Genomic DNA, 461373 nt, shown 5'->3' on the forward strand with positions numbered 1-461373 from the left:
GCCTTCTTCCGACGTGAAGCCCCGGCACCGCCAGTGATTTGCATGATCGAGCCGAGCATCGTGCTGGTGGCCCAAGGCGTGAAGCAGGTATGGATCGGTGGCGAGGCCTATGGCTACGACACCGGGCGATTCCTCATGACGTCCCTGGACATCCCGGCCAATTCCGAAGTGCTGCAGGCAAGCCCCGAACAACCCTGCCTGGGCCTGGTCCTGAAGCTCGACTTGCGCATGGTTGCCGACCTGATCGCCCAAGGCAGCCTGTCGCCCCCGCGTGATCGAGCGGTCGGGATTGGCGCCGGCATCGGCACCGCGACGCCCGACCTCTTGGCGCCGTTTGCACGCCTGCTGGCGTTGTTGGAAGAACCCGAAGCGATCCCCATACTGGCACCGTTGATCCAGCGCGAGATCCACTACCGTCTGCTGCTCAGCGACCAGGCCGCGCGGCTACGGCAGATCGCCTCGGTCGATAGCCAGGGCTACCGGATCGCCAAGGCCATCGACTGGTTGAAACTGAACTACACCGAGCCCGTGCGCGTAGACGACCTCGCGGCGCGGGTCCAAATGAGCGCGCCGACGTTTCACCACCACTTCCGCCAGCTCACGGCGATGAGCCCGCTGCAATACCAGAAGTGGCTGCGGTTGAACGAAGCAAAACGCTTGATGCTCAACGAGCACGTGGACGTGGCGAGCGCGGCCTTCAAAGTGGGTTATGAAAGCCCTTCCCAGTTCAGCCGCGAATATGCCCGCTTGTTTGGTGCACCGCCCAAGCGGGACATCGCGGCGTTGCTCGGGCTAGGCAATCACACCAAAGCGGTTTGATTGATCCGGGCTTGATCCGGGCTTGATCCATTGTGGCTTGATCCATTGTGGCTTGATCCATTGTGGCGAGGGAGCTTGCTCCCGCGGGCTGCGTAGCGGCCCGCTTTTTTGTGAGCGCTTCGCACTCAAGCGGGAGCAAGCTCACTCGCCACAAGGGCCAACTTTCACCCGTCAAATCGCGGCAACATGCTCCAGGCTGTTCAAGACATTAAGCTTGCCAGCCCCCTGCGCCAACGCCACACACTTCAACGCCAGGATCATCGTCGGATCAACAAGCGCCACCCTATGCCCGTTGATCTCGAACGCCTCGCAATGCCCCAGCACTAGCGGCAACTCCGTGCACCCCAGGATCAGCGCGCTCGCGCCCAACTCGCACAAATGCTCGGCCGCCAGCAACAGTTGCTCCTTGCAAAGGCCTTGCGTGAAGCCGGCCTTGATACCCCGCGGTCCGTAGATAGCGTCCATGACCATCGCCTGATAATCGACACCGGGCGTGAGGACCTGGAGCCCGGCATGACGCGCCGCCTGATGATAGACCTGGCTCTGCACCGTACCGGAAGTCGCCAGCAGGCCAATCGCCTGGCCCGAACCATGGGTGCGCGCAATCCACTCCACCGTCTCGCTCAACATGTTCACGATGGGCACCCTCAAGTGCGCCTGGATCCGCTCGACGAAGGCATGGGCGGTGTTGCAGGGAATCGCGATGGCGTTGGCGCCGGCGCTTTCAAGACGTTTGCAGGCGGCGTACATCGCCATCGTCGGATCGGTCTCGTCCCGCAGCAGGCTGGCCGTCCGATCCGGTATTTGCGGGTTTTGCTCGACCACCATCTTGATGTGGTCCTGGTCCCTTCCCGCCGGCGTATTGGCTACCACCTTGGCCATGAAATCCACCGTGGCAGCAGGCCCGACGCCGCCCACGATGCCCAGCTTGAAGGGTGGGCGCATGGGCTGCTGGTCCAGCGTCGCGAAGTCGGCGTAGATCTCATTGATGTCAAGCACGGTAATCCCGCGACGCTGCAAATCGGCACACACCAGGGACAGCTCAGTCATGCCGGGCAGGATCACTGTCGCCCCCTGGGCCTGCAACGACAGGCACGCCTGATAGACCGCTTCAAGTGGGGCGCCCTCGAGGTGACCGTCCTTGATGCCGTTGAGACCGTACATCGCCTCCATCAACTTCGCTTGAGCGTCTGCGTCGGGGTAAACAATCTGGAAGTCTTTCCCGAAATGTCGCTCGAACAATCCGCAATGGCGCACGAAGTCGGAGGCGATCACCCCCAACGTCGTCCGGGGCGACACCGTATGGCGGACGTGCCGGGCCAAGGCCACCATCATGTCCAGCACCGGAATGCCCAGCTCCTCCTCGATTTCAGCGCGAAATGTCTGGCTGGCGAAGCACGGAAGCATCACCGCATCGAAGCCACTGTCCTCGAACGACTTGCACACCTGGAACACATAGAACTTGCGCGACGTCATGCTCGAGCCCTGGTCCAGCGGCAGCAGCACGTCCTTGAAGGGGTGCTGCTCGAACAGGAAATGGTAGCGGCCCTGATCCTCGAGCACCGCCCGGGACTTGACCAACTTGTAGAACAGATCGCCCCCGGCCAGTGACCCAAGCCCGCCCACGATGCCCAACTTGCGCACCACGGAAGCCTGTTGACGCGATCTCGATTTAGCCTTCATGACCGTCTCCTCAAGCCGCCGGCACCGGCTCGGACCGCGACTGAATAGGGGCATGTACATCCTCGTCCTCGTCGGCTTCTTCGTGGGGTTCGGACTTGGCGACCACCGCCGTGGCAATGCTGTTACCCACCACGTTGGTGGCAGTGCGGGCCATGTCGAGGAACTGGTCGATGCCGATGATCAACAGCAACCCCGCCTCGGGCAGATTGAACATCGGCAACGTGGCCGCGACCACGACCACCGAAGCCCGGGCGACACCGGCCATGCCCTTGCTGGTGATCATCAATGTCAGAAGAATCAGCATCTGTTGAGTGAAACTCAAATCGATGTTGTAGGCCTGGGCGATGAACAGGATGGCGAACGCCTGGTACATCATCGAACCGTCGAGGTTGAACGAATAACCCAACGGCAGCACGAAGCTGGACACGCGTTTTGGCGCGCCAAACTTCTCCAGCGCCTCGATGGTTTTCGGGTAGGCGGACTCGCTGCTGGCAGTGGAAAAGGCCAGGAGAATCGGTTCGCGAATGAGCTTGCCAAGGTGGAAAACCGAGCGGCCAAGGAACAGGTAGCCAGCACCGAACAGCAACGCCCAAAGGATCAAGATCCCCAAATAAAACTCGGCAATCAGCTTGCCGTAATCCACCAGCAACCCAAGCCCCTGAGTCGTAATGGCCGAGGCGATGGCGGCAAACACCCCAATCGGCGCGAAGGCCATCACATAGTCGGTGATCTTGAACATCACCTTCGCCAACTCCTCGATGGAATCGGTGATCCGGGTGTAGCCCGCCCGTTTCACGCCCGCCAGTGCAAAGCCGAAGAACAGCGAAAACACCACGATCTGCAGGATCTCGTTGTTGGCCATCGCTTCGGCAATGCTGCGGGGAAACACGTGGCCGATGAACGCCTTGAGACTGAAGTCACCGGTATTGACCGGCACGGCCACAGCCGCATGCTGGGCCACGTCCATGTTCAGCCCGGCACCGGGTTGGAACAGGTTGACCAGCCCCATTCCGATCAACAGCGAGACCACCGAGGCGGTGACAAACCAGGCCATCGCCCGCGCCCCGATCCTGCCGACGGAACGGGAATTGCCCATGCTGGCGATACCGCCCACCAGCGTTGCGAAGACCAGGGGCGCGATGATCATCTTGATCATGCGCAGGAAAATATCCGTGACCATCGAGAAGTAACTGGCGATCTCTTTGGCACTTTGCTCGCTCCCTGCGAAATGGTGACACGCCCAACCGACCAGCACGCCCAGGGCAATGCCCATTGCAATACGACGTGGGAGCTTATTCTTCTTCACGGTGCTGTCCTCAAGTAGTTCTTGGAGTTTTTTACTTGGCAGGATCGATTCTAAGGAGCGGACTCAAGAGGATGATGAGTAATCCAGCTAGCCCCATGCGCTTTTGGAATAGTTAGCGAAAGGCCGCGCTATGCCGGGAGATCGCGCAGTAAAATCGTGCTCTCACAGCGGGAGTTCTCGATATGCAACTCAAATGGCTGGACGATCTTCTGGCGATTGGCGAATGGAAAAACTTCTCCCGCGCGGCCGAGGTACGTTGCGTGACGCAATCGGCTTTGTCCCGGCGTATCCGTTCACTGGAGGAATGGGTGGGCGTCAAGCTGGTGGACCGGGGCACCTACCCTGTCCAACTCACACCCGCGGGAGTCACCTTCTGCGATGAAAGCCGAGAGGCGCTCGCCGGGTTATTGAGGTTGCGCTCGACCCTGCGGGACGTGGAACGCATGCCCGGACGCTCGATCCAGATCACCGCCGGCCACAGCCTGTCGATGACCTTCCTGCCCAAGTGGCTTTCGCAGTTCCAGCCACACAACGAACAGTTCAACGCCCGGGTGGTGGCCGCCAACATTCACGACGCCGTTATTGCCTTGGAAGAAGGCAGTTGCGACTTGATGATGGTCTACCACCACCCACTTGCCCCCATCCTGCTGGACCCCGAGCGGTTCGGCAGCCTGGTGCTCGGCCACGACGCATTCATCCCCCTGTGCGCGCCCAACCGCAAGGGCGAACCGCTGTTCCGCCTGCCCGGCCGCGCCGGCAAACCGGTGCCCTACCTGGCCTACACGGCAACGACGTTCCTCGGTCGCGTCGCCGACATCGTCATCAACAACGGCCCTGAACCGATCGCGCTGGAGCGCTGTTATGAAGCGGACATGGCGATGCTGCTGATGCGCATGGCCATCGAGGGCTACGGCGTGGCCTGGTTGCCGCAGAGTGCGGTGGCCGACGAGTTGGAGCGCGGGCTGTTGGTGCGGGCCGGTGGCGAGCAATGGAGCACGCGATTGGAGATTCGCTCGTACTGTGCGATTGCCAATCGCAATCCGACGATGCGCAAGCTGTGGAAAACGTTGGAGGGGGCTTCGTTGCAGCGGCCGGGCAGCGCGCCCTCTGCGCCCACGGAGGCGAATTGATCAACGTTACTCAAGCACTGCTCACAAGTTTTACTGTGGGAGCGAGCTTGCTCGCGAAGACGGCAGCACATCCAGCCACTCATCAACAGACCCACCGCTATCGCGAGCAAGCTCGCTCCCACAGTGGATTTAGGGTGTACGCACTGTCTGTGAACACCCCGGAAAAAACTGTGGAAGCGAGCCTGCTCGCGAAGACGGCAGCACATCCAACCTCTCAACCAACTGACCTACCGCTATCGCGAGCAAGCCCGCTCCCACAAATCGCTGGCTGCAAAGGTGACCTTATGAGATCACCCATTTCCATTACAACGCCAACACCTGCGCCTGCAATCGTCGCCCAATCACATCCAGCAAATCACACCCATCGCGCAGGGGGATCGCCAGCACTTGGGCAAAATCATGAAGTATCACGGCATCCGTACTGATGTCGGAACGCATGGCGAGGTTTTCCAGTAACTGGGTGACAGTGGCAATGCGGTAAGCGGCGGTGTCGTGCAGCACGTCCAGCGGCGCTTCTGTGTCGATCAGGAGCGCGTGGAAATTGTTTTCGATACCGGTGATGGGCATGTAGCGGGACATGAGGGATTTACTCCTGCGGGGATGGGAGGTCAGTGGCGGATTGGGATGCCGCTGGCAAAGGGAGCGAATCCGGGATCGAGCTTCGGATATTTAGCAGGAGATGTTCGTGGGTGACGCTAGACGAAAGCCACCTTGGATTGGCTGTGGCTTTCGGAGGGTTGGGGGTGAGCTTTTTCATTTGGCTTATATCCTAGATTATGTAAAGGAACTGCCTTCACCACTTCCACATGGTGGGTGGCAGCTGTACGCGGGTGTGGAAGACCGAGAATCTAGGACCCGGCGCACCCGAAGGTGCCCCGCGTACAGCCGCCGTAATTTAACAGCAGACCCAGGAAAAGCGTCTGCTTTTTAATTTAGCGGCGCAACGCGCTAGATTTTCGTGAGGGCTTCCACACCCTGCCGCTGAATTTGCAGCGACGGAGAGAACTTAGCGCACGGCGTGATTGGCTGGATAGTCAGCGGGGAGCGACGCGGCTTGAACGAAATTTCCGATGGGGGTGTCCGGCGTTGGACTCAGTAGTTCAGTTGATGGGACGCAAGAATGATTTCGATACGAATGAGCGCTCAACGCCATAAGCGAGAGCTGAGGTTCATCGTATGGTTGAACGCACCCGTACTGCCCGCAAGCCAAACGAAAGGGCTGACACAGGATCTTTTTTATACATATAGAATATGCATAATGACAACATTCAGAATTCAATATGCGACTAGCCTCCAAAAAAGAACTGCGTCAGTACCTGGGAGGTTGAACCTCATGAAAGAAGAATACGATTTCAGCACAGCCAAGCGTGGGGCGGTTGCCAGCAGCAAAGGCAAAACCCGCATAACCATCATGCTTGATGATGACGTGATCGAGGCCGCTCGCGAACGCGCCGAAAGTGCTGGTACTGGATATCAGACCATCATCAACAATTTACTGCGTCAGGCTCTGGTATCTGAAACTGCCCACAATCTGGCACCGGCAGCCCAAAAGCGAACCCGAACAGTCAAACCCTATGCAAACGGCATTACCCGGTCCGATGTGAAGGATCTGGAAAAGCGACTAGCCGCTATGACTGAAGAGCTGCACAAGATGGTGGACGCATCTAAGCCCGGTAAAGCCAAAGCATCGGTATGAACTGAGAAGATCCGATTTACTCAGGGGCAAGGCACTGTCTTAACTCAGTGCCTTCACCCAGACCGACAATAATCCGCTTGCCCATTTTCTCCCCCACCTCCAACGCCTGCCCATCCCGCTGCTTCCCCCGCCGCGCCAACCCCACCAGTCGAGGAATCAACTCCCCTTCCGGCAAGTGCCGCCAGAATCGCCCCGGCATGTGCTGACGCAGCGCCTGGGGATTGAGCCGCGCCGGGTTGAAAATGTGCTTGTAATAAGTTCGCCACAGCTCCGCGCCGGGATCCTCGGCGTGACGTGCCCAATGCTGCCATTGCGCGGGACAACGTCGCCGGTAATCCAATGACTGCCCATCAAAACGGATGCCGTCGCGCGGCGTTGCGATCAGCCAGCGTTGCTGCCCCAGCCGCTCGGCAAAATGGCCGCTGGCGCTTTCGAGGATGTCGTGGGCCGGCTGATGAAAAGCGACCAGGTCCAACTGCAGTTGCTCGGCCAATTGCTGCGTCAGGGGGATAAAACGCACGAAGGCATGCAGGTGATGAGCCTCGCGTTGCACCTGCTTGATCCGCCGCTGCAATTCACTGCCCAGGCGGTCACCGGCGAGCATGGCCGTGCGGTCGCCGTGGGCAACCCGCCAAAGCACTTCGTACAACAGATTCCAGCGTTGTTCGCCCTGGTAGCGGCCAGCCTGTTCGAGCTGAGTCAGCAAGGCCGCAGGGACCCGCGTATGGAACGGGCCAAGCTCTTGAGGCAGCGCTGCCGGCACGGCCAACAGATCGGCCATCGGACCTTGGGCCCAAGTGACATTGCTCGGGTCGATACCGTGGCCAAGCAACGTTCGAGCCTGGTCGCGCCACGTGGAGAAATCATCCTCACAATCCAGGGCAATCACGACCACAGCCCCATCTGCTCTGGCCGCTGGGGGTCGCGCAACCGCGCCCGTAGCAAACCGCTGCGCACCTGGGCGTCGGCAGGCCGATAATCGCTGGTCACAATGAACGGTCGCGCCTTCTCCAGCACGCACCGCAACTGCACCAGGTCGTCATAACGCACCCGCCGCTCCCGACGCAGTGCAACCAAGCGTTGCACGCTACGCAGGCCAATCCCCGGGATACGCGCCAGCAATGCGGGTTCGGCGCGGTTGATATCCAGCGGAAACACCTCACGATTGGCCAGCGCCCAGGCCAGCTTGGGGTCGATGTCCAAATCCAGGTTACGGGTTTCACTCAAAAGCTCCCCCGCCTTGTAACCGTAACCGCGCATGAGAAAGTCGGCCTGATACAGCCGATGCTCCCGCAACAACGGCGGTGCCGCCAGGGGCACGCTGGCGGGGCTGTCGGGAATCGGGCTGAACGCTGAATAGTAAACCCGCCGCAAACCGTACCCCTGGTAGAGCGACTCGGCGTTGCTCAAGATGGCGTGATCATCAGTGGTATCCGCCCCCACAATCACCTGCGTGCTCTGCCCGGCCGGGGCGAAACGCGGCGCTCGCGGCTCGCCGACTACCGCCTGTTGTCCCAGATGGATAATGCCCATGGCCTGGCGAATGGTCGTCAATTGCTTCTCCGGCGCCAGGCGCTTGAGGCTGATATCGGAGGACAACTCGATATTCACGCTCAAGCGATCAGCCAACCGCCCCGCTTCCTCGATCAACAGCGGGTCGGCATCGGGAATGGTCTTGAGGTGGATATAGCCACGAAACTGGTGCTCCTCTCGCAACAACCGCGCCACCCGTATCAACTGCTCCATGGTGTAATCGGCCGAACGAATGATGCCGGAACTCAAAAACAACCCGCTGATGCAGTTGCGACGATAAAAATCCAAGGTCAGCCGGACCACCTCCTCCGGCGTAAAACGCGCCCTCGGCACATTGCTGGAGCGACGGTTAACGCAATACTGGCAGTCGTACAGGCAAAAATTGGTCAGCAGTATTTTCAGCAACGAAACGCAGCGTCCGTCCGGCGTATAGCTGTGGCAAATGCCCATGCCATCGGTGGCCCCCAGCCCCTCACGACCACGGGAGCTACGCTTGGGAGCACCGCTGCTGGCGCAGGAAGCGTCATATTTGGCAGCGTCGGCAAGAATGCCGAGCTTGGCGATCAGTTGCATGGAACGCTCTCGAATACTGGATATAAACACAGTATTTTGAGGCGCGCCGAGATGCAAGCGCCATTGGTCATTTCCGCGACATAGGTCATGCCAACGGGATGGGCTATAATCCGTCCATCAACGCGATTTGAGGTCCAGCCCATGGGCAATGTCAGCCTTGAAACCAAAAAGGCCTACGCCGCGAGAACACGTAGATCCAACTACGCGGCCAGCCTCCGTCTGGAAGGTTTCAAAACGACCTTCGCCGACGGCGAACACAAAATGCCAACGCGTGAAGAGGTTTTAAAGGCTTTCAGCAAGACAGAACCTGATGCCTGATAAGTACGGAGTCGGTGAAGACGCTTACTGCTATCCCGGCTCCACGGTCCTGCGCAACAAACTCGATATCCGTGACGAACCGACCCTAAGTGAAGCCGAACAACAGCTCTCGGCCATCGCAGCGGACAACGTCGAATTCTGCCCTCCTCCCTACAGCCTGGCCTACCTTCAAAACATTCATCGAATTCTCTTTTCGGACTTGTTCGAATGGGCTGGAGAGTTGCGCACCGTTGGCATGTCCAAACAAGCCACCCGCTTCTGCCAACCTGAGTACATGGAGAAAGAAGCCAATAAAATCTTCGCCAACATGGCCGCGGCAAACTGGTTCGAGGGCATGGAGCGGACTGAGCTGATCGTCGCTGTGGCAGAGGCTTATTCCGACATCAACGTCGTACACCCCTTCCGCGAAGGCAATGGCCGTGCGCAACGCATCCTGTTTGAACACCTCATCATGAATGCAGGGTTTGAAATCAGTTGGTGGGGGATTGAAAAGGACGAGTGGATCTTCGCCAATATCGCGGCTTACAACGGCGTCATGGAGCCTATGGAGCAGGTTTTTGAGAAGTGTATTGGTGAGGCGATTCAAGCTTGACCGTACAACCTTATTCCCTCGCTCAGCGCCTTACGGTAAGTGATACAGTCACCGCCAATCAACATCTGCTGAAGCACCGAAAATGTACAGGACGAGATCTTTCCCAGCCAACAAAAAAGGTCGCGATTTTGTGGTGGGCGACATTCACGGGTATTTCAAACTTCTAACAGCAGCCTTAAACAAACTAGACTTCAACACTGAGCTGGATCGCATCTTTTCCGTAGGCGACCTCATCGACCGAGGCCCCGACTCCATAGACGTATTGAACTGGCTTGAGAAGCCTTGGTTCCACGCCGTACGCGGCAATCATGAGCAGATGCTTATTGACTGTATCTCCGGCCAAGGGGACATACCCCGACACATCCGAAACGGTGGTGCCTGGCTCTACGAGCTACAACCCGACATTCAGCAAGAACTATCAAAAGCCCTGCAAGCACTTCCACTGATCATTGAAATCAAACTTTCAAACGATCATACAATTGGAATAGTTCATGCTGAAGCCCCCGTCATCCAAAGTAGCGATGACTGCCAGGAAGCCAAAGAGGCTATTACTGGAAATTCTGGGGAGCCACGTCAGCGGCACGCCTTGAAAACAGCGCTGTATGCAAGAGAAAAAATCGAGCAACAAGACCTCACGTCCATTAAAGGAATAGATCGGCTCTATGTCGGGCACTCAACAGTACCCGGTGTCATACGCTTGGGCAACGTCGTTTATATCGACACAGGCTGCTCATTTTCCGACGGCGCATTGAGCTTGGTAGACATCCAAACCGAAACCATAATCAGCATAGGCATGGACCAGTGAGAATGGAGCAGTCTCATTTGCCTTGATCCTCGGTGTGAGATCAACGTCATGCCATTCCATATCCCACATTTATCCGCAGGACGGCGTCTGTGAGGCTTTTCAGATCAGCGCACGAGGGGAACAATTCACGTCGAGACACACCTTGCGACGGCCTGCTGATTCAAGCGCTCGGTCAACGGTGTAAGATGCCCGAAAACGTCCACCATCGAGGCTGCCATGTCCGGCATATCCCTGAATCTGCCCGAAGACCTATCGAACTCCCTCGCCGACCTGGCCAAGACCAACGGGCAAAGTGCGAGCTACCTGGCGATGGACATTCTTCGCGACTACATCGAACACGAAAAAGCGCTGACCACACAGATCGAACTTGCCGTAAAGGAAGCTGACCAAGGAAAATTCGCTACCGATGAGCAAGTGGCAGCGATGCGTGTCCGGCGATGGGGTCAGAATGCAGGTTGAGTGGCTGGAAAAAGCACTCAAAAACCTGGAGGACGAAGCCAACTATATTGCACTTGAAAACCCCAAGGCTGCTGACGACTTTTCCGAAGCGATCTTCGCCAGCGTAGATAAATTGGCTCAGTTTCCCGCAATGGGTCGGGAAGGACGAGTTAAACAGACGCGGGAATGGGCAGTCCCAAACTAGTCTTATCTGATTCCATATCGCGTACACGGTAATCGCCTTCAAATCCTCGGCGTATTTCACACTCGACAACGCCCCCGCACCAACTGGTGAAGTCGGCGTAATATTGCCCTCCCACCACGTCCTGCCCTTCCCTGATAGACTGTGCCATCCACCTCGCTTATACCGTTACCGAGGCAAAGCTAATCAGCACGCAGCAAAAAGCCGCCTCATCGGCGGCTAATTTTTTACGAACAGTATTTAGCAACTAAGCCTTCAGTTCTTCTGGTGTATGCGTCTTGAGCCAATCGGCCAAGGCGGCGTTCATCCGTGTTTGCCAGCCCGGGCCAGAAGCTCTGAATCTCTCCAACACATCTGCATCGAAACGAACATTGACGTGCTCCTTAGTGGTTACCGACTTGGGGCGACCACGCTTTGGCTTGAGCATTTCCTTTGCCTGGGCTTTGCCAAACAACTCAACAAGCACCTCGCTGGCTGGTTTGGCCTTGGCAAAGTCTTCGGTCGACCATTCGGGGTTTGCCGTATCGACCCTCTCAGGACTGGGTTTCTTGGTCATAATTCTTGACCTCCCGTTTGTTGGCTTTACGAAAGCTGATGACGTGCAAACGGAAGTCCACGTTCTTCGACGTTGCGAGCGTCTTTGGCTGGGTCATAGGTAATCTGCATGCAATTATCGTAGCCACATTAAATCACCAATACAAGGTGCGCGTTGAAACCTGACCGAGCATGCGCTCTGCCTGGTTGTCATCAAAGATTGAGTGGCTAGGCTTGAGAGCCCGTCAAGTACCCGACAAGCATCCCTGATAAACTGCGGCCATTCGCCCCAATGACTCAGATTCCCAATGTCCCTACAAGCTGCCCCACTGTCCCGCCGCTTCTCCGTCGCCCCGATGATGGACTGGACCGACGCCCACTGTCGCTTCTTCCTACGCATCCTCTCCAAACACGCCCTGCTCTACACCGAAATGGTCACCACCGGCGCTTTACTCAACGGCGACCACGAACGCTTCCTGCGCCACCACTCATCCGAACACCCCCTGGCCCTGCAACTGGGCGGCAGCGTTCCAGCCGACCTCGCCGCCTGCGCCCGCATGGCCCAGGAGCACGGCTACGACGAGGTAAACCTCAACGTCGGCTGCCCCAGCGACCGGGTGCAGAACAACATGATCGGCGCGTGCCTGATGGGGCATCCGGGTTTGGTGGCTGACTGTGTGAAAGCCATGCGCGATGCGGTATCGATTCCGGTGACGGTCAAGCACCGCATCGGGATCAATGGGCGGGACAGTTACGAGCAGTTGTGTGAGTTTGTCGGGACAGTACGCGAGGCAGGTTGCACGAGTTTTACCGTGCATGCGCGGATTGCGATTCTGGAGGGGCTGTCGCCGAAGGAGAACCGTGACATCCCGCCGCTGCGTTATGACGTGGCCGCGCGGTTGAAGGCGGATTTTCCGGAGTTGGAGATTGTGCTCAACGGCGGAATCAAGACGCTGGAAGCCTGCCACGAGCATTTGCAGACCTTCGACGGCGTGATGTTGGGACGCGAGGCTTATCACAACCCGTATCTGCTGGCCGAAGTGGACCAGCAGTTGTTCGGCAGCACTGCGCCGATCATCTCTCGGGCCGAGGCGCTGGCGCAGTTGCGGCCTTATATCGCCGATCACTTGGCCGCGGGTGGGGCGATGCATCACATCACCCGTCACGTGCTGGGGCTGGGGACCGGGTTCCCGGGGGCGCGGCGGTTTCGGCAGTTATTGTCGGTGGATATTCACAAAACCAAGGATCCGCTGGGGTTGCTGGATCAGGCGGGGCAGTTGCTGGAGGGGCGTTAACCGTCACTTGCTTTGAACCTGCGGGCGGTTTTGGCATCGTATCTACCGATACCGCCCCGGCCTTTCAAACAGCCGTTTTCAGGTTGTTGCCGCTGGGGCCCGTCGATACCTCTTCACGCCCTTGAGTGGCTGCCGGCCCTCGGGTAATGTCAACAGACCCATAGGACAGAGCACGCTCATGACTTCCAAGCTGGAACAACTCAAACAGTTCACTACCGTCGTGGCCGATACTGGCGACTTCGAAGCCATCGCCCGCGTCAAACCCGTCGACGCCACCACCAACCCTTCCCTGCTGCTCAAGGCGTCGGCCATTCATGGCTATGCCGAGCAACTGAATGCCTGCGTGGCGGACTGCAAGGGCGATGTGGGTTTGGCCAGCGACCGTTTTGCCGTGGCGGTCGGGCAAGAAATCCTGAAAGTGATTCCAGGGCGTATTTCCACTGAAGTGGATGCGCGCCTGTCGTTCGACACCGAGGCCATGTTGAAGCGTGCGCATCGTCTGATCGATCTGTACGAAAAGGCCGGCATTGGCCGCGAGCGCGTGCTGATCAAGATCGCCTCCACCTGGGAAGGCATTCGCGCGGCCGAGCAGCTGGAGCGTGAAGGCATCCAGTGCAACCTGACCCTGCTGTTCTCCTTCGCCCAGGCCGCCGCCTGTGCCGATGCCGGGGTGTTCCTGATTTCGCCGTTCGTGGGCCGTATCTACGATTGGTACAAGAAAGCCAACGGCAACGATTACACCGGCGCGGATGATCCGGGCGTGCAGTCGGTGACGCGTATCTACAACTACTACAAGGCCAATGACTACAAGACCGTGGTCATGGGCGCGAGCTTCCGCAACCTCAACCAGATCGAGCAACTGGCCGGCTGCGACCGCTTGACCGTCAGCCCGGACCTGCTGGAAAAACTCGCCGCAGACGAAGGCAAGCTGGAGCGCAAGCTGGCACCTGGGCAAGCCGGGGAAGCGCGCTTGATCCTCAACGAAGCGCAGTTCCGCTGGTTGTCCAACGAAGACGCCATGGCGACCGAGAAACTGGCTGAAGGCATTCGTCAGTTTGCCCGGGACCAGGAGAAGCTGGAGGCGTTGCTGCAAGCCAAGCTTTGAGCTGATTCAGCAGGCATGCAAAAAGGGCGAACCTGGGTGGGTTCGCCCTTTTTTATGCGGTTTGGCCTAGGGGATGTGGTGGATTGATAAATGCCATCGCGAGCAGGCTCGCTCCCACAGGAGATTGGGGGCAGATCCAAAAGTGTAGTCTATGCAAGACACTGTGGGAGCGAGCCTGCTCGCGAAAGCGTCAGTTCGATCTACACAAGCCCAAGGCTCAGGGACGCTCCAACGCATTCACCAGATCATGAAACGCTTCACGATTGGAGTCGTTCAGCCCCATGAGAATCTTGTGGGCTTCGAGCACCTTGATCCGCACTTCCTCTTCGGACTGGTCCTGGTCAGGCAGGTCGTCCAGGCATTCCGGGCACGGCACAGGGTCGCCCACGATGTTGAACACCTGGTCGAAGCCCATCGATTGCAGCAGACGGGTAATGTCATTGTGGGTGGTGACGACGGTCGGCAGCAGGCCGACCTTTTGCCGCGACAGAATTGACAGCTTGGCCAACAGGCCCAACGTGGTGCTGTCGATGCTGCGGGTTTCGGTCAGGTCGATCACGATGGCGCTGAAATTCAGCGCGGTGAAGATCCGCTCAATAGTCGCATCCAGCGCCGAACACAGGGTCAGGCGCACTTCACCGACAAACTTCAGGACGAAGGTGCCGTCCTGCTCGGCGAACTGGATTCTACCGGTACTCATCAAAGGTTCCTGCTCAACACTAACAGGGCGATATCATCCGGCATCTCCCCGAGCGTGGCTAATCCAAACACTTGGCGCAAGCCTTCCAGGCTGCCGCCCGCTGCACTCACCCGTTCAGGCAAGGCCGCTTCTTTCTCTTTGAGTGTAGGTTCTGTCAAAAGGTCCAAAATGCCATCAGACATCAGCGTCAGGCTGAAGGTCGGCGGCAATTCAAGCACATGGTCTTCGTAGGTGGCCTCGTTGAACAGGCCCACCGGCAAACCACGCCCTTCCAGGTAACGAACACTGTCTGGCGTATACAACACAGGCAAAGGCAGGTGACCGCCGATGCTATAGGTCAACAAACCAGTCTCCTCGTCGATGACTCCACCGACCATTGTGACGTGTTTGCCCAGCTTACAACTGATCAGGCCTCGGTTGATATGCCCAAGGACTTCCGAAGGCTTGAACTCTGGCAAAGTGCCGTTGCGCTTGGACTCGAACAACAGCCGCGTGGTCATGAACTTCAACAGCACCGTCACGAAGGCCGAAGACGCACCATGGCCAGAAACATCCGCCAGGTAGAACGCCACTCGCCGCTCGTCAACGCGAAAATAGTCCACGAAATCGCCCGACAGGTACAACGACGGGATGATCTGGTGGGCAAAGCGGAAATCGTCGACGGTCCAAGGGCTGACCGGCAGCATGTTCATCTGCACTTGGCGACCGGCGTTCTGGTCTTCCTGCAACAGGTTCAGGCTGGCTTCCAGCTCGCGGTTGGCGGTTTCCAGCTTCTCGCGGTAGCGCTGGTTTTCCACCAACAGGCGCGAACGGTCCAAGGCCCGGCGCACCGAATGCTCGAGCACGGCAAGGTCTTCAAGGGGCTTGATCAGGTAATCCGCCGCGCCCAGGCGCAATGCCTCGACCGCGTCGTTCATCACGCCCGCGCCCGACACCACGATCACCGGCGTCTGCGAGGAGATCTCGGTGACTTGGCGAATGAGTTCGAGTCCGCCCATCTGCGGCATGCGCAAGTCGCAGATGACCAGGTCGGGCTTGTCTTGCTCGAATACCTGAAGACCCTGTTGGCCATTGCTGGCCTGCAGGACGCTGAAACCACTGTCTTCCAAGTAGGCTGCGAGACTGGCTCGCACCACTTCGTCATCGTCGATTATCAGCAGCGTGGCACTGGTTTTTGGCATGTGGGCAAACGGCGCCAGAATTAGGTTGGCGTAGCGGGCTGGGCGGTCTGGCCTGGCACGCACTACTGGATTCGCTTTCTAGCCTCTCTGTCGTACCGGTTTCAGGCCATTGCCCTACACACAATTACATCAGAGGTGCCCTTCTAAGGCGCAGACGGTACTCCCATCCGCGGGGCGTTTCAAGCTCATGCAGATAGCCGCTTGCCGTCTTTATTTGTCAAAGCACAGAGAGTTATAAGAACCGAGCGAAGCGTAACTCAATGGAAGGATCAAACCCGCTCAAACCCGCCCCGAAAGCACAGAAGGCGGCCTTATGGGCCGCCTTCGTGGTTTACAGGACGAAATTAAAAGTCGTCTTCGACCTGCCCATCCTTGACCTTGAACTCGCGGTTTTGCAGGTAGGCGTTGCGGATAAAGACATATTTGTCGCCACTCACCATTTTCTCGGCCGACAACAGGCTGGCGCGGGTGTCGACGATGTTCAGGCCCCAGATGGAGTTACGCACCGAAACGTTATCGATATAGCGATACGGGGCGGTGTAGTTATCCACCAGCTTGGCCGGCGCATCTCGCAGGGTGCTTGGCCCCATCAGCGGCAGCATGACATACGGACCACTGCCCACGCCCCAGTAGCCGAGGGTCTGGCCGAAATCTTCGTCGCTGCGCTGCAGGCCCATCTGGGTACCCACGTCAAAGAAGCCCAGCAGGCCGAAGGTGGTGTTGAAGATCAATCGGGCGGTGTCGACCCCGGCAGCGGCCGGCTTGGCCTGCAGCACGTTATTGGCCAAGTTGCCGACGTCACCGATGTTGCGGAACATATTGTGGATGCCGTCTTCGAGGAACTGCGGCGTCACGTATTGATAGCCCTGGGCCAGTGGCTTGAGCGCATAGGTATCGAGGGTGTCGTTGAAGGTGAAGATGGGCCGGTTGACGCTTTCCCAAGGATCTTCTTCCGTAGCGGCCTGGGCGGCGAACGGAACCAGCAGGACGCAGGCGGAAAGACACAGCTGAGCTAGACGATGGCTCCAGCGCATAGGGGAAAACTCCTTGGATTATTCAGGCAAGGGCGCCGAGCCCAGGCGGTAAGCTGGCTAGTATAAGACGGAACGCGAGGATAGGCAGCACCGAAAAAACATGCCGGCCGTAGGATGTTTTCGCTACTGGCGCCCTTCACTTCACTGTCACCGGACTGTCATCCACGCGCTTTAGGCTGCTGGTTATTTCAAGGACGTTCCCATGCCCCGCACCGAAGCCCTGCCCCTTCCTGCTCCCAGCCTCACCGCTGTACTGTTTGGCCTGAGCGGGTGCCTGGTGGATTTCGGCGCGCGCATTCGTCAGCCAGGGGCAGCGCCGGCGGATCACGCCCAGCCGACACCCGGCGCGTTGGAAAGCCTGCAAAGCTTGCAGCATCTGAACATCCCCTGCGCCTGGCTCGACGAATTGCCCCCCGCCACCAGTCATGGCCTCGCGGCCGCATTGCCTACGTCCATCAAAGCACCGCAACTTCCTGCAACAAATTATCCATGGCCGGCTCCGCACGCCTGCTGGCAAGCCCTGATGGCGTTGAATGTCCAGCAGTTGGACGGCTGCGTGCTGGTCAGCGGCGAACCCCGGTTGTTGCAGTCTGGGCTCAACGCAGGTTTGTGGACCATCGGACTGGCCTCCTGCGGCTCTTTGTGTGGCCTGGCGCCCGCCGAGTGGCAGGCATTGAGCCAACAGGCGCGGGAAGCCAAACGCGCCAAGGCCACCGTGCAGTTGTTCAGCCTGGGGGTGCATTCAGTGATCGATCACTTGGGCGAACTCGAGACTTGCCTGGCCGACATCTGTCTGCGTCGCATTAAAGGCGAGAAGCCCTGACCGGGATCATGCAGGGCGCGTGAGTGTGGATTACTCTTAAGGCAGGCCATGGACTTTTGACACATCGTCGCGGTCCATGGTGTGCCTATCAATAAAGGGAGTACGCCAATGCCTGCCCGCGAATTGCAAGAACAGCTCAATAAACTGCGCGAGCAATTGGACCACAATCCACCGCTGTCCGAAGCCGAGCGCGAAGACCTGCACGCGCTGATGCAACAGATCGAACTTGAGCTTGAGTTGGAAACCAAAACACAGGACACCAACCTCGCCGACAATGTGAACCTGGCCGTCGAACGCTTCGAGCTGGAGCACCCCACCTTGGCCGGGACCTTGCGCAACATCGTACAAACCTTGGGCAACATGGGGATCTGAACCCTTTAAATGCAAAAAGCCCTGCTATCGCTAGCAGGGCTTTTTAATGTCGGCGTTCTGAAACGCAATCCACTGTGGGAGCGGGCTTGCTCCGGGCGGCGATCCGACGAAGGCGGTGTGTCAGCCAAATGGATGTCGACTGATACACCGCCTTCGCGAGCAAGCCCGCTCCCACATTAGCTACTCATTGGCGGACCAGGCGATGGTTCGGCAGTTGAACGGCTTCAGTACTGCGATACGGGTTGATGTCCAGCCCACCACGGCGCACATACCGCGCATACACCGTCAGTTTCTCCGGCTTGAGCAACCGCTGCAGGTCAAGAAAGATTCGCTCCACGCATTGCTCATGGAAATCCGAATGCTGGCGGAAGCTGACGATGTAGGCCAGCAGGCTTGCCGGGTCCAGGGCCGCGCCGCGATATTGCACCGCCACGCTGCCCCAGTCTGGCTGGCTGGTCACCGGGCAGTTGGACTTGAGCAGGTGGCTATGCAGGCTTTCCTCGACGATGCGCGAAGCATCGCAACGCAGCAGTTCCGGGCGCGGATGCGCGTAGGAATCGACGCTGATGTCCAAGTCGTCAATGCACGCACCGGGCAGCGCCACGACGCCTTCGCTTTCCACATCCTTGAGACTGCGAATCCGTACACCCACTGGCTTGCCGGCAGCCGCCGAAAGGTCTTTGCGCAGCGTCGCTTCCAGGCTCGCGGTGTCGGCGAACGGGGTCTGGTTCAACGAATTGAGGTACAGCTTGAAGGATTTGGATTCGATGATATTCGGTGAATCCGCCGGGATCGCGAATTCGCCGATGGCCACCACCGGCTTGCCGGACGGCAGCAGCCACGACAGCTCGAAACAGTTCCAGAAATCCACGCCCTTGTACGGCAGGGTCTCGGCCGTCAGGCCCAGTTCCGCCCATTTCGCGGTGCGCGGGATCGGGAACAGCAGTGACGGCGTGTACGTGGCGATGTATTCGCTGGACTTGCCCAGCGGCGAATGTTCGGCTGCGGGATGCATGATGGAAACCTGACTGAAGAATCAGCGGATTCTATCAGCCTTTGCCGCCGCCTTTGAGTGCTTACTGACTGACTGTCAGGTCGCCCTTCATCCCGGCCTGGTAGTGGCCGGGAATATTGCAGGCGAATTCCAGGCGCGTGGCCTTGCTGAAGGTCCAAGTCAGCTCGCCGGTCTTGCCCGGCTCCACCAGCACGCTGTTGGGATCATCGTGGCGCATGCTCGCCTGGTCGTGGCCCATGGCGGCGTGATCCATCCCTGGCTTCATCGCGGTCGGCAACAACTGGCCGCTCTGCTGCATCTTGAGCATTTCCTGTTGATGGTCGGCGTGCATGGCCGCGTTGCCCAGGTTGAATTCGTGGAGCAACTGGCCTTTGTTGACCAGCACGAACCGAACGGTCTCGCCGGCCTTGATATCCAGTGCACCGGGATCGAACGTCATGTCACCCATCACCACCTCGATGCTGCGACTGGCCTTGGTCGCCGGTGCAGGCTGGCCGAAATCATAATGCCCCGGCGATGCCCACGACGGCGCACTGAGGGCCAGTGCGCAAGCGGCCAGGATCAAGCGTTTTCCCATCAACATGTCCATACTCCAATCAGGTTCGGCGTGTGGGAAACTCTATCGTTGCAGGCCTGCCAATCGGCTTACAGCTCGATTACAACTTTGTCAGGTTGCGCCACGAACCCACCCGCCACGGTATAACGCCCTCGTCCCAACCTGCCTCGAGCCGCCCATGAAATTGCTGATCGTCGAAGACCAAACCAAAACCGGCCAATACTTGCGCCAGGGCCTCGGCGAAGCCGGGTTCACCGCCGACCTGGTGGCCGACGGTATCACTGGCCAGCAACTGGCCTTGAGCGGTGAATACGCCTTGCTGATCCTCGACGTGATGTTGCCCGGCCGTGATGGCTGGCAGATCCTCCAAGCGGTCCGCGGGGCCGGCCTGGATACCCCGGTGCTGTTTCTCACCGCAAGGGATGCGGTGCAGGACCGGGTCCACGGCCTGGAGCTGGGCGCCGATGATTACCTGGTCAAGCCCTTTGCCTTTTCCGAGTTGCTGGCGCGGGTGCGCAGCCTGTTGCGTCGAGGCAATTCGACGCAACAGGAAACCAGCCTGCAACTGGCCGACTTGCGCCTGGACCTGATCCGCCGCCGCGTCGAACGCAGCGGCCGGCGCATCGACCTCACCGCCAAGGAGTTCGCGTTGCTGGAAATGCTTCTGCGCCGCCAGGGTGAAGTGCTGCCCAAATCGCTGATCGCCTCCCAGGTCTGGGACATGAATTTCGACAGCGACACCAACGTCATCGAAGTCGCCATCCGGCGCCTGCGCATCAAGATCGATGATGAGTTCCCCAATAAGCTCATCCACACCGTGCGCGGCATGGGCTATGTGCTTGAAGAGCGCAGCCTGTGAGGGGCCGGTGGTCGCTGAGCAGCCGCCTGGCGCTGCTGTTCGCCGCCTGCGCGGCGGTGGTGTCGTTGTTCGCCGGGGTCTTGTTCAGCCGGGGTAGCGAGGCGCACTTCATCGAGCTGGACCAGCAATTGCTCGAAGGCAAGCTGATCGGCCTGCGCCGGGCCCTGCAAGACCTTAACGCCGAGCAGACCCAGAGCCGCCTGGAAGATGAACTGAGCCGTCAGGCCGATCTGGCGCTGCGCATCAAGGGCAGCGATGGCGTGCGTTGGTACGACAGTTCGATCCGGATTCCAGCGCAATTGCCGGAGCGCCCCGGCCTGTCGACCCTCAGCGATGCCGACAACGATTATCGAGTGTTGAATGCGCCGCTGTACCCCGACCGAACCAATTCGCCGCAACTGACCTTGCTGCTGGATATCACTCATCACCAGCATTTCCTGCAGCGCATGCAACGGCTGATCTGGCTGACCGTCGGCCTCTCGGCCCTGGCCACCGCCCTGCTCGGTGCCTGGGCCGCCCGGCGCGCCTTGCGGCCGTTGCGACGCATGGGCGCCATTGCCGGCAATGTCTCGGCCCGCTCCCTCAACGCCCGGCTGCCAGAGGAACAAATGCCCGCCGAACTGGCGGAATTGGCCCACAGCATCAACGCCATGCTCGGACGCCTCGACGACGCGTTTCAACGGCTCTCCGCGTTCTCCGCCGACATCGCCCACGAATTGCGCACACCGCTGTCGAACCTGCTGACCCACACCCAAGTCACCCTCACCCGCGAGCGCTCCCTTGAGGATTACCGCGAGGCGTTGCACAGCAATCTCGAAGAACTGCAATGGATGGCGCAACTGGTCAACGACATGCTGTACCTGGCCAAGGCCGACCACGGCCTGCTGGCGCTCCATCGCGAACCGCTGCAATTGGCCGAGGAAGTGGACATGTTGCTGGATTTCTTCGCGCCCCTGGCCGAAGACGCCAACGTACGCCTGAGTCGCGACGGCGAGAGCCTGATCGAGGGTGATCGCAACATGCTACGTCGAGCCCTTTCCAACCTGCTGGACAACGCCCTGCGCTTCACCCCGGTTGACGGCGAAGTGCGGGTGAGGATGGTCGATGGGGCTCAAGGGGTGAGCGTAAGCGTGGAAAACAGTGGCGAGGGAGTTCCAGCGGATTTACTGCCGCGCCTGTTCGACCGATTCTACCGCGCCGACCCGGCCCGCCAGGAAGGCAGCAGCGAACACGCGGGGCTTGGACTGGCGATCACCCGCTCGATCATCCGCGCCCATGGCGGGCAGATCCGTTGTGAATCGGCCGATGGCTGGACGCGGTTTTTGATTGAACTGCCAAAGGGTAATTAAGGCCGACGCAAGTCCCTGTGGCGAGGGAGCTTGCTCCCGCTGGGCTGCGCAGCAGCCCCAAATGCTGCGCACGCATGCGCGGAACTTACGTTTTTTGGGAGCGCTTCGCGCTCCAGCGGGAGCAAGCTCCCTCGCCACAAGAGCAATCGTCACTTGCCAGTGGGCTTGCAGTGAGTCAGCAAATCCACTGTTGCAGGGGCCTCAGGAATACCGCAACGCCTGCGCCGGTTCGATCTTCGCCGCGCGCCACGCCGGGTACACGGTGGCGAGGAAGCTCAGGATGAACCCGGCCGAGCAGATCAGAACAACGTCCCCACGCTGCAGCTCCGACGGCAGGTTGCTGACGAAGTACACGTCGGAACTGAAGATGTGCTGGCCACTGACCCGTTCCAGCCAACCCACCAGCGCACTGACGTTCAACGCCGCGATCACGCCCAGCACGCCACCGATCAGCGTGCCGACGACGCCGATCACCGTGCCCTGGACCATGAAGATCGCCATGATCTGCCGCGGCGTGGCGCCAATGGTGCGCAGGATCGCGATGTCCGCGCCCTTGTCGTTCACCACCATGATCAGGGTCGCGATGATGTTGAACGCCGCCACCGCGACGATCATCAGCAACAGCAAGCCAATCATGGTTTTTTCCATTTTCATGGCGCTGAACAGGCTGCCCTGGGTGTGGGTCCAGTCGTCAGACTTGTAACTCGCACCAAGACCGGCGGCGATGTCACCCGAGACCTTCGGCGCCGCGTACAAGTCTTTCACCGCCAGGCGCACGCTTTGCACCTGGTTCGGCTGCCAATGCTGCATCTGCGCGGCATCGGCCAGGTGAATCAGCGCCATGGAGCCGTCCAGCTCCGCACCGACCTTGAACACACCCACGACATTCAAGCGCTGCATCCGCGGGGTAATACCGCCCGGCGCGGTGCTGACTTCCGGCACGATGAGGGTCAGTTTATCGCCCACGTTCAGGCGAAAACGCCGAGCCGTGATCTCACCGATCACGACGCCAAACTCGCCCGGCTTCAAGGCATCGAGACGCCCTTGGACGATATGCTGGGCAACGATGGACACCTTGCCTTCCTGGGCCGGGTCGATGCCGCTGATCTGGATCGGCTGCATCGAACCCTTATGGCTCAGCATCCCTTCCATCTCGGTAAACGGCACGGCCGCCGTGACTGCGGGATTTTTCAGCGCCGCGGCGGCCACCGGCTGCCAATCGTCGATCGGATTGACGCCGACGATAGTGGCGTGGGGCACCATGCCGAGGATGCGCGAGCTCATTTCGCGCTGGAAGCCGTTCATCACCGACAACACCACGATCATCGCCAGCACGCCCAGGGCGAGGCCGATCATCGAGGTCATGGAGATGAACGAAACAAAGCGATTGCGGCGCTTGGCGCGGGTATAGCGCGTGCCGATGAAAATTGATAACGGTCTGAACATTCGCTGGGCACCGTATGCAAATAAAAGACCCGGCACTTGCAGCAAGTGCCGGGTTTCGGTCGGTCAGATGGGGGTCAGGCAACCTTCCTGCAAATGCAGGACGCGGTCCATCTGGCGGGCCAGGTTCATGTCGTGGGTCACCACCAGGAACGCCGTGCGCATCGAGGTGCTGAGTTCCAGCATCAAGTCCTGGATGCCTTGGGCGGTGTGGGAGTCGAGGTTGCCGGTCGGCTCGTCGAGCATCACCAAGCCAGGTTTGTTGACCAGGGCCCGGGCAATCGCCACGCGCTGGCGCTCGCCACCGGACAGTTCGGCTGGCTTGTGCTCCAGGCGATGCCCCAACCCTACCCGCTCCAGCAACGCCGTGGCACGCTGACGAGCCTCGGGAATCGCCGTGCGGCCGATCAACAGCGGCATGCAGACGTTTTCCAGCGCGGTGAACTCGGGCAGCAGGTGGTGGAACTGGTAGACAAAGCCCAGGGAACGGTTGCGCAGCAGGCCACGGGCCTTCTCGTTCAATGCCGACAGTTCCTCGCCGGCCAGCCAGACGCTGCCAGCGGTCGGCGTATCCAGCCCGCCCAGCAGGTTGAGCAAGGTACTTTTGCCCGACCCGGAAGTGCCGACAATCGCCACGCGCTCGCCCGGATGCAACTCCAGTTGCAGGCCCGACAACACCACCACCGACTCTGGGCCTTCCTCGTAGGATTTGCCCAGGTTGCGGCAGCTCAAGATTGCTTTTTCACTCATGCCCGACTCACTCATAACGTAACGCCTCCGCAGGCTGGGTGCGCGCGGCACGCCAGGCAGGATACAGGGTGGCGAGGAAACTCAAGACCAACGCGGCGCCGCAGACCATCAACACGTCATCGGACTGCAACTGCGATGGCAGGTAGTCGATGAAGTACACGTCGGCGTTGAGGAACTTGTGCCCGATCAGCCCTTCGAGGCCGGCGATCGCAGCGCTGACATTCAGCGCGGCGAACATGCCGACCAACGCGCCGACGAACGTGCCGATGACGCCGATGACGGTGCCCTGGACCATGAAGATCCGCATGATCTGCCCCGGCGTGGCACCGAGGGTACGCAGGATGGCGATGTCGCCCTTCTTGTCGTTCACCACCATCACCAGCGTGGAGATGATGTTGAACGCCGCCACGGCGACGATCAGCAACAGCAGCAGGCCGATCATGGCTTTCTCCATGCGGATCGCCTGGTACAGGTTGCCGTGGGTGCGGGTCCAGTCCCGGGCGTAGTAGCGGTCTTCGCCAAGCTGCTGGGCGATGGTCCAGGCCACTCGAGGGGCCTGGAACAGGTCATCGAACTTCAAGCGCAGGCCCTGCACCTGATCCGGCTTCCAGCGATGCAGGCGGGCGAGATCCTGGAGATTGGTCACGCCGAGGTAGCCGTCCAACTCGCCAGCGCCCACATGGAAAATGCCGACCACGGTAAAGCGCTTCATGCGCGGGAACATGCCGCCCGGCGTCACGGTGACTTCCGGCGCCACGAACGTCAGCTTGTCGCCGATGGCCACGCCGAGCTTCGCCGCGGCCTTGTCGCCGATGACGATGCCGAAGCTGCCCGGCGCCAGGTCGTCGAGTTTGCCCTGCTTCATGAAGTTGTCGATGATCGACACCTGCCGTTCCAGCCCGGGATCGATGCCGTTGAGCAAGACCTTGGACACCTTGCCGTCGTTGGTCAGCAGCCCCTGCATCTGGGTGAAGGGCGCCACGGCCAGCACCTGCGGGTTCTGCTTGACCTTGGCGGCCAGGCTTGGCCAATCGCTGATGGCTTCGCCGGTTTCGAGGGTCGCGTGGGGCACCATGCCCAGCACGCGGGTGCGCATCTCATGGTCGAAGCCGTTCATCACCGACAGTACGACAATCATCACGACCACGCCGAGGGCGAGACCGATGATGGAGGTCAGGGAAATGAACGATACGAAATGATTGCGACGCTTTGCACGGGTATAACGCGTGCCGATAAATACGAAGAGAGGTCTGAACATGTCGGGGCTTGTTCGGAGGGAAAAGGAACGTCCTTGTGGCGGGGGTCACAAACCAGCTTTACACTCAGACCACCGCCGCTACCATGGGTTCGCCATGTCGACATTAGATGAAGAAGATCGCCGCGAATACTACCGTATCGAGGACACGATCGCACTGGAAATTCGGCCCCTGTCCATTCCTGAAGCTGCTGGCCAGGAAGTGTTGCAGGATGCTTCTCCATTGTTCAATCTGCTCAGCGAACTGCACCTGAGCGAATTCGAGTCGCAACACCTGCTGCGCCAGATCAGCGAGCGCGAACGCAGCATCGCGGCGTACCTCAAGGCGATGAACAAACGCATCGACCTGCTCAGCCAGGTCATTGCCCTGACGGTGCTCGGCGAAATTGGCGATCCGCAGCCGGTGATCATTTCCGAAGGCGGCATCGACTTCCAATACCCCACCCCCATCGCCGTCGGCGCGCACCTGTCGATCAAGCTGGTGCTGATGCCCCAGGCCCTCGGCTTGCTGCTGCGGGCGCGGGTCACGCACTGCGACCCCAAGGGCGACGGCTACGACGTGGGCACCGAGTTCGAACGCCCGACCGACGCCCAGCGCCAGTTGCTGGCCCGCTACATCCTGCAGAAACAGGCGCAAGAACGGCGCCTGGCCCGGGAACTGAACGAATCAGGCATCAATAAGGAAGAACCGTGACCCTCATTTATGGCCACCGCGGCGCCAAGGGCGAAGCGCCGGAAAACACCCTGACCGGTTTTCAGGAGTGCCTCAAGCACGGCGTACGCCGTTGCGAGCTGGACCTGCATCTTTCAATGGACGGCGAGTTGATGGTGATCCACGACCCGACCCTCAAGCGCACCACCGACCGGCGCGGCAAGGTGGTGGAGCATTCCGCCGCCGAGCTGGTGACCTACGATGCGCGCAAGGGTGGCCCGGGATGGATCAAGCCGTGCCCGATCCCGCGCTTGGAGGAGCTGTTCGAGCAGTGTGATTTCGAGCATTGGCAACTGGAGGTCAAGAGCGCTTCACGCACCCGCGCCGCCGCCACCGTGCTGGGCATCCGCGAAATGGCCCAGCGTTTCGGGCTGCTGGACAAGATCACCATCACTTCCAGTTCCCGGGAAGTGCTCAAGGCGGCCTTGGACCTGACCCCGGACATTTCCCGTGGACTGGTGGCCGAATACGCCTGGCTCGACCCGTTGAAGGTCGCCCAGAGCTACGGCTGCGAGATTCTGGCGCTGAACTGGACCCTGTGCACGCCGGAACGCCTGGCCAAGGCGCAGCGCCAGGGGCTGCATGTGTCGGTGTGGACCGTCAACGAGCCCGCGCTCATGCGCAGGCTCGCCGACTTTGGCGCTGACAGCCTGATTACAGACTTTCCCGGTTTGGCCACTGCCACCCTCGAGAATTGCTGAAATCGGTCTCCCCGGCCGGCTCAGGCCACCGGCCGGAGCCGCTCAAAAAAGCCGGTTGAGCCCGTCGTAGGCGGCTACCCGATAGGCTTCGGCCATGGTCGGGTAGTTGAACGTGGTGTTGACGAAGTACTTCAGCGTGTTCAGTTCGCCCGGCTGGTTCATGATCGCCTGGCCGATGTGCACGATCTCCGATGCCTGGTAGCCGAAGCAGTGCACGCCGAGCACTTCCAGGGTCTCGCGGTGGAACAGGATCTTCAGCATGCCTTGCGGCTCGCCGGCGATCTGCGCACGCGCCATGCTCTTGAAGAACGCCTTGCCCACCTCGTACGGCACCTTGGCCTGGGTCAGCTCCTGCTCGTTCTTGCCGATCGAGCTGATCTCCGGAATGGTGTAGATGCCGGTCGGCACGTCGTTGACGAAGCGCCAGCTGCCATTGTCGACAATACTGCCGGCGGCCGAACGACCCTGGTCGTGAGCGGCACTGGCCAGGCTCGGCCAGCCGATCACGTCACCGGCACCGTAGATGTTCGGCACGCAGGTGCGGTAGTTCTCGTCGACTTCGATCTGGCCACGGCTGTTGACCTTCACGCCGATGTTTTCCAGGCCCAGGGTGTCGGTGTTGCCGGTACGGCCGTTACACCAGAGCAAGGCGTCGGCCTTGATCTTCTTGCCAGACTTGAGATGCAGGATGACGCCATTGTCGACGCCTTCGACGCGGTCGTAGTCTTCGTTGTGGCGCACGGTGATGTTGTTGTTGCTGAAGTGATAGCTCAGGGCCTGGGAAATTTCCGAGTCCAGGAAGCTGAGCAACTGGCCGCGGTTGTCCACCAACTCCACCAGCACACCCAGGCCGCTGAAGATCGAGGCATATTCGCAACCGATCACGCCGGCACCGTAGACGATGAGCTTACGCGGGGTGTGACCCAGGCTCAGGATGGTGTCGCTATCGTAGATCCGCGCATGGTTGAAATCGATGTCGGCGGGGCGATACGGGCGCGAACCGGTGGCGATGATGATGTGCTTGGCCACCAGCTTCTCGACCACGCCGTTGCCACAGACCACCTCGACCGTCTGCTCATCGGCAAAGCTGCCGGTGCCGAAGAACACGTCTACGCGGTTGCGGGCGTAGTAGCCGGTACGCGAGGCCACTTGCTTGGAGATAACCTTCTCGGCGCTCTTGAGCACGTCCGGGAAGGAGAACCAGCGCGGCTCGCCGATGGCCCGGAACATCGGGTTGGTGTTGAACTGCATGATCTGCCGGACCGAGTGACGCAAGGCCTTGGACGGGATGGTACCCAAGTGGGTGCAGTTGCCGCCGACCTGCCGACGGCTGTCGACCATCGCCACCTTGCGCCCTGCCTTGGCCGCGTTCATTGCCGCGCCTTCCCCCGCCGGGCCGGAGCCCAGTACCACCACGTCGTAGTTGTAGACAGCCATGCGTACTCCTCAGAACAGGCCGCAGTGCCTCACTTGGCACCGACGGCTAAATCATGCCGGCCTGCGGCATGAAGGAACAATTTGGGGCCGGTTCACGAGCCCGGCCACAGTCTATAGAAGCGTCAACGCCGCGCACATTACCCCTTGGTCGCGCCGTAGGCTAGTTTTGCCTGCGCTATTTCGCCACAGGTAACCTTTCAGGGCGCTGTCATTGCATGACGCTCATCTCAAGCTCGCTTGAATCATTGTGGCGAGGGAGCTTGCTCCCGCTGGGGTGCGTAGCGCCCCCCCTTTTGTGAGCGCTTCGCACTCAAGCGGGAGCAAGCTCCCTCGCCACGGTAATCCCGCTTCAGTGGTCATTGGGTTTTTCCACGGGTCATCCGTTCAAAGATGTCGTTGGTGCGGCTGACGAAACGCTCCCCATCCCGCACTACGAAAAATACCCCAATGTCATGCTTCTGGGCATAGTCCCAACCCCGTTCAGGACCGAGAATCAGCAACAGCGTCGATAGTCCATCGGCCATCATCGCCGAAGGATGAATCACCGTGACGGACGCCAGGTTGTGTAGGACCGGCGCACCAGTACGCCCATCAAAGGTGTGGGAATAACGCTGGCCGCCCTGCTCGAAATATTTACGGTAGTCACCCGAGGTGGAAACCCCGTAGCCGTTGACCTCGATGATACGCTCAGCCACTTGCCGGTCATCCCGAGGCTCTTCCAGGGCAATGCGCCAGGCCGAACCATCAGGCTTACGCCCGACAGCCTTGAGTTCACCGGTGGCTTCGGCCAGGTAACTGTCGATGCCCAAGGCCTGGAGCCTGGCGGCGATGCGGTCGACGGCATGACCGGCGGCGATACTGTTGAAGTCGACTTCCACCGCCGCATCCTTGCACAACCGGTCGCCCTCAATGCGCAGATGCTCGTGGCCAACGCGCTGGCGCACCTCGGCCAGCGCCTCGGCGCTCGGCACTTGCTCTGTGCGGGACTGGGGACCGAAGCCCCACAGGTTCAACAGTGGCTCCACCGTCAGGTCGAAGGAGCCATCGCTTTGGACCGACAATTGCTCGCCCACGCGGATCAACGCCAGGACCGGGCCAGGCATGACCTGGCAACTGTTGGCCGGCAGCGCATTGAAACGCTCGACGTCCGAGTCGCTGCGATAGGTCGAGAATTGCCGATCCACTTCGGCCAGGATGTTTTCCACCTCGGCCTGCACCGTTTTCGGAGCGGGCCCGGCGGGAGGCCTGACGTACTGGATGGAATAGTGACTGCCCATGGTCGGGCCGTCGAAGCGCTCCAAGGTGTCGCCACCGCCGCAACCGGACAACACGCCAGCCAGCACCACAAGGCCTATCCATCGTCCAGTTAACAAATCTTCATCTCCTCTCAAAACCGCGCCGGCCATTATGAACGCCAGCGCGTGCAAAAAACCCTGTGGGAGCCAATGGAGCCCTGTGGGAACCTGTTGAAGCCTGTGGGAGCAAAGCTTGCTCGCGATGAACGATGACGCGGTCTTGCAGTTGAACCGTATCGTCTGCATCGCGAGCAAGCTTTGCTCCCACAGGGCTCCATTGGCTCCCACAGGTCTTCACAAGACTTCCCACAGGGGGTGCAGCGCTTTCATACAAGATTTACCAGAGTGAGTACCAACCCATGCCTTCCAATACAAGCAACGGCAAGGCGATTTTTCGCGTTGTCAGCGGCAACTTCCTGGAGATGTTCGACTTCATGGTCTATGGCTTCTACGCCACGGCCATCGCCAAGACGTTCTTCCCCGCCGACAGTGCGTTTGCCTCGCTGATGCTGTCCCTGGCCACGTTCGGTGCCGGGTTCCTGATGCGCCCCCTGGGGGCGATTTTTCTCGGTGCCTACATCGACCGCCACGGCCGTCGCAAAGGCTTGATCATCACCCTGGTGCTGATGGCCATGGGCACCATACTGATCGCCTGCGTGCCGGGCTATGCCGTCCTCGGCGTGGCGGCGCCCTTGCTGGTGCTGCTCGGCCGCTTGCTGCAAGGTTTCTCCGCTGGTGTGGAATTGGGTGGCGTGTCGGTTTACCTGGCGGAGATCTCCACGCCGGGGCGCAAGGGCTTCTTTGTCAGTTGGCAATCGGCCAGCCAACAGGCCGCCGTGGTGTTTGCCGGTCTGCTGGGGGTTGGCCTCAATCACTGGCTGAGCCCCCAGGAAATGGGGGATTGGGGCTGGCGCGTACCGTTCCTGGTGGGTTGCATGATTGTCCCGGCGATCTTCATGATCCGTCGTTCGCTGGAAGAAACACCTGAGTTTCAAGCGAGAAAACACCGTCCCAGCCTGTCGGAAATTGTCCGCTCAATCGGTCAGAACTTCGGCATCGTCCTGGCCGGCATGGCGCTGGTGGTGATGACCACCGTATCGTTCTACCTGATCACGGCTTACACACCGACTTTCGGCAAGGCCGAGTTGAACCTGTCGGACCTGGACGCGCTGCTGGTCACGGTGTGCATCGGCTTGTCGAATTTTTTCTGGCTGCCAGTGATGGGGGCGTTTTCCGACAAGATCGGACGCAAACCCCTGCTGCTCGGTGCGACTGTCCTGGCGATCCTGACCGCTTATCCGGCCCTGTCCTGGCTGGTGGCGAACCCCAGTTTCAGCCATTTGTTGATCGTCGAGCTGTGGCTGTCGTTCCTGTATGGATCCTACAACGGTGCAATGGTCGTCGCCTTGACGGAAATCATGCCGGTCGAGGTGCGCACCACCGGGTTCTCCCTGGCCTACAGCCTGGCGACGGCAACGTTCGGTGGGTTTACCCCGGCAGCCTGTACCTACCTGATCCATGTGCTCGACAACAAGGCCGCGCCGGGGATATGGCTCACTGGGGCGGCAGTGCTGGGGCTGATTGCCACCCTGGTGCTGTTCAAGGGTAATCGGCATGAATTGCGGACGGCGCAGGCTTCCGTCATAAGCGGTGCCTGATAGATTGCCTTCGTCGGATCGCCGCCCGGAGCAGGCTCGCTCCCACATTGGACCGAGTAGTTGCGGATGCATGCGGTAAAGCGTGGGAGCGAGCCTGCTCGCGAAGAGGCCAGCCCAGGCACCACAAACTCCAGACAAAAAAACGCCCCGACAAGTCGGGGCGTTTTCACAAGCGGCTAACGCTTAGCGCGGGAACGCTGGCGGGTTTACCCCGGCCATGTCTTCCATCACGCGAACCACCTGGCAGCTGTAACCGAATTCGTTGTCGTACCAGACGTACAACACCACGCGGTTATCTTGGCTGATGGTGGCTTCAGCGTCCACCACACCGGCGTGGCGCGAGCCCACGAAGTCGGTGGACACCACTTCCTGGGAATTGACGAAGTCGATCTGCTTATGCAGGTCGGAGTGCAGCGCCATGTAGCGCAGGTACTCGTTCATCTCTTCACGGGTAGCGGCTTTCTCAAGGTTCAGGTTGAGAATGGCCATCGACACGTTCGGCGTCGGTACGCGGATCGCGTTGCCGGTCAGCTTGCCGGCCAGTTCAGGCAGGGCCTTGGCGGCGGCGGTGGCGGCACCGGTCTCGGTGATGACCATGTTCAGCGCGGCGCTGCGGCCACGGCGATCGCCCTTGTGGAAGTTGTCGATCAGGTTCTGGTCGTTGGTGTACGAGTGAACCGTTTCGACGTGACCGTTGACGATACCGAACTTGTCGTTCACGGCCTTGAGCACCGGCACGATGGCGTTGGTGGTGCAAGAGGCGGCGGAGACGATCTTGTCGTCGGCGGTGATTTCGCCGTGGTTGATGCCGTGAACGATGTTCTTCAGCTTGCCCTTGCCAGGCGCGGTCAGGACAACGCGGTCGACACCCGGGCAGGCCAGGTGCTGGCCCAGGCCGTCGGCGTCACGCCATACACCGGTGTTGTCCACCAGCAGTGCGTCCTTGATGCCGTACTGGGTGTAATCCACCTCGGTCGGGTTCTTCGCGTAGATCACCTGGATCAGGTTACCGTTGGCGGTGATGGTGTTGTTTTCTTCGTCGATGGTGATGGTGCCGTTGAACGAACCATGGACCGAATCGCGACGCAGCAGGCTGGCGCGCTTGGTCAGGTCGTTCTCGGCGCCCTTGCGCACCACGATGGCCCGCAGGCGCAGGCCGTCGCCACCACCGGTTTTTTCGATCAGGATGCGCGCCAGCAGACGGCCGATACGACCGAAGCCGTACAGGACCACGTCAGTGCCTTTGCGAGCCGAAACGTTCTGCTGGCCAACCACATCAGCCATCTCTTCACGTACGAATTGCTCGGCGCTACGGCCATTGCCTTCGTTGCGGAATTTGAATGCCAACTTGCCCAGGTCCACCGAAGCCGCGCCGAGCTTGAGCTCGCTCATGGCCTTGAGCAGAGGGAATGTTTCGTGGACGGAGAGTTCGCTGTCGTCGGAAGAACGGTGGCGCGCAAAGCGGTGGGCTTTGAGGATCGCGATGACAGACTGGTTGATCAGGCTGCGGCCATAGATCGAGCTCACCACGTTGTTATTGCGGTAGAGCTGACCGATGAGAGGGATCATCGCTTCGGCGAGCGCTTCACGATCAATCCATTCACCAAGACACTGGTCGGGCTTCTGAGTCACGGTAACCTTCCACATGTAGGGGCTGAAAAAAGGGGCTACATTATGCCGCCGAGTCCTCTGCGGAGCAATGCGCGCCCGTCGCGCCGTGGTTTTCCTGCCTGCCTGGGTAGTCTGCGACTGACAGCAGCCCCCTTCCCCCGCTACAATTGTCGACTTTGTCGCAATGCTGGAGCTCAATCTTCCGTGCCCGTTCTGCGTCTTCCGCTTCTCCCTGCCGCGGCAGGTAAACAGCACTGGGGCAACCTGCCCGGTGCCGCCCTGAGCCTGGCCATCGCCGAGGCTGCCAGCGCTGCAAAGCGTTTCACCCTGCTACTGACCGCCGACAGCCAAAGCGCCGAACGGCTGGAACAGGAGCTGAGTTTCTTCGCGCCGGATTTGCCGGTCTTGCATTTTCCGGACTGGGAAACTCTGCCCTACGATCTGTTTTCGCCGCACCAGGACATCATTTCCCAGCGAATCGCCAGCCTTTATCGGCTGCCGGAGCTCAGTCATGGCGTTTTGGTAGTGCCGATCACCACAGCCCTACATCGCCTGGCCCCGACCCAATTTTTGCTCGGCAGCAGCCTGGTGCTAGACATCGGCCAGAAGCTCGACGTCGAGCAAATGCGCACCCGCCTCGAGGCCAGTGGCTATCGGTGCGTCGACACGGTGTATGAGCACGGCGAGTTCGCGGTGCGTGGCGCCTTGATCGACCTGTTCCCGATGGGCAGCAAACTGCCGTATCGCATCGACCTGTTCGATGACGAAATCGAGACGCTGCGCACCTTCGACCCGGAAAACCAGCGCTCCATCGACAAAGTGCAGTCGATCCGCCTGTTGCCCGCCAAGGAATTCCCGTTGCAGAAAGACGCCGTGACCCGCTTCAAGGCGCGCTTTCGCGAACGCTTCGATGTGGATTTCCGGCGTTGCCCGATCTTCCAGGACCTGAGCAGCGGGATCACGCCCGCCGGTATCGAGTACTACCTGCCGCTGTTTTTCGAAGAAACCTCCACCCTGTTCGATTACTTGCCCCAGGACACCCAGGTGTTTTCCCTGCCGGGCATCGAGCAAGCGGCGGAAAATTTCTGGAACGATGTGCGCAACCGCTACGAAGAGCGTCGCGTCGATCCGTCCCGGCCTCTATTGCCGCCAGCCGAGCTGTTCCTGCCGGTGGAAGATTGCTTTGCCCGTCTCAAGAGTTGGCCGCGCGTGGTGGCGAGCCAGCAGGACGTGGAAACCGGCGTCGGTCGTGAACGCTTCCCGGCCAAGGCATTGCCGGACCTGGCCATCGAAGCCAAGGCCACGCAGCCGCTGGCGGCGCTGGCGGGTTTCCTCGATGCATTCCCCGGCCGCGTACTGTTCACCGCCGAATCCGCGGGACGTCGCGAAGTGCTGCTGGAACTGCTCGAACGTTTGAAGCTGCGACCGAAGACTGTCGACAGCTGGTCGGACTTCGTTGCCGGCAAGGATCGCCTGGCGATCACCATCGCGCCGCTGAACGACGGCCTGGTCCTGGATGCGCCAGCCTTGGCGCTGGTGGCCGAAAGCCCTTTGTTCGGCCAGCGGGTCATGCAGCGCCGCCGTCGCGAGAAACGCGCCGACGCCGCCAACGACGCCGTCATCAAGAACCTCACCGAGCTGCGCGAAGGCGCGCCCGTGGTGCACATCGACCACGGCGTGGGCCGCTACCTGGGCCTGGCGACGCTGGAAATCGACAACCAGGCCGCCGAGTTCCTGACCCTTGAGTACGCCGAGGGCGCCAAGCTCTACGTGCCGGTGGCGAACCTGCACCTGATCGCTCGTTATACCGGCAGCGACGACGCCCTGGCCCCGCTGCATCGCCTGGGCTCGGAAACCTGGCAGAAAGCCAAGCGCAAGGCGGCCGAACAGGTGCGCGACGTGGCTGCCGAACTGCTGGACATCTACGCCCGTCGCGCGGCTCGCGAGGGTTACGCCTTCGCCGATCCGAAAGCCGACTACGAAACCTTCAGTGCCGGCTTCCCCTTCGAAGAAACCGTCGACCAACAGACCACCATCGAAGCCGTGCGCGCCGACATGCTCGCCCCCAAGCCCATGGACCGACTGGTGTGTGGCGACGTGGGCTTCGGCAAGACCGAAGTGGCGATGCGCGCCGCGTTCATTGCCGTGCATGGCGGCAAGCAGGTGGCGATCCTGGTCCCGACCACCCTGCTTGCCCAGCAGCACTACAACAGTTTCCGCGACCGCTTCGCCGACTGGCCAGTGACCGTGGAAGTGATGAGTCGCTTCAAATCCACCAAGGAAGTGAACGCCGCCGTGGCCGACCTGGCCGAGGGCAAGATCGACATCGTCATCGGCACGCACAAGCTGCTGCAGGACGACGTGAAGATCAAGAACCTGGGGCTGGTGATCATCGACGAAGAGCACCGTTTTGGCGTGCGCCAGAAGGAACAGCTCAAGGCCCTGCGCAGCGAGGTCGACATCCTGACCCTGACCGCCACGCCGATCCCGCGTACGTTGAACATGGCGGTGTCGGGCATGCGCGACCTGTCGATCATCGCCACGCCGCCGGCCCGGCGCCTGTCGGTGCGCACCTTTGTCATGGAGCAGAACAAAAGCACGGTCAAGGAAGCCCTGCTGCGTGAGCTGCTGCGCGGCGGCCAGGTCTATTACCTGCACAATGACGTGAAGACCATCGAGAAATGTGCCGCCGACCTGGCCGAGCTGGTGCCGGAAGCGCGCATCGGCATCGGCCACGGACAGATGCGCGAGCGTGAACTCGAACAGGTGATGAGCGATTTCTACCACAAGCGCTTCAACGTGCTGATCGCCTCGACCATCATCGAGACCGGCATCGACGTGCCGAGCGCCAATACCATCATCATCGAGCGCGCCGACAAATTCGGCCTGGCCCAACTGCACCAGTTGCGCGGCCGGGTCGGTCGTAGCCACCACCAGGCCTATGCCTACCTGTTGACGCCACCGCGCCAGCAAATTACCCCGGATGCGGAAAAACGCCTGGAAGCCATCGCCAACACCCAGGACCTCGGCGCCGGTTTCGTGCTGGCCACCAACGACCTGGAAATCCGCGGCGCCGGCGAATTGCTCGGCGACGGCCAGAGCGGCCAGATCCAGGCCGTCGGCTTCACGCTGTACATGGAGATGCTCGAACGCGCCGTCAAGTCGATCCGCAAGGGCGAGCAGCCGAACCTCGACCAACCCCTGGGCGGCGGGCCGGAAATCAACCTTCGAGTACCGGCACTGATCCCGGAAGACTACCTGCCGGACGTCCACGCACGGCTGATCCTCTACAAACGCATCGCCTCGGCCAGCGACGAGGAAGGCCTCAAGGACCTGCAAGTGGAGATGATCGACCGCTTCGGCCTGCTGCCGGAACCGACCAAGAACCTGGTGCGCACCACGCTGCTCAAGCTCAAGGCCGAGCAACTGGGCATCAAGAAAGTCGATGGCGGCCCCAATGGCGGCCGGATCGAGTTCGAGGCCCAGACGCCGGTCGACCCACTGGTGCTGATCAAGTTGATCCAGGGCCAGCCCAAACGCTACAAGTTCGAAGGCGCCACGATGTTCAAATTCATGGTGCCCATGGAACGCGCGGAAGAGCGTTTCAATACCGTAGAGGCGCTGTTCGAGCGCCTCACTCCGACCACTGCTTGAAGGACGCCCCATGCGCCTGTTTCGCTCATTGACCTTGTTGTTGACCCTGGTCGCTCCCCTGGCGTTCGCCGACGACCTGTATCAGGTTGAAATGATCCTGGTACGCCAGAACGCCGAGCCGGCGATTGTCAGCCGCGCCGCACCGGAAGACTGGGACGCCGGCGCGCAACGCCTGGGCGCGGACAGCCAGCGCACGCCGGCCTTGGGCAACGTCGTCGAGAAACTCACCGCCAGCGGCCAATACACCGTATTGATGCACAAAGCCTGGCAGCAGACCCTCGGCGAACAGGGCCGAAAAGTCGCCATCAGCGACGGTACTGAACAGTTCGGCCAGTTTCCCATCGAGGGCACCCTGGAACTGAAACTGGGGCGTTTCACCGACGTGGATGCCGATTTCTGGGTCAACCAGATCGACGCCAATGGCCTGGTCACCGCCAGCGAGCGCCTCAAACAGCAGAGCCATACCAAGAATGGCCAACTGAACTTCCTCGATAACGGTCACCTCGGCCTGTTGATCAAGATCACTTCGCTGACTGCGCCCGCACCTCGGCAGGCACCTGAAGTCATTCCGGACTGATTGGCGCGCCTATGCCCTCGCCCCTGAGCAAACCCCTGGCACCTTCCTGGGTCAATCGATTCAAGGAACAGAGCCTGGAGCGCGGGCGCCGTTATGCGCTGGAAAACCGCGTCAGGATCGTCGAGGCCGGCGACAGCACCATCATCGCCAGCTGCGAAGGCTCTGGCGGCAGCGTCTACCGTCAGACCATTCGCCTTAAAGAGTCAGCCAAGGGCACGCTGATTCTGCTCGAAGCCGCGTGCTCCTGCCCGGTGCGCATCAACTGCAAGCACTGCGCGGCCGTGTTGCTGCAAGTCCAGGAAACCCTGGCCTACCCGGCCGCCGAAAAGGACGCCCTCCTGCTGGAGAAACTCCAAGCGGTGCTGGACAACCGCAGCCCCAAGGCCCCGCCACAAGTGCTGGTGGACAACGTGCAGCCGGTGCCGCGCCTGTGGCTGGCCAGTATCGAGTTCAGCGCCTTCGAGCCACGCAACGGCAAGATGCAGCGCTACATCCAGCACCGCGCCGCGCTGTCCTTCAGTTATCTGGATGAATACGTCAGCGGCCAGCGCAACACCGACGTGCTGATTCGCCAGGAAACCCAGACGTTGCGGATAAAACGCCACACCGATGTGGAACAGTCCTACCGCGAACAACTACGTATCCTCGGCTTCAAGGTCGCGACCCGACAAAGCAAGGCCCTGCCGGAAAGCGCCGGCGAACTGTACGAAATGGTCAACGACAGCGCCTGGCTGACCTTCACCCTCAACGACCTGCCGAAACTACGCACCCAGGGCTGGGAGTTGCAGATCGACGAGGACTTCGGCTTTGACCTGACGGCGGTGGACGAGTGGTATGCCACGGTCGAGGAAACGCCGGAGCGGGACTGGTTCGACCTGGAACTGGGGATCATCGTCAATGGCGAACGCCTGAGCCTGCTGCCGATCCTGTTGAACCTGATGCGCTCGCACATCGAATTGTTCAATCCGGAACGCCTGGCCCGGCGCCGGGACGATGAACTGATCCTGGTCAACCTGCCCAACCGCCCGAACTCGGAATTCGGCCCGCAGCAAGTGGCCCTGCCCTATGGCCGGCTGAAACCGGTGCTGGCGACCCTGGGCGAGTTTTACCTGCAAGAGCCCGGCACCACCAAACTGCGCCTCAACAGCGCGGACGCCTTGCGCCTGAACCCGCTGCAGGACATGCCATTGACTTGGGAAGGCGGCGAACACATTCGCGGCCTGGCCCAACGCCTGCGGGACATCAAGGATTACACCGCCACCGCGCCAGAAGGCCTGAACGCGACGCTGCGGCCTTATCAACTCGAAGGCCTGAGCTGGATGCAGTCGCTGCGACAGCTGGAAGTCGGCGGCATCCTCGCGGACGACATGGGCCTGGGCAAAACCCTACAGACCCTGGCGCACATTCTCAGCGAAAAACACGCCGGTCGCCTCGACCGGCCGTGCATGGTGGTGATGCCGACCAGCCTGATTCCCAACTGGCTCGACGAAGCGTCCCACTTCACGCCGCAGCTCAAGGTCCTGGCGCTTTACGGTGCGGGACGCAAAAAACATTTCGAACGGCTGGTGGATTACGACCTGATCCTCACCACTTATGCCCTGCTTCCCAAGGACGTCGAGCGCCTGAAAGCGCAGCCACTTCACGTGCTGATCCTCGATGAAGCCCAGTACATCAAGAATCCCACCAGCAAAGCCGCCCAGGCCGCCCGCGAGCTCAACGCCCGCCAGCGGCTGTGCCTGTCCGGTACGCCCCTGGAAAATCACCTGGGCGAATTGTGGTCGCTGTTTCACTTCCTGTTGCCGGGCTGGCTCGGGGACGTCAAGAGTTTCAACCGCGATTACCGTGTACCGATCGAAAAGCGCGGCAGCGACGTACGATTGCAGCACCTCAACGGTCGGATAAAACCTTTCCTGCTGCGCCGGACCAAGGAACAAGTGGCGACGGAGTTGCCACCCAAGACCGAGATCATCCATTGGGTCGAACTCAGCGACGCCCAGCGGGACGTCTACGAAACCATGCGCCTGGCGATGGACAAGAAGGTCCGCGACGAGATCACCCGCAAAGGCGTGGCCCGCAGCCAGATCATCATCCTCGAAGCGCTGCTCAAGCTGCGCCAGGTGTGTTGCGACTTGCGCCTGATCAACGACGCCACCGTGCCCGCCCGAGGCAGCACCTCAGGCAAGCTCGACAGCCTGATGGAAATGCTCGAAGAGCTGTTTGAAGAAGGGCGACGGGTGCTGCTGTTTTCGCAGTTCACGTCCATGTTGGCGCTGATTGAAGATGAGTTGAAGAAACGCGGCGTCGACTACGCCATCCTGACCGGCCAGACCCGGGATCGACGCACGCCCGTCAAGGAATTCCAGAGTGGCAAGCGTCAGATCTTTTTGATCAGCCTGAAGGCCGGTGGTGTAGGCCTGAACCTGACCGAGGCCGACACCGTGATTCACTACGACCCGTGGTGGAACCCGGCCACCGAAAACCAGGCCACCGACCGTGCCTACCGCATCGGCCAGGAAAAACCGGTGTTCGTCTACAAGCTGATAGCCCGAGGCACGGTGGAAGAGAAAATCCAGCTGCTGCAAAAGGAAAAATCCGACCTCGCCGCTGGCGTGCTGGATGGACGCGTGGCCGGTGATTGGAAATTGCAGAGCGACGATATCGAGGCGTTGTTCGCGCCGCTGCCGGACAAGCTCGAGAAGCGCTGACACTCCCTCAACTCAGCCTGGGTGTCCCTGAGCCTGGTGTTCACCGCAGAGCCACTGTGGGAGCAGAGCTTGCTCGCGATAGCGGTGGTTCAGTTGATGCAGATGTTGACTGTGCAGCCATCATCGCGAGCAAGCTCGGCTCTCACAGGAAGTTGTGGCGTTCACATAATCTGAGTCCACCACACTTCCAATGTGGGAGCGAGCCTGCTCGCGATAGCGGTGGTTCAGCCGGCCTAGATGCTGACTGTGTTGCCGTCATCGCGAGCAGGCTCGCTCCCACAGGGGAGTGTTGCAACGTTCACCCAACCAGAATCCCCTACTAATCAATAAGCTGCGCAGCTCTCAGTGCGCCGAGCGCCGTCAGCCAGCGTGGGTCCTGGCGGTATTCCGTGGAGGCACAGGCCTGGCCGCGCATGCGGGCGATCCGCGCCGAAGGCTTGACCTTCAGGCGTTGGGCAGCGCTCAGGGCCAGCTCCGCGGCGGCGCGATCGTTACACACCAGGCCCATGTCGCAACCCGCCGTCAAGGCCGCCTCGATACGACTGGCGGCATCACCGACCACATGAGCCCCGGCCATCGACAAATCATCGCTGAAGATCACACCGTCAAATTGCAACTCGCCGCGCAGGATGTCCTGCAACCAGCGGCGGGAAAAACCAGCTGGATTGGCATCAACCTGCGGGTAGATGACGTGGGCCGGCATGATCGCGGCCAGTTGCTTGCTCAGCTTGGCGAACGGTACCAGGTCGCTGGCGCGAATCTGCTCGAGGCTGCGCTCATCGTTCGGGATCGCCACATGGGAATCAGCCTCGGCCCAACCATGACCCGGGAAATGCTTGCCAGTGGCCGCCATCCCGGCGGCGCTCATGCCACGGATGAAGGCACCGGCCAGCAACGCCGCGCGTTCAGGGTCACCTTCGAAGGCACGACTGCCGACGACGGCGCTGCGCTGGTAATCGAGGTCCAGCACCGGGGCAAAACTCAGGTCGAGACCGACCGCCAGCACTTCGGTGGCCATGATCCAGCCGCACTGCTCGGCCAGGTACTCGGCGTTCGGGTTCTCGGCGATCGCCCGCATCGCCGGCAACCGCACAAATCCTTGGCGCAACCGTTGAACACGGCCGCCTTCCTGGTCCACCGCCAATAGAAGGTCGGGACGGATGGCGCGGATCGACGCACTCAATTCGCGCACCTGACGTGGATGCTCGATATTGCGGGCAAAAATGATCAGGCCGCCTACCTCGGGCTGGCGCAACAGGTGGCGATCTTCGGCCGTCAGCCAGGTACCGGCGACGTCCACCATCAACGAGCCTTGCAGGCCAGCAGTCATAGCATTTCCTTAATAACGATGAACCCGCGCGGTGACACAGACACGACCACACCGCCAGGCCCAAGGCCCGGCAGGTCGCGGTCATGAAATATAGAATGGAACGGGTTCGAAACAAGAGTCGGCATGGGCGGTTAGCTTAGCGGATGTAGGCAGCCACGCCCACCCGTGCGCTCAAGCCTTGGCCAGCGCCGGCGTCGATTTGCTGCGTGGACGCAGTTGCGCGGCCGCCATGGCCTCATCGGTGACGCCACTTTCGGCACGCATGCCGGCTGCCAGGAACGGCACCATCAGGCGCATCACCTGCTCGATGGAGGTGTTCACACCAAAATCGGTTTCAGCGATGGCCCGCAGCGCTTTGATACCGGACATGCTGAACGCAGCGGCGCCGAGCATGAAGTGCACCCGCCAGAACAGCTCGATAGGCGGAATGCGCGGTGCGGCTTCGTTGACCAGCAGCATGTAGCGACGGAAGACCTTGCCGTACATGTCTTCCAAGTAACGCCGTAGGTGGCCCTGGCTCTGGCTGAACGCAAGGCCCAACAGGCGCATGAAAATGGACAGATCGTTACCGCTGCGCGGTTGCACGACCAGGGCTTGCTCGACCAGGATTTCCAGCAGCTCTTCCAGGGTTGGCTTGACGTCGGGCTTGGCCTGGCGCCGCTCCAGTTCGCGATCGAGGCTGAGGCAGAAAGGCCCGAGGAACCGCGAGAAAACCGCCTGGATCAAGGCTTTTTTCGAGCCGAAGTGATAGTTCACCGCCGCCAGGTTCACCCCGGCCTTACTGGTGATCAGACGCAACGAGGTTTCGGCGAAACCTTTTTCCGCGAACAACTGCTCGGCAGCATCGAGAATGCGTTCAACGGTTTCCGACTGGGCCATGGTTACTCCGCCTGACAAACACTTGTTTGAAACATACGTTTCAGCCTAGGGGTTGTCAAGCCTGCCGGGGCGTTTTGCGAACGGTCGGTCACGTATTTAACCACACCTTTTCTCAGGTGGTAGCCCTGCCCCAACCAACAAGCCGACCGACCGTCCAGCGGCCCGCGAAAAAAGGAGGATTGCCAAGCAGCGTCTACTGTATATAATCCCAGTCACTGTATAAAAAGACAGAGCGATCAATATGCTAAAGCTGACGCCACGCCAAGCAGAGATTCTGGCCTTCATCAAACGCTGCCTCGAAGACAACGGCTACCCGCCGACTCGCGCGGAAATCGCCCAGGAACTGGGTTTCAAGTCGCCCAACGCGGCTGAAGAACACCTCAAGGCGCTGGCGCGCAAGGGCGCGATCGAAATGACCCCGGGCGCATCCCGTGGCATTCGCATCCCTGGCTTCGAAGCCAAGGCCGACGAAACCACCCTGCCGATCATTGGCCGGGTCGCGGCAGGCGCACCGATCCTCGCCCAGCAGCATGTCGAGGAATCCTGCAATATCAACCCTTCGTTCTTCCATCCCCGGGCCGATTACCTGCTTCGGGTACACGGCATGAGCATGAAGGACATCGGTATCTTCGACGGTGACCTCCTGGCCGTCCACACCACCCGCGAAGCCCGCAATGGCCAGATCGTGGTGGCGCGCATCGGCGACGAAGTGACCGTCAAGCGCTTCAAGCGCGACGGCAGCAAGGTCTGGCTCATTGCCGAGAACCCTGAGTTCGCCCCCATCGAAGTGAACCTGAAAGACCAGGACCTGGTCATCGAAGGCTTGAGCGTCGGCGTCATTCGCCGCTAAAGGAGGCTTTATGCAGTTCCCTCACACACCACAACACACACAACTTCCGCTGTTCGAGGCATTCATGGCCCAACCGCTGGTTCCAGTCCTGAAAGAGGTCATCGAGTCGCCCTGGGGCGTCGAACCCGAGGCTTTCAGCGAACTGTCGTTACGTGGTGCGGCCGGAAACTGCCTGAACCTGCTGGCGCCGATTCTGCGAGAACTCAGCCAGGACCAGGATGCTCGCTGGTTGACGCTGATCGCGCCACCGGCCAGCGTTACCCAGGCCTGGCTGCGGGATGCCGGCCTGAACCGTGAACGCATCCTGTTGCTGCAGCCACGGGGCACCCAGAGCGCCCAACAGTTGACCTGCGAAGCCTTGCGCCTGGGCCGCAGCCACACTGTGGTCAGTTGGCTCAACCCATTGACCGCGACCGCACGGCAACAGTTGATCAGCGCCGCCCGCACCGGGGACGCACAAAGCCTGAATATTCGATTGGGGTAAGACAAACGCGGGGCTTCTCCAAGACAGAGAAGCCGGTCAGTCACATTTTTCAAAAAAGCCGACAGGCGGGATTAATGAAGGACCCGCGGCCCCTCTTCCTTGTTGAATTCGCCTTCAACCAGGCGACCGGCCATCTGGACGCCCACGCTCAGCATCGCCTTGGCGACTTCGACGTGTTGGCCTTGGAGGAACACCTTGGCATCTTCGGAGAAGTTCAGGGTAACCAGAGAACCCTCGTCCTCTGCCCTGCGCAGCTCGATGCGGCCATCAGGAAGTTCGACAATTTCTAGAAAGGACGTAGGCATAAAAGTCTGTTCTCCACGAAAGGCGAGGATTATATAGTCATCGGCCAGGCTCCGCTCGGGATCTTGACCAAGCGTTATCAATGGACGTAAAGGGCCGAAGGGAAACTCAGCACTCGTTCAACCCTTCACGAAAGCGTATCGCCAAGCTCTTGAGGTTCTGGCGCCAGCTCTCCAGCTCTTCCCGGCTCAGCTCCTGCTCGGGATCCTGCTCGTCCAGATTGACCGCGACGATCAACGGCTGGGTCACGTCCCCCTTGGGCTTGCGCGGGGCTCGTGGCGGCTCGAACAGCGCCGCATGGGCCGCCAACAGCTTTGCCAGCCAGGTTTCCGGGTTGTGTGCCAGCTCGACCATTTCGGCCATTTCCGGGATGGCGATGGTTTCCAGCACTTCGCGGGTCAACAGCAGCTCGGCCCGCGGCGCATTCGCTTGTGGCAGGCGATAGAAACCAGCGATTTCATGGCATAACCCCAACAACGCACCGTATAGGTGAAACAGCGCGGACTCACGCCCTGCCTGGAGCAGCGCCTGGGAATTCATCGCACGCCCGTCTTCGGCCCGGGTGAGCGCTTCGAGCGACAGACCGGCGAAATAGATTTTCTGATTGGTGCGGGTATAGAGTTCGTGGGCCATGGCGGCATCTCCCCAACGAAATGAAAGCTTCACGCAAGTGCGACAGTGTCGTGGATCAACCAAGGCCACTGCAAGCCAAAAACAAAAAGGCCACATGAAAACCTATGGGTTGTCATGTGGCCTTTTTGTTCAGTCGGGCCCTATCGAGGACGGCTGTGCCGCCCAGTGGGAGCAAGCTCCCTCGCCACGGGGTCCTCGCTTAGCCCTCCTTCTTAAACAGGCGTTCAATCAACGCTTGTCTTCAACCGTCCACTTACCGCCGTCGTAATAGGCCTTCCAGCCGGTCGGCTTGCCGTCGACTTCGGTCTGCACGTACTGCTCCTTGGTCTTGCGGCTGTAGCGAATGACCGCCGGACGCCCTTCCGGATCCTTCTGCGGTGCTTCACAGAGGAAATGGTACTTCGGATCGATCTCGTCCTTATGCGGCACGATCTCCATCACCAATGGCGCACGGGTCTCACGGTTTTTCGGGAACTGGCTGGCTGCCAGGAACAGGCCGGAGGCGCCGTCACGCAGGATGTAGGTGTCGTTGACCTTCTCGCATTTGAGCTCAGGCATCTTCACCGGGTCCATCTTCGGCGGCGCCGCGTCCCCGCTCTTGAGCAGTTTTCGGGTGTTCTTGCAGGTCGGGTTGGTGCAACCGAAGAACTTGCCGAAACGGCCGGTCTTGAGCTGCATCTCGCTGCCGCACTTGTCGCATTCCAGGCTCGGGCCTTCGTAGCCCTTGATGCGATAAGTGCCCTCTTCAATCTCGTAGCCGGCGCAGTCCGGGTTGTTACCGCAGATGTGCAGCTTGCGCTTTTCATCCAGCAGGTAGGCATCCATCGCCGTGCTGCAGATCGGGCAGCGATGCTTGCCGCGCAGTACCAGGGATTCCGACTCACCCTCGTCGTCCGCAGCGATTTCGTCGCCCGGCACCAGGTTGACGGTAGCCTTGCAGCGCTCCTTGGGCGGCAGGCTGTAGCCCGAGCAACCGAGAAACACGCCAGTCGAGGCGGTACGGATTTGCATCGGACGCCCGCAGGTCAGGCACGGGATGTCGGTCATGACCGGCTGGTTGGCGCGCATGCCGCTGTCAGGGCTTTCAGCTACTTCGAGTTTTTTCTTGAAGTCGCCATAGAATTCGTCGAGGACATTTTTCCAGTCCCGTTCGCCCTGAGCCACATCGTCGAGGTTTTCTTCCATGCCGGCGGTGAAGCCGTAGTCCATCAGGTTCGAGAAGCTCTCGGACAGACGCTCGGTGACGATGTCCCCCATCTTTTCCGAATAGAAACGACGGTTGTGCAGCGCCACATAACCGCGGTCCTGGATGGTGGAGATGATCGCGGCGTAGGTCGAAGGACGGCCGATGCCGCGTTTTTCCATTTCCTTGACCAGGCTGGCTTCGGAGTAACGGGCCGGCGGCTTGGTGAAGTGCTGGGTCGGATCGAGCTTGATCAGCTTCATCACGTCGCCCTGGGCCATGTCCGGCAGGACATCGTCATCCCCAGGCTTGGTGATTTGCGGCATGACGCGGGTGTAGCCGTCGAACTTCAGGATGCGCCCCTTGGCGCGCAGCTCGAAGTCGCCGGCACCGACGCTGACCGTGGTGGACAGGTATTGCGCCGGCAGCATCTGGCAGGCCAGGAACTGGCGCCAGATCAGCTCGTAGAGACGCTCGGCATCGCGCTCCATGCCCGACAGCTTGCTTGGCTCGGTGTTGGCATCGGACGGACGAATCGCTTCGTGAGCCTCCTGCGCGCCTTCCTTGCTGCTGTAGACGTTCGGCGTGTCCGGCAGGTACTTCTTGCCGAACTCGCTTTCTATATAAGTGCGCGCCATCGCCACGGCATCGGCCGACAGGTTCGTCGAGTCGGTACGCATGTAAGTGATGTAGCCGGCTTCGTACAAACGCTGGGCCATCATCATGGTTTTCTTCACGCCAAAGCCCAGGCGATTGCTCGCGGCCTGTTGCAGCGTGGAGGTGATGAACGGCGCCGACGGCTTGCTGCTGGTCGGTTTGTCTTCACGCTTGACGATGCTATAGCTGGACGCCTTGAGCTTCTCCAGCGCCGCCATGGCCTGGGCTTCGTTGAGCGGTTTGAAGGCTTCACCCTTCTCGCGGGCCACGTCGAAGCGCACAGTCGCGCCCTTGGCAGTGCCGAGGTCGGCGTGGACTTCCCAGTACTCTTCAGGGATGAACGCCCGGATTTCCCGCTCGCGCTCCACCACCAGCTTCACGGCCACCGACTGCACGCGACCAGCCGACAGGCCGCGGGCGATCTTGGCCCACAGCAGCGGCGAAACCATGTAGCCCACCACACGGTCGAGGAAACGCCGCGCCTGTTGGGCGTTGACCCGGTCGATATCCAGTTCGCCCGGCTGGGAGAAGGCTTCCTGGATGGCCTTCTTGGTGATTTCGTTGAACACCACGCGCTTGTAGCGGCTGTCATCCCCACCAATGGCTTCGCGCAGGTGCCAGGCAATGGCTTCCCCTTCGCGGTCCAAGTCCGTCGCGAGATAGATGGTGTCGGCATCCTTGGCGAGCCGACGCAGTTCTTCGATGACCTTTTCCTTGCCTGGGAGGATCTCGTACTTGGCTTTCCAGCCGTGTTCCGGATCGACCCCCATGCGTGAGACCAGCTGCTTGCGCGCCTTGTCTTTCGGCGACAGCGCCGGCGCTTCACCGGCAGCAGCCTTGCCGCGCTTGGCGGCTGGCTCCTTACTGGCGCTAGCCGAACCGCTGGTGGGCAGGTCTCGGATATGGCCGATACTCGACTTCACCACGTATTGGTTGCCCAGATACTTGTTGATGGTCTTGGCCTTAGCCGGGGATTCCACAATGACCAGCGATTTGCCCATGGATCAGAAAATTCCTGAATTCTAAAAAGTGAAAGGCGGTTGGCGCCTGACGCGGCACCGCTATATATAGTGGCTGCAAGGTGAGGTCAAGCGCAGGGTTGCCCGCATGCCGGCCTCAAGGCTTGGAAAAAATGCTCTCCTCGGCCTGCACCAAAGCAAAGCGTGGCACCTGTTCGCCGTCAACCTCGACGGACTCCTCGAACATGCTCAAGGGACGCACCCAAAAGCCGTAATCGCCATACAGGGCTTGATAGAAGACCACTTCCTCCTCGGTCTCGGAATGCCGCGCAATGCTGAATACGCGGTACTGCGGACCTTTGTAATGCTGGTAGAGCCCAGGTTGTATCGGCATGCTTTGGCCCTCACTCAAATCTTTTCAAAATAAAAACAAAATTCTTTTGTTACTAACCCCGAAAAAACAAAAACCGGGGCACTTGGCCCCGGCTTCCATCGACGCAACGCTTAGACGCGTTCGAAGACAGTGGCGATGCCTTGGCCGAGGCCAATGCACATGGTCGAGACACCAAAGGTGCCGCCATTCTGCTTCATGACGTTGAGCAGCGTGCCGGAGATACGCGCACCGGAGCAACCGAACGGATGACCCAGGGCGATCGCACCGCCGTGCAGGTTAACCTTCTCGTTCATCTTGTCGAGCACTTTCAAATCTTTCAGCACCGGCAGGGCCTGTGCGGCGAAAGCTTCGTTGAGCTCGAAGAAGTCGATATCGGCGATACTCAGGCCTGCACGCTTCAAGGCTTTCTGCGTGGCCGGTACTGGACCATAGCCCATGATCGCCGGGTCCACACCCGCCACGGCCATCGAACGAATCACTGCCATCGGCTGGATACCCAGGTCCTGGGCACGCTGGGCCGACATCACGATCATGCACGAGGCACCGTCGGTGATCTGCGATGAAGTACCAGCTGTCACGGTGCCACCCTTCGGATTGAAGGCCGGCTTCAGGGCCGCCAGGCTTTCCAGGGTGGTTTCCGGACGAATGGTTTCGTCGTAGTCGAACAGCTTCAGGAAACCATTCTCGTCATAGCCCTGCATCGGGATGATCTCGTCCTTGAACTTGCCTTCCACGGTCGCCTTGTGGGCGAGCTGGTGGGAACGCACGCCAAAGGCGTCCTGCTGTTCGCGGCTGATGCCGTGCATCTTGCCCAGCATTTCCGCGGTCAGACCCATCATGCCCGAGGCCTTGGCCGCGTACAGCGACATGTGCGGGTTCGGATCGACGCCGTGCATCATGCTCACGTGGCCCATGTGCTCGACACCACCGACGACGAATACGTCACCATTGCCGGTCATGATCGCCTGGGCGGCGGTGTGCAGCGCGCTCATGGACGAACCGCACAGGCGGCTGACGGTCTGGCCGGCCGCGGTGTGAGGAATCTGGGTCATCAGCGAGGCCATGCGGGCGATGTTCCAGCCCTGCTCCAGGGTCTGGTTCACACAGCCCCAGATCACGTCTTCGACTTCGTTGGGGTCGACCTTGACGTTGCGCTCCAGCAGCTTGCTGATCAGGTGCGCCGACATGTCTTCGGCGCGGGTGTTGCGGTGCATGCCGCCCTTGGAGCGGCCCATCGGCGTACGACCGAAGTCGACGATCACGACGTCTCTAGGATTCAAGCTCATAAATGTTCTCTCGCTCTAGTCGTTGGGCGCTTAACCGAAGAAGCGTTGGCCGTTCTTGGCCATTTCACGCAGCTTCGCGGTCGGGTGGTACAGCGCGCCCAGATCAGCGTACTGGTCAGCCAGGGCAACGAACTCGGCCACACCAATCGAATCGATGTAACGCAGCGCACCGCCACGGAATGGAGGGAAACCGATACCGTAGACCAGACCCATGTCGGCTTCGGCGGCGGTTTCGACAATGCCGTCTTCCAGGCAACGCACGGTTTCGAGGCACAGCGGGATCATCATCCAGTTGATGATGTCCTCGTCGGTGACGTCGCGCTGCTCGTAGACGATCGGCTTGAGCACTTCCAGCACCGACGCATCGGCGACTTTCTTCTGCTTGCCGCGCTTGTCGGTCTCGTAGGCGTAGAAGCCCTTGCCATTCTTCTGGCCCAGGCGCTTGGCTTCGTAGAGCACGTCGACAGCCGAACGACGGTCGTCTTTCATGCGGTCCGGGAAGCCTTCAGCCATGACGTCGCGACCGTGGTGGCCGGTGTCGATGCCGACCACGTCCATCAGGTACGCCGGGCCCATCGGCCAGCCGAATTTTTCCATGATCTTGTCGATGCGCACGAAGTCCACACCGGCGCTGACCAGCTTGGCGAAACCGCCGAAGTATGGGAACAGCACGCGGTTGACCAGGAAACCCGGGCAATCGTTGACGACGATCGGGTTCTTGCCCATTTTCTTGGCGTAGGCCACGGTGGTGGCAACAGCCAGCTCACTGGACTTCTCGCCACGGATCACTTCCACCAGCGGCATCATGTGCACCGGGTTGAAGAAGTGCATGCCGACGAAGTTCTCCGGACGCTTGAGGGCCTTGGCCAGCAGCGAGATGGAGATGGTCGAGGTGTTCGAGGCGAGGATGGTGTCCTCCTTGACCTTGTCTTCGACTTCAGCCAGTACCGCTTGCTTGACCTTCGGGTTCTCGACAACCGCTTCGACCACCAGGTCGACATGGCCGAAATCGCCGTAGGACAGCGTCGGACGAATGCCGTTGAGCACTTCGGCCATCTTCGCGGCGGTCATGCGCCCCTTGTCGACGCGACCGACCAGCAGCTTGGCGGCTTCGGCCAGGCCCTGCTCGATCCCGTGTTCATTGATGTCCTTCATCAGGATCGGCGTACCCTTGGACGCCGACTGGTAGGCGATGCCGCCGCCCATGATGCCGGCGCCGAGCACGGCGGCCTGCTTCACGTCACGGGCGATTTCGTCGTAGGCCTTGGCCTTTTTCTTCAGTTCCTGATCGTTGAGAAACAGGCCGATCAGGCTTTGCGCAGCCGAGGTCTTGGCCAACTTGACGAAGCCGGCGGCCTCGACTTCCAAGGCCTTGTCGCGACCGAAGCTTGCGGCTTTCTGGATAGTCTTGATCGCTTCGACCGGCGCCGGGTAGTTCGGGCCAGCTTGTCCGGCCACGAAACCCTTCGCGGTTTCGAAGGCCATCATTTGTTCGATGGCGTTGAGCTTGAGCTTTTCCAGCTTCGGCTGGCGCTTGGCCTTGTAGTCGAACTCGCCGCTGATGGCGCGCTTGATGGTTTCAAGGGCCGCTTCCTGGAGCTTGCCAGGTTCGACCACCGCATCCACGGCGCCGACTTTCAGTGCGTCTTCGGCACGGTTTTCCTTGCCGGCGGCAATCCACTCGATGGCATTGTCGGCACCGATCAGGCGCGGCAGGCGCACGGTACCGCCGAAGCCCGGGTAGATGCCCAGCTTGACTTCCGGCAGGCCGATCTTGGCCGTGGTGGCCATGACGCGGTAATCCGCCGCCAGGCACATCTCCAGGCCGCCACCCAGGGCGATGCCGTTGATGGCCACGACGGTCGGTACGTTGAGGTCTTCGAAGTCGCTGAAAATACGGTTGGCTTCGAGGTTGCCAGCGATCAGTTCGGCATCGGGCAGCTTGAAGTTGTCGACGAATTCGGTGATGTCGGCACCGACGATGAACACGTCCTTGCCGCTGCTGACGATCACACCCTTGATCGAAGCATCTGCCTTGATAGTGTCTACGGCCTGACGCAATTCATTCAGGGTTAGACGGTTGAACTTGTTGACGGACTCACCCTTGAGGTCGAATTTCAGTTCGACGATGCCACTTTCAAGAGCCTTAACCGTGATGGCTTTACCTTCGTAAATCATCAACTGATCTCCACGATATGGAAGCTGAACAGTACACGTTGGACGCTGGCCACTGGTTCGACACTGACGTTACCGTCGATGCTACGCCAATCCGCCAGGCACACCCGTCAACGCGATAGTCGGGGTCTGTAGGAGCGTTCCGAAAATACAAACGCTCAATTCATACGCCCGTTTGATTTGGGTACGTCACCTTCACGGAATTTCCGACAATTGTCAATCGCCCTAAACACGGGCGAGAACGCGACTTTACGGTCATTTCCGTACCGTACGGATCCGCAACACGGCGCCGCATGTGCAGCTATTCATAGGATCAATCATTAGAAAAATCGCCCTAATTCCAGACATATCGGGTCCAGCCGACTACGCTGTCGGGAATGCGATTGAAATTTCAGGAACGAAGGGCGCTGCGAACGCACGCCCTGACATGAGATGGATTACCGGCCTGCCTGGCCAACCGCCCGATGAGACTGTCGGGCTTTTTTATGCCTCAGGCCAGCGCCTTGAGCGTGCTGGCAATGTCTTGCAAAACACTGGCTTCGCCTTTTTCGCCCCAGTACACCGCAATCATTTGCCGGTCGGCTTCGACTTTGTAGACGTTGGCCGGCAATTTTTCGAAATGATTGAGCAAGGATTCATCCTGGCAGACTTCCCGCCACTGATTGGCCCAGACGCCCGGTGCCGTTTGCCAATAGCTCCAACAGGCCGGCTGGTTGCCTCGCCGAGGCCGATAGTACTGGGCACAGGGGTTTGGCGGCTGCTGGCCGAGCCAGTGCGGCCACTCCTGTGGCGCCAGTTGCATGGCCAGGCCCAGGCGTCGCGCTTCCATGCGCAGGGCCATGCGACCGTTCTGTACACGGGACGGACGCAACCATGCCAATGGACTTAACACCACCAACAGGATTGACAGCACTATCCAGACCGTCATATTCGTACTCCCCGATTCTGATGAGCCATTGACCCAGGTCGCCGTCAATGCGCTTGAAACCAGCCATACTTACCGTATCGCAATTCTCTGGAGTGCCTTCCATGTACTACAACCACGTTCTGGTCGCCGTTGACCTCACTGAAGAATGCGATCCGGTCGTCAAGCGCGCCCTCGCCCTTTGCGAAGGCCGAGACACCCAGCTGTCGCTGGTGCATATCGTCGAACCAATGGCCATGGCCTTCGGCGGCGACGTGCCGATGGACCTTTCCCAGTTGCAGCAGCAGCAATTCGACCAGGCCAAGGAACGCCTTGACCGACTGATCGTGAAATACCCGGCCCTGAAGAAGGAGTTCAGCCACTTGACCTACGGCCAGCCACGCCAGGAGATCCATCACCTGGCCAAGGAACAGGGTTGCGACCTGATTGTCGTCGGCAGCCATGGTCGCCATGGCCTGGCGCTTCTGCTGGGCTCGACTGCCAACGATGTGCTGCATGGCGCGCCCTGCGATGTGCTGGCAGTGCACCTGGTCAAGCGCACCTGAGCCATATACCCCTGTGGGAGCGAGCCTGCTCGCGAAAGCGGTGTGTCAGCCAACACCAATGGCGCTGATCGACCGCTATCGCGAGCAGGCTCGCTCCCACAGGGATTGGTTTCTTATCTCAATGGATCAAGCGTCCAGCTCGGCCCAGCGCTCGACCAATGCATCCAGCTCGGCCTGCAGTTGTTCCAACTGCGCGATAACCTTGGCGGTTTCGGCAGCAGGCCGCTGATAGAACCCAGCGTCGGCCATTTCGGCTTCCACCGCGGCGATCTGCTGCTCCTTCGCATCGATATCGCCCGGCAGAGCCTCCAGCTCGCGCTGCAATTTGTAGCTGAGCTTTTTCTTCGCCGGGGCCGGAGCTGCGGCGGCAACCGGCGCGGGCTCGGCCTTGACCACCGCCGAATTCAGGTCGGCCTTGCCGGACTTGCTCTCGGTGACCCCAAGCAGACGCGGCGAGCCGCCCTGGCGCAGCCAGTCCTGATAACCACCGACGTATTCACGCACCAGGCCTTCGCCTTCGAACACCAGGGTGCTGGTGACCACGTTGTCGAGGAATGCCCGGTCGTGACTGACCATCAGCACGGTGCCGTTGAAGGTCAACAGCACTTCTTCCAGCAACTCCAGGGTTTCCACGTCCAGGTCGTTGGTCGGTTCGTCGAGCACCAGCAGGTTCGCTGGCTTGCTGAACAGCTTGGCCAGCAACAGACGGGCGCGCTCACCGCCCGACAGCGCCTTGACCGGCGTACGGGCACGCTGTGGACTGAACAGGAAATCGCCGAGGTAGCTCAACACGTGACGGCTCTGGCCATCGATGTCGATGAAATCGCGGCCTTCGGCCACGTTGTCGATCACGGTCTTTTCCAGGTCCAACTGATGGCGCAACTGGTCGAAGTAGGCAACGTCGATCTTCGTACCCTCCTCCACCTTGCCATTGGTCGGCACCAGGCCGCCAAGCATCAGTTTGAGCAAAGTCGTCTTGCCGGTGCCGTTGGCCCCTAGCAAGCCGATGCGATCGCCACGCTGCAGGACCATGGAGAAGTCCTTGATCAGGAACGGGCCGCCAGGGTGGGCGAAGCTCACATTCTCAAGGACCATCACCTGCTTGCCGGACTTGTCGGCAGTATCCAACTGGATATTGGCCTTGCCGGTACGTTCACGGCGTTCGCTGCGCTCAACGCGCAAGGCCTTGAGGGCCCGCACACGGCCTTCGTTGCGGGTGCGACGAGCCTTGATGCCCTGGCGAATCCAGACTTCTTCCTGGGCCAGTTTCTTATCGAACAGGGCATTGGCGGTTTCTTCCGCCGCCAGCGCCGCTTCCTTGTGCACCAGGAAGCTGGCGTAGTCGCCGTTCCAATCGATCAGGCCGCCGCGGTCCAGTTCAAGGATGCGCGTCGCCAGGTTCTGCAGGAAGGAACGGTCGTGGGTGATGAACAGCACCGCCCCCTGGAAGTCCTTCAGGGCTTCTTCAAGCCAGGCGATGGCACCGATGTCCAGGTGGTTGGTCGGTTCGTCGAGCAGCAGCAGGTCCGGCTCGGACACGAGGGCCTGGGCCAGCAGGACGCGACGACGCCAGCCGCCGGACAACTCGGCGAGGGTCTTGTCGGCCGGCAATTGCAGGCGGCTCAGGGTGCTGTCAACCAGTTGCTGCAGACGCCAGCCATCTCGGGCTTCAAGGTCGTGCTGCACGTGCATCAACTTGTCCAGGTCGGCATCGGTGACGATGTTCTGGCTCAGGTGGTGATACTCGGCCAACAGCGCGCCGACCCCGTCCAGGCCTTCGGCGACCACGTCGAATACGGTCCGCTCGTCGGCCACCGGCAGTTCCTGGGGCAATTCGCCGATTTTCAGGCCTGGCGCGCGCCAGACCGAGCCGTCATCGGGCTTTTGATCGCCCTTGACCAGCTTCATCATGCTGGACTTGCCAGTGCCGTTGCGGCCGATGATGCACACCCGCTCACCACGGGCGATCTGCCAGGACACCTTGTCCAACAACGGCATAGCGCCGAAAGCAAGGGACACATCGCTGAATTTGAGCAGGGTCATGAGCTTCTCCAAAAACCGGGCGCGCATTCTACCTGAGATGAGGCCTCAAGGGTCCGCCAATTTCGCCACTGAAGCACTCTGCACGACAAATGTTGCGAACTTGCACCGACAGCCCTGCAAAGCTTTCGCCGGCTGCTGGCAAAAGGCTAAGCTACAGACAGTTACCCTGGGTTAACCCTTGGGCTTGTCATGTTTTTTCTGCCCGGACGTCTCATGCGCAGTCGCCTTTTCAGTGTTTTATCGTGTCTTTTTGTATGTGCCACTGCCGTTCAATCCGCTCAGGCGGTGGATATTTCCACTCAGCGCCAGTATTACAACGAGGCCAAGCGGGCCTTGGCCAAGGGTGATTCCGGCCCTTACTTTCGCTACAGCCAGGCCTTGCGCGATTACCCGTTGGAGCCCTACCTGGCCTACGATGAACTGACCGCGCGCCTCAAGAGCGCCAGCAACGCCGAAATCGAAAAATTCCTCGCCGAGCACGGTGACCTGCCCCAGGCCAACTGGATGAAACTGCGTTGGTTGCGCTGGCTGGCCGAGCGCGGCGATTGGGCGACCTTCGTCAAGTATTACGACCCCAAGCTCAACTTCACCGAATTGGACTGCCTCAACGCTCAGTACCAGCTCAGCCATGGCCTTAAGGCCGAAGGCTATGCCAATGCCGAAAAGCTCTGGCTCACCGGCAAGTCACAGCCCCAGGCCTGCGATGCGTTGTTCGGCCTATGGGCATCCCAGGGCCAGTTGACCGAGCAGAAACGCTGGGAGCGCACCAAGCTGGCCGCCCAGGCGCGCAATTATCCGCTGGCCAACAGCCTGGTCAGCGGCCTGACCACTCTCGCCCCCCGTGGCAAGTTGCTGGTGGACGTGGCGCAAAAGCCTGAGTTGCTCAACCAGCCCTCGCGCTTCAGCCCGGCCGATGAACCGATGTCCGATATCGTCAGCCTCGGCCTGCGTCGCCTGGCCCGCCAGGATCCGGAAAAAGCCATGGCGCTGCTGGATGGCTACGCCAGCACCATGCATTTTTCCCGGGATGAAAAAGTCGCGATTGCCCGGGAAATCGGCCTGACCCTGGCCAAGCGCTTCGACAGCCGCGCCTTGGACGTGATGACCAAATACGACCCGGAACTGCGCGACGACACCGTTTCGGAGTGGCGCTTGCGCCTGCTGCTGCGCCTGGCCCGCTGGGACGATGCCTACCAACTGACCCGCCGCCTGCCCGAGTCGCTGGCGAGCACCAACCGCTGGCGCTACTGGCAAGCCCGCACGCTGGAGCTGGCGCAGCCGCAAAACCCCGAGGCCCTGGCGCTCTACAAGCACCTGGCCCGTGAGCGGGACTTTTATGGCTTCCTGGCCGCCGACCGCTCCCAGTCGCCGTATTCCCTCGTCAACAAGCCACTGGTGATGAGCCAGGCGCTGATCAATAAGGTGCGCAACACACCGGGCGTGCGTCGTGCACTGGAGTTTCATGCCCGTGGGGACATCGTGGACGGACGCCGCGAGTGGTATCACGTCAGCCGGCATTTCAACCGGGACGAAATGGTCGCCCAGGCGAAACTGGCCTATGACCTGAAGTGGTATTTCCCGGCCATTCGCACCATCAGCCAGGCCAAGTACTGGGACGACCTGGACATCCGTTTCCCGATGGCCCACCGCGACACCCTGGTACGTGAAGCCAAGGTGCGTGGCCTGCATTCGAGCTGGGTCTTCGCAATCACTCGCCAGGAAAGTGCCTTCATGGACGACGCCCGCTCCAGCGTCGGCGCCGCCGGCCTGATGCAACTGATGCCTGGCACTGCCAAGGAAACCGCGCGCAAGTTCAGCATTCCCCTGGCGTCGCCTCAGCAAGTGTTGAACCCGGACAAGAACATCCAGTTGGGCGCGGCCTACCTGAGCCAGGTTCACAGCCAGTTCAACGGCAACCGCGTCCTCGCCTCGGCGGCCTACAATGCCGGCCCCGGTCGCGTGCGCCAATGGTTGCGCGGTGCCGATCACTTGAGCTTCGACGTCTGGGTCGAAAGTATTCCATTCGACGAGACCCGCCAATACGTGCAGAACGTGTTGTCATATTCGGTGATCTACGGCCAGAAGCTCAACTCGCCGCAACCGCTGGTGGACTGGCATGAGCGGTATTTCGATGATCAGTGAGTATTAGCGCAGGCTGTTACTGAGAAGAAAAAATGCCCGCCTCGAAGGAAGCGGGCATTTTTTTGCTCGGTGACTGGGTCGGTTGCTGGACCCTGTGGGAGCGAGCCTGCTCGCGATAGCGGTGTGACAGTCAGCATCTTTGTTGCTGATCAGCCGCTATCGCGAGCAGGCTCGCTCCCACATTGATCTCAACACATCAAACTCACTAAACATCCTCGCCGTGCTGATTGAACTGCAACGCCGCCAACCGCGCATACAGCGCATTGCTGGCTACCAGCTCCTGGTGAGTGCCCACGGCAACCACCTTGCCCTGGTCCATCACCGCGATCCGGTCGGCGTTTTTCACCGTGGCCAGGCGATGGGCAATGACCAGGGTGGTGCGGTTTTTCATCAGGCTAGGCAAGGCTTGCTGGATCAGGTGTTCGCTTTGCGCATCGAGGGCACTGGTGGCTTCGTCCAGCAGCAGGATCGGCGCATCCACCAACAAGGCTCGGGCGATGGCCAGGCGTTGGCGCTGGCCGCCGGACAAGCCCAGGCCGCCGTCGCCCAGGTGAGTCTGGTAGCCGTTGGGCATTTTTTCGATGAAGTCATGGGCATGGGCGATCTGCGCGGCCTCGCGCACCTGTTCGGGCGTCGCCTGCGGATTGCCGTAACGAATGTTTTCTTCGACCGTGCCGAAAAACAGCGCCGGGTTTTGTGAGACCAGGGCGAAGTGCCGGCGCAGGTCCAACGGATCGAGCTGGGTCAACGGCACGTCGTCGATCAGGATCTGCCCTTGCACCGGATCATAGAAACGCAACAGCAAGTCGTAGACCGTCGACTTACCCGCACCGGAAGGCCCGACGAGGGCCAGGGTCTCGCCGGCCTTGACGCTCAGGTCGAGACCGTCGACCGCGTAACTGTCCGGCCGGGACGGATAGGAAAAACGCACGCCTTCAAGACGTAAATCGCCGCGGACCCGCACCGGCAAGGTCACGAGTCCTGAGGCCGGCGGCTGGATGATGTTCTCCGAACGCAGCAGCTCGGCAATGCGCTCTGCCGCACCGGCCGCCCGCTGCAGCTCGCCGATCACTTCGCTCAGGGTCCCGAAGGCGCTGCCGACAATCAGGCTGTAGAACACGAACGCCGCCAGCTCGCCGCCGGAAATCCGCCCGGCGATCACATCCATACCGCCGACCCAGAGCATTACCCCCACCGCCCCCAGCACGAGCACGATCACCAGGGTGATCAGCCAGGCCCGCTGGGCGATGCGCTTGCGAGCGGTGTGGAAGGCCTGCTCCACTGTCACGGAAAAACGCTGTTCGTCCTGGACCTGATGGTTGTAGGCCTGCACGGTCTTGATCTGGCCGAGAGTTTCGGAGACGTAGCTGCCGACGTCGGCAACACGGTCCTGGCTCTCACGCGACAAGCTGCGCACTCGCCGCCCAAAGATCAGGATCGGCGCCAATACCAGCGGCAGGGCAATCACCACGATGCTGGTCAACTTGGGATTGGTGACAAACAGCAGCACGATGCCCCCCACCACCATCAAGACATTGCGCAAAAACAACGACAGCGACGAACCGATCACCGATTGCAGCAAGGTCGTGTCAGTGGTCAGCCGCGACTGGATTTCCGAACTGCGGTTGTTTTCGTAGAAGCCTGGGTGCAAGTACACCAGATGGTTGAAGACCTGCCGCCGGATATCGGCCACTACCCGCTCGCCGATCCAGGACACCAGGTAAAAACGTGCAAACGTACCGATCGCCAGCCCCACCACCAACACCATGAACAGGCCGATGGATTGATTGAGCAAGTGTGGCGAACGGGTCATGAAGCCCTGGTCCACCAACAAGCGGATGCCCTGGCCCATCGACAAGGTAATGCCGGCAGTGACAATCAAGGCCAGCAACGCGCCGGCGACTTGTTTGCGATAAGGGGCGATGAAGCCGGTGGCCAGGCGTATGGCACGGCGATGTCGAGAAGAAAGCATCAAAGGCGTCCGATAATTCAGCAGGAAAAGGCCGGCCCGCGCGGTCGAAACGCAACGGAACCAGGTTGAATCAGAATGAGTCAGGTTAAATATGACCACGACGACTAGGCGCTAGATGTTATCGGTCTAAAGTCTGGCTGGAAACGCGACTGTGTTTCTGATTGAGTGGAGGTGTCGCCATGAACCTGCAAGGAGTGTCATGGCTCGGTCACCTGGCGACATTAAAGTAGGCACACAACCTGATGAGGAGACAGGCCATGTCCTTGCAACACAGCAGCGACGACAAGATTCAAGTAATCCGCACGCAACCGGACCAATCTCTGGGCTGCTCGTTCATCGATGAACAAGGGCGCGAAGTACCGATCACCGAAGACATGATTCGCAAAGCCTGCGGCGAGTTGGAAAAACGACTGGTCAAGCCTGCCGAACAAAAGTGATACAGCCCGTCTCGATTGAACCCGACCTTGATGTCGGGTTTTTTATGCCGGTTGATTTTGCAGACTCTTGTGGTGAGGCTCTTGTGGCGAGGGAGCTTGCTCCCGCTGGGTTGCGAAGCGACCCTAATGCCTTTTGGATTCCAAAAAGCGACGACTGCTTCGCAGCCGAGCGGGAGCAAGCTCCCTCGCCACAACAGCGCTCCACGCTATATGGCAGTGGCACCCAGCGCCGTCACGATCTGTTGCAAGGTCGCCGACTGCCCTTCGATACGAACCTTCAAGCTGTCGATTTCCCGCCGTGGCGGATAATGCTTGCGCAAGGCGTCGAACGCGCTGCGTTGCTCGCTGACCGTGCCCACCAGGCTGCGGCGAAAGTTTGCGTCGTCGCCACGGGGGTCGTACACGCTCCGGCACAACGCCGCCAAGGCCCAGGCCGGGTCGGTTGCGGCATCCAGGGTGATGCCACCGAGCCAAGGCCGAGGCAACAGGTCGCTGAGGCTGACTTCAACCGGCTGTTCCAGGAAAGCGCACAAGGCCTGGTAGATCTGGGCGGTGCCGCGCTGACGACCATCGAGGCTGTAACCGGCAATGTGCGGGGTAGCGATCACGCACAAATCGGCCAGGTTCACATCAACGGTGGGCTCCTGCTCCCAGACATCCAGCACCGCTTGCAGGTCTTCGCGCTCCAGCAACACCTCGCGCAGCGCGGCGTTGTCGATCACCGGGCCGCGGGCCGCATTGATCAGCCAGGTGCCGGGCTTGAGCTGGTTCAGGCGCGCTTCGTCGAACAGGTGCCAGGTCGGTTGCTCGCCGTCGTGGGTCAACGGGGTGTGCAGGCTGATCACATCGCATTGCTCGATGATCTGTTCCAGGCTCACATAGTCACCGCCCTCGGCGGCCTGACGCGGCGGATCGCAGACCTTGACGGTCCAGCCCAGGCCCTTGAGCAGTTCGATCAACCGCCCGCCCACCTGCCCTGCGCCGACCACGCCGAAGGTCCGCTGCGCGAGCGCCACGCCTTCGATTTCCGCCAGGGTCATCAGGCTGCCCAACACGTAGTCCACCACGCCACGGGCGTTGCAACCGGGTGCGCTGGCCCAGTGAATACCGGCCTCGGCCAGATAATCCAGGTCCAGGTGATCGGTGCCGATGGTGCATGTGCCGACGAAGCGTACCTTGCTACCCTCCAGCAGCGCCCGATTGACCTGGCTGACCGAACGCACCAGCAGCACATCGGCTTGCTCGACCATCGTCCGGTCGATTCCCCGGCCCGGTACCCTGCGGATTTCGCCGAACCCGTGGAAAAACGCATCAAGCAGGGGGATGTTTTCGTCGGCGACGATCAGCATGGCAGAGCTCCTTAGGCGGGAGGGGCAGTGTAGGCGTTCCTCGCCTCGATGGGCCAGTCCATTGCCTCAGTGAACGCGTTTGTGGTAGGGAGCTTGCTCCCGCTCGGGTGCGAAGCAGCCGCCCGCTTTTTGGCCTGCTTCGCAGTCCAGCGGGAGCAAGCTCCCTCGCCACAGAAACTACCCGGGCAGACGTTGACGATTACAAATCCACAACACAGCTTTTTTCCTGACCACAGCGTCAAGGCGTAGAATTCGCCGCCTTGCGCTAATTTCTCTCGGACGCTTCGCCTGTGAATCCTGTCATCGACTCTCCTGCCACCCTTTCCCGCCCGGCCCGGGTGCGTCTGGAATTCAAGACCCTGCTGGCCTTGGCCGTGCCAATCATGGTGGCGCAACTGGCGACCACCGCCATGGGCTTTGTCGACGCGGTGATGGCCGGTCGGGTCGGCCCACGGGACTTGGCGGCCGTGGCCCTGGGCAACTCGATTTGGGTACCGGTGTTCCTGTTGATGACCGGCACGTTGCTGGCGACCACGCCAAAAGTGGCCCAGCGCTTCGGTGCCGGCACGTTCGACGAAATCGGGCCGCTGGTGCGCCAGGCACTGTGGCTGGCGCTGGTGGTGGGTTTGCTCGCGACCCTGGCGCTGTTCAGCGCCGAACCGATCCTGCACATCATGAAGGTCGATCCCGAATTGATCGGCCCCTGCATGGAATACCTGCGTGGCATCGGCACGGGCCTGCCGGCCGTGGCGCTGTATCACGTGCTGCGCTGCTTCAGCGATGGCCTGGGCCGCACGCGACCGGCAATGGTGCTGGGGCTGTGCGGGCTGGCATTGAACATTCCGCTCAATTACATCTTCATCTACGGGCACCTGGGCGTGCCCGCCATGGGCGGCGTCGGTTGCGGCTGGGCCACGGCCATCGTGATGTGGTTCATGGCGCTGGGCATGGCCGGTTGGGCCCGTTGGGCACCGGCCTATCAGTCGAGTCGGTTGTTCAGCCGTTTCGACTGGCCGCAATGGACAGTGATCAAGCGCCTGCTGGGCATCGGCCTGCCAATTGGCATCGCGGTGTTCGCCGAGTCGAGTATTTTCGCGGTGATCGCGCTGCTGATCGGCAGCCTCGGGGCCACGGTGGTGGCCGGGCACCAGATCGCGCTGAACTTCAGCTCCCTGGTGTTCATGATCCCCTACTCCCTGGGCATGGCTGTCACGGTGCGGGTCGGCCAGGCCTTGGGCCGTCGCCAGCCCCGTGAAGCGCGCTTTGCCGCCGGGGTGGGCATGGGCACGGCCCTGGCGTACGCCTGCCTGTCGGCGAGCCTGATGTTCGCATTGCGCGGGCCTATCGCGGCGATCTATACCGCCGACCCGGTGGTGATCGAAGTGGCCTCGATGCTGATCGTCTACGCGGCGCTGTTCCAGTTTTCCGATGCGATCCAGGTCACGGCGGCAGGCGCGTTGCGCGGCTACCAGGACACCCGTGTGACGATGATCCTGACCCTGTTCGCCTATTGGGGCATCGGCCTGCCGGTGGGCTACGCGCTGGGCCTGACCGACTGGCTCGGCGCGGCCAGCGGCCCGAGCGGGTTGTGGCAAGGCCTGATCGTAGGCCTGAGCTGCGCGGCGCTGATGTTGTCGATCCGCCTGACACGCAGCGCACGCAAGCAGATCCGCGTCAGCCACTCGACGGATTAAGCGAGTTTCTTGCGGATCCAGTAGAGGTAGGTACCAGCCTCTTCCTGCTGGGCCACCAGTTCGTGATCCAGGAACACGCAAAACTTGGGGATGTCGCGGCGAGTCGAGGGGTCGGTGGCGATGACTTTCAACAGGCCACCGGGGGCCAGGTCACGGATGTGCTGGTGCAGCATCATCACCGGTTCCGGGCAATTGAGGCCCGTGGCATCCAGTGTGCCGTCGACCGGCGTGTCGTTCATTTCACTCATGTTCTACTCCTGAAACTGGCCGGCATTGTCGCGCAATGCCGGCGCTCTTAACAGATGTACATCAGCCCTGTGGCGAGGGAGCTTGCTCCCGCTCGGCTGCGAAGCAGTCGTCACTTTAGGAGTCCAACAGGACATTGGGGTTGCTTCGCAACCCAGCGGGAGCAAGCTCCCTCGCCACAAAAGCTCGCTCCATAGCTTCAGCGGGACTTCGGCTTTTTGGTATCCAGCCGCCGCAGATGGCACGTCACTTCCTCGCGGTCGTGGTACAGCTGCTTGCAACCGATTTCAACCTGGATACCCCGGGCCTTGAAACCCTCGGCGATGCGTTCGAGCAGGCGTTTCACCTCGGCATAACGCTGTTTCATAGGCAGCTTGAGGTTGACCACAGCCTCGCGGCAATGCCCTTCGCCAATCCACTCCTCCAGCATCGCCGCGTTGCGCGCGGGCTTTTCGACGATGTCGCAGACCATCCAATCCACCGGCTGCTTGGGCTTGAACGTGAAGCCGTCCGCCATCAGATGCTGCACCAGGCCGGTATCCATCAGGCTTTCGGCCATCGGGCCGTTGTCGATGGCCGTCACCAGCATGCCGCGGTTGACCAGTTGCCAGGTCCAACCGCCCGGCGCGGCGCCGAGGTCCACGCCGGTCATGTCACTGTGCAGGCGCTCGTCCCACTGGTCCCGGGGGATGAAATGGTGCCAGGCTTCTTCGAGCTTGAGGGTGGAGCGGCTTGGCGCCTCCCGGGGGAACTTGAGGCGCGGGATGCCCATCGGCCACATCGCCGAATTATCCGCGTCCGCCAGGCCCAGGAAGACTTCGCGGCCACTCTTGAAGGTCAGCAGCAGGCGCGGCTTGCGCGGATCGTCCACCAACTTGCCAGCCCCGCTCAACGCCTTGCGCAGCGGGCCTTCGAATTTCTTGCAGAAGTTCGACAGTTCCTTGCCGTCATTGGTGTCGACCACCTCGAGCCATAAGCTGCCACAGACTGGGAAGCCGCTCATGTGGGCCAGGATGACGCTGATACGGTCGGTTTCCGGCAAGTCAATGAACGTGCCCCGCGCCCACTGGCGCGGGAAAATCAGCTCGGCAAAACGCTGCCCACGCATCAGCCGTTCGGCGCCGTCCTCTTGCGTGCAGACAAATTCGGCGCAGGCGCTGGCCGGCTTGGCCTTGGCATAGCCGGCCACGTTGAGCCGAGCCGCATGTTCGGCGATCTCGGAACAGACCTCGCCTTCGAAGCCCGGCCGGCAGTGCATAAAAAGCGTGTTCATTGAAACTCCGTAGCAAAGCCTGTCACGAAAACCGCCGCATGATAGCGGAGTTCGGAACCGCGAACCTTGCAATAGAGTCCAGTGATTAGTCATACGCTCAAAACAGGGCTAGGTTAAAGGCTCTGTCCGTTCCGTCAGTCCGTAGCCGTGCGGACTCAAAGGAGTGATTTCAATGCCGTCCCTCGATAGCCTGAAAACCCTTAAAACACTGCAAGTCGACGCCAGGACCTACCACTATTTCAGCCTGCCGGATGCCGCCCGAAGCCTGGGCGACCTCGACAAACTGCCCATGTCCTTGAAAGTGCTGCTGGAAAACCTGCTGCGCTGGGAAGATGAAAAAACCGTCACCGGCGCCGACCTCAAGGCCCTGGCCGGTTGGCTCAAGGAGCGCCGCTCCGACCGCGAGATCCAATACCGCCCCGCACGGGTGCTGATGCAAGACTTCACCGGCGTGCCCGCCGTAGTCGACCTGGCCGCCATGCGCGCCGCTGTGGAAAAGGCCGGCGGCGACCCCCAGCGGATCAACCCGCTGTCCCCCGTGGACCTGGTGATCGACCACTCGGTGATGGTGGACAAGTTCGCCAGCAGCCAGGCGTTCGAGCAGAACGTCGACATCGAAATGCAGCGCAACGGCGAACGCTACGCCTTCCTGCGCTGGGGCCAGAGCGCCTTCGACAACTTCAGCGTGGTGCCGCCGGGCACCGGCATCTGTCACCAGGTCAACCTCGAATACCTGGGTCGCACCGTGTGGACCAAAGAAGAGGACGGCCGCACCTACGCCTTCCCGGATACCCTCGTGGGCACGGATTCCCACACCACCATGATCAACGGCCTCGGTGTACTGGGCTGGGGCGTCGGGGGGATCGAGGCGGAAGCAGCGATGCTGGGTCAACCGGTGTCGATGCTGATTCCCGAAGTCGTTGGCTTCAAACTCGTCGGCAAACTGCGCGAAGGCATCACCGCCACCGACCTGGTGCTGACCGTCACGCAGATGCTGCGCAAGAAAGGCGTGGTGGGCAAATTCGTCGAGTTCTATGGCGACGGTCTGGCCGACCTGCCGTTGGCCGACCGCGCCACCATTGCCAACATGGCCCCGGAATACGGCGCCACCTGCGGATTCTTCCCGGTGGATGAGGTGACCTTGGACTATCTGCGCCTGTCCGGGCGTCCGGCTGACACCGTGAAGCTGGTGGAGGCCTATTGCAAGGCCCAGGGCCTATGGCGCCTGCCCGGCCAGGAACCGGTGTTCACCGATACGCTGGAGCTGGACATGGGCAGCGTCGAGGCCAGCCTCGCCGGCCCTAAACGCCCTCAGGACCGGGTCTCGCTGCCCAATGTCGGCCAGGCCTTCAGCGACTTCCTGGAATTGCAGGTCAAACCCACCAGTAAGGAAGAAGGCCGCCTGGAAAGTGAAGGCGGCGGTGGCGTCGCGGTGGGCAACGCCGACCAGGTAGGCGAAGCCGAGTACGAATACGAAGGCCACACCCATCGCCTGAAAAACGGCGCGGTGGTGATTGCCGCGATCACCTCGTGCACCAACACCTCCAACCCCAGCGTCATGATGGCCGCCGGGCTGCTGGCGAAAAAAGCCGTGGAAAAAGGCTTGGTTCGCAAGCCTTGGGTCAAGAGCTCCCTGGCACCGGGCTCCAAGGTGGTCACCGATTACTACAACGCGGCCGGCCTGACCGAATACCTGGATAAACTCGGTTTCGACCTGGTGGGCTATGGTTGCACCACCTGCATTGGCAACTCCGGGCCGTTGCCGGACCCCATCGAGAAAGCCATCCAGAAAGCCGATCTCACCGTGGCCTCGGTCTTGTCGGGCAACCGCAACTTCGAAGGCCGAGTGCACCCACTGGTGAAGACCAACTGGCTGGCCTCGCCGCCATTGGTGGTCGCCTATGCCCTGGCCGGCACGGTGCGCATCGACATCAGTAGCGAGCCGCTGGGCAACGACCGGGACGGCAAACCGGTGTACCTGCGGGACATCTGGCCCAGCAGCCAGGAAGTCGCCGCCGCCGTGGCCCAGGTCAATACCAGCATGTTCCACAAGGAATACGCCGCTGTGTTTGCCGGTGACGAGCAATGGCAGGCTATCGAGGTGCCGCAAGCGGCCACCTATGTCTGGCAGGACGATTCGACCTATATCCAGCATCCACCGTTCTTCGACGACATCGGCGGGCCGCCACCGGCGGTCAGGAACGTCGAGGGCGCCCGAGTGCTGGCCCTGCTGGGGGACTCGGTAACCACCGACCACATCTCCCCGGCCGGTAACATCAAGGCCGACAGCCCGGCCGGTCGTTACCTGCGCGAACAGGGCGTGGAGCCACGGGACTTCAACTCCTACGGTTCACGGCGTGGCAACCATCAGGTGATGATGCGCGGCACCTTCGCCAACATCCGCATCCGCAACGAAATGCTCGACGGCGAAGAAGGCGGCAATACGATCTACATTCCCAATGGCGAACGCATGCCGATCTACGACGCCGCCATGCTGTACCAGGTCGCGGGCACGCCGCTGGTGGTGATCGCCGGCCAGGAATATGGCACCGGGTCGAGCCGGGACTGGGCGGCCAAGGGCACCAATCTGTTGGGGGTCAAGGCGGTGATCGCAGAAAGCTTCGAGCGCATCCATCGCTCCAACCTGGTGGGCATGGGCGTGCTGCCGTTGCAGTTCAAGCTCGACCAGAACCGCAAGAGCCTGAACCTCACGGGCAAGGAAACCCTGGACATCCTCGGCCTCAATGACGTCGAACTGACGCCGCGCATGAACCTGCCCCTGGTCATCACCCGGGAGGATGGCAGCCAGGAGCGAATCGAAGTGCTGTGTCGGATCGATACCTTGAATGAAGTGGAGTATTTCAAGGCCGGCGGGATTCTTCACTATGTCTTGCGACAATTGATTGCCGCTTGAAATTGTGGGAGCGGGCTTGCTCGCGAAGGCGGTGAAACAGTCAACATTGATGCTGCCAGGCACACCGCTTTCGCGAGCAAGCCCGCTCCCACAGGTTCTGCGCCTCGCTGACTGTTATTCACCTCTTAACGGGCGATGTTTTGTATCGACCCGCCTATAATCCCGCCGGCACTCACGGAACAGAGTCAGCCAAACCGCCAGCCCTTCCTGCGCATGAATCTGCATGGACACAAATGTGCTCTTTGCGCGACACAGTGGCGTCGAAGACCCGACGGCCGCCCTCGCCCAGAGTTCTCCCGCTAAAAGGATGTTGTATGCCCGCTCTATCCTGGCTTCACCTGGCCCTTCTTTCCACCGGCTATGGCTTGTCGCTGCTCTACGGCCAGTTGGCCTGGACCGCGGCCATCTCGGTTGCGCTGCTGCTGTTCGCCGGGTATGCGGTTCGCCAGCAACAGACACCGGTTGGCCAGTTTCTCGGGCATGCGCTGTTCATTGTCATGGCCCTGGCATTGGCCCTGCACTGGATGCCTGGCTTCTTCAACGGCCGGGCCATTGCCCCCCAGCGTTTGACCGATGATGCCGTGCCGTTTGCCATGTACCTGAACCAGGACAAGCCGCTGATCGGTTTCTGGCTATTGCTGGCCTGCCCCTGGATCGTCGGCCGGCGCTCACTGCGCCTGTCCGTCCAGGCCACGGCACTGGGCTTGGGGCTGAGCGCGGTGCTGGCCCTCGGCGGGGCTGTGCTGCTGGGCATGGTCCACTGGGCGCCGAAGTGGCCGGATCACGCCTGGTTGTGGACCGCTAATAATCTTTTATTGGTCACGATCGTGGAGGAAGCGCTGTTTCGTGGCTACATTCAGGGGGGGTTGAGTCGACGCTTCAAACATTTGGCCCAGGGCGACAACCTGGCGCTGCTCCTGGCCTCGCTGCTGTTCGGCCTGGTGCATGCCGGCGCGGGCTGGCAGTGGGTGCTGTTGTCGGGCCTGGCGGGCGTCGGTTACGGCCTGGCGTATCGTTTTGGCGGCCTGGGCGCGGCGGTCGCTACGCATTTTCTGCTCAACCTGCTTCATTTCGCCCTCTTTACCTACCCGATGCTGGCGTGATAGCGACAGGCAAAAATAACTTCAACTAAAACCTGACGACGCCGACAACCTTTCAAAGCCTTGCGGATCTACACACCATGCGTAACAACCAACCCGTCACACAACGCGAAAGGACCTTCCCGGCCCAGCAACGATTGATTTCCACCACCGACACCAAGGGTGTGATCACTTACTGCAACGATGCTTTCGTTGAAGTCAGCGGGTATTCGAAGGAAGAACTGATCCGTGCGCCGCACAATCTCGTGCGCCATCCCGATGTCCCCTCCGCCGTGTTCGCGCACATGTGGGGCACACTGAAACAAGGCTTGCCATGGATGGGCATCGTCAAGAATCGCTGCAAGAGCGGTGACCATTACTGGGTCAACGCCTATGTCACGCCCGTGTTCGAGGGCAATCAGGTGGTCGGCTACGAGTCGGTGCGGGTCAAGCCCACCGCCGAGCAGATCGGCCGCGCCGAAGCCCTCTATCAACGCATCAATCAGGGCAAGTCCGCAGTGCCGGGCAGCGACAAGTGGTTGCCGATACTGCAGGACTGGCTGCCGTTCATCCTGGTCAGCCAGCTGGGCTTCGTCGTCGGCGCGTTTCTGAATTCTTCCTGGGGCTTTGCCCTGGCCGCCCTGCTGTCGGTGCCCTTGGGGCTGATGGGCCTGCAATGGCAGCAACGCGGGATCAAGCGCCTGCTGCGCCTGGCCGAACAAACCACCTCCGACCCGCTGATCGCGCGGATGTACACCGACAGCCGCGGCGTCCAGGCACGCCTGGAGATGTCGATCCTCAGCCAGCAAGCGCGCCTGAAAACCTGCCTGACCCGCCTGCAGGACACCGCTGAACACCTCAACGACCAGGCTCGCCAGTCCAACACCCTGGCCCACGACAGCTCCAGCGGCCTGGAACGTCAGCGGGTGGAAACCGAACAGGTCGCCACGGCCGTCAACCAGATGGCGGCAACGACCCAGGAGGTCGCCAGCCACGTGCAGCGCACCGCCGATGCCACCCAGGAAGCCAATCGCCTGACCAGCCGCGGCCGCGACATCGCCGGGGAAACCCGCGATGCCATCGAGCGGCTATCGGTGGTAGTGGGTGAGACCGGTCAAACCGTCACCCAACTGGCCAAGGACAGCGACGAGATCGGTGGCGTGGTCGACGTGATCAAAGGCATCGCCGACCAGACCAACCTGCTGGCCCTCAACGCGGCCATCGAAGCGGCCCGTGCCGGCGAGATGGGCCGCGGCTTTGCCGTGGTGGCCGACGAGGTAAGGCAACTGGCGCAACGCACCAGCGAGTCCACCGGGCAGATCCACGCGCTGATCGCCAAGCTCCAGCAGACCGCCACCAACGCCGTGCAAACCATGGACGCCGGCAACCGCCAGGCCGAAGAAGGCGTGGCGCGGGTCATGGAAGCGGACCAGGCGTTGGTGGGCATCAGCGAAGCCGTGGCGCATATCACGGACATGGCCACCCAGATCGCCGCTGCCACCGAGGAACAAAGCTCAGTGGCCGAGGAGATCAGCCGCAACATCAGCAACATCTCGGAACTGGCCGACCAGACTTCGGGACAGGCCCACAGCTCGGCGCTGCTCAGCGAAGAGCTGACCCGGACAGCCAATACGCAGTATTCGTTGGTGGAGCGGTTCAACCGCTGATAGATGCCTGCCCAATAAAAAACCGGGAAGGTGTTGCTTCCCGGTTTTTTATTGCCAATTCAAAAGTGGTGTCGCTTTATGAACCATCTTCGCGAGCAAGCCCGCTCCCACAGGGGATTGCAGTTCTTCATGCGAACGCATTCTAAAATGTGGGAGCGGGCTTGCTCGCGAAGAGGCCAGGACAGGCGCTATCAATCCTGAAGAAACGCCGCCACCTTGCCTGCAGCAGCCTCCAAATGCTGCTCATGACTGAACCCCGAAACCTTCAGCGGCTTGAGGTCATGATCCCCCGCCACCAACCACAACACCTCGATGCTGGGTGACAAGGTGTAGCCCTGCACCGCCTCCCGATTACCCAACGCATCCCGCTCGCCCTGGACAATCAACGTGCGCGTCTTCAATGCCGCCAGATGCTCGACCCGCGGTTTCTCCGGCTTGCCCACCGCGTAGAAGGGATAGCCCAGGCATACCAGCGCATCGGCGCCCAGCTCATCGGCCAGCAGGCTCGCCATGCGCCCCCCCATGGACTTGCCGCCAATGGCCAGCCGCCCAGCGACATAAGGCCGCACCTTGGCGTACACCTCTCGCCAGCATTCGAGCAGCTTGGGCGCCGGGTTCGGTGGACGCTTGCCGCCATCCAGACGCCGCTGGGCCATGTAGGGAAACTCGAAGCGCAACACGTTGACACCTTGTGCAGCAAGGCGTGCGGCCATTTCCTCCATGAAGCCGCTGTCCATCGGCGCACCGGCACCGTGGGCCAGGATCAGGGTCGGTGGTTCGGCGCACACCCCGGGCCGCGCGACCGTCCACAACCAGCCATGTTGCTCCACGCACCGCGCCCATTGATCCCCGTCAATACTGGCCTTGTGCTGTTTGTCCATGCTTGCCTCGCTTTTAGTCTGCCTATAACTCCAGGCGAAGAACGCCGCACTGCCTTGCGCAGGCGCTCACTTCGGCTGAACCGTGGATGGGGAACCATGAACACTTCTATCAGTACCGCCTACAACTACAAGGTGGTCCGCCAATTCGCCATTATGACGGTGGTGTGGGGCATCGTCGGCATGGGGCTCGGGGTTTTTCTCGCAGCCCAATTGGTCTGGCCGCAGCTCAACTTCGATTTGCCCTGGACCAGCTTCGGCCGCCTGCGCCCGCTGCACACCAACGCGGTGATCTTCGCCTTCGGCGGCTGCGCGTTGTTTGCCAGTTCGTTCTACTCGGTGCAACGCACCTGCCAAACCCAGCTGTTTGCGCCGAAAATCGCCGCGTTCTGCTTCTGGGGCTGGCAACTGGTGATCCTGCTGGCGGCCATCAGCCTGCCGCTGGGCTACACCAGTTCCAAGGAGTACGCCGAACTGGAATGGCCGATCGACATCCTGATCACCATCGTCTGGGTCGCCTACGCCATTGTGTTCTTCGGCACCGTGGCCAAGCGCAACACCAAGCACATCTATGTCGGTAACTGGTTCTTCGGCGGGTTCATCCTGACCGTGGCGATCCTGCACATCGTCAACAACCTGGAACTGCCGGTGAGCTGGACCAAGTCCTACTCGGTGTACGCCGGGGCCACGGACGCGATGGTGCAATGGTGGTACGGGCACAACGCCGTAGGCTTTTTCCTCACCGCAGGCTTCCTGGGGATGATGTATTACTTCGTGCCGAAGCAGGCCGAACGCCCGGTGTATTCCTATCGCCTGTCCATCGTCCACTTCTGGGCGCTGATCACCCTGTACATCTGGGCCGGCCCGCACCACCTGCACTACACCGCGCTGCCGGACTGGGCACAGTCCCTGGGCATGGTGATGTCGCTGATCCTGCTGGCACCGAGCTGGGGCGGCATGATCAACGGCATGATGACCCTCTCGGGCGCCTGGCATAAGTTGCGCAGCGACCCGATCCTGCGGTTCCTGGTGGTGTCCCTGGCGTTCTACGGCATGTCGACCTTCGAAGGTCCGATGATGGCGATCAAGACCGTCAACGCCCTTTCCCACTACACCGACTGGACCATCGGCCACGTGCATGCCGGCGCGCTCGGCTGGGTGGCGATGATTTCCATCGGCGCGCTGTACCACATGATCCCGAAAGTCTTCGGCCGGCCACAGATGCACAGCATCGGCCTGATCAACGCGCACTTCTGGCTCGCAACCATCGGCACCGTGCTCTACATCGCCTCGATGTGGGTCAACGGCATCGCCCAGGGCCTGATGTGGCGGGCGGTGAACGAGGACGGCACGCTCACCTATTCCTTCGTCGAAACCCTGGTGGCCAGCCACCCAGGCTTCGTCGTGCGGTTGGCGGGCGGGGCGATCTTCCTCATCGGCATGCTGCTGATGGCCTACAACACCTGGCGCACCGTGCGGGCCTACCAGCCTGCCGAAGCCGCCGCTGCCGCGCAGATGGCCTGAGGAGTCCGCCATGAAACACGAAACAATCGAAAAAAACGTCGGCCTGCTGATGCTGCTGATGGTCCTGGCCGTGAGCATTGGCGGCCTGACCCAGATCGTGCCGCTGTTCTTCCAGGACGTGACCAACAAGCCGGTGGACGGCATGAAGCCCTACACCGCCCTGCAACTGGAAGGCCGCGACATTTACATCCGTGAAGGCTGCGTCGGCTGCCATTCGCAGATGATCCGTCCGTTCCGCGCCGAGACCGAGCGCTACGGCCACTACTCCGTCGCTGGCGAAAGTGTCTGGGACCACCCGTTCCTGTGGGGTTCCAAGCGTACCGGGCCAGACCTGGCACGGGTCGGCGCGCGCTACTCCGATGATTGGCACCGCGCTCACTTGTACAACCCGCGCAACGTCGTGCCGGAGTCGAAAATGCCGGCCTACCCCTGGCTGGTGGCCCAGGCCGTGGACAGCAGCCACACCGAAGGCAAGCTGCGCGCCATGCGCACCCTCGGCGTGCCGTACACCGACGACGACATCGCAGGCAGCGTGGCCTCGCTCAAGGGCAAGACCGAAATGGACGCGCTGGTGGCCTACCTGCAAGTGCTCGGCACTGCCATCAAGAGCAAGAGGTGAGCCTGATGTTCTTTGAAATGAGCACTGGAATGATCCGTGGGCTGGGCACCGTCGTGGTGTTCATCGCCTTCATCGGCCTGATCCTGTGGGTGTTCAGCAGCAAGCGCGGACCGGAGTTCGCCCAGGCGCGCCTGCTGCCGTTCGCCGACGAGCCACCCGCCGATCTCACCCCCCAAGACCCTGCAACAAGGAGTACCCGGCCATGACCACCTTCTGGAGTACGTGGATCTGCGTACTGACCCTCGGCAGCCTCATCGGCCTGACCTGGCTGCTGATCGGCACCCGCAAGGGCGAGACCAAGGGCAGCGTCGACCAGACCATGGGCCACAGCTTCGACGGCATCGAGGAATACGACAACCCACTGCCGCAGTGGTGGTTCCTGTTGTTCGCCGGCACCCTGGTGTTTTCCGTCGGTTACCTGGTCCTCTACCCGGGCCTGGGCAACTGGAAAGGCATCCTGCCCGGGTACGAGAACGGCTGGACCGGCGCCCATGAATGGGAAAAGGAAATGGCCAAGGCCGACGCCAAGTTCGGGCCGATTTTCGCCAAGTTCGCGGCCATGCCCGTGGAAGAAGTCGCCAAAGACCCACAGGCCTTGAAGATGGGTGGCCGCCTGTTCGCCTCCAACTGCTCGGTCTGCCACGGCTCGGACGCCAAGGGTGCCTTCGGCTTCCCGAACCTGGCCGACAGCAACTGGCGCTGGGGCGGCGGCGCCGAGACCATCAAGGCGACCATCATGGGCGGGCGCATGGCGGCGATGCCGGCCTGGGGCGAAGTGCTGGGGGAGTCCGGGGTCAAGAACGTGGCCGCCTATGTTCGCCACGACCTGGCCGGCCTGCCTTTGCCGGCGGACAGCGGTGCCGACCTGCAAGCCGGCCAGCAGGCCTTCAACACCACCTGCGTTGCCTGCCACGGCGCCAACGGCCAGGGCACCGAAGCCATGGGGGCGCCGAACCTGACGCAACCGGCCGGCTTCATCTACGGCACCAGCCTGACCCAGTTGCAGCAGACCATTCGCCATGGACGCCAAGGCCACATGCCGGCACAGAATGAGTTGCTGGGCAATGACAAGGTGCAACTGCTCGCGGCTTATGTCTACAGCCTGTCCCAGGGTGTCGGCACCGAGCGCCTGCAAGCGGAACACAAAAGCGAATAAATCCTGACCACACGAACAGCCGCATTCATCTGGATGCGGCTGTTCCGTGCCCCTGCGCGACTCATTGTCGCACCCTCCCATAGTCTTTCTTTCGGTTCCCCTGAATCAGGTCTAAGCTTGCCTTTGCGTGCGCTGGCGACTGCCGGTTTCAGGTCGATCCGACCCGATGCGTTCGACAATCGTTCGACAAAAAGGCCGCAAAGGCAGGTGAATACCGGCCGTTGCGACAGTTGCCTGGCATCACCCGAACGCCGTGTTCGAACACACCCCGTTACAACCGACCTGACCCCCTCGCCTCTTTCCTTCGTTGCGACATTTTGCCGAGGGCCAATTTTGTCCCTACACCGAACAGGGAAAGGCCGCAGAATCAGCTTTGGAAAGCATTGACCCAGGTCATGGCGCGTTGCAATGACCCCCCGCTTTCTCCATACTTGCGACCGATTTTTATCCTAATAAAACACCCAAACCGTGGAACCTTAGAATGAGCACAGCAATCAGTCCGACTGCTTATAACTATAAGGTAGTCCGCCAGTTCGCCATCATGACGGTGGTCTGGGGGATCCTTGGCATGGGGCTCGGTGTCTTCATCGCCTCGCAACTGGTCTGGCCGGAGTTGAACTTCGATCTGCCATGGACGACATTTGGACGCCTGCGCCCGCTGCACACCAACCTGGTGATCTTCGCCTTCGGTGGTTGTGCGTTGTTTGCCACTTCTTACTACGTCGTGCAGCGAACCTGCCAAACGCGACTGATTTCCGACAGCCTCGCCGCCTTCACCTTCTGGGGTTGGCAAGCGGTGATCGTCGGCGCGATCGTGACCTTGCCAATGGGTTTCACCACCACCAAGGAATACGCGGAACTGGAATGGCCCCTGGCTATCCTGCTGGCGATCGTCTGGGTGACCTACGGTTTGGTGTTCTTCGGCACCATCGTCAAGCGCAAGACCAAGCACATCTACGTCGGTAACTGGTTCTACGGTGCCTTCATCGTCGTGACCGCCATGCTGCACATCGTCAACCACGCCTCCCTGCCGGTCAGCTTCTTCAAGTCGTACTCGGCCTATTCGGGCGCGACCGACGCGATGATCCAGTGGTGGTACGGCCACAACGCCGTGGGTTTCTTCCTGACCACCGGCTTCTTGGGGATGATGTACTACTTCGTGCCGAAACAGGCCGAGCGTCCGATCTATTCCTATCGCCTGTCCATCGTCCACTTCTGGGCGCTGATCACCCTGTACATCTGGGCCGGCCCGCACCACCTGCACTACACCGCACTGCCAGACTGGGCACAATCCCTGGGCATGGCGATGTCGATCATCCTGCTAGCGCCAAGCTGGGGCGGCATGATCAACGGCATGATGACCCTGTCGGGTGCCTGGCATAAATTGCGCACCGACCCGATCCTGCGCTTCCTGGTGGTATCCCTGGCGTTCTACGGCATGTCGACCTTCGAAGGCCCGATGATGGCCATCAAGACCGTCAACTCCCTGAGCCACTACACCGACTGGACCATCGGCCACGTACACGCCGGTGCACTCGGTTGGGTTGCGATGATTTCCATCGGCGCCATCTACCACATGATCCCGAAACTGTTCGGTCGTGCGCAGATGCACAGCACCGGCCTGATCAACGCGCACTTCTGGCTCGCGACCATCGGCACCGTGCTCTACATCGCCTCGATGTGGGTCAACGGCATCACCCAAGGCCTGATGTGGCGTGCGATCAACGACGACGGCACCCTGACCTATTCGTTCGTCGAAGCGCTGCAAGCCAGCCACCCTGGCTTCATCGTGCGTGCCCTGGGCGGCGCGTTCTTCGCCAGCGGCATGCTGTTCATGGCCTACAACGTGTACCGCACCGTTCGTGCCTCTGACCCGGCTGAAGCTGAAGCCGCCGCCAAGATCGCCGTAGTTGGAGCTCACTGATGAAGCACGAAGCAGTAGAGAAGAATATCGGCCTGCTGGCCTTCTTCATGGTCATCGCCGTGAGCATCGGCGGCCTGACCCAGATCGTTCCGCTGTTCTTCCAGGATGTGACCAACAAGCCGGTCGAAGGCATGAAGCCGCGTACCGCCCTTGAACTGGAAGGCCGTGACATCTATATCGCCAACGGCTGTGTCGGCTGCCACTCGCAGATGATCCGTCCGTTCCGCGCCGAGACCGAACGCTACGGCCACTACTCCGTTGCCGGCGAAAGCGTCTGGGACCACCCGTTCCTGTGGGGTTCCAAGCGTACCGGCCCGGACCTGGCCCGCGTTGGCGGCCGCTACTCCGACGACTGGCAGCGTGCGCACTTGTACAACCCGCGCAACGTGGTGCCTGAGTCGAAAATGCCGGCCTACCCGTTCCTCGTAGAAAACAAGCTCGACGGCAAAGACACCGCCAAGAAAATGGAAGTCCTGCGTGCCTTGGGCGTGCCTTACACCGACGAAGACATCGCCGGTGCCAGGGATGCCGTCAAGGGCAAGACTGAAATGGACGCGCTGGTGGCCTATCTGCAAGGCCTGGGCACCATCATCAAAAGCAAACGGTGATTTAGATGGATATCGGGATGATTCGTGGCCTGGGCACCGTCGTCGTGATGGTGGCCTTCATTGGTCTGGCCCTGTGGGTGTTCAGCCCCAAGCGCAAGTCGGAGTTTGACGACGCGACCTTGCTGCCGTTCGCGGATGATCCCGAAGCCATCAAGCACGTCGAGCAAGCTTCTAGGAGTAACAAAGAATGACTACATTCTGGAGTCTGTACGTCACAGTCCTCAGCCTGGGAACGATCTTCGCCCTGACCTGGCTGCTGCTGTCGACCCGCAAGGGCCAGCGTAGCGAAGCCACCGAAGAGACGGTTGGCCACTCCTTCGACGGGATCGAGGAGTACGACAACCCGCTGCCGAAATGGTGGTTCATGCTGTTCGTGGGCACCATCATTTTCGCTCTCGGTTACCTGGTGCTCTACCCTGGCCTGGGCAACTGGAAAGGCCTGCTGCCAGGCTATAACTACCTGGACACCGAAAAGCAGACCGCCTTCGCCAACGGCCAGACCGGCTGGACAGGCGTTCATGAGTGGGAAAAGGAAATGGCGCGCTCGGACGCCAAGTTCGGTCCGATCTTCGCCAAGTTCGCCTCCATGCCGATCGAAGAAGTCGCCAAGGACCCACAAGCCCTGAAGATGGGTGGCCGCCTGTTCGCCTCCAACTGCTCGGTTTGCCATGGTTCCGATGCCAAGGGTGCCTACGGTTTCCCGAACCTGACCGACGCCGACTGGCGCTGGGGCGGTGAGCCGGAAACCATCAAGACCACCATCATGGGCGGCCGTCACGCCGTGATGCCGGGCTGGGCTGCCGTGGTGGGCGAACAAGGCGTGGCCGATGTGGCCGCCTATCTCGTGACCGGCCTGCACGGTCGCAAACTGCCCGAAGGCGCCAAGGCCGATCCGGCCAACGGTCAGAAACTGTTCGCGGCCAACTGCGTGGCCTGCCACGGTCCTGCCGGCAAGGGCACGCCCGCCATGGGCGCACCTGACCTGACGCATCCAGCGGGTTTCATCTACGGTTCGAGCTTCGCTCAACTGCAGCAGACCATCCGCTACGGTCGCCAGGGCCAGATGCCGGCCCAGGCCGACCTGCAAGGCAACGACAAGGTCCACCTGCTGGCGGCCTATGTCTACAGCCTGTCTCACGGCGAAAAGGCTCCGGCCGCTGACGCCCAGTAAGACAAGTCGCTGATACACGAAAGGGCCCCGCCAATCCGATTGGCGGGGCCTTTTTATTACCGGCGGGAAAACCTGGGCAAATTTCTGTTGCGCTTGCGGCCTCTCCACACCAGTAGTAACGTGCCTACATTCGAACTGAACATGAGGGCACGCCCATGTCCATCACCACCCTCTCCAGCCGTGAATTCAACCACGACACAAGTGGTGCCAAAAAAGCCACCCGCGAAGGGCCGGTGATCATCACCGACCGTGGCAAGCCGGCCCATGTGCTGCTAAGCATTGAGGAGTACCAGAAACTGACCGGCCTCGGCACCAGCATTGTCGAGTTGCTGGTCATGCCCGATGCGCCGGACATCGACTTCGAGACCGAGCGCGCCGTCATCACGCCTCGCTCGGTGGACCTGTCCTGAATGTTTCTACTCGATACCAACGTCATTTCCGAACTGCGCAAATCCCAGGCAGACAAGAACGTCCAGGCCTGGGCGCGCAGCGTTCCCGCGCCCAGCCTGTACGTCTCGGCGATTACCGTACTGGAACTGGAAACCGGCGTGCTGCGCTTCGAACGCAAGGACCCGACGCAAGGCAGCCGCTTGCGGGCCTGGCTGGATGATCATGTGCTGCCGGCCTTTGCTGGCAGGATCCTGGCCGTGGACCGTGCCGTCGCGCTGCGCTGCGCTCGCCTGCATGTGCCTGACCGCAGCAATGAATGTGATGCATTGATCGCCGCGACCGCGCTGGTCCATGGGTTGACCGTGGTGACCCGCAACGTGAGTGATTTCCAGGGCTGCGGCGTGGCAGTGCTCAATCCGTGGGTTGGCTGATGTCTATTTGGCAGTCACTACAAGGTGGCCTTTTTGTGGCGAGGGAGCTTGCTCCCGCTGGGTGGCGAAGCCGCCCCAGAAAATCGCCAGGCTTTTCCAGGTCAGACCGCACCAGCCTGATTTACGACGGCTGCGCCGCCGAGCGGGAGCAAGCTCCCTCGCCACAGAAGGCCTCCTCGCCACGAACAGGGGAGCCCTCAGAACGTGGCCTTCGTTTCGCCAACGCCATCGACTGTCTATAGTCAATTGATCTGGATCATGACTTGTTACATCCGCTACACCATTCGACCCAGACGCCCAACGCGACCAAAGGTCGCACCCTTGAGCCAGAGCGACAGGCGTATCATTGCGCCACTGCAACACCCTTTCTGACCGAGGTCGGCACGTACTGGCCCCGGCACTTTTCCACTGCCGTGGGATGCAATTGATGAGCAACCAGATTCCGGTACATGACGTTACCCCGCCTGCCAAGGACGCTAACAAAAGCGTCGACCTGTATGCCTCTCGGGAAAAAATCTACACCCGCGCCTTCACCGGCCTGTTTCGCAACCTGCGGATGGTGGGCGGAGCGTTCCTGTTCCTGCTGTATTTCGGTACGGTCTGGTTGAACTGGGGCGGCCATCAGGCCGTCTGGTGGAACCTGCCGGAACGCAAATTCTTCATTTTCGGGGCGACGTTCTGGCCCCAGGATTTCATCCTGCTCTCCGGGATGCTGATCATTGCCGCGTTTGGCCTGTTCTTCATCACGGTCTATGCCGGACGGGTGTGGTGCGGCTACACCTGTCCACAAAGCGTGTGGACCTGGATCTTCATGTGGTGCGAAAAAGTCACCGAAGGTGACCGCAACCAGCGCATCAAGCTCGACAAGGCGCCCATGGGTGCCAACAAATTCCTGCGCAAGTTCGCCAAGCACAGCCTGTGGCTGCTGATCGGCTTCGTCACCGGTGTGACCTTCGTCGGTTACTTCACGCCGATCCGCGAACTGGTGTTCGAGTTCTTTACCGGCCAGGCCGATGGCTGGTCGTATTTCTGGATCGGCTTCTTCACTCTCGCCACCTACGGCAACGCCGGCTGGCTGCGTGAACAGGTGTGCATCTATATGTGCCCTTACGCGCGTTTCCAAAGCGTGATGTTCGACAAGGACACCTTGATCGTGTCCTACGACCCGCGTCGTGGCGAAAGCCGTGGCCCGCGCAAGAAGGGCGTCGACTACAAGGCCCTGGGTCTTGGCGACTGCATCGACTGCACCATGTGCGTCCAGGTCTGCCCGACCGGCATCGACATCCGCGACGGCCTGCAGGTCGAGTGCATCGGCTGCGCGGCCTGCATCGACGCCTGCGACAACATCATGGACAAAATGGATTATCCCCGCGGCCTGATCAGCTACACCACCGAACACAACCTCTCAGGGCAGAAAACCAATAAACTGCGCCCACGCCTGATCGGTTATGCGCTGGTGTTGCTGACGATGATCAGCCTGCTGGCGGCGGCGTTCTTCATGCGCTCGCTGGTGGGGTTCGATGTCAGCAAGGATCGCGTGCTGTACCGTGAAAACGCCGAAGGCCGGATCGAGAACGTCTACAGCCTGAAGATCATGAACAAAGACCAACGCGACCATACGTACGTCCTGGACGCCGTTGGCCTGCCCGACCTCAAGCTGCAAGGTCGCCGGGAAATCAAGGTCGCGGCCGGCGAGATCTACAGCCAGCCGGTCGAGCTGTCCAGCGCACCGGAACAACTGCCATCGAGCGCCAACGAGGTGACGTTCATCCTCAAGGACGCCGATGACGAAAGCGTACATATCGAAGCCAAGAGCCGGTTCATCGGCCCACAAACTCGTTGAGAGAAATGAACATGCCTGCAGCAACTGCCACCAGCCCTTGGTACAAGCACCTCTGGCCGTGGATCATCATTGCGATCCTGAGCTGTTCGGTGACACTGAGCCTGACGATGGTGACCATTGCGGTGAACAACCCCGACAACTTGGTCAATGACAACTATTACGAAGCCGGCAAGGGCATCAACCGCTCGCTGGAGCGCGAATTGCTGGCCCAGACCCTGCAACTGCATGCCAATGTGCAACTGGATGACGTGACCGGCGAAGTCAACCTGCGCCTGAACGGCGACAGCCGTCCCCAGACCCTGGAACTGAGCCTGATCTCGCCGACCCAACCGGAGAAGGACCGCAAGATCGTCCTGACCCGCAACGACAGTGAGCCGGGGCGCTACGTCGGCCAGTTGACGGACAAGATCGAAGGCCGGCGCTTTGTCGAATTGCTGGGGATGGAGCACGACAAGACCTGGCGCCTGTTCGAAGAAGAGCAGATCAACCACGACCAGGCCATCCAGCTGGGCGATGAACCGCTGCAAGGCGCTGAAGACCTGAAAAAATAAGCTGCTGTTGTGGCGAGGGAGCTTGCTCCCGCTGGGCTGCGAAGCGGCCCTGAAGCCTGAGTCCCGGCGCTATCAGGCTCCATCGTGTCGGCTGCTTTGGGCCTGCTACGCAGGCCAGCGGGAGCAAGCTCCCTCGCCACAAAAAGCGCCCTCACTTGTAGCAAGCTCCTTCCACAAAGGCCTTCATGCGATACCCATGACCACTCCACAGCCCTGCTACCACTGCGCCCTGCCCGTTCCCCCCGGCAGTCGCTTCACCGCCGTTGTCCTCGGTGAAACCCGCGAGCTGTGCTGCCCGGGCTGCCAGGCGGTGGCCGAAGCCATTGTCGCCGGCGGCCTGGAAAGTTATTACCAGCATCGCAGTGAAGCATCGGCCAATCCTGAAACCTTGCCCGTCCAGTTGACCGATGAACTGGCGCTGTACGATCGCCCTGACGTACAGCAATCATTCGTGCGCCATGAAGGCGAACTGGCCGAAACCACCCTGTTGATGGAAGGCATCAGTTGCGCCGCCTGCGGCTGGTTGATCGAAAAACAGCTGCGCAGCCTGCCGGCCGTGGCCGAGGCGCGGTTGAACCTGTCCAACCATCGCCTGCATGTGCGCTGGGCCGATGCCCAATTGCCGCTGAGCACGCTGCTCGCCGAATTGCGCCAGATCGGCTACGTAGCGCACCCGTACCAGGCCGACCAGGCCTGTGAACAACTCGCCGCACAAAACCGCCTGGCCCTGCGCCAATTGGGCGTGGCCGGCCTGTTGTGGTTCCAGGCGATGATGGCGACTATGGCCACCTGGCCGGAATTCAACATCGACCTGAGCCCGGAGATGCACACCATCCTGCGCTGGGTCGCCCTGTTTCTCACCACGCCCATCGTCTTCTACAGCTGTGCGCCGTTCTTCAAAGGCGCCCTGCGCGACCTGCGCACCCGCCACCTGACCATGGACGTTTCGGTGTCCCTGGCCATCGGCAGCGCCTACATAGCAGGTATCTGGACATCGATCACCGGCGTCGGCGAGTTGTACTTCGATGCCGTGGGCATGTTCGCCCTGTTCCTGCTGGCCGGCCGTTATCTGGAGCGCCGGGCCCGGGAGCGCACGGCGGCCGCCACCGCCCAGCTGGTCAATCTGTTGCCGGCCTCGTGCCTGCGCCTGGCGGATGACGGCCAGAGCGAACGTATCCTGCTCAACGAATTGCGCACCGGCGACCGCGTGCTGGTACATCCCGGGGCGGTCCTGCCGGCCGATGGCAAGATCCTTGAGGGTCAATCCAGCATCGACGAATCGCTGCTGACCGGTGAATACCTGCCACAGCCTCGGCAAGTGGGCGATGCGGTCACCGCGGGCACGCTGAATGTCGAAGGCGCCTTGACCGTCGAAGTGCTGGCCCTCGGGCAAGACACCCGGCTGTCGGCCATCGTGCGTCTGCTGGAGCGGGCCCAGGCCGAAAAACCGCGACTGGCGGAAATCGCCGATCGCGCCGCCCAATGGTTCCTGTTGTTCTCCCTGGTCGCGGCGGCGGCCATCGGCTTGCTGTGGTGGCAACTGGATGCCTCGCGGGCCTTTTGGATCGTCCTGGCGATGCTGGTTGCCACCTGCCCCTGCGCGTTGTCCCTCGCCACGCCGACCGCCCTGACTGCGGCCACCGGCACCTTGCACAAACTTGGCCTGCTGCTGACGCGCGGCCATGTGCTGGAGGGCCTGAACCAGATCGACACGGTGATTTTCGACAAGACCGGCACCCTCACCGAAGGCCGCTTGGCCTTGCGCGCCATTCGGCCACTGGCGGGCCTCGACAGCGATCAGTGCCTGGGCTTGGCCGCGGCCTTGGAAAACCGCTCTGAACACCCCATCGCCCGGGCGTTTGGCCGCGCGCCGTTGGCCGCCGAGCAGGTGCACAGCACCCCGGGGCTGGGGCTGGAAGGCCAGGTGGCGGAACAGCGCCTGCGCATCGGCCAGCCCGGTTTTGTCTGCGAGCTGAGTGACGCCCCCGTACCGCAAATGCCGGAGGAAGCCGGGCAATGGCTGTTGCTAGGCGATGAGATCGGGCCGCTGGCCTGGTTCGTCCTCGATGACCGCTTGCGCGTCGATTCCCCGGCCCTGTTGGCGGCCTGCAAGGCACGAGGCTGGCGAACGCTGCTGCTGTCGGGCGACAGCTCACCGATGGTCGCCAGTGTCGCGGCCGAGCTGGGCATCGATGAGGCCCGCGGCGGCCTGCGTCCAGACGACAAGCTGGCGGTGTTGCAGCAGCTACACCAACAAGGCCGCAAGGTGTTGATGCTCGGCGATGGCGTGAATGATGTGCCGGTCCTGGCGGCGGCGGACATCAGTGTCGCCATGGGCTCGGCCACCGACCTGGCCAAGACCAGTGCCGACGCCGTGCTGCTGTCCAACCGCCTCGAGGCCCTGGTCCACGCCTTCAGCCTGGCCCGACGCACGCGCCGGGTGATCGTCGAGAACCTGGTGTGGGCAGGGCTGTACAATGGCCTCATGTTGCCGTTCGCCGCCCTCGGCTGGATTACGCCGGTGTGGGCCGCGGTCGGCATGTCCATCAGTTCGTTGACCGTGGTGTTGAATGCCTTGAGGCTGACCCGCCAACCGAAGGCGCAGGTGTTCGCCGCCACGCCCGATACCCGTCCGCTGCCGGCCTGAGCCGCGCGGACATGGAGTTCCGACATGCCAGCTCTCTACGTGATGATTCCGGCCGCGCTGCTGATCGTGGCCATCGCCGTGTACATTTTTTTCTGGGCCGTGGACAGCGGCCAGTACGACGATCTCGACGGTCCGGCCCACAGCATTCTGTTCGACGACCAGGACCCGAACCACAAGGCAGCGGTGGACGAAGCCAGTGGCGAGGCCCGCAAGCCGGACGACAAGGCCCCGCCCCATGCTTGACCTGGCGCCATTGCTGGTATCGGCGGTCATTCTTGGCCTGCTCGGTGGCGGCCATTGCCTGGGCATGTGCGGTGGCCTGATGGGCGCCCTCACCCTGGCGATCCCCAAGGAACAGCGCAGTCGGCGCTTTCGGTTACTGCTGGCGTACAACCTGGGGCGGATCCTGAGCTACGCCACCGCTGGGCTGCTGATCGGCCTGGCGGGATGGGCCGTGTCCAACAGCCCGGCCGCGATGATCATGCGGGTGCTCGCCGGCTTGCTGTTGATCGCCATGGGCCTGTACCTGGCGGGCTGGTGGAGCGGCCTGACCCGCATCGAAAGCGTGGGGCGTGGCTTGTGGCGGCACATCCAACCCGTCGCCAACCGCTTGCTGCCGGTGTCGAGCCTGCCCCGGGCCTTGCTGCTCGGCGCCCTGTGGGGCTGGCTGCCGTGCGGGTTGGTCTACAGCACCCTGCTCTGGTCCGCCAGCCAGGGCAATGCCTTGGACAGTGCCTTGCTGATGCTTGCCTTCGGCCTGGGCACCTGGCCGGTGCTGCTCGCCACCGGCCTGGCCGCCGAGCGCATCACCGCCCTGTTGCGCAAACGCAGCGTGCGCATGGCCGGTGGCTTGTTGGTGATTATTTTCGGGGTATGGACACTGCCGGGGCCGCATCAGCATTGGCTCATGGGGCATTAATGATTTCAGTCCAGACAACTCAAAACCCTGTGGCGAGGGAGCTTGCTCCCGCTGGCCTGCGAAGCAGGCCCCAACACTCCTCAGGTAGAACGCATTAGCTGATATTGCGACTGCTGCGCAGCCGAGCGGGAGCAAGCTCCCTCGCCACGGGTTTTGAGTTGTCTGGACTAACATCATCGACAGCTCCGATGCGCCGTTGACGCAAATCAAAACAGCCTCGACCACAGCCCCCTAGACTCGCCCCATGCCAGCCTATCCGGGGAACACCCGCATGCTCGACGCCATCCGTTGGGACTCAGACCTGATCCGCCGCTACGACCTGGCGGGACCACGCTACACCTCGTACCCGACTGCGGCGCAGTTCGGCGGCCAGGTGGGCACCTTCGACCTGCTCCATGCCCTGCGTGACAGCCGCAAGGCCCGGCGGCCGCTGTCGCTGTATGTGCACGTACCGTTCTGCGCAAACATTTGCTACTACTGCGCCTGCAACAAGGTCATTACCAAGGACCGGGGCCGCGCCCACGCCTACCTCCAACGCCTGGAACAGGAAGTCCAGCTGATCGGCTGCCACCTGGACCCGACCCAGCGCGTCGAACAATTGCACTTTGGCGGCGGCACCCCGACGTTCCTCAGCCATGACGAACTGCGGCAATTGATGGCCTCGTTGCGCAAGCACCTGAACCTGCTGGACGACGATTCCGGCGACTACAGCATCGAGATCGATCCCCGGGAAGCCGATTGGTCGACCATGGGCTTGTTGCGAGAACTGGGTTTCAATCGGGTCAGCATCGGCCTGCAAGACCTGGACCCGGCCGTGCAACGCGCCGTCAATCGCCTGCAAAGCCTGGAAGAAACCCGCGCGGTGGTCGAGGCTGCCCGGACCTTGCAGTTCCGTTCGATCAACATCGACCTGATCTACGGGCTGCCCAAGCAGACTCCGGACAATTTCGCCCGCACCGTCGAAGAAGTGATCCACTTGCAACCGGACCGCCTCTCGGTGTTCAACTACGCCCACCTGCCGGAACGCTTCATGCCGCAGCGGCGCATCAACAGCCAGGACTTGCCAAACCCGGAGCAGAAGCTGGCGATGCTGCAAGGCACCATCGAACAGTTGACCGCCGCCGGCTACCGCTACGTCGGCATGGACCACTTCGCCCTGCCCGACGACGAGCTGGCCATCGCTCAGGAAGAGGCCACGTTGCAGCGCAATTTCCAGGGCTACACCACCCATGGCCATTGCGACCTGATCGGCCTCGGCGTGTCCGCCATCAGCCAGATCGGCGACCTGTACTGCCAGAACAGCAGTGACCTGAACCATTACCAGAACACCCTCGCCGACGGGCAACTGGCAACCAGTCGAGGACTGACCTGCACGGCCGACGATCGGTTGCGACGTGCGGTGATCCAGCAACTGATCTGCCATTTCCACCTGGCGTTCGCGGACATCGAGCACCGTTTCAATGTCGATTTTCGCGGTTACTTCGCGCCGCTGTGGCCGCAATTGCAGGCCATGGCCGAGGATGGGCTGATCGAGTTGGATGACATCCACATCCGGGTACTGCCCGCTGGGCGCCTGCTGGTGCGATCCGTGTGCATGGTGTTCGATGCCTATTTGGAGCAGCACAATCGCCAACGTTTCTCCCGGGTCATTTGAGCGCGACAATTTGACGACGACACCGCACTGGCTGGAGTGTCTGCTCTGGGGTACCCTTACGCCTTATGTGTGTTTTCCCACAAGGATTTAAGAAATGTCCGAGCCCGTCAAACTGCGCGCCCACAACCAGGCCCATTGCAAGGATTGCAGCCTGGCCCCCCTCTGCCTGCCACTTTCGTTGAATCTGGACGACATGGACGCGCTGGACGACATCGTCAAACGAGGCCGCCCGTTGAAAAAAGGTGAATTCCTGTTTCGCCAGGGCGACGCGTTCGATTCCGTCTATGCCGTGCGCTCGGGCGCCTTGAAAACCTTCAACTTGAGCGACGGCGGCGAAGAACAGCTCACCGGTTTCCACTTGCCCAGCGAACTGGTGGGCCTGTCGGGCATGGACACCGAGACCCATCCGGTCTCGGCCCAGGCGCTGGAAACCACCTCGGTATGCGAAATCCCCTTCGATCGCCTGGACGAGCTGGCCATACAGTTGCCGCAACTGCGTCGCCAGTTGATGCGAGTCATGAGCCGGGAAATCCGTGATGATCAGCAGATGATGTTGCTGCTCTCGAAAAAAACCGCTGACGAGCGGATCGCCACGTTCCTGGTCAACCTCTCGGCACGCTTCCGCGCCCGCGGGTTCTCGGCCAACCAGTTCCGCCTGAGCATGTCGCGCAACGAAATCGGCAACTACCTGGGCCTGGCGGTGGAAACCGTGTCCCGGGTATTCACGCGTTTCCAGCAGAACGAGCTGATTGCCGCCGAAGGCAAGGAAATTCACATTCTCGACCCGATCCAGCTCTGCGCCCTGGCTGGCGGCTCGATCGACGGCTGATGAACCTGCGCGGCTGAGGGATTGGCCTCGCCGCGCTATACTGCCGCGTTTGCAGCCCTGCCAGGACACCTCGACGATGGTCTTTGACTCCTTCGACATCAAATCCCTGATCCGCCCCGTGATCGACTTCCCCAAGCCCGGCGTGATCTTTCGCGACATTACTCCACTGTTCCAATCCCCGACCGCCCTGCGCCTGGTCATGGACAGCTTTGCCCACCGCTATGTCGAGGCAGAGTTCACTCACATTGGCGCAATGGATGCTCGCGGCTTCCTGATCGGCTCGATCCTGGCCTATCAGTTGAACAAGCCGCTGGTGTTGTTCCGCAAGCAAGGCAAGCTGCCGGCCGACGTGCTGGCCGAGGGTTACCAGACCGAATACGGTGAAGCCTTCCTTGAAGTGCACGCCGACAGCCTGTGCGAAGGTGATTCGGTGGTGATGTTCGATGACCTGATCGCCACCGGTGGCACGCTGATCGCCGCCGCCAACCTGATTCGCCGCATGGGCGCCAAAGTCCACGAAGCCGCGGCGATCATCGACCTGCCGGAACTGCTCGGCTCCCAGCGTCTGGAAGACATGGGAATTCCAACGTTCTGCCTGACGCAGTTTTCGCTTAGCGAGAAATAACCTTCGAGCAACAGTTACCTGTGGGAGCGGGCTTGCTCGCGAAAGCGGAGTGTCAGTCAATATAATCGCTTGCTGATCCACCGCTTTCGCGAGCAAGCCCGCTCCCACATTAGCTTTGGGGTGGCTGTTACAAGGCGATCGGCTTACGCCCCGCAAACGAATGCGCCAGCGTCCCGCCGTCCACCAATTCCAGCTCCCCACCCAGCGGCACGCCGTGGGCGATGCGGGAGGCGACCAAGCCTTTGTTGCTCAGCAATTGGGCGATGTAATGGGCGGTGGCTTCGCCTTCGACCGTCGGGTTCGTGGCGAGGATGACTTCCGTGAACGTGCCCGCCTCTTCGATCCGTGCGATCAACTGTGGGATGCCAATGGCTTCAGGCCCCAAGCCATCGAGTGGGGACAAATGGCCCTTGAGCACGAAATAACGGCCACGGAAACCGGTCTGCTCCACCGCATACACATCCATCGGCCCTTCCACGACGCAGAGCAGGCTGTCGTCCCGACGCGGATCGGCACATTGCGGGCAGAGGTCGTCTTCGGTGAGGGTGCGGCATAAACGGCAATGCCCTACGCCCTCCATGGCCTGGCTCAAGGCCTGGGCCAGGCGTGAACCGCCGCTGCGATCACGCTCGAGCAATTGCAACGCCATGCGCTGGGCAGTTTTCTGACCTACACCCGGCAACGTTCGCAGGGCATCGATCAGTTGGCGAATCAAAGGGCTGAAGCTCATGGAGGAAATGTCCGACATAACAACGAGACGCGGTTTATACCCGCGCCTCCGATTAGCGTCAAATACTCAATCCTGCGCGACCCGCACCACCAACTTGCCGAAGTTGCGCCCTTCCAACAGGCCGATAAACGCCTGTGGCGCATTTTCCAGGCCGTCGACCACGTCCTCGCGGAACTTGACCTTGCCATCGCGCACCCAAGGCGCCATGGCACTGACGAACTCCGGCTGACGGTCACCGTAGTCGTCAAACACAATAAACCCCTGGATCCGCACGCGCTTGGTCAGCAAGGTGCGCTGCAGTTGCGGCAAGCGATCCGGACCGTTCGGCGCCTGATTGTCGTTGTAGGACGCGATCAGACCACAGAGCGGGATTCGTGCCTTGGCGTTGAGCAACGGCACGACGGCATCAAAGACCTTGCCGCCGACGTTTTCGTAATAAATGTCGATGCCCTTGTCACAGGCCCGCGCCAATTCCTCGGCAAAATTGGCGCTCTTGTGATCGACACAGGCATCAAAGCCCAGCTCGTCGACCACGTACTTGCATTTCTCGCTGCCGCCCGCGACGCCGACCACCCGCAGGCCCTTGATTTTTGCGACCTGGCCGACCACCGAGCCCACGGCACCCGAGGCTGCCGCGACCACCAGGGTTTCCCCGGCCTTGGGCTGGCCAATGTCCATCAGCCCCATGTAGGCGGTCAGGCCCGGCATGCCCAACACCCCCAGGGCCATCGACGGACTGGGTAGCCCGGAAGGAATGGGCATCACGTTGCGCCCGTCACTGATGCTGTGGGTTTGCCAACCCGTAGCGCCAACCACCAAATCGCCCTCATGGAATTTCGGGTGCGTCGAACATTCCACGCGGCTGACAGCGCCGCCGGTCATCACCTCATCGATTTCCACCGGAGCGGCGTAGGAAGGCGCGTCACTCATGCGCCCGCGCATGTAGGGATCCAAGGACAGGAACAACGTCTTGAGCAGGATCTGTCCCTCTGCCAGATCCGGCAGTGTCACATGTTCAAGACGAAAGTTTTCAGGAGTGGGCGCACCTTGGGGACGGGAGGCCAGGACGATGCGCTGGTTGGAAATCGATGACATGGAGGCGTCTCCTTGTTCGTTGGGCGGACACGTATAGGAAGCAGACCATTACCGAGGGGGCGGCGTTCGATGTTTATTCCGGGATAGCGCGGTGCAGCCTTCGCGAGCAGGCTCGCTCCCACATAGAACCTGCGGCGAATATCACAATCGAAGCCCCTTCAATCCAGTGTGGGAGCGAGCCTGCTCCGGGCGGCGTTCCGACGAAAGCGGTCGAACAACTACCCGAGGCTCCGACAGAAACAAAAATGCCAGGCGCGATGCCTGGCATTGTGTGTAGCCCATCCCGACCGGGATGGCGAATCAGAACGGCAGTTTCATGCCCGGCGGCAATTGCATGCCTGCCGTCATGCCGGACATCTTGTCCTGGCTGTTGGCTTCGATCTTGCGCACCGCGTCATTGACGGCGGCGGCGAACAGGGCTTCGAGCATTTCCTTGTCGTCTTCGCTCAGGCCTTCGACCACGCTTGGGTCGATGCTGACGCGCTTGATGTCATGGCGACCGGTCATGACCACGGTCACCATGTCGCCGCCGGACTTGCCGGTGACTTCGGCGTTGGCCAGTTCTTCCTGCATCTTGGCCATCTTTTCCTGCATCTGCTGCGCCTGCTTCATCAGGCCGGCCATGCCACCTTTCATCATGGGAATCACCTCGAAAGTACTTGGATAAACAACGCGCCCGGCCCGTTCGGCCCGGCGCCTTCAGTTATGAGCCCTGGGTGACCGGGGCCTCGACAGGTTCGATAGTATCGTGACGGACCACGGCGCCGAACTGTTGCATCATCTGTTGGATGAATGGATCGCCGTGGATCGACTCCTCGGCTTCGCGCTGACGGTCGGCACGGCGGCGGGACGCGGCCTGGGCCGGGGTCTCCTGCTCAGGCTTGATCAGCTCGATGGTCAACGTCAGGTTACGCTGGTGGTACTGGTTCAGCGCATCGTTGAGGCGACGCTGCTGGGTCGCGTTGAACAGTGCACTGTGTGCCGGATCCAGGTGCAGCAGCCAGTGGTCGCCTTCCACGGCCATCAGCGTGCAGTTGGCGGCGATGCTGCCGGTCATGCCGCTGATCGGCAATTTAGGGAACAGTTCCAGCCATTGCAGGGCCAGGCCGGTGGCCGGCATCGCCGCCGGCTCGGGCTCGGGCTCCGGGGCCGGTTCAGCGGCGTGCTCGCTGGCCAGATCGTCCAGGTAGCTGTAGGCCGAATCCATGTCCGGCTCGATATAATCCTCGTCCAGCGGCGGCTCGTCGTCCAGGTCGATGCCCGGCGTGGCGACATCGACATCGGCCACCGTTGGCTCGGGCACCGGCGCGGCCACCCACTCTGGCGCATCGGGCACCACGCTGTCGGGCGTTGGCAGCGGCATTGGCGGCAACTCAGGCTGCTCGGCAACGGTTTCCAATACGGGCTCGACGACCGGCTGCTGGACCACTTCCGGCTCGACCGGATCGTTCCACGGCAGGTCGATGACTTCTTCAACGACGGGCTCGGGCAGCGCCTCGACGACCGGTTCGGGTTCCGGCTCAGGCGTCGCGACAACAGGCGTCGGCATCGGCTGGGCGACAGGCACCACCGCGGCCGGAGCCGAAGCCACTGCCGGCGCAACGACGGGCGCGGCAGCCACTGGCTTGGCGGAATCAGCTGTGGCTTGGCTGATCCCCACTGGCTTTAGCGCTTGCCTCGGCGCGTCCGCCGTGTCGGCTGGCCGGAACGCCAGCATTCGCAACAGGACCATTTCGAAGCCGCCGCGCGGATCCGGCGCCAAGGGCAGATCGCGTCGGCCGATCAGGCCCATCTGGTAATAGAACTGCACATCTTCGGCCGGCAGCGCCTGGGCCAGGGCCAGTACGCGGTCACGGTCGCCGTGGCCGTTGTCGACGCCTTCAGGCAGGGCCTGGGCGATGGCGACACGGTGCAGCACGTTGAGGATTTCCGAGAGCACGCCATTCCAGTCCGGGCCCTGCTCGGCCAAGTGACGCACCGCCTCGAGCAGCGCCTTCGCATCGCCTTCGATCAGCGCATGCAAGACGTCATAGACCTGGCCATGATCGAGAGTGCCGAGCATGGCCCGGACATCGGCGGCCATGACCTTGCCTTCACCGAACGCGATGGCCTGGTCGGTCAGGCTCATGGCGTCACGCATCGAACCATCGGCGGCGCGGCCCAACAGCCACAGCGCATCGTCTTCGAACGGGACGTTCTCGACACCCAATACGTGGGTCAGGTGCTCGACCACCCTTTCCGGCGTCATGTTCTTCAGGGAGAACTGCAAGCACCGCGACAGAATCGTTGCAGGAAGTTTCTGCGGATCGGTGGTCGCCAGGATGAACTTGACGTAGGGCGGCGGCTCTTCAAGGGTCTTGAGCAGCGCATTGAAGGAATGGCTGGAGAGCATGTGCACTTCGTCGATCAGGTAGACCTTGAAGCGCCCACGGCTCGGCGCGTACTGCACGTTGTCGAGCAGTTCGCGGGTGTCCTCGACCTTGGTGCGGCTGGCGGCGTCGATCTCGATCAGGTCGACGAAGCGGCCCTCATCGATTTCCCGGCAGACCGAACACTCGCCACAAGGCGTCGAGGTGATGCCGGTTTCACAGTTCAGGCACTTGGCGATGATCCGCGCGATGGTGGTCTTGCCCACGCCCCGGGTCCCGGTAAACAGGTAGGCATGGTGCAGCCGCTGGCTGTCCAAGGCATTGATCAGAGCCTTGAGCACATGGGTCTGGCCGACCATTTCGCGGAACGAGCGCGGACGCCATTTACGTGCAAGAACCTGATAACTCATCGAAAACCGTCGCAACGAAGGAACATAAGCGGCTAATGCTAGCGGAGCAGGGGCGAAATTGCATCCGGTGTGCTCGTCTAATCTGACTAAGCTTGGGTTGTCGACGCGGTTTTACACAGTCAGGGAGAGTTTATGCGATCAGCCATGGGGGCTTTGCTGTTGCTGGGTACCGGTTGCTTAGCCGAAGAAGTCCCCTTGCGTTTCGCCATTACCGACGGCTGGGCAATGCCCATGGTACAGATCGAACGAGGCCGCCCGATCCAGGGCATCCTTCCCGACATCATGACCAGCCTGGCGACCCAAGTGGGAAGGCCGGCGCAATTCCACGTCCTGTCTCGCGCCCGGCTCGACGCTGCCATGAAACACGGCGAAATCGATATACGTTGCTATGTCAGCCCTGACTGGGTGAAGGACAATGGCGATTATCTATGGAGCATCCCGTTGTTTTTCCAGCGCGACCTGCTCGTCGCCCCGACCAGCGCACCGGCGACGGTCACGCCAGCAACGCTCTCGCACCAAGCCATCGGCACCGTGCTCGGCTATAGCTACCCGACCCTGCAACCCTTGTTCGACACCGCTCAACTGCACCGCGACGATGCCCGTAGCCAGGAACAAGTGCTGGCGAAACTGCTGGCCGGGCGTTATCGCTATGGGGTCACCAACCAATGGGCGCTGGACTGGTTCAATCAACGGCATGCCGCTGATCGCCAGCTCCATGAGGTGACTGTCCTGCAGGAGCAGCAGTTGAGCTGTTACGTGCGCAACGATCCGGACATTCCCGCACAACGCATTCTGAGGACATTGCTGAACATGAAAACGTCCGGGGAAATCGACGCGATCATCCAGCTTTACACCGGCCGCAGTGAAACATCGCGGGTCAGGAGCGAGGCGCCTTCGCCCTGATCGCCGGACCGCTGTTGCCATTGGGACGGTGGGATGAAGCCCTGAACCCAGTCGGGTATCTGTTCGGGCGGCATGGGCCGGGCGATGAAATAACCTTGTGCCACCTCGCAGCCCAGGCTCAGCAGCAGTTGGCCGTGCTCCAGGCTGTCCAGCCCCTCGGCGACCACCTCGCGACCAAAGGCCCGGGCCAGGCCGATCACCGCTTCAGTCAGTGCCAGGTCGTCGCGGTCATCGAGGATGTCGCGGACAAAGGTCTTGTCGATCTTGATGGTTTGCGTGCGCAGGTGCTTGAGGTCGTTGAGCGAGCAGTAGCCCGTGCCAAAACCACCCAGGGAAAACCCCACGCCGAGCGCCTGGCATGCCTGGAGGCAGGCGCTGACGTGGGCCAGGTTCTCCACGGCGACGGACTCGACAATCTGCAGGTCCAACAGCCGTGGCGGCACCGCCGGATGCCGCTCCAACACCTGTCGCAGCCGCTCGACAAAATCCGCCCGCTGGAAATGCCGTGCCGAGATATTGATGCTCACTGGCCAGCCTTGCCCCACTTGCTGCCATTGCTGCAACTGGGTCAAGACCTGCTCCATGACCCACTCGCCGATCTCGACGATCAGGTCAGTCTCCTCCACCAAGGGCAGGAACTCCCGAGGCGGCACCAGGCCACGTTGCGGGTGCTTCCAGCGCAGCAACGCCTCCAGGCCGACCACGGTGCCATGGCGCATGTTGACCTTGGGTTGGAAATGCAGCCGCAGCTCGTTATCGGCCAGTGCCTGGCGGACCCGTTCGACGGTCTGGTAAGTGGCCCGTACCTCCTTGTCCCGGGACACATCGAACAAGTGGAAACGATTGCGCCCGCTTTGCTTGACCACATACATCGCCTGGTCGGCGTGACGGAGCAGGGTCTCGGCGTCTTCGTTGTCCCACGGGAACAGCGTGACGCCAATACTGGCGAAGACCTTGATGTCCTTGCCATCAATGCCATACGGCATGGAGACGGCGATCAACACCCGGTTCAACGCGGCATGCAGCTCTTCCATGCCACGCACATGGCGCAGCACCAGCACGAACTCGTCCCCGCCCAGCCGCGCCACCACGTCCTCGCCACGCACGATGCTGCGCAGGCGCCTGGCAACCTCCACCAGCAGCCGATCACCGCTGGCATGACCATAGCCGTCGTTGACGGCCTTGAAACCATCGAGATCGAGCATGCACACCGCCAGGGGCAGGTTCTCCGTGCGGGAAAATTCCAGCGCCTGGTCCAGCAGGTCCGACAGATAAGTACGATTGGGCAGCCCGGTCAGCACATCGTGACCGACCCGCCATTGCAGCGAATGCAGCAAGCGACGCTTTTCACTGACGTCGAAGCGAATCGCCAGGTAGCGCTCGATTTGCCCGGTCTCATCGTCGATCACTGGCACCAGAGTGGTGTCGACCCAATGCAGCGTACCGTCCTTGGCCCGGTTGCAGATTTCCCCTTTCCAGACCTGCCCCAAGGCAATGGTGCGCCACATGGCGCTGAAGAACTCGCCGGGGTGCTGAGCGGAATTGAGCAGGCGATGGTTCGCGCCCAGCAACTCATCGCGCCGGTAACCAAAAAGGCTGCAAAATTGATCGTTGACGTAAGTGATGCGCCCGCTCAGATCGGTCTCGGAAAAAATCGCGGCGGCGTCAACGGCCCTGCGGTACTTCTTATCCATCGAAGCAGTCATCCATGAGTCAGGCTCATTTGTCGCGCGCGGTTGCACCGCCTTCAAGACAGGCGAAAATCAACTAGGCTCAAACACTTTGAGGGAAGCTGGAGCGCGGGCCCTGGCGGTGCCCAGGGAGGGCGCAGCCCTTGCCTTGTATCGTGGCAAGAAACACAAGGCCCGGTCTTTGCACACCCCTCGGCTTCGCAAAGCGGGTCACCAAATACCCGTGCCAAAGGCCGATTCTACGAAACACATCACACTTTGCAAAGCAAGGTGATGGATCACGCGGTTGCCTAATGCGAAAATCTATCGTTAAGTTCTTGATTCTAAATGGGAATTAAGCGATGCAAATTTCAAGTTTGGGTCCAGCCATCAGACGCTACCGCAAAGTAGCGGGGCTTACTCAGGCTGAACTTGGCGAAAAAACCGGTTTTGACCCTAAAACCATCAGCCGCTTCGAAACCGGCACCTACACCCCCAGCGTCGAAGCCTTGTTCCTGCTTGCCAATGTGCTGGATGTGCAACTGAAGGCTTTTTTTGCCGACATGACCGATGAGGACGAACAGCGGGCTTACCTGTTCGGTGTCATACACAAAGCCACCCCGAAGGATCTTGGGAAGCTGATTGCGGCGGTCGACCAGGCCTTGTCCAAGCCTTGACGCAATGGAAGAGAAGCCTGGCCTGTCGATGCAAGACAGGCCAGGCTTCTCTTTGCGCGCTTGCCCAATTCCGAGCGTGACACAAGACATAATGTCACGTTGACATCCCTAGCCACGAAACCGGACTATCAACACGCTGATTCCTGCGTCCCTATGACGCCTACCGACTCGTCGACATAATAAAATCCCCGGGGACACTGTGCATAAACTTTCGATCATTCTTGTCTCGATACTCGCCACCGGCTGTACCGCCAAATACGCTCAACAAGACGTATTCCCCAACCCGGGAAAACTTGATCGGCAAATGCCCGTCACCATCGCCACACCAGTCGATGGCCGCTACGAAACGACACCCTACGCCGCGTCTGGCGATATGACAGCTGCCGCGGTCAAGACGGCATTCTCTTATTACACCAACCGTGTGACGGTAATGGGCTCGTGCCGTGAACTGAGCTGCCTGAGACAGAACAACCCTTCGGGCTACTACGTCATCCCGGAAATCCTGCATTGGGAAGAACGTGCTACGGAATGGTCGGGCCTCCCCGACAAAATTGAAGTGAAGCTCGCTATATATGGCCCGACTGGCGCACAGCCGCTGGGGTCAGCGATCTTGTCCGGTAAAAGCAAATGGGCGACTTTCGGCGGGGATCATCCACAGGATCTTTTGCAAGAGCCGATTGCTGAGTATGTGAAGGCTCAGTACTGACTGGAGGGTCCGGTCCCGTCGATGCGCAGGACCGGCCTCCGCCCATCCGGCAGAGTCTGGACAGCAGAAAGCACCGATCAGTATCGATCAGTGAAGCAAAAAGAAATTTTGAATTTGGCAAACCTTGCGAATGAAGGCTTGGGCGTTATGGAGGCAACCCCACCAGCCACACCCCGGCACACAATGTTCCCGCTGTGGCTGCTTCCTTCCGGATCTGACCAGGTTCACGGGTAATCGTTGCGGGGGGACCGATGGGGTCACCATAACGACGCCCGCCTGACGGCGAGCCGCGCCATTGTACCTATCTGGCAAGAAGTTACAACCGTTCGTGTCGGATTAAAAACTGAAGGCGTTCAAGCACTTGCCGTGGGAGCAAAGCTTGCTCGCGATGACGTGGGCACATCGGGCATGGATGCAAGTTGATCCACCGCTTTCGCGAGCAAGCTCGCTCCCACAAGGGATCTGCGCTTGGACGCAGGAGCTGTGGACACCCGGGAGCCAGTGTGGGAGCGAGCTTGCTCGCGAAGGCGTCGGTACATTCGGCATTGATACAAGCTGACCCACCGCTTTCGCGAGCAAGCTCGCTCCCACAAGGGATCTGCGCTTGGACGCCGCACCTGTGGACACCCGGAAGGCAGTGTGGGAGCGAGCTTGCTCGCGAAGGCGTCGGTACATTCGGCATCGATACAAGCTGACCGGTCGCTATCGCGAGCAAGCTCGCTCCCACAGGGGATCTGTGCCTCTACAACAGCACCTCATCCGCCCGACCGCCCTCCTCCTGGATCACCAGATGAATGAAGTGCAGCTTGGTAATGACGGCAGCCGGTACGACGAACGGGTAGAAGTCCGGCTGGCCCATGCTGCGGGACAATTCGTTGAGCATGCCGGCCAGTTCGATCCAGGCGTTGACGAACGAGAGAAAGGCCGCGCCGCCTGCGTGTTCGGCGTCGTACAAGGTCTCGGGCGGGAACGGCTGGTAGTCGAAATCCATCTCCCGAGCGCTCATGCCAAAGCCCAGGGCAGTGTCGACCGCGTCCATCATGTGCAGGTAATGGGCCCAGGTTTCCGCCCAGTCCTCCCATGGGTGCATGGTGGCGTAGGCACTCACGTAGCGGGTTTGCCAATCCAGCGGCGCGCCTTGCTGGTAATGCCGCTCCAGGGCGTCGGCATAGCTGACGCGCTCGTCGCCGAACAGTTCGCGAAAAGCCCCGAGCCAGTGGCTGTTGGCAATCAGCCGGTCCCAGTAGTAGTGCCCCACCTCATGGCGAAAATGCCCGAGCAAGGTGCGATACGGTTCGTGCATTTGCTGGCGCACATGCTCGCGATGGGCATCGTCCGCCTCCTTGATGTCGAGGGTGATCAATCCGCTGGCGTGACCCGTGGTCGGCGGCGTGCCATCTGGGTCGACGCCGATGAAATCGAACGCCAAGCCGATGTCTTCATTGACGGTTTTCGGGATGACCGGCAAGCCGAACGTGATCAGTTGCGCGACCAGTCGACGCTTGGCGGTCTCGACCTTGCGCCAACGTTCAGGATTTTCCGGAATCGACAGGTCGGGAATGGTGCGATTCAGGCTACAGGCGATGCACAGGGTATCGCGGCCATTGTCCGGCAGCAGCCAATTGCAGGCCGCCGGGGTGTCGAGGTTGGCGCAACGGCGAAACAGCCCGGCGTGCGGATCGGCATCCAGCGTCCAGGTGTCGGGTTGCTCAGCGGGTTGCAGGGAGGACAGGCGGCTCCGCTCAGGTTGATAACCCAGCGCCGCCAGACAGGCCAGGCACTGGCTGTTGCGAAAGAACAATGACTGGCCGCAGCGGCACGGCCAGACCTTGCTGTTACGTGACCGATCACCCAGGAACGGCGCGGCAATGCGTGAACTCAGCTGTTCGAAGAAGCGGTACATGGCGATCTCTCCCTGGAGCCTGCAAGACTAGATCACCTTACGCTCATGATCGTTCCAAAACGCTGGGTCATGACGCCGGTAAATCGTGGCGAGGGAGCTTGCTCCCGCTCGGCGGCGCAGCCGTCGCAAAACCAGCTAATGCGGTCCACCAGGAGCATTGCGTCGCCCCGATTGGGGCGGCTGCGCCACCCGGCGGGAGCAAGCTCCCTCGCCACAAAAGCCGATCACCCTCAGACCGTGATGCCATGGCCCGCCAGGAAATCGACAAAAGCTTGTTCGTCGAGCACCTTCACCCCCAGCTCGTTGGCCTTGGTCAACTTCGAACCAGCACCCGGCCCGGCCACCACGCAGTGGGTTTTCGCCGACACGGACCCGGCGACCTTCGCTCCCAGGCTCTCCAACTTATCCTTGGCGACGTCACGGCTCATCAGTTCCAGCGAACCGGTCAGCACCCAGGTGTGACCCGCCTCGGGCAAGCCTTCGACGACCTTCTTCTCGCTCTGCCAGTGCATGCCAAAGTCGCGTAACTGCTGCTCCGCCGCTTCGGCCTGCTGACGGTTGGCGGCGATGGCAAAGAACTCGCGCACGGCATTGGCCTGTTTTTCCGGCAGGGCCTGGCGCATGTCCAGCCAGTCGGCGTTCATGACCGCTTCGAGCGAACCGAACTTGTCCGCCAGCTTCTGTGCCCCGCCCGGCCCCACCGAGGGAATGTGCAACTTGTCGAGAAAGCCGCCCAGGGTGGTGCTGGCGGAGAACTCGGCGCCCAACTCGCCCTGGTCCTGGATCTCCAGGCCATGGCGCAACAGGTCCTTGATCACCTGGCGGTTGTGCGGGTCCTCGAAGAAGCTGTGGATCTCGTGGGCGACTTCCAGGCCGACGTCTGGCAAGTACGTGAGCACTTGGGGCAACGCCGCCTGCACACGCTCCAGCGAACCGAGGGAGCGGGCCAGGACCTTGGCGGTCTCCTCGCCCACGTCCGGGATGCCCAGGGCATAGATGAAACGCGCCAGGCTCGGCTGCTTGCTGTCGACGATGGCGGCCAGCAGGTTCTTGCTCGACAGTTCGGCGAAGCCTTCCAGGTCGACCACCTGCTCGAAGGTCAGCGCATACAGGTCGGCAGGCGACCCCACCAGGCCCTCATCCACCAGTTGCTCGACGCTCTTCTCGCCCAAGCCTTCAATGTCCATGGCCCGACGCGAGACGAAATGGATGATCGCCTGCTTGAGCTGCGCGGCACAGGCCAGGCGACCGACACAGCGATACACAGCGCCTTCGCTGACGGTTTCGCGGCCCTTGCTGCGCTTGATCAGTTGCGTGCGCTCGACGTGGGAGCCGCAGACCGGGCATTGCTGGGGCACTTCCACCGGGCGGGCGTTTTCCGGACGGCGCTCGGTGACGACCTGCACCACTTGCGGGATCACGTCCCCGGCACGGCGGATGATCACCGTATCGCCGATCATCACGCCCAGGCGCGCCACTTCGTCCATGTTGTGCAACGTCGCGTTGGCCACGGTTACGCCGGCGACTTTCACCGGCTTGAGACGGGCCACCGGAGTCACCGCGCCGGTGCGGCCGACCTGGAACTCGACGTCCAGCAACTCGGTGAGTTCTTCGGTGGCGGGAAACTTGTGGGCAATGGCCCAGCGCGGTTCCCGGGCACGGAAACCAAGCTCGCGCTGGGAAGCGATGCTGTTGACCTTGAACACGACACCGTCGATCTCATAGGGCAACGCGTTGCGGCGCTCGCCGATGTCACGGTAGTAATCCAGGCATTCGTCGACGCCGTGGGCCAGCTTCAACTCACGGCTGATGGGCATGCCCCAGGCCTTGAGTTGCTTGAGGTTGCCAATATGAGTGTCGGCGATGTCCGCCGTCACCTGGCCGATGCCGTAGCAACAGAACTCCAGGGGACGGTTGGCCGTGATCCTCGAATCGAGCTGACGCAAGCTACCGGCCGCCGCGTTGCGCGGATTGGCAAACGTCTTGCCGCCCGCCTCCAGTTGCGTGGCGTTCAGGCGCTCGAAGCCAGCCTTGGACATGTACACCTCGCCGCGCACTTCCAGCAGCGGCGGCCAGCCAGTGCCCTGCAACTTGAGGGGAATGTTGCGCACGGTGCGTACGTTGACGCTGATGTCCTCGCCCGTGGTGCCGTCACCGCGCGTGGCGCCGCGCACCAGCATGCCGTCCTGGTACAACAGGCTGACCGCCAGGCCATCGAGCTTCGGTTCGCAGCTGTACTCCACTGCCGCGCCACCGCCCAGCAAATCGCCCATGGGCAGGTCGAGGCCTTCCGTCACCCGGCGGTCGAATTCGCGCAGGGTAGTTTCGTCGAAGGCATTGCCCAGGCTGAGCATCGGGATCTCGTGACGCACCTGGCTGAACGCCGACAGCGCCACGCTGCCGACCCGCTGGGTCGGGGAGTCGCTGGTGACAAGTGACGGGTGCTGCTCTTCCAAGGCTTTGAGCTCGTGGAACAGGCGGTCGTACTCGGCGTCCGGGATGCTGGGTTCGTCGAGGACGTGGTAGCGGTAGTTGTGCTGGTCCAGCTCGGTGCGCAGCTCTAGGATGCGGGTTTCGACGGCGTTCATGGGTGTTCTCTCATAAAGCAAAAGAGCAGCCTGGGCTGCTCATTCTTTTTAAACCTTTTGGGGGGCTTCGCCCCCAGCGGGAGCAAGCTCCCTCGCCACAAAAGCTCTCCTGCCACAAAAAGCTCTCTGCTCAGGGAGAGCCTGTGTCATTGATCAGCGCTTCTGGGTCAGCGCCCGGCGCTCGAATTCGACGATGCGCTGGCGGTAATGCTCGATGGTCTGGGCGGTCAGCACGCTGCGCTGGTCATCCTTCAGTTCGCCGTTGAGCTCCTGGGACAGCTTGCGAGCGGCGGCCACCATCACGTCGAATGCTTGCTTGGGATGACGCGGGCCCGGCAGGCCAAGGAAGAAGCTCACCGCCGGCGTGCTGAAATGATCGATGTCGTCGAGGTCGAACACGCCAGGCTTGACCGCGTTGGCCATGGAGAACAGCACCTCGCCGTTACCGGCCATGCTTTCGTGACGGTGGAAAATGTCCATTTCGCCAAAACGCAGGCCGCTTTCGAGGATGTTCTGTAGCAACGCCGGGCCCTTGAAGCCGGCCGGGTCGCGGCAGATCACGCTGATCACCAGCACTTCTTCAGCCTGGGCCTGGTCCTTGTCGGCGCTCGGGGCCTTGTTTTCGTCCGGGAAGTCGCCGTCGCGACTGCTGAAGCTCGGCCCGCCATCCAGGTCGAGGTTCAGGTTCAAATCACCCTGGGACGGCTCGCTGTTGCGCTTGCCACGCTTGGAACCCGACTCCCGTGGCTCACGGGCAGGCGCGCTCATCGACGGCAAGTCATGCTCGTCCAGCTGCGGCTCCTTGTGGGCGTCCAGCACCCGCGGCGGCCCCAGCAGCTCGGCGCTATCATCCTCATCGGGCAGGTTCGACAGGCTGCGATCCAGGCGAAACTTCAGTTTCCCCTTGCCGCCGCGCATGCGACGCCAGCCGTCGAAAAGAATACCGGCAATGACAATGATGCCGATGACGATCAGCCACTCGCGCAGACCGATTTCCATGTAATCCCGTGCCTCTATAAAAATGCTGAAAAATAAGGGGCTTAGCTATTTGCAAACCGCTTTAAAACGTGGCGCCAACTCTATGTTCTGAATGGCGTTTTGCCCACGCATACGAAAAATTGACATTAAACTAGCACGACCAAAGATAACTTTACACCGTCTGTCGCATAGGCTTGTGCCCAATCTGTGAATTGAACATCAGCCCCAAGGGTAAAAAATACCTACAGCGTTCGAAGTTGAAGCCCTACAAGCCGTTGTTCAGGCATCCACCATGGCCATGGCCTCCTCCACATCCACCGCCACCAGTCGCGAACAGCCCGGCTCGTGCATCGTCACCCCCATCAACTGATCGGCCATTTCCATGGCGATCTTGTTGTGGGTGATGTAGATGAACTGCACCGTTTCAGACATTTCTTTCACCAGCCGTGCGTAACGGCCTACGTTGGCGTCGTCCAGCGGCGCGTCGACCTCGTCGAGCATGCAGAACGGCGCCGGGTTCAATTTGAAGATGGCAAAGACCAGGGCCAGCGCGGTCAGCGCCTTTTCGCCACCGGAGAGCAAATGGATGGTGCTGTTCTTCTTGCCAGGAGGACGCGCCATGATTGTCACCCCTGTATCGAGTAAATCTTCGCCCGTCAGTTCCAAGTAGGCGCTGCCGCCACCGAAAACTTTTGGAAAAAGGGCCTGCAAACCGCCGTTGATCTGATCAAAGGTATCCTTGAAGCGGTTGCGGGTTTCCTTGTCGATCTTGCGGATGACGTTTTCCAGGGTCTCCAGCGCTTCCACCAGGTCGTCGTTCTGGGCGTCCAGGTAGCGCTTGCGTTCGGACTGCTGCTGGTACTCGTCGATGGCCGCCAAGTTGATGGCCCCCAGGCGCTGGATGCGCTGGGCAATGCGCTCCAATTCTTCCTCGGCGTCCTTCTCGTTCGCCCCGGCCACCAGGGTAGCGAGCACGCCGTCGAGGTCGTAGCCGTCTTCCAGCAACTGGTCCTGCAAGGCCTTGCGCCGCACCGTCAAGGCTTGCCACTCCATGCGCTGCTGTTCCATCTGGCCACGGATCAGTTGCGATTGCTGCTCGGCCTGGCCGCGGCGCTTTTCGGCGTCGCGCAGTTCACGGTCGGCATCCTCCAAGGCGATTTGCGCGGTCTTGAGTTCTTCGTCGACACTCATGCGCTTGTCGAGCAACTCTTCAAGCTTGAGGCGCAGCTCTTCCAGTGGCGCTTCGCCCTCCTCCAGATTGAGGCTCAACTGTTCGCGCTTTTCGGTCAGGCGCTCGGACTGCATTTCCAGCCGTTCCAAGGCCTGGCGCGTGGAATCGTGCTGGGCCCTGAGCGAGCCCAGGCGCACCGCCAGTTGATGGGCGTGGTCCTTGTGCTGGCGTGCTTCCTGGCGCACCCGGTCCAGGCGTTCGCGCAAGCTGTCGCGCTGGGCCAGCAACAGTTCGCGCTGCTCGGTGTCCAGCGCCATGGCATCAAGGGCTTCTTGCAGTTGCAAGCGCGCTTCGCCGATCTGCTCGTGCTCCAGGGCCCGCTGCTCGCCCAGCTCGGCGATTTCTTCTTCCAGGCGGGTACGGCGCAGCGCCAGTTGTTCAACCTTGGCCTTGCCGGCCGACAACTGCGCCTTGAGCTCGCCTTGCTGGCGCGCTTCATCCTGCAACAGCCGCCGCAGGTGCTCGCGACCGTTTTCCTGTTGACGCTGTTGCGCCCGCAGGTTTTGCAATTCGGTTTCCAGGGCTTCGACGCTGGCTTCGCGCTCTTCGCGCTCGGCGCCCAGGCGCTGGATTTCCTGGCCGCGGGCGAGCATGCCGCTCTCGGCTTCGCTGGCCCGGCGCACCCGCAGGAAATGCCGGCCAACCCAATACCCGTCACGACTGATCAAGCTTTCGCCGGCTGCCAATTGCCCGCGCAAAGCCAAGGCCTGCTCAAGGCTGTCCACTGGCTTGACCTGCCCGAGCCAGGGCGACAGGTCGACCTGGGCCTCGACCTTATCGAGCAAGCTGCCGGGAATTCGCACGCCATCGCCGGCCGGGCTGAGTAGGCGCAGATCGCCTTGAGTAAAGCCCGACAGGTCGAAGCCAGCGAAATCATCCACCAGCACCGCTTGCAGGTCGGCGCCGAGCACGGTTTCCACCGCCAGCTCCCAGCCAGCATCGACCTTCAGGCCCTCGGCCAGCCGCGGACGCTCGGCCAGGTGCTGGTCGCGCAGCCATTCGGCGGTGCCAGTGCCCGGGTCCAGCGCCGCTTGCTGCAAGGCCTCCAGCGAAGCCAGGCGCCCATTGAGCCGCTGCAATTCGCCCTGGGCCTGTTGCTGGTTCTGCAAGGCCAGTTGCAAAGCCTGGCGCAGTTGTTCAAGGCGCTCGACTTGGGCATCTTCGCTGGCCTGCAAGTCTTCGAGGGTGGCCTCGCTGGTCGCCAGTTGCTCGCTCAGCTCCAGAATCGCGGCGTCTTCCGGATCCGCGGCGAGCAAGGCGCGCTCTTCGGACAGGCGGCGCTGACGTTCAGCCAGGCGCTCCATGCTGGTTTCCAACTGCTGGATGCGCGACTGCTGGACTTCTGCCTGGCGCCGCGGCTCGGCCGACGTCAGGTTGAAACTGTCCCACTGCTCTTGCCAGCCATGCATGGTCAGCTCGGCTTCTTCCAGGGCTGCGGCAGCCTCTTCGGCGGCGGCGCTGGTGATTTCCTGCTCCGGCGTCAGCCTGTCCAGCTCTTCGCCGAGGGTCAACAGCAACGTGCGGTCATGACCCAGGTGCGATTCGGTTTCCAGGCGCGCCCGCTCGGCTTCCTTCAAGTCGTCCTGCAACTGCCGCAGCCGTTGCTGACCATGCTGGATGCTCTGCTCGACCCGGGCGATGTCGCCCCCCACGGAATAGAAGCGCCCTTGCACCAGATTGAAGCGCTCGGACAGGTCATGGTGGCCGTCGCGCAGGCGCTCGATGGCCGCGTCAGCGTTGCGCTGCTCGGCCACCAGGGCTTCGAAGCTGACTTCCTGGTTGCCGATGATTGCTTCGCGCTGGCCGACCTGCTCGTTCAGCGCCTGCCAGCGCAAGGCCGACAGCTGGGCCTTGAGCTGGCGCTCCTCGCCCTTGTACTCCTGGTACTTCTTCGCGGCCTCGGCCTGACGGTGCAGACGTTCGAGCTGGCGTTCGAGTTCTTCGCGCAGGTCGGTCAGGCGCGCCAGGTTTTCGTGGGTGCGACGAATGCGGTTTTCGGTCTCGCGCCGGCGCTCCTTGTATTTGGAAATGCCGGCGGCCTCTTCGATGAAGTTGCGCAGGTCTTCGGGCTTGGCCTCGATCAGCTTGGAGATCATCCCCTGCTCGATGATCGAGTAGCTGCGCGGGCCCAGGCCGGTGCCGAGGAAAATATCGGTGATGTCCCGGCGACGGCACTTGGCGCCGTTGAGGAAATAGCTGTTCTGGCTGTCGCGGGTCACTTTGCGACGAATGGAAATTTCCGCATAGGCCGCGTACTCGCCCACCAGGGTGCCGTCGGAGTTATCGAACACCAGCTCGATGCTGGCCTGGCTCACCGGCTTGCGACTGGTGGAGCCGTTGAAGATGACGTCGGTCATCGACTCGCCGCGCAGGTTCTTGGCCGAGCTTTCGCCCATCACCCAGCGCACGGCGTCGATGATGTTCGACTTGCCGCAACCATTGGGCCCGACCACCGCCGCCATGTTACTGGGGAAGTTCACCGTGGTCGGGTCGACGAAGGATTTGAACCCCGCCAACTTGATGCACTTGAGCCGCACGTCAGGCCGCCGTCAGGGCAGAAACCACCAGGTCGCAACTGCGCTGGGCGTAGGCCGTGAGCACGATGCGGATCTGCGGCAAATCACGGGCCAGCACAGCGGCGAGCAGGCGCTGGAACAGGTCGAGGAATTCGCTCATTTCCGCCTTGCGCTGGTCCAGGGCCAGGAAATAGGCACGGCTCATGGCCGGTTGCAGGTTCTCGACGGTTTCCTGCAGATACGGATTGTTGGCAAAGGGATAGGCGGCGCGCATCACGCTGAAGCTTTCATCGACGAAGGTGCGGATGTCCTGGCGCGCGTAGGCGTCGTTGAGACGCTGCTGGATCGCGACGAACGGCGCCATGTCGGCCTGTTCTTTCCAGCCATGGGCCACGGCGTTGCCCAACAGGATGTACAGCTCGCTCATCAGCGTGCAGAGGCTGCGCACCTTGTGCTCGGTGAGTTCGGTGACGTGGGCGCCACGGCGCGGCAGGATCGCGATCAAATGGCGTCGCTCCAGGATCAGCAAGGCCTCGCGGACCGAGCCGCGGCTGACGTTGAGCGCCAGCGTGACCTTCTGCTCCTGGATGCGCTCTCCCGGTTTCATTTCGCCGCGAATGATGCGTTCGGCGAGGTGATGGGCGATTTGCTCGGCGAGGCTGTCCGGGGCCTTGAACGTCATGGTTGTCCTTCAAACTCTTCGATCTGCACAAGCGGCGCAGTGTAGCGCACTCGGTACGTCATGGCGCAGGGCCTGCAGCGGGTTTTTGGCACGATATAAGCAAAAAAATCCGGACTCTCATCCTGGAACAGAATCTGTGGAAGAACCTGTGGGAGCCGAGCTTGCTCGCCATAGCGGTCTGTCAGCTTGCATCCATACTGAATGTACCGCCGTCATCGCGAGCAAGCTCGGCTCCCACAGGGTTCCACCGTGTCCATAGAGCGTTGTTTATCGACCAGATGGATTTTCTTGACCCTCAAGTCAGAAAATCGTTGACCGAAAAGTCAGACCTGATAAATTCAGGCCCACGTCGAAACAACAATAATGAGTCTGCGAGGCCTTCCGTGATCCAGTTTTTACTCAACCAGGAACTCCGTAGCGAGCACGCCCTGGACCCGAACCTGACCGTGCTCAACTATTTGCGCGAACACGTTGGTAAACCCGGCACCAAGGAAGGCTGCGCCAGCGGCGACTGTGGCGCGTGTACCGTGGTGGTCGGCGAATTGGAAACGGACGCCAATGGCCGCGAACGCATTCGCTACCGCAGCCTCAACGCGTGCCTGACCTTCGTCTCTTCCCTGCACGGCAAGCAACTGATCAGCGTCGAGGACCTCAAGCACCAGGGCCAACTGCACAGCGTTCAGCAAGCGATGGTCGACTGCCACGGTTCGCAATGCGGTTTCTGCACACCGGGCTTCGTCATGTCGCTGTTCGCCCTGCAGAAGAACAGCGAGCAAGCCGACGCCCACCAGGCCCACGAAGCCTTGGCCGGCAACCTGTGCCGTTGCACCGGCTATCGGCCGATCCTGGCCGCCGCCGAGCAGGCCTGCTGCAGCAAGCAGCCGGACCAGTTCGACGCCCGCGAGGCCGAAACCATCGCCCGCCTCAAAGCCATCGCCCCCACCGAGACCGGTGAACTCAACAGCGGCGACAAACGCTGCCTGGTGCCGCTGACCGTCGCCGACCTGGCCGATCTCTACGACGCCTATCCCCAGGCGCGCCTACTGGCCGGCGGTACGGACCTGGCCCTGGAAGTCACGCAATTTCATCGCACCCTGCCGGTGATGATCTACGTGGGCAACGTCGCCGAACTCAAGCGTATCGAACGCTTCGACGACCGCCTGGAGATCGGCGCCGCCGCCGCCCTCTCCGATTGCTACGAGGCCCTGAAAGCCGAATACCCGGACTTCGGCGAACTGTTGCAACGCTTCGCCTCGCTGCAGATCCGCAACCAGGGCACCTTGGGCGGCAACATCGGCAACGCCTCGCCTATTGGTGACTCGCCGCCCCTGTTGATCGCCCTCGGCGCGCAGATCGTGCTGTGCAAGGGCCAGGTCCGCCGCACCCTGGCCCTGGAAGACTACTTCATCGATTACCGGGTTACCGCCCGCCAGGAAAGCGAATTCATCGAAAAGATCATCGTGCCGCGAGCCAGCGCCGAACAGGCGTTCCGCGCCTACAAGGTGTCCAAGCGCCTGGACGATGACATTTCCGCCGTATGCGCGGCCTTCAACCTGCGCATCGACAACGGCGTGGTCCGCGACGCCCGCGTGGCCTTCGGCGGCATGGCCGCCACACCGAAACGCGCCAAGCATTGTGAAGCCGCATTGATCGGCGCGCCGTGGACCGACAGCACCGTCGAACGCGCCTGCGCCGTCCTGGCCGAGGACTTCACGCCGCTGTCGGACTTCCGCGCCAGCAAGGAATACCGCCTGCTCAGCGCCCGCAACCTGTTGCGCAAATACTTCATCGAGCTGCAAACACCGCACATCGAAACTCGGGTGACCGCTTATGTCTAACCATCACGCCGTAGAGAAGACCCAAGCCGAACTGGCGGAGTTGTTCGCCCGCGACCTCACCACTGGCGTGGGCCGTAGCGTCAAGCACGACAGCGCCGCCAAGCACGTGTCCGGCGAGGCGCAGTACATCGATGACCGCCTCGAATTCCCCAACCAGTTGCACGTCTATGCCCGGCTGTCGGACCGCGCCCACGCCCGGATCATCCGCATCGATACCGCGCCGTGCTACGCCTTTGAGGGCGTGCGCATCGCCATCACCCACGCAGACATTCCAGGCCTGAAGGACATTGGCCCGCTGCTGCCCGGCGATCCGCTGCTGGCCATTGATGACGTGCAGTTCGTCGGCCAACCGGTGCTGGCTGTTGCCGCCAAGAATCTTGAGACCGCACGTAAGGCAGCGATGGCCGCCATCATCGAATACGAAGACCTGGAGCCGGTGCTGGACGTGGTCGAGGCCCTGCGCAAGCGGCACTTCGTGCTGGACAGCCACACCCACCAGCGCGGCGATTCGGCCACCGCGCTGGCGAGCGCCGAGCATCGTATCCAGGGCTCGCTGCACATCGGCGGCCAGGAACATTTTTACCTGGAAACCCAGATTTCCTCGGTGATGCCCACCGAAGACGGCGGCATGATCGTCTACTGCTCGACCCAGAACCCCACCGAAGTGCAGAAACTGGTGGCCGAAGTACTCGGCGTGTCGATGAACAAAGTCGTGGTGGACATGCGTCGCATGGGCGGCGGCTTTGGCGGCAAGGAAACCCAGGCCGCCAGCCCGGCGTGCCTGTGCGCCGTCATCGCGCACCTCACCGGGCAACCGACCAAGATGCGCCTGCCCCGGGTCGAAGACATGCTGATGACCGGCAAGCGCCACCCCTTCTACATCGAATACGACGTCGGCTTCGACAGCCGCGGGCGCTTGCACGGCATCGCCCTGGAACTGGCCGGCAACTGCGGCTGCTCGCCGGACCTGTCGGCCTCCATCGTCGACCGGGCGATGTTCCACGCCGACAACGCCTACTACTTGGGCGATGCGACCATCAACGGCCACCGCTGCAAGACCAACACCGCGTCGAACACCGCCTACCGGGGGTTCGGCGGGCCGCAGGGCATGGTCGCCATCGAAGAAGTGATGGACGCCATCGCCCGGCACCTGGGGCTCGATCCGCTGGCGGTGCGCAAGGCCAACTACTACGGCAAGACAGAACGCAACGTCACCCACTACTACCAGACCGTCGAGCACAACATGCTCGAGGAAATGACCGCCGAGCTTGAAGAAAGCAGCCAGTACGCCGAACGCCGTGAAGCGATCCGTCGCTACAACGCCAATAGCCCGATCCTGAAAAAGGGCCTGGCGCTGACCCCGGTGAAATTCGGCATTTCGTTCACCGCCAGTTTCCTCAACCAGGCCGGCGCCTTGATCCACGTCTACACCGACGGCAGCATCCATCTCAACCACGGCGGCACCGAAATGGGCCAAGGCCTGAATACCAAGGTCGCCCAGGTGGTGGCCGAGGTGTTCCAGGTGGAAATGGACCGCGTGCAGATCACCGCGACCAACACCGACAAGGTGCCGAACACCTCGCCCACCGCCGCCTCCAGCGGTGCCGACCTGAACGGCAAGGCGGCGCAGAATGCCGCCGAAATCATCAAGCGGCGCCTGGTGGAATTTGCCGCGCGGAACTACAAGGTCAGTGAAGAGGATGTGGAATTCCACAACGGCCATGTGCGGGTGCGCGATCACATCCTGACGTTCGAAGCGTTGGTACAGCAGGCGTATTTCGCCCAGGTCTCGCTGTCCAGCACCGGCTTCTACAAGACCCCGAAAATCTACTACGACCGCAGCCAGGCCCGTGGCCGGCCGTTCTACTACTACGCCTATGGCGCGGCGTGTGCCGAGGTGATCGTCGACACCCTCACCGGCGAGTACAAGATGCTGCGCACCGACATCCTCCACGATGTCGGCGCCTCGCTGAACCCAGCCATCGACATCGGCCAGGTCGAAGGCGGTTTCATCCAGGGCATGGGCTGGCTGACCATGGAAGAGCTGGTATGGAATGACAAGGGCAAGCTGATGACCAATGGCCCGGCCAGCTACAAGATCCCCGCCGTGGCCGACATGCCGCTAGACCTGCGGGTCAAGCTGGTGGAAAACCGCAAGAACCCTGAAGACACGGTGTTCCACTCCAAGGCTGTGGGTGAGCCGCCGTTCATGCTCGGCATCGCCGCGTGGTGCGCCATCAAGGACGCCGTGGCGAGCCTGGGGGATTACCGGCAGCAACCGAACATCGACGCCCCGGCGACGCCGGAGCGGGTGTTGTGGGGGTGTGAGCAGATGCGGGGGTTGAAGGCGGCCAAGGCTGAGGAAGCTGAACCCGAGTTGGCTTCGCTTTAGACCGCGGCGCCGCCTTCGCGAGCAAGCCCGCTCCCACAGGGAACCGCGTTCCAATGTGGGAGCGAGCCTGCTCGCGAAGGCGGTTGAACAGACAACAGAGATGTCGAGGTGAATATGTACAACTGGATCAGCGCCCTCGCCGACCTGCAAACCCGCGGCGAACCCTGCGTGCTGGTGACGATCATCGAAGAACTCGGCTCCACCCCGCGCAACGCCGGTTCGAAGATGGTCATCAGCGCCAGCCAGACGTTCGACACCATCGGTGGCGGACACCTGGAATACAAGGCCATGGAGATCGCCCGGCAAATGCTCGCCAGCGGCCAGCAGAACACCCACCTGGAGCGCTTCAGCCTCGGCGCGAGCCTGGGCCAGTGCTGCGGTGGCGTCACCGTGTTGCTGTTCGAACCCATGGGCCAGGTCCAGGCACAGATCGCCGTGTTCGGCGCCGGCCATGTCGGCCGAGCCCTGGTGCCGCTGCTGGCGAGCCTGCCCTGCAAGGTGCGCTGGATCGACTCGCGAGAAGCGGAGTTCCCCGAACACTTGCCCCATGGCGTGCGCAAGATCGTGGCCGAAGAGCCATTGGATGAAGTCGATGAGTTGCCCGCCGGCAGCTACTGCATCGTCATGACCCACAACCATCAGCTCGACCTGGAGCTGAGCGCCGCGATCCTCAAGCGCAACGACTTTGCCTACTTCGGCCTGATCGGTTCGAAGACCAAGCGGGTCAAGTTCGAGCATCGCCTGCGTGATCGTGGTTTTGATAGCAGCACCTTGCAACGCATGCGTTGCCCGATGGGTATCGGCGAAGTCAAAGGCAAGTTGCCTGTGGAAATCGCCATCTCCATCGCCGGCGAAATCATCGCCACCTATAACGCCGATTTCGGCCAGCACACCGTGCGCGCCGAACCGATTGCCAAGTTGCTGCCAGCTTCGCGCCGCAGCCAGCGTTAATCCCTTTATCGAGACAGACCATGCCCCTGACACGCAAAGCCTACCGCGCCGCCCTGCTCCACAGCCTCGCCGACCCGGCCGAAGTGGGTATCGAAGCGTCCTATGAATATTTCGAAGACGGCCTGCTGGTGGTGGAGAACGGCCAGATCAGCGCCATCGGCCACGCCCATGACCTGTTGCCGACCCTGGCGGCGGACATCGACATCGCCCATTACCCGGACGCACTGATCACGCCAGGTTTGATCGACACCCACATCCATCTGCCGCAAACCGGCATGGTCGGCGCCTATGGCGAGCAATTGCTGGATTGGCTCAACACCTACACCTTCCCCTGCGAAAGCCAGTTCGCCGACAAGGCCCACGCCGATGCGGTGGCGGATATTTTCGTCAAGGAGCTGCTGCGCAACGGCACCACCACCGCCCTGGTGTTCGGCAGCGTACATCCGGAGTCGGTGAACGCGTTTTTCGAAGTGGCCCAGAAGCTCAATCTGCGCATGATCGCCGGCAAGGTGATGATGGACCGCAACGCCCCGGACTACCTGGTCGACACCGCCGAATCCAGCTACACCGAGAGCAAGGCGCTGATCGAGCGCTGGCACGGCAAGGGCCGGTTGCACTACGCCGTGACCCCGCGCTTTGCTCCCACCAGCACCCCGGAACAACTGACCCTGGCCGGTCAATTGCTGGGGGAATACCCCGGCTTGTACATGCAGACCCACATCAGCGAGAACCTGCAGGAAGTGCAGTGGGTCAAGGAGCTGTTCCCGGAGCGCAAGGGCTACCTGGACGTCTACGATCACTACCAACTGCTTGGCGAGCGTTCGGTGTTCGCCCATGGCGTGCATTTATGCGATGACGAATGTGCGCGGCTGGCCGAGACCGGGTCGGCCATCGCATTCTGCCCGACCTCGAACTTTTTCCTCGGCAGCGGCCTGTTCAACCTGCCGATGGCCGAGAAGCACAAGGTGAACGTCGGGTTGGGCACGGACGTGGGTGGCGGCACCAGTTTTTCGCTGCTGCACACTCTGAACGAAGCCTACAAGGTGATGCAGTTGCAGGGCGCGCGGCTGAGCCCGTTCAAGTCGCTGTACCTGGCCACCCTCGGCGGCGCCCGGGCCCTGCGCCTGGAGGACGAGATCGGGACGTTGCAACCGGGGACGGACGCGGACTTTCTGGTGCTGGATTACAACGCCACGCCGCTGCTGAGCTATCGCCTCAAGCAGGCCAAGGACATTGCCGAACGGTTGTTCGTGTTGATGACGCTGGGGGATGACCGGACGGTGGCGCGGACTTATGCGGCTGGCAGGTTGGTGCATCAGCGCTAGATTTCATTCGCCTGTCACACCGCTTTCGCGAGCAAGCCCGCTCCCACATTTGATCCGCGTATGTCATGACAACACGGTCGAATGTGGGAGCGGGCTTGCTCGCGAAGGGCGCGACTCGGTATGACTGATTCGACCCTCAGAGCTTAGCCGTCGACCGCCCCGGCTTCTTGCTCTGCAACAGATGCGAGAACACCGCGTGCAAGTCATCCGACGCACTTTCCTCGTCGAGGTTGAGCTTGCTGTCGATGTGGTCCATGTGATGCATCATCAGGTCCACCGCCAGCGTGGCATCGCGGGCCTCGATGGCGTCGATCAACTGGGTGTGTTCGTCGTAGGAACAATGGGAACGGTTGCCACTTTCGTACTGGGCGATGATTAACGACGTCTGGGACACGAGACTGCGCTGGAAACTGATCAGCGGGGCGTTCTTCGCCGCTTCGGCCAGCTTGAGGTGGAACTCGCCCGACAAACGGATGCCGGCGCCACGGTCGCCCCGGGAAAAACTGTCGCGCTCGTCGCTGACCATCTGCCGCAGCTCAGCCAGCTGTTCGGCGGTAGCGTGCTGCACCGCCAGCTCGGTGATCGCCCTTTCCACCAGGCGCCGGGCCATGAACACCTGGCGGGCCTCTTCGACACTCGGGCTCGCCACCACGGCACCGCGATTGGGCCGCAGCAACACCACGCCTTCGTGGGCCAGGCGGGACAAGGCCCGGCGGATGATCGTGCGGCTGACTCCGAAAATCTCCCCCAACGCCTCTTCGCTCAATTTGGTCCCGGGCGCCAGGCGTTGTTCGAGGATGGCCTCGAAGATGTGCGCATAGACAATATCGTCCTGGGTTCCGCTGCGGCCGGTCTTACCAGCTCGCGGTTGTTTCTTGAGGGGCTGCAACTGTTCGTTCATGGGCACTCGAGTCGGGAGAACTGCGGCGAATTGACCGTGACTGTAATACGGCACAGCGGGTCGCTGGCAAGTATCGCGTAAAAAACAGCTCGATTGTACACAACCTCTGATGGCAACACGACTGTACGGCTGTTTGCGGGCATGGCTGTATTGCAATCGATGATGGGGTTGAGTTTAGGCTTTAAACCGCAAATCTGTGGGGCTATCAAGCCCAGACAATCTATAACAAGGACCACCGCCCACCATGACCGAAGTCACGACCACGCCACTTCGTCCATTGGCCGACACCTCGCCTTCGGCCATCGTCGCCGGGTTCATCGCGATGATGACCGGCTACACCAGTTCCCTGGTGCTGATGTTCCAGGCCGGACAGGCGGCGGGACTGACCAGCGGGCAGATTTCCTCCTGGATCTGGGCGATCTCCATCGGCATGGCGGTGTGCTCCATCGGGCTGTCGCTGCGCTATCGCACGCCGATCACCATCGCCTGGTCGACACCCGGCGCCGCGCTGCTAATCACCAGCCTGGGCGGCGTGAGTTATGGCGAGGCCATCGGCGCCTATATAACCTGCGCGGTGCTGGTGACGATCTGCGGCCTGACCGGCAGTTTCGAGCGCCTGGTCAAGCGCATTCCGGCCTCGCTGGCGGCGGCGTTGCTGGCGGGGATTCTGTTCAAGATCGGCAGCGAGATCTTCGTCGCCACCCAGCATCGCACCGGCCTGGTTCTGGGGATGTTCTTTACTTACCTGATCGTCAAGCGCCTGTCGCCGCGCTACGCGGTGCTCGCGGCGCTGCTGATCGGCACAGCGCTTTCCGGCCTGCTGGGGTTACTGGACTTCAGCGGCTTTGCCCTGGAAGTCGCGACGCCGGTCTGGACCACGCCGCACTTTTCCTTGGCAGCCACCATCAGCATCGGCATTCCGCTGTTCGTGGTGGCGATGACCTCGCAGAACATGCCCGGCATCGCCGTGTTGCGGGCCGACGGCTACAACGTGCCGGCTTCGCCGCTGATCACCAGCACCGGCATCGCCTCGCTGCTGCTGGCACCGTTCGGCTCCCATGGCATCAACCTGGCGGCCATCAGCGCGGCCATCTGCACCGGGCCCCACGCCCACGAAGATCGCAACAAGCGCTACACGGCGGCGGTCTGGTGCGGGATCTTCTACGGGATTGCCGGGGTGTTCGGCGCGACGCTGGCGGCGTTGTTCGCGGCGCTGCCCAAGGAATTGGTGTTGTCCATCGCGGCCCTGGCGCTGTTCGGCTCGATCATCAATGGCTTGAGCATCGCCATGAGCGAAGTGAAGGAGCGGGAAGCGGCGCTGATCACCTTCATGGTCACGGCGTCGGGGCTGACGCTGTTCTCCATCGGTTCGGCGTTCTGGGGGATTGTGGCGGGGGTGTTGACGTTGCTGATCCTGAACTGGCGTAGCGCCTGAGAGCTTAAAAGCTTCGCGAGCAAGCCCGCTCCCACAGAGGCGATGTGAGCGACACATATCCACTGTGGGAGCGGGCTTGCTCGCGAAGGCTGCCTGGCAAGCAACACATAAATGGCAGGCACAAAAAAACCGGCACCCAAAAGGGCTGCCGGTTTCTGACCATCAAGCGACCGGATTGATCGGCTTTTCTGGATACCAGACGTCAATCAGTGGGCTGACTTCAACGCTGGTCAGCTCAGGACGGGCCTTGAGCCAGGCTTCAACGGCAGCGCGCTGCTCTTCGGTGACCGAGCCACGCTTCTGCAGGCAAACCAGACCGTAGTCGTCACCGCCGACGTAGCCCAGGCCATTGGCTTCCATGGCTTCTTTCAGGAAAGCGTCGAGGAAAGCGTCAATAGCCTCATCGGCCAGATCTTCTTTGAAATCCAGGTTCAGTTCGAAACCCAGCTCTTGAAATTCATCCACGCACAGCTTTTTGCGCAGACGCTGGGAACGGTTAGTCGCCATTGGAACAATCCTCATAAGTAATAACGGCCGGCACTTTACCAGTTTGGTGCGTCGATTGCCCGACTCATCGGGTAAGTCCGTTAACCGTTGGTAAAAAAATACCGCTTCGCTGGGCTTGGGCACGGCACATGCCGTTGCGCCTTGGGGCATAATGCCGACACTTTCATGACCGTTGAGGACGTTCATTTTCATGTCCTCGTATTTTCCCCCTCGCCCGTAGGGTTTTATTTCAAATGATCAAATCTTTGCGTCCATTGCTTCTGGCCAGCCTTCTTCTTCCCCTGGCCCTCCCTGTCACCGCCCACGCTGCCACGATCAACACCGCCCTATCGCCCAACGTACAAAAGGCCCTCAAGGCCAGCAAACTGCAGAACGACGCCCTGTCCCTGGTGCTGGTGCCGCTCAACGGCCCCGGCACGCCAACCCTGTACAACGCCGATGTTTCGGTCAATCCGGCGTCCACCATGAAACTGGTGACCACCTATGCGGCCCTGGAGATGCTCGGCCCCAATCATCAGTGGAAAACCGAGTTCTATACCGACGGCACCCTGAGCGGCGGGATCCTCAACGGCAACTTGTACCTCAAGGGTGGCGGCGATCCCAAGCTGAACATGGAAAAACTCTGGCTGTTGATGCGCGATCTGCGGGCCAACGGCGTCCAGCAGGTCACCGGCGACCTGGTGCTGGACCGCAGTTTCTTCATCCAGCCGCAACTGCCCGAGTTCAACGACGACGGCAACGACGAAAACAAACCCTTCCTGGTCAAGCCCGACTCGCTGCTGGTCAACCTCAAGGCCCTGCGCTTCGTCGCTCGCAATGATGGCGGCCGGGTGCTGGTGTCGGTTGAGCCACCGATTGCCAGCATTCGCATCGAAAACGTGGTCAAGGCCATCAACGGCAAGCAATGTGCCGGCGGTGTTCGCTACAACCCCGTCGCCCAGGCCGATGGCAGCATGACCGTCACTGTCAGCGGCCAACTCGGTGAAGGTTGCAGCTCCCAGACCTACCTGTCACTGCTCGACCACGCCACCTACACCGCTGGCGCGGTGCGGGCCATCTGGAAGGAATTGGGCGGCAGCATCCAGGGCCAGGACCGCCTGGCCACGACCCCGAGCAACGCCAAGGTATTGGCCCGGGCGTTCTCCCCGGACCTGGCGGAGATCATCCGCGACATCAATAAATACAGTAACAACACCATGGCCCAACAACTGTTCCTGAGCCTGGGCGCACAATTTCGCAACGAAGCCGACGGTGACGACGCGAAGGCTGCGCAACGGGTGGTACGCCAGTGGCTGGCGAAGAAAGGCATCACCGCACCGCACCTGGTGATGGAGAACGGCTCCGGCCTGTCCCGCGCCGAACGGGTCAGCGCGCGGGAAATGGCTGCGATGTTGCAAGCCGCCTGGCGCAGCCCGTATTCGGCGGAGTTCATCAGTTCGATGCCGATTGCCGGCACCGACGGCACCATGCGCAAACGCCTGAAGACCACCGCCATGGCCGGCGAAGCCCACGTCAAGACCGGGACCCTGAACACCGTCCGCGCCATCGCTGGCTACAGCCGCGACATCAACGGCAACACTTGGGCAGTGGTGGCGATCCTCAACGATCCAAAGCCATGGGGCGCTTCGTCGGTGCTGGACCAGGTGCTGCTGGACCTGTACCGCCAGCCGAAACTGCCACAGACGGCTTCGGTGCTCTGACCCAGCACATACCCAATGTGGGAGCGAGCCTGCTCGCGAATGCGGTATGTCATTCAACATCGATGCTGCTGACCGACCGAATCGCGAGCAGGCTCGCTCCCACAGTGAATCGGGCCATACACAAATCTTGTGCCCACTGAAGATCAACTGTGGGAGCGGGCTTGCTCGCGAAGGCGGTACAACATTCAACCATTGTGTTGACTGACACGCCGCATTCGCGAGCAAGCCCGCTCCCACACTTTGACCTCAATATCCACTGGCTATCCCAGCTGCGTCTCGACCCGATCCCGCCCGGCCTGCTTGGCCGCATAGACGCCTGAGTCGGCCCTGAGCAGTAACGCATCGGCGCCCTCCCCGGCGCGCCAGGTGGCGATGCCGAAGCTGGCGGTAACCACCCCGACATCGTCGATGGGCGCAGCCCGCAAGCCTTCCCACAGCCCCAGCGCCAGGGAATAAGCGCTGTCACTGTCGGTGTCCGGGCACAGCACCACGAACTCCTCCCCACCCAACCGGCAGAACACATCGGTACGGCGCAACCGTTGGATGATGCGCTGGCAGAACGCCTGCAACACCCGGTCGCCCACCGCATGGCCGTGCTGGTCGTTGATGCGCTTGAAGTGATCGATGTCGAGCATGATGACCGCCAGCCCACCGGAACCGCGCTCGACCCGGGCCATTTCCGAGGTCAAGCGTTCCTGAAAATAACGGCGGTTGCGAATGCCGGTCAGGGCGTCGGTCACGGACAAGGCCCGCAGCTCTTCTTCCACACGCTTGAGGTCGGAAATATCCGAGATATAGCCATGCCACAACACCCCGCCGCCAGGCAGTTCCTCGGGGGTGGCCTCGCCGCGCACCCAGCGCAGCCCACGCAAGGGTAATTGCACCCGGTACTCTTCCCGCCATGGGCTCAAGGTATTGGCCGAAGCACGGATCGAAGCGCGGACGCGCGTACTGTCCAACGGATGAATACGCGAGAAAATCGCCTCGGCGTTCTGCACCAGTACATCGGGTTCCAATTCATAGATGTCGCGGATGCCGTCGCTGGCATAGATCACACTGAAGCGACCATTAAAATCCATCCTGAATTGGTAGATTCCCCCGGGGACATGGGCGCTGAGCTTTTTGAGCAGCAGGTCCCGGGCGGCCAGGGCTTCGTGGACGCGCTTGCGCTCGGTGATGTCGATGCAGATCGCCAGGTGCCCGACCCACAGCCCCTGCTCATCGAGCATCGGCGTGGCCAGCATGTTCACGGTCAGGTGACTGCCATCGCGGCGCACCAGGGTCCATTCCCGCGCCTGCTGCCCACCCTGCTCGCCGCCCTCGAGCAGCATCGCATGGCAGGTAGGAATGGGTTTACCAAAGCGCGCGCCAAGCTGAGCGGCCCGGGCCTGGAGTTCGCGCGGCACATGCAGGCTCTCCAGGGTCATGCTTTGCAGCACCTCGCAGCTCGGGTAGCCGAGCATCTGCTCGGCGCCGGCGTTGAAAGTGGTGATGACGCCGCGCAGGTCGGTGGCAATGATCGCCACCTGGGTCGCGGCATCCAGCACACCGCGCAACTGGCCGTGGGTACCGCGCAACTCCTGCTCCCGGGCACGCAGTTCGCCGGTGCGTTGTTCCACCAGTGCCAAGGCTCGCTGCCGCTGGCTGACCAGCACATAGAGCAATGCACTGAGCAGCAGGCTGAGCAAACCACCGAGTATCACTATGCTCGTGACCGAAGAATGATTGGTCGACAGGAACACCCGGCTGGGCCGCAACTCCACCCGGTAGTCGCGATCGGCCAGGCGTAGCAGGCGCGTCGCCGACAACTCGCTCTGGCCCGGCGGGTTTGGGGATTCGAACAGCGCCTCCCCCCCGTTTTCGCTAGACAGGTCCACGACACGCATCGACAGATTGTCGTGACCGGGCGCCGGCAGTCCGTCGCCCGCCAACTGACGCATGCTGATGGCCGCCATCACGTACCCGAACGGTTCCCTGGCCGATTCCCGTATAACCGGCGCGACCAGCAGTACCCCGCGGGTGAACATCGGGTCGGCCCCCATAAAATCCAGGGGTTGCGAGGCCGCGACCCCGCCACGCTGACGCGATCGCTCGACGGTGGCACGGCGCAAGGGTTCGGAAAGCAGATCCAGGCCCAGTGGGGGCCCGTAGGCGCTCCGACTATGAATGTAGAGCACCGGAACGTACTCGTCCCGTTCGGCGGCCAGTTGCAGGCCACCGTGGCCGTCCGGCTCGCGAATCATGAATTGAGCCCCACCGTCGGCCTGCGCCTGCCGTTCGAACGCTTGCCGCTCGTCCCGAAGGACCCTGGGCGCCCAGGCGAAGGCCCGGGTACGACGCATCAGCGAGTCGGCGTAGCCATGGAACTCATTGCTGGCTACCGCTTCGGAGTTGGCAAAAAAACGCCCGAGGCTGTCGAGAAACTGCTCCTGGTCCTGGAACTGTTCCTCGATGCGGCTGAAGCGCTCCTCGACTTGCAGCTCGAAGCGCTCGCGCAATTGCCGATTGAACAGGTCCATCATCGCCCAGCTCAGCACGCCGGTCAGGCAGGTACCGGCCAGCAGCACCAGCGAAGCCACCAGCCAGGCCGAAACGTCTTCACTGATAAAGCCCAGGATTCTGGGGCGCACCTGATGCAATGCCATAGACACAACTCGCAAAGGTACCAGGCATAGGCACAGCCCTGGACACAGCCTAAGTTATAGCTATTCGCCATCACTTTGGCCAGTCCCTAAATGAGGCTAGAAGCCTTGAACTACAAGGCTCCGTGGATCCAATCGATCGCCTTCAACGCGCCATGATCTTCCAAGCGCGGTGGATCTTGCCGTTGCGGGCGAAATCCGGATCGATGGTCTTGGCAGTGATCTCTTCCACTGCATAGCGCTCGCCGAGGTTGTCCTCGAGCTGGAACTTGCGGAAATTGTTGGAGAAGTACAGCACACCGCCCGGCGCCAGGCGCGCCATGGCCAGGTCCAGCAACTGGACGTGGTCGCGCTGCACATCGAACACACCTTCCATGCGCTTGGAGTTGGAGAAGGTCGGCGGGTCGATGAAGATCAGGTCGTACTCGTCACGACTGGCTTCCAGCCAGGCCATCACGTCGCCCTGCTCCAGGCGGTTCTTGTCGGAAAAACCATTGAGCGACAGGTTGCGTCGCGCCCAGTCCAGGTAGGTTTTCGACAAGTCGACACTGGTGGTGCTGCGGGCACCGCCCTTGGCAGCGTGGACGCTGGCGGTCGCGGTGTAGCAGAACAGGTTGAGGAAACGCTTGCCGGCTGCTTCCTTCTGGATCCGCAGGCGCATCGGCCGATGGTCGAGAAACAGCCCGGTGTCCAGGTAGTCCGTGAGGTTGACCAGCAGCTTCACGCCGCCTTCGTTGACCTCGGTGAACTTGCCTTGGGCGCTCTGGCGCTCGTACTGCTTGGTGCCGCTCTGACGCTCGCGGCGCTTGATCACCACGCGGCTCTTGTCGACGTTCAGTGCCTGGGGAATGGCCGCCAAGGCATCGAACAACCGGGCCGAGGCCTTTTCCGGGTCGATGGACTTCGGCGCGACGTATTCCTGGACGTGTACCCAGTCATGGTAGAGGTCGATGGCCATGGCGTATTCCGGCATGTCGGCGTCGTAGACCCGGTAACAGTCCACGCCTTCACGCTTGGCCCACTTACTCAGCGTCTTGAGGTTCTTTTGCAGGCGATTGGCGAACATCTGCCCGCCTTCGCTCAACCGCGCCTGCTCGACCACAGGGGCTGGCGCCGGCGCCGGCTTGATCGGGTTGCCGTTCTTGTTGTACTGGCGCTCTTGTGGCACTTCCGGGGTTTGATCGTAGGCGGCCTGCTCACGCTCGGCCTGGCGCTGTTCCGGAGTGCGACGCTCGCCGGTGACGAACTGGTCCGGCAGCACCTTGATCAGCAGCAACTTGCACGGCAAGGCACCGTTCCAGAACGAATACTGCTTGTGGCTGCGAATGCCCATGCGCTTGCCCAGGTCCGGCGCGCCGGTGAACACCGCCGCCTCCCAGTTCAGGCACGCCTGGCGCAGGCGCTCGCCGAGGTTCTGGTAGAGGTAAAGCAGGCTGGCTTCATCCCCCAGGCGCTCGCCATAGGGAGGGTTGCAGATCACCAAGCCTTTCTGGTTCTGGTCCGGGCGCGGCTCGAAGGTGGCGACTTCGCCTTGATAGATCTTGATCCACTCGCTCAGGCCCGCACGCTCGACGTTGTTACGGCCCGGCTGGATCAGCCGTGGGTCGGCTTCGTAGCCACGAATCCACAACGGTGGCTTGGCCAGCCCGGCGGCGGCGCGCTCGGTGGCTTCTTCGTGCAGTTTCTTCCACAACGCCGGCACGTGGCCGAGCCAAGCGGTAAAGCCCCACTGCTGGCGACGCAGGTTCGGTGCCATATCGGCGGCGATCATGCCGGCTTCCACCAGGAACGTGCCAACACCACACATCGGGTCGGCCAGCGCCCCGCCTTCAGCGGCAATGCGCGGCCAACCGGCGCGGATCAGGATCGCGGCGGCGAGGTTTTCCTTCAGCGGCGCGGCGCCTTGCTGCAGGCGATAACCGCGCTGGTGCAGACTGTGGCCGGAAAGGTCGAGGGAAAGGATCGCTTCGCCGCGGTCCAGGCGCAGGTGGATACGCAGGTCCGGGTTGAGCTTGTCGATGGACGGTCGCTCGCCCGATGGCGTGCGCAGCTTGTCGACGATGGCGTCCTTGACCTTCAAGGCACCGAAGTGAGTATTGTCGATACCCGAGCCATGGCCGCTGAACTCAACCGCCAGGGTGCCATCGGCCAGCATATGGTCTTGCCAATCGACATCCAGCACGCCGTGGTAGAGGTCTTCGGCGTCTTTCATCGGGAAGCGCTTGAGCACCAACAACACACGGTTGGCCAGGCGCGACCACAGGCACAGGCGATAGGCCGTTTCCATGTCGGCCATGCCGCGCACGGCCGAGGTGTGCTCGCGCGCCTCTTCAAGGCCAAGCCCGACGGCTTCCTCGATCAGCAGGCCTTCGAGGCCCTTGGGGCAAGTGAGGAAGAGTTCGAAACGATCGGACATGGGATTTCCAGAGCCTTTGGCTAAGTGGACCGGGCAACGCATTGCCGGGCCGGGTTCAGTCAGGTGCTTTTCTCAAGAGCACCCGCGTGGCACGAAAGTGTGCCGTGCCGCCCTCGCTGCTCAGGTTAAAAGAGCTTAGATGCGAAGGCAGATAAAAAATTCTGTGCAACAAATTGTGAAAAACTCGACCCTTTCGTCGAATAGTACCCGAGTGCAACGGGTGGACATTCTCATTCGAGAAAGGGCAGCCCCTGTTGGCGCAGGGCCGATCATACAGGGGTCTCGCTCAAAAGCGGTCAACGAACATCAAGTTACTTATCGCCCTAACATCTTTATTGTTACGTGCTTATGACAAAACGATCATTCCATCCCTGTGACGCTTTGGTTAGAACTCAACACAGGTTGACGTCGCAACGGCGTCAACACCTCGGCTCGTCACGCCGGCAACGAGCCACCAACGGCAGAATGATTCTGCCCCGGCCTCGATAGAGGTCGACGCTAAGCAACAGTCAACAAGTGAGGGCAACACCCTATGAGAAGACTTAAGCGTGATCCGTTGGAAAGAGCATTTTTGCGTGGTTACCAATATGGCGTTGGTGGTAAATCCCGTGAGCTTTGCCCCTTTACTCTACCGTCGGTACGTCAAGCCTGGATCAATGGCTGGCGAGAAGGACGCGGCGACAACTGGGACGGTATGACCGGCACTGCGGGTATCCACAGACTCAACGAACTTCACGCCGTCGGCTGACACAGGGCTTATTACTCAAGAACTCGACAATTTGACATCCCAATCGATTTAACCACGCACGTCCCATCCGGGCGGCGGGCTACGGCCCAGGGGGCTCCTTCGAGGAGCCCTTTTTAATGCCTGGGTTTCATGGGCACTTACGAATGCCTGAGCTGTGAACATTATTGTGGCGAGGGAGCTTGCTCCCGCTGGGCTGCGCCCTGTAGGAGCTGACGAGTGCAACGAGGCTGCGATCTTGCTCCAGACAGTTGAGTCGAGAGCGAACGACCAAGATCAAAAGATCGCAGGCTACGCCAGCTCCTACAGAGTCCAGCGGGAGCAAGCTCCCTCGCCACGATCAGCGCCGAACTTTAACCCTCGGTTCACCCCAACGCCGCAATCGCATCCACCGACTCACGAATCAACGCCGGCCCCTTGTAGATGAAGCCCGAGTAAACCTGCACCAGGCTCGCCCCGGCGGTGATCTTCTCGGCGGCATGCCGGCCTTCGGTGATCCCGCCCGCCGCAATGATCGGCAAGCGCCCCGCCAATTCAGCGGCCAGCACCTTCACGGTGTGGGTGCTCTTGTCACGCACTGGCGCGCCAGACAAACCACCCGCCTCGTCACCATGCTCCAGCCCTTCGACGCCTTCGCGTCCCAGGGTCGTGTTGGTGGCGATCACTGCGTCCATGCCCGTCTCGATCAGGGCCTGGGCTACCTGGGCGGTCTCCTCGTCGGTCATGTCCGGGGCGATCTTGATCGCCAGGGGCACGTGCCGGCCGTGGGTCAACGCCAGTTCCGCGCGACGCTGGGCCAGGTCGGCCAGCAGTTGCTTGAGGGAATCACCGAATTGCAGGCTGCGCAGCCCCGGGGTGTTGGGAGAGCTGACGTTGACGGTCACGTAGCTGGCGTGGGCGTAGACCTTGTCCAGGCAGATCAGGTAGTCGTCGACGGCACGCTCCACCGGCGTGTCGAAATTCTTGCCGATGTTGATGCCCAGCACACCCTTGTACTTGGCCGCGGCCACACGGGCCAGCAGGTGATCGACGCCGAGGTTGTTGAAGCCCATGCGGTTGATGATCGCCTCGGCTTGCGGCAGGCGGAACAACCGTGGCTTGGGGTTGCCCGGCTGTGGTCGCGGCGTGACGGTGCCGATTTCGACGAAACCGAAACCCAACTGCGCAAAGCCGTCGATGGCCGCGCCATTCTTGTCCAGGCCCGCCGCCAACCCCACCGGGTTGGGGAATTCCAGGCCCATGACCGTCACCGGCACGTTCGCCGGCGCCTTGCACAGCAAACCGTTGAGGCCCAAACGCCCGCCCGCGCCGATCAGGTCCAGGGACAGATCGTGGGAGGTTTCCGGGGAAAGTTTGAACAACAGCTGACGGGCCAGGGTGTACATGGGTGGGTTTGACTCTGGGCGATAAAAAGTGACGGGATTATACCGAGCAGGAGCGTCAGCGGCGAGAAACGCGTTGATTCCGAGGGCCATCTTTGCGTCGACGCGCCGCGGCCCTTGCCTCGGAGCGTTATTTGATAGTTGAAAGCGCAAAAAGCCTGCAAAAGATCGATGTAGCTGCAATGGCAGCCCCCCGGTAGCCCTCTGTCACACAGGATAAGAATAATGCCCGTCTCATCTTTAGGTGCACCTATAACTCAATACACTCCAGATGAATCTGCTCGCACCGGCAAACCAGACACGGTCATTGATATCGAAAGGGGCTCAACCGACACCATTGTCGAGATGCTCTACGAAGGTATCCCTGCCGAGCAGAGAAGCCAACTCTCACCGCAAGACACAGCAACCGCACTGAAGAATCTCGAGGAGGAACTCAATGAAATCATTACAGAGCTGAAAGATAGCGCCGACATGCGCGTTCATGCATTCATTGAAGGCATCGAATCGAAGATAAACGGCGATGCCGATGGCACGCATTGCAACAATGATGATTCGGTGAGCATTGACATGAGTATGGTCGCGTGCTCAACCCATTTGCCACGTTCCAACGCATCCATACAACGCGCCCAAACCATCCTTGATCAGCTCAGTGATTTCCTAGGCAAACTGACCCGCAACGAATTCGAAGGCGATCTCGGGCGCTGGGCCAGCAACCTGACTATTTCCGGGCTACGCACCGGCTTGGTTACCGGCGCCCTCACGGTGATTAGGCAACTGGTCGGGTTCGCCCTGGAAAAAACGTTCCAATCCAACGCCACTTCGCCACTGACACGCAGTGTTATCGGTGCGATTGTCCAGAGTGTCGGGCCGCTGCTGAACATCCTCGGCGCGATCAGGGACGAATACAATGGAACCGCAACCCTCGAAACGCGCGTGGCGAGGGTCCTCACCCTCACAATATCGGCCTTGGCTCTGGCCGCTGCCATCGCCGTGCCCTCCGCACTGCCGGCATTGGCGTCCTCCGGCTCGCAAATGTTGTTCTACACATTTGCCCAGGATCTGGTGAGCCTGTTCTGTCCCACGGGTGACAATACAAAACCCAACCCCGGTGGCACGGCAGCCGCAGGCGCACTGAATGCCACGCTACAGTTCCTGTCCTTCACCGCGATGAACTACACCGCTCCACACTCCGGTGCCGGGTATGCCATGGCCCAGGGGAGCAAACCTCCATCGTCAGAAACGGAAGGTTTGGCCTTTCAATTGTCGGCCTGGGTGGAACAACAGGCCAATAGGCCGCATGATCCGAATCTGTCGGTGGAGGCCCGGGCCGAGCAAATTGCCGAATCCCTGGCCCCGGTACTGGGACACGATTTATTGCGGGGCGTCTACAACGCCGGGGCCGACGTCGCCGGGCAACTGCTCATGGGCGAAGTAATGCACGCCTTCCAAAAAAATCCCTCTGAAAAGCGCTTTCGGATTAACCCCATTTCTGTACGAATGCCTACTGCCGAACAGGCGGCCAATCAACTCCTGTCCACCAATGCGATACGAACCTCCGTGGGCCAGATAATCATGGCCGTCGTCGTCTCCGCATCCCGCTACTTCTCAACCTTGCCCATTTCAAAAGAAATGGTCGACCATATCGCCAACACACTGGTCGCCGCCGTCGTGTTCGCGGTACGTCCCGGCACCGCTTACATCAATGAACGCACCACTCCCCCAGCAAACGCTTGATTCATTGGATTGCCTGGAATACGTCGTGGCGAGGGAGCTTGCTCCCGCTGGGCTGCGCAGCGGCCCCAAGAAAGGGCCGCTTCGCGCCCCAGCGGGAGCAAGCTCCCTCGCCACGAAATCACTGCCTGCCCTCTCTTCCTTTAACAGGTAGGCATCGCCCATTTTGCCGCCTTCACCACTCACTCTTCTCCCAAGCCTCATCCCCCATCGGCTGGAACACATCCCGCATAAAACCCTTCACGAAAACATCCATCGCAAACGCCAACCCATTGGCACCGCTGATCTCCTTGTAGATCTGTGACTTGTCCAATCCCTCGTCCTTCAATCGCACCAAGACCTGCAATGTGATCGCCATCAACGCCTGGGCGGTGGGGTACGCTGCCGTTGTGCCATCCGGCCCTCGCAACGTACGGAGGAACTCATGAATCGCCTTTTCCCCCTGCCCTTCCATCGCCAGCAGCAATTGATACAAATGCTCGAACTCAGGGTTGGGACGCTTGCTGTCAGGTGTTTGCTCGCTGGCCGCCAACAGCCGTGATTCCAATGTCTGGACCGGAGCATTCGCGTCGTGATCGAGCAGGCCGGAAACCATCATGGATTCAATCTTCATGGCGCACCTCGGCAGGGTCGGTTGGCGAAGACTCGATGAAGCTCGCGCACACATCCGCCAGCGCCTGTCTCGAGGCCTGGTCCAGGGATCGAACCGTCGCCGGCAAATTGGCGATGCTCGCCAATAACCGGGACTCCAGCCGTTCCCGGGTCGTTTCAGCATCGAATTCCAACAGTTGATCCGCTAGCCGCAGCACATAGCGATCCTGCGGGTGGTATTCAACAATCAGTTCACCGGCCCGTTGCCTGCCCAGGCTTTCACGCAGCGCAGGGCCACGCGGGCGACAATGCAGCGGCAACAACAGATGCAGCACCGCGCCCGAGTCGCCCGCCTGTCCGGCCAGCCAGCGCTCGAGCATTTCATCCAGCCACTCGGGGCGACTCAAGGCTTGCCCGAGCAGATCACTGGCGGCCCGGGCCAGATCGTTGCGCAATTGCAGCCCGAAGGTTTGCGTCCTCAGCAAAGCGTCGGCCAGATGCTCGCTCGCCCGCAGGATGCCCTCGGCATAACCCTGTCGAAACGCCTGCGCATGCACGGCCTCGGCGTCGCGGAGGGCCTGTTCGACGCACTCACGGGCGCGGCGCTGGGCTTCGAGCTGCAAGGCATGACGGCGACGGGCGGCGGCTACGTCTTCGCGAGCCAGATGCACGTCTTCGTCCAAGGGCAAATCAGTCAGGGTTCGGATGGAGTCGAGCATGCTGCACCGCCAAGAAGAAAAGGGTTGGGGCCGGTTGAGGAATGGGCCATTGCTGGTGCAAACGAACCACCGGCTCGGAAAACTGCAAATCGAGGCGTTCGAGCAAAAGATGAGAGACCTGGTCGCGCCAACCCCACAACGCGTTGAGACCGGCCGCTTCGACCTGTGCCATCGAAACTGGCGCACGCTCGATCGGCAGGCCGCCTCGCGGGCCCAGGTCGAAGCTGGCAAACCTTCGGACCGACCCGGGCAAACCCAGCAGCACTGCGCCTCGCGCCAGCTCGGGCATCAAGCGATAAGCCCCCATCAACCGGGCGATATAGGGCAATTGCCGCCAATAACGAACCCATTGCTTCGTCACACCGGTCAACGGCACGGAAGGCCACGGCCCTTGCAGTCCCAACCCTTCGAGCAGGATGCGATTGAGCACGGTACGGGCTTCGATTCCGTCGAATTCCGCAGATACGACCGTGCGCTGGGGGTGCAGATACCCCAAAGGTTCGGCGAGGATTTGCTCCAGGCACTCAAGCTCCGACATCACGCCGTCCTGCGCTTGACTGGCGATAGACCCAAGCGCCACCACCGGCCAACAGCACCGCACTGGTCGCCGCCAACCACCACGGCCACGGCGAGCGCCCCGACGTGGCGACTACCGACGGCGCCACATGCTGGATCGGGGAACGTTTGGACAGCACCACCGAAACGTTCTCGTACTCCACCGCCGCAAAACTGTTCTTGAGAAAACGCTTGATATCGGTGATCAGCAATTGCGGTTCGACATCGGGCTCATGCAGCACCACCGCCGCAAGATGGATAGGCGGCGACTTGCGCCCGCCCTCGCCGGCATCCAGGTCGTAACTGACATGGACCCGCGCCGATACCACGCCTTCGAGCACACTCAGCGACTGTTCGATGCGCTGCTCCAGCGCTGAATACAAGCGGGCCTTTTCAGCACGGGGCGAGGCCACCAGGGAATCGGATGGAAACATCTCGGCCACTTGCAGGCGTGGCCGGGAGGGCAATGAATAGAGATTGAGCAGATCGACGGCAGCGGAAAAATCGTGGGCGTCGATTTTCACCGCATAGCCGGTTTTGCCAGTGTCGACTTTCACCGCCGCGATGTTGTTGCGTTGCAGCACCGACAGCACTTCATTGGCCTGTTGCTGATCCAACCCTTCCAGCAGGTTCGGCTGGCGACACCCCGCCAGCGCCAGGCACAACAGCAGCAACAACACGCCCGGCTTCATGATGCGCGCAACAGGGTTTCTGCGGTGCCTACGGCTTTGCGCACCAGCACGTTGAGCAAGTTGATATCCACGTTGTATTGCCCTGTCAGCTCCTGCAACTGGGTCAAGACTTCAGGGTTGGTGACATCCGGGCGCTGCAGCAACCGATTGATCGCTGAAACGTCCTGTGCGCTGTCTACGGCGGAACCGGCAAACGCTTCGATCATTCGCGACTCAAGTGAAACGATCGGGCTTTGCTGCGGGCCACGCAACTCAACGAGGGCGGACCGCGCGATAAGGGAAGGGTCGAGGCTCTGGAAGGGCATACGGTGTACTCATGAAAGGGCCACCGTCTTGCGATGGCCCGTCGAAGGGAAAACGTCAGCGAGCGGCCTGGATGATCGCCATGTCGATATCCTTGAAACCCTTGATCGTGTTGGTCTGGGCGTTGCGGAATACCGTGTAGGAGGAGAACGCGGTCTGGTAGGCCGCTAGCAGTCCGGGGTTAGAGGCATCGTTGTGCAGCTTTTCAAGCGCTTCGTCCAACGCCTCTTTGAGCTTCTTCGCCCCTTGCTCGAACGCGTTGGCTTGCTCGCCGAGAAAGTCGTCGGGAAATATGATGGGTAAACCGATATCAGCCATTGCTCACCTACTGTGTCTGTTTGGAAAAAAGCCAGGACGAAGGGCTCGTCTTGACGTAGCCCTGCGGGCCGGTTTGAAACGACTTGCCTTTGAGCACGTCGTCCCTGAGCTCGACAGTGAAATGCACGTAGCGATCACCCCACTGCCGGTAAAAATCGTCGACGTACTGGCGTGCGGCGGCCAGCTCGGCGTCCTGCAGGTTGCCCTCGATGGTGTACGAGACAGCATCCGTGTGTTCGACCCGGCTGAAGGTCAGTGCGAGACGTTGCAAGCCGCCCTGAGCCCGATCGGCGAGCAGTGCGTCGTCCTGCATCTGCAACACGATGTCCCGGGCATAAGGTGCCGCCGCGAGCAGCACACCGAGCAGCTTGGCCTGCTTGTCGGGCGTGAGCAGGTTGCGTTGCGCGCTGAGCAGCAGGCGCGGCTGCGACGGTTCCTTGAGATCGAGAAAATGCCAGGCCAATTGCGGATCGTGATCAACCAGTACTTGCTCCAGCCGACGCCGCTCCTGATCCGGCAGCAGGACCTTGCCGTGCAGGCTGGCGTGGCGCGCCAGCACCTGTCGGCTCCAACCGGCATCGCGCTCGGAAGACACGAAGACATAAACCCCATCGTCACGACCGCGCAGCACCTGGACCGGCGCACTGGCGCCAGCGATCAGGGCTCGAATATCGGTTTCAGGCGCCGGCCCCGGCATCGAGCCAATGCTGACCGCCACGACCAACGCAACCAGCGCCAGGGCACCGCCGCCCCATCGGGTCCAACGGGCGTCAGGCCAACGGATGGCAGCGCCACCAGCGCGTGGGTTGTCCTGTGGCTGAGTGAGGCATTCGGGCGTCCAGGGTTGACCCCCACACTTGCAACCCGCCAAGCGGCACCCTGGCCTGGAACGCACAGTGGCGCATTTCGACCAAGTCACCGAGCAAACGCACCGGCACACCGTCCGGCGTGGCGTGGTCGGCCAGCACCTCGAAGTTGCAGCCACCTTCCTCCAGGGGAATAAAAATGGCATCCGCCGGCACGCTGGCGGCACCTGCGCCATCCCCCCACATCGCCACGGCCCCAACGACGAACAGGGTCGTGCCCTCGCCAAGCGGAAACTCGCAGCCCTGCAACGGACCGTTGAGGATCCGCAGGACGCAGGGCTGTAATGGGGGGGCCGTCGGGACTGTCACCGTCCAAACTCCAGGAAGGTCGAATGAGCAGGTAGGTTAGAGGGGGCGGTCGCGGGATTCCTGATCCAATTCTGTCGATTGCATGCTGCAAAGGATCAGAATCCTGCACGGGGCCCGTCCGTGACGCCGTCAGTCCCCGGCCTGGGTGATCACTTGGTAACGTTGCCAGACTTTGCGCGCATAACGCAGCCGCGCCGCTTGGCGATCCGGGGCATTGCCGGCGTTGTAGGCGCCGACCGCCGTCCAGTTGTAACCGTAACGGGCGATAAACCCGGCCAGCACCGAGGCACCGACCTCTACCGACAGGCAAGGCTCATCCAGCAGGCGTTGCTCGGTGATGCCTTGGGCGCTCAAGCGCGATAGATGAATGCTGTTGATTTGCATCAGCCCGATATCGCGAGTGCCATTGCGGTTGTGGTTGATGGCGTCCGAGCGCAGGCCCGATTCGACTTCAGCAATCGCTTGGAGCAGTTCGGGCTCGATGGCGTGCAACTGCCCCGCCCTGCTCCAACACCAGGCCTGTGCCTGGGGCGTGCCAAGGCCCAGGCCAAGGCACACCGGCAGGCACAGCCAGGTTTTCCGGCGCCGCTTCATGCCAGGCGCCTCTCGCCGATCCAGGTCGGCTGCTCATGAATGCGCACCCGCAAGATCTGCGCCCGGACACAACCCGGGTCATGTTCCAGGCACTGGTCGATCATCTGCGCCGCCTGCTCGTTGCGTCGCCAGAACCAGTGATGCCAGGCATGAAAGTACAGCACGTCAACCTGGTCGGCCGACAGCTGGCAGCGCCGGAACAACACCTGGGCCGCCTGCTCGCAGCCGCGCAAACTGGTGAGCAACGCCAGGCGCGTCAGTGCGGGGATGCTGCCGGGGTCCAGCGTCAACGCACTGGAAACCGCCGCATGCGCCTCTTCGATGGCACGCTCCGGGTCACCCAGGCCCATCATCGCCCGCCCCAGCCACACATCCGCCAAGCCACACCAGGGCGGTGCGTATCCGGCGTCGAGTTTCAAACACTGCCTGAACAATACAAGGGCATCGCACAGGCTTTGCACCGTGTGCTGCTGCACGCTGCACAACCCATTGAGATACGCCACCGCCGCCGAATAGGACCCGCAGCGATCACCGACCGGACGCAACCCGGGTACACGCTGGGCAACCAGGCTTGTCAACACGCCCAGCGCTTCCCCAAGATCACAGGCATCCAGCGTCTGCCCATGCAGCAGAGATTGATCGCAGCCACGAATCAACTCGACCGACCAGTGTTGCAACCCGCCCGCGCCAATAAAACGCCCGTTCAAGCAATAATCCGCCGACAACCGCCCGGCCAACGACCGCACATCATCCGCGGCCCCGCAGGCCGTGATTACCCCAGAGGGAATGACATGCAACGCCTCGCCGAACGCCGTGGTCAGCTGGCGAATCATCAGGTCTTGCAGATCCAGCGCGGCGATTTCGTCCAGATTGCGCAAAGGCAACACCGCCAACGACGGCGCCCTCGCCTGGCTCGTCACATCGAGCTCGACCACGGAACCGGTGAACCGATAGCCCTGGCCATACACTGTGGCGATGTAATCCTTGTTCTCCTTGAACAACTTGCGCAAGGCATAGATACATCGGGTCAACGACTCCCCCGCCGCATCCATCCGCGGCCAGACCTGGTCCAGCAAATAATCCTTACTCACGACCGTGCCCGCCGATTTCAACAACAGGCGCAGCACGTGCAATTCTTTGGGTGGAACATGAACTCCTTGTCCATCTCGCATCAGCGTTCCGTCGCTTTGCAACAGCCAGTGGTCAAAAACGAATGACTTGGCCGGGGTTTGATCAGTTGCACTGTCCATACGTTGAGACTTCTCTATAGAAAGTTACTGAAGCGCGATTGAGCCTGTGGTAGACACAGGCTCGGGATGGCGAGCTGCGTGACTATAGGAAGATGCGTGGGGGGATTCCGTAGGACAGAATCCATACATCATCAAGGAAAACACCTTTACGACTGTAGGAAATTACGCCCGAGCTAGCCAAGATGAACTGAGCAATGGGACCCAAAACAACCAATATGTCTCAAAAACTCGAGACACCAGTAGCTGTTGGCGTAGCTGATAACCACAGTTCAAACTAACAAGCCAGCCTAGCACGAAAACCGCCCCCCTTATTAAGCCCAGATGAATAAGCGTGGGTTTAGCTTTTACTTGGATAAGAGATACTATCCTTACCCCAGACTCTCATAGCCGCGTCAATAGCGGTCCCGCCATCCACCATCGCCACCAGCAACTGAAGTTCCTGCCCACTTATTTGTCCTTCACGAAGATCATCTTGGATAGAACCGATTCGCCCCTGTACATCTCGGACTTGACTTCTATCAGAATCAGTTAATTTTTTTCCACCTACAACGCGAGAAAGATTCTCCCTGATCAGATTATTCAGCACCACCTCAGTATTACCCTTCAAATACCCAGTCGTATTCTCAACAATCAATCTATTATAGGGAATACCGCCTTGCCAGCTCGCGTGCCTTTCGGGCGTAAACATGTTTTTGTGCTCTAGATAAATTATATTATGCCCCATCAGCGCAAAAGGTTCTAAAGCACCACTTCTAATTCCTATAAGGCCACCGCCTGTGCGCTGTAGAAGACGATCCATGAAATACCATTGATTCTCTCGGGGCGCCAACAAACGCTCACCATCAACTTCTGCCGACCAGAACTGACCAATATGAGGCCGTGCGGATGGCCGAAAAGGTTGTCGATTCATCCAAACTTCAGTACCATTTTCATTTTTCGCTCTATTCAGATAAGTATCCGCAACCAAATACACATCCTTACCTTCTTTCTCAAGTGCATCCGCAATCAACTCAAACATGAAAGGTCTTGAGATCGCCTCTGCCTCTCGCTCATTAGCATACTCACGATCAGCAATCCACAAAGCAATCGCACCCTCCTTTATTTCTTGATGCTCGACTACACTATTGACAAGACTATCAATAACCACCTTATCCGTCAGAGAAACCAGCTTACTTAACTTCTCCCGTATTTCCGAATGCTTCTTATCTTTTCCCAACCCATCTTCATTACGAAAATACCTATTCAGAATTTCCGTTGTCGCTGACACATGAAAAACATGCTCAGTTTTATCCGTAGAATTGGATAGCGGAGACAAAAAACCAGATTGGTGCGAAAAGCCGGCACGAGTCTCACCTTCGTCTAAACTTTCTCGAGCCTGCTTTAAGCTTCCCCCCTTGTAAGAAAGTACCGAAACACGTCGACTTGGGTCAAACTCACCGTTAACCGATAGCGCTTTTTCCACGACGCGCGCAGCCTCTTCTGCACTGGCTTTTTCTTTTGCGTCCCCCTCAGTATAAGCGATCGATATTTTTAACCTAGGCTCGACCAAGGCCGCAAAAATAAGACTATAGCGATCACCAGTGGCATACCCGGGCAAAAAGACATTTATATCTCGCTCACTATCGGTCAATAATTTTTCATAAGGCATATCACGAGAGTGAAGATAGGCGATACCTTGAAGCGTTGAGCTATCCATACAAAAAAACTGATTATCGACAATCTGCTGCTTTGAAATCACAGAATCTAATTTAGCGCTTATCTCTTGCGCTTGCCTAAGCGCCTCACAACCTATTTCCCGCTTAACTCCAAACCCCTCACATACCGACTCTTCATATAATCTATTTAGAAACACTTTCCTATCATTGCTTTCTAGACCCTCACCAAAAAAAACCCCTTCACCATCTACCGAACCCTCGGTATCAAACAATGATATACACTTCCAGCCTGCAGCAAATTTTTCCTGATTACGATCAAGATCAAACTCCGGGGATATCTGCTCAGCTTCGACTAACGGAGAAGGAAGCTCACTCCTTATAAATAGTCGATTCGGATCTCGAGACAGGTCGTTTTTGCAAAACCTCTCCGCACCAACTGCCGTATTAATAAACATTCCAATCGTATTTGGCACTTTCTCTTGTCCACCTATGTTCGTCCATCAGAAATATGCTGATGCAAACCTACTAGATACTTAAGAGCATCGACTACTTGCAACGCCGTCACGCACTCAACCATCGTTCGGTAATAAAGTCTAAAAACCCCATCCGCACCAGCTCCAATCCAAGCCCCACGCATCATTTTGTGATTTGCGTTCATATTGAGATAGTAGCTGCTTACTTCCTCCACACTATTCGGCGCGATGACCTCACTATAAATGATCAAGCATCGATCAACAGACGAAATCTCAATAGTCCATTTTTGTTCATTACTCGCAACCAGTACTACACCAAGCTCACTTAAGCGGCCTTCAATATTCAGACATTCGCATACTTCTTTTACTAACAACCCAGCACGTTCCAATGTCCCCCTCCCCTCCAAAGCTAAAATTAGCTAGCCACTCGGACACCGACTGGTCAATTGCTACCGACCCTTTACAAATCGATAACTGGCAGCCCTTCATTACACCTTGAAATTAATACAAAATAGACCGCAGCCCACCGACGAAATCACAATAACCCATTATATTAAACTCACGCCGCGTCTATTTTTACTGCCGCCGCACCTTTTAACATCTCGTTTATAAGGCTTGTTGCCGCTCCACTCCCTAGCAGACTCCCCGCATCTTGGGTGGGACTTTCCAGCGCCTGCCTTAGATCTTGGCCCATATACCGTAGAATAGTTTCGGAAACCTCCAACGCGCTGTGATAGCCCACTCCGATGAGGAAAGCGGCTGCACCCGAAGCTCGCGCAAGTTTTTGATCTAGCCTATCCCGCGATACATCACCCCGTGACACTTCGTGAACAGGATCATTTTTTCTTATGATGCCCATAAACTGCTCATCATTGGAGTCGCCCCGTAAAACATCCCATGTTTGGAGAATCTCTACAGGAGACACCGACATATGCCCAACCAAAGGTTCTATGGTATGCAACACTCGACTTTCACTGATATGTGCAATTTGCCATTCAACGCTCGGAATTCTTAACTCCGATTTAATGCCAATTAACCTATCTGCTTTTTCGCCGAAATTATGGACCCCGTTTAGCCGACTGAGCTCATTGAACGGACGGCTACGCTCTATTTTTTTCAGTGGTCCAGAAACATAAAAATCCCCGGCAGCTTGAACGCTACGGATAACTTGCTCTGTCAATACGGGCAGTTTTCGCTCAATCATTAAAGTATGAAAACAATTCAAAGCGTCTTTCTCGGCAACCTCGGCGGCGTCTATGTAAAGGGCTCCAATGTTACCCATCGAGGCGATGGCTATGGCACGCGCCAAACCAGTAACCGTGCTCGATGCATCAGGCTCTCGGCACTCATCGCGCACTTGAGCAAGCGCATCAAAAAAAGCTTCTAGGTCCTTCCCGAAAAGCAATCCACCCTCGACAAACAAACGCCGGGTTAATATCTTCTGGTCTTCGGTTTTTAGATCCCGGATAAGATCAAGTAATATCGCAGCGGCCTCGCCGAGCTCTTGTACAAGCAAGCGTCCTGGATAATATAGAAGTGTTCTTGCAGCGACGGTCTGAGAGAGTGCCAACTCAGCTGTCGTCGTATCCTTTTCAGAGCGTAGAGCTGGATCAACATGAGGTTGTATTGGTTCAGGAAATGACAGAGTATTTTTGCCTGACTGTACGCTAATTAAATCTTTCGATAGCCGTACCAAGGTGAAAGACTCATCCCGTTTAACACAAGCAGGTTCGAGGGAAACATTTGTGATTCTCATAGTAAATTTATGCCTCTCGTGCCCACCACCGAGCTCACAATATCAGCCACGGTTCTCCAGCCCTCAACCTGCTCCGAAAGCAGAGTTATATCGAACACTTGTTCAACAATCATTGTAACTTCTACCATATCTATCGAATCAGCACCCAGATCTTCTACCAATCGTGAACAACCGACCACCTCTTGTTTATTAGCCCTAAAATAGCCTGATAGCAATTTTATCAACTCACGCTCGGCGACCTCCTCACACATAACAAAACTCATAAGTTACCCCACCTTCTAATAACCAATATTTCGTATGTAGCCTCATCAAAAATTCAACATTGCCCTCAACATATCCGCAAACTGATTCAAATGCGCCGACAACGTTTTATTAAAATTGTCATGATAAGAATTGGCATTCGAATACTTCTGCGTAAACGACTGCAGCATGTTCTTCATGCGTTCCTCCTGGGCGTTGAAGCCGGTTTGCCAGGAGTTGAACTTGGCGGTATCCCAGGTCACCGTGCCGCCGCCCGACGGCAGACTGCTTTTCATCGTTGTCAGTGGCCCGGTGTCGATGACGACACACCAAGGACCGTTCGGGGCGGGATTCTGCTTGAGGCAACTCGCAGGTAGGCCCAGTGCCTTGAGCCAGTTTTCCGCCTCTTCCTTAGTGGCACCTGTTTCAGGTGGTTTTGGAAAAAGGATGGCGGCGGCGTTGGGTAGGGAATATTTCGCGATCAGTCTATCCAATGCATTGCGCAACGCGCCCACATTCAACTTGACCTCCTTGCCGTCGTTCGCCCCTTCGATCCAATCCTTCATCATCGCGGTGATTTCGCTGTTGAAGTCGGAAAAGAAGTCCGAATATGCCGCAATGATGTGCTCGTAGCCCGCGAGGTAGCCGTTCTTGATCAGGTCGATCAGTTCGAGCAGCTTGTCGAAGAAGTCGTTCGAGGCGTTGATCGTCGCATCCAAAGTCTCCGCGATCTCACGGGGCTGCTTCTCTTCCAGGTGTTCCTGAAGGGCACGAAGGATTTTGCTGTATTCATCATCCAACTGCTGGCGCTGGCTTTCATCCAAGAGCCCTGTCTTCTGGCTGTGGGTCATCACGGCACCGCACTGGCGCACCTGCACGGCCCACATCTGCGCTCGGTCACGTTTGGCGTGGATCTGTTCGACGAACTCCGCGACGAGGTGTTGTGCTGTGGTCTCGGCGGCCGTGCCTTCTAAAGACTTGGCAATGATTGACGGGCACTTGAGCAAATGACCCAGGCTGCGATTCATTGCGTTCATGGACCGATCGAGCAGATGCGTCAGGGAACTGACCGTTTGACTCTCAGCGGGTACGTCCACAGGCGCCGCTGTATCGGTGATGGCCTCCACGTTCGGCAGCAGAACGATTGGCGAACGAATGGATTGATTGATTTCCATAGACCACTCCCCCCTTACGCCGTCACGGCACGGATAACATCGCTACGCGATTGAAACAGCTGCATCACCATCTCCATCAGTTTCTGCAACAACGCCGCCTCGGCCGCGTCTTTCTGGCCGACCTCATCACTGAGGCTCTTCTGGCTGTTCTGCGCGCTTTGCATCAACACTTCTTTTTCCCGGGCGGCGTGCTCGGTCATCCGCACGGTGTTCGCTACCACCTGGCTCATACTCATCGACATGGCGTTGAGCGCGCGGCCGATTTCCAGTTTCCTTTCGATGCCTTTGCTGCCCATCTGGCTCAACCAGTCGGAGGTTTGGCCAACCTTCTGGGCCTTGAGGATTTCCCCGTCGAACCAGGCCTGCTCCTGGTTCGTCAGTGTCGAGCCCTTGGGTTTGAAGTCGACGGTAGTCGGACGGCCGAAATCATCGAGGGTCTTGACCTTGTAAGTGGTGTCCGGGCTCCACTCATTGCGATTGCGCTCCTGCTTGAGGTCGCGTTCGAGGCTGCCCGCGTCCATGGCGTTGCGTTTATGCAGGTCAATGTCCGCATGCTTCAACGCCTGGCCCTGGAAGGTCTTGACCATGGCGAACCCGGCGATGGCGCCGGACACCACCGCGGCAGTAATGGCGCTGTTCAGCGCCGCCTTGCCGGACTCGACAATGGCCGCGCCTTGGGACTTCGCCGCATCGGAGGCCATGACGCTGAAGTGGCCACGCAGTTGTGCATTGGCGACCCGTGCGATGTTCAGGGCGATGATCGCGGCCACCAGCACGTTGGCGTGTTTCTCCCAGGCGCCCGGGTCGAAAACCAGATCGTTGCGCACATCATCGCCGACCATGGACTTGGCTTCAGAGAAGTCCTCCCGATCCGCTTCGGTGGGCTGATAGGTATTGATCCGGCTTTCCAGCTCCGCAGCAGGAAGGGCTGCGAAGGGGCCGTTCTGGAGTATCTGCTTTGCAGTGATCTGGTCGAGGATCGGCGCCCCCTCCAGGGATTTGCGCTTTGAAAATTGCTCTTGGGCAATCAATTCGCCCAGACCGGCGTCATTGATCCGGTCATGGTCAATGACAGGGGATGCGATTGTGGTTGGAGCGTGAATAGTGTTCATTGTGGATACCTGTTGTCCGTGATTTCAAACATGCCGAACCATCTGCAAGCTGACGGAATGGCTGCGTTGCATATCGGCAAACAAATGCTCGATCTGGCGGGTGCGTTCCTGCATCGCCTGCCCGTAGTTCTCGACCACCTGGGTCAGGTAGGCGCTGATTTCCTCGCTGATCGCCATGCGTACCCGCACATCGGCCAGGTGCACGGCCGCCTGGGCCTGGTGCTGGCCGCTCTTGATTTGCAGCACGCCCTGCACCGCGACATTGCCGAACTCGGTGACGGCCTGGGCGATTTCCAGGTTCGCGGCGTAACGCGCCAGCGTGACGGGATCGGCGCCGTTGGTGATGAAACCGCGCAATTGAGAAAGCAGTTGGGTTAGCGTGTTGCCGACCGAGGTTGCCACTTGCTTCATCGCTTGCATCGCGGCGGGCGTGGCCTGGGCGACCACCGACGCCAGTTTCGAGGCGACGGCGCTGACCATTGGCCCGATCACCTGCACCCCGACCACCGCCACCAACGCGACAGCCGCCAGCGTCGAAACGATGCCCTGGATCATGCCGGCGATTTGCGCGATTTTCTTGGCCTGGTCCTCGTCCACGCCCAGACCGATCAGCAACTTGGTGTAGATTTCGGTGAACAGCTTGATGGCTTCCTGCATGACGGTCGTCAGCGGCTTCATCGCCTCGGCCATGAACGACACGCCAGTCTTGTCCTGGATCACCGAGTCGGCAATCATCACCGCCGCGCCGACCACGCCCACGGCGATGAGCACCGGGTTGGCGGTCAGGACCCCGGCGGCGATTGTCGCGACCGTCAGGATCGCCCCGACGATCTTGCCGATGCAGCCCATGGTTTTTTGCAACGCCTCGGCCTTGCGGACTTCTTCCAGGTATTTTTCCGATTCGCGCTCCATGTGTGCCTGGAGCCTGGCTTGCAACTCTTGGAACAGTTCCTGGCTGAGCTCCTCCTTGTTCTGCGCCGACTCGCCGAGCAGTTCGATGATTTTCAAGCGGTTCAATAGCGCCAGCGCGCTGCTGCTGAGGGCCTTTTCATCGGTTGGCTCGGGAGTCGAGCTGTTGACGCTGAACGCCACCACTTTCGCGAATACCGTGCCCACGGCCTTGGCACAGGCATTGGCAACTTCGACCAGCTTCAGATGCGCATCGGTCGCCACATTGAAGGCTTGGGTATGGTTCGCCACTTCGCCTTTGAGCTGGTCGCGACGGGCCAGTTCCTGTGCATATTCAGGCGATTGAGGGTCCAGTTGCGCCAGTCGCGCCTCGCTTTCATCCAACAGTCCCTGGAAGTGCAAGACCCGATCGCGCAGTTGTTCGAGGTGTTCCTGGCTGCTGCCGACATTGCCCTCGGCGGCCTCCATCGCCTGGACGGCAGCGGTGTATTCAGCCGAGAGATTTTCATGAGCCTGTTGCTTGGCGCCAGCCATGCTCTGCAGCATCGCCAGGCGATTTTTCAGTTTCTTGACGTCGACCTCGCCGATCAGCTCGCTGATCATCGCCATCAATAACGTGAACAGATCGCCGCTGGTTTCCTGTTTATTGCCATCGGCGCGCGGCGCTGGCGGGTGCAATGCGGGCCGACCGGTACTGGCGGCGGACGGGCCCTCGTGGCCTTCGTATTTCACTGACATCAGGTCCGCCAGCGCTTTCTGGCCGGCCTCCTGAAAATCCGCGGTCCTGGCGGCCTTGCTGGCCGCCACGCCGTATTTTTCAAAGGCCTCGCTGCGGCTCATCGCGCCGTGAAGCGCCGGGTTGAAAGTAGTCCTTATTTCACTCATGTTCAGTCCTCCGAACAGTGCTGTTCCATGTGGGCCAAGGTGTCGAGATACACCTTGGCTTGCTCGCGCAGATCGTCTTGCGTGGCTTGCTCAAGCACATACTCGAAACACAACCGGGCCTTGCCGACCTTGCCCAGGGCCAAGTGACATTGGCCGGTGTACAACATCGGTCGGTAGTCGTTTTTGCCTTGGGCGAACGCGATGGCATACAGGTCAATTGCTTTCTGGTGGTTTTGCTTGAGCTGATGCACCGCAGCCAGTCCCATCCAGTAATGGCTGTTGTAGAAGTCGTAGATGCACAGGAAGTGGAAGAACTTCTCGGCATCGTCCAGCCGCCCCTGTTCGTAGAACTGGAAGGCGAAGGCATAGAGACCGTCCATGTGCTCGTCACTGAGGCCTTGCACGTCTTTCAACGCCGCCCCACCGAGCACTGCATCGACGACGTCCAGGGCCACCTGCTCGTCTTGTTTATTATCGCGACTCATCAGCCACACTCCTGAAAAAACGTCAGCGTCGCTGACCGGTGCATTGGGCCAAAACGCCGGCAAGCACGCTGCCAAATTGCGCTCATGCCATGACGAGGCTGCTTTTGTGGCGAGGGAGCTTGCTCCCGCTGGGCTGCGCAGCAGCCCCTCCAAAACGCCACTCAATCCACCTGAAACACCGCGTCGCCAGCCTTTGGGGCCGCTGCGCGCCCCAGCGGGAGCAAGCTCCCTCGCCACAGGGTCAGGTGTCAGGCACAAGTGATGGGCCCTTCAATCGAGCGGAGTCGCACAGCCCTCCTCCCTGGCCACAAAGTCCGTGTCTGGCCTCGTTCGGCCTCAAGCCTGCTCGACCTGCTCAAGCCAGATCAGCAACCGCAGCACCTCCTCGATTTCCTGCACCTGGAGAAAGCTGTAGCGCTGGTGGGTCTTGAAGATCCGTCGAGCCAAGGCAACGTCGTTAACCACCGGCACCCCGACCTCCTTGGCGTACGCCCGAACCGCCAGGGCGCGCTGGTTGGTTTCCATCAGGGAGATAAACGGCAGCAAGGTGATCTCCGGGCGGAAATACACGCCGATGGCAATGTGGGTCGGGTTAGCGATGATCATCCGCGAGCCGCGCACATCGGACTTGACCTGCTCCGACAACAGTTCCATGTGCAAGTCGCGACGGCGGCCCTTGATCTGCGGGTTGCCGTCCTGCTCCTTGTGTTCGCGCTTGACCGAATCCTTGTCCATCATCTGGTCTTTCATGAACAACCAGTATTCGCTGAGGGCATCGAGCACGACGATCAGCAGGACGCAGGCGAGGAATGCCAGCACCAACACCAGCAACAAACGCCCCCAGATCGCGAACAGATCCGGCGCCTGGGCGAACAGTTGGGCGAACAGCAATTGGCGCTGGGTGATCCAGACGATCCACAGCGCCATGGCGAAACTGCCCAGGTACAACAGCGCCTTGACGGTGTCCTTGACGGTGCGCAGGCTGAACAGTTTTTTGAACCCGTTGATCGGGTTCAACGCCCCCAGGTTCAGCTTCAAGGCTTCACTGGCCAAGGCAAACCCGCTTTGCAGCAAGGCCGGCAAGGCACTGGTCAGCACGCACACCAGCAACAACGGCAGCAGCGCCTTGAGGCCGACCAGCACCAGCATCGCCGAGTAGGCTTGCAGCTCGGTATCGAAATCGTTGGCGATGATGCGCCGATAGACCTCCATGATCTCGACCAACGAGCTGTTGAAGACCATGTAGGTGATGCCGCACAAGGTCAGGCAGGTGATGACCAGGTCCTTGGCCTTGAACGTCTGCCCTTTGCGCGCCGCATCCCTGAGGCGCTTGGCGGTGGGTTTTTCAGTCTTCGAGGCGCTTGATGACATGCTCGCCCTCCGCGCTGCCCAGGTACCGCTCCAGCCCGCCCGACGTCCCGCCCATGCGCAGGACCTCATCCGGCAGATGCACGCCGAAGTACAGCATCAGCACCACCAATGCCACCAGGCTCTTGACCGTCAGCGACACCGAGAACGCATTCATCTGCGGCGCATACCGCGAGAGCAAGCCGAGCAACGCCTCACTGACCAGCAAGGTCGCTACCACCGGCGCACTGATGACCAACGTCTTGCTCACCAACGCATCCAGTAATGAATAGAGTGCAGGCAGGTGCAGCTCACAACTGCTCGCTGGCGCGCAAAGGCGATAACTGTGGCCGACGGTTTCGAGCATCAACAACAGGCCGCCACCTTCGAGATACACCGCCGCGGCAAACAACTGGAGAAAATTCGCCAGCTCCGAGGTGTCGACACCGTTGGCCGGATCCACTGTGCTGCTGAGCATGGCCCCGCGCTGGTTGTCGATCAGGTTGCCCATGGCGTGCAACACCCAGAACGGCCAACACAGCAATACACCCAGCAGCACGCCGATACCCGCCTCGCGCAGCAACAGGCCGAGGAACGCCAGGCTGTCGAGGGCGGGCGTGGGCACGCCGACATAGCGCCAGAAGCCCAGCGCCACCAGGACAATCACCGCCTGACGCCCGGCACCGGTGAGCACGCCGCTGTTGAGAAACGGCAACATGAAAAAAATCGGCGCCAGGCGCGCCACGCCCAACACCGCCGCGGCGAACCAGGCGTACAGTTCAAAAAACAGCGCCACCGACATCGGCTAGCTCAACGCCAGGCGAATGACTTCACGACTGAAATCCAGCAAGGTTTCGCCGTACCAGCCCGAAAGCAGGAACAGGCACGCCGCCACCGCCAACAGCTTGAAGCCGAACGGCAGCGTCTGTTCCTGCAACTGGGTCACGGTCTGGATCAACCCGACCACCAGGCCGACCACCGTGGCGACGATGATTGGCCAGGCCACCATCAGCAGGATCAGGTACAGGGTTTTGTTGCCGGCATAGACCAGATCGTTCATCGATGCACCTAGGCCAGCAAGGTCAGGTATTGCTTGACCAGCCCGGTCGACAGCAGCGCCCAGCCGTCCAGTGCAACAAACAACACCAGTTTGATCGGCACGGAAATGATCACCGGGCTCATCATCATCATGCCCAGCGCCAGCAGGATGCTGGAGATCACCAGGTCGACGATCACGAAGGGCAGGTACAGGTAGAAACCGATCTTGAAGGCGCTTTTGATTTCACTCAGCGCATAGGCCGGCAGCAGCGAAAACAGCGAGGGCTCAACCTCTTCATCGGCAGGCAGGCCCGCGTCGACTTCATCCTGGATTGCCTGGGCCCGCTCGAAAAACTGCGCCAGCTCCGGGTCGGTGTACTTGCGCAGGTAATCCTTGTAGCTGCCCAGGCCGTTCTCGGCAAAGTCCACCACCGACGCGATGTCGGTAAAGGTCACCGCCTCGGTCTTGTAGTAGTCATGGCCCTGCTTCATGACCGGCGTCATGACAAAAATCGCCAGCATCAGGGCAATCGCATTCAGTGCCATGTTCGACGGCACCTGCTGCAGGCCCAACGCGTTACGCACGATGACAAAAACGATGGAGAACTTGAGGTAGCAGGTGCCCGCCGCCACCAGGAAGGGCAGCAGCGAAGCGAACGCCAGTAGCACGATCAGCGAAACGTCATTCATCGACACTGGTCCGATAGACCTTGAGCAATTCGACACCCAACTGGCCGTCCAACTGCACCAGTTCCCCCCGGGCCACCGGCTTGCCGTTGGCGCGCACCTCGATATGCCGCGCCGCGTCCTCGGCCAACGGGATCAGTTGTCCGTCGATGATGCGCGACAGCGTTGCCAGGTCGGTTTGATGGCTGGCGAGCAGGAATTCCAGGCGCACCGGCAGCGCGCCCAGGTCGATGGCCGCGTCGGCGTCTGGCGGGTTATCCGGGTTGGCATCGGTCACGGTCGATTGCATCGCTAAGCCCTCTTGGGTAAAGGTGAAATTGCCAAGGTAATGGTCGGCCAGACAGCACCGCTGAGTGCGCTGGACGATGCGCAGGACATCGCCCTCACCCAGGCGCCTGTCGTTGGGAAGTCTCAGGTGAGTGACACCGAGGATCAGCTCCAGGCGCAACGGCAATGCGTCCAGCCATGCGCCGACGCCCACGCGCTCGCTGGCAGCGGGTATCGGCGCCAGTTGCAGGAACCACACGCGCCCCCGAGGGGTTTCGAGCCAGGGCAGCTCGCGGATGGGCAATCGCCCCGGGGCGACGCACGTGATGTCGCCCAGCGCCTGGTATTGAAGCTCGTCTATTTCCAGCGACAAAGGACGCGGCACTGCGCGAAACAATTCGAGGATGTTCATCAACGGTGTTTCCACTTTCAGCAACGACTGCAACGATGGCAGCGCTCGATTCAACCAATCATGGGCCGCGATCAGCCCTTGCCAGTCGCCGCCGTCGACCTGGGCGCAAAAACGCAAATAACTGCACTCCCCTGGCACCTGGCCCAAACCCGCCTCATGACCGGCGCGCCGCCAGCGTTGAATCGCCTGCGCCTGGGCGTGCGCCAATGGCTCGATCCGTCGTAGCTGCAAGGCGCTCATACCGGACGCTCAGCCTGTTCGTCCGGGTCTTCGTCCGGCGTTTGCTGCGAACCCTGGCGCGGCTGCTCGTCGCCACTGTCGGCCAACCGCCAGGCCGGCTCACGAGCCAGCTCGAAAGGCGCCTTGAGTTGCTCCAATACTTGGGCGTTGCTGGGGTTGAGCGTGAAGTTCCGAGCGGGCTCATCAGGCAGCCGAGTAATCGTTACCTGCCCATTGGCCGCCCCTTTGTTGAACGGTACTTGCAGCAGCCCCCGGTTCGTGTCCGGCAGCGCCTCGACCATGACCTCAAGCATCGGCGGCGCGGGCGAAAGCACCGGTAAAGGGATGGCAGCAGGCACAACAGCTGGCGTCGGGCGCACGTCCTGGAAGCCCTGCGGAATTTGAGGCGACTGCTGTTCATCGAGACGGGATGCCGGGCGGGCACGAGGCGCAGTGATAGGCTCGACCGTTAACGGCGCGATCGGCACCGGCGTCGTGGCCTTGGCGACGGCAGAAGCCAAAGGCTGCAGGCGTTGCGACAATGGGTGTTGCGCCAGTTTTTCGAGCTGCGGGTGAAGCGGTGGATAAGCCACGGTTTCCCGGGCGATCAAGGGTTTTCCATCGGGCTCGACCGCCAGCGTATCCTGGACAACCGACCGTGCCTCATCGCCCTCCACCGCCTGCACTTGCTGACCGACACTCAGCGCCTGCCGGGCCAGCGCCCGGGCGGCTTCGATCATGGGTCGCTGAGGCGGCAGGATCAGCGACGCCATCAGGTCCAATACGCCTTGCGGCAGTTCATCCTCTTGCACCGGGACAAGTGGGTCCAGCCATTGATCCAACGAACCTTCGTCGACGGGCTCCAGTGCCTGGATCGGTCGGATGGAAACTGCAAGGACCTGATTCATCGTCGTACCCCAATCATCTCTTCCAGCTCCCGCTCTTCCCGGCGCACCGCCTCTAACCGCTGCACACGCAACAGTTGCTGGACGGAGCGCTCATACGTGTCGTGTTTACGTTGCAGACCACGCAATTGCTCGCGCTGCACCTGCAATTGCTGCTCGACCTGCCGACATTGCTGGTCCACGCGGTCACGCTCGACACGCAACAGATCGATGCGACGACGAATGACCGCCTGGGTTCGCAACAGCGCCAACAACTGGCCGTGATCCATCACGCAGTCGTTCGCCCGATGACTGATCAACAACCGTTGCAGCGCCGCCTCTTGTTCCTCGAAGCCGGACTGCTCCTGCAACAATGGCTGCAATTGCCGCTGGACACGCAACACCGCCTGTTCGCCGCGTTGCCGACGGAACTGACTGAAGGCCAGCAAGCGTCGTCGATCAAGCAATGATTTCATGCAGGCTCCGCTGGGTTTCATCCGGTTCGCTACGTTGCTCCGTCGACTGGCGCAACCATTGGCCGAGGGCCTCGCGACGTTGCAGCGCGTGATCATTGGTGGCGTCCACGCCTGGGCTGTATTCGCCCATGTCGAGAAACACCTGAAGTTGCTCAATCCGCGCCAGGGTGTCCCGGGTCGCGGCCGCCAGTTGCCGAACCTCTGGCGAGGTGACTTGCGTCGCCACCCGGCTGACGCTGCGCAAGACATCGATGGCCGGGTAGTGCCCCTTGGCGGCCAAGGCCCGGCTGAGGTAGATGTGGCCATCGAGGATGGAGCGAATCTCCTCGGCAATCGGGTCCGGCTCGTCGTCACTTTCCAGCAGCACCGTGTACCAGGCAGTGATGCTGCCCGACGCGGTCACGCCCGGACGTTCGAGCAAACGCGGCAAGGCATCGAACACCGAGGCCGGATAACCCCGCCGCGCCGGTGCTTCACCGGCCGCCAAGGCCAAGTCGCGGCGAGCGCGGGCGTAGCGCGTCAACGAGTCCAGCAACAACACCACGCGCCGGCCCTGGTCGCGAAAGTACTCGGCGATGGTGGTGGCCTGCAGCGCCGAGTTGCAGCGATCCACCGAGGAAAAATCCGACGTGGCGTACACCACCACGCAACGGGAATGCTTGGGCGACTGGCGCAGATGCTCGATGAATTCAGTCACTTCACGCCCGCGCTCGCCAATCAGGCCAATGACAAAAACCTCCGCGTCCGTGTGTTCGATCAGCATGTTGATCAAGGTGGTCTTACCGGAACCGGCAGCGGCAAAAATGCCGATGCGCTGGCCGACACCGCAGGTCAGTAAACCGTCGATGACACGAATGCCGGTGCGCAACGGCTCCACCACCGGCCGCCGCTGCTGGTACGACGGCGGGTCGGCATCCACCGCGCAGTCGCGCTGGGCCACCGCTGTCGACGGCGCCAGGCGCTCGACGATAACGCCCTGGGGATCGACCACACTGCCGAGCAAGGCATCACTGCAGGTCAGTTGCAGGGTCGCGCCGGTGGGCACAATCATCGACTCCCGGGACAAGCCTTTCGCCTCGCCCAGCAAACTGAGCAACACCGCGCCAGGCTTGAAGCCGATGACCTGCGCCCGAGCGGCAACCTCGGGCGCGCGCCAATGCCGGCGCACTTCACAGATTTCGCCGACCACCACCTCCCGCAGCGCCGCCTCGATCAATGGACCGCTCAAACGCAAGGGATGGGCCGCGAGCCGTTCCAGGCGCAGGTTCATCGACGCAGGATGTCCAGCAGCGTTTCAATGGCCTGCACGAAGGAATCCAGCGCTTGGGCCAAGTGCTCGGCAGCGTTCAAGGCATAGGCACTGGCCATAAAACGCAACTCCAGCCGCCCCTCGACCTCGCACAAGTGCAATTGCCCGGTACGGGAAAACGGGTTGCCTTCGAGCAGGAACTGCATCAGGTCAAAAGCACAATGATTCATTGACTGGGGCGTCGCTTCGGCGACCGCCGCCCAGACCCACACATCACCTTCCACCTCAGCCACACTGATGTCCGGCAGGTTTTTCATCTGCATTTCTATCGTGCTGTGGCTGTCGAAATGCCCTATTTGACTGTCTACGCAGCCGCTGTGTCGCAGCGCTTCGCGTAACAGGTCGGCGATATCCATCGGTAACATTTGCAGAATTTCCTTAAAGCGTCTTGATGACATTGACCGATACCGTCTCGGAGACTTCGCCGAACGACATCACGTCCAGCTCCCGGAAACGGCCCTCGACCAGTTTCTTGATGTAGCGCCGCACATCGACCGAACACAGCAGCACCATGTCCTTGTGGGCGATGTGCACGCTGTCCAGGCCGACACTGAGGCGGTCCATCAGTTCTTCCGATTCGGCCGGTTCCAGGTTGAGGAAACTGCCGCCCGAGGTTTGCCGGATGCCCCGGCGCACCACGTCTTCGAACTCCGCCGACAACAGCAGCACGCGCAGGTCGTTGCCCTGGGCAAACTTGTTGCTGATGTAGCGGGCCATGGCGCCGCGCACATGCTCGACCAGCGCTAGCACATCCTTTTCCCGGGAGGCCCAATGGGCGAGGGTTTCGAGGATCAGCTTCATGTTGCGCACGGAGATGCGCTCGCCGATCAAGCGCTGCAACACCTCGGCAATCTTCTGCACCGTGACGTGGCGATAGACTTCCTTGAGCAGATCGGGGTAGCGCGCTTCCATTTCATCGAGCAACTGCTTGGTTTCCTGCACGCCGAAAAATTCCTGGATGTTGCGCGCCAGCAACGTGACCAGGCAGCGGTAGCACTCTTCGTCGGCAGGCCGCAGGTGATAGCCCAACTGCTGCACCCGCTCGCGGTCAGCGGAGGTGACCCAGACGCCACCGAGGCGATTGCTGTCGTTACCGCGCACCAGGGCGAAACCCAACGGTTCCAGCTCCGGCGAATAATCCAGCAGGCGCCAGTGATCGAAGTGAATATCGAACTGCTCGGCGCGCACTTCATTGATCAGCACCGCCACTTGATGGACCGGCAGCGCCTCGCTGGCCCGTAACCGCGGCTCGGGAATGCGCAGCCCGTAGTCGACGAAGAACTGGCTGCGAAAGCGCGCCGCCCAACGCTCCTTCTCCAACGCTTGCAGGCGCTCTGGGGGCACCAGCAGCATCAGGGCGATGGTTTCAGTGGCAACGTTGTCGACGTCATCGAGCAATCCCGACTCACCCTGCGCCGCGCCCGGCTCGGCAGGTTCGCTGCGGCTTTCGCCCGGGCCGGCCTGGCGCGAGGCGCGGCGATGGCGCACAAACACCACCAACCCCAGCACACTGGCAATGGAGAGAAACGTCAGCAATGGAAAACCGGGCAACAGGCCCACGCCTATCGCCAGCAACGCGGTGACGCCCAGGACGAACGGGTTGCCGAGCATCTGGGCAAGCATGTTGCGCCCCAGGTTGCTGTCATCGCCGTTGACGCGGGTGACGATGAAGCCCGCGCCGATGGCGATCAGCAGCGCGGGGATCTGCGCGACCAGGCCATCGCCGATGGTCAACAGCGTGTAGGTGGACAAGGCCGTGGACATGTCCATGCCCAATTGCCCCATGCCGATGGCCATGCCGCCGATGAAATTGACGAAGATAATGATGATGCCGGCGATGGCATCGCCCTTGATGAATTTCATCGCCCCGTCGAACGAACCGTACAGCTGGCTTTCGCGCTCCAGCACGCTGCGCTTTTCCCGGGCCTGGGCCGCGTCGATGGCGCCGGCCTTGAGGTCGCCGTCGATGCTCATCTGCTTGCCGGGCATGCCGTCCAGGGAAAAGCGCGCCGCCACTTCGGCGACCCGTTCCGAGCCTTTGGTGATCACGATGAACTGGACAATGGTGACGATGGAGAAAATCACGAAACCCACCACCAGGCTTTCGCCGATCACGAAGTCGCCGAACGACGCGATGATCTCGCCGGCATCGGCCTGGCTGAGAATCAGCCGGCTGGTGCTGATCGACAACGCCAGGCGGAACAGGGTCGTCAACAGCAACAGCGCCGGAAACGTCGAATAGCTGAGGATGCGTTCGATGTAGAACGAACCCATGAACACCAACAACGAGATGACGATGTTCAGGCCGATGAGAAAATCCACCAGCACCGTCGGCAAGGGGATGATCAGCATGGCGATGATCATCACCATCAAGGTGAGGATCAGCAGCTCAGGACGAGCGCCGACACTTCGCAGGAACACATTGAACATTAGGCCTGGCTCCGCGACACGATCATGGCTGACCACCGGACTGGCGCTGTTCGATGCATTCGTGGGCATAGGCGACGTCGGCCAGGCGGGTGAATTGGATCGCCAGGCGTTGTGGCGCCTCTTCATCGGCAAACAGTGGCGGCGGCAGTTGCAGGCTGAGCCGCCGCAGGATTTGCAGCAGCGTCGAACGTTCGCGATGGGCACTGAGCAACACCTGCTCGCCCAACACCCCGAGCAACAGCTGGTCGAGGTCATCGGGGTAGCTCAGCACGCCGAACAGGAACACCAGCCAGTCGGCTTCATGGGGGTTGTGCCGATAGACGAGCGCATCGCCAAGCACGGCGCCGATGAACAGCCCATCGGCCGAACGCAAGCGCTTGAGGTCGGTCACCCGGGTCAGCAACTGGCCAAACTCGATGCGCGAGCAACTCGGGTCCTGGGCGCTGATGTCGGTGAGCAGCGCGGCTTCGATGAAGGCCAGCACATTCATGCGCTGTGCCGGGCCATACAGGGCGATCCAGTCCTGATAGCAGCCGAGCGGGCCTTCGTCGGACTCGAGGAAATCCCGATAGGTCTCGCGTAGCAGGCCGGCCCTGACGACCATGCTCTTGCCGAACATCCTGGCCTTGAGCGCGGCGTTGATCCCCGCGTTCAGGCGATTGGGCGAGCCTTGGGCGACCACCGTCTGCAAGAGGGTTTCGAGGCGCTGGCGGGTGCGGGTTTCCAGGTTGCGGCGGCGTAACAACGCCCGCAACACCAGCGCCAGGTCGCTGTCATCGGGGAACAGGCTGCGCGCCATTTGCAGCAACCAAGCCACGGGTTTGTCCGCCAGCCGCGCCAGGCTCAGCACCTGCCGGGCCTTGGGCACGGTGTCGTCCTCGAGCACGCGTTCGAAGGTGTCGGTCAGGGTCTCGGACTTGAGTTCGAACAAACGCCGGCCACGGAACTGCGTCAGCGCCGCCGACAGCTCGTCGCTGATCTGCACGATGCGCTGGGCCACGGCCGCCGTTGCGCTGTCGTCCTGCGCCGTCTCGGCGTCGACCTGCGGTTGTGGATGTTCAGCGGCCTTCTCGGCATTCAACCTGGCCTGTGCGGACCGACCGCCCATGGAAACTGGGGGCAGGATCATTGCTCGGACATCCGGAAATACATTCGACGCACGCGCTCGTGCTGCTCGGGAGTCAGCAATGGCATGCCCGACTCCACGGGTTCAAAGGCGTCGCGAATCTCCTTGGGCTGAATCAAAAACACCCGCACCGTGTTGGCCGAGCGGCCCTGGCGATAGCTGAACAAGCGGCCGATCCACGGGATCGACCCCAGCACCGGCACGCGTCCGACCTGCTCGCCATGGTCATCGCGAGTGAAGCCGCCCACCAGCAGGCTCTTGCCCTGGGGCACACGTGCCACGGTACTGATGCGCGTACGCCCGACCGTCGGCAAGGCACTCTGCTGCTCACCCCGGCCGGGATTCTCGACTTCATTGCCGTCCTCGATATTGAGCGACATCTCGATCTCGTCGGCCTGGGCGAAACGTGGCAGCACATTCACCAGCGTGCCGTAAGTGATGTGCTGCAGATCGACGCTGCGCTCCCCCACCAGCGGGGCGTAGAAGGTACGGTTGTTGTCGAAGATCGCCGGCACGTTTTCCTGTGTCAGGATCACCGGTCGCGAGACCACGTTCGCCCGCTGGGTGCGCTCCAGCGCCATGACCTGGGTCACGAACGAGGCGCCGTCGAGGGTGGTGGCCGAACCGGCGTTGAGCGAGGCGCTAAATTGCCCGCCTGACTTCACCGCGCCTTGCCAGTTGATACCCAACTGATTGAGTTCGTCCTTGTGCAGATCGATGATCCACAGCGACAGCTCGACATGGCGTTTCGGCGTGTCCAGGGCATTGACCAGGTTCTCGATAAAGCGCACCTGCTCGGGCAGCCCCTTGACCAACAGGCTGTTGGTGTCCGGGTAAGCGACCACACGAATGTTGCCGGCGGCCACCTCGCGCGCAATGATTCGCGGTGCCGTCGGGTCCTGGTCCGAAGAGGTGTTCGCCAGGCCTTCGAGGGGAAACACCGGCATCGAGCCCTGCGGCCGCTGGGTGGAGGATTGGGCCACCGACGATTCAACCTGCCGCTTCTCGCCGCGCAACAGGTCCTCGATCACGGTGGCCAGCCCGGGAATGGTCACCTTGTCATCGCGTAGCTCGTATTTTCGGTCGCTGACGAAGGTGTTGCGCACATGGATGACGCCAATCTGCTGCTTGCCCAGCAACAGCTCCGAACGCTGGTTGTCCATCAGCCCGGCCGCTTGCACCACCAGGTCGACATACATCGGCGGGCCCGACACATGGAACGTCCGCAGTCCGTCGTGACGCAGCGGATAACGCGCATCGTGCAAGCCTGAACGGCCGAGGAACGCCTGGAGCTTGGCGACGGTGAGGGTTTGGAGCGACATCATCGCGCTCTTGATTTCCGAGGCGTCATACAGGTAGATCGCCTGGCCATCGCTGTACCAGATCAACCCCATCTGTGCGCTGACTCGCTCGAATGTCCGTTGCGGCGTGCGCAGGTCGAATGTCCCGCCAATGCGCTTGGCCGCCGCGGCCTTGCTGACGATCACCGGCTTGCCCAATGACCCGGACAGCTCGCTGAAAAAGGTCCGCGCGCTCTGTTCGCGAGCCTCGAAGGTATAGACATCGGCCCTTGCGGCACCGGATGCGAGCAGCATCACAGCGCTAAGGCAGACGAATAAAAGGGATGGGGATAACGCTTGGCGGCTCATCGACTCACTTGCCTGGAAGGTAGGTGATATCCGCCAGGCTGCTGGGTGCGAAGCCCACCAGTTCGCGGATCTCCTTGGAAAAATGTGACGACGAAGCAAAGCCGAACTCCAGCGCGACATCGGTCAACGAGCCGTCCTGAAGACTCATGTTCAACAGCGCCTGGGCCGTGCGCCAGCCACGCAAGGCCGGTTTGGCGGCAGAGCCCAGGGCTTGGCGACAGAGCCTGCGAAAATGCGAAACCGATACGCCGTAGCGTTGCGCCAGCGTGTTCAGTTTTTCGCTGTGGGTGCCTTGCTCCAGAAGGAAACGCACGAGCCCGTAGCTCTCGTGATGACGCAGCAGGTGGGCGACCGCGTGATAGGCCGGCGTGCCGCTCATCGCTTGGCCGATGTACCAGCGTTCGAGCCGTTGCGGCGAGCGGACGGTTTCTCCCGCCACCGGCAACAGGGCCCATGGCTCCGCGTGCAGCCGTTGCCCGGCATCCACCAGGGCATCGCTCATGTCCAGGAACGCCTGCAGCTTGACCAGCGTCGCTTCGCAAACCGGCGTGACATGCAACTCACCGCCACAGAAGCGCAGCGAATCGCTCTGCACCACCAAACCCTCCCAACCGACGGGCAGGCAGTGGCTGCGGCCCAACCTCCCGGCGCTCAGTTGAACCGGGGCCCGGGCCACGCGCAGGTGCAGCACGCGTTCGCCCAGATCAGGCAATGCCGTGGCGAGAATGGATGTGTCCTGCATGCCGTCTCCTTTGCTACGTGGCGTTGGAAGGACCGACAGGATGAAAGACACGACGCCTGGAATCTTGATGGGAAGGTGATGAGGGCTCGGCTGGCATATGCCTTGCACCATTACTGCTCATCGGCGCCGGTGCCAAAGGCCAAATGAGTGCCAGACTGATTAAGTGGAAGGTGATGCACGATGAATGAAGTTCCAGCCAACCCCCTGGCCTGGGTCAACGGCAGCGATGCCCCGGAAAAGAGCGCGGTCAACCTCGGCTTCATGGCCTTGAGCGACTGTGCCCCGGTGGTGGTGGCCGCCACCCAGGGCTTCGCCCAACCCTACGGCTTGACCCTGAATCTCAAGCGCCAGGCCTCCTGGGCCAACCTGCGGGACAAGCTGGTCAGCGGTGAAATCGACGCCGCCCACAGCCTGTATGGCCTGGTCTATGCGGTGCACCTGGGCATTGGCGGGGTCGCGCCGACCGACATGGCGGTGCTGATGGGGCTGAACCAGAACGGCCAGAGCATCAACCTGTCCCATGGCTTGCAGGCCCAAGGCGTGACCAGTCCTGAAGCACTGGAACGGCACGTGCACCAAACTCGCCCGAAACTGACCTTCGCCCAGACCTTCCCCACTGGCACCCACGCCATGTGGCTCTATTACTGGCTCGCCGCCCAGGGCATCCACCCCTTGTCGGATGTCGACAGCGTGGTCGTACCGCCACCGCAAATGATCGCGCACCTGCAAGCCGGGCGCATCGACGGGTTTTGCGTCGGTGAGCCCTGGTGCGCCAGCGCGGTGAAACAGAACCTCGGCTTTACCCTGGCGACCACCCAGACCATCTGGCCCGACCACCCGGAAAAAGTCCTGGGCTGCACCCGTGCGTTCGTCGAGCAATACCCCAATACCGCCCGGGCGTTGGTGATGGCCATTCTCGAAGCCAGCCGTTTCATCGAACAAAGCAGCGAAAACCGTCGCAGCACCGCGCAACTGTTGAGTGCACCGCAATACCTCGACGCCCCGCTGGACTGCATCGAGCCGCGCCTGCTGGGCATCTATGCCGACGGCTTGGGCAACAGCTGGCAGGATCCCCACGCGATGCGCTTCCATGGCGACGGCGAGGTGAACCTGCCGTACCTGTCCGACGGCATGTGGTTCATGACCCAGTTCCGTCGCTGGGGCTTGCTGCGCGAAGACCCGGATTACCTGGCCGTGGCCCGGGACGTCCAGCAACTCACGCTGTACCGCGAAGCCTGCGCGGCACTGGACATTGCGTCCCCGAGCCAGGACATGCGCAGCAGCCAACTGATCGACGGCACCACCTGGGACGGCTCGGACCCGGCCGGGTACGCCCGCAGCTTCAAACTGCACGCCTTGAGCGATGCGGCTCCCCTTCTCGCCAGCCGCTGACAGGAGCCACGACCATGCTGCGTATTCTGCTGATCAACGACACCGCGAAAAAAGTCGGCCGTCTCAAGGCTGCCCTGATCGAAGCCGGCTTCGAAGTGATCGACGAATCCGGCCTGACCATCGACCTGCCGGCGCGCGTCGAAACGGTGCGTCCGGACGTGATCCTGATCGATACCGAGTCACCCGGACGCGATGTGATGGAGCAAGTGGTGCTGGTCAGTCGCGACCAACCACGCCCGATCGTCATGTTTACCGACGAGCACGACCCCAATGTAATGCGCCAGGCGATCAAGTCGGGCGTCAGCGCCTACATCGTCGAAGGCATCCACGCCGCGCGCCTGCAACCGATCCTCGACGTGGCCATGGCCCGCTTCGAAAGCGACCAGGCCCTGCGCGCCCAACTCCTGGCCCGGGACCAGCAACTGGCCGAACGCAAGCGCATCGAACTGGCCAAGGGCATGCTGATGAAGATGAAGGAATGCAACGAAGAGCAGGCCTACACCCTGATGCGCCGCCAGGCCATGAGCCGCCAGCAGAAACTGATCCAGGTGGCGGAGCAGATCATTGCCATGAATGAGCTGCTCGGCTGAAAGCCTTGTAGCGCCTGGCCTGCGCCCATCGCGAGCAGGCTCGCTCCCACAAGAGACTGCGCTCCACCTGTGGGAGCGGGCTTGCTCGCGAAAGCGATCTTACTTCCAACATTGATATCGACTGACCCACCGTCTTCGCGAGCAAGCCCGCTCCCACAGGGTTTGCGGGGTGAGCACGACATTTGCGAACAACCATAATCCCTGTGGGAGCGAGCCTGCTCGCGAAGGCCCCCCCTTACCTCACAGGTTGGCACAGATCTCGCTTAAGCAACCCCACAGGTAACCAACGGCGGTTGCCCCACCTACGACAAAGACGTCGCACACCCTCCTTGCCTCTCTGGCGATCCGGGTTGCGGCGTTTTTTTGTTTTGGCCCTTCGGGGCCGGTGGTGCGACCACAGGCGGCGCACTGCTCTAAGCACTGACTCATTTCTCGAGACTTTTACAGCTGAGGTGCGCGATGAATTCAAGCTTCTGGAAATCCGGCCACACCCCGACACTGTTCGCGGCCTTTCTTTATTTCGACCTGAGTTTCATGGTCTGGTACCTGCTCGGGCCACTGGCGGTACAGATCTCCGCCGACCTGCACCTGACCACCCAGCAACGCGGCCTGATGGTGGCGACACCGATCCTGGCCGGCGCCGTGCTGCGCCTGTTCATGGGCCTGCTGGCCGACCGGATTTCACCCAAGACCGCCGGCATGGTTGGCCAGGTGATCGTGATCGGTGCGCTGTTCTGCGCCTGGAAACTGGGCATCCACAGCTACGAACAAGCCCTGCTGCTGGGCCTGTTCCTCGGTGTGGCCGGCGCTTCGTTCGCCGTCGCCCTGCCCCTGGCCTCCCAGTGGTATCCGCCGCAACACCAGGGCAAGGCCATGGGCATCGCCGGGGCTGGTAACTCGGGCACCGTGCTCGCCGCGTTGATCGCACCGGTCATGGCCGTGGCCTTCGGCTGGACCAACGTGTTCGGCTTCGCGCTGATCCCGCTGGTGCTGACGCTGGTTCTCTTCGCCTGGCTGGCCAAGAACGCCCCTGAGCGACCAAAAGCCAAATCCATGGCCGACTACCTCAAGGCCCTGGGCGACCGCGACAGCTGGTGGTTCATGTTCTTCTACAGCGTGACCTTCGGCGGCTTCATCGGCCTGGCCAGCGCCCTGCCCGGCTACTTCAACGACCAATATGGCCTGAGCCCCGTCACCGCCGGCTACTACACCGCTGCCTGCGTCTTCGGTGGCAGTCTGATGCGCCCCTTGGGCGGCGCCCTGGCGGACCGTTTTGGCGGCATCCGCACTTTGCTCGGCATGTACACCGTAGCGGCCGTCTGCATCGCCGCGGTGGGCTTCAACCTGCCGAGTTCCTATGCGGCCCTGGCCCTGTTCGTTTGCACCATGCTCGGCTTGGGTGCGGGCAACGGCGCGGTGTTCCAACTGGTGCCACAACGCTTCCGTCGCGAAATCGGCGTGATGACCGGGCTGATCGGCATGGCCGGCGGCATCGGCGGCTTCGCCCTGGCGGCGGGCATGGGCGCGATCAAGCAAAGCACCGGCAGCTATCAACTGGCGCTGTGGTTGTTCGCCAGCCTCGGTGTCCTGGCCTGGTTCGGCCTGTATGGCGTCAAGCGTCGCTGGAGAACCACTTGGGGTTCGGCAGCCGTCACCGCTGCTCGGGTATAACCTGCAACCATGAGCCTGCAATTGAGTTTTGCCGAGGCCAGCGCCATCGGCCCGCGGGAAGAAAACCAGGACGCCCTGCGCCTGGTCACGCCCGCCCCGGCCCTGGCTGCCAGCAAGGGTTACCTGTTCGCTATCGCCGACGGCGTGAGCCAATGCGCCGATGGTGGGCTGGCCGCCCGTTCGACCTTGCAGGCCCTGGCCCTGGACTACTATTCCACGCCGCAAACCTGGGGCGTGGCCCAGGCGCTGGACCGGCTGTTGCTGGCCCAGAATCGCTGGCTGCAGGCCAACGGCGGCGGGCAGCCGCTGCTCACCACCGTGAGCGCCCTGGTCCTGCGGGGCCGGCGCTTCACCTTGGCCCACGTCGGCGATTGCCGGGTCTACCGCTGGCATGCCGATCACCTGCAACGGGTCAGCGAGGATCACGTCTGGGAACAGCAGGGCATGCAGCATGTGCTGAAGCGGGCCCTGGGGCTGGACCAACACCTGATCCTCGACTTTCTCGACGGTGAACTGCGCACCGACGAAACCTTCGTGTTGCTCAGCGACGGCGTCTGGGCGGTCTTGGGGGACATGGCCATCGCCGGCATCCTTCGCGACCAACCCGACCTGCACCTCGCTGCGCAGACGCTGGTCAACGCCGCGCATCTGGCCGGTAGCCAGGACAATGCCAGCGCGTTGTTGGTGCGGGTCGATGCCCTCGGCGAAGCCAGCATCGGCGATGCCTTGATCCAGCTCCAGCAATGGCCCTTGCCGCCGACGCTGAAACCGGGCCAGGTGTTCGAAGGCTGGCAGATCGAAAGCCTGCTCGGCCAGAGCCAGCAATCGTTGCTTTATCGGGTGCGCGACGGCCAAGGCCAACCTTGGCTGCTGAAAACCTTGCCCGTGCAGCTACGTGACGATAGCCGGGCCGGTCAGGCCTTGCTCTCGGAGGAATGGTTTCTCAAACGCGTCGCCGGGCGGCAGTTTCCCGAAGTCCATGGGGTGCCCCAACGTCAGCATCTGTACTACGTAATGCGTGAATATCCGGGCGCGACCCTGGCCGAGCTGTTCAACCAGGGCGGTCCGCTGCCCCTGGCCCACTGGCAGGACCTGGCGCAACGGCTGGTGCGGGCTGTGGGCCTCTTGCATCGACGGCAGATCTATCACCGCGACATCAAGCCGGAAAACCTGCACCTGGGCGACGACGGGGAATTGCGCTTGCTGGATTTCGGCCTGGCATATTGCCCGGGCTTGTCCGAGGACCAGGCCAACGTGCTGCCCGGCACGCCCAGCTACATTGCCCCGGAAGCCTTCGGCGGCACCGCGCCCACGGCGCAACAGGATTTGTACGCCGTCGGCGTGACCTTGTATTTCCTGTTGACCGGGCATTATCCCTACGGCGAGATCGAAGCCTTCCAGCGCCCGCGCTTCGGCGTGCCGGTCAGTGCCAGCCGCTATCGGCCGGACTTGGCCGAATGGCTTGGACAAAGCCTGGAACGCGCGGTCGCGGCGGATCCGGGTCAGCGTTTTGAGACGGCCGAGGAATGGCTGTTGCTGCTGGAGCAGGGCGAGCGCCGCAGTTTGAGTGTAAGGCCCCGGCCATTGCTGGAAAGAGAGCCGCTGAAGGTCTGGCGGACGTTGGCGCTGGTGTCGTTGGTGGTGAATGTGGTGCTGTTGTTCTTGGTATTCCACTCATGACCGTGGCGAGGGAGCTTGCTCCCGCTCGAGCGCGCAGCGGCCGCCTTTTTTTGGGTCTGCTTCGCAGCCCAGCGGGAGCAAGCTCCCTCGCCACAAAAACTTTTTCGCTCGCCCTAGCGCGCTCCATTACCGGGCAACACGCTTTGATTCGGTGCAATAAATCCCTCCCCAATCCGCTCAACCAGCCCGCTGCTCAATAAATCCGCGCCTTCGCGCCACTTGGCACAACCACTGCATTACCTACCCCACCATACATAAAGCAACGCCTCCAACGATGAAGGCGGTGCTTCCCGAGAGAACGGGACCAGGACAAAGGCGTCCTCGCTAGCTTGCTAGCGGGACGCCTTTTTTTGTTTTCGTAAAAATGACCGAGCCAGTCCGATCGCCGTGATAAAGCGGACCTGAGCTTGCGGAGAACCCTGATGAAAAAACTCAAACTGGTGATGATCGGCAACGGCATGGCCGGGGTTCGCACCCTCGAGGAACTGCTCAAGCTGAGCAACGAGCTGTACGACATCACGGTGTTCGGCGCCGAGCCTCACACCAACTACAACCGCATCCTGCTTTCGCCGGTGCTGGCCGGTGAGCAGACATTCGAAGAGATCGTGCTCAACGACCTGAGCTGGTACCTGGACAACAACATCAAGCTGCTGCTCAACCGCAAAGTGGTGGAGATTGACCGGGTCAAGCGCCGCGTCATCGCCGAAGACGGCAGCGAAGCCGAATACGACCGCCTGCTGATCGCCACCGGTTCCACGCCGTTCATCTTGCCGATCCCCGGCAACACCCTTGAAGGGGTGATTGGTTACCGCGACATCGCCGACACCCAGGCGATGATCGACACCGCCAAGACCCACAAGCACGCCGTGGTCATCGGCGGCGGCCTGCTGGGCCTGGAAGCGGCCAACGGCTTGAAGCTTCGGGGCATGGACGTGAGCGTCGTCCACATCGGTGAATGGTTGCTGGAACGGCAACTGGACAAGACCAGCGGCCAACTGCTGCAAACCGCCCTGGAAAGCCGTGGCCTGAAATTCCGCCTCAGCGAACAGACCCAGGCCCTGCACGACGCCGGCAACGGCCGGGTCGGCTCGGTCCAGTTCAAGAACGGCGACATCATTCCCGCCGACTTGGTGGTGATGGCCGCCGGCATTCGTCCCAATACCGAACTGGCGGAAAAATCCGGCATCCCCTGCAACCGCGGGATCCTGGTCAACGACACCATGCAAACCTACGACCCGCGCATCTACGCCATCGGTGAATGCGCCAGCCACCGCGGCACCGCCTACGGCCTGGTGGCGCCGCTGTTCGAACAGGCCAAGGTCTGCGCCAACCACCTCGCGCAACTGGGCTTCGCCACTTACAAGGGTTCGGTCACGTCGACCAAGTTGAAAGTCACCGGCATCGACCTGTTTTCCGCCGGCGACTTCATGGGCGGCGAAGGCACCGAGACCATCACCCTTTCCGACCCGATCGGCGGCGTCTACAAGAAACTGGTGATTAAGGATGACGTGTTGGTCGGTGCCTGCCTGTACGGCGATACCGCGGACGGCGGCTGGTATTTCCGGCAGATTCGTGAGAACCACGGCATCAGCGAGATCCGCGATCACCTGATGTTTGGGGAAAACGCTTTAGGCGATGTAGGCCACCAAGGCCAGGACAAAGCCATGAGCATGGCCGACACCGCCGAAGTCTGCGGCTGCAACGGCGTGTGCAAGGGCACCATCGTCAAGGCGATCCAGGAGCACGGGCTGTTCAGCGTCGATGACGTGAAAAAACACACCAAGGCCGCCAGCTCCTGCGGCTCCTGCGCCGGCCTGGTGGAGCAGATCCTGATCAACACCGTGGGCGGCGCGGCGGACGTCAAGCCAAAAAGCGAAAAAGCCATCTGCGGTTGCAGCGACCTCAACCACGGCCAGATCCGCCAGGCGATCCGCGACCAGCACCTGCTGACCATCGCCGGCACCATGAGCTACCTGAACTGGCGCACCCCCAACGGCTGCGCCACCTGCCGCCCGGCGTTGAACTACTACCTGATTTCCACTTGGCCCGGCGAAGCCCACGACGACCCACAGTCGCGCCTGATCAACGAACGCGCCCACGCCAACATCCAGAAAGACGGCACCTACTCCGTGGTCCCACGGATGTGGGGTGGCGTGACCAACCCTTCGGAACTGCGGCGCATCGCCGACGTGGCCGACAAATACAACGTGCCCATGGTCAAGGTCACCGGCGGCCAACGCATCGATTTACTGGGGATCAAGAAGCAGGACCTGCCCGGCGTGTGGAAAGACCTCGACATGCCGTCCGGCCATGCCTATGGCAAGTCCATCCGCACCGTGAAGACCTGCGTGGGCAGCGAGTTCTGCCGCTTCGGCACGCAGAATTCCACCCAACTGGGTATCGAGCTGGAGCACGACCTGTTCAACATGTGGTCGCCGCACAAAGTGAAACTGGCCGTCTCCGGTTGCCCACGCAACTGTTCGGAAGCCGGCATCAAGGACGTCGGCATTATCGGCGTCGACTCCGGCTGGGAGATGTACATCGGCGGTAACGGCGGGATCAAGACCGAGGTCGCCGAGTTTTTCGTCAAGCTCAAGACCGCCGAGGAAGTGCGTGAATACAACGGCGCCTTCCTGCAGCTGTACCGCGAAGAAGCCTTCTACCTCGAACGCACCGTGCACTACATGCAGCGGGTCGGCATGGAGCACATCAAGAAAGCCGTGCTGGAAGACCCCGAGCGGCGCAAGGCCCTTCACGAACGCCTGAAGTTTTCCCTGTCGCTGGAACAGGACCCTTGGAAACAACGCCTGGAACAGCCTCAGTTGAAGAAAGAGTTCGAAGTCATCCCCGTGAAGAACCTGGAGGTGCCGGCATGAACTGGCTGGATATCTGCGCACTGGAAGAGATCAACATCCTCGGTTCGCGCATCATCAATGGCCCCAAAGGCGATATCGCGATTTTTCGTACCAGCGACGATGAAGTGTTCGCCCTCGATGACCGTTGCCCGCACAAGGGTGGCCCGCTGTCCCAAGGGTTGGTCTACGGCAAGCGCGTGGCCTGCCCGCTGCACAACTGGCAGATCGACCTGGAAACCGGTCTGGCCCAAGCCCCGGACGTGGGCTGCGCCCATCATCATTCGGCCCGGGTCGAAAACGGCCGGGTGCAACTGGCCCTGCGGGACGCAAGCTGATGAACCGCCAGATCACTGCCTCGACCTGCTGTTATTGCGGGGTCGGCTGCGGCGTCCTGATCGAGCATGACGGCGAGCGCATCCTCGGCGTCAGCGGCGATCCCGCCCACCCGGCCAACTTCGGCAAACTGTGCAGCAAGGGTTCGACCCTGCACCTGACCGGCGACCTCGCCGCCCGCGCCCTGTACCCGGAGCTGCGCCTGGGCAAAGGCCTGGCCCGGGCCCGAACCGGCTGGAACAGCGCCCTGGATCACGCCGCCAGCGTCTTCGCCGACACCATCGCCGAGCACGGCCCCGACAGCGTGGCGTTCTACATCTCCGGCCAGTTGTTGACCGAGGACTACTACGCCTTCAACAAACTCGCCCGGGCGTTGGTGGGTACCAACAATATCGACAGCAATTCGCGGCTGTGCATGTCTTCCGCCGTGGTGGGCTACAAGCGCAGCCTCGGTGCCGACGCCCCACCCTGCAGCTACGAAGACCTGGAGTTGAGCGACTGCGTGATGATCGTCGGCAGTAACATGGCCTATGCCCATCCCATCCTGTTTCGCCGCCTCGAAGAGGCAAAATCCCGCCGGCCGCAGATGAAAATCATCGTCATCGACCCCCGGCGCACCGACACCTGCGACCTGGCGGACCTGCACCTGGCGATCTTGCCGGGCACCGATGTCGCTTTGTTCCATGGGATTTTGCACCTGCTGCTGTGGGAAGACTGGGTCGACCGCGACTTCATCAAGGCCCATACCGAAGGTCTGGCGGACCTGAAGAACCTGGTCCGCGACTACACCCCGGCGATGGTCGCCCAGTTGTGCGGCATCAGCGTCGAACAACTGCACCAGTGTGCCGAATGGGTCGGCACGTCGCCGAGCTTCCTGTCGTTGTGGTGCATGGGCCTGAACCAGTCCACCGCCGGCAGCGCGAAAAACAGCGCACTGATCAATCTGCACCTGGCCACCGGTCAAATCGGCCGGCCGGGGGCGGGCCCGTTCTCGCTGACCGGCCAACCCAACGCCATGGGCGGACGGGAAACCGGCAGCCTGTCGAACCTGCTGCCAGGCCATCGTGAAGCCGCCAACCCGGAGCATCGTGCCGAAGTCGCCCGTTATTGGGGTGTGGAGCAATTGCCCGCCACCACCGGCCTGAGTGCCATCGAGTTGTTCGAGCAGGTGCGCAGCGGCAAGATCAAGGCCTTGTGGATCGCCTGCACCAACCCGGCCCAGTCGATGCCCGACCAGACGGCGGTACGTGAGGCCCTGCAAGCCTGCCCGTTCGTGGTACTACAGGAAGCCTTCCGCACCACCGAGACCGCCACGTTTGCCGATCTACTGTTGCCGGCGGCCAGTTGGGGCGAGAAAGAAGGTTCGGTGACCAACTCCGAGCGGCGGATTTCCCACGTCCGTCGGGCAGTAAACGCACCGGGTGAAGCGCGTCCGGACTGGGCAATCACCGTGGATTTCGCACAACGCCTGGAGAAACGCCTGCGCCCGGGCCAACCCAGCCTGTTCGCCTTCGACACCCCGGCCCAGCTGTTCGATGAGTACAAACAGCTGACCCGTGGCCGCGACCTGGACTTGTCCGGCATCAGCCATGCCCTGATCGACCGCCTCGGCCCTCAGCAATGGCCCTTCCCGGAAGGCGCCACGGTTGGGACGGCGCGACTGTACGTGGATGGGATTTTCCCGACCGACAGCGGCCGGGCGCACTTCGTGGCCGATCCCTATCGCGCCGCCAAGGAACTGCGTGACGCCCGCTACCCATTGACGCTCAACACCGGTCGCTTGCGGGACCAGTGGCACGGCATGAGCCGTACTGGCACCGCCGCGCAGTTGTTTGGCCATGTGAACGAAGCCGTGCTCAGCCTGCACCCCGACGAACTGCTCCGGCACCGCCTGCAAGCGGGCGACCTGGTCAACCTCAAGAGCCGTCGGGGCAGTGTGATTGTGGCCGTGGACAGCGACGACAGCGTGCGCCCCGGCCAGGCGTTCCTGCCCATGCACTGGGGTGATCGGTTCCTCAAGGGCGGCGTGAATACCCTGACTCAACCGGCCTTCGACCCCCTGTCGAAACAACCGGAACTCAAGCACAGCGGCGTGCGCCTGGAACCGGTGAACCTGCCTTGGCAGCTTTTCGCCTTGATCGAAGACGATGTCCAACAGCATCTGGAGGCGCTACGCCCCCTCTGTGAGGCGTTTTCCTACGTCAGCCTGAGCCTGACCGGCCGTGAGCGTCCCGCATTGCTGATTCGCGCTGCCAGCGCCGTCGCGCCCGAACCGCAACTGCTCCAGGCCATCGACGAGCAACTGGGCCTGATCGACGGACCGGTGCTGGCCTATGACGATCCACGTCGCTCTATCGGTAAACGGGTGCGCATCGAAAACGGCCGCATCACCGCCATTCGCCTGGCCGGTGAAACCCTGGCCCGGCATTGGCTGCAGAACCTGTGGCTGGAAGGCCGTGCCGATGAACAACTGCGGCGCTGGCTGCTGGCGCCTTTGAGCGCGCCGCCAGGCAATGTCGGCGCCGCGACGGGTGGCGGTAAAACGCTGTGCAACTGCATGAACGTCAGCCAGCGTGCGATCTGCGCAGGCATTGAACGAGGCTTGGACTTGCAGGGGCTTAAACAGGAACTGGGCTGTGGCACGCAATGCGGTTCTTGCGTACCGGAAATCAAACGCCTGCTGGTTGCCACCGCGCAACCGCTGGCGGCTATCTCGTGAGGAAAACACTATGAACGCAAAAGTCTGGCTGGTGGGTGCAGGTCCCGGTGACCCTGAATTGCTGACCCTCAAAGCCGTGCGCGCCTTGGGCGAGGCCGACGTGGTGTTGATCGACGACTTGGTCAACGACGCGGTGCTGGAGCATTGCCCCGCTGCGCGCATCATTGCCGTGGGCAAGCGCGGCGGCTGCCGCTCCACCCCTCAGGCCTTCATTCATCGGCTGATGCTGCGGTATGCCCGCCAGGGCAAATGCGTGGTGCGCCTCAAGGGCGGCGACCCGTGCATCTTCGGCCGCGGCGGTGAAGAGGCGCAGTGGCTGCGCGAGCATGGCGTCGAGGTGGAAATGGTCAACGGCATCACCGCCGGCCTCGCGGGGGCGACCCAATGCGATATACCACTGACCCTGCGCGGGATTGCCCGGGGCGTGACCCTGGTCACGGCCCACACCCAGGACGGCAGCAGCCTGAACTGGCAAGCCCTGGCCCAAAGCGGGACCACTTTGGTGGTGTACATGGGCGTGGCGAAGCTGAGCGGGATCCGCGAGCAGCTGCTGGCCGGCGGCTTGGCGGCGGACACGCCCGTGGCCATGATCGAAAACGCCTCCCTGCCCCACCAGCGTGACTGCCGCAGCGACCTGGCCTCGATGGAAGCCGCTGCCAGCGACTTCCAGCTCAAGAGCCCGGCGATCCTGGTGATCGGTGCCGTGGCCGAAGCAGCCGAACTGGCCGCCTCACCGCCGGCTTTGGCCCAGGTTTGCGCCCTCTAACAGACACCCCAAGACCTGTGGGAGCGAGCTTGCTCGCGATGAAGGTGGTTCAGTTAGACATACATTGACTGACACACCGCCATCGCGAGCAAGCTCGCTGCCACAATTGGAACAGGGTATGACCGAAGAGCCAGGTCGGCTGCCAGGCCGCCATCGCGAGCAAGCTTTGCTCCCACAGATCTGATGGGTGTACGACCGAAAGAGCCAGGTCGGCTATCAGGCCGCCATCGCGAGCAAGCTTTGCTCCCACAGATCTGATGGGTTTACGACCGAAAGAGCCAGGTCGGCTATCAGGCCGCCATCGCGAGCAAGCTTTGCTCCCACAGATCTGATGGGTGTACGACCGAAAGAGCCAGGTCGGCTGCCAGGCCGCCATCGCGAGCAAGCTTTGCTCCCACAGATCTGATGGGTGTACGACCGAAAGAGCCAGGTCGGCTATCGGGCCGCCTCGCTTTTGCTTTTGATCTGGAGGCCCCGTTAACCACGCTGGCCGAACGCAGGCATTGTGGAGTGGGCATCCCGGCATGGATGCCGGGTTAGCCGCGCTGGGCCATGGATGGCCCTTCGCGGCGGCCCACGGAGCAATGCCGGAGTGAGGGCATGCCGAGCCTAGGCGAGGCACCGAGTGGTGGGGCAAGCCTTTTTTGCTTACTTTTTTTGGCGTTTGAAAAAAAGTGAGCCGCCGTAAGGGCGGAACCCTAAGTAGCCGTTACCGCAGCAACGGATATGTACCCGATCAGCCATCAGACCGCTATCGCGAGCAAGCTCGCTCCCACAGGTCTCCCACAGGTCTTGTGTTCCCCCCATCTCCATAAATCGCAGGCAAAGAAAAGCCCGGCCGAGGCCGGGCTTTTCCAAAGCTGTGGGCTAATTACTTAGCTTGAGCTTCAACCTGCGCTTCTACGCGACGGTTAACTGCACGACCAGCGTCAGTGGCGTTGTCGGCAACTGGGCGGGATTCGCCGTAGCCAACAGACTGAACGCGGGACGATTCAACACCGTACTGGTTGGTCAGAACGTTCTTAACGGCGCTTGCACGACGCTCAGACAGCTTCTGGTTGTAAGCGTCAGGACCGACGGAGTCAGTGTGACCTTCAACAGTAGTGGTGGTGGATGGGTACTGCTTCATGAAATCAGCCAGGTTCTTGATGTCGCCGTAGCTGTTTTCTTTAACGACCGACTTGTCGAAGTCGAACTTGACGTCCAGCTCAACACGAACGACTTCAGCAACAGCTGGGCAGCCATCAGCGTCAACAGTTACGTTGGCTGGGGTGTCAGGGCACTTGTCGACGTTGTCGCACACGCCATCGTTGTCGCTGTCGGAGCAGACTTCAGCAGGTGCTGGAACTGGAGCAGCAGCTGGCTTGGAGCCGCCACCGAAGTTCACACCGATACCAACGCTAGGCGCCCACTCGGTGTCGCCCTGGTCGATGTTGTACTGAGCTTCAACGCCAGCACGGGCGTAGAAGTTGTCAGTGAAATACAGCTTGGCGCCGCCACCAACGTTGGCGAAGGTAGAACGGTTACGACCGTTGCTGCCATTCTGGTCGATGCTCTGGTCGGAGAAACCGGCCGAAACATAAGGACGCAGCATGTCGCCTGGGTTGTTGAAGTGGTACAGAGCGTCCAGAGCGGTGTTCGCGCCCTTAACGTTAGTGCCGTCTTCGGTACGTGCGTTGTGCACTTCGTCGTAGGCCAGACGCAGTTCAACGTCGTCGGTCAGGAAGTAACCAACCGAACCGCCGAACAGGTTGCCGTTGTTCTTGAAATCACGAGCGCTGTCGAACATTTCTTTCTTGGCGAAGCCTTCGATTTCAACTGCGCCTTGGCCTTGTGCCAGAGCGCCGAACGAAGTGGCAGCAATCAAAGAACCAATGGCAAAGCCCAAGGTGTTTTTCAGTTTCATCCGTTAAATCCCCATCTGGTGATTGTGAAGCAGTCCCGCAAACCGGGGGACAACTCGGCGGCAAGTCTATCAGAACTTGCCTACACGTAAGAGATATTTGCGCCGAACTAAGTTTCAGCAATGCCTGCAAATTTCTCACGCAATTTGTCAAGAGCGCGCTTGTAACGCATTTTTGTCGCGCTCAAACCCATATGCATTATGTCTGCGATCTCCTGAAATTCCAGCTCTGCGACAAATCGTAGCACCAGAATTTCCCGGTCGATCGGGTTTACATAGACCAGCCAGCGATCGAGTCCACCCTTTTCCTCGGGCTTGGGCGCCTTATCTTCCGACGCTTCCTCGAGAGGGTCCAGGCTCAACGCGTCCATCAAGCGACGCTTTCGCCGTTCCTTGCGATACTGCGTGATGCATTCGTTGTACGTGATGCTATAAAGCCATGTCTTGAACTTCGATTTCCCCTCGAAGTTCTTCAGGCCATACAGCACCTTCAACATCACCTCCTGACAGACATCGTCAGCATCACGATCGTTCCCGAGATAGCGCGCACAAACGTTAAATAAAGTTCTCTGGTAACGACGCATCAACTCTTCATAGGCGCGTGTTACGTGAAACAGCTCCGTATGCGCGCGCGCGACCAACTCCTCATCGGAGAGATCACGGGGGTCGTAGCGCGTGGATAGCGATTGGGGTTTGTTCAAAACAAGTCGGGCCGACAGTCTAGGTCAATGTGCGCCACAGCCTGGGCTAGCAGGCATTTCGCGGCGGCATACATTAGCAGGATTTGCCGGGTTAGCGGCTACTCACATGCTGTTCCAGCAAGATCCGATTGGAAAGCGACACCAACTCGCCCTCCTCGGTCAGCAATGTGGTTTTCACCGTGCCGATCTCTTCGATCTGGCCTTCGACCTCGCCAACACGCACTTGTTGCCCAACCTCATACAATTCACGCACATAGATTCCCGCAAGAATCTGACCGGCGATCTCCCGGCTTCCCAATCCCATTGCCAGCGCAACCGCCAGACCAACGGTTATCAATACAATCACGATCACATGGTTGAGCAGGTCAGTCTTGACCTCCAACTGGCTGATCGCCACCGAAATACTGATGATAATCACCAGGCCCTGGGCGATACGCCCCACGCCAGCGGCGTAATCCAGCCCGACGCCTTCGGCCGCACCGCGCACCAGCCCATTGGCCAGTTGCGCCAGCAGGACACCGACCAGCAATACCAGCGCGGCACCAAAAACCTTCGGCAAATACAATGCGAGCATATCGAGCGTAGCCGAAACTCGCTCAAGGCCAAGGGATTCTGCTGCGGAAACCAGGAAAATCAGCAATACGAACCAGTACACGATCTTGCCGACCAGGGTCGAGATCGGCACTTGGATGCCGCCACGGGACAGCAGCTTGGTCAGGCCGGTGCCGCCCATCAGGCGATCGAGACCCAGCTTGGCGAGCAGCTTGGACAGCAGCGTGTCCAGCAACTTGGCCACGACAAAACCCAGCAACAGCACCACCAGCGCGCCGAAGAGGTTCGGGATGAAGTTAGCCACCTTGGTCCACAACGCAGTCATTGCCGTGACGAGGCTCTGGGTCCAGAGATCAAGTTCCATATTCAATCAGCCTTATCAGCGGTGCGAGTAACAGGTTTACGGCGGGAAACCGGCGAGACATGGGCCGATCCATTATTCAGGGCGATCATCAGCGCGGGCAACCAGCGGCCCAGCAGGCTGAACAGATCGCCCGCGCCGACCTGGCGGTTGGCGGTTTTCAGTACACGCCCCAAGCATGCGTCGTCGTCCCGGCTGGACGGCGAAGCCTTGAGCATGTCGCGCAAAGACTGTTCAAACGGATCGTGCATACGCACCTCTCGTGATGTCTGTGGAAGACGCGATCACATTTCGTCGGGTCACATGAAACCCCATCACACCCAGCGCAAACGGCGGAACAACCACCACTGCCCCGTCGCGACGCAGATCATCAGCAGGCACGCGACCATGAAACCGTAGGGGCTTTCGGAAAACGGAATGCCACCGACGTTGATACCTAAAAGGCCGGTGAGAAAACTCATCGGCAGGAAAATCCCGGTGATGATGCCGAAGCGGTACATGGTCCGGTTCATGCGCACCGACAGGCGCCGGTCTTCGGCCTCCAGCACAAGCCCCACGCGCTCTCGGGTCAATTCCAGCTCTTCGAGATAACGGGTCAGGCTGTTGTTCAATTCGTTCCAATAGTCGCCATCGTCCTCGACGAACCAGGGCAACTTGATCCTCGACATCTGGCCGAAGATATCTCGCTGTGGCGCCAGGAATCGCTTGAGTCCGGCAGCCCTTCGACGGATGTGCAAAATGGCGTCATGCTCGGGGGCATACCGTTCGTCGGCGTCGAGTTTTTCTTCCTCGCCATCGACGATTTCCGAGAGGCAAGTGACCAGGTCCTGCACCTTGTCGGTGAGGTATTGCGCCATATAAAGGATAAGTTCGGAAGCGTTCTCGGGCCCCTTGCCCTCGGCCAGTTGCGCCAACAGTTCATCGGTGGCGCGCAACGGTCGCAGACGCAGGGAGATCACCCGCTGGGCGGACGCGAAGATCCGTACCGAGACCATGTCTTCAGGCTCGGCGCCCGGGTTGAGGTTGATCCCCCGCAGGAACAGCAGCAGTTCGGCGTTGGGCAACGGCAACAACCGCGGCCGGGTGTTCTCTTCCAGCAGCAGGTCGCAGTTGAATTCGCTCAGGCCGCTGGATTTGCGCAGCCAGGTGTGGGTTTGCGGATGACTGCGATCCCAGTGCAGCCACAGGCTTTCGTGGGGCAGCAGCTGCAAATCGTCGAGTTCGGTCCGGGCTATGGAACGCGCGCCGCCTTTACCGTCCAGCACCAGGGCATGCACCAGCCCCCATTGCGCGTTTTCTTCCTCGAACATCCTCATCCCTTATGGCTGCGGTACTTTATTCAGGCATCTTCAGTGGGCTTGGCGAAACGATCACGCCATTGTTGTCGGCATAGACATACTCGCCCGGGCGGAACGTCACGCCGGCAAAGGTCACCGCTATATTGAGCTCGCCGACACCACGCCGGTCGGTCTTCATCGGATGGCTGGCCAGGGCCTGGACCCCGAGGTCGGTCTGGGCGATGACGTCGACGTCGCGGATGCAGCCGTAGATCACCAGGCCTTCCCAGCCATTCTTAGCCGCTTTCTCGGCCAACATGTCACCCAGCAGGGCCCGGCGCAGCGACCCGCCGCCATCCACAACCAGCACTTTACCCTTGCCATCGAGTTCAACCTGCTCCTTGACCCGCGAGTTGTCCTCGAAGCACTTGATGGTCACGATTTCGCCGCCGAAGGAATCGCGGCCACCGAAATTGCTGAACATCGGCTCCAACACCTGCACCAGTTCCGGGTAGGCGTCGCACAGGTCGGGCGTGAGGTAATGGTTCATCGAACAACTCCTGAAAGGCTGGAACGTCAGATTGAATGGCAACCGTTTGTGACCGGAACCGCTTGAAGCGTCATATCTTAGCCGCAAGCAGACCAGAGCGAAATGCCCTTGTCAGAGCCTTCGCCTCAAACCGCCTCGGCCAACTGGGGCTGTTCACCCAGCAGGGGCGCCTGCTGATCGTCGAGCCAGCGCGCCACCAACGGCCAGACCTCAAGGTGGGCGGCCTTGCTGACCAGCATCTCGACGTGACCGAAATCGTCAGTGAAACCCTGTCCCCGACCCAGGCAGACAAACTGCTTGTGCGTGGAACCGATCTGATCGAAGAGTTTGCGGCACGCCCAAGTCGGGTCCTGGTGATCGCCGGCGGCACTCACCGCCAGCACCGGCAACTGAACATCGGCCAAACCGGCCCACCAGTTCTTCTCGGCATCGCCGAAACGCCCGAACAGGCCGTACCAGCGCATGCTTTCCAGGGCCAGGCCAATGGGCTCGTCCTCGGGGCCGCGCTTGAGCCTTGAACCGGACAACTGGGCAAAGCGCTTGAGGATGAAGCGGCCGCTCCATTCCACCGGCGGAATCTTCAGCGGCCAGTAGGTGCGGCTGACCTGGGTGCCGAAAAACGCCGCGGATGCCACCGCGGGCTCGCCCAGGTAGTGGCCGCCCAAGGCTGCCGCCAGGGTGATGCCCCCCAGGGAATGACCGATCCAGTGAGGCACTTGCCCACTCTGCTCACGCACGAAGGCGCCGATGGCCGGCAGGTCGTAACGGGCGTAGTCAGCCACCCGATTGTGGCGATAACCCTGGTTACGCTGGGATAAGCCATGGCCGCGCATTTCGGGAATCCAGACATCGAATCCCAGGCGCGTCAGGTACGCGCCCAGGCCGAGGCCTTTGGGCGAATACCAGAAACGCCGGTTGGAAAAACTGCCGTGCAACAAAATCACCGGGACACCACGGGTTTCGCCGGGATCAGCCATGCCCAGCCGAGTGACGGCCAGTTCGACGCTGGCGTCCGGGCTGTTGCCGGGTTTCAAGCGATAGACGTCTTCGCTCAGATCACCGCGCCGCTCGGCGCTGATCAGGGCGACAGGAAAGAGGTTGCTGCTGCTTTGCATAATCTTCTTGCACAAAAAAGGGCGGCATCCTTGTGGAGCCCGCCCTACTTCAATCAAAAGGGGCCCGGATAATGCCCATCAGTTGAGCCCCCTGTGGGAGCGGGCTTGCTCGCGAAGACGGCGGAACAGTCAACATGGATGTTGTCTGACGCACCGCTTTCGCGAGCAAGCCCGCTCCCACAGGTTCTGCGACTAACTGACGGGCTTTAGTCGATCAGGCCCCTTCACTCGATCAGACCGCAGCCTGCCCCTCGGCCAGGAAGAACCAGGTTTCCAACACGGAGTCCGGGTTCAACGAAACGCTTTCGATGCCCTGCTCCATCAGCCATTTGGCCAGGTCCGGGTGGTCCGAAGGGCCCTGGCCGCAGATGCCGATGTACTTGCCGGCCTTGTTGCAGGCGGCAATGGCATTGGCCAGCAGCTTCTTGACCGCCGGGTTCCGCTCGTCGAACAGGTGGGCGATGATCCCGGAATCGCGGTCCAGGCCCAGGGTCAGCTGGGTCAGGTCGTTGGAACCGATGGAGAAACCGTCGAAGAACTCAAGGAATTCTTCAGCCAGGATGGCGTTGGACGGCAGCTCGCACATCATGATCACGCGCAGGCCATTGTCGCCACGGGCCAGGCCGTTTTCCGCCAGCAGGTCAACCACCTGGCTCGCTTCACCGAGGGTCCGCACGAACGGCACCATGATCTCGACGTTGGTCAGGCCCATCTCGTTGCGCACGCGCTTGAGGGCGCGGCATTCGAGTTCAAAGCAATCGCGGAACGATTCGCTGATGTAGCGCGATGCACCCCGGAAGCCCAGCATCGGGTTCTCTTCTTCCGGCTCGTAGAGCTTGCCGCCGATCAGGTTGGCGTATTCGTTGGACTTGAAGTCCGACAGGCGCACGATGACCTTTTTCGGCCAGAACGCCGCCGCCAGGGTGCTGATGCCTTCCACCAGCTTCTCGACGTAGAAACCGACCGGATCGTCGTAGCCCGCAATGCGCTTGTCGACGCTGTCCTTGATGTCCTGGGGCAGGCCGTCGTAGTTCAGCAGTGCCTTGGGGTGCACGCCGATCATGCGGTTGATGATGAACTCCAGGCGGGCCAGGCCCACGCCGGCGTTCGGCAACTGTGCGAAGTCGAAGGCACGATCCGGGTTGCCGACGTTCATCATGATCTTGAACGGCAGCTCCGGCATGGCGTCCACGGAGTTCTTCTTGATGTCGAAGCCCAGTTCGCCCTCGAAGATGTAGCCGGTGTCGCCTTCGGCGCAGGAAACAGTCACGCCCTGGCCGTCCTTGAGCAGTTGGGTGGCGTTGCCGCAACCGACCACGGCCGGGATTCCCAGTTCACGGGCGATGATCGCCGCGTGGCAGGTACGCCCGCCGCGGTTGGTGACGATGGCGCTGGCGCGCTTCATCACCGGTTCCCAGTCCGGGTCGGTCATGTCGGATACCAATACGTCGCCGGCCTGGACCTTGTCCATCTCCGAGACGTCCTTGATGATCCGCACCTTGCCCGCGCCGATGCGCTGGCCGATGGCCCGGCCTTCCACCAGCACGGTGCCGGTTTCCTTGAGCAGGTAGCGCTCCATGACGTTGGCCTGGGTGCGGCTCTTCACGGTTTCCGGACGGGCCTGCACGATGTACAGCTTGCCGTCGTCACCGTCCTTGGCCCACTCGATGTCCATCGGGCACTTGTAGTGCTGCTCGATGATCATCGCCTGCTTGGCCAGCTCGCTGACTTCAGCGTCGGTCAGGCAGAAACGCGCGCGCTCGGCCTTGTCCACGTCGACGGTCTTCACCGAGCGACCGGCCTTGGCTTCGTCGCCGTAGATCATCTTGATGGCCTTGCTGCCCAGGTTGCGGCGCAGGATGGCCGGGCGACCGGCTTGCAGCGTGCCTTTGTGAACGTAGAACTCATCCGGGTTCACCGCGCCTTGCACGACGGTTTCACCCAGGCCGTAGGCGCCGGTGATGAACACCACGTCCCGGAAGCCCGACTCGGTGTCGAGGGTGAACATCACGCCGGCGGTGCCGGTCTCGGAGCGGACCATGCGCTGCACACCGGCGGAGAGGGCGACCAATTTGTGGTCGAAGCCCTGGTGCACGCGGTAGGAAATGGCACGGTCGTTGAAGAGGGAGGCGAAGACTTCCTTGGCGGCGCGGATGACGTTTTCCACGCCACGGATGTTCAGGAAGGTTTCCTGCTGACCGGCGAAGGAGGCATCCGGGAGGTCTTCGGCGGTGGCCGAGGAACGCACGGCGACGGCGATGTCGGGATTGCCTTCGGACAGCTTGGCGAAAGCGGTACGGATCTCGGCGTTCAGTTTCTCGGGGAACTCGGCTTCCATGATCCATTGGCGGATCTGGGCACCGGTCTTGGCCAGGGCATTGACGTCATCGACGTCCAGGGCATCGAGCGCATCGTGGATCTGCTTGTTCAGGCCGCTCAGTTCCAGGAAATCACGATAAGCCTGGGCGGTCGTGGCGAAGCCACCTGGCACCGATACGCCGGCACCGGCGAGGTTGCTGATCATCTCGCCCAGGGATGCGTTCTTGCCCCCCACATGCTCCACATCATGGACGCCGAGCTTATCGAGGGAAACTACGTACTCTACCAAGGTGATCTCTCCACTAACTGTGTTGGAAAAGCTCAAGGCACCGGCGGCTCCAGGGGAGCGCTTGCCGGCGATATGGCCTGGACCTGGAAAATAAGTGAGAATGCGGGCCAATGGTGGCCGGCAAATCGCGCCTATCATATCCAAGAATCGTCACTAGCTCACTAGCTTAAGGCCCAAGGCGCAAATGAAACGATCTGCTTTCTTTATCTCCGACGGCACCGGCATCACGGCCGAAACGCTAGGCCAAAGCCTGTTGGCACAGTTCGAAAACATTACCTTCGCCAAATTCATACGTCCGTACATCGACAGCGTCGACAAGGCGCGGGCCATGGTACAGCAAATCAATAAAGCCGCCGAAACCGACGGTTTCCGCCCGATCATCTTCGATACCATCGTCAATCAGGACATCCGTGAGATTCTCGCAACGTCCAATGGTTTCATGATCGATATTTTTTCCACTTTCCTGGCGCCCCTGGAACAGGAACTGAGCGAGCATTCTTCCTACTCGGTCGGCAAGTCCCATTCCATCGGCCACAACTCCAACTACATGGAGCGGATCGAGGCGGTCAACTTCGCGCTGGACAACGATGACGGCGCCCGCACGCATTATTACGACAAGGCCGACCTGATCCTAGTGGGTGTGTCGCGTTGTGGTAAGACACCGACGTGCCTGTACATGGCGATGCAATTCGGCATCCGCGCGGCCAACTATCCGCTGACCGAAGACGACATGGAGCGCCTGCAACTGCCCAGCGCCCTGCGCGCCCACCAGCACAAGCTGTTCGGCCTGACCATCGACCCGGACCGCCTCACCGCGATCCGCAACGAGCGCAAGCCCAACAGTCGTTATTCAAGCTACGCCCAGTGCGAATTCGAAGTGCGCGAGGTGGAAAACCTGTTCCGGCGGGAGAACATTCCCCATATCAACTCCACGCATTTTTCCGTGGAAGAGATTTCGGCGAAGATCCTGGTGGAGAAAGGGGTGGAGCGGAGGTTCAAGTAATCCTCAGTACACCATAAAACCTGTGGGAGCGGGCTTGCTCGCGAAAGCGGTGTGTCAGGCAATATCAATGTTGACTGCTCCGCCGTCTTCGCGAGCAAGCCCGCTCCCACAGGGGTTGCGGTGTTTGGTGGATCAATGTTTCAACCGCTTGACCAACACCTTCCCCACCTCCAGCGCCGACGCCGGGTTCTGGCCGGTGATCAACTCACGATCCATGACCACATGGGACGTCCAGGGTGATGTGTTGCTGCTGTATTGGCCGCCCGCCTGCTCCAACGCATTCTGCGGATAGAACTTCATGCTCCCGCCACCTAGCAGCCCCTTGGCCAATTCTTCCTCCTGATTGCTGATCACCGTCATCTTGTACCCGGCATAGATCCAGCCGGCCTTGGCCGAGGCTTGGCCTTTGGCTGCCAACTGGCCAACGAAGCCCTGGGCATCGGTCATGGTCGACAGCAACGCGATCGGACCATGGCAGACCAGCGCGGTGGTCTTGCCCTGGTCATGAAAATGCGTCAGCACCCGCCCCAACGGCGCGCTCGTGAGCAAATCCTGCATCGGTGCATGCCCGCCTGGGATGTACAGGGCATCGAACCGGTCCAGGCCGATCTGCTCGACACGGGCCAGGCTGATCACCGGTGAGTCCTTGGCCGACGTGATCTTCAACTGCCCCAATAACGCCTGGTAACGCTCCAGCTCCGCCGAGTCATTGTTGAAATACATCTTGTCCACCGAGGAACGGTCCAGCGTCGGCGCCTTGCCCTCGGGCGTTGCGAACGTCACCTGGTGACCCGCCTCCAGCAAGAGTTTCACCGGTTGCAGCAATTCGTTGAGGTAGAACCCGGTGGAGAAGACCTGGCCATTTTTCAGGTCCAGATGATCGGCGTCCGACAGGACCACCAGCACGTTATCGGCATGGGCCGCGACGCTGATGCCTGCTAGAACGACAGACGTTGCCAAGGTAGTGAGTTTTTTCATGATGACTCCAGGACGCATCGATAAAAGATGCGCTCACTGTATTGATGCGCTTAGCGGCGATAAACTGGCCGCCCGGAACATCACCTGGCCTCTGGAGGCAACAATGCCCCGTCGATTCGATCATCTGGCCGACGTGGAAGCCTTCGTCACGGTCGTGGAAAAAGGCACTCTCAGCGCTGGCGCCGTGGCGCTGGGAACCACGCCTTCGGTCCTGAGCCGCGCCATCTCCCGCCTCGAAGCCCGGCTCGGCGTGCAACTGTTGCGTCGTACGACCCGGCGGCTGAACCTGACCGATGCCGGCACGTTGTACCTGGAACAATCTCGCTCGGCCTTTGCCCTGATTGACGATGCGGAGCGGCGAATCCAAGGCCAGGACGGCGTCCTGAGCGGTCGCGTGCGCCTGAGCGTGCCGACCACCTACGGCCATTACCGCCTGCCGTCGCTGCTGTCGCGTTTCATCCAGGCTTTTCCACAGGTTCGGGTCGAGCTGAGCATTACCAACCGTAATGTCGATCTGGTGGCCGAGGGGTATGACCTGGCGATCCGCCTCGGGCCATTGCCGGACAGCGGGCTGGTCGGCCGCAAGCTCGAAGACGCCCGCCTTTGCCTGGTGGCCGCGCCGCACTACCTGGCACGCGCCGGAACGCCCCGGCACGTCGATGAACTGGCGGCCCACGCCTGCCTGCCCTTCGTGATGCCCAGCAGCGGACGCATCGCACCTTGGCTATTTCGCGAAAACCAGCAAGATCGGGAATGGCTGCCGGCGGGCAATGTCCAGGTGTCCGACGATGTATTGGGTATCGTGTCCCTGGCCCAGGCCGGGATGGGGATCTGCCAGACTTATGAATTCATCGTCCGGGAGCGAATCGAGCGCGGGGAATTGGTGGTGTTGCTGGAAGACGTTGGCGGGCGCAGCCGACCGTTTTCAATCATCTATCCGCCCCATCGGCAATTGCCAGCGGCGGCACGGGCGTTGATTGATTTTTTGATGGGTGAATCTTGAACACACGCAACATGTGGGAGCGGGCTTGCTCGCGAAGGCGGCGTGTCAGGCAATAATTGGCTAACTGACAGACCGCCTTCGCGAGCAAGCCCGCTCCCACAAAAGAGCATTCCATATCGGCTTAGTTAAGCACTGCCGCCTGCTCTTCCATCTTCTTGCGCAAGCTCAGCGGGCGCATGTCGGTCCAGACTTCTTCGATGTAGGCCAGGCATTCCTTCTTGAAGCCGCTCTTGCCAACGGTGCGCCAGCCCTCGGGCACGGCCTTGTAGTCTGGCCAGATCGAATACTGTTCTTCGTGGTTGACCACGACCTGAAAGACGATGTCCTCGCGGTCGAATACTGAAGTCATGGGTGTCTCTCCATCTATGCTCGAGGTTCGCTGCATCACATGCGCAGCCAGGATATGAAAGGAACGTATGGGGTCGGGTGAAAATTAACGGTCGGTGATCGCCGCCTGCAGGGCTCGCCCGAAAATCTCGGCGACCCGGTCGATTTCCGCCCGGGTGATGATCAACGGTGGCAGGAACCGCACCACGCTACCCTGCCGACCGCCCAGTTCCAGGATCAGCCCGCGCTTGAGGCATTCGCGTTGCAGGCGTGGCGCCAGCTGTGCGTGTACCGGCGGATGACCCAGGGCATCCCGCTTGCCCGCCGGATCAACCAGTTCAACGCCGAGCATCAGCCCGCGACCGCGGATATCGCCCAGTTGCGGGAAGTCCCGCTGGAGGATGTGCAGGTGCTCGCTCAAGCGTTCGCCCATGACCGCGGCATGGGCCGGCAGGTCGTGCTCTTGCAGGTAGCGCATCACTGCGGAACCGGCGGCCATGGCCATCTGGTTGCCACGAAAGGTGCCGGCGTGAGCGCCCGGCAGCCAGGTGTCGAGCCAATCGCGGTAAACCACCACCGCCAGCGGCAGGCTGCCGCCGATGGCCTTGGACAGCACGACCACGTCGGGGATGATCCCGGCATGTTCGAAGGCAAACATTTTGCCGGTACGGCCGAAGCCGCTCTGGATTTCGTCTACGATCAACGCCACCCCGGCCTGCTCGGTGATTCGCCGCAAGCCGCGCAGCCAGTCCAGGTCGGCGGGAATGACCCCGCCCTCACCCTGCACCACCTCGACGATGATCGCCGCTGGCAATTGCACGCCGGCCTCCGGGTCGTGCAGCAGGTTTTCCAGGTAATGCAGATTGGCCTTGACGCCCTCGGCACCGCCCAGCCCGAACGGGCAGCGGTAATCGTAGGGGTACGGCATGAACTGCACGCCGTTGCTGAGCAAGGCGCCCAAGGGTTTCTTCGGTCCCAGGCTGCCCATCAGGCTCAATGCGCCCTGGCTCATGCCGTGGTAACCGCCCTGGAACGACAGCACGGTGCTGCGTCCGGTGGCGGTGCGCACCAGTTTGAGGGCAGCTTCCACCGCGTCGGTCCCGGTGGGTCCGCAGAATTGGATCTTCGCCTCGGCAGCCAGCGGCGCCGGCAACAGGCCGAACAGATCCTGGACGAAGCGGTCCTTGACCGGCGTGGTCAGGTCCAGGGTGTGCAACGGCAACTCATCGGCCAACACCTGCTGGATCGCTTCGATCACCACCGGGTGGTTATGGCCCAGCGCCAGCGTGCCGGCACCGGCCAGGCAATCGATGAAGGTGCGGCCTTCAACGTCCTCGACGTACAACCCCTTGGCGCGCTTGAGGGCCAGGGGGATCCGCCGTGGATAGCTGCGGGCATTGGACTCCTGCCGACTCTGGCGAGCCAGCAGCGGCGACTCATTGAACTGGTAGAGCGTCTCGGCCGGCACGGGGCTGACCCGCGCCGGCTGTGCTTCGATAAGGCTGTTGGCGACTGACATCTCTCGACCCCGCAATAGGTAGTGACCCAAACGGCACACCGGGCAGGTGCGCATCCGGTCGGGGCGCACATGCAGGTTTCCTGTTGTGGAGACGCATCAGCCACGGGGGGATTTACTCTCGGGCTGCACTTTCGCCGTCGGCGCGATCAGTGGCTTGTGCATCGCGACGGCCTTGACCCCGCCAAGGGCAAAGGCCTCGGCGCTTTGCTCGAAGCCCAGGTGTCGATAGAAGGCCTGGCTGGAACGGGTGCTGTTGAGGCGCACCCGGGCCACCCCGCGCCCGCGCAGCCAGGTCTCGATGTCTCCCACCAGCGCCTGGCCGACACCCCGGCGGAAGGATTCTGGCTGCACGTAGCAGAAGGCGATCCGGCCACTGGCCGTGGCCATGGCGACACCCGCCGGGCGTCCCTGCAAGCGTGCCAGGGTCAGGCGCAACCGTGGGTCGATCAGCCAGGGGCGAATATGCGCGAGAGTGTTGTGGCGCACCCAGGCGGCCACGACAGTGGGATCGTTGCGGTGTTCGGCGGCACACCCGACCCGGATGGAGCGCTCGGCGATCCGGCTGATGATGCCGGCATCGCTGGGCGTGGCCGTGCAGATTTCAATGAAGGTGTCCATGGCGCGGTTTTCCTCAGTCCTTGAGTCGAGCTGAAAAAAACATAGACCCGGATAACGCCAGTGCGCCAATGGCAGGTCGTTACAGCAGATGTACAACGACCATGCCGAGAGATTACCGATGCTCTTGGGACCTAGCCTGGCTCATTGTGGCGAGGGAGCTTGCTCCCGCTGGGCTGCGCAGCAGCCCTAAAGCCAGAGGACACAGTGAGCCTGGTAGTCCGCGGCGGCGGATTTGGGCCCGCTTCGCGGTCCAGCGGGAGCAAGCTCCCTCGCCACGCAATCACCTACTTAACAACGGTTGCCTGCACCGGCATCGTCAATTCGACCCGCAACCCATCCGGGCGGCTGTCGAAATGTAGGCCACAGCCGCAACGCTGGACGATGGCCTGGACAATCGCCAGCCCCAGTCCGCAGCCGGTGCTCTGGCCGTTGCGCCAGAAGCGCTGGGTCAAGTGCTGGATGTCGTCGGCGGCGATGCCGGGGCCATGGTCGCGGACTTGGAAGCGCACGCGCTGGCCGATCATTTCCAGGCTCAATTCCACATCGCTATCGTCCGGGGTATGGCGCAGGGCGTTATCCAGCAGATTGCGCAAGGCGGCAATGGAGAGCACCGCCGGCATCTGCACGGGTGCGTCGGACAGCCCTGGGGCCAGGTGTAGCTTGATGCGCCGGGACTCACAGCCGGCAGAGTCCTGGATCGCCAACCGCGCGACCTGCTCGGCGTTGCAGTGCACGCCATCGTCGAACGACAGGCTGCCTTCGACCCGCGCCAGCAACAGCAACTGTTCAAGGGTGCGGTGCAAGCGGTCGGCGCCCTCTTCGGCCCGGGCCAGGGACTGGTCGCGGGCAACCCCTTCGGTCATGCGCGCCACTTGCAGGTGCGTCTTGATGGCGGTCAACGGGCTGCGCAGTTCGTGAGCGGCGTCGCCGGTCAGTCGTCGCTCGCGCTCGATGGCCTTGCCGATGCGTTGGAACAATTGGTTCTGGGTTTCCAGCAACGGCTGCAACTCGCTGGGCAGCGGATGGATCTGCAAGGGCTCCAGGGAATCGGCATTGCGCCGCATCAGCGCATCGCGCATGCGATTGAGCGGTGCCAGGCCCTGGCCGATGCCCAGCCACAACAGGCACAGGCAACCGAGCAGCGCCACCCCCACCGGCACCGAGGCGGCCAGCAACACCGACATGTTCAAGGCTTCCCGTTCGATCTGGCGGTCGGCGGTGGTGATGCGCAAGTCGCCCCGGGCCAGGGTGAAGCTGCGCCAGGGCGCGCCGTCGATCATCTGGTCGTGGAAGCCCATTTTTTCGGCTTCCAGGGCCTGTTCCGGGGTGCCGTGGCTGCGGGCCAGGATCTCGCCGCGCAAAGAGCTGACCTGGCAGGCCATGCCGCCGGGAATGCTCAGTTGCTCGGCGCTGAAATGCGTGCCGTCACCCTTGGTCGGCAAGGGCGGCAGTTGCTCCAGCAACCCGGCCACCATCCGCGCCGAGGCCACCAGGCGCTGGTCGAGGGAGAACATCATCTGGTTGCGCAGATCACTGAGCATCCACGCCGCGGCCAGGGCCCAGATCAGGGCAAAGGCCGCGCCGAGGGTCAGGCTCAGGCGCAGTCGCAGGCTTATCACTTGGAGGACTCTGCGCCGTCGGCCGGCCCCAGGCGATAACCCAGGCCACGCACGGTCTCGACAATGCCGTTGCCCAACTTGCGCCGCAGGTGATGGATATGGACGTTGAGGGCGTTGCTTTCCAGCTCGTCGTTGAATCCGTAGACACTGTCCTTGAGTTGCTCGCTGGACAACACCCGGCCGCGACTGTGCAAGAGTGCCTGCAACAGCGACTGCTCACGCCGGGACAGATCCACCGGCTGGCCGTCGAGGGTGGTTTCCCGACTGCTGGGGTCGTAAGTCAGGCGACCGTGCTCGATCAGGTTGACGCTACGCCCCGCCACGCGCCGCAGCAACGTGTGCAGGCGCGCCGCAAGCTCGCGCAGGTCGAAGGGCTTGAGCAGATAGTCGTCGGCGCCGGCCTGCAAGCCGTCGACCCGGTCGGTCACCGAGTCGCGGGCGGTGAGGATCAGCACCGGCGTCTCCAGCCCCTGCTGGCGCAATTGCTTGAGCAGCTTGAGGCCATCTTCATCGGGCAATCCCAGGTCCAGCACCATGACATCGAACTCCGCCACGCCGACCATCGCCCGCGCCGCCGATGCGGTGGCCACGTGCTCGACCGTCAGGCCCTGCGCCGTGAGGCCGGCAACGATCCCGCTGGCAATCAACTCATCGTCTTCGCAGACCAGTACGCGCATGGAAAGCCCCGTTGAAAAAGGTACATTAGGCCGCCGGCCGATTAAGCCGACATTATGCGACGACTATGGCCAACATGGGCGATCATTGCTGCCTGCCGGTCGTCGCCGGGTTAATCGACGGTTAATCGCCAGTCGCCATTGTGCTTTCCACATGCTTCGTTCTAAGGCTCTGTCCATGCGTCGATTGTTTTTTTTGTGGCTGTTCCTGATCTCGGGCCTGGCCCAGGCCGCCAATCCCTTCGAAACCAAACCCGATTTCCTGCCGGTGGAAAAGGCGTTCGTGTTCACCTCCGAACGCCTGGACTCCGGTGAAACCCAGCTGTTCTGGCAGATCGCCGATGGGTACTACCTCTATCAGCAACGGCTCAAGTTCGATGGCCTGGCCGAGGCGCAAAAACCCAAGCTGCCTGAGGGTGAAGCCCACAGCGACGAGTTTTTCGGCGACCAGCAAGTCTATCGCCAGGCGCTGGAACTGAAGATACCCGCCGGCGCCACGGGCAAGATCAAGGTGGGCTTCCAGGGCTGTGCCGACGCTGGCCTGTGCTACCCACCCCAGACCCAAGTCGTCGACTTGGGCGGCAGCGCACCGGCGGCGACCACCGACGAGGCGCCGGACCAGGCCCTGGCCAGCGGCCTGCAGCAACGGGCCTTGGGCTGGAGCCTGCTGGTGTTCTTCGGCCTGGGCCTGCTGCTGGCGTTCACGCCCTGTTCGCTGCCGATGCTGCCGATCCTGGCCGGGCTGGTGGTGGGCAGCGGTGCCGGACCGAGACGTGGCCTGGCGCTGGCCGGCAGCTACGTGATCAGCATGGCCCTGGTGTACGCCGCCATGGGCGTGCTCGCCGCACTGCTGGGGGCCAACCTTCAAGCGTTGCTACAACAACCGTGGCTGCTGGGCAGCTTCGCGGCCATCTTCGTGTTGCTGGCGCTGCCGATGTTCGGTTTCTTCGAATTGCAATTGCCGGCCGCCCTGCGCGATCGCCTGGAAAACGCCGGGCGCCAGCGGCGCGGTGGCAGCCTGGTAGGCGCCGGCGTGCTCGGCGCCCTGTCGGGCCTGCTGGTGGGCCCATGCATGACCGCCCCGCTGGCCGGTGCGCTGCTGTATATCGCCCAGAGCGGCAATGCGTTGCACGGTGGGCTGATCCTGTTCACCATGGGCATTGGCATGGGCCTGCCGTTGTTGCTGCTGGTGACCGTGGGCAACCGCTTCCTGCCCAAGCCCGGCGCCTGGATGAACCTGCTCAAGGGTGTGTTCGGCTTCCTGTTCCTCGGCACCGCGCTGCTGATGATTCGCCCGATCATCGACGGCTCGCTGTGGGTCGGCCTGTGGGGCGTGCTGTTGTTGATCGCCGCCTACAGCGCCTGGCGCCAGACCGAAGGGTTCGGTCGCATCGCCTATGTCTGCGGCAGCGCCTCGTTGCTGTTCGGCCTGTGGGGCAGCCTGCTGGTGATTGGCGCAGCGGGCGGTGGCGATGATTTCTTCCAGCCCCTGAAGGTGTACGCCGCCAGCGAGGGCAGTGCGAACGTCAGTGCCCACGACGCATTCGTCACCGTCAGCGAGCCCGCCGCCCTGCAACGGGAACTGGACGCCGCCAAGGTCCAGGGCCAATGGGTGCTGCTGGACTACTACGCCGACTGGTGCGTGTCCTGCAAGATCATGGAAAAGCAGGTATTCGGCCGCGCCGAGGTGCTCAACGCCCTGAACGGTGTACGCCTCTTGCGCCTCGACGTCACCGCCGACAGCCCCGCCAGCCGCGAGTTGCTGAGCCGTTACCAAGTGCCTGGGCCGCCGAGCCTGCTGTGGATTGGTGCCGACGGTGAAGAGCGCCGCAGCCAGCGGATCACCGGGGAAGTCGACGCCAAGGCCTTCCTGGAGCGCTGGAACCTCACCCGAGACGCACGCTGATGCTGACGTTCACCCTGGGCACCTTTGCCATCGCCCTCAATCATTTGTTGTTGATCAGCGCCCTGGCCCTGGCGACCTTCGTCGGCTGGCGGGTGGCCAAGCGCGGGGGCGAGAACCCCGAGTCGGTGCTATTCGTGCTGTTCGTGCTGGGCCTTTTGGCCGCACGGGTCGGTTTTGTTGTCGCCTATTGGCAACATTACCGGGACGACCCGTGGCAGATCGTCGACCTGCGTGACGGCGGCTTCCTGGCCTGGCCGGGCATTGTCGCGCTGCTGGTCGGCGCCTTGCTGTGGGCCCGGCGCCGCCCGGCCTTGCGCCGACCGCTGGGCTTCGGTGTCGGCAGTGGCTTGCTGTTCTGGCTGGTGGCGACCATGTCGTTGACGATTTATGAACAAGGCACCCGGCTGCCCGAGATAAACCTGCGCACCGCCGACGGCGAGACCGTGAAGCTCACCGACTACCAGGGCGGCCCTCTGGTGATCAACCTGTGGGCCACCTGGTGCCCGCCTTGCCGACGAGAAATGCCGGTGCTGGAAGAAGCCCAGCAACAGCGCCCGGACCTGACCTTCCTGTTCGTCAACCAGGCCGAAAGCATGCAAAGCGTCAGTACCTACCTGGCCACCCAAGGCCTGAGCCTGACCAATGTTCTGTTCGATGGCAGCGGCCGCCTCGGCCAGGCCGTGGGTTCCATGGCCCTGCCAACTACCCTGTTCTACAGCGCCGACGGCCGCCTGCTGGGCAGCCACCTGGGCGAACTGTCGGAAGCGAGCCTGGCCCGCGCCCTGGAACACTTCGAAACGCCCGACTCGCCTACGACGCCCCACTCCGCCACAAGGAAACCGCCATGCCCCGCCTCCGCCACCTGCTGACCCTGGCCGTTGCCGCCGCACTGTTGCAGTCACCGCTGCTCCAGGCCGAAGAGTTGCCTGCGGCCATCAAGAAGATCGAAGCCAAGGGCGCGAAAATCGTCGGCACCTTCGAGGCCCCGGACGGGTTGCGCGGTTACGCGGCGCAATACCAGAACCGCGGGATGGCGCTGTACCTGACCCCGGACGGGCAGCACGTCCTGCTGGGCAACCTGTACGACGCCGACGGCAAGGACTTGAGCGCCGAACCGCTGCAAAAACTGGTCTACGCCCCGATGGCCAAGGAAATCTGGGCAAAGATGGAAGCCAGCAACTGGATCGCCGACGGCAACAAGGACGCACCGCGCACGGTGTACCTGTTCAGCGACCCGAACTGCCCGTACTGCAACATGTTCTGGGAACAGGCCCGGCCTTGGGTCAAGGCTGGCAAGGTGCAGTTGCGCCACATCATGGTGGGCATCATCCGCGAAGACAGCCCGGGTAAATCCGCTGCCTTGCTGGCCGCCAAGGACCCGGAAAAAACCCTGGCCGAGCATGAAAAGGCCGGCAAGGGCAGCCCGCTCAAACCGCTCAAGGACATCCCACCCGCCATCCAGGCCAAACTGGACGCCAACCAGCAGTTGATGGACGAACTGGAACTGTCCGCCACCCCGGCGATTTTCTACCTGGATGAAAAAGGCGACCTGCAACAGCAGCAAGGCGCGCCGTCGCCGGACAAGCTGGTGAAGATTCTCGGGCCGAAGTAGTCCAAAGTCCAAAACGGCTCTTGTGGCGAGGGAGCTTGCTCCCGCTGGGGTGCGAAGCAGCCCTTGGATCTCCTGCTGTGGTTCGTCAGATTCACCGCATTGGTTTTTTTGGGGCTGCTGTGCAGCCCAGCGGGAGCAAGCTCCCTCGCCACGGTTAGCCAACAGTCAGTGCTTGCGCGCCAGGAACTCCAGCAACGCCTCGCTCACGAATTCCGGATTCTCCAGGTTGGAAATATGTCCAGCCTCGGGAATCAGCACATGGGAACAGCCAATCAGCTCGGCCATTTCCAACGCCTCGGACGGTGGACGCGGCTTGTCCTGGTCGCCGCACATCACCAGCGTGCGCTTGGCATCCAGCTCATGCAGGCGCGGCAGGATGTCGTCCCGGCCAAAAATGATCCGTCCCAGCGGCACGACGCTGTCGCGCAGGCGCTCGCTCGGCAACGCGGCCAAGGTGGCGCGGAACTGCCGGTAGAGGGCTGACTGCGGATCGATACCCGGCCGGAAGAAGATCGGCACGATGATGTCCAGCAACGGCTCGGGAATACTGCCGCTGGCTTCGATCTTGTCGAACAGCGAGAAGTAGTAAAGCCGGGTCGGCTCCGGCTCGACGCCGACGTAGGTGTCCATCAATACCAGCGACTGCACACGCTCGGGCGCCGCCAGTGCCAGCCGCGCGCCCCACATCCCGCCCACTGAAAGCCCGACCAGGTTGAAGCAGTCGATATTCAGGTGATCCATCAATGCCAGTGTCTGGCGGGCCAGGTCGTCCAGGGAGGACATGCCTTCTGGCAAGCGTCCGGACTGGCCGTGGCCCCATAATTCCGGAACGATCACCCGGTAGTGCTTCGACAAAACGTCAATCTGCGGCGCCCACATGCTGTGGTCCCACAGATAGCTGCTGCCCAGCAGCACCACCGGGCCTTGACCCTGGTCCAGGTAATGGAGCGGTTGTCCGTCGATCATTGCAAACGGCATCGGTGACCTCCTTGTTTGAATCTGGAAAAAAGCCCTGGGGAGACTGAGCCGCCAGGCGCGAGGCGTCAACCTTGGGCTTGGCAATGTCCGGGCAATGCCATCGCGGGCAAGCCTTGCTCCCACAGGGTTGAAGCTCGAACACAGATAATCTGTTCGCAGCCGATTCCTGTGGGAGCAAGGCTTGCCCGCGATGAGGCCACTACAGACACCGCAAAACTACAACCCCTCCAACTCCGCCATCAGGTCATTCAACCGATCCACCTTCTCCTCAGTGATCTCGCTTGCCGCCAGCCCATCGATGTACTCGGCCAGTTCCTGCACCGTGCCGCACTCGAACATTGCCCGCAGTGGCACATTGCGTTGCAGGGCCTTTTGCACCCGTGAGGCGATTTGCGTCGCCAGCAAGGAATGGCCGCCCAGTTCGAAGAAGTTGTCCCGTACCCCTACCCGCTCGACTTTCAGCACCTGGGCCCAGATGTCGGCCAGGGTCTGTTCCAGCTCATTGCCGGGGGCCTGGTAGTCCTGGCTGTGCAACTGGCCGATCTCCAGGGCCGGCAAGGCCTTGCGGTCCAGTTTGCCGTTGGCGTTGAGGGGCAAGCGATCGAGCCACAGCCAGTGCAGCGGCACCATGTATTCCGGCAGTTCGGTCCGCAGGCGGTGCTTGATACGGTCCAGGCGTTCGGCGGGTTTCAGCGCCGAGTCGGTGGCCACGAGGTAGCCCACCAGATGTTTGCCATTAACCCCCTCCTGCACGCCCACCGCGCCATCGCGCACTTCCGGCTGCTCATGCAACCGAGCCTCGATTTCCCCCAGCTCGATGCGGTAGCCGCGGATCTTCACCTGATGGTCGATGCGCCCGACGTATTCCAAGACCCCGTCGCTGCGCCGCCGCGCCAAGTCGCCGGTGCGGTACAGCCGTTCCCCCGGCGCCCCGAACGGGTTCGGCACAAACACCGGGGCAGTGCGCAACGGATCGCTGACATAACCACGCCCGACCCCGGTGCCCGCCACGCACAACTCACCCACCGCGCCCAGCGGCACCAGGTCCAGCGCGCCGTCGAGCAGATACAAACGGTTGTTGTCGGTGGGCGTGCCAATCGGCAAATAAGTGCCACGGGTCGACGCCTGATCGACGCGGAAGAACGCTACGTCGTCGGAGCATTCCGCCGGGCCGTAGGCGTTGACCAGGCCGATGTCCGGGTAGCGCAACAACCACTGGTGAGCCAGTTCCGGCGGCATCGCTTCGCCGGTGGGCAGCATCCAGCGCAGGCCGTCCAGACGGATGCGTTCCTGGGCGAGCATGCCCTGGATCAGCGACGGCACGCTTTCCAGCACGGTAATGCCCTGCTGCTGCACATGCCCCAGCAGCCCTTGCGGATCGTGGGCGATGGCGTTGGGCACGATGTCGACCCGGGCGCCGAACAACGGCGCGGCAAGGAACTGCCAGACCGAAATATCGAAGCTCTGGGAAGCCGTCTGGGCGATCACATCCGCCTCGCTCAGCGCCAGGTAAGGCACTTTGCTCAGTTGGTTGTTGAGCATGCCCCGTTGTTCCACCATCACGCCTTTGGGCAGGCCGGTGGAGCCGGAGGTGTAGATCACGTAGGCGAGATTGTCCGGCCCGCTGTAGACGCCAGGGTTTTGCGGCGAAAAGTCGCCGGCCTGGACGCTTTCCCATACCAGCAGCTTCGGCCGCCCGGAGCAGGCGAACTCATCCAACAAGGCCAGTGCCTGGGCCTGGCAGGCCTGGGTGCAAACCAGTAGTGGCGTACGACTCAACTCGATGATGCGGCTCAAGCGCTGGCTTGGCAGGCCGGGATCCAGCGGCAGGTAACCGGCACCGGCCTTGAAGCTGCCGATGATCATGCCCAGCAACTCGGCATCTCGTTCGGCCAGCAGCGCCACCGGCTGATCCAGACCGACACCGGCCGCAATCAGGGCGTGACCGAGGCGGTTGCTGCGGGCATTCAACTCGGCGTAGCTGTAGGTCGCGTCCAGGCAACTGACCGCAAGGCGTTGCGGATGGGCCGCGACCCGCGCCTCGAACAACTCGACGTAGCTCTGCTCCAGCGGATAAGCATGCTCGCTCCGGTTGCAGCCTTCGATCAGGAAATCCTGTTCTTCGACACCGATCAGCGGCAGCTCGCTCATATCGCCGTGCAAGCCCTCCATCAGCGCCAGCAGCAGCCGCTTGAACTCGCCCAGCAGGCCTTGGACGGTGCTTTCATCGAAGTAGCGCTGGTCGTACGAAAGGTGCAGCCCCAGGTCGTCTCCCGGGTAGCAGACCGCCGTCAGCGGGAAGTTGGTGTGGGTACGACCCGAGTCTGAAGTGGCGTTGAGGCTTTGGGCGCGATCCAGCACCGAGACTTCCACCGGCGCGTTCTCGAACACGAACAAGCTGTCGAACAGCGGCTGGCCCTTGGGCAGTTCGCTGACTTCCTGGATGCTCACCAACGGCAGGTATTCGTACTCGCGCAGTTGCATGTTGCGGTCCAGCAAATCGCTGAGCCACTGGCGCACGCTGCAGCGCTGATGAACCTCGGTCATCTGCACGCGCAAGGCGATGCTGTTGATGAACAGCCCCACGGTGCGTTGCATCTGCGGCAACTCCACCGGGCGCCCGGCCACGGTGACACCGAACAACACGTCGCGGTCGCCGCTGACCCGGCGCAGTACCAGGGCCCACGCCGCCTGGGCGAAGGTGTTGACCGTCAGTTGATGGGCCTGGGCCAGCTCCCGCAGCCGCGTACCGTCCCGAACGTCGAGGCGGGTGTAGCAGTCGCCGACGATCATGCCGCCGCTGTCACCGGCGTGCTCGCGCAGGAACGGCCGGTCGCCAGGGATCGGCGTGGTCCGCTCGAAACCTTGCAGGTTGTCCTTCCACCACTGCCGGGCTTCGTCCAGGCTCTGGTGCTGCAGCCAGCCGATGTAGTCGCGATAGCGCGGCGGCACGGCCAACCGCGGTTCGCGCTGTTCGCCCAGGGCGGTGTAGACCTCGAAGAAATCGTCCATCAGCAGCGAACGGCACCAGGCATCGATGAGGATGTGGTGATTGCTCATCATGAACCAGTAGCGTGCCGCGCCGACCCGGATCAACCGCAAGTGGAACGGGGCCTGGTTCAACAGATCGAAACCGGCCTCGCGCTCATCCTTGAGCAAGGCCTGGAGCTTGGCTTCCTGGGCGTCTTCGGCCACCTCGGACCAGTCGAGATAGTCCACTGGCGTGCGGCCGGGCTTGTGGATGATTTGCAGCATGTCTTCGCCAACGTTCCAGCAGAACGAGGCTCGCAAGGCTTCGTGGCGAGCGATGACCGCCTGCCAGGCCTGGGCGAAGCGCTGCGGGTCCAGTTCGCTGTTGATGCGGTAGCGATCCTGCATGTAGTACAGGCCAGTGCCCGGCTCCAGCAAGGTATGCAGCAGCATGCCTTCCTGCATGGGCGTCAGCGGATAGACATCTTCGATCTGCGCGGCCGGCACAGGCAGGCTGTCGAGCTGGCCCTGGGTCAGCTTCGCCAGGGGGAAGTCCGAAGGCGTCAGGCCGCCCGCCTCGTCCGTCAGGCAGTGTTCGATCAGGCGTTGCAACTCATCGAGGTAGGCCTCGGCCAGCGTAGCAATGGTCTCGCGCTCATGACGTTCGGCACTGAAGGTCCAACGCAACACCAACTCGCCGCCGCTGACCTGGCTGTCGACGCTCAGCTCATTGGGCAGTGGCGCGGCGGGATCATGGATCGCCCCCAGCGGCGCATCCAGCGGCTGGAACAGCGCCTCCTGGCCCAAGGTCTGGTCGAGCTGGCCCAGGTAGTTGAAAGTGATCGCCGCGTGCGACAGGCCGGCCATCGCCTCGCGAGTCGCCGCATCCGCCAGGTAGCGCAGCACACCATAACCGAGGCCCTTGTGGGGCACCGCGCGCAGCTGCTCCTTGATAGCCTTGATCGAACCGCTGACGCTTTCGCTCGCGGGAGTCAGGCGCACGGGGTAGACGCTGGTGAACCAACCCACGGTGCGGGTCAGGTCGAGGTCTTCGAACAGCGCTTCGCGGCCGTGGCCTTCGAGCTGGACTAGGGCCGAATCATGGCCGCTCCATCGGCACAACACTCGAGCCAGCGCCGTGAGCAGCAGGTCATTGACCTGGGTGCGGTAGACGCTCGGCGCCTGTTGCAGCAGCTGCCGAGTGCGCTCGGCGTCCAGGCGCACGCTGACGGTTTGCGCGTGACGCTCCTGGCGTCCCCCCTCGGGGTTCGTGCATGGCAGCGCGACGTGCGCACCGCTCAACTGCGCTTGCCACCAACCGAGTTCTTCGCGCAGGGATTCGCTGCCGGCGTAGGCCTGCAAACGCGCGGCCCAGTCGCGCAACGGGCTGGTCTTGGCCGGCAATTGCATCTCTTGCCCGGCGACGAGCTGGCGGTAGACGGTTTGCAGGTCGTCCATCAGCACCCGCCACGACACACCGTCCACCACCAGGTGATGGATGACAATCAGCAACCGTTGCCGGCCATCCGGCGTTTGCGCCAACACGGCATGCAGCAGCGGCCCGGTGGCTAGATTGAAACGGCTCTGCGCCTGGGCAAACAACGCTTCGCACGCTTGCGCGGTGTCCACGGATACCTGCTGCAACAGCACGGCGTCAGACAGCGGCTGGTGCTCGGCGCGCCAGTGCCCGGCGGTTTCGCCAAAGACCAGGCGCAAGGCATCGTGGTGCTGGAAGATCGCGTGCAGGGCCTGTTCCAGTGGTTGCGGGTCCAGGGCCGTGGTCGGCTCCAGCAGCAACGCCTGGTTCCAGTGATGCCGGTTGGGCATCGGGCGGTCGAAGAACCAATGCTGGATCGGCGTCAACCCGGACTCACCCTGCACCAGGCCCTGTTCGGCGTGCACCTGCTGGCTGCGCGTGGCGACGGCGGACAGGGTCTGTACGGTCTGGTGCTGGAACAAGTCCCGGGGCGTGAAATGAATGCCCTGTTGCCGGGCGCGGCTGACCACCTGGATCGACAGGATCGAATCGCCGCCCAGTTCGAAGAAGTTATCGTTGAGGCCCACCTGCGTCACGTTCAGCACGTCGCACCAGATCGCCGCCAGGGTCTGCTCCAGGGCATTGCTCGGCGCCACGTAGTGTTGGCGATTGAGTTCAGGATCGGGCAGCGGCAAGGCGCGGCGGTCGAGCTTGCCGTTGGCGGTCAGCGGCATGCTCGCCAGCAGGATCAGGTGCGTGGGCACCATGTAGTCCGGCAGTTGGGCCTTGAGGTGGTTTTTCAAGGCGTCGCGCAGGGTCGCTTGTTGCTCGCCGTCCTGGCTGGCGATGTCGCTCACCAGGTAGCCGGCCAGTTGCGTGCCGCCCGGCAGGTCGAGAGCCAGGACCACGGCCTCGCGCACCGCCTCATGTTCCAGCAGGCGGGTTTCGATTTCCCCCAGTTCGATGCGGAAACCACGGATTTTCACCTGATGGTCGATCCGTCCCAAATACTCCACCAGACCGTCGGCACGCTGGCGCACCAGGTCGCCGGTGCGATACAAGCGTCCGCCTTCGGGGGCGAACGGGTCGGCGACAAAACGCTCGGCGGTCATGCCCGGACGCTGGTGATAACCCTGGGCCAGGCCAGCACCGCCGACGTACAACTCACCCGTGGCGCCTGGTGGCACCAACGCGAGGTCGGCGTCGAGGATGTAGGCCACCCGGGCGCCAACCACGCTGCCAATCGGCACACTGGCCGCGCCCTCCTCCAATTGCTCGGGGGCCAGGCTCGCCAGCGGCATGACCACGGTTTCGGTCGGACCGTAGGCGTTGAAGAACAGGCTCGGGCTGAACGCCGCGCGAATGCGCTGCAAATGCTCGCCGGTCAGGGCTTCGCCGCCGGTGATGCACATGCGCACCGGCAACGTCTGCCCTTGGGTAGCCAACCACTGCGCCAACTGACTGCCATAGCTGGGGGTGAAGCCGAGAATGTTGATGCGATGCTGACGAATCAGCCCGCAGATTTCCTCGGCGTCCCACTGGCCTTGGGCACGCAGCACTACTTGGGCACCACTGAGCAACGGCACCAACAGGCGTTCGGTGGCGGCGTCGAAGTTGATGGAATAGAAATGCAGCTCGCAATCGTCCGGGCGCATGCCAAAGCGCTGGATCACCGCCTGGCAATGCATGGCGATTTCACCGTGGGACACCACCACGCCCTTGGGCTTGCCGGTGGAGCCGGAGGTGTAGATCAGGTACGCCTGGTGTTGCGGCAGGTTGATCAACGGCAGCGGGTGGTCCGGGTAGTGGGCCAAGGCCGCCGAGTCGTCTTCCAGGCTCCAGCAGCCCACGCCCTCGGGCAAAGCACCCAGGGCCTGGAGCATCGCCCGATCGCTGAGCAACAGGCTGATGCCACTGTCTTCGATCATGTAGTGCAGGCGATCCAGTGGGTATTCCGGATCCAGCGGCACGTAGGCACCGCCAGCCTTTAGGATCGCCAGCAGGCCGATGACCATTTCCAGCGAACGCTCCAGGGCCAGGCCGACCCGCACCTGCGGTCCGACGCCTCGCTCGCGCAAGTGCCAGGCCAGGCGATTGGCGCGGCTGTCCAGTTGCGCATACGTCAGGGTCTGCCCGGCGAAGGTCAGGACCGGCGCATCGGGACGCGCCCGGGCCTGTTCGTCGAACAGTTCATGGATGCATTGGTCGAGGCGATGCTCACCGGGCTCGACGCCCAGGCTGTCGAGCAATTGTTGCTGCTCGCCAGCCTCCAGCAACGGCAGCTCGCTCAACCGGCGGGCCGGATCGTCCAGCAACGCTTCCAGCAGGTTACGCCAATGCCCGGCCATGCGCGCGATGCGCGGCTCGTCGAACAGGTCGGTGCTGTAGGTCAGGCAGCAACCCAGGCGCTGGTCCAGATCCGTGACTTCCAGGTTGAGGTCGAACTTGGTGGCCCGGGCGTCGTTGACCAGGTAGTCGACGCTCATGCCGGCCAGCGTGCGGCTCTGCTGGAACTCCCAGCGCTGCACGTTGCACATCACTTGGAACAGCGGGTTGTAGGCCGCACTGCGCGGTGGTTGCAGGGCTTCCACCAGATGATCGAACGGCAAGTCCTGATGGGACTGGCCTTCGATGACGGTGTGGCGGACCTGTTCGAACAATTCGCCCACCGACATTTGCCCGTCGAGTTGGCAACGCAGCACTTGGGTGTTGAGGAACGCACCGATCAGCCCTTCGCTTTCCAGACGGATACGGTTGGCCACCGGCGCGCCGATGCGCAGGTCGGTCTGGCCGCTGTAGCGGTAAAGCAGCACCGCCAGGGCGGCGGTCATGGTCATGAACAGGGTCAGGCCCTGTTGCGCATTGAAGGCGCGGACCCGCGCCGCCAGTTCATCGCTCAGATCGAAACGGAACAGTTCGCCACGATGGCTTTGCACGGACGGACGCGGGCGGTCGCCGGGCAGCTCCAGCAGCGGGTGTTCGCGGCCCAGTTGCGCGGTCCAGTAATCCAGCTGCCGCTGACGCTCACCGGACTCCAGCCACTGGCGCTGCCAGACGCTGTAGTCGAGGTATTGCACCGGCAACGGTTCCAGCGGGGATTCGCGGTCGTCGACAAAGGCTTCGTACAGCGCGCTCAGTTCCCGGGCGAAAATGTCCATCGCCCAGCCTTCGGTGACGATGTGGTGCAACGTCAGGACAAAGTAATGCTCATGCTCGGCGGTCTTGACCAGGCAGGCTCGCAGCAGCGGACCGGTTTCCAGGTCGAAGGGCTGGTGGGCCTCGCTGTCCGCCAGTTGCTGCACCCGCTGTTGGCGCGTGTCGGCGGCCAGTGTCGAGAAGTCCTGCCAGTCCATGCGCAGGCCCGTCTCGTTGTGCACCTGTTGGCGGGCCACGCCGTCGACGCTCGGGAACGTGGTGCGCAGGGTTTCGTGACGCAGGATCAATGCCTGCAAGGCCGCCTCGAAGCGCCCGACATCCAGTACCCCGCGCAAGCGCGCCATGCCGCCGACGTTGTAGGCCGGGCTGTCCGGCTCCATTTGCCAGAGGAACCACATGCGCTGCTGGGAATACGACAGCGGCACCGGTTGACTGCGGTCGACCTGCTCGATGGCTGGCTGGCGGTTGGTCTGGCCGCTGGCCTGGATCAAGCGCACCTGTTCGGCGAAGGCTCCCAATTCACTGGCCTCGAACAGCGCCCGCAACGGCAGTTCCACGTCACAGGCCTGGCGAGTGCGGGAAATGATCTGGGTCGCCAGCAGCGAATGGCCGCCGAGGGCAAAGAAATCGTCCCGCAGGCCGATACGCACCAGTCCCAGCACATCGCGCCAGATGCCGGCGATTTGCTGTTCGAGGGCGCTGACCGGCTCGACGTGCTCGCGCACCTGCCATTGCGGCTCGGGCAAGGCGCGACGGTCGAGCTTGCCGCTCGGGCTCAGGGGCATGGCGTCCAGGCGCAGCAGTTGGGCGGGCACCATGTAGTCCGGCAGCTCGGCGGCCAGGGCGGCCTTGAGTCGACTATTCAACTCGTCCTGACCTTGAGCGACATCCGGGGCGGTGTAATAGCCGATCAGTTGCGGGCCGGCCGAAGTGTCGCGCACCAGCACCGCCACTTGGGCGATGCCGTCCTGGGTCAGCAGGCGCGCTTCGATTTCCTGCGGTTCGACTCGGAAGCCGCGCAGCTTGACCTGCTGGTCGAGGCGGCCGAGGTATTCAATCACACCGTCGGCGCTCCAACGGGCGCGGTCGCCAGTCCGGTACAACCGCGCCCCGGCCGGGCCCAGGGGGTCGGCGACGAAACGCTCGGCGCTCAGGCCCGGACGTCCGAGGTAACCCCGGGCCAGGCCCAGGCCGCCGATGCACAGCTCGCCCGGGACACCGGCCGGCACCGGATTGAGGTCGCTGTCGAGCACCCGGCACAAGACGTTGCCCAAGGGACGGCCGATGGGCGAGCGCTCGCCATCGGCTTCGGTGCACTGCCAATGGGTGACGTTGATCGCGGTTTCGGTCGGGCCGTAGCGGTTGTGCAACTGTACCGACGGCAGTTGCGCCAACACCCGGTTGCGCAACTCGGCCGGCAAGGCTTCGCCGCCGGAAAACAGCCGGCGCAGGCTGGTGCAGCGGGCACTCAGGGGTTCATCGATGAACAGGCTGAGCAGCGGCGGCACGAAGTGCAGCGTGGTGACGCCAAACTGCTGCACCAACTGGGCGATGCGGTGCGGGTCACGGTGTTCGCCGGGGCTAGCCAGCACCAGTTGGCTGCCAGTGATCAGCGGCCAGAAGCATTCCCAGACCGACACGTCGAAACTGATGGGGGCCTTTTGCATCAGCACATCGCTGGCGTCCAGCCCGTAGGTCGCCTGCATCCATTGCAGGCGCTCGGCCAGGGCCGCGTGGGTGTTGCCGACGCCTTTGGGCTGACCGGTGGAACCGGAGGTGTAGATCACGTAGGCCAGGTGATCGCCGTGCAGGTGCAGGCCCGGCGGGTTGCTCGGCCATTGCTCCAGGTGCAGGGCGTCCATGGCGATCACACTGACGCCGTCGCACGCCGGCAAACGCTCCAGCAATGCGGTTTGAGTCAACAACAGATCGACGCCACTGTCCTGAAGCATGTAGGCCAGACGGTCGGCCGGGTAGTCCGCATCCAGCGGCACATAGGCGCCGCCGGCCTTGATGATGGCCAGCACACCAATGAGCAACAGCGGCGAGCGCTCGGCGGCAATCGCCACGCAGACATCCGGGCCAACGCCCTTGTCCCGCAGGTAATGGGCCAGGCGATTGGCCTGGGCGTGCAGCTCGGCATAATCGAGTTGACCACCGTCCCAGCGCAACGCGATCCGTTGCGGCGTGCAGCGGGCCTGCTCGTTCAACAGTTCCGGCAGCCATTGACTGGCCGGCGCGCACGGGGCCGCGCTCCACTGTTGCTGTTGGCGGTGCTCATCGGCGGTCAACAGCGGCACGTCACCGATGGCTTGCTGCGGATCGGCACAGACCGCCCGCAACAGGTTGCAGTAGTGCTCCGCCAGGCGGGCGATGGTCGTCGCCTCGAACAATTCGTCGGCGTAGTCGAACGACAGGGTCAAGCGACCGTTGCGATCTTCTTCGCTGTGCAGTTGCAGGTCGAACTTGGCTTCGCGGCTGTGCCACGGCAACGCTTCGGCGAGCAGCCCCGGCAGGCGTCGCAAGGCGCTCAGGTCACGTTGCTGGTGGTTGAACATCACTTGGAACAAGCCGTGCTCGCGCGCCTCGGGAAACGCTTCGAGCAACTGTTCGAACGGCAGGTCCTGGTGAGCCTGGGCACCCAGCGTGGCTTCGCGGGCCTGGGCCAGCAGCGCGGCGAACGGTTGGCGGGAATCGACCTGCCCACGCAGGACCTGGGTGTTGATGAAGAAGCCGATCAGCCCCTGGGTTTCCAGGCGCGGACGGTTGGCGTTGGGTACACCGATGCGCAAGTCGGATTGCCCGGTGTAACGCTGCAACAGCGCCTGGAAGGCGGCCAGCAACAGCATGAACGGCGTCGCGTCATGGGTCTGGGCCACTTGGCGCAGGGCTTCGCCGAGGTCCTTGTCCAGGCGCAAACTGTGCCGCGCGGCGCTGCGTTGGCGTTGAGCGCTGCGTGGATGATCCGTGCCCAACATCAGGGCCGAATGTTCAGCGCCCAGTTGCTGCTTCCAATAGCTCAGTTGACGCTCGGCCTCGCCCTCGGCCAGCCACTGGCGTTGCCAACTGCCGTAGTCGGCGTACTGCAAGGGTAATGGTGCCAGCGCAACGTCCTGACCTTGGGAGAGCGCGGCGTACAGTCGGGAGAATTCTTCGATCAACACATTCATCGACCAGCCGTCGGCGATGATGTGGTGCAGTGTCACCAACAGTTGGTGATCATCCTCGTCGAGACGCAACAGGGTGACCCGCAGCAGCGGTCCCGTCTCCAGATCGAACCGCGTGGCCGCCTCGTCTTCTCGAACCTGTCGCGCCCGGTCTGCGCGCGAGTCGGCAGGCAGGTCGCCAAGGTCGATGACATGCAGCTCGAACTCGCCGACCGGATCGACCTGTTGCAGGGCCACGCCATCGCGTTCCAGGAACCGAGTGCGCAGGGACTCATGACGCTCGATCAGTCGCTGGAAGCTGGCGCGCAAAGCGTCTTCGTCCAACTCGCCGCGCAGGTGCAAGCCACCGGGAATGTTGTAGGCGCGGCTCGTCGGGTCAAGCTGCCAGGTCATCCATAAACGGTTCTGCGCCAGGGACTGCGGCAGTGGCACGTGGCGCGGCAACGCGCTGATCGCGCCCTGGGCCTGGCCGCCGTCCTGCTGCTGGTTCGCCACCGCTGCCGCGAACGCGGCCAGGGTCGGGGCGTCGAACAGCAGGCGCAGGTTGAGCGCCAGCCCGAGGGTTTCACTCAATCGCGCAATCACCTGGGTGGCGGCGATGGAGTTACCGCCCAGCAGGAAAAAATGATCATCAGCCTGGACGTGCTCGACCTGTAATTGCTCTCGCCAGACCTGGCCGATGAGGGTTTGCAATCGGCAGGACTGCGCGGACTCATCCGCCACGGTGACTTCGGTTGATGGGGTTACTTCGGCTGAGGGGAACTGGGCATAACTGTCCAAGCTGCCGTCGACCAATCGGGTGCCGCAGGCCGAGCGCTGCAACTTGCCGCTGGAGGTCTTGGGCAACGCGCCGGGATTGAGCAGCACCACCACGCTCGGGGCTTGCTGGCAGGCCTCGGCCACCGCCTGGCGAATGACGTTGATCAGGGCTTCCGGCGGCAGGATTTTCTGCACGCTGCGGCTGATTTCTGCGGCGATACCGATGCCTTCCTCACCGCCGTCGTTGACTGCGAACGCCGCCACCCGGCCCTTGCGCACCACTTCCACTTCACGCTCGATGGTTTGCTCGATGTCCTGGGGATAAAGGTTGTGCCCGCGCACGATCAGCAAGTCTTTCAGGCGCCCGGTGATGAACAGTTCGCCGCCGCGCAGGAACCCCAGGTCACCGGTGCGCAGCCAGGTCCGGCCGTCGTGCTGGACAAAAGTCTTGGCGCTGGCTTCAGGGTTGCGCCAATAACCCAGCGCGATGCTCGGCCCGGCGGCCCAGACCTCACCGACCTGATTGTCGGCCAGTGGCTGCAACGTCGCCGGCTCGACGATCAGCACCGCGTGCCCGGGCTGACTGACACCACAACTCATCACCGCGCTGCCCTGCCCCGGCTCGACCCGGTTTTGCGCCAGCGCCGCATCAACCACCCGCAGCGAAGGAATGCCGTGGTGGCGTGGCGTGCCGGCGACAAACAAGGTCGCTTCGGCCAGGCCGTAGGAGGCCATGAAATTACCGGGCGTGAAGCCGCACGGGGCGAACTTCTCGGCAAAACGCTCCAGGGTGTCGAGGCGGATCGGCTCGGAGCCGGAATAGGCCACGCGCCAGCCGCTCAGGTCGAGACGCTGCAGGGCTGAATCACTGACCCGCTCGCTGCATAACCGGTAGGCGAAATCCGGACCACCGCTGATGGTGCCGCCGTACTCGCTGATCGCTTCGAGCCAACGCAGGGGGCGGGCCAGGAAATAAGCCGGGGACATCAATACACAGGGAACGCCACTGAACACTGGCTGCAACAGGCCGCCAATCAGGCCCATGTCGTGGTACAGCGGCAGCCAGCTGACGATCACATCGTCGGGGTTCAGGTCGATGCCGAAGCCATGGCGGATCAGCAATTCGTTGGCCACCAGGTTGCCGTGGCTGACCTGCACGCCCTTGGGCAATGCAGTGGAACCGGAGGTGTATTGCAGGAAGGCAATGTCATTGTCCTGCAGCATCGGCATCCGCCATTGTCCGGCGCGGGCCGGGTCGAGGGTATCGACGCACACTACCGGTGGCGCCGATTCGATGGCTTGCAGCAGCTCGCGCAGGTCGCTGCTGGTGAGCAGCAGGCGCGGCTCGGCGTCCTTGAGAATCGACAACAGTCGCTCCTGATGGTGGCGACGAGTGGATTCCGGCGGATAGGCCGGCACGGCAATCACCCCGGCGTAGAGACAGCCAAAGAATGCCGCGACGTAATCCGGGCCACTGGGGAACAGCAACACGGCGCGATCGCCCAGCGCCGCTTCGGCCTGCAAGGCGCCGGCGATGGTCCGGGCGCGCAGGTCCAGGTCGCGATAACTCAACACCACACCCTGCCCGGGGGTGTCGGCAAGGAAGCGCAGGGCCACCCGGTCCGGCGTCAGCGCGGCGCGGCGCTGGAGGGCATGAGCCAGGGTGCTGGGGAGTTCGAACGCGTCGGTCATGGGGGGTTCCTGCCTGAATTCGGCTTGCAAGTTGTCCCCCATGGAACGGATAGCGGCGGCAAATAATTAGTCGGGTAGCTGACTCACCAAGGCCTGCCGCGAAGCATCCGGCAGCCAGGCGCCGCGGCAATGGGTCGCGGCGCCGAGGCTGGACTTTATTGCATCAATAATTCTTCTTCTCAATTGACAATCATTATCATTAAGCCTAATTTGGCGCTCGATGTGTAGGACGGGTCCGGCATCCGGACGTCCCGCTAACTTTTTGCAGCAAGGTGAATTCCATGACGGAACAAGTATCCACAAGCAGGTGCGACTCACCGTTACTCCAGGCGTTCGTCGATAACCGACTGATCCTGGTCAAGATCGCGGCGCGCATTACCGGCTGTCGGTCCCGCGCGGAAGATGTGGTGCAGGACGCTTTTTTCCGGCTGCAATCGGCGCCACAAATCACCTCCTCGTTCAAGGCGCAGCTCAGTTATCTGTTTCAGATCGTGCGCAACCTGGCGATCGACCACTACCGCAAGCAGGCGCTGGAACAGCGATACTCGGGGCCGGAAGAGGAAGGGCTGAACGTGGTGATCCAGGGTGCTTCGCCAGAAACCTCCCATATCAACTTCTCCACGCTGGAGCACATCGCCGACGCGCTGACCGAACTGCCCAGCCGCACCCGCTATGCCTTCGAGATGTACCGGCTGCACGGCGTGCCGCAGAAGGACATCGCCAAGGAACTGGGCGTCTCGCCGACCCTGGTGAACTTCATGATCCGCGACGCGCTGGTGCATTGCCGCAAGGTGTCGGGGGTTCGCGGGGATACCTTCGCCCGGCGGTAATGCTTACTGGTTCACCGAGGCACCTGTGGGAGCGGGCTTGCTCGCGAATGGGGCCTGACAGTCGACATCAATGGTGACTGGTCCGCCCCTTTCGCGAGCAAGCCCGCTCCCACAGAAGTTCACATGTCGCCAAACCTCACATCAACCCACACCGATCAAAGAACCGCTCACGTCCCAGGATCATCAGCGCCGCGCGCTTGTGGGGAAAATCGAATTCCTTCTCGCAATGAAAGCACTGGTTATGCAAGTGCCCGATCATCCGCGCATTGTCGGCCCGGGGCTCGGCGACCACGCGCTGGGTGCGCGGGTCGTCCAGAAACAGGTAGTGCACCAGCGCCGATAGCCAGCTCGCCACCTTGTGCGGCCCGCGGTGCTGCTCTTCGCCCACCAGCATATGGATGCCGCGGTCATAGTGGTCGGCCTCATAGAACGGCGCGATCCGATCTTCCTTGGCCCAATAGGCTTCGAAGTAAGCGAACGGCTGATCATCGAAGCAACCGATCAGGGTCAAGACCCGCGGATCGGCCTGCAGCTTGCCCAGGTACTCGCGATGCTGCTCCAGGCTGCCCTCTTCCTGCCAGAAACTCGCCACCCGCGGGCTGTTCTGCCAGCGGTTGAAACGTTCCAGGTCCTGCTCGACTTCCAGGGTGCGCAAGGACACCCAGGCCCCCAGCCGCGCATCGAAACGCCGGTACACCTCACCGCGCGGCTTGATCGGCCGGCGTGGATGGCGACGACCATCGGTGATGACCATCTGTTGCGGGTAACTGCCGCTGAACGACTCCCCCAGCCACGGCTGCGGCAATTGCCAGAACAGTGTGCGCTCGCAGCGGTATTCACCGGCACGTTCGGTGCCCGTCAGTAAACCGCTGAGCAAGGCTTCACCAGGGCGCTCGTCGAGGTGCCAGGTCAGGCGCTGACACTCGGGATCGCGGGCGAACAGCCAATAGCAGGCCGCCCACAACGCCGGGCCCATCGGACGGTCGTTGATTTCCTGTAAATGCACATGCAACTCGGGACCGCGCACCAGGCGCAGCCGGATCAGCGGCGCGCCCTCGAGCATCAGGCTCAGGTGGCGTTCGGTTTCATCGGCGCCGAGGCGACGACCACCGGGCAAGGGCAGCGTCGTCGGCTGGTTGAGGTTGGACATAAGAGCGGCTCGCGTATTCGTCGGTAGTCAACGTGGGACGTGAGCCGGGAAGGGAAATTTAGTGTCACCGTCAATGGGAATGCGTGGGCACCAGCTGGATCTGGTACGGCTGGAAAATCTTCAGCAGTTGACCGTTGTCTCCCAGCTTTTGCAGCAACTGCGCGAACGCTTCACTGGAAATGGGCGCCTGTGGCCGGATCAACGCGTAATGGTGGTAAACCTGATCGATGCGTTCGGAGACCAGCAATTGCGGGCCGACTTCCGGGTTGCGCAACACGTAATCGTTGAGGTACGAACGGGTCACCAGGGCGATATCCGCCCGCCCGCGCAACACCATCAGCAGGTTGCTGTCATGGGAATACGTCAGCGTGGCGTTGTATTGGCCGGCGAGGAACTTGGGGTCGGGGTTGAATTGGGCAAAGGCGTAGTGGTAACCGCTGAACAACGCCAGGCGCTTGCCCCTGAGGTCGGCGAAATAACTTTGCTGGCGATCCGGCTGGCGCTGGGCGACGAAGACCTCCGCATCCTCCAGGCCCATGTCCACGGCAGTGTGTGGCACATCCTGCCAACCCCATTCGGGGTTCTCGAAAATCGCCATGTCGACCCGGCCTTGCTTGAAATCATTGAAGCGGCGCGGGATCGACGTCGGCACCAGCACGAATTGATAGTCGCTTTGCGACTGGTTCAGAGCCTCCACCATCTGCGGCAGCAGGCCGGTGTCGGCGCCGTTCTCGGGACGAACGGTATAGGGCGGAAAATGCGCCGCGCCGATCCGCACCTGTTGCGCCGCCTCGATCGGCAACGCCAGGAAAGCGGCCAAAGCAGCCAGTAGCACACGCGAGGTCATCCCCATCGGCGAAAACGTCAAGATAACCCACTCCCCAAAAGTCCCGTCACTACAATCAAGCTAGGCGGTTTCAGCCGCTTAGCCAGCCACACGGCCCTTCGAAGCACCGTTCGATTATTATTCTTCTTCAAGCACCAGGATCAGGGCCTGCTCGGCCAGTTCATCGAGACTCAAGTTGCCTTCGGCGCGAAACCAGGTGGTGGTCCAGGACAACGCCCCCGTGAGGAACCGTCGAGTAATGGACACGTCCCCGCGAATATACCCGGCCTCCTTGGCTTGGCCCAGAACCTCCAGCCACAAGTCTTCATAAATGTCACGCAGGGCCAGTACCTGCCGCTGTCCGTCATCCGAAAGCGAACGCCATTCGTAGACCAGCACGGCCATGGCCTCGCCCGTGCCGCCCATGATCGACTGCAATTCGCAGCGGATCAGCGCCAGCACCCGCCCGCGTACGCTGTCGACCTCGGCGAGGGCGGCGCGCATCAGCGCCGTGTTGTAGCGGATGGTTTCTTCCATCACCGCCCGCAGGATTTCATCCTTGCTTTTGAAATGGTGAAAGATGCTGCCCGACTGGATGCCCACGGCACTGGCCAGGTCGCGCACCGTGGTGCGCTCGAAGCCCTTGTTGCGAAACAGATGGGCGGCGGTCTGGAGCAGTTTGCCGCGAGCACTGTCCGGGTCGGTCAGTTGCCCGCTGTCGACCAGCTCACGCATCACGTCCAAGGCTTTTTGCTCGTCCACCCATTCTCTCCTACAGTCGATCAACCAACGCGCCGCCATTGCCCGTCAAACCATCGGTGGCGCGGGCAATTTAAGCCGAGCGAGGCAACCAAGCAAGCGCTCGGCCACAAGTACGGGACAGCGTTTACAAACCAAGCGCTTGCTTGGTAGTCTCGAACCACCTTTGCCGGAGGGAACACCATGCCAAAAACGATCCGTATCGGTTGCGCCAGTGCCTTTTGGGGCGATACCTGCACCGCGGCGGCGCAACTGGTCGAGGGCGGGAAGCTGGATTACCTGGTATTCGACTATCTGGCCGAGGTGACGATGTCGATCATGGCCGGAGCGCGCTTGAAGGACCCGTCGAGCGGCTATGCCACGGACTTCATCGAGGTCCTCGCCCCGCTGCTCAAGCGATTGCATGACGACCGGATCCGCGTCGTCAGCAACGCCGGCGGAGTCAATCCCCAGGCCTGCGCGAGCGCCTTGCAAGCTGCCTGCGATCAGGCCGGCGTACCACTGAAAATCGCCGTGCTGCTGGGCGATGACCTGCAACCGCAAGGCGAACGGCTCGCCGCCCAAGGCATCAGCGAGATGTCCAGCGGCGAGCCCCTGCCGCCCGCGTGCGTGTCCATCAATGCCTACCTCGGCGCGCCCGGTATCGTCGAAGCGTTGCGCCTGGGCGCCGATGTGGTGATCACCGGGCGGGTGGTGGACAGCGCCGTGGTCAGCGCCGCCCTGGTGCATGAGTTCGGCTGGGCCTGGGACGATTACGATAGATTGGCCCAGGCCGCGTTGGCGGGGCATCTCATTGAGTGCGGTGCCCAGTGCACCGGCGGCAATTTCACCGACTGGCAGCAAGTGCCGGATTTCGAGCACATTGGCTTCCCCATCGTCGAAGCCAGCGCCGACGGCCAATTTATCGTCACCAAGCCCGAAGGCAGCGGTGGACTGGTCACGCCGCTGACCGTTGGCGAGCAGTTGCTCTACGAAATCGGCGATCCGCAAGGTTACCTGCTGCCGGACGTGATCTGTGATTTCAGCCAGGTCAGATTGACCCAGCAGGGCAAGCACGCCGTGCGTGTCCATGGGGCCAAGGGCCTGCCGCCCAGCGACCGGTACAAGGTCTGCGCCACCTGGTTGGACGGCTGGCGCTGCACCGCCACGTGCCTGATCGCCGGCATCGATGCCGTGGCCAAGGCTGAACGGGTCAGCCAGGCGCTCCTCGCCAAGACCTCGCAGCTATTGCGCCAGCGTGGCTGGGCGCCCTTCAGCGAAGTGAACATCGAACTGCTGGGCAGCGAAGCCACTTACGGCCCACACGGCCAGCGCCGGGACAGCCGTGAGGTGGTCATCAAACTGGCGGTACGACACCCGGACAAACAACCGTTGGTGCTCTTTTCCAGGGAAATCGCCCAGGCCGCCACCGGCATGGCGCCGGGACTGACCGGCCTGGTCGGTGGCCGGCCGACGGTGTCGCCGTTGATTCGCCTGTTCTCGTTCCTGATCGACAAAGCCACTTGCCGGCTCGACATCGAGTTTGACGGCCAGCGCCACCCGTGTCCCCTGCCCGCCCTCGAACCGCTGGACATCACCGGCCTGCCGGTCGCCCCGGACCTGCCCAAGCCCCAGGGCCGGGCCGACGCCAGCGTGCCGCTGATCAAACTGGCGGTGGCGCGCTCTGGCGACAAGGGCAACCACAGCAACATTGGCGTGATTGCCCGCGAGCCCGAATACCTGCCCTGGATCGCCGAAGCGCTGACGCCGGAGGCGATGGTCGACTGGATGAGCCACGTGCTCGACCCGCAGTTGGGCCGGGTCGAACGCTGGTACCTGCCGGGCACCCACAGTTTGAATTTCCTGCTGGAAAACGCCCTCGGTGGCGGCGGTGTCGCCAGCCTGCGCATCGACCCCCAGGGCAAGGCGTTCGCCCAGCAATTGCTGGAGATCCAGATACCAGTGCCGCAACACGTTGCCGATCAGGTCGGCTAAGGACGGTCGCCATGGCAAATGAACGATCAGCAGCACCTGTGAAACCTGTGGCGAGGGAGCTTGCTCCCGCTCGATTGCGCAGCAATCGCAAAAAAGCCGGGGTCGCTGCGCAACCCAGCGGGAGCAAGCTCCCTCGCCACAGGGGTTCGGCTAATCCGTTCCAACACGAGGAGTCTGCATGCCGGTCATCGAATCGCACCTGGATCCCCACAGCGCTGACTTCGCACGCCATTACACGGCGATGCGGGCCGGCGTCGAACAACTGCGCCAGCTCGAACAGGCCGTGGTGGAGAAAGCGGCCCAGGCCCAGGGCAAATTCGAGCGGCGCGGCCAACTGCTGCCGCGCCAACGCCTGAACCTGCTGCTGGATCCCGGCGCGCCATTTCTTGAGCTGGCGAGCCTGGCCGGCTACAAACTCCATGACGACAAGGATGGCAGCCAGGCCGGCGGCGGCCTGATCGCCGGGATCGGCTACGTGTCCGGGACGCGGGTGCTGGTGGTGGTCAACAACAGCGCGATCAAGGGCGGCACGATTTCCCCCAGCGGCTTGCTCAAGACCCTGCGCCTGCAACAGATCGCCATGGAAAACAAACTGCCGGTCATCACCCTGGCCGAAAGTGGCGGCGCCAATCTCAATTACGCCGCGCAGATTTTCGTCGAAGGCGCACGCTGCTTCGCCAATCAGGCACGTATGTCGGCCATGGGCCTGCCGCAGATCACCGTGGTGCATGGCTCGGCCACGGCCGGCGGGGCCTATCAGCCGGGTTTGTCGGACTACGTGGTGGTGGTGCGCGATAAGGCGCGGTTGTTCCTCGCCGGGCCGCCGTTGCTCAAGGCGGCGACCGGCGAAGTGGCCAGCGAGGAGGAACTGGGTGGTGCGCTGATGCACGCGCAGGTGGCCGGCACCGCCGAATACCTGGCCGAGAACGACGCCGACGGCGTACGCCTGGCCCGGGAAATCCTCAGCCTGCTGCCCTGGAACGCACAACTGCCGCCACAACCCGAACGAACCTGGACCGAGCCGCTCTACCCCGCCGACGAATTATTGGGCCTGGTGCCCGACGACCCGAAGAAGCCCTATGACGTGCGGGAAATCATCGCCCGCATCGCCGACGGCTCGAACTTCCTGGCTTTCAAAAGCGAATTCGACGCCCAGACGATTTGCGGCCACCTGCACATTCGCGGCCATGCCTGTGGCCTGATCGGCAACAACGGACCCATCACGCCCCAGGGCGCCAGCAAGGCCGCGCAGTTCATCCAGCTGTGCGACCAGAGCCGCACGCCATTGCTGTTCTTGCACAACACCACCGGGTTCATGGTCGGCACCGAGTCCGAGCGACAAGGGGTGATCAAGCACGGCGCCAAGATGATCCAGGCCGTGGCCAATGCCCGGGTGCCCAAGCTGACCGTCGTCGTAGGCGGTTCCTACGGCGCCGGCAACTACGCCATGTGCGGCCGCGGGCTTGATCCGCGCTTCATCTTCGCCTGGCCCAACAGCCACACCGCCGTGATGGGCGGCGTCCAGGCCGGCAAGGTCCTGCGGATGATCACCGAGGCCACGCAACTCAAGAACGGCCTGAGTCCCAACCCGAAGATGCTGGACCTGCTCGAGCACACCACCGCGCAGAAACTCGACAGCCAATCCACCGCCCTCTACGGCAGCGCCAGCCTGTGGGACGACGGGCTCATCGACCCGCGTGACACCCGCACATTGCTGGGCTACCTGCTGGACATCTGTCACGAGGCCGAACAGCGGCCATTGCAAGCCAACAGCTTTGGCGTGGCCCGTTTCTGAGCGCTGACTCCAGGAGAACAATAAGAATGATCTTCACCCAAGAACATGAAGCACTGCGGCGCACCGTTCGCCAATTTGTCGACCGCGACATCAACCCCTACGTCGACGAATGGGAGCGCGCTGGACGTTTCCCCATCCACGCGATTTTCCGCAAGGCTGGCGAGCTGGGCCTGCTGGGCATTTCCAAGCCGACGGCATTCGGCGGCATGGGCCTGGACTACAGCTATTCGATCGTCGCGGCCGAGGAATTCGGCACCATTCATTGCGGCGGTGTGCCGATGTCCATTGGCGTGCAGACCGACATGTGCACCCCGGCCCTGGCCCGGTTCGGCTCCGATGAGTTGCGTGACGCATTCCTGGGCCCGGCCATTCGCGGTGAACAGGTGGGCTGCATCGGCGTCTCGGAAGTCGGCGCCGGTTCCGACGTCGCCGGGCTCAAGACCACCGCGCGCAAGGATGGCGACGACTACGTCATCAACGGCAGCAAGATGTGGATCACCAATGCGCCGAGCGCCGATTTCATTTGCCTGCTGGCCAACACTTCGGACGACAAGCCCCACGTCAACAAATCGCTGATCATGGTGCCGATGGACAGCCCCGGCATCAGCCTCGGACAGCACCTGGACAAACTCGGCATGCGCAGCTCCGAAACCGCCCAGGTGTTTTTCGACGACGTGCGCGTGCCACAACGCAACCGCATTGGCCAGGAAGGCGCCGGGTTCATGATGCAGATGCTGCAATTCCAGGAGGAACGCCTGTTCGGCGCGGCCAACATGCTCAAGGGCCTGGAACAGTGCATCGACAGCACCATCGCGTACTGCAAGGAACGCAAGACCTTCGGCACGGCCCTGATCGACAACCAGGTGATCCACTTTCGCCTGGCGGAACTGGCCAGCGAGATCGAATGCCTGCGGGCGCTGGTCTACCAGGCCACCGAGCAGTACATCAACGGCCAGGACGTCACGCGGCTGGCGTCCATGGCCAAGCTCAAGGCCGGGCGCCTGGCCCGGGAAACCACCGACAGTTGCCTGCAATATTGGGGCGGCATGGGTTTCATGTGGGACAACCCGGTCGCCCGGGCCTATCGCGACGTACGGCTGGTGTCCATCGGCGCCGGTGCGGACGAGATCATGCTGGGCATCATCTGCAAGCTCATGGGGATTTTGCCGGGGAAGAACAAGTGAGCGCCCTGTCCGCTCGGTTGTGGAGTTTGAAAAGCTTCGCGAGCAAGCCCGCTCCCACATTGAACTGGGACTACCTGATGATCTCGGTCAACTGTGGGAGCGGGCTTGCTCGCGAAAGGGCCCGAACAGACAGCTCAAAACGCCAGGAATGCTTCCATGCCCACCTTCAGCAAACTCCTCATCGCCAACCGCGGCGAAATCGCCTGTCGCATCCTGCGCACCGCCCAGGCCCTGGGCTACCGCACGGTAGCGGTGTTCAGCGAGGCCGACGCCGATGCGCTGCACGTGCGCATGGCCGATGAAGCCGTGCTGATCGGCCCGGCCCCGGTGCAACAGTCCTACCTCAATCCCTTGGCCATACTCGACGCAGCCCGGCGCAGCGGCGCCGACGCGATCCACCCCGGCTACGGCTTTCTTTCGGAAAATGCCGGGTTCGCCCAAGCCTGCGAAGAAGCCGGCATGGTTTTCATCGGCCCCAGCCCCCAGGCCATCGACCTGATGGGCAGCAAGCGTCGCGCGAAAATCGCCATGCTCGCAGCCGGTGTTCCCTGCATCGCCGGTTACCAGGGCGCGGCCCAGGACGACGACACACTGCAACGCGAAGCCGAGCGCATCGGCTACCCGCTGATGATCAAGGCCAGCGCCGGTGGCGGCGGTCGTGGCATGCGCCTGGTCCAGGGCCCCGAAGACATGCTCGAGCAATTGCGCAGCGCACGCTCGGAAGCCTTGCACGGTTTTGGCAGCGACGAGTTGATTCTTGAACAGGCGTTGATCGATCCACGGCATGTGGAAGTGCAGATCTTCGGCGACCATCACGGTCAACTGATCCACCTGGGGGAACGGGACTGCTCGATTCAGCGGCGCCACCAGAAAATCATCGAGGAGGCGCCCTGCCCGGTCATGACCGCCGACCTGCGCCGGGCCATGGGCGAGGCAGCACTCAAAGCAGGGCATGCCGTGAATTACGTGGGTGCCGGGACCGTGGAGTTCCTGCTCGCGACGGACGGTCGATTTTACTTTCTGGAGATGAACACGCGCTTGCAGGTCGAACACCCCGTCACCGAGTTGATCACTGGCCTGGACCTGGTGGCCTGGCAGGTGGATGTCGCCGCCGGCAAGCCGCTGCCGTTGCGTCAGGATCAGGTGACGTTTAGCGGCCATGCCCTGCAAGTGCGGCTGTACGCCGAGGACCCGGCGAAGGATTTCCTGCCCCAGGCCGGGCGGTTGATCGGTTGGGAGCCGCCGATACAGGACGGCGTGCGAATCGACCATGGCCTGCTGCAAGGCCAGGCCATCACACCGTTCTACGATTCGATGTTGGGCAAACTCATCGCCCATGGCGCCACCCGCGAAGACGCCCGGCGCAAATTGCTCCGGGCGGTGGAAGATTGCGTGCTGCTGGGCGTCCAGAGCAACCAGCGCTTGCTCGCCGGCTTGCTGGCGCATCCGCGCTTCATCGACGGCGACTTCGGTACCGGTTTCATCGGTCAGCACTTTGCCAATCATCCCGCACTACTGCCCATTGAGCCCTCGACCGAGCAACTGGCCATCGCCACGGCAGCGTTTTATCAGGCCTCACAGGCACGGCATGCCCCCGGCCTGGGCGGGTGGCGCAACAGCGTCGGCACGGCGCGGCATTATAGGATTGGCTTCGGTGAACACGACTGGACGCTGGCCCTTGAGGCCGAAATCGACGGGACCTTGAACATCCGCAGTGCCGAACGCCTGGTCGAACTGAGGCTGCTCGACGTTGACGCCAATGGCGCGTCGCTGATGATCGATGGGATTCGCCAGCGCCAGGCCTGGCGCCTCGATGGCCACGATCTCTGGCTGTCCACCCGCCCCGGCAGCCTGCACCTGCAAGACCGGACCCTGGCTCCGGTCACCGCCAAGGCCACCGCCAGCGACGCAACGCTCAAGGCGCCCATGGACGGCGCCATTGTCGAGGTGCTGGTCAGCGAAGGCAGCACGGTGCGCCAAGGCCAACTGCTGATGGTGCTCGAAGCGATGAAAATGGAGCATCCACTCATGGCCGGCGTCGACGGCGTGGTCAGGCAATTGCAGGTCAAGCGGGGTGACCAAGTGAAAAACCGTCAGGTTTTGTTGCGTGTCGAAACAGCCCACTAGTCGGATGCCCGGGGTTTGACTACGCTCAAACCCATCAGCACGCCGATACCGGGAACCCTGCGATGCCTCACTGGCTGGTGATTGATCTGGAGGCCACCACCGATGAGGGTGGCTGGCCGGTAACCGAAATGGAAATTATCGAAATCGGCGCCACGCTGGTGAATCGTGACGGCCGCGAAGTGGATCATTTCCAGCGCTTCGTGCGGCCCCTGAGACGCCCGCTGCTCACGCCTTTCTGTCGTGAACTGACTCATATTACCCAGGCCAATATCGACAGCGCCGAGCCCTTGACCGAAGTCTGGCCGGCGTTCGAGCGCTGGCTGGCGCCGTATCATCCGAAGCTGGAAAGCTGGGTCAGTTGGGGCGACTACGACCGCAAGCAACTGCTGCAGGAATGGCAGCAACAGCGGTTACACAGTGTCCTCGGCCAAGTGCCGCACATGAACCTCAAGCAACGCTTCGCCAAGGCCCGTCGGCTGGAACGACCGCTGGGGCTCAATGGCGCACTGCAACTGGCTGGCCTGCAATTCTGCGGTCAACAGCACCGAGCCCTGGAAGATGCCCGCAATACCGCGCGGTTGTTGCCCTTGGTGCTGCCGGGTTGAGCGGTGTCCGCCGCCCGGCGCGGCAGATGACGAATGTTGCAGCCTTGTGCATACTGGCCGGCCTTTTTCAGCCCCTTTTTCGAGGAATCGCCCATGTTCAAAGTCAACGAGTACTTCGACGGCACCGTCAAGTCGATCGCTTTTGGCACTGCCGAAGGCCCAGCGACCATCGGCGTCATGGCTCCGGGCGAATATGAGTTCGGCACGGCCCAACGGGAAATCATGCACGTCGTCTCCGGTGCCCTGACCGTGAAGCTGCCCGACAGCACCGACTGGGAAACCTTCGAGGCCGGCAGCCAGTTCAATGTACCGGCCAACAGCAAGTTCCAGCTCAAAGTGGCTGTCGACACAGCGTACCTGTGTGAGTACCGCGGCTAAGCCGACGACAACCTGTGGCGAGGGAGCTTGCTCCCGCTGGACTGCGCAGCAGTCCCAAAAGGCTTAGCACAATCGGCCTGACACGCCGAGGTGGCAGTTCTAGGGGCTGCTTCGCAGCCCAGCGGGAGCAAGCTCCCTCGCCACACATTTTTATTCACGGCGCTTTTTACTCAAGCACCTCAACCGGCATGCCGACTTCAAGCCGACCGTTGCTGTCGTTGACCAGGTTCTGGCCGAACATCGCGCCGTCCGGTGTCGAACGGTATTGCTGCAGCGTGGCAAAGGGTTCGCGATTCGGATCGCGCTCGCCGGTTTGCGGATCGACCGTGGTCATGATGCACCGCGAGCAGGGCTTGACCAGCCGGAACTCCACCTCGCCGATACGAATACGCTTCCACCCGTCCTCGGCAAACGCTTCGCTGCCCTCGACCACCAGGTTGGGACGAAAGCGCAACATTTCCAGCGAACGACCGACCCGACTCGACAGGTCCTGCAACGAGGCCTGGCCAATTAGCAGCAAGGGGAAACCATCGGCAAAGGCGACCTTGTCGTCGTCCTTGCCATAACCGGCTGCGGTGGTGCGCGCCAGCTCCACCGGCACATGCACCAGCCGCGTAGGGTTGCCGATGAATTCACTGACCCAGGCCGCGGCCTCGTCACCGGCATCCGGCACACGCAAGGTGTCACGCCAGATGATCACACCGCGCCGCTGCTCTTCCTGGGTAGGTGGCAACGACACGTCGATGGCGCCATGGCCGGGCGCACTGAGCGTCAGGCCCCCCGCCTCGTTCCACAAGGCCGAAAGCTGGCTCATCTTCGCCACGGCGCGCTGGGTCAGGAATCGCCCCGTGCCCTCGTCCACCAGCATCCAGCGCCGATCGCCGTCCAGCCCGAGCTTGTCCAGGCCGATTTCCGACAAGGGCTGGCCCTTGCCGGACTTCAACGGATACCGATACAGCGCGCTCAGCCGCAACATGCTCAACTTCCCCAGGGGCAAAAAAATGCCACCTTATACGAGCCGGCCATTGAAGCAAACCACCATCGGTTTCAGTCGAGCATCAACCGCTGGCGCACGACGTCGACCAGCTTGTCCGGCTGGAATTTGGAGAGGAAATTGTCGCAGCCAACCTTCTTGACCATCGAGTCGTTGAAGCTGCCCGACAGCGAGGTGTGCAGTACGACATAGAGCCCGCGCAAACGCGGGTCGTTACGGATTTCGGTGGTCAGGCGGTAGCCGTCCATTTCCGGCATTTCCGCGTCGGTGAAGATCATCAGCAATTTATCGGTCATGACCTCGCCGGTATCGGCCCAGGCCTTGAGCATGTTCAGCGCCTTCAGGCCGTCGCTGGCAATGTGCATTTTCACGCCCAGTTGACCCAAGGTGTCGCGCAGTTGCGAGAGCGCCACATTGGAGTCGTCCACCAGCAACACTTCGCGGCCGCGGGCACGTTCCAGCACCGGATCTTCGAGTTTGTCCCGGGAGACCTTGGCGTTGTACGGCACGATTTCGGCCAGGACTTTCTCCACGTCGATGATTTCCACCAACTGATCGTCCACCTTGCTGATGGCCGTCAGGTAGTGCTCGCGGCCAGCACTGGTCGGCGGCGGCAGGATGGCTTCCCAGTTCATGTTGACGATGCGGTCGACGCCGCCCACCAGGAATGCCTGCACCGAGCGGTTGTATTCAGTCACGATAATGGTGCTGTTGGCGCCCGGCACCAACGGGCGCATGCCAATGGCCTGGGACAGGTCGATCACCGGCAGCGTCTGGCCACGCAGATTGACCACACCGCACACGAACGGGTGACGTTGCGGCATCAACGTCAGCTTCGGCAGTTGCAGGACTTCCTGGACCTTGAACACGTTAATGGCGAAAAGCTGTCGACCCGCCAGGCGAAACATGAGAATTTCCAGGCGATTCTCACCCACCAGTTGGGTTCGTTGATCTACTGTGTCGAGAATGCCGGCCATCGATGACTCCTGGGCTTGTTCGGATGAATCCAATAAAACAGCTATCGGCGGCACGAGCCGAATCTTGACCCCAGATAAAATACAGCGCGGGGAATTGATATCACATTAACATCATGTTTTACTGGCTTCACGATCTCATTCCCCGTTTTTCCCGCTGCGCGACTCCGGTTTGCGCACTAAGTTCCCCTGCCTAAGGGATTCCCCTAGGCACAATCAGGTCCAACCTGATATTCCCGCTTTCCAATAGCCATTAATGTGACGCCATTCTCATTGCTGAACGGAGTCAGGCTTTTGTGCGCGACCACAGGACATCGGACCTGCTGCCTTTCGGCCGATCCCATCCGTGCAATCGTTTGCGAACTCGCCTTCGCGCAACGGCGCGGGCGTGTCGTCGTGCGTCCGCCCGCGGTCGTCCTTGAGATCCAGCCGTTCGCCATACGCGGTTTCCTTTCGCCTGACATGATGTTGTGGAGATAAGCATGCCGAACGATCGTAGAAACTGGAATCAACGTCTTCCCGAATTTCTGATCGAGGCCGAGACGCTGCTGGCCAAGTCGGAGGAATGCCTGAGCCATCTGCAATTGATCAACAACGACAAGGACGCCATCGATTGCATGCTCAGCACCTTGCTGAAGCTGTCGAACAAAGCCAATGCCCTGGCGCTGGAAGCCGTTTCGGAGTTTTCCATGCACATCCATGGTTTGCTCAGCCACGCGCAAAACATGGAATTACATGATCAGGCCCTGGAAGCCTTGAAGGATTGCTTCACCCTGATGGCCTGGCAATTGGAGCTGGTCGATCACACCACCGGCCAGTTGGGCCTGGACAGCAGCGAGCAGACCTCCTTGATCGAGGCATTCGCTTTCCAGGTAGGCCAAAGTCCCGGCGAGGCATTGGCCGCGTCACGTCCGTTGGCGTTGGTGTCCTACCCCCAGAAACAAGCCTGATCTGATGGCAATTAGCCTGCACTTTAGCGTCTTCAGGGCACCATGCCGAGCGCGACCCGCGATAGGCGAAGTGGTACTATCTCCTGCGTCAGCCACTTCAAGACAGCGCCATAAAAGCCGTCGACCGAAGCCGTCTCCGACCTGATACGTTTACCCGACCCGGCCTGTCAGATGCGCTGACCGGCCTGCCCGCAGCGAACATTCATTGGCTCCATCCGCTATGCACGCCAGCCTCAAGTCATTTATCACCTGGCCTCCTTCCCGAGATAACGCCCGTCGCTTCACATTACTACTGTGCATCTGCTCGACCCTCGGCTGCCTGCTGGCCTATCTGTACGCCCACACGGTGCCGCTGGGCCTGCTGGCCCTGAACGTCGCGGCCTTGAGCTGTGTCTGGATCCACCATCGATTGTCGCGCAAATCCATCAAGTTCCAGCCCCAGGAGCTGGCCGACCGGCTGCTGGAGGTCCAGGAGAATGAGCGCCATCGGCTCAGCCGTGAATTGCACGACGACATTGGCCAGTTGCTGACCGCGGCGAAACTGCAAGGCGAATGGCTCAAGCGGCGGATGCCGGAAGAATTGCAAGACCAGTGCGCACTCCTGTGCGAGACCCTGGACGAAACCCTCAACAAGGTCCGTGATGTATCGGCGATCCTCAATCCGCGGGAACTGACCAGTCTCGGGCTTGAAGCCAGTCTGCGGGCGCATCTGCTCAAGACCCTGGCCAACGTCCCGGTGAAGTGGAGCCTCGATTGCCAGCAGCGCATGACGGGCATCCCGGAGGAGATGTCGGTGGCGGTGTTCCGGATCACCCAGGAAGCGGTCACCAATATCTTGCGCCATGCCCGGGCGACAAATCTGCTGGTACGCCTGCAACGCTTGCCCGACGGCCTGACCCTGCTGATCAGCGACGATGGCCTGGGTTTTGCGCCCGCCAGCCACCCCGCTCGTGAAGGTCAACGGGGCATGGCCGGCATGTCGGAGCGGGTCGAACAATTAGGCGGCACCCTCAAGGTCATCAGCGAGGCCGGCAAAGGCACGCACATCGAAGCACGCTTTCCCTGGGCGCCGCGTGCCCTGGAACGAGCCAGTAAGAATAAGGTTCTCCTTTGATTTGTAATTTGCTTCTGGTAGATGACCACTCCCTGATCAGGGCCGGCGTACGAGCCCTGGTCATGGATATCCCAGGTTATGCCGTGATCGGCGAAGCCAATGACGGCACGCATTTGGTGGAGTTGGTGGAACGACTGAACCCCGACATCGTGCTGCTGGACATTTCCATGAAGGACACCAGTGGCCTGGACGCCTTGCAGCAGCTCAAGCGGGTGCGCCCCCACAGCAAGGTGCTCATCCTGTCGATGCATACGGATCCGGCGCTGATCATGCAGGCGCTGGAATACGGAGCCCATGGCTATCTGCTCAAGGACACCACCGCCACTGAGCTGAAACACGCCCTGGAGGCGCTGCGCAACAACGAACGCTACCTGAGCCCGGCCATCGCCCATACCGTGATCAACCAGGCGCTGACCCGTGTCCAGAAACATCAGCCGGACCCAGCCCAGACCCATAACCTGACCGCACGCCAGTTGGAGATCCTGCGGCTGATCGTGCGCGGCAAGTCCACCCGGGAAATCGCCAACGGCCTGAACCTGAGCATCAAGACCGTGGAAACCCACCGGGCGCAAATCATGAAGCGCCTACAGATCCATGACGTGGCCGGCCTTGTGCTGTTCGCGGTGCGCGAGCAAATCATCAGCCTGGACGATTGAGCGCCGTCGCGCCGCCCAACAGCGGCGAATCGGACGGCAGGTGCAGCCGCAACGCCTTTGGACGGACAGTGAAGCGCAGGGTATCGACCTGCAACGGCTCGCCATCGAGATTGATGTCCAGGCCTTGCGCGACCTTGATCTCCACCCAGGGCAAGCGCGCGCGGACAAACATGTTGTCGATGCCCAGGCCGCCCGCGAGCAAGTCCTTCAAGGTGCTGACCACTTCCTGGGGTGCCGGCAGGATGCTGATGTCCAGCAATCCATCATCCGCCAACGCCTCCGGGCACAGCACATGGCCTCCCCCCGCCTGCCGGCCATTACCGATGCCCAGCGCGAGCAAATCGCCCTGCCAGTGGAAATCGGGCCCCTGCAACTCACCATAGGCGGCACTGAGCTCACTGAATCGCGACAGGCCCGTGAACAGATAGGCAGCGCCGCCCAGGACCTTCTTGAGGTCCTCGGAGGTGTTCGCCGTCACCTGGCTGCCGAAACCACCGGTGGCCATGTTCAGGAAAATCCGCCCGCCGACTTCGCCCACGTCAACGGCCCGCGGCGCAACGTCCAATAAATCCATGGCTTGCGCAGGTTCCAGCGGCACACCGGCCGCCCGGGCGAAATCGTTGGCCGTGCCCAGCGGCAACAGGACCAGGCTGGCATCGCTGGACTTATGAGCGATCGCTTCGGCGATATCACGCAAGGTCCCATCACCGCCGCCAGCGATCAGTCGCGTATATCCGGCAGCCAGCGCTTCATCGACCCAGCGCTGGGCATCACCGGCTTCCCAGGTCAACCGTACCGCCAAGTCCCAGCCCTGCTCGCGCTTGAGCATCACGGCCGAGCGAACCTCTTCGTTGAGCGCTTGCTTGCCATGCAAAATCAACAGCGCCTTGCCTTTGCTCATCGTGGTCTCCGTCATTGGAAGGTTCAGGCATGGGACCGCTCATTCGAGCGAAAAAGCCCAGTACACCTCATTATTTTAGAAGCGCAGGACGGCTCGTCCGATCAACGCGCCCTGATTCGAAGAGTTTTCTTACAGGATCTGGCGAATCAGCTCAATTGACCCTCCAGTGGTATTGAGACACCTTGGGTTCATGTTTTGCTGGATCGCTTAAACCTCACCACACAAGGAAGCATGCTCCCATGGATGGATACGTTACGGCCCGCAGGGGCCGGATCACTCGCTCGAACAGTTATGGGGATGGACCGTCCCATGCATAACCGTGAATACAAGCTGTCTCCCCGGCAGCTCGCGTCCTTTGGAAGCGGGCAGGCCGATACTCGAAACGAATGCAAAAGTTGCAGTAATCCCGCTGGAGGAATTGATTTGGAACCGCGCGTCGTTGAACTGGAAACCCACCTCAAATACATCCGTAAAGACATGGATGAAATTCGTACCGACGTCAAGGTGATCCGCCACAGGCTGGCCTATTCGGCTGGCGCCGCGGCGGTGGTGCTCGGCCTGCTGGGCTGGGTCGCCAACAACCGATTCGATCAGTTGGTGATACTGCTCACGCGATAAGGTGAGGCGCGCAACGGCCCGAGCGTCCCACTCGGGCCGGAGAACACCTGGTAGGCATGCTAGCCCAGGACTTCGCTCAAGGGGATGAAGCCCACTTCGTCACCCTCCACCAGCGTCTGTCCTTCGAGCACTTCGACCAATCCTTCGGCCCAGGCCGCGCTGCGCAGGACCCCCGAGCTCTGATTCCGGTAGATGACCGCTCGACCATTCTCCATGCGGCCTCGCAGGTATTCTCGGCGACTGCCCGCCTTCGGCCAGGCGAAACCGGCCGGCACCTTGAACTTGAGCGGCGTCACCGACTGAACGCCTTGGCGTCTCAACAGGTAAGGCCTTGCCAGCAGTGCGAACGTCACGAGGGTCGACGCGGGATTTCCAGGTAGGCCTATGACCGGCACGCCACGGTAATGCCCGAACGTCAGCGGCTTACCTGGCTTGATGGCGAGCTTCCACAGTGTCAGCTCACCGTCCTCACGCAAGGCGATGCCGAGGAAGTCCGCCTCCCCCACCGAGACACCACCGGTGGACAGGATCAGATCGACATCCGACAACTGCGCCAGACGCTCGCGGGTGGCAGGCAAATCGTCGGGCAGAATACCGGCATCAACCACCTCACAATCCAGGCGTTGTAGCCAACCACACAGCAGCACGCGGTTACTGTTATAGATCTGACCAGGCCCCAGTGCCTGGCCGGGCTCAACCAGCTCATCACCCGTGGACAGAACGGCGACGCGGACCTTGCGCACCACGTCCAGCGATGCGCAGCCCAAGGACGCCGCCAAGCCCAGCTCGATCGGCCCCAGGCGAGTGCCGGCAGAGAGGACCTGCTCGCCAACGGTGGTCTCCTGTCCTTGAGGACGAATGTTCTGTCCACTGACCATGGGCTCGGTAAACCGCACCCGCTGGTCGCTTTCAACCACGGCATTTTCCTGCATCTCGACGCAATCAGCGCCAGCAGGGACTGGCGCCCCCGTGAAGATCCGCGCGCACGTGCCAGCGGCCAGCGGCTCCGGCGCCTGCCCGGCAAAAATCCGCTGGCTGACCACCAACGGCTCGCCGCTCCAGTCCGCCAGCCGCAAGGCATAGCCGTCCATGGCGCTGTTGGGCCATGGCGGCAAGTCAAGGGTCGATACCAGGTCCTCGGCCAGCACTCGCCCTGATGCCTCGGCCAACGGCAAACGCTCGCGTTGGACAATCGGTGTGCTCGCCGCCATCTTGAGCAGCCGTTCCAGCGCCACCTCAACGGCCATCAAGGCGCCGGCCTTACCCGGTTTACCCACGGGATTCACAAGGGGCTGCCTGTTTCAAATGAGCCACAAAGTTGCATGGCCGATGCCGCACATCCAATTGTTCGGCCAGGATCCCATCCCATCCGGTACGCACCGCGTTGGTCGACCCTGGCAGGCAACATACCAGCGTGCCATTGGCTAGGCCAGCCAGCGCACGGGACTGCACAGTGGAAGTGCCGATGTCGGCCACGGATATCTGCCGGAACAACTCGCCAAAGCCATCGACCTGCTTGTCCAGCAGGCACGTGACGGCTTCCGGCGTACTGTCACGCCCCGTGAAACCGGTGCCGCCGGTGATCAGCACGACTTGCACCACGTCCTCGGCAATCCAGGTCGCGACTTGTGCTCGGATCTTGTACAAATCATCTTTGAGCAGGACCCGTGCCGCCAGGTTGTGACCCGCCGCCGTGAGCCGATCGACGAAGACCTGCCCGGACGTATCGGTTTCCAGGGTACGGGTGTCACTGACTGTCAGCACCGCGATATTGAGCGGCACGAAAGGTACATCAGCCTTGGCTTTCATAGGCTCGTCCAGTTGTGAAGGAAACAGCCCGGTGTTATATCACAGCGCTTCATTTTTTCGCCCGTGCGGAGACACGCCATGACCTCGGAAACGCCACTGCCATCCTGCTCCATTCTGCTCCTGGCCGGTGGGCGCGGACAACGCATGGGCGACCAGGACAAAGGGCTGGTGCAATGGCAAGGGGAACCGCTGATTGCCCATCTCCATCGCCAGACCCGCGCCATGAGCGATGACCTGATCATTTCCTGCAACCGCAATGCGCAACGTTATGCGCCGTATGCCGATAAGTTGGTGCACGATGAGGAAGGTGATTTTCCCGGGCCATTGGCGGGCATCCGCGCAGGTCTGAAGGCCGCGAGATACCCGTATCTACTGGTGCTGCCATGCGACGTGCCGCAAATCGACGCAAGCCTGCTCGACAATATGCGCAGGACGGCCAGCCAGCACCCCGACCAACCGTTGATGGTGCGCCACGGCGCGCATTGGGAACCGCTGCTGTGCGTCATCCCGTTGACCCTGGCAGCACGCTTCGAACAGGCCTGGAGCGAAGGCGAACGCAGCCCCGGCCGCATCATGCGCGCGCTGCACGCCGTTGCCTTGCAATGCCCTGCCGATGATCCGCGACTGGCCAATCTGAACACCCCGGAACTATTGGCCCGACATAAAGGCGTGTCAGATTGACACTAGCCAGGAACTTGCGCGCAATGTATACGTCTGAAGGTCAGTAACTTGAAGAATCCATTTCGGAGAAACACCATGACACAACGGACCCTCGCCACGTTCATGCTCGCTCTGGGCCTCGCCACCCTTGCCGGGTGCGCTTCGCCAACGGTGATCACCTTGAATGACGGTCGCGAAATCCAGGCCGTCGATACCCCACATTTCGATGAAGAAAGCGGCTTCTACGAATTCGAACAACTGGATGGCAAGCAGACTCGCGTGAACAAGGATCAGGTTCGTACCGTTAAGGATTTGTAATCTGTAACGCTGCTGCCCGATGTTGTTAAAAACCGGCGTTTCCTGAAGAGGGAAGCGCCGGTTTTTTTTGGGGCTTGGTTTTGGTTTTAGGCTAGCCGACCTGGTTATTGGTGAGACCGTGTTACCCCTGCGGGAGCGGGCTTGCTCGCGAAAGCGGTGTGTCAGTTTGCGGTGGCGTTGGATGGGCCGGCCTCTTCGCGAGCAGGCTCGCTCCCACAGGTTGTGCGGTGCACATGGGCCTTGGGCCTGCTGAAAATCCAATGTGGGAGCGAGCTTGCTCGCGATAGCGGTGGCTCGGCCACATAGATACCAGCGTGTGCCCTGCTCTTGCTCCTAACGAAAAAATCAAAACTTCACGCAGTTATAGCGGGTTCTAAACCAACTACCACTGCAACGAAATACCACTCTCGAACACCCGCTCCCGACCACTCACCGGATCAACAAAACGTAACCCCTGAGCCAGCAATTTCAAAGGATTGGCATAATCATCCTCAACATCCCGAAGCACATCCGGATAAAACGGATCATTGCAGATCCCCGCCCCAAGGGCATTCATGTGAACCCGCAATTGATGCTTCTTACCCGTAACCGGATACAAGCCATAACGCCACAACTCACCCTTCCTTTCCAACACTTCAATGGCCGTTTCGGTATTGGGCTCGCCCTGCCCTTCCTGCATCCGGAAGAACGGTTCGCCATCAATCATCCGGCTTTTATGCACCAGGGGAAAGTTCAACCCAGGCAACGCACGGGCAATGGCTTGGTAGCGTTTCTCGATTCGCCGTGTCGGGAACAATGACTGATACGCCGAACGGGTTTGCGGGTTGGCCGAAAACAACACCAGCCCGGCCGTATGCCGATCGATGCGGTGCAGGGGCACCAGATGCGGATTGTCCAGCCGCCGGATCAACCGTCGCAACAAGGTTTGCTCGACATACTCGCCCGCCGGAGTGACGGGCAGAAAATGCGGTTTGTCTGCCACCACCAGGTGCTCGTCGGCGTATAGGATCGACTCCACCACCGGAATCGGTTTCTCGTCGGGTACTTCCCGGAAGTAGTGGATGCGCAAACCTTCGCGGTACGGCAAGTCGACAGGGATCGCCTTGCCCTCCGCGTCCAATACCCGGCCCCGGGCGATCCGGTCCAGCCACTGTTCACGGCTGATGGCGCTGAAATGCTCGCACAGGCATTCCAACACCGTCGGCCAGGAACCGGGCGGCAGGTACAACGTACTGGCCTGATGCTGAGCGGCGGAAAACGATGAACCGGACATTAAAAACTCTTGGATATTTGGCATGCCGGCATTATCCGACAGTCGCCCCAGCCAGCCCAGCGATGATTGCTTTACGCCGTGGCCGACGTCGGTTTTGCCGCCGCTTCGGTGAACTCTTTCAACCAGCGCAGTACGTCCACCGCCTCCCAGCGACCCGGATCGTAGAGCGCGTACAGCAAGCCCTGGTAACCCACCACATCCAACTGCTTGTGATAGCCGGCGCGCTGGAACAACGCTTCGATTTCGGCGAAGCAGGTATTGAAGTGCAGTTTATTGAAGGGTGTCTTGCCTTCGGTCACCAAGCCATCCAGGCGAAGCTCCAGGACCGCCTCATGCACAACGTCCGCGGACATCCTGTTTACGCTGGCTTTCAGTTGTTCGACATTGACCAAGGGGTGCACTCCAGATAGCTGTATGGGCATACAGTAACCGAAGCGCGATATTTTCGCCAACCACAGTGTCAGGAACTGACGAACGAGCCGTTCAACGGAGGAATGTCACGATCTGTTCGGTATCGAAGGGCCAGTCCAGCTCGGCACCGGTATCCAGCCTGCGCAGCACGGGAATACGCAGCCCATAGTCCTCGACCCAGTCTTCACGTTCTGAAATGTCCACCAATTCCACCAACAATCCATGTTCGACCAAAGGCATCAGTTCAGCTTCGGCGACTTCGCAAAGATGGCACCCCAGGGTACCGAACAATTGGCATTCAGGAGGCATGGCGGGTAGACCCAAAAAAGATAGACGGTCATTCTAGGCTCGCCTCGGAAAACCGTCGAGTCGCTGGCTCGCTTCAGGGTGTTTCGGTAAAACGCTGATGCAAATCACTGAACGCAAATGCTTTTCCAGCGACGCTTGTCGCGTTTTCCCTTCTACGCTGTGCGTTGTACCTTGAAACGGAGTTCCCCTTGTTTGCCAACCTGCTGATCATCCTCGCCTCGTCCCTGGTGGTCATCGCCCTGTTCAGGCGGCTGCGCCTTCCACCGGTGCTGGGTTATCTCTGCGTCGGGCTGGCGGTCGGCCCTACCGCGCTGGACTGGGTCAACGACAGCGAAGAATTGCCAGACCTGGCCGAGCTTGGGGTGGTGTTCCTGCTGTTCTCGTTGGGCCTGGAGTTTTCCCTGTCGAAAATGCTCGAACTGCGCCGGGTCGTGTTCGGCCTGGGCAGCCTGCAGGTGCTGTGCTCGGGAGCGCTGCTGGCAGGATTGCTCGCTTTATGCGGCGCCCCAGCGATCGCCGCGTTGCTGCTCGGCGCCGGGCTGGCCTTGTCCTCCACGGCCATTGTCAGCAAGGAGTTGACCAGCCTGGGCGAGATCTTCAGCAGCCACGGCCAGAACGCCATCGGTGTGTTGTTGTTCCAGGACGTTGTCGCGGTGCTGCTGTTGACCCTGGTGCCGGTCTTCGCCGGCAGTAGCGAGCACCCATGGTATTGGGCGCTGCCCCTGACCCTGGGCAAGACCCTGGTGTTGTTTGGCGGCCTGCTGCTGGCCAGCCGATTGCTGCTGCCACGGCTGTTCCATGAAGTGGCGGCGTCCCGGTCCGCGGAACTGTTCGTGCTGCTGGCCCTGGTGATCGTGCTGCTGACGGCATGGCTGACCCACCTGCTCGGATTATCGCCGGCCCTGGGCGCCTTCCTGGCGGGCATGCTGCTGGGGGAAAGCCACTACCGGCATCAGATCGAGGCCGATATACGCCCGTTCCGTGACATCCTGCTGGGGCTGTTTTTTGTCAGCATCGGCATGCTGATCGACCTGCAACTGTTCCTTGATGATGGCCTGTTGATCCTGGGATTGACCCTCGGCTTGATGCTCATCAAGGGCTGCGTGGTCGCCGTCCTGGTGAAATGGCGCGGCAGCGACCGTGAAACCGCCTGGCGCAGCGGCCTGGCCTTGGCCCAGGGCGGCGAATTCTGCTTTGCCTTGATGGCGCTGATGCAGCAGAACCGACTCATGCCCGCCGACATCAGCGGCCTGCTGCTGGCTGCGACGTTCTGCTCGATGCTGCTGACCCCGTTGCTGCTGCGCGCGGCGCCACGCATCGCCGCACGCCTGCATCGCAAACCCAACGAAGAGGCACAACTGGACCAGATCAGCGCACTCAATGCCGGGTTGTCGAATCATGTGGTGATTTGCGGCTACGGACGCGTCGGCCAGTCCATCGGACGCTTCCTGCGTCGCGAAGGCCAGGCGTTCGTCGCCCTGGATGACGACCCGGTGATCATCCAGGAAGCCACCGTCGGCGAGAACTGCGTGCATTATGGCGATTCCCGACGAGGGGACTTGCTCACCGCCGTGGGCTTGAACCGCGCCCGGCTGCTGGTGATCGCGGTGGACAAGACCGACATCGCCATCACCGTGCTCCAGGCGGCCCGGCGGATCAACCAACAGGTGCCGATTCTGGTGCGCACCCGTGACGACAGCCAACTGGCCGAGTTGCAGGCGGCCGGGGCCAGCGAAGTGGTCCCCGAGCTGTTGGAGTCGAGCCTGATGCTGGCCTCCCACGCCTTGATCATGCTCGGCCTGCCTGAACAGCAGGTCCGGCATCACGTGGATCAGGTCCGCCACGACCGCTACCGCCTGCTCCACGGTTTTTACCCTGGCAACCAAGACAAGGAGCCTTAAGCGACCGCTAATGCAGCGATCAGTCCTGGCTGACCGCGCCGATCTTGTGAATCGACAGGTCGGCGCCGTAATACTCTTCTTCCTGGGTCAGGCGCAGCCCCAGCACAACCTTGATGGCGCCATAAACCGCGAACCCACCGGCCAGGGCGATGACCACGCCCAGCGCCGTGCCGATCAACTGGCTGATCAGGCTGACCCCACCCAGGCCGCCCAAGGCACTCTGGCCAAAGACGCCACAGGCAACGCCGCCCCAAACCCCGCACAGCCCATGCAGCGGCCAGACGCCGAGCACATCGTCGATCTTCCATTTGCCCTGGGCTGCCGTGAAGCACCAGACAAACAGGGCACCGGCAATGGCACCGGTGGCCAGCGCACCCACCGGGTGCATCAGGTCGGAACCGGCGCAGACGGCCACGAGCCCGGCCAGCGGGCCGTTGTGCAGGAAACCTGGGTCATTGCGCCCGACAATCAATGCCGCCACGGTACCGCCCACCATCGCCATCAACGAATTGATCGCGACCAACCCGCTTACCCCTGGCAAAGTCTGGGCACTCATCACGTTGAAGCCGAACCAGCCGACAATCAGGATCCACGAGCCCAGGGCCAGGAATGGAATGCTCGAAGGCGCGAACGCCACCAGGCGACCGTCCCGGTAGCGGCCATTACGCGGGCCGAGCAAGAGCACGGCGGCCAGCGCCAGCCACCCACCCATGGCATGCACCACCACGGAACCGGCGAAGTCATGGAAACTGGCACCGAACCGGGCTTGCAGCCAGGCCTGCAGGCCGAAATTGCCGTTCCAGACCAAACCTTCGAAAAACGGATAGACAAACGCCACGATCAGCACCGTGGCGCACAACTGCGGGGCGAACCGCGCGCGCTCGGCAATACCGCCGGAAATGATGGCTGGGATCGCCGCAGCAAAGGTCAGCAGGAAGAAGAACTTCACCAGGCTGTAGCCATGATCGACATTGAGCACCGCTGCCGGTTGCAGGAAGGTCACGCCGTAGGAAATCCAATAGCCGACAAAGAAATAGGCCAGGGTCGAGACCGCAAAATCGCTGAGGATTTTCGACAACGCATTGACCTGGTTCTTTTGCCGGACCGTTCCCACCTCCAGGAACGCGAAGCCGGCATGCATGGCCAGGACCATGACCGCGCCGAGCAGGATGAACAGCGTGTTGGAGCTGTGGACCAGACTGTCCACGGCACTTTGCATATTTTCCATGGTGTTGGCAGACCTGAAAAAGTTGAAAAAAGCACCAAGCCGGTTCGCTCACCTCACAAACGCACCAAGTTGAAACGGACCAACGACCGGATACAGGTCGATGAACCGCTTTGGTGCACCAGAACGGGCAAACGAAGCCCCGCTTCGCGGGTTTTAATTATTTGGGTTAAGGTTTTACGGGCCTGCGCCCAGCTTCAGCGCACTGGCACGGGCTAACGCACCAGTACATGGCGCAAGCCTGAGCAAAAGTTGTACCAGCCACTTGCACTGAACCTTCCGGCAAGGCTCATACTCGAACGCTTCAGACGTCACTTACGGAGATTCACCCATGGCCAGAACCCAGGCAAAGACTGCTCAAGAAATTCTGATGGAAGATTTCCAGACGCTGGTCAGCGACACGGAGCGCTTGCTCGATCACACCGCGACGCTGGCAGGCGATCAAGCCGATGCACTACGCAGCCAGATCCACGAAACCCTCCTGCGCGCCCGCGAAACACTCAAGCTGACCGAAGATTCCATGCGCGAACGCGGCCAGGCTGCGGTAGTCGCCACCGAGGAGTACGTACAGGCCAACCCTTGGCAATCGGTGGGCATCGCCGCGGGCGTTGGTTTTCTGATTGGTCTGTTGGCAACACGGCGCTGATCATGGGTATCGACGAATCCGGCTCGTCCGAAGCGGGCACACAACCTACAGCGCGCCGCCTGGGCGCGGCGTTTCTAGGCTTGCTGCACAGTCACGTCGAATTGTTCGGCATGGAACTGCAGGAACAGAAGGCACGCACCGTCAGCCTCCTGCTGTTCGCCGGCCTTGCGCTGGTATTCGGCTTGCTGCTGTTGGTCGGGCTTTCGGCGCTGGTGCTGATCCTGGTGTGGGACACCTATCGTCTGTCGGGCATTATCGGCCTGTGTCTGTTTTACCTGCTGGCGGCCCTGTTTTGCGGTCTGCGGCTCAAGGCGGCGATCTATGACGAGTCCTCCCCTTTCAATGCCACCCTCGAAGAACTGGCCAATGACCGGGAGCGCCTGCTGCCATGAGCCTGCCTGATATCCCCCAAGCCCGGACACGACAGGAAATGCGCAAGGCACTGGTGCGCCTGCGCATGGAAATGCATCGCCAGGAAATCCGGCAAGAGACGCGCCAGTTGTTGCAGCCTTTGCATCGAGTGCGCGGCTTGACGCAAAGCTGGCACGAAGGCTTCGGCATCAAGCATGCGCCACTGTGGGGCGTGGCGGCGGTGTCCCTGCTGGGCTTTCTCACTGGCAAACGGACCCGCCGTGGTGGTGGCGGTGGTGTAACAGGCTTGATCCGCCTGGCAACCACATTGCTGCCGCTGATCAAGCTGGCCAAGACCCTGCGCAAACCCTGAAAAACCTACACCTGTGGCGAGGGAGCTTGCTCCCGCTTGAGTGCGAAGCACTCACAAAATTTGGCCTGCTTCGCAGTCCAGCGGGAGCAAGCTCCCTCGTCACAAAGGGTATGTATCCAGCCTGCGCAGGCCTATAGGCCTTGCACGCCACCCCACGAACCGGGAAGCTAGGGCATCGACCTCATCGAACGGAGCAACCGGCCTTGGATTGGCATACCCTGCTGACTCGCGAACGTCTCGGAAAACCGCTGCACAGCCCACAAGAGCTGGGCCGTAGTCCCTTCCACAAGGACCACGACCGCATCATCTTTTCCGGTGCCTTCCGCCGCCTCGGACGCAAGACGCAAGTGCATCCGGTATCCAGCAACGACCACATCCATACGCGCCTGACCCATTCCCTGGAAGTCAGTTGCGTCGGGCGCTCCCTGGGCATGCGTGTGGGCGAAACCATCCGCAACGCCCTGCCCGACTGGTGCGAGCCCAGCGACCTGGGCATGGTGGTGCAATCGGCTTGCCTGGCCCACGACATTGGCAACCCGCCGTTCGGTCATTCCGGCGAGGACGCCATTCGCTATTGGTTCCAGCAGGCCGCCGGGCGTGGCTGGCTCGATGCCATGAGCGAAGCCGAGCGCAACGATTTTCTCAACTTCGAAGGCAACGCCCAGGGCTTCCGCGTCCTTACCCAGCTTGAATACCATCAGTTCGACGGCGGAACCCGGCTGACCTATGCCACCCTCGGCACCTACCTGAAATACCCCTGGACCGCCCGTCACGCCGACTCCCTGGGCTACAAGAAGCATAAGTTCGGTTGCTACCAGAGCGAACTGCCACTGTTGGAACAGATTGCCCACAAGCTCGGTTTGCCACAGATCGAGGATCAACGCTGGGCACGGCATCCCTTGGTGTATCTGATGGAGGCCGCCGATGACATCTGCTACGCGCTGATCGACCTGGAAGACGGCGTGGAGATGGATCTTCTGGAATATCCCCAGGTGGAATCGCTGCTCCTGGACCTGGTAGGCGACGATCTTCCGGACACCTACCGGCAGCTCGGGCCGCAGGACTCTCGGCGGCGCAAGCTGGCGATCCTGCGGGGCAAGGCCATCGAACACTTGACCAACGCCGCCGCCCGGGCGTTTGTCGAGCAGCAGGAAGCGTTGCTGGCCGGCACGCTGCCAGGGGACCTGGTGGAACATATGCACGGCCCGGCAAAACGTTGCGTGTTGAATGCCAAGGACATGGCACGGCGGAAAATTTTCCAGGACAAGCGCAAGACCCTGCATGAAATCGGTGCCTACACCACGTTGGAAATCCTGCTCAACGGCTTTTGCGGCGCCGCCCTCGAACAGCACGGCGGGCGCACGCCTTCGTTCAAGAATCGCCGCATCCTCGACCTGCTGGGGAACAATGCGCCGGATCCCAACGGCCCTTTGCATGGTGCGTTCTTGCGCATGATCGATTTCATCGCCGGCATGACTGACAGCTACGCCAGCGAGATGGCCCAGGAGATGACGGGCCGTACGCGTCAATAAAAGGCGGGGAGTCGACGGTGTGCGGCACCTGGCACAAAACCTGTGTGCGAGCTTGCTCGCGATGGCGGTAGCTCATCGATGCAGGATGTGCCACCGTCATCGCGAGCAAGCTCGCTCCCACAGGGAATGGGGGTGAATGTGAATTTTGTAGCGCTGCGCCACAGGAAGTTTGAACTAGATAAATAAATGTTTGGCTTACACGAACCTTGATTTAAACGCTTCCCTTGTTTGCGCAAAAAACAATCAAAGAAATATTCATTCACTCATTGCCAACAACCCCCCCTCTTTATTGTCATCCACCTACTAAAAAACCGTTTACGTCGTAATATCTTGCCTCTTTTTTTGTAGGAAACTTCTGAAATTGAAGTTGCATGCCTGTCTCTTCGTACGGCCCTGGCTGTAAGTGGGCTAAGGTGCGCGCTTTATTCAAGTTCGCAGGGTATTTATTCATGAACTCCGTTTTCATTGTCGACGATCATCCGGTCATTCGCCTCGCCGTTCGCATGCTCCTGGAACATGAGGGTTATAAGGTCGTAGGAGAAACTGACAACGGCGTCGACGCGATGCAAATGGTGCGCGAGTGCATGCCAGACCTGGTTATCCTGGACATCAGCATCCCCAAACTCGACGGGTTGGAAATCCTGTCACGCTTCAACGCCATGACCACGCCGCTCAAGACGTTGGTGCTCACGGCACAATCGCCGACGCTCTTCGGGATCCGATGCATGCAATCCGGTGCCTCTGGTTACGTTTGTAAGCAGGAAGACCTCAGCGAACTCGTCAGTGCGATCAAAGCGGTATTGTCCGGCTACAACTATTTTCCCAGCCAGGCGCTGAACCCGGTACGCCCGGATGATCCACGCAGTGTAGAGCTGGACCTTTTCAAAAGCGTCAACGATCGGGAACTGATGGTGCTGCAACTTTTTGCCCAGGGCCGTACCAACAAGGAAATAGCCAAGGGAATGTTTCTCAGCAATAAAACCGTCAGCACTTATAAAAAACGTCTGATGCAGAAACTCAAGGTCAAGTCCCTGGTCGAGCTGATTGAAATGGCGAAGCGCAACGCGCTGGTGTGAGAAACATCATGCTCAGACGCATAACCGAATGTCTCTTGCTGATCAGCGTAGCGTTGTACTCAGGAGCGCTCGCGGCGACGCCAGAGACGCCCGGGCAGTACACGCTGCTGGGTCGGTCGTCCACGGCTCAGGCCGAGATCAAACTCGATGACGCTCACCGCGCCTGGCTAAAAGACCGACAGGAACTGGTCCTGGGCACCTCCGCACCTGATTACCCGCCCTTCGATCTCTCCGCCAGTGGACGCGACTACGAAGGCCTGACCGCCGATTATGCCAACATTGTCGCCAAGGCCACCGGCCGGCCCATCAGCGTCCTGCGCTTCGCTTCCCGTGAGGCCGCCATGGCGGCTCTCAAGAACGGGCACATCGATATGCTTGGCACCGCCAACGGTTTCGAAGCCCGCGATCCCGACATTGTGCTATCGACGCCATACGCGGTGGATCAACCCGTGCTCGTCACCCGAACGGATGAAAGCCGATCCCTGAATGAAGACCTCAAGGGGTTGCGGCTGAGCATGGTCTATCACTACCTGCCGCTGCGGGAAATAGAAAAACTCTACCCCAAGGCGATCATCACCACCTACCCGTCCTACCAGAACGCCATCAATGCCGTCGCCTTTGGCCAGGCCGATGTATTTCTCGGCGATACCCTGTCCACCCACTACATGATCAGCAAGGGCTACCTGAGCAATATCCGCATGGCCAGCTTCGGCAAGCATGAAACCTATGGATTCGGTTTCGCCGTTCGCCGCGGCGATACCCGCTTGCTGGAAATCATCAACACCATACTGAACCAGGTCCCCATTGCCGAGCAGGCGGCCATCTCCAAACGCTGGAGTGCGGGCAGCGACTTGTACCTCACCGATCACCGGGTACAACTGACCGACCGCGAGCAACGTTGGCTGGACAGGCATCCGGTGGTCCGGGTGGTGGTGAACGAAACCTCCGCCCCCTTCACCTTCTTCGATCCGGACGGCGATTTTCGCGGCATCAGTGCCGACCTGCTTGAACTGATCCGGTTGCGCACCGGCTTGCGCCTGGACATCCAGCGCCACCAGAACGACAGTGAGATGATCGCTGCCGTCCTGAACGATCAAGCCGACATGATCGCCGCACTGTTGCCCAGCAGTGAACGGCAACGCCAGTTGAAATTCAGCCGCCCCTACATCGACAGCGCGTTCGTCCTGCTGATTCGCAAACAGTCCGACACCCCCACGACACTCGATCAGTTCGGCCAAGCCAGCCTGGCGATCGCCAAAGGCAACCCCGTCATTGACTGGCTACGCAGCCAGTACCCGAATATCCGGATCATCGAAACGGACGGCTCCGTGCGCGCCGTGGAAATGCTCGCCCATGGCCAGGTCGACGGCAGCGTGCACTCGCAGGTGATGGCCAACTACTTCATCTCCTCCCATGCGTGGCGGGACAGATTGCAAATCAGCAGCACGGTGGGCACCCAGCAAGCGCTGTTCGCGCTGGCCACCGCCAGACACGCCAGCGAGTTGAACGCCATCCTCGACAAGGCCCTGACCAGCATCGACCCTGACGAACTGGGCGTCATCAACAACCGCTGGCGCGGTTACGTCTCGCCCTCGGAACACACCTGGCGCACCTATAATCGCCTGTTCTTCCAGGTCGTCGCGGGGGTTGGCCTGTTGCTGCTGCTGTCCCTGGCCTGGAACGCCTACATGCGGCGCCAGATCAGGCAACGTCAACGGGCGGAACTGGCGCTCAACGATCAACTGGAATTCATGCACGCACTGCTCAACGGCACCCCGCACCCCATCTACGTGAGGGATCGCAACGGTATCCTGCAAAGCTGCAACGACAGTTACCTGGAAGCGTTCAACGCCCGGCGTGAAGACGTCATCGGCAAGGACTCGATGCCAGGCTCCATGAGCAACGCCTTCGAAGCGCAGGAGTACCAGGCGGACTACCAACGCGTCATGGCCGAAGGCAGCGCCCTGATCGTCGACCGCCCGCTGCACATCGGCGACCGGAAGCTGACGATCTATCACTGGATCCTCCCCTACCGAAACTCCGCCGCCGAAGTGCAAGGCATCATTGGCGGCTGGATCGACATCAGTGAACGACGGCAGTTATTCGAGGAATTGCGCGCCTCCAAGCAACGGGCCGATGACGCGAACCGCGCCAAAAGCACGTTCCTCGCCACCATGAGCCATGAAATCCGCACCCCCATGAACGCGGTGATCGGCATGCTCGAGCTGGCCCTGAAACACGCCGACAAGGGCCACCTGGACCGCTCGACCATCGAAGTCGCGTACGAGTCGGCGTCCGGCATGCTCGAGCTGATCGGCGATATCCTCGACATCGCCCGTATCGAATCCGGCCATCTGAGCCTGGCCCCCGAACGCGTCAATCTCAGGGCCCTGCTGCAATCGGTCATACGGGTCTTCGAGGGCGTAGCCCGGCAAAAAAACCTGGTGTTGTCGTTGCAGTTCGACGCCGGCGAGGGAAACCCTGACGTGTCGATAGACCCCTTGCGATTCAAGCAGGTGCTGTCGAACCTGATCAGCAATGCCCTTAAATTTACCGAGCAGGGCCAGGTCGTGGTCAAGGTCCGGCTATCCCCAACCGAGCGGGACGATGTCCTGGACATGCATCTGGAAGTCAACGACAGCGGCATCGGCATCGGCCCGGCCGATCTGCATCGATTGTTCGAGCCTTTTGCCCAGGTCGATAACAGCAGCCGGATGGCCCGCAAAGGCGCGGGACTGGGGCTGGTGATTAGTCGCAACCTGTGCCAGATGATGGGCGGCAACCTCCATATGAGCAGCCAACCCGGCGTCGGCACCCAAGTCCAGGTCCGCCTGCACCTCACCGTCCTGTCAACGGCGCCGGTCAGCGCCCCACTGGAACCGGTCATCGAAACGGCACAGGCCATCTTGAACGTCCTGATCGTGGACGATCACCCGGCCAACCGCTTGCTGATGTCCCAGCAATTGGAATACCTCGGCCATCACTACCAGGTCGCCCACGATGGCGCCCATGGGCTCGAAGTTTGGCAAAAAGGCGATTTCGATCTGGTCATTGCCGATTGCAACATGCCCATCATGAGCGGCTACGAACTGGCCCGGTCGATTCGTCGCGAGGAGTCCGAACAGCGACGGGCGCCCTGCACGGTCCTGGGGTTCACCGCCAATGCCCAGCCGGAGGAAAAACAACGCTGCCTGGACGCCGGAATGGATGATTGCCTGTTCAAACCGATCAGCCTGAGCGCCCTGAGCCAGTGGATCAAGACCGTCAAACCGGTCGGCCATCCAGCGGTTTTCTCCCTCCACAGCCTCCAGGCGTTGACCGGCGGCGACCCTTCGTCGAACCGGCGCTTGCTGGCGGAGTTACTCAGCAGCAGCCGCGCGGATCGCCAGGAGTTGCTCGACGCCCGAGGAGCGAACCGGCAAGCGCTGACCGAAACGGCGCACAAGATCAAAGGCGTCGCCCGCATCGTCCAGGCGACCTCTTTGATCCAGCGGTGCGAGGCGCTGGAACAGGCGTGTCATCAGGCACAGGCACCTGAACGCATCAGCGACTGCATCGATGCCCTCGACCGCGCCATGACCGAACTGGAGCGGGCCCTGGAAACGGAAATCGCCAAGGCAAAATAACCCAGTGTTTACTATGCTATTCGCTCAGCAGTGCGTACCTGGGGGGTTCTCGATCGGTTTCCCTTGCACGCGGAAACACCATCGAGAACGCCCCCTGCCCCCATGGAGTGACTGCAATGCCCAGCGCACCGCGTCCGGACAAACGCCGGTTCCCCCTGCACGTCCATATCAGCGTGATGTTTACCCTGCTTTTGTTGTTGACCGGGGTGGTGCTGGGCATTTTCAACTACCGGCAAACCACGCAAATCATCCTTTCCAGCAGTGAAAAACTGTTCAACCGCATTGAGCAGGACGTGCGCCTGGACCTGTATGACACCTACGAACCCATCCGCCACCTGTTGAGCCTGTTGGCCGATTACCCGGCGACACGTACGCCGCAGATGGCGCAACGCCTGGCCCTGCTCGCGCCCTTCAGCCAGGCACTACGGGACAACCCGAACCTGGCGTCGTTGTACCTGGGCGATCAGCGTGGCAACTTCCTGATGGTTCGGCCATTGCGCACCCCAGCCCTGAGAACCGCCTTGCAGGCACCCGCCGAGGCGGCCTATCAGGTCTGGACCGTTGAGCGAGCCTCCGAGCAAGGCCCGGTCCATTCCCAGTCGCTGTTCTACGACGAGACCCTGACGCTCATCAATCGCCGGGACATCGCCGACGAAACCTACGATCCGCGCAACCGTGGCTGGTTTCGCAGCGCCGCCGACAGCGCCGAGCAGATCACCACCGAACCCTACGTTTTTTTCTCCACCCACAATGTCGGCACCACCCTGGCCCGGCGTAGCGGCGAGCAAGCGGTCATCGGCGCCGACCTGACCCTGGCGGCCCTGTCCCAGACCCTGGCCAAGCACAAGGTCACTAACGGCACCGAAATCGTCCTGCTCGACCCCAAGGGCAACGCCGTGGGTTATCCCGACAGCGACCGGCTGCTCGCCGACGCCCAGTCGGCGCGCCTGATCAAGGCCCGCGACCTCAGCCCGGCCATCGCCGCCGTCCTCGATGACAACGCTGACACGACCCGCCTGGAAGCGGCTGGACGCCAGTGGATCGTTTCCCGCAGCCACATGCAGGAAGGCGGGCCCCAAGGCCTGGAACTGGCGTTGCTGGTGCCTGAAGACGAGCTGCTGGACAACGCCTATCGCATGCGCTGGCAAGGCGCGCTCATCACCCTCGCCACCCTGCTGCTGTGCCTGCCCCTGGGCTGGTTGACGTCGAGGATCCTGGTCAAGCCGTTGCGCGAACTGGTGCAGGAAGCCGACGCCATTCGCAGCTTCGATTTCAACTACCCGGTGTCACGCCGCTCCCCGGTGCTGGAGGTCGACCAGTTGAGCGTCTCGATGGCGCGCATGAAAGACACCCTGGCGAGTTTCTTTGAAATCACCGCCAGCCTGCGCGCCGAAACACGCTTCATCCCACTGCTGGAGCGGGTGTTGTTCGAAACCGTAAAAATCGGCCAGGCCCAGGCCGGCCTGATCTACCTGCGCGAGAACGACGACAATCGGCTCAAGCCCTACGGGCTGGTGATCGATGGCACGCCCAGGGACCTCGAAACCTTCAAGCTGCGCAATCTTGAATTGCTGGCTGGCGACAGCCCGCAATGGCTCCAGCAACTGGCCGTCTCGGACAATCTGGTGACCTCCCTGGGCTTCGAGCAGGCGGCCGACCTGCAGGGCATCCTGCGGGCACTGGACTCGCCTCGAGCCCATCTGATTGGCATCCGCCTGCGCAATCGTCACCAGGAAACCGTCGGCGTGTTGGTGTTGCTGATCACCGACAGCGGCACCGAAGCCGACCTGGAAAAACTCCAGCCCGACCGCATCGCCTTCCTCCAGGCCGTGTCCGGCGCCGCCACCGTGAGCATCGAAGGCCAGCGCCTGCAAGCCAAGCAAAAACAACTGCTGGACGCCTTCATCCAATTGCTGGCTGGCGCGATCGATGCCAAGAGCCCCTACACCGGTGGCCATTGCCAGCGGGTGCCGGTCCTGACCCTGATGCTCGCCCAGGCCGCCGCCGCCAGCCAGGCGCCGGCATTCGACGCCTATCAGCCCACAGAGGATGAATGGGAAGCCCTGCACATCGCTGCCTGGCTGCACGACTGCGGCAAGGTCACCACCCCTGAATACGTCGTCGACAAAGCCACCAAACTGGAAACCCTGAACGACCGGATCCACGAAGTACGCACCCGCTTCGAAGTGCTCAAGCGCGACGCCTGGATCGATTACTGGCGGGCCGTGGCAAACGGCGGCGAGTCGTCATCCCTGGCGCAGCAGCGTGACGCGACGTTGACGGCCCTGGATGACGACTTCGCTTTTGTCGCGCGCTGCAACCTGGGCTCCGAAGCCATGGCCGAGGCCGACCTGCAACGCTTGCAACACATCGCGCAACGCCCATGGACCCGGACCCTCGACGATCGCCTGGGGGTTTCCTGGGAAGAGAATCGGCGCCAGGCCCGCACGCCCAAGCCGACGCTACCGGTCACCGAGCCGCTGTTGGCGGACAAGCCCGAGCACCTGTTCGAGCGCCACGCGGCTGAACTGATCCCGGCGGACAACCCGTGGGGCTTCCAGCTCGATGTGCCGGCCTGGAAATACAACCGCGGCGAGCTCTACAACCTGAGCATCACGCGCGGCACGCTGACCCGCGAGGAGCGCTACGTCATCAATCATCACATGGTGCAGACGATCCTGATGCTCAGCCAGTTGCCCTTCCCCAGCCACCTGAACAATGTGGCGGAGATCGCCGGCGGTCATCACGAGAAGATGGACGGCAGCGGTTATCCCAAGCGCCTCAAACGCGAGGAAATGAGCCTGCCGGCACGCATGATGGCGATTGCCGACATCTTCGAAGCACTGACAGCGGCCGACCGCCCCTACAAGAAAGCGAAGAAGCTGAGCGAGGCCCTGGGCATCATGGCCACCATGTGCCGTGACGCCCATATCGATCCCGAACTGTTCGGGCTGTTCATCGAGGAAAAGATCTACCTGAGCTACGCCGAGCAGTTCCTCGACCCGCACCAGATCGATGAAGTCGACCCCGACAGCCTGCTGGCCAAGGCCGGGCTGAGGGCATGATCAGCAATCCGTCAGGCGCAGGAAGATCGCAGCCAACGCTTCAATGCCGGCCTGGTCATGGTCGCTGAAACGCGCCAATTTCGGGCTATCCAGATCGAGCACGCCGATCAGGCGCCCGTCCTTGACCAGCGGCACCACCAGCTCGCTGTTCGACGCACTGTCGCAGGCGATGTGCCCAGGGAAGGCATGGACATCTTCGACGCGCTGGGTCTGCCGGGTCGCTGCCGCCGTGCCGCAGACGCCGCGGCCAAAGGGAATCCGCACGCAGGCGATCTGGCCCTGGAACGGCCCCAGGACCAGTTCTTCATTGCGATTGAGGTAAAAACCAGCCCAGTTCAGGTCTTCCAGTTGCGTGAACAGAAAGGCCGAGAACTGCGCGGCATTGGCGATGAAATCACGCTCATCGGCCAGCAAGGATTCCAGCTGTGCCGATAACAAGCCGTAGCCATCGAGGCCTTCGCCGGCAGCGTTCAAATCGATCATGCCTTGTGCTCCAACAATTTCAGGCCGACCCAGTAACGGGCAAACTGATAAGCGCAACGTCCGTTGCGGTTGCCGCGACCGGTTGCCCAGCGCACGGCCTGTATCTCCAGGGCTTCATCGCGCTCCCAGGCCAGCCCGGCCTTGGCCGCCAGTTCGCCGATCCAGTGCTCCACGACGTCGAGGAAATGCTCCTGGGTAAACGGATAAAACGACAGCCACAAACCAAAGCGGTCGGACAAGGCGATCTTGTCCTCCACGGCTTCGCTGGGGTGAAGTTCGCCGTCGACCCGCTTCCAGTTTTCGTTGTCGCTTTCCTTTTCCGGCACCAGGTGGCGACGGTTGGACGTGGCATACAGCAGCACGTTGTCCGGCGCCTGTTCCAGCGAACCATCCAACACGCTCTTGAGCACGCGGTAATCGCCTTCGCCGGACTCGAACGACAAGTCATCGCAGAACAACACGAAGCGCTGTGGCAGTTTCGCCACCTGCTCGACCACCCGGGGCAAGTCTGCCAGGTGATCGCGTTCGATCTCGATCAACCGCAGGCCATGCTGGGCATGTTCGGCCAACAGGGCGCGCACCAGGGACGATTTGCCGGTGCCACGCGAGCCCCAGAGCAAGGCATGGTTGGCGGGCATGCCATCAATGAACTGCCGCGTGTTGCGCCCCAGTTGTTCGACCTGGCGATCCACGCCGATCAGGTCCGACAGGCGCATGTCGAGGCTGACTTGCAGCGGCAGTAGGTAGCCGCTGCGCCCGTCCCGCTGCCAGCGGGCGGCAAGGGTCTGGGTCCAGTCGATGGCGGGCCGGGGCGCCGGCAGCAACGGCTCGATCCGGGCCAGCACGGCATCGGCGCGCTCAAGAAAAGCATTCAATCGCGAGTCCACATCTTCTCCTCGGACAGGTTCACAGTAATGATGGCGCTCCAGCAACGAAACGCCGTATCCAATGGCGGGTCTACTTCACACAAAACCAACCGGTTGCACCGGTATTCAGAGATGATCAGCTATGCTTGACCGGCGAAGGGAAACGTAAGTGGTTCATCACTCCATGGACATCCGATTCACTCAACGGCTTTCCTATAAGCAGGCCCGCCTGACCGTCCTGGTGGGCTTCGTGCTGGGCACCTTGCTCAGCCTGATGCAGATCGGCATCGATTATGCCAGCGAAGACGCGTCGATCAACCGTGAAATCCTGTCGTTGCTGGAAATCAGCCACAACCCGGCCTCGCGCATCGCCTACAACATCGACGCCGAACTCGCCCAGGAGCTGTCCATGGGCCTGTTGCGCTCACCGGCCATCATCGGGGCCGAGCTGATCGACAACAACAATACCGTGCTGGCCAGCGTCAAGCGGCCCGAACTGCAAAGCAGCTACCGGTTCATCAGCGACTTCCTGTTCGGCGCCCAGCGTCAGTTCGAGGACCGACTCTACCTGGATCATTTGCCCGGCGAATCCCTGGGCATACTGCGACTGGACGTCGACACCTATGCGTTCGGCAGCCGCTTCCTGCGCCGCGCCGAGGTCACCTTGCTCAACGGCTTCGCCCGCAGCCTGATCCTGACCGGACTGCTGCTGGCGCTGTTCTACGTGATGCTGACCAAGCCCCTGGTGCGGGTCATTCGCGAGTTGAGCAGCCGCGATCCAAGCAGCAACGAACAGAACCGCCTGGAATGCCCTTCCGGCCACCAGTCCGATGAAATCGGCGTGCTGGTGTCCGTCGCCAACCAGCAGTTCGAAAATATCTCCACGGAAATTCAACAACGGCGCACGGCCGAAAATCGCCTCACTGAATACCTGGCGCAGCTGGAGAACATCGTCTCGGCACGCACCGCCGAACTCAAGGCCATCAACGCCCGCCTCAGCCAGTCCAACGAGGAGCTGGAGGTAGCCCGGCGCACGGCCCTGGACATGGCCGAAGCCCGCTCCGTGTTCCTCGCCAACATGAGCCATGAGATCCGCACGCCGCTCAACGGCCTGCTGGGAATGATCGCCCTGTCCCTGGACGGTCCCCTGACGGCCGAGCAACAGCAGCAGCTCTCGATTGCCCATGACTCGGGCAAGGTATTGGTCGAACTGCTCAACGACATCCTTGACCTGTCGAAATTCGACGCCGGTCAACTGGAACTCGAACGCATCCCGTTCGACCTCGGCGCCCTGGTGGAGGACACCGCCAATCTGCTTTCCCAGAACGCGGCCCCCAGTGTCGAACTGGCTTGCCTGATCGAGCCGCAGTTCCCGGCACAAGTCATCGGCGACCCGACCCGAGTGCGGCAGATCGTCAGCAACCTGCTGTCCAACGCATTGAAGTTCACGCGCTTTGGCCGGGTCGACGTGAAGTTGAGCCATTACGAAGGCGGCGTGCGAATCGAAGTCTGCGACACCGGTATCGGTATTCCCCAGGAGGCCCAAGCGCGGATCCTGCAACCGTTCACCCAGGCCGGGGCCGGGATTACCCGTCAGTTTGGCGGCACCGGGCTGGGCCTGGCATTGACCTACAACCTCTGCGAAGCCATGCAGGGCCGATTGACGATCAGTTCCGAGGCCGGCTTCGGCAGTCAGTTCTGTGCAGAGCTGCCGCTGCCCTGCCATCTTCCGGCAACGCCGGTCGAACCGCTGCACGGCAATGTCGTCGCCATCACCGCCAGCAGCAGCGGCCTGGCCGAGTTGCTAGGCATGCTACTGCCAGGATGCGGCCTGGATTATGTGCGGCGCTCCATCGATGACGGGCTGCTGGGGCTCAAGCCTGACGTGCTGATCACTGACTGCCCGGAATGCCTGTTCAACCTGCGACCGACCTTTGATGCGCCGATCCTGCTGGTGACCGCCTATGGCAGCTTCATGCCCAGCGAAGAAGCGGCTGCCCTCGCACCGCTGATACAACAGGCCCGACCATTGGCACGCCATGCGCTGTACCAGATCCTGCGACGCGCCATGCAAAACGAGGCGACCACCATCAACGACGCACAGATCGAAACCCTGGTGCCGTCCAGGCGCGGACAGGTATTGCTGGTGGAGGACAATCCGGTTAACCAACTGGTGGCCAAGGGCATGTTGGTCAAGTTGGGCTGTGAAGTCACCGTCGCGGCCCACGGCGTCGAAGCCCTGGATCAACTGGAACAGCGGGTGTTCGATCTGGTGTTGATGGACTGCAACATGCCAGTGATGGACGGTTACGAAGCCAGCCGGCAGATTCGCCGCAGCGGGCGCTGGTCGGACCTGCCGATCGTTGCACTGACGGCCAACGCGATGCCCGAGGAACGTGAGCGCTGCCGGGCGGCCGGCATGAATGATTACCTGTCCAAGCCGTTCCGCCGCGAAGAACTGGCGGCCGTGCTGGACCAATGGGTGCCCACTACGTCAGCGCTTTGATCTGGCCCAGCAGATGATCGAGACCGTCTCGCAACGCGCCCAGGCGGTCCAGATCGACACCGCTGTCGCACAACAGGCGGGCCTTGAGCGGGCCGACCTGCTCGCGCAAGGCGCGCCCCGCAGCCGACAGGCTCAAGTGCACCTCCCGCTCGTCCCGGGCTGAACGCTGGCGCTGGACCAGGTCCAACTGCTCCAGGCGCTTGAGCAGCGGCGTCAGCGTGCCGGAATCCAGCAGCAAACGCTCACCCAGGGCCTTGACCGTCGGCTGTGGCGGGGCCGTGTCCTGCCACTCCCACAACACCAGCATTGCGAGGTATTGCGGATAGGTCAGGCCAAGTTGATCGAGCATCGGCTTGTAGCCACGGATCACCGCACGGGAAGCGGCGTACAGCTTGAAGCACAACTGGCTGTCGAGCTTCAACGAATCGGCTGACAGATCATTCATTTGAGCAGTGCTTCGATCTCGCCGGTCAGATCCTGGGGTTTGGTGGTCGGGGCAAAACGCTTGACCACCTGGCCGTCCTTGCCGATCAGGAACTTGGTGAAATTCCACTTGATGCCTTTGGACCCCAGCACGCCAGGGGCCCGCTGTTTAAGCTGGACGAACAGTGGATGGGCGTTGGCGCCGTTGACTTCGACTTTCTTGAACAGGGGAAAACTCACGCCGAAACTCAGTTCGCAGAACTCGGTGATCGCCCCTTCATTGCCCGGCTCTTGCTTGCCGAACTGGTTGCAGGGAAAGCCCAGTACCACCAGGCCCTGGTCCTTGTAGGTCTGCCACAACGCCTCCAGCCCTTTGTACTGCGGGGTAAATCCGCACTGGCTGGCCGTGTTGACCACCAGCACAGCCTTGCCGGCAAAATCAGCGAGGGTCTTTTGCTCACCCTTGATGGTGGTGCACGGGATGCTCAGCAGGTTGTCGCTCATGGCAAGACTCCGGATTGGAAGAAGAGGACGAAGAAGATAGCGAGCAATTAAATTGTATGCAATCTAATTGTTCGCCCCACGGCCTTGAGAACCTACGGGACTCTGTGGCGAGGGAGCTTGCTCCCGCTCGGCGGCGCAGCCGTCGTAAACCGGCCGACACGGTCTTCTTGAAAAACCGCGCCAAGCCGTTTTGGGGCGGCTGCGCCTCCCAGCGGGAGCAAGCTCCCTCGCCACAGGGGTCGTGGTGAACAGTCCCTACCGGGGGACCAGGTCCAGGCACACCGAATTGATGCAGTACCGCAATCCCGTAGGCGGCGGGCCGTCGGGGAAGACATGGCCCAGGTGGGCATCGCATTGGGCGCAAACCACCTCGGTGCGGATCATGCCGTGGCTGACGTCCCTTACCTCTACCACCGCGCTGCCTTCGATCGGCGCGTAGAAACTCGGCCAGCCACAGCCCGAATCGAATTTGGTCTGCGAATCGAACAACGGCTCGTTGCAGCAGATGCAGTGATACACACCGTCAGTCTTGGTTTCGTTGTATTTACCGGAGAATGGCCGCTCGGTGCCCTTCAACCGACAGACGTTGTACTGCTCCGGGTCGAGCATGGCGCGCCATTCTTCAAGGGTTTTCTGCAACTTTTCCATCGTCCTACCTCGGCAATTGAAAAAGCCCGATCCGACGCTTTTCCGCAGATCGGGCGGCACGTATGATTGCGCCTCGTCAGACGCCAGTCTGGCAGTCACGTCATGCGCATTCAAACGGATTGTGGCGCCTATACCGCGTCAGGCCTGGGCACAGACGCAGGATCCCCAGTACGGTAGTTCACACGCCGCCTGGATCGTTCATTTTCGGGAACACATCGCCATGCAGGTCAGCAAATCGAACAAGCTCGCCAACGTCTGCTACGACATTCGCGGCCCGGTGCTCAAGCACGCCAAACGCCTGGAAGAGGAAGGCCATCGCATCCTCAAGCTGAACATCGGCAACCCGGCCCCCTTTGGTTTCGAAGCGCCCGATGAAATCCTCCAGGACGTCATCCGCAACCTGCCGACCGCCCAGGGCTACAGCGACTCCAAGGGCCTGTTCAGCGCGCGCAAGGCCGTAATGCAGTATTACCAGCAAAAGCAGGTCGAAGGGATCGGCATCGAGGACATCTACCTGGGCAACGGCGTGTCCGAGCTGATCGTGATGTCCATGCAGGCCCTGCTCAACAACGGCGACGAAGTACTGGTGCCGGCACCGGATTATCCGCTGTGGACCGCTGCCGTAAGCCTTTCCGGCGGCAACCCGGTGCATTACCTGTGCGACGAACAGGCCAACTGGTTCCCCGACCTGGCGGACATCAAGGCCAAGATCACCCCGAACACCAAGGCCCTGGTGATCATCAACCCGAACAACCCGACCGGCGCCGTGTACTCCCGGGAAGTGTTGCTGGGCATGCTGGAACTGGCCCGCCAGCACAACCTGGTGGTGTTCTCCGACGAGATCTACGACAAGATCCTCTACGACGACGCCGTGCACGTGTGCACCGCATCCCTGGCGCCGGACCTGCTGTGCCTGACCTTCAACGGCCTGTCCAAATCCTATCGGGTTGCCGGTTTCCGCTCCGGCTGGATCGCCATCTCCGGGCCCAAGCACCATGCCCAGAGCTACATCGAAGGCATCGACATGCTGGCCAACATGCGCCTGTGTGCCAACGTGCCGAGCCAGCACGCGATCCAGACGGCACTGGGCGGCTACCAAAGCATCAACGACCTGGTCCTGCCCCAGGGCCGGCTGCTGGAACAACGCAATCGCACCTGGGAATTGCTCAACGACATTCCCGGCGTCAGTTGTGTCAAGCCCATGGGCGCGCTGTACGCCTTCCCACGGATCGACCCGAAGGTCTGCCCGATCCACAACGATGAAAAATTCGTCCTCGACCTGCTGCTGTCCGAAAAGCTGCTGGTGGTCCAGGGTACGGCGTTCAACTGGCCATGGCCGGACCACTTCCGCGTCGTGACCCTGCCACGGGTCGATGACCTCGACCAGGCCATTGGCCGGATCGGCAACTTCCTAAAGTCCTACCGTCAATAAGCCGGACTGCGTGCGAGGCGTCCTCACCTCGCACGCTGTTTGATTCAGCAACATATCCGTTCGGGCCGGTTTCGTCGGGCCTTCTACACTCGGTGCAGGACGGCCAACGTGCAGCGGGGCTCAACGTTCATGGGGCGCAGGCAGCGCATTTCTTTTCCCTTGTCACTTTCAGAAAAGTCTTTCAAACATTTAGGACGGCTGTAGGACACAGTTTGAAATAGTCGGCGAGTTGAATAGCCTGCGGCAGCACCTTATATACCCCGCATAACGCTACATCTTTAGCATGAGGAGATTTTCACAACCATGATGCGCATCCTGCTGTTCTTGGCCACTAACCTGGCGGTCGTGCTGATTGCCAGCATCACCCTGAGCCTCTTCGGCTTCAACGGGTTCATGGCGGCCAATGGGGTTGACCTCAACCTCACTCAGCTGCTGATCTTCTGTGCGGTGTTCGGTTTCGCCGGTTCCCTGTTCTCGCTGTTCATCTCCAAGTGGATGGCGAAGATGAGCACCGGTACCCAGATCATCAGCCAGCCGCGCACGCGTCACGAACAATGGCTGTTGCAGACAGTCGAGCAGTTGTCCCGCGAAGCCGGTATCAAGATGCCGGAAGTCGGTATCTTCCCGGCCTACGAGGCCAACGCCTTCGCCACTGGCTGGAACAAGAACGACGCCCTGGTTGCCGTCAGCCAGGGCTTGCTCGAGCGGTTCTCGCCCGATGAAGTCAAGGCCGTGCTGGCCCACGAGATCGGCCACGTCGCCAACGGCGACATGGTGACCCTGGCGTTGATCCAGGGCGTGGTGAACACCTTCGTGATGTTCTTCGCCCGGATCATCGGTAACTTCGTCGACAAGGTGATCTTCAAGAACGAAGAAGGCCAGGGCATCGCCTACTACGTGGCGACCATCTTCGCCGAGCTGGTACTGGGCATCCTCGCCAGCGCCATCGTCATGTGGTTCTCGCGCAAACGCGAGTTCCGCGCCGACGACGCCGGTGCACGCCTGGCCGGCACCAGCGCCATGATCGGCGCCCTGCAGCGCCTGCGCGCCGAGCAAGGCCTGCCGGTGCACATGCCCGACACCCTGAATGCCTTTGGCATCAACGGTGGCATCAAGCAGGGCCTGGCTCGCATGTTCATGAGCCACCCGCCGCTGGAAGAGCGCATTGACGCACTGCGTCGTCGGGGCTGATAGGTAACTCAAAAGAAAGCCCGCAGTAATGCGGGCTTTTTCTTGTCTGCTCATTTGTGTACTGCCGACCTGACGCCATCCCAGCCAACACATCAGCGGCCGAAAATCCGATACACCCGCTCATCCAGCCTCTTCACACCCGCCTGCAAGAACTTCCAGCTCTCCCCAAGCACATCCTGCTCCTGCAAGACTTCCAGCCGCCAGCCATTCCCCAGCAGCCGCTGCACCTCATCATTTCCCACGGAGAAAGGTGGACCCGGCATTTCATCCTGGTTGTAATCCAGGGTAATCAACAATCCGACGCCGTTTGGCAAGATCTTCTGCAGATGAGTCGCGTACCGTTCCCGCATCGGCACTGGCAAGGCGATCAACGCCGCACGGTCATACAGCGCCGTGCAATCGGCCACATCCTCCGGCTCCAGGGCAAAAAAATCACCGCAGCGAATTTCGATATCACCGGACCGAAAGACTTTGAACGCGCCCTCTTCACTGATGCTCGGCTCAAGCTGATGTTCAAGGAAAAAATCAGCCGCAGCTTTTTCCGACAACTCCACCCCCAACACCGAATACCCCTGATCGGCAAGCCACAACAGATCCAGGCTTTTCCCACACAGCGGCACCAGCACCCGACTGCCCTGGGCCAATCCCAGCTGCGGCCAGAACCGTTGCAGGTAGGGGTTCACCTCCGGCAAGTGAAAACCGATCTGGTTCGATGACCAGCGCTTGTGCCAAAACTCGGGCTCCATGATTCACTCCAAAAAATCGATCAAAACGGGCTAAAACTTATATTAGATTTAGATCATAGACCTGACGGAAGATGACCCATCTTAACGCTCAGGAGTCCGTCCATGCTGCCCAGCCTGTTTATCTCCCATGGCTCACCGATGCTCGCCCTGGAGCCCGGCGCCAGCGGCCCGGCGCTGGCCAGCCTTGCCGCTCAATTCCCCAAGCCCAAGGCCATCGTCATTGTCTCCGCCCACTGGGAAAGCAATGACTTGCTGGTCAGCGCAAACCCGCAACCACGCACCTGGCACGACTTCGGCGGTTTTCCACCGGCGCTATATGAAGTGCAATACCCCGCGCCAGGCAATCCACAACTGGCGATGCAAGTCGCAGACATGCTCAACGCCGCGCACCTGCCGACACGCCTCGACCCTCAACGGCCGTCCGACCATGGCGTCTGGGTGCCATTGTCGTTGATGTACCCCGACGCCGACATCCCGGTGGTACAGGTTTCCCTGCCTAGTCGCCAGGGGCCGGTGTTACAGACCCAGGTGGGCCAGGCCTTGGCGAGCCTGCGCCACGAAGGCGTCTTGCTGATCGGCTCCGGCAGCATCACCCACAACCTGCGCGACCTGGACTGGAATGCCGGCCCTGACAGCATCGAGCCCTGGGCCAAGGCCTTTCGCGATTGGATGGTCGAGCAACTGACAGCCAACGACGAAACCGCGTTGCACGACTACCGCCGCCAGGCGCCCAATGCCGTGCGCAGCCACCCCAGCGACGAGCACTTGCTGCCGCTGTATTTTGCCCGGGGTGCGGGTGGGAAATTCAGTGTTGCCCATGGGGGGTTCACCATGGGGACGCTGGGGATGGACATTTATCGGTTCGACTGATTGACCGAGTCGCTTCCATCGCGAGCAAGCTCGCTCCCACAGGGGATTTGTGAGCACCGAAAATTCATTGTGGGAGCAAGCTTGCTCGCGATGGCGCCCACGCTACCTTCCTGAAGGAACACCAAACGACAGGCGAAAAAAATCCCCGAACCAGTCGGGGATTTTTCATGTTCGATCAATCAGCCCGAGAGCCGATCAATCTTCGCGGTAGCGACGCAGCTTGAGCTGCTTGCCAGCCACGCGGGTGTCTTTCAACTTGGTCAGCAACTTCTCCAGACCATCTTCCGGCAGCTCTACCAGGCTGAAGCTGTCACGCACCTGGATGCGACCGATCGCTTCGCGGGCCAGGCCACCTTCGTTGAGGATGGCACCCAGCAGGTTCTTGGCGGCGATGCCGTCACGGGCACCCAGCGCAGTACGGCAGCGCGCACGACCTTCGGCCAGCGGGATCGGTGCACGACGCTCGCGATCACCACGATCCGGACGATCACCGGTGCGCTCAGGACGATCGCCACGCGGTGCGTTGTTCGGCACCAGCGGACGTTCCTTCTCGATTGCAGCCAGGTTCAGCGCTTGGCCATTGGTGGCCTTGCGCAGTAGTGCTGCGGCCAGGGCGCGTGGGGTGCAACCGATGTCGGCGGTCAGGCGATCAAGCAGATCACCGTGGGTCGATTCGGCGTCAGCCACCAGTGGCGACAGGCTGTTGGTCAGTTTCTTGATGCGGGCATCGAGAACGGCCTGGGCGTCCGGCAGGCGAACTTCAGCCACCTTCTGGCCAGTCACACGCTCGATCACTTGCAGCATGCGGCGCTCACGCGGGGTGACCAGCAGCAGCGCACGGCCTTCGCGACCGGCACGGCCGGTACGGCCGATACGGTGAACGTAGGACTCAGGATCGTACGGCATGTCCACGTTGAATACGTGGGTGATGCGCGGAACGTCCAGGCCACGGGCCGCGACGTCGGTCGCCACAACGATGTCCAGGCGGCCATCCTTGAGGGAGTCGATCACGCGCTCACGCTGGTTTTGGGCAATGTCACCGTTCAGCGCGGCGGCTTTGTAGCCTTTGGCTTCCAGGGCGCTGGCCAGGTCCAGGGTCGCTTGCTTGGTGCGCACGAACATGATCAGGGCGTCGAAGTCTTCCACTTCCAGCAAGCTGAGAACGGCGGAAGTCTTCTGGTCAGCGTGAACCAGCAGGTGAGCCTGTTCGATCGCGGTGACGGTCTGGGTCTTGGTCTGGATCTTCACGTGTTGCGGATCGCGCAGGTGGCGCTCGGCAATGGCACGGATCGATTGCGGCAAGGTGGCCGAGAACAATACAGTCTGGCGAGTCGCTGGCAGGGCCTTGAAGATGACTTCCAGGTCATCCATGAAGCCCAGCTTGAGCATTTCGTCGGCTTCGTCGAGAACCAGGTGGTTCACGGTAGCCAGGACTTTTTCGTCACGACGCAGGTGGTCGCACAGACGACCCGGGGTGGCGACAACGATTTGCGCGCCGTTACGGATGGCTTTCAGTTGTGGGCCCATCGGGGCGCCGCCGTAAACGGCCACAACGGTAACGCCAGGCATTTGCTTGGAGTAGGTTTCGAAAGCGGTTGCTACTTGCAGCGCCAACTCACGGGTTGGCGCCAGGATCAGGGCTTGCGGTTCGCGCTTGGCAGGATCGATGCGATGCAGGATCGGCAGGGCGAACGCAGCGGTTTTACCCGTACCGGTTTGCGCCTGGCCAATCATGTCGTGGCCGGCCATGATGATCGGGATCGATTGCTGCTGAATCGCCGAAGGTTCTTCGTAGCCGGTCGCAGTGACGGCAGCAAGAATGTTCGGGTTGAGATTAAAAGCGGCGAAGCCGCCGGTTTCCTGGGTCATGGGTCTGCCTCTAAGTGCATCCGCAAAGACCCATGCTCCAAAGCTGCGCATGCCGTGTTGAGACTCAAGAGTCGCCCTGGCTGCTTTGTCGGCGGGGATTTGCGAAAACGAATGAATGGAAAAAGAACGTCGTGGAAGCATCCGTTGTGCGGACATGCAACCGAAGCTGACTTCGGAGAATTGCGCTACCTTGACGCGGCCCGGCTAAAGGCCGGCGCGCACTATACCGGAATTCGCCCAAAAAGGGAGCTTTTTTTATTGCCAAACCCCGTTATGGGGCTCGCTGCCCCAGGCCCGGGGACAGCCGGCTAAAACGGTTCACCTCCACACGCCTCCGCCCTTGTGGCGAGGGAGCTTGCTCCCGCCGGGTCGCGAAGCGGCCCCCTTCAATTTCAGAGATCAACCCAGGCGTCTGCTTCGCAGCCGAGCGGGAGCAAGCTCCCTCGCCACAGGGGAACTCACCGGCCACAAAATTCCTGGCGTCCCTGATCAGGTCGCCGGGCGAATGGCCTTGATCAACGACTGCAACGAATAGCCCAATCGCGGTGCCAACCCTTCGGCCCTGGCCACCAGCCCTTGCATATCCAGTTCCTGATCCAGGTCCGCCGGCACGATCAGGATCACGTTGCCCTCCTTCACCGGCAGCTCCCAATAATGCCGGTGGTACAAACCACGCAACAGCGCCGCGCCCAACGGCTTGCCATCGTCGGTAGCCCATTGGTTGATCACCAGCCAGCCGCCGGGGTTGAGGCGTTTCTGGCAGTTTTCCAGGAACCGCCAGGCCAAATGCCCGACGCCTGGGCCGACATCGGTGTAGAGGTCGACGAAGATCAAGTCCGCCGGCTCCGCCGTTTCGAGCAATTCCAAGGCATCGCCAACGCGAATATACAGTCGCGGATCGTCGTCCAGCCCCAGGTATTCGATGGCCAGGCGCGGCACGTCGGGGCGCAGTTCGATGGCTTCGACATCTTCCAGCGGCAGGAACTTGAGGCAGGCCTGGGTCAGCGTACCGGCGCCGAGCCCCAGGAACAGCGCACTTTCCGGCTGCTCGTGACACAACGCACCGATGAGCATGGCGCGGGTGTAGTCATATTCGAGCCAGCTGGGATCGGCCGTGAACACGCAGCTCTGCTCGATGGCATCGCCAAACTCGAGAAATCGGTAATCGGCCACTTCGAATACGCGGATCATGCCGAACTCGTCGTGCACCTCGGCGAGCAACTGCTCGACGCGCTCCTCAGTCATTTCATCTCCTGATGTTGCCGGGCGGGCATGAGCCTGCGCATACGGGGGGCAAAGGCGCGATTGTCCGCGAAGCAAGCGGAACAGGTCACGCACTAATTTGCTGATAACATGAGCGCCCGAGCGTAAATCACCTAGAGATCATGATGAGCCAACCCTGGAGCCCTGACAGCTGGCGCGCCCTGCCGATCCAGCAGCAACCCCGCTACCCCGACGCCGCGCACCTGTTGCAGGTGGAGCAGACCCTGGCCAGTTATCCGCCACTGGTGTTTGCCGGTGAAGCCCGGGAGTTGCGCCGTCAGTTCGCCGAGGTGACCCAGGGCCGGGCGTTCCTGCTGCAAGGCGGCGACTGCGCCGAAAGCTTCGCCGAATTCTCGGCGGCCAAGATCCGCGACACCTTCAAGGTGCTGCTGCAGATGGCGATCGTCATGACGTTTGCCGCCGGTTGCCCGGTGGTCAAGGTCGGGCGGATGGCCGGGCAGTTCGCCAAGCCGCGCTCGGCCAACGACGAAACCATCGACGGCGTGACCCTGCCGGCCTATCGCGGCGACATCGTCAACGGCATCGGTTTCGACGAAAAAAGCCGCGTCCCGGACCCGGAGCGGTTGTTGCAGTCCTATCACCAGTCCACCGCCACCTTGAACCTGCTGCGCGCCTTCGCCCAAGGCGGCTTTGCCGATTTGCACCAAGTACACAAGTGGAACCTGGATTTCATCGCCAATTCAGCCCTGGCGGAAAAATACAGCCACTTGGCCGACCGCATCGACGAAACCCTGGCATTCATGCGTGCCTGCGGCATGGACAGCTCGCCGCAACTGCGCGAAACCAGTTTCTTCACCGCCCACGAAGCACTGCTGCTCAACTACGAAGAAGCCTTCGTGCGCCGTGACAGCCTGACCAACGACTATTACGACTGCTCGGCCCACATGCTGTGGATCGGCGACCGTACCCGTCAGTTGGACGGCGCCCATGTCGAATTCCTGCGCGGGGTGAACAACCCGATCGGCGTCAAGGTCGGCCCGAGCATGGACCCGGACGACCTGATCCGCCTGATTGACGTGCTCAACCCGGACAACGATCCCGGCCGGCTGAACCTGATCGCCCGGATGGGCGCCAACAAGGTTGGCGAACACCTGCCGCCACTGTTGCGCGCCGTGCAGCGTGAAGGCAAGCAGGTGCTGTGGAGCTCCGACCCGATGCACGGCAATACCATCAAGGCCAGCAGTGGCTACAAGACCCGGGACTTCGCGCAGATCCTCGGTGAAGTGAAGCAGTTCTTCCAGGTTCACGAAGCCGAAGGCACCTACGCCGGCGGGATTCACATCGAAATGACCGGGCAAAACGTCACCGAATGCATCGGCGGCGCGCGGCCGATTACCGAAGACGGGCTGTCAGACCGCTACCACACCCACTGCGACCCGCGGATGAATGCCGATCAGTCGCTGGAACTGGCGTTTTTGATTGCCGAGACATTGAAACAGGTTCGGCGGTAATTCAGACAGCTTTGTAGCGTTTGATTTATCGCTTTCGCGAGCAAGCCCGCTCCCACAAAGGAACTGTTGAGTTCACAAAATCAGTGACCGACTCGGCCCAATGTGGGAGCGGGCTTGCTCGCGAAAGGGCCCGCTCAGTCACCATCAATCTGTGCCAATGCCACCGCCAACCGCACCCCACCCTCCCGCCGGCAATTGAGCTGAACCCGCTCCAGCCCCAACCACCGCGCCATGCGCCACAGGTTCAGTGCAAGAGCCTGCATCCCTTCCTCGTCCAGCCCCGGCGCCTCCTCGTGCACGGCATGCACCGCCAACTGTCCCAAGGCCCGCTCCGCCCGCAGATCGACCCGGGCGGCAATTCGTTCGTTGTGCAGAAATGGCAGGACGTAATAGCCATACACCCGCTTTTGAACCGGTGTGTAGATCTCCAACCGATAGCGAAAGTCGAACAACCGCTCGGTACGACCGCGCTCCCAGACCAGCGAATCGAACGGCGACAGCAAGGCACTGGCGGCAACTTTGCGAGGGATTTTCACCGCGGGTCGGCACCAGGCCGGTTGCTTCCAGCCTTGCACCTGGCAGCGCAGCAGTTCGCCAGCCTCCTCCAACTCGGCCAAGCGCCCGCGACTGTCGGCCGGGTCGAGGCGAAAGTAGTCGCGCAAGTCTTTCTCGGTCGCGATGCCCAGGGCTTCGGCGGCATGTACCAGCAAGGCGCGCTGGGCCTGGGCTTCGTCCGGCAGCGGTTGCTGCAGGATCGAAGCCGGCAGTACCCGCTCGGGCAAGTCATAGAGCCGCTCGAACCCACGCCGCCCGGCTACCGTGACTTCGCCTGCCGCGAACAACCATTCCAACGCATGCTTCTCAGCGCTCCAGTCCCACCACGGCCCGGCCTTTTCCTGGCGTGTGGACAAACTGCCTGCGCCAAGAGCGCCCTGCTCCTGGACCGCCGCCAGGACGCGGCGGATGACATCCTGGCGTTCCTGGCCGAAACGCGCCAATTGCTGGTAGATCCCTTCGCCACCCGACGCCCGATTCATGCGCCAGCGCATCAGCGGATACATCGACATCGGCAATAGCGACGCCTCATGACCCCAGTATTCGAACAGCGTGCGACGTTGGCCCTGGCTCCAGGCAGCTTGATCGAGCAAATCGCGATTGTAGTGACCGAGGCGGGAGAACAGCGGGAGGTAATGCGAGCGCACCAACGCATTGACGGAGTCGATCTGCAGGACGCCGAGGCGTTCGATCAGGCGGTTGAGGCGCGAGGGTTGCACCGAAGCTGGCGGCGACCGCCCATCGAATCCTTGGGCGGCCAACGCCAGACGCCGGGCCTGTTTGAGGGTAAAGGACACAGTCGCGGGCATGGAGATCTCCTTGTCTGCTCGCAACCTACCTCACCAATAAAGGGTTTGTGTAGGAAAGGATGGCTCATTTGTGCATTGGGTCATCCCAGAATGGCCGAACCACTTCCTGCTCTACGTCGGCACGACTCACGCCAATGTCCTTGAGCGCTTCGTCGCTCATGCCGGCCAGCAACTCACGTTCGTGGTGCAATTCGTACCAGCGACTAACCTTATGCAGCAGAGCACTGACCGAGAAGCCGTGGGAGAGTTTGTCTATCAGTAGATAACCTTTTTGACCTTTCATCGTGATGTCCTCCGTTGGGGATGGCTCAAGTCTCGCGCTAACGCTAAGATCAATCCAACGAATGTTTCTTATGCAATACATCTCGGAGATTGATCAATTGTCGAGTTACCCGAGCATCGATACGGAAGTGCTGCGCACCTTTGTCGCCATCGCCGACCAGGGCGGTTTCACCCGGGCCGGGGAATTGGTCAATCGCACCCAGTCTGCCGTGAGCATGCAGATGAAGCGGCTGGAAGAAGACGTGTTGCAGCGACGACTGTTCGAGCGTGACGGGCGCCAGGTCAAGCTCACCGCCGAAGGCCAGGTGCTGCTGGGTTATGCCCGGCGGATCCTCAAGCTGCACAGCGAGGTGTTCAATACCCTGCGCGAACCGCACATGGTCGGCACGGTGCGCATCGGCACGCCGGACGATTACGTGATGCGCTTCCTGCCGGGCATCCTGCAACGCTTCGCCCAGTTCTACCCTTTGATCGAAATCGAAGTGCACTGCGAATCGTCCAAGCAGTTGCTGCTGCGCCAGGACCTGGACCTGTCCATCGTCACCCGTAAACCGGGGGACGAGATCGGCCAGTTGCTACGCAAGGAACGTTTTGTCTGGGCCGAAGCCGCCTGCTTCAACGTCCACGAACAAACACCGCTGCCGCTGGCGATGTTCAACAGCGATTGTTTCTGCCGGCAATGGGCGTGCAACGCACTGGATGCCATGGGCCGCGATTATCGCGTGGCGTACAACAGCTCGAGCCTGTCGGCACTCATGGCGGTGGTGGGGGCCGGCCTGGCAATCACGGCGCAACTGGAAAGCCTGCTGACCCCGGACATGCGCGTACTCGGCGAGGCCGAAGACCTGCCGGAACTGCCCGAGGCCAGCATCATGCTGATCCGCAACCTGCACAACCCGTCGCCGATCACCGAGTGCCTGGCCGAACACATCGTCGAAGGTTTCAAACTTTAAAGGCGAGCAGCACCGCGCACAGCACCAGGAAACCGCAGAACAGCCCGCGCAACAGCCGCTCCGGCAGCGCGTGGGCGACTTTCACTCCCCAACTGATGCTCAGCAGGCCACCGATGGCCAGCGGCAGGCCGATGCTCCAGTCCACTTCGTGGTGAAACGCATACGTGGCGAGGGTCACGCCAGTACTGGGCAAGGCCAGCGCCAGGGACAAGCCTTGGGCAACCACCTGGGTGGTGCCAAAGATGCTGGTCAGGATCGGCGTGGCGACCACGGCCCCACCGACACCGAACAGACCGCCCATGGTGCCGGATGCGGCCCCCAACACGGCAAGCCATGGCCAGCCATGACGCATCTGCGCCGATGCCGGTGCAGTGGCGGCGAACATGCGGACCAGATTGTAGAGTGTCAGCGCGATCAGGAACGCTACGAAGCCGATCCGCATGCGGTCCGCGTCAATCCCCACCGCCCAGATCGAGCCAAGCCAGGCAAAGCAGAAACCCATGGAAGCCAACGGCAGGACATGGCGCAACTCAATGCGATTGCGCTGGTGGTAGCGCCACAACGCAAGCATGACGTTGGGCACCACCATGACCAGCGCCGTACCTTGGGCCAGTTGCTGGTCGAGGCCGAACCAGACGCCCAGTACCGGAATGGCAATCAGGCCGCCACCGATCCCGAACAATCCTCCCAAGGTGCCCAAAACGGCACCAAACAGCAAAAACTGCACAAATTCGAACAAGACGATTCCCCTTTCCTTAGGGCGCATATCCTACGCAGTCGGCGGCAGCGGGGAAACGGGCCATCTGATCAGGTCGTCAGAATTATCTGGCGCATTAAAGATTTGCCCGCTAGATTCATAACGATCATTGATTTGAAGGTTTTGCCATGAACACCCTGCGCGACACCCCCGAAGCCTGCGAAGCCCTGCTGCTCGACAACCAGGTCTGCTTCGCCCTGCACTCCACGTCACTGCTGATGACCAAAGTCTATAAACCGCTGCTACAGGCCTTGGGCCTGACCTACCCGCAATACTTGGCGATGATGGTGCTGTGGGAAAAGGACGGATTGACCGTCGGTGAAATCAGCACACGCTTGCTGACCGACCCCGGCTCGTTGACGCCATTGCTCAAGCGCCTGGAGGCCGAAGGCCTGTTGAGCCGCACCCGCAGCCGTGAGGACGAACGCGTGGTGATTGTCGAACTCACCGAACAGGGCCGTGCCCTGCGGGAAAAAGCCCTCGACATCCCCCAATGCATCCTCGCCGCCAGCGGCCAGACCCTGGAGCAGTTGAAGAAGCTGCAACTCGACCTGCAAGAGCTGCGCGGGCATTTGCAAGACAGCCTCTGACTCCCATCTGTGGGAGCGGGCTTGCTCGCGAAGGCGCCGGTACATCCAAGACCCCTACCAACTGATCCACCGCTATCGCGAGCAGGCTCGCTCCCACACTGGATCTGCGGTGAACACAAAATTCATGTCCGACACAGAACCACTGTGGGAGCGAGCCTGCTCGCGATAGCGCCAACCCTGTCTACCCTGCCCTCCTAAAAAATTTTATACGCTCAATAACCGCTCTAGCTAAAGGCTTTCAGGCTTTTTCAGATCGCCAATTCCATCTCGCCTCGAAAATTTATCTTGCGCACAAAATATTAGCGCTATACATTCTATCCACACCTACTTAGCGCGCAAACATTTAGCGCAAATATCCTACCCAGAAACGAGGCGATCATCATGCAAACTCTCTACACCGCAATCGCAACTTCCACTGGCGGCCGTGACGGTCGTGCGATCTCCAGCGACAACATCCTCGATGTCAAACTCGCTACACCCAAGGAACTCGGCGGTGCAGGCGGTGCGGCTACCAACCCTGAGCAGCTGTTCGCCGCCGGCTATTCGGCCTGCTTCATCGGCGCCTTGAAATTCGTGGCTGGCCAAAGCAAACGCAAGATCCCGGACGACGCCTCGATCACCGCCCATGTCGGCATTGGCCAGATCCCCGGCGGTTTCGGCCTCGACATCGACCTGCACATCAGCCTGCCGGGCCTGGACCAAGCCGACGCACAAAGCCTGGTGGACGCGGCTCACCAAGTCTGCCCGTACTCCAACGCCACCCGCGGCAACGTCGATGTGCGCCTGCATGTCGCCGTCTGACCACAGTCCTTGGACCCGAACTTAAGGAGATACACATGAACACGCTCAGCAAAGTCTTGACCGGTACTCTTCTCGCCCTCAGCGTCAGCAGCGCCTTCGCCGACGGCATCGTCGAACACAACACCCAGGCGTTCCTCGACGCTCTGAATGCCGGCACCGGCAAACCCTTGGAGCAGCTGTCGCCCAAGGATGCACGTGCCGTACTGGTCGGCGCCCAGGCAGGTGTGAAGTTGACGCTGCCCAAAGCCGATGTCAGCGAGAAGATCATCAAGGTCGACGGCCAATCGATCAGCCTGACCATCGTTCGCCCAGCCGGGGTCAAGGGTGAGTTGCCCGTGTTCATGTTCTTCCATGGTGGTGGCTGGGTATTGGGCGATTTCCCGACCCATGAACGACTGGTTCGGGATCTGGTGGCGGGTTCGGGTGCTGTCGCGATATTCGTCAACTACACGCCTTCACCCGAGGCGCATTATCCGGTGGCGATCAACCAGGCCTATGCGGCGACGAAGTGGGTCGCCGAGCATGGCAAAGAGATCAATGTCGATGGCAAGCGCCTAGCGGTAGCGGGTAATAGCGTGGGTGGCAACATGGCCGCGGTCGTGGCGCTGATGGCCAAGGACAAGGGCACCCCGGCGATCCGCTTCCAGGCATTGCTGTGGCCGGTGACCGATGCCAGCTTCGAGACGGCGTCCTACAACCAGTTCGCCGAAGGGCACTTCCTCAGCAAAAACATGATGAAGTGGTTCTGGGACAACTACACCACCGATGCCGGGCAACGCGGCGAGATCTATGCCTCGCCATTGCGGGCAACCACCGCGCAACTCAAGGGCCTGCCGCCCGCGCTGGTACAGACTGCCGAAGCGGATGTCTTGCGCGATGAAGGCGAAGCCTATGCCCGCAAACTGGACGCGGCGGGGGTCCCGGTCACAGCTGTACGTTACAACGGCATGATCCACGACTATGGCTTGCTCAACGTCGTCAGCCAGGTGCCTGCGGTGCGTTCGGCGATGTTGCAGGTGTCGCAAGAGCTCAAGCAACACTTGAAGTGATTGCACGCCGAAGCTGAAGTGACTGCACGCCGAAGCTTTTGTGGCGAGGGAGCTTGCTCCCGCTCGGCTGCGTAGCAGTCGTCATCGGGTCAATGCGGTATGACTGAATGACCGGGTTGCCTGGGTTGGGGCTGCTGCGCAGCCCAGCGGGAGCAAGCTCCCTCGCCACGGGAATCTGGTCCTGAAATGAAAAAGCCCGACTCAATGGTCGGGCTTTTTTATACAGAAGGCTTCGCTTATTTAGCGCGGCCTTTGTAGGAACCGCCTTCGCGGGTATCGATCTCGATCATGTCGCCGATTTCGATGAAGTCAGCAACCGACAGCTCGGTGCCGTTCTTCAGTTTGGCAGGCTTCATCACCTTGCCGGACGTGTCACCGCGAGCGGAGCCTTCGGTGTAGTCAACCTGACGCACGATGGTGGTCGGCAGCTCTACGGAAACCAGGCGCTCTTCGAAGAACACGGCTTCGCAGACGTCGGTCATGCCTTCTTCGATGAACGGCAGAACGCTTTCGATGTCTTCGGCGTTCAGCTCGTACATGGTGTAGTCAGTGGTGTCCATGAACGTGTAGGTGTCGCCGCTGATGAAGGACAGGGTCGCTTCTTTGCGGTCGAGGATCACATCGTCCAGTTTGTCGTCGGCGCTGTAGACGATCTCGGTCTTGTAACCGGTCAGCAGGTTCTTCAGCTTGGTCTTCATGATCGCGCTGTTACGACCCGACTTGGTGAACTCAGCTTTCTGAACCAGCCAAGGATCGTTTTCGAGACGGATCACGGTCCCGGGTTTCAGTTCTTTACCAGTTTTCATTGCGAATATCCGAATTTGGATGGGATTTACAAAAATCTAGGCCGCGTATCATATCCAATTTACATAAAACTGCACCAGCGCTGCGGCAAGATCGGGTCGCGAGGCCTGTTCCAGACACCACGCCTGGGCGTGTTCGAGCAGTTCCGGCTGCTGTTCGCGGCTGGCTTTCCAATGTTCGGCCATGTCCTGGCCAGCATTCCAGGCCCGCCACAGACCACCGGTCGCTTTTTGCGCGGCTGGCGAAAGCCCCTGATTGTAGAGGGTGAGAAACGCCTCGAGTTTTTCCAGGTGGACGTCCTCTTCCTGCTGGTAGATATGCCAGAGCAGCGGACGGCCGGCCCATTGGGCGCGCACGAAGGAGTCTTCGCCGCGCACGGCATTGAAATCACAGCACCACAGCAAGTGGTCGTACTGATCCTGGCGGACGAATGGCAGCACCTGCACCGTCAGCGCGCCGCGTCGATGCAGCGCACCGGCCTTCAGGCCTTCGACAGCGAGCCAACGCTCGACATCGCCCAACACCCGACCTTCGGGAACCAGCACATGGAACGCCTGGGCATCGGTTGCCATTGCGTCAAACCAGCTCGCCAAACCTGCGTTTTCATAAGCAAACAGCGAGATCAGGCACGTCTCCGGCGCCCGCTCGACGCCCAATCCCTGGAGGAAAATACGTTGTGCCTTGGCATCCTGCTGGAATTGCCGACGACGCTCCAGCAAACCGGCCTCACGCAGCAAGCCACCTGTTCCCTCCCGAAAGCCCGGAAAAAAGAAGTATTTCTGCACGTGTTTGTACTTGACCGACGGCAAGCCGTGGCATCCGATCACCCAGTCCTCGGCGCTCAGATAATCGAGGTTCATCCACAAGGGCGCGGTCGGGCGCTCGGCCATCGCCTCCATGTAGGCACTCGGCAGCTGGCAGGCAAACGCGGCGATCACCACCTCGGCGGCCTCGGTAGCCGGCCAGTCCGCAGGCCAGTGGCGCACTTGTACGCCCTGCTGCCATTGCTCGGACAGGGTGATATCGATTTCCGGACACAGCCGTTCGAAGGCGCGTAGATCGTCAACCCAGAGCCGCACCGCGCATTGGTGCTCGGCCACCAGTTGCCGAGCCAGGCGCCAAGTGACACCGATGTCGCCATAGTTATCGACGACGGTGCAAAAAATATCCCAGCGCACAGCCATTCTCGACTCCCTGTGACAAAGGCCTGATTGTCCCGAATAAACCGATCGCGCAGAAGAGCCGACGGCGATTAATCTTCATGCGACAATCACCGCCTGCCCATGCCCCTGCCAGGAAGCAGCCATGCCCGATCACTCCCCAGCCCCACGTCTCAGCGCTTTGAAATTGACGGTCAGTATTGCCCTGGGCCTATGGTTGGGGTTTCTCGCCATCGTCCTGACCGGCTGGCTGCTGTCAAAGTTCCTGTTCGACGAACAACTGGCGCCCGTGGCCGCCGCCGTCCATCAATTGGCGCAACCGCCGGCGGTGCAACCGGCCCCGGAACCGCCCGCCCCCATGTTCGAGCAGTACCAGCAGAACCTGCAAAGGAACGAGCAGCGCCAGGCGCTCGATCAGGCCAGGAGCAATCCGCGCAACCTGTCCAACCCCAAGTGCCAGTTCTGGTTGCAGCAGGACCAGAATGCGCCCAGTGAAAAAAGCCGCGCCAACGTCCTGCAATTCTGCGAATGATATGAACAAACAGACCGTCCACCAGTTGATTCTCGACAAGCTCAAGATTGATCTCGACATCGCCGAACGCGCCGCGCAAACCGCCTACGAAACCGCGACCCACGAAGAAAACATCGCCGAGAACAAATACGACACCCTGGGCCTGGAGGCGTCCTACCTCGCCGCCGGACAAGCCAGGCGCGTGGAAGAAATCCGCCAGGCCCTCACCCTCTGCCAGAACCTGGCGTTAAGGCCTTACGACGAACAGCGCGGCATTCAGGTCGGCACGTTGATCGGCCTGGAAGATGAGGACGGCCGCCAGCAATGGCTCTTTTTGGGGCCGGATGCGGCGGGTTTGAAGGTTTCGCTGGTGGGCCAGCCGATCACCGTCATCACCCCTCGCTCACCGCTGGGCCGCGGCCTTTTGGGCAAGTTCGAAGGGGATGAGGTGGAAATCGTCGTAGCGGGCGCCCGGCAACAGTTCGCAGTCACCGAGGCGATCTAGAAGGGCCTTAGTGCACCGGCAGCTCGACACCGTCGAACAACTCTTCGAGTTCCTGCTTGTTGTGGCACTGGATGGCCTTGGCCATGACTTCACGGGTCAGGTGCGGCGCGAATTTCTCGATGAAATCACACATGAAACCGCGCAGGAACGTGCCACGACGGAAACCGATCTTGGTCACGCTGGATTCGAACAATTCGCTGGCATCCAACACCACCAGGTCACTGTCGAGCTTGGTATCGACGGCCATCTTCGCGACGATGCCCACGCCCAGGCCCAGGCGAACGTAAGTCTTGATCACGTCGGCGTCGGCGGCGGTGAACACCACTTTCGGCGTCAGGCCACGGTGGCTGAAGGCTTCGTCGAGTTTGGAACGACCGGTGAAACCGAATACATAGGTCACGATCGGGTATTCGGCCAGGGCTTCGAGGGTGAGCTTGGGCAGCTTGGTCAACGGATGGCCCTGGGGCACGACCACGCAGCGGTTCCAGCGGTAGCACGGCATCATCACCAGGTCACCGAACAGCTCCAGGGCCTCGGTGGCAATGGCGAAATCCACCGTGCCGTCGGCCGCCATCTCGGCGATCTGCATCGGCGATCCCTGGTGCATGTGCAGCGCCACGTCGGGGTATTGCTTGATGAAATTGCTGATCACCGGCGGCAGCGCATAACGAGCCTGGGTGTGGGTGGTGGCGATCGAGAGGGTGCCTTTTTTCTCGTTGGAGAATTCCTGGGCGATCTGCTTGATGCTCTCGACCTTGCGCAGGATCTCGCCGGCCGTGGTGATGATGCGCTCACCCGCCGGGGTCACGCGGGTCAAGTGCTTGCCGCTGCGGGCGAAGACTTCGACGCCCAGTTCATCTTCCAACAGGCGGATCTGCTTGCTGATGCCGGGTTGCGACGTGTAGAGGCTTTGGGCAGTAGCGGAAACGTTGAGGTCGTGGTGCGCCACTTCCCAGATGTAGCGCAATTGTTGAAGCTTCATATGTATCCCTCAAAGCAGTTGGACGCCACGGGCATCAGCGACGGTATATAACTATATGGAAGGTCACGACAATAAATCTAGAACTTTTTATAAAACGCCATCATTTAGCCTCAGGCCTCGCCCTGGCGTCGGCGCTGCACCAGCGGGACCAGGTAGACCGGCACCCGGGATAACTGCAATACCCGCGCAGCGGTCCTGCCCAAGGGGGTTTCACCGCTCGCTCCTTGGCAATGACTGCCCACGATCAACAAATCCACGGAGAGTTTCGCAGCCTGCTCCAGGATGACCTGGGAAGGATCGCCCTGGTACACCCTGACCGATTTGATCAGTTTCAAGTCCTGTTGCCCGTCCCCCAATTCCTCGCGGAAATTGTCGAGCACCCGCTGTTCGATATTGGCCATCACCGTACTCAGACCTTGGCGATGGAATTCGTTCAGCGCTTGCTCGTCGAGATAGCTTTGCAACACCGATTCGGCGAATAGCCCCATCGGTTCTACCGCATGCACCACATACAACTCGGCTTCAAACGTCCGTGCCAACGCCAAGGCATGCTGCATCACATAAGGGGCGTAGAGACCCAAGTCTGTGGCGTACAGCATCGAACGAATCATGTGACCTCCTCGAGTGCCAGAATGGCGGAGATTGATTCAGCTTAGCAGCGCCTTGGAGACTGCGACGTGCGGCCTGACGTCCCGGCCCCGAGGTCGTCAGGGCTTTATTTCGTTACTGATGCCATGGGGCACGTGACCGGTGGCGACCACCTCCCGAGCCAGTTCGCAATGGCCCGTCTGGTCATCGAAAAACACATCGGCGGCGAAGGCCTCCAGAAAGGCCGATTTGGTCAGGCCGCCGAGAAACAACGACTCATCCAGACGGATGTCCCATTCACGCAACGTCCGGATGACCCGCTCGTGGGCCGGTGCCGAACGGGCCGTCACCAGCGCCGTGCGGATGGGGCAGGCATCCTCGGGAAACTCACGTTGCAGCGCATTGAGCGCCGCCAGGAAGCCCTTGAACGGCCCGCCCCGCAGCGGCTCGCGGGCGGCCTGTCGCTCGCTGGCCTGGAATGCCTCCAGACCACCGGTCTGATAGACACGCTCCGACTCATCGGAAAACAGCACGGCATCGCCGTCGAAGGCGATGCGCAATTCCCCGCTAGCGGCGCGACTGGCACCACCCGAGAGGATGGTCGCCGCGGCAAAGCCAGCGTCCAGGGCGCTGCGCACGTCTTCAGCGTGAGTGGACAGAAAGAGATCGCAGCCGAAAGCCTTGAGGTACGGGTAAGGGCTACGGCCGCCAACGAAGGCCGCGCGTGAAATGGCCAGCCCATAGTGATGAATGGAGTTGAACACCCGAAGGCCGGTGTCGGCACTGTTGCGCGAGACCAGGATCACCTCGACCCGGGCACGCCCCAGGTGCTCGTTGAGGTCCAGCAGTTTCTGCACGAGGGCGAACGCGTCACCGGGCGCCAGGACTTCGTCTTCATGCTCGATCTGATATTGCCGATAGGCCTCGACGCCACTCGACAGGTACACCTTGTGGCTTTCCCTCAGGTCGAACAGCGCCCGCGACGAAATCGCCAGCACCAATTTGTCGTCGATGTTGTTTGCCATGCCGATCCCCCCCTTTCGCCCGCTCAGCGGTTGTTTCGATCCATGAACGCCAACGCCTGATACAAGGCTTCGATTTTCGGCAGCTCACACCCTGCCGCTTTCGCCGCCGCCAATGGCCGACCATAGATCGCGTCCAGTTCCAGCGCACGCTTGTGGGAATAATCGTGGTACATGCTCGGCCAGTAGTCGGGCATCTTCTCGGTCATCGCGAACAGGTACTCGGCATAACCCGGCGCGATCTGATGCCCGCAGGCTTGGGCACCGCGAACCACCTCCCCCATCAGCGCCTGGATCAATTCGCGGCTATGGTCGTTGGCCATCAACGGCGTAGTACTGGTGCCCAGCAGAACCGAAAGGCCGTTGTACGGCACATTCCACACCAGCTTCTGCCAGCGGGCCTGTTGCAGGCCGGGCATGGCCTGGGCGTCGATACCGGCGCTGCGGAACATCGTCGTCACTTCTTCGACGATCGCCATGCGTTGCGCCTGATCGGCGCAAGGACCGCTGTGATAACCGACGTTGACCGCGCCAAGTGCCTGATGGGCGACGACGCCAGGGCCGACGCGATGCACGCAGATCAGGCACAGGCCACCCAGCAGGTGCAACGAGTCGGGCAGCAACGGTCGAAGGTCGTCCTCGACATCGAGGCCGTTCTGCAGCAGCAGGACTTTGGCCCCATCAGCGGCCGCCTGGGCAATGGCCGGGGCCAGGTCGGCATTGCTGGTGGTCTTGGCGCCGACCAGCAGCCAGTCGCAGGGCGGCATGTCGGCTGCCGAGAGATAGGCCTGGACCGGGTGGAGGGCCAGTGCACCGTGGACCGCGCTGTCGATCCGCAAACCGGCTTCGGCCACGGCGGCAAATTCGCTGCGCAACAGGAAGTGCACGTCAAAACCGGCACGCGCCAGCATCACCCCGTAGAACCCGCCAATCGCCCCGGTGCCGATCATCCCGATCCGTGGTTTAGCGCCTGCCTGCATCGTCGCAACTCCCCTGGTAAAAGTTCCTGCACACTATCAGCGCGAGCGGCACGGCATGCAATCTTCATTACATCTGCTCACGAATCTGTTGCAGAGCCATCTCCAAGGCCTTTTCCCCAGCCTGTAGGGCATTAAACCCGTCTCAGCCCATTGTCGAGCCACCTCGTAACGCGATAAGGTTCGGCTCCCCGACGCGCTTAAAATCCGCTGTGCACCGCCGCGCGGGGATCGCTGGCGGCCGGCACCCGTGACCTGACGAGTAACACGATGGCTGATTTACCGATCAACGACCTTAACGTCGCCTCCAACGAGACCCTCATCACGCCTGACCAGCTCAAGCGCGATATTCCCTTGAGCGACGCTGCCCTGCGCACCGTGACCAAGGGCCGGGAAGTCATTCGCAACATCCTGGACGGCACCGACCATCGCCTGTTCGTGGTCATCGGCCCCTGCTCGATCCACGACATCAAGGCCGCCCACGAATACGCCGAGCGCTTGAAAGTGCTGGCCGCGGAAGTATCGGACACCTTGTACCTGGTCATGCGCGTGTATTTCGAGAAACCTCGGACCACCGTCGGCTGGAAAGGCCTGATCAACGACCCGTACCTGGACGACTCGTTCAAGATCCAGGACGGCCTGCACATCGGTCGTCAATTGCTGCTGGACCTGGCCGAAATGGGCCTGCCCACCGCCACCGAAGCCCTCGACCCGATCTCGCCGCAGTACCTGCAGGACCTGATCAGTTGGTCGGCCATCGGCGCGCGTACCACCGAATCCCAGACCCACCGCGAAATGGCCTCCGGCCTGTCGTCGGCGGTAGGCTTCAAGAATGGCACCGACGGTGGCCTCACCGTGGCGATCAACGCCTTGCAATCGGTTTCCAGCCCGCACCGTTTCCTGGGCATCAACCAGGAAGGTGGCGTGTCGATCGTCACCACCAAGGGCAACGCCTACGGTCACGTGGTGCTGCGCGGTGGCAACGGCAAGCCGAACTACGATTCGGTCAGCGTTGCCCTGTGCGAGCAGGCACTGAACAAAGCCAAGATCAAACCGAACATCATGGTCGATTGCAGCCACGCCAACTCCAACAAGGACCCTGCCTTGCAACCGCTGGTCATGGAAAACGTGGCCAACCAGATCCTGGAAGGCAACCAGTCGATTATCGGCCTGATGGTCGAAAGCCACCTGAACTGGGGCTGCCAGGCCATTCCGAAAGACCTCGCCGACTTGCAATACGGCGTCTCCATCACCGATGCCTGCATCGACTGGAGCGCGACCGAGAACACCCTGCGCAGCATGCATGCCAAGCTCAAGGATGTATTGCCTAAGCGGCAGCGCGGCTGAAAAGATCGCAGCCTCGTTTCACTCGACAGTTCCTACACAGCTCCTACACGCTCCCACGCATATTTGGGGTATGTGGGAGCTGGCGAAGCCTGCGATCCTTTGCTCCACCAGAAATAAAAAACGCCGGGCTTCTCAGCCCGGCGTTTTTTATTGGGAATCCGTTTTCTCAGAGCTTCGCCGCGTGCCGCTGGTGACGCTCCATGTAGCGCTCCACGTAGGAGCAGGACGGGATCACCGTGTAGCCCATTTCTTCAGCGTACTTCAGCGCCTCTTCGGTCAACTTCGCTGCAATCCCCCTGCCACGCAGGGCGTTGGGCACGAAGGTACGATAGATGTCCAGGGTCTGCTTGCCCAGGTCCATGTAGGTCAGATAGGCACGATGACCGTCCACATTGGTCTCGAACTGATGACCAGCCTGGTCATGGTGGATGGTAACCGCCTCGCTCATCACTACTCCTCGCGGGTCTGAATGCCGACCCCTACCTTACCGATGTTTTTCCGGCGAAGGAACCTCTACGCCACCCCGTGCCTTCCTGGTCACCGAGCGCCAAAACCGATCCGCCCAAACCCGAGCACGTCGTGAATAGTAGGCACCAATGACGCAAATGCTCAAGGCACGCCTGTCATCGAAGGGGTGAACCTGGTCGGGTTTATCGATTGAGCGCCATCGTCGCGCTGTAGTCGGTCACGGTGCAATAGCTGAACATCGCCAGTTGTTGAGTCTTGAGACGAGCGCGCGTAGTTAAAGTCACCGCCAATACCAATAAAGATGCCCGGAGCGCTGCACAAAAAATGTACAAAAGTGTAGGTGAATCAATAAACAACGACGTTAGCGAGGTCTGCGAGAGTTCACCCGGCCACGGAACTTTTTTTCGTCGACGCGCTCCAGGCAAGGGCTTTGGCCTGTATATTTTTTAAACAACCCTCAGAAAAGTTGCTCGAAAAAGAATCACCGCCTACAATTTTTTTGCTTCTTGCGCTACGTCAGTTTACTTACTACAAGTAATGGGTAGTATGTACGCCGGCTAACTCCTCAGTCTGGGGAGACAGTCACTAATAGAAAGTCCTTGAAGGGGAAACCGATGAACAACGTTCTGAAATTCTCTGCTCTGGCCCTGGCCGCAGTTCTGGCTACCGGTTGCAGCAGCGCATCGAAAGAAACCGAAGCACGTCTGACTGCTACCGAAGACGCAGCAGCTCGCTCCCAGGCTCGTGCAGACGAAGCTTACCGTAAAGCTGATGAAGCTCTGGCTGCTGCTCAAAAAGCACAACAGACTGCTGACGAAGCTAACGAGCGTGCTCTGCGCATGCTGGAAAAAGCTAGCCGCAAGTAATAGTCCTTCGGGATTGTTATCGAGCCGACCCATTCTTGGGTCGGCTTTTTTTTGGATTCAAGAGCTATTGACTGGTGTTTTACCAGGCGATAAAAAACCCGCCGACATCGCGAAACGTCGGCGGGTTGCTTTCAAGCTTTTACTGCTGCAGGTCGATCGGCGCGCTCGAAACCATCGGTGCCGAGGTATTTGGAACTGCGATTTCCACTGGCAGGCCATCTTCGGCCGCGACCACGTCCCGCACCACGTCCCAGTTCATGCGCAGGTTGCTGGTGATGTCTTCGCGCTTGAGCATCGCGTTGATGACGGCGGTGTGCTTGTCCACCACCGACGGGTTGCCCTTGTCGTCCAGCGGCGTATGCGCTTCCAGATACACCTTGCCGCCGCTCAAGCCCAGCTTGTAGGGGTCGTTGATGATCCGCACCGACGTGCCCACCGGCACCATGCCGGCCATTTCCAGTACGTTGTTGTTGAACATCCGGAAGCAACCGTGACTGGTGCGCATGCCGATGCCGAACTTCTTGTTCGAACCGTGGATCAGGTAGCCCGGGGTGCCCAGGGTGAACTTGAAAGGACCCAGCGGGTTATCAGGGCCGGCAGGCACGACATTCGGCAACGGGTCGCCGTCGGCGGCGTGTTCGGCCTTGATCGACGCGGGCGGAGTCCAGGTCGGGTTCGGGGTCTTGGCGATGATGCTGGTGTGGGCGATTGGCGAGCCCCAGCCCTCACGGCCAATCCCCAGCGGGAAGGTGTAGACCACGTTCCGCCCCTTGGGGAAATAGTAGAGACGGTACTCGGCCAGGTTGATCACGATGCCCTCGCGCGGGCCCGGCGGCAGGATGAAGCGCGTGGGCAACACGATCTCGGTACCAGTGCCCGGCAACCAGGGATCAACCCCCGGGTTGGCAGCGACCATCTCGCTGTAGCCCAGGTCATAGGCGGTGCCTAGGTCGGCGAAGGTGTCTTCGTATTTGGCCTTGATGACCTGCACCTGGCCGATAATGTCTTCACCCGGCGGTGGCAGGGGCAGCTCCAGGGCGGCAACGGGGCCCGCCATACACAGGGCGGCAAGAGACAGGCAGCGGGCGACGGCAGGCAAGCGCGGCAACATCCGGGAAATCCTTCGCAGATCGAACTGGGGTATGAAAACGGCGATTGTACACTGCCACCTGTTATTTCGGGGAGAGCGGTACGGAGGCGTCCGATGCGCAGCATGTCTGGAAATTGAAATGGAACCCTGTGGGAGCGGGCTTGCTCGCGAAAGCGGTGGGTCTGCTTGCGTTGATGTCGAATGTGCCGCCTTCGCGAGCAAGCCCGCTCCCACAAAGGCAATACCTAGAATTCGGGGATTAAAGTTCGAACCGCAGCTCCGGCCAGATCGGCGAGGTGCCGCGCTTCTGGGATTCCAGGATCGCCCGGCACAGCGAGCACAGGCGATGATCCTGGAAAATTTTGCGATCGACGCTCGACCAGCGCGGCTGGGCCGGTAGCAGGCTGCCGCAGAGGGTCCGGTCGGCCGAGCCACCGAGTTCCAACTGCCGGGTCACCAGGTGCACCCGTACTTCCTGGCAGGCGAACAGGTCCAACTGCTCGTCAGGCTCGATCAGTTGGTAGGCAAACAGGGACCAGGCGGGACGCGGCATCGGGGGCTCCAAATCGGGGGCGCCACATTAGCCGAAAGCCCGCCGGTAGAAAAGCGTCAAAGCAGCGGTTTCAGCGTCGGCCAGACATTTTCCAGCAACTTGCCCTGGGCCGCGACGGACGGGTGCAATCCGTCGCTCTGCATCATGGTCGGAACGCCACCGACGTCCTTGAGGAAAAACGGCACCAGCGGGACTTTCTTCTCCTCGGCCAGGGTGCTGTAGACCCGAGCGAAGGCATCGGTGTAGCGCCGTCCGTAGTTGGGCGGCAATTGCATACCCAGCAAAAGTACCTTCGCACCGCTGGCGCGGGCGCTGTCGATCATCGCTGCAAGGTTTTGTTGCAATTGTGTTGGCGGTTGTCCACGCAAGCCATCGTTGCCGCCCAGTTCCAGGATCACCAGGTCCGGTTTATGGGCTGCAAGCAGCGCCGGCAGCCGCGCCTGGCCTCCGGCGCTGGTGTCGCCGCTGATGGAGGCATTGACCACTTTATCGTCAAAACCCTCGGCCTTGAGCCGTTGTTCGAGCAACGACACCCACCCCTGCCGGGTATCCAGGCCGAAAGCCGCGCTGATACTATCGCCAACGATCAGGACTGTACCCGCCGCTGCGTTCTGGACCATGCACATCAAGGCCAGGCCGGCACTCAAAAACCACACACGCATCGGATTCTCCATGGGCTCAAGCATTCTCACCGCGACGGACCTTAGCAAAGTGGTCGCCAGCGCGGAAGGTGAACTGACCATCCTGCATGAACTCAGCCTGGAACTGAACAAGGGCGACAGCCTGGCCATCGTCGGCGCGTCCGGTTCCGGCAAATCCACCCTCCTGGGCCTGCTGGCCGGCCTCGACCTGCCCAGCAGCGGCGAGGTCACGCTCGCCGGGCAGGCCCTCAGCGCGCTGGATGAAGACCAGCGGGCGCGGATCCGCGCCGAGCATGTCGGTTTCGTCTTCCAGTCATTCCAGTTGCTCGACAGCCTCAATGCACTGGAAAACGTCATGTTGCCGCTGGAGCTGGACGGCCGCAAGGATGCCCGCGAACGCGCCACGCAACTGTTGCAGCGCGTCGGCCTGGGCCAGCGCCTGACCCATTCGCCGCGCCAGCTCTCCGGTGGTGAACAGCAACGGGTGGCGATTGCCCGCGCCTTTGCCGCCGAGCCCGACGTGCTGTTTGCCGACGAACCCACCGGCAACCTCGACAGCCACACTGGCGAGCGCATCAGCGACCTGCTGTTCGAACTGAACAAGGAACGCGGTACGACCCTGGTGCTGGTCACCCATGATGAACGCCTGGCCCATCGCTGCCGGCGCCTGATCCGACTTGAAGCCGGCGAGATGGTCGCCCCTCTGGAGCCTTGATGGCACGTCTGCCGCTGTTGCGCCTGTTCAGCCTCGCTGTCCGTCAATTGCTTCGCGATGCCCGCGCCGGTGAGTTGCGGGTGTTGTTCTTCGCCCTGTTGGTGGCGGTGGCGGCGAGCACCGCCATCGGCTACTTCGGTGCCCGCCTCAACGGCGCGATGATGATGCGCGCTACCGAATTCCTCGGCGCCGACCTGCTGCTCGAAGGCAGCTCGCCGGCCCGCCCGGAGCAAATCCGCAGCGGCACCGAATTGGGCCTGGAACATGCCCGGGTGGTGGAGTTCTCCAGTGTCGTGGCCACCGACAATGGCATCCAGCTGTCCAGCGTCAAGGCGGCCGATGACCGCTACCCCTTGCGCGGCGAGCTGAAAAGCACCCCTGCCCCGTTCGCCCCGGAAGAAACCGGCGGACGTCCGAACCCTGGCGAGGCCTGGGTCGAGGCACGGCTGCTGACGGCACTGGACCTGAAGATCGGCGACAGCATCGACGTCGGCAACCAGACCCTGCGCCTGGCCCGGGTGCTGACCTATGAACCCGATCGCGCCGGCAACTTCTACAGCCTCACCCCGCGGGTACTGATCAACCTCAAGGACCTGGAGGCCACCGGCGTGGTGCAACCGGGCAGCCGTGTCAGCTATCGCGACCTGTGGCGCGGCCCGGCACCGGCCCTGCAAACCTACCGCGACCTGGTCAAGCCTGGGCTTGAACCCAACCAGCGCCTGCAGGATGCCCGCGACGGCAACCGCCAGATCGGCGGCGCCCTGGGCAAGGCCGAGCGCTACTTGAACATGGCCAGTCTGGTGGCGGTGTTGTTGTCCGGTGTGGCCGTCGCGCTTTCGGCCAACCGCTTCGCCACCCGACGCTTCGACGCCAGCGCGCTGCTGCGCTGCCTGGGCCTGTCCCGCCGGGAAACCATGGTGCTGTTCAGCCTGCAATTGACGGTGCTGGGCCTGCTCGCCAGCATCAGCGGCGCACTGCTCGGCTGGGTCGCCCAATTGGGCCTGTTCGCCCTGCTGCATGACCTGCTGCCTACCACCGTTCCGCCCGGCGGCCTGCTGCCGGCGATTGCCGGAATCGGCACCGGGCTGGTGGCGTTGGCGGGGTTCGCCTTGCCGCCACTGGCTGCGCTGGGGCGAGTGCCGCCGTTGCGTGTGCTGCGCCGGGACATGCTGCCAATCCCCTCCAGCTCCTGGGTGATCTACGGTGCCGCACTGGGCGCCCTGGGCCTGATCATGTGGCGCCTGAGCCTGGACCTGGTGCTGACCTTCGCCCTGTTGGGCGGTGGTGTCGTTGCCGCGCTGGTGCTCGGCGGCCTCTTATTGCTGTTGCTCCAGAGCCTGCGTCGCCTGCTGGCCCGCGCCGCCCTGCCCTGGCGGCTGGGCCTCGGCCAATTGCTGCGTCATCCCCTGGCGGCGGCCGGCCAGGCCCTGGCGTTCGGCCTGATCCTGTTGTCCATGGCGTTGATCGCGCTGCTGCGCGGCGAGTTGCTGGACACCTGGCAAAACCAGTTGCCCAAGAATGCGCCGAACTATTTCGCCCTCAACATCCTGCCCAACGACAAGCAGGCCTTCACCGACAAGCTGCTGGAATTGTCCGCGCAATCAGCCCCGCTCTACCCCGTGGTACCCGGGCGCCTGATCAGCATCAATGGCGAACCGGCCACGGAGTTCGTCACCAAGGATTCGGCGGGTGACCGGGCACTGCAACGCGACCTGAGCCTGACCTGGGCCGCGGACCTGCCGGCGGGCAACGTCGTCACCGCCGGGACCTGGTGGCCGCAGCAGCCACCGGACGATGTCCCGGGGGTTTCGGTGGAAGGCAAAGTCGCCGAAAACCTCAAGATCAAGCTGGGCGATCGCCTGGTCTTCAGCGTGGGCGGCGTCAACCGTGAGGCGAAGGTCACCAGCTTGCGGGAAATCAACTGGGACAATTTCCAGCCCAACTTCTTCATGATCTTCCAGCCCGGCACATTGAAGGACCTGCCGGCGACCTACCTCACCAGCTTCTACCTGGCGGCGGGTCACGACCAACAAATCGTCGACCTGTCCCGGGCCTTCCCGGCGGTGACGATCCTGCAAGTCGAAGCCCTGCTCGAACAACTGCGCAGCATCCTGGCCCAGGTGACCCTGGCCGTGGAGTACGTGCTGTTGTTTGTACTGGCGGCGGGGATGGCGGTGCTGTTTTCCGGCCTGCAGGCCACCCTCGACGAGCGGATTCGCCAAGGCGCGCTGTTGCGCGCACTGGGCGCCGAACGCCCTCTGCTGGTCAAGGCCCGACGCATCGAATTCGGCCTGTTGGGGGCGGTCAGCGGCCTATTGGCGGCCCTGGGCTCGGAGCTGGTGAGCCTGGTGCTTTACCGGTACGCCTTCGACCTGCCCTGGCACCCGCATCCATGGCTATTGGTATTGCCGCTGTTGGGGGCCTTGTTGATCGGCGCGGCCGGGGTGTTTGGTACCCGTCGGGCGCTCAACGCCAGCCCGCTGACAGTATTGCGCGAGGGTTGATAGACTCCCGGCTTCGCTATCACAAGAAGTTGCCATGAGCCGTTATCGCCCACCCCGCACCGCCGGCACCGCGCTGATCACCCCCGAGGGTGAAGCGCGGATGCGCGCCGAATTCCATGAGCTGTGGCATGTGCGCCGTCCCCAGGTGACCCAGGCGGTCAGCGAGGCAGCGGCCCAGGGCGATCGCTCGGAAAATGCCGAATACACCTACGGCAAGAAAATGCTGCGGGAAATCGACAGTCGCGTGCGCTTCCTCACCAAGCGCCTCGAGGCGCTCAAGGTGGTCAGTGAAAAACCCAGCGATCCAAACAAGGTTTATTTCGGCGCCTGGGTCACGGTCGAAGATGAGGACGGCAAGGAATCACGCTATCGCATTGTTGGCCCGGACGAGCTGGATCTGAAACAGAACCTGATCAGCATTGACTCGCCGTTGGCCAGGGCACTGATCGGCAAGGCCTTGGACGCGGAGGTCAGCGTCCAGACGCCCACAGGTGAGAAGCGGGTCTACATCGTCGACATCGCGTATCCGTAATATCCGTAATCCTCGCCTCAGCGGCGAGTGATCAGGCCCTGCCGTGCAACACGGGTCAGTTGCCGGATCATTTCGGGAGCGTCCGCCGTGCTGGGGGACTGGATGACAGCCAGGTCGAAGCTATCATTGGCAAAACGTGCCAGTGATTCACCGTCTTCGACGAATTGGATCAGGAAAGCAGCAGGCCCGTGGTTGCGACGTGGCCAGCCGTCAAGGTAACGCAAGAGTGTTGGCTGGTGGGTGCCGCCCAGGAGGATTTTCGGGTTGCGCTGCACTAGGTTCGCCGTGATCGGCGCAAGACGTACAAGGGGACTGGGTGCGTTCATCGTGTCGTGTCTCTGCCTCAAAAGTCTGCATGGCAGGTGAGAGGCAACACCGAACCAGCGCTTTAGCGGTATTTCGAAGCCGTGTTTTCCGGCTTCTGTCGGCGACTGGATGAGTCACCTGGCGCCCCGCAAGTAGCTGTTTAAATCGGCGCATGAGCGGCATCCTAGAGAAGCTGACTGGTCAGTGTCAAGAATCACTTCCCATAAAAAAGACCCGTGCAAGACGGTAATGCTGTGTTCTGATTATCTGTTCAGAGGGGCGTGGTTTGGTGTGTATATCCGTTTCTGCGGCAACGGCTACTTATGGTTCCGCTCTTACAGCGGGTCACTTTTGGAAAAGCGCCAAAAGTAACCAAAAACGCTTTGCCCCACCACTCGGTGCCTCGCTTAGGCTCGGCATGCCCTCACTCCGGCATTGCTCCGTGGGCCGCCGCGAAGGGCCATCCATGGCCCAGCGCGGCTACCTCGGCATCCATGCCGAGGTGCCCACTGCGCAATGCCTGCGTTCGGCCAGCGTGGTTTAACGGGGCGTCCAGATCAAGATCAAGATCAAGATCCAAAGCAAGAGCAAGAGCAAGAGCAAGAGCAAGAACGGGGCACATGCCGGCATCTATGTGGCTGAGCCACCGCCTTCGCGAGCAGGCTCGCTCCCACAGGAAAAACGCTACACGCTTCTCAACAGTGACCCGCCGTAAGGGCGAAACCCTAAGCCGTCGTTACCGCAGCAACGGATATACACACGATCCATCCAGGAAAAGGCGAGTAGATTTTTCCAAAAAGCCGCAAAAAAACGGCGCTTCCCATTTCTGGAAGGAGCGCCGTTTTTCCTAAGTGAACAGCATTACGTACAAGACGGGCCTCGAATTCAAATCGAGCAATCAACCCGCAACGGCACGATCGACCGACAACTTGCCCGCCCCTTCGATCAACACGGCGATACTGCCCCCCAGCAACGCCAGGGCAAACTCATAACCGTTGTTGGCCATGAACAAGCCGTTACCAATGTGCACCGAGAAAATCGCCACCAGCGACACAAACGCCAGGCCCAACGCCGCAGGACGGGCCAGCAGACCGATGATCAACGCCAGGCCGGCAAAAAACTCCGTGCCGCCCGCCAGTGTCGCCATCACATAGCCCGGGGTCAGGCCGATGCTTTCCATCCACTGCGCCGTGCCTGCCAGGCCGTAGCCACCGAACAGACCGAAGAGTTTCTGCGAACCGTGGGCGGCAAAGATGACGCCGACGACGATGCGCAGCACAGTCAAGCCGTAGCCGGCGCGGGTGAACAGGACTTTGTTGATGAATGTGCTCATAAGGTTATTCCTTGGGGTAGTGGAGAGTTGGCCGCTATATTAATCAATAAAATTCATGTTAAAAGCGGAAATAATCCGTTATATCAATCAATTTATTCGATCATTTACGCAATGCAACCTTTTGCTCCTTCGGTTCCAAGGACTCCCGTTCACGATCAAACGCCAGGTAGTACTTATTCACACTATTAACATAGCTGACGGCGCCCATTCCCACCTGCTCCATGGCAATGCGCTCGACTTGGAAAAACCATTGGTTGGGGTTCAGTCCCCGTCGCCGAGCCTCGGCGCGCATACCTTGGACACGCTCGGGGCCCATGTTGTAGGCCGCCAGGACAAAGGCCATGCGTTCGCGCTCGTTGAGCTTGGGGCTGGCGAAGAACTTGCGGCGGATGAGGGCCAGGTACTTGGCGCCGGCTTGCACATTGGCGTCCAGGTTCTGGATGTTATCGACCCCGACGCGCTGGGCCGCCGCCGGGGTGATCTGCATCAGGCCGGTGGGGCCTGAGCCGCTGCGGGCGTTGGGTTGCAGGGCGGATTCCTTGAAGGCCAGGGCCGCCAGGTTGAGCCAGTCCATGCCCTGGGCATCGGCATGTTTTTGCAGCACCGGGCGCAGCTTTTCCAGACGCTGGCGATTGGCCCGGGCCAGCGGATAATGGACTTGGTACAAACGCCGATAGATACGCAGGAATGCCGCGTCTTGATTAGAGGGCACCTTGTAGGTCACCAGGAATCGGTCGATGCTCGCCCGCAGCATGGCGGCGTCACGGCGAACGAACCAGTATTCGTCACCCGGCTCGCCAATCAGCACCTGACGGTCGAAGCGCAGCTTGGGCAGGATCTTGCCCCAGCGCTCGGCGATGGGCTGCTCGACGATGGTCAAATGGAAAATCCCACCCTGAACCATCTCCAGGACATCCTCCACAGCCAGGGAGGGATCGACCCATTCGATCTTCACCGGCGGCAGCTTGAGCAGCGCCAGCTTCTGGTTGATCTGGCTCACGGCGTCCCCCGCCGCGCTGCCGTTGGGCAGGGCCAGGGTCTTGCCGGACAGTTGCTCCACGCGCGTGTAGCGCTTCTCACCCTTGATGCCCACCAGCAGCAAAGGCACGTCGGTACGGATCGGATTGCTGGCACTGACGGCATGGCCGGCCTGGGGCTCAAGCAACTCACCCGGCGCGACGAGGTCGCCCTCCCCACGCTGCAAGGCACCGAGCAGTTGGTCCTTGGCCTTGGGGATGATCTTGAGAGTGATTTCCTGGCCATCCAGGGCGTGGCCATTGAGGTATTGCTCGAAAGCGCGCAGCCGGTGGTATTCGACGCCAATGGGTTGGCCCTGGACTTCACCGGAGCTGTTGCGACTCTGATTGACCAGCACCTTCAACACTCGGCTGCTACGGATTTGCGCCAAGTCGCGCACCGTGCCCGGCGCCACCGCCTGCACTGGGCCAGGCAGCCGCGCTTCGGCCGGCATCGGCAACAGCAGCGAACAACACAACAGTAGCAACGCCTGGGGACGTGTCATCCACTCTCCGGAAGGAATACCGCCGACCGCCTCCCTTGAAAAACGAGGCTGAGTCGACGGAAACAGAGCGTCTGAGACGCCGAAAAAGTGCGGAAGACTGGCACAGCGATGGCCTTTATACCAACCCAATGTGTCTCGCGGCCTTAACAGACAGCCTCAACTCGTTGTAGTTCTTGGTTTTTCTTATAAATCTACAGCTCTGATATGCTTTCCGGCCTTTGGGCCGAGGTAGCACCATGCAACTCATCGATATCGGCGTCAACCTGACCAACCCCAGTTTCGCCGACAAACACCAGGCGGTACTTGAGCGCGCCTATGAATCCGGGGTCTGCCAATTGGTTCTGACCGGCACCAGCCTCGAGGGCAGCGAACAGGCCCTGGAACTGTGCCAACAGCTCGACGACACCGGGCAGCGGCTGTTTTCCACCGCTGGCATTCACCCCCACAGCGCCAGCGAGTGGACCGCCGACAGCGCCCGGCACCTCAAGGACCTGCTGATGCACAGCCGCGTGCGTGCGGTGGGCGAATGCGGACTGGATTTCAACCGGGACTTCTCTCCTCGGCCCCAGCAGGAAAAAGTCTTGGAGGAGCACCTCGCCCTGGCAGTCCAGTTGCAACTGCCGGTCTTCCTCCATGAGCGCGACGCCGACCAGCGCTTGCTGGACATCCTCCGGGATTTTCGCGATCAGTTGCCGGCGGCCGTGGTGCATTGCTTCACCGGTGAAAAAAAGGCGCTGTTCAGCTACCTCGACCTGGACCTGCACATCGGCATCACGGGCTGGATTTGCGACGAACGCCGGGGCACGCACCTGCACCCATTAGTGCGTGAAATACCCCGCGGTCGGATGATGCTTGAAAGCGACGCGCCCTACTTGCTGCCCCGTACGCTGCGGCCCAAACCCAAGAACGGGCGCAACGAGCCGGCCTACCTGACGGAGGTCCTGCGCGAAGTGGCCTTGCACCGGGGCGAAACCCAGGAAGACCTGGCCGCCCACAGCACCGCCTGCGCCCGGGCGTTTTTTGGTTTGCCCACTCTTTCCGAATGAACCCGCATTCCCCTGTGGGAGCGGGCTTGCTCGCGAATGCGTTGGATCAGTCACTACTGTATTTGCTGATCTACCGCATTCGCGAGCAAGCCCGCTCCCACAAGAGATCCGGTTGTCTGTTAGTCCATATCAAAATCCCCGGCACCTCAGCTGTCCGTTGACCCACATCAAAACCCAGCCTCCTGAGTAGCGGCACAATAATGGCACCTTGCCAATGCTGTTTCCGCTATCAGAGAAAACCTTCCATGGGTGCCTGGCTTAGCAATATCTCGTTGAAATACAAATTCTGGGCGGTCAATGCAGTCGCCTTTATCACCACGTTGCTGCTGGTGCTCTACGCCGTGCACCTCGAACAGCAAGCCCGCAACCACGCGGCCCAGGCGAACGCCCGGGTCCAGGCACAGGTGCTCGACGCCTGGCCTACTGGACAACCCGTGCCCAAAGCCAACAACCTTTTGGCATTCCAGCGCGGGCAGATCCCGGTGTTCAATGAGCAACCGTTGCCTTCGCTGGTGCAGGCCGAGGGCTGGGTCGAATTCGATGCCGGGCCGCTGTTGGGCGACAATCCGCTGCTGGGTGCCCAGGTGATCCGTCGAGGTGACGGCCAGCAACTCGCGGTATTGGCCCATGGTGCAAGCCTGAGCCAAGTGTTCGGTGAACGCTTCAGCCAATACGCCGTGGCGGTGTTCGTGTTGATGCTGGCGATGTTGGGCGCGTCGCAACTGTTGATCCGCTTTTTGCTCAGCCAGCTCAATACGCTCAAGGATGTGATGCTGCACGTGGAAAAAACCGGCGACTTGTCCGCCCGCGTGCCCCTGGCCTGCAAGGATGAAGTGGGCCAGATGGCGGCGGCATTCAATGCCATGCAAGCCGGCTATCAACGGGTGGTCGACACCGTTGCCAGCACCGCCCGGCAGTTGGACAGTGGTGCGGCGCGCCTGGCGTCGAGCATGAACGAGGTACGCCACGGCATGCTCGGCCAGCAAAGCGAAACCGATCAGGCGGCTACGGCGATCAACGAAATGTCCGCCACGGTTTATCACATCGCCCAGCACGCCGGCGCCACCCGCGACCTGTCGAAAACCGCCGACACCCTGGCCGGCAATGGCCACGAAGTGGTCGGCCGGGTGCAGCAGTCGATCACCGGGTTGTCTTCGGGCGTGCAGCAGACCGCCGAGATGATCCAACGCCTGGCCGAAGACAGCCAGAAGATCAACGGCGTGGTCAATGTGATCCACAGCATCGCCGAACAAACCAATCTGCTGGCCCTGAACGCGGCCATCGAAGCAGCGCGGGCTGGGGAAATGGGCAGGGGGTTTGCCGTAGTGGCCGACGAGGTGCGCAATCTGGCCAAGCGAGTCCAGACGTCCACGGACGAAATCACCACCATGGTCTCGGCCCTGCAAGCCGGAACCCGGGACGCGGTGGACTTCATGCAGGAGAGTTCGCTCAAGGCCGACGACTGCGTACAACAGGCCCGCGAGGCCGGCGATGCGTTGGCGCAGATCACCGCAGCGGTGGCGCAGATGCGCGAGAGCAATACCCAGATTGCCGTTGCGGCCGAGCAGCAAAGCCACGTCGCCGAAGAAATGAACCGGGCGGTGGTGAGCATTCGCGACGTGACCGAAAATACCGTGCGCCAGACCGTGGATTCAGCCACCACCAGTGACGAACTGGCAACGTTGGCGGGGGAGTTGAGCAAGGCGATCGGGCAGCTGAAACTGTAGAAACTGGCTTGCCCAACTCCCCTGTATTGAGGGAATGCCCTCTGTGGGAGCAAGGCTTGCCCGCGATGGGGGCACCTCGGTTCACCAAAGACCGTATCGCGCCCATCGCGGGCAAACCTTGCTCCCACAGCCCTTACAAAACAAATAAGTCCCTTGCCACAACAGCAAAACTGTATGGCCACCTATCGCTTCGATAGCCAACCGCCATTCGCCGCACCGCCCGCCCGGACCTATCCTTGGGTTATTCGGTTTCGTTCAAGGAATAGCATCATGGGCAAACGTCACCCCAACCTTCCGGCCTGGCAATGGCGCGCCTACCCCGGCAATCATCGCCACCCCACCAACCTGGTGTTGCACCTGATTGCCGTGCCGCTGTTCATCATCGCGTTTCTGCTGATTGTGTCGGGGGTGTTCAGCTTGAGCCTGGGCGATGTCGCCATCGGTGTCATCGGCCTCCTCGCGGCGTTGGGCTTGCAGCGCCACGGCCACAGCCTGGAGACCCAGACCTCCGAACCGTTCAGCGACCGCAAGGATGCAGTCTCACGCCTATTGGTGGAGCAGTTCCTGACGTTTCCGCGGTTCTTCCTCAGCGGTGGCTGGTGGCGCGCCTGGCGCGATCGCCACCGTCACAACCGCAAGCCTTAACCGAGGAAACCTTTAACCAAAGATCGTTACGGTCTGCCGGCTCAGGGCGATCAAGCGACCATCGGCGCTCCAGAACTTCGCGGCGACATGGCCGTAGCCGTCCTGGGCATGCTCGATCTCGGCCAGGTATTTGCACCAGTCCAGCGTCGTGAGCTCCAGCAACGGCTGGACGAACTCGATGGTCCAGGTGAGCGTACTGCCGGGGGCCATTTGCGAGAGGTGCGGCAACAACGCCGGCGGCCAGGCGTCCACCAAGGCCAGGATATGGCTTTCGTTAAGCGGCTCCTCCTGCACATCACCGCGCAAGCGCACCCAGCCGCCCATGCTCCGGGATTTATTGCCGCTGAACGGCAAGCCGCCGACGCTCCAACGCATCGCCAGGTGCCGCATGAATTCCGGGGTCATGCCCTTGACGTAAGGCAGTTCCTGGCATTGCTCCACGCTTTTGAAATCCGGCGCGGGGTCGGCCTGCACCGCCACCACGGACGAGCGCGAGGCGCCAAAGCTGCCTTGCACCACGGTCACCACCTGGCCGTTCTGCACCGCCCGCCCCAACACCTGGCTCACCGCCTTGCCTTCACGCAACACATCGACTTCAAAACTCACCGGCACGTCGGGCTCGACCGGGCCGACGAAGGTGATCGCCAGCGAACGCACCGGGCGATCGGCCGGCACTCGGGCACGCATCGCCTCATATTGCAGCGCCGCCACCAACCCGCCAAAACTGGCCCGACCCTGGCCCCATTCTGGCGCGATGGTCACCGCGCCTGGCTGCCGGCGCACGGCATCGATCAACTCGGAAAAGCGCATGACGACCTCGAAAACAGGGGAAAAGGATGAAGGCATCTTAACCAGCCCGGACGGGCGGCACAGGGCTCATTCCGGCCAAAGAGACTGACAGAAAAGCCGCCATTTTTGAATTCACCCCCAATCAACTGTGGGAGCGGGCTTGCTCGCGAAGGCGGTGGGTCAGTCACAACTGTATGAACTGATCTATCGCCTTCGCGAGCAAGCCCGCTCCCACAGAGGCATGTACAGGGTTCAGGATTATTCGAAGCAACTGGCAATCAACTTGTCGAGCACCTTGTCGGACTTGGCCTCGGCCTTTTCCATCGTGGCGTGCCAGGTCGGCACGCAAGCGTGCAGATCGGTTTCTTCCTTGGCCCTGGCCAGCCATTGCCAGCAATCATGCCAGTCGCCCAGCGCGCCCTGGGCGGATTTGAGCCGGGGCATGGCCGCTTCGGGCAGACGGTCGAGTTCGGGGTAGGCTTCGATGGCGTAGCGCACGCGCTTGATCAACAGGCGCAAACGGTGGCGGTCATGGGCCGGATCGCGCAGGGCTTCGTCGAGTTTCTTCCATTGCTTGTCCAGGCGCTTTTCGATGCGTTTGCGCAAACCCTTCAGCAACCCCTCACGCTGGGCGGCGCGAATGAAGCGCGGGAACGCATCGAGGATCATCAGCAATTGGGCCAGCTCGACACTGGCGGCCACGGCGGGATAGGCATCGGCCATTTGCACCTGGCGTCGCCGCGCCGCCGCGGTCTGGCCGTGTTGCTCAAGGTAAGCCGCCAACACTTCGCGGTCACGCAACGGGGTGGTCAACGTACCGACCGCCGAAGCCGCCGTTTCCAGTTGTTCAACGCCGGGCAATCCACGCAGCGGACGCAACAAGCTGCGCAAACGGCGTACCGTGGTGCGCAGGTCATGCAGGGCTTCGCTGTCGGTGTGGGCATTCAAGCGGGCCTGACAGGCCAGCAGCCGGACTTCCAGGCCCAATATGCGGGCCACCAGCCGATCGATCATGGGGCGTACTCCGTACGCAGCTTCAAGTAGCAAGCTTCAAGCTGCAAGTGAGGAGCGACGTGTAGCGCCCTCTTGCAGCTTGAAGCTTAAAGCTTGCAGCTGCCTTTATCACCTTCCCGCGCGGGATTCGCGGATGTAGAAACGCGCCTTCTCGGCTTTCTTGGCGCAGCCTTCGAACGCTTCGAATTGCTGCTGGGTCTTGGCGCCGGTCAGCAAAGACAAGGCCTTGGAGTAGCTGACGGTGCCGGCAAAACCTTCGGCCTTGGCCAGATCCAGTTCACGCCAGGCGCTGTCGAGTTGGCTGCCACAGCTGTCACGGTAAGCGGTTTTGCCTGCGCAACCAGCCAGGGCCAGAACCATCAGGGATGCCACCAGGGGCAGGCAGATCCGGGCTTTCATCGATTACACCTCAAGTCAGGAAAACAGTCGTGCTGGTAAGACGGTCGCACCGGCAAAAAGTGCCAAGGCCCGACCGGGTAAATTCCAGTGTGGGGAAGAATACGCAAATGCCGCGCTGGCGTATCAAATAACGACGCGTGCGCCACAATGATTGAGCCGAGCCGTCGATGAGTGCATTGTTGAAGTCTGTTCGACAAGAGGCCGGGTCATGACAAAACGTGTCGCATTGGTATTGGGTTCGGGTGGGGCCCGGGGCTATGCCCATATCGGGGTGATCGAAGAAATCGAACGGCGTGGCTATGACATTGCCTGCATCGCCGGTTGTTCCATGGGCGCTGTCGTCGGCGGGATCTATGCCGCGGGCAAGCTCAAGGATTACCGCGACTGGATCGAAAGCCTCGACTACCTGGATGTCCTGCGGCTGGTGGACGTCAGCTTTCGCCTGGGGGCGATTCGCGGTGAAAAAGTGTTCGGACAGATCCACAAGATCGTCGGCGACATCAATATCGAGGACCTGCGCATTCCCTACACCGCCGTGGCCACCGACCTGACCAACCAGCAGGAAATCTGGTTCCAGGAAGGTTGCCTGCACCAGGCAATGCGCGCCTCGGCGGCGATTCCCAGCCTGTTCACGCCCGTGATGCAAGGCAACCGCATGTTGGTGGACGGTGGTCTGCTCAATCCGTTGCCGATCGTGCCGGTGGTGTCGAGCCACTGCGACCTGATCATCGCCGTCAACCTCAACGCCACCAACCAGAAACAGTATCGATTACCAGTGATTCCGCGCCCCGCCGCGTTCCGGCGCCGCTTCGATACCCTGGTCAGCTCACTGGGTTCGCGCCTGCCGTTTCGCCGCAAGCAGGCCGAACAACTGTTGCTGCTGGAGCAGGAAGCCTTGAAGGCCGAGGCGGCCGACATCAACCCATGGATCGACTCGGCCGAGCCCGAAGGCCAACAGCCGGCTGCCGCGCCGGAGAATGAAGGCGCGCCGAAATCCGCCACCGGTTCATTCATCATCGATAACGTCGGCCCAGCCTCGTTGCTGGACTTGATCAACCAGAGTTTCGAAGTGATGCAGACCTCCCTGGCCCAGTACAAGATCGCCGGTTATCCGCCAGATGTGCTGATCAACGTGCCTAAGCGGGTGTGCCGGTTTTTCGAGTTCTACAAGGCGCCGGAATTGATCGCCCTGGGGCGGGAGATTGCCAGCGATACCCTGGATCGGTATGAGCGTGAGCAGAACTGAGCGATCTGGCTGTCAGGGCCTCTTCGCGAGCAGGCTCGCTCCCACACAGTGTCCACCGCAGATCTTATGTGGGAGCGAGCCTGCTCGCGAAGGCGGCAAATCAAACGCCACAGAGCCTAAAGCCCACCCTCCCCCAACAACCGATACCCCACCCCCGCCTCGGTCACGATGAACCGCGGCCGGGTCGGGTCGTCGGCCAGCTTCTGGCGCAAGTGACCGACCACGATCCGCAGATAGTGACTGTCTTCGGTGTGGGTCGGGCCCCAGATGTCCTTGAGCAGTTGTTGCTGGGTGATGACCCGCCCCGGATGCCGCGCCAGTTGCGCCAGGACGGCGTACTCCTTGCGAGTCAAGGCCACTTCGGCGTCGTCCAGCAGCACCCGTCGATAGGCCAGGTCCACCGTCAGCGGTCCGAACTTCAGCGCAGCCTCCTGGGGCTCGCCGGTCGGGGCCTGGCGCAACAGGGCGCGAATACGGGCGAGGAACTCCTGGATGCCGAACGGCTTGGTCACGTAATCGTTGGCGCCGTTGTCCAGCGCCTCGACTTTTTGCGCTTCGCTGGCCCGCACCGAGAGCACCAGCACCGGCACCGTCGACCATTGGCGAAACTCGCGCAACACCTCCTGGCCGTCCATGTCCGGCAGGCCCAGGTCGAGCACCAGTAAGTCGGGTTTGTTCAGCGCAGCTTGGGCCAGCCCTTCGGCGCCGGTGCCGGCTTCCAGCACCTTGTAGCCTTGGGAGCTCAGGCTGATGCGCAGGAATTTGCGGATCTGCGGTTCGTCATCGATGACCAAAAGGGTCGCGGTCTGGCTCATGGGGCTCGTTCATTGCAATCAAATGGAAAGGCTAGCAGGTCGCAAGCTGCTGGTAGCAAAAGAGTATCTCAGCCGGGCTCAAGCTTCATCGTCCATGCCTGGTTGCGCCTGCAACGGCAGGTGCAGCGTGATGCAGGTGCCGCGTCCGTCGAGACCTTCGGCCACACTGATCCGCCCGCCGTGGGCGCCGACCATACCCTGACAGATCGCCAACCCCAACCCCGTGCCCTGCCCGCCACGATCACCACGGGCGGCGGTATAGAACATGTCGAAGATTTTCTCCCGTTCCTCTTCAGGAATCCCGGGCCCTTCATCGGCCACGGCAAAAAACACCTCGCTGTCGGTCGCCCCGGCGCTCAGCAACAGGCGTCCGTGGGCCGGCGAGAAGCGCGCCGCGTTCTCCAGCACGTTTACCAGCGCCTGTTCGATCAATGCCGCATGGACATGCAACAAGGGCAATTCAACAGGCACCTCGACACTGAGCGCCAGCGGCGCCAGCACCGCCCGCAGGCGGTTCAGCGCGCTGCCGACGATATCGGCCGGCGCCACCCAGTCCCGCGCCAGCTTCAGGGCGCCGTGGCCGAGACGAGTCATGTCCAACAGGTTCTGGATGTAGCGATCCAGTCGCTCGGCTTCATCGCGGGTGCCTTCGAGCAAGTCGCGACGATCGGCCAGCGGGATCGCCTCCCCCAGCGCCAGCAGGCTGTCGATGCTGCCGCGCATGGCGGTCAGCGGCGTGCGCAGGTCGTGGGACACTGAAGCCAACAAGGCGCTGCGCAGTTGTTCGGTTTCACCATGCAGACGCGCCGCCTCCAGGTCCTGGGCCAGTTGCGCCCGCGCCAGCGCCTGGGCCAAGGGTTGACTGAGGGCCGCCAGCAAACGGCGGCGCTGGCCACTCAACGGCTTGCCTTCTTTCGGGCATACGCCCAGCAAAGCCAGCGGCCCGCCTTCCGCCGACAACGGCCACCACCACCAACGCCCGGAAGGCAGTGTCCCGGTGCCGGCGCCCGCCGGTTGATCGTGCTGCCACGACCAATCGGCCGCCGCCCGTTCGGCCTCGGTGAACGTCAACGGCTCACCACTCTCGATTTTCCAACTGGCCTGGTCGTCGCGGTTGAGCAGGCACAATTGCAAGTCGTGCCAATCGTTGAAGTGCTGCACGGCCGCGCTGATCACCGCTTGGCGGTCGGTGGCGGCCGTGAGTTTGCGGGACAGGTCGAGCAGCTCGCCGGTTTCCTGCTGGGTATCGCGCAAGGCCTGCAACTGGCGACGCTGGCGCGCGGCAAGATTGCCGGTCAGGGCCGCCATGAGCAGGAAAAACATCAGCGTCAGCACGTCCTCTTCGCGCTGGATGGTCAGGGAAAAGTTCGGCGGGATGAACAGGAAGTCATAAGCCAGGAACGACAGCGCCGCGCAGGCCAGCGCCGGGCCGAGACTGCTGCGCACCGCCACCAGCAACACCGCCATCAGGAACACCAGGGAGATATTGGGCAACGCCAGCAACCCCGAGATACCCCAGGCCAATGCGCTGGCCGCCGCGGTCGCCAGCAACGCCAACACATAATCGAACCCGGTCTGGACGGCGCTGGAACGCACCCGGGCAGGACGCGGTTGCTCATCGCTGTCCAGCACGTTGATCTCCAGCCCCCGGGCATCGCGCAGCAAACGCGAGGCGAGGCCGCCGCCAAACAGGCGTCGGCGCAGACGTGGCCGGGACTGGCCCACCAGCACCAGCGTGGCGCGCCGTTCAGTGGCATGCTGGATCAGCGTCCTGGCCACTTCGCCGGCCCGCAGCAACACCACTTCGCCACCGAGGCGTTCGGCCAGTTGCTGGGCGTTCTGCAAACGCTGGCGCGAGAGTTCGTCACGGGCACTGCCGTTGTCCACATGCACCAGGCTCCACGGCAGATGCCGACGCTGGGCGACGCGGCTGGCATGGCGCACCAGGCGTTCCGCCTGCACGTCACCGTCCACGCCTACCAGCAAGCGTCCGCGCACCGCCGGCGCGGCCTGGCCCAGTTGTCGATAACCCTGGGCCAAGTCATTGTCGACCTGGGCGGCGGCCGTCTGCATCGCCAGCTCACGCAACGCGGTGAGGTTGGTCTGGGAAAAAAACGCATCGATCGCCGCCCGAGCCTGCTCCGGCACGTAGACCTTGCCATCGCGCAGGCGCTCCAGCAGCTCACGCGGCGGCAGGTCAATCAGCAGCAGTTCATCGGCTTCCTGCAAGACCCAGTCCGGCAACGTCTCGCGCACCTGCACGCCGGTGATGCCGCGTACCTGGTCGTTGAGGCTTTCCAGATGCTGGACATTGACCGTGGTGTAGACGTCGATGCCCGCCGCGAGCAGTTCCTGGATGTCCTGCCAGCGTTTGGCATGGCGGCTGCCGGGGGCGTTGCTGTGGGCCAGTTCGTCCACCAGGACCAAGGTTGGCCGGGCGGCGAGCAGACCGTCGAGGTCCATTTCCTCGAGCATCACACCGCGATATTCCGAGCGCACCAACGGCTGCTGCACCAGGCCGCCGAGCAGCGCTTCGGTTTCACTGCGACCGTGGGTCTCCACCACCCCGGCGATGACTTTCACGCCTTGGCGCAATTGGCTGTGAGCCGCTTGCAGCATGGCGTAGGTCTTGCCCACACCCGGGGCCGCGCCCAGGAAGACCTTGAGTCGACCACGGTCGTTGCGGGGCAGATTGGCTAACAGTGCGTCGGCGCGGCCGGAGTCGCTCATGGCGTGGAAATCTCTTTCAAATATTGATCAAACACCCTGTGGGGAGCCGGACCTGTGGGAGCAAAGCTAATGGGAACGGACCTGTGGGAGCAAAGCTTGCTCGCGATCAAGGCGACACAGTTCAACGGATGGACCGCGTTATCGTTCATCGCGAGCAAGCTTTGCTCCCACAGGCTTTGCTCCCACAGGTTTTACAGTTTTTCCAGGGCCAGGTTCAGCGCCAGCACATTCACCACAGGCGGGCCCACCAAGGGTTGCTGGATGTTGACGTCGAGCAGTTGCTGCAACGTCGAGATCGGCAGGTTGCGCGCCGCGGCGACACGCGCCAGTTGATAGGCAATCGCCGCCGGAGGCAAGTGCGGATCCAGCCCGCTGGCGGAGGTGGTCAACAGCGCCAGCGGCACCGGGCCCTGACCGGGCACCTGGAGCTTGCCGGCGGCATCGATCACCCGTGTGGCCAGGGCCGGATTGCTCGGGGAAAAGTTGCTGGCACCGCTGGCGACCGTGGCAAAGGCACCGGCCGATGGCCGTGGATGAAACCAGGCATCGCCGGTGAAATCCTGGGCGATCAGCGTCGAGCCACGGACCTTGCCGGCGGCGTCGACGATCAGGCTGCCGTTGGCCTGGGCGGGGAACGCGACTTGCGCCACGCCGGTGACCACCAGCGGGTAAGCGACACCGGTGATCAGGCTCATCAGTAATAACAGGCTCAAGGCCGGGCGAATCAGAGTGGACATCTCAAAACCCTCGAATAAGAAAATAGCTGATTTGCAGGCATACCTGTTTGTGGCGAGGGAGCTTGCTCCCGCTGGGCTGCGCAGCAGCCCTGAAAATCAGCGAATGCGGTGCGCTGGGCAGATAGCATTCAGCTTCTTGGGGCTGCTTCGCAGCACAGCGGGAGGAAGCTCCCTCGCCACAACGGCCTCACCTGCCACAACGACTCAAACCAGCCCCAACGCCGTCAGCAACATATCGATCGCCTTGATCCCCACGAACGGCACCACGATCCCGCCCAGGCCATAGATCAACAGATTGCGCCGCAACAACGCCGCCGCGCTCGCCGCTTGCACGCGCACGCCGCGCAGGGCCAGGGGGATGAGCACGACGATGATCAAGGCGTTGAAGACAATCGCCGACAAAATCGCGCTCTGCGGGCTGCTCAGGTGCATCACGTTCAACACGCCGAGCTGTGGATAAATCGACGCGAACAGTGCCGGCAGGATCGCGAAATACTTGGCGATGTCGTTGGCGATGGAGAAAGTCGTCAGCGCCCCCCGGGTCACCAGCAACTCCTTGCCGATCTGCACCACATCGAGCAGTTTGGTCGGATCGCTGTCAAGGTCGACCATGTTCGCCGCCTCCCGCGCGGCCTGGGTGCCGTCGTTCATCGCCATGCCGACATCAGCCTGGGCCAGGGCCGGCGCGTCGTTGGCGCCGTCACCGCACATGGCCACCAGCCGACCGTCATTTTGCTCATGACGGATACGCGCCAATTTCTTCTCCGGCGTAGCCTCTGCCAGCACGTCGTCGACACCCGCTTCGGCGGCAATCGCGGCGGCGGTCAACGGGTTGTCGCCGGTGACCATCACCGTACGGATCCCCAACTTGCGCAGCTCGGCAAAACGCTCGCGAATGCCGGGTTTGACCACGTCCTTGAGATGGATGGCGCCGAGCAGCTTGCCGTCCACGCACACCAGCAACGGCGTGCCGCCACTCTGGGCGATCTTGTCGACCTCCCGCGCCAGGGCGACCGGCAACTCGTTGCGTGCCAGGCCGATGAAATCCAGCAACGAGTCCACGGCGCCCTTGCGGTAGATGCGGCCCTGATAGTCGACCCCGGACAAACGGGTTTCAGCACTGAACGGCACGGCCGTCAGCGCTTCGACGCCAGGCTCGGGCAGTGGATGCAAACCTCGCAGGTACTCGACGATGGACTTGCCCTCGGCCGTCTCGTCAGCCAACGAGGCGAACAGCGCGCCTTCGGCCAGTTCCTTGGCGCTCACACCGGGGGCGGCATAGACCGCCGTGCAGCGGCGATTGCCAAAGGTGATGGTGCCGGTCTTGTCCAGCATCAACACATGCACATCCCCCGCCGCCTCGACCGCACGGCCGGATTTGGCGATCACGTTCAGGCGCACCAAACGGTCCATCCCGGCGATGCCGATGGCCGACAGCAGCCCGCCGATGGTGGTGGGAATCAAGGTGACCAGCAAGGCCACCAGAAACACCAGCGGCAGGCTGGCGTTGGCGAAATGGGCGAACGGCTGCAGCGTCACCACCACTAGCAGGAAGATCAGCGTCAGGCCGATCAACAGGATGTCCAGCGCCACCTCGTTCGGCGTTTTCTGGCGCTTGGCACCTTCCACCAAAGCGATCATGCGGTCGAGGGTGGACTCACCAGGATTGCTGGTGATGCGTATTAGCAGCCAGTCGGAGACCAGTCGCGTATTGCCGGTGACGGCCGAGCGATCGCCGCCGGATTCGCGGATGACCGGCGCCGATTCGCCAGTGATCGCCGCCTCATTGACCGCGGCGATGCCTTCGATCACTTCACCGTCGCCGGGGATCATGTCGCCGGCCTCGACGCGCACCACATCGCCTTTGCGCAGACGGGTGGCGGGGATGATTTCAAAACCGCTGGCGGTCTGGCGACGGGCATTGAGGCCTTCGCTGCCGGCCTTCAAGCTGTCGGCCCGGGCCTTGCCCCGCCCTTCGGCCAAGGCTTCGGCGAAGTTGGCGAACAGCACCGTGAACCACAACCACAGCGCAATTTGCGCGGCGACGAAGGTCGGCACGGCGCTGTCAGGAATGAAGCACAACACGGTGGTGAGGATCGCGGTCAGCTCCACCACCAGCATCACCGGTGCACGGTGCAACTGGCGAGGATCGAGCTTGACGAAGGCTTGCAACAACGCCGGGCGCCAGAGGGCCGACAGGTGAGTCTTGGGTTGCTCCGGCGCCTTGGCGGCGATGGTTTTGCTCATTGGCATATTCATCATCAAGTCCTCAGAAGCCCATGCTCAGGTGCTCGGCAATCGGCCCCAGCGCCAGGGTCGGCAGGAAGGTCAAGCCGCCGACCAGCAGGATGGTCACGGTCAACAGGGTCACGAACAGCGGGCCGTGGGTGGGAAAGCTGTTCTGGCCAATCGGCGCGGTCTTCTTCAAGGCCAGGCTGCCGGCCAACGCCAGCACCGGCAGGATGTAGCCGAACCGACCGATCAGCATGCCCAGGCCCAGCATCAGGTTGTGGAAGGGTGTATTGGCACCGAACCCGGCGAATGCCGAACCGTTGTTCGCCCCCGCCGAGGTGTAGGCGTACAACAACTGGCTGAAACCATGGGCGCCAGGGTTGCTTACCGCCGCGGCCGGCCCGGGCAGGCTGGCGGCGACAGCACCCAGCACCAGCACGCTGACGGGCATCACCAGCAGCGTTGCGACCAACAGTTGCACCTCTCGGGCGCCCAGCTTCTTGCCCAGGTATTCCGGGGTGCGACCGATCATCAAGCCGGCCAGGAACACCGCGATCAGCACGTTCAACAGCATCCCGTAGAGCCCGGCCCCGACGCCGCCGAAGATCACCTCGCCGACCATCATGTTCACCAGCGACACCATGCCACTGATCGGGTTGAGGCTGTCGTGCATGCCATTGACCGAGCCGTTGGACGCAGCCGTGGTGGTCACCGACCACAGCACGGTGGCGGTGGTGCCGAAGCGGGTTTCCTTGCCTTCCAGCGGTGCGGTTTGTTCGACGGCCGGGTTGTCCAGGGCCGGGTTGGGCTGGTATTCGGCCCACAGTGACGTCGCGCCGCCGATCAGGAACAGCGCCAACATGCAGGCGATGATCGCGCGGCTCTGGCGCAAGTCCTTGACGTAATGACCGAAGGTGAACACCAGCGCGGCGGGAATCAGGATGATCGAAGCGACTTCGAACAGGTTGCTCCAGGCCGTCGGGTTTTCGAAGGGGTGCGCCGAGTTGACGCCGAAGAAACCGCCGCCGTTGGTACCCAGTTGCTTGATGGCGATCTGGCTGGCGGCCGGCCCTAGCGGGATGACCTGGTCGGCACCCTCCAGCGTGAGCCCATGCACATAGTGGGCGAAGGTCTGCGGCACGCCCTGCCAGACCAGGAATAACGCCAGCAGCAGGCACAGCGGCAACAGCCCGTAGAGGGTGGCGCGGGTCATGTCGACCCAGAAGTTACCCAGCGTCGTGGCGGACTTGCGCCCGATGCCGCGACACAGCGCCACCAGCACAGCCAAGCCGGTGGCCGCGCTGACAAAGTTCTGCACGGTCAGGCCGACCATCTGGCTCAAGTAGCTCAGGGACGCTTCACCGCTGTAGGACTGCCAGTTGGTGTTGGTCATGAAGCTCACGGCCGTGTTGAAGGCCTGGGTCCACTCCATGCCGGGCAGTTGCTCGGTATTGAGGGGCAAATATCCCTGCAGCAGCAGGATCGTAAACAGCAAGACAAAACCTGCCAGGTTGAACGCGAGCAAGGCCAGGGTGTATTTCTGCCAGCTCTGCTCAGCGGTGGAATCAACACCCGCCAGGCGATAGCAACCGCGCTCCACCGGGCCGAGGATCGGCGAAAGCCAGGTGCGTTGGCCTTCCATCACCCGGTAGTAAAACCGCCCCAGAAACGGTGCCGGAATCAGCACCAGGGCGAAAAAGGCGAGGATCAGCCCGAAATCATAACCGTGCATAACCGCTCCTAGTTCCGATCGGCGCGCAGCAGCGCAACCAGCAGATAAATGAACAGCGCCACTGCCAGCAGCAGCGACACCCCGTCCAGAACACTCATGGGATTTCTCCGTGGTACGGCGTCGTGCCGTGTGGGGAGTGATTGTCTGCAGGGAGGCTGTAAAGGAGCGAGATCGAGAGCGGGATTGGGGGATAAAGAATCTGTAAAGAATGTATTTATCGCGTTGTTATGGCGGTGATCGGGAGGGCCTCTTCGCGAGCAAGCCCGCTCCCACAAGGATTTGTGGTGTGCATGAAGTCGACTGTTCACCGCAAGTCCAGTGTGGAAGCGGGCTTGCTCGCGAAGGCGGCATCATCAGCGCCAACGCCCTCAACTGGCGCACAACAGGGGCACATAAAGCAGCGAACATCCCCGATACGACACGATTCCACCCATTACGACCGCCCCCGCCAGCCTGGCACGCCCGCTGCACAGTCCTCCCTAGCGCTTTTGCTATGGATCGAGGGGAGCCACCGATGAACACACAACTCAAACCCACCCTGGGCACCCTGCATTTATGGGGCATTGCCGTCGGCCTGGTGATTTCCGGCGAGTATTTCGGCTGGAGCTACGGCTGGGGCGTGGCCGGGACACTGGGCTTTTTGGTGACGTCCTTCATGGTGGCGGCCATGTACACCTGCTTCATTTTCAGTTTCACCGAACTGACCACCGCCATTCCCCATGCCGGCGGGCCGTTTGCCTACAGCCGTCGCGCCTTCGGCGAGAAAGGCGGATTGATTGCCGGGCTGGCAACACTGATCGAATTCGTCTTCGCCCCACCGGCGATTGCCCTGGCTATCGGCGCCTACCTGAACGTGCAATTCCCAGCGCTGGACCCAAAACACGCCGCCGTCGGCGCCTATATCGTGTTCATGGGCCTGAACATCATCGGGGTCAAACTGGCCGCGACGTTCGAGTTGGTTGTCTGCGTACTGGCGGTGGCCGAACTGCTAGTGTTCATGGGCGTCGTGGCCCCGGCGTTCAGTTTCAGCAGCTTCGCCCTCAACGGCTGGGCCGGCTCAGATGTGTTCGGCGCACCGGCCATCGCTGGCATGTTCGCCGCGATTCCTTTCGCCATCTGGTTCTTCCTGGCCATCGAAGGCGCGGCCATGGCCGCCGAAGAAGCCAAGGACCCGAAACGCACGATTCCCAAGGCCTACATCAGCGGCATCCTGACCCTGGTGTTCCTGGCAATGGGCGTCATGTTCATGGCTGGCGGCGTCGGCGATTGGCGTACCCTGTCGAACATCAACGATCCCCTGCCCCAAGCCATGAAAACCGTGGTCGGTGAAAGCTCCGGCTGGCTGCACATGCTGGTGTGGATCGGCCTGTTCGGCCTGGTGGCGAGTTTCCACGGCATCATCCTCGGCTACTCACGGCAGTTCTTCGCCCTGGCCCGCGCCGGCTACCTGCCCGCCTCCCTGGCCAAACTGTCACGTTTCCAGACCCCGCACCGGGCCATCATCGCCGGCGGACTGATCGGCATTGCCGCGATCTACAGCGACGGCCTGATCAACCTCGGCGGCATGACCCTCACCGCCGCGATGATCACCATGGCCGTGTTCGGTGCCATCGTCATGTACATCATGAGCATGCTCAGCCTGTTCAAGCTGCGCAAAACCGAACCCAACCTGGAACGTACTTTCCGCGCACCGGGTTACCCGATCGTGCCGGGGATCGCCTTGGTGCTGGCGGTGGTGTGCCTGGTGGCGATGGCCTGGTTCAACGCGTTGATCGGGTTGATCTTCCTTGGCTTCATGGCGGTGGGCTTTGTCTACTTCGTCCTCACCGCACAACTGCGTGCGGATGCTCCCGCCGATGCGATGCTGACCGGGCTGTGAGGTGAAGCCGGCCGAACGGGCGTAGTATTGAACCACTGCGAACAACATTCGCTCATAAGTGGTAAGTGCGATGGATTGGCGAAACGTTCGTCTGTCCATCGCGCCCTCAAGGAGAGCCCTATGCCCTGGTATGCCTGGTTGATTCTGATTGTCGCAATCGGCTCGATCGTGGGAGGCCTGATGATGCTGCGCGACACGGCCAACAAAGTCGAACTCACGGACGAACAACGCAAGCGTGTTGCCGAGCGCAATGCGGAAATGGATGCGAAAGAAGCCAAGGACCGTTGAGCTATTACCTGTCCCGGCTACATAGTGCTTTTGTGGCGAGGGAGCTTGCTCCCGCTGGGGCGCGAAGCGGCCCTAAACCTGCTGGCGCGGAGTGTCAGGCTGATCAGGTTTCAGCCGTTGGGGCTGCTGCGCAGCCCAGCGGGAGCAAGCTCCCTCGCCACAAAAAAGCCTGCGCCCGCTACATCACTTTTCCCAATCCGCCTTGGCAATATGCAAGCCATGCAGCCCCTTGTACGCGGCCCGCTCAGGCTGGCTCCAGCCCTCCAGCAATGAATCCTCCAACCGATAGATCTCCACACCCAGCGGGCGGCAGACGCTGAGAGGATCCTGCGCCTCCGGCCCCCACATCGCCAGCGACAGGTCTCCACCCGGGCAGGTGGACAGGGCGCATAACAGATCAATCTCGGCAAAAAACTCCAGGTAATCACCCTTCTGCGCCGGACAGGCCTTCATGAAGTACATGTCGTCATGATTGAGCCCTGTGCACTGGAAAATATTCAGCACATCATGCACGTCGAACTCAGTCAGGCCGTGGGGCAACACCGCACGGGTCAGGTTCGAATGGCAGTGATGATGGAAGTCCTCCCCGGTCAGCATCTTGTTCACATACGGATCACAGCGCGTACCCAGCAGATCATGCAATCGTCCACCATGCTCATCGATGCCGTAGCCGGCCAGGCTGTCGTCGGTGATGGTCACCAACGGCCGCAGGAATGGCAGGTTCGACCACAACCGATCATGGGTGCTGACATGAGCGCCCTGAAGCTGACGGGTGCGCGCCGCCCAGAGGCGCTCCCGCGGGTCATGGGCGTTCCAGACGTTGAAGTCCCCCACTTGCGGCCCTACTGGGGTGGTGACGCGGAACACGTGACCGGCGGGTACGTGCCAGGCGCGGCCAGTGCGGATGGGCACTTCGAACTGCTCGATCAGGCTGCGTTTGTCCTGCTGGGTGCGGATACGGTCGTAGAAGGGTTGGTCCACCTGCAGGGCTGAACCTTTGCTGACCTGGTAGGCGGCTGGGTAGTCTTTGTGCATGGCGCGGGTCCTTGATCAGGGGGTGGGTCACAGGAAATCAAAACTGCAAAACTACTCGGAATCGTCGAAATAAAAACTCATTGTGTCATCCCTCGCTTCCTGATCACTTCCAACAACCGACCATGGAACAGTTAGGCACGGTTGACCACGCAGGGACGCGCAACCCAAACGCAACCGTGCAGTGGCTGCTCCTGATGGCTTGAGGCTCGAAGGTGCGAAATTCTCAGCTTGGAGTATTTCCCTACATCAAATTTGTTCAACTTGCAAAAGCATCACTAAACTTTATTCTAACTTGCCCAGTATTACATCCAACATTGGTTTTGCAGAGATTAAAGAACCCTCAAGAGAAAGATGGGTAGCGTCAGAATATAGAATTTTACCATCCCTAACGGTCTTGCATATGCCATCACGACAAAGTGCGGAAGCAGCATCAATATAAAAGGTATTGGGGTACGAACTAGCAAACCTCTTCAGAGTCTTATTTATTTGAAAAGAAGAAGACTCTTCAAGACTAAACTCAAGTAAAGCCTCACAACCTTGGGCCACATACCTTGGACGCAGAAGACAAGAGACAGCATTAATTTTTTCATACAAAAATGGCTGACTACCGACAATGAAAAATGGTCGATCACCTATATCTATTCGCGCCCGCAGAAGAATATCCTCAATCACATCTGAATATTCCCTCTTACCATCACGCTCTATATTTTTCCCTTCATGATCGGCAATTTTATTGCTATACCCACTCCAGCTTTGCGCAAGTATGAAAGGCAAATCATTGCCTTCCAACTTCGACAAAGCCTTAGCATAAGCATCTTTGCAATCCTGCCTAGGAACATTATTTAATATCCTTGTATATTCCTTCGACAGAATACACCCATGCCTAAATACACCACTGAGTGCTAGCCCCTTGCCTTTTAGTTCATTATCTATCCCTTTGGCATACTGCAGCGCATAGCTATCGCCGGCCATAACACCTACTAGCCGGCCTTTTGCATCGCCGAGTATTGGTTCCAGGCTGTAACCGTAACCACCATAGTTGTTTGTATGGAAATTGACCGGGTCGGATGCGAATTTCAAATACTCTGCTGGTATGCGGGACGTAATACCGGACCGTTCAATAACCTGTACGGATCCATAGGCAAGCGTAGCTACCGATGCCGCAACGGCGGTCAAACCAACCGACTTCACGTGTTTCCACTTACCCATGAACAATCGTTCCACGCTAAGATACAGAATTGTACCAAGGACAAACGAAGCCGCTAGTAATACCAGCTTCTCTGGAAGCGTTATAGATCTAAAAACGTAATATTTGTAGAAAACGGCTATCGGCCAATGAACAAGATAAACTGAATATGAAATAAGCCCAGTCGCCACCATTGCCCGAGTACGAAATAAAGCGCCCACCGCCGACCTTCCTGCGTATATGAACGCGGCAGCACCAAGGCACGGAATCAGCGCTCGCAGCCCTGGAAAGGGTGAGTTTGAGTCTAGAAAAAATCCTGAAAATACGATGAGAACAATACCTGAACCAGCAATAACCGACTCAACATTGGAGTCAAGACGGCGCTTCGAGACGAATACCAACAGGGCACCGATCGACAGTTCGAACACTCTGAATGGCATCATGAAATAGGCAGCAGAAGAGTCGTACCCCAGCATAATTTGCGATGCAGCGAGGGACCCAACAGTCATCACCGCCAACAGCAATGCAAGGAATTTTTCTGATACTTTCAAGGCGGCCCATAGAATAATTGGCCAAACTACGTAAAACTGCCATTCAGCAGCCAGTGACCAAGTATGCAACAATGGCTGCGTTTGTGCGGAGGCATCAAAGTAGCCTTGATTTAGCCAAAAATAGAAGTTAGACGCAGAGAAAATAGCGTACTTGGCGGAATCGGCCAAGCCGATGAACGCTGCTGGATCCATCAATACGAATCCGGCCCCCATAGCGCCTCCAACAGTGACAATGAGCGCGGGGTGCAATCGAAGTAAACGGCGGGCATAGAAATTAAAGAATGAAAATCGGCCAGCGTCTATTGCATTGCGAATGACTTCGGTAATCAGATAACCCGAAATGACAAAAAACACATCAACACCAACAAACCCCCCTGGCACGCCTAAATCGAAGTGGAACAGCAATACTAGAATAACCGCTAATGCGCGAAGGCCATCAATATCAGGTCTGTAATTTGTGTTTTTGCTATGCATGAATCCCTTTCTCCGGGCTCACCGGGTCAAATTTGATGGCCGGAGGATTCTACAAGCGAATGAGCTTCGTGTCAGGATCTAACTGCCAGGCTCTTACTCCGCCCCACCGAATGAACGACAGTACGGCCGGTTTTTATGAGAAAAAATCATTCTGTTCGCAGTAGCCACCCTTGATTTCAGGCTCCAGAGTAAAAAGGCCAGTCATCCCGACCGGCCTTCCACCGCTACATCTCAGTTCACCTTCAGTTTGTCTCGATTCCGATCCAAGATCGCCTTACCAATTCCCTTAACCTCCAGCAATTCCTCCACTGAAGCGAAGGCTCCGTTATTCTCCCTATACGCAACAATCGCCTCAGCCTTGGCCTTGCCTATCCCGGCAAGCAAGTGCTGCAACGTAGCGGCGTCCGCAACGTTCAGATCCACCTTAGCGTCTTGTGAATTAGCCGAAAGTTCCAGCGCCTGCGGCGTAACCGTCGTCTCGGGTTTGACAGAGGGCGCAGCGATAACAGCTATAGAAGTGCTGGTCAGAAGGGCAAAAACCAGAGAATAGAAATAGCCTGTACGCATAGGTGACGCTCCATGACATCGTTAAAAAGGAAGCAGCTTTTCCGAAGCTGCTTCTCAAACTTAGGCGATGATAGGGAACTGTCAAAAGCGTGTATGTTACAGCTTATGTAACAATTAGGGGTCGAGTCGGCGCTGCTGGTAGATCCAGTCGACAATCTCACCGTCCGGGGCGTAGCCACTCACGGTATGGCGCAGCAATTGACGGACTCTCGTGTAATCATCGTGTTCAATTGCAGCCAGCAGCTCCGCCAGTCGAGCCTTGAGCACATCCCAAGGCAGGTGATCTTCGTTGGCACTCATGATCATCGGATGCGGAGTCGCGACAACGTTATCGCCAATCAGCAACTCCTCGTAAAGCTTCTCGCCGGGACGCAGGCCTGTGAACTCGATTGAAATGTCGCCATGAGGGTTCTTTTCCGAACGAACACTCAAGCCGGACAGGTGAATCATCTTCTCCGCCAGCTCGACAATCTTCACTGGCTCGCCCATGTCCAGTACAAACACATCCCCGCCCAACCCCATGGAACCGGCCTGAATCACCAACTGTGCGGCTTCCGGAATAGTCATGAAATAACGCGTGATCTTAGGATGCGTAACGGTTAATGGCCCCCCGGACTTGATCTGCTTATGGAACAGAGGAATAACCGATCCTGACGAGCCCAATACATTTCCGAACCGGACCATCGTGAAGCGAGTTTTATTAACCCGAGAAACATTCGCCTTATCGCCGAACAGCACTGGCGCCAGTTCTCGACTAAGGGCCTGCAGGGTCAGTTCTGCAAGACGCTTAGTACTGCCCATCACGTTGGTGGGGCGCACGGCTTTGTCGGTGGAAATCAATACAAAATTCGATACACCCACCTGCAACGCGGCTTGCGCGGTGTTCAATGTCCCGATCACGTTATTCAAAACACCTTCGGCAATATTGTGCTCAACCATGGGCACATGCTTATAAGCGGCGGCGTGATAGACCGTATCGACATTCCAAGTCTTCATCACGTCCAGTAATTTATCTTGATCCCGTACCGACCCCAGAATGGGTAACAAACGAACAGATAACGACTCCCGAATAATTCGAGGTTCAAGTTCGGATAAAATACTGTATAAATTGAATTCGCTATGGTCGAAAAGCAGCAGCGTGGTTGGTTTGAGCGCCAGTATCTGCCGACAAAGTTCAGAGCCAATCGATCCTCCTGCCCCAGTAACCAAAACCGACTGACCTGTAATGCAATGCTCCAGCAATTCGCCTTGTGCAGGAACCGGATCTCGTCCCAGAAGATCTGCAATGTCCACTTCCTGAATATCATCGACCTTAACCCGCCCGCTGGCTAGATCCATGAAGCCCGGAACACTTCGCACGTGTAAAGGAAAACCTTCAAGCAGCGTCAGTATCTCCCGACGTCGACCTCGAGAGGAGGAAGGAATTGCGAGCAAAATTTCTTGCGCGCCGGTAGCATCGATCATTTGCTGGATTCGCTTAGGCTTATAGACTTGCAACCCGGCGATTACACGGTCAGCAATACTACTATCGTCGTCAATGAACGCAACAGGGCGCATTACCCGCCCCATCCGCAGCGCAGCGACTAACTGATTGCCAGCAGCACCCGCACCGTAGATGGCTACCCTAGGCAAACCATTGTCGCGATTGGTGAAAGGAACATGCTGTGCGGCGCTGAACCAATCTCCCAGAAAATACTGACGCATCATCAAACGTAAACCACCAATCATGATCATGCTCAACCACCAGTAGTTGAAGATAATCGATCGTGGCACCACGGTCTTATGGTTGCTGTACCAGAACACCACTAATGCCAGCAGCAAAGCCGAGAGGCTGACGGCCTTACAGATGGTAATCAACGCATCGTTACCGAAATAACGCATCACGGCGCGATACATGCCAAAGCGGATAAAAATCGGGATGGCGATGACTGGAGCAAACGTAAACAGCCAAAGATGGGTTTCAATCGGGCTGGTCAAAGCTTCGACTCCCAGCCGCACGACGAACGCCAGCCACAAGGCAAGCCATACCAGAACAATATCGGCGGCTACTTGGATTGCCCGTTTATGACGCCTCGGCAAGCCCAGCATGGCTGTTCTCAATTTACCCATAGACCTTTCGCGCACCTTCGCCAGCTCCTAAAAACAATTTGGTTCTTATGCCGTTGCTACATCATCCAGCGTTCGACAACTAAATTAACCGAAAACGCAAATTTGTGGGCCGAAAGTCAGGAATCCTCAAGTTCACCGGCATGGAATTTGATGGCCACTATGACTAGAGGAACATAAGCCACCACCAAAGCCAATGCCCCGTCCAAGTCCAGCAGCGCCACGCAAGCAGCAACAGGCAATAACCAAAGAAGGTTGATCGCTACCACCGCCAATGTTACAGGCAGGTGGCGACCGTACCGGCGCGATGCAAACTGATAGGCATGACTGCGATGCGCCTCATACACCCTGTCACCTCGCAACAAGCGTCGTATCAACGTGCAGGTGGCATCGACAATGAAAATGCCAAGCAGGATTAGCCACACCCAAAACAGTTTAGGTGAAAACCAAGCTGCTTGTAACGAAATCAACCCCAAAGCGATCCCAAGAAAGCCGCTGCCCGCATCCCCCATGAAAATCCGCGCGGGAGGAAAGTTCCAATACAGAAACCCTATCACAGCTGCCGCGAGAGCCATAGGTGCAACCACCAAGCTGTCGAAGCCGGAAAACCAATACAACAAACATGCCCCAAGACACGCGCAAATAGCCTCAACGCTGGCAATGCCGTCGATACCATCCATGAAATTATAGAGGTTGAGCATCCAGACCAAATAAAAGGCAGCGAAGATATGACCTACCCACCCTAGATTCACCACTATTCCAGCCACGTCGATAGACGGAAGTCCACCCAACCAGAACAACGCCCAAGTAGCCGCACAAAAATGCCCCAGCAATCGCCATCGTGCCGCGACATGACCATGATCATCAAGAAACCCGAGTATCGCGACCCCGCCTCCCGCACCAAGCACCGCGAACATAAAATCCAGTGACAACTCCCCGGCTCCCCAGAAAAGAGGGACTGTCATCAGGAAGCTCAACACAATCGCCACTCCGCCTCCCCGGGGAGTCGGCACAGAATGCGAGCTTCTGGCATTCGGGACATCAATCAAACTGCGACTCAATGCATAGCGCCGTAGTATCCACGTCAAAAAAAGCGAGATAAAAGCGATAGCGAACATCAACCAAAGCAGAAACGTCATTAAAAACTCCCATCGTTGGCCCTTTTAGGGGCCGTCAACGCAAATAATCGGTACCTGATCTAAAAGCTTCTGCAGTCTTCGCCAGGCCTTCATCAAGCGTTGTATTCGGGCTCCAGCCAACCAACTCTCGAGTCTTACGAATATCAACCTGAAGAGAGCCACTCAGCCGCTGAGCGATATCTTTTCGTCCCACTAGCGCAGCTCCGATGTTCAGAAAAATAGTGGGTACCGATATTAGCCGAGCGGGCTTACCCAGAGCCATCCCCATACGTATTAACAGCTCAGTAGTTGATACATCTTCACCATCACTTACCATAAACGTCTGATTAGCCGCACCTGGATGATCCAAACAAGTAACAATTAAATCGATTAAATTATCCAACGACACCAAGCTACGCTTATTACGTATCGCACCAAATGGTAGAGGAACACCTTTATTCAACCAACTCATCATGCTATGAAAATTAGCCTTCACGCCGGGTCCGTAGACTATAACAGGGCGAATGATTACCACCTCAATCCCAAGTTCTTTCGCGATATTTTTTAAACCTTGTTCAGCTTCCATTTTGGAGATGCCGTACGGATCCTTTGGTTCAGGTATGTCATCGGCATGATAAGGGCGCCCAGGAGGAGTACATTCGCCGTTAACCTTTATAGAACTTATAAATATAAAACGCTTTACGCCTGATTCAGCAGCTTTCCGCGCCAAAGCCAAAGTGAAATTTACATTTACTTCACGAAAGTCAGCCAGCGGATCTATTGAGGAGTCTTGCATTATATGAACACGCGCCGCGCAATGAACAATTGAGCTCACATTTTCAAGAGATAGCTCCGCTACCGCACGGCTCTCAGAAACAGTCGAAACTAAAACCTCCGGAGGAAAATTGACTTTTTTCTGTCGAACAACTGCAATAACCTGCTTACTCTGACAAGTCAAAAGGCGGGCAACTAACGCAGAACCAACAAACCCGGTAGCGCCCGTGACAAGAACTCTTTCAGTCATGATCAGGCGCTCGCTCCAGCTTTGAATAAATATCCATATGTTGTTGCACTACTTTTCTCAAATCGAATTCGTTCTCGGCTAATGCGCGTCCTGCAGCGCCCATACTTTGCCGCCGGATAGGGTCGTCGATCAATAATTGTAGACCGTCCGCCAACGCTAAGGCATTGCCCATAGGAACCAATAAACCTGTGACATCAGGATCAATAGCATCACGGCAACCAGGTACATCGGTGGTAACGACAGCACGCCCACAAGCCGCGGCCTCAACCAAGACCTTCGGAAGGCCTTCCCGATAGGAAGGTAATGTTACCAGATTTACATTAGCGAACAGTCTGGCAATATCTTTACGGTATCCCAATAATTCGATCAACCCCTCCTCGCGCCAAGTAGACATTTCAGCTTCGGTGATCGTAGTGGGGTTGCCTGGGTCAATGTCACCAATTAACTGAAAACGTGCTTTGACCCCTCTTTGGTGAAGAATCCGCACAGCATCAACAAACTCCAGCACACCTTTATCTCGCAAAAGACGGGCTGCGAGACAGATCACAGGGAGTGAATCTAAACGTTCTGGTTCAAAAGAATATAACTTAAGGTCTACACCGGACCCACGAACCATCTCGACCTTGCCGGGGTCCAGTACACCGAGACCAATTAATAGGTCGCGATCATCCGGGTTTTGGAAAATAACACGTAGGTTTTTCTTGCCCAATGCTACCTTATAAAAAAAACTGACAACCTTACGCAGTAAGGTTGCTTTACTTCCCTTCGATAAGAATAAATACCCTAATCCTGAGACCGCAGCCACTACACCTTTCACCGGCGCCAATCGAGCAGCTATTCCACCATATACAACCGGCTTAACTGTTACTAAATGTAAAATATCCGGCCTGATCCGCCACAGCAATCGCCAGATACAAAACAGCGCTAATAACTCGAAAAAAGGATTACTTCCACTTCGAGACAAAGGTATTGAGTGATGGGTAAATCCCTCGTCAGTAATAAGCTTTACGGCTTTTCCATCCATAGTTGCAATATGTACCGTGTACCCAGCTTTTCTTGCACCTTGGGCAACCGCCAAACGATGCGAAATAAAAAAAGCTGGATCATTCACAACCATCAAAAATGTATGTGTCATTAGTACATACCTAGCCAAGCTTCAAACATCAGTACGCCTCATTAATATTGCTACGATTCAAGGAGCCTCTGAAAAGCGTCTTCCGGCTTCATAAATTCTGAATAGATAACGATAGGGCGCCAGCAAAGCTTGTATTCTTGGACCATGCCTCGGCTACTCCATCACCCTGATAACCTATCGAACGGGGCGTTCCGCCCCTTAGTCACTTTCCGGACAGATTTGCTCGTAGACCATCTTGTAACGAGACTTGGCGGAGCTCAGAGTGAAGTTTTCGTAAACCCGTCTTTGCGCCTTTTCACCCAATTCCAAACGGTACGCTGCTTCGGCCGATACCAACTGCCTCAATCCATCAGCTAAGCCTTGCGGGTTTCGCGACTCCACCACCACCCCGGTATCCCCAATCAGAAACGCCGCATCTCCTACATCAGTGGTTACGCAAGGCAATCCCATGGCCATCGCTTCACCCAGAACGTTTGGAAAACCTTCCGTTCGAGAATGCAGGCAAAACACGTCCATCGCTTTCAAACAACAAGCCACGTCCTGCCGCTCGCCCAACAAGACAAAACGGTCAGCATATCCGGTTCCTCTGATTTGCTCCATTATTACCTTATTTTGCGGATCAAGGTCACGGCCAACAAGCAAAAATCTCAGATCTGGGTAGTCCGCTCCCAACAATGACGCTGCAGCAATAAAGTTCTCATGATCCTTGGCTGGATTGTATCGACCGAGGCTCCCGATGACCAAATCAGTAGGGGAAAAACTACAAGCCATACGAATGGCCTCCCGTTGATCCATTGAGGCGACCAACATTTTGGGATCGAACCCGTTAGGTATAACCATCATCCGCTTACTGTCATAGCCAATTTTTACATGTGCCCTTCTTGACGCATCAGCAGCACAAACGATTAACTTAGGAATCGTGTAGGACAGAATAGCGCAGACCCTACGAATTCCTCTAGTCGCCTTACTAACTCCACTACTGATATTCGTACTTCGAATCCCCCATATTACATTCCTGACGCCAGATAGACGCGCAGCTATCCCGCCGATTAAATCGGCATGATACATCCAGGTTTGAACAATATCGGGTTTTAGCTTACGCAAAATACGATAGAGCCTGAAAAGCACCCTCGGAAAATCGAGCACTCCTTTCATGTCCAAAGTGGTGACCGGCACTCCTTCATCTCGAATCATTGGTCCGAGCTTACCGATATCGGTTAATGAGATAATGGAGTGCGTCTGTTTTTCGTCATCGTTAAATGATTTTGAAAGCCGGAAAAGCATAAGCTCTGCCCCACCAACATTTAACCCTATTATTATATGCACCACTTTCATAAAACACGCACCTTTAGTCACCCTGCCTGCCATTTAAATCAAGCAAACGCCAGACTACATATAGTTTTCCACACCCCAACCAAATCCGGGCAAAGAGAGCCTTGGAAGCCATTGCATGACAAAGTAAAAACAAAAAAGCAGATAATAAAAAGCCCGCCGCCAGGAAGTTAGGCGAAGACCAGACACAAGGACCAGAATTAGTGCGCTTTCAAAGATACGACCTGATACAGGCAGAAAGAAATAAACAGACAAGTAAAAAACCAACATTCCTACCTGAAAACTATTTTCCTTTAAAAAAGTCTTCCCTTGCAAAAAGTAAACTATGGCGATCGCTGACCAATATATAAAACCTAATCCACTAATCTCTAAGTCATTATCACCATAGACCTCCGCTTGGCGTGCCCCCAAACTGGAAGCTAGCCAAAGAGCAGAAAAAGCAGCCGTGCCACCCACGAGTGCAAAAAGAGCGACTCGCAAACTGGATGACAATCTGAGCAGCGAAAACGCCACGTTACAATAATATATCACCACAACGAAAAAGAATGATGCATGTATAAAAGGAGTCAACAGAACAAGCACGTTCCGCGCTCCACCTCCTCTGGTGAACCATCCAAGTAAAAAAACAGCGACGGCCAAGCCTTGACGAAGGTGAATAACATAATTTTTTAAAACTTGAGGAAGAAACAAAAAAAGCAATAGAACAAAAAAGAACCTACTATCAACTCTCAACAAAAAATATGCCGACATAAAAGCCGAAACGAATATAACAATTCTTACTACATCTTCGTCTTCACAAAAAAAAGAAAGCACTACATTGATCAGCAGCCAGACTGGTTCATTTGTAAAAATATAAGCCGGTCCTTCCCCAACCCCTCGCCCCATAATCTCCGCTGCGCTAGAGGCATAACGTAGATAGTTATCTCTATCAACAAAAGCGTCGACTGGAAGGGACGCCAAAGCGAATGCAAATATGAGCGCCAGCATCAAGCACCCCCAAGCATAACGAGGCGTAGAGTTAAATTGATAAATATTTACATCCCTCACAATAAAAATACTCTTTAAAAATAACAATATTCATAATAACGATTAATCAGTCAATAGACCTTACCACTTGACTTAACTTACGTCCCTTAAACCTCCAGAACAGAGAGAACAAAATTACGTCGCCAGTGTATAATAAGCGGAATAGGGGCGAAAATTTCATCCGCAATGGTGAGCTCAGCATAGCAGAAGGCTTGACCTGTTCAAAATTTTCTACGCATGTATCTACAGAAAACATCTCAGCCTTCTTTACATGAGCCTCGCTCAAATTTAATTTATCAGCTTCACTATACGAACTAAAATCAACAAATATATCCACCGCTTTTTTCTTTATATAAAGGCCGTCTTCGTTGTAAGAGAAGCCCGGAATCTCGCTTAAAAATCCGTATGTGGTCGCTTCATTGGCATTCTCGATTCCAATAATTGACGGAACACCTAACCCCGCCGCCTCAATCAATGCCGTACCCGAACCGATAAATATATCAAACTTAGATACGACGTTAGCGAACTCAGAGTAATCAAGACTCCCTCTCAGAAAAACAACGTCTTCGAGATGCAGATTTTTTATTTTTTCAGCGATGACTCCCTCTGTCGGGCCATACCCGTAGATATCATATCTGACAGCAAGGCCCAGTCCCTTAAGTTCATTAACGACATCCAGCATCCATAAATTGTAGGTTTTAAAATCCACAAGTCGTCCGACAGACCCTAAGCTGAGAAGCGGACTAAAGCGTTTATTTGGTAACTTTGAAGGCCCATCCACAACCCCCAGCGGAAACAAACCGACATTACTAAAGTCTTTCCCCGAGAGTTTTGAATATAAATCAACCATCTTTTCATTAAAGAACATTAAGGCTTGCGTTGCGTGTAAATAATAGAAAATCTCACGATTACTTTTTTCAAAAAAAGGTAACCAGGGAAGACGCGCGCCCCAAGAAAACTCCATCGAGTGATAAAGCCCCATTGTGAGCCCTAAATCGACTTCTAGGATCGACGCCAAGCGCAGCACCATGTGTGCACAAAACCCGTTGGATACATGGGCACAGCTAATCCCGTTAACAATCTTTTGCAACACTGAGCGTCTCAATGGATAAATCAAAGAGAACTGATAGATAATTGCGCTAGGGGGAAGCGTAAAGGGTGATCGTATGATTTCATCGAGAAAATATACTTCTGCACAAGCTTTAGCTCGACTCACCAGCTCAGGATGACTTTTGCTCTCAGCTGAGAGTATTAAAAATTTAGTTACCAGCCCCCGTTTTTTTCTACCTTGAGCCATTCTTACATAGAAAGTCTCAACGCCACCCAGCGCTAAAGAACCGTGCACAAATAACATTTATGATCGACCTTTTATAAAATTATGCAACAATCTCACCTGGGCCTTGTATCCCAACATACACAAACACAATGCTGCTACCCAACCGATATAAAGCCCATAACCAAGGGCATCACCGAACAACGCACTTAATACACATAGCGCGACAACGAATGATGAAAAAGTATAAAATTTCGCATTTGAAAAAGAGACCCAGACTCTATTTGACACTTCCGTCTTAAGCATCAGATATAAAGAAAAGGCAAGAGCAGTTGATGCTGCTGCTCCTCCAGCACCAAATATTGGTATCAAATAGTAGTTAAAACTCAAGTTCACCAGCACACAAACGAGAGTAATGACCGGAAGAAATTTAGTTCGCTTCGAGATGCTTATCCCAATACCAGAGACTTCGGTTATCATTATATACAGCGGAGGAATCATACAAGCGGGAAGCATGAATCTAGCTGAAGCGTACGCTTCTGGAAGCAAATAGATTACAACAAACGAACACAGCGCTATTATACAAATCAGAACAAGGGCAAATAGCTGAACAGATTCATTTATGTTCTTCAACTTCGTTGCAGCAGCTCCCTCGGAGACCCACTTATAAATTAGTGGATGCCACATTGTAGTAAATATCTGTTGAAACAATATGGCAGCCCCGGCCAAAGTTGACGCCACGGCATAAACGCCCAACTCAGACAATGACGACAACTCTTTAAGCATTATTCGATCTAGAAAATTAAGCCCCCAAAAGGCGATACCATTCAACATCAATGGAAAACCAAAATAGAGCAGCTCTCGTGTCGTTCTGAACTCAAAAGCAAGTTTTCCGCCTTTTAAATACTCACTCTTCAGGTAGCCCAACATAATTAATACCACCAATAACCAGCAGAGGCTCTGCATACCAGCTAAAAGAACAAAGCTTTTTTGAGCTGGAAACAGAAAAACGCCAAAAACAAATACCAGGAAGAGTAGCTTAGGAAGTACGCGAGTCAAACTGTACGCGAATGACAACTCTTTCATTCTAATAAAAACGGAAAAAAAACGCTCTAAATACAAAACAACCACAGCGAACGAAAATATACCGTAAAGAAACGAACTATCCAAACCGAATAACCAATAAGACAGCTGCTTTGCATACGTACCGGCTAGGGCTATGCTTATTAATAATGCAAACAAGCCGGGCATCATACAAATTCGAGCAAGATATATTTTATCATTTACTTCATTAAAATTTCGAACATAGGATTGATCAAGACCTAAGGAAAAAAACACTACTATCAGCGACAACGAGAGCTGAAACAACGAAACCCTTCCCACATCCTCCGGAGGAAACAGCCATGCAAGTATAGGTAAGGTAATAAGACTTAATGCAGCTCCAAGAGCAATCCCTACCGCATAAACAGAGACCGTTCGAAAATTCAACGAAAGAACCTCTGAATAGCATCGATCACCTGGGTTACATCGGTCTCTGGGATACCGTACCAAACAGGCAAGCGAATAAGTCGCTCACTCCCTAGCGTGGTTTGCACATCTTCTCCATGAAAACGGCTGTAACGCTCCCCGCAGATGGCTGAATGAAGAGGAACGTAATGGAAAACCGCATGAACACCTTGCTTAGCGAGATACTCTAGCAAATTGGTCCTGACTCCCAGATCAGCTACTTTCAAGTAGAACATATGAGCATTATGCTCGCATCCAAGAGGAATCTCAGGAAGGGAAATTTTACCTTTAGCTGCTAGGGACTGAAGCCCTGTGCTGTATTGAGCCCACGTCGTCAATCGATTTTCTTTAATAGCAATAGATTGTTCTAGCTGTCCCCAGAGAAAGGCTGCTTGGATATCTGAAGGCAAATAACTACTTCCGATATCAACCCAGCTATATTTATCAACCATTCCTCGAAAAAATTGACTTCTATTTGTACCCTTTTCGCGAATGATTTCGGCTCGACTGACAAACTGCTGATCGTTGATTATCAACAGTCCTCCCTCACCACCACTTGTATAATTTTTAGTCTCATGAAAACTATAGGCACCCAAATGACCAATACTTCCGAGAGCGCGACCTTTGTAGGTGGATCCTTGGCCTTGAGCCGCGTCTTCAATAACGTAAAGTTTATGCCGTGCGGCAATATCCATAATGGTGTCCATTTCGCAAGCCACGCCTGCATAATGAACGGGCACTATCGCTTTTGTTTTTTCTGTAATAGCACATTCGATGAGACGCTCATCGATATTCATGGTATCTGGCCTGATGTCCACAAATACTATCGTTGCCCCCCTCAATGCAAAGGCATTAGCTGTGCTGACAAATGTATAGCTAGGCATTATCACTTCGTCGCCCGGCTGGATACCCACGAGTATTGCAGCCATCTCCAATGCGTGGGTGCAAGACGGAGTCAACAAAGCCTTTGCACAAGAAAGTTCTTTCTCGAACCATTGGTGGCATAGACCGCTATAATGACCATCTCCTGAAATTTTGGTGCTACGCATAGCGGCTAATACGTGCTTCTCTTCATTTCCAGTATAGGGAGGCTTATTAAACGGAATCATACTTTGCCCATTAATTAATTTAGATTAGCTATCAGCAGCATTCAAAAATACATAACAGATTTTTGCCAAGCAAATAATCCGCCCTTTCAAGACTGCAGTTCGATATCTGAGACGAAAATTTTTTCCAAAATCAAAAGATCGCGCTTTCTTTCCTTTATTCGCCTGGCAGGGGCGCCAACATAAATACCCCACGCTTTTGTACTTTTGGTGACCAGAGTCATAGCACCTATTGAGCATCCTTCTTGGACAGTCACTCCTGGAAATATCACCGAGTTAGCACCGACAATCACATGTTTCTTCAACCGAACAGAATCAAATTTTTCATTTTTAAATTTTTTGGGTATCAGAGAGTTTGTTAGTGTTTCGCCGCTGTAGTCATCGGACTGTGCGAAAATTTTCACACCATATGCCAAGGTGCAAAAATCTTCTAAGACAACACCCGGCTCACCTCCAGCAATCAAACACATTGGAGTAATGTGGTTATACCTGCCGATGACGACTTTGCCAGAGACAATGCAGAAATCATCAATACGCGAGTAATCACCAACTTCTATACTTTCCGCATTATAGATAGCGGCCTTGTCACTAATTTTTACGTTTTTACCAACCCGTTTGAATCCCAGCGCTTGCAATTCAACAGAATTAAGATAAGCCATGATGATAGTCTTTAGCAAATGATCACTTTAGAAAATTGATATACCAAGGCATGACAGATGCAATACCTTGCTCAATATCAAATTTTGGTTGATAACCCAATAACGTCGTGGCTTTACTAATATCCGCTTGAGAATGCCGTACATCGCCTTCACGGAAATCGCGATATATCGCTTTTTTAATATAATTTACATCATTTTTTTTCAATTCACTTCGAAGCACAGCGAATAGCAGATTCAGATCAGTACGCCCACTAACAGCAACGTTATACACTTGATTTAATGCCTCTTTATTAGCAGTGGTTGCTGCCAACAAATTGGCTTGGACTATATTTTCTATAAAACAAAAATCACGACTGGTTTTTCCGTCACCGTTAATAAAAACGTCGTCATTTTTTATCATTGACGACGTCCACTTCGGAATCACTGCAGCGTAAGCGCCTGCGGGATCTTGGCGCTTACCGAATACGTTGAAATAACGTAGACCAATACTGTTGAATCCATAGCAACGTGCAAAAACGTCGGCATACAGTTCATTCACATACTTAGTCACCGCGTAAGGTGACAAAGGTTTACCAATCACACTCTCAACCTTGGGAAGACCTGGATGGTCACCATAAGTAGAACTGCTTGCAGCATAGGTAAAACTTTCAACCTTAGCGTCTCTGGCTGCCACCAGCATATTTAAGAAGCCATCTATATTAGTGGCATTCGTGGTGATGGGGTCGTTTAGCGAACGAGGTACGGACCCAAGAGCTGCTTGATGCAGTACATAGTCGACGCCGGAACAGGCCTGCTCACAGCTTTTAAGATTCCGTATGTCTCCCTCAATAAAGCTAAACCGTTCCCATTGCTGAGCCGTTACTTCACGCTTAACTTCCTCAAGATTGTGCTTATGGCCGGTTGCAAAATTATCCAGACCGATCACACGCTGATCAAGTTTTAGCAGTGTTTCCAGCAGGTTTGATCCAATGAATCCGGCGACCCCCGTAATCAGCCATTGCTTTGGAGATAACGGGAGCGTTTTCAGCAAATTTTCATAGAGAGTCATAAAATTCGATTCATAGTAAGAAGATGTACAACACCCGAGGTATTCCCACACATTGGCCTATTTTCAATTTAAAGGCGAATATCGGAATCCGAGCTATCCAGCAAATATTTTAGATCATATAGAACATGTTCCGCCTTACCAAAACTGCGAATGGCTTTAGCCCCCATGTTCCGAAATTCATTATGTGCGACCGCAACAACAATACCATCGTAAGTGTCAGTCTTCGGTTCGGATATTGGGGTGATAGCATATTCATGCTCAGCTTCAGCGACGCTGACCCATGGATCATAGACATCTACCGCAATATTGTACTCCGCCAGCTCAGCAACAATATCGACGATACGCGTATTGCGCAGATCCGGACAGTTCTCCTTAAATGTCAGGCCCATGATTAAAACACGAGCGCCATCCACATGAATTCGACGTTTTAACATCGCTTTCACCATTTGGGAAACAACATACGCTCCCATGCTGTCATTAAGACGACGGCCAGCAAGAATGATCTCAGGGTGATAGCCAATAGCTTGGGCCTTGTGCGTCAAGTAGTACGGGTCGACACCAATGCAATGACCTCCCACTAGACCAGGCCGGAAAGGCAGGAAATTCCATTTAGTACCGGCGGCTTGAAGAACGGCCTCAGTGTCAATCCCCATCTTATTGAAAATAATTGCAAGTTCGTTTATAAGAGCGATATTGAGATCACGTTGCGTGTTTTCGATAACCTTTGCAGCCTCTGCGACTTTAATACTGCTAGCCTTGTGGGTGCCGGCAGTGATTATCTGATTATAAAGGGCATCCACCAGATCAGCTGTTACCGGGGTAGAACCCGAGGTCACCTTTTTTATTGTAGTAACACGATGCTCTTTATCACCTGGATTTATACGCTCTGGGCTATACCCAACAAAAAAGTCGACATTAAATACGAGACCTGAAACTCGCTCCAATACAGGAACACACTCTTCCTCCGTTGCGCCCGGATAGACGGTGGACTCGTAAATGACTATATCATCTTTCTTAAGAACTTTACCGATAGTCTCGGACGCCTTGATCAGTGGGGTAAGATCCGGCTGATTATATTGATCAATCGGCGTGGGCACAGTCACTATAAAAGTATTGCATTCGCCTATTTCACTCACATTAAAACTAAAGCCTAGATATTTGGCTTGATTTAGTTCAACGTTGCTAACTTCAAGCGTAGAGTCATGACCGGATTTCAGAGCGTTTATACGCAATTGGTTGATATCAAAGCCAACCACCGGACGAAATTTTCCAAATTCTACAGCAAGCGGCAACCCCACATAACCCAGGCCAATAATAGCAAGTTTAATATCTTTCAATTGATGCATAGTCAAAGCCTAAATTATCGAATGAATGAGTCTGATCAAGCTAAAATCATGTATCTATGCATGCTACCGTCCCAAGGTTAACCGTCGACTCCCTAGAGCACTAATTCATGCTTCCCGCACCAAAATCCGTTCAGGTGATCTGGTTATAGAGCTACGTATAATGACGACCTGTCGATTGCTCCTGTCGATTCGAATAATTTACAAGCATGGTCACTCGCTCCTCACCATCCACCGTCATCATAGTATCAAGCTCAGTACAAGCAGGTTCGAAACGTTGGGTAAGCTCTGAGCACTTGACATGAGAATTCTCCATCAACTCATCGCAGTGTTGTAATTTCAGGACAATAGAGTTAGCTACCGACAATGGTCGCTCTCCAGAACTTACAATATGACTAACCACACGGGTCGGACGCAAAGGAGGCCAATCGGTATCGGCAGGAAGACTTATAGGTAGGTACCCTAGACATAGGGTCTTTTGGACGGTGCGGGTCTGTCCTCGTACGATTCGAACACGCCCGTATACGGGACGAGCACACGCGTAGCCCGGCCGCTGCAGATTTTCTTCAGCTCGACAATCCTGCCTGGCTTTACACTGCACCAGATCCCAAGCCTTCTGCCGTCTGCAGAGGACGGATTCGCTGATTGCATTGCGAATATTCATGTCCATACTCTAATCACTAACGCTCAACATCTATCCACCACTCGCCCGCGGAGCCCCCGTCACTGGCTGGGCTGGAGGGGTCAGCTCTTCAGGTCCAGCTTGGTTGCCATAAAACATCGAGCCAGGTCTCTACCAAGCAGATCAACCTGCAGGTGAATAGATTATACAACTAAAGGGGAAAAATCCTTAGCCACAATCATCTGCGCCCAGAGTTTCCTATCCACGTCAGGTGAGTTTCTTGCCTAGGTACCCGGTTAAGCCATGATGATGGGGGAAATGAATTTCGTATCCACTGCAGATCGCCATCAGGTAGGTGATAGGAGACAGCTTAGGGAGATAGGCGCCGTATGCCCTGAACCTATACAAATTTGATTTGATCAAAGAGATAGGCGGTCTTAGCAAGCCCCCTTAACAGAGGACGCCGCCCCCCCCCCTCCTTTAGCCTAGCAGGCACACCCTCCAAGCGGATATTTGGAGTAGGTGCGATTTCGCGAGCACATAAAAAAAACTTAAGGAACTGAACCTCAATCCGTGATAATGCTTCCAGAGGAAGTCGGCCGTTGACCTATCAGCTACGAACGGACAGCTACTTCGCCCGACATCGTTGATAGTCGAATGACCAAAAATCGAATGAATGCTATAAACCCACCCAAAACCAGCCCTGAAATAAAACCCACTACAAGAATAAAAAACTTTCTTGGTTTTATTGGACTTTCAGGCACTTCAGTGTTGCCATCTTGCCTATAAACCCAAAGGCTGTCGCGATCGACACTCAACTTCCTATAAAAGTTGTATCGCATTTGTAAGGCGCGCAAATCAGATATAAAAGCGTCGTCTGAAGATCGAGCCTCCAAGGCAGCAACCTCCGCCGCCAACGCCTTGCTTCCCCGCTGATAATCTAACTTATCACCTGTTTCCACGGTGATATCCACTGCTGCTGTACTCCTCACGGCAGGAGTAGTCAAACCAATGGTTTCAGCAATTTTCAGAGCTTCACGCAGCTGTTGAATGCGGTCCTCACGTATACGCTGAGCATTCTCTCGTAAACTGACTATACGCTGCTCCAAATTGCGCGCTCTTACCGCAGCTTCGGTCGTAACGTTTTTGACCAGCTCTACCTCAGCGGCTTCGGCGGCATGCTGCACATATGTCCTAGCCCACTCCGTGGCTTGCTGGGGGTTCTCTCCTTGAACAGTTATGGAAAAGCGATCCGTATTACCCTTACCCTGCTTAACCACTAGTTCTTTAGAGAAACGTTCGTATAAACGATCCATCGCTCCCTTACGCTCAGCCTCGGTAAGCGAAGGCAGAAAAACCTCATTGAAAAATTTTTGACGAAGAGATTCCCCTTGGAGGTTCCGAGTAAACACAGAATAAACATGGTCGATAGAATAAAGATCTAAGTCGGTACTTTTCCCGCGACCATAATTCAACTCAGCAATACCATTCTGAGTAGGCGGCATGATAAAAAGCTTGGCTTCATAGACAGGCTTACTGAGAAACGCATAAAGACCCGCGCCAACAGCAACCAAAAGAGTGACACCCAAAATCAACCCTTTCTGAGCCCAGAGGCCCCGGACCAGCTCGATCAGATCAATTTCGTCATCGCGACGCGCATCAATACGATCATTTTGCATGGAAAGCCTCGCTTGGCATCGCGTTCGCGTACACACCAAACGCATTAAAAGGCAAGACGGGCAAAGCCGCGTCGGACACAGCGGCACACTGAGCTAGATTAAATACGAACAAAACGCACCCAAAGTCAGAAAAAATTGTAGACAGTGATCCTTACCAAGACCCCTGGGCTCACACATCCATTTATTTCGATCGCCTACGCGCCCCCATGAACCACGCGAGCAACGGGCCAACCATCATACCAGCGAGAAGTGACACTAGCACGCAAACTGAAACAGGAAGTTGCGGTGATGACCAGCCCAGAAACAGCAATGCGACCGACTGGTTGTTTTCAAGCACAAACAGGACGACTGCCGAGGCCACGAGCAGCGCAAGTACAACAAGGGCCAGGCGTTTAAAGCTCCGCATGAGAACTCCTTTGTCTTAGCGCTCCGTCAGAGCTCATCCCCCTCCTCCTCATTCACCCGATCCCTAAGCTCTTTGCCTGGCTTGAAATGAGGAACAAATTTTCCATCAAGGCTGACGGACTGGCCGGTCTTTGGATTGCGACCTACCCGCGGGGCGCGGTAATGCAGAGAAAAGCTGCCGAAACCACGGATTTCAATACGATCACCCGTAGCCAGGCACTGGGACATTTGTTCAAGCATGGTCTTGATAGCCAGCTCCACATCCTTGGATGAGAGTAGCCCTTGATGGGTGACAATTCGTTCGATCAACTCCGACTTCGTCATATTTTTCCCTTCTTTTTCAAGCAGCTAGGAAAATCGCTTGAAAAGGTTTTAGCATGACCGGAGGGATTTGAACAGCCCGAGTATTGACATTCTTCTTTGCTCCCCTGTTGCTTCTTTCCATGATGGCCGGGAGATTTCTCTCGCTATCGGCAGATGACCAGCATCGTGCGAGTCAAATAGCCAGCCGGATTAAAACCAAAGGGGTATTGATCGTTATCCTTCGCGTCGTCGGATCGGGTAATGACCTTGTAGCCAGCGCCCTTGCACTCTCTTGCGGCTCTCTTATGACACTTCTCCCAGCCAGAGCCCAACCCTGAGCAGTCGACCTCGATACCACTGACACCACGCACCGCGTGGGTTTTGGCGCTTGTGGTGCAACCTGCCAATGCCAGCATTGCGAATATCAGGATGAGTCTGTTCATTCATCTCCTTAAATATCCATCACTCGACTGGGTGGCGCCTGATCTGGCGCTATCGCGAGCAAGCTCGCTCCCACATTGTTCCGGGGGAGCCATGACATCTGTAATCCAGCCTTGATAGATGGCTGATACGCTTAAAGAAAGAGACAGCTGGGCTGTAGGTTTGGTTTCACAGCGAGACCAGACAGCGCACCTCTAACGAACAAGGTCTGGCTTTCCCGAATTGCGGCCACAAAAAAGGGCGACCGAAGTCGCCCTTTTTCATGGTCTGACAGAACTTAGTTCTGTTTTTCCATCTGTGCACGCAGCAGGTCGCCCAGAGTGGTAGGACCAGGAGCATCAGTAGCTGGCTTCTCGCGCAGGCTCTGAATTGCTTCTTTCTCTTCAGCATCGTCTTTCGACTTGATGGAGAGCTGGATTACGCGGCTCTTGCGGTCAACGCTGATGATCTTGGCTTCTACTTCTTCGCCTTCTTTCAGAACGTTGCGCGCGTCTTCAACGCGGTCACGGCTGATTTCGGAGGCTTTCAGAGTCGCTTCGATATCGTCGGCCAGGGTGATGATGGCGCCTTTGGCGTCAACTTCTTTCACGATGCCCTTAACGATTGCGCCTTTGTCGTTCTCTTGAACGTACTCGGAGAACGGATCGCTTTCCAGTTGCTTGATACCCAGGGAGATACGCTCGCGCTCTGGGTCAACCGACAGGATAACGGTGTCCAGCTCGTCGCCCTTCTTGAAACGGCGTACGGCTTCTTCGCCCACTTCGTTCCAGGAGATGTCGGACAGGTGAACCAGGCCGTCGATACCGCCGTCCAGACCAATGAAGATACCGAAATCGGTGATCGACTTGATGGTGCCGGAGATTTTATCGCCCTTGTTGAACTGGCCAGAGAAGTCTTCCCATGGGTTGGACTTGCACTGCTTGATGCCGAGGGAGATACGACGACGCTCTTCGTCGATGTCCAGAACCATGACTTCCACTTCGTCGCCGACTTGTACGACTTTCGAAGGGTGGATGTTCTTGTTGGTCCAGTCCATTTCGGAAACGTGTACCAGGCCTTCAACGCCTTCTTCCAGCTCAGCGAAGCAGCCGTAGTCGGTGAGGTTGGTAACACGAGCGGTGACGCGGGTGCCTTCTGGGTAACGGGCTTTGATAGCGACCCATGGATCTTCACCCAGTTGCTTGAGGCCCAGGGAAACACGATTGCGCTCGCGATCGTACTTCAGAACCTTGACATCGATCTCGTCGCCAACGTTGACGATTTCCGAAGGATGCTTGATACGCTTCCAGGCCATGTCGGTGATGTGCAGCAGGCCATCGACGCCACCCAGATCGACGAATGCGCCGTAATCGGTGAGGTTCTTGACGATACCCTTGACCTGCTGGCCTTCCTGCAGCGATTCCAGCAGAGCTTCACGCTCGGCGGAGTTCTCGGCTTCCAGGACACTGCGACGGGAAACGACAACGTTGTTGCGCTTCTGGTCCAGCTTGATGACCTTGAATTCCAGCTCTTTGCCTTCCAGGTGCGTGGTGTCGCGCACTGGACGGACGTCAACCAGGGAACCTGGCAGGAACGCACGGATGCCGTTAACGTCGACAGTGAAGCCGCCTTTAACCTTACCGTTGATAACGCCCTTGACCACTTCCTCAGCTGCGAAGGCCGCTTCCAGAACGATCCAGCATTCAGCGCGCTTGGCTTTTTCACGGGACAGCTTGGTTTCACCAAAGCCATCTTCAACCGAGTCCAGCGCAACGTGAACTTCGTCACCGACGTTGATGTTCAGTTCGCCAGCGTCGTTGTAGAACTGCTCAAGCGGGATCAGCGCTTCAGACTTCAGACCAGCGTGAACGGTTACCCAGCGAGCTTGGTAATCGATATCAACGATAACGCCGGTGATGATGGAGCCTGCCTGAAGGTTCAGGGTTTTCAAGCTTTCTTCAAAGAGTTCCGCAAAGCTTTCGCTCATTTTAATTCCTGTTGATTAGGGCGAAGTAAACGCCCATCTCCACACCCCAGACGGTGTGGGTTAGTTTCATATAAAAGAAGCGCCGCAGGACTATGACTGGTCCCCTGCGGAGCTTCCTGTCACCCGGCGATATCGCGAAGCGCGATCTCGCTCATGATGCGTTGCAACACCTGATCGATGGACAACTCCGTGGAATCCAGCTGTATCGCATCGGCCGCCGGCTTTAGCGGGGCTACTGCGCGCTGGGTATCACGCTCATCGCGTGCACGGATCTCATCTAGCAGACTCGACAGACTAACATCCTCGCCTTTGCCCTTCAACTGCAAATATCGGCGGCGCGCCCGTTCCTCGGCGCTGGCAGTCAGGAAAATCTTCAGCGGCGCGTCGGGGAACACCACCGTGCCCATGTCGCGGCCATCGGCCACCAGCCCTGGCGGCTCCTGGAATGCACGCTGGCGTTGCAGCAAGGCTTCGCGCACCGCCGGCAGCGCGGCGACCTGGGAGGCACCGGCGCCCACGCTTTCGGTACGGATGACGTCGCTGACTTCGTCGCCTTCCAGAATAATGCGCTGGAGCTGACCGTCGGTCGCCGCGATGAATTGCACGTCCAGATGAGCGGCCAGCGCCTTGAGCAATTCCTCGTTGGTCAGGTCGACGCCATGGTTGGCGGCGGCGAACGCCAACAGACGGTACAAGGCGCCCGAATCGAGCAGGTTCCAGCCCAACTGCCTGGCCAGGATCCCGGCGACGGTGCCCTTGCCCGAACCGCTTGGGCCATCGATGGTGATGACCGGTGCCTTGATGTTCACGACTGTGCCTCTTGTGCTACTCGGATACCGACCTGCGCGCACAGCGCCAGGAAGTTCGGGAACGACGTCGCGACGTTGGCGCAGTCATGGATGCGAATCGGCGCACTGGCGCGCAAAGACGCAACACTGAAGGCCATGGCGATGCGGTGGTCACCGTGACCATGGACTTCGCCGCCGCCAATCTGGCCGCCGTCGATAATGATGCCATCCGGGGTTGGCTGGCACTTGACGCCCAGGGCGAGCAAGCCGTCAGCCATCACCTGGATGCGATCCGATTCCTTGACCCGCAGCTCCTCGGCACCCGTCAATACGGTGCGCCCTTCTGCACAGGCGGCCGCCACGAACAACACCGGGAACTCATCGATGGCCAGCGGAACCAGCGCCTCCGGAATCTCGATACCCTTGAGTTTAGCCGCTCGTACGCGCAGGTCAGCTACCGGCTCGCCACCCACTTCACGCTGGTTTTCCAAGGTGATGTCGGCGCCCATCAGGCGCAGGATGTCGATAACGCCGGTACGGGTCGGGTTGATACCAACGTGCTCCAGAACCAGGTCGGAGCCTTCGGCGATCGAGGCGGCCACCAGGAAAAACGCCGACGACGAGATGTCGCCCGGCACTTCGATGTGGGTCGCGGTCAGCTTGCTGCCAGACTCGACGGACGCCGTGGCGCCATCGACCGTGACCGGGTAGCCGAAGCCGCGCAGCATGCGCTCGGTGTGGTCGCGGGTCGGGGCCGGTTCGGTGACAGTGGTCTTGCCTTCGGCGTAGAGACCCGCCAGCAGCAGGCAGGATTTCACCTGGGCGCTGGCCATTGGCATGGTGTAGGTCAAGCCCTTGAGCTTGTTGCCACCACGAATGATCATCGGCGGACGACCCTCGGCGGCCGTCTCGATGACTGCGCCCATTTCCCGCAACGGGTTGGCCACCCGATTCATCGGACGCTTGGACAGCGAAGCATCACCGGTCAGGGTGCTGTCGAAGTCCTGGGCGGCCAGCAGGCCGGACAACAGGCGCATCGAGGTCCCGGAGTTGCCCAGGTAGATCGGCCCTGGAGCAGGCTTGAGGCCGTGCAGGCCGACACCATGGATGGTCACGCGACCGTGGTGCGGGCCTTCGATGACCACGCCCATGTCGCGAAACGCTTGCAGCGTCGCCAGGGCGTCTTCGCCCTCGAGGAAGCCTTCCACCTCGGTCACGCCTTCGGCCAGGGAGCCGAGCATGATCGAACGGTGGGAAATCGATTTATCGCCCGGTACACGAATACGCCCACTCAGGGAGCCACCAGGTTGTGCCAGGAAAATCAGATCGTTGGAGTTCATAGCGTCCACATAGGCCCGACGGGCCAGGATTTTACTGAAATGCTCGCGGGCCACCCTGGCGCGTGTGAAAACGCCCAGCAATTGGTGCCCGTCCCCTGCATCGACCGCGTCGCGCAAGGCGTCGAGGTCGCTGCGAAATGTATCGAGTGTGCGCAAGACAGCTTCGCGGTTGGCGAGGAAGATGTCGTGCCACATGACCGGGTCGCTTCCGGCGATTCTCGTGAAATCGCGGAAACCGCCGGCAGCGTAACGGAAGATCTCAAGATTTTCATTGCGTTTGGCCAATGAATCCACCAGGCCGAACGCCAACAGGTGCGGCAAATGGCTCGTGGCCGCCAACACTTCATCGTGACGCTCGACCTGCATGTGCTCGACATCGGCGCCCAATTCGCGCCACAAACGGTCCACTACGGCGAGCGCGGCCGGATCGGTCTGGTCCAGGGGCGTGAGGATCACCTTGTGACGACGAAACAGTTCGGCGTTGGAGGCTTCCACCCCGCTCTGCTCGGAACCGGCAATTGGATGACCGGGCACGAAACGCGCCGGCATCCCGCCAAAAGCCTCGGTGGCTGCATGCACCACGTTGCCCTTGGCACTGCCGACGTCGGTCAGGATCGCTTGCCCCAGGTTCATGGTTGCCAGGCGCGCCAGCAATTTTTCCATGGCCAGGATCGGCACCGCCAGCTGGATCACATCCGCGCCTTGGCATGCGATTGCCAAGTCATCTTCGCAGCGATCAACCACGCCCAGCTCCACGGCCAGCTTGCGCGACTGCGGATCCAGGTCGACACCGACCACTTCACGGCACAAGCCGCTTTCACGCAAGCCCTTGGCAAACGAGCCGCCGATCAACCCCAGGCCGACTACCACCAGGCGACCGATCATAGGGACAGCAGGTTGCAGTGAAGTGACATCAACCACGAACCAGGACCTTGCTCAACGCCTCGAGGAAACGGCTGTTTTCCGCCGGCAGGCCAATGGTGATGCGCAGATGGTTCGGCATGCCGTAATTGGCCACCGGACGCACGATCACACCTTCGCGCAACAGCCCCTGGTACACCGGCGCGGCGACGCGCCCCAGGTCGACACAGATGAAGTTGCCTTTCGAGGGAATCCAGCCCAAGCCCAGTTCACGCAGGCCTGCTTCCAACTGCTCCATGCCGGCCGCGTTCAGGCGACGGCTTTCAGCCAGGTAGGCTTCATCCTGCAACGCGGCACAGGCGGCGGCCAGGGCGAAGCTGTTGACGTTGAACGGCTGGCGCACGCGGTTCAGCACATCGGCCACCACCGCAGTGGACAGGCCGTAGCCGACCCGCAGCGAAGCCAAGCCGTAGGCTTTGGAGAACGTACGCGATACCAGCAGGTTCGGGTAGGCCGCGAGGAAATCCAGGCCATCGGGCAAATCGCTGCCTTCGGCGTATTCGATGTAGGCCTCGTCCAGCACCACCAGCACATGCGCGGGCACGTCCTGGAGGAAGTCATCCAGGGCCTGGGCATCGAACCAGGTGCCGGTCGGGTTGTTCGGGTTAGCGATGAAGACCACGCGGGTATTGGCGTCGATGGCCGCCAACATGGCCGGCAGGTCGTGCCCCCACTCCTTGGCCGGAACCACATGGGCATCCGCGCCGACGGCCTGGGTCGCGATCGGATAGACCGCGAACGCGTGCTCGCTGAATACAGCGTTGAGACCTGGCGCCAGATACGCCCGCGCCACCAATTCAAGAATGTCGTTGGAGCCGTTGCCCAGGGTCACCTGGTTCAGCTCGACACCGCAACGCTCGGCCAGCAGGCTTTTCAACGCAAAGCCATTGCCATCGGGATAGCGGGTCAGCTCGGCCAGTTCGTCGCGGATTGCCGCCAGCGCCTTGGGGCTCGCGCCCAGCGGGTTTTCGTTGCTCGCCAACTTGACGATGCTGGCCGGATCCAGGTCCAGCTCGCGGGCCAGTTCGTCCACGGGTTTGCCCGGAACGTAAGGCGAGAGTTGTTGCACGCCTGGCTGAGCCAGAGCGAGGAAGTTGCCACTCATTTGCTATCCGCCCTTAAAGAACTGCCTTGGGGTAGGAACCCAGCACCTTGAGTGCCACTGCTTCCTGACTGATTTTTTCCAGCACACCTTTTACCAGCGGATCGCGGTGATGGCCGACAAAATCGATGAAGAACACGTAGGTCCATTTACCGCTACGCGACGGACGGGTCTCGATCCGCGTCAGGTCGATACCGTTGTCGTGGAACGGCACCAGCAACTCATGGAGCGCGCCCGGCTTGTTGCTCATGGAGACGATGATCGATGTCTTGTCGTCGCCGGTCGGCGGCACTTCCTGGCTACCGATCATCAGGAACCGCGTGGAGTTGTCCGGGCGATCCTCGATTTTCTCGGCCAGGCGCGTCAGCCCGTAGAGGCCGGCCGCCATGTCGCCGGCAATCGCCGCCGAGTTCCACTCGCCCTTGACCCGCTTGGCCGCCTCGGCGTTGCTCGAGACCGCCACGCGCTCGACGTTCGGGTAATGAGCGTCCAGCCATTTGCGGCACTGGGCCAACGACTGAGCGTGGGAATAGATCCGGCTGATGCTGTCGGTCTTGGTGTTCTCGCCCACCAGCAGGTGATGGTGGATGCGCAGCTCGACTTCGCCGCAGATCACCATGTCGTGTTCGAGAAAGCTGTCCAGCGTGTGGTTGACCGCACCTTCGGTGGAGTTCTCCACCGGCACCACGCCAAAATTCACCGCGCCGGCGGCGACTTCACGGAACACTTCATCGATGGCCGCCATCGGCTTGCTGATCACCGCGTGACCGAAGTGCTTCATGGCCGCAGCCTGGGTGAACGTGCCTTCCGGCCCCAGGTAGGCGACTTTCAGCGGCTGCTCGAGGGCCAGGCACGAGGACATGATTTCGCGGAACAAGCGCGCCATCTCTTCGTTGCCCAGCGGCCCCTTGTTGCGCTCCATGACACGCTTGAGCACCTGGGCTTCACGCTCGGGGCGATAGAACACCGGCACTTCGCCTTCAGCCAGGGAGGCCATCTTCACCCGGGCGACTTCCTGGGCGCAGCGCGCGCGCTCGCTGATCAGCTCCAGGACCTTTTCGTCCAGGGCGTCGATGCGCAGGCGCAGCGCCTTGAGTTCTTGCTCAGACATCAGCCATGTTCCTTCTCGAACTCTGCCATGTAGGCGATCAGCGCATTGACGGCGTTGATGTCGACGGCGTTGTAGATGGAGGCGCGCATGCCACCGACCGAACGGTGGCCCTTGAGGTTCAGCAGGCCGCGCTCGTCGGCACCGGCCAGGAACGGCTTGTCGAGACGGTCGTCGGCCAGGCGGAACGGCACGTTCATCCATGAGCGATCGGTCTTGTTGATCGGGTTGCTGTAGAGGCCGCTGGCATCGATGAAGTCATACAGTGTGCGCTGCTTCACTTCGTTGAGCTTGCCAATGGCTTCGACACCACCCTGCTCTTTCAGCCATTCGAACACCAGGCCGGACAGGTACCAGGCCAGGGTCGGCGGGGTGTTGTACATCGAGCCGTTGTCGGCCGCGACCTTGTAGTTGAGCATGGTCGGGCACAGGGAACGGGCGCGCCCCAGCAGGTCTTCGCGAATAATGGCGACCAGGATGCCACTTGGGCCGATGTTCTTCTGGGCACCGGCGTAGATCATGCCGAAACGGGAGATATCCACAGGGCGCGAGAGAATATCCGAAGACATGTCGGCCACCAATGGCACGTCGCCGGTTTCCGGGATCCAGTTGAATTCCAGGCCGCCAATGGTTTCGTTCGGCGCGTAGTGAACATAGGCCGCGTCCTTGGACAGCTTCCACTCGTTCTGGCCGGGAATGGCGAAATAGTCGTAGGGCTTGGCGGTGGCCGCCACGTTGACGTGACCGTAGCGCGACGCTTCTTCGATGGCTTTCTGCGACCAGATGCCGGTGTCGATATAGTCGGCGCTGCCGTTTTCCGGCAACAGGTTCAACGGGATCTGGGCGAACTGCTGGCTGGCGCCGCCCTGCAGGAACAGCACCTTGTAGTTGGACGGGATGTTCAGCAGATCACGCAGGTCCTGCTCTGCCTTGGTGGCAATGGACACGAACTCATCGCTGCGATGGCTCATTTCCATGACCGACAGGCCCTTGCCGTGCCAGTCGAGGAGTTCACCCTGGGCACGTTTCAGGACCGCTTCAGGAAGCGCCGCCGGGCCGGCACAGAAGTTATAGGCTCTCTTGCTCACATCCAATCTCGCTCTGATCTGGTGGTCACTTAAATCTTTTGATCCGCACCGCTCCCACAGGGGTTACCGCTCATTCAAGGCATGGATGAATCCGTGGCGAGGGAGCTTGCTCCCGCTTGAGTGCGAAGCGCTCACAAAAGGAGGGGCCGCTGCGCGGCCCAGCGGGAGCAAGCTCCCTCGCCACAATGAATCAAACAAGCCTCAAGAGAGGGGCAGCATCCTTGGGACTGTGCAGTGTCGCAAATTTTCAAACAGAACAAACAACAAGGGGGCGAATCTTCATCCGCCCCCTGTGTGTCCGCTTAGTCCTGCGGTTCTTCTTCGTCTGCGGCAGCGTCGAGCGGTTGGTCGCCGACAGCATCGTCGACATCGGCGCCGAGGGTGCCGTCGAGCGCCACGCCGTCTTCGCCTTCCAGCTCCTCGCCTTCGACTTCCGACGGCTCCTGGACCCGCTCGAGCCCGACCAGCGTTTCGTCGCTGGCCAGCTTGATCAGCGTCACGCCCTGGGTGTTACGACCCAGGCTCGACACTTCGTCGACCCGCGTACGCACCAGCGTGCCCTGGTCGGAAATCAACATGATCTCCTCGCCGTCGAGCACCTGCACGGCGCCGACCAGGCGACCGTTACGCTCGTTGCTGACCATGGCGATCACGCCCTGGCCGCCACGCTTGTACTCGGGGAACTCGCTGATGGCCGTGCGCTTGCCATAACCACGGGCCGAAGCGGTGAGGATCTGGCTGCCTTCTTCAGGGATCAGCATGGAAATCAGCTTCTGCCCTTCCGGCAGGCGCATACCACGGACACCGCGAGCGGTACGGCCCATGGCGCGAACGTCGGATTCCTTGAAGCGGGTGACCTTGCCGCCGTCGGAGAACAGCATGACCTCACGCTCGCCGTCGGTGATGGCGGCGGAAATCAGCACGTCGCCTTCGTCCAGCTCCAGGGCGATCAGGCCGACGCTGCGCTGGCGACTGAAGGATTCCAGCGGGGTCTTCTTCACGGTGCCGTTGGCGGTGGCCATGAAGATGTAGTGACCTTCGGTGTATTCCTCCACCGGCAGCATGGTGGTGATGTATTCACCATCGTCCAGCGGCAACAGGTTGACCAGCGGACGACCGCGGGCGGCACGGGAGGCTTCCGGGATCTCGTAGGTCTTGAGCCAGTACACCTTGCCTTTGCTGGAGAACAGCAACAGCGTGGTGTGGCTGTTGGCGACCAGCAGGTGAGCGATGTAGTCCTCGTCCTTGACGCCGGTCGCCGACTTGCCTTTGCCGCCGCGACGCTGGGCCTGGTAGGCGGCCAGCGGCTGGGTCTTGGCGTAGCCGCCGTGGGAGATGGTCACCACGCGGTCTTCTTCCGGGATCATGTCACCCAGGGTCAGGTCCAGGCGCGCATCGAGGATCTCGGTGCGGCGCACGTCGCCGTATTCGGCGCGGATCACTTCCAGTTCTTCGCGGATCACTTCCATCAGGCGCGTGGCGCTGTTGAGGATGCGGATCAGCTCGCCGATCTGGTTGAGGATCTCCTGGTACTCGGCCAGCAGCTTCTCGTGCTCCAGGCCGGTCAGGCGGTGCAGGCGCAGTTCCAGGATGGCTTGCGCCTGTTCCGGGGACAGGAAGTACTTGCCTTCGCGCAGGCCATATTGCGGATCGAGGTTTTCCGGACGGCAGGAATCGGCGCCGGCACGCTCGACCATGGCCACCACCGCGGAGGACTCCCAAGGCGTGCTGACCAGCGCTTCCTTGGCTTCCGATGGCGTTGGCGAGGCCTTGATCAAGGCGATCACCGGGTCGATGTTCGACAAGGCAACGGCTTGGCCTTCAAGAATGTGGCCACGCTCGCGCGCCTTGCGCAGCTCGAATACGGTACGGCGGGTAACCACTTCGCGGCGGTGACGGACGAAGGCTTCCAGCAGGTCCTTGAGGTTCAGGATCCGCGGACGGCCGTCGATCAGAGCAACGATGTTGATGCCGAACACGCTTTGCAGCTGGGTCTGCGCGTAGAGGTTGTTGAGGATCACCTCAGGCACTTCGCCACGGCGCAGCTCGATCACGACGCGCATGCCGTCCTTGTCGGACTCGTCACGCAGCTCGGTGATGCCTTCGAGCTTCTTCTCTTTCACCAGCTCGGCGATCTTCTCGATCAGGCGGGCCTTGTTCAGCTGGTATGGCAGTTCGGTGATGACGATCTGCTGGCGACCACCGACCTTGTCGATGTCCTCGACAGTCGAGCGGGCGCGCATGTAAATGCGGCCACGGCCGGTGCGGTAGGCTTCGATGATGCCGGCGCGACCGTTGATGATCGCGGCGGTCGGGAAGTCCGGACCAGGGATGTATTGCATCAGCTCATCGACGGTCAGCTCGGGATTGTCGATGAGGGCCAGGCAACCGTCGATGACTTCACCGAGGTTGTGCGGCGGGATGTTGGTCGCCATGCCCACGGCGATACCGCTGGAGCCGTTGACGAGCAGGTTCGGGATACGGGTCGGCATGACCGCCGGGATCATTTCGGTGCCATCGTAGTTCGGCACCCAGTCCACGGTTTCCTTGTGCAGGTCGGCCAGCAGCTCGTGGGCCAGCTTGGTCATGCGCACTTCGGTGTATCGCATGGCCGCGGCGTTATCGCCGTCCACGGAACCGAAGTTGCCCTGGCCGTCTACCAGCAGGTAGCGCAGGGAGAATGGCTGCGCCATACGAACGATGGTGTCATACACGGCAGTGTCGCCGTGGGGGTGATACTTACCGATCACGTCGCCGACGACACGGGCGGATTTCTTGTACGGCTTGTTGAAGTCGTTGCCCAGCTCGCTCATCGCGAACAGCACGCGTCGGTGCACGGGCTTCAAGCCATCGCGCGCATCCGGCAGCGCCCGCCCGACGATTACGCTCATCGCGTAGTCGAGGTAGGACTGTTTCAGCTCGTCTTCGATATTGACCGGGAGGATTTCTTTGGCCAGTTCGCCCATGAGAAGCCTGATTCCTTTTTCTGGTGAAACCTCGTCACATCCAGATGGGACGAACGAAGCTCGCCGCTGCAGAACAAGTGCCATGCAGCGACTTACGACAAATCAACGAGTTATGCCATGGATCTGCGCAGTAAAGACCACCTCGCGAGGCGGCCTTGGAAACCGCCGGATGTTATCACAAGAGCCGCCACGCACCTATCCCCCAGATGCGCATGGTGCGTAGTTAGTTGACCGGTGACAGGCTGATATGGGATCAGAGGGGCTTAGAAGCACTGCGGATGGAGAATCAGGGCACAAATGCAAGGAATTTGTTGCCTTAAAGGCCTATTCGCGAGCAAGCCCGCTCCCACAGGGGATTTTTGTACGCCTGATATGTCAGCTCAACACATTCCACTGTGGGAGCGGGCTTGCTCGCGAAGGCGATAGATCAGGCGCCCCAAATTTTCAGTGCAACCGCTTGCGGCACATCAACTGCGCCAGCTTCGCGGTGTCCGGACGCTCGATGACGCCCTTCTCGGTCACAATCACATCGATCAAATCCGCCGGCGTGACATCGAATACCGGGTTGAAGGCGTCGATATCCGCGCCGAGCCCCTTGCCACCGACTTCCAGCAGTTCGCGCCTGTCGCGCTCTTCCATCGGAATGTCGTCACCGCTGGCCAGGCTCAGGTCGACGATCGAACTCGGCGCCACCACCATGAAGCGCACGCCATGGTGCATGGCACAGACTGCCAGCTGATAAGTGCCGATCTTGTTCGCCACGTCGCCATTGGCGGCGATGCACTCGGCACCGACGATCACCCAAGTCACCCCTTTGGTCTTCATGATGTGGGCAGCGGCCGAGTCGGCGTTGAGGGTCACCGGAATGCCCTCACGAGCCAATTCCCACGCCGTCAGGCGCGAACCTTGCAGCCACGGCCGGGTTTCGTCGGCATAGACGCGCTCCACCATGCCTTCGATATAGGCACCCCGGATGACCCCCAAGGCCGTGCCGAAACCGCCGGTGGCCAGGGCGCCGGTGTTGCAGTGGGTGAGGATGGCCTGGGCGTTGCCCTGGTGCTTGCGGATCAGGTCGACACCCAGCTGGGCCATGGTCAGGTTGGCTTCGCGATCACTCTCGTGGATGGCGATGGCTTCGGCCTCTAATACCGCCAGCGGCTCGGCATGCCCTTTCAAGCGCCCCAGCCGGTCACGCATCCGATCCAGCGCCCAGAACAGGTTCGCCGCCGTCGGCCGGGCCTCGGCCAGCAAGGCAAAATCGGCTTCCAGCGCCGCCTGCCAATCGCCGCCCTCGGCCATCCTGGCCCGCGCCGCCAGCACAACGCCATACGCCGCGCTGATGCCGATGACCGGCGCGCCGCGCACGACCATCGCGCCAATAGCCTCGGCCACGTCGGCGACACGGGTGCAGGCGATCCAGTTCTCCTCGAACGGCAGGCTACGCTGGTCCAGCAGGTACAGGACGCCATCACGCCAATCGATGGCCTTCACCTTCTCCGCAGCCAATAGTCGATCGCGCATCCTTCACCCCGTACTCATGAACAAAAGCCGCCGATTATAGCGATCCCTCCGCGAAGACGCTCGGGTATACTTCGCCATCCTTTATACCCCATGGAACCGTTCCACGATGCCCAAGCCTGCCGTTGCGCTCGACTTATTATTGCTGCCGACCTGGTTGGTGCCTGTCGAACCCGCCGGTGTAGTGCTCAAGGATCATGGCCTGGGCATCCGCGACGGCTGCATCGTGTTCATCGGCCCACGGGCAGAAGCCCTGAAATGTGACGCAACCGAAGTCCGTGAGCTACCCGGCATGCTGCTCAGCCCCGGTCTGGTCAACGCCCACGGCCACGCGGCCATGACCTTGTTCCGTGGCTTGGCCGACGACCTACCCTTGATGACTTGGCTGGAACAGCACATCTGGCCGGCCGAGGCCAAATGGGTCGATGAGGATTTCGTCCGCGACGGCACCGACCTGGCGATCGCCGAACAGATCAAGAGCGGCATCACCTGCTTCTCCGACATGTATTTCTACCCCAAGATCGCCAGCGAGTGCGTCCACGACAGCGGGATTCGCGCGCAAATCGCCATTCCGGTCCTCGACTTCCCGATCCCCGGTGCCGCCAGCGCCGACGACGCCATTCGTCAGGGCATCGAATTATTTGGCGACCTCAAGCACCACCCGCGGATCAAAGTCGCATTCGGCCCGCACGCCCCTTACACGGTGGGCGATGAGAACCTGGAGAATATCCGCGTGATCGCTGAGGAACTGGACGCGGCCATTCATATGCACGTTCACGAAACCGCCTTCGAAGTGCAGCAGGCTGTGGATAACACCGGTGAGCGACCGATGGCTCGCCTCGGGCGCCTGGGCCTGCTGGGGCCACGCTTCCAAGCCGTGCACATGACTCAAATCAGCGACGAAGACCAGGCCTTGCTGGTAGAAAGCAATTGCAGCGTGATCCACTGCCCGGAGTCGAACCTGAAGCTGGCCAGCGGTTTCTGTCCGGTGGAACGCCTGTGGCAGGCCGGCGTCAATGTCGCCCTTGGCACCGATGGCGCGGCGAGCAACAACGACCTTGACCTGCTCGGCGAAACCCGCACCGCCGCCCTGCTGGCCAAGGCCGTCGCCGGTTCGGCCACGGCCCTGGATGCCCATCGGGCCCTGCGCATGGCCACGCTCAATGGCGCCCGGGCGCTGGGCATCGAAACGACCGTCGGCTCCCTGGAAGTCGGCAAGGCCGCCGACCTGGTGGCTTTCGATTTGTCGGGCCTGGCCCAGCAACCGATCTACGACCCGGTGTCGCAGTTGATCTATGCCACCGGTCGCGATTGCGTCAAACACCTGTGGGTAGGCGGCAAGCCGTTATTGGAGGATGGCCGGCTGACCCGGATGGACGAACCGACACTGATCGCCACGGCCCAGGCCTGGGGTCGCCGCATCAGCGGCCACAACGAATGACCACGCCCCTTGAGCCACGGCTCGGGGCACCTGATTTTTCAAGCTTTTCGAGGATCTGCACATGAGCAACGTCGACCACGCCGAAATCGCCAAATTCGAAGCCCTGGCCCATCGCTGGTGGGACCGTGAAAGCGAATTCAAACCGCTGCACGACATCAACCCGCTGCGGGTCAACTGGATTGACGAACGGGTCAACCTGGCCGGCAAGAAAGTCCTCGACGTCGGTTGCGGCGGCGGCATCCTCAGCGAAGCCATGGCCCAGCGCGGTGCAACGGTAATGGGCATCGACATGGGCGAAGCCCCGCTGGCGGTGGCGCAACTGCATCAGTTGGAATCCGGCGTCAGCGTGGAATACCGGCAGATCACCGCCGAAGCCCTGGCCGAAGAAATGCCCGGCCAATTCGACGTGGTCACCTGCCTGGAGATGCTCGAGCACGTGCCAGACCCTTCCTCGGTCATCCGCGCCTGCTTCCGCATGGTCAAGCCGGGCGGCCAAGTGTTCTTCTCCACCATCAACCGCAACCCGAAGGCCTACCTGTTCGCCATCATCGGTGCCGAATACATCATGAAGCTGTTGCCACGGGGCACCCACGACTTCAAGAAATTCATCCGCCCTTCCGAACTGGGCGCTTGGAGCCGCGCGGCCGGGCTGACGGTCAAGGACATCATCGGCCTGACCTACAACCCGCTGACCAAGCACTACAAGCTGGCCGCCGACGTTGACGTCAACTACATGATCCAGACCTTGCGCGAGGAATAAGTCGATGCGTCTCAAAGCGGTTCTCTTCGACATGGACGGCACGCTGCTCGACACCGCGCCAGACTTCATCGCCATCTGCCAGGCCATGCGCGCCAACCGTGGCTTGCCACCGATGAACACCCAGCACATACGCGACGAGATTTCCGGCGGCGCCCGGGCGATGGTCGCGGTGACCTTTTCCATGGACCCGGAATCACCGGGGTTCGAGGAACTGCGCCAGGAATTTCTCGACCGCTACCTCAAGGGGTGCGCGGTCCACAGCCACCTGTTCGACGGCATGGCCGAGGTGCTGGCCGATATCGAGGCGGCCAACCTGATCTGGGGCGTGGTCACCAACAAGCCGGTGCGTTTCGCCGAACCGATCATGCAGCAACTGGGCCTGGCCGAGCGCTCGAAAGTGTTGATCTGCCCTGACCACGTGAAAAACAGCAAGCCGGACCCGGAACCGCTGACCCTGGCGTGCAAAATGCTCGACCTGGACCCGGCCAGCGTGCTGTTCGTGGGCGATGACCTGCGGGACATCGAGTCCGGCCGCAGCGCCGGCACCAAGACCTGCGCGGTGACCTATGGCTATATCCACCCGGACGACAATCCCAAGCACTGGGGCGCGGATGTGGTGATCGATCACCCATTGGCCCTGCGTGAAGTGCTGGATAACGCATTGTGCAGTTGCTGAGCTGATGTCGCTTTTGTGGCGAGGGAGCTTGCTCCCGTCCGGCGGTGAAGCCGTCGCCTGGGGACCGCTTCGCGCTCCAGCGGGAGCAAGCTCCCTCGCCACAAAAGCTCACCAAGCTCACTAAGCTCACTAAGCTCACTAAGCTCACCAAGCTCACCAAGCTAAGCTCACCAAGCTCACTGGCCATGATTGCTCTGCACAAACGGTAACGTGCCGCTTTATTTTGTTGAGGTTTTTTTATGTTTGATTATTCCGCCCGCCCCGATCTGCTCAATGGCCGGGTGATCCTGGTCACCGGCGCCGGTCGCGGGATCGGTGCCGCTGCTGCGAAAGCCTACGCCGCCCACGGTGCCACCGTCCTGCTGCTGGGCAAGACCGAAGCCAACCTGACCCAGGTCTACGATGAAATCGAAGCGGCCGGTCACCCGCAGCCGGCGGTGATCCCGTTCAACCTCGAAACCGCCCTGCCGCATCAATACGATGAACTGGCGGCGATGATCGAAACCGAGTTCGGTCACCTGGACGGCCTGCTGCACAACGCCTCGATCATCGGCCCACGTACGCCACTGGAACAATTGTCCGGTGAGAACTTCATGCGGGTGATGCACGTCAACGTCAACGCGATGTTCATGCTCACCAGCACCCTGCTGCCCCTGCTCAAGCTGTCCAGGGACGCGTCGGTGGTGTTCACCTCCAGCAGCGTCGGCCGCAAGGGCCGGGCCTACTGGGGCGCCTATGGTGTATCCAAGTTCGCCACCGAGGGGCTGATGCAGACCCTGGCCGACGAAGTCGATACCGTCGCCCCGGTGCGCGCCAACAGCATCAACCCCGGTGCCACCCGCACCAGCATGCGTGCCCAGGCCTATCCGGGAGAAAACCCGCTCAACAATCCAACGCCCGAAGCGATCATGCCGGTCTACCTGTACCTCATGGGCCCGGACAGCACCGGCGTCAACGGCCAGGCGTTCAACGCGCAATAACGACCCGAGCCGGCGGCGCGACGATTTACCGTCGCGACACCGGCCCTGATCCATGCCAAACCAGGCGAACCGCCAAGCCCACGTCGCCGAAGCTTATCGCGAGCTGTTTTCAATCCATTGATTCCTCATCGGTTTTTACTGAAATGAACCGAATGGCACGACTTTCGCTCTAACCTCTTCAAACATGCCATGTTCGGCAGGTAATGGACGTTGAGACGAGACTTATGCCTGCCATGGAAAGCGGACTAAACTCAAATCAGTTGTCCTACGGGACTGATGGACCAGTACGACGCGCAGCCCAAAGTCGCCACACCCAACCTGCGGGACAGATTTAGCTTAGGGGCTAACGCCATATGAAAACGCCCACCCAGATCAACGCGATCGACTTCGACAGCGCCAAATTGCAGCGCCTGGGCCTGGCCCAGCCATCGCCGCTTGCGGCACGCTCTGTCAGTCTGTCGCAATTGCGCCAACAACTGAGCCAGCAACTGCAGACCAGCCTGGAGCCACAGCGCATCCTGGGCCTGTTTTTCCGCGAAATTCAGCGACTGGTTCCCCTGGATGCGTTGGCCTATCAGCATAAAGCCAGTGACCTGCGCCTGGAGTTCGGGCAACGAGGGCATCACACCCTCAGCTACAACCTCAGCCATGAAGGCGAACAGCTGGGGGAACTGGTATTCCGCCGCAACCAGCGTTTCATCGAGGCGGAACAGAGCGATCTCGAATCCATCATGTCGACGCTGCTGTATCCGCTGCGCAACGCGCTGCTCTACCGCGCCGCCACCCGTAGCGCCCTGCGAGATCCACTGACCGCTACCGGCAACCGCATCGCCATGGACCAGACCCTGATGCGGGAAATCGACATGGCCAAGCGTCATTCGCAGCCCTTGTCAGTGCTGATGCTCGATATCGATCATTTCAAGCGCATCAACGACAACCATGGTCACGGCGTCGGTGACGAAGTGCTCAAGGCCGTGGCCGAGTCGATCAAGGGCCAACTGCGCAACGTGGACATGGTGTTCAGGTTCGGCGGTGAAGAATTTCTGATCCTGCTGGCCAATACCAGCCGGGATGCGGCGGCCATGGTCGGCGAACGGCTGCGTTATGCCGCCCAGGCCCAGGATTACTTCGCCGCTGGCACCCGGATCGAGCTGACCGTCAGCCTGGGCTGCGCCACCCTGCTACCAGGGGAATCTTCGGAAAGCCTGCTACGCAGGGTCGACAGCGCGCTGTACGTGGCCAAGCGCGAGGGTCGCAATCGACTGGCGATGGCTGGCTGACAAGTATCGGCAGCAAAGAATATTGAAATATCTGTGGGAGCGGGCTTGCTCGCGAAAGCGGTGGGTCAGCCTACGACTATGTTGCATGTGCCAGAGTCTTCGCGAGCAAGCCCGCTCCCACAAGGTTTAAGGCGATTCAAGACAGCGCTCATCCAAAACAACTGTGGGAGCGAGCCTGCTCGCGAAAGCGGCCTAGCAGTCAACCTCCCCGTCGACTGGCAGACCGCTTCGCGAGCAGGCTCGCTCCCACAGGTTGTGGCTATCTGTAGTGGTAGTAATCAGCTCCCGGCCAATGCCAGGCGCTCGCGGGGGGATGACGACTTACTCACTGTCTCCGACTGTTCCAGTTGCATGCAACGCTCCAGGAACAGATACATGTAGTCATAGCTCTTGCAAACGGCCTGGCGAAGCTCCGTCTGCAGGGCTTTGCTCGGGTTCATCCCCGCCAGCGTACAGATGATTTCCAAGGCTTCCCAAGGATGGGCATCGTCGTACTGGGCATGCATCTTCAGCCATTTCATGGCCCGCTTGCGGTCTTCCTCGGCGAAGGCGGCCGCATAGACACCGTTGGAACACACCAGCGCCGACCACTCTCCCGTGGCACCCTCGATGGCATAGTTGGTCGCGGCGATGGCCACGATCAACGCGTCCGAGGAACTGGTGTGCCAGCACCAGTGGCTCAAGGCATGAAGCTCAGGCGGTACCTGCTGGGCCTGCAGGTCTTCCAGGGTCACGCCGTGGGCGGCGCTCCAGTTGACCCAATAATCGGCATGGTTGAGTTCGACACGAATGTTGCGCATCAGCCAGCGACGCGCCATGTCCTCGCCAGGATGGCGGGCAAAGCGGGTCTTGGTGAGGTTCTGTGCCATGTATAAAGCGAACTGTTCGACGACCGGCCAACCACCAATGAGGTAGTGGCGCATGGTCTTGGCGCTGAGCTTGTTGTCGCGCATGCGCTGATACAGTTCGTGTTCGACAACCCGGCGCTTGCTCTCGCTGCAATCGGTAATGAGCTGCTGTGCCCATTTCGGATAGCTTGTGGCGTCCATGAGCGGGCCTGTTCGGTTGAATGTGTCGATCACTGTCGGGCTCCTTTTGATTGTGATTTTCTCGGATCAACAAGCGTTTCAGCGGAACGTGCCGGGGGCCTTGAATAACAACGGCTGGGGCCGGGCCGGCCGACATTGCAACGTGTCGCAGGTAAACAATTGCGGGCGTTCGATCACATACCCCTGAGCGTAGTCCACCCCTATCTCCAGCAATGCCTGCTCGATCTGGGCGGTTTCTACAAACTCGGCAATCGTGCGCTTACCCATGACGTGACCGATGTGATTGATCACTTCGACCATTGCACGGTTAATCGGGTCGTCCAGCATATCCTTTACGAAACTCCCGTCGATCTTCAAGAAGTCTACAGGTAAATGTTTCAGGTAAGCGAATGAAGACATTCCGGCGCAAAAGTCGTCCAGCGAGAAATAACATCCCAAGCTCTTGAGTTCATTGATAAAACGGATCGCACTGCCGAGATTCGAAATAGCGCTGGTTTCTGTAATTTCAAAACAAATCATTTCCGGCGGAATCGAGTAGGCGGCGAACTGTTTACGCAGGAAGTCGAGGAACGCCTGATCTCCGATAGTTGTGCCTGACAGATTAATCGCACACATCGCCATGGGCCCCTGTCGCGATTCATTCAGGCACTGGCGGATAATCTTGAAGACGTTTTCCACTACCCAACGATCCAGGGATGTCATCAGCCCGTAGCGTTCCGCCGCGGGAATGAAGCTGTCCGGCAGGATCATCCGCCCGGCTTCGTCATGCAGGCGCAGCAGGATTTCTATGTGCCCGCCACCATGATCGCCCGGGCCCAGCGCGGCGATTTCCTGGGCGTACAGGCAAAAGCGGTTTTCCTCCAAAGCCATGTGCAGGCGCTGGACCCAGGCCATCTCGCCAAAACGCAGGGACAACTCCGAGTCGTCGGCATGATAGACCTGAACCCGATTGCGCCCCTTTTCCTTGGCCATATAACAGGCCATGTCGGCGGCCCGCAGGGATGCCTCCAGGGTCGTCGGGGTCTGGGCGATGTGCACCAGGCCAATGCTCACGGTGGTCACGAACGGCCGGCCCTTCCAGACAAAATGCAGGTTCTGCACGGTCTGGCGCAGCCCTTCGGCAATCTTTTCCGCAGCCTCCGGCGAACAGTTCTCCAGCAGGATCCCGAACTCATCGCCGCCCAACCGGGCCAGGGTGTCGTTTTCCCGCAGCCCTGATTGCAACAAGGCACAGATATGCCGCAACAACTCGTCTCCCGCCGCGTGGCCGCAGGTGTCGTTAACCAGCTTGAACTGGTCCAGGTCGAGGAACATCAAGGCATGCCGGCCGACCTGGCGAGTGAGGTTGTGCAAGGCCTGCTCGAGGCGATACTCGAATTCCCGGCGGTTGGCCAGGCCGGTCAGGGCGTCGTGGGTGGCCTGCCACGACAGGTTGGCGATGTATTGCCGCTCCTGGGTCATGTCATGCAGCACCAGCACGGCGCCGCTGACCTTGCCAGCATGGCGGATCGGCGCGCCCACCAGGGTGACCGAGACCGTGCTGCCATCCAGGCGCTGGATCAGTTTCGAATGTTCGCTGGCGCCACTGAGTCGACCGCTGAGGATGTGCTCGATCAAGGTCAGCCCTTCGGTCTGGGCATTGTCATCGAGCAAATTGAACAGCGCGGCCAAGGGCAAGCCCGTGGCGTGTTCGGCCTTCCAATGGGTCATCGCTTCGGCGGCGGGGTTCATGTAGGCGATGGCCCCTTCCACGTCGGTGGTGATAACCCCATCGCCAATGGATTGCAGGGTGATCTGCGCTCGTTCTTTCTCCATCTGCAGCGCATTGGCGAACACCTGCCGCTGGGCCAGCAACTTATGGGTACGCAACAGCGCCAGGACGATCAGCCCCAGGGCGGTGGCGAAATTGGTCACCAGCAGAAGCCGCAGGATGAAACGCGAGCCCTCTCCCAGTGCGTCGCTGAACGCCTTGGCAGCCGGGGTCACGGAATCATTGATCGCAAAGATCTGGGCCTTCCAGCCGCGGATGTCCACCTCCGAGGCCTGGCCCGCGGCGATGCTGCCGTGCATCTGCCGGGCGACGTTATTCAATTCGATCAGGTAGCCGTCGCCCACCGTCCAGAGATCGATGGCTTCTTCCAAGTAACTGAAGTGACGGAAATTCAAATAAAGCCAGATCAGGCTGGACACATCGTCCGGGTGATTGCCGCCCTTGAGGATGCCGGCCCGTGCGGCCTCCAGGTCCGGCGGCTCACGGTCCAGCGCCACCCGCAATTCGTGGCCGCCCTCGGGCACGGCGATGGCCTGCTGAAATTTTCGGAAAATCGCCTCATCGCGGCTGTCGGCGTAGAGGTTGAGGTAATAGATGGCGTCTTTCTGCCCCTTGGACCAGAGACTCTCCCCCGCCACATAGCCGCGAACCGCAGACAATACGTATAGGCTGACGCCGCCGAGCAATGCCTGAAATAGCACAACGGCGATAAAGGGCCAGACGATACCCAGCAGCCGTGGTGTTCCGAGAGTCTGCTTTTGCTTCATGAGGTCCCTTGCACACAGGTATTGCGGACGAACACCCGCCAGAATTCCACTCCTGACTCAATAGCCTAGGCTAGTTTTCGACCCATCGAATGAATGGATGAACAGATCGACAGACTTTGCGTGGAATTTGGGAAAAACAGCGGGTTTGCCTGCTTTTTTTCCGATACTAAGCGCAGAAAACCGCCGGAAACTCAAGGCTGCTGTATTTGTTGCAAATGACCGTAGAGCCGAGCGTACAGGCCCCCTTCGGCAATCAGTTGCAAATGGTCGCCGTCTTCGGCGATTCGCCCACCGTCGAACACCAATACCCGATCAGCCTGCTTCACCGCCGAGAGCCGGTGGGCGATGATCAGGGTGGTACGCGCGCTCAAAAAACGCGCCAGGGCCTGGTGCAGGTTGTACTCGGTGGCCGCGTCCAGGGCCGAGGTGGCTTCGTCGAGAATCACCACCCGAGGATTGGCCAATACCATGCGGGCAATGGCCAGCCGTTGGCGCTGCCCGCCGGACAACCGTACCCCGGAACGCCCAACGATGCTTTCCAGGCCCAGGGGCAGCGCCCGTACCGTGGCGTCGAGTTGGGCGATTTCCAGCACCTGCCAGCAGGCCTCGTCGCTGCGTTCACGGCCCATGGTCAAGTTAGCCCGCACCGTGTCGTTGAACAACGCCGGATGCTGAAGCACCACAGCGACGTTCTCTCGAATGGTTTCCAGGCCAACCTCCTGCTGCGTGGCGCCGCCGAAACGAATGCTGCCCGACTGCGGCGTGTACAGCCCGAGCAGCAACTGCACCAGAGTGCTCTTGCCGCCGCCACTGGCCCCGACGATGGCGACTTTTTCCCCCGCAGAGATGGACAGGTTCAATTGGTCGAGCACCAACTCCTCGCCGTAACCGAAACTCAACCCTTGGATCTCGATGCCCACGGTGTCACGGCCCTTGAACGGATCGACGACGCCGGTGTACTGCGGCTCGTCGGCCCGGGCCAGCAGTTCATTGATGCGGTTCAAGGCGCCGCCGGCGGCGTAAAAGGCGTACTGCAAATTCAACAACTGCTCGACCGGACCGATCATGAACCAGAGGTAGCTGAACACCGCCAGCATCTGGCCGATGGACAGGTCGGAAAACACCACGGTGAGCATGGCCGCCGCGCGAAAAATATCGATGCCGAACTGGAACAGCAAACCACTGGCGCGGTTCGAGGCGTCGGTTTTCCACTGCGAGTTCACGGCGTAATCGCGGACTTCCTTGGCGCGCATTCCCAAGCGCCCAAGGAAATGGCCCTGGCGGTTACCGGCGCGCACTTCCTGGATGGCGTCCAGGGTTTCGGTCAAGGCCTGGGTGAAGCGCGAGGTGCTGTCGTTCTCCAGTTTCTTGAGGTGTTTGACCCGCTTGCCCAACTGCACCGTGGCGTAGATCACCAGCGGGTTGAACAGCAGGATCAGCAGCGCCAGTTTCCAATGCATCCACACCAGGATCCCGGCGGTGCCCACCAAGGTCAGCATCGCCACCAGGAAACGGCTGAGGGTTTCGCCGATGAATTTGTCGAGGGTGTCCAGGTCGGTGACCAGGTGGGCCGCCACCGTGCCGCTGCCCAGGCTTTCGTACTCGCCCAGGGAGATTCGCTTGAGACGTTCGATCAGGCGGATGCGAATGCGGTAGACGAGATCCTTGGCCAGCCTGGCGAACAAGCGCGCCTGCAGCACGTTGAACAGCAAGGCGCCGCAGCGCAGGGCCAGGGTCGCCAGCAACATCAGCCCGATATAGCCAGCAGCGCTCTGCCACGCCGTTGGCAATGCATGGTTCATGACGTTCAAGGCCGCATCGCCGTGGCCCAGCAGGACTTCGTCCACCAACAGCGGCAACAGCAACGGGATCGGAACGCTGCACAGCGTCGCCAGCACGGCCACGCCGTTGGCGATCCACAGGGCTTTTTTATGGGTGAGGGCCAGGCGACGGATTTCCGCCCAGCTCAACCGATCGATGCGCCGCGAGGCCGATGGGTCTGGCGGCCGCTCAGGCACAGGTCGCGCGCTCCAGCCATCGGCCCAGCAACGGCGACAACTGGCCCAGGGGCTGATAACCGTTGGTCAGCAAGGCCAGTTGGCCGTCGCGCTCAGCCAACAGCGTGGGGAACCCGGCGATGCCCAGGTCCTGTACCCAGGTGAAATCCGCCGCGGTGGCCGCGTGTTGGTCGGCGCGGTCAAAAGCGGCAGCGAATTCGATGCGTGGCAACCCGGCCTGTTCGGCCAGCTCCACCAGGACGCTGGCGTGGGTGACGTCGCGGCCTTGCACATAAAAGGCCTGCTGGATCAGCTTCACCAGCTTCCAGGCCAAGTCCGGGGCGAGGCTGCGAGCCGTCACCAATGCCCGGCAGGCTGGTTCGGTGTCGTAGACGAAACCGTCCGGCAATGCGCCTTCAAGCTTGAAGGGCTGGCCGGTGGCCTGGGTCACCGCCTGCCAATGTTCAAGAATGTAGCGCCGGGTGGTCGGCTCCAGCGCCGAACCACTGCCGGTGCGCAAACCGCCCACCACCAGGTGCAATTCCACACCCGCGGCCTGCGCCTGCTCGACCAATGCCTCGGCCACCGGTGCAAAGCCCCAGCACCAGGAGCACATCGGGTCCATCACGTAGAGCAGGCGCGACGCCATGGTTCAAGCCTCGGAAGATGTTTGCTTATAGTTGTAGCCGATCGGGTGCGGCATGTTCCGCGCCTTGGCCAACTCGATCTGCTTCTGCCGGTCGATGGCGCTGCGACGGGTTTTCTCGCTCAGCTTATCCCAGCAATGCGGGCAGCTGATGCCAGGCACATAATGCTCCGAAGCGCGGTCTTCTACGCTCACCGGGGTACGACAAGCATGACATTGATCGTAGTCCCCTTCGCTGAGGTCGTGGCGAACGGTCACACGGTTATCGAACACGAAGCAGTCGCCGCGCCACTTGGTTTCCTCCTGAGGCACCTCTTCGAGGTATTTCAGGATGCCGCCCTTGAGGTGATAGACCTCGTCGAAGCCTTGGCCCAGCATGTAGCTGGAAGCCTTTTCACAACGAATGCCGCCGGTGCAGAACATCGCGACTTTCTTGTGCCTGGCCGGGTCGAAGTTGGCCTTGATGTACTCGGGGAACTCGCGAAAGCTGGTGGTCTTGGGGTCGATGGCGCCTTCGAAGGTGCCGATGGACACTTCGTAATCGTTGCGGGTGTCGATCAACAGCACTTGCGGATCGCTGATCAACGCGTTCCAGTCTTGTGGCTCGACGTACGTGCCGACCTGCTTGTTCGGGTCCACGCCTTCGACGCCGAGGGTGACGATTTCTTTCTTGAGCTTGACCTTGGTGCGGTAGAACGGCTGCTCGTCGCAGTACGACTCTTTATGGTCGATGTCGTCCATGCGCGGATCGTTCTTGAGCCAGGCCATCAACCCGTCGATGCCTTCACGGGTGCCGGAGACCGTGCCGTTGATGCCTTCCTCGGCGATCAGCAGCGTGCCTTTGATGCCGTTATCAAGCATGGCCTTGAGCAGGGGCTCACGCAGCTCGACGTAATCTTCAAGGGTGACGAACTTATACAGTGCCGCCACGACAATGGGTTGTGTCATGGGTGTTTCTCCAGGTGGCTACCCTCGTAAAGGGTGAACCGGATGCGAAAAAAAACGCGCCGGGTGAGCGGCGCGTTGCGGATTCTAACAAAAACAATGTGGTTTTAGGAGCGAGAGCCTTTGTGGCGAGGGGAGCTTGCTCCCGCTGGGTTGCGCAGCAGCCCCAAAAAACTGATTGGGATCAGCCTGACACGACGCGTGTGATTGGCTTGGGGGCCGCTTCGCAGCCCAGCGGGAGCAAGCTCCCTCGCCACAAAAGCTTCCTGGCCATAACAGGTTGCCCGCTCAGTGCTTGCTGCCACCGGCACACGTCGGCGAAGCCGGGGCCGCGTCGATCTGCGCCCACTCCTCAGGCGTGTAGGTGTGCAGCGCCAACGCATGGAACTCACCCATCAGCTCGCCCAGCGTGCCGTAGACCTTCTGGTGACGCTTGACGCGATTGAGCCCTTCGAACTGCTGGCTGACCACCACGGCCTTGAAATGCGTCTGCAGGCCACGGCTGTGCATGTGGCTTTCATCCAACACTTGCAAGTGCTCGGGCTGCAAGAGCCCGAGTGTCGATTCGATGCGTTGTTGCATGCTCATACCGGGCTCCGCTTACGGCTTTTTCTTGGCTGGGGCGGCGGCTTTTGGCTCGAGCTCGGCCGTCATGTCGGCCAGCAGCTTGTTGACCACCGGCACCGCGCTTTCAAGCTTGGCCTGGGTCAGCTGGGCCGATTGCTGGGTCAGCTGTGGCATTTTTTCCAGGACTTTCTTGCCCAATGGCGATTGGTAGAAAGCCACCAGGTCCTTGAGCTCCGACTCGTTGAAGTTGCTGGTGTAGAGCTTGACCATGTCAGGCTTGAGCTTGTTCCAGCCGATGGCTTGGTCCAGCGCGGCATTGGCCTTGGCCTGATAGGTTTCCAGGGTGGCTTTTTTCGACTCAGGGGCCTTGGTCTGTTCAAAGCGCTGGGCAAACATTTGCTGCACTTGCATGTACACCGGAGTGCCCAGTTTGTCAGCGTGCGCCAGGGTCAGGAACGCTTCGGCGCTGGCGTTGTGGCTGGCGGTATCGGCGAAAACAGGGCCGCTGGCACACACCAGAGCAACTGCGGTACAGATGGCACGAAGACGGGTCATCGAGTTTCCTTTGATTACAGGCGAGGTAAAACCCCAAGGGCGACCATTCTGCGCCTAAAAAACGCCGGGCCTCAACCCCGATGCTTGTCGGGTCCGATTGACGGGCCGGCGCCACTGCTCCTAGATTGAGGGAACCGGTGCCGCCCATCCGGGCCTAAACTGCGCATTCAGTCTTTAAGGAGTTTGACCCGATGAGCCGTATCGAAACCGACAGCCTTGGCCAGGTTGAAGTCCCGGACGACGCCTACTGGGGCGCCCAGACGCAGCGCTCCATGATCAACTTCGCCATTGGCAACGAGCGCATGCCGCTGTCGGTGTTGCATGCCCTGGCACTGATCAAGAAGGCCGCCGCGCGGGTCAATGATCGCAATGGCGACCTCCCCGCCGACATCGCCCGCCTGATCGAACAGGCCGCCGACGAAGTGCTCGCCGGCCAACATGACGACCAGTTCCCGCTGGTGGTCTGGCAGACCGGCAGCGGCACCCAGAGCAACATGAACGTCAACGAGGTGATTGCCGGGCGCGCCAATGAACTGGCCGGCAACCCCCGCGGCGGCAAGAGCCCGGTGCACCCCAACGACCACGTCAACCGCTCGCAGAGTTCCAACGACTGCTTCCCCACCGCCATGCACATCGCCGCCGCCCAAGCCGTCCATCAGCAATTGCTGCCGGCCATCAGCGAACTGTCCGGCGGCCTCGCGGAACTGGCGGCGCGCCACATGAAGCTGGTCAAGACCGGCCGCACCCACATGATGGATGCCACGCCGATCACTTTTGGCCAGGAACTCTCGGCGTTCATTGCCCAGCTCGATTACGCCGAACGGGCGATCCGCGCCGCGCTACCGGCGGTTTGCGAACTGGCCCAGGGCGGCACGGCGGTGGGCACCGGGCTCAATTCACCCCATGGTTTCGGCGAAGCGATTGCCGCTGAACTGGCGGCGCTGTCGGGCCTGCCGTTCGTCACCGCACCGAACAAGTTCGCCGCGCTGGCCGGCCATGAACCCCTGACCTCGTTGTCCGGCGCCCTGAAAACCCTCGCCGTGACCCTGATGAAAATCGCCAACGACCTGCGCCTGCTGGGCTCAGGACCACGGGCCGGGTTCGCCGAAGTGAAATTGCCGGCCAACGAACCGGGCAGTTCCATCATGCCTGGAAAGGTCAACCCGACCCAGTGCGAAGCCTTGTCGATGCTGGCCTGCCAGGTCATGGGCAACGACGTGACCATTGGTTTTGCCGCCAGCCAGGGGCATTTGCAGTTGAACGTGTTCAAACCGGTGATCATCCACAACCTGCTGCAGTCGATACGCCTGCTGGCCGACGGCTGCAGCAACTTCCAGCAGCACTGCATCGCCGGTCTCGAACCGGACGCCGAGCAGATGGCCGCGCACCTGGAACGTGGGTTGATGCTGGTGACCGCACTGAACCCGCATATCGGCTACGACAAGTCAGCGGAAATCGCCAAGAAAGCCTACGGCGAAGGGCTGACCTTGCGCGAGGCGGCGCTGCAACTGGGGTACCTGACCGATGAAGAATTCGATGCCTGGGTGAGGCCGGAGAATATGTTGGAGGCCGGTAGCCAGGGCTAACGCCATCCCTCCTGTGGGAGCGAGCCTGCTCGCGATGAGGCCGGCAGGCTCGACATCCTCATCGCCTGCCAAGCCGCTTTCGCGAGCAAGCCCGCTCCCACAATGGATCTTCAGTGTATGCAATACTACGGCTCACATAGATTCCCTGTGGGAGCGGGCTTGCTCGCGAAGAACGATAACGCGGTTTAACGCCCGACAGCCAAACGCTCGCGTCGGGCCTTGAGCCCGGCGATCAACGAGGGGCCCAGGGCGACCAGCGCCGAACCCAGCACTACCAGCACCGCCCCGCCATAGCCCAGCAGGTTGATCTGCTCGGCATGGACATAATCAGGCCACCACCAGGCCGCCATCGCCACTGCGGCGAAGGTCACCAGTGGCGTGATCGCCAGGGTCGCGCTGACCCGCGACGCTTCCCAATGGGCCAGGGCTTCGGCAAACGCGCCATAGGCAATCAAGGTGTTGAGGCAACACGCGAACAACAACCAGCCTTGCAGCGGGCTCAATTGCAGCGCCTCCAACGGATGCACCCAAGGTGTGAGGAGCAACGCGCAGAACAGGTAGATCACCATCATCACCTGCAGCGAGTTCCAAACCGTCAACAATTGCTTCTGGCCCAAGGCGTAGAACGTCCAGACCGTCGACGCAAGCAACACCATCAAGACCCCGGCGGTGTATTCGCTCAGGGACGTCAGCAACTCGCCCAGGCGCTGGTTGAAAAACAGCGTGAAACCGATCAGCAACACCAACAGGCCAATGCCCTGCCCCACGCTGAACCGCTCCTTGAACACGAACAGGCTGGCGACCAGCAACATGATCGGCCCCATCTGCACCACCAGTTGCGCGGTGCCGGGGCTCAAGCGGTTCAGGCCCATCAGGTACAACACGTAGTTGCCCACCAGCCCGAGCACGGCCATCGCCACCAGCCAGCCGCCGCGCGGGCCGAGCACCTTGCGACTGGGCAGGCGCCGAGTCGCCGCCAAATAAATGAACAGCAAACCGCCGGACACCAGCAAGCGAAACCAGGTCACGGTGACCGGGTCCATCACTTGCAGCACTTGCTTGAGCTTGATCGGCAGGATTCCCCAGAGCAGGGCCGTCAACAGGGCGAGGAACAAGCCGTAGACCCAGCGACCGGACGATATGTGCATGCAACCCTCGAAGCCCTAGACAAAGAACGCCCATTCTAGGCGCCTGCGACCGAGCAACACAGGAACAGTTGGGGATTAATTGAACCGGTTACCGGCATGGCACATGGCCGCCTATCGGCTCGCCAAGCAACGGTCCACGCCAGCCTCTAAACTTCACTCAACCTGTTCCCGCCGCCCCTTTTGGAGCCCCTCATGCTTGGCAAACGCGCCCAGGACCTCGCCCCGGCGATGGTCTTTCCCAGTGACCGGATTTGCCGCATCAACGGTGAATTTTACTTCAACACCCGGGAAGGCACCCAGGAAGGGCCGTTCGCCAATCGCGAGGAGGCGTTGCGGGAGGTGGAAGCGTATGTACAGCGGATGTTGCAACTGACTCAGGTCGCCAGCTAGCGCCGTACTCCTGTGGCGAGGGAGCTTGCTCCCGCTGGGTCGCGAAGCGGCCCCCTGCCCCATTCAATAAACCGCATCGACAGTTTGGCGCCTGCTTCGCAGCCGAGCGGGAGCAAGCTCCCTCGCCACAAAAGCTCTGTGCAAGCATACTTTTTGCGGTTATCTCACCGCCTCGAACAACCCCGTCGCCCCCATCCCGCCGCCCACACACATGGTCACGATGCCGTAGCGCAGGTTGCGCCGTTGCAGCTCACGCACCAGATGCCCGACTTGCCGCGAACCGGTCATGCCGAACGGATGGCCGATGGAGATCGAGCCGCCGTTGACGTTGTATTTCTCTGGATCGATTTCCAGCCGGTTGCGGCTGTACAGGCACTGGGAAGCAAACGCCTCGTTGAGTTCCCACAGGTCGATATCGGCGATCTGCAAGCCCTTGGCCTTGAGCAGCTTGGGCACTGAAAATACCGGGCCGATGCCCATTTCGTCCGGCTCGCAACCGGCCACGGTGAAACCGCGAAAAAACGCCTTGGGCTTGAGCCCCAGCGCCAAGGCCTTTTCCAGGCTCATGACCAAGGTCATCGAGGCGCCGTCGGACAACTGCGACGAATTGCCCGCCGTCACCGAGCCGTCTTCGGCGAACACCGGCTTCAGGCCCGCCAAGCTTTCATAGGTGGTGTCCGGGCGGTTGCAATCGTCATGATCGACCACGCCTTCAAGAATCTGCACCGCACCGGTCTGCTTGTCCTCGACCCGGTACTTGACCGCCATCGGGATGATTTCATCATCGAACAATCCCGCCGCCTGGGCCTTGGCGGTGCGTTGCTGGCTCTGCAAGGCGTAACGGTCCTGCTCCTCGCGGCTGACCTGGTAACGGCGAGCGACGATCTCCGCTGTCTGGCCCATGGGGAAATAAATCCCGGGCACTTGCTCCTTGAGCAGTGGGTTGATCAGGTTGTCGGTATTGACGCTTTTCATCGTCAGGCTGATGGATTCCACACCGCCCGCCACAATGATGTCGCTGCAACCGGAAGCGATCTGGTTGGCGGCGATGGCAATGGCTTGCAGGCCCGAAGAACAGAAGCGGTTGAGGGTCATCCCGGCCGTGCCAATGCCCAATCGCGAGAGCACCGCCACGTTGCGCCCGATGTTGTAGCCCTGGGCGCCCTCATTGGAGCCGGCCCCGACGATGCAATCCTCGACGCTGGCCGGGTTGATGTCGTTGCGCGCCAACAAGGCATCGACGCAATGGGCCGCCATGTCGTCTGGACGGGTCATGTTGAACTTGCCACGAAAGGACTTGGCCAGGCCGGTCCGTACGCTGTCGACGATCACCACTTCACGCATGGCTGTACCTCATTGTTCTGGTCGGTTGAGAGTGAATCGAGCATAGATCCACTGGATAACCGACCGCGACAATCATTCACCTCGCGTATGCGTACCCATCGCCCTAGCGCTTCTTCTTGCGAGCCTGTTTTGCGCTGCGCTCGAAAGCCGCCTCCAATGCCTGGTTAAGGGTGCGCAGTACCTTGACCCGCGCCCAGCGCTTGTCGTTGGCCTCCACCAAGGTCCAGGGGGAAATCTCGGTGCTGGTGCGGTCGACCATGTCGCACACTGCGGCGCGGTAGGCGTCCCACTTGTCGCGGTTGCGCCAGTCATCCTCGGTGATCTTGAAACGCTTGAACGGGATTTCCTCGCGCTCCTGGAACCGCTCCAGCTGGGTTTCCTTGTCGATGGCCAGCCAGAACTTGACCACCACCACACCGGCGTCGGCGATCTGCTCCTCGAAGTCGTTGATTTCCCCGTAGGCCCGCAGCCAGTCGGCCTGGCTGCAAAAACCTTCGACCCGCTCCACCAGCACCCGGCCGTACCAGGAGCGGTCGAACATGGTGAACTTGCCGCGCGCGGGGATATGCCGCCAGAACCGCCACATGTAGGGGTGGGCGCGCTCTTCTTCCGTGGGCGCGGCAATCGGCACGATGCTGTATTGGCGTGGGTCCAGGGCCGCCGCGACCCGCCGGATCGCCCCACCCTTGCCCGCCGCGTCATTGCCTTCGAACACCGCCACCAGGGCATGTTGGCGCATGCGTTTGTCCCGCAGCAGGCCGGCGAACCGCGCCTGCTCGATGATCAATTGTTCTTCGTAGTCGGCCTTGTCCAGGCGCCGGGTCATGTCCAGGCTGTCGAGCAGCGTGACCTGGCCGTCCAGCTCGGGCAGCGGCGCCACGCTGACCTTTTGCGGCTTGATTTTCGACCGGTCCAAGGCCTGGCGCAAACCGTCGAGCAGGATCCGCCCGACGGTGAGGCTGCGATAACAGCTGTCCATGCCTTCGATGACATGCCACGGCGCGTAGTCGCGACTGGTGCGGCGCAGCACACGCTCGCCGTATTTGACGAACTTGTCGTAGGTCTGGGACTGCTGCCAGTCCAGCGGGCTGATGCGCCAGCTGTGCAGCGGGTCATCCTTGAGCCCCTTGAGCCGAGCCTTCATCTGCTTCTTGGAGAGGTGGAACCAGAACTTGAAGATCAGCGCGCCTTCATCGCAGAGCATTTTTTCCAGGCGCTCGGCACCGGCGATCGCCTGGTCGAGCCGCGGGTCCTTGAACTCGCCATGGACCCGACCTTGCAGCATCTGGCTGTACCAGTTGCCGAAGAAAATCCCCATGCGCCCCTTGGCCGGCAGCATCCGCCAATAGCGCCACGCGGGAGGCCGCGCCAATTCCTCGTCAGTCTGCTGGTCGAAGGTGCGCACTTCGATCAGCCGTGGGTCCATCCATTCATTGAGCAACTTCACCGTCTCGCCCTTGCCCGCGCCTTCGATGCCGTTGATCAACACGATGACAGGAAAGCGGCCCTGCTGCTGCAACTCGAACTGCGCTTCCAACAGCGCTTCACGCAGGGCGGGCACCTCGGCCTCAAAGGTGTCTTTATCGATCACATGGCCGATTTCAGCGGATTCAAACATGGGCAGCTCCTTCCGGGGATGGCTCAAGACTAGCGGATTGGATGCGGCCCTGTGCAGCAGATTCCATTCAGATGCGCGCTCTGTTGCGATGGGTCAAGCAAGCCGATACCGATCGGCTAGAATGGCCGCTCAGTTTTGACCGAGCCTGCCATGACGCCCATCCAGCAACACGCCCAACTCGACTGGGATGATCAGGGGCGCCCGCGTTCGCGGGTGTTCGACGATGTGTATTTTTCCGATCAGTCGGGCCTGGATGAAACCCGTTATGTGTTCCTCGAGCAGAACAACCTGGCCGAGCGCTTCGCTGCGCTGGCCGCTGGCGGGCGGCTGGTGATCGGCGAAACCGGGTTTGGCACCGGCTTGAATTTTCTCTGCGCCTGGCAATTGTTCGAACAGTGCGCGCCAGCAGGCGCTCGGCTGCACTTCGTCAGCGTCGAGAAGTATCCCCTGAGCCCCGAAGACTTGCGCCGGGCCCTTGCCCTGTGGCCGCAACTGAGCCTTCAAGCGGAACAATTGCTTGAGCAGTACGTGGCGATCCACCAGGGTTTCCAGCGCCTGGTCCTGGCCAATGGCCGGGTGACGCTGACCTTGTTGATCGGCGATGCCCTGGAGCAGTTGCCGCAGCTGGACGGGCAGATCGACGCCTGGTTCCTCGACGGTTTTGCGCCGGCCAGGAACCCCGAGATGTGGACCGCCGAGCTGTTCGCCGAACTGGCCCGGCTGGCAGCACCCGGCGCGACCCTCAGTACCTTCACCAGCACCGGTTGGGTTCGGCGGTTGCTGAACGCGGCGGGCTTCAAGATGAAGCGCACGCCCGGCATTGGCCATAAATGGGAAATCCTGCGCGGCGTGTTTCTTGGCTGGCCCGAGCAGACACCCGCGCCGTCCCTGGCAAAACCCTGGTATGCCCGCCCCTTGCCGCCCACCGGCGAGCGTCGGGCCTTGGTCATCGGCGGCGGCCTGGCCGGGTGCGCCAGCGCGGCGAGCCTCGCCGCCCGTGGTTGGCAGGTGACGCTGCTGGAGCGTCATGCCGGGTTGGCCGAGGAAGCGTCCGGCAATCCCCAAGGCGTGCTGTACCTCAAATTGTCGGCCCATGGCACGGCGTTGTCGCAGATGATCCTCAGCGGCTTCGGCTACACCCGCCGTGTGCTGGAGCAACTGCAACGCGGCGTTGACTGGGATGCCTGCGGCGTCTTGCAACTGGCCTTCAACAGCAAGGAAGCCGAGCGCCAGGCGCAACTGGCCGAGGCGTTCCCAGCGGACTTGCTGCATTCACTGGATCAGTCCGAGGCCCAGGTTCGCGCCGGCATCGGCCTGGCCTGTGGTGGCTTGTTTTATCCCGAAGGCGGTTGGGTGCATCCGCCGGCGCTGTGTCGCTGGCAAGCTTCGGAGCCCGCCATTGATGTGCGAACCCATCATGACGTGCTGCACCTGCGCCGAGTCGACGGCCAATGGCTGGCATGGGACGGCGAACGCTGCCTGGCCAGTGCGCCAGTGGTGATCCTCGCCAGCGCTGCCGAGATCAAACGCTTCGAACCTGCCGCTGGTCTGCCGCTCAAGCGCATTCGCGGGCAGATCACGCGGTTGCCGCAAACCCGCCGCAGCCAGAGCCTGGCGACGGTGGTCTGCGCCGAAGGTTATGTGGCGCCGCCACGGCTGGGCGAACATACCCTGGGCGCCAGTTTCGATTTCAATAGCGACGACCTGACCCCCACCGCTGCCGAGCATGCCGGCAATCTGCAGATGCTCGAAGAGATCTCCCACGACTTGGTGGAGCGCCTGGATGCTGGCACCCTGGACCCGCACCACCTCGAAGGCCGCGCGGCGTTTCGTTGCACCAGCCCCGATTACCTGCCGATTGTCGGACCGCTGGCCGAGCGCCAGGCCTTCACCGAGGCCTACGCTGCCCTGGGCAAAGATGCACGCCAAGTGCCGGACGCCCCCTGCCCATGGCTCGATGGCCTGTACATCAACAGCGGCCACGGTTCCCGCGGCCTGATCACCGCGCCCCTGTCGGGCGAACTGATCGCCGCCTGGCTGGACAACGAACCCCTGCCACTGCCCCGCAGCGTGGCCGAGGCCTGCCATCCGAACCGGTTCGCGTTGCGGGCCTTGATTCGGGGCAAGACCTGACACAGATGGATGACCCGCCACAAACCCTGTGGGAGCTGAGCTTGCTCGCGATAGCGATGTGTCAGCCAACTAAGATGCCGACTGATCCACCGCCATCGCGAGCAAGCCCACTCCCACAAAGAGCCTGTGCCAGACGCATCATTTCTGCGGTCGATGAAAATCAACGGTGGGAGCGAGCCTGCTCGCGATTGCGGTGTGTCAGTCGCTTAGATACCAACTGATCTACCGCAATCGCGAGCAGGCTCGCTCCCACAGGTTTCGCTCTATTCTTCAGTCATGCAGCAGACCAAACGGGCCCCACCCCGCCGGCTTATAACGCATTGATCTAAAACTCACAGCAATCCCTCCGGTCAGTTTCAGAGTACCCGCCCTTTCGGCGCGTGCTGCTTGACCCCTCCCCAACGGAAACACCGGTAAGGACTTATGTGCGGATTAGCTGGAGAGTTACGTTTCGATCAACAACCTGCGGACCTTGCGGCCGTAGAGCGAATCACCCATCACCTGGCCCCTCGCGGCCCTGATGCCTGGGGTTTTCATAGCCAGGGACCGATTGCCCTCGGCCACCGACGCCTGAAAATCATGGACCTGTCGGACGGCTCGGCCCAGCCGATGATCGACAATCAATTGGGCCTGTCGCTGGCCTTCAACGGCGCGATCTACAACTACCCGGAGCTTCGCACCGAGCTGGAAGGCCTGGGCTACACCTTCTATTCCGGTGGCGACACCGAAGTGCTGCTCAAGGGTTACCACGCCTGGGGCGAAGCGCTGCTGCCCAAACTCAACGGCATGTTCGCCTTCGCCATTTGGGAGCGTGATGCCAAGCGGCTGTTCATCGCCCGCGACCGCCTCGGCGTCAAGCCGCTGTACCTGTCGCGCACCGGCCAGCGCCTGCGCTTCGCCTCGGCATTGCCGGCGCTGCTCAAGGGCGGCGACATCAATCCGATGCTCGATCCGGTGGCCCTCAACCATTACCTGAATTTCCACGCGGTGGTCCCGGCGCCCCGCACCTTGTTGGCCGGTGTTGAAAAACTGCCGCCCGCCACCTGGATGCGCATCGAAGCCGACGGCACCACCGAGCAGAAAACCTGGTGGACCCTGCCCTACGGCCCTCGCGCCGACGAACAGCACCTGAATCTGGAAGACTGGATCGATCGCGTTCTCGACAGCACCCGCGAAGCGGTTGCCATTCGCCAGCGCGCCGCCGTCGACGTCGGCGTGCTGCTGTCCGGCGGCGTCGACTCAAGTATGTTGGTGGGCCTGTTGCGGGAAGTCGGCGTCGAGGACTTGTCGACATTCTCCATCGGTTTCCAGGATGCCGGCGGCGAGCGCGGTGACGAATTCCAATATTCGGACCTGATCGCCAAGCACTACGGCACTCGCCACCACCAACTGCGCATCGACGAAAAAGAGATCATCGAGCAACTGCCCGCCGCGTTCCGCGCCATGAGCGAGCCGATGGTCAGCCACGACTGCATCGCCTTCTACCTACTGTCGCGGGAAGTCGCCAAGCATTGCAAAGTGGTGCAAAGCGGCCAAGGCGCGGATGAGCTGTTCGCCGGTTATCACTGGTACCCGCAGGTCGACGGCGCCAGCCATCCGTACGCCGCCTATCGCGCGGCATTCTTCGACCGCAGTTACGCAGAATATGCCGCCACTGTGCAGCCCAACTGGTTGACGGCCAACGACGCGGCCGGGGACTTCGTCAAGGAGCATTTCGCCCAACCCGGCGCCGATGCCGCGGTGGACAAGGCCCTGCGCCTGGACAGCACCGTGATGCTGGTGGACGACCCGGTCAAGCGCGTCGACAACATGACCATGGCCTGGGGCCTGGAAGCGCGCACACCGTTTCTCGACTATCGCCTGGTGGAACTCTCGGCCCGGGTCCCGGCGAAATTCAAGTTGCCCGATGGCGGCAAGCAGGTGCTCAAGGAAGCCGCCCGACGGGTGATTCCCAGCGAAGTGATCGACCGCAAGAAAGGCTATTTCCCGGTGCCGGGCCTCAAGCACCTGGAAGGCGACACCCTGGCCTGGGTTCGCGAACTGCTGCTGGATCCGAGCCAGGATCGCGGCCTGTTCAACCCAGCCATGCTCGACCGCCTGCTCACCGACCCCAACGGGCAACTCACGCCGTTGCGCGGTTCGCGACTATGGCAACTGGCGGCGCTGAACCTGTGGCTCAGCGAGCAAGGAATCTGATCGATGAAACCTCACGCAACTGTTCACAACCAACGCCTCTTGCGCGGCCAGGCGCCCTCCTATGAACGCCTGCAGGCACGCCTGGCCGAAGACGGCAGCGAATTGGGCGCCGACCCGATCGCGGTGCATTGCGGCTGGGGCCGACTGCTGATCGGCCACACCTTCCCGGACGCGGCGTGCCTGGCCCGGGAACTGCTCAACGAACAACCCGGCGAACGCGACATTGCCTTGTACGTGGCCGCGCCCCAGCAGGTGCTGGGGCTGGAACCGGCGCAATTGTTCCTCGATCCGTCCGACACCTTGCGCCTGTGGTTCAGCGACTATCGCCAGTCCACCCGGGTGTTTCGCGGCTTCCGCATTCGCCGCGCCCAGAGCGAGACCGACTGGCAGGCCATCAACCAGCTCTACCAGGCCCGGGGCATGCTGCCCATCGACCCGCTGCGACTGACCCCGCGTCACGAAGGCGGACCGGTGTACTGGCTGGCTGAAGACGACGATACCGGTGCGGTGATCGGCAGCGTCATGGGCCTGAATCATCAGAAGGCCTTCAACGACCCGGAAAACGGCAGCAGCCTCTGGTGCCTGGCCGTCGATCCGCAATGCCCGCGACCCGGTGTCGGCGAAGTGCTGGTGCGTCACCTTATCGAGCATTTCATGAGCCGTGGCTTGAGCTACCTCGACCTGTCGGTGCTGCACGACAATCGCCAGGCAAAAAATCTCTACGCCAAACTCGGCTTTCGCAACCTCTCGACCTTCGCCATCAAGCGCAAGAACGGCATCAACCAGCCGTTGTTCCTTGGGCCCGGCCCCGAGGCGGAGTTCAATCCGTATGCGCGGATCATCGTCGAAGAAGCTCACCGGCGCGGCATCGAAGTGCAGGTGGACGATGCCGAGGCCGGCTTGTTCACCCTGGTCCACGGCAGCCGCCGGGTGCGCTGCCGCGAGTCCCTGAGCGACCTGACCAGCGCCATCAGCATGACCCTGTGCCAGAACAAAAGCCTGACCCACAAGGTGCTGAAAAACGCCGGCCTGAACCTGCCGGCGCAACAGCTGGTGGGGAACGCCGATGACAACCTGGCGTTTCTCGATGAGCACGAACGGGTGGTGGTCAAGCCGCTGGACGGTGAGCAGGGCCAAGGCGTGGCGGTGGACTTGCGCACTATCGAGGAGGTGCAGAGCGCCATTGAAGCGGCTCGGCAGTTCGATAGCCGGGTGCTGCTGGAGAGCTTCCACGAAGGGCTGGACCTGCGCATCCTGGTGATCGGCTTTGAAGTGGTGGCCGCGGCGATCCGGCGCCCGGCGGAGGTGATCGGCGACGGCCGGCACACCATCGGGGCCCTGATCGAAGCCCAGAGCCGCCGACGGCAGGCCGCTACGGGGGGTGAAAGCAAGATACCGATGGACGCCGAGACCCTGCGCACCCTCAATGCGGCGGGGTACGACTACGACAGCGTCCTGCCGGCCGGAGAGCACCTGTTCGTACGCCGTACAGCGAACCTTCATACCGGCGGCGTCCTGGAGGATGTCACCGGTATCCTGCATCCGACCCTTGCCGATGCGGCGGTGCGTGCCGCGCGGGCGCTGGACATCCCCATGGTCGGCCTCGACCTGCTGGTGCCGGCGGCCGATCAACCCGAGTATGTGTTCATCGAAGCCAACGAACGCGCAGGTTTAGCCAACCACGAACCCCAGCCCACCGCCGAGCGTTTTGTGGATCTGTTGTTTCCTCATAGCCAGACGGTGGCTTAGCCCTTCTTCCGTGGCGAGGGACCTTGCTCCCGCTCGACTTTGTAAGAGCTGTGTAGGAGCTGTCGAGTGCAACGAGGCTGCGATCTTTCCCCAGACACTTGAATCCCAAGCGAAAGATCAAAAGATCGCAGGCTTCGCCAGCTCCTACAGAGCTCAGCGGGAGCAATCTCTGACCACAGGGTTCCCCTATTTCAACCTAATGTTCCGAGAGGAGTTTCCATGATCAGCAAAATTCCCGAACCGGATCTCGAATACCTGCAAAAGGTCCTGCTGGAAATGCTCGCCATCCCCAGCCCGACCGGCTTCACCGACACCATCGTGCGCTACGTCGCCGAGCGGCTCGAAGAGTTGGGTATCGCCTTCGAAATGACCCGTCGTGGCACGATCCGCGCCACGCTCAAGGGCCGCAAGAGCAGCCCCGACCGGGCCGTGTCGGCGCACCTGGATACCATCGGTGCCTCGGTGCGGGCCATCAAGGACAACGGTCGCCTGACCCTGGCTCCGGTGGGGTGCTGGTCCAGCCGGTTTGCCGAAGGCAGCCGGGTCAGCTTGTTCACCGACACCGGCGTGATTCGTGGCAGCGTGCTGCCATTGATGGCATCCGGTCACGCGTTCAACACCGCCGTGGATGAAATGCCCATCAGTTGGGACCACATCGAGCTGCGCCTGGACGCCTATTGCGCCACCCGCGCCGATTGCGAAACCCTGGGCGTGGGCATCGGCGATTACGTGGCCTTCGACCCCTTGCCGGAATTCACCGAAAGCGGTCACATCAGCGCCCGGCACTTGGACGACAAGGCCGGGGTCGCGGCACTGCTGGCGGCGCTCAAGGCGATTGTCGACAGTGGCGAGGAACTGCTGATCGACTGTCATCCCCTGTTCACCATCACCGAGGAAACCGGCAGCGGCGCAGCGGCCGCACTGCCCTGGGACGTCAGCGAGTTCGTCGGTATCGACATCGCGCCCGTCGCCCCTGGCCAGCACTCGAGCGAACATTCGGTCAGCGTGGCGATGCAGGACTCCGGCGGCCCCTACGACTATCATCTGTCGCGGCATTTGCTGAAACTGGCCAAGGAGAACGACATCTCGGCACGCCGCGACCTGTTCCGCTATTACTTCAGCGACGCTCATTCGGCCATCACCGCTGGCCACGATATCCGTACCGCCCTGCTCGCCTTCGGCTGCGACGCCACCCATGGCTACGAACGCACCCACATCGACAGCCTGGCCGCCCTCAGCCGCCTGCTCGGCGCCTACATCCTCAGCCCACCGGTGTTCGCCAGCGACGCGCAGCCGGCCCAAGGCTCCCTGGACCGCTTCAGTCATCAGATCGAACACGATGCCCAGATGGAAAGCGATACCCGGGTGCCGTCGGTGGACAGCCTTGTGGGGCAGCGGTCGGACAGCTGATCCCGCTCGCGATGTCGGCTGACACATGACGCTTTCGGAGTCTACACAAATCAAATTGTGGGAGCGGGCTTGCTCGCGAAAGCGGTGGGTCGGCTAGCATAGAGTTTGAATGTACCGCCGCCTTCGCGAGCAAGCCCGCTCCCACAAGGATTCGCAATGGTCAAAACCCAGGCTAGCCGCAAAAGCCCATTGGCCGTAGCATCGCCCTATTGTCTAGCCGAGGTCCCCCATGCTCATCCCCCACGACCAACTCGAAGTCGACACGCTCACTCGCCTGATCGAAGATTTCGTGACCCGCGACGGCACCGACAACGGTGACGACACGCCCCTGGAGACGCGGGTGCTGCGGGTCCGGCAAGCCCTGACCAAAGGCCAGGCCTTGATTGTCTTCGACCCGGAAAGCGAACAGTGCCAACTGATGCTCAAGCACGACGTGCCCAAGCACCTATTCGACTGAACAGGCCTTGCGGGCGGCATTAGCCTTTTTCCTCTGGATCTTTTCATAGATTTCGGAGCGATGGACATCGACGTGCCGTGGCGCTTCGACGCCAAAACGCACGGTGGTGCCACTGACCGACAGCACCCGGACGGAAATATCGTCACCGATGGAAATCAACTCGCCCACAGCACGGCTTAATACGAGCATGGTTCTTGTCCTTAAGAATGTCTGGACCCTGACCATGCCCGGCCTGCTTTCCGTTCTCAAGACACCAGCGAGAATTCAGTAAGGCCCTACAAGCAAAGTTCTCGCGACTGAAGGAAACGTCCTGCAAAAACCTGGCGAACCGTAGGTTATTTCAGGAAGCTGAGAGCCGTGGGCCGAATAGAATCACGCTCGCCCCCAACACGCAGAGCGCCACGCCAATCCAGTCGGAACCCAGTGGCCGGACCCGCTCCACCACGGCCAGCCAGCCGATCGAGGCAATGATATAGATACCGCCATAAGCGGCGTAGGCGCGCCCGGCGTAGGTCGCTTCGATGCGGGTCAGCAACAGCGCGAACAAGGTCAGGCTGAGCAGCGCCGGGGCGATCCACCAGGCGCTCTTGCCCTGGCGCAGCCACATCCAGAAGGCGTAGCAACCGGCGATTTCAAACAGCGCGGCGAGAAAGAACCACAGGTAGTTGAGCATGCAGATGTCCATCAAGAGGGCCGAATGGCGCCATCCTGAGGACATCGCGCAGCCAGGTCAATTCAGGTTCTGGCGGGCCTTGGCGCGCATCTTGTCGGCCATGGCGGTCATTTCGTCGTAGAGCAACTGTGGGTTCTTCTGCTTGAGCGCCCAGGCCATGCGCCCCTGTTCATGGGGCAGGATCATGAACTGCCCTTGGGCCACTTGCTGGTAGATGTAGTCGGCAATGTCAGCGGCGCTGATCGGTGAGCTTTCCAGCAACTTGCCGACCTGAGCCTTCATGGCTGGGGTCGGCCCGCGGAAGGAGTCCAGCAGATTGGTCTGGAAAAACGACGGGCACACCACGTGGACGCCGACTTCCTGCTGCGCCAACTCTACCAGCAGGCTCTCCGATAACGCCACGACGCCTGCCTTGGCCACGTTGTAGTTGCTCATGGCTGGCCCCTGCATCAAGGCCGCCATGGAGGCGATGTTGATGATCTTGCCGCGGCTCTTTTCCAGCAATGGCAGGAAAGCCTTGCAGCCCTTGACGACGCCCATCAGGTTGATCGCGATCTGCCAGTCCCAATCTTCCAGGGACAGTTCGCTGAAGAACCCGCCCGAAGCGACGCCAGCATTGTTGACGATGATATCGATGCCGCCGAGTTTCTCTTCGCAAGCCTGGGCGAACGCCGTCAATTGGCTGTAGTCGCGCACATCGCAACGCTGGATGAAGCCTTCACCACCGGCAGCGCGCACCAATTTCAGAGTTTCCACCAGGCCTGGCTCGCTGACATCCGACAAGGCCAGGCGCCAGCCTTCACGAGCCCAGCGCAGCGCGATTTCGCGACCCAGGCCGGAGCCGGCCCCAGTGATCATCATGCGATTTTGCATAGCAAACAGCCTTGTTCCGGGAGAGATAGGCCGAGTGTAGCGAAGGCGTCTGCCGGACCCACGCTCCATCAGATTGCTGAATGGCGAGGGCAAACTGTAGGAGCTGGCGAAGCCTGCGATCTTTTGATCTTTCGCTTGGGATTCAAGTGTCTGGGGAAAGATCGCAGCCTCGTTTCACTCGACAGCTCCTACACAGCGCCTACCGGCGCCTACAAAAACTTTGAATTTTTTACAGGACGTTACGGTCGGACTTATTAAGCCGCCCGGATTTAACGCATGCGTGCTGGTAGTTGGAAGTTGCATCAATCCAAAACTGACCAATAAGGAAATCTACAATGGGCACAATACTTATCATTATTCTGATCCTCCTGCTGATCGGCGGTCTTCCGGTCTTCCCGCACTCCAGAAGTTGGGGCTACGGTCCGTCCGGTATCATCGGTGTAGTGTTGGTGGTGCTGTTGGTCCTGCTATTACTGGGCAAGATATAAACCACTAAGTAAGCGCAAAAAAAAGAGGCCTCTGCAGGCCTCTTTTTTATGCTCGCCGTTTCTCAGTCCGGCTTGCCGTCAATCACGCCGGCCGTGTTATCCAGCAGGCTCTTGGTCGCGGTTTGCAGGAACGATTCGAGCTTGAGTTTCATCTCAGCCGTCTCCGGTGCATCCGGGATGACCTCTGCGTGTGGATTGGCGCCCAGTTGATAACGGAACAGTTTCGGTGCCATTGCCTTTTCCTCTGGCAACACCAGGATCTTGTCGTCGTGGATAAGTGCCGTGGTCTGATCGCTACCCGACGGTTTGATCACGCCAAAACCGGTGTCGCCTGGCGGCAGATTCAACAGGTCGCGGCCCCAGCACTGGTTGCGCACTTCCCCGCCGAGCCGGCCCATGATGGTCGGGACGATATCGACCTGGGTGCCAATGGTGTGGTTGCGCTGGCCGAATTTCTCTTGGACGCCCGGCCCGATCAGCAGCATCGGCACATTGAAGCGGCCCAGGTCCATCTCGGTGATCTGGCGCTCGTTGCCGAAGCCATGGTCACCGACCACGACGAACAGGGTTTCCTTGAAGTAAGGTTCCTTGCGCGCCTTCTCGAAGAACTGGCCCAGCGCCCAATCGGCGTAACGCATGGCGGTCAGGTGTTCGTTCAGGCGGCCACGGTCAGTGACCGGCTCCACCGGCAACGGCGTCGGCAGCGCATAAGGCGTATGGTTGGACAGAGTCTGCAGCAACGCATAGAACGGCTTGCCGTTTTCCCGCGCCTTGAGTTCGATCAGGCCCCGGTCGAACATGTCCTGGTCGGACACGCCCCAGGTCGGGTCGGAGAACACCGGGTTCACGAAGTCGTTACGCCCAATAAATGTTGTCATGCCTTGGCTGCTGAAAAAACCCGACTGGTTGTCCCAGGCAAAATCGCCGTTGTAGACATACACATCGTCGTAGTTGCGGGCGCTGAGCAGTTGCGGCAGGCCCGACAGCTTGTGGCTGCCCTCCGGCGTCTGCATCAGGTATTCGAAACCCGGCAGGTTCGGGAAGCACGCCATGGTGGCGAACATGCCTTGGTGAGTGTGGGTGCCATTGGAGAAAAAACGATCGAACAACAGGCCTTCCTTGGACAGTTTGTCCAGGTAAGGCGTGATGTTGCCTGGCGCGCCCAGGGCGCCCACCGAGTGACCGGCCATGCTCTCCATGAGAATCACGACCACGTTCTTAATCGGCAGGGTCTTGTCCGCTGGCGGCGTGTAGTCGCGGCGCACGGCGGCTGTCTCGGCGTCCACGAGTTTGTCGTCAGGCATCACCAGCATGTCGCGCACGGTCTGCTGTGCCAGCGGTTGCTCGAGTGTGGCCTTCCAGATGTTGTCACGGTGTTCGGACAACCGGCTCTTGGCCGCCGCCACCAATGACAAGGTGCCATTGAGGCCCAACTGGTTGGCGAAGTTCGAATCGGTGGTATAGACGTCGCCCCAACGCAGTGGCGGACCTTGGCGCAGGGTACCGCGCGCAGCGGCCACGGCCACCAGCAGGCAAACCATGAACACCGCGACACGTCCGTACCACGGCGCGAGTTGACGCGTGCCGATGCTGCCGCCGCTGAACGGCCCACGCGGGCGGGTGGCATGGTCGGCGCCCTTGAACGCCAGGCTCAGGATAAGGGTGCCGCCCACCCAGGCCAGCAGGTAGCGCACTACCGGGAAACCGTACCAGAGCATGCTCATCACGGTTTTCGGGTCTTCCTTCACATACTGGAAGACCAGGCCGTTGAGGCGCTGGTGGAATTCACGGTAGAAGTCCATCTCCATCAAGCCGAGGAACAGCGCAACACTGGAGGTAATGGTCAGCCAGAAACGAAAGAAACCACGGGCGGCCATGGCCCTTGCGCTGAACAATGCCAGCAGCAACGGGATGCTGAGGTAGACCACCAGGCGCAAGTCAAAGCGCAGGCCATTGAAAAACGCTTCAACGAAGGTCGAGGCCGGGGTGTCGAGGATCATCTCGCGGTTGTAGACCAGCAGCGCCACGCGCAGCAGGCTCAGCATGACCATCATTACCAGGGCGCAAAGCAACGTGTAGGCCAGGTGCGATTTGACGGTCGGTTGCAGCAGGCGATGCGTGGTGCGCTGCTGACTCAGGGCGTCCGGGATTGCCATGTCGTTTAAGGACCCTATTGGAGTTGGAGTGTCAAAAAAAGAAACAACGGCGCGCCCTCTGTTGGCCAAAGCCTGGCCCCGGGGCTTGCGCGAGTGCGCAAATGTTGCACGAACGGCTATGGCATTGCCATTAAATAACCGGCGGCGATATGAGCGCGGGGGATTGTCCGCAAGATTTGGTGAAAATTTCGTTCAAAGAATATTCGGAAACACAAAAAGCCCGGCCTACTGCACGGATGTGCCGAACGCCATTGTGGTGGAGGACTTGATTGTGGCGAGGGAGCTTGCTCCCGCTCGGCTGCGCAGCAGTCTTAAAATCTGGATAGCGAAATATGCCTGACAGACCACGGTGGCTGGATTGGGGCTGCTTCTCAGCCCAGCGGGAGCAAGCTCCCTCGCCACAGGGTTGCCGATCACTTCCAGATCAGTGTGAAACGATCACTTCAGTGGAACTTGCGCCCCAGCCCCGCCGGCACGCCTTCGATGGTGGTTTCTTCCCACGGGCCGTTCGGGCTGACGGAACGGCTCCAACCGTTGTTCCAGCGGAAATAGGTGCGCTGGCGGTAGAACGTATTGGTCTGGTTATCCAGCACATAGACCCCCAGCTTGGCGTCCCAATGGCTGTTGCCACCCGGTGGCGGGGCGAAACTGGCGGAGGTACGTGGCACCGGCTTGGCCGGTTTGTTCGGGATGACTGGCTTGCCAGGAGGCGTGGACGGGGCCGGCTTGGTGGTCGGGGTCGACGGTGGAATCGGTGGCAGTGGCGCCGAGGGCTCCGGCGGACGCTGGACCGCGCAAGCGCTCAGGCCCATGACGAGCGTGAGCAGGGTGATACGAGCGATGGCGGTCATGGTGCGAATTCCTGTTATTTATCCGGGCTGTCGATGGTCAATTGTTGTTGCGCCGTGGTGCTGCTCGCCAGGGGCTGGCTGCGGCCGATCCACTCACCCGCGGTCGGCTGGCCGGCCCGGGAGACGCGCGCCATCAGTTGGACTTCGGGGAAGTTCGACAGTTTCAACTGCGGCATCATGGCGTCTGCATCGCCCAGTTCAACCGTGACCGGCAGATCGGCCACTGTCAGGCGCTTGGCGGCCAGGGGTGCCGGCGGGCCGGACACGGCGCGGGCAAAGATGAACACGCTGTCGCCAGGCTGCACCTTGGCCTTGAGCTCCGGCGCCAGGTCGACGCGAACCTTGAGCACTGCCCCGGTCTTGGCCGGCGGGGCCTGGACGACTTTGCCACCACTGGTCTGCAGCTTCTCGGTGGCCCGGGTAATGCCGCCCTGCAGCGCCTCGCGGGATTTGTCGCCTTCCGGCAGTTGCGCGAGCAGGCGCCCCCAGTAATCGATCGCTTCCTGATAGCGTTCGCCTTCAAACGCGGCGATGCCCAACAGGCCGAGGCTGGTGACTTCCTTCGGATCGAGCTTGAGCGCTTCGTCGGTCAAGGCCTGGACTTTATCCGACCATTTCTTGCCATCGGCGAAATACTGCGCCTGGGCCCACTGGCCCAACAGTTCCGGTTGGCGACCGGCGACCGCCACGGTGCGCTCGAAAATCTTCGCCGCATCCGCGGGCCGATCCTGGGCCATGTAGGTACGCCCGAGGAAATACAGGCCTTCGGCCGAGTCTGGCTGTGCCGCCACCGCGCGCTCCAGGCGCTGGGTCATCTCTTCCATCGACTGCGGCGCCTGGGCGAATTCGCGCGTCAGCTCGACCTTGTCACTGGCACCGAAATGCAGGTACAGCGCCAGGCCCAGCACCGGCACCAATACGGCGGCGAGCAACGGCAACGGTTTGCCTAGCCGGGATTCGCGCGGAGCATCGGCGCCCTCGGTGTCGGCGAGCAGCTCCCGGGCGGCTTCGGCACGACCGGTGTCCAGTTGCGCGGCGTTGAGCACGCCCTCCTCCCGCTCGGCTTGCAGTTCGGCCACGCGCTCCTGATACAGCGCCACGTTGAGTGCGGTGCGGTCCTCTTCGCGTTGAGCGCGACGACCGCGCAGTACAGGGATCAACAGAAAACTCAGGGCAACCAGAAGAAGCAGACCTGCGGCGAGCCAGAAATCAATCATGCTTGGTTTTATCCAACAGTTGGTCGAGGCGCTGGCGCTCTTCGACAGAAAGCGTGTCCGGTGCGGCCGTGCGCTGGACCCGGCGCCGGCGCACGATGACTGCGATGATCACGAGACCACCGAGCAACAGCCCGGCGGGGCCGAACCAAAGCACCGCGGTCTTGGAGGACAGGGCGGGGTTGTAGCGCACGAACTCACCGTAGCGATCGACCATGAAGTCGATGATCTGCTGGTTGTCCTTGCCCTCGCCGAGCATGCGGAAGATTTCCTTGCGCAGGTCGGCGGCAATCGGGGCGTTGGAGTCGGCGATGTCCTGGTTCTGGCATTTGGGGCAGCGCAGTTCCTTGGTCAGTTCGCGAAACCGCTCGCGCTCGCCGTCGTTGGCGAATTCGTAGGTGTCGATGGCCGCCTGGGCCACACCGACCAGGCTCAACCCCAGGATGGCAGCGGCTAACCAGCGCTTCATGGCTTGGCCTCGTCCACCAGGGACTGGTATTTGGCGGCCAGTTTCTCGCGCCAGACCTGTTCGTCGATCACGCCGACGAACTTGTCGCGGATCACGCCCTTGGCATCGATGAAGAAGGTTTCCGGCGCGCCATAGACGCCCAGGTTCAGGCCCAGGGAGCCCTCTTCGTCACGAATGTCCAATTGGTACGGATTGTGAAACTCGGCCAGCCACTTCAGAGCGTCAGCATTGACGTCCTTGTAGTTGACGCCGTAGATCACCACGCCGTTCTGGGCCAGCTTGTTCAGCACCGGGTGCTCGACCCGGCAGGAAATGCACCAGGTGCCCCACACGTTGACCAGCGCCGGCTTGCCCAGCAGGTCGGCACGGGTCAGGGTCTTGTCGCCTTGCACCGAAGGCAGGGAAAACTCCGGGAATGGCTTGCCGATCATCGCCGAGGGCAACTCGCTCGGGTTCAGGTACAACCCCCGGTACAAGAACACCGCCATCAGCAGGAACAGCGCCAACGGCAACAGCATCAACCAACGTTTCATGCAGTGGCTCCCGTCACGCCCAGGGCTTCACGCACCCGGGTTCTCACCTTGACTCGATAACGCCGATCCAGCGCCGCCAGCATCCCGCCCAGGCCGGTGAGCAAGCCACCGAACCAGATCCAGCGCACGAACGGCTTGACATGAACGCGCACCGCCCACGCGCCGTCGCCCAGGGACTCGCCCAGGGCCACGTAGAGATCGCGAGTGAACCCGGCATCGATCCCGGCTTCGGTCATGACCGAGTTCTGCACGGTGTAGAGGCGTTTTTCCGGGTGCAGCACGGTGATTTCCTGGCCGTTGCGAATGACCCGCACAGTGCCTTTGTCAGAGGTGAAGTTCGGCCCTTCGAAATGCTTGGCGCCTTCGAACACGAACTGATAGCCCCCCAGGTCCATGGACTCCCCCGGCGCCAGGCGCAGGTCGCGCTCGGCACTGTTCTGGCTGGACAGCACCACGCCCAAGGCGCAGACGGCGATGCCCAGGTGGGCGATCTGCATGCCCCAATAACTGCGAGTCAGGGATGGCAGGCCTTTGATCAGGCCTTTGTGGCGGGTCTTGTCGAAGATGTCCCGGACGCCGGCCAGCAACACCCAGGCCGCCAGCACGAACGTCGCCAGCACCGCCCAGTTGAAATCGCCGTAGGCCACGCCGGCCACCACGGCCAGGGCGGCCGTGCCCAGCAGCACCGGGGTCAACATGCCCAGTAGCCACTTGACCGGGGTGTCTTTCCAGCGCACCAGCATACCGATGGCCATCACCACCATCAGGATCGCCATCAGCGGGATGAACAACGCGTTGAAGTACGGCGGACCCACCGACAGCTTGGCGCCGGACAGTGCATCGAGCACCAGCGGGTACAACGTCCCCAGCAGGATCATCGACGCCGCCACAACCAGCACCAGGTTGTTGCCCAGCAATAGGGTTTCCCGCGACCAGAGGTTGAAGCCGACCTGGCTCTTGACCACCGGCGCCCGCAGGGCGAACAGCGTCAGCGAACCGCCAACGACGAACAGCAGGAACATCAGGATGAACACGCCACGTTCAGGGTCCGAGGCAAAGGCATGCACCGACGTCAGCACGCCGGAACGCACCAGGAACGTGCCCAACAGGCTCAACGAGAACGCCGCGATGGCCAGCAGCACGGTCCAGCTCTTGAACACACCGCGTTTTTCCGTGACGGCGAGGGAGTGAATCAGCGCGGTACCCACCAGCCAGGGCATGAAGGATGCGTTTTCCACCGGATCCCAGAACCACCAGCCGCCCCAGCCCAGTTCGTAGTAGGCCCACCAGGAGCCCAACGTGATACCGACACCGAGGAAGGCCCAGGCGACGATGGTCCACGGGCGCGACCAGCGCGCCCAGGCGGCATCGAGACGCCCGCCGAGCAACGCGGCGATGGCGAAGGCGAAGGCCACGGAAAAACCGACGTAACCCATGTAGAGCATCGGCGGGTGAACGATCAGGCCGATGTCTTGCAGCAATGGATTGAGGTCGCGGCCATCCATCGGCATCTGCGGCAGGATGCGCTCGAACGGGTTGGACGTGACGATCAGGAACAGCAGGAAACCGGTGCTGATCATGCCCATGATCGCCAGTACGCGGGCGAGCATCACGCGTGGTAATTGCCGGGAGAACACCGAGACCGCAAAGGTCCATCCGGCGAGAATCAAAGCCCAGAGCAACAGCGACCCTTCGTGGGCACCCCACACCGCGCTGAACTTGTAATACCAGGGCAAGGCGCTGTTGGAGTTGCTGGCAACGTACTCCACGGAAAAATCGTCAGCCATGAACGCGTAGGTCAGGCAACCGAAGGCGAACAGCATGAACGCGAACTGCCCCCATGCCGCCGGCTGTGCCAGGCTCATCCACAACCGGTCGCCACGCCAGGCACCGAGCAGGGGCACCACGGCCTGGACCAGGGAGAAACACAGGGCCAGGATCATCGCCAGGTGGCCCAACTCGGGAATAAAGATACCAGCCGTCATCGGTCAGCCCTCCTTCACAGGCGCGGGTGCCGACTGGCCGCTGTCTTTCAGGGCCTTGGTCACTTCCGGCGGCATGTATTTCTCATCGTGCTTGGCCAGCACTTCATCGGCGACCACAACGCCGTCAGCGTTGAGCTTGCCCAGGGCGACGATCCCCTGCCCTTCGCGGAACAGGTCCGGGAGAATGCCGCGATAGGTGATCGTCACGGTCTTGCTGAAATCGGTGACGTTGAATTTCACGTCCAGCGAATCCCCGGAACGCACCAGCGAGCCCTGCTCCACCATGCCACCGGCGCGGATGCGTGTGTCTTTCGGCGCTTCGCCATTGGCGATCTGGGTTGGGGTGTAGAACAGGTTGATGTTCTGCTGCAAGGCGCTGAGAGCCAGGCCGACCGCGGCACCGACACCCACCAGGATCGCCAGAATGATGACAAGACGTTTTTTTCGCAGCGGATTCACTGACCGTTCTCCCGGCGCAGACGACGCGCCTCTTGTTGCAGATACCGCTTGCGGGCCAGGATCGGCACCGCCACGTTGAGGGCCAGCACCACCAGGCAAATGCCATAGGCTGACCAGACATACAGGCCATGATGGCCCATGGCGAGGAAATCGCCGAATGAAGCGAAACTCATCGAGCGGCCTCCAGGCTGTTCTGTACTTCGGCCTTCACCCAACTGGCCCGGGACTCGCGCTTGAGCACTTCCAGGCGCATGCGCAGCAACAGCACCGCGCCAAAGAAACAGTAGAAGCCCAGTACCGTCAGCAACAGCGGCAGCCACATTTCGACGGGCATCGCCGGTTTTTCGGTCAGGGTGAAGGTCGCGCCCTGATGCAAGGTGTTCCACCACTCCACCGAATACTTGATGATCGGGATGTTGATCACGCCGACAATCGCCAGCACCGCGCAGGCCTTGGCCGCGCTGTCACGATTGCTGATGGCGTTGCCCAGCGCAATAAGACCGAAGTACAGGAACAGCAGGATCAGCATTGACGTCAGCCGCGCATCCCAGACCCACCACGAACCCCAGGTCGGCTTGCCCCAGATGGCCCCGGTGACCAGCGCCACGGCGGTCATCCAGGCGCCGATGGGGGCGGCGCATTGCAGGGCGACGTCGGCCAGTTTCATCTTCCACACCAGCCCGACCACACCGCACACCGCCAGCATCACATAGATGGACTGGGCCAGCAGGGCCGTGGGCACGTGGATATAAATGATGCGAAAGCTGTTGCCCTGTTGGTAGTCCGGCGGGGCGAAGGCCAGGCCCCACACCACGCCAGAACCCATCAATAGCAGCGCGAAGAGGCTCAACCAGGGGAGCAGTTTGCCGCTGATGCCGTAGAACCACTTGGGTGAGCCGAGCTTATGAAACCAGGTCCAGTTCATTGCTGTTTCCATCACGGTTGCGGTTCGCCATCACGAACCGCCAGGTCTGCCTTTACTTCCAGGGAAGTGGTCAATTTTTGACCAGGCCTCGTTATTATTCGCCGACGCTGATTTTCAAGCCAGCGGCTATTGCGAAGGGTGTCAGGGTTATCGCCAGGGCGGTCAGGCTCCCAAGCCACAGCAGATAACCGGTCGCGGGCATGCCTTGCAATGCGGCTTGCAAGGCACCGCTGCCCAGGATCAACACCGGGATATACAACGGCAGGATCAGCAGCGCCAACAACAGGCCGCCGCGCTTCAAACCCACCGTCAACGCCGCGCCCACCGCACCGAGCAAGCTCAGCACCGGAGTGCCCAGCAGCAGCGACACCAGCAGCACCGGCATGCACGCGGCGGGCAAGCCCAGCATCATCGCCAGCAGCGGCGAGAGCAGCACCAGTGCCAGCCCGGAAAAAACCCAGTGTGCCAGTACCTTGGCCAAAACCAGAAGGGCCAGGGGGTGCGACGAAAGGACCCACTGTTCCAGTGAGCCGTCTTCGAAATCACTGCGGAAAAGCCCGTCCAGCGAGAGCAGGACCGATAAAAGCGCGGCCACCCAGACCAGTCCTGGAGACAAGGTTTGCAACAATTGAGTCTCCGGACCGACCGCCAACGGGAAGAGCGCGATGACAATCGCGAAGAATACCAGCGGATTGGCCAATTCGGCCGGACGACGAAACAGCAGGCGCGCCTCGCGGGCAAGCAGCAGGCCAAACACACTCATACGGCCCAGTTCCCCAGATCGATATTGCGATAACCGGACGGCATCCGCGCCAGCGTGTGGTGGGTCGTCAACAGGACCATTCCGCCATTTTCGCAGTGCCGGGCCAGGTGTTCCTCGAGTTGCGCGACGCCCTGCTTGTCCAGGGCAGTGAACGGCTCGTCGAGAATCCACAGCGGCGGGCCGTCCAGGTACAACCGGGCCAAGGCCACTCGGCGCTGCTGGCCGGCGGACAGGGTGTGGCTCGGCACGTCTTCGAAGCCGCGCAGCCCGACCGCCGCCAACGCTTGCCAGATCGCCTCGCGCTCGGCCGGCGTATGCAGCGCACAGAGCCAACTGAGGTTTTCTTCGGGGGTCAGCAAATCCTTGATGCCCGCGGCGTGGCCGATCCAGAGCAGGTTACGGGCCAGTTCGCTGCGCTGGCTGTGCAAGGGCTGGCCATTGAGCAACACTTGCCCTGCGGTGGGCTGCATCAACCCGGCGAGCAGGCGCAACAGACTGGTCTTGCCACTGCCGTTGGGGCCACTGATCTGCACCATGTCGCCAGGCGAGAGTCTCAATTCCAGATGTTCGAAAAGCAGCCGCAAGTCTCGCTCACAGGCGAGGCCAACGGTTTGCAGGAGAGGACTGGTCAAGGGATCGCGGGCCTTATACGGTGTTCAAGTCGGCGGTGCAGCGGCCGTTAAAGAGGTGCAGCATAGATGCTTTGACGGCCTGTTCCACAGAGCTGCGTCAAACAATTGCAAGGTTTTCGCCACTCCCTGAAAGACGGGCGGCATTATACATGCCCTGACCTACTCTCAAGAGAGCTTATTTCCCCAAGGTAAGACCGCAAATGACAGGCGACATGAACATCCTGCCGCTGCCCCAGGCCACGGCAACGACGCGTATGCCAACGGTGACGGGGGAGCTGCTCAAGTTGCTGGCACCAGCCGAAGGGCTGATCGGGCCCGGCCAGACCGCCAAGGCCGAAGTGCTGTCGCTCAAGCAGGCGGACCAGACTTTTCAGCTACTGCTCAAGGTCACCCTGGAGAGCGGTCGACAGGCCACCGTGCAGGCCACCAGCACCCAGCCACTGCCCCAGGGCACCAGCCTGGCCGTGACCCAGCCGTCCGCCAGCAACCTGGCGATTGCCGTGCAACAGGCCGTTGCCTCCAGCGTTGCCACCTTGACGCGCATCGACACCGCGCAGATGCCGGTGGGCACGTTGCTGCAAGGCAAGGTGTTGACCAGCCAGGCGTTGCCCGCCTTGCCCGGACAACCGGTGGTCTACCGGTCGTTGGTGAGCCTGCTCAACACCGCCCAGGCTGGCAGCACCCTGGACATCGACAGTCCCCAACCGCTGCGCATCGGCACACTCTTGAGCGCCCAGGTGCAAGATGCCCAGACGCTGAAATTCGTACCCCTGAGCAACCGTCAGGAGCAACTGGCGGTAAGCCAGCAACTGGTTACCCAAGTCAGCCGCCAGGGCTCGCTGGACAGTCTGATCACTGCGCTGCAAAACCTTCCCGTCACTGACGACACAGAAACACAGCTGCGCGCGGCGGTGACTCGCTTGCTGGCAGGCCTGCCGGATGTCCAGCAACTGAGCACGCCCAAGGGCGTGGCCCAGGCCATGATCGCCAGCGGTGTGTTCCTGGAAAGCAAACTGCTCGCCGGACAGCCACCGAGCCTGGCGCCGGACATGAAGGGCGACCTGCTGAAACTGATTGCCCAGCTGACACCGGCCCTGCCCGCCTCGACCAACCTCGGCGCCATCATTGCCGCCAACACGCTGGCCCAGGCCCTGCCGAGTTTCGTTCGCAGTGCCCTGGGGATGCTTGGCCAGGTCAGCGCCAAACCGTCGCCCACCAGCTTTCCGCTGCCCTCCCGGCAGCTGAAAGAGCAGGACGAAGAAGGCGACCTGGAACACCTGCTGCGCCTGGCCGCCGCGGCCGTGTCGCGCCTGCAAAGCCATCAGTTGTCGAGCCTTGAACAGACCGGCCTGACCGACGACGGCCGACTGATGAGTACCTGGCAGTTGGAGATCCCGATGCGCAACTTGCAGGACATCGTGCCATTGCAGGTCAAGTTCCAGCGCGAGGAAACCCCGCCCCGGGAACAACCCGACGAACGCCGGGAAGAACGCGAGCCGAAACAGCAGCTCTGGCGGGTGGAGCTGGCGTTCGACGTGGAACCGCTCGGCCCCTTACAGGTCCAGGCCCAGTTGCTCAGCGGCAGCCTGTCCAGCCAGTTATGGGCAGAACGGCCATATACCGCGAGCCTGATCGAAAGCAACTTGACCGCCTTGCGTGAACGCCTTGTGACCTGTGGCCTGAACGTCGGTGACCTGGACTGCCACCTCGGTACCCCGCCCCAAGGCCCCAAGACTCGCCTGGAACAGCGCTGGGTGGACGAAACCGCATGACCACCCACACTGAACCCCGCCAAGCCATCGCCCTCAAGTACGACGGCCACCACGCCCCGACCCTCACCGCCAAGGGCGACGAGGCCCTGGCCGAGGAAATCCTGCGCATCGCCCGCGAAAGCGAAGTACCGATCTATGAAAACGCCGAGTTGGTGAAGTTGCTGGCACGGATGGAATTGGGGGACAGCATCCCGGAGGAGCTGTACCGCACGATTGCCGAGATCATTGCGTTTGCTTGGAACCTCAAGGGCAAGTTTCCGCAAGGGTTTGACCCGCACGCACCGAGTGTCGAAAAGGATGTGACCGACCGCGGCGACGATTACTGATCAGTGGCGAGGAGATTTATCCCCGCTGGGTTGCGCAGCGACCCCATTTTTGCGGCTGCTGCGCACCCGAGCGGGGATAAATCCCCTCGCCACAGGGCTGGGCTGGAAAGATTGGCGCGCCAGAAAACCTGTGGGAGCGAGCCTGCTCGCAATGACGGAATCACACCCGACATTTCTATCGACTGCCACACCGCTATCGCGAGCAGGCTCGCTCCCACATTGGATCTGCGGCAGGACGCGACATCGTGGCGAGGGAGCTTGCTCCCGCTCGGCTGCGCAGCAGCCGCAAAACCGGGCGATACGGTCTGCCTGGGAACAATGCGGGGGCCCGCTTCGCAGGCCAGTGGGAGCAAGCTCCCTCGCCACAAGCACTGCGTGTGCTGGAATGATCAGTCGGTGAGCGCCAGAAAAACTGTGGGAGCGAGCCTGCTCGCGATGGGGCCCTGTCAGTCAAGGTTGATTTGACTGCCACACCGCTATCGCGAGCAGGCTCGCTCCCACATTGGATCTGCGGCAGGACGCGACATCGTGGCGAGGGAGCTTGCTCCCGCTCGGCTGCGCAGCAGTCGCAAAACCGGGCGATACGGTCTGCCTGGGAAGAATGCTGGGGCCCGCTTCGCAGGCCAGCGGGAGCAAGCTCCCTCGCCACAAGCGCTGCGTGTGCTGGAATGATCAGTCGGTGAGCGCCAGAAAAACCTGTGGGAGCGAGCCTGCTCGCGATGACGGAATCACACCCGACATTTCTATCGACTGCCACACCGCTATCGCGAGCAGGCTCGCTCCCACATTGGATCTGCGGCAGGACGCGACATCGTGGCGAGGGAGCTTGCTCCCGCTCGGCTGCGCAGCAGTCGCAAAACCGAGCGATACGGTCTGCCTGGGAACAATGCGGGGGCCCGCTTCGCAGGCCAGCGGGAGCAAGCTCCCTCGCCACAAGCACTGCGTGTGCTGGAATGATCAGTCGGTGAGCGCCAGAAAAACCTGTGGGAGCGAGCCTGCTCGCGATGACGGAATCACACCCGACATTTCTATCGACTGCCACACCGCTATCGCGAGCAGGCTCGCTCCCACATTGGATCTGCGGCAGGACGCGACATCGTGGCGAGGGAGCTTGCTCCCGCTCGGCTGCGCAGCAGCCGCAAAACCGGGCGATACGGTCTGCCTGGGAACAATGCGGGGGCCCGCTTCGCAGGCCAGTGGGAGCAAGCTCCCTCGCCACAAGCGCTGCGTGTGCTGGAATGAACAGTCGGTGAGCGCCAGAAAAACCTGTGGGAGCGAGCCTGCTCGCAATGACGGAATCACACCCGACATTTCTATCGACTGCCACACCGCTATCGCGAGCAGGCTCGCTCCCACATTGGATCTGCGGCAGGACGCGACATCGTGGCGAGGGAGCTTGCTCCCGCTCGGCTGCGCAGCAGTCGCAAAACCGGGCGATACGGTCTGCCTGGGAAGAATGCGGGGGCCCGCTTCGCAGGCCAGCGGGAGCAAGCTCCCTCGCCACAAGCACTGCGTGTGCTGGAATGATCAGTCGGTGAGCGCCAGAAAAACCTGTGGGAGCGAGCCTGCTCGCGATGACGGAATCACACCCGACATTTCTATCGACTGCCACACCGCTATCGCGAGCAGGCTCGCTCCCACATTGGATCTGCGGCAGGACGCGACATCGTGGCGAGGGAGCTTGCTCCCGCTCGGCTGCGCAGCAGCCGCAAAACCGGGCGATACGGTCTGCCTGGGAACAATGCGGGGGCCCGCTTCGCAGGCCAGTGGGAGCAAGCTCCCTCGCCACAAGCGCTGCGTGTGCTGGAATGAACAGTCGGTGAGCGCCAGAAAAACCTGTGGGAGCGAGCCTGCTCGCAATGACGGAATCACACCCGACATTTCTATCGACTGCCACACCGCTATCGCGAGCAGGCTCGCTCCCACATTGGATCTGCGGCAGGACGCGACATCGTGGCGAGGGAGCTTGCTCCCGCTCGGCTGCGCAGCAGCCGCAAAACCGGGCGATACGGTCTGCCTGGGAACAATGCGGGGGCCCGCTTCGCAGGCCAGCGGGAGCAAGCTCCCTCGCCACAAGCGCTGCGTGTGCTGGAATGATCAGTCGGTGAGCGCCAGAAAAACCTGTGGGAGCGAGCCTGCTCGCGATGACGGAATCACACCCGACATTTCTATCGACTGCCACACCGCTATCGCGAGCAGGCTCGCTCCCACATTGGATCTGCGGCAGGACGCGACATCGTGGCGAGGGAGCTTGCTCCCGCTCGGCTGCGCAGCAGTCGCAAAACCGGGCGATACGGTCTGCCTGGGAACAATGCTGGGGCCCGCTTCGCAGGCCAGCGGGAGCAAGCTCCCTCGCCACAAGCGCTGCGTGTGCTGGAATGATCAGTCGGTGAGCGCCAGAAAAACCTGTGGGAGCGAGCCTGCTCGCAATGACGGAATCACACCCGACATTTCTATCGACTGCCACACCGCTATCGCGAGCAGGCTCGCTCCCACATTGGTCTTGGGTGATAGCTAAAGATCAGCCGCCCTTGTGCAGCTTGCTCATCAACTCCGCCTCGGCCTGGGTCAGGCCGCAGGCTTGGGTCAGTTCGTCGACGCTGGCGCCCATGCCCACCAGGCGGGCGGCCTGGGCGAAGGACAGGCTGGAGGGGTCGCGCTGTTCCAACTGGGCGAGCTTGTCCGGCAACGGCGCAACCACGGCACGCAGCTCATGGAGCGCTTCGCCCATGCGCACGGTGCCGTTCTGGTAATCGTCGACGCGCTTGGCCAGGTCCTTGATGCGCTGGTCGCGCAGCGCATCGCCCTGGGCCTGCTGAGCGGCGATCTGCCGCTGGCCACGTATGTACGCCAAGAACATCGCCAGCGTGCCTGCCCAGAAAAGGAACAGGACAATGACTGCTACCTCAAGAATCAAATCAGATACTCTCCAGTTCCGACCACTCTTCTTCGCTCATCATCTTGTCCAGTTCAACCAGAATCAGCAACTCGTTGTTCTTGTTGCACACGCCCTGAATGAACTTGGCGGATTCTTCGTTACCCACGTTCGGCGCGGTTTCGATTTCCGACTGGCGCAGGTAAACCACTTCGGCGACGCTGTCGACCATGATGCCAACCACTTGCTTGTCGGCTTCGATGATGACGATCCGGGTGTTGTCGCTGATCTCGGCGTTCATCAGGCCGAAGCGCTGACGGGTATCGATCACGGTGACCACGTTGCCGCGCAGGTTGATGATGCCCAGCACATAGCTGGGTGCACCCGGTACCGGGGCGATCTCGGTATAGCGCAGCACTTCCTGAACGCGCATCACGTTGATGCCGTAGGTTTCGTTATCGAGTTTGAAGGTCACCCATTGCAGAATCGGATCTTCAGAACCCTTTTGAGACGACGCCTTATCATTCATACCCTGACCCCTCGAAAAACCGCCTGTGGCGGCGTGTATTCTGTCCGGCGACGCTGCGCGCCACCGGTTGTCTTATTTCGGTTTCTGGACCGGCTTCTTGCTGCCGCCCAAGTGTTTTGCCCCGCCGCTGGCAATCAACTCCGCCAGTTCGGAAACGTCCAGCAAGGCGCACATGTGCTCGATCACCGTACCGGCCAGCCATGGCCGTTGCCCTCGATGGCTGCGCCACTTGATCTCGTTCGGGTCCAGGCGCAGCGAACGGCTGACCTGATGCACCGCCAATCCCCATTCATAACCTTGCACCGAAATCACGTATTGCAAGCCCTGGCGAAAGTCATCGCGATAACGGTCCGGCATGACCCAGCGCGCCGTATCCAGCACCTTCAGGTTGCCGGCCTGGCTCGGCAGGATCCCGAGGAACCATTCCGGCTGGCCAAACAACGGCGTCAATTCCTGCCCGGCCAGGGAGTAGATCGACCCCAGGCAGACCAGCGGCACCGCCAGGGTCAACCCGGCCACATCGAACAACAAACACTCGAACGGCTCGGCCGCCCAGGCCGGACGGTCGTCGCCCGGCACCGGTGGCGGCGGACTGCTCGGCGGCAAGTGGACTTCCACCACCGGCGTCACCAGGCCCTGCAGCAACGGGGCGACGGTCGAGACCGGAGCCAGGATCGGCGCAGGTGCGTCCATGACCGCCAGTTGCGGCTTGATGAACGGTGCTTCGACCGCCGCAGCCACTACTGATTTGCGTGCATCACGGGCCTGCTCTTCGAGCACGGCCGCTTGAAATTCATCCAGCACACCCTCGGCTTCGACGGGTTCGGGCAACGCCTCGATCACGCTTGGCGGCGGTGGTAGTTCTTCGGTCGCTTCCTGCAACAGCCCATCCAGATAGGACTGCAGGGCCATTTGCGGACGCGAGGTTGTCTTTATCGGGCGGCTCATGGGAACAGTGCGCCACTTGAAGAGGTTATCGGCATGAATGCGCTAGGACTTGAGTGCTCGCAAGCGAACACGATGCCAGTGGAAAGCCTCGTCACCTTAAGCCACCTGCTGCGGAACAAGCTGTTGGGCCAGCAGGTGCTTGAGCAGCGCCCGGTAAGCCAGTACGCCACGGCTCTTGCCATCGAATTGCGAAGGGGTCACACCGGCACGGCTGGCATCGCGCAGGCGCGTGTCAACGGGGATATAGCCTTGCCAGATGTCCTCCGGGTACATGTCCCGCAAGACGCGCAGGGTGCCCAGGGACGCCTGGGTGCGACGGTCGAACAGGGTCGGCACGATGTTGAAGGCCAGCGTCTGCTTGCGCGAACGATTGACCATCGCCAGGGTATTGACCATGCGCTCCAGGCCCTTGACCGCCAAATGCTCGGTCTGCACCGGGATCACCAGTTGTTGGCTGGCTGCCAAGGCATTGACCATCAGCAAACCCAGCAACGGCGGGCTGTCGATGATCGCGTAATCGAAATCCTGCCACAGCTGCGCCAGACTCTTGGCGATCACCAGGCCCAGCCCGCTCTGCCCAGGCGACTGTCGCTCCAGGGTGGCCAGGGCGGTGCTCGACGGCAACAGCGAAATGCGCTCGTCGCTGGTGGACAACAGCAACTGCCCCGGCAGGCCCTCGGGCACCACGCCCTTGTGCAGGAACAGGTCGTAGTTGCTGTGCTCCAGGCTGTCGGGATCGTAGCCGAAATAGCTGGTCATCGAGCCGTGGGGGTCCAGGTCGACGATGACCACGCGCTTGCCCGCCTCGGCCAGCAACCCGGCTAAAGCGATGGAAGATGTGGTCTTGCCCACACCACCTTTTTGATTGGCGACTGCCCAGACTCTCATTCGGATCGTTCCTCCCGGCCGAAACTGGCTCGACCGAGAAATAGCTCGGTTATAAAGCGGGTGACGGAGAATTGACGGCACTCTGTCTTCCCGGCGACTTGACCGGAGCCGGTGCAGTTTGTGTGCCAGCCCGCTTCAATGCCGCGTCCGGGGTTGCTTTGGCCGTACCGGTACCGGTCAGACTGCGACGCACATCGAGGTTGCGCGACACCACCAATATTACGCGACGGTTGCGCGCACGCCCCTCGGCGGTGGCGTTGTTGGCCACCGGCTGGAACTCGCCATACCCCACCGATGCCAAGCGCCCGGGATTGAGTCCCTGCATCGCCAGCATGCGCACGATGCTCGCCGAGCGGGCCGAGGACAGTTCCCAGTTGGTCGGGTATTGCGCGGTACGGATCGGCTGGTCGTCGGTGAAGCCTTCGACGTGGATCGGGTTGTCGAACGGCTTGAGGATCGCCGCGACCTTATCGATGATGTTGAACGCCATGTCGCTGGGCATGGCATCGCCACTGCCGAACAACAGGCTGGAATTGAGTTCGATCTCGACCCACAGCTCGTTGCCGCGCACGGTCATCTGGTTGGAGCTGATCAGGTCGCCGAACGCCGCGCTGATGTCGTCGGCGATGCTTTTCAACGGATCGCTACTGCCGGCGATACCGGCGTCGACCTGCTCGCTGTCCTTGACCAAGGGTTTGGCCGGCGTGGTGGTCTTGGGCCGCTCCTCGCCGATCGGAATGGGCTTGAGAGCCCGGTCGGAATCAGTGAAGACCCCGATCAACGCCTCGGAAATGACTTTGTACTTGCCTTCGTTGACTGACGAGATCGAATACATGACCACGAAAAAAGCGAACAGCAGCGTGATGAAGTCGGCGTAGGAAACCAGCCAGCGTTCATGGTTGACGTGTTCTTCACGATGCCTGCGACGTGCCATGCTCCATATCCCCCATTAATCCATGAAGCCCTGGAGCTTCAATTCAATGGAGCGCGGGTTCTCACCCTCGGCGATCGACAGGATCCCTTCCAGCAGCATTTCGCGATAGCGCGACTGACGCAACGCGATGGACTTGAGTTTGGCCGCGATCGGCAGCAACACCAGGTTGGCGCTCGCCACGCCGTAGATCGTCGCGACGAATGCCACGGCGATGCCGCTGCCCAGTTGCGACGGATCGGCCAGGTTGCCCATTACATGGATCAGACCCATCACCGCGCCGATGATGCCAATGGTCGGCGCGTAGCCGCCCATGCTTTCGAAGACCTTGGCCGCCTCGATGTCGCGACTTTCCTGGGTGTAGAAGTCCACCTCCAGGATGCTGCGGATGGCTTCCGGCTCGGCGCCGTCCACCAGCAATTGCAGGCCTTTGCGCGAATAGCTGTCAGGCTCGGCATCGGCCACCCCTTCCAGGCCCAGCAAGCCTTCCTTGCGAGCGGTCAGGCTCCAGTTCACCACGCGGTCGATGCCACCAGCCAGGTCGACACGGGGCGGGAACAGAATCCAGATCAGCACCTGCATGGCGCGCTTGAAAGCGCTCATGGGTGATTGCAACAGCGCCGCGCCAATGGTGCCGCCGATCACGATCAACGCCGCCGGACCGTTGGCCAGCGCGCCGAGATGACCGCCTTCCAGGTAATTGCCGCCAATGATGGCGACGAACGCCATGGTGATGCCAATCAGGCTGAGCACATCCATTACAGGCAGGCCTCGACCAGGTGTCGACCGATGTCATCCAATCCGTACACCGCGTCGGCAAGATCAGCTTTCACGATCGCCATGGGCATGCCGTAGATCACGCAACTGGCTTCGTCCTGGGCCCAGATCGCACTGCCGCCCTGCTTGAGCAGGCGCGCGCCTTCGCGACCGTCGGCGCCCATGCCGGTCAGCACCACTGCCAAAACTTTGTCGCCGTAGGACTTGGCGGCGGAACCGAAGGTAATGTCCACGCAAGGCTTGTAGTTCAGACGCTCATCGCCCGGCAGGATTTTCACCGCGCCGCGGCCGTCGATCATCATCTGCTTGCCACCCGGTGCCAGCAACGCCAGGCCGGGACGCAGGATGTCGCCATCCTCGGCTTCCTTGACGCTGATGTTGCAGAGCTTGTCCAAGCGCTCGGCAAATGCCTTGGTGAACGCCGCCGGCATGTGCTGGATCAGCACGATGGGGGCCGGGAAGTTGGCGGGCAACTGAGTCAGGACCCGTTGCAGCGCCACCGGGCCGCCGGTGGACGTACCAATCGCCACCAGCTTGTAGGCTTTGCGCTTGGGTGCCGGCGACGATGCACTGGCAGGCGCCGAACGCGTCGGCGCAGGTGCCGGGGCGCTACGCACCGGTGCAGGATTGAAGCTGCTCGAAACCGTCGGCGCAGGCGCCGGGCTTGGCGCCGCAACCGGGGCGGGTGCCGGCGCGCTGTAGGCACTGACACGGCGATTGCTGCGGGAAATGCTGTGGACCTTTTCGCACAGCAACTGCCGGACCTTGTCCGGGTTGCGCGAAATGTCTTCGAAATTCTTCGGCAGGAAATCCACCGCCCCGGCGTCCAGCGCATCGAGGGTCACCCGGGCGCCTTCATGGGTCAGGGAGGAAAACATCAAGACCGGGGTCGGGCAGCGCTGCATGATATGCCGCACGGCCGTGATGCCGTCCATCATCGGCATCTCGTAGTCCATGGTGATCACGTCCGGCTTGAGTGCCAGGGCCTGATCGATCGCCTCTTTGCCGTTAGTCGCGGTACCGACGACCTGAATACTCGTGTCCGCTGAAAGAATTTCCGAGACGCGGCGACGGAAAAACCCCGAATCGTCCACCACCAGGACTTTAACTACCATAAACACTCCGTTAGACGAGGCGCGGCCCTGGGCCGCTCCCCTCCAGAATCAAATACGCCGGGCGGCGTAACGCTTGAGCATGCTTGGCACATCGAGAATCAACGCGATGCGGCCGTCGCCGGTGATGGTGGCGCCGGACATGCCCGGGGTGCCCTGGAGCATCTTGCCCAACGGCTTGATGACCACTTCTTCCTGGCCCACCAACTGGTCGACGACAAAGCCGATCCGCTGGGTGCCCACCGAAAGGATCACCACGTGGCCTTCGCCCTGCTCGACGTGAGCAGCGGAGCTGACCAGCCAGCGCTTGAGGTAGAACAGCGGCAGCGCCTTGTCCCGCACGATGACCACTTCCTGGCCGTCGACCACGTTGGTGCGCGACAGGTCGAGGTGGAAAATCTCGTTGACGTTGACCAACGGGAAGGCGAAGGCCTGGTTGCCCAGCATCACCATGAGCGTCGGCATGATCGCCAGGGTCAACGGGACCTTGATGACGATCTTCGAGCCCTGGCCCTTGGTCGAGTAGATATTGATCGAACCGTTGAGCTGGGAAATCTTGGTTTTCACCACGTCCATGCCCACGCCACGGCCCGACACGTCGGAGATCTCGGTCTTGGTCGAGAAGCCCGGGGCGAAGATCAGGTTGTAGCACTCGGTATCGCTCAGGCGGTCGGCGGCATCCTTGTCCATCACACCGCGTTTCACCGCGATGGAACGCAACACATTCGGGTCCATGCCTTTGCCATCATCGGAGATCGACAGCAGGATGTGGTCGCCCTCCTGCTCTGCGGCCAGGATCACCTTGCCGCTGCGGACCTTGCCCGAGGCTTCGCGTTCTTCCGGCGACTCGATGCCGTGGTCGACCGCGTTGCGCACCAAGTGGACCAGCGGGTCGGCCAGGGCCTCGACAAGGTTCTTGTCGAGGTCGGTCTCTTCACCCACCAGTTCCAGGTTGATTTCTTTCTTGAGCTGGCGAGCCAGGTCGCGAACCAGGCGCGGGAAGCGCCCGAAGACTTTCTTGATCGGCTGCATCCGGGTCTTCATGACCGCAGTCTGCAAATCGGCCGTGACCACGTCGAGGTTCGACACAGCCTTGGACATGGCTTCGTCCTGGCTGTTGAGGCCCAGGCGCACCAGGCGGTTACGCACCAGCACCAGCTCGCCGACCATGTTCATGATCTCGTCCAGGCGTGCGGTATCGACCCGAACGGTGGTCTCGGCTTCGCTGGCCGGTTTTTCCGCTGGCGCAGCCGCTGGAGCACGGGCTGGCGCCGGGGCGGCGGCAGCGGCAGGCTTGGCGGGCTCGGCCTTGGGTTCCGGTGCCTTGGCGGCGGGTTTGGGCGCGGCCTTGGCCGCCGGTGCGGCCGTCTTGGCGGCGGCAGGCGCGGCGGAAGCGGTACCGACCTCGCTGAACTTGCCCTTGCCGTGCAGCTCATCGAGCAGCGATTCGAATTCGTGGTCGCTGATCAGGTCGCTGCCTGCGGCAGCGGCAGCAGGTTTGGCCGGCGTCGGTGCCGAAGCGATGGCCGAATCCAGGGCGTCAACGGCAAAGGTGCCCTTGCCATGCAACTGGTCGAGCAAGGCTTCGAATTCGTCGTCGGTGATGTCCGAGCTGTCGCCCGCCGCTTTCGCGGCGGCCGGGGCTGCTGGCGGGACAACGGCATCTGGCGCGAATTGGCCCTTGCCGTGAAGCTGGTCGAGCAGCGACTCGAACTCGGCATCGGTGATTTCGTCGCTGCCAGCCCCATTGCTGGCCGGTGCAGCCGGCGCAACCTGAGCGGCCGGTGCCTCGGCCTGGGCCTTGACGGCACTCAGGGAGTCCAGCAACTGTTCGAATTCATTATCGGTGATGTCGCCCGATTCTTCGGCGACTGGTTCTTCAACCACTGCCTCGGCAACCGGCGCGGCTTCGTCAGCCGATTGCGGCTCGGCCAGGCGTGCCAGCGCGGCGAGCAGCTCGGGGGTGGCCGGGGTAATCGGCGAGCGCTCACGCACTTCGCTGAACATGCTGTTGACCGCATCCAGCGCTTCGAGCACCACGTCCATCAATTCCGAATCAACGCGACGCTCACCCTTGCGCAGGATGTCGAACACGTTCTCGGCAATGTGACAGCACTCCACCAGCTCGTTGAGCTGGAGGAAGCCGGCGCCTCCTTTTACAGTGTGGAAACCGCGAAAAATTGCATTGAGCAGATCCGCATCATCAGGTCGGCTTTCCAGCTCGACCAGCTGTTCGGACAGTTGCTCTAGAATCTCGCCGGCCTCAACCAGGAAATCCTGAAGGATCTCTTCATCGGCGCCGAAGCTCATTAATGGCTGCTCCTAAAATAGGGCTAAATCAAAATCCAAGGCTGGACAGCAAATCGTCCACATCGTCCTGACCGGACATAACGTCTTCTCTTTTATCGGCATGAATTTGCGGACCTTCACCCTGAGAGAGATGTTTTTGTGGATCTTTTTCAGCAAGTATCGCTTCACGGTCGTGTTCGATGCCTGCAAAGCGGTCGACCTGGCTAGCCATCAGCACCAGTTTGAGCAGGTTGCTTTCCACTTCGGTGACCAGTTGGGTCACACGCTTGATCACCTGGCCGGTCAGGTCTTGATAGTCCTGGGCCAGCAGAATGTCGTTGAGGTTACTGGCCACGGCGCGGTTTTCGTTGCTGCTGCGCGTCAGGAAACCGTCGACCCGACGGGCCAGCTCCCGAAATTCTTCAGCACCGACTTCGCGACGCATGAACCGGCCCCAGTCGGTGCTCAAGGCCTGGGCCTCTTCACTCAGGCCATTGACCAGCGGTGTTGCGCTTTCCACCAGGTCCATGGTGCGGTTGGCCGCGGCCTCCGTCAGCTTGACCACATAGCCCAGGCGCTCGGTGGCGTCGGTGATCTGCGAGACTTCCTCGGCCTGCGGCATGTGCGGGTCGATCTGGAAATTGACAATCGCGCTGTGCAGTTCACGCGTGAGCTTGCCCACTTCCTGATACAGACCACGGTCACGGGTCTGGTTGAGCTCATGGATCATTTGAACCGCATCGCCAAAGCGACCTTTTTCAAGGCTGTCGACCAGTTCGCGGGCATGTTTTTTCAGGGTCGATTCGAAATCGCCCATTGAAGATTCGTTGTCCATAGCTCCCCCGTGGCGCCGTTAACCGATGCGTTCGAAGATTTTTTCGATCTTCTCTTTCAACGCCTGGGCCGTGAAGGGCTTGACCACATAGCCGTTTACACCGGCCTGGGCCGCTTCGATGATCTGCTCGCGCTTGGCTTCGGCAGTCACCATCAGCACCGGGAGGTGCTTGAGTTTTTCGTCGGCGCGCACATGGCGCAGCAAGTCGATACCGGTCATGCCGGGCATGTTCCAGTCAGTCACCAGAAAGTCGATGCTCCCGCTGTTGAGGACCGGAATGGCTGTGACGCCATCATCCGCCTCGACCGTGTTGGTGAACCCAAGGTCACGCAACAGGTTTTTTATGATCCGCCGCATCGTTGAGAAGTCATCAACGATGAGGATTTTCATGTTCTTGTCCAATTCGACCTCCAAGCAGTCTTAAACGCGCCCAGCACCTGGACGCGCCATTTCAATCAATTCCGGCACAACACTCGACAACGGTCTGGAGCACAACGGATGGAAACTGACCCGGCAACGCCATGCCAGTCCCGCTCGCAGTGTCCCCACACTGCCTGTCAGCGCGCTCGCCACTCCCCCAAACGGCCCCGCAAGCGGGCCGCGCACTGGCTGTGTAACTGGCTGACCCGAGATTCGCTGACCCCCAGGACCTCACCGATTTCCTTGAGGTTCAGCTCTTCGTCGTAGTACAGCGCCAAGACCAGTCGCTCACGTTCCGGCAAATTGGCAATCGCATCCGCCAGCGCACTCTGGAAACGTTCATCTTCCAGGTCACGCGACGGCTCCATGTGAGCACTCGCGTTATCCTCATGCAGCCCTTCGTGCTCGCCGTCCTGCAAGAGGTCGTCGAAGCTGAACAGGCGACTGCCCAAGGTATCGTTCAAAATCCCGTAATAATCATCGAGACTCAACTGGAGTTCGGCCGCAACCTCGTGATCTTTAGCGTCACGCCCAGTTTTAGCTTCGATTGCCCGAATCGCGTCACTGACCATGCGGGTATTGCGGTGCACCGAACGCGGCGCCCAATCGCCCTTGCGGACTTCATCGAGCATCGCCCCACGAATGCGAATACCGGCATAGGTCTCGAAACTGGCGCCCTTGCTGGCGTCGTATTTGTTCGACACTTCAAGCAGGCCGATCATGCCGGCCTGGATCAAATCCTCGACCTGGACACTGGCCGGCAACCGCGCCAGCAAGTGATAGGCGATACGCTTGACCAGTGGCGCATAACGCTCGATCAATTCGTATTGGGCGTCCCGTGCCGATTTTTTGTAGAGATGGTTGTAACCGCTGGCTGTCATAACACGGGCCCTGCTGTTTGTTGCACAAGACGCTCGACGAAAAACTCCAGATGCCCGCGGGGGTTGGCCGGCAGCGGCCAGGTATCGACCTTTTGGGCGATCGCCTTGAACGCCAGCGCGCATTTGGAACGTGGAAAGGCTTCATAAACGGCACGTTGCTTCTGGACGGCCTTGCGCACGCTTTCGTCGTAAGGCACTGCACCGACGTATTGTAGGGCGACGTCCAGGAAGCGATCGGTGACCTTCGTCAACTTGGCGAACAGGTTGCGTCCTTCCTGCGGGCTCTGGGCCATGTTGGCCAGGACGCGGAAGCGGTTCATGCCATAGTCGCGGTTAAGCAGTTTGATCAGGGCATAGGCGTCGGTGATGGACGTCGGTTCGTCGCAGACCACCAGCAGCACTTCCTGGGCGGCGCGCACGAAACTGACGACCGAGTCGCCGATGCCGGCCGCGGTATCGATTACCAGCACATCGAGGTTATCGCCGATGTCGCTGAACGCCTGGATCAGGCCCGCGTGCTGCGCCGGGGTCAGGTGAACCATGCTCTGGGTGCCGGAGGCAGCCGGCACGATGCGAATCCCGCCCGGCCCCTGCAACAGCACGTCGCGCAGTTCGCAACGGCCTTCGATCACGTCCGCCAGGGTGCGTTTGGGGGTAAGCCCCAGCAACACGTCGACGTTCGCCAGGCCCAGGTCGGCGTCCAGCAGCATGACCCGTCGGCCAAGCTCTGCCAGAGCCAGGGACAAGTTCACTGACACGTTAGTCTTCCCGACGCCACCTTTGCCGCCGGTCACCGCGATCACCTGTACGGGATGCATGCTGCCCATGTTCGTTCTTTACCTTGTCTTCTTAGACGGAGGCCACATTACTGGCTGCGCGTTCGCATACGGAACAATGCATGGCAGACCATCGATGTAGGTACAAAAAATATTCATGATTACCTCAGCCGACCTGCTTGGTCGGGCTGTGGTAGATGTCAGCGAACATGTCAGCCATGGCTTCTTCGCTGGGTTCTTCCTGCATTTGCACACTCACGGCACGACTGACCAGTTGATGACGGCGCGGCAGATGCAAATCATCCGGGATCCGCGGCCCGTCGGTCAGGTAGGCCACCGGCAGTTCATGACCGATCGCCAGGCTCAACACCTCGCCCAGGCTTGCCGTTTCGTCCAGCTTAGTCAGGATGCAGCCGGCCAGCCCGCAGCGTTTGTAGCTGTGGTATGCGGCGGTTAGAACCTGTTTCTGGCTGGTGGTTGCCAACACGAGATAATTTTTTGACTTGATACCGCGTCCGGCCAGGCTTTCGAGCTGCATGCGCAGGGCCGGATCGCTGGCTTGCAGGCCGGCGGTATCGATCAGCACGACGCGTTTGCGCAGCAGCGGTTCCAGCGCCTGGGCCAGGGATTGGCCCGGATCCACATGGGTCACCGACACATTGAGGATCCGGCCCAGGGTCTTGAGTTGTTCCTGGGCACCGATGCGGAAACTGTCCATGCTTACCAGGGCGATGCTCTGGGCGCCGTACTTGAGTACATAACGGGCGGCGAGCTTGGCCAGGGTGGTGGTCTTGCCCATGCCGGCAGGACCGACCATGGCAATGACCCCGCCCTCTTCCAGCGGCTCGACTTCCGGCGTGGCAATCATGCGTGCCAGGTGCGCCAGCAGCATGCGCCAGGCCTGGCGCGGCTCTTCGATACCATTGATCAGCGCCAGCAGGTCGCGGGACAACGGGCCGGACAGGCCGATGCGTTGCAGGCGACGCCACAGGTTGGCCTGGGCCGGACGGCTGCCTTGCAGCTGGTTCCAGGCCAGGGAGCCGAGCTGGACTTCCATCAGCTCGCGCAGGCTGTTGAGTTCGAAGCGCATCGAGTCCAGGGCGCGCGGGTCAAGCCCACGGGCTGGCGCGGCAGGTGCCGGCTCTGGACGACGCGGTTCGGCCTGGACCTGTTCCATCAGCGGTTCGGCGGCGGTCAACGGCAGGCCGGCGGTCAGCGGCTGACCGGCGAACAATTGACGATTGGTGCCCGGCGCGCCTTCGCCTTCGCTGCTGCGCAGGCTCAGTTCGGCCTGGGCGCTGGCGATGCGCGATTGAGTCTTGCGCAGCTCATCTTCAAGTTCCATGTTCGGAACCCGTGGCGCCAGCGCCGACAATTTGTAATCCAGGGCCGCCGTCAGCTCGACACCGCCGGCGATACGACGGTTGCCAATGATGGCTGCTTCAGCGCCCAGCTCGTCACGAACCAGTTTCATGGCCTGACGCATGTCTGCGGCGAAAAAACGCTTCACTTGCATAAACCACTACCTCAGCCGTTGGGCCCTACTGTCGCAACGATGGTCACTTGCTTGTTGTCCGGTATTTCCTGGTACGCCAGCACATGCAGCCCCGGGACCGCGAGGCGTCCGAATCGCGAGAGCATCGCGCGAATCGGACCGGCCACCAGCAGGATCACCGGTTGGCCTTGCATCTCTTGCCGCTGGGCTGCCTCGATCAGCGAACGCTGCAGCTTCTCGGCCATGCTTGGCTCCAGCAGAACACCCTCTTCCGAGCCTTGTCCTGCCTTCTGCAGACTATTGAGCAATATCTGTTCCAACCTTGGCTCCAAGGTGATAACAGGCAGCTCAGACTCAGTGCCTACAATGCTTTGGACGATTGCACGGGATACGCCGACCCGAACCGCGGCCACCAGGGCGGCGGTATCTTGACTCTTGGACGCGTTGTTGGCGATGGCTTCGGCAATACTGCGTATGTCGCGCACAGGCACTTGCTCGGCCAACAACGCTTGCAGGACCTTGAGCAACTGCGACAACGAAACCACGCCCGGCACCAACTCTTCAGCCAGCTTCGGCGAGCCTTTGGCCAGTACTTGCAGGAGTTGCTGGACTTCTTCGTGGCCAATCAGCTCGCTGGAGTGCTTGTACAGAATCTGGTTCAAGTGGGTCGCCACCACGGTACTGGCGTCCACCACGGTGTAGCCGAGGGACTGGGCCTGGGCCCGCTGGCTGATTTCGATCCACACCGCCTCCAGGCCAAAAGCCGGATCCTTGGCGGTGATGCCGTTGAGGCTGCCGTAGACCTGGCCAGGGTTGATCGCCAGCTCGCGGTCGGGGTAGATCTCGGCTTCGGCCAGGATCACGCCCATCAGTGTCAGGCGATAGGCGCTCGGCGCCAGGTCGAGGTTGTCGCGGATGTGCACAGTGGGCATCAGGAAGCCCAGGTCTTGGGAGAGCTTCTTGCGCACCCCCTTGATCCGCGCCAGCAACTGACCACCCTGGTTGCGGTCGACCAACGGAATCAGGCGATAACCGACTTCCAGGCCGATCATGTCGATGGGCGTCACGTCATCCCAGCCCAATTCCTTGGTTTCCATGGCGCGGGCCGGCGACGGCAGCAGTTCCTGCTGGCGCTTGACCTCTTGCAGGGCCTGGACTTTCTGCACGTTCTGCTTCTTCCAGAACAGGTAGGCACCGCCAGCCGCCAGGGCCGCCATGCTCAGGAAGGAAAAATGCGGCATGCCAGGCACCAGGCCCATCACCGCCATCAGGCCGGCGGCAACGGCCAGGGCCTTGGGCGAGGCGAACATTTGGCGACTGATCTGCTTGCCCATGTCTTCGGAGCCCGAAGCACGGGTCACCATGATCGCGGCGGCTGTGGATAACAGCAGTGATGGCAATTGCGCCACCAAACCGTCACCAATGGTCAACAAGGCGTAAACCTTGCCGGCATCGCCGAAGGTCATGCCGTGCTGAAAGATGCCGACGGCCATGCCGCCGATCAGGTTGATGAACAGAATCAACAGGCCGGCGATGGCGTCACCGCGCACGAATTTGCTGGCACCGTCCATGGAGCCGTAGAACTCGGCTTCCTGGGCCACTTCCAGGCGACGCAGCTTGGCCTGGCTCTGGTCGATCAGGCCGGCGTTGAGGTCGGCGTCGATCGCCATCTGCTTGCCGGGCATCGCATCGAGGGTGAAACGTGCGCTCACCTCGGAAATCCGCCCGGCGCCCTTGGTCACCACGACGAAGTTGATGATCATCAAGATCGCAAAAACCACGATACCGACCACGTAGTTACCGCCGATCACCACCTCACCGAAGGCCTGGATCACCTTACCGGCGGCGGCGTGGCCTTCTTGGCCATGAATCATCACCACCCGGGTGGACGCCACGTTCAGCGCCAGGCGCAACAGCGTGGCCACCAGCAGGATGGTCGGGAACACGGCGAAATCCAGCGGCCGCAGGGCGTAGACGCACACCAGCAGCACCACGATCGACAGGGCGATGTTGAACGTGAAGAACACGTCCAGCAGGAACGGCGGCACCGGCAGCATCATCATGGCGAGCATGACCAGCAGCAACAGCGGCACGCCCAGATTACCCCGGCTGAGGTCTACGACATTGCTGCGTGCAGAGCTGAGTAACTGAGAGCGATCCACCAAAATTCCCCGTTCCTGTGAAGCAAACTTTTGACGCCCGGAAGGGGCGCAGACGGGGTATTGCAAGAAGCCTTCCAACTTTTCTTGAAGACTGCAATAGAGCGGCTGACGCACATTCAACCCTGTGGGAGCGAGCCTGCTCGCGATTGCGATTTGTCAGTCAACATTTGCATGGACTGGATTACCGCATTCGCGAGCAGGCTCGCTCCACAGGGTCATGCTGTTCACCTAAGGCAAACGACGAACCTGTGGCGAGGGAGCTTGCTCCCGCTGGGTCGCGAAGCGGCCCCGAAACCAGCCGAATACGAAACATCAGGCACACCTGCGTTATGGCGGTCGCTGCGCAACCGAGCGGGAGCAAGCTCCCTCGCCACGGGGCCTGTCGCTTTCCAGGCAAACCTAACAGTTCTGCTAGTTTCCCCTCTGCATCCCAACCCCGATAATCCAACGGAGCCTCACCCGAACGGAGCATCGACCATGTCAGCCACGCGCCTCTGCACTTACCGCTATGACCCACTGGATCGCCTCACCAGCCACACCTTGATGACTCACGCGCCTGTCCAGCGGTTTTATTGCAAGTCTCGCCTGGCGACAGAAATCGAAGGAGCCATCAGCCGGTCAATTGTTCAACATGGCGATCAATTGCTGGCCCAGACCGAAACCCAAGGCAGCGCAAAGCAAGCGACACTGTTGGCGACCGATCAACAACGCTCGGTATTGCATGCCGTTTCCGCCAATGAAAGGCAGTCCCATGCCTATTCGCCTTATGGCAATCGAACTATCGACAACGGTTTGTTGAGCTTGCTCGGCTTCAATGGAGAGCGACCGGATCCGGTGACCGGGCATTATTTGCTGGGAAATGGTTATCGGGCGTTCAATCCGGTTTTGATGCGAATTAATAGTCCAGACAGTTTGAGCCCGTTTGGCGAGGGTGGATTGAATCCGTATGCATATTGCATCGGCGACCCTATCAATCGGAGAGACCCAACGGGACACGTCGGCGCTCCAGCTAGTCTGATGTCCCAGTATTTGAAGCAAACCGCGCTAAGGCGGGTCCAAAAGACCTGTTATCGATAAATAAACCGAGCTCGGCAAAAATCAAATCGGTTGTGGAAAAAACGGTTAAAGATCAGCTAACGTTAATCTCAGAAACCAAAACACTGCAAGCAGCACTCTCGGAAAAAATCCAAATCAGCTTCAGACCGACTCCAAATAAAAAAACGCTGCTGAAGCATATTTCTCACATCATCAAAACATTCCGTTCGACAATGAAGGAATACCGGCCCCCCAAAGCCCCTTCACTGAAATCGATGCTTCCGGAAAAAAAATTCTGAAGACGAATTTTTATGACGACGCAATAGTTTTTTCACGAGCAAGCCATCAAATCAGGAACCCCAGGCAGCAAAAACATGGCTTATCGCAATGAGATGTCTATAAAAACGGGCGAAACCATTGAAAGAAGAATTAGATATATCCGCAGGTATATTTTAGAGGCGGCTGATTACTAGCGCCGATAAGCACTCAAGTGTCACGCCGCAAATCCGGCGGGATCGGCAAATCCTTGAGCGGCTCAGGGCGCTTACCCTTGCCAGCGCGGTGCTGGCGGATCTGGTAGACGTAGGCCAATACCTGCGCAACAGCCAAATACAGCCCCCCAGGGATTTCCTGGTCGAGTTCGGTGGAGTAATAAATCGATCGCGCCAACGCCGGGGATTCGAGCAGCATCACTTCATTGGCCACGGCGATCTCACGGATCTTCAGTGCCAGGAAGTCACTGCCCTTGGCCAGCAACACGGGAGCGTTGCCTTTTTCGGGGTCGTACTTGAGGGCGACAGCGTAGTGCGTCGGGTTGGTGATGACCACATCGGCATCGGGGATTGCCGCCATCATCCGCCGCTGGGAGACCTCGCGCTGCAACTGGCGGATCCGTTGCTTGACCTCCGGTTTGCCTTCCTGATCCTTGTGTTCGTCGCGTATCTCCTGCTTGGTCATCATCAGCTTCTGCTTGCTCTGATAGAGCTGGATCGGCACATCGATCGCAGCAATCAGGATCAAGCCGCAGGCCATCCACAACGTGCTCCAGCCCACTAACTGCACGCTGTGGATAATGGCCTGTTCCAGCGGCTCATGGGCAATGCGCAGCAGGTCATCGATGTCAGCCTGCAAAACCGTCAACGCGACAAAAAGAACCAGGAAGAATTTTCCGAGGGCCTTGAGCAGCTCCATCAACGCATTGGTGGAAAACATCCGCTTCAGACCGCTGGCCGGGTTCATTCGGCTGAATTTCGGCGCAAGGCTTTTGCCGGCGAACAGCCAGCCACCCAAGGAAATAGGACCAATAATGGCGGCCAGCAGCAGAAATATCAGCACCGGCTGCACCGCCAGAATCGCGATCTTGCCGGAATGCAGCAAATATTGCCCCATCGCCTCCGGACTGAGCAGCACCTCACGAGGCAGGGAAAAATTAAGCCGCATGATTTCCAGCAGATCCAACGCCAGCCCCCCGCCGTAGATCAGCAACCCGCCCGCCCCGGCCAGCATCACCGCCAGCGTATTGAGCTCCTTGGATCGGGCGATCTCGCCCTTTTCACGGGATTCGCGCAGGCGCTTTTCCGTGGGGTCTTCTGTCTTGTCCTGACCACTCTCGCTCTCGGCCATGGTTCAGCGTGCCTGTGCCATGTCGCGCAGCAGCTGCAAGGCCTGGGTGGCCAGCGGCTGATACTGGTTGAGGATATCCCCCAGGCTGACCCAGAAAATCACCAGGCCCAGCACCAGGGTCAACGGGAAACCGATGGAGAAAATATTCAATTGCGGCGCCGCCCGGGTCATCACGCCAAACGCGATGTTGACCACCAGCAACGCCGTGATCGCCGGCAATACCAGCACCATCGCGGCGCCGAGGACCCAGCCGAGCTTGCCGGCGATGTCCCAGAAATGATTGACCAGCAATGCGCTGCCCACTGGCATGGTGGTAAAGCTCTCGGTCAAGACCTCGAACACCACCAGATGTCCGTTCATGGCGAGGAACAACAGGGTCACCAGCATCGTCAGGAACTGGCCGATCACCGCGGTGTTGACGCCGTTGGTGGGGTCGATCATGGACGCGAAGGCCATGCCCATCTGGATCGAAATGATTTGCCCGGCCACCACAAAGGCCTGGAAGAACAGTTGCAGCGAGAACCCCATCAAGGCACCGATGAGAATCTGCTCGGCCACCAGCATCAGCGCACTGAGGTCCAGGGCATTGACCGGCGGCATCGGTGGCAGCCCAGGTGCGATAACCACCGTGATCGCCAGGGCGAAGTACAAACGCACCCGAGTTGGCACCAGTGTCGTGCCGAAGATCGGCATGCTCATCAGCACCGCGGTGACGCGAAACAGCGGCAGAATGAACGATGCCACCCACGTGCTGATCTGGGTGTCCGTCAGCTCGAGCATCGACATGGGGTCAGCCGATCAACTGCGGAATACTGCCGTACAACTGCAGGATGTATTCCATGAAGGTCTGTACCATCCAGGGGCCGGCGACGATCAACGTCACCAGCATCACCAGCAGGCGCGGCAGGAAGCTCAAGGTCTGTTCGTTGATCTGGGTCGCAGCCTGGAACATCGCCACCAGCAAGCCCACCAGCAGGCTGGGGATCACCAGGATGGCAACCATCATAGTCGTCAGCCAGAGCGCTTCACGGAACAGGTCTACCGCTACTTCAGGCGTCATATTGTCCTACCCGTACAAGAGGCCTAAACACCGCCGAAACTGCCCGCCAGGGTACCGATGATCAGCGCCCAGCCATCCACCAATACGAACAGCATGATCTTGAACGGCAGGGAAATGATCAGCGGCGAGAGCATCATCATACCCATGGCCATCAGTACGCTGGCGACCACCAGGTCGATGATCAGGAACGGGATGAAAATCATGAAACCGATCTGGAACGCGGTCTTCAGCTCGGACGTCACGAACGCCGGCACCAGGATGGTCAGCGGTGCCTGGTCGGCACTCGGGATGTCGGTGCGCTTGGACAGGCGCATGAACAATTCCAAGTCACTGCTGCGAGTCTGGGCCAGCATGAAGTCCTTGATCGGCACCTGGGCCTTGGCTACGGCATCCTGGGCGCTGAGTTGTTCCGCCAGGTAAGGCTGCAGCGCATCCCGGTTCACCCGGTCGAACACGGGCGCCATGATGAACATGGTCAGGAACAGCGCCATGCCAGTGAGGATCTGGTTCGAGGGGGTCTGTTGCAGGCCCAGGGCCTGGCGCAGGATCGAAAAGACAATGATGATCCGGGTGAAGCTGGTCATCAGCATGACGAACGCCGGAATGAAACTCAGCGCGGTCATGATCAGCAGGATCTGCAGGCTGACCGAGTATTCCTGGGCCCCTTCGGCGTTGGTTCCCAGGGTGATCGCCGGGATCGACAGCGGGTCCGCGGCGAACGCCAACGGTGCGGCCAGCATCAGGGCCAATGCCAACAGAATGCGCAACGGCATTACTTTTTATCCTTCTGGTCTTTCCCCAGCAGCTCCATGAGGCGCTGGGCAAATTCGGGGCTGGCCGACTCGGTGGAGGGTACCTGTACCGGCTCCTTGAGGACGTGCAACGCAGTGATGGTGCCCGGGCTCAGGCCCAGCAGGATCTGCTCGTTGCCGACCTGCACCAGCACCAGCCGGTCGCGCGGCCCGAGCGCACGGGAACCGACGATGTCGATGACCTGGCCCTTGCCGGCCGGCCCCGCCTGTTGCACGCGCCGCAACAACCAGGCGAGAAAGAAGATCAAGCCCAGCACCAGCAGCAAGCCAAGCACCAGTTGCGCCAGTTGCCCGGCGATACCCGAGCCTGACGCCGGCGCAACGGCCGCCGTGGCAACCGGTTCGGCCGCCAGCACGCTCAAGGGCAGCATCGACGCTGCGGCGAGGAAACCTTTCACTCAGCGCAGCTTCTTGATGCGTTCGCTCGGGCTGATCACGTCCGTCAGGCGAATGCCGAACTTCTCGTTGACCACCACCACTTCGCCATGGGCGATCAAGGTGCCGTTGACCAGCACGTCGAGCGGCTCGCCGGCCAGGCGATCCAGCTCGATTACCGAGCCCTGGTTGAGCTGCAGCAGGTTGCGGATGTTGATATCGGTGCTGCCCACTTCCATGGAGATGGACACCGGAATGTCGAGGATCACGTCCAGGTTCGGCCCGTCCAGCGTCACCTGTTCGTTGCTCTTGGGCACGCTGCCAAACTCTTCCATCGGCAAGCGATTGGAGCCGTGGTTACCGCTATCGGCGGCCAGCAAGGCATCGATGTCAGCCTGCCCGGCATCGCCGGTTTCTTCCAGGGCCGCGGCCCATTCGTCGGCCAGCGCCTGGTCATCCTGGGTGTTCATATCGTTAGCCATCATTTGTCCTCGGCGGGCAAAAATCAGTTAGAAACGCAAACATAAAAATTCGACACCGCTCAGCGGCGTTCGATCGGCTCGATCACCTGCAACGCCAGGTTGCCTTTGTGAGAGCCCATCTTGACCTTGAAGGCCGGTACGCCATTGGCGCGCATGATCATTTCGTCGGGCATCTCGACCGGAATGATGTCACCCGGCTGCATGTGCAAGATGTCCCGCAGGCGCAGTTGGCGCCGGGCGACCGTCGCGCCGATCGGCACATCGACGTCGAGTACGTCCTGGCGCAAGGCGTTGATCCAGCGTTCGTCCTGGTCGTCGAGGTCCGACTGGAAACCGGCGTCGAGCATTTCCCGCACCGGCTCGATCATCGAATACGGCATGGTCACGTGCAGGTCGCCGCCACCGCCATCGAGTTCGATGTGGAAGGTCGAGACCACGATGGCTTCGCTCGGCCCGACGATGTTGGCCATGGCCGGGTTCACTTCCGAGTTGATGTACTCGAAGTTCACTTCCATGATCGCCTGCCAGGCTTCCTTCAAATCGATGAAGGCCTGCTCCAGCACCATGCGCACCACTCGCAGCTCGGTCGGGGTGAATTCGCGACCTTCGATCTTGGCGTGACGACCGTCGCCGCCGAAGAAGTTGTCCACCAGCTTGAACACCAGTTTGGCGTCGAGGATGAACAACGCAGTACCGCGCAACGGCTTGATCTTCACCAGGTTGAGGCTGGTGGGCACGTACAGCGAATGCACGTACTCGCCGAACTTCATCACCTGCACGCCACCCACGGCCACATCGGCCGAGCGGCGCAGCATGTTGAACATGCTGATGCGGGTGTACCGGGCGAAACGCTCGTTGATCATTTCCAGGGTCGGCATGCGTCCGCGAACGATGCGATCCTGGCTGGTCAGGTCGTAGCTTTTGACGCTGCCCGGTTCAGCAGCGTTTTCGGTCTGTACCAGACCGTCGTCGACACCATGCAACAGCGCATCGATTTCGTCCTGGGACAGCAGGTCCTGCACGGCCATGTCGTGTTCCTACTGCAATACGAAGTTAGTGAAGAGCAACTGTTCGATCACCACTTTGCCGAGCTCTTTCTGAGCCACTTCCTGCACGCTGGCCGTGGCTTTCTGGCGCAGCATTTCCTGGCCGACGGGGGTGGCCAGGGTGTCGAAACTCTGTCCGGAAAACAGCATCACCAGGTTATTGCGAATCAGCGGCATGTGGACCCGAAGCGCTTCCAGGTCAGCCTGGTTGCGCCCCTGCAACGTAATGCTGACCTGCATGTAGCGTTGGCGACCGTTCACGGTGTAGTTGGCCACGAAGGCCGGCGCCATCGGTTCGAAAATCGCCGGCTGCTTGCCCACTGGCGCGACTTCGGCCGCTGCCGCCGCCGGCTTGCTTTGAGCGCTGTGCATGAAATACCAGGTTGCCCCCACGGACACGCCGATCGCCAGGAGCAAACCCACCACGATCATGATGATCAGCTTGAGTTTGCCTTTGGTTGCAGGGTCTTTTACAGCTGCTGCTTCGCTCTTCGCCATGCCAATAATCCGTCACTAATCGGGGTTTTCACTGTTGCACGGCAAGGCTGGAGCAAGTGTTATGCCAGAAGAGGAAGGACGACCTCAGATGCAATCTTCAAATGCCAGAAACCAATGTGGGAGCGGGCTTGCTCGCGAAGGCGGTGTGTCAGTCGACGTAGCTGTTAACTGACACACCGCCTTCGCGAGCAAGCCCGCTCCCACAGGGGGAAAACGTCATTGGATCAGGCGTAATAGTCGACCGCGCTGGTGCCGATGACGCTGGTCGTGCTGGCGGCCACTTCAGCGATGCTGGCCGCAGTGGCTTCATCCCCGGCTTCCACCGGTCCACCGGAAGAGGTCGAACGCCCCGCCCGGGCCTGCTGCTGGGCTTGCTGCTCCTGGTTCTGCGAACCACGGGATTGGTCCGACACGCTGACGTCGACCTGGCCCATGCCCTGTTGGGCAAAACTGTCCCGCAGGCGATGCATCTGGCCTTCGAGGGCTTCGCGAACGCCGGAGTGGGCGCTCATGAAGGTGACCTGGGTCTGCTGGTCCGGCACCATGTTCACCCGGATATCCAGGCGCCCGAGTTCGGCGGGCTGCAATTGGATGTCGGCCGCCTTGAGATTGACGCTGGACAGGTACATCACCCGGTTCACCACCTCTTCGGTCCAACCGCTCTGGTTCATTGCGATAGGTTGGTTGATCGGCACCGCGTTGGCGGTTTTGGGCGTGGCGGCCTGGGTCAGTGCAGCCAGGCGGTTGGCGAAATCGTCTACGCGGGTGTCACTGGACGCGGCGCCCAAGTCTTTGAGGCCCTCGCTGATCAAGCCGCCGAAGGCCTTGTCACCGCCCTGGCTGCCGGACTCCGTGCTGTTCTGGTCGGCTTGCACGCCGAGCATGCTGGCCATGCCGGCGGCGAAGGTCTGCGCTGAAGTCGGCTCGCCGTCGAGCGACGCCGGGGCAGCGCTCTTGGGCTGCGCCTGGCTGCTGGCGGAAACATGACCGCTCTGCTCCATTGCCAAGCGCAAGGCGGGCAATGCGTCGAGCGGATCGGCTTGTGGATCGAAGGCTGGATCGACGACCGGAACCGCAGGCTGGGCCGGTGCGGCCAATGGGACAACCGGTGCCGCGACCGCAGTCGTTACCTGAGCCTCAGCCGTAACCACTACGGGGGCAGGTTCGGCCGGGGCTGTCGCGACCGGCACCGCCATGTCCGTCAGCGCGCCTGGGTCGAGGCTCGGATCGACCGGTGCCGCATCCGCCACCGGCGCTTGAGCCGCGTCGGCATCGTTATCGCTGGCCGCTTTGTCGTCGGTGCTGGCCGGTTTGTCCGCGGGCAAGGGTTTGCCGCTATCGGCAACAGTCGGTTCCGGGGCGGCGGGGGTTTCGTTGCCGTCGTCTTTTTTGACGGTGTTGTCAGCGGCCTTGTCGCGCGCCGGTTTCACCACGGGCTCTGGGGCCGCTGCGGCTTTGGCAGGTGCCTGCTTGGCGAAGACTTGAGCGAAGCTGGAGGCTCTATCCCCGAGGTCCGGGGCCGCTGCCGGTGAATTGACGGCGGCCTGGGGCTTGGCCTGGACGGAGGCCTGGAGCAATGAATTAGGGGTGACGGGCATAAAAAGGTCTCCGCTGTACTGGAATCATAGGTACAGTCGAGACTAGGCAATGCAAGGCACGGGCCAACGTTTTACCCGACCGTCAAATCTCAGCAGTGGAAACCTTCACGCTCTTCCCGGCACAGCTTGCGGACATGGGCGAATTCGCTGTCGATTTCGTTGACCAGATTTTCGATGCCGCCCAATGACGGCTGCTTGGCACGCTGTTCCAGCTCGCCGCACAGCTCGGCCAGGCGAATGGCGCCCATGTTGCTGCTGCTGCCCTTGAAGCTGTGGGCGGTGGCGCTCAGTTTTTCAGCGTCCCGTGCTTCATGCAGCACGCGCAAGCGAGCCTCGGAGTCGTTGAGAAACGTATCCAGCAACTCCGGATACCCCTCCTCCATGACTTCCTTCAACGTGCTAAGCACGTCGCGGTCCAGATGAATCTCGTTCACTTGTTCGCTCCCTGATCAAGAATGGCCCCAATTATGCCAGAGCCTCCCAGAAAAACTCCACGCGCGCACTACGACCATCGTCTGACCAACTGGCCTGATGGCTCAGTTGGCGAACCAGGCTCACGCCGCGCCCCGACAATCGATCACTGTCCACGGGCCGTGCCAGCACCCGGGCGACATCGAACCCTTCGCCACTGTCTTCGACTTCGATGGCCAGGCGTCCGCCCTCGCCGTTTGGCGAAACGTGCAAGTGCACCCGCACGTAACCGTCGCTCAACTCATCCAGGCGCGTATTGCGCTCCCTGTAGTAGCGGGCGAAACCCGCCGCATCACGCTTGAGACTCGAATCGAGGCCCAGCACCCCGTGATCCAGGGCATTGGAGTAGAGCTCCGACATGACGCTGTAAAGGGCGCCACTCTGCGCCCTGAGCCCATGCACCTCCAGCAGCAACTGCAACAGGTAGGGCATCGGGTTGAAGCGCTTGAGGGTCTGCGCACGGAACTCGAAGCTCACCGACCAATCCAGCGGGCTGGACTGGCCGCTATCGGAATAGACCGGTGGTGGCGGATTGAGTTGCGTCGGAGCGACCAGCCGCACCTCGACCATGCTGAAGTCGTCACGGGCCTCACCACGAAAATCCAGCAGCGCCTGCTGGATATCTTCAAAAAGACGGTCGGGCTCACGGTTGGCCGAAAACACCTGCTGCAACCGCTCCACGCCAAACGGCTGGTCGTCGCGGTCACTGGTCTCGATGACGCCATCGGACAGCAGGAACACCCGATCCCCCAGCGACATCGGATGCACTTCGGTGCGGTCATCGAACAACTGCGGGGTGAGCACGCCCAATGGCAAGTGCCGCGCCGGCAAAGGCGTGCGCACGCCGCTGAGGCTGTCATGCAGGTAACCATCGGGCATGCCGCCGTTCCAGATCTCCACCGTGCAGCGCTGGAAGCTCAGGCATAACAGCGTCGCGCAGCAGAACATATCCACTGGCAGGATGCGTTTGAGCTTGGCATTCATCTCCCGCAGGATTTGCGCCAGCCCATAGCCCTTGGCCGTCATCCCGTAGAACACTTCCGCCAGGGGCATCGCGCCGACCGCCGCCGGCAAGCCGTGCCCGGTGAAATCCCCCAACAGGATGTGCATGTCGCCGGCCGGGTTGAACGCGGCCAGCAGCAGGTCGCCGTTGAACAAGGCGTAGGGGGATTGCAAATAACGGATGTTCGGCGCGCTCAGGCAACCGGAGTGGGCGATCTTGTCGAACACGGCCTTGGCGACCCGTTGTTCGTTGAGCAGATAATCATGGTGCCGGGCGATCTGGTCGCGCTGTTCCACCACCGTGGCCTGCAACCGGCGCAAGCGGTCCATGGCCTTGATCTTGGCCGTCAGGATCACTTGGTTGTAGGGTTTGGCCAGGAAATCGTCGCCACCTGCTTCCAGGCAACGGGCCAGGGCTTCGCTCTCAGTCAGCGAGGTGAGGAAAATGATCGGGACCAACTGGTCCCCGGCCAACTGTTTGATTTTCTGCGCCGCTTCGAAGCCGTCCATCACCGGCATCATCGCGTCCATCAGCACCAGGTGCGGACGCTGTTGCAGATAGACATCGACCGCTTCGGCGCCATCGGCCGCCGTGAGCACATGGTGGCCCTGGCGGCGGACAATGGTCGACAGCAGCAGTCGATCAGCGGCGCTGTCTTCGGCAATCAGGACCGTCAGTGGCTCCGACGACGATTGCATGGCGATCAACTGATGTCGAACAGCTTGTCGAAATTGGAGATCGCGAGGATTTTCTTGACGTCGCTGCTGCTGTTGACGACGCGGATATCCGACTGGTCGCCACCGGCATGATCGCGCAACAGCAGGAGCATGCCCAAGGCGGAACTGTCGAGGTAGGTGGCTTCTTTCAAATCCACCACGATGGAGTCAGGTTTCTTGTGGAGCCGCTCATAGGACTCACGAAACTCCTGATGCCGCCCGAAATCGAATCGACCCTTGATCGAGATCGTCAGCTTATGCCCATCGGGGGATACTTCGGTAACGACTGACATGATCGGCTTCCTTGTCATGGACATACGTGTACAAGGTGTAGCATCTGGTAAAGGTCTGAGCAAGGTTTTGCCTCGTTCATCCGACAAAATCCTCGTTTCCCATCAGTAGGGATTCTGCCGCGGCAGGCGCTGGGACAATTCATCGAGCAATTTCTGTTCGCGCTTGTCTTCCAGTTGCCGCGCCTCATCGATATAACGCTGCACCAGTTTGCGCAGCCCTTCGACTCGGGCGAATGCTTCTTGCCAGCTCTGGCGGGCCTTCTCCAGGTTGTTCTGGTGCCAGACCAGGCTCTGGCGCTGCTGATCGATGGCCGTGCCCAGTTGCGCAAGAAATCCTTGGTAACCCAACAACCACTGCCCCGACACCCCGTGGGCGCCACGGGCGATCCACTGTTCTTGATATTCGAGTCGAAAGTTCTCGAGGTCTGCCAGCTTGCTCTCGGCAACGGCCACTTGCCCCTGGAAATACGCCAGGCGCTGGACGGCGGTCTTCTCGGCCTTTTCCGCCATGTCCACCACGGGTGCCAGGCGTGCCGCACGACTCGTGGCCATGGTCGGTTATCCGCCAGCGACCGGAGCGAAAATGGTCTGCAGGTGCGCCTCGCTGGCCCCCATGCCGATATTGTCGTTCAGGCTCTGGCGCAGATAAACGGCCATCGCCGGGTAAAGGCTGATGGCGGTGTCGGTTTCGCGGTCGCCACCAGGTACATAGGCGCCGACGCTGATCAAATCGCGGCTTTGCTGGTAGCGCGACCAATATTGCTTGAACTGCTGGGCACGCCTCATATGCTCGGCACTGATCACCGACGGCATGACCCGGCTGATGGACGCCTCGATGTCGATGGCCGGGTAATGCCCTTCTTCGGCCAGGCGCCTGGACAGCACGATGTGGCCGTCGAGTACGCCCCGGGCCGAGTCGGCGATGGGGTCTTGCTGGTCGTCACCTTCGGACAGCACGGTATAGAACGCGGTGATGGAACCGCCGCCCTTTTCCGCATTGCCGGCGCGCTCGACCAGTTTCGGCAGCTTGGCGAACACCGAAGGCGGATAACCCTTGGTGGCCGGCGGCTCGCCGATGGCCAGGGCGATTTCCCGCTGGGCCTGGGCGAAACGAGTGAGCGAATCCATCAGCAACAGGACGTTCTTGCCCTTGTCGCGGAAATACTCGGCGATACGGGTGCAATACATCGCCGCCCGCATACGCATCAGCGGTGCATCGTCCGCTGGCGAAGCCACCACGACCGAACGCTTGAGCCCTTCCTCGCCGAGGATGTGCTCGATGAATTCCTTGACCTCACGGCCCCGCTCGCCGATCAGCCCCACCACGATAATGTCGGCTTCGGTGAAGCGGGTCATCATGCCCAGCAGCACACTCTTACCTACGCCGGTACCGGCAAACAGGCCCAGGCGCTGGCCACGACCGACCGTCAACAAACCGTTGATGCAACGAATGCCCACGTCCAGCGGCACGCTGATGGGGTCACGCTTGAGGGGGTTGATCGTCGGGCCGTCCATCGGCACCCAGTCTTCGGCCTTCATGCCGCCCTTGCCGTCCAAGGCCCGTCCGGCCCCGTCCAGAACGCGCCCGAGCATGCTCATGCCCATGGGCAGGCGACCGTTGTCGGCCAGGGGCACCACCCGCGCGCCGGGGGCGATGCCGGCGACACTGCCCACCGGCATCAAGAAGACCTTGCTGCCGGAAAAACCCATGACTTCGGCTTCGACCTGCACCGGGTGGTAGCTGTCGTCGTTGATCACCATGCAGCGGCTGCCCATGGCGGCACGCAGGCCCTCGGCTTCGAGGGTCAGGCCAACCATGCGCAGCAAGCGACCTTCCAGGATCGGCTGGCCGGCCAGCTCACTGGCCTCGGCGTAGCTGCCCAGGCGCTTGCCGAAGCTGGTTCGCTCAAGGCGCATCGCGGCTGTCCAGTACAGAAGTATCCAATTCAGGCACGTCCAATTCCTCCTCGACCGTCGCCACGTCACCCTGGAGTTCGTCCGGCAACTCCAGGCTCAGGTCGGCGGCGGCCGGGTGCAGGGCCTGTTCGTGTAGCTGGTCGAACAATTTGGCCATGATCTGGCTGATGCGTGTTTCAACCGTGGCGTCGATGCGGCTGTGTTCGGTTTCCACCCGACAACCGCCCGGCAGCAGTGTCGCATCCTCGACGATGCGCCAGGTTTCCTCATGGCGCTCGCGCAGGGCCTTGACCAGTTCGAAATCCTGGGGATTGATGTACAGCCGCACATTGCCCACGCCCAACGGCAACAGCTTGAGCGCTTCACGCATGACCTGTTCGATCTGGGTCGAATCGATGGCCAGCTCGCGCTGGATCACTTGTTTGGCGATGTGTTGCACCAAACCCACCAGGGATTTCTCGATCTGGGTGTCCTGCTCGGCAATGGGGTCGAACAGGTTGAGCATCAGCGATTCCAACGCGCGAAGCTTGGCCGTCAACGCCACATCGGCTTCCTGGCGGACCTTGAGCGTGGTGCTGTGGAAGCCCTCCTTTTCGCCCACGGCGAAGCCTTCGTTATAGGCTTCCTGGCGAATGCTCTCGACTTCCTCGAGGGTCAGCGGCTGGACTTCTTCCAGCGGCACCTCTTCCATCTCCGGCAGTTCCTCCACGGGCTCCGGCTCAGGCTCGGGCACGTGGGGGTCGAAGCTGGGCAGCGACCAGACGTCGAAATTACTGACGTCTCGGCCGCGGATCAGGTCGCTGGGTGCTTCATCACTCTTGGCAGACATAACGACCTTAGATCATCTCTTCGCCGCCCTTGCCACCGAGAACAATCTCCCCGGCTTCGGCCATGCGGCGGGCGATGGTGAGGATTTCCTTCTGTGCGGTTTCCACGTCGCTGACGCGCACCGGGCCCTTGGCCTCGAGGTCGTCGCGCAACAGTTCGGCCGCTCGTTTGGACATGTTCTTGAAGATCTTTTCCTTGACGCCTTCGTCCGAACCCTTGAGGGCCAGCACCAGCACGTCGGACGACACTTCGCGCAACAGCGCCTGGATGCCACGGTCGTCGACATCGGACAGGTTGTTGAACACGAACATGAGGTCTTCGATCTGACCGGACAGGTCTTCGTCGACTTCGCGGATCGAGTCCATCAACTGACCTTCGATCGAACTGTCGAGGAAGTTCATGATGTCCGCCGCGCGCTTGATGCCACCCAAGGTGGTGCGCGAGGCATTGGAGTTGCCCGAGAACTGCTTCTCGAGAATCTGGTTCAATTCTTTCAGGGCCGCCGGCTGCACGGTGTTGAGCGACGACACCCGCAGGATGATGTCCAGGCGCACCTTGTGATCGAAGTTGCCGAGCACTTCACCAGCCTGGTCGGGGTCGAGGTAAGCCACCACGATCGCCTGGATCTGCGGGTGCTCGTAACGGATCACGTCGGCAACCGCCCGCGGCTCCATCCACTTGAGGCTGTCCAGGCCGCTGGTGTTGCCACCCAACAGGATCCGGTCGATGAGGCCGTTGGCCTTGTCCTCGCCCAGTGCCTGGGTGAGCATCTTGCGCACGTAGTCGTCGGAACCGACGCCCAGGCTGGTCTGATCGCCGACGATGTCGACGAATTCGCTCATCACCTGCTCGACCTGCTCACGGTGCACGTTGCCCATTTGCGCCATGGCCACGCCCACGCGCTGGACCTCTTTGGGGCCCATGTGACGCAGCACTTGGGCGGCGTCGGTCGAACCCAGGGACAGCAGCAGGATCGCGGCTTTGTCGACCCGGGACAATTTGGCAACAGCGGCTCGATTATCACTCATCTGCGTTAATCCACTCTTTCACGACCTGGGCCACACGACCCGGGTCTTCTGCCACCAGACTCTTGATGGCGTTCAACTGAGCGTCGTAGCCTTCGCTCGGGCTTGGCAGCAGGATGCTCTGCGGCCCGCCGAGGCTGACGCGATCGTTGGCCAATTCGCCATCCAGGCCGCCCATGCCTCCCAGCTCGACATCGCCCAAGCCTGCCAACTGCTTGTTCTTGCCGCCACCAGTGATGTTGTTCAGCACCGGACGCAACACACCGAAGACCAGTATCAGGATGAACAACACACCCAATACTTGCTTGACCACATCCCAGAACCAGGGTTGCGAATAAAACGGAATGTCGGCGATTTCTTCACCGCGCTCCAGGGAGAACGGCACGTTGATCACACTGACGCTGTCGCCACGGCTGGCGTCGAAACCGACCGCGTCCTGCACCAGGCGAGTGAAGCGCGCCAATTCGTCGGCGGTCCACGGCGCACGGCTGGTTTCGCCGTTGGCCGGGTTGACCTTGACCTGGTCGTCCACCACCACGGCGACCGACAGGCGATTCAAACGGCCCTGCTGCTGCTTGGTGTGGCTGATGGAACGGTCGAGCTCGAAGTTCTTGGTCGATTGCTGGCGCTTGTCGGCCGGGTACGGCGCGAGCATCGGCTGGCCGGTGGCCGGATCCATGATTTGCTGGCCATTGGCATCGATCAGCGGCTGGCCTGGCTGCACCATGCCGGCGGCCGCCGTAGCACCACCGGTGGTTTGCGGCGCGCTGGCCGGCGACGGCGGCTGGTTGCTCAAGGCACCGGGCACGCCCTGCGGGCCATTGCTGGCGGTACGCTGCTCGTTCACCGACTGCTCGCTGCGCAACGCCGGTTGATCCGGGTTGAACTGCTCGGAAGTCGATTCGACGGCGCTGAAATCCACATCCGCGGAGACTTCGGCCTTGTAGCGACCATTGCCCAGGATAGGTTGCAGAATGTTATGTACCCGCTGGGTGAACATGCCTTCCATGCGACGGCTGTAGTCGTATTGCTTGCCGGCCATGGTCAGTTCGGAATTTTCCGCCTGGTCGGACAGCAGGTTGCCCTTCTGGTCGACCACAGTGATCTGCGACTTGCTCAGCTCGGGTACGCTGGTCGCCACCAGATTGATAATGGCAACGACCTGGCCTGGCTCAAGGGAGCGGCCGGAATACAATTCGACCAATACCGAAGCGCTCGGCTTGCGCTCATCGCGCACGAACACCGAACTTTTCGGAATCGCCAGGTGCACACGGGCGCCCTTGACGTTGTTCAGGCTGGAGATGGTCCGTGCCAGCTCACCTTCCAGGCCGCGACGATAACGGGTCGCTTCCATGAACTGGCTGGTGCCCAGGCCCTGGTCCTTGTCGAGGATCTCGAAACCGATGTTGCCATCGGTCGGCGTCACGCCAGCGGCGGCGAGCTTGAGGCGCGCACGCGCGACATCGTCGGCCTTGACCAGCAAGGCGCCAGAGTTGGGTTCGACGGTGTAAGGAATGTCGGCAGAAGCCAGGGTCTCCATGACTTGCTTGGCATCCATGCCCTCCAGGCTACCGTACAACGGACGGTAGTCTGGCTGCTGGGACCACAACACCACGGCGAAACCAATCGCCACGCTGGCAGCCAGGCCGACCAACAGGCCGACCTGACGCAGCATGGTCATCTCGGAGAGATTTTCCAGGAAGGACAGACCGAACAACGGCGGTTTGCCGTCTACCGGAGTGGCCTTGGCTGGAACGTTATCAACGGCTGCTTCTGCCATGACTCAATAATTTCCTTAAACCGGCATCTGCATGATGTCTTGGTAGGCCTGAACCAGTTTGTTGCGAACCTGGGTCAGCGCCTGAAACGAGACACTGGCTTTCTGCGAGGAGATCATTACGTCCGTCAGGTCGACGCCACTTTTGCCAATCTCGAAAGCACTGGCCAACTGGTTCGAAGCCTGCTGGGTATCGTTCACTTTATTGACGGCCTGACCGAGCATGTCGGAAAAGCTGCTGCCACCCACCTGGGGGACCGCGACCGATTTAGGCTGGGCCATGGCGTCCATTTGCATGGCCCGCATGTCCAGCATCAACCGATTAAATTCAATACCTTGGCTCATGGTCTACCCTCTCTGGCGGCCCGCGTTTTTTTGACACTTACTCAGCGGGTACGTAGGTATTAGCAACAAGGGTGCCAGCTCCATGGCGATAAAAAACAAATGCATGTGGGAGCGGGCTTGCTCGCGAAGGCGGTGGTTCAGTCAATGCAACGGTGACTGATAAAGCGCTTTCGCGAGCAAGCCCGCTCCCACAAGGGATATTCGGTGTACATCATTCAACTGGCGAACAGATAAGCCTCGACATCCATGCCGGCGTCGCGCATTTGCGCCAGCTTGTAGCGCAGGGTGCGCGGGCTGATGCCCAGGCGTTCGGCCGCCTCCTTGCGACGACCGCGTTCGGCGCGCAGGGTATCGATGATCATCTGGAACTCACGGCGTCGCAGGTCGTCTTCCAAAGCACCAACCGAGTCGCCCTCGACATCCGGGGCTGCTGCCGGTGCCGGCGTCAAGGCTGGCAATGGCGCACAGGCCACCGGCCCGGCCAGGCAGAAATCCTCCGGCTGGATCAAACCGCCTTGCTGCAGGATCAGGGCCCGCTGAATGGCGTTATCCAGCTCTCGGACATTGCCCGGCCACGGGTAGGCAACCAGACAGGCCCGGGCTTCGGCTGAAAGCCGCGCCGCCGCGTGCTTCATTTTATTGACGTGCTTGTTCAGCAGGCGCTCGGCCAGCGGCAGGATATCGGCGGTGCGCTCGCGCAACGGACGCCAAGCCAGCGGAAATACCGACAGGCGGTAATAGAGGTCTTCACGGAAACGCCCCGCCGCCACTTCGCCGGCCAGGTCGCGGTTGGTGGTCGCCACCACGCGGATGTCCAGGCTGATGGGCTTGCGGGCACCGACCCGCTCCACTTCCCGCTCCTGCAATACCCGCAACAGCTTGGCTTGCAGGCCCAAGGGCATTTCGGAAATCTCATCGAGCAAGATCGTGCCACCGTCGGCCTGCTCGAACTTGCCGGCCTGGGCGGCAATGGCGCCAGTGAACGAGCCTTTTTCGTGGCCGAACAGCGTCGCCTCGAGCATGTTGTCAGGAATCGCCGCGCAATTGATGGCGATAAACGGTTCCCCGGCACGCCGGGATTGTTGATGGATGTAGCGGGCCAGTACTTCCTTGCCCGTACCGGATTCGCCGGAAATCAGCACCGTCGAATCGCTGCGAGCCACCCGCGCGGCCAATTCCAGCAGCTGCGCGCTGGCCGGTTCGATGGCCACCGGGCCTTCGCCCTCCACCGCCAGACTGCCCAAGGCATGACGTGCGACCAGGTCCAGCAGCGCCTTGGGCTCGAACGGCTTGACCAGGTAATCCGCCGCGCCCTGGCGCATGGCATCCACCGCTCGCTCGACGGCCCCGTGAGCCGTCATCAGCAAGACCGGCAGTTGCGGCTGACGGGCGCGCAACAGGCCAAGCAACTGATGACCATCCATGCCCGGCATGTTGACGTCACTGACCACCAGGCTGAACGCTTCCCGGCCGACCGCCAACAGCGCTTCTTCCGCCGAACCGACGGCGGCGTAATCGTGCCCGGCCAGCACCAGCGTATCGGCCAGCGCCTCGCGCAGGGCCCGATCATCCTCAACCAGCAACACCTTGATCGCCATTGTGTTCACTCCACCCCCGGCGCGTTGGAAAACAGCGGCAAGCACACCGTTGCGCAGGTGCCACGGCCCAGCCGCGAGCGCAGCTGCAATTCTCCCTGGTGGGCACGGGCCACGGCCTTGACCACGGTCAGGCCCAGGCCAGTGCCGGTGGTCTTGGTGGTAAAGAATGGCTCGCCCAGGCGCGCCAGCACCGCCGGCTCGATACCGCTGCCGTTGTCGCTGATCGACAGGCGCAGGGTGTTGCCTCGTGTGTATAAGTGCACTTTCAGCCGGACATCGCCACCGCTGGCCTGGATCGCGTTTTCGATCAGGTTCAACACCGCACCCACCAGCGTGTCGCGATTGCACAACACTTCGCCGGCATGGCTGTCGCACTGCCAGCGGATCGGCAATTGCTGCACATGGGTCAATGCCGCGGCTTGCAGCGATTGCAGCAAGGCCTTGGGGCTGACGCGGTCAGTCAATGGCAGCTCGCCGCGGGCGAACACCAGCATGTCGCGCACTTGGTGTTCCAGCTCGTGCAGGCGCTCTTTCAAGCGCCCAGCAAAGCGTTGCTGGGTTTCCACTGGCAATTGCTGCTCGGTCAGATGACTGGCGTAAAGCAGCGCGGCGGAAAGCGGGGTACGAATCTGGTGGGCCAGCGAGGCTACCATCCGCCCCAGGGAAGACAGGCGCTCATGGCGCGCCAATTGGTCTTGCAGGTGACGGGTTTCAGTCAAGTCGTTGAGCAGTACCAACTGTCCTGGCTCTGCATCCAGCGAGCGCGTCGAAATGGATAGGCGGCGACCGTCCTTGAGGGACACTTCATGGCCATCGTCTTCCCGGGGCGCAAAGCAGCGGGCGATAACGTGCCGCCACAGCTCGCCTTCCAACGGCAGGCCGAGCAATTCGCAGGCCGCTGGGTTGGCTTCGCGCACGAAACCGTGGGCATCGATGACGATGACGCCACCAGGCAAGAGGTCGAGGAGATTCTGCAGCCGATTGGCCAGGCGTTCCTTTTCCGCCAGCTCCTGCATGCGCTGGGCGCTGACCACGGCCAGCTCACCCTTGAGTTCGGTGACCCGGGCTTCGAGCAGGCTGTAGGAATCGGTCAGTTGGCTGGACATCTGGTTGAACAGCGAAAATGCCTGCTCAAGTCCAAGCCGGCTCGCCTGTTCGGCGGACGGCAGGTGTCCCGGCTCGGGGACAGGCGACATCTGGGCGGCTTGGGTCATCGTGCTCTCTCGCTTGGCTGACCGTCAGTTAAACGGAACGTTGCGAGGGCTATAGCAATACCCGTGCCGAAAAAAAACCGCCTGAAAATCAGGCGGTTGGAAAACAGGCGTCAATCATCCGCCTGTTCATCTCCTTCGCGACGGCTCATGCCGTACTTGCGCATCTTCTCCACCAGGGTGGTACGGCGGATGCGCAGGCGTTCCGCCGCGCGGGCCACGATGCCGTTGGCATCGTCCAAGGCCTGCTGGATCAGCCCTTGTTCAAGGCCTCCCAGGTAATCCTTGAGGTCCAAGCCTTCGGGCGGCAACAAGGCATTGGCGGTGAAGTCCGGCGTGTGGCCGTTGATCGCCACCCGCTCCTCCAAGTCGCTGCGCAGGCTGTCGACCATTTGCTCGTCTTCGTCGTCGACGTAGCGGAATTTCTTCGGCAGTTCGTTCACGCCGATCACCCCGTACGGGTGCATGATCGCCATGCGCTCCACCAGGTTGGCCAACTCACGAACGTTGCCCGGCCAGCCATGGCGGCACAGGGACATGATCGCCGCCGAATTGAAGCGGATCGAACCGCGCTTTTCGTGCTCCATGCGCGAGATCAGCTCGTTCATCAGCAACGGGATGTCTTCGACGCGCTCACGCAGTGGCGCCATCTCGATCGGGAAAACGTTGAGGCGGTAATAGAGATCTTCGCGGAAACTGCCGACCTCGATCATGCTCTCAAGGTTCTTGTGCGTGGCGGCAATGATGCGCACATCGACGCTCTGGGTCTTGTTGCTGCCCACACGCTCGAAGGTGCGTTCCTGCAGGACGCGCAACAGCTTGACCTGCATCGGCAGCGGCATGTCGCCGATTTCGTCGAGAAACAGCGTGCCGCCGTTGGCCAGTTCGAAACGCCCGGCGCGGCTGGTGATTGCGCCGGTGAAGGCGCCCTTCTCATGACCAAACAGTTCGCTCTCCAGCAACTCGGCCGGGATCGCGCCACAGTTGACCGGCACGAACGGCGCTTCGCGGCGCTTGGAGTGATAGTGCAGGTTACGCGCAACCACTTCCTTGCCGGTACCGGACTCGCCCAGGATCAGTACGCTGGCGTCGGTGTCGGCGACCTGCTGCATCATCTGGCGCACATGCTGGATCGCCCGGCTGGTGCCAACGAGGCTGCGGAACAGGTTGGGTTCGCGATGCCGACCGCGCTCGCGGGCCTGATCGTACATCTCACGATAAACCTGCGCGCGATGCAGCGAATCAAGCAGCTTGCTGTAGCTGGGCGGCATTTCGAGGGTGGAAAGCACCCGGCGACGCTGGTCCTCAGGCAAGTCAAGGGAAGAATTTTCGCCCATTAACAAAACCGGAAGGAACTCATCCCAGGTTGAGAGTGTCTTTAGCAAGCCCAAAAGCGTTGCGGGAGCATTTACGGTCCCGATAAGGACACAAATGACTTCACGACTGGACGACAATGAGCCGACAGCCTGCTGCCAGTCATGGCTTCCGCAGGGTAAATTTTCTTCGCCAAGAAAATTCAGGATCACCGCCAGGTCGCGGCGGCGGACGCTATCGTCATCGATCAGGAGAATTTTGGTTTCACGCCACATGCAATAGCAACTTCCCTAGTCAACCCAATGCCCAAAAATTAGGGGGCAAGCTAGACGCTTGCAGACTTGTTATGCCTGTAGACGCCTTAAATCTGTAAACAGTTACTAGTTAAGTCAAAAAACCGTGCACAGTCAAATTTATGGCGCAACGGATTCGGATTAACTGAGCATTAACCGAACAGATGGTAAACCTTTGCAGCGTTCTGTGCTTGATGGATCTGCTGCATCTCATCGACGATCGCCTGACGCTCTCCCGTCGCCGCCTCCAGCAATTGCCGATACACCCCCAGCAATTCCTCCAGATTGATTCGCAACGCCGCCTCGTCCACCTGAGGCTCACCCAGGACGTCTTCCATGCAGGAACGGCAAGCCAGGTCCAATTGACCGATGGCCTCCCAGTTACGCTCGGCCAAGGCATCGACCAAGGCGTCACGGGTTTGTTCGATTCGCTGCAGGACAAGACTCATGAGAGCACTCCTTAGAATTGCGGACCAGCTGGCGCGATGCCGTCCCAGCCTTCCTTGACCGTGCGGAGCAGATCGGCGACTTCGTCGAGGATCTTCGGATCGGTCTTGGCGTTGGCTTCGGCCAGGCGTTTCATCATGTAGGTGTAGAGAGCGTCCAACTCGGCTACCGACTCGGCCTGGTTTTCCAGATCCAAGCCTTCACGCAGGCCGCCGACGATGCCGATGGCCTTGCTGATCAGTACGCCTTTGTTGGCGATGTCCTTGCGTTCCATCGCGCCCTTGGCCTGGGCGATACGGTCCAATCCACCTTCCATGAGCATCTGCACCAGACGATGGGGACTTGCTTCGGAGGTTTGCGCCTGGGCGCCAATCTTCTGGTATTGGCGAAGGGCTAACATCGGATTCATGTTCTACCTCATCAAAAACTTCGGTTCGTATAAACAGCGTATCGACGCTGCGTCAAAAAACTTTAGGTCGAAAAAGCCGAAAGCCCGGAACGTTGTCAAAACGTTGCCGGGCTTTTTGCATCAGTCGAAGATCAGCTGTTTTTCTGCTGTGCCGTCATCGCTTCGAACATGGAGGTGATGTTGCTGGCGGTGGCTTTCAGCCTGCCGACCAGGGTGTCCATGTCGTTGTACTTTTTGGTCAGTACGGCGGTGAGGGTTTCAACGCGACGATCCAGGGCCAACTGGTCCTCGCTCAGTTTCGCCTTGAGAATTTCAAGATTCTTGGAGCGCGCCGTCAGGATGTTATCGACGGTCTTCCCATTGGAGTCCTTCTTGCTGGTCTCCGTGTAGGGATTGAGTGCATTCTGCATGCGCTCGATCAGGCCGTTCTCGCCAGTGAACAGGGTCTGGATTTCGCCACCTAACTGTTTTTCGTTCACGGCTGTTGCGAACTTTGTACTGTCAAAATCCAGGGCGCCAGTCGTTTGGTTGGTCGTAATCCCCAACTGGGACAATACGGTCAGCTTATCGCCAGCACCGGTTTCGGACAAAGGCGCGCGAATGGCCGCCAAAAGCGAGCGAGGCAACGAGTCGCCGGTCAATGCTGCCGGAACCGAGTTACCCTCAGCGTCTGTCGATGGCCTGGTCAACGAAGTCACAGCCTTCGCGATGGCGTTATAGGCGTCGACAAATTTCTGGATCGAAGCTTTCAGGCCGTCGGTGTTAGCGGCAACAGTGACGGTTGTTGGGCCGGTATCCTCAACGAGCAACGTCATACTCAAGCCGGAGACCACGTTATCCAGCTTGTTGGTCGGGCTGGTCATTGCCAAGCCATCAACAGTAAAAATAGCGTCCTTGGCAAACCCCAGCGAACCCGAAGAAGTCGCGGTAGGTGATGAGGCCATGGCTACGGAGCCGTCAGCTGCGAGGCTGGCAATGCCGCTGAGGGAAATATCGTTGCCCGCACCGGTCTTAGTCGATCCCACCACAAGACGCGAACCGAAACTGTCGGTCACGATGTTGGCGGCCAGGCCACTGGAGGAGTATTTGCTATTGATAGCGTCCCGAACCGACTGCAGCGTTGAGTCAGCAGGGATATCAAGGGTGTAATCCGTGCCGCCCTGGCTGATAGTCAGCGTACCGGTCTCCACTGCGCTGGAAGCACCGCCTGCGAAAGCAGCCGTCGCAACTTTCGAAGAAGTTGCCAGTTGAGTGACGTTTACCGTGTAAATACCACTAACCGCCGAGTTGCCGGCCGTCACCGTCAATGCACTGGTGTTGGCCGAAGTCGCGGCGACCCCAGTAAATTGGGGCGTGGTCGTGCTGCCCAGACTTTTCAGCGCCGATTGAAAGGTATCCAGCAGCGACTTCAGGGTGCCGATCCCCGAAATATTGGCCGTATTGGTCTTGGTGGCGCGGTCAATCTGACCTTGCTTGGCTGCTTTGTCAGAATCCACCAATGCCTTGACGATAGCACCGGTATCAAGGCCAGAGCCTAAACCCAAGCCAGGTAGAATTGGACTTGCCATGTGGGACTCCCTTCAGTGTGTCGCCGGCCTTTTGACCTTTACAACCGCTCAAAATAACCAAACAACAAAATTCGTGCCAGCTATCAGGCTTGTGCGCTGAACAACAGGCTGCTTGCATCATTCAAACTGTTCGCCAGTTTAAGCACTTCTTCATTAGGGATCTGGCGAATCACTTCACCGGAACCACTGGCAATCACTTTGACAACTACTTTGCCTGAAGGCTCATCGATTGAGAACTCCAGGTTGCGCTTGACCGACTGAACGAAGGTTTCAATTTCCTGAACCGCCCTCTTCAGTTTCTCTTGCTCGGCCGCAGCGTCTTTTGGCTCATCCTTGACCGGTACCACGGTGGCAGCATCGGTTCGAGGCTTCTCCACTGGCTTGTCGGCAAATGTCGTCGCCGGCTTCGCAGCTGGATAAGACAAGTTCAGCTTCACGCTCATATCCATGTCCATCACCTCTTGAACGGAAAAAGCGAGAGAATACGCAAGCGCACTCCCCCGCTAAAACTCATCCGGCTATTACTGAAGCAGCTTCAGTACAGCGGATGGCAGTTGGTTGGCCTGGGCCAGAACCGAAGTGGAAGCCTGTTGCAGAGTCTGCTGCTTGGTCAGCTGGGCAGTTTCAGCAGCAAAGTCGGTGTCTTGTACACGACCCAGTGCAGCACTGGCGTTTTCATTGACGTTCTGCAGGTTGGAGATGGTGCTGGTCAGACGGTTTTGTGCGGCACCGAGGTCTGCACGGCTGGAGTTGATGGTTGCCAGAGCAGCATCGATTGCATCGATTGCCGCCGAGGTTTTGGCTTCTGAGTCAGTGCTATCGGAACCAACGATGCTGATGGTTGCCGAGTCAACACTCAAAGTTGCAGCGTCGAAGCCGCTGTCCAGGGTCAGAGTGATCTGGTTGGTAGCACCGGTGTTGGAGCCGACCTGGAAGGTCATGGTGCCAGCGGAACCGTCGATCAGGTTCTTGCCGTTCAGGTTGGTCGAATCAGCGATACGGGTCAGTTCGTCCGACATCTGAGCAAATTCTTTGTTCAGAGCGTCACGGTCAGCAGTACCGTTGGAGTCGTTTCGTGCCTGTACAGCCAGTTCACGCATACGCTGCAGAATGTTGGTGGATTCCTGCAGAGCGCCTTCAGCGGTCTGAGCGATGGAGATACCATCGTTGGCGTTCTTGATCGCAACAGTCTGACCGCGGATTTGCGAAGTCATACGGGTAGCGATCTGCAGGCCAGCGGCGTCGTCTTTGGCGCTGTTGATTTTCAGGCCGGACGACAGGCGGGTCATCGAAGTGGACAGAGCATCGGAAGCCTTGTTCAGGTTCTTCTGAACGTTCAACGATGTGACGTTAGTGTTTACTGTTAAAGCCATGACGAATTCCTCGTTGGTTGGGTACTGCGGCTTCCGGCCCTGGCAACCGCCGGGTGTGGCCTAGAGAACCTTCGTAATAGTTATCGTCGTAATCGGAACTTGCTTTAGCAGATTTTTCAAAAATTTTGCCATCAGGGTGCCACCCCTCGTAAATCAAGGACTTGGCTGCGATTCAAGGGTAGAAAAATGGCGTCAGGGAAACGCCGCTGGCGTCGTTGAAGGCAATACCCAGTGATGAACGTAGCCCAAGAGAGCTAGATAGCCTGACCAGCGGTCAACAGTTGGACCCATTCGTACTCAAGGTAATCGGCCAGGGAGATCCAGTTCTGCGCCTGCTGGTCATCGAACATCAAGGCAAGCAGCCCATTCCATGATGTGGTGACATCGCCTGGCATCCGTTCAACCAAGGGCTGAGTCGATTCAACCAGCGCGACCATCGCCAAACCCGCCTCAACGTCCCTGCCGAGACGAAACAGGCGCGCGCATTCACGGGCATCATTGATTGCCTCATCAAGCGTAGTCATTGCGCATACTCCGGATGGAAATCGGTGCCGACGATCATCGCCCCGTCCCGACTGCTGTTGAGGAACCGCACCTGGGGGTGCCCGGCAATAAAACGTTCCAGCTCACAGAGGTAGCTGCGGAAGTTGAGTTGGGTCTTGACTCGCCGGCCATACCCATCGAGCACCCAATGCCGGGACGCGCCCAGTTGCGGGCCCAAATCACCGTCGCCCCAACCTGCATGAGTCTTGTCATGGGGAAAGGCAAAATCGGCACCGAAGAGCGTGACCTGTACAGCGCCCATTTTCACCGCCAGGTCGACGGCCGGATGAATCACGCTGCCGCCTACATGGAGTTCGGCGCGGCGCAGCTGCGCCCGCATCTGACGGTAGACAGGGCTCGAGGAGTAGCCGGCATAACGCGCTCCCCGCCACGCTCCGATCACCAAGGGGTCGGCCATCGGCAGATAGACCAGGGCAATGCCGTCGGTGTCTTCAGGCGGAAGATGACGTGCCGAAATACGCTGGTCGATGCTGACCACGATATCCGGGGCAACGCCATGATCGATCAACGGTCGGTAAGCCGTATCGACACAAATCAACAATGGTCGCTCGGTTTGGTTGCTCAGGTGACGCAATTTCTCGAAGTGCCGCTCAAGACTGGGACCGGTGGCAATGACGAACGCCTCACGCCCGTCCAAGGAGCCGAACAGCTCGGAAACGTCACGATCTTCCTGCACAAGACTTAACGTCGATTGCAGGCGCTCGACAATCTCGGGGGACCGGGGGTCAAACGCCTGGTTGGTGAAGTCCAGATGAATTTCGCTGATCAACCGATCACGAATCTTGGCGTTGTAATCATCGGCCAGCACCAACTCGGCGGGGAGCGCAAAAAATGGCAATTGGATTTCCGCCAGATCGCCGGCATAGCGCAACACCACCCTCGGGTCGGCAAGCCAGGGCGATTGGTCCAGCACCTGCAGCACCAGGGCGAACACCGCGCCGTTGAGGATATGCACCGACAACCGCTCAAGCCCTGCCCGCTCCAGCAAACGATTCTGCAGATCGCCCAGCCCGGTGCCATAGACATGCACAATGGAGGCGTCCGGCGCCACGCTGGCGGCTTGCAGGTCGGCCTCGGCGAGGCGATCGTGGCGACTGGTCAGTTGGATACCGTTGACGCTCAGGGTCGACCCAAGCCCCTCCACCAGATCGGCTTGCAAGCCACCAACATCCTCCATTGACAAGCGCTCGGCCACGGCCGGCCACCGCTGCTGGATAATCTGGAGATTGCGCTCAAAGAACTCGCTCATGGTGTCTCGCTTTCGCGTCAGGCAAAAAAATAGCGTTCAAGGTTACACCTTGGACGCTATTTTTTGTGCTCGGGTTTTATCGGCTCACGGGCGATAGATGATCGCCGAGCCCCATGACAGACCTACGCCGAAGCCACTCAACGCCACCCGTTTCCAGTCGGAATCGAGCACGTGCTTCTCCAACAGCAGCGGAATGCTCGACGACACCGTGTTTCCGGTCTCAACCATGTCCTTGATGAACTTCTCCGGCTCGCCTTCGAAACGCCGCGCCACGGCATCGACAATCGCCGCGCTGCCTTGGTGAATACAGAACGCATCGATATCGCTGGCCTGCAGGTCAGACTCGGCCAGCAGCTCATGCAAATGAGCCGGCACCTTGAGCAACGCGAAGTTGAACACCTGGCGACCGTTCATGAAGAACACACCATCGCTGACCTTCAGGTGCGGCGCACCGGAACCGTCAGTGCCAAACTTGGCCTTGCCCAGTTGCCACGGCGCATCCTCGCCCATCCACGTCGCCGTGGCGGCATCGCCGAACAGCATCGTGGTGTTGCGGTCTTCCGGATCGACGATCTTCGAGTATGGGTCGGCGGTCACCAACAGGCCATTCTTCAGGCCGGCGGCTTCCATGAAACCTTTGATGGCATAGATGCCGTAGACATAACCCGAGCAGCCCAGGGAAATATCGAACGCCGCCACGCTAGTGGGCAAACCGAGCTTGTCCTGGACGATGGCCGCGGTGTGGGGCAAGCCTTCTTCATCGCCGTTCTGGGTGACGACGATCAGTACATCGATGGATTCGCGCTTTAGATCGGGATTATTGGCAAACAGCGCATTGGCCGCTTCGACACACAGATCCGAGGTTTCCTGACTGTCATCCTTGCGTGGCAAGAAGGCGGAACCGATCTTGCCAAGGATGAACTCTTCATCCTTTTCAAACTTCGCACCTTGTGCGTAATTGTCCACGCCGGCTACAGGAACGTAGCTCGCAATGCTTTTTATGCCAATCATTACGGCTTCCCAATCAAAAACAGCCCAATACCACCGCTCGCAAGGAATCGAGGGGCGCCGACAAACGGGAAGTGTAAAGGGCTATCACTGGTCCTGATAAGGGCCAGGCGCCATCTTCCCGGTCAATACAATACAGTGAAGATGCGCGTTATGACTCGCAGGTCACGCTAAATTGCCGAATAAGCCCGATCAAAAAGCTATTCGACCAACGACCACGACAGCGCAGTGCCGCGCTTGATGGCCTGGCGGGCGCGATGGCCTATCAGGGAATCCAAATGTTTCGGCGCCAGTCCGAGGCCCGGGCGGATGGCCCGCACGTTCTGCGACGTAAACACTTCGCCGGCAGCCATGTCTTGCGTGACATACAGCGAACGGCGATAGACCAGCGACTTTTGCTCAGCCTCGGTCACGCCGTAGCGCACCTGCCCCATGGCCTGCCAGGCGCGCTCGGTTTCGACCACCAGCGCTGCCAGCTCTGCCGGTTCCAGGGAGAAACTGGCGTCCACGCCGCCGGCGGCACGGTCCAGAGTGAAGTGTTTTTCAATGACGGTCGCCCCCAGCGCCACCGCAGCCACGGACACCCCGACGCCCATGGAATGGTCCGACAACCCCACCTCGCAACCGAACAACTCCCGCAAATGGGGGATGGTGCGCACGTTGCTGTTGGCCGGTGTCGCCGGATAGGTGCTGGTGCACTTGAGCAATACCAGATCCTTGCAACCGGCCTCGCGGGCAGTACGCACGGTTTCGTCGAGTTCGGCAATGCTGGCCATGCCGGTGGAAATGATCAGCGGCTTGCCGGTAGCGGCGACCCGGCGAATCAGCGGCAAGTCGGTGTTTTCGAAACTGGCGATCTTGTAGGCCGGCACGTCCAGGCTTTCCAGGAAACCCACGGACGTCTCGTCGAACGGTGTGGAGAAGGCGAGCATGCCCAGCGCCTTGGCCCGGGCGAAAATCGGAGCGTGCCATTCCCACGGCGTATGGGCCTTTTGGTATAAATCATAGAGCGATGTTCCAGCCCAAAGGCTGTTGGGGTCCTTGATGAAGAACTCGCCTTCGCTCAGATCCAGCGTCATGGTATCGGCGGTGTAGGTCTGTAGCTTCAACGCATGAGCACCGGCCCGGGCGGCGGCTTCGACGATCTGCAAGGCCACCTCCAGGGATTGGTTATGGTTGCCGCTCATCTCGGCAATGATGAAAGGCGGCGCGTCAGCCCCGATGCTGCGCTGGCCGATCTTGAAACTACTCATGAACTTCATCCTTCAATACCCGGTTGAACACGCATGTGCCCCGACTGAAACCTGCCTGGCGGAACAGCGCCAGAGACGCTTGATTGCCGGACAGAACCTGAGCGGTAAAACTGCGCAGTTGCGGCCAGTGGGCGCTAGCAAACGCCTCACCATGGGCCAACAGTGCCCTGCCCCACCCCATGCCCAGGCGGTTCTCGAACAGATAAATCGATATCAGCGCTTCGCTGCCTTGCAAGTCATAACGCAGTGCGCCGACGGGACCATCGGACGCTTCGCCAATCAACAGCAAGCGCTGTGGATTGACCAGGCTGGCTTGCAGCCATTGGCAATGACGATCCCAGTCGATGACCGAATGATCCAGCGATACTCGGCGAACGGCCTCGGCATTACGCCCCTCGAAAAGCAGACGGGCGTCAGCTTGCGTGGCCGGACGAACCCGCAACAAGGCACCGGCCAGCGCGACGGCGACGCGTGAGACGCCCAAGCCATCGACCAGTCGCCGGGAGTGCTGTGCCAAGCTCTTGCGCACCCCCTGGTTATCCACGACGAATCCGATGGCCTGGCGCAACTGTTCAACCGTGACGTTCTCTCTAGGGCCAAGGTAAATATGGGCACCGAATGTCGCCATTACGTCACTGTTAGCCTGCTGATTGTTCGATACCGTGATACAGATCGTGGGCAATCCCACGGCTGCCCGCTCCCAACTGGTTCCGCCACCGGCACCAATGAACAGATCGGCCTCCAACATGAGCTGATGAAAATGACTGACGAAACTGTGCAATCGCCAGTGGGGCCGACTCGCCGCCATCCGTTCCATCCGAGCCCAAGCCGGGTTGTCCGCGCCCGCCACAAAATCCACTTCCAGCCCTGGGTAATCCGCCAGCGCCAGCATCGCCTGATGGGTCTGCATAGCCGCATCAAACCCGCCAAAGTTGACGATCACGCGCTTGACCTTGGGTTTTATGTCAATCGCCTCGCAACGGAATTCCTCGCGCAACAACGCGTAGCGCGGGCCCAGCAGCGTACGGCATTCCTCGGGAAGCAACCCTTCATACGCCGCTTGCGTGCCGGACAGGTTCTGATTGAGCAAGAGGTCTACGCTATAAGTCCGAGTCGCCAAGTCGTCCACCGCCATGATCCTTGGCGCAAAGCGCCGGGCAGCGGTCTGCCAATGATGATCCAGGCCATAATGGTCAACGATGATCCAGTCGAAACCGGGCCGGCCGGCCAAGGCTCGTTCCAACGCATCGATATCTGCTTGCCAGGGCAGCAACGACTCGATGGCCTGTTGCGGATCTTCCCCGGGATAAAAGTTGGGCAGGGCGAACGTCTCGAAGCCCTCGGCCTCCAGGGCATGCAGGCGATGCCCGGTGAGCAGCCGGCAGGCAAACGCGACGTGCGCACCCTGCTCGCGCAACACCCGCGCCAAAGTCAGACAACGGGCAATATGCCCGCTGCCTATGGTGGGCGAAGCGTCGGCGCGAATCAGCACTCTCATTGCAATTCACCGCCCGCTCTCAAAGCGGCGTAGAGATACTCGGCGCGCTTCCAATCTTCGGCTGTATCGATGTCTTGCACCAAATAACGAGGCAACACGACCGGCAGGCTTTTGGACGAAAACAATGCATCGCCACGCAACCAGGCGTCCCGCCGCCCCCAATAGAATTGGCCGGCATCCTGGAAAGCTTCGGCCAGGTCCTGGGAGCGGATATCGCGAAATTGCGGATACAGCGGCGTCAACGCGCCCTGATCGTCCAAGGTCAGTGCACGCTGTACGGGGAAGCCGAAAGTGCTCACGGAAAATGCGAACGATTTGTCGGGATGCCCGCGCAGCAAGTCAAAACCTTTACGCAGAAACCGAGCTTGCAGCAGGGGTGCCGTGGCATAGATGCAACAGGCGAATTCGAACGGTCGTTCACGCAGCTCATCCAGGGCATGAGCGATCACCGCCGCCGTCCCAGTGAAATCATCCGCCAACGCTGCCGGCCGCAAGAATGGCACTTGCGCACCGTGAGCCTTTGCCACTTCGGCAATTTCCTCATCATCGGTGCTGACGATCACTTCGTTGAACAACCCCGATTCCAGCGCCGTGCGAATCGAACGGGCAATCATCGGCACGCCATCGAACGGTTTCAGGTTTTTGCGAGGAATACGCTTGCTGCCGCCACGGGCGGGAATGATCGCGATTGCGCTCACGCGTCGTTACTCCTCGAGTAATCGTTGCAGTTGCCCAACCACATACTCTTGCTCCTCGTCGCTGAGGGAAGGAAACATCGGCAGACTGATGGCCTCGGCGTAATAACGCTCGGCCTGTGGATAATCACCCTGGGCAAATCCCAGATCGCAGTAATACGGCTGCAGGTGGACCGGTATGTAGTGCAGGTTCACGCCAATCCCTGCCGCACGCAAGCCTTCGAAGACCTGACGATGATCGAGGGATATCTCGTCGAGCCGCAAGCGTACTACATACAAATGCCAAGCCGATTCGGCCTCGGGTTGCAAACCGGGCAAGGTCAGTGGCAAACCATTCAGCAAGCGGTTATAGCGCGCCGCCAGTTCACGACGCCGGGCGATGAAACCTTCAAGCTTATTCAACTGGGAAAGCCCCAGGGCAGCTTGAAGATCCGTGATGCGGTAATTGAAACCCAACTCCACCTGCTGGTAGTACCAAGGCCCATGGCTAGGCTCGCTCATCTGTTCAGCGTCACGGGTCATCCCATGGCTGCGCAGACGTTGCAGGTGCTGCGCCAGCTCCGGGCGATTGGTCAGGACCATCCCGCCTTCGGCGCTGGTTATGATTTTCACCGGGTGGAAACTGAACACCGTCATATCCGCGAATTCGCCACACCCCACCGGCCTGCCGGCATAAGAGGCTCCCACCGCGTGAGAGGCGTCCTCGATGACCGTGAAACCGTAACGCTCGGACAAGCGGGCGATTTCACGCATGTCACAGCTTTGCCCGGAGAACGCTACCGCCACCAACACCTTGGGCAGGGTCCCGTTACGCTCGGCCTTTTCAAGCTTTGCGGCCATGGCAACGGCGTCCAGATTCCAGGTCAGCGGATCGATATCGACGAAATCCACCTGCGCGCCACAATATCGGCCGCAGTTGGCCGAGGCCAGGAAGGTGTTGGGTGTGGTCCACAAGCGATCCCCCGGCCCAAGCCCCGCCGCCAGGCAAGCAATGTGCAGCGCGGCGGTCGCGTTGCACACCGCCACGGCATGGCCGGCCTGGCAGCGGCGGGCCATGGCCTGTTCAAAGCGCTCGATCGCAGGCCCTTGCGTCAGCCAATCGGACTGCAACACGGCCATCACGGCATCGATGTCCGCCTGATCGAGGCTTTGCCGACCGTAAGGAATCATACCGACAGCCGGGCGTGCAAATCTGCGATCTGCTCCACCGACAGAAAGTGCGGATTGGTGTCGGAGCGATACTCGAAATCCTCCGCGACGGGCCTGCCGCGTTCACCCAGGTTATCCACAGCGAAATCCACGTCCACGCTGGTGAAGCGAATCGATGGCTGGATCGTGTAATGATCGGCGAACTCGATGGTCATGCGCGCATCGTCCAGCGGCACCATCAACTCATGAAGCTTTTCACCAGGCCGAATGCCGACGTTCTTATGAGGCAAATGACCCGCCATGCCCGACGCCAGGTCGACGATGCGAATCGACGGGATCTTCGGCACGAACACCTCGCCGCCATGCATGCGGGCGAAACTGTCGAGCACAAATTGCACGCCGTGATCGAGGGTGATCCAGAAGCGAGTCATGCGCTCATCGGTAATCGGTAATTCGGTGGCACCCTCAGCAATAAGCTTGCTGAAGAACGGCACCACCGAGCCCCGGGAGCCCGCAACGTTGCCATAGCGCACCACGGCGAAGCGGGTCTGCTGTTCGCCCGCGATATTGTTGGCGGCGACGAACAGTTTGTCCGACAGCAACTTGGTCGCGCCGTACAGATTGATCGGGCTGGCCGCTTTGTCAGTGGACAACGCAACGACCTTTTTCACGCCGTTGTCGATGGCCGCTGCGATGATGTTTTCGGCGCCATTGACGTTGGTACGAATACATTCGGTGGGATTGTATTCCGCCGCCGGCACCTGCTTGAGGGCCGCGGCATGCACCACGTAATCGATGCCACGCATGGCCTGGCGCAGGCGATCGGCATCGCGCACGTCTCCCAGGAAATAACGCATGCACGGGGCGTTGAAGGTCTGTTGCATCTCATACTGCTTGAGTTCGTCGCGGGAAAACACCACCACGCGCTTGGGCTGGTATTGCTCCAGCAACCGGCGGATGAAGTTGCGCCCGAACGAGCCGGTGCCGCCTGAGATGAAAATCGATTTACCGTTGAACATACCCTGATTCCTTTTGCCTGGCAGGCTTATGCGAGCAACCGCGCCCAATCGACAGCCGTGGCGGCGCCCAACGCAAAACCGGTGCCGGTCAAGGCCAGGTTCGGGTTCCGGGCCGCGTCATGGTCGAAGCGCGCCTGCCACTTGTTGCGCAAGGCGTCGGCCGCCTCCGGCGCATCGGGGAACGTACCGGCGTGCAGCATCTGGGCCTGGGGTGTCCAGACCGTGATATAACCCGCGTCGGCGGTTTTCAGGCAAAGGTCGACATCGGCAAAGGCCTCGGCGAATTGATCCTCGTCCAGGCCGCCAACGGCTTCGAACAAGTCTTTGCGGATCATCAGGCAAACGCCGGACACCGCCGAGTAGTTCTGCTCCACTTGGTGGCCGTTGAGGTAGCCCTTGGCGTCCTTGCGTTCGCCCACAAATACCGAGTTCACCTGGCCGTCGGGAGCGAGCACCAGGCCAGCCTGGGTCGTGATACCGCGTATGTCCATTTGTTTGCTGCCGACGATCCCCACTTCAGGCCGCTGTGCCTGATTGAGCAGACTGTCGAGCCAGTTGGCGTTGACCACCTGTACCTGGGACGATAGTAGGATCAGGTACTCCCCTTTGGCCTGGGCACTCGCCCAGTTATTCAGGGCCGAGACGCTGAGGCGTCGGTCGCTGCGCAGGATGCGGATCCGATCGCCCTTCCCTTCAAGACTGTCGAGCCACTGGGCCAACGCTTCGGACTGGCTATGATTGTCCGCGATCAGAATTTCATGGCGATGGTAGCGCGTGCGCTGCAGCACGCTGACCAGCGCCTGCTGTACTTGTTCAAAGTTGTCCCGACTTTCGAGAATGATCGATACCAGGGGCCGCTCGGCGTGCTGGTAATCGATCTGGTACGTCAGCGGCTGTGCCGAGGTGACTTGGGCGCGATATCCTCGGGCAGCCAGATGACGTGTCAGGACCTGACGCTCCTGAGGATTCTCTTCCTCTGCCGGAGCATTGCAGATCAACAACGGCTCGGCCAGGTGTGCCAGGCCGCCCAACCCTGCGTCTTCAATCAGGCGCAACAACAGATCCAGTTCCAGGGCCTGAGTGTATTCAGCGGTAAAGCCGCGAGCCTGGGCCAGTACATCACGGCGAATCAGCCAGTGACGCGCCATCAACGAGGGCACCGATTGCAGCAGATCGAGGTTGACACCCGGACGGAACACGTCGGTGAGGCTGCCGTCAGCCTTGCGCTGGATTTCATCCATGGCCACGGCGCGCACACCTTCGGCACCGATCAATTCTAGGCTGGCGCGTAGCAGGCCGTTTTGGGTGAACTGGTCACCGGCCTCGACCAGCACCATCCAGTCGGCGGTGGACTGTTCAATGACCTGGTTGATGCGCTCGACATAATTAGTCGTGCTGACTTTAACGAAGTGCACGGTGTCATGTACCGAGGTGGTCGCCGGCAGGTCACCCGTGGTGAACACCACGACATTGAATGCTTTGCAATGGCTATTGACCAGGCTGTCGAAGGTGGCCTGCAACTTGAACATGTCTGCTTCCAGATCCAGCAACAGGACGCCAAACCGCGGCCCGCCCTGATGCTCGGCCAGATGGGCAGCGATGGACTTGAGTTGCTGTTCATCAGGGTTACGCGCTTCAAGCCAGTTCAACAAGCGACCGGAGTGCATGTTTTCCAGTAACCGGCGGCCCTGCTGTCCCGGCACCGAGTCCAGGCGATCGGCCCAAGCCTGCAATTTCACGGCTTCCTCGGGCTCGTCGCTGTTCTTCAACGATTCGGCCAAGCGCTTGACCACGGTACGGTTGAACGCATACAGGCCCTGGGCCTCCCACAAACGACTGCGTATCGTGCGCTCGTTGTCATTGGGTTGCACGCGCATCAGTTCGTGTTGGCGCAGCAGAATACCTTCCAATTGCTGAAGTTGCAGGCGCCCGGCCGGCATGGCGTGCAACAGAAATTCAAACTGGGTCAGGAGATTGAATACTCGCAGGTTGTAAAAAGGCATCTCGACAAATTGTTGCGGGCCAAACGAACGCACTGGCTCACTACCGGCCTGCGGCCAGGCCGAGCGAATGATCTGTGTACCCTTGAGTGAACGCCCTTGCTGCAGGCAGTCAGCCATGGCCGCGAAACTGTCCAGAGCAATCTGCTTGGCACGTCCGTGCGCTTGCTCGCGCAACGGCGTTGGAAGGGATGCCAGGAACTCGGCGAATTGCTCGCGCTCGGCAACGCTTTTGGCGTCCTTGTAGCTAAGCACGGTCAACACATTGGTGTTGTGCTCGGAACCGCCGTAATTGGCCTCGCGAACGGCAAATGGAATCGGCAGGATCCGTGCCTTGGCGCAGGCCAGCAGATAAAAGGTGTGGCCGATCTCCTGCCATTCGAAACTGGTGCCCCGCGGCAACAGGCCATACCACTGTTGCAGCAGATCAGTTCGGGTCACGGCATAAAATGGCGGCAGGAACTGGTCCATGAAGCGAATGACCCGGTCTTCGGCCAGCTCGCTGTTGTAATCCTCATGCACCTTTCGATCGCGACGGAAGTAATTCACTTCGGTCGCACACGACAGATACATGATCCCGTAGCCATGGCACAGGCCATAGTCGGGGTTGGCTTCGAGAAACTCCACCGATTCGGTCAACGCATCGTGCAGCAAGAAATCATCATCGGCGGCAAACACCATGTACGGTGTCGTGACCTGGTTGACGCCATACACCAGTTTGTCCTGCAGTCCCTTGTAGGTGAACTGAGGCAAGTGTCGATAATCGACCGAGGGAAAATCCCGGGCGATCTGCTCATCGCGCTCAACCGACGAATCAAGCACCAGTACCGAACACGGATAGCTGCTGTAGTAATGCAATGTACGCCGCAGGAATGCGCTGCGGTTGTGGGAGATCACCACCACGGTGAACCGCTCGTTCAGCGGTGCCACGTTGTTTTGAATATTGTTTCGAACCTGCATATTTCCTGTCCCCACAACCTGCCAGACGCCAATGACTTGAAACGGATGGATTAACGAACCCGACGCAGATAACCGTCTGGAGCAACGGTGATCAGCAGCTTGTTCTGCAATTGCTGGTCAATTTCAAAATCAGCGTTTTCCTCAAGGTATTTCCACACGGCGGTTTTCGGGTTATCGCCAGGGCCCCATGGGCGATCCGGGAAAAAGTCCGCTGGCATGTCTTCGACCACGGTGTCCATCACCACGCAATAGCTGCCCACCGAAACCAGCGGCGCGTACAGGCGCAGCTCTTCGAGGACATGGTCATGGGTGTGGTTGGAGTCGAGAACCAAAATGACCTTTTTACCTTTCGCCGCCGCATGGACCTGCTCGGCAATGGCCGGATCGATGCTCGAACCCTCGATCATTGAGATGCGTTTACTCATCGGATGGCTCTCGATGGCTTCGCGGTTATGGGGACGAATATCCAGGTCGATGCCCAGCACTTCGCCGTGGCCCTGCAACTCCAGCAACGAAGCGTAATAAATGATCGAACCGCCATGGGCGATACCGCATTCGATGATCAGGTCAGGCTTGATCTGCCAGATCAATTCCTGCATGGCCATCATGTCCTGCGGCAGTTGGATGATCGGTCGCCCCATCCATGAAAAATGGTAGCTGTACTTGTGGCGGGCCGATTCGTTGAAAAACGCCTTGGCCAAGCCGACGAGTTTCTGATCTTGGCCCTGACCGGCGATTTCGGTCTGGCATTGGGCTTCGAAAGCTTTATGGATAGTGTTGTCGGTCATTTTTCGAATCTCGTGGTTATTGGAACGAAGCGCTGTCAACGGCGTGGTAGACGTAGCGCCCACCCGTCATCCGCTTGATCTCTTCGAGGTAATTGGAGTTCATTACGAACAGGTTGGCGCCTTCGGGCAGCGCATTCATAGCTTCTTTCGGCGAAGATACCCGGGCGCCCGACAACGGCAGATACCGCCCCTGCTTGGCCGGGTTGATATCCACCACGCAGTCCACTGCAACACCGGCTCGTTGCAGGAATAGCGAATAGATCACGCCCTTGGAGGAAGCCCCCCAGATCGCCGAGCCTTGTTGCGGCGCAGCCTGGACGATCTGCACGGCATGACCGAGGCTGGCGGTGAATCCATCGGGCATTTGCAAGGCTGGAACGGGCTGTTCCGGCTTCAGGCGCAACGTGGCCAGATCGGCAACGATGTACAGGTACTGACCGCCGAACAGATGCCCCGCCTCATGCACCGTGCCGAACATCCGCCGCAGGTCGTCAAGGCGGAAATAATTGACGTGTTCGTAGAACAGGTCGAACCAGGCTCGATGCTCCAGGATCCAGTCCAGGCACGGCACTTCGATGTAAATCTGTCCGCCCTGGTTGGCCGCTGAGATTTCGGCGAGGAAAGCCACCGGATCCTGAATATGCTCCAGCACATGACGCAGCACGACCGCGTCAGCCGAAAGCCCGAGGTCACGGGTAAACGGCGCCTTGATGACATCTGCGTTATTGCCCTCATAGGCCGGGTCGATACCCGTGATTGCGTAACCACGCTCCTTGAGCAGCTCCAGGAAATAGCCTTTGCCGCAACCGACCTCGATCAATTCCTGGCCGCTGAAATGCCGGGCGATGATGCCTTCCACGTCAGCAAGATGTTTCTGAAACTGACCGGAATGGGCCTGTTCATTCTGGTAGTCGCTGTCATAGCTGAGCTTGTCGGCATCGAACGCCTGGTTGAAAACCAACCCGCTCACTTCGTCCTGGACCAACACCATGTCGGCACTCGCCGAGGTTTTGGCTGACTGCTCATCGGCGAAGGTACGGTTCTGCAGAACCGGAAGGCCGGTGGCCCGGTACAGCTCAAGCGTCATGTTCGGCTCCCAACAAGGTTTGCAAACGTTCGGCCACGCCCCAGAACGCCATGGGTTCGTGAGTCGGATAGGGATAGTGGCCCAAGTTCAGGCGAATGGCCGCGCCACGCTCGCGCAGCCGTGCTTCTACCAGCGCGCGAACCGACACCGGTTCACCACTTGAGCAATTGACGACCCCATTGAATTCGCGCTGCGACAGCAGCCCCGCCAGATAAGCACTCGCTGTTTCGATTGCCAGGTAATCGCGCAATTGCTCGCCCCCCGACATATCGAATACTGGCGCCTGGGTATCGATGGCCCGGTCCAGCGCCGCGAGCAGGCTGGTGGGGTTCTGACCGGTGCCGTACAAATAGAACAAACGTGCCCACTGCAAGGTAAACGGGTGCTCGCGCTGCAGGTGTTCAAGAAACAGGCGCAAGGTATTTTTCGCCAAGCCGTAAGGGTTGGCCGGTTGCGGCGCAGTCTGCTCATCGAGCGGTCCGCTCTGCAGGCCGTACTCGAAACAGGTACCTGTGACCAGCACCTGTCCCACACCCGCCACGACAGCCTCTTTGATGAACTGATAATCGGCCATCAAGTTATGTTCGAAATGAAACAGAGCCTGGTAGTTCGGCAGCCCCGGCCACGCCAGATGCGCCAAGGCATCGACATCCTCCACCAATGCAACAACGTCCAGCGCTTCTGCGTAGACATCGGCCGCGACGAATTCAACCTGGTCGAACCAGGGCAACTCCCTGGCCGGCTCTTCCCGGCGCGCAACCGCCCGGACCTGACACCCGCGAGCGAGCAAGGCCGCGACCAGATGACGGCCTACAAACCCGGTGGCGCCAGTTACTAAAACTTTCATAGCAGCGTTAACTCAGGCACCGCGATGACGAATTGCCCACCCCATTGACGAACCTCAACCAGCTGCTGGCTGACTTCGCTCAGCAAATTCCAGGGCAGGACGAGCACGTAGTCGGGTTTCTCTATTGCGATACGCTCAGGCGACACAATAGGAATCCGACTGCCCGGTAAATACTTACCCTGCTTGTGCGGATTGGCATCCGCCACCCACGCCAGCAAGTCAGGCTTGACCCCGGCGTAGTTGAGCAAGGTGTTGCCCTTGGCGGCCGCGCCATAACCGACCACACGCTTGCCATCGGCCTTGGCCTGTAGCAAAAAGCGTAGCAAGCCATGCTTGATCGCTTCGGCGGCTGGCGCCAGGGTGGCGTAGTAGGCGGCGGTTTTCACGCCTGCCTCCCGTTCGGCCTGCAATTGTTGTTGCACTGAAGATTGGACCGGACGCCGGACTCCATCGATCCGCTGGACGAAGACTCGCAACGAGCCGCCGTGGGTCGACAGTTGGCTGACATCGAATACTTCAAGCCCATTGCGCTCGCACAGGGTCTGCACGGACGTCAGCGACAAGTAGGAAAAATGTTCGTGGTACAGCGTGTCGAACTGCTGCCCGGCCATCAATGTGAGCAGTTGCGGAAACTCGAACGTGGCGACGCCGGTTGGCTTGAGCAGAGTGGCAAAGCCGGCGAGGAAATCATTGATGTCCGGCACGTGGGCCAATACGTTGTTGGCCGCCATCAAATCCGCTGCCCAGCCTTCGCCGATCAGTTGCGTGGCCGTTTCGCGACCGAAGAATAACTCACGGATCTCCAGGCCTTTGGCACGGGCGGCCTCTGCGGTGCTGCGTGTCGGCTCGACGCCCAGGCACGGAATACCGCGCTTGGCCACGTACTGCAACAGGTAGCCATCGTTGGCGGCAATTTCCACCACGCGACTGCCGGCACTCAGGTCGAAGCGCTCGACCATCTCGGCAACGTAGCGCTCGGCGTGGGCCAGCCAGGTGCTGGAAAAAGAACTGAAATAGGCATACTCGGCGTCGAACAATGTGTCCGCGCGGGTGTAATCCTCGGTCTGCACCAACCAGCATTGCTGGCATACCGCGACCTTGAGCGGCACCCACTGCTCGGCCTGATCCAATTGGTCGGCCCGCACATAAGCGTTGGATGGCGGCGAAGTACCGAGATCGATCAAAGGCAAAGCCAGGGCAGTCCCACAACCTCGGCAGTTCATAGACGCACTCCAGCGAAACGCTCGTCAAGCAAGGGATGGTTGCTGTCCCGACTCGACAGATTATTGACAGGCAGCGGCCAGGCAATTGCCAGCCGCGGATCATTCACCGACAGGCCACCCTCGTGCTCGGGAGCGTAGTCGGCACTGTGCAAGTAAAGCAGCTCCGCGTCGTCGGTGAGGGTCTGGAACCCATGGGCGAACCCCGCCGGGATCAATAGGCTGCGGCCATCGCCGGCCTTCAGGTGCTCGGCATGCCAATGCAGGAAACTCTCGGAATCGGGGCGCAAATCCACCGCCACATCCCAGACTTCGCCACGCAAGCACGTGATCAGCTTGGCTTCCGGCTGCGCCGCGTTCTGATAATGCAACCCGCGCACGCTACCGCGCTCACGTGTGCAGGAGTGGTTGATCTGGCGGATATGGAACGGCTGGCCAAATGCGCTCAGGCTGCCTTCGCAGAACAGCCGGGCGAAATGCCCGCGCTGGTCTTCGAAGCGTTTGTGCTGGACGCTGAACAGATCGGCCAGCGGCAATGCCTTCAAGGAAAACTCGCTCACAACGCGCCTCGGTACAGGTTCAGTTGACCGAGGGTGACTTGACGCATGTCGTCACCGTTCTGCCACGCCAAATGCCAATCCAGGGTCTGGGCCAGGCATTGTTGCAACGACCAACGTGGCTGCCAGCCGAGCAGCTGCCGGGCGCGGCTGCTGTCCAGGCGCAACAGGCCGGCCTCATGCAAATTGCTCGGTTCGATGCGCAGGCCCGGCGCTTGCGGCCAGCGCTCGGCCAACAGCTGGACGACTTCACCTACGCTGCACATATCGGCTTCACCCGGACCAAAGTTCCAGGCGCCGGCGAACTCTGGTCCCTGCTGATACAGGCATTCAGCCAATAACAGGTAACCAGCCAACGGTTCCAGGGCGTGCTGCCACGGACGAACGGCCTGTGGATAACGCAGCGTCACCGGCTCGTCTGCCGACCACGCTTTAAGCACGTCGGGGATCAGGCGCTCGGGCGCGAAATCACCGCCGCCCAGTACGTTGCCGGCCCGCGCCGTGGCCAGGGCCAAACCATGCTCGGCATAGCGCTCAGCCGAGAAGAATGAGGCGGCATAAGACTGCGCCAGCAATTCGCAGCAGGCCTTGCTGCTGCTATAGGGATCGTGACCGCCCAAAGGCTCGTTTTCGCGGTAGGGCCATAACCATTCCTGATTGGCGTAGACCTTATCGGTGGTAACCAGTACACACGCCTTGACCCCACCCACTTGGCGAACCGCTTCCAGCAGGTTGAGCGTGCCCATGACGTTGCTGGAATACGTGCCCAACGGGTCGCGATAACCTTCGCGCACCAACGGCTGCGCCGCCAGATGCAGGACGATCTCCGGCTGCACGTCCGCCAGCAATTCCAGCAACGCGCCCAGGTCGCGCAAATCACCGCGCCGGTCATCGATGCCCTCGCCCACGCGGGCCAGCTCGAACAGGTTTGGCTGGGTGGCCGGGTCAAGGGAAAAGCCACTGACCTTGGCCCCCAGGCTTTGCAACCACAGCGTCAGCCAACTGCCCTTGAAGCCGGTATGGCCGGTGACCAGTACGCGCTTGCCACGCCAGAACTCCGGATTCAAGACCATTGTTTCCATGGGGCCTCGCCGCTTTGCCACAGGGCTTCGAGGTGGTTTTTATCCCGCAGGGTGTCCATTGGATGCCAGAAACCATCGTGCTGGAACGCCTGGAGCTGCTGCTCGCTCGCCAACGCAGCCAGCGGCTCAGCCTCCCAGGACGTTTGGTCATCGGTGATAAAAGGCAAGACTTTTGGCGAGAGCACAAAGAAGCCCCCATTTATCCAGCCACCGTCACCTCGAGGTTTTTCAGTGAAACCCAGAACGCTATCGCCGTCGCGCTCCAACGCACCGTAACGCCCGGGGGGCTGGACTGCCGTCACGGTGGCAAGCTTGCCGTGAGACAAATGAAAATCCACGAGCGCGCCAATATTGAGGTCCGACACGCCATCACCATAGGTGAAGCAGAACGCCTCTTCATTTTCCAGGTAACGTGCCGCCCGACGCAGACGCCCACCGGTCATGGTGTCCTCACCGGTGTCGATCAATGTCACGCGCCACGGCTCGCTGTAGTTCTGATGAACGTCCATGCGGTTGTTGCACATATCGAAGGTGACGTCAGAGGTGTGCAGGAAGTAGTTGGCGAAAAAATCCTTGATGGCATAGCCCTTGTAGCCCAGGCAAATGACGAAGTCGTGGATTCCGTGGGCGGAATACTGCTTCATGATGTGCCAAAGAATTGGCTTGCCGCCGATCTCGATCATCGGCTTGGGCTTGAGGTGGGATTCTTCGCTGATTCGCGTGCCGAGACCACCTGCCAAGATAACTGCCTTCATCGTCTCCCCTCTTGTTCATCACCGGGCTCGGCCAAGCGTTGTTTCGCTTTGCTGGCGCGGGGATTACACCTTCAATGCCGATCCGAGCGCTGCGACAGGCCGCGAGCGCTCGTTTTATGGCGATATGAGGGGGGCTTGCAGGAAACGCGCCAGCAAATCCTGGTATCGGAAGCTCTAGCGTTCATAACCTTGCCAAGCCACTCAGCGTTAAAAACTAGCCCTCTCTGAATGCTCGCTGGGCATGGTCGCTGATTGGTTTAAGCAAATAAGACATGACGTTTCTGGAGCCGGTCTGAATCATTGACTCAACCGGCATTCCCGGCACCAGGGCAAGCCCTTGCAGTTTTGCCAATTCACTTTGAGGAATCTTGATACCTGCCCGATAAAACCCTACCCCGGTGCGCTCATCCTGAATCAGATCCGCGGACAACCGCACCACGGTGCCGGTCAGTTCCGGCGTGGTGCTGCGGTTGAACGCACTCAAGCGCAAGGTCGCGGATTGCCCGACCGTTAGTTGGTCGATGTCCTGGGCACTGATTTTCGCCTCCACCAGCAGTTCATCGTCGGCGGGTACGATCTGCATGAGCCCCTCGGCCGGTGAGATCACACCACCGATTGTGTGCACGGCCAATTGCTGCACGCGCCCGGCAATCGGCGAGGTGATGTCGATGCGTTTGAGCTGATCACTGGCCGTGATCTCCCGCTCGATCAACTCGCCCTGACGGGCCAGCAAATCCCTCAGCTCTTGAGACACTTCACTGCGGAAAGTTTGGTCAACCTGGAGTCGTTGCAACTCGGTTTCGGCGATCTTGCCCCGGGCCTCGGCAATGGACGCCATCAACTGTCCCCGCTCTCCGCGCAAGCGGGCAATACCTCGAGCCAGGGCGTTAACCCGGTCGAGGGTCATCATGCCTTTGTCGAACAGCTTTTTGACAGCTTGGTATTCGCTATCAATCAGTTCGATTTCCTCAAGCTTGGTTTTTTGCTGGAGGTCGTGGCCGGCAATGGTTTCGTTGAGTTGCTGGACACGCTCGCGCAGTTGCTTCTTCTGGCCTTCCCGGGAAGCGCGGCGGTCGATGAACAGTTGCTGCTCGCTGGCCATGACGGTCTTGGCCTCTTCCACGCTCATACGACTCAGCAGCTCTTTTGGCACCGTCACTTCGCTGGCATTGTCCCGCTCGGCCTCCAGGCGAGCCAAACGGGCCCAGGCCTGGTTCAACGATTTACTGACGATGGCCTGACTGGCGGCAGGCAATGTGGCATCGAGCCGCAACAACACGTCCCCTGCCGCGACTGTCTGCCCTTCCTTCACCAGCAGTTCGGCGACGACGCCGCCGGTAGGATGCTGGACGGTCTTGACGCTGCCTTCCACGGCGACCACGCCCGTGGCGATGACCGCGCCGGACAGGCTGGTGCTCGACGCCCAGGTCAGCCCTCCGCCAAGCAGCACCACCAATGACACCGCCCCCCAACGCAGATGACGGGATAAAGAATCGGTCAGATTGGCTTCTTGATCGGTCTGCATCAGTTGGGTACTCCCAATTCCACGACATTGCTGGCGGGCCGGGGAGCTGGCGCAGGCGGCCTTTTAAGAACGACATCCTTGGGACCGAAAGCTGCCTGCATGCCGTTTTCGAGAATCAGCACTTGGTCGATCACCGACAAGATACTGGTGCGATGGGCAATTACCACCACGATGGCACCACGGGCCTTGAGCGCCAGGATGGCCTTGGCCAGCGCCTGTTCACCTTCGGCATCGAGGTTTGAATTTGGCTCGTCCAGCACCACCAGGAACGGATCACCGAATAAGGCCCTGGCCAGTGCCACCCGTTGTCGCTGACCGGCCGAGAGGTTGACCCCACCTTCTCCCACTTGGGTTTCATAGCCTTGGGGCAGTTGCAGAATCAACTCATGGACCCCAGCCAATTGTGCTGCGCTGACAATCGCACTGTCCGGTGCCGAAGGGTCTAGCCGGGCGATGTTCTGGGCGACGGTTCCGGTAAACAGCCCAACGCTTTGCGGCAGATAACCGATCAAATTGCCTCGAGCTTGTTCGGTCAGCAGATCCAGCGGCGCGCCATCGAGCCGGACATGCCCACGAGCCGGTGCCCAGGCGTTGACGAGGACCCGTGCCAATGACGACTTGCCCGATGCGCTCGGCCCCACCACCCCCACGGCAGTGCCCGCGGCGGCCATGAAATTGATATTTTGCAAGGTCAGGCGCTGCGCGCCGGGCGGCGCGGCGAAAACACTTTCGACCTGCAAGTTGCGATGGGCCGCGGGCAGCTCGGTCTTGCTCTGGGCATCCGGGAACAGCGAGAACACTTCCAGCAGCTTCTTCCAGGCGATTTGGGCACCCAACAGGCTGCGCCACGAGGCAATGACCTGCTCCGCCGGTGCCAGGGTCCGCGCCACAATAATCGAGGCCGCGATCATCGTGCCGCCGCTCAAGTCGCCCTGGATCACTAACCATGCCCCCAAGGCCAGGGCGGCCGACTGAACGACCTGGCGCAAGGTTTTGGAAATGCCACCGTAAAAACCGCCGATGTCGATCGAGCGTCGTTGCAGGGTGATGAAGGTACTGTGATTCTTCTGCCAGATAGTCGACGTATTGGCCAACATGCCCATGGCCATCAGCGCTTCGGCGTTCTGGTGTGCTTGCTGACCCAGGTGATTGCGCTTGTTCAACGCATCGGTCGACGCCTGCATCAGTTTGCGGGTTTGCCGGTCAGTGATCAGGGTCAGACCGATGAGGATGATCATCAGGCCGACGGTCAAAAGACCAAAGAGCGGGTGAATATAAAAGCAGACCGCGAGGTAAACCGGCATCCACGGCAAATCGAAAAATGCCACAAGTCCCGGACCACCAATAAAACTGCGGATCTGGTCCAGCTCCTGGGCCGGTTTCAAAGCGTCTCCGGTAATCGGCGTTTTCAGTGAAGCGCGGGCAATCACGTTGAAGACTCTCGAAGACAGCGCCAGATCCAGCGAGGAAGCAATTCGCACCATGACTCGGGAGCGAATGATATCCAGCAGGCCCGAAAGCGCATAAACCCCCAGCGCCAGCAGGCCCAGGGCGACCAGGGTCGGGACGCTCTGGCTGGGGATGACTCGGTCGTAGACTTCTAGCATGAACACCGGGCCAATCAGCGCCAGGATATTGATTACCCCGGAAAACAGCGCGGCGCCTATCAGCCCCCGGCGCAATGCCGATTTCAATGGAGGCGCGACAACAGGCGCACTGACAGCCTTAGGGGTTTTCAACTGTTATCCATCCCTTGGTTTTTATGACATCCATGTCACCAGTCAATACTGACTTGATGACAGAGGCCGTATGGAAACTTGACGCTCTTCGAGCGCTTTGCGCTGGGCTGCAAGTTCCGCACCAGACAGCCCGCCTACGGCAGGACTCGCCTGCGCAAGATTGCGCCCAAGCTGCGGGCAAATAAAAACGCCTCTGGGTCAATAAGACCCAGAGGCGCTCCTATAGCCTTGCTCTTGATCAAGCTCCCCGGGCAAGGGGGAGCATGCGCAGGTGTTATGCGGGGATCGTAAAGACATCTCCATTGGACGTATGGAACTGCTCGATGGTGTTGAAGCCCGCGTACCAGTCCTGCAGCTTCACGCCCATGTCCGAAAGAGGTCGGCCTGAATGGTAGCTGGAGGTGTTGAAGATATAGGCATCATTGCCACTTCGTACGGTCGTTATCGTGTCCATCGACTCCATTCCGTTCAGCATCACCCGGTCAAATCCTCCTGTGCCGTCATCCTTGATCGTGACCTGGCCGTAAGTATCAATGACGTAAGTATCGTCATCCTGGCCTCCATTGACGAACCCCTGACCACCTTCGGCGACAGTCAAAGTGTCATCGCCTGCCCCGCCCAATAAGCGGAAACCATCCCCTTTGCCCAACAGAATATCGTTGCCGGCCCCACCGTCAGCAGTGCCACTGAACACCGCGATACCGTCGTTGCCAGCCTCGCCATAAGCCACTGTTCCGGTGTCCAGGCTGGCCGTGGTGATCGCATCATTGCCGAGGCCGCCATAGAGCTGGTCGGCCTGGGCAACGTTGGTCGAGCTACCGGGAAGCATCGGGCCCGTAGCCGTGTACAAGCCGCCATAGATGTAATCGGCGCCATCGCCCCCGTAGATGGTGTCGCTGCCCAGCCCGCCCTCCAGCCAATTAGCCTGGCTGTCTCCTGTCATGGAGTCATTGAACTGGCTACCCATGACCCGCTCGATGTTAGTCAGCACATCGCCCTGGGCGTCGCCTCCCTGGTGAATACCCGTCTGAAGGTTGATATCCACTGCGGCAGCACTGTTGATGTACCAGGCCTGGTCCACACCATCGCGACCATCGATCACGTCGGCGCCCGCACCGCCAATAAAAATGTCGGCTTTAGCAGAGCCCAACAGGGTGTCATCGAAGCTGGAGCCCTGATAGATCTCGATCGCGGTAAACGTATCGCCCGCCGCATCACCGGCATTCACATTGGTTGTCAGGTCGATGGTCACCGCACTGGAGGACTGTTCATAGCTGGCCAGATCAGTTCCCAACGCGCCATCCACGCCCATCGCTTGCGAACCGCCAATGAAGGTGTCGTTAAAGCCCGACCCTCGTAGCGTTTCAATCTCCTGATAGGTATCCCCAGCCGCAATGCCTGTATGGACGCCTGTGGTCATGTTGAGAGTGACCGCTACCCGACTGTCACCATAGCTGGCCACATCAACGCCTGCACCGCCGATGAGTTGATCTGCACCAGCGGCGCCGAACAGTACATCGTTACCGCCACCACCGATGATGATGTTATCGCCGGTGTTGCCGTACCCTGTGAATGCCACCGTGCCAGTGTGGGTCATCTTCTCAATGAACGGGTCCATGGTGAAGATGGCCTGGCTAGTAAATACTTCGTCGAAGCCGCCATCGGCCAGCTCGACCGTCTTGTTCCCGCTGGTGTTGACAATGTAGACGTCGTCACCGAGCCCTCCTTCCAGCGTTACAGCCCCCCAGGCACTGGTGAACGTGTCATTGAACACCGTACCGATAACCTTTTCGATACCTTCCAGCGTGTCGCCCTCGGCATCACCGCCAATCCCAGGCAAGCCTTTATAGGCCCGAATATCGACATTGATCGCCTCGGCCGACGTCGAGTAATCCACCGTGTCTATTCCCAGACCACCATCGAAGCCAATCGCCAGACCGTCCGCTACAAAGGTGTCGTTGTAACTTGAGCCGCGGATCACTTCGATGCCGGTAAAGGAATCACCAACTGCAATACCCGAATAAACTCCGGTTTTGAGGTTGATGTACATGGCCTCGCTACTGTCGGTATAACCGGCCACGTCCAGCCCCGAGCCACCGAAGAACTGGTCGGCTCCGTCACCGCCGAACAGCACGTCGTTGCCGGCGCCCCCGATAATGATATTTTCGCTAGCGTTGCCATAGGCGGTGAAAGCGGCCGTGCCGGTGTAGGTCAACTTCTCGATGAACGGATCCATCCTGTAGCTGGCCTGGTTGGTGCGCACTTCGTCGTAGCCACCATCGGCCAACTCGATCGTCTTGTTGCCGCTGGTATTGACGGTATAGAGATCGTCCCCTGCCCCGCCTTCCATCGTCACGGCTCCCCAGGCACTGGTGAACGTGTCATTGAACGCCGTACCGATAACCTTTTCGATCCCTTCCAGCGTGTCGCCTTCGGCATCACCGCCAATCCCAGGCAAGCCTTTATAGGCCCGAATATCGACATTGATCGCCTCGGCCGACGTCGAGTAATCCACCGTGTCGATGCCCGCGCCGCCGTCGAAGCCAATCGCCCGACCGTCCGCCACGAAGGTGTCGTTGTAACTTGAGCCACGGATCACTTCGATGTCGGTAAAGGTGTCGCCAGTGGCGATGCCCGAGTGAACACCCGTCTTGAGGTTGATGTTCACCGCCACCTTGCTATCGGTATAACCGGCCACATCCAACCCCGCGCCGCCGAAGAGCTGATCGGCGCCGTCACCGCCGAACAGCACGTCGTTACCTGCGCCGCCGACGATGATGTTGTCGGTGACACTGCCGTAAGCAGTGAAAGCCGCTGTGCCGGTGTAGGTCAGTTTTTCGATGAACGGGTTCAGGGTGAAGGTGGCCTGATTAGTGCGTACCTCGTCGTAGCCGCCGTCAGCCAACTCGATCGTCTTGTTGCCGCTGGTATTGACGGTATAGAGATCGTCCCCTGCCCCGCCTTCCATCGTCACGGCTCCCCAGGCACTGGTGAACGTGTCATTGAACGCCGTACCGATGACCTTTTCGATGCCCTCCAGCGTGTCGCCCTCGGCATCACCGCCGGTACCTGACAGGCCTTTGTAATTGCGGATATCGACATTGATCGCTTCGGTCGAAGTGGAATAATCCACCGTGTCGATGCCCGCGCCGCCGTCGAAGCCAATCGCCCGACCGTCCGCCACGAAGGTGTCGTTGTAACTTGAGCCGCGGATCACTTCGATGTCGGTAAAGGTGTCGCCAGTGGCGATGCCCGAGTGAACACCCGTCTTGAGGTTGATGTTCACCGCCACCTTGCTATCGGTATAACCGGCCACATCCAACCCCGCGCCACCGAAGAGCTGATCGGCGCCGTCACCGCCGAACAGCACGTCGTTACCTGCGCCGCCGACGATGATGTTGTCGGTGACACTGCCGTAAGCAGTGAAAGCCGCTGTGCCGGTGTAGGTCAGTTTTTCGATGAACGGGTTCAGGGTGAAGGTGGCCTGATTAGTGCGTACCTCGTCGTAGCCGCCGTCAGCCAACTCGATCGTCTTGTTGCCGCTGGTATTGACGGTATAGAGATCGTCCCCTGCCCCGCCTTCCATCGTCACGGCTCCCCAGGCACTGGTGAACGTGTCATTGAACGCCGTACCGATGACCTTTTCGATGCCCTCTAGCGTGTCGCCCTCGGCATCACCGCCAATCCCAGGCAAGCCTTTATAGGCCCGAATATCGACATTGATCGCCTCGGCCGACGTCGAGTAATCCACCGTGTCGATGCCCGCGCCGCCGTCAAAACCGATCGCCCGGCCGTCCGCCACAAAGGTGTCGTTCAAATTCGAGCCGCGGATCACTTCGATGTCGGTAAAGGTGTCGCCAGTGGCGATGCCCGAGTGAACACCCGTCTTGAGGTTGATGTTCACCGCCACCTTGCTGTCGGTATAACCGGCCACGTCCAGCCCCGCGCCGCCAAAGAACTGGTCGGCGCCGTCACCACCGAACAGTACATCGTTGCCCACGCCGCCGATGATAATGTTGTCGCTGGCGTTGCCGTACGCGGTGAACGTCGCTGTGCCGGTGTAGGTCAGTTTTTCGATGAACGGGTTCAGGGTGAAGGTGGCCTGATTAGTGCGTACCTCGTCGTAGCCGCCGTCAGCCAACTCGATCGTCTTGTTGCCGCTGGTATTGACGGTATAGAGATCGTCCCCTGCCCCGCCTTCCATCGTCACGGCTCCCCAGGCACTGGTGAACGTGTCATTGAACGCCGTACCGATAACCTTTTCGATCCCTTCCAGCGTGTCGCCTTCGGCATCACCGCCAATCCCAGGCAAGCCTTTATAGGCCCGAATATCGACATTGATCGCCTCGGCCGACGTCGAGTAATCCACCGTGTCGATGCCCGCGCCGCCGTCGAAGCCAATCGCCCGACCGTCCGCCACGAAGGTATCGGCAGCACCTGTGCCACGAATCACTTCGATGTCGGTAAAGGTATCGCCAGTGGCGATGCCCGAGTGAACACCCGTCTTGAGGTTGATATTCACCGCCACCTTGCTGTCGGTATAACCGGCCACGTCCAGCCCCGCGCCGCCAAAGAACTGGTCGGCGCCGTCACCACCGAACAGCACATCGTTGCCCACGCCGCCGGTGATGATGTTGTCGCTGGCGTTGCCGTAACCGGTAAAGTCTGTGCTGCCGGTGTAGGTCATGTTTTCAATGAAGGGGTCCATGGTCATCAACTTCCAGCTGGTACGCAGCTCGTCGATGCCACCATTGTCTTGCTCAATTATTTTCACGCCACTTGTGGCGACGTTATAAACATCGTTACCGGCGCCGCCTTCAAAAGTAGGGCCACCAATCGCGCTCGTGAAAGTGTCATCAAATGCCGTACCGATAACTTTTTCGATAGCGACCAGCGTATCGCCTTCGGCATCACCACCGACACCAGCCCGGCCGACACCGTTGCGAATATCAATGTCGATGCCAGCCGTCGAAGCGGAATAATCCACCGTATCGGCCCCCGTCCCCCCATCCAGCCTGTCCGCCCCAGCGCTACCCAGGAGTACATCATTAGAGGCCAATCCATAGACCTCGTCGTCATCACTGCTCCCGGCCAGTGTATCCACGCCGCTCGTTCCATTTATCACTGCCATTTGCTTCTTCCTTGCTCTGTTGAGAAAACGGGTATTTTTTCAAGCAGCATTGGATAAAACCGCTCGCGATCAAAAAAACTCATCTGCCTTTATCGGCTTGTGGGCATGGAGATTGAGGCGAAAAAAAGGCGACTAAAGTCGCCATTGATCCAAGTTTTGTCAGAGCTAGTCCGGCAACCAACCCCACAACCAATGTTGCAGGTTCTTGCCGCTGAGCATGTAGTCGCGCAACACCGCTTCGCGCAGTTCATCGCCCATGCGGTAGCTGGCGTCAGGGTCGGCCAAGTGCATGCGGATTGCCGCGATCCATTCCTCGGTGCTGTTGCTGCGTACCTTGGTACACGGCAGGAAGCCGTCGTAGGCCTTGGTGTCGGTGCAGATCACCGGGTAGCCGCAGGCGCCGTACTCCAGCAAGCGCAGATTGCTCTTGCAGTCGTTGAAGATATGGAACTCCAGCGGTGCCAGTGCCAGGTCGAGGTTCAGGCTGGCCAGTTTGAACGGGTAAGTCTGCAATCCGACGGAGGCGTGGAACTCATGAATGTAGGGGCGCAATACTTCCGGGCACATCCCGAAGAACACCCACTCCACCTCATTGGCAAGTTCGCGGACGACGTCGGCAATGATTTCCAGATCGCCGCTGTGGCTGGTCCCGCCGCCCCAGCCGACCCGTGGCTTGGAGGATGTTCCGCGCCGGCTGCTCAACCGGGCCCATGGCTCGGGTCGCAACATGTTAGGCACCACGCGGATCTCGTTGTGCATGCAGGATAAGGCATCCGCCAGCGGTTGAGTTGTCACTACCACGCGATCACACAACGCGATACCCTCGCGCAGCATCTGCTCGGTGTTGACCGGTTTGTTGCGCGTGTGGGTATTTTTCTTGGGCGCGCTTACGATGTAGTCGTCGAGTTCAAAAATCCTAAAAGCGCCGGAATACTTCTTCATTCGTAGAATGTCGCCAGCAGCACCTTCGCTGTAGCGCCCCTGCAACACGATGGCATCTGGAGACAGTCGCTCGATTTCAACGGTCGAAGGCGACTCGTAGGCCACCCGAGCAATCACTCGACCGGCAGCTTCAAGCTCAGCCAGGGGGGCCGTGACGCGATAATGACCAACTGCTGTGGCATTGACTGGCAAACCAAGTACCAGTGGCAATGTACGGGTGCAAAACGGGTTCCAGTTATTGCGTAGCGAGGGTTCCAGACCGAAGCTGGAAGCCCCCAGGCTCAAGGAAGGACTGTAAGCCGGGTCACGAGCAATCTGCGGCAGCCATTTGCGATAGAAAACTTCACGCTCGCGTTCCTGCAACGCTTCTTCCGGCTGGGCTGACGATTGCCCGGTCGCTTGCATGACGCTGGCGTAAGGCGTCCAGACCACCAGATAGCCATCCTTACCTATGCGCAGGCACAAATCGACGTCACTGAGGCCCTGGGTGAACGTCGCCTCATCAAGACAATCGAGCTCTTCGAACACCTGCTTGCGCACCATCAGGCAGTCGCTGCTGACCGAACTCCAATTCTGGGTCGTGTGCAGACGCTGCATGTAGCCACGCGAGGTCGCGGACTCGCCATAAAACGGTGACCCCACCGGTCCGGCCAACCCGAGGATCTGCCCTGCGCCGACAATCGTACCCTGAGGGCTGAGTATCCTTGCGCCGACCACCGCGACTTCCGGGCGCACGGCATGGTTGATCAGTTCGTCCAACCAATCACTTTCGCAAATGACCATCTGTGGGCTAAGCAGCAACAAGTAGCCGCCCAGGGCCTGGCCCGCGGCGAAGTTACGCACCGCCGCCTCATTGTCGTCACCGGCGTAACGCAGCACGCGCAGCATGCTTGCGCCCAACTGCGCCATGTCCGCCAGCCAGCCGAGCATGGCAGGATCCCTGACGCCGCTATCCACTATCAGAATTTCATAATGCGTATAGGCCGTGCGCTCGATCAGGCTTTCGCAGCAGCGCTGCAAGGCTTTCAACGAATCCCCCGTGCGCAGGATGATCGACACCAAGGGACGAATGCCGTATCGGTAGTCGATGCGATTGATCAACGGCAGCACATCCTGGCGAATATCATGAGGTGCGCCGATGCGCGCCAGGTGTGCGCCGACCATAGGGGCGTTGCCCTCGATAACCCCCGGCCACGACAACCACTGGGCGAAGCTCAGCGTCGACTCCACCTGAATCTCGGCAATGTGCTCGATGGTCTGCGGGCCAGCCTCTTCTACCAACCGCCAGAGCAAATCGTGAGGTGCCAGCTCGCCATGGGCCGGGTCGAAACCGCCCACGGTCATGAAACGCTCACGCTCGAAGGCCAGGGCCCGGCCGACGTAGGGATAGGCGCGCATCAGGTCGAGGTTGAAATCAGGCTTGAATACCGGCTCGATGGACTCGCCGTTTACCAGTGCGCCCTCATCGCTGTAAGCGCAGAGAATTCCCGGTTTCCCGGCCACGCGTTCGGCCAGGATCAACAATGCCGAGTCACGCAGAGTGTCGCCAGCACGCAACAGATAAAACCAATGCGCGCCCTCCAACTGCGGGACAATTGCATTGAGTTGCCGCGCCCAATCGGGCTGATAGGGCAACTGCAACACCCGGTCATTGGCCTCGCAACGGGCGTCGGAAAGCACCACGACAGCCTGGGCCGGATAGAGCTGGCCGTCTATGCTGCGCAGCGTGGACGCCAATGCCACATCGTCACCGGCACCGTCGATGACAATGGGCACGATGTTCGGCCGCAACGGCCAACTGTCGATGCGCGCAGGCATGACACATCGTTCGACCTCACTGAAACGACGATTCGACAGCCATTCACGGTAGAACTCGGCATAGCTCTCGCTCTGGGCGCCTACCCGACCATTGACGACGGTATTGCGGTTGCCCAGCACGCGGGTTACGCAGAGCTCCTGCCAGGCATGAGGCTGGTCAGTGATTTTATTCAAATCGATGCAGCGCACCCAACCCGAGGCTGGAGCCGCTTCACCGCTGCGCGCAACAAGCATCTGCGCCAGCCATTCCCATTCTAATCTGGCAGCCTTGAGCATTTCCGGGGTCTTGCTTAAACGCTCCGGGTAGAGACGCTCGATACTCAACACGGTATTCAAGGCAATCAGGTTGCCGCGTCGCATCAAGCAGACAAACAAAGCAAAATCGAGCACCGCAACAAAACCGGCACCGTCCTGAATCAGGGCGGGCAACAACTCCAGCACATCGGCCCGGCGCATCAGGGCGGAACTGAAATTACCGATAAAGTTAGTAGGTGTTTTCTCAAAAATCGCCAGCATGTCGTCGCCCTTGAGCAAGGCGTCATTCGGCGAGAAGCGGCAGTTATCCACCCGAGGTGGCAAGATGAAGTTACCTGCGTCGCACAACAGCCGAAGCGCAAACACCACGCTCACGTCAGCATGATCCATCAACGCCTGGGCCTGCATTGCAATGCTCGGTGCGAATAGCCGGTCGTCATCGCACAGCACCTTGATGAACTCACCGCTGGCCTCTTCGACACAGCGCAACAGGTTGCCCTGAAGCCCCAGTCGCTGTGGGTTTCGCAAATAGCGGGTCGGATGGGACGGTTCAGTGAACGATTCGAGGATCTGGCGAATCTCATCGCCAGGCGAATCATCGCAAACGATGATCTCGATGTGTTCGTAGGTCTGGGTCAGGGCACTGAGCAGTGCCTGGTCGAAAAACCGAGGGTTATAGGCAGGAATGACGATGCTGACGAGGGGAAGTGACTTCACGGTTAAAACTCTCGAGCGGCGGGCTCCGGCCTTTTCAGGTCGGAGCCCCGGAACCGCTTAAAAAAAGACGGTTGGCGGCTCGGTCGATACCGGCTCAGATCTTGTTGAACAGACCCAACTGGGCGATCTTGCTGAACGCCAGTTGCGAGGCTTGCAGCATGGTCTGTTGCAACGTCAGGCGGGTCATCACCTCGGCCGCATCGGAATCGCGGATCGACGATTGGGTCTGGTTGTTGGCCAGGATCAAGCTCTGGTTGGTATCGCTCTGGGTATCCAGAGCAGCACCACGACCACCCACCGAACTCAGGGCGCTGGACAATTGATCGGTGCCGCTCGCCAGGTTGCCGATACCGGACGCCAGCGAAGCCTGCAGCTTCTGCAGCGCAATAGGATCGTTGTTAGTCGGCGTGCTCAACGCGGTCTTCAACTGATTCACGGTGTCCAGGACGTTCTGGGTTTCGTGGGTGTTGACCGCGATGCTGAACTGATCGTCTGCGGCTGGCGTACCGTTCAGGGTAAAGCTAACGCCCGACGCTGTTGCGACGTTGCCAGCCAGGGTGCCACTGGATACGGGTTGGCTGTTAGCCGTCAGCGGTGCTGCGTAGAGATCGAAATCGGTGGCGCTGGTGAACTTCAACACGGCCGCCCCGGTAGGGAAACTGGCGTGGTACGCCACCGGATCGGTGATCTCGCTGCCGGTGATCTGCACTGCGGTCGGGTTGCCGGGGCTGCGCATCGGAACAAAGGTGTCCGGCTTGGCAGCCAGGGTGAAAGTATGGCCTGGCAACACGGTGCCCGGGACGTCACCCGCTTGCAGATTGATGTTCAGGGTCAGTTCCACACCACGGAACTGGACCGCCTGCCCACTCTTGCTGTTAGGGTCGAACGCGCCACCCTGGCTGGCTTCGGCGGTCACGTCATTGCCGAGCGCGTCGGTAATTTTCAGTTGCGTGCCGCTGGTGAACTCAACGGTGTACGGCTCTCCGCTGCGGAACTTGCTGTTGTAGCTGACACTGGACGACACCTGGCCGTCGGACAAGACCACGCGTCCGTCATCCACCGGCGGCGCGGTGCGGGTGACCTGGCTGCGGCTGGTATTGACGGCCTGCTGGAACACTTCCCAGCCAGTGCTGTTGGTGGCCATCGACATGGTGTCGCCGATCGGCAGGTCGAGCGTCACCTGGTCGCCGTTGTAGCTGTAGCTGCCATCGGTGTTGCGGGTAAACGGGATGGTGTCACCCTTGGAACCGGCAAAGATGTACTTGCCGTTTTCGTCCTTGCTATTCATCAGGCTCAGCAATTGTTCTTCGATCTGCGCCAGCTCCGAAGCGTTGGCCTGGCGATCGGCATCAGTGTAACCGGCGTTACCCGCACCGACGGCCAATTCCTTGGCGCGCTGCAACACGTTGCCGATGCTGGTCATCACCGCTTCGGTGGTGCCCAAGGTGGCCTTGATGGTGTTGGTGTTGGTTTCGTACTGGGCCAGCATCGAAGCCTGTGTACCCAGTTGCAGCAGACGCGAAGCCCCCACCGGGTCGTCGGCGGCGGTGTTCACCCGCACCAGGCTGCTGGCCTCTTCGCTGGTCTTGACCACATTGGCGAAGTTTTTCTGGTAGTTCGCAGCCGTGCTTTCGTAGAACTGAGAAGTAGAAATGCGCATGGGCTACGGCTCCTTAAAGACTGTTGATCAATGTGCTGAAGATTTCCTGCGCAGCCTTGATGATCTGCGAAGACGCGGTGTAGTACTGCTGGAACTTGACCAGGTTGCCGGTTTCTTCATCCAGGTCCACGCCGGACAACGAATCGCGGGCGTTCTTGGCATTGTCCAGGATTGCACCGGTGGCGGCGCTGTCGAGCTTGCCCTGGGCAGCCTTGGCGCCGACGCCTTCAACCAGCTTGCCGTAGGCATCGTTCAGGGAAATGCCTTTGCTGGCAGAGTTGGTGTCCACGGTCTTGGCGGTCTGCAAGCCGGCCAGGACGGTACCGTTACGGTTGTCCAGGCTGCCCGGCTGGCTAAGGCTTATATCGATGCCGGCACCTTGGGAGGGCGTGCCAGCGATGGACATGTCAAAAGTGACAGTACGCTGCACCGGCGGTACGGACGAATCCATGATCGGGTTGCCGCTGGCATCCTTGAGCGGAACACTCAGGCTCAGGGTGTTGCTCTGACCGGGTTTGATCGTGCCGCCACTGATAAATCCGCCCTTGGCATCGAGCAACTGATAAGCCTGGCTCGTGCCATCAGTCGAGGTCGCGCCGAACACCACCTTGACCGGCATGGAATTCTTGATGCCGTTCTGGATGATGCTGGTGGTGGCCTCGTCGTAGATGTCCAGCTTCGTCGTCATGGTCGGCTGGCCGCTGGCCGGAATGGTCAGCGTGCCACTGCCGCCCGGCGTGATGGCGGCGCCCAGCGGGGCAGCAATCGCCAGCCGCTTGGAGTCGGTCATCTCGGTCTTGATGCTGCCCGCCGCGTTGCGGGTCGGGGTGATCTTGAACGAATCGCCGGCGGCCGCAGTGCCATTGGCGAAGGTCAGCGAGAAGCCATCGACGACCGGCGCTGGCGTGGTCGTCGTGCTGAACGCGCCCAGGGAGGTGTTATCAGGCAGGCGCTGTACGGTGTAGTTGGTGCCGCTGGTGAAGGTGATCTTGTAGTCGTTGGTGGTCAGCTTGCCGGTGTCTTCGATGGACACATTGAAGTTGCCGGAGCCTGCGCTGTTGCCCAGCGAGGCGACGCTGCGCTGGCTCATCTGCGCGGCGCTGTTGATGCTGCTGAACAGGTTGGAACCAAACGCACCGTTCTTGTCGATGCCCGAGGCCTGGATGCTGTTCATCTGATCGGCGACGACCAGGGCCACGCGGCCCAGCTCGTTCATGGCCGGGTCGAGCACGGTGCTGCGGTAGCGCATCAGGCCACCGATCTCGCCACCGGTCATCACCTGGGTGAGGTCCATGACGCTGGAGCCGCTGTTGAGCTGGATGCCGATGCGCCCCGGATCGTTCTTGTCCGGCACCGCTTCGAGTTTATTGGTGATGTTGCCCATCACCAGCGGCTGGCCGGAACCGAGGTAGATGTCCAGGCTACTGCCGTTCTCGACGACTTGGGTGCCGGTGAAGGTCGACAGTTGGCGAATGGTTTCGCTGCGCGCGTCGAGCAAATCGTTCGGCGCGCCTCCAGAATTGGAGACTTCGGCGATTTTCTTGTTCAACTGGGCAACGGTGGTGGCCAGGCTGTTGATCTGGTCGACCATGTTCGACAGGTTGCCATTGATGTTTTCGTTCTGCGCGGTCAGCTGGCTGGCAACCGAATTGAAACGGTTGCTCAGGGCTTGAGCATCGCTGAGCAGCAACTGGCGGGACGCATCGTCGCCCGGCTTGGCGTTGACGTTCTGCACCGAGGCGAAGAATTTGGTCAGCGCGCCGTTGAGGCCGGTGCCACTGTCCGACAGCAGGGAGTCAAGCGGCGTGATCTGCCCTTGGTAGGCCGCCGCATCGCTGTTGAGCGAGGTGGTGGTCTTCAGTTGCGCTTCAAGATACGAGTTATACACCCGGCGCACATCGGCCAGGGTCGTGCCGGAACCGATGAACACGTTGCCGTACTGGTTCGACGCCTTGGTGGTCTGCACGGTCTGCTGACGCGAATACCCGGCGGTATCGACGTTGGCGATGTTGTTACCCGTGGTCACCAGTGCGGTCTGGCTTGCGGACAGACCCGACATCCCGATATTGAGCAAACTCATGGTTCAGACCTTATAAAGTCGTGGTGGCACCAGCCGATGCGTAGTTTTGGTAACTCGTCATCTGCCGGGCTATGTTCGAAATCTTGCTGGCGTAGTTCGGGTCGGTGGCGTAACCGGCCTTCTGCAACTCGCGTACAAACTGTTCCGGTTTATCGGCCGACTTCAGCACTTCTTGATAGCGGCTGTTGCTTTGCAACAGATTGACCAAGTCATGGAAACTGTCGCGGTACGAGGCGTAGGAACGGAACTCGGCCGTCTCCTTGACCATCTCGCCATTGCGGAATTCGCTGGTGATCGCCCGCGCCGAATCGCCCGTCCAATTCTTGCTGGCCTTGATGCCGAACAGGTTGTGGCTGCTGCTGCCATCGGGTTGGCGCATCACCGATTTGCCCCAACCGGTTTCCAAGGCGGCCTGGGCCACCAGGTAACGTGGGTCGACACCGATGCGGTCGGCGGCTTCCTTGGCCATTGGCAGCATGGCATTGACGAATTCATCGGCATCGCGGAAGGCCTTGCGCGCTGGCGCCAGCGGTGGCTGGGCCACGGCGCGACCATAGACCTGCATGTCGCCTTTGGGCTCGGACGCCTTGAGCGCGGCCAGCCAGTCGCCATTGGCCAGTTCGCCGGTGGCCGGCTTGACGGCGGCGATGGCACGATCCGGCAGCAGGTTCTGCGCAGGGGCGTCGGCATTGGCCGCTGCCGAAGGCACCAACCCGGCGAGCAGGCGGTCAGCCAGTTTCGGTGGCAGGGCCAGGCGCCGCTGGTTGAGCAGTTCCATGTCGTTACGGTGGACGCCCTCGGCCCCTTGCGGTGCATTCACGGCCCGCGAAGCCCACAACGGACGCTGGCCACTGGTACGCGACAACGGCCCATCGGTAGGCAGGGTCCCGGCCGCCACTGGCGTCGGCACCGGTGCCTTGGCGACTGTGTCCTGCGCCTCTTGTTGCTTGGCAGCCGACAATGTCGCCGCCTCGCCGGACACCAATGGCTTGTTCTTCGACATCTGGCGCAACAGCACATCGGCCAGGCCGATACCACCGCCTTCGCGGGACATGGAAACGGCCAACTGCTGGTCGTACATTTCCTGGTATTGCTTGGCTTCCGGCGTGTTCATCGGATTGTCCTTGCCCAGCGCCTCGGTGGCCGAACGCATGGACTTGAGCATTTCGCCGAGGAACAGCGACTCGAACTCCTGCGCCACTTTGCGCAGGTTGCCTTCGCTGTTCTTGTCGCCGACCTTGAGCTGGTTCAGGCGATTCAGGTCCGAGTAGGACCCCGAATCCCCGCTGATCAAGGCGCCTTTGCGCATATCCACCATGACCGTTTTCCTTAAATCACGATCAGGTCGGCTTGCAACGCGCCGGCCTGCTTCAAGGCTTCAAGAATGGCCATCAAGTCGCCCGGCGCCGCGCCGACCTGGTTCACCGCCCGGACGATTTCATCCAGGGTCGTGCCCGGGCCGAACTTGAACATCGGCTTGGCTTCCTGTTCGGCATTGACCCGCGAACGCGGAACCACGGCGGTCTGGCCGTTGGATAATGGCCCCGGTTGGCTGACGATCGGGTCTTCGGTGATGGTCACGGTCAGGCTGCCGTGGGTCACGGCGGCCGGCGAAACCTTGACGTTCTGGCCGATCACGATGGTGCCGGTACGGGAGTTGATGATGACTTTTGCCACCGCCTGGCCCGGGTCGACTTCGAGGTTTTCCAGGATCGACAGGTAGTCGACGCGCTGGCTCGGATCCAGTGGCGCGGTGACGCGGATCGAACCGCCGTCGATGGCCTGGGCCACGCCTGGGCCAAGCATGTCGTTGATCTTGTCGACGATGCGCTTGGCCGTGGTGAAATCGGAACGGTTGAGGTTCAGTGTCAGGCTGTTGCCCTGGTTGAAACCGCTCGGCACCGCACGCTCCACCGACGCACCACCCGGGATGCGACCGGCCGACGGAACGTTGACGGTGATCTTCGAACCGTCGCGACCCTCGGCATCAAAACCGCCCACCACCAGGTTGCCCTGGGCAATGGCGTAGACGTTACCGTCGATCCCCTTGAGCGGCGTCAGCAACAAGGTGCCGCCACGCAGGCTCTTGGAGTTACCGATCGACGAAACGGTGATATCCACTTGCTGGCCGGGCTTGGCGAATGCCGGCAGATCGGCACTGATCGATACCGCCGCGACGTTCTTCAACTGCACGTTGCCGGAGCCGGCCGGCACCTTGATGCCGAACTGCGACAGCATGTTGTTGAAGGTCTGCAAGGTGAACGGGGTCTGGGTGGTCTGGTCACCGGTGCCGTTCAGGCCCACGACCAGGCCGTAGCCGATCAACTGGTTGGAACGCACGCCGGAAATGCTGGCGATGTCCTTCAGACGCTCGGCTTGAGCGGTGAAGGCTGCCGACATCACCAGGGCACCGATCAACAGCTGTTTAAGATTCAACCGCTTGAGATTCAACTTGGCCACCTAGAAAGGGAACTTCGGGCTGAGGAAGAAACGGTCGAACCAACCTGGCTGACTCGCATCGGCAAAGGCACCAGTGCCCGAATAGGTGATGCGCGCATCGGCCACGCGGGTCGATGGGACAGTGTTGTCGGTGGAAATATCATCGGCGCGAACCATGCCGGCGATACGCACCAGCTCATCGCCCGTGTTGAGGGTCAGCCACTTCTCGCCGCGCACGGCGATGATGCCGTTGGGCAACACATCGGCGACGGTCACGGTGATCGAGCCGGTCAGGCTGTTGCTCTGGCCGGACTGGCTGTCGCCTTTGCTCGATCGATCGGAACCGTAGCCGGCATTGAGACTCAGGTCGCCGCCACCGATCGGGTTGTTGGTGGTCAGGCTGGAGCCGAACAGCGAGGTCAGGCCGACGCTGGTCTCGCTGGTCTTGTCGATCTGCGAGTTGGCGTTCTTGCTGGCCTGGGTCCGCTCGTTCAGGGTGATGGTGATGATGTCACCGACCCGGAAGGCCTTGCGGTCGCTGTACAGGTTCTGCTCGAAGCCGGCCTGGTAGATCGAACCATTGTTGGCGGCAGCCGGCAACGGCGTACGCGGCAACACCGGAGCGTAATACGGGTCATTGGGCCGTGGCGTTGGCGCAACACAGCCCGCGAGTGCGGTAATCCCACTCAGTGCCAGAACAGATACGAAGCGTTTCATGACCCTACCTCTTGGTGTTGCAGGCGACCCTGGGGCCGCCCTGTCTACGTAATGACGGACGACGCGGTTACAGATTCTGCGTAACGAACGAGAGCATCTGGTCGGCGGTGGAGATCACCTTGGAGTTCATCTCGTAGGCACGCTGGGTGGTGATCATGTTGACCATCTCCTCGACCGTGCTCACGTTGGAGGTTTCCAGGGTGTTCTGCAGCGTGGTACCGAAGCCGTTCAAGCCTGGGGTGCCGACTTGCGGCGCGCCACTGGCAGCGGTTTCCAGGAACAGGTTGTTGCCCACCGCTTGCAGGCCGGCCGGGTTGATGAAGTCGGCGGTCTGCAGGTTGCCGATAACCTGGGCGGCCGGGTTGCCTGCCACGGTGATGGACACGGTGCCGTCACGGCCCACGGTGAAAGTCTGGGCATCGTTCGGGATGACGATGGCCGGTTCCAGGGCGAAACCGCTGGCGTTGACGATCTGGCCGTTGGAGTCGAGGTGGAAGGTACCGTCACGGGTGTAGGACGTGGTGCCGTCCGGCTGCAGGATCTGGAAGAAACCGCGGCCGTCGATGGCCATGTCCAGCGGCTGCTCGGTGGTTTGCAGGCTGCCGGCGTTGAAGTTTTTCTGGGTGCCGACAATGCGCACACCGGTACCCACTTGCAGGCCCGACGGCAATTCGCTGTCCTGGGTCGATTGGGCGCCTGGCTGGCGTTTTACCTGGTAGAGCAAGTCCTGGAACTCGGCGCGATCACGTTTGAAACCCGTGGTCGAGACGTTCGCCAAGTTGTTGGAAATGGTGGAAAGGTTGGTGTCCTGGGCGGACAGACCTGTTTTGGCAACCCAAAGAGCCGGAAGCATTCGATTCTCCTCGTACGCCTGTTTTTCGGCGCGACGCTGTAATTAATAGTTAGATCTGCAAGACCCGAGCCATGGCTTCATCGCCTTCTTTGGCGGTGTTCATCATCTTGACGTGGAGCTCGAACTGCTTGGCCAGGGCCAGCACCGACGTCATTTCATCCACGGCATTGACGTTGCTCGCCTCCTGGAACCCGGACACCAATTGCACGTTGCCGTCGATGGGCGCCGGCTGGCCGTCCTTGGTCCGGATCGAGCCGTCCAGGCCCTTGGTCATGGTCCTGAGGTCTGGGTTGACCAGCTTGATGCGGTCCACTTCCGCCATCACCCGCGGGCCTTCGCCCATGGCGCGGATGCTGATGGTGCCGTCCTGGCCGATTTCGATTTTCTGCTCGGGTGGCACGGCGATCGGACCGCCATTGCCCATCACCGGCATGCCGTTGCCGGCCCGCAGCACGCCCAGGGCGTCGACATTGAGGCTGCCGGTGCGCACGTAGCTTTCACCGCCATCGGGGTTCTGCACGGCCATCCAGCCCGGCCCGCTGACCGCCACGTCCAGATCGCGACCGGTCTCGATCAGCGCACCCGGGGTGAAATCGGTGGCAGGACGCTCGGAGAGGGCAAACGCCCGCGCCGGAAAGCTGTCGCCGAACACCGGCATCGAGCGCGCCTGCTCCAGGTCTTTCTGAAAACCATTGGTGGAGATGTTCGCCAGGTTGTTGGCATGGGCCCGCTGCGCCAGTGCGTTCTGGCTGGCGCCGGTCATTGCCACATAAAGGTACTTGTCCACTGTCGTTCCTCTGCATGCCGGACGTTTGCCGCCCACTGCTGTGTTGCACAGCCTTAAGCAATTTGCAGACCAACTTTTTTCTGGCGCCCCTGGGTCCTGGAAACAAAGGACTTGAGGGTTCTGGAAGGGATTTGGGGAAGGTATCGAAGACGAAAAACCGGCGGTGTTGTGCCGGTTCGTGGCAATGCTTTTCCTTGGGTAATGGCCTCTGCCGTCATCGCGAGCAGGCTCGCTCCCACATTGGACCTCCAGTGCTCCAATGATTTGTGAGCAATCAGTAATCTTGTGGGAGCGAGCCTGCTCGCGATAAGGCCGCATGAGCACCGAGAGCAAGCAACTATGGCTCGGTTTTGCCGACTTCGTATTCGCGCAATTTATTAGCAATGGTCGTATGGGAAACCCCCAGCCGCTTGCCCAGTTGCCGGCTGCTGGGATGTTCGGAATACAAGCGCTCCAGCACCGCTTTCTCGAAACGCCCAACGATCTCGTCCAAGCCCCCCTCAAGGGAGAAATCGCCAAGGGGCTGGCGCACGCCGTAGTCCGGCAGGCGGATGTGCTCGGCTTTCACCTTCCCGCCATCGCACAGGGAAACCGCTTGGAACAGCACGTTTTCCAATTGCCGGACGTTGCCCGGCCAATGGTAATGACTGAGGCGGTCCATGGCCGCCGGCGCCAGCTTGGGCAGTGCACAGCCGATCTGGCGGCTGGCCTGGTCGAGGAAATGCTCCACCAGCGGTGCCAGGCCATCGAGGCATTCGCGCAGGGGTGGGATGTGCAGGGAGAGCACATTCAAGCGGTGGTACAAATCCTGACGAAATTCGCCTCGGGCGCAGAGTTCGGACAAGTCCACCTGGGTGGCGCAGATCACCCTGACGTCCAGGTACACCTCTTCATCGCTGCCGACACGCCGGAAGCATCCGTCCTGCAGGAAGCGCAGCAGTTTCACTTGCAGGCGCGGGCTCATCTCCCCCACACCGTCGAGGAACAGCGTTCCTCCAGCGGTCAGTTCCAGCAGGCCGAGCTTGCCTTCGGCCCTCGCCCCTTCGAATGCGCCGGGGCCGTAGCCGAACAGCTCGGTCTCGGCCATCGACTCCGGCAGCCCGGCACAGTTGAGTGCCATCAAGGGCGATTGCCCGCGCGGGCTCGCCAGGTGACAAGCCCGGGCCAGCAGTTCCTTGCCCGTGCCGGTTTCGCCTTCAATTAATAGCGGCGCGTCCAGCGGTGCCATGCGCCGGGCCTCACGGACCACCGCCGCCATCACCTTCGAGCTCTGGAAAATGCTGTCGAAGCCACGCAACTCTTGCTTGCGCACGTTATAGATCCGTTCACCCACGCGGTCGGCCCGATGCAACGTCAACACCGCACCGGCCATGGCTTCGCTGTCGTCGTGTTCCGATTGCAGTGGCGCGATGTCGGCCAGGAACACGTCGCCCTTGACCTTGACCCTCAGGCCGTTGATGCGCGACTGGTTGGCGCGCACCAGTTCCGGCAAGTCGAAATCCTCGGCGTAGCGTGACAAGGGAATCCCCGGCACCTCGTCGACCCGCACCCCGAGCAACTGCGCCGCCGCCCGGTTGGCCGCGACAATGGAGCCGCCCATGTCGATGGACAGCACTGGAAACTCCAGGGCGCCGAGCAAGGCGTTGAGCTCCATGTGCCGACGCTCGCTGGGCATCAGCCCTACTCGCTTGACGCCAAACACCCCGGCGATGCCTTCGAATTTCGGACGCAACGCCTGGAACTGGATGTTGATCAGGTTCGGGCAGTGCAGGTAGATCGCATTGCCGTGCTCGCCACCGACCTCGCCCCGGGCGACGTTGATGCCGTACTCCACCAACAGGTTGAGGATGTCCCGGAGGATGCCGATGCGGTTCTGGCAATGGACTTTGATGCGCATGAAAGGGCCCAGGTGCATATGAGATAGAAAAGCACGCCATTCCAGCCCCTCTGTGGCGAGGGAGCTTGCTCCCGCTGGGCTGCGCAGCAGACCCAAAACAGGGGCCGCTTCGCGCCCCAGCGGGAGCAAGCTCCCTCGCCACAAAGTTTTTTCGGCGTGGCAATGCAAATAATCGTCAAGATTATGTGACAGATGTAGGCCATTTCCCACCCGAAAATCCCGGAAAGATCGTACCGCCCGCCAAATCGTAACGAAAACTTTACGATTCAACCCGTCGTTCGCCCAATCCATCCTCGCCAAGCCGATGCACACATCGCCGCTTCGGGTTATCTCTAATGCATCGCTCGACATAACAACAAACGCATCTTCCCCCTGAGGGAAATCAGCAGGAGAGCAGCATGAAGCAGACGCAATACGTGGCCCGCGAGCCCGATGCGCAAGGTTTTATCCACTACACCGCTGAAGAACACGCGGTGTGGAACACGCTGATCACCCGCCAGCTCAAAGTCATCGAAGGCCGTGCGTGCCAGGAATACCTGGACGGCATCGACAAGCTGGGCCTGCCCCACGACCGCATCCCGCAACTGGACGAAGTCAACAAAGTGCTGGGCGAGACCACGGGCTGGCAAGTCGCCCGCGTGCCGGCGCTGATCCCTTTCCAGACCTTCTTCGAATTGCTCGCCAGCAAGCAATTTCCAGTGGCGACCTTTATTCGTACCCGTGAAGAACTGGATTACCTGCAAGAGCCGGACATTTTTCACGAGATCTTTGGCCACTGCCCGTTGCTGACCAACCCTTGGTTTGCCGAATTTACCCACACCTACGGCAAACTCGGCCTACAGGCTTCCAAGGAAGAACGCGTCTACCTGGCGCGCCTGTATTGGATGACCATCGAGTTCGGCCTGGTGCAGACCCCGCAGGGCCGACGCATCTACGGCGGAGGCATCCTCTCGTCGCCCAAGGAAACCGTGTACTGCCTGTCCGACGAGCCCGAGCACCAGGCCTTCGATCCGTTGGAAGCCATGCGCACGCCGTATCGCATCGACATCCTGCAACCGGTGTATTTCGTGCTGCCCGAACTCAAGCGCCTGTTCGACCTGGCCCACGAAGACATCATGGGCATGGTCAAGCGCGGTCGGGAACTGGGCCTGCACGCCCCGAAATTTCCGCCCAAAGCGGCGTGAACCGCGTCTTTTAATCCCAATTGAGTCTGTTGCACGACGCGGCTTTGCTTTAGCGTGGGTGCATCGACGTTTTTCAAATATTCGATCCAGGAACACACCATGAACACTCTGAACCAAGCCCACTGCGAAGCCTGCCGCGCCGATGCCCCACAAGTCAGCGACGAAGAATTGCCGGTGTTGATCAAACAGATCCCGGACTGGAACATCGAAGTGCGCGACGGCGTCATGCAGCTGGAAAAAGTTTTCCTGTTCAAGAACTTCAAGCACGCCCTGGCGTTCACCAACGCCGTTGGCGAGATCTCCGAGGCCGAAGGCCACCACCCAGGCCTGCTCACCGAGTGGGGCAAAGTCACCGTGACCTGGTGGAGCCACTCCATCAAGGGCCTGCACCGCAACGACTTCATCATGGCCGCTCGCACCGATGACGTGGCCAAGACCGCCGAGGGCCGCAAGTAATGCATTTCGACGCCATCGGCCGGGTACCCGGCGACCCGATCCTCGGCCTGATGGAGGCCTACGGGGCGGATAGCAACCCGAGCAAGTTCGACCTGGGCGTGGGCGTCTATAAGGATGCCCAAGGCCTGACGCCGATTCTTCAATCGGTGAAGCAGGCCGAGCAGCGACTGGTGGATCGCCAGGTCACCAAGACCTACATCGGCGGTCATGGCGACGCCGCGTTCGGCCAGTTGATCAATGAGCTGGTGCTGGGCGCCGACTCGCCGATGATCAGCGCAAAACGCGCCGGCGCCACCCAGACACCCGGCGGCACCGGTGCCCTGCGCCTGAGCGCCGACTTCATCGCCCAGTGCCTGCCGGGCCGTGGCGTCTGGCTGAGCAACCCGACCTGGCCGATCCACGAAACCATTTTCGCCACGGCCGGGATCAAGGTCAGCCATTACCCTTATGTGGGCGCCGATAACCGCTTGGATTTCGAGGCGATGCTGGCAACCCTGAACCAAGCGCCCAAAGGCGATGTGGTCTTGCTGCATGCCTGCTGCCACAACCCGACAGGGTTCGACCTGTCCCATGAGCAATGGCAGCAGCTGCTGGAAGTAGTGCGCAGCCGCGACCTGCTGCCGCTGATCGACTTCGCCTACCAAGGCTTTGGCGATGGCTTGGAACAGGACGCCTGGGCGGTCCGGCTATTTGCCGAAGCGTTGCCGGAAGTGCTGATTACCAGCTCCTGTTCGAAGAACTTCGGCCTGTACCGCGACCGTACGGGTGCATTGATCGTCTGCGCCCGGGATGGCGAAAAACTGATCGATATCCGCAGCCAATTGGCCAACATCGCCCGCAACCTGTGGTCGACGCCACCAGACCATGGCGCAGCCGTGGTGGCGACCATCCTCGGCAACCCGGAACTCAAGAGCCTGTGGGCCGATGAAGTCCAGGCCATGCGCCTGCGCATCGCGCAATTGCGCAGCGGTTTGCTGGAAGCCCTCGAACCCCATGGTCTGCGCGAGCGCTTCGCCCATATCGGCGTGCAACGCGGGATGTTTTCCTACACCGGCCTGACGCCGGAACAGGTCAAGCACCTGCGCGAACGCCACAGCGTCTACATGGTCGGCACCGGCCGGGCCAACGTGGCCGGTATCGATGCCACGCGCCTGGACTTGCTGGCCGAGGCGATTGCCGACGCGTGCAGATAACACCACCGTCGGCTGTTGATTGTGTGGCGAGGGAGCTTGCTCCCGCTCGGCTGCGCAGCAGTCGTAAACTGGCCTGGCGCGGTGTGCCTGAGGGATGGCGCTGTTCCACTTGGGGCGGCTTCGCCGCCCAGCGGGAGCAAGCTCCCTCGCCACGGTGGATCAAACCAGCCTCAAGTCATCCGCCGCCCTTGAGCCGTTATTGGCCCGTCCACTCCCGGACAAACTGCTCCACATCTTCCTGCGGTGCGGTACGCGCTTCTTTCTGCGGCGTGCCCAGGTAGAGGAAACCGATCACTTCCTCCCCATCTTCCAGGCCAAGCCCCCGGGCCACATGTGGCGAGTACGCCAGTTCGCCGGTGCGCCACACGCCACCAATCCCCTGGGCATACGCGGCCAGCAGGATGCCATGGGCCGCGCAGCCGGCCGCCAGCAGTTGCTCGGATTTCGGGATTTTGAAATGGGCCTGCAGACGGGCGATCACCACCACGACCAGGGGCGCGCGCAATGGGCCATTGAGGGCCTTTTCCACGACGGCTTCGGGCACCAGCGGGTCATTGAACTTTGCCGCTTCGGCCAGCAGTTCGCCCATGCGATGCCGCGCCTGCCCTTCCACCGTCAAGAAGCGCCATGGCCGCAACTGGCCGTGATCCGGTGCCCGCATGGCTGCGGCGAACATGAGCTCGCGCTGTTCCGGCGTGGGTGCCGGCTCCACCAGGCGCGGGACGGAAACACGGTTGAGCAAAGCGTCGAGAGCCTGCATCGGCCACCTCCTGAAAAAATGTCCAGCTATTCTAGTGGCTGTGCGGCGAGTCCGTTAGCGCAAATTCCGTGGCCAGGCAGCCAGGCGCCGCCGAGTGCCGGTTTACAGGACGCTGGCCGCAGGTAGAATGGCGCCCTTCCCTTTCAGCCTGAGCGGACTTCATGGCGTTGCCGACCCTGCGAATCATCGGTTTCATCATCGGCATCTTCCTGATCACCCTGGCGATCTTCATGGTCGTGCCCATGGTCACGCTGATGATCTTCGAGCGCACTGGCGACCTGCCGTCGTTCCTCTGGTCGAGCATGATCACGTTCCTCGCCGGCCTGGCGCTGGTACTTCCCGGGCGCCCGGAACACATCCACCTGCGGCCGCGGGACATGTACCTGCTGACCGTCAGCAGCTGGCTGGTGGTGTGTATCTTCGCTGCGCTGCCGTTCCTACTGACCCAGCACATCAGCTATACGGATTCGTTCTTCGAAAGCATGTCGGGCATCACCGCCACCGGCGCCACCGTCCTGAGCGGCCTGGACAATATGTCGCCGGGCATCCTGATGTGGCGCTCGCTGCTGCACTGGCTCGGCGGTATCGGCTTCATCGGCATGGCGGTGGCGATCCTGCCCCTGCTGCGCATCGGTGGCATGCGGCTGTTCCAGACCGAGTCATCGGACCGCTCGGAAAAAGTCATGCCCCGCTCCCACATGGTGGCGCGATTGATCGTGGCGGCCTACGTGGGCATCACCATTCTTGGCACCCTGGCGCTCTGGTGGGCCGGGATGAGCCTGTTCGATGCCATCAACCATTCGATGTCGGCGATTTCCACCGGCGGCTTCTCCACCTCGGACCTGTCCCTGGCCAAGTGGACCCAGCCGGCGGTGCACTGGGTCGCCATCGTCATCATGATCCTCGGCAGCCTGCCGTTTGCCCTGTACGTCTCGATGTTGCGGGGCAATCGCCGGGCGTTGATCAAGGACCAGCAGGTCCAGGGGCTCATTGGCGTGCTGCTGGTGACCTGGCTGGTGCTCGGCACCTGGTATTGGGCGACCACCGACCTGCATTGGCTGGACGCCCTGCGGCACGTGGCGCTGAACGTGACGTCCATCGTCACCACCACCGGCTTCGCCCTCGGCGACTACAGCCTGTGGGGCAATTTTTCGCTGATGCTGTTCTTCTACCTGGGGTTCGTCGGCGGTTGCTCGGGTTCGACGGCCGGCGGGATCAAGATCTTTCGCTTCCAAGTCGCCTACATCCTGCTGCGGGCCAACCTTAATCAATTGATCCATCCCCGTGCGGTGATCAAGCAAAAATACAACGGTCATCGCCTCGACGAGGAAATCGTCCGCTCGATCCTGACGTTCTCGTTCTTCTTCGCCATCACGATCTGCGTGATCGCCCTGCTGCTGTCGCTGTTGGGCGTGGAATGGATGACGGCGTTGACCGGTGCGGCCAGTACCGTGTCGGGCGTCGGCCCGGGGCTGGGGGAAACCATCGGGCCGGCCGGCAACTTCGCACCGCTGCCGGACGCCGCCAAGTGGATTCTGTCGGGGGGCATGCTGCTGGGCCGGCTGGAGATCATCACCGTGTTCGTGCTGTGTATCCCGGCGTTCTGGCGTCACTGACCGGTTCAGGCTGGCTCGCCAATCGCGCCCGGTATTCGCCGGGCGTGGTGTCGAACCAGCGGCGAAAGGCCCGGAAAAAATTGCTCGGGTCGGCAAATCCCAACAGGTAGGCGATTTCCAGCAGCGTCATGCCCGGCTGTGCCAGGTACTGCTCGGCCAGCTCGCGGCGGGTGTCCTCCAGCAGGCTCTGGAAACTGGTGCCCTCTTCCTGCAAGCGCCGTTGCAAGGTGCGCTGGGACAGGTGCAACGTCTGCGCCACCACGTCTCGCTTGGGTTCCCCCTGGGGCAACAACCGACACAAGACTTGTCGTGCCTTGTGGGTCACGCGGCTTTCCGAGAAACGCGCGAGGTATTCCCCGGCAAACCGATCGTGCAACTGCGCCATGGCTTCATTGGCCGTTGGCAGCGGCGCCTCCATGTCGGCCCGTTCGAAGATCAGCGCGTCGTAAGGAGCGCCGAACACCAACGGCGCGTGAAAAGCTCGCTGATAAGGCGCCGGGTCCGAGGGTTCGGCGCCCTGGAACAGCACCTTTACCGGATGCAGGGTGCGCCCAGTCAACCAGCTGCACAGGGCCAGCGCACAGGCCAGGGAAGCTTCGGCGCTTTGGCGGGTCGGGGGCAGATGGTCGCCATGCACGGTCAGGATCAGCCCATAGCCGCCTTCCAACGGGCGGAAACTCAAGTCGGCGCTTTCGGCGATGATCCGCTGGTACCGCACCAGCCGTTGGAAACCCTCCACCAGGGTGCGACTGGACATCAAAGCGTAGCCCGCCACATGGAACGAGGCCGGGCGCACCACCTTGCCCATGTTCAAGCCAATGGCCGGGTTGCCCGACAACTCCACCGCCCGTTGCCAGAGCCGCGTCATCGAGTCCTGGGGGAACCGTGCATCCGGATCGTCCAGCGCATCGAAATCCAGCCCCAATTGATTGAACAGCGCCCGACAATCCAGGCCGTCCATTTCCAACGCCTTGACAATCCCCATCGCCCAGCTTGAAGAAGTCGTTCGTTCGCTCATGACGTTTTACTTGCATGACGAGCCGCAGGGTACGGCTGGATTTGCGAAGGATACTAAAGTGGCGCTGATTGTCACTGGCTGTTACGAATGGCCGCCCTAGACTTATCGTCAAAGACTTTTCGATATCGACCCAGAACAATAATCACAGGGAGCGCGTCGTGGGAAACGCCAGACAATTCAATACCTTCGCCGAGTTCTATCCGTATTACCTCAGCGAACACAGCAACAGCACCTGCCGACGATTGCATTTCATCGGCACCTCCCTGGTCATCCTGGTATTCGTCATGGCCCTCGTCGTGGGCGCCTGGTGGCTGTGGGTCGCCCTGCCGGTGGCCGGCTACGGCTTTGCCTGGGTCGGGCACTTCTTCTTCGAAAAGAACCGTCCCGCCACCTTCCAGCATCCGCTCTACAGCCTGCTCGGTGATTTCGTCATGTACCGCGACATGCTGCTGGGCAAGGTCGCGTTCTGATAAGGAGTGTCGATGAGCAACCACGCACGCTTCACCCACATGCAAGAAGGCACTGCGCAAGATTGGGCGATCATCGCGGCCGACTTCAGCGCCTACGCGCGACAGTTGTCGGGCCGGATCCTGGCCCACTTAAGATTGCTGGACGGCGATTTCGGCGGGTTCCCGGTGGATCGCCTGACCCACTCCCTGCAAACCGCCACCCGTGCCTACCGTGACGGGCGCGATGAGGAATATGTGGTCTGCGCCCTGCTCCACGACATCGGCGACACCTTGGGTTCGTATAACCACCCGGACATCGCCGCGGCGATCCTCAAGCCCTTCGTCAGCGCCGAAAACCTGTGGATGGTGGAGAAGCACGGGATTTTCCAGGGTTATTACTTCTTCCATCACCTGGGCATGGACCGGCACCTGCGCGAGCAGTTTTTCGAACATCCGCAGTACCAGGCGACCATTGATTTCTGTGCGAAATACGACGCGGCGGCGTTCGATCCCGAGTACGACACATTGCCGTTGAGCTTCTTCGAGCCGATGCTGGAAAGGCTGTTTGCCGCGCCGAAGCAATCGATCTACAAGGCGGCGATGGCGGAGCAAGCCTGAATCCAACGGACGCAGGAAAACCCGTGGCGAGGGAGCTTGCTCCCGCTGGGCGCGAAGCGCCCCTCTTTTCCAGGGCTGCTGCGCAGCCAGCGGGAGCAAGCTCCCTCGCCACAAAAACACTATGTGGGCTTGCGAAGCAGGCAGGCTGGCCTAGGCAGGCTCAGTCACTTTCAACTCAGTCTTGGCCAGCGCCTCCCGCGCCTGGGCGTCCGCCAACCGATACAACTCGATCGTCCCATCCCAGTGTTCGATCAGCGCCGTGCAGGATTCGACCCAGTCGCCACAGTTGAGGTATTCCACCTCGCCCACCTTGCGCATCTCGGCATGGTGGATGTGCCCACAGACCACGCCATGCAATTCGCGCTTCACGCACTCGTGGGCGATGGCTTCTTCGAAGTCGCTGATAAAGCTGACGGCCGTCTTCACCTTGTGCTTGAGATACGCCGACAGCGACCAGTAACCGTAGCCATAACGGGCCCGCCAGTGGTTGAGCCAGCGGTTCAGCGTGAGGGTGAATTCGTAGGCCGAGTCCCCTAGGAACGCCAGCCAACGGTGGTAACGGGTGATGACATCGAACTGGTCGCCATGGATCACCAGCAGGTGCCGGCCATCGGCGGTGACGTGCACCGCTTCGTCCACCAACTGGATATTGCCCAGGATCAGCTTCGAATAGCGCCGCAGGAATTCGTCATGGTTGCCAGTGATGTAGATCACTTCGGTACCGCGCTTGCTCATGGTCAGCAAGCGGCGAATGACGTTGGTGTGAGCCTGGGGCCAATACATGCCACCGCGCAGCTTCCAGCCGTCGATGATGTCCCCCACCAGGTAGATCTTGTCGGCGTGGTAGCCCTTGAGAAACTGCGACAGGTGCTCGGCCTGGCAGTCCCGGGTGCCCAGGTGCACATCGGAGATCCACAGGGTGCGTACACGCTGCTTGCGGCTGGGTTTGGCGAGCTCGGCGCTGGTCATTGGGCAACCCTCTGATCGTTTTCGCCACTGTGCACCCCAGCGGTTAATGGCCTATGACAAACACAAGTCCATTGCATGACAGCGCCGGGCGTTGCCCCTCGGTGTATGCTGGCGGCCTGACACGGGAGACCGCGATGCGACCGAACCTCACGCTACGCCACTACAGCCACGACTTGATCGCCCACAGCCACGACCACGCGCAGCTGGTGTTCGGGTTGTCCGGCGCGCTGGACTTCGAGGTCGAAGGTCGTGGCAGCCAAGTGGTGCAACAAAGTTTCGTGGTGGTACCTGCCGGCGCCCATCATGGCTGTGGCAGCCCCCACGGCAGCCGCTGCCTGGTACTGGATGTGCCAAGTGACGACTGGGTCGGACAATGCCTGGGGAATCACGCCGACGCCAGCCGCCGCTTGCTCGACGACAGCGTTCGCCTGCCCCTGGACGCGGGGCAAAGCCAGTTGGTCAGTTGGCTGGCGGGCAGCCCGGTGGACGACCCGGTGATCGCCCAGCAAGGCGCAGTACTGCTGCTGGCGAGTCTCAACGGCGTTCGCCGGGAAACCCTCGGTGGCCGGCGCCTGCCCTATGCCGCGCTCAACGCCCACATCGACCAGAACGCGGCCTACCCGTTGCAAGTGGCGGACCTGGCACGGGTCGCCGGCCTTTCCAGTGCCCGCCTGCACGCGCGTTTCATCGCCGAGTGCGGGCAAACCCCGATGGCGTACATCCGTAGCCGCCGCTTGCACCAGGCCGTGGCGTTGTTGCGGGAGTCGGACCTGCCCATCGGCGAGATCGCCCATCAGGTCGGCTACAGCTCCCAGAGTGCTTTCGCCGCGGCGGTGCTGCGCGAATTCGGCGCCACGCCGGGCAAGCTGCGGCATCAGCGCTAGGTTCGCGCTAAAAATCGCTAGGATCGCGACAGACACAGCCGCCTCAACCGCGCTTAAATACTGCAATCTGTGAGGGGAACAGCCCTGTGGGAGCGAGCCTGCTCGCGATTGCTATCTGTCAGTCAATATCTGCATTGCCTGGACCAGCGCTTTCGCGAGCAGGCTCGCTCCCACAGAAGACATTCACCAGTTGCCCCACTGTCTGTTGAAAGGATCGAAATGACGCCTCGTACTGCCCTCGGCGCCCTGCACATTGGCGCACTCATGTTTGGCCTGACCGGTGTCTTCGGCAAACTCGCCGCAGCCTCGCCAGCGGTCATCGTGTTCGGCCGCGCCGTCTTCGCCGTGCTGGCCCTGGCGGTGTTTGCCCGGTTCGCCAGCCGCAGCCGCTGGCAGAAACTGCGGGCCGAGGATGGTCGGCGATTGCTGCTGGGCGGCCTGTTGCTGGCCGGGCATTGGGTGAGTTTCTTCATCGCTGTGAAAGTGGCCGGCGTGGCGATCGCGACGTTGGGGTTCGCCAGTTTTCCGGCCTTCACGGTATTGCTCGAGGGGCTGATCTTCCGCGAGCGGATTCGCGCCAATGAGATCTGGCTGGTGGTGTTGGTGAGCGTCGGCCTGGTGCTGGTCACGCCGAGCTTCGACCTGGCCAGCGGTGCCACCACCGGCTTGCTCTGGGCCGTGGCCTCGGGGCTGCTGTTTTCGCTGTTGTCATTGACCAACCGTGCTGGTTCCGCCCATGTGCCGCCGGTACAGGCCGCGCTGTGCCAGAACGTGGTGGTCGGGTTGTGCCTGCTGCCGGTGGCCGCACCGCAATTGAGCGACGTTCGTCCCATCGACTGGTTGTGGATCGGCTTGCTCGGCGTGTTTTGCACCGGCCTGGCCCACAGCCTGTTCGTCGCCAGCCTGGCCGTGATCAAGGCCCGCACGGCGGCGGTGGTCTTTGCCATGGAACCGGTCTACGGCATCGCCATGGCCTGGTGGCTGTTCGACGAGCGCCCGACGTTGCGCATGTTGCTGGGCGGCGTGGTGATCATCACGGCCATCGTGATCTCAAGCCAACTGGGCGGCTCGAAAAAACCGCGGGTGGAGACCCAAGCCGCGTCTCACTGAACCCGATCGTTGTGGCCCAGGTCCCGCTCCGGGTCGATCCGGTCGCGGACCCGCTGCTTGAGGACCTTGGCCTCGGGGAAACCGCCATCGGCCTTGCGCTCCCAGATCTGCGTACCGTCACAGCTGATGTGGAATACACCGCCGGTGCCCGGCACCAGGGACACTTTGCCCAGGTCGTCGCCAAAGGTGCTCAGCAGTTCCTGGGCCAGCCAGGCGGCGCGCAGCAACCATTGGCACTGGGTGCAATAGGTAATGACGACTTCCGGTTTGTGTTCGGTCATGGCGGGTGGACTCCTGGGTGCTAAGGCGTCGTTATAATACCCGCCTTTGATCGCCCGCCCCGAGATTGACGATGCGCCGCCTCCTGCCCCTCCTGCTTCTGCTGCTGTTGCCCCTTTTCGTCCAGGCTGTCGAAGCACCGCGGCCGAAAATCGGCCTGGTACTGTCCGGTGGCGCGGCGCGGGGACTGGCCCACATCGGTGTGCTCAAGGCCTTGGAAGAGCAAGGCATCAAGATCGATGCCATTGCCGGCACCAGCATGGGCGCGGTGATCGGCGGGCTGTACGCCTCGGGCTACAAGATCGACGAACTGGAAAAACTCGCCCTGGGCATCGACTGGCAACAGGCCTTGTCGGACGCGCCGCCGCGCAAGGACGTGCCGTTCCGGCGCAAACAGGATGACCGGGATTTTCTCGTGAAGCAAAAACTGAGCTTTCGGGACGACGGCAGCCTCGGCCTGCCCTTGGGGGTGATCCAGGGCCAGAACCTGGCCCTGCTGCTCGAAAGCCTGCTGGCCCATGCCAGCGATACGCGTGACTTCGACAAACTGCCGATCCCGTTTCGCGCCGTCGCCACTGACATCGCCACCGGCGAAAAGGTGGTGTTCCGCAAAGGCCACCTGCCCAAGGTCATTCGCGCCAGCATGTCGATCCCGGCGGTGTTCGCCCCGGTGGAA

At 60.7% G+C, this 461373-nt stretch carries 403 protein-coding genes, 1 other RNA gene and 1 pseudogene (2 of these 405 running past the window's edge); 141 read left to right on the top strand and 264 right to left on the bottom strand.

From position 1 onward, the window contains the following. On the top strand, window positions 1-819 hold the 3' portion of the coding sequence (locus J3P88_RS20560) for an AraC family transcriptional regulator (protein ID WP_434571315.1). The gene continues 99 nt to the left of window position 1, outside the view; 819 of the gene's 918 nt are visible here — the last part of the coding sequence; the start codon falls outside the window, past its left edge; it ends in the stop codon at window positions 817-819. A gap of 171 nt (window positions 820-990) precedes the next feature. Here J3P88_RS20560 and J3P88_RS20565 read toward each other — a convergent pair whose 3' ends face one another. Beyond that, window positions 991-2502 (bottom strand): amino acid racemase, encoded by a 1512-nt coding sequence (locus J3P88_RS20565; RefSeq protein ID WP_434571317.1) that lies wholly within the window; start codon window positions 2500-2502, stop codon window positions 991-993. A 10-nt stretch (window positions 2503-2512) separates the two neighbouring features. Beyond that, window positions 2513-3808: a dicarboxylate/amino acid:cation symporter gene (locus J3P88_RS20570; protein WP_434571319.1), complete on the bottom strand. Its 1296-nt coding sequence runs from the start codon at window positions 3806-3808 to the stop codon at window positions 2513-2515. 182 nt (window positions 3809-3990) lie between these two features. On the opposite strand from J3P88_RS20570, the gene J3P88_RS20575 reads away from it, so the two are divergent. Next, complete coding sequence (locus tag J3P88_RS20575) at window positions 3991-4938, top strand: LysR substrate-binding domain-containing protein (protein ID WP_434571321.1); 948 nt, start codon at window positions 3991-3993, stop codon at window positions 4936-4938. A 303-nt stretch (window positions 4939-5241) separates the two neighbouring features. On the opposite strand, the gene J3P88_RS20580 is transcribed toward J3P88_RS20575, so the two are convergent. Then, the gene (locus tag J3P88_RS20580; protein ID WP_434571323.1) at window positions 5242-5517 is read right to left on the bottom strand and encodes a hypothetical protein; all 276 of its coding nucleotides are present in this window, start codon (window positions 5515-5517) and stop codon (window positions 5242-5244) included. Window positions 5518-6271: 754 nt separating this feature from the next. Here J3P88_RS20580 and J3P88_RS20585 point away from each other — a divergent pair. Further along, on the top strand, window positions 6272-6634 hold the full coding sequence (locus tag J3P88_RS20585; protein WP_250965770.1) for a BrnA antitoxin family protein: 363 nt from the start codon (window positions 6272-6274) through the stop codon (window positions 6632-6634). A 16-nt stretch (window positions 6635-6650) separates the two neighbouring features. Here the strand turns inward: J3P88_RS20585 and J3P88_RS20590 are convergent, their stop codons facing one another. Beyond that, window positions 6651-7529, bottom strand: coding sequence for a TIGR03915 family putative DNA repair protein (locus J3P88_RS20590; RefSeq protein WP_434571325.1), 879 nt, complete (start codon window positions 7527-7529; stop codon window positions 6651-6653). Next, window positions 7520-8740: a putative DNA modification/repair radical SAM protein gene (locus tag J3P88_RS20595; RefSeq protein WP_434571327.1), complete on the bottom strand. Its 1221-nt coding sequence runs from the start codon at window positions 8738-8740 to the stop codon at window positions 7520-7522. Before J3P88_RS20595 ends, J3P88_RS20590 begins: the two co-directional genes overlap by 10 nt. A gap of 141 nt (window positions 8741-8881) precedes the next feature. Between J3P88_RS20595 and J3P88_RS20600 the strand changes: the two genes are divergently transcribed. The 5 genes and pseudogenes from J3P88_RS20600 to J3P88_RS20620 all read left to right on the top strand — a co-directional run bounded on the left by J3P88_RS20600 (window position 8882) and on the right by J3P88_RS20620 (window position 11188). Beyond that, entirely contained in the window at window positions 8882-9058 is a 177-nt protein-coding gene (locus J3P88_RS20600; RefSeq protein ID WP_434571329.1) for a YhfG family protein, read from the top strand. Further along, the gene (locus tag J3P88_RS20605; protein ID WP_434571331.1) at window positions 9051-9650 is read left to right on the top strand and encodes a putative adenosine monophosphate-protein transferase Fic; all 600 of its coding nucleotides are present in this window, start codon (window positions 9051-9053) and stop codon (window positions 9648-9650) included. The genes J3P88_RS20600 and J3P88_RS20605 overlap by 8 nt, the downstream gene beginning before the upstream one ends. A gap of 82 nt (window positions 9651-9732) precedes the next feature. Beyond that, on the top strand, window positions 9733-10455 hold the full coding sequence (locus J3P88_RS20610) for a metallophosphoesterase (protein WP_434571333.1): 723 nt from the start codon (window positions 9733-9735) through the stop codon (window positions 10453-10455). Between the two features lie 216 nt (window positions 10456-10671). After that, window positions 10672-10914 (top strand): CopG family ribbon-helix-helix protein, encoded by a 243-nt coding sequence (locus J3P88_RS20615; protein WP_434571335.1) that lies wholly within the window; start codon window positions 10672-10674, stop codon window positions 10912-10914. Next, window positions 10904-11188 (top strand): annotated as a pseudogene (locus J3P88_RS20620) (type II toxin-antitoxin system RelE/ParE family toxin). The gene J3P88_RS20615 and the pseudogene J3P88_RS20620 overlap by 11 nt, the downstream one beginning before the upstream one ends. A gap of 154 nt (window positions 11189-11342) precedes the next feature. Here the strand turns inward: J3P88_RS20620 and J3P88_RS20625 are convergent. Next, a complete protein-coding gene (locus tag J3P88_RS20625; protein WP_434571336.1) occupies window positions 11343-11651 on the bottom strand; it encodes a BrnA antitoxin family protein in 309 nt (102 codons plus the stop codon). Window positions 11652-11937: 286 nt separating this feature from the next. Between J3P88_RS20625 and dusA the strand changes: the two genes are divergently transcribed. Both dusA and tal read left to right on the top strand, forming a co-directional pair. Then, window positions 11938-12924: a tRNA dihydrouridine(20/20a) synthase DusA gene (gene dusA, locus J3P88_RS20630; protein WP_434571338.1), complete on the top strand. Its 987-nt coding sequence runs from the start codon at window positions 11938-11940 to the stop codon at window positions 12922-12924. A 178-nt stretch (window positions 12925-13102) separates the two neighbouring features. Next, a complete protein-coding gene (tal, locus tag J3P88_RS20635) occupies window positions 13103-14029 on the top strand; it encodes a transaldolase (protein ID WP_186705210.1) in 927 nt (308 codons plus the stop codon). A 217-nt stretch (window positions 14030-14246) separates the two neighbouring features. On the opposite strand, the gene rssC is transcribed toward tal, so the two are convergent. The 3 genes from rssC to J3P88_RS20650 all read right to left on the bottom strand — a co-directional run bounded on the left by rssC (window position 14247) and on the right by J3P88_RS20650 (window position 16944). Continuing rightward, a complete protein-coding gene (gene rssC, locus J3P88_RS20640) occupies window positions 14247-14729 on the bottom strand; it encodes an anti-sigma factor antagonist RssC (protein ID WP_025212773.1) in 483 nt (160 codons plus the stop codon). Continuing rightward, complete coding sequence (rssB, locus tag J3P88_RS20645; protein WP_053120765.1) at window positions 14729-15910, bottom strand: two-component system response regulator RssB; 1182 nt, start codon at window positions 15908-15910, stop codon at window positions 14729-14731. Before rssB ends, rssC begins: the two co-directional genes overlap by 1 nt. A 344-nt stretch (window positions 15911-16254) precedes the next feature. Beyond that, complete coding sequence (locus tag J3P88_RS20650) at window positions 16255-16944, bottom strand: MlaA family lipoprotein (protein ID WP_186705211.1); 690 nt, start codon at window positions 16942-16944, stop codon at window positions 16255-16257. 202 nt (window positions 16945-17146) lie between these two features. On the opposite strand from J3P88_RS20650, the gene J3P88_RS20655 reads away from it, so the two are divergent. Both J3P88_RS20655 and J3P88_RS20660 read left to right on the top strand, forming a co-directional pair. After that, window positions 17147-17767 carry an HAD family phosphatase gene (locus J3P88_RS20655; protein WP_186705212.1) on the top strand — a complete coding sequence of 207 codons (621 nt, stop codon included), beginning with the start codon at window positions 17147-17149 and terminating at the stop codon, window positions 17765-17767. Between the two features lie 108 nt (window positions 17768-17875). Further along, complete coding sequence (locus tag J3P88_RS20660; protein WP_186728232.1) at window positions 17876-18139, top strand: DUF4404 family protein; 264 nt, start codon at window positions 17876-17878, stop codon at window positions 18137-18139. Between the two features lie 184 nt (window positions 18140-18323). Here the strand turns inward: J3P88_RS20660 and queF are convergent, their stop codons facing one another. Together queF and copI are read right to left on the bottom strand one after the other, a co-directional pair. Then, window positions 18324-19154: an NADPH-dependent 7-cyano-7-deazaguanine reductase QueF gene (queF, locus tag J3P88_RS20665; RefSeq protein ID WP_434571342.1), complete on the bottom strand. Its 831-nt coding sequence runs from the start codon at window positions 19152-19154 to the stop codon at window positions 18324-18326. Window positions 19155-19215: 61 nt separating this feature from the next. Then, entirely contained in the window at window positions 19216-19737 is a 522-nt protein-coding gene (copI, locus tag J3P88_RS20670) for a copper-resistant cuproprotein CopI (protein ID WP_186705215.1), read from the bottom strand. Between the two features lie 151 nt (window positions 19738-19888). On the opposite strand from copI, the gene J3P88_RS20675 reads away from it, so the two are divergent. Both J3P88_RS20675 and J3P88_RS20680 read left to right on the top strand, forming a co-directional pair. Next, window positions 19889-20569, top strand: a complete 681-nt coding sequence (locus J3P88_RS20675; protein WP_434571345.1) for a heavy metal response regulator transcription factor — start codon at window positions 19889-19891, stop codon at window positions 20567-20569. Further along, a complete protein-coding gene (locus J3P88_RS20680; protein WP_434571347.1) occupies window positions 20566-21918 on the top strand; it encodes a heavy metal sensor histidine kinase in 1353 nt (450 codons plus the stop codon). Before J3P88_RS20675 ends, J3P88_RS20680 begins: the two co-directional genes overlap by 4 nt. A gap of 201 nt (window positions 21919-22119) precedes the next feature. On the opposite strand, the gene J3P88_RS20685 is transcribed toward J3P88_RS20680, so the two are convergent. The 3 genes from J3P88_RS20685 to J3P88_RS20695 form a co-directional block, all read right to left on the bottom strand. Further along, entirely contained in the window at window positions 22120-23364 is a 1245-nt protein-coding gene (locus tag J3P88_RS20685; protein ID WP_186705218.1) for a lipoprotein-releasing ABC transporter permease subunit, read from the bottom strand. Between the two features lie 63 nt (window positions 23365-23427). Then, window positions 23428-24111, bottom strand: coding sequence for a lipoprotein-releasing ABC transporter ATP-binding protein LolD (lolD, locus tag J3P88_RS20690; RefSeq protein WP_162843734.1), 684 nt, complete (start codon window positions 24109-24111; stop codon window positions 23428-23430). 7 nt (window positions 24112-24118) lie between these two features. Continuing rightward, window positions 24119-25369: a lipoprotein-releasing ABC transporter permease subunit gene (locus J3P88_RS20695; protein WP_207961301.1), complete on the bottom strand. Its 1251-nt coding sequence runs from the start codon at window positions 25367-25369 to the stop codon at window positions 24119-24121. Window positions 25370-25463: 94 nt separating this feature from the next. On the opposite strand from J3P88_RS20695, the gene J3P88_RS20700 reads away from it, so the two are divergent. Both J3P88_RS20700 and J3P88_RS20705 read left to right on the top strand, forming a co-directional pair. Then, the gene (locus tag J3P88_RS20700) at window positions 25464-26060 is read left to right on the top strand and encodes a PilZ domain-containing protein (RefSeq protein ID WP_186705220.1); all 597 of its coding nucleotides are present in this window, start codon (window positions 25464-25466) and stop codon (window positions 26058-26060) included. Further along, on the top strand, window positions 26057-26779 hold the full coding sequence (locus tag J3P88_RS20705) for a glycerophosphodiester phosphodiesterase (RefSeq protein WP_053120741.1): 723 nt from the start codon (window positions 26057-26059) through the stop codon (window positions 26777-26779). Before J3P88_RS20700 ends, J3P88_RS20705 begins: the two co-directional genes overlap by 4 nt. A 42-nt stretch (window positions 26780-26821) precedes the next feature. On the opposite strand, the gene sthA is transcribed toward J3P88_RS20705, so the two are convergent. Both sthA and J3P88_RS20715 read right to left on the bottom strand, forming a co-directional pair. Continuing rightward, complete coding sequence (sthA, locus tag J3P88_RS20710) at window positions 26822-28216, bottom strand: Si-specific NAD(P)(+) transhydrogenase (RefSeq protein ID WP_003183399.1); 1395 nt, start codon at window positions 28214-28216, stop codon at window positions 26822-26824. Between the two features lie 356 nt (window positions 28217-28572). Beyond that, the gene (locus J3P88_RS20715; protein ID WP_434571352.1) at window positions 28573-29622 is read right to left on the bottom strand and encodes an FAD:protein FMN transferase; all 1050 of its coding nucleotides are present in this window, start codon (window positions 29620-29622) and stop codon (window positions 28573-28575) included. A gap of 248 nt (window positions 29623-29870) precedes the next feature. Here J3P88_RS20715 and J3P88_RS20720 point away from each other — a divergent pair, with 248 nt between their 5' ends. Beyond that, window positions 29871-31169 carry an MFS transporter gene (locus J3P88_RS20720; RefSeq protein WP_434571354.1) on the top strand — a complete coding sequence of 433 codons (1299 nt, stop codon included), beginning with the start codon at window positions 29871-29873 and terminating at the stop codon, window positions 31167-31169. Window positions 31170-31352: 183 nt separating this feature from the next. Here J3P88_RS20720 and J3P88_RS20725 read toward each other — a convergent pair whose 3' ends face one another. After that, on the bottom strand, window positions 31353-32816 hold the full coding sequence (locus J3P88_RS20725; RefSeq protein ID WP_186705223.1) for a glyceraldehyde-3-phosphate dehydrogenase: 1464 nt from the start codon (window positions 32814-32816) through the stop codon (window positions 31353-31355). 168 nt (window positions 32817-32984) lie between these two features. Here J3P88_RS20725 and mfd point away from each other — a divergent pair, with 168 nt between their 5' ends. Genes mfd through J3P88_RS20740 form a run of 3 tightly spaced genes read left to right on the top strand, consistent with a single transcriptional unit; the run spans window position 32985 to window position 39716 of the window. Then, a complete protein-coding gene (gene mfd, locus J3P88_RS20730; RefSeq protein ID WP_434571356.1) occupies window positions 32985-36434 on the top strand; it encodes a transcription-repair coupling factor in 3450 nt (1149 codons plus the stop codon). 10 nt (window positions 36435-36444) lie between these two features. Continuing rightward, complete coding sequence (locus J3P88_RS20735; protein ID WP_186705225.1) at window positions 36445-37011, top strand: CsiV family protein; 567 nt, start codon at window positions 36445-36447, stop codon at window positions 37009-37011. An 11-nt stretch (window positions 37012-37022) separates the two neighbouring features. Continuing rightward, the gene (locus tag J3P88_RS20740; protein WP_434571361.1) at window positions 37023-39716 is read left to right on the top strand and encodes a DEAD/DEAH box helicase; all 2694 of its coding nucleotides are present in this window, start codon (window positions 37023-37025) and stop codon (window positions 39714-39716) included. Window positions 39717-40035: 319 nt separating this feature from the next. On the opposite strand, the gene nagZ is transcribed toward J3P88_RS20740, so the two are convergent. Continuing rightward, entirely contained in the window at window positions 40036-41034 is a 999-nt protein-coding gene (gene nagZ, locus J3P88_RS20745; protein ID WP_434576569.1) for a beta-N-acetylhexosaminidase, read from the bottom strand. Between the two features lie 183 nt (window positions 41035-41217). Further along, complete coding sequence (locus J3P88_RS20750) at window positions 41218-41925, bottom strand: TetR/AcrR family transcriptional regulator (protein WP_013692622.1); 708 nt, start codon at window positions 41923-41925, stop codon at window positions 41218-41220. A gap of 241 nt (window positions 41926-42166) precedes the next feature. On the opposite strand from J3P88_RS20750, the gene lexA reads away from it, so the two are divergent. Then, complete coding sequence (lexA, locus tag J3P88_RS20755) at window positions 42167-42775, top strand: transcriptional repressor LexA (protein WP_003199651.1); 609 nt, start codon at window positions 42167-42169, stop codon at window positions 42773-42775. 10 nt (window positions 42776-42785) lie between these two features. Further along, window positions 42786-43259 (top strand): SOS-induced cell division inhibitor SulA, encoded by a 474-nt coding sequence (sulA, locus tag J3P88_RS20760; RefSeq protein ID WP_003199648.1) that lies wholly within the window; start codon window positions 42786-42788, stop codon window positions 43257-43259. Between the two features lie 71 nt (window positions 43260-43330). On the opposite strand, the gene J3P88_RS20765 is transcribed toward sulA, so the two are convergent. From J3P88_RS20765 to J3P88_RS20795, 7 genes are all read right to left on the bottom strand, one after another. Then, a complete protein-coding gene (locus J3P88_RS20765; RefSeq protein ID WP_003183419.1) occupies window positions 43331-43564 on the bottom strand; it encodes a hypothetical protein in 234 nt (77 codons plus the stop codon). Window positions 43565-43670: 106 nt separating this feature from the next. Beyond that, complete coding sequence (locus tag J3P88_RS20770) at window positions 43671-44195, bottom strand: DUF6586 family protein (RefSeq protein ID WP_434571364.1); 525 nt, start codon at window positions 44193-44195, stop codon at window positions 43671-43673. 228 nt (window positions 44196-44423) lie between these two features. Further along, complete coding sequence (gene topA / locus J3P88_RS20775) at window positions 44424-47036, bottom strand: type I DNA topoisomerase (protein ID WP_413794789.1); 2613 nt, start codon at window positions 47034-47036, stop codon at window positions 44424-44426. A gap of 115 nt (window positions 47037-47151) precedes the next feature. Next, window positions 47152-47388: a DUF1653 domain-containing protein gene (locus J3P88_RS20780; RefSeq protein ID WP_003199644.1), complete on the bottom strand. Its 237-nt coding sequence runs from the start codon at window positions 47386-47388 to the stop codon at window positions 47152-47154. 110 nt (window positions 47389-47498) lie between these two features. Continuing rightward, on the bottom strand, window positions 47499-48674 hold the full coding sequence (gene fadA / locus J3P88_RS20785; RefSeq protein ID WP_053120718.1) for an acetyl-CoA C-acyltransferase FadA: 1176 nt from the start codon (window positions 48672-48674) through the stop codon (window positions 47499-47501). A 30-nt stretch (window positions 48675-48704) separates the two neighbouring features. Continuing rightward, on the bottom strand, window positions 48705-50852 hold the full coding sequence (gene fadB, locus J3P88_RS20790; protein WP_186705231.1) for a fatty acid oxidation complex subunit alpha FadB: 2148 nt from the start codon (window positions 50850-50852) through the stop codon (window positions 48705-48707). Between the two features lie 487 nt (window positions 50853-51339). Then, a complete protein-coding gene (locus J3P88_RS20795; protein ID WP_186705232.1) occupies window positions 51340-51777 on the bottom strand; it encodes a hypothetical protein in 438 nt (145 codons plus the stop codon). A gap of 101 nt (window positions 51778-51878) precedes the next feature. On the opposite strand from J3P88_RS20795, the gene J3P88_RS20800 reads away from it, so the two are divergent. Next, window positions 51879-52319 carry a universal stress protein gene (locus J3P88_RS20800; RefSeq protein ID WP_060738415.1) on the top strand — a complete coding sequence of 147 codons (441 nt, stop codon included), beginning with the start codon at window positions 51879-51881 and terminating at the stop codon, window positions 52317-52319. A gap of 126 nt (window positions 52320-52445) precedes the next feature. On the opposite strand, the gene J3P88_RS20805 is transcribed toward J3P88_RS20800, so the two are convergent. Further along, entirely contained in the window at window positions 52446-54362 is a 1917-nt protein-coding gene (locus tag J3P88_RS20805) for an ATP-binding cassette domain-containing protein (RefSeq protein WP_186705233.1), read from the bottom strand. A gap of 213 nt (window positions 54363-54575) precedes the next feature. On the opposite strand from J3P88_RS20805, the gene J3P88_RS20810 reads away from it, so the two are divergent. Further along, window positions 54576-56504: a transglycosylase SLT domain-containing protein gene (locus J3P88_RS20810; RefSeq protein ID WP_186705234.1), complete on the top strand. Its 1929-nt coding sequence runs from the start codon at window positions 54576-54578 to the stop codon at window positions 56502-56504. A gap of 205 nt (window positions 56505-56709) precedes the next feature. On the opposite strand, the gene J3P88_RS20815 is transcribed toward J3P88_RS20810, so the two are convergent. Then, window positions 56710-58476, bottom strand: coding sequence for an ABC transporter transmembrane domain-containing protein (locus J3P88_RS20815; protein ID WP_434571369.1), 1767 nt, complete (start codon window positions 58474-58476; stop codon window positions 56710-56712). Between the two features lie 257 nt (window positions 58477-58733). On the opposite strand from J3P88_RS20815, the gene J3P88_RS20820 reads away from it, so the two are divergent. Then, complete coding sequence (locus J3P88_RS20820; protein ID WP_186705236.1) at window positions 58734-58913, top strand: PA1571 family protein; 180 nt, start codon at window positions 58734-58736, stop codon at window positions 58911-58913. Window positions 58914-59119: 206 nt separating this feature from the next. On the opposite strand, the gene pdxB is transcribed toward J3P88_RS20820, so the two are convergent. After that, window positions 59120-60262: a 4-phosphoerythronate dehydrogenase PdxB gene (pdxB, locus tag J3P88_RS20825; RefSeq protein WP_434571370.1), complete on the bottom strand. Its 1143-nt coding sequence runs from the start codon at window positions 60260-60262 to the stop codon at window positions 59120-59122. Between the two features lie 290 nt (window positions 60263-60552). Between pdxB and J3P88_RS20830 the strand changes: the two genes are divergently transcribed. Continuing rightward, the gene (locus tag J3P88_RS20830; RefSeq protein WP_346343453.1) at window positions 60553-61956 is read left to right on the top strand and encodes an MATE family efflux transporter; all 1404 of its coding nucleotides are present in this window, start codon (window positions 60553-60555) and stop codon (window positions 61954-61956) included. Here the strand turns inward: J3P88_RS20830 and tusA are convergent. Together tusA and rlmM are read right to left on the bottom strand one after the other, a co-directional pair. After that, window positions 61953-62204 carry a sulfurtransferase TusA gene (gene tusA / locus J3P88_RS20835; RefSeq protein ID WP_003183455.1) on the bottom strand — a complete coding sequence of 84 codons (252 nt, stop codon included), beginning with the start codon at window positions 62202-62204 and terminating at the stop codon, window positions 61953-61955. The genes J3P88_RS20830 and tusA overlap by 4 nt on opposite strands. Before the next feature lie 197 nt (window positions 62205-62401). Then, window positions 62402-63475 (bottom strand): 23S rRNA (cytidine(2498)-2'-O)-methyltransferase RlmM, encoded by a 1074-nt coding sequence (gene rlmM / locus J3P88_RS20840; protein WP_186728209.1) that lies wholly within the window; start codon window positions 63473-63475, stop codon window positions 62402-62404. A 172-nt stretch (window positions 63476-63647) separates the two neighbouring features. On the opposite strand from rlmM, the gene acnA reads away from it, so the two are divergent. The 3 genes from acnA to J3P88_RS20855 all read left to right on the top strand — a co-directional run bounded on the left by acnA (window position 63648) and on the right by J3P88_RS20855 (window position 69135). Beyond that, the gene (acnA, locus tag J3P88_RS20845; protein WP_434571372.1) at window positions 63648-66389 is read left to right on the top strand and encodes an aconitate hydratase AcnA; all 2742 of its coding nucleotides are present in this window, start codon (window positions 63648-63650) and stop codon (window positions 66387-66389) included. A gap of 314 nt (window positions 66390-66703) precedes the next feature. Next, entirely contained in the window at window positions 66704-67492 is a 789-nt protein-coding gene (locus tag J3P88_RS20850; RefSeq protein ID WP_186728206.1) for a CPBP family intramembrane glutamic endopeptidase, read from the top strand. A gap of 77 nt (window positions 67493-67569) precedes the next feature. Continuing rightward, the gene (locus tag J3P88_RS20855) at window positions 67570-69135 is read left to right on the top strand and encodes a methyl-accepting chemotaxis protein (protein ID WP_434571374.1); all 1566 of its coding nucleotides are present in this window, start codon (window positions 67570-67572) and stop codon (window positions 69133-69135) included. A gap of 191 nt (window positions 69136-69326) precedes the next feature. Here the strand turns inward: J3P88_RS20855 and J3P88_RS20860 are convergent, their stop codons facing one another. Beyond that, on the bottom strand, window positions 69327-70016 hold the full coding sequence (locus J3P88_RS20860) for an alpha/beta family hydrolase (protein ID WP_434571376.1): 690 nt from the start codon (window positions 70014-70016) through the stop codon (window positions 69327-69329). A 96-nt stretch (window positions 70017-70112) separates the two neighbouring features. Between J3P88_RS20860 and ccoN (J3P88_RS20865) the strand changes: the two genes are divergently transcribed. From ccoN (J3P88_RS20865) to J3P88_RS20950, 18 genes are all read left to right on the top strand, one after another. Further along, complete coding sequence (gene ccoN / locus J3P88_RS20865) at window positions 70113-71537, top strand: cytochrome-c oxidase, cbb3-type subunit I (protein ID WP_186705242.1); 1425 nt, start codon at window positions 70113-70115, stop codon at window positions 71535-71537. Between the two features lie 10 nt (window positions 71538-71547). Then, window positions 71548-72156: a cytochrome-c oxidase, cbb3-type subunit II gene (gene ccoO / locus J3P88_RS20870; protein WP_053120686.1), complete on the top strand. Its 609-nt coding sequence runs from the start codon at window positions 71548-71550 to the stop codon at window positions 72154-72156. Between the two features lie 5 nt (window positions 72157-72161). Further along, window positions 72162-72362 carry a cbb3-type cytochrome oxidase subunit 3 gene (locus tag J3P88_RS20875; RefSeq protein WP_186705243.1) on the top strand — a complete coding sequence of 67 codons (201 nt, stop codon included), beginning with the start codon at window positions 72162-72164 and terminating at the stop codon, window positions 72360-72362. Continuing rightward, window positions 72359-73312 (top strand): cytochrome-c oxidase, cbb3-type subunit III, encoded by a 954-nt coding sequence (gene ccoP, locus J3P88_RS20880; RefSeq protein ID WP_186728205.1) that lies wholly within the window; start codon window positions 72359-72361, stop codon window positions 73310-73312. The genes J3P88_RS20875 and ccoP (J3P88_RS20880) overlap by 4 nt, the downstream gene beginning before the upstream one ends. A 481-nt stretch (window positions 73313-73793) precedes the next feature. After that, a complete protein-coding gene (gene ccoN / locus J3P88_RS20885; protein ID WP_053120682.1) occupies window positions 73794-75236 on the top strand; it encodes a cytochrome-c oxidase, cbb3-type subunit I in 1443 nt (480 codons plus the stop codon). Further along, the gene (gene ccoO, locus J3P88_RS20890; protein ID WP_072407855.1) at window positions 75236-75844 is read left to right on the top strand and encodes a cytochrome-c oxidase, cbb3-type subunit II; all 609 of its coding nucleotides are present in this window, start codon (window positions 75236-75238) and stop codon (window positions 75842-75844) included. Before ccoN (J3P88_RS20885) ends, ccoO (J3P88_RS20890) begins: the two co-directional genes overlap by 1 nt. A gap of 5 nt (window positions 75845-75849) precedes the next feature. Beyond that, window positions 75850-76035, top strand: a complete 186-nt coding sequence (locus tag J3P88_RS20895; RefSeq protein WP_003183474.1) for a CcoQ/FixQ family Cbb3-type cytochrome c oxidase assembly chaperone — start codon at window positions 75850-75852, stop codon at window positions 76033-76035. Further along, window positions 76032-77015, top strand: a complete 984-nt coding sequence (ccoP, locus tag J3P88_RS20900) for a cytochrome-c oxidase, cbb3-type subunit III (protein WP_186705245.1) — start codon at window positions 76032-76034, stop codon at window positions 77013-77015. The genes J3P88_RS20895 and ccoP (J3P88_RS20900) overlap by 4 nt, the downstream gene beginning before the upstream one ends. Before the next feature lie 155 nt (window positions 77016-77170). Next, a complete protein-coding gene (locus J3P88_RS20905) occupies window positions 77171-77425 on the top strand; it encodes a type II toxin-antitoxin system Phd/YefM family antitoxin (protein WP_250962680.1) in 255 nt (84 codons plus the stop codon). Beyond that, window positions 77426-77836, top strand: a complete 411-nt coding sequence (locus J3P88_RS20910; protein ID WP_434571380.1) for a type II toxin-antitoxin system VapC family toxin — start codon at window positions 77426-77428, stop codon at window positions 77834-77836. A 427-nt stretch (window positions 77837-78263) separates the two neighbouring features. Continuing rightward, the gene (gene ccoG, locus J3P88_RS20915) at window positions 78264-79679 is read left to right on the top strand and encodes a cytochrome c oxidase accessory protein CcoG (protein WP_434571382.1); all 1416 of its coding nucleotides are present in this window, start codon (window positions 78264-78266) and stop codon (window positions 79677-79679) included. Window positions 79680-79690: 11 nt separating this feature from the next. Continuing rightward, complete coding sequence (locus tag J3P88_RS20920) at window positions 79691-80230, top strand: FixH family protein (RefSeq protein ID WP_434571384.1); 540 nt, start codon at window positions 79691-79693, stop codon at window positions 80228-80230. Window positions 80231-80426: 196 nt separating this feature from the next. After that, window positions 80427-82877, top strand: coding sequence for a heavy metal translocating P-type ATPase (locus J3P88_RS20925; RefSeq protein ID WP_434571386.1), 2451 nt, complete (start codon window positions 80427-80429; stop codon window positions 82875-82877). A 24-nt stretch (window positions 82878-82901) separates the two neighbouring features. Beyond that, on the top strand, window positions 82902-83120 hold the full coding sequence (gene ccoS / locus J3P88_RS20930) for a cbb3-type cytochrome oxidase assembly protein CcoS (protein WP_003183505.1): 219 nt from the start codon (window positions 82902-82904) through the stop codon (window positions 83118-83120). Continuing rightward, window positions 83113-83796: a sulfite exporter TauE/SafE family protein gene (locus tag J3P88_RS20935; protein ID WP_186705251.1), complete on the top strand. Its 684-nt coding sequence runs from the start codon at window positions 83113-83115 to the stop codon at window positions 83794-83796. The genes ccoS and J3P88_RS20935 overlap by 8 nt, the downstream gene beginning before the upstream one ends. A gap of 271 nt (window positions 83797-84067) precedes the next feature. Further along, entirely contained in the window at window positions 84068-85450 is a 1383-nt protein-coding gene (hemN, locus tag J3P88_RS20940) for an oxygen-independent coproporphyrinogen III oxidase (RefSeq protein WP_434571389.1), read from the top strand. Between the two features lie 94 nt (window positions 85451-85544). Next, complete coding sequence (fnr, locus tag J3P88_RS20945; RefSeq protein WP_434571391.1) at window positions 85545-86279, top strand: fumarate/nitrate reduction transcriptional regulator Fnr; 735 nt, start codon at window positions 85545-85547, stop codon at window positions 86277-86279. Between the two features lie 76 nt (window positions 86280-86355). After that, entirely contained in the window at window positions 86356-86904 is a 549-nt protein-coding gene (locus J3P88_RS20950) for an adenine phosphoribosyltransferase (RefSeq protein WP_003183509.1), read from the top strand. A 127-nt stretch (window positions 86905-87031) separates the two neighbouring features. Here J3P88_RS20950 and recR read toward each other — a convergent pair whose 3' ends face one another. The 4 genes from recR to dnaX all read right to left on the bottom strand — a co-directional run bounded on the left by recR (window position 87032) and on the right by dnaX (window position 91508). Next, window positions 87032-87634: a recombination mediator RecR gene (gene recR, locus J3P88_RS20955; RefSeq protein ID WP_003183510.1), complete on the bottom strand. Its 603-nt coding sequence runs from the start codon at window positions 87632-87634 to the stop codon at window positions 87032-87034. Between the two features lie 66 nt (window positions 87635-87700). Further along, complete coding sequence (locus J3P88_RS20960; RefSeq protein WP_434571393.1) at window positions 87701-88729, bottom strand: NADP-dependent oxidoreductase; 1029 nt, start codon at window positions 88727-88729, stop codon at window positions 87701-87703. Window positions 88730-89029: 300 nt separating this feature from the next. Next, a complete protein-coding gene (locus J3P88_RS20965) occupies window positions 89030-89368 on the bottom strand; it encodes a YbaB/EbfC family nucleoid-associated protein (protein WP_003183512.1) in 339 nt (112 codons plus the stop codon). A 64-nt stretch (window positions 89369-89432) separates the two neighbouring features. Beyond that, window positions 89433-91508 carry a DNA polymerase III subunit gamma/tau gene (gene dnaX / locus J3P88_RS20970; RefSeq protein WP_434571395.1) on the bottom strand — a complete coding sequence of 692 codons (2076 nt, stop codon included), beginning with the start codon at window positions 91506-91508 and terminating at the stop codon, window positions 89433-89435. A gap of 132 nt (window positions 91509-91640) precedes the next feature. Between dnaX and J3P88_RS20975 the strand changes: the two genes are divergently transcribed. After that, window positions 91641-92411: a substrate-binding periplasmic protein gene (locus J3P88_RS20975; protein ID WP_434571397.1), complete on the top strand. Its 771-nt coding sequence runs from the start codon at window positions 91641-91643 to the stop codon at window positions 92409-92411. On the opposite strand, the gene J3P88_RS20980 is transcribed toward J3P88_RS20975, so the two are convergent. Continuing rightward, window positions 92357-94105, bottom strand: a complete 1749-nt coding sequence (locus tag J3P88_RS20980) for a putative bifunctional diguanylate cyclase/phosphodiesterase (protein ID WP_186728197.1) — start codon at window positions 94103-94105, stop codon at window positions 92357-92359. The two genes, J3P88_RS20975 and J3P88_RS20980, sit on opposite strands and share 55 nt — an antisense overlap. Before the next feature lie 338 nt (window positions 94106-94443). On the opposite strand from J3P88_RS20980, the gene J3P88_RS20985 reads away from it, so the two are divergent. Both J3P88_RS20985 and J3P88_RS20990 read left to right on the top strand, forming a co-directional pair. Continuing rightward, window positions 94444-94758 (top strand): helix-turn-helix domain-containing protein, encoded by a 315-nt coding sequence (locus J3P88_RS20985; RefSeq protein WP_186705257.1) that lies wholly within the window; start codon window positions 94444-94446, stop codon window positions 94756-94758. A gap of 199 nt (window positions 94759-94957) precedes the next feature. Beyond that, entirely contained in the window at window positions 94958-95464 is a 507-nt protein-coding gene (locus tag J3P88_RS20990) for a DUF4823 domain-containing protein (protein ID WP_434571399.1), read from the top strand. Window positions 95465-95621: 157 nt separating this feature from the next. Here the strand turns inward: J3P88_RS20990 and ffs are convergent. The 6 genes from ffs to J3P88_RS21020 form a co-directional block, all read right to left on the bottom strand. Beyond that, an RNA gene (ffs, locus tag J3P88_RS20995) (signal recognition particle sRNA small type) lies at window positions 95622-95718 on the bottom strand. 488 nt (window positions 95719-96206) lie between these two features. After that, on the bottom strand, window positions 96207-97367 hold the full coding sequence (locus J3P88_RS21000) for a zinc-binding metallopeptidase family protein (protein ID WP_434571401.1): 1161 nt from the start codon (window positions 97365-97367) through the stop codon (window positions 96207-96209). Between the two features lie 230 nt (window positions 97368-97597). Further along, window positions 97598-99955 carry an NAD-dependent DNA ligase LigA gene (gene ligA, locus J3P88_RS21005; protein WP_434571403.1) on the bottom strand — a complete coding sequence of 786 codons (2358 nt, stop codon included), beginning with the start codon at window positions 99953-99955 and terminating at the stop codon, window positions 97598-97600. 153 nt (window positions 99956-100108) lie between these two features. Then, complete coding sequence (zipA, locus tag J3P88_RS21010) at window positions 100109-100954, bottom strand: cell division protein ZipA (RefSeq protein ID WP_186705260.1); 846 nt, start codon at window positions 100952-100954, stop codon at window positions 100109-100111. A 258-nt stretch (window positions 100955-101212) separates the two neighbouring features. Continuing rightward, window positions 101213-104701: a chromosome segregation protein SMC gene (smc, locus tag J3P88_RS21015; RefSeq protein WP_186728192.1), complete on the bottom strand. Its 3489-nt coding sequence runs from the start codon at window positions 104699-104701 to the stop codon at window positions 101213-101215. 1 nt (window position 104702) lies between these two features. After that, window positions 104703-105362 carry a GntR family transcriptional regulator gene (locus J3P88_RS21020; RefSeq protein ID WP_186705262.1) on the bottom strand — a complete coding sequence of 220 codons (660 nt, stop codon included), beginning with the start codon at window positions 105360-105362 and terminating at the stop codon, window positions 104703-104705. Between the two features lie 383 nt (window positions 105363-105745). Between J3P88_RS21020 and xdhA the strand changes: the two genes are divergently transcribed. The 4 genes from xdhA to guaD all read left to right on the top strand — a co-directional run bounded on the left by xdhA (window position 105746) and on the right by guaD (window position 111868). Then, window positions 105746-107200, top strand: coding sequence for a xanthine dehydrogenase small subunit (gene xdhA, locus J3P88_RS21025; RefSeq protein WP_434571405.1), 1455 nt, complete (start codon window positions 105746-105748; stop codon window positions 107198-107200). Further along, window positions 107193-109592, top strand: a complete 2400-nt coding sequence (gene xdhB / locus J3P88_RS21030) for a xanthine dehydrogenase molybdopterin binding subunit (protein WP_434571407.1) — start codon at window positions 107193-107195, stop codon at window positions 109590-109592. Before xdhA ends, xdhB begins: the two co-directional genes overlap by 8 nt. A 114-nt stretch (window positions 109593-109706) precedes the next feature. Then, complete coding sequence (xdhC, locus tag J3P88_RS21035; protein ID WP_186728189.1) at window positions 109707-110543, top strand: xanthine dehydrogenase accessory protein XdhC; 837 nt, start codon at window positions 109707-109709, stop codon at window positions 110541-110543. Window positions 110544-110563: 20 nt separating this feature from the next. Beyond that, window positions 110564-111868, top strand: coding sequence for a guanine deaminase (guaD, locus tag J3P88_RS21040; RefSeq protein WP_434571409.1), 1305 nt, complete (start codon window positions 110564-110566; stop codon window positions 111866-111868). Window positions 111869-112004: 136 nt separating this feature from the next. Here the strand turns inward: guaD and J3P88_RS21045 are convergent, their stop codons facing one another. Beyond that, window positions 112005-112769, bottom strand: a complete 765-nt coding sequence (locus tag J3P88_RS21045; RefSeq protein ID WP_186705267.1) for a GntR family transcriptional regulator — start codon at window positions 112767-112769, stop codon at window positions 112005-112007. 244 nt (window positions 112770-113013) lie between these two features. Here J3P88_RS21045 and J3P88_RS21050 point away from each other — a divergent pair, with 244 nt between their 5' ends. Beyond that, on the top strand, window positions 113014-114204 hold the full coding sequence (locus J3P88_RS21050) for a benzoate/H(+) symporter BenE family transporter (RefSeq protein ID WP_003199555.1): 1191 nt from the start codon (window positions 113014-113016) through the stop codon (window positions 114202-114204). A 162-nt stretch (window positions 114205-114366) separates the two neighbouring features. Here J3P88_RS21050 and J3P88_RS21055 read toward each other — a convergent pair whose 3' ends face one another. Beyond that, complete coding sequence (locus J3P88_RS21055) at window positions 114367-114711, bottom strand: YggL family protein (RefSeq protein WP_434576572.1); 345 nt, start codon at window positions 114709-114711, stop codon at window positions 114367-114369. Between the two features lie 233 nt (window positions 114712-114944). Between J3P88_RS21055 and dacB the strand changes: the two genes are divergently transcribed. Continuing rightward, the gene (dacB, locus tag J3P88_RS21060; RefSeq protein WP_186705269.1) at window positions 114945-116411 is read left to right on the top strand and encodes a D-alanyl-D-alanine carboxypeptidase/D-alanyl-D-alanine endopeptidase; all 1467 of its coding nucleotides are present in this window, start codon (window positions 114945-114947) and stop codon (window positions 116409-116411) included. Window positions 116412-116671: 260 nt separating this feature from the next. Here the strand turns inward: dacB and J3P88_RS21065 are convergent, their stop codons facing one another. Both J3P88_RS21065 and rlmKL read right to left on the bottom strand, forming a co-directional pair. Continuing rightward, entirely contained in the window at window positions 116672-119056 is a 2385-nt protein-coding gene (locus J3P88_RS21065; protein ID WP_434571412.1) for a sensor domain-containing diguanylate cyclase, read from the bottom strand. 142 nt (window positions 119057-119198) lie between these two features. Next, the gene (gene rlmKL / locus J3P88_RS21070) at window positions 119199-121469 is read right to left on the bottom strand and encodes a bifunctional 23S rRNA (guanine(2069)-N(7))-methyltransferase RlmK/23S rRNA (guanine(2445)-N(2))-methyltransferase RlmL (protein ID WP_434571414.1); all 2271 of its coding nucleotides are present in this window, start codon (window positions 121467-121469) and stop codon (window positions 119199-119201) included. A 532-nt stretch (window positions 121470-122001) separates the two neighbouring features. On the opposite strand from rlmKL, the gene rmf reads away from it, so the two are divergent. After that, window positions 122002-122217, top strand: a complete 216-nt coding sequence (rmf, locus tag J3P88_RS21075) for a ribosome modulation factor (RefSeq protein WP_003223300.1) — start codon at window positions 122002-122004, stop codon at window positions 122215-122217. A 362-nt stretch (window positions 122218-122579) separates the two neighbouring features. Here the strand turns inward: rmf and J3P88_RS21080 are convergent, their stop codons facing one another. Beyond that, on the bottom strand, window positions 122580-123599 hold the full coding sequence (locus J3P88_RS21080) for a quinone-dependent dihydroorotate dehydrogenase (RefSeq protein ID WP_434571416.1): 1020 nt from the start codon (window positions 123597-123599) through the stop codon (window positions 122580-122582). Window positions 123600-123821: 222 nt separating this feature from the next. Here J3P88_RS21080 and J3P88_RS21085 point away from each other — a divergent pair, with 222 nt between their 5' ends. Further along, complete coding sequence (locus J3P88_RS21085) at window positions 123822-125330, top strand: hypothetical protein (protein ID WP_434571418.1); 1509 nt, start codon at window positions 123822-123824, stop codon at window positions 125328-125330. A gap of 172 nt (window positions 125331-125502) precedes the next feature. Here J3P88_RS21085 and J3P88_RS21090 read toward each other — a convergent pair whose 3' ends face one another. From J3P88_RS21090 to J3P88_RS21240, 31 genes are all read right to left on the bottom strand, one after another. Further along, entirely contained in the window at window positions 125503-125940 is a 438-nt protein-coding gene (locus tag J3P88_RS21090) for a hypothetical protein (protein WP_434571420.1), read from the bottom strand. Next, the gene (locus J3P88_RS21095) at window positions 125930-126637 is read right to left on the bottom strand and encodes an oxygen-regulated invasion protein OrgB (RefSeq protein WP_434571422.1); all 708 of its coding nucleotides are present in this window, start codon (window positions 126635-126637) and stop codon (window positions 125930-125932) included. The genes J3P88_RS21090 and J3P88_RS21095 overlap by 11 nt, the downstream gene beginning before the upstream one ends. Continuing rightward, window positions 126609-127175: a secretion system protein gene (locus J3P88_RS21100; protein WP_434571423.1), complete on the bottom strand. Its 567-nt coding sequence runs from the start codon at window positions 127173-127175 to the stop codon at window positions 126609-126611. Before J3P88_RS21100 ends, J3P88_RS21095 begins: the two co-directional genes overlap by 29 nt. Continuing rightward, entirely contained in the window at window positions 127162-127884 is a 723-nt protein-coding gene (locus tag J3P88_RS21105; protein ID WP_434571425.1) for an EscJ/YscJ/HrcJ family type III secretion inner membrane ring protein, read from the bottom strand. The genes J3P88_RS21100 and J3P88_RS21105 overlap by 14 nt, the downstream gene beginning before the upstream one ends. Further along, complete coding sequence (gene sctI / locus J3P88_RS21110; protein ID WP_434571426.1) at window positions 127881-128189, bottom strand: type III secretion system inner rod subunit SctI; 309 nt, start codon at window positions 128187-128189, stop codon at window positions 127881-127883. Before sctI ends, J3P88_RS21105 begins: the two co-directional genes overlap by 4 nt. Before the next feature lie 55 nt (window positions 128190-128244). Further along, on the bottom strand, window positions 128245-128505 hold the full coding sequence (gene sctF, locus J3P88_RS21115; RefSeq protein ID WP_434571428.1) for a type III secretion system needle filament subunit SctF: 261 nt from the start codon (window positions 128503-128505) through the stop codon (window positions 128245-128247). A gap of 7 nt (window positions 128506-128512) precedes the next feature. Then, window positions 128513-129376 (bottom strand): PrgH/EprH family type III secretion apparatus protein, encoded by an 864-nt coding sequence (locus J3P88_RS21120; protein WP_434571429.1) that lies wholly within the window; start codon window positions 129374-129376, stop codon window positions 128513-128515. Continuing rightward, complete coding sequence (locus J3P88_RS21125; RefSeq protein ID WP_434571430.1) at window positions 129276-129680, bottom strand: PrgH/EprH family type III secretion apparatus protein; 405 nt, start codon at window positions 129678-129680, stop codon at window positions 129276-129278. Before J3P88_RS21125 ends, J3P88_RS21120 begins: the two co-directional genes overlap by 101 nt. Window positions 129681-129809: 129 nt before the next feature. Then, window positions 129810-130274, bottom strand: coding sequence for a transglycosylase SLT domain-containing protein (locus J3P88_RS21130; RefSeq protein WP_434571432.1), 465 nt, complete (start codon window positions 130272-130274; stop codon window positions 129810-129812). Beyond that, on the bottom strand, window positions 130271-131524 hold the full coding sequence (locus J3P88_RS21135) for a winged helix-turn-helix domain-containing protein (RefSeq protein ID WP_434571433.1): 1254 nt from the start codon (window positions 131522-131524) through the stop codon (window positions 130271-130273). Before J3P88_RS21135 ends, J3P88_RS21130 begins: the two co-directional genes overlap by 4 nt. 337 nt (window positions 131525-131861) lie before the next feature. Beyond that, window positions 131862-133652, bottom strand: a complete 1791-nt coding sequence (locus tag J3P88_RS21140) for a hypothetical protein (protein WP_434571434.1) — start codon at window positions 133650-133652, stop codon at window positions 131862-131864. Between the two features lie 14 nt (window positions 133653-133666). Next, window positions 133667-134041 (bottom strand): hypothetical protein, encoded by a 375-nt coding sequence (locus J3P88_RS21145; protein WP_434571436.1) that lies wholly within the window; start codon window positions 134039-134041, stop codon window positions 133667-133669. 170 nt (window positions 134042-134211) lie between these two features. Then, window positions 134212-135408 carry a hypothetical protein gene (locus J3P88_RS21150; protein WP_434571438.1) on the bottom strand — a complete coding sequence of 399 codons (1197 nt, stop codon included), beginning with the start codon at window positions 135406-135408 and terminating at the stop codon, window positions 134212-134214. After that, on the bottom strand, window positions 135405-135671 hold the full coding sequence (locus J3P88_RS21155) for a phosphopantetheine-binding protein (RefSeq protein ID WP_434571440.1): 267 nt from the start codon (window positions 135669-135671) through the stop codon (window positions 135405-135407). Before J3P88_RS21155 ends, J3P88_RS21150 begins: the two co-directional genes overlap by 4 nt. A gap of 45 nt (window positions 135672-135716) precedes the next feature. Further along, complete coding sequence (locus J3P88_RS21160) at window positions 135717-136823, bottom strand: IpaD/SipD/SspD family type III secretion system needle tip protein (RefSeq protein ID WP_434571442.1); 1107 nt, start codon at window positions 136821-136823, stop codon at window positions 135717-135719. A gap of 14 nt (window positions 136824-136837) precedes the next feature. Further along, window positions 136838-137935, bottom strand: a complete 1098-nt coding sequence (locus J3P88_RS21165) for a cell invasion protein (protein ID WP_434571444.1) — start codon at window positions 137933-137935, stop codon at window positions 136838-136840. Window positions 137936-137959: 24 nt separating this feature from the next. Next, window positions 137960-139729 (bottom strand): type III secretion system translocon subunit SctE, encoded by a 1770-nt coding sequence (sctE, locus tag J3P88_RS21170; RefSeq protein ID WP_434571446.1) that lies wholly within the window; start codon window positions 139727-139729, stop codon window positions 137960-137962. Between the two features lie 2 nt (window positions 139730-139731). Then, a complete protein-coding gene (gene sicA, locus J3P88_RS21175) occupies window positions 139732-140214 on the bottom strand; it encodes a type III secretion system translocator chaperone SicA (protein WP_186705284.1) in 483 nt (160 codons plus the stop codon). A 336-nt stretch (window positions 140215-140550) separates the two neighbouring features. Beyond that, window positions 140551-141585, bottom strand: coding sequence for an EscU/YscU/HrcU family type III secretion system export apparatus switch protein (locus tag J3P88_RS21180; RefSeq protein WP_434571447.1), 1035 nt, complete (start codon window positions 141583-141585; stop codon window positions 140551-140553). Continuing rightward, on the bottom strand, window positions 141560-142363 hold the full coding sequence (sctT, locus tag J3P88_RS21185) for a type III secretion system export apparatus subunit SctT (protein WP_434571449.1): 804 nt from the start codon (window positions 142361-142363) through the stop codon (window positions 141560-141562). The genes J3P88_RS21180 and sctT overlap by 26 nt, the downstream gene beginning before the upstream one ends. Window positions 142364-142366: 3 nt before the next feature. Beyond that, entirely contained in the window at window positions 142367-142621 is a 255-nt protein-coding gene (locus J3P88_RS21190) for an EscS/YscS/HrcS family type III secretion system export apparatus protein (protein ID WP_014337351.1), read from the bottom strand. 8 nt (window positions 142622-142629) lie between these two features. Next, complete coding sequence (locus J3P88_RS21195) at window positions 142630-143289, bottom strand: EscR/YscR/HrcR family type III secretion system export apparatus protein (RefSeq protein ID WP_434571451.1); 660 nt, start codon at window positions 143287-143289, stop codon at window positions 142630-142632. After that, window positions 143282-144205, bottom strand: a complete 924-nt coding sequence (locus tag J3P88_RS21200; RefSeq protein ID WP_434571453.1) for a FliM/FliN family flagellar motor switch protein — start codon at window positions 144203-144205, stop codon at window positions 143282-143284. The genes J3P88_RS21195 and J3P88_RS21200 overlap by 8 nt, the downstream gene beginning before the upstream one ends. Next, complete coding sequence (locus tag J3P88_RS21205) at window positions 144202-145092, bottom strand: SpaN/EivJ family type III secretion system needle length determinant (RefSeq protein WP_434571455.1); 891 nt, start codon at window positions 145090-145092, stop codon at window positions 144202-144204. The genes J3P88_RS21200 and J3P88_RS21205 overlap by 4 nt, the downstream gene beginning before the upstream one ends. Next, window positions 145089-145544 (bottom strand): type III secretion protein, encoded by a 456-nt coding sequence (locus J3P88_RS21210; protein WP_434571457.1) that lies wholly within the window; start codon window positions 145542-145544, stop codon window positions 145089-145091. Before J3P88_RS21210 ends, J3P88_RS21205 begins: the two co-directional genes overlap by 4 nt. Further along, window positions 145528-146814 (bottom strand): type III secretion system ATPase SctN, encoded by a 1287-nt coding sequence (gene sctN, locus J3P88_RS21215; RefSeq protein ID WP_434571458.1) that lies wholly within the window; start codon window positions 146812-146814, stop codon window positions 145528-145530. The genes J3P88_RS21210 and sctN overlap by 17 nt, the downstream gene beginning before the upstream one ends. Further along, window positions 146811-147218, bottom strand: a complete 408-nt coding sequence (locus tag J3P88_RS21220; protein ID WP_434571460.1) for an Invasion protein B family — start codon at window positions 147216-147218, stop codon at window positions 146811-146813. The genes sctN and J3P88_RS21220 overlap by 4 nt, the downstream gene beginning before the upstream one ends. A 13-nt stretch (window positions 147219-147231) precedes the next feature. Next, window positions 147232-149283 (bottom strand): EscV/YscV/HrcV family type III secretion system export apparatus protein, encoded by a 2052-nt coding sequence (locus J3P88_RS21225; RefSeq protein ID WP_434571462.1) that lies wholly within the window; start codon window positions 149281-149283, stop codon window positions 147232-147234. Between the two features lie 22 nt (window positions 149284-149305). Then, window positions 149306-150412, bottom strand: coding sequence for a type III secretion system gatekeeper subunit SctW (gene sctW / locus J3P88_RS21230; RefSeq protein WP_434571464.1), 1107 nt, complete (start codon window positions 150410-150412; stop codon window positions 149306-149308). Further along, window positions 150409-152004, bottom strand: a complete 1596-nt coding sequence (gene sctC, locus J3P88_RS21235; protein ID WP_434571466.1) for a type III secretion system outer membrane ring subunit SctC — start codon at window positions 152002-152004, stop codon at window positions 150409-150411. Before sctC ends, sctW begins: the two co-directional genes overlap by 4 nt. A 58-nt stretch (window positions 152005-152062) precedes the next feature. Next, window positions 152063-152800, bottom strand: coding sequence for a helix-turn-helix domain-containing protein (locus J3P88_RS21240; protein WP_434571468.1), 738 nt, complete (start codon window positions 152798-152800; stop codon window positions 152063-152065). Between the two features lie 180 nt (window positions 152801-152980). On the opposite strand from J3P88_RS21240, the gene J3P88_RS21245 reads away from it, so the two are divergent. From J3P88_RS21245 to cobA, 8 genes are all read left to right on the top strand, one after another. Further along, on the top strand, window positions 152981-154192 hold the full coding sequence (locus J3P88_RS21245; protein WP_434571470.1) for a CmpA/NrtA family ABC transporter substrate-binding protein: 1212 nt from the start codon (window positions 152981-152983) through the stop codon (window positions 154190-154192). Window positions 154193-154206: 14 nt separating this feature from the next. Next, window positions 154207-154782, top strand: a complete 576-nt coding sequence (locus J3P88_RS21250; RefSeq protein WP_003199539.1) for an ANTAR domain-containing response regulator — start codon at window positions 154207-154209, stop codon at window positions 154780-154782. Between the two features lie 459 nt (window positions 154783-155241). Continuing rightward, entirely contained in the window at window positions 155242-156453 is a 1212-nt protein-coding gene (locus tag J3P88_RS21255; RefSeq protein ID WP_053120618.1) for a nitrate/nitrite transporter, read from the top strand. Window positions 156454-156462: 9 nt separating this feature from the next. Next, window positions 156463-158133, top strand: coding sequence for a protein kinase domain-containing protein (locus tag J3P88_RS21260; RefSeq protein ID WP_434571471.1), 1671 nt, complete (start codon window positions 156463-156465; stop codon window positions 158131-158133). A gap of 422 nt (window positions 158134-158555) precedes the next feature. Beyond that, on the top strand, window positions 158556-161009 hold the full coding sequence (nirB, locus tag J3P88_RS21265) for a nitrite reductase large subunit NirB (protein WP_434571473.1): 2454 nt from the start codon (window positions 158556-158558) through the stop codon (window positions 161007-161009). Next, window positions 161006-161323 (top strand): nitrite reductase small subunit NirD, encoded by a 318-nt coding sequence (gene nirD / locus J3P88_RS21270; RefSeq protein WP_186705301.1) that lies wholly within the window; start codon window positions 161006-161008, stop codon window positions 161321-161323. Before nirB ends, nirD begins: the two co-directional genes overlap by 4 nt. Next, on the top strand, window positions 161323-164040 hold the full coding sequence (locus J3P88_RS21275; protein WP_434571474.1) for a nitrate reductase: 2718 nt from the start codon (window positions 161323-161325) through the stop codon (window positions 164038-164040). Before nirD ends, J3P88_RS21275 begins: the two co-directional genes overlap by 1 nt. Before the next feature lie 10 nt (window positions 164041-164050). After that, entirely contained in the window at window positions 164051-164806 is a 756-nt protein-coding gene (cobA, locus tag J3P88_RS21280; protein WP_434571475.1) for a uroporphyrinogen-III C-methyltransferase, read from the top strand. 871 nt (window positions 164807-165677) lie between these two features. Here cobA and J3P88_RS21285 read toward each other — a convergent pair. The 8 genes from J3P88_RS21285 to ppsA form a co-directional block, all read right to left on the bottom strand. Then, window positions 165678-166712, bottom strand: a complete 1035-nt coding sequence (locus tag J3P88_RS21285; RefSeq protein ID WP_250965642.1) for an OmpA family protein — start codon at window positions 166710-166712, stop codon at window positions 165678-165680. A 107-nt stretch (window positions 166713-166819) separates the two neighbouring features. Continuing rightward, complete coding sequence (sigX, locus tag J3P88_RS21290) at window positions 166820-167410, bottom strand: RNA polymerase sigma factor SigX (RefSeq protein WP_003183614.1); 591 nt, start codon at window positions 167408-167410, stop codon at window positions 166820-166822. Between the two features lie 91 nt (window positions 167411-167501). Further along, a complete protein-coding gene (locus J3P88_RS21295; protein WP_003199523.1) occupies window positions 167502-168326 on the bottom strand; it encodes a mechanosensitive ion channel family protein in 825 nt (274 codons plus the stop codon). 2 nt (window positions 168327-168328) lie between these two features. Continuing rightward, window positions 168329-168574, bottom strand: coding sequence for a hypothetical protein (locus J3P88_RS21300; RefSeq protein ID WP_014337331.1), 246 nt, complete (start codon window positions 168572-168574; stop codon window positions 168329-168331). A gap of 63 nt (window positions 168575-168637) precedes the next feature. Beyond that, the gene (locus tag J3P88_RS21305; protein ID WP_186705305.1) at window positions 168638-169633 is read right to left on the bottom strand and encodes a zinc transporter ZntB; all 996 of its coding nucleotides are present in this window, start codon (window positions 169631-169633) and stop codon (window positions 168638-168640) included. A gap of 25 nt (window positions 169634-169658) precedes the next feature. Beyond that, window positions 169659-170150 carry a ribonuclease E activity regulator RraA gene (gene rraA, locus J3P88_RS21310; protein ID WP_186705306.1) on the bottom strand — a complete coding sequence of 164 codons (492 nt, stop codon included), beginning with the start codon at window positions 170148-170150 and terminating at the stop codon, window positions 169659-169661. A gap of 125 nt (window positions 170151-170275) precedes the next feature. Continuing rightward, the gene (locus J3P88_RS21315; RefSeq protein ID WP_434571477.1) at window positions 170276-171265 is read right to left on the bottom strand and encodes an alpha/beta fold hydrolase; all 990 of its coding nucleotides are present in this window, start codon (window positions 171263-171265) and stop codon (window positions 170276-170278) included. 232 nt (window positions 171266-171497) lie between these two features. Next, the gene (ppsA, locus tag J3P88_RS21320) at window positions 171498-173873 is read right to left on the bottom strand and encodes a phosphoenolpyruvate synthase (RefSeq protein WP_186705308.1); all 2376 of its coding nucleotides are present in this window, start codon (window positions 173871-173873) and stop codon (window positions 171498-171500) included. Between the two features lie 184 nt (window positions 173874-174057). Between ppsA and ppsR the strand changes: the two genes are divergently transcribed. Next, on the top strand, window positions 174058-174876 hold the full coding sequence (gene ppsR, locus J3P88_RS21325; protein ID WP_003199510.1) for a posphoenolpyruvate synthetase regulatory kinase/phosphorylase PpsR: 819 nt from the start codon (window positions 174058-174060) through the stop codon (window positions 174874-174876). 132 nt (window positions 174877-175008) lie between these two features. Here the strand turns inward: ppsR and J3P88_RS21330 are convergent, their stop codons facing one another. Further along, a complete protein-coding gene (locus J3P88_RS21330; RefSeq protein WP_186728152.1) occupies window positions 175009-175854 on the bottom strand; it encodes a type 1 glutamine amidotransferase domain-containing protein in 846 nt (281 codons plus the stop codon). Between the two features lie 103 nt (window positions 175855-175957). Here J3P88_RS21330 and J3P88_RS21335 point away from each other — a divergent pair, with 103 nt between their 5' ends. Next, window positions 175958-176857, top strand: coding sequence for a LysR family transcriptional regulator (locus tag J3P88_RS21335; protein WP_186705310.1), 900 nt, complete (start codon window positions 175958-175960; stop codon window positions 176855-176857). Between the two features lie 121 nt (window positions 176858-176978). Here the strand turns inward: J3P88_RS21335 and J3P88_RS21340 are convergent, their stop codons facing one another. The 5 genes from J3P88_RS21340 to J3P88_RS21360 form a co-directional block, all read right to left on the bottom strand. Beyond that, window positions 176979-177206, bottom strand: coding sequence for an MbtH family protein (locus tag J3P88_RS21340; protein WP_018605637.1), 228 nt, complete (start codon window positions 177204-177206; stop codon window positions 176979-176981). Window positions 177207-177290: 84 nt separating this feature from the next. Beyond that, the gene (locus tag J3P88_RS21345; RefSeq protein ID WP_434571480.1) at window positions 177291-178703 is read right to left on the bottom strand and encodes an aspartate aminotransferase family protein; all 1413 of its coding nucleotides are present in this window, start codon (window positions 178701-178703) and stop codon (window positions 177291-177293) included. Window positions 178704-178799: 96 nt separating this feature from the next. Then, window positions 178800-179321 carry a GNAT family N-acetyltransferase gene (locus J3P88_RS21350; RefSeq protein ID WP_434571482.1) on the bottom strand — a complete coding sequence of 174 codons (522 nt, stop codon included), beginning with the start codon at window positions 179319-179321 and terminating at the stop codon, window positions 178800-178802. Window positions 179322-179605: 284 nt separating this feature from the next. After that, window positions 179606-180940: an ATP-binding protein gene (locus J3P88_RS21355; RefSeq protein ID WP_434571484.1), complete on the bottom strand. Its 1335-nt coding sequence runs from the start codon at window positions 180938-180940 to the stop codon at window positions 179606-179608. Continuing rightward, window positions 180937-181617, bottom strand: a complete 681-nt coding sequence (locus J3P88_RS21360; RefSeq protein WP_186705314.1) for a response regulator — start codon at window positions 181615-181617, stop codon at window positions 180937-180939. Before J3P88_RS21360 ends, J3P88_RS21355 begins: the two co-directional genes overlap by 4 nt. Before the next feature lie 175 nt (window positions 181618-181792). Between J3P88_RS21360 and dsbD the strand changes: the two genes are divergently transcribed. From dsbD to dsbG, 3 genes are read left to right on the top strand one after another with little or no spacing between them, the layout of a single operon-like run. Then, the gene (dsbD, locus tag J3P88_RS21365; protein WP_434571487.1) at window positions 181793-183520 is read left to right on the top strand and encodes a protein-disulfide reductase DsbD; all 1728 of its coding nucleotides are present in this window, start codon (window positions 181793-181795) and stop codon (window positions 183518-183520) included. Beyond that, on the top strand, window positions 183520-184389 hold the full coding sequence (locus tag J3P88_RS21370; RefSeq protein ID WP_186705316.1) for a TlpA family protein disulfide reductase: 870 nt from the start codon (window positions 183520-183522) through the stop codon (window positions 184387-184389). The genes dsbD and J3P88_RS21370 overlap by 1 nt, the downstream gene beginning before the upstream one ends. Next, window positions 184365-185132 carry a thiol:disulfide interchange protein DsbG gene (dsbG, locus tag J3P88_RS21375; protein WP_186705317.1) on the top strand — a complete coding sequence of 256 codons (768 nt, stop codon included), beginning with the start codon at window positions 184365-184367 and terminating at the stop codon, window positions 185130-185132. Before J3P88_RS21370 ends, dsbG begins: the two co-directional genes overlap by 25 nt. Before the next feature lie 165 nt (window positions 185133-185297). Here dsbG and J3P88_RS21380 read toward each other — a convergent pair whose 3' ends face one another. Continuing rightward, window positions 185298-186110, bottom strand: a complete 813-nt coding sequence (locus J3P88_RS21380; protein ID WP_434571489.1) for an alpha/beta fold hydrolase — start codon at window positions 186108-186110, stop codon at window positions 185298-185300. Window positions 186111-186326: 216 nt separating this feature from the next. Beyond that, the gene (locus J3P88_RS21385; RefSeq protein ID WP_434571491.1) at window positions 186327-199331 is read right to left on the bottom strand and encodes a non-ribosomal peptide synthetase; all 13005 of its coding nucleotides are present in this window, start codon (window positions 199329-199331) and stop codon (window positions 186327-186329) included. A 281-nt stretch (window positions 199332-199612) separates the two neighbouring features. Here J3P88_RS21385 and J3P88_RS21390 point away from each other — a divergent pair, with 281 nt between their 5' ends. Further along, complete coding sequence (locus J3P88_RS21390; RefSeq protein WP_092327046.1) at window positions 199613-200161, top strand: RNA polymerase factor sigma-70; 549 nt, start codon at window positions 199613-199615, stop codon at window positions 200159-200161. Window positions 200162-200297: 136 nt separating this feature from the next. Here J3P88_RS21390 and J3P88_RS21395 read toward each other — a convergent pair whose 3' ends face one another. The 3 genes from J3P88_RS21395 to J3P88_RS21405 form a co-directional block, all read right to left on the bottom strand. Next, complete coding sequence (locus J3P88_RS21395) at window positions 200298-201311, bottom strand: GNAT family N-acetyltransferase (protein ID WP_434571493.1); 1014 nt, start codon at window positions 201309-201311, stop codon at window positions 200298-200300. Window positions 201312-201381: 70 nt separating this feature from the next. Then, on the bottom strand, window positions 201382-202158 hold the full coding sequence (locus tag J3P88_RS21400; protein WP_434576575.1) for a substrate-binding periplasmic protein: 777 nt from the start codon (window positions 202156-202158) through the stop codon (window positions 201382-201384). A gap of 117 nt (window positions 202159-202275) precedes the next feature. Next, the gene (locus J3P88_RS21405; RefSeq protein WP_434571495.1) at window positions 202276-202899 is read right to left on the bottom strand and encodes a TetR/AcrR family transcriptional regulator; all 624 of its coding nucleotides are present in this window, start codon (window positions 202897-202899) and stop codon (window positions 202276-202278) included. 180 nt (window positions 202900-203079) lie between these two features. Between J3P88_RS21405 and J3P88_RS21410 the strand changes: the two genes are divergently transcribed. The 6 genes from J3P88_RS21410 (at window position 203080) to J3P88_RS21435 (ending at window position 210959) form a co-directional block, all read left to right on the top strand. Further along, window positions 203080-204870 (top strand): acyclic terpene utilization AtuA family protein, encoded by a 1791-nt coding sequence (locus tag J3P88_RS21410; RefSeq protein ID WP_434571497.1) that lies wholly within the window; start codon window positions 203080-203082, stop codon window positions 204868-204870. A gap of 178 nt (window positions 204871-205048) precedes the next feature. Next, window positions 205049-206665 carry a geranyl-CoA carboxylase subunit beta gene (atuC, locus tag J3P88_RS21415; RefSeq protein WP_434571499.1) on the top strand — a complete coding sequence of 539 codons (1617 nt, stop codon included), beginning with the start codon at window positions 205049-205051 and terminating at the stop codon, window positions 206663-206665. Between the two features lie 26 nt (window positions 206666-206691). After that, window positions 206692-207849 (top strand): citronellyl-CoA dehydrogenase, encoded by a 1158-nt coding sequence (atuD, locus tag J3P88_RS21420; protein ID WP_434571501.1) that lies wholly within the window; start codon window positions 206692-206694, stop codon window positions 207847-207849. 156 nt (window positions 207850-208005) lie between these two features. Beyond that, entirely contained in the window at window positions 208006-209976 is a 1971-nt protein-coding gene (locus tag J3P88_RS21425) for an acetyl/propionyl/methylcrotonyl-CoA carboxylase subunit alpha (protein ID WP_434571503.1), read from the top strand. Between the two features lie 62 nt (window positions 209977-210038). After that, window positions 210039-210581, top strand: a complete 543-nt coding sequence (locus J3P88_RS21430) for an exonuclease domain-containing protein (protein ID WP_186705326.1) — start codon at window positions 210039-210041, stop codon at window positions 210579-210581. A 93-nt stretch (window positions 210582-210674) separates the two neighbouring features. Beyond that, on the top strand, window positions 210675-210959 hold the full coding sequence (locus tag J3P88_RS21435; RefSeq protein WP_014337306.1) for a pyrimidine/purine nucleoside phosphorylase: 285 nt from the start codon (window positions 210675-210677) through the stop codon (window positions 210957-210959). Window positions 210960-211125: 166 nt separating this feature from the next. On the opposite strand, the gene J3P88_RS21440 is transcribed toward J3P88_RS21435, so the two are convergent. Both J3P88_RS21440 and J3P88_RS21445 read right to left on the bottom strand, forming a co-directional pair. Then, the gene (locus J3P88_RS21440) at window positions 211126-211935 is read right to left on the bottom strand and encodes an MOSC domain-containing protein (protein WP_434571506.1); all 810 of its coding nucleotides are present in this window, start codon (window positions 211933-211935) and stop codon (window positions 211126-211128) included. A gap of 71 nt (window positions 211936-212006) precedes the next feature. Then, window positions 212007-212930, bottom strand: coding sequence for a chemotaxis protein CheV (locus tag J3P88_RS21445; protein ID WP_053120553.1), 924 nt, complete (start codon window positions 212928-212930; stop codon window positions 212007-212009). A 479-nt stretch (window positions 212931-213409) separates the two neighbouring features. On the opposite strand from J3P88_RS21445, the gene J3P88_RS21450 reads away from it, so the two are divergent. The 3 genes from J3P88_RS21450 (at window position 213410) to J3P88_RS21460 (ending at window position 215647) form a co-directional block, all read left to right on the top strand. Next, window positions 213410-213877, top strand: coding sequence for a hypothetical protein (locus J3P88_RS21450; protein WP_186705328.1), 468 nt, complete (start codon window positions 213410-213412; stop codon window positions 213875-213877). 220 nt (window positions 213878-214097) lie between these two features. Further along, on the top strand, window positions 214098-214991 hold the full coding sequence (locus J3P88_RS21455) for a sensor histidine kinase (protein ID WP_186705376.1): 894 nt from the start codon (window positions 214098-214100) through the stop codon (window positions 214989-214991). Then, entirely contained in the window at window positions 214988-215647 is a 660-nt protein-coding gene (locus J3P88_RS21460; RefSeq protein ID WP_186705329.1) for a response regulator, read from the top strand. Before J3P88_RS21455 ends, J3P88_RS21460 begins: the two co-directional genes overlap by 4 nt. Here the strand turns inward: J3P88_RS21460 and yegS are convergent. Then, a complete protein-coding gene (gene yegS / locus J3P88_RS21465) occupies window positions 215631-216548 on the bottom strand; it encodes a lipid kinase YegS (protein WP_434571509.1) in 918 nt (305 codons plus the stop codon). The two genes, J3P88_RS21460 and yegS, sit on opposite strands and share 17 nt — an antisense overlap. A gap of 309 nt (window positions 216549-216857) precedes the next feature. On the opposite strand from yegS, the gene J3P88_RS21470 reads away from it, so the two are divergent. Beyond that, entirely contained in the window at window positions 216858-217166 is a 309-nt protein-coding gene (locus J3P88_RS21470; RefSeq protein WP_434571511.1) for a hypothetical protein, read from the top strand. A 59-nt stretch (window positions 217167-217225) separates the two neighbouring features. On the opposite strand, the gene J3P88_RS21475 is transcribed toward J3P88_RS21470, so the two are convergent. Then, on the bottom strand, window positions 217226-218413 hold the full coding sequence (locus J3P88_RS21475; RefSeq protein WP_434576579.1) for a molybdopterin molybdotransferase MoeA: 1188 nt from the start codon (window positions 218411-218413) through the stop codon (window positions 217226-217228). Window positions 218414-218435: 22 nt separating this feature from the next. Further along, on the bottom strand, window positions 218436-218975 hold the full coding sequence (moaB, locus tag J3P88_RS21480) for a molybdenum cofactor biosynthesis protein B (protein WP_053120541.1): 540 nt from the start codon (window positions 218973-218975) through the stop codon (window positions 218436-218438). 78 nt (window positions 218976-219053) lie between these two features. Here moaB and mobA point away from each other — a divergent pair, with 78 nt between their 5' ends. After that, window positions 219054-219656, top strand: a complete 603-nt coding sequence (gene mobA, locus J3P88_RS21485) for a molybdenum cofactor guanylyltransferase MobA (RefSeq protein WP_434571513.1) — start codon at window positions 219054-219056, stop codon at window positions 219654-219656. A 75-nt stretch (window positions 219657-219731) separates the two neighbouring features. Further along, window positions 219732-219953: a YgdI/YgdR family lipoprotein gene (locus J3P88_RS21490; RefSeq protein WP_186705332.1), complete on the top strand. Its 222-nt coding sequence runs from the start codon at window positions 219732-219734 to the stop codon at window positions 219951-219953. Between the two features lie 382 nt (window positions 219954-220335). On the opposite strand, the gene J3P88_RS21495 is transcribed toward J3P88_RS21490, so the two are convergent. From J3P88_RS21495 to J3P88_RS21505, 3 genes are all read right to left on the bottom strand, one after another. Next, the gene (locus J3P88_RS21495; RefSeq protein WP_434571516.1) at window positions 220336-221226 is read right to left on the bottom strand and encodes a pseudouridine synthase; all 891 of its coding nucleotides are present in this window, start codon (window positions 221224-221226) and stop codon (window positions 220336-220338) included. A 71-nt stretch (window positions 221227-221297) separates the two neighbouring features. After that, window positions 221298-221618: a transcriptional regulator gene (locus J3P88_RS21500; RefSeq protein ID WP_186705334.1), complete on the bottom strand. Its 321-nt coding sequence runs from the start codon at window positions 221616-221618 to the stop codon at window positions 221298-221300. A 91-nt stretch (window positions 221619-221709) separates the two neighbouring features. After that, entirely contained in the window at window positions 221710-221946 is a 237-nt protein-coding gene (locus J3P88_RS21505; protein ID WP_186705335.1) for a glutaredoxin family protein, read from the bottom strand. A gap of 188 nt (window positions 221947-222134) precedes the next feature. Here J3P88_RS21505 and J3P88_RS21510 point away from each other — a divergent pair, with 188 nt between their 5' ends. Beyond that, entirely contained in the window at window positions 222135-223847 is a 1713-nt protein-coding gene (locus J3P88_RS21510) for a cation:proton antiporter (protein WP_434571518.1), read from the top strand. A 19-nt stretch (window positions 223848-223866) separates the two neighbouring features. Here the strand turns inward: J3P88_RS21510 and J3P88_RS21515 are convergent, their stop codons facing one another. Next, entirely contained in the window at window positions 223867-225075 is a 1209-nt protein-coding gene (locus tag J3P88_RS21515; RefSeq protein WP_434571520.1) for an ammonium transporter, read from the bottom strand. Between the two features lie 328 nt (window positions 225076-225403). Between J3P88_RS21515 and J3P88_RS21520 the strand changes: the two genes are divergently transcribed. The 7 genes from J3P88_RS21520 to J3P88_RS21550 all read left to right on the top strand — a co-directional run bounded on the left by J3P88_RS21520 (window position 225404) and on the right by J3P88_RS21550 (window position 235741). Further along, window positions 225404-225718: a DUF883 family protein gene (locus J3P88_RS21520; protein WP_092166820.1), complete on the top strand. Its 315-nt coding sequence runs from the start codon at window positions 225404-225406 to the stop codon at window positions 225716-225718. Between the two features lie 2 nt (window positions 225719-225720). After that, window positions 225721-226110 (top strand): phage holin family protein, encoded by a 390-nt coding sequence (locus tag J3P88_RS21525; RefSeq protein ID WP_060738527.1) that lies wholly within the window; start codon window positions 225721-225723, stop codon window positions 226108-226110. After that, window positions 226107-226442 carry a hypothetical protein gene (locus tag J3P88_RS21530; RefSeq protein ID WP_053120523.1) on the top strand — a complete coding sequence of 112 codons (336 nt, stop codon included), beginning with the start codon at window positions 226107-226109 and terminating at the stop codon, window positions 226440-226442. The genes J3P88_RS21525 and J3P88_RS21530 overlap by 4 nt, the downstream gene beginning before the upstream one ends. A gap of 203 nt (window positions 226443-226645) precedes the next feature. Continuing rightward, window positions 226646-227974 carry a deoxyguanosinetriphosphate triphosphohydrolase gene (locus J3P88_RS21535; RefSeq protein ID WP_186705338.1) on the top strand — a complete coding sequence of 443 codons (1329 nt, stop codon included), beginning with the start codon at window positions 226646-226648 and terminating at the stop codon, window positions 227972-227974. A 449-nt stretch (window positions 227975-228423) separates the two neighbouring features. Then, entirely contained in the window at window positions 228424-229050 is a 627-nt protein-coding gene (locus J3P88_RS21540; RefSeq protein WP_186705339.1) for a response regulator transcription factor, read from the top strand. 8 nt (window positions 229051-229058) lie between these two features. Further along, a complete protein-coding gene (locus J3P88_RS21545) occupies window positions 229059-232676 on the top strand; it encodes a transporter substrate-binding domain-containing protein (RefSeq protein WP_434571525.1) in 3618 nt (1205 codons plus the stop codon). Between the two features lie 116 nt (window positions 232677-232792). Continuing rightward, a complete protein-coding gene (locus J3P88_RS21550; RefSeq protein WP_434571527.1) occupies window positions 232793-235741 on the top strand; it encodes an HD domain-containing phosphohydrolase in 2949 nt (982 codons plus the stop codon). On the opposite strand, the gene J3P88_RS21555 is transcribed toward J3P88_RS21550, so the two are convergent. Continuing rightward, window positions 235742-236224 (bottom strand): GAF domain-containing protein, encoded by a 483-nt coding sequence (locus J3P88_RS21555; RefSeq protein ID WP_186728133.1) that lies wholly within the window; start codon window positions 236222-236224, stop codon window positions 235742-235744. Further along, window positions 236221-237111: an ATP-binding protein gene (locus tag J3P88_RS21560; protein WP_434571528.1), complete on the bottom strand. Its 891-nt coding sequence runs from the start codon at window positions 237109-237111 to the stop codon at window positions 236221-236223. Before J3P88_RS21560 ends, J3P88_RS21555 begins: the two co-directional genes overlap by 4 nt. A 163-nt stretch (window positions 237112-237274) precedes the next feature. Here J3P88_RS21560 and J3P88_RS21565 point away from each other — a divergent pair, with 163 nt between their 5' ends. Then, a complete protein-coding gene (locus J3P88_RS21565) occupies window positions 237275-239596 on the top strand; it encodes a response regulator (protein ID WP_434571529.1) in 2322 nt (773 codons plus the stop codon). On the opposite strand, the gene J3P88_RS21570 is transcribed toward J3P88_RS21565, so the two are convergent. The 3 genes from J3P88_RS21570 to msrB form a co-directional block, all read right to left on the bottom strand. Then, window positions 239580-240041: a MarR family winged helix-turn-helix transcriptional regulator gene (locus tag J3P88_RS21570; protein WP_072408019.1), complete on the bottom strand. Its 462-nt coding sequence runs from the start codon at window positions 240039-240041 to the stop codon at window positions 239580-239582. The two genes, J3P88_RS21565 and J3P88_RS21570, sit on opposite strands and share 17 nt — an antisense overlap. Continuing rightward, window positions 240038-240523: a glutathione peroxidase gene (locus J3P88_RS21575; protein WP_434571531.1), complete on the bottom strand. Its 486-nt coding sequence runs from the start codon at window positions 240521-240523 to the stop codon at window positions 240038-240040. Before J3P88_RS21575 ends, J3P88_RS21570 begins: the two co-directional genes overlap by 4 nt. Window positions 240524-240778: 255 nt before the next feature. Further along, window positions 240779-241171, bottom strand: a complete 393-nt coding sequence (msrB, locus tag J3P88_RS21580; protein ID WP_434571533.1) for a peptide-methionine (R)-S-oxide reductase MsrB — start codon at window positions 241169-241171, stop codon at window positions 240779-240781. 220 nt (window positions 241172-241391) lie between these two features. Between msrB and J3P88_RS21585 the strand changes: the two genes are divergently transcribed. Beyond that, entirely contained in the window at window positions 241392-242603 is a 1212-nt protein-coding gene (locus tag J3P88_RS21585; protein WP_018603142.1) for a pyridoxal phosphate-dependent aminotransferase, read from the top strand. A gap of 303 nt (window positions 242604-242906) precedes the next feature. Continuing rightward, window positions 242907-243794 (top strand): protease HtpX, encoded by an 888-nt coding sequence (gene htpX / locus J3P88_RS21590; RefSeq protein WP_186705346.1) that lies wholly within the window; start codon window positions 242907-242909, stop codon window positions 243792-243794. A gap of 92 nt (window positions 243795-243886) precedes the next feature. On the opposite strand, the gene J3P88_RS21595 is transcribed toward htpX, so the two are convergent. Further along, window positions 243887-244540 (bottom strand): thiopurine S-methyltransferase, encoded by a 654-nt coding sequence (locus tag J3P88_RS21595; RefSeq protein WP_186705347.1) that lies wholly within the window; start codon window positions 244538-244540, stop codon window positions 243887-243889. Window positions 244541-244642: 102 nt separating this feature from the next. Here J3P88_RS21595 and J3P88_RS21600 point away from each other — a divergent pair, with 102 nt between their 5' ends. Beyond that, entirely contained in the window at window positions 244643-245410 is a 768-nt protein-coding gene (locus tag J3P88_RS21600; protein ID WP_434571536.1) for a DODA-type extradiol aromatic ring-opening family dioxygenase, read from the top strand. Between the two features lie 195 nt (window positions 245411-245605). Here J3P88_RS21600 and J3P88_RS21605 read toward each other — a convergent pair whose 3' ends face one another. Both J3P88_RS21605 and J3P88_RS21610 read right to left on the bottom strand, forming a co-directional pair. Beyond that, window positions 245606-247279 carry a DEAD/DEAH box helicase gene (locus tag J3P88_RS21605; protein ID WP_014337279.1) on the bottom strand — a complete coding sequence of 558 codons (1674 nt, stop codon included), beginning with the start codon at window positions 247277-247279 and terminating at the stop codon, window positions 245606-245608. A 489-nt stretch (window positions 247280-247768) separates the two neighbouring features. Continuing rightward, on the bottom strand, window positions 247769-248524 hold the full coding sequence (locus tag J3P88_RS21610) for a spermidine synthase (protein ID WP_434571539.1): 756 nt from the start codon (window positions 248522-248524) through the stop codon (window positions 247769-247771). Window positions 248525-248667: 143 nt separating this feature from the next. On the opposite strand from J3P88_RS21610, the gene J3P88_RS21615 reads away from it, so the two are divergent. Then, on the top strand, window positions 248668-250014 hold the full coding sequence (locus J3P88_RS21615; protein ID WP_053183144.1) for a class II 3-deoxy-7-phosphoheptulonate synthase: 1347 nt from the start codon (window positions 248668-248670) through the stop codon (window positions 250012-250014). Window positions 250015-250148: 134 nt separating this feature from the next. Here the strand turns inward: J3P88_RS21615 and J3P88_RS21620 are convergent, their stop codons facing one another. Next, window positions 250149-251378 carry a winged helix-turn-helix domain-containing protein gene (locus tag J3P88_RS21620; protein ID WP_434571541.1) on the bottom strand — a complete coding sequence of 410 codons (1230 nt, stop codon included), beginning with the start codon at window positions 251376-251378 and terminating at the stop codon, window positions 250149-250151. 64 nt (window positions 251379-251442) lie between these two features. Next, window positions 251443-251661 carry a DUF1127 domain-containing protein gene (locus J3P88_RS21625; protein ID WP_039588913.1) on the bottom strand — a complete coding sequence of 73 codons (219 nt, stop codon included), beginning with the start codon at window positions 251659-251661 and terminating at the stop codon, window positions 251443-251445. 97 nt (window positions 251662-251758) lie between these two features. On the opposite strand from J3P88_RS21625, the gene J3P88_RS21630 reads away from it, so the two are divergent. Further along, window positions 251759-252613, top strand: coding sequence for a LysR substrate-binding domain-containing protein (locus J3P88_RS21630; protein WP_027912697.1), 855 nt, complete (start codon window positions 251759-251761; stop codon window positions 252611-252613). Here the strand turns inward: J3P88_RS21630 and J3P88_RS21635 are convergent. Then, window positions 252603-253352 (bottom strand): sulfite exporter TauE/SafE family protein, encoded by a 750-nt coding sequence (locus J3P88_RS21635; protein WP_186705351.1) that lies wholly within the window; start codon window positions 253350-253352, stop codon window positions 252603-252605. The genes J3P88_RS21630 and J3P88_RS21635 overlap by 11 nt on opposite strands. Window positions 253353-253498: 146 nt before the next feature. Between J3P88_RS21635 and J3P88_RS21640 the strand changes: the two genes are divergently transcribed. The 3 genes from J3P88_RS21640 (at window position 253499) to J3P88_RS21650 (ending at window position 255810) form a co-directional block, all read left to right on the top strand. Beyond that, the gene (locus tag J3P88_RS21640; RefSeq protein ID WP_186728125.1) at window positions 253499-253960 is read left to right on the top strand and encodes a MarR family winged helix-turn-helix transcriptional regulator; all 462 of its coding nucleotides are present in this window, start codon (window positions 253499-253501) and stop codon (window positions 253958-253960) included. Window positions 253961-254341: 381 nt separating this feature from the next. Next, a complete protein-coding gene (locus tag J3P88_RS21645; RefSeq protein WP_186728124.1) occupies window positions 254342-254761 on the top strand; it encodes an organic hydroperoxide resistance protein in 420 nt (139 codons plus the stop codon). A gap of 35 nt (window positions 254762-254796) precedes the next feature. Beyond that, window positions 254797-255810 carry an alpha/beta hydrolase gene (locus J3P88_RS21650; protein WP_434571544.1) on the top strand — a complete coding sequence of 338 codons (1014 nt, stop codon included), beginning with the start codon at window positions 254797-254799 and terminating at the stop codon, window positions 255808-255810. A 236-nt stretch (window positions 255811-256046) separates the two neighbouring features. On the opposite strand, the gene J3P88_RS21655 is transcribed toward J3P88_RS21650, so the two are convergent. Together J3P88_RS21655 and earP are read right to left on the bottom strand one after the other, a co-directional pair. Further along, window positions 256047-256616, bottom strand: a complete 570-nt coding sequence (locus tag J3P88_RS21655; protein ID WP_003199385.1) for an elongation factor P — start codon at window positions 256614-256616, stop codon at window positions 256047-256049. A gap of 48 nt (window positions 256617-256664) precedes the next feature. Beyond that, window positions 256665-257798 (bottom strand): elongation factor P maturation arginine rhamnosyltransferase EarP, encoded by a 1134-nt coding sequence (earP, locus tag J3P88_RS21660; RefSeq protein WP_434571547.1) that lies wholly within the window; start codon window positions 257796-257798, stop codon window positions 256665-256667. Between the two features lie 121 nt (window positions 257799-257919). Here earP and J3P88_RS21665 point away from each other — a divergent pair, with 121 nt between their 5' ends. Then, the gene (locus tag J3P88_RS21665; protein WP_434571549.1) at window positions 257920-258306 is read left to right on the top strand and encodes a hypothetical protein; all 387 of its coding nucleotides are present in this window, start codon (window positions 257920-257922) and stop codon (window positions 258304-258306) included. 1 nt (window position 258307) lies between these two features. Continuing rightward, window positions 258308-258790, top strand: a complete 483-nt coding sequence (locus J3P88_RS21670; RefSeq protein WP_122568548.1) for a GreA/GreB family elongation factor — start codon at window positions 258308-258310, stop codon at window positions 258788-258790. 7 nt (window positions 258791-258797) lie between these two features. Here the strand turns inward: J3P88_RS21670 and cysB are convergent, their stop codons facing one another. From cysB to J3P88_RS21690, 4 genes are all read right to left on the bottom strand, one after another. Further along, entirely contained in the window at window positions 258798-259772 is a 975-nt protein-coding gene (gene cysB / locus J3P88_RS21675; RefSeq protein ID WP_003199376.1) for an HTH-type transcriptional regulator CysB, read from the bottom strand. Between the two features lie 110 nt (window positions 259773-259882). Continuing rightward, complete coding sequence (locus J3P88_RS21680) at window positions 259883-260383, bottom strand: universal stress protein (RefSeq protein ID WP_186705358.1); 501 nt, start codon at window positions 260381-260383, stop codon at window positions 259883-259885. 96 nt (window positions 260384-260479) lie between these two features. Continuing rightward, the gene (locus J3P88_RS21685; protein WP_186705359.1) at window positions 260480-261385 is read right to left on the bottom strand and encodes a 5'-nucleotidase; all 906 of its coding nucleotides are present in this window, start codon (window positions 261383-261385) and stop codon (window positions 260480-260482) included. A gap of 23 nt (window positions 261386-261408) precedes the next feature. Continuing rightward, a complete protein-coding gene (locus tag J3P88_RS21690) occupies window positions 261409-262362 on the bottom strand; it encodes a putative 2-dehydropantoate 2-reductase (protein WP_434571553.1) in 954 nt (317 codons plus the stop codon). Between the two features lie 267 nt (window positions 262363-262629). On the opposite strand from J3P88_RS21690, the gene J3P88_RS21695 reads away from it, so the two are divergent. Further along, entirely contained in the window at window positions 262630-263706 is a 1077-nt protein-coding gene (locus tag J3P88_RS21695; protein WP_003199364.1) for a 3-deoxy-7-phosphoheptulonate synthase, read from the top strand. 166 nt (window positions 263707-263872) lie between these two features. Here J3P88_RS21695 and J3P88_RS21700 read toward each other — a convergent pair whose 3' ends face one another. Next, window positions 263873-264154 carry a GNAT family N-acetyltransferase gene (locus J3P88_RS21700; protein WP_186705362.1) on the bottom strand — a complete coding sequence of 94 codons (282 nt, stop codon included), beginning with the start codon at window positions 264152-264154 and terminating at the stop codon, window positions 263873-263875. 634 nt (window positions 264155-264788) lie between these two features. Here J3P88_RS21700 and oprI point away from each other — a divergent pair. Next, on the top strand, window positions 264789-265040 hold the full coding sequence (gene oprI / locus J3P88_RS21705; RefSeq protein ID WP_003183784.1) for an outer membrane lipoprotei OprI: 252 nt from the start codon (window positions 264789-264791) through the stop codon (window positions 265038-265040). Window positions 265041-265179: 139 nt separating this feature from the next. Here the strand turns inward: oprI and J3P88_RS21710 are convergent, their stop codons facing one another. The 3 genes from J3P88_RS21710 to J3P88_RS21720 all read right to left on the bottom strand — a co-directional run bounded on the left by J3P88_RS21710 (window position 265180) and on the right by J3P88_RS21720 (window position 267345). After that, the gene (locus J3P88_RS21710; protein ID WP_186705363.1) at window positions 265180-266151 is read right to left on the bottom strand and encodes a L,D-transpeptidase family protein; all 972 of its coding nucleotides are present in this window, start codon (window positions 266149-266151) and stop codon (window positions 265180-265182) included. 238 nt (window positions 266152-266389) lie between these two features. Further along, entirely contained in the window at window positions 266390-266683 is a 294-nt protein-coding gene (locus J3P88_RS21715) for a hypothetical protein (protein WP_003199347.1), read from the bottom strand. 56 nt (window positions 266684-266739) lie between these two features. Next, complete coding sequence (locus J3P88_RS21720; RefSeq protein WP_186705364.1) at window positions 266740-267345, bottom strand: arylesterase; 606 nt, start codon at window positions 267343-267345, stop codon at window positions 266740-266742. Between the two features lie 10 nt (window positions 267346-267355). On the opposite strand from J3P88_RS21720, the gene J3P88_RS21725 reads away from it, so the two are divergent. From J3P88_RS21725 to greB, 3 genes are read left to right on the top strand one after another with little or no spacing between them, the layout of a single operon-like run. Then, window positions 267356-268039 (top strand): ABC transporter ATP-binding protein, encoded by a 684-nt coding sequence (locus tag J3P88_RS21725; RefSeq protein ID WP_060738553.1) that lies wholly within the window; start codon window positions 267356-267358, stop codon window positions 268037-268039. Continuing rightward, window positions 268039-270543 carry an ABC transporter permease gene (locus J3P88_RS21730; protein ID WP_186730962.1) on the top strand — a complete coding sequence of 835 codons (2505 nt, stop codon included), beginning with the start codon at window positions 268039-268041 and terminating at the stop codon, window positions 270541-270543. The genes J3P88_RS21725 and J3P88_RS21730 overlap by 1 nt, the downstream gene beginning before the upstream one ends. A 34-nt stretch (window positions 270544-270577) precedes the next feature. Continuing rightward, window positions 270578-271075 (top strand): transcription elongation factor GreB, encoded by a 498-nt coding sequence (gene greB / locus J3P88_RS21735; RefSeq protein ID WP_003199337.1) that lies wholly within the window; start codon window positions 270578-270580, stop codon window positions 271073-271075. 17 nt (window positions 271076-271092) lie between these two features. Here greB and J3P88_RS21740 read toward each other — a convergent pair whose 3' ends face one another. Further along, window positions 271093-271401, bottom strand: coding sequence for a class I SAM-dependent methyltransferase (locus J3P88_RS21740; RefSeq protein ID WP_186705366.1), 309 nt, complete (start codon window positions 271399-271401; stop codon window positions 271093-271095). 398 nt (window positions 271402-271799) lie between these two features. Between J3P88_RS21740 and J3P88_RS21745 the strand changes: the two genes are divergently transcribed. Beyond that, window positions 271800-271925, top strand: a complete 126-nt coding sequence (locus tag J3P88_RS21745) for a hypothetical protein (protein WP_256211722.1) — start codon at window positions 271800-271802, stop codon at window positions 271923-271925. 354 nt (window positions 271926-272279) lie between these two features. Here J3P88_RS21745 and J3P88_RS21750 read toward each other — a convergent pair whose 3' ends face one another. Next, complete coding sequence (locus J3P88_RS21750; RefSeq protein WP_186710836.1) at window positions 272280-272714, bottom strand: DoxX family protein; 435 nt, start codon at window positions 272712-272714, stop codon at window positions 272280-272282. 100 nt (window positions 272715-272814) lie between these two features. Further along, complete coding sequence (locus J3P88_RS21755; RefSeq protein WP_186710828.1) at window positions 272815-274236, bottom strand: transglycosylase SLT domain-containing protein; 1422 nt, start codon at window positions 274234-274236, stop codon at window positions 272815-272817. A 236-nt stretch (window positions 274237-274472) separates the two neighbouring features. Here J3P88_RS21755 and J3P88_RS21760 point away from each other — a divergent pair, with 236 nt between their 5' ends. The 3 genes from J3P88_RS21760 to J3P88_RS21770 all read left to right on the top strand — a co-directional run bounded on the left by J3P88_RS21760 (window position 274473) and on the right by J3P88_RS21770 (window position 277654). After that, the gene (locus tag J3P88_RS21760; RefSeq protein ID WP_434571560.1) at window positions 274473-275282 is read left to right on the top strand and encodes a TatD family hydrolase; all 810 of its coding nucleotides are present in this window, start codon (window positions 274473-274475) and stop codon (window positions 275280-275282) included. 245 nt (window positions 275283-275527) lie between these two features. Continuing rightward, window positions 275528-277009, top strand: a complete 1482-nt coding sequence (locus J3P88_RS21765; protein ID WP_434571562.1) for a methyl-accepting chemotaxis protein — start codon at window positions 275528-275530, stop codon at window positions 277007-277009. Window positions 277010-277279: 270 nt separating this feature from the next. Next, window positions 277280-277654 carry a terminase gene (locus J3P88_RS21770; protein ID WP_434571564.1) on the top strand — a complete coding sequence of 125 codons (375 nt, stop codon included), beginning with the start codon at window positions 277280-277282 and terminating at the stop codon, window positions 277652-277654. 12 nt (window positions 277655-277666) lie between these two features. Here J3P88_RS21770 and J3P88_RS21775 read toward each other — a convergent pair whose 3' ends face one another. The 3 genes from J3P88_RS21775 to J3P88_RS21785 form a co-directional block, all read right to left on the bottom strand. Continuing rightward, window positions 277667-278464 carry an acyl-CoA thioesterase gene (locus J3P88_RS21775; RefSeq protein WP_434571566.1) on the bottom strand — a complete coding sequence of 266 codons (798 nt, stop codon included), beginning with the start codon at window positions 278462-278464 and terminating at the stop codon, window positions 277667-277669. Between the two features lie 237 nt (window positions 278465-278701). Then, on the bottom strand, window positions 278702-279457 hold the full coding sequence (locus J3P88_RS21780) for a CHAD domain-containing protein (protein WP_186731066.1): 756 nt from the start codon (window positions 279455-279457) through the stop codon (window positions 278702-278704). A gap of 108 nt (window positions 279458-279565) precedes the next feature. After that, complete coding sequence (locus J3P88_RS21785; protein ID WP_014337256.1) at window positions 279566-279856, bottom strand: hypothetical protein; 291 nt, start codon at window positions 279854-279856, stop codon at window positions 279566-279568. Between the two features lie 208 nt (window positions 279857-280064). Between J3P88_RS21785 and J3P88_RS21790 the strand changes: the two genes are divergently transcribed. Next, entirely contained in the window at window positions 280065-281102 is a 1038-nt protein-coding gene (locus J3P88_RS21790) for a patatin-like phospholipase family protein (protein ID WP_186710805.1), read from the top strand. Window positions 281103-281218: 116 nt separating this feature from the next. On the opposite strand, the gene J3P88_RS21795 is transcribed toward J3P88_RS21790, so the two are convergent. From J3P88_RS21795 to kdpF, 6 genes are all read right to left on the bottom strand, one after another. After that, window positions 281219-281917, bottom strand: coding sequence for a response regulator (locus J3P88_RS21795; RefSeq protein WP_434571569.1), 699 nt, complete (start codon window positions 281915-281917; stop codon window positions 281219-281221). Window positions 281918-281995: 78 nt separating this feature from the next. After that, complete coding sequence (locus J3P88_RS21800) at window positions 281996-284647, bottom strand: DUF4118 domain-containing protein (RefSeq protein ID WP_434571571.1); 2652 nt, start codon at window positions 284645-284647, stop codon at window positions 281996-281998. Window positions 284648-284838: 191 nt separating this feature from the next. Next, the gene (gene kdpC, locus J3P88_RS21805; RefSeq protein WP_186704741.1) at window positions 284839-285384 is read right to left on the bottom strand and encodes a potassium-transporting ATPase subunit KdpC; all 546 of its coding nucleotides are present in this window, start codon (window positions 285382-285384) and stop codon (window positions 284839-284841) included. 204 nt (window positions 285385-285588) lie between these two features. Further along, complete coding sequence (gene kdpB, locus J3P88_RS21810; RefSeq protein WP_434576582.1) at window positions 285589-287643, bottom strand: potassium-transporting ATPase subunit KdpB; 2055 nt, start codon at window positions 287641-287643, stop codon at window positions 285589-285591. 10 nt (window positions 287644-287653) lie between these two features. After that, window positions 287654-289348, bottom strand: coding sequence for a potassium-transporting ATPase subunit KdpA (gene kdpA / locus J3P88_RS21815; RefSeq protein WP_434571573.1), 1695 nt, complete (start codon window positions 289346-289348; stop codon window positions 287654-287656). An 8-nt stretch (window positions 289349-289356) separates the two neighbouring features. After that, window positions 289357-289446 (bottom strand): K(+)-transporting ATPase subunit F, encoded by a 90-nt coding sequence (kdpF, locus tag J3P88_RS21820; protein ID WP_003218754.1) that lies wholly within the window; start codon window positions 289444-289446, stop codon window positions 289357-289359. 416 nt (window positions 289447-289862) lie between these two features. Between kdpF and eat the strand changes: the two genes are divergently transcribed. Together eat and J3P88_RS21830 are read left to right on the top strand one after the other, a co-directional pair. Further along, on the top strand, window positions 289863-291227 hold the full coding sequence (eat, locus tag J3P88_RS21825; protein ID WP_434571576.1) for an ethanolamine permease: 1365 nt from the start codon (window positions 289863-289865) through the stop codon (window positions 291225-291227). A gap of 120 nt (window positions 291228-291347) precedes the next feature. Further along, window positions 291348-291515, top strand: coding sequence for a DUF2897 family protein (locus J3P88_RS21830; protein WP_003183831.1), 168 nt, complete (start codon window positions 291348-291350; stop codon window positions 291513-291515). 183 nt (window positions 291516-291698) lie between these two features. Here the strand turns inward: J3P88_RS21830 and J3P88_RS21835 are convergent, their stop codons facing one another. The 28 genes from J3P88_RS21835 to mtnA form a co-directional block, all read right to left on the bottom strand. Continuing rightward, on the bottom strand, window positions 291699-292550 hold the full coding sequence (locus tag J3P88_RS21835) for an urea carboxylase-associated family protein (RefSeq protein ID WP_434571578.1): 852 nt from the start codon (window positions 292548-292550) through the stop codon (window positions 291699-291701). Window positions 292551-292832: 282 nt separating this feature from the next. Next, entirely contained in the window at window positions 292833-294761 is a 1929-nt protein-coding gene (locus tag J3P88_RS21840; protein ID WP_434571580.1) for an acyltransferase family protein, read from the bottom strand. A 231-nt stretch (window positions 294762-294992) separates the two neighbouring features. Continuing rightward, window positions 294993-295328 (bottom strand): ComEA family DNA-binding protein, encoded by a 336-nt coding sequence (locus tag J3P88_RS21845; RefSeq protein ID WP_434571581.1) that lies wholly within the window; start codon window positions 295326-295328, stop codon window positions 294993-294995. Window positions 295329-295442: 114 nt separating this feature from the next. After that, entirely contained in the window at window positions 295443-297437 is a 1995-nt protein-coding gene (locus J3P88_RS21850; RefSeq protein WP_434571583.1) for a polysaccharide biosynthesis protein, read from the bottom strand. A gap of 116 nt (window positions 297438-297553) precedes the next feature. After that, window positions 297554-298573: an MraY family glycosyltransferase gene (locus tag J3P88_RS21855; protein WP_434571585.1), complete on the bottom strand. Its 1020-nt coding sequence runs from the start codon at window positions 298571-298573 to the stop codon at window positions 297554-297556. 34 nt (window positions 298574-298607) lie between these two features. Further along, window positions 298608-299576, bottom strand: coding sequence for a UDP-glucose 4-epimerase family protein (locus J3P88_RS21860; RefSeq protein ID WP_434571587.1), 969 nt, complete (start codon window positions 299574-299576; stop codon window positions 298608-298610). Then, the gene (locus tag J3P88_RS21865) at window positions 299569-300711 is read right to left on the bottom strand and encodes a glycosyltransferase family 4 protein (protein WP_434571589.1); all 1143 of its coding nucleotides are present in this window, start codon (window positions 300709-300711) and stop codon (window positions 299569-299571) included. The genes J3P88_RS21860 and J3P88_RS21865 overlap by 8 nt, the downstream gene beginning before the upstream one ends. A 198-nt stretch (window positions 300712-300909) precedes the next feature. Then, window positions 300910-302046 (bottom strand): glycosyltransferase family 4 protein, encoded by a 1137-nt coding sequence (locus J3P88_RS21870; protein WP_434571591.1) that lies wholly within the window; start codon window positions 302044-302046, stop codon window positions 300910-300912. A gap of 54 nt (window positions 302047-302100) precedes the next feature. Beyond that, window positions 302101-303030 (bottom strand): EpsG family protein, encoded by a 930-nt coding sequence (locus tag J3P88_RS21875; RefSeq protein ID WP_434571593.1) that lies wholly within the window; start codon window positions 303028-303030, stop codon window positions 302101-302103. A gap of 106 nt (window positions 303031-303136) precedes the next feature. Continuing rightward, window positions 303137-304423: a hypothetical protein gene (locus tag J3P88_RS21880; protein WP_434571595.1), complete on the bottom strand. Its 1287-nt coding sequence runs from the start codon at window positions 304421-304423 to the stop codon at window positions 303137-303139. Beyond that, on the bottom strand, window positions 304424-305830 hold the full coding sequence (locus J3P88_RS21885) for a lipopolysaccharide biosynthesis protein (RefSeq protein WP_434571596.1): 1407 nt from the start codon (window positions 305828-305830) through the stop codon (window positions 304424-304426). It lies immediately after the preceding gene. After that, complete coding sequence (gene rffA / locus J3P88_RS21890) at window positions 305827-306957, bottom strand: dTDP-4-amino-4,6-dideoxygalactose transaminase (protein WP_434571598.1); 1131 nt, start codon at window positions 306955-306957, stop codon at window positions 305827-305829. Before rffA ends, J3P88_RS21885 begins: the two co-directional genes overlap by 4 nt. An 86-nt stretch (window positions 306958-307043) precedes the next feature. Next, window positions 307044-307613: an acyltransferase gene (locus tag J3P88_RS21895; protein WP_434571600.1), complete on the bottom strand. Its 570-nt coding sequence runs from the start codon at window positions 307611-307613 to the stop codon at window positions 307044-307046. Window positions 307614-307635: 22 nt separating this feature from the next. Further along, a complete protein-coding gene (locus J3P88_RS21900; RefSeq protein ID WP_434571602.1) occupies window positions 307636-308661 on the bottom strand; it encodes an NAD-dependent epimerase/dehydratase family protein in 1026 nt (341 codons plus the stop codon). A gap of 68 nt (window positions 308662-308729) precedes the next feature. After that, complete coding sequence (gene tviB / locus J3P88_RS21905; protein ID WP_434571604.1) at window positions 308730-310007, bottom strand: Vi polysaccharide biosynthesis UDP-N-acetylglucosamine C-6 dehydrogenase TviB; 1278 nt, start codon at window positions 310005-310007, stop codon at window positions 308730-308732. Between the two features lie 151 nt (window positions 310008-310158). Next, the gene (locus J3P88_RS21910; RefSeq protein WP_434571606.1) at window positions 310159-310674 is read right to left on the bottom strand and encodes a transcription termination/antitermination NusG family protein; all 516 of its coding nucleotides are present in this window, start codon (window positions 310672-310674) and stop codon (window positions 310159-310161) included. A gap of 566 nt (window positions 310675-311240) precedes the next feature. Beyond that, a complete protein-coding gene (locus tag J3P88_RS21915; protein WP_434571607.1) occupies window positions 311241-312305 on the bottom strand; it encodes an LPS O-antigen chain length determinant protein WzzB in 1065 nt (354 codons plus the stop codon). 181 nt (window positions 312306-312486) lie between these two features. Beyond that, the gene (locus J3P88_RS21920; RefSeq protein WP_186704723.1) at window positions 312487-312711 is read right to left on the bottom strand and encodes a LapA family protein; all 225 of its coding nucleotides are present in this window, start codon (window positions 312709-312711) and stop codon (window positions 312487-312489) included. 26 nt (window positions 312712-312737) lie between these two features. Continuing rightward, on the bottom strand, window positions 312738-313034 hold the full coding sequence (ihfB, locus tag J3P88_RS21925) for an integration host factor subunit beta (RefSeq protein ID WP_003199243.1): 297 nt from the start codon (window positions 313032-313034) through the stop codon (window positions 312738-312740). A gap of 143 nt (window positions 313035-313177) precedes the next feature. Next, entirely contained in the window at window positions 313178-313456 is a 279-nt protein-coding gene (locus tag J3P88_RS21930) for a hypothetical protein (protein WP_207964640.1), read from the bottom strand. 275 nt (window positions 313457-313731) lie between these two features. Next, window positions 313732-315420: a 30S ribosomal protein S1 gene (rpsA, locus tag J3P88_RS21935; protein WP_186704721.1), complete on the bottom strand. Its 1689-nt coding sequence runs from the start codon at window positions 315418-315420 to the stop codon at window positions 313732-313734. Between the two features lie 119 nt (window positions 315421-315539). Further along, window positions 315540-316229, bottom strand: coding sequence for a (d)CMP kinase (gene cmk / locus J3P88_RS21940; protein WP_003183882.1), 690 nt, complete (start codon window positions 316227-316229; stop codon window positions 315540-315542). Further along, the gene (locus J3P88_RS21945; protein ID WP_186704720.1) at window positions 316226-318433 is read right to left on the bottom strand and encodes a bifunctional prephenate dehydrogenase/3-phosphoshikimate 1-carboxyvinyltransferase; all 2208 of its coding nucleotides are present in this window, start codon (window positions 318431-318433) and stop codon (window positions 316226-316228) included. The genes cmk and J3P88_RS21945 overlap by 4 nt, the downstream gene beginning before the upstream one ends. A 28-nt stretch (window positions 318434-318461) precedes the next feature. Beyond that, window positions 318462-319574 (bottom strand): histidinol-phosphate transaminase, encoded by a 1113-nt coding sequence (gene hisC / locus J3P88_RS21950; RefSeq protein ID WP_186704719.1) that lies wholly within the window; start codon window positions 319572-319574, stop codon window positions 318462-318464. Between the two features lie 13 nt (window positions 319575-319587). Then, complete coding sequence (pheA, locus tag J3P88_RS21955; protein ID WP_003199233.1) at window positions 319588-320682, bottom strand: prephenate dehydratase; 1095 nt, start codon at window positions 320680-320682, stop codon at window positions 319588-319590. Then, a complete protein-coding gene (serC, locus tag J3P88_RS21960; protein WP_186704718.1) occupies window positions 320682-321767 on the bottom strand; it encodes a 3-phosphoserine/phosphohydroxythreonine transaminase in 1086 nt (361 codons plus the stop codon). The genes pheA and serC overlap by 1 nt, the downstream gene beginning before the upstream one ends. A 302-nt stretch (window positions 321768-322069) precedes the next feature. Then, entirely contained in the window at window positions 322070-324733 is a 2664-nt protein-coding gene (gene gyrA, locus J3P88_RS21965) for a DNA gyrase subunit A (protein ID WP_434571609.1), read from the bottom strand. A gap of 444 nt (window positions 324734-325177) precedes the next feature. Continuing rightward, window positions 325178-326254, bottom strand: a complete 1077-nt coding sequence (mtnA, locus tag J3P88_RS21970; protein WP_434571610.1) for an S-methyl-5-thioribose-1-phosphate isomerase — start codon at window positions 326252-326254, stop codon at window positions 325178-325180. 106 nt (window positions 326255-326360) lie between these two features. On the opposite strand from mtnA, the gene J3P88_RS21975 reads away from it, so the two are divergent. From J3P88_RS21975 to J3P88_RS21995, 5 genes are all read left to right on the top strand, one after another. Then, on the top strand, window positions 326361-327692 hold the full coding sequence (locus J3P88_RS21975; protein ID WP_434571612.1) for a TRZ/ATZ family hydrolase: 1332 nt from the start codon (window positions 326361-326363) through the stop codon (window positions 327690-327692). Between the two features lie 61 nt (window positions 327693-327753). Then, window positions 327754-328452, top strand: a complete 699-nt coding sequence (gene ubiG / locus J3P88_RS21980; protein ID WP_063322361.1) for a bifunctional 2-polyprenyl-6-hydroxyphenol methylase/3-demethylubiquinol 3-O-methyltransferase UbiG — start codon at window positions 327754-327756, stop codon at window positions 328450-328452. Between the two features lie 4 nt (window positions 328453-328456). Beyond that, a complete protein-coding gene (mupP, locus tag J3P88_RS21985) occupies window positions 328457-329128 on the top strand; it encodes an N-acetylmuramic acid 6-phosphate phosphatase MupP (protein ID WP_434571614.1) in 672 nt (223 codons plus the stop codon). A 239-nt stretch (window positions 329129-329367) separates the two neighbouring features. After that, complete coding sequence (locus J3P88_RS21990; protein ID WP_434571616.1) at window positions 329368-330108, top strand: YciK family oxidoreductase; 741 nt, start codon at window positions 329368-329370, stop codon at window positions 330106-330108. A gap of 353 nt (window positions 330109-330461) precedes the next feature. Further along, window positions 330462-331388 (top strand): GGDEF domain-containing protein, encoded by a 927-nt coding sequence (locus J3P88_RS21995; RefSeq protein WP_186704712.1) that lies wholly within the window; start codon window positions 330462-330464, stop codon window positions 331386-331388. A gap of 278 nt (window positions 331389-331666) precedes the next feature. On the opposite strand, the gene J3P88_RS22000 is transcribed toward J3P88_RS21995, so the two are convergent. The 7 genes from J3P88_RS22000 to J3P88_RS22030 all read right to left on the bottom strand — a co-directional run bounded on the left by J3P88_RS22000 (window position 331667) and on the right by J3P88_RS22030 (window position 339685). Then, window positions 331667-332437: a TenA family transcriptional regulator gene (locus J3P88_RS22000; RefSeq protein WP_434571618.1), complete on the bottom strand. Its 771-nt coding sequence runs from the start codon at window positions 332435-332437 to the stop codon at window positions 331667-331669. Window positions 332438-332515: 78 nt separating this feature from the next. Beyond that, entirely contained in the window at window positions 332516-334975 is a 2460-nt protein-coding gene (locus J3P88_RS22005) for an EAL domain-containing protein (protein WP_186704710.1), read from the bottom strand. A gap of 191 nt (window positions 334976-335166) precedes the next feature. Then, window positions 335167-336993 (bottom strand): ABC transporter ATP-binding protein, encoded by a 1827-nt coding sequence (locus J3P88_RS22010; protein ID WP_434571620.1) that lies wholly within the window; start codon window positions 336991-336993, stop codon window positions 335167-335169. Next, window positions 336986-337588, bottom strand: a complete 603-nt coding sequence (locus J3P88_RS22015) for a DsbA family protein (protein WP_186704752.1) — start codon at window positions 337586-337588, stop codon at window positions 336986-336988. Before J3P88_RS22015 ends, J3P88_RS22010 begins: the two co-directional genes overlap by 8 nt. 36 nt (window positions 337589-337624) lie before the next feature. After that, a complete protein-coding gene (locus J3P88_RS22020) occupies window positions 337625-338566 on the bottom strand; it encodes a rhodanese-related sulfurtransferase (protein WP_186704708.1) in 942 nt (313 codons plus the stop codon). Between the two features lie 285 nt (window positions 338567-338851). Further along, the gene (locus J3P88_RS22025; RefSeq protein ID WP_014337210.1) at window positions 338852-339151 is read right to left on the bottom strand and encodes a BolA family protein; all 300 of its coding nucleotides are present in this window, start codon (window positions 339149-339151) and stop codon (window positions 338852-338854) included. 12 nt (window positions 339152-339163) lie between these two features. Further along, a complete protein-coding gene (locus tag J3P88_RS22030) occupies window positions 339164-339685 on the bottom strand; it encodes a DUF2059 domain-containing protein (protein WP_092167494.1) in 522 nt (173 codons plus the stop codon). Between the two features lie 191 nt (window positions 339686-339876). Here J3P88_RS22030 and J3P88_RS22035 point away from each other — a divergent pair, with 191 nt between their 5' ends. Further along, window positions 339877-341271, top strand: a complete 1395-nt coding sequence (locus J3P88_RS22035) for a class II fumarate hydratase (protein ID WP_109751384.1) — start codon at window positions 339877-339879, stop codon at window positions 341269-341271. 185 nt (window positions 341272-341456) lie between these two features. On the opposite strand, the gene J3P88_RS22040 is transcribed toward J3P88_RS22035, so the two are convergent. Next, complete coding sequence (locus J3P88_RS22040; RefSeq protein ID WP_434571623.1) at window positions 341457-342419, bottom strand: DMT family transporter; 963 nt, start codon at window positions 342417-342419, stop codon at window positions 341457-341459. 192 nt (window positions 342420-342611) lie between these two features. Here J3P88_RS22040 and J3P88_RS22045 point away from each other — a divergent pair, with 192 nt between their 5' ends. Further along, window positions 342612-342809, top strand: coding sequence for a DUF6316 family protein (locus J3P88_RS22045; protein ID WP_186704705.1), 198 nt, complete (start codon window positions 342612-342614; stop codon window positions 342807-342809). Window positions 342810-342968: 159 nt separating this feature from the next. Here J3P88_RS22045 and J3P88_RS22050 read toward each other — a convergent pair whose 3' ends face one another. Continuing rightward, the gene (locus tag J3P88_RS22050; protein WP_434571626.1) at window positions 342969-344153 is read right to left on the bottom strand and encodes a thiolase family protein; all 1185 of its coding nucleotides are present in this window, start codon (window positions 344151-344153) and stop codon (window positions 342969-342971) included. A gap of 103 nt (window positions 344154-344256) precedes the next feature. Next, window positions 344257-345771 carry a polyphosphate:AMP phosphotransferase gene (gene pap, locus J3P88_RS22055; RefSeq protein WP_434571628.1) on the bottom strand — a complete coding sequence of 505 codons (1515 nt, stop codon included), beginning with the start codon at window positions 345769-345771 and terminating at the stop codon, window positions 344257-344259. A gap of 150 nt (window positions 345772-345921) precedes the next feature. On the opposite strand from pap, the gene mnmC reads away from it, so the two are divergent. From mnmC to J3P88_RS22080, 5 genes are all read left to right on the top strand, one after another. Continuing rightward, on the top strand, window positions 345922-347904 hold the full coding sequence (mnmC, locus tag J3P88_RS22060; RefSeq protein ID WP_434571630.1) for a bifunctional tRNA (5-methylaminomethyl-2-thiouridine)(34)-methyltransferase MnmD/FAD-dependent 5-carboxymethylaminomethyl-2-thiouridine(34) oxidoreductase MnmC: 1983 nt from the start codon (window positions 345922-345924) through the stop codon (window positions 347902-347904). A 423-nt stretch (window positions 347905-348327) separates the two neighbouring features. Then, window positions 348328-350100, top strand: coding sequence for an N-acetylglutaminylglutamine amidotransferase (locus J3P88_RS22065; RefSeq protein WP_434571632.1), 1773 nt, complete (start codon window positions 348328-348330; stop codon window positions 350098-350100). A gap of 3 nt (window positions 350101-350103) precedes the next feature. Next, the gene (gene ngg, locus J3P88_RS22070) at window positions 350104-351849 is read left to right on the top strand and encodes an N-acetylglutaminylglutamine synthetase (protein WP_186704700.1); all 1746 of its coding nucleotides are present in this window, start codon (window positions 350104-350106) and stop codon (window positions 351847-351849) included. A 219-nt stretch (window positions 351850-352068) separates the two neighbouring features. After that, the gene (locus tag J3P88_RS22075) at window positions 352069-353259 is read left to right on the top strand and encodes an osmoprotectant NAGGN system M42 family peptidase (RefSeq protein WP_053120340.1); all 1191 of its coding nucleotides are present in this window, start codon (window positions 352069-352071) and stop codon (window positions 353257-353259) included. 229 nt (window positions 353260-353488) lie between these two features. After that, complete coding sequence (locus tag J3P88_RS22080) at window positions 353489-353716, top strand: YheU family protein (protein ID WP_003199186.1); 228 nt, start codon at window positions 353489-353491, stop codon at window positions 353714-353716. Here the strand turns inward: J3P88_RS22080 and csrA are convergent. From csrA to J3P88_RS22095, 3 genes are all read right to left on the bottom strand, one after another. After that, the gene (gene csrA / locus J3P88_RS22085) at window positions 353705-353905 is read right to left on the bottom strand and encodes a carbon storage regulator CsrA (RefSeq protein ID WP_053120338.1); all 201 of its coding nucleotides are present in this window, start codon (window positions 353903-353905) and stop codon (window positions 353705-353707) included. The two genes, J3P88_RS22080 and csrA, sit on opposite strands and share 12 nt — an antisense overlap. Window positions 353906-354056: 151 nt before the next feature. After that, complete coding sequence (locus J3P88_RS22090) at window positions 354057-354389, bottom strand: YnfA family protein (protein WP_060743066.1); 333 nt, start codon at window positions 354387-354389, stop codon at window positions 354057-354059. A 57-nt stretch (window positions 354390-354446) separates the two neighbouring features. Further along, window positions 354447-355262, bottom strand: a complete 816-nt coding sequence (locus J3P88_RS22095; RefSeq protein WP_186704699.1) for an SDR family oxidoreductase — start codon at window positions 355260-355262, stop codon at window positions 354447-354449. Window positions 355263-355597: 335 nt separating this feature from the next. On the opposite strand from J3P88_RS22095, the gene J3P88_RS22100 reads away from it, so the two are divergent. Continuing rightward, a complete protein-coding gene (locus J3P88_RS22100) occupies window positions 355598-355750 on the top strand; it encodes a DUF3309 family protein (RefSeq protein ID WP_003183939.1) in 153 nt (50 codons plus the stop codon). A 62-nt stretch (window positions 355751-355812) separates the two neighbouring features. Here the strand turns inward: J3P88_RS22100 and J3P88_RS22105 are convergent, their stop codons facing one another. Next, entirely contained in the window at window positions 355813-357906 is a 2094-nt protein-coding gene (locus tag J3P88_RS22105; protein WP_434571637.1) for an LTA synthase family protein, read from the bottom strand. 118 nt (window positions 357907-358024) lie between these two features. Here J3P88_RS22105 and J3P88_RS22110 point away from each other — a divergent pair, with 118 nt between their 5' ends. After that, window positions 358025-358246 carry a hypothetical protein gene (locus J3P88_RS22110; RefSeq protein WP_434571639.1) on the top strand — a complete coding sequence of 74 codons (222 nt, stop codon included), beginning with the start codon at window positions 358025-358027 and terminating at the stop codon, window positions 358244-358246. Between the two features lie 103 nt (window positions 358247-358349). Here the strand turns inward: J3P88_RS22110 and J3P88_RS22115 are convergent, their stop codons facing one another. From J3P88_RS22115 to ccmA, 10 genes are all read right to left on the bottom strand, one after another. Next, window positions 358350-358757, bottom strand: a complete 408-nt coding sequence (locus tag J3P88_RS22115; RefSeq protein ID WP_186728633.1) for a hypothetical protein — start codon at window positions 358755-358757, stop codon at window positions 358350-358352. 14 nt (window positions 358758-358771) lie between these two features. Further along, window positions 358772-359974: a c-type cytochrome biogenesis protein CcmI gene (gene ccmI, locus J3P88_RS22120; protein WP_434571641.1), complete on the bottom strand. Its 1203-nt coding sequence runs from the start codon at window positions 359972-359974 to the stop codon at window positions 358772-358774. Continuing rightward, window positions 359967-360440 (bottom strand): cytochrome c-type biogenesis protein, encoded by a 474-nt coding sequence (locus tag J3P88_RS22125; RefSeq protein WP_186704695.1) that lies wholly within the window; start codon window positions 360438-360440, stop codon window positions 359967-359969. The genes ccmI and J3P88_RS22125 overlap by 8 nt, the downstream gene beginning before the upstream one ends. Then, window positions 360437-360973: a DsbE family thiol:disulfide interchange protein gene (locus tag J3P88_RS22130; protein ID WP_434571642.1), complete on the bottom strand. Its 537-nt coding sequence runs from the start codon at window positions 360971-360973 to the stop codon at window positions 360437-360439. Before J3P88_RS22130 ends, J3P88_RS22125 begins: the two co-directional genes overlap by 4 nt. Then, window positions 360970-362958 carry a heme lyase CcmF/NrfE family subunit gene (locus J3P88_RS22135; protein WP_186704693.1) on the bottom strand — a complete coding sequence of 663 codons (1989 nt, stop codon included), beginning with the start codon at window positions 362956-362958 and terminating at the stop codon, window positions 360970-360972. Before J3P88_RS22135 ends, J3P88_RS22130 begins: the two co-directional genes overlap by 4 nt. Before the next feature lie 3 nt (window positions 362959-362961). Then, a complete protein-coding gene (gene ccmE / locus J3P88_RS22140; protein ID WP_186704692.1) occupies window positions 362962-363417 on the bottom strand; it encodes a cytochrome c maturation protein CcmE in 456 nt (151 codons plus the stop codon). Further along, window positions 363414-363590 carry a heme exporter protein CcmD gene (gene ccmD / locus J3P88_RS22145; RefSeq protein ID WP_003199159.1) on the bottom strand — a complete coding sequence of 59 codons (177 nt, stop codon included), beginning with the start codon at window positions 363588-363590 and terminating at the stop codon, window positions 363414-363416. The genes ccmE and ccmD overlap by 4 nt, the downstream gene beginning before the upstream one ends. Continuing rightward, on the bottom strand, window positions 363587-364342 hold the full coding sequence (locus tag J3P88_RS22150; protein ID WP_081352495.1) for a heme ABC transporter permease: 756 nt from the start codon (window positions 364340-364342) through the stop codon (window positions 363587-363589). Before J3P88_RS22150 ends, ccmD begins: the two co-directional genes overlap by 4 nt. Before the next feature lie 94 nt (window positions 364343-364436). Next, entirely contained in the window at window positions 364437-365105 is a 669-nt protein-coding gene (gene ccmB, locus J3P88_RS22155; protein WP_003183957.1) for a heme exporter protein CcmB, read from the bottom strand. After that, entirely contained in the window at window positions 365102-365737 is a 636-nt protein-coding gene (gene ccmA, locus J3P88_RS22160; RefSeq protein WP_186704691.1) for a cytochrome c biogenesis heme-transporting ATPase CcmA, read from the bottom strand. The genes ccmB and ccmA overlap by 4 nt, the downstream gene beginning before the upstream one ends. 200 nt (window positions 365738-365937) lie before the next feature. On the opposite strand from ccmA, the gene J3P88_RS22165 reads away from it, so the two are divergent. Both J3P88_RS22165 and J3P88_RS22170 read left to right on the top strand, forming a co-directional pair. Then, a complete protein-coding gene (locus J3P88_RS22165) occupies window positions 365938-367509 on the top strand; it encodes a flagellar hook-length control protein FliK (RefSeq protein WP_434571647.1) in 1572 nt (523 codons plus the stop codon). Continuing rightward, window positions 367506-367835, top strand: coding sequence for an EscU/YscU/HrcU family type III secretion system export apparatus switch protein (locus J3P88_RS22170; protein ID WP_186704689.1), 330 nt, complete (start codon window positions 367506-367508; stop codon window positions 367833-367835). The genes J3P88_RS22165 and J3P88_RS22170 overlap by 4 nt, the downstream gene beginning before the upstream one ends. A 2521-nt stretch (window positions 367836-370356) precedes the next feature. On the opposite strand, the gene J3P88_RS22175 is transcribed toward J3P88_RS22170, so the two are convergent. From J3P88_RS22175 to flhA, 14 genes are all read right to left on the bottom strand, one after another. Then, the gene (locus J3P88_RS22175) at window positions 370357-370752 is read right to left on the bottom strand and encodes a DUF2802 domain-containing protein (protein ID WP_003183966.1); all 396 of its coding nucleotides are present in this window, start codon (window positions 370750-370752) and stop codon (window positions 370357-370359) included. A gap of 1 nt (window position 370753) precedes the next feature. Next, complete coding sequence (locus tag J3P88_RS22180; RefSeq protein ID WP_003199144.1) at window positions 370754-371239, bottom strand: chemotaxis protein CheW; 486 nt, start codon at window positions 371237-371239, stop codon at window positions 370754-370756. 72 nt (window positions 371240-371311) lie between these two features. Beyond that, the gene (locus tag J3P88_RS22185) at window positions 371312-372187 is read right to left on the bottom strand and encodes a CheW domain-containing protein (protein ID WP_434571650.1); all 876 of its coding nucleotides are present in this window, start codon (window positions 372185-372187) and stop codon (window positions 371312-371314) included. A 96-nt stretch (window positions 372188-372283) separates the two neighbouring features. Further along, complete coding sequence (locus J3P88_RS22190) at window positions 372284-373075, bottom strand: ParA family protein (RefSeq protein ID WP_053120309.1); 792 nt, start codon at window positions 373073-373075, stop codon at window positions 372284-372286. Between the two features lie 49 nt (window positions 373076-373124). Beyond that, window positions 373125-374009: a flagellar motor protein MotD gene (gene motD, locus J3P88_RS22195; RefSeq protein ID WP_186704687.1), complete on the bottom strand. Its 885-nt coding sequence runs from the start codon at window positions 374007-374009 to the stop codon at window positions 373125-373127. Window positions 374010-374024: 15 nt separating this feature from the next. Beyond that, on the bottom strand, window positions 374025-374765 hold the full coding sequence (locus J3P88_RS22200; protein ID WP_186728626.1) for a flagellar motor protein: 741 nt from the start codon (window positions 374763-374765) through the stop codon (window positions 374025-374027). After that, on the bottom strand, window positions 374765-375898 hold the full coding sequence (locus J3P88_RS22205; protein ID WP_186728625.1) for a protein-glutamate methylesterase/protein-glutamine glutaminase: 1134 nt from the start codon (window positions 375896-375898) through the stop codon (window positions 374765-374767). The genes J3P88_RS22200 and J3P88_RS22205 overlap by 1 nt, the downstream gene beginning before the upstream one ends. 48 nt (window positions 375899-375946) lie before the next feature. Continuing rightward, window positions 375947-378205, bottom strand: a complete 2259-nt coding sequence (locus J3P88_RS22210) for a chemotaxis protein CheA (protein ID WP_186704684.1) — start codon at window positions 378203-378205, stop codon at window positions 375947-375949. 28 nt (window positions 378206-378233) lie between these two features. Then, window positions 378234-379019, bottom strand: coding sequence for a protein phosphatase CheZ (locus tag J3P88_RS22215; protein ID WP_186704683.1), 786 nt, complete (start codon window positions 379017-379019; stop codon window positions 378234-378236). A gap of 18 nt (window positions 379020-379037) precedes the next feature. Continuing rightward, the gene (locus J3P88_RS22220) at window positions 379038-379409 is read right to left on the bottom strand and encodes a chemotaxis response regulator CheY (protein ID WP_064378627.1); all 372 of its coding nucleotides are present in this window, start codon (window positions 379407-379409) and stop codon (window positions 379038-379040) included. Window positions 379410-379576: 167 nt separating this feature from the next. Continuing rightward, entirely contained in the window at window positions 379577-380320 is a 744-nt protein-coding gene (fliA, locus tag J3P88_RS22225; protein WP_014337177.1) for an RNA polymerase sigma factor FliA, read from the bottom strand. Next, the gene (fleN, locus tag J3P88_RS22230; protein WP_003184001.1) at window positions 380317-381147 is read right to left on the bottom strand and encodes a flagellar synthesis regulator FleN; all 831 of its coding nucleotides are present in this window, start codon (window positions 381145-381147) and stop codon (window positions 380317-380319) included. The genes fliA and fleN overlap by 4 nt, the downstream gene beginning before the upstream one ends. Window positions 381148-381262: 115 nt before the next feature. Beyond that, window positions 381263-382612: a flagellar biosynthesis protein FlhF gene (gene flhF / locus J3P88_RS22235; RefSeq protein WP_186704682.1), complete on the bottom strand. Its 1350-nt coding sequence runs from the start codon at window positions 382610-382612 to the stop codon at window positions 381263-381265. Window positions 382613-382623: 11 nt separating this feature from the next. Continuing rightward, window positions 382624-384753, bottom strand: a complete 2130-nt coding sequence (flhA, locus tag J3P88_RS22240) for a flagellar biosynthesis protein FlhA (protein WP_186704681.1) — start codon at window positions 384751-384753, stop codon at window positions 382624-382626. Between the two features lie 477 nt (window positions 384754-385230). Between flhA and J3P88_RS22245 the strand changes: the two genes are divergently transcribed. Beyond that, window positions 385231-385830 (top strand): RHS repeat-associated core domain-containing protein, encoded by a 600-nt coding sequence (locus J3P88_RS22245; protein WP_434571655.1) that lies wholly within the window; start codon window positions 385231-385233, stop codon window positions 385828-385830. A 444-nt stretch (window positions 385831-386274) separates the two neighbouring features. Here J3P88_RS22245 and flhB read toward each other — a convergent pair whose 3' ends face one another. From flhB to J3P88_RS22515, 54 genes are all read right to left on the bottom strand, one after another. Further along, the gene (flhB, locus tag J3P88_RS22250) at window positions 386275-387411 is read right to left on the bottom strand and encodes a flagellar biosynthesis protein FlhB (protein WP_434571657.1); all 1137 of its coding nucleotides are present in this window, start codon (window positions 387409-387411) and stop codon (window positions 386275-386277) included. Between the two features lie 3 nt (window positions 387412-387414). Beyond that, on the bottom strand, window positions 387415-388197 hold the full coding sequence (gene fliR, locus J3P88_RS22255) for a flagellar biosynthetic protein FliR (RefSeq protein WP_186704678.1): 783 nt from the start codon (window positions 388195-388197) through the stop codon (window positions 387415-387417). Between the two features lie 4 nt (window positions 388198-388201). Next, the gene (gene fliQ / locus J3P88_RS22260) at window positions 388202-388471 is read right to left on the bottom strand and encodes a flagellar biosynthesis protein FliQ (protein WP_038858957.1); all 270 of its coding nucleotides are present in this window, start codon (window positions 388469-388471) and stop codon (window positions 388202-388204) included. Window positions 388472-388494: 23 nt separating this feature from the next. Continuing rightward, window positions 388495-389244: a flagellar type III secretion system pore protein FliP gene (gene fliP / locus J3P88_RS22265; RefSeq protein ID WP_186704677.1), complete on the bottom strand. Its 750-nt coding sequence runs from the start codon at window positions 389242-389244 to the stop codon at window positions 388495-388497. Beyond that, window positions 389244-389681 (bottom strand): flagellar biosynthetic protein FliO, encoded by a 438-nt coding sequence (fliO, locus tag J3P88_RS22270; protein WP_434571660.1) that lies wholly within the window; start codon window positions 389679-389681, stop codon window positions 389244-389246. The genes fliP and fliO overlap by 1 nt, the downstream gene beginning before the upstream one ends. Continuing rightward, window positions 389682-390140, bottom strand: coding sequence for a flagellar motor switch protein FliN (gene fliN / locus J3P88_RS22275; protein ID WP_053120289.1), 459 nt, complete (start codon window positions 390138-390140; stop codon window positions 389682-389684). A gap of 59 nt (window positions 390141-390199) precedes the next feature. Further along, a complete protein-coding gene (gene fliM / locus J3P88_RS22280) occupies window positions 390200-391168 on the bottom strand; it encodes a flagellar motor switch protein FliM (RefSeq protein ID WP_186704675.1) in 969 nt (322 codons plus the stop codon). 9 nt (window positions 391169-391177) lie between these two features. After that, on the bottom strand, window positions 391178-391684 hold the full coding sequence (gene fliL / locus J3P88_RS22285) for a flagellar basal body-associated protein FliL (RefSeq protein ID WP_186704674.1): 507 nt from the start codon (window positions 391682-391684) through the stop codon (window positions 391178-391180). Window positions 391685-391908: 224 nt separating this feature from the next. Then, window positions 391909-393282, bottom strand: coding sequence for a flagellar hook-length control protein FliK (locus J3P88_RS22290; protein WP_434571662.1), 1374 nt, complete (start codon window positions 393280-393282; stop codon window positions 391909-391911). Between the two features lie 89 nt (window positions 393283-393371). Next, window positions 393372-393716, bottom strand: coding sequence for an Hpt domain-containing protein (locus J3P88_RS22295; protein WP_186728619.1), 345 nt, complete (start codon window positions 393714-393716; stop codon window positions 393372-393374). A gap of 31 nt (window positions 393717-393747) precedes the next feature. Beyond that, complete coding sequence (locus J3P88_RS22300; protein ID WP_250961946.1) at window positions 393748-395454, bottom strand: ATP-binding SpoIIE family protein phosphatase; 1707 nt, start codon at window positions 395452-395454, stop codon at window positions 393748-393750. Window positions 395455-395459: 5 nt separating this feature from the next. Further along, window positions 395460-395765, bottom strand: a complete 306-nt coding sequence (locus tag J3P88_RS22305) for an STAS domain-containing protein (RefSeq protein ID WP_186704670.1) — start codon at window positions 395763-395765, stop codon at window positions 395460-395462. 102 nt (window positions 395766-395867) lie between these two features. Continuing rightward, window positions 395868-396317, bottom strand: coding sequence for a flagellar export protein FliJ (gene fliJ / locus J3P88_RS22310; protein WP_186704669.1), 450 nt, complete (start codon window positions 396315-396317; stop codon window positions 395868-395870). 6 nt (window positions 396318-396323) lie between these two features. After that, on the bottom strand, window positions 396324-397682 hold the full coding sequence (fliI, locus tag J3P88_RS22315) for a flagellar protein export ATPase FliI (RefSeq protein ID WP_186704668.1): 1359 nt from the start codon (window positions 397680-397682) through the stop codon (window positions 396324-396326). Next, window positions 397672-398511 (bottom strand): flagellar assembly protein FliH, encoded by an 840-nt coding sequence (gene fliH, locus J3P88_RS22320; protein ID WP_434571666.1) that lies wholly within the window; start codon window positions 398509-398511, stop codon window positions 397672-397674. Before fliH ends, fliI begins: the two co-directional genes overlap by 11 nt. Before the next feature lie 7 nt (window positions 398512-398518). Then, window positions 398519-399538 carry a flagellar motor switch protein FliG gene (fliG, locus tag J3P88_RS22325; RefSeq protein ID WP_003184041.1) on the bottom strand — a complete coding sequence of 340 codons (1020 nt, stop codon included), beginning with the start codon at window positions 399536-399538 and terminating at the stop codon, window positions 398519-398521. Then, on the bottom strand, window positions 399531-401315 hold the full coding sequence (fliF, locus tag J3P88_RS22330; RefSeq protein ID WP_186704666.1) for a flagellar basal-body MS-ring/collar protein FliF: 1785 nt from the start codon (window positions 401313-401315) through the stop codon (window positions 399531-399533). The genes fliG and fliF overlap by 8 nt, the downstream gene beginning before the upstream one ends. A gap of 15 nt (window positions 401316-401330) precedes the next feature. Then, window positions 401331-401657, bottom strand: coding sequence for a flagellar hook-basal body complex protein FliE (fliE, locus tag J3P88_RS22335; RefSeq protein WP_003199082.1), 327 nt, complete (start codon window positions 401655-401657; stop codon window positions 401331-401333). A 215-nt stretch (window positions 401658-401872) separates the two neighbouring features. Continuing rightward, window positions 401873-403255, bottom strand: coding sequence for a sigma-54-dependent response regulator transcription factor FleR (gene fleR, locus J3P88_RS22340; RefSeq protein ID WP_207966021.1), 1383 nt, complete (start codon window positions 403253-403255; stop codon window positions 401873-401875). 5 nt (window positions 403256-403260) lie between these two features. Continuing rightward, entirely contained in the window at window positions 403261-404469 is a 1209-nt protein-coding gene (locus tag J3P88_RS22345; RefSeq protein ID WP_434571670.1) for a sensor histidine kinase, read from the bottom strand. A 110-nt stretch (window positions 404470-404579) separates the two neighbouring features. Next, window positions 404580-406055: a sigma-54 dependent transcriptional regulator gene (locus J3P88_RS22350; RefSeq protein ID WP_003199076.1), complete on the bottom strand. Its 1476-nt coding sequence runs from the start codon at window positions 406053-406055 to the stop codon at window positions 404580-404582. 170 nt (window positions 406056-406225) lie between these two features. After that, complete coding sequence (locus J3P88_RS22355) at window positions 406226-406522, bottom strand: hypothetical protein (RefSeq protein WP_063322407.1); 297 nt, start codon at window positions 406520-406522, stop codon at window positions 406226-406228. Window positions 406523-406533: 11 nt separating this feature from the next. Next, a complete protein-coding gene (gene fliS, locus J3P88_RS22360; protein ID WP_030141090.1) occupies window positions 406534-406929 on the bottom strand; it encodes a flagellar export chaperone FliS in 396 nt (131 codons plus the stop codon). Between the two features lie 131 nt (window positions 406930-407060). Beyond that, complete coding sequence (fliD, locus tag J3P88_RS22365; protein WP_409556443.1) at window positions 407061-408497, bottom strand: flagellar filament capping protein FliD; 1437 nt, start codon at window positions 408495-408497, stop codon at window positions 407061-407063. An 83-nt stretch (window positions 408498-408580) separates the two neighbouring features. Then, on the bottom strand, window positions 408581-408946 hold the full coding sequence (locus J3P88_RS22370; RefSeq protein ID WP_079305254.1) for a flagellar protein FlaG: 366 nt from the start codon (window positions 408944-408946) through the stop codon (window positions 408581-408583). Between the two features lie 72 nt (window positions 408947-409018). Further along, the gene (locus tag J3P88_RS22375) at window positions 409019-409870 is read right to left on the bottom strand and encodes a flagellin domain-containing protein (RefSeq protein WP_409556442.1); all 852 of its coding nucleotides are present in this window, start codon (window positions 409868-409870) and stop codon (window positions 409019-409021) included. Window positions 409871-410124: 254 nt separating this feature from the next. Next, complete coding sequence (locus J3P88_RS22380; RefSeq protein ID WP_434571673.1) at window positions 410125-410394, bottom strand: hypothetical protein; 270 nt, start codon at window positions 410392-410394, stop codon at window positions 410125-410127. Continuing rightward, on the bottom strand, window positions 410391-411683 hold the full coding sequence (locus J3P88_RS22385) for a motility associated factor glycosyltransferase family protein (protein ID WP_434571675.1): 1293 nt from the start codon (window positions 411681-411683) through the stop codon (window positions 410391-410393). The genes J3P88_RS22380 and J3P88_RS22385 overlap by 4 nt, the downstream gene beginning before the upstream one ends. 84 nt (window positions 411684-411767) lie before the next feature. Next, window positions 411768-412694, bottom strand: coding sequence for a ketoacyl-ACP synthase III (locus tag J3P88_RS22390; RefSeq protein ID WP_186704659.1), 927 nt, complete (start codon window positions 412692-412694; stop codon window positions 411768-411770). A gap of 197 nt (window positions 412695-412891) precedes the next feature. Next, window positions 412892-413944, bottom strand: coding sequence for a pseudaminic acid synthase (pseI, locus tag J3P88_RS22395; RefSeq protein ID WP_186728612.1), 1053 nt, complete (start codon window positions 413942-413944; stop codon window positions 412892-412894). Then, window positions 413937-415442 carry a UDP-2,4-diacetamido-2,4,6-trideoxy-beta-L-altropyranose hydrolase gene (gene pseG / locus J3P88_RS22400; protein ID WP_434571678.1) on the bottom strand — a complete coding sequence of 502 codons (1506 nt, stop codon included), beginning with the start codon at window positions 415440-415442 and terminating at the stop codon, window positions 413937-413939. Before pseG ends, pseI begins: the two co-directional genes overlap by 8 nt. Then, a complete protein-coding gene (pseF, locus tag J3P88_RS22405; RefSeq protein ID WP_186728610.1) occupies window positions 415439-416140 on the bottom strand; it encodes a pseudaminic acid cytidylyltransferase in 702 nt (233 codons plus the stop codon). Before pseF ends, pseG begins: the two co-directional genes overlap by 4 nt. A gap of 6 nt (window positions 416141-416146) precedes the next feature. Further along, window positions 416147-417307, bottom strand: a complete 1161-nt coding sequence (gene pseC, locus J3P88_RS22410; RefSeq protein ID WP_434571680.1) for a UDP-4-amino-4,6-dideoxy-N-acetyl-beta-L-altrosamine transaminase — start codon at window positions 417305-417307, stop codon at window positions 416147-416149. Then, window positions 417304-418305, bottom strand: coding sequence for a UDP-N-acetylglucosamine 4,6-dehydratase (inverting) (pseB, locus tag J3P88_RS22415; protein WP_186704654.1), 1002 nt, complete (start codon window positions 418303-418305; stop codon window positions 417304-417306). The genes pseC and pseB overlap by 4 nt, the downstream gene beginning before the upstream one ends. Window positions 418306-418331: 26 nt before the next feature. Then, window positions 418332-421265 (bottom strand): TIGR00180 family glycosyltransferase, encoded by a 2934-nt coding sequence (locus J3P88_RS22420; protein WP_434571682.1) that lies wholly within the window; start codon window positions 421263-421265, stop codon window positions 418332-418334. A 50-nt stretch (window positions 421266-421315) separates the two neighbouring features. After that, the gene (locus J3P88_RS22425; RefSeq protein WP_186704652.1) at window positions 421316-422053 is read right to left on the bottom strand and encodes a cephalosporin hydroxylase family protein; all 738 of its coding nucleotides are present in this window, start codon (window positions 422051-422053) and stop codon (window positions 421316-421318) included. 16 nt (window positions 422054-422069) lie between these two features. Continuing rightward, window positions 422070-423140 carry a class I SAM-dependent methyltransferase gene (locus J3P88_RS22430; RefSeq protein WP_434571684.1) on the bottom strand — a complete coding sequence of 357 codons (1071 nt, stop codon included), beginning with the start codon at window positions 423138-423140 and terminating at the stop codon, window positions 422070-422072. Beyond that, window positions 423130-423987, bottom strand: coding sequence for an NAD-dependent epimerase/dehydratase family protein (locus J3P88_RS22435; protein WP_186704650.1), 858 nt, complete (start codon window positions 423985-423987; stop codon window positions 423130-423132). Before J3P88_RS22435 ends, J3P88_RS22430 begins: the two co-directional genes overlap by 11 nt. Next, window positions 423984-425210: a methyltransferase domain-containing protein gene (locus J3P88_RS22440; protein WP_434571686.1), complete on the bottom strand. Its 1227-nt coding sequence runs from the start codon at window positions 425208-425210 to the stop codon at window positions 423984-423986. Before J3P88_RS22440 ends, J3P88_RS22435 begins: the two co-directional genes overlap by 4 nt. Then, the gene (gene rfbC / locus J3P88_RS22445) at window positions 425207-425767 is read right to left on the bottom strand and encodes a dTDP-4-dehydrorhamnose 3,5-epimerase (protein ID WP_434571688.1); all 561 of its coding nucleotides are present in this window, start codon (window positions 425765-425767) and stop codon (window positions 425207-425209) included. Before rfbC ends, J3P88_RS22440 begins: the two co-directional genes overlap by 4 nt. Then, a complete protein-coding gene (rfbG, locus tag J3P88_RS22450) occupies window positions 425764-426837 on the bottom strand; it encodes a CDP-glucose 4,6-dehydratase (RefSeq protein ID WP_434576584.1) in 1074 nt (357 codons plus the stop codon). The genes rfbC and rfbG overlap by 4 nt, the downstream gene beginning before the upstream one ends. Beyond that, window positions 426828-427601, bottom strand: a complete 774-nt coding sequence (gene rfbF / locus J3P88_RS22455) for a glucose-1-phosphate cytidylyltransferase (RefSeq protein ID WP_079305235.1) — start codon at window positions 427599-427601, stop codon at window positions 426828-426830. Before rfbF ends, rfbG begins: the two co-directional genes overlap by 10 nt. Before the next feature lie 214 nt (window positions 427602-427815). Beyond that, a complete protein-coding gene (locus J3P88_RS22460) occupies window positions 427816-429126 on the bottom strand; it encodes an HlyD family type I secretion periplasmic adaptor subunit (protein ID WP_434571691.1) in 1311 nt (436 codons plus the stop codon). After that, window positions 429126-430865, bottom strand: a complete 1740-nt coding sequence (locus J3P88_RS22465) for a type I secretion system permease/ATPase (RefSeq protein ID WP_434571693.1) — start codon at window positions 430863-430865, stop codon at window positions 429126-429128. The genes J3P88_RS22460 and J3P88_RS22465 overlap by 1 nt, the downstream gene beginning before the upstream one ends. 274 nt (window positions 430866-431139) lie before the next feature. After that, window positions 431140-435996, bottom strand: coding sequence for a beta strand repeat-containing protein (locus J3P88_RS22470; protein ID WP_434571695.1), 4857 nt, complete (start codon window positions 435994-435996; stop codon window positions 431140-431142). 165 nt (window positions 435997-436161) lie between these two features. Next, complete coding sequence (locus J3P88_RS22475; RefSeq protein WP_434571696.1) at window positions 436162-439728, bottom strand: glycosyltransferase; 3567 nt, start codon at window positions 439726-439728, stop codon at window positions 436162-436164. A 94-nt stretch (window positions 439729-439822) separates the two neighbouring features. Beyond that, a complete protein-coding gene (locus J3P88_RS22480; RefSeq protein ID WP_434571698.1) occupies window positions 439823-441388 on the bottom strand; it encodes a flagellar hook-associated protein 3 in 1566 nt (521 codons plus the stop codon). 13 nt (window positions 441389-441401) lie between these two features. Next, window positions 441402-443468 (bottom strand): flagellar hook-associated protein FlgK, encoded by a 2067-nt coding sequence (flgK, locus tag J3P88_RS22485; protein WP_434571700.1) that lies wholly within the window; start codon window positions 443466-443468, stop codon window positions 441402-441404. Window positions 443469-443478: 10 nt separating this feature from the next. Beyond that, entirely contained in the window at window positions 443479-444786 is a 1308-nt protein-coding gene (gene flgJ / locus J3P88_RS22490) for a flagellar assembly peptidoglycan hydrolase FlgJ (RefSeq protein WP_434571702.1), read from the bottom strand. 11 nt (window positions 444787-444797) lie between these two features. Next, a complete protein-coding gene (locus J3P88_RS22495) occupies window positions 444798-445868 on the bottom strand; it encodes a flagellar basal body P-ring protein FlgI (RefSeq protein ID WP_161798353.1) in 1071 nt (356 codons plus the stop codon). A 60-nt stretch (window positions 445869-445928) separates the two neighbouring features. Then, window positions 445929-446624: a flagellar basal body L-ring protein FlgH gene (flgH, locus tag J3P88_RS22500; RefSeq protein ID WP_186704643.1), complete on the bottom strand. Its 696-nt coding sequence runs from the start codon at window positions 446622-446624 to the stop codon at window positions 445929-445931. 67 nt (window positions 446625-446691) lie between these two features. After that, a complete protein-coding gene (gene flgG / locus J3P88_RS22505) occupies window positions 446692-447477 on the bottom strand; it encodes a flagellar basal-body rod protein FlgG (protein WP_053120245.1) in 786 nt (261 codons plus the stop codon). A gap of 49 nt (window positions 447478-447526) precedes the next feature. Next, the gene (locus J3P88_RS22510) at window positions 447527-448264 is read right to left on the bottom strand and encodes a flagellar basal body rod protein FlgF (RefSeq protein ID WP_186704642.1); all 738 of its coding nucleotides are present in this window, start codon (window positions 448262-448264) and stop codon (window positions 447527-447529) included. A 337-nt stretch (window positions 448265-448601) separates the two neighbouring features. Beyond that, the gene (locus J3P88_RS22515; RefSeq protein ID WP_434571704.1) at window positions 448602-450161 is read right to left on the bottom strand and encodes a sigma-54-dependent transcriptional regulator; all 1560 of its coding nucleotides are present in this window, start codon (window positions 450159-450161) and stop codon (window positions 448602-448604) included. 398 nt (window positions 450162-450559) lie between these two features. Between J3P88_RS22515 and phhA the strand changes: the two genes are divergently transcribed. From phhA to J3P88_RS22530, 3 genes are all read left to right on the top strand, one after another. Further along, a complete protein-coding gene (gene phhA, locus J3P88_RS22520; protein WP_186704640.1) occupies window positions 450560-451345 on the top strand; it encodes a phenylalanine 4-monooxygenase in 786 nt (261 codons plus the stop codon). Between the two features lie 99 nt (window positions 451346-451444). Further along, a complete protein-coding gene (locus J3P88_RS22525) occupies window positions 451445-451801 on the top strand; it encodes a 4a-hydroxytetrahydrobiopterin dehydratase (protein WP_003184087.1) in 357 nt (118 codons plus the stop codon). Beyond that, the gene (locus J3P88_RS22530; RefSeq protein ID WP_434571706.1) at window positions 451801-452994 is read left to right on the top strand and encodes an amino acid aminotransferase; all 1194 of its coding nucleotides are present in this window, start codon (window positions 451801-451803) and stop codon (window positions 452992-452994) included. Before J3P88_RS22525 ends, J3P88_RS22530 begins: the two co-directional genes overlap by 1 nt. 196 nt (window positions 452995-453190) lie before the next feature. Here J3P88_RS22530 and J3P88_RS22535 read toward each other — a convergent pair whose 3' ends face one another. Beyond that, on the bottom strand, window positions 453191-453754 hold the full coding sequence (locus tag J3P88_RS22535) for an NAD(P)H nitroreductase (protein WP_434571708.1): 564 nt from the start codon (window positions 453752-453754) through the stop codon (window positions 453191-453193). A 161-nt stretch (window positions 453755-453915) separates the two neighbouring features. Here J3P88_RS22535 and J3P88_RS22540 point away from each other — a divergent pair, with 161 nt between their 5' ends. Further along, the gene (locus tag J3P88_RS22540) at window positions 453916-455370 is read left to right on the top strand and encodes a TrkH family potassium uptake protein (RefSeq protein WP_186704637.1); all 1455 of its coding nucleotides are present in this window, start codon (window positions 453916-453918) and stop codon (window positions 455368-455370) included. On the opposite strand, the gene J3P88_RS22545 is transcribed toward J3P88_RS22540, so the two are convergent. Beyond that, the gene (locus tag J3P88_RS22545) at window positions 455327-456388 is read right to left on the bottom strand and encodes an AraC family transcriptional regulator (protein ID WP_186704636.1); all 1062 of its coding nucleotides are present in this window, start codon (window positions 456386-456388) and stop codon (window positions 455327-455329) included. The two genes, J3P88_RS22540 and J3P88_RS22545, sit on opposite strands and share 44 nt — an antisense overlap. 158 nt (window positions 456389-456546) lie before the next feature. Between J3P88_RS22545 and J3P88_RS22550 the strand changes: the two genes are divergently transcribed. Continuing rightward, window positions 456547-456858 (top strand): Mpo1-like protein, encoded by a 312-nt coding sequence (locus J3P88_RS22550; RefSeq protein WP_434571711.1) that lies wholly within the window; start codon window positions 456547-456549, stop codon window positions 456856-456858. A 12-nt stretch (window positions 456859-456870) separates the two neighbouring features. Then, window positions 456871-457455, top strand: coding sequence for an HD domain-containing protein (locus J3P88_RS22555; RefSeq protein WP_186704634.1), 585 nt, complete (start codon window positions 456871-456873; stop codon window positions 457453-457455). Window positions 457456-457605: 150 nt separating this feature from the next. Here the strand turns inward: J3P88_RS22555 and J3P88_RS22560 are convergent, their stop codons facing one another. After that, the gene (locus J3P88_RS22560; protein WP_434571713.1) at window positions 457606-458424 is read right to left on the bottom strand and encodes a UDP-2,3-diacylglucosamine diphosphatase; all 819 of its coding nucleotides are present in this window, start codon (window positions 458422-458424) and stop codon (window positions 457606-457608) included. A gap of 134 nt (window positions 458425-458558) precedes the next feature. On the opposite strand from J3P88_RS22560, the gene J3P88_RS22565 reads away from it, so the two are divergent. Both J3P88_RS22565 and J3P88_RS22570 read left to right on the top strand, forming a co-directional pair. Further along, complete coding sequence (locus tag J3P88_RS22565) at window positions 458559-459308, top strand: AraC family transcriptional regulator (protein WP_434576586.1); 750 nt, start codon at window positions 458559-458561, stop codon at window positions 459306-459308. Between the two features lie 219 nt (window positions 459309-459527). Beyond that, entirely contained in the window at window positions 459528-460418 is an 891-nt protein-coding gene (locus tag J3P88_RS22570) for a DMT family transporter (RefSeq protein WP_186704632.1), read from the top strand. Here J3P88_RS22570 and J3P88_RS22575 read toward each other — a convergent pair. After that, a complete protein-coding gene (locus tag J3P88_RS22575) occupies window positions 460412-460699 on the bottom strand; it encodes a SelT/SelW/SelH family protein (protein ID WP_003199006.1) in 288 nt (95 codons plus the stop codon). The genes J3P88_RS22570 and J3P88_RS22575 overlap by 7 nt on opposite strands. Before the next feature lie 71 nt (window positions 460700-460770). Between J3P88_RS22575 and J3P88_RS22580 the strand changes: the two genes are divergently transcribed. Next, window positions 460771-461373, top strand: the 5' end (the start) of a protein-coding gene (locus J3P88_RS22580) for a patatin-like phospholipase family protein (RefSeq protein WP_434571715.1). 1587 nt of this gene lie beyond the right edge of the window; 603 of the gene's 2190 nt are visible here — the first part of the coding sequence; the start codon lies at window positions 460771-460773; its stop codon lies beyond the right edge, outside the window.

It is taken from the genome of Pseudomonas sp. Z3-6, assembly GCF_051131985.1.
GTDB classification, from domain to species: Bacteria; Pseudomonadota; Gammaproteobacteria; order Pseudomonadales; family Pseudomonadaceae; genus Aquipseudomonas; species Aquipseudomonas zanjanensis.

What these genes read in the sequence shown, in the direction of transcription:
- J3P88_RS21240 (WP_434571468.1), bottom strand. Translation starts at nt 152,800, where the DNA reads ATGCAGGACACATCCATTCTCGCCACGGCATTGCCTGATCTGGGCGAA.
- J3P88_RS20815 (WP_434571369.1), bottom strand. Translation starts at nt 58,476, where the DNA reads ATGCTTTCTTCTCGACATCGCCGTGCCATACGCCTGGCCACCGGCTTC.
- J3P88_RS22560 (WP_434571713.1), bottom strand. Translation starts at nt 458,424, where the DNA reads ATGACCAGCGCCGAGCTCGCCAAACCCAGCCGCAAGCAGCGTGTACGC.
- J3P88_RS21430 (WP_186705326.1), top strand. Translation starts at nt 210,039, where the DNA reads ATGCCTCACTGGCTGGTGATTGATCTGGAGGCCACCACCGATGAGGGT.
- J3P88_RS21085 (WP_434571418.1), top strand. Translation starts at nt 123,822, where the DNA reads ATGCCCGTCTCATCTTTAGGTGCACCTATAACTCAATACACTCCAGAT.
- rfbG (WP_434576584.1), bottom strand. Translation starts at nt 426,837, where the DNA reads ATGGTCTTGAATCCGGAGTTCTGGCGTGGCAAGCGCGTACTGGTCACC.
- sulA (WP_003199648.1), top strand. Translation starts at nt 42,786, where the DNA reads ATGCAGTTCCCTCACACACCACAACACACACAACTTCCGCTGTTCGAG.
- msrB (WP_434571533.1), bottom strand. Translation starts at nt 241,171, where the DNA reads ATGGAAAAGTTGCAGAAAACCCTTGAAGAATGGCGCGCCATGCTCGAC.
- fliJ (WP_186704669.1), bottom strand. Translation starts at nt 396,317, where the DNA reads ATGGCCACGAGTCGTGCGGCACGCCTGGCACCCGTGGTGGACATGGCG.
- J3P88_RS21530 (WP_053120523.1), top strand. Translation starts at nt 226,107, where the DNA reads ATGAGCCTGCCTGATATCCCCCAAGCCCGGACACGACAGGAAATGCGC.
- rffA (WP_434571598.1), bottom strand. Translation starts at nt 306,957, where the DNA reads ATGATTCCGTTTAATAAGCCTCCCTATACTGGAAATGAAGAGAAGCAC.
- J3P88_RS22185 (WP_434571650.1), bottom strand. Translation starts at nt 372,187, where the DNA reads ATGAGCCGCCCGATAAAGACAACCTCGCGTCCGCAAATGGCCCTGCAG.
- J3P88_RS20895 (WP_003183474.1), top strand. Translation starts at nt 75,850, where the DNA reads ATGGATATCGGGATGATTCGTGGCCTGGGCACCGTCGTCGTGATGGTG.
- J3P88_RS21915 (WP_434571607.1), bottom strand. Translation starts at nt 312,305, where the DNA reads ATGCAAAATGATCGTATTGATGCGCGTCGCGATGACGAAATTGATCTG.
- J3P88_RS20720 (WP_434571354.1), top strand. Translation starts at nt 29,871, where the DNA reads ATGCCTTCCAATACAAGCAACGGCAAGGCGATTTTTCGCGTTGTCAGC.
- J3P88_RS22220 (WP_064378627.1), bottom strand. Translation starts at nt 379,409, where the DNA reads ATGAAAATCCTCATCGTTGATGACTTCTCAACGATGCGGCGGATCATA.
- J3P88_RS21725 (WP_060738553.1), top strand. Translation starts at nt 267,356, where the DNA reads ATGGGCTCAAGCATTCTCACCGCGACGGACCTTAGCAAAGTGGTCGCC.
- ccmD (WP_003199159.1), bottom strand. Translation starts at nt 363,590, where the DNA reads ATGAGTTTCGCTTCATTCGGCGATTTCCTCGCCATGGGCCATCATGGC.
- J3P88_RS22190 (WP_053120309.1), bottom strand. Translation starts at nt 373,075, where the DNA reads ATGAGAGTCTGGGCAGTCGCCAATCAAAAAGGTGGTGTGGGCAAGACC.
- sctT (WP_434571449.1), bottom strand. Translation starts at nt 142,363, where the DNA reads ATGTCGGTGGCGCTGTTTTTTGAACTGTACGCCTGGTTCGCCGCGGCG.
- J3P88_RS20685 (WP_186705218.1), bottom strand. Translation starts at nt 23,364, where the DNA reads ATGTTCAGACCGTTATCAATTTTCATCGGCACGCGCTATACCCGCGCC.
- lolD (WP_162843734.1), bottom strand. Translation starts at nt 24,111, where the DNA reads ATGAGTGAAAAAGCAATCTTGAGCTGCCGCAACCTGGGCAAATCCTAC.
- J3P88_RS21555 (WP_186728133.1), bottom strand. Translation starts at nt 236,224, where the DNA reads ATGATCGATTTGAACGCTGCCGGCGAAGGCCTCGATGGCTACGGCTTG.
- J3P88_RS22025 (WP_014337210.1), bottom strand. Translation starts at nt 339,151, where the DNA reads ATGAGCATGCAACAACGCATCGAATCGACACTCGGGCTCTTGCAGCCC.
- queF (WP_434571342.1), bottom strand. Translation starts at nt 19,154, where the DNA reads ATGCATCCCGCAGCCGAACATTCGCCGCTGGGCAAGTCCAGCGAATAC.
- J3P88_RS20625 (WP_434571336.1), bottom strand. Translation starts at nt 11,651, where the DNA reads ATGACCAAGAAACCCAGTCCTGAGAGGGTCGATACGGCAAACCCCGAA.
- xdhC (WP_186728189.1), top strand. Translation starts at nt 109,707, where the DNA reads ATGTACAACTGGATCAGCGCCCTCGCCGACCTGCAAACCCGCGGCGAA.
- fliH (WP_434571666.1), bottom strand. Translation starts at nt 398,511, where the DNA reads ATGTCTGCCAAGAGTGATGAAGCACCCAGCGACCTGATCCGCGGCCGA.
- J3P88_RS21495 (WP_434571516.1), bottom strand. Translation starts at nt 221,226, where the DNA reads ATGTCCGGTTCATCGTTTTCCGCCGCTCAGCATCAGGCCAGTACGTTG.
- J3P88_RS21775 (WP_434571566.1), bottom strand. Translation starts at nt 278,464, where the DNA reads ATGCGCTTTTCCGAGTTGATCGATGCCGTGCGCCGGCAGCCAGGCGCG.
- J3P88_RS21990 (WP_434571616.1), top strand. Translation starts at nt 329,368, where the DNA reads ATGTTTGATTATTCCGCCCGCCCCGATCTGCTCAATGGCCGGGTGATC.
- J3P88_RS21655 (WP_003199385.1), bottom strand. Translation starts at nt 256,616, where the DNA reads ATGAAAACTGGTAAAGAACTGAAACCCGGGACCGTGATCCGTCTCGAA.
- J3P88_RS21715 (WP_003199347.1), bottom strand. Translation starts at nt 266,683, where the DNA reads ATGCCGCGTCCCGCCTGGTCCCTGTTTGCCTACCAACTGATCGAGCCT.
- J3P88_RS21130 (WP_434571432.1), bottom strand. Translation starts at nt 130,274, where the DNA reads ATGAAGCGGCGCCGGAAAACCTGGCTGTGCCTGCCGGTGTGCCTTGGC.
- fliL (WP_186704674.1), bottom strand. Translation starts at nt 391,684, where the DNA reads ATGGCGAAGAGCGAAGCAGCAGCTGTAAAAGACCCTGCAACCAAAGGC.
- J3P88_RS21860 (WP_434571587.1), bottom strand. Translation starts at nt 299,576, where the DNA reads ATGACTGAAAGAGTTCTTGTCACGGGCGCTACCGGGTTTGTTGGTTCT.
- fliQ (WP_038858957.1), bottom strand. Translation starts at nt 388,471, where the DNA reads ATGACGCCTGAAGTAGCGGTAGACCTGTTCCGTGAAGCGCTCTGGCTG.
- J3P88_RS22565 (WP_434576586.1), top strand. Translation starts at nt 458,559, where the DNA reads ATGCGACCGAACCTCACGCTACGCCACTACAGCCACGACTTGATCGCC.
- ngg (WP_186704700.1), top strand. Translation starts at nt 350,104, where the DNA reads ATGAAACCTCACGCAACTGTTCACAACCAACGCCTCTTGCGCGGCCAG.
- dsbD (WP_434571487.1), top strand. Translation starts at nt 181,793, where the DNA reads ATGCGTCGATTGTTTTTTTTGTGGCTGTTCCTGATCTCGGGCCTGGCC.
- J3P88_RS21755 (WP_186710828.1), bottom strand. Translation starts at nt 274,236, where the DNA reads ATGACACGTCCCCAGGCGTTGCTACTGTTGTGTTGTTCGCTGCTGTTG.
- J3P88_RS22515 (WP_434571704.1), bottom strand. Translation starts at nt 450,161, where the DNA reads ATGCGCATCAAAGTCCATTGCCAGAACCGCATCGGCATCCTCCGGGAC.
- J3P88_RS20985 (WP_186705257.1), top strand. Translation starts at nt 94,444, where the DNA reads ATGCAAATTTCAAGTTTGGGTCCAGCCATCAGACGCTACCGCAAAGTA.
- fliR (WP_186704678.1), bottom strand. Translation starts at nt 388,197, where the DNA reads ATGTCGATGCTCGAGCTGACGGACACCCAGATCAGCACGTGGGTGGCA.
- J3P88_RS22050 (WP_434571626.1), bottom strand. Translation starts at nt 344,153, where the DNA reads ATGCGTGAAGTGGTGATCGTCGACAGCGTACGGACCGGCCTGGCCAAG.
- J3P88_RS21800 (WP_434571571.1), bottom strand. Translation starts at nt 284,647, where the DNA reads ATGAGCGACTCCGGCCGCGCCGACGCACTGTTAGCCAATCTGCCCCGC.
- J3P88_RS21080 (WP_434571416.1), bottom strand. Translation starts at nt 123,599, where the DNA reads ATGTACACCCTGGCCCGTCAGCTGTTGTTCAAACTTTCCCCGGAAACC.
- hisC (WP_186704719.1), bottom strand. Translation starts at nt 319,574, where the DNA reads ATGAGTGGCAACTTCCTCGCTCTGGCTCAGCCAGGCGTGCAACAACTC.
- sctF (WP_434571428.1), bottom strand. Translation starts at nt 128,505, where the DNA reads ATGGCTGATATCGGTTTACCCATCATATTTCCCGACGACTTTCTCGGC.
- J3P88_RS21900 (WP_434571602.1), bottom strand. Translation starts at nt 308,661, where the DNA reads ATGACTCTCTATGAAAATTTGCTGAAAACGCTCCCGTTATCTCCAAAG.
- pseI (WP_186728612.1), bottom strand. Translation starts at nt 413,944, where the DNA reads ATGAGTAGTTTCAAGATCGGCCAGCGCAGCATCGGGGCTGACGCGCCG.
- J3P88_RS21095 (WP_434571422.1), bottom strand. Translation starts at nt 126,637, where the DNA reads ATGCTCGACTCCATCCGAACCCTGACTGATTTGCCCTTGGACGAAGAC.
- J3P88_RS22480 (WP_434571698.1), bottom strand. Translation starts at nt 441,388, where the DNA reads ATGCGCATTTCTACTTCTCAGTTCTACGAAAGCACGGCTGCGAACTAC.
- J3P88_RS22525 (WP_003184087.1), top strand. Translation starts at nt 451,445, where the DNA reads ATGAACACTCTGAACCAAGCCCACTGCGAAGCCTGCCGCGCCGATGCC.
- ccoN (WP_186705242.1), top strand. Translation starts at nt 70,113, where the DNA reads ATGAACACTTCTATCAGTACCGCCTACAACTACAAGGTGGTCCGCCAA.
- J3P88_RS21605 (WP_014337279.1), bottom strand. Translation starts at nt 247,279, where the DNA reads ATGACCCAGGAAACCGGCGGCTTCGCCGCTTTTAATCTCAACCCGAAC.
- J3P88_RS21685 (WP_186705359.1), bottom strand. Translation starts at nt 261,385, where the DNA reads ATGGCAAACAACATCGACGACAAATTGGTGCTGGCGATTTCGTCGCGG.
- J3P88_RS20660 (WP_186728232.1), top strand. Translation starts at nt 17,876, where the DNA reads ATGCCTGCCCGCGAATTGCAAGAACAGCTCAATAAACTGCGCGAGCAA.
- ihfB (WP_003199243.1), bottom strand. Translation starts at nt 313,034, where the DNA reads ATGACGAAGTCGGAGTTGATCGAACGAATTGTCACCCATCAAGGGCTA.
- mnmC (WP_434571630.1), top strand. Translation starts at nt 345,922, where the DNA reads ATGACGCCCATCCAGCAACACGCCCAACTCGACTGGGATGATCAGGGG.
- J3P88_RS21135 (WP_434571433.1), bottom strand. Translation starts at nt 131,524, where the DNA reads ATGGACAGTGCAACTGATCAAACCCCGGCCAAGTCATTCGTTTTTGAC.
- moaB (WP_053120541.1), bottom strand. Translation starts at nt 218,975, where the DNA reads ATGAAAGCCAAGGCTGATGTACCTTTCGTGCCGCTCAATATCGCGGTG.
- J3P88_RS21330 (WP_186728152.1), bottom strand. Translation starts at nt 175,854, where the DNA reads ATGAAAAAACTCACTACCTTGGCAACGTCTGTCGTTCTAGCAGGCATC.
- J3P88_RS21645 (WP_186728124.1), top strand. Translation starts at nt 254,342, where the DNA reads ATGCAAACTCTCTACACCGCAATCGCAACTTCCACTGGCGGCCGTGAC.
- fliN (WP_053120289.1), bottom strand. Translation starts at nt 390,140, where the DNA reads ATGGCTAACGATATGAACACCCAGGATGACCAGGCGCTGGCCGACGAA.
- J3P88_RS20585 (WP_250965770.1), top strand. Translation starts at nt 6,272, where the DNA reads ATGAAAGAAGAATACGATTTCAGCACAGCCAAGCGTGGGGCGGTTGCC.
- pdxB (WP_434571370.1), bottom strand. Translation starts at nt 60,262, where the DNA reads ATGCTGATCGTCGCCGACGAAAACATCCCCCTGCTTGATGCGTTTTTC.
- J3P88_RS21395 (WP_434571493.1), bottom strand. Translation starts at nt 201,311, where the DNA reads ATGTCCAACCTCAACCAGCCGACGACGCTGCCCTTGCCCGGTGGTCGT.
- J3P88_RS21610 (WP_434571539.1), bottom strand. Translation starts at nt 248,524, where the DNA reads ATGACTGAGGAGCGCGTCGAGCAGTTGCTCGCCGAGGTGCACGACGAG.
- J3P88_RS20925 (WP_434571386.1), top strand. Translation starts at nt 80,427, where the DNA reads ATGACCACTCCACAGCCCTGCTACCACTGCGCCCTGCCCGTTCCCCCC.
- oprI (WP_003183784.1), top strand. Translation starts at nt 264,789, where the DNA reads ATGAACAACGTTCTGAAATTCTCTGCTCTGGCCCTGGCCGCAGTTCTG.
- J3P88_RS22545 (WP_186704636.1), bottom strand. Translation starts at nt 456,388, where the DNA reads ATGAGCGAACGAACGACTTCTTCAAGCTGGGCGATGGGGATTGTCAAG.
- J3P88_RS22030 (WP_092167494.1), bottom strand. Translation starts at nt 339,685, where the DNA reads ATGACCCGTCTTCGTGCCATCTGTACCGCAGTTGCTCTGGTGTGTGCC.
- yegS (WP_434571509.1), bottom strand. Translation starts at nt 216,548, where the DNA reads ATGAGCAAAGGCAAGGCGCTGTTGATTTTGCATGGCAAGCAAGCGCTC.
- J3P88_RS22430 (WP_434571684.1), bottom strand. Translation starts at nt 423,140, where the DNA reads ATGACGCTTGAGCTGTACCGGGCCACCGGCCTTCCGGTTCTGCAGAAC.
- J3P88_RS21600 (WP_434571536.1), top strand. Translation starts at nt 244,643, where the DNA reads ATGCTGCCCAGCCTGTTTATCTCCCATGGCTCACCGATGCTCGCCCTG.
- pheA (WP_003199233.1), bottom strand. Translation starts at nt 320,682, where the DNA reads ATGTCTGAGCAAGAACTCAAGGCGCTGCGCCTGCGCATCGACGCCCTG.
- guaD (WP_434571409.1), top strand. Translation starts at nt 110,564, where the DNA reads ATGCCCCTGACACGCAAAGCCTACCGCGCCGCCCTGCTCCACAGCCTC.
- J3P88_RS20735 (WP_186705225.1), top strand. Translation starts at nt 36,445, where the DNA reads ATGCGCCTGTTTCGCTCATTGACCTTGTTGTTGACCCTGGTCGCTCCC.
- J3P88_RS20805 (WP_186705233.1), bottom strand. Translation starts at nt 54,362, where the DNA reads ATGACCCTGCTCAAATTCAGCGATGTGTCCCTTGCTTTCGGCGCTATG.
- J3P88_RS21225 (WP_434571462.1), bottom strand. Translation starts at nt 149,283, where the DNA reads ATGTTCAATGTGTTCCTGCGAAGTGTCGGCGCTCGTCCTGAGCTGCTG.
- acnA (WP_434571372.1), top strand. Translation starts at nt 63,648, where the DNA reads ATGCCGTCCCTCGATAGCCTGAAAACCCTTAAAACACTGCAAGTCGAC.
- J3P88_RS21400 (WP_434576575.1), bottom strand. Translation starts at nt 202,158, where the DNA reads ATGACCTCGCGTGTGCTACTGGCTGCTTTGGCCGCTTTCCTGGCGTTG.
- tusA (WP_003183455.1), bottom strand. Translation starts at nt 62,204, where the DNA reads ATGAGTGAAATGAACGACACGCCGGTCGACGGCACACTGGATGCCACG.
- J3P88_RS21335 (WP_186705310.1), top strand. Translation starts at nt 175,958, where the DNA reads ATGCCCCGTCGATTCGATCATCTGGCCGACGTGGAAGCCTTCGTCACG.
- fnr (WP_434571391.1), top strand. Translation starts at nt 85,545, where the DNA reads ATGTCCGAGCCCGTCAAACTGCGCGCCCACAACCAGGCCCATTGCAAG.
- J3P88_RS22015 (WP_186704752.1), bottom strand. Translation starts at nt 337,588, where the DNA reads ATGTGCTCCTGGTGCTGGGGCTTTGCACCGGTGGCCGAGGCATTGGTC.
- J3P88_RS22345 (WP_434571670.1), bottom strand. Translation starts at nt 404,469, where the DNA reads ATGACCCAAGCCGCCCAGATGTCGCCTGTCCCCGAGCCGGGACACCTG.
- J3P88_RS21620 (WP_434571541.1), bottom strand. Translation starts at nt 251,378, where the DNA reads ATGCCCGCGACTGTGTCCTTTACCCTCAAACAGGCCCGGCGTCTGGCG.
- dnaX (WP_434571395.1), bottom strand. Translation starts at nt 91,508, where the DNA reads ATGAGTTATCAGGTTCTTGCACGTAAATGGCGTCCGCGCTCGTTCCGC.
- fleR (WP_207966021.1), bottom strand. Translation starts at nt 403,255, where the DNA reads ATGGCGATCAAGGTGTTGCTGGTTGAGGATGATCGGGCCCTGCGCGAG.
- J3P88_RS21790 (WP_186710805.1), top strand. Translation starts at nt 280,065, where the DNA reads ATGACAAAACGTGTCGCATTGGTATTGGGTTCGGGTGGGGCCCGGGGC.
- J3P88_RS21650 (WP_434571544.1), top strand. Translation starts at nt 254,797, where the DNA reads ATGAACACGCTCAGCAAAGTCTTGACCGGTACTCTTCTCGCCCTCAGC.
- J3P88_RS20905 (WP_250962680.1), top strand. Translation starts at nt 77,171, where the DNA reads ATGTCCATCACCACCCTCTCCAGCCGTGAATTCAACCACGACACAAGT.
- J3P88_RS21100 (WP_434571423.1), bottom strand. Translation starts at nt 127,175, where the DNA reads ATGTCGGAGCTTGAGTGCCTGGAGCAAATCCTCGCCGAACCTTTGGGG.
- rlmKL (WP_434571414.1), bottom strand. Translation starts at nt 121,469, where the DNA reads ATGTCCGATCGTTTCGAACTCTTCCTCACTTGCCCCAAGGGCCTCGAA.
- J3P88_RS21720 (WP_186705364.1), bottom strand. Translation starts at nt 267,345, where the DNA reads ATGCGTGTGTGGTTTTTGAGTGCCGGCCTGGCCTTGATGTGCATGGTC.
- fliD (WP_409556443.1), bottom strand. Translation starts at nt 408,497, where the DNA reads ATGGCAAGTCCAATTCTACCTGGCTTGGGTTTAGGCTCTGGCCTTGAT.
- rmf (WP_003223300.1), top strand. Translation starts at nt 122,002, where the DNA reads ATGAGAAGACTTAAGCGTGATCCGTTGGAAAGAGCATTTTTGCGTGGT.
- J3P88_RS21260 (WP_434571471.1), top strand. Translation starts at nt 156,463, where the DNA reads ATGAGCCTGCAATTGAGTTTTGCCGAGGCCAGCGCCATCGGCCCGCGG.
- J3P88_RS22570 (WP_186704632.1), top strand. Translation starts at nt 459,528, where the DNA reads ATGACGCCTCGTACTGCCCTCGGCGCCCTGCACATTGGCGCACTCATG.
- J3P88_RS22115 (WP_186728633.1), bottom strand. Translation starts at nt 358,757, where the DNA reads ATGACCGCCATCGCTCGTATCACCCTGCTCACGCTCGTCATGGGCCTG.
- J3P88_RS21440 (WP_434571506.1), bottom strand. Translation starts at nt 211,935, where the DNA reads ATGTTGCGGCTGAGCGCGCTGTATCGGTATCCGTTGAAGTCCGGCAAG.
- J3P88_RS20615 (WP_434571335.1), top strand. Translation starts at nt 10,672, where the DNA reads ATGTCCGGCATATCCCTGAATCTGCCCGAAGACCTATCGAACTCCCTC.
- J3P88_RS22370 (WP_079305254.1), bottom strand. Translation starts at nt 408,946, where the DNA reads ATGGATATGAGCGTGAAGCTGAACTTGTCTTATCCAGCTGCGAAGCCG.
- J3P88_RS22380 (WP_434571673.1), bottom strand. Translation starts at nt 410,394, where the DNA reads ATGACTACGCTTGATGAGGCAATCAATGATGCCCGTGAATGCGCGCGC.
- J3P88_RS22420 (WP_434571682.1), bottom strand. Translation starts at nt 421,265, where the DNA reads ATGCAGGTTCGAAACAATATTCAAAACAACGTGGCACCGCTGAACGAG.
- J3P88_RS22045 (WP_186704705.1), top strand. Translation starts at nt 342,612, where the DNA reads ATGCTTGGCAAACGCGCCCAGGACCTCGCCCCGGCGATGGTCTTTCCC.
- fadA (WP_053120718.1), bottom strand. Translation starts at nt 48,674, where the DNA reads ATGAGCTTGAATCCTAGAGACGTCGTGATCGTCGACTTCGGTCGTACG.
- J3P88_RS22375 (WP_409556442.1), bottom strand. Translation starts at nt 409,870, where the DNA reads ATGGCTTTAACAGTAAACACTAACGTCACATCGTTGAACGTTCAGAAG.
- ubiG (WP_063322361.1), top strand. Translation starts at nt 327,754, where the DNA reads ATGAGCAACGTCGACCACGCCGAAATCGCCAAATTCGAAGCCCTGGCC.
- J3P88_RS21740 (WP_186705366.1), bottom strand. Translation starts at nt 271,401, where the DNA reads ATGAACGCACCCAGTCCCCTTGTACGTCTTGCGCCGATCACGGCGAAC.
- J3P88_RS21285 (WP_250965642.1), bottom strand. Translation starts at nt 166,712, where the DNA reads ATGAAACTGAAAAACACCTTGGGCTTTGCCATTGGTTCTTTGATTGCT.
- J3P88_RS21470 (WP_434571511.1), top strand. Translation starts at nt 216,858, where the DNA reads ATGCATAACCGTGAATACAAGCTGTCTCCCCGGCAGCTCGCGTCCTTT.
- J3P88_RS20960 (WP_434571393.1), bottom strand. Translation starts at nt 88,729, where the DNA reads ATGTCATCGATTTCCAACCAGCGCATCGTCCTGGCCTCCCGTCCCCAA.
- J3P88_RS21195 (WP_434571451.1), bottom strand. Translation starts at nt 143,289, where the DNA reads ATGAATGACGTTTCGCTGATCGTGCTACTGGCGTTCGCTTCGCTGCTG.
- htpX (WP_186705346.1), top strand. Translation starts at nt 242,907, where the DNA reads ATGATGCGCATCCTGCTGTTCTTGGCCACTAACCTGGCGGTCGTGCTG.
- topA (WP_413794789.1), bottom strand. Translation starts at nt 47,036, where the DNA reads ATGGGCAAATCGCTGGTCATTGTGGAATCCCCGGCTAAGGCCAAGACC.
- atuC (WP_434571499.1), top strand. Translation starts at nt 205,049, where the DNA reads ATGCCGGTCATCGAATCGCACCTGGATCCCCACAGCGCTGACTTCGCA.
- J3P88_RS21975 (WP_434571612.1), top strand. Translation starts at nt 326,361, where the DNA reads ATGCCCAAGCCTGCCGTTGCGCTCGACTTATTATTGCTGCCGACCTGG.
- J3P88_RS20910 (WP_434571380.1), top strand. Translation starts at nt 77,426, where the DNA reads ATGTTTCTACTCGATACCAACGTCATTTCCGAACTGCGCAAATCCCAG.
- J3P88_RS22440 (WP_434571686.1), bottom strand. Translation starts at nt 425,210, where the DNA reads ATGAACTGCCGAGGTTGTGGGACTGCCCTGGCTTTGCCTTTGATCGAT.
- J3P88_RS21065 (WP_434571412.1), bottom strand. Translation starts at nt 119,056, where the DNA reads ATGGCATTGCATCAGGTGCGCCCCAGAATCCTGGGCTTTATCAGTGAA.
- kdpF (WP_003218754.1), bottom strand. Translation starts at nt 289,446, where the DNA reads ATGAGTGTTCTGGACGGGGTGTCGCTGCTGCTGGCAGTGGCGCTGTTC.
- J3P88_RS21425 (WP_434571503.1), top strand. Translation starts at nt 208,006, where the DNA reads ATGCCCACCTTCAGCAAACTCCTCATCGCCAACCGCGGCGAAATCGCC.
- sctI (WP_434571426.1), bottom strand. Translation starts at nt 128,189, where the DNA reads ATGCCCTTCCAGAGCCTCGACCCTTCCCTTATCGCGCGGTCCGCCCTC.
- J3P88_RS21545 (WP_434571525.1), top strand. Translation starts at nt 229,059, where the DNA reads ATGCTCAGACGCATAACCGAATGTCTCTTGCTGATCAGCGTAGCGTTG.
- rraA (WP_186705306.1), bottom strand. Translation starts at nt 170,150, where the DNA reads ATGAACCATTACCTCACGCCCGACCTGTGCGACGCCTACCCGGAACTG.
- J3P88_RS21295 (WP_003199523.1), bottom strand. Translation starts at nt 168,326, where the DNA reads ATGGAACTTGATCTCTGGACCCAGAGCCTCGTCACGGCAATGACTGCG.
- J3P88_RS21390 (WP_092327046.1), top strand. Translation starts at nt 199,613, where the DNA reads ATGACGGAACAAGTATCCACAAGCAGGTGCGACTCACCGTTACTCCAG.
- J3P88_RS21275 (WP_434571474.1), top strand. Translation starts at nt 161,323, where the DNA reads ATGAACCGCCAGATCACTGCCTCGACCTGCTGTTATTGCGGGGTCGGC.
- J3P88_RS20780 (WP_003199644.1), bottom strand. Translation starts at nt 47,388, where the DNA reads ATGCCGATACAACCTGGGCTCTACCAGCATTACAAAGGTCCGCAGTAC.
- J3P88_RS20820 (WP_186705236.1), top strand. Translation starts at nt 58,734, where the DNA reads ATGTCCTTGCAACACAGCAGCGACGACAAGATTCAAGTAATCCGCACG.
- J3P88_RS20770 (WP_434571364.1), bottom strand. Translation starts at nt 44,195, where the DNA reads ATGGCCCACGAACTCTATACCCGCACCAATCAGAAAATCTATTTCGCC.
- J3P88_RS22540 (WP_186704637.1), top strand. Translation starts at nt 453,916, where the DNA reads ATGGCGTTGCCGACCCTGCGAATCATCGGTTTCATCATCGGCATCTTC.
- J3P88_RS22095 (WP_186704699.1), bottom strand. Translation starts at nt 355,262, where the DNA reads ATGCAAAATCGCATGATGATCACTGGGGCCGGCTCCGGCCTGGGTCGC.
- sctC (WP_434571466.1), bottom strand. Translation starts at nt 152,004, where the DNA reads ATGCTGCTCGCATCCGGTGCCGCAAGGGCCGATGTCTATACCTTCGAG.
- J3P88_RS22390 (WP_186704659.1), bottom strand. Translation starts at nt 412,694, where the DNA reads ATGATTGGCATAAAAAGCATTGCGAGCTACGTTCCTGTAGCCGGCGTG.
- J3P88_RS21385 (WP_434571491.1), bottom strand. Translation starts at nt 199,331, where the DNA reads ATGACCGACGCGTTCGAACTCCCCAGCACCCTGGCTCATGCCCTCCAG.
- J3P88_RS21210 (WP_434571457.1), bottom strand. Translation starts at nt 145,544, where the DNA reads ATGAAATCATTGCTTGATCGACGACGCTTGCTGGCCTTCAGTCAGTTC.
- flgK (WP_434571700.1), bottom strand. Translation starts at nt 443,468, where the DNA reads ATGAGTTTGCTCAATATCGGGATGTCGGGTCTGTCCGCAAGCCAGACC.
- nirB (WP_434571473.1), top strand. Translation starts at nt 158,556, where the DNA reads ATGAAAAAACTCAAACTGGTGATGATCGGCAACGGCATGGCCGGGGTT.
- flhB (WP_434571657.1), bottom strand. Translation starts at nt 387,411, where the DNA reads ATGGCCGAGAGCGAGAGTGGTCAGGACAAGACAGAAGACCCCACGGAA.
- J3P88_RS20950 (WP_003183509.1), top strand. Translation starts at nt 86,356, where the DNA reads ATGGTCTTTGACTCCTTCGACATCAAATCCCTGATCCGCCCCGTGATC.
- J3P88_RS21680 (WP_186705358.1), bottom strand. Translation starts at nt 260,383, where the DNA reads ATGATTCGTTCGATGCTGTACGCCACAGACTTGGGTCTCTACGCCCCT.
- J3P88_RS21200 (WP_434571453.1), bottom strand. Translation starts at nt 144,205, where the DNA reads ATGAGCGCCTTGCAGCTACGACGGATCGAGCCATTGGCGCACGCCCAG.
- J3P88_RS21520 (WP_092166820.1), top strand. Translation starts at nt 225,404, where the DNA reads ATGGCCAGAACCCAGGCAAAGACTGCTCAAGAAATTCTGATGGAAGAT.
- J3P88_RS21920 (WP_186704723.1), bottom strand. Translation starts at nt 312,711, where the DNA reads ATGCGGAGCTTTAAACGCCTGGCCCTTGTTGTACTTGCGCTGCTCGTG.
- ppsR (WP_003199510.1), top strand. Translation starts at nt 174,058, where the DNA reads ATGAAACGATCTGCTTTCTTTATCTCCGACGGCACCGGCATCACGGCC.
- J3P88_RS20695 (WP_207961301.1), bottom strand. Translation starts at nt 25,369, where the DNA reads ATGTTCAGACCTCTCTTCGTATTTATCGGCACGCGTTATACCCGTGCA.
- J3P88_RS20875 (WP_186705243.1), top strand. Translation starts at nt 72,162, where the DNA reads ATGTTCTTTGAAATGAGCACTGGAATGATCCGTGGGCTGGGCACCGTC.
- J3P88_RS20800 (WP_060738415.1), top strand. Translation starts at nt 51,879, where the DNA reads ATGTACTACAACCACGTTCTGGTCGCCGTTGACCTCACTGAAGAATGC.
- J3P88_RS21695 (WP_003199364.1), top strand. Translation starts at nt 262,630, where the DNA reads ATGGCTGATTTACCGATCAACGACCTTAACGTCGCCTCCAACGAGACC.
- J3P88_RS22300 (WP_250961946.1), bottom strand. Translation starts at nt 395,454, where the DNA reads ATGCAATCGTCGTCGGAGCCACTGACGGTCCTGATTGCCGAAGACAGC.
- pseC (WP_434571680.1), bottom strand. Translation starts at nt 417,307, where the DNA reads ATGATTCCTTACGGTCGGCAAAGCCTCGATCAGGCGGACATCGATGCC.
- J3P88_RS21245 (WP_434571470.1), top strand. Translation starts at nt 152,981, where the DNA reads ATGAATGAAGTTCCAGCCAACCCCCTGGCCTGGGTCAACGGCAGCGAT.
- J3P88_RS21865 (WP_434571589.1), bottom strand. Translation starts at nt 300,711, where the DNA reads ATGACACATACATTTTTGATGGTTGTGAATGATCCAGCTTTTTTTATT.
- dsbG (WP_186705317.1), top strand. Translation starts at nt 184,365, where the DNA reads ATGCCCCGCCTCCGCCACCTGCTGACCCTGGCCGTTGCCGCCGCACTG.
- J3P88_RS21490 (WP_186705332.1), top strand. Translation starts at nt 219,732, where the DNA reads ATGACACAACGGACCCTCGCCACGTTCATGCTCGCTCTGGGCCTCGCC.
- rssC (WP_025212773.1), bottom strand. Translation starts at nt 14,729, where the DNA reads ATGAGTACCGGTAGAATCCAGTTCGCCGAGCAGGACGGCACCTTCGTC.
- J3P88_RS22210 (WP_186704684.1), bottom strand. Translation starts at nt 378,205, where the DNA reads ATGAGCTTCGGCGCCGATGAAGAGATCCTTCAGGATTTCCTGGTTGAG.
- fliF (WP_186704666.1), bottom strand. Translation starts at nt 401,315, where the DNA reads ATGGCAGAAGCAGCCGTTGATAACGTTCCAGCCAAGGCCACTCCGGTA.
- J3P88_RS21550 (WP_434571527.1), top strand. Translation starts at nt 232,793, where the DNA reads ATGCCCAGCGCACCGCGTCCGGACAAACGCCGGTTCCCCCTGCACGTC.
- rfbF (WP_079305235.1), bottom strand. Translation starts at nt 427,601, where the DNA reads ATGAAGGCAGTTATCTTGGCAGGTGGTCTCGGCACGCGAATCAGCGAA.
- J3P88_RS21640 (WP_186728125.1), top strand. Translation starts at nt 253,499, where the DNA reads ATGAACACCCTGCGCGACACCCCCGAAGCCTGCGAAGCCCTGCTGCTC.
- flhF (WP_186704682.1), bottom strand. Translation starts at nt 382,612, where the DNA reads ATGCAAGTGAAGCGTTTTTTCGCCGCAGACATGCGTCAGGCCATGAAA.
- J3P88_RS21665 (WP_434571549.1), top strand. Translation starts at nt 257,920, where the DNA reads ATGCCCGATCACTCCCCAGCCCCACGTCTCAGCGCTTTGAAATTGACG.
- J3P88_RS22135 (WP_186704693.1), bottom strand. Translation starts at nt 362,958, where the DNA reads ATGACGGCTGGTATCTTTATTCCCGAGTTGGGCCACCTGGCGATGATC.
- J3P88_RS21050 (WP_003199555.1), top strand. Translation starts at nt 113,014, where the DNA reads ATGACCGAAGTCACGACCACGCCACTTCGTCCATTGGCCGACACCTCG.
- J3P88_RS20565 (WP_434571317.1), bottom strand. Translation starts at nt 2,502, where the DNA reads ATGAAGGCTAAATCGAGATCGCGTCAACAGGCTTCCGTGGTGCGCAAG.
- hemN (WP_434571389.1), top strand. Translation starts at nt 84,068, where the DNA reads ATGCTCGACGCCATCCGTTGGGACTCAGACCTGATCCGCCGCTACGAC.
- tal (WP_186705210.1), top strand. Translation starts at nt 13,103, where the DNA reads ATGACTTCCAAGCTGGAACAACTCAAACAGTTCACTACCGTCGTGGCC.
- J3P88_RS22350 (WP_003199076.1), bottom strand. Translation starts at nt 406,055, where the DNA reads ATGTGGCGTGAAACCAAAATTCTCCTGATCGATGACGATAGCGTCCGC.
- J3P88_RS21845 (WP_434571581.1), bottom strand. Translation starts at nt 295,328, where the DNA reads ATGCGTACAGGCTATTTCTATTCTCTGGTTTTTGCCCTTCTGACCAGC.
- J3P88_RS22040 (WP_434571623.1), bottom strand. Translation starts at nt 342,419, where the DNA reads ATGCACATATCGTCCGGTCGCTGGGTCTACGGCTTGTTCCTCGCCCTG.
- rlmM (WP_186728209.1), bottom strand. Translation starts at nt 63,475, where the DNA reads ATGAACACGCTTTTTATGCACTGCCGGCCGGGCTTCGAAGGCGAGGTC.
- J3P88_RS21255 (WP_053120618.1), top strand. Translation starts at nt 155,242, where the DNA reads ATGAATTCAAGCTTCTGGAAATCCGGCCACACCCCGACACTGTTCGCG.
- J3P88_RS21565 (WP_434571529.1), top strand. Translation starts at nt 237,275, where the DNA reads ATGGACATCCGATTCACTCAACGGCTTTCCTATAAGCAGGCCCGCCTG.
- sctN (WP_434571458.1), bottom strand. Translation starts at nt 146,814, where the DNA reads ATGAACCTGCGCCTGGAACGGCTCGCGGCCCATCCCTTGCGTTTGAGC.
- rssB (WP_053120765.1), bottom strand. Translation starts at nt 15,910, where the DNA reads ATGCCAAAAACCAGTGCCACGCTGCTGATAATCGACGATGACGAAGTG.
- J3P88_RS22075 (WP_053120340.1), top strand. Translation starts at nt 352,069, where the DNA reads ATGATCAGCAAAATTCCCGAACCGGATCTCGAATACCTGCAAAAGGTC.
- mobA (WP_434571513.1), top strand. Translation starts at nt 219,054, where the DNA reads ATGACCTCGGAAACGCCACTGCCATCCTGCTCCATTCTGCTCCTGGCC.
- sicA (WP_186705284.1), bottom strand. Translation starts at nt 140,214, where the DNA reads ATGAGTCGCGATAATAAACAAGACGAGCAGGTGGCCCTGGACGTCGTC.
- J3P88_RS21525 (WP_060738527.1), top strand. Translation starts at nt 225,721, where the DNA reads ATGGGTATCGACGAATCCGGCTCGTCCGAAGCGGGCACACAACCTACA.
- J3P88_RS21445 (WP_053120553.1), bottom strand. Translation starts at nt 212,930, where the DNA reads ATGGCCGGCATTCTCGACACAGTAGATCAACGAACCCAACTGGTGGGT.
- J3P88_RS20655 (WP_186705212.1), top strand. Translation starts at nt 17,147, where the DNA reads ATGCCCCGCACCGAAGCCCTGCCCCTTCCTGCTCCCAGCCTCACCGCT.
- J3P88_RS21770 (WP_434571564.1), top strand. Translation starts at nt 277,280, where the DNA reads ATGGGCAAACGTCACCCCAACCTTCCGGCCTGGCAATGGCGCGCCTAC.
- J3P88_RS20855 (WP_434571374.1), top strand. Translation starts at nt 67,570, where the DNA reads ATGCGTAACAACCAACCCGTCACACAACGCGAAAGGACCTTCCCGGCC.
- J3P88_RS20795 (WP_186705232.1), bottom strand. Translation starts at nt 51,777, where the DNA reads ATGACGGTCTGGATAGTGCTGTCAATCCTGTTGGTGGTGTTAAGTCCA.
- fliG (WP_003184041.1), bottom strand. Translation starts at nt 399,538, where the DNA reads ATGAGTGATAATCGAGCCGCTGTTGCCAAATTGTCCCGGGTCGACAAA.
- phhA (WP_186704640.1), top strand. Translation starts at nt 450,560, where the DNA reads ATGAAGCAGACGCAATACGTGGCCCGCGAGCCCGATGCGCAAGGTTTT.
- J3P88_RS20715 (WP_434571352.1), bottom strand. Translation starts at nt 29,622, where the DNA reads ATGGCCGGCGCGGTTTTGAGAGGAGATGAAGATTTGTTAACTGGACGA.
- kdpC (WP_186704741.1), bottom strand. Translation starts at nt 285,384, where the DNA reads ATGTCCACTCTGATTCGCCCGGCCTTGAGCCTGTTATTACTGATGAGC.
- J3P88_RS21455 (WP_186705376.1), top strand. Translation starts at nt 214,098, where the DNA reads ATGCACGCCAGCCTCAAGTCATTTATCACCTGGCCTCCTTCCCGAGAT.
- fleN (WP_003184001.1), bottom strand. Translation starts at nt 381,147, where the DNA reads ATGGGCAGCATGCATCCCGTACAGGTGATCGCGGTGACCGGCGGCAAA.
- J3P88_RS21180 (WP_434571447.1), bottom strand. Translation starts at nt 141,585, where the DNA reads ATGTCATCAAGCGCCTCGAAGACTGAAAAACCCACCGCCAAGCGCCTC.
- J3P88_RS21540 (WP_186705339.1), top strand. Translation starts at nt 228,424, where the DNA reads ATGAACTCCGTTTTCATTGTCGACGATCATCCGGTCATTCGCCTCGCC.
- J3P88_RS21575 (WP_434571531.1), bottom strand. Translation starts at nt 240,523, where the DNA reads ATGAGCGACAACCTGCTGAGCATCCCGTGCACCACCATCAAGGGTGAG.
- J3P88_RS21000 (WP_434571401.1), bottom strand. Translation starts at nt 97,367, where the DNA reads ATGTACCGCTTCTTCGAACAGCTGAGTTCACGCATTGCCGCGCCGTTC.
- J3P88_RS22150 (WP_081352495.1), bottom strand. Translation starts at nt 364,342, where the DNA reads ATGAACTGGACCTGGTTTCATAAGCTCGGCTCACCCAAGTGGTTCTAC.
- J3P88_RS21505 (WP_186705335.1), bottom strand. Translation starts at nt 221,946, where the DNA reads ATGCCTCCTGAATGCCAATTGTTCGGTACCCTGGGGTGCCATCTTTGC.
- J3P88_RS20980 (WP_186728197.1), bottom strand. Translation starts at nt 94,105, where the DNA reads ATGGATAAGAAGTACCGCAGGGCCGTTGACGCCGCCGCGATTTTTTCC.
- J3P88_RS22100 (WP_003183939.1), top strand. Translation starts at nt 355,598, where the DNA reads ATGGGCACAATACTTATCATTATTCTGATCCTCCTGCTGATCGGCGGT.
- J3P88_RS21380 (WP_434571489.1), bottom strand. Translation starts at nt 186,110, where the DNA reads ATGCCGTTTGCAATGATCGACGGACAACCGCTCCATTACCTGGACCAG.
- J3P88_RS20610 (WP_434571333.1), top strand. Translation starts at nt 9,733, where the DNA reads ATGTACAGGACGAGATCTTTCCCAGCCAACAAAAAAGGTCGCGATTTT.
- ccoO (WP_072407855.1), top strand. Translation starts at nt 75,236, where the DNA reads ATGAAGCACGAAGCAGTAGAGAAGAATATCGGCCTGCTGGCCTTCTTC.
- J3P88_RS21750 (WP_186710836.1), bottom strand. Translation starts at nt 272,714, where the DNA reads ATGAGCACATTCATCAACAAAGTCCTGTTCACCCGCGCCGGCTACGGC.
- J3P88_RS21475 (WP_434576579.1), bottom strand. Translation starts at nt 218,413, where the DNA reads ATGGCCGTTGAGGTGGCGCTGGAACGGCTGCTCAAGATGGCGGCGAGC.
- J3P88_RS22385 (WP_434571675.1), bottom strand. Translation starts at nt 411,683, where the DNA reads ATGAGCGAGTTCTTTGAGCGCAATCTCCAGATTATCCAGCAGCGGTGG.
- tviB (WP_434571604.1), bottom strand. Translation starts at nt 310,007, where the DNA reads ATGCATCAATTGAAAGATATTAAACTTGCTATTATTGGCCTGGGTTAT.
- J3P88_RS22110 (WP_434571639.1), top strand. Translation starts at nt 358,025, where the DNA reads ATGGCATTGCCATTAAATAACCGGCGGCGATATGAGCGCGGGGGATTG.
- J3P88_RS21785 (WP_014337256.1), bottom strand. Translation starts at nt 279,856, where the DNA reads ATGAAAGCCCGGATCTGCCTGCCCCTGGTGGCATCCCTGATGGTTCTG.
- J3P88_RS22170 (WP_186704689.1), top strand. Translation starts at nt 367,506, where the DNA reads ATGACCACCCACACTGAACCCCGCCAAGCCATCGCCCTCAAGTACGAC.
- ccoS (WP_003183505.1), top strand. Translation starts at nt 82,902, where the DNA reads ATGCCAGCTCTCTACGTGATGATTCCGGCCGCGCTGCTGATCGTGGCC.
- ccoO (WP_053120686.1), top strand. Translation starts at nt 71,548, where the DNA reads ATGAAACACGAAACAATCGAAAAAAACGTCGGCCTGCTGATGCTGCTG.
- J3P88_RS20810 (WP_186705234.1), top strand. Translation starts at nt 54,576, where the DNA reads ATGCGCAGTCGCCTTTTCAGTGTTTTATCGTGTCTTTTTGTATGTGCC.
- J3P88_RS22305 (WP_186704670.1), bottom strand. Translation starts at nt 395,765, where the DNA reads ATGTCAGTCGTTACCGAAGTATCCCCCGATGGGCATAAGCTGACGATC.
- J3P88_RS22125 (WP_186704695.1), bottom strand. Translation starts at nt 360,440, where the DNA reads ATGAAGCGCTGGTTAGCCGCTGCCATCCTGGGGTTGAGCCTGGTCGGT.
- J3P88_RS21745 (WP_256211722.1), top strand. Translation starts at nt 271,800, where the DNA reads ATGCCCTCACTCCGGCATTGCTCCGTGGGCCGCCGCGAAGGGCCATCC.
- J3P88_RS21855 (WP_434571585.1), bottom strand. Translation starts at nt 298,573, where the DNA reads ATGACGTTTCTGCTTTGGTTGATGTTCGCTATCGCTTTTATCTCGCTT.
- J3P88_RS22535 (WP_434571708.1), bottom strand. Translation starts at nt 453,754, where the DNA reads ATGCAGGCTCTCGACGCTTTGCTCAACCGTGTTTCCGTCCCGCGCCTG.
- J3P88_RS22245 (WP_434571655.1), top strand. Translation starts at nt 385,231, where the DNA reads ATGTCAGCCACGCGCCTCTGCACTTACCGCTATGACCCACTGGATCGC.
- J3P88_RS22290 (WP_434571662.1), bottom strand. Translation starts at nt 393,282, where the DNA reads ATGCCCGTCACCCCTAATTCATTGCTCCAGGCCTCCGTCCAGGCCAAG.
- J3P88_RS22575 (WP_003199006.1), bottom strand. Translation starts at nt 460,699, where the DNA reads ATGACCGAACACAAACCGGAAGTCGTCATTACCTATTGCACCCAGTGC.
- flgJ (WP_434571702.1), bottom strand. Translation starts at nt 444,786, where the DNA reads ATGGTGGATATGCGCAAAGGCGCCTTGATCAGCGGGGATTCGGGGTCC.
- J3P88_RS21150 (WP_434571438.1), bottom strand. Translation starts at nt 135,408, where the DNA reads ATGAGAATCACAAATGTTTCCCTCGAACCTGCTTGTGTTAAACGGGAT.
- J3P88_RS21895 (WP_434571600.1), bottom strand. Translation starts at nt 307,613, where the DNA reads ATGGCTTATCTTAATTCTGTTGAATTGCAAGCGCTGGGATTCAAACGG.
- J3P88_RS22090 (WP_060743066.1), bottom strand. Translation starts at nt 354,389, where the DNA reads ATGCTCAACTACCTGTGGTTCTTTCTCGCCGCGCTGTTTGAAATCGCC.
- sthA (WP_003183399.1), bottom strand. Translation starts at nt 28,216, where the DNA reads ATGGCTGTCTACAACTACGACGTGGTGGTACTGGGCTCCGGCCCGGCG.
- rpsA (WP_186704721.1), bottom strand. Translation starts at nt 315,420, where the DNA reads ATGAGCGAAAGCTTTGCGGAACTCTTTGAAGAAAGCTTGAAAACCCTG.
- gyrA (WP_434571609.1), bottom strand. Translation starts at nt 324,733, where the DNA reads ATGGGCGAACTGGCCAAAGAAATCCTCCCGGTCAATATCGAAGACGAG.
- fliA (WP_014337177.1), bottom strand. Translation starts at nt 380,320, where the DNA reads ATGACAGCCAGCGGTTACAACCATCTCTACAAAAAATCGGCACGGGAC.
- zipA (WP_186705260.1), bottom strand. Translation starts at nt 100,954, where the DNA reads ATGGAAATCGGTCTGCGCGAGTGGCTGATCGTCATCGGCATCATTGTC.
- kdpA (WP_434571573.1), bottom strand. Translation starts at nt 289,348, where the DNA reads ATGCACGGTTATGATTTCGGGCTGATCCTCGCCTTTTTCGCCCTGGTG.
- sctW (WP_434571464.1), bottom strand. Translation starts at nt 150,412, where the DNA reads ATGATCCTGCCCCCAGTTTCCATGGGCGGTCGGTCCGCACAGGCCAGG.
- J3P88_RS21995 (WP_186704712.1), top strand. Translation starts at nt 330,462, where the DNA reads ATGAAAACGCCCACCCAGATCAACGCGATCGACTTCGACAGCGCCAAA.
- J3P88_RS22035 (WP_109751384.1), top strand. Translation starts at nt 339,877, where the DNA reads ATGAGCCGTATCGAAACCGACAGCCTTGGCCAGGTTGAAGTCCCGGAC.
- J3P88_RS22205 (WP_186728625.1), bottom strand. Translation starts at nt 375,898, where the DNA reads ATGGTAGTTAAAGTCCTGGTGGTGGACGATTCGGGGTTTTTCCGTCGC.
- J3P88_RS21795 (WP_434571569.1), bottom strand. Translation starts at nt 281,917, where the DNA reads ATGAGCCAGACCGCGACCCTTTTGGTCATCGATGACGAACCGCAGATC.
- J3P88_RS21730 (WP_186730962.1), top strand. Translation starts at nt 268,039, where the DNA reads ATGGCACGTCTGCCGCTGTTGCGCCTGTTCAGCCTCGCTGTCCGTCAA.
- J3P88_RS21020 (WP_186705262.1), bottom strand. Translation starts at nt 105,362, where the DNA reads ATGACGTTCAAGGCCCCGGACAGCCTCGCCGAGCAAATCGCCCATCAC.
- atuD (WP_434571501.1), top strand. Translation starts at nt 206,692, where the DNA reads ATGATCTTCACCCAAGAACATGAAGCACTGCGGCGCACCGTTCGCCAA.
- J3P88_RS21690 (WP_434571553.1), bottom strand. Translation starts at nt 262,362, where the DNA reads ATGCAGGCAGGCGCTAAACCACGGATCGGGATGATCGGCACCGGGGCG.
- J3P88_RS22200 (WP_186728626.1), bottom strand. Translation starts at nt 374,765, where the DNA reads ATGGATGTGCTCAGCCTGATTGGCATCACCATGGCGTTCGTCGCCATC.
- ccoN (WP_053120682.1), top strand. Translation starts at nt 73,794, where the DNA reads ATGAGCACAGCAATCAGTCCGACTGCTTATAACTATAAGGTAGTCCGC.
- ccmI (WP_434571641.1), bottom strand. Translation starts at nt 359,974, where the DNA reads ATGATTGATTTCTGGCTCGCCGCAGGTCTGCTTCTTCTGGTTGCCCTG.
- J3P88_RS21190 (WP_014337351.1), bottom strand. Translation starts at nt 142,621, where the DNA reads ATGAACGATCTGGTCTATGCCGGCAACAAAACCCTGTACCTGATCCTG.
- J3P88_RS20605 (WP_434571331.1), top strand. Translation starts at nt 9,051, where the DNA reads ATGCCTGATAAGTACGGAGTCGGTGAAGACGCTTACTGCTATCCCGGC.
- J3P88_RS21765 (WP_434571562.1), top strand. Translation starts at nt 275,528, where the DNA reads ATGGGTGCCTGGCTTAGCAATATCTCGTTGAAATACAAATTCTGGGCG.
- J3P88_RS21300 (WP_014337331.1), bottom strand. Translation starts at nt 168,574, where the DNA reads ATGCACGATCCGTTTGAACAGTCTTTGCGCGACATGCTCAAGGCTTCG.
- J3P88_RS20975 (WP_434571397.1), top strand. Translation starts at nt 91,641, where the DNA reads ATGCGATCAGCCATGGGGGCTTTGCTGTTGCTGGGTACCGGTTGCTTA.
- J3P88_RS22080 (WP_003199186.1), top strand. Translation starts at nt 353,489, where the DNA reads ATGCTCATCCCCCACGACCAACTCGAAGTCGACACGCTCACTCGCCTG.
- J3P88_RS21360 (WP_186705314.1), bottom strand. Translation starts at nt 181,617, where the DNA reads ATGCGCGTACTGGTCTGCGAAGACGATGAGTTGATTGCCAGCGGGATC.
- J3P88_RS22355 (WP_063322407.1), bottom strand. Translation starts at nt 406,522, where the DNA reads ATGAGTCTTGTCCTGCAGCGAATCGAACAAACCCGTGACGCCTTGGTC.
- J3P88_RS20650 (WP_186705211.1), bottom strand. Translation starts at nt 16,944, where the DNA reads ATGCGCTGGAGCCATCGTCTAGCTCAGCTGTGTCTTTCCGCCTGCGTC.
- J3P88_RS21835 (WP_434571578.1), bottom strand. Translation starts at nt 292,550, where the DNA reads ATGCACAAAGACTACCCAGCCGCCTACCAGGTCAGCAAAGGTTCAGCC.
- J3P88_RS20595 (WP_434571327.1), bottom strand. Translation starts at nt 8,740, where the DNA reads ATGCAACTGATCGCCAAGCTCGGCATTCTTGCCGACGCTGCCAAATAT.
- J3P88_RS20700 (WP_186705220.1), top strand. Translation starts at nt 25,464, where the DNA reads ATGTCGACATTAGATGAAGAAGATCGCCGCGAATACTACCGTATCGAG.
- J3P88_RS21220 (WP_434571460.1), bottom strand. Translation starts at nt 147,218, where the DNA reads ATGTTACCGATGGATATCGCCGACCTGTTACGCGAAGCGCTGCGACAC.
- csrA (WP_053120338.1), bottom strand. Translation starts at nt 353,905, where the DNA reads ATGCTCGTATTAAGCCGTGCTGTGGGCGAGTTGATTTCCATCGGTGAC.
- J3P88_RS22215 (WP_186704683.1), bottom strand. Translation starts at nt 379,019, where the DNA reads ATGGACAACGAATCTTCAATGGGCGATTTCGAATCGACCCTGAAAAAA.
- J3P88_RS22105 (WP_434571637.1), bottom strand. Translation starts at nt 357,906, where the DNA reads ATGGCAATCCCGGACGCCCTGAGTCAGCAGCGCACCACGCATCGCCTG.
- J3P88_RS21870 (WP_434571591.1), bottom strand. Translation starts at nt 302,046, where the DNA reads ATGAAAGTGGTGCATATAATAATAGGGTTAAATGTTGGTGGGGCAGAG.
- flgH (WP_186704643.1), bottom strand. Translation starts at nt 446,624, where the DNA reads ATGAAACGCTTCGTATCTGTTCTGGCACTGAGTGGGATTACCGCACTC.
- copI (WP_186705215.1), bottom strand. Translation starts at nt 19,737, where the DNA reads ATGTTGATGGGAAAACGCTTGATCCTGGCCGCTTGCGCACTGGCCCTC.
- J3P88_RS21585 (WP_018603142.1), top strand. Translation starts at nt 241,392, where the DNA reads ATGCAGGTCAGCAAATCGAACAAGCTCGCCAACGTCTGCTACGACATT.
- fliI (WP_186704668.1), bottom strand. Translation starts at nt 397,682, where the DNA reads ATGCGCCTTGAGCGAACCAGCTTCGGCAAGCGCCTGGGCAGCTACGCC.
- J3P88_RS21780 (WP_186731066.1), bottom strand. Translation starts at nt 279,457, where the DNA reads ATGATCGATCGGCTGGTGGCCCGCATATTGGGCCTGGAAGTCCGGCTG.
- J3P88_RS20765 (WP_003183419.1), bottom strand. Translation starts at nt 43,564, where the DNA reads ATGCCTACGTCCTTTCTAGAAATTGTCGAACTTCCTGATGGCCGCATC.
- J3P88_RS20920 (WP_434571384.1), top strand. Translation starts at nt 79,691, where the DNA reads ATGCCTGCAGCAACTGCCACCAGCCCTTGGTACAAGCACCTCTGGCCG.
- J3P88_RS22470 (WP_434571695.1), bottom strand. Translation starts at nt 435,996, where the DNA reads ATGGCAGTGATAAATGGAACGAGCGGCGTGGATACACTGGCCGGGAGC.
- J3P88_RS22180 (WP_003199144.1), bottom strand. Translation starts at nt 371,239, where the DNA reads ATGAATGATAAGGCGTCGTCTCAAAAGGGTTCTGAAGATCCGATTCTG.
- J3P88_RS20575 (WP_434571321.1), top strand. Translation starts at nt 3,991, where the DNA reads ATGCAACTCAAATGGCTGGACGATCTTCTGGCGATTGGCGAATGGAAA.
- J3P88_RS22530 (WP_434571706.1), top strand. Translation starts at nt 451,801, where the DNA reads ATGCATTTCGACGCCATCGGCCGGGTACCCGGCGACCCGATCCTCGGC.
- fadB (WP_186705231.1), bottom strand. Translation starts at nt 50,852, where the DNA reads ATGATTTACGAAGGTAAAGCCATCACGGTTAAGGCTCTTGAAAGTGGC.
- pseG (WP_434571678.1), bottom strand. Translation starts at nt 415,442, where the DNA reads ATGAGAGTGCTGATTCGCGCCGACGCTTCGCCCACCATAGGCAGCGGG.
- J3P88_RS21570 (WP_072408019.1), bottom strand. Translation starts at nt 240,041, where the DNA reads ATGAATGATCTGTCAGCCGATTCGTTGAAGCTCGACAGCCAGTTGTGC.
- fliE (WP_003199082.1), bottom strand. Translation starts at nt 401,657, where the DNA reads ATGAGCCAAGGTATTGAATTTAATCGGTTGATGCTGGACATGCGGGCC.
- J3P88_RS21910 (WP_434571606.1), bottom strand. Translation starts at nt 310,674, where the DNA reads ATGGACATGAATATTCGCAATGCAATCAGCGAATCCGTCCTCTGCAGA.
- dacB (WP_186705269.1), top strand. Translation starts at nt 114,945, where the DNA reads ATGATCAAATCTTTGCGTCCATTGCTTCTGGCCAGCCTTCTTCTTCCC.
- J3P88_RS21165 (WP_434571444.1), bottom strand. Translation starts at nt 137,935, where the DNA reads ATGAACACTATTCACGCTCCAACCACAATCGCATCCCCTGTCATTGAC.
- pap (WP_434571628.1), bottom strand. Translation starts at nt 345,771, where the DNA reads ATGTTTGAATCCGCTGAAATCGGCCATGTGATCGATAAAGACACCTTT.
- J3P88_RS22435 (WP_186704650.1), bottom strand. Translation starts at nt 423,987, where the DNA reads ATGAAAGTTTTAGTAACTGGCGCCACCGGGTTTGTAGGCCGTCATCTG.
- J3P88_RS21345 (WP_434571480.1), bottom strand. Translation starts at nt 178,703, where the DNA reads ATGTCAGTCGCCAACAGCCTTATCGAAGCACAGCCGGCGCGGGTCAGC.
- J3P88_RS21155 (WP_434571440.1), bottom strand. Translation starts at nt 135,671, where the DNA reads ATGAGTTTTGTTATGTGTGAGGAGGTCGCCGAGCGTGAGTTGATAAAA.
- J3P88_RS21350 (WP_434571482.1), bottom strand. Translation starts at nt 179,321, where the DNA reads ATGGACACCTTCATTGAAATCTGCACGGCCACGCCCAGCGATGCCGGC.
- fliS (WP_030141090.1), bottom strand. Translation starts at nt 406,929, where the DNA reads ATGAATCCGATGTTAGCCCTTCGCCAATACCAGAAGATTGGCGCCCAG.
- cobA (WP_434571475.1), top strand. Translation starts at nt 164,051, where the DNA reads ATGAACGCAAAAGTCTGGCTGGTGGGTGCAGGTCCCGGTGACCCTGAA.
- J3P88_RS20600 (WP_434571329.1), top strand. Translation starts at nt 8,882, where the DNA reads ATGGGCAATGTCAGCCTTGAAACCAAAAAGGCCTACGCCGCGAGAACA.
- J3P88_RS21105 (WP_434571425.1), bottom strand. Translation starts at nt 127,884, where the DNA reads ATGAAGCCGGGCGTGTTGTTGCTGCTGTTGTGCCTGGCGCTGGCGGGG.
- J3P88_RS22495 (WP_161798353.1), bottom strand. Translation starts at nt 445,868, where the DNA reads ATGTCGGCAGCCTTCACCGCTCAAGCCGAGCGTCTGAAGGACATCGCC.
- kdpB (WP_434576582.1), bottom strand. Translation starts at nt 287,643, where the DNA reads ATGAATATGCCAATGAGCAAAACCATCGCCGCCAAGGCGCCGGAGCAA.
- J3P88_RS21205 (WP_434571455.1), bottom strand. Translation starts at nt 145,092, where the DNA reads ATGAATCAGGTCCTTGCAGTTTCCATCCGACCGATCCAGGCACTGGAG.
- J3P88_RS21670 (WP_122568548.1), top strand. Translation starts at nt 258,308, where the DNA reads ATGAACAAACAGACCGTCCACCAGTTGATTCTCGACAAGCTCAAGATT.
- earP (WP_434571547.1), bottom strand. Translation starts at nt 257,798, where the DNA reads ATGGCTGTGCGCTGGGATATTTTTTGCACCGTCGTCGATAACTATGGC.
- J3P88_RS22005 (WP_186704710.1), bottom strand. Translation starts at nt 334,975, where the DNA reads ATGAAGCAAAAGCAGACTCTCGGAACACCACGGCTGCTGGGTATCGTC.
- J3P88_RS22000 (WP_434571618.1), bottom strand. Translation starts at nt 332,437, where the DNA reads ATGGACGCCACAAGCTATCCGAAATGGGCACAGCAGCTCATTACCGAT.
- J3P88_RS21515 (WP_434571520.1), bottom strand. Translation starts at nt 225,075, where the DNA reads ATGGAAAATATGCAAAGTGCCGTGGACAGTCTGGTCCACAGCTCCAAC.
- motD (WP_186704687.1), bottom strand. Translation starts at nt 374,009, where the DNA reads ATGGCACGTCGCAGGCATCGTGAAGAACACGTCAACCATGAACGCTGG.
- fliM (WP_186704675.1), bottom strand. Translation starts at nt 391,168, where the DNA reads ATGGCCGTGCAGGACCTGCTGTCCCAGGACGAAATCGATGCGCTGTTG.
- J3P88_RS20850 (WP_186728206.1), top strand. Translation starts at nt 66,704, where the DNA reads ATGCCCGCTCTATCCTGGCTTCACCTGGCCCTTCTTTCCACCGGCTAT.
- J3P88_RS20965 (WP_003183512.1), bottom strand. Translation starts at nt 89,368, where the DNA reads ATGATGAAAGGTGGCATGGCCGGCCTGATGAAGCAGGCGCAGCAGATG.
- J3P88_RS21615 (WP_053183144.1), top strand. Translation starts at nt 248,668, where the DNA reads ATGAGCCAACCCTGGAGCCCTGACAGCTGGCGCGCCCTGCCGATCCAG.
- cysB (WP_003199376.1), bottom strand. Translation starts at nt 259,772, where the DNA reads ATGAAGCTTCAACAATTGCGCTACATCTGGGAAGTGGCGCACCACGAC.
- J3P88_RS22555 (WP_186704634.1), top strand. Translation starts at nt 456,871, where the DNA reads ATGAGCAACCACGCACGCTTCACCCACATGCAAGAAGGCACTGCGCAA.
- J3P88_RS21045 (WP_186705267.1), bottom strand. Translation starts at nt 112,769, where the DNA reads ATGAACGAACAGTTGCAGCCCCTCAAGAAACAACCGCGAGCTGGTAAG.
- J3P88_RS21370 (WP_186705316.1), top strand. Translation starts at nt 183,520, where the DNA reads ATGCTGACGTTCACCCTGGGCACCTTTGCCATCGCCCTCAATCATTTG.
- J3P88_RS20750 (WP_013692622.1), bottom strand. Translation starts at nt 41,925, where the DNA reads ATGGCCCAGTCGGAAACCGTTGAACGCATTCTCGATGCTGCCGAGCAG.
- dusA (WP_434571338.1), top strand. Translation starts at nt 11,938, where the DNA reads ATGTCCCTACAAGCTGCCCCACTGTCCCGCCGCTTCTCCGTCGCCCCG.
- mupP (WP_434571614.1), top strand. Translation starts at nt 328,457, where the DNA reads ATGCGTCTCAAAGCGGTTCTCTTCGACATGGACGGCACGCTGCTCGAC.
- sctE (WP_434571446.1), bottom strand. Translation starts at nt 139,729, where the DNA reads ATGAGTGAAATAAGGACTACTTTCAACCCGGCGCTTCACGGCGCGATG.
- J3P88_RS22020 (WP_186704708.1), bottom strand. Translation starts at nt 338,566, where the DNA reads ATGACACAACCCATTGTCGTGGCGGCACTGTATAAGTTCGTCACCCTT.
- eat (WP_434571576.1), top strand. Translation starts at nt 289,863, where the DNA reads ATGAACACACAACTCAAACCCACCCTGGGCACCCTGCATTTATGGGGC.
- J3P88_RS21340 (WP_018605637.1), bottom strand. Translation starts at nt 177,206, where the DNA reads ATGACTTCAGTATTCGACCGCGAGGACATCGTCTTTCAGGTCGTGGTC.
- J3P88_RS20740 (WP_434571361.1), top strand. Translation starts at nt 37,023, where the DNA reads ATGCCCTCGCCCCTGAGCAAACCCCTGGCACCTTCCTGGGTCAATCGA.
- J3P88_RS21250 (WP_003199539.1), top strand. Translation starts at nt 154,207, where the DNA reads ATGCTGCGTATTCTGCTGATCAACGACACCGCGAAAAAAGTCGGCCGT.
- J3P88_RS21595 (WP_186705347.1), bottom strand. Translation starts at nt 244,540, where the DNA reads ATGGAGCCCGAGTTTTGGCACAAGCGCTGGTCATCGAACCAGATCGGT.
- J3P88_RS20935 (WP_186705251.1), top strand. Translation starts at nt 83,113, where the DNA reads ATGCTTGACCTGGCGCCATTGCTGGTATCGGCGGTCATTCTTGGCCTG.
- ccoP (WP_186705245.1), top strand. Translation starts at nt 76,032, where the DNA reads ATGACTACATTCTGGAGTCTGTACGTCACAGTCCTCAGCCTGGGAACG.
- J3P88_RS21090 (WP_434571420.1), bottom strand. Translation starts at nt 125,940, where the DNA reads ATGAAGATTGAATCCATGATGGTTTCCGGCCTGCTCGATCACGACGCG.
- J3P88_RS20725 (WP_186705223.1), bottom strand. Translation starts at nt 32,816, where the DNA reads ATGTGGAAGGTTACCGTGACTCAGAAGCCCGACCAGTGTCTTGGTGAA.
- flgG (WP_053120245.1), bottom strand. Translation starts at nt 447,477, where the DNA reads ATGCTTCCGGCTCTTTGGGTTGCCAAAACAGGTCTGTCCGCCCAGGAC.
- mtnA (WP_434571610.1), bottom strand. Translation starts at nt 326,254, where the DNA reads ATGCGCGATCGACTATTGGCTGCGGAGAAGGTGAAGGCCATCGATTGG.
- J3P88_RS21160 (WP_434571442.1), bottom strand. Translation starts at nt 136,823, where the DNA reads ATGGAAATCAATCAATCCATTCGTTCGCCAATCGTTCTGCTGCCGAAC.
- xdhB (WP_434571407.1), top strand. Translation starts at nt 107,193, where the DNA reads ATGTCTAACCATCACGCCGTAGAGAAGACCCAAGCCGAACTGGCGGAG.
- J3P88_RS21880 (WP_434571595.1), bottom strand. Translation starts at nt 304,423, where the DNA reads ATGTTATTTGTGCACGGTTCTTTAGCGCTGGGTGGCGTTGAGACTTTC.
- J3P88_RS20675 (WP_434571345.1), top strand. Translation starts at nt 19,889, where the DNA reads ATGAAATTGCTGATCGTCGAAGACCAAACCAAAACCGGCCAATACTTG.
- J3P88_RS20580 (WP_434571323.1), bottom strand. Translation starts at nt 5,517, where the DNA reads ATGTCCCGCTACATGCCCATCACCGGTATCGAAAACAATTTCCACGCG.
- J3P88_RS21930 (WP_207964640.1), bottom strand. Translation starts at nt 313,456, where the DNA reads ATGAACAGACTCATCCTGATATTCGCAATGCTGGCATTGGCAGGTTGC.
- ccoP (WP_186728205.1), top strand. Translation starts at nt 72,359, where the DNA reads ATGACCACCTTCTGGAGTACGTGGATCTGCGTACTGACCCTCGGCAGC.
- J3P88_RS21840 (WP_434571580.1), bottom strand. Translation starts at nt 294,761, where the DNA reads ATGCATAGCAAAAACACAAATTACAGACCTGATATTGATGGCCTTCGC.
- greB (WP_003199337.1), top strand. Translation starts at nt 270,578, where the DNA reads ATGAGCCGTTATCGCCCACCCCGCACCGCCGGCACCGCGCTGATCACC.
- ccmB (WP_003183957.1), bottom strand. Translation starts at nt 365,105, where the DNA reads ATGAGTGTGTTTGGCCTGCTGCTTGCCCGCGAGGCGCGCCTGCTGTTT.
- J3P88_RS21875 (WP_434571593.1), bottom strand. Translation starts at nt 303,030, where the DNA reads ATGCTGGCGCTCATATTTGCATTCGCTTTGGCGTCCCTTCCAGTCGAC.
- J3P88_RS21625 (WP_039588913.1), bottom strand. Translation starts at nt 251,661, where the DNA reads ATGAAAGGTCAAAAAGGTTATCTACTGATAGACAAACTCTCCCACGGC.
- J3P88_RS20860 (WP_434571376.1), bottom strand. Translation starts at nt 70,016, where the DNA reads ATGGACAAACAGCACAAGGCCAGTATTGACGGGGATCAATGGGCGCGG.
- J3P88_RS21410 (WP_434571497.1), top strand. Translation starts at nt 203,080, where the DNA reads ATGCCAAAAACGATCCGTATCGGTTGCGCCAGTGCCTTTTGGGGCGAT.
- ccoG (WP_434571382.1), top strand. Translation starts at nt 78,264, where the DNA reads ATGAGCAACCAGATTCCGGTACATGACGTTACCCCGCCTGCCAAGGAC.
- J3P88_RS21435 (WP_014337306.1), top strand. Translation starts at nt 210,675, where the DNA reads ATGTTCAAAGTCAACGAGTACTTCGACGGCACCGTCAAGTCGATCGCT.
- J3P88_RS21055 (WP_434576572.1), bottom strand. Translation starts at nt 114,711, where the DNA reads ATGGCGACTAACCGTTCCCAGCGTCTGCGCAAAAAGCTGTGCGTGGAT.
- J3P88_RS21850 (WP_434571583.1), bottom strand. Translation starts at nt 297,437, where the DNA reads ATGGGTAAATTGAGAACAGCCATGCTGGGCTTGCCGAGGCGTCATAAA.
- J3P88_RS21450 (WP_186705328.1), top strand. Translation starts at nt 213,410, where the DNA reads ATGCCGAACGATCGTAGAAACTGGAATCAACGTCTTCCCGAATTTCTG.
- recR (WP_003183510.1), bottom strand. Translation starts at nt 87,634, where the DNA reads ATGAGCTTCAGCCCTTTGATTCGCCAACTGATCGATGCCCTGCGAACG.
- J3P88_RS21700 (WP_186705362.1), bottom strand. Translation starts at nt 264,154, where the DNA reads ATGAGCGAGGCGGTTACCATCCACCATGACCAGGCTGGTCATCAGTTC.
- pseB (WP_186704654.1), bottom strand. Translation starts at nt 418,305, where the DNA reads ATGTTCAACGGTAAATCGATTTTCATCTCAGGCGGCACCGGCTCGTTC.
- ligA (WP_434571403.1), bottom strand. Translation starts at nt 99,955, where the DNA reads ATGAACGCCGTCGAAACCCGCATCCTAGAGCTGCGCACCGAGCTGGAC.
- J3P88_RS22065 (WP_434571632.1), top strand. Translation starts at nt 348,328, where the DNA reads ATGTGCGGATTAGCTGGAGAGTTACGTTTCGATCAACAACCTGCGGAC.
- J3P88_RS22165 (WP_434571647.1), top strand. Translation starts at nt 365,938, where the DNA reads ATGACAGGCGACATGAACATCCTGCCGCTGCCCCAGGCCACGGCAACG.
- J3P88_RS22130 (WP_434571642.1), bottom strand. Translation starts at nt 360,973, where the DNA reads ATGAAACGTTGGTTGATGCTGTTGCCGTTGGCGCTGTTCCTGCTGATG.
- J3P88_RS21710 (WP_186705363.1), bottom strand. Translation starts at nt 266,151, where the DNA reads ATGTTGCCGCGCTTGCCTGCCGTCGCCCGCTGCCTGTCTCTTGCCGCC.
- J3P88_RS21760 (WP_434571560.1), top strand. Translation starts at nt 274,473, where the DNA reads ATGCAACTCATCGATATCGGCGTCAACCTGACCAACCCCAGTTTCGCC.
- J3P88_RS21315 (WP_434571477.1), bottom strand. Translation starts at nt 171,265, where the DNA reads ATGCAAAGCAGCAGCAACCTCTTTCCTGTCGCCCTGATCAGCGCCGAG.
- nirD (WP_186705301.1), top strand. Translation starts at nt 161,006, where the DNA reads ATGAACTGGCTGGATATCTGCGCACTGGAAGAGATCAACATCCTCGGT.
- J3P88_RS22425 (WP_186704652.1), bottom strand. Translation starts at nt 422,053, where the DNA reads ATGACCGACAACACTATCCATAAAGCTTTCGAAGCCCAATGCCAGACC.
- J3P88_RS21945 (WP_186704720.1), bottom strand. Translation starts at nt 318,433, where the DNA reads ATGATCGGTCGCCTGGTGGTAGTCGGCCTGGGGTTGATCGGCGGCTCG.
- J3P88_RS21305 (WP_186705305.1), bottom strand. Translation starts at nt 169,633, where the DNA reads ATGTTCGAGGAAGAAAACGCGCAATGGGGGCTGGTGCATGCCCTGGTG.
- lexA (WP_003199651.1), top strand. Translation starts at nt 42,167, where the DNA reads ATGCTAAAGCTGACGCCACGCCAAGCAGAGATTCTGGCCTTCATCAAA.
- J3P88_RS21830 (WP_003183831.1), top strand. Translation starts at nt 291,348, where the DNA reads ATGCCCTGGTATGCCTGGTTGATTCTGATTGTCGCAATCGGCTCGATC.
- fliP (WP_186704677.1), bottom strand. Translation starts at nt 389,244, where the DNA reads ATGCCGTTGCGCATTCTGTTGGCATTGGCCCTGATGCTGGCCGCACCG.
- J3P88_RS22460 (WP_434571691.1), bottom strand. Translation starts at nt 429,126, where the DNA reads ATGCAGACCGATCAAGAAGCCAATCTGACCGATTCTTTATCCCGTCAT.